The organism is Echinicola pacifica DSM 19836, from assembly GCF_000373245.1.
GTDB lineage: Bacteria > Bacteroidota > Bacteroidia > Cytophagales > Cyclobacteriaceae > Echinicola > Echinicola pacifica.
Genome location: NZ_KB890750.1, coordinates 403,701 through 832,219, shown reverse-complemented (window position 1 = coordinate 832,219; position 428,519 = coordinate 403,701). Strand labels below are relative to the sequence as shown.

General features: G+C 42.7%; 310 protein-coding genes and 2 pseudogenes (1 of these 312 only partly in view). 189 read left to right on the top strand and 123 right to left on the bottom strand.

Annotation, left to right across the window (positions count from 1 at the left end; all coding sequences use genetic code 11):
• Window positions 1-171: 171 nt before the first annotated feature.
• Entirely contained in the window at window positions 172-4,236 is a 4,065-nt protein-coding gene (locus B050_RS0113935) for a hybrid sensor histidine kinase/response regulator transcription factor (RefSeq protein WP_018474553.1), read from the bottom strand.
• A 700-nt stretch (window positions 4,237-4,936) separates the two neighbouring features.
• Here B050_RS0113935 and B050_RS0113925 point away from each other — a divergent pair.
• The 7 genes from B050_RS0113925 (at window position 4,937) to B050_RS0113895 (ending at window position 18,673) form a co-directional block, all read left to right on the top strand.
• Window positions 4,937-8,092, top strand: a complete 3,156-nt coding sequence (locus B050_RS0113925) for a SusC/RagA family TonB-linked outer membrane protein (protein ID WP_018474551.1) — start codon at window positions 4,937-4,939, stop codon at window positions 8,090-8,092.
• Window positions 8,093-8,104: 12 nt separating this feature from the next.
• The gene (locus B050_RS0113920) at window positions 8,105-9,973 is read left to right on the top strand and encodes a RagB/SusD family nutrient uptake outer membrane protein (protein WP_026235894.1); all 1,869 of its coding nucleotides are present in this window, start codon (window positions 8,105-8,107) and stop codon (window positions 9,971-9,973) included.
• Between the two features lie 24 nt (window positions 9,974-9,997).
• Window positions 9,998-10,702 carry a DUF3823 domain-containing protein gene (locus B050_RS0113915; protein ID WP_018474549.1) on the top strand — a complete coding sequence of 235 codons (705 nt, stop codon included), beginning with the start codon at window positions 9,998-10,000 and terminating at the stop codon, window positions 10,700-10,702.
• A 295-nt stretch (window positions 10,703-10,997) separates the two neighbouring features.
• Complete coding sequence (locus B050_RS0113910) at window positions 10,998-12,056, top strand: family 43 glycosylhydrolase (protein WP_018474548.1); 1,059 nt, start codon at window positions 10,998-11,000, stop codon at window positions 12,054-12,056.
• Between the two features lie 40 nt (window positions 12,057-12,096).
• Window positions 12,097-14,616 carry a glutaminase family protein gene (locus B050_RS0113905; RefSeq protein WP_157492790.1) on the top strand — a complete coding sequence of 840 codons (2,520 nt, stop codon included), beginning with the start codon at window positions 12,097-12,099 and terminating at the stop codon, window positions 14,614-14,616.
• Between the two features lie 10 nt (window positions 14,617-14,626).
• Complete coding sequence (locus tag B050_RS0113900; RefSeq protein WP_026235893.1) at window positions 14,627-16,768, top strand: beta-L-arabinofuranosidase domain-containing protein; 2,142 nt, start codon at window positions 14,627-14,629, stop codon at window positions 16,766-16,768.
• A 60-nt stretch (window positions 16,769-16,828) separates the two neighbouring features.
• A complete protein-coding gene (locus tag B050_RS0113895; RefSeq protein ID WP_044202368.1) occupies window positions 16,829-18,673 on the top strand; it encodes a glycoside hydrolase family 2 protein in 1,845 nt (614 codons plus the stop codon).
• A gap of 215 nt (window positions 18,674-18,888) precedes the next feature.
• On the opposite strand, the gene B050_RS0113885 is transcribed toward B050_RS0113895, so the two are convergent.
• The 3 genes from B050_RS0113885 to B050_RS0113875 are packed head-to-tail and all read right to left on the bottom strand — an operon-like array spanning window position 18,889 to window position 20,308.
• Window positions 18,889-19,335, bottom strand: a complete 447-nt coding sequence (locus tag B050_RS0113885) for a hypothetical protein (protein WP_018474543.1) — start codon at window positions 19,333-19,335, stop codon at window positions 18,889-18,891.
• Window positions 19,336-19,345: 10 nt separating this feature from the next.
• Window positions 19,346-19,720 (bottom strand): hypothetical protein, encoded by a 375-nt coding sequence (locus B050_RS0113880; protein ID WP_018474542.1) that lies wholly within the window; start codon window positions 19,718-19,720, stop codon window positions 19,346-19,348.
• A 36-nt stretch (window positions 19,721-19,756) separates the two neighbouring features.
• A complete protein-coding gene (locus tag B050_RS0113875; RefSeq protein WP_018474541.1) occupies window positions 19,757-20,308 on the bottom strand; it encodes an RNA polymerase sigma factor in 552 nt (183 codons plus the stop codon).
• 232 nt (window positions 20,309-20,540) lie between these two features.
• Between B050_RS0113875 and B050_RS0113870 the strand changes: the two genes are divergently transcribed.
• Genes B050_RS0113870 through B050_RS0113860 form a run of 3 tightly spaced genes read left to right on the top strand, consistent with a single transcriptional unit; the run spans window position 20,541 to window position 23,656 of the window.
• Entirely contained in the window at window positions 20,541-21,827 is a 1,287-nt protein-coding gene (locus B050_RS0113870) for a DUF5690 family protein (RefSeq protein ID WP_018474540.1), read from the top strand.
• Window positions 21,811-22,974 (top strand): TIGR03364 family FAD-dependent oxidoreductase, encoded by a 1,164-nt coding sequence (locus B050_RS0113865; RefSeq protein ID WP_018474539.1) that lies wholly within the window; start codon window positions 21,811-21,813, stop codon window positions 22,972-22,974. The genes B050_RS0113870 and B050_RS0113865 overlap by 17 nt, the downstream gene beginning before the upstream one ends.
• A gap of 1 nt (window position 22,975) precedes the next feature.
• The gene (locus B050_RS0113860; protein WP_018474538.1) at window positions 22,976-23,656 is read left to right on the top strand and encodes a phosphonatase-like hydrolase; all 681 of its coding nucleotides are present in this window, start codon (window positions 22,976-22,978) and stop codon (window positions 23,654-23,656) included.
• Between the two features lie 193 nt (window positions 23,657-23,849).
• Here the strand turns inward: B050_RS0113860 and B050_RS0113855 are convergent, their stop codons facing one another.
• From B050_RS0113855 to serA, 3 genes are all read right to left on the bottom strand, one after another.
• Window positions 23,850-24,428, bottom strand: a complete 579-nt coding sequence (locus tag B050_RS0113855) for a helix-turn-helix domain-containing protein (RefSeq protein WP_018474537.1) — start codon at window positions 24,426-24,428, stop codon at window positions 23,850-23,852.
• A 9-nt stretch (window positions 24,429-24,437) separates the two neighbouring features.
• Window positions 24,438-25,364 carry a universal stress protein gene (locus B050_RS0113850; protein ID WP_026235892.1) on the bottom strand — a complete coding sequence of 309 codons (927 nt, stop codon included), beginning with the start codon at window positions 25,362-25,364 and terminating at the stop codon, window positions 24,438-24,440.
• A 719-nt stretch (window positions 25,365-26,083) separates the two neighbouring features.
• On the bottom strand, window positions 26,084-27,976 hold the full coding sequence (serA, locus tag B050_RS0113845; RefSeq protein WP_018474535.1) for a phosphoglycerate dehydrogenase: 1,893 nt from the start codon (window positions 27,974-27,976) through the stop codon (window positions 26,084-26,086).
• A gap of 441 nt (window positions 27,977-28,417) precedes the next feature.
• Here serA and B050_RS0113835 point away from each other — a divergent pair, with 441 nt between their 5' ends.
• From B050_RS0113835 to B050_RS0113820, 4 genes are all read left to right on the top strand, one after another.
• The gene (locus tag B050_RS0113835; RefSeq protein ID WP_018474533.1) at window positions 28,418-28,621 is read left to right on the top strand and encodes a hypothetical protein; all 204 of its coding nucleotides are present in this window, start codon (window positions 28,418-28,420) and stop codon (window positions 28,619-28,621) included.
• A gap of 931 nt (window positions 28,622-29,552) precedes the next feature.
• On the top strand, window positions 29,553-30,722 hold the full coding sequence (locus tag B050_RS0113830) for an efflux RND transporter periplasmic adaptor subunit (protein ID WP_026235891.1): 1,170 nt from the start codon (window positions 29,553-29,555) through the stop codon (window positions 30,720-30,722).
• 32 nt (window positions 30,723-30,754) lie between these two features.
• Window positions 30,755-33,898 carry an efflux RND transporter permease subunit gene (locus B050_RS0113825; protein ID WP_018474531.1) on the top strand — a complete coding sequence of 1,048 codons (3,144 nt, stop codon included), beginning with the start codon at window positions 30,755-30,757 and terminating at the stop codon, window positions 33,896-33,898.
• Window positions 33,895-35,367: a TolC family protein gene (locus B050_RS0113820; protein ID WP_018474530.1), complete on the top strand. Its 1,473-nt coding sequence runs from the start codon at window positions 33,895-33,897 to the stop codon at window positions 35,365-35,367. Before B050_RS0113825 ends, B050_RS0113820 begins: the two co-directional genes overlap by 4 nt.
• Window positions 35,368-35,531: 164 nt before the next feature.
• Here the strand turns inward: B050_RS0113820 and sppA are convergent, their stop codons facing one another.
• Window positions 35,532-37,289, bottom strand: coding sequence for a signal peptide peptidase SppA (gene sppA, locus B050_RS0113815; protein WP_018474529.1), 1,758 nt, complete (start codon window positions 37,287-37,289; stop codon window positions 35,532-35,534).
• A gap of 85 nt (window positions 37,290-37,374) precedes the next feature.
• On the opposite strand from sppA, the gene folK reads away from it, so the two are divergent.
• A complete protein-coding gene (gene folK / locus B050_RS0113810) occupies window positions 37,375-37,857 on the top strand; it encodes a 2-amino-4-hydroxy-6-hydroxymethyldihydropteridine diphosphokinase (RefSeq protein WP_018474528.1) in 483 nt (160 codons plus the stop codon).
• Window positions 37,858-38,052: 195 nt separating this feature from the next.
• Window positions 38,053-39,444, top strand: coding sequence for an MATE family efflux transporter (locus tag B050_RS0113805; RefSeq protein ID WP_018474527.1), 1,392 nt, complete (start codon window positions 38,053-38,055; stop codon window positions 39,442-39,444).
• 86 nt (window positions 39,445-39,530) lie between these two features.
• Here B050_RS0113805 and B050_RS0113800 read toward each other — a convergent pair whose 3' ends face one another.
• The 6 genes from B050_RS0113800 to B050_RS0113770 form a co-directional block, all read right to left on the bottom strand.
• The gene (locus B050_RS0113800) at window positions 39,531-39,866 is read right to left on the bottom strand and encodes a HopJ type III effector protein (protein ID WP_018474526.1); all 336 of its coding nucleotides are present in this window, start codon (window positions 39,864-39,866) and stop codon (window positions 39,531-39,533) included.
• Window positions 39,867-40,190: 324 nt separating this feature from the next.
• Window positions 40,191-41,018: an alpha/beta fold hydrolase gene (locus tag B050_RS0113795; protein ID WP_018474525.1), complete on the bottom strand. Its 828-nt coding sequence runs from the start codon at window positions 41,016-41,018 to the stop codon at window positions 40,191-40,193.
• 95 nt (window positions 41,019-41,113) lie between these two features.
• Window positions 41,114-42,409, bottom strand: coding sequence for an adenosylmethionine--8-amino-7-oxononanoate transaminase (gene bioA / locus B050_RS0113790; protein ID WP_018474524.1), 1,296 nt, complete (start codon window positions 42,407-42,409; stop codon window positions 41,114-41,116).
• A 209-nt stretch (window positions 42,410-42,618) separates the two neighbouring features.
• Window positions 42,619-43,494, bottom strand: coding sequence for an ACP S-malonyltransferase (gene fabD / locus B050_RS0113785; protein WP_018474523.1), 876 nt, complete (start codon window positions 43,492-43,494; stop codon window positions 42,619-42,621).
• A 387-nt stretch (window positions 43,495-43,881) separates the two neighbouring features.
• Window positions 43,882-44,316, bottom strand: a complete 435-nt coding sequence (locus B050_RS0113775; RefSeq protein WP_018474521.1) for a thiol-disulfide oxidoreductase DCC family protein — start codon at window positions 44,314-44,316, stop codon at window positions 43,882-43,884.
• The gene (locus B050_RS0113770) at window positions 44,313-47,099 is read right to left on the bottom strand and encodes a T9SS C-terminal target domain-containing protein (protein ID WP_018474520.1); all 2,787 of its coding nucleotides are present in this window, start codon (window positions 47,097-47,099) and stop codon (window positions 44,313-44,315) included. The genes B050_RS0113775 and B050_RS0113770 overlap by 4 nt, the downstream gene beginning before the upstream one ends.
• A gap of 366 nt (window positions 47,100-47,465) precedes the next feature.
• Between B050_RS0113770 and B050_RS0113760 the strand changes: the two genes are divergently transcribed.
• The 11 genes from B050_RS0113760 to B050_RS0113710 all read left to right on the top strand — a co-directional run bounded on the left by B050_RS0113760 (window position 47,466) and on the right by B050_RS0113710 (window position 58,792).
• The gene (locus B050_RS0113760; protein WP_018474518.1) at window positions 47,466-48,152 is read left to right on the top strand and encodes a succinate dehydrogenase cytochrome b subunit; all 687 of its coding nucleotides are present in this window, start codon (window positions 47,466-47,468) and stop codon (window positions 48,150-48,152) included.
• Window positions 48,153-48,164: 12 nt separating this feature from the next.
• Window positions 48,165-50,099: a fumarate reductase/succinate dehydrogenase flavoprotein subunit gene (locus tag B050_RS0113755; RefSeq protein WP_018474517.1), complete on the top strand. Its 1,935-nt coding sequence runs from the start codon at window positions 48,165-48,167 to the stop codon at window positions 50,097-50,099.
• 30 nt (window positions 50,100-50,129) lie between these two features.
• Window positions 50,130-50,879 carry a succinate dehydrogenase/fumarate reductase iron-sulfur subunit gene (locus B050_RS0113750; RefSeq protein ID WP_026235890.1) on the top strand — a complete coding sequence of 250 codons (750 nt, stop codon included), beginning with the start codon at window positions 50,130-50,132 and terminating at the stop codon, window positions 50,877-50,879.
• A 377-nt stretch (window positions 50,880-51,256) separates the two neighbouring features.
• Window positions 51,257-52,672, top strand: coding sequence for a sodium:solute symporter family protein (locus B050_RS0113745; RefSeq protein ID WP_018474515.1), 1,416 nt, complete (start codon window positions 51,257-51,259; stop codon window positions 52,670-52,672).
• 20 nt (window positions 52,673-52,692) lie between these two features.
• Entirely contained in the window at window positions 52,693-53,130 is a 438-nt protein-coding gene (locus tag B050_RS0113740; RefSeq protein WP_018474514.1) for a GNAT family N-acetyltransferase, read from the top strand.
• Window positions 53,131-53,246: 116 nt separating this feature from the next.
• Complete coding sequence (locus tag B050_RS0113735; RefSeq protein WP_018474513.1) at window positions 53,247-54,317, top strand: alanine racemase; 1,071 nt, start codon at window positions 53,247-53,249, stop codon at window positions 54,315-54,317.
• A 117-nt stretch (window positions 54,318-54,434) separates the two neighbouring features.
• Window positions 54,435-55,040: a porin family protein gene (locus B050_RS0113730; protein ID WP_026235889.1), complete on the top strand. Its 606-nt coding sequence runs from the start codon at window positions 54,435-54,437 to the stop codon at window positions 55,038-55,040.
• Window positions 55,041-55,224: 184 nt separating this feature from the next.
• Entirely contained in the window at window positions 55,225-55,773 is a 549-nt protein-coding gene (locus B050_RS0113725; RefSeq protein WP_018474511.1) for a porin family protein, read from the top strand.
• A gap of 93 nt (window positions 55,774-55,866) precedes the next feature.
• The gene (locus B050_RS0113720) at window positions 55,867-56,940 is read left to right on the top strand and encodes a Gfo/Idh/MocA family protein (RefSeq protein WP_018474510.1); all 1,074 of its coding nucleotides are present in this window, start codon (window positions 55,867-55,869) and stop codon (window positions 56,938-56,940) included.
• A gap of 416 nt (window positions 56,941-57,356) precedes the next feature.
• Window positions 57,357-57,587 carry a hypothetical protein gene (locus B050_RS0113715; protein WP_157492789.1) on the top strand — a complete coding sequence of 77 codons (231 nt, stop codon included), beginning with the start codon at window positions 57,357-57,359 and terminating at the stop codon, window positions 57,585-57,587.
• The gene (locus B050_RS0113710; protein ID WP_018474508.1) at window positions 57,584-58,792 is read left to right on the top strand and encodes a hypothetical protein; all 1,209 of its coding nucleotides are present in this window, start codon (window positions 57,584-57,586) and stop codon (window positions 58,790-58,792) included. The genes B050_RS0113715 and B050_RS0113710 overlap by 4 nt, the downstream gene beginning before the upstream one ends.
• 488 nt (window positions 58,793-59,280) lie before the next feature.
• Here the strand turns inward: B050_RS0113710 and B050_RS0113695 are convergent, their stop codons facing one another.
• From B050_RS0113695 to B050_RS0113660, 8 genes are all read right to left on the bottom strand, one after another.
• Window positions 59,281-60,168, bottom strand: coding sequence for a carbohydrate kinase family protein (locus B050_RS0113695; RefSeq protein WP_018474505.1), 888 nt, complete (start codon window positions 60,166-60,168; stop codon window positions 59,281-59,283).
• A gap of 163 nt (window positions 60,169-60,331) precedes the next feature.
• On the bottom strand, window positions 60,332-61,675 hold the full coding sequence (locus B050_RS0113690) for a sugar porter family MFS transporter (RefSeq protein ID WP_018474504.1): 1,344 nt from the start codon (window positions 61,673-61,675) through the stop codon (window positions 60,332-60,334).
• 73 nt (window positions 61,676-61,748) lie between these two features.
• A complete protein-coding gene (locus B050_RS0113685; protein ID WP_018474503.1) occupies window positions 61,749-63,248 on the bottom strand; it encodes a glycoside hydrolase family 32 protein in 1,500 nt (499 codons plus the stop codon).
• A 269-nt stretch (window positions 63,249-63,517) separates the two neighbouring features.
• A complete protein-coding gene (locus B050_RS0113680; RefSeq protein WP_018474502.1) occupies window positions 63,518-65,260 on the bottom strand; it encodes a RagB/SusD family nutrient uptake outer membrane protein in 1,743 nt (580 codons plus the stop codon).
• Between the two features lie 12 nt (window positions 65,261-65,272).
• Window positions 65,273-68,419, bottom strand: a complete 3,147-nt coding sequence (locus B050_RS0113675; protein WP_018474501.1) for a SusC/RagA family TonB-linked outer membrane protein — start codon at window positions 68,417-68,419, stop codon at window positions 65,273-65,275.
• A gap of 194 nt (window positions 68,420-68,613) precedes the next feature.
• Window positions 68,614-69,942 (bottom strand): sugar porter family MFS transporter, encoded by a 1,329-nt coding sequence (locus B050_RS0113670; protein ID WP_018474500.1) that lies wholly within the window; start codon window positions 69,940-69,942, stop codon window positions 68,614-68,616.
• 389 nt (window positions 69,943-70,331) lie between these two features.
• Entirely contained in the window at window positions 70,332-73,061 is a 2,730-nt protein-coding gene (locus B050_RS0113665) for a hybrid sensor histidine kinase/response regulator transcription factor (protein WP_018474499.1), read from the bottom strand.
• A gap of 280 nt (window positions 73,062-73,341) precedes the next feature.
• Window positions 73,342-73,986 carry a DUF4494 domain-containing protein gene (locus B050_RS0113660; protein ID WP_018474498.1) on the bottom strand — a complete coding sequence of 215 codons (645 nt, stop codon included), beginning with the start codon at window positions 73,984-73,986 and terminating at the stop codon, window positions 73,342-73,344.
• Window positions 73,987-74,553: 567 nt separating this feature from the next.
• On the opposite strand from B050_RS0113660, the gene B050_RS0113650 reads away from it, so the two are divergent.
• Window positions 74,554-76,839: a patatin-like phospholipase family protein gene (locus B050_RS0113650; RefSeq protein WP_018474496.1), complete on the top strand. Its 2,286-nt coding sequence runs from the start codon at window positions 74,554-74,556 to the stop codon at window positions 76,837-76,839.
• Window positions 76,840-76,842: 3 nt separating this feature from the next.
• Here B050_RS0113650 and B050_RS0113645 read toward each other — a convergent pair whose 3' ends face one another.
• Window positions 76,843-78,864, bottom strand: coding sequence for a cation:proton antiporter (locus tag B050_RS0113645; RefSeq protein WP_026235888.1), 2,022 nt, complete (start codon window positions 78,862-78,864; stop codon window positions 76,843-76,845).
• Between the two features lie 97 nt (window positions 78,865-78,961).
• On the bottom strand, window positions 78,962-79,456 hold the full coding sequence (locus tag B050_RS0113640) for an Mpo1 family 2-hydroxy fatty acid dioxygenase (RefSeq protein ID WP_018474494.1): 495 nt from the start codon (window positions 79,454-79,456) through the stop codon (window positions 78,962-78,964).
• Window positions 79,457-79,547: 91 nt separating this feature from the next.
• Here B050_RS0113640 and B050_RS0113635 point away from each other — a divergent pair, with 91 nt between their 5' ends.
• From B050_RS0113635 to B050_RS0113625, 3 genes are all read left to right on the top strand, one after another.
• The gene (locus B050_RS0113635; protein ID WP_018474493.1) at window positions 79,548-80,666 is read left to right on the top strand and encodes an NAD(P)/FAD-dependent oxidoreductase; all 1,119 of its coding nucleotides are present in this window, start codon (window positions 79,548-79,550) and stop codon (window positions 80,664-80,666) included.
• A gap of 145 nt (window positions 80,667-80,811) precedes the next feature.
• The gene (gene nhaC / locus B050_RS0113630) at window positions 80,812-82,293 is read left to right on the top strand and encodes a Na+/H+ antiporter NhaC (RefSeq protein ID WP_026235886.1); all 1,482 of its coding nucleotides are present in this window, start codon (window positions 80,812-80,814) and stop codon (window positions 82,291-82,293) included.
• The gene (locus tag B050_RS0113625; protein ID WP_018474490.1) at window positions 82,290-82,901 is read left to right on the top strand and encodes a 3'-5' exonuclease; all 612 of its coding nucleotides are present in this window, start codon (window positions 82,290-82,292) and stop codon (window positions 82,899-82,901) included. Before nhaC ends, B050_RS0113625 begins: the two co-directional genes overlap by 4 nt.
• Here the strand turns inward: B050_RS0113625 and B050_RS0113620 are convergent.
• Window positions 82,885-83,481 carry an IMPACT family protein gene (locus B050_RS0113620; protein ID WP_018474489.1) on the bottom strand — a complete coding sequence of 199 codons (597 nt, stop codon included), beginning with the start codon at window positions 83,479-83,481 and terminating at the stop codon, window positions 82,885-82,887. The genes B050_RS0113625 and B050_RS0113620 overlap by 17 nt on opposite strands.
• A gap of 163 nt (window positions 83,482-83,644) precedes the next feature.
• Between B050_RS0113620 and B050_RS0113615 the strand changes: the two genes are divergently transcribed.
• Genes B050_RS0113615 through B050_RS0113605 form a run of 3 tightly spaced genes read left to right on the top strand, consistent with a single transcriptional unit; the run spans window position 83,645 to window position 85,916 of the window.
• Complete coding sequence (locus B050_RS0113615; RefSeq protein WP_229802400.1) at window positions 83,645-84,061, top strand: sugar 3,4-ketoisomerase; 417 nt, start codon at window positions 83,645-83,647, stop codon at window positions 84,059-84,061.
• Window positions 84,039-84,953 (top strand): GNAT family N-acetyltransferase, encoded by a 915-nt coding sequence (locus B050_RS0113610; protein WP_018474487.1) that lies wholly within the window; start codon window positions 84,039-84,041, stop codon window positions 84,951-84,953. The genes B050_RS0113615 and B050_RS0113610 overlap by 23 nt, the downstream gene beginning before the upstream one ends.
• 12 nt (window positions 84,954-84,965) lie before the next feature.
• A complete protein-coding gene (locus tag B050_RS0113605; protein ID WP_026235885.1) occupies window positions 84,966-85,916 on the top strand; it encodes a glycosyltransferase in 951 nt (316 codons plus the stop codon).
• On the opposite strand, the gene B050_RS0113600 is transcribed toward B050_RS0113605, so the two are convergent.
• Genes B050_RS0113600 through B050_RS0113580 form a run of 5 tightly spaced genes read right to left on the bottom strand, consistent with a single transcriptional unit; the run spans window position 85,913 to window position 92,985 of the window.
• Entirely contained in the window at window positions 85,913-87,187 is a 1,275-nt protein-coding gene (locus B050_RS0113600; RefSeq protein ID WP_018474485.1) for a M16 family metallopeptidase, read from the bottom strand. The genes B050_RS0113605 and B050_RS0113600 overlap by 4 nt on opposite strands.
• Complete coding sequence (gene porV, locus B050_RS0113595) at window positions 87,188-88,345, bottom strand: type IX secretion system outer membrane channel protein PorV (protein ID WP_018474484.1); 1,158 nt, start codon at window positions 88,343-88,345, stop codon at window positions 87,188-87,190.
• Between the two features lie 50 nt (window positions 88,346-88,395).
• Window positions 88,396-91,644 (bottom strand): type IX secretion system sortase PorU, encoded by a 3,249-nt coding sequence (porU, locus tag B050_RS0113590; protein WP_018474483.1) that lies wholly within the window; start codon window positions 91,642-91,644, stop codon window positions 88,396-88,398.
• Window positions 91,628-92,335 (bottom strand): CDP-diacylglycerol--serine O-phosphatidyltransferase, encoded by a 708-nt coding sequence (gene pssA / locus B050_RS0113585; RefSeq protein WP_018474482.1) that lies wholly within the window; start codon window positions 92,333-92,335, stop codon window positions 91,628-91,630. Before pssA ends, porU begins: the two co-directional genes overlap by 17 nt.
• Entirely contained in the window at window positions 92,332-92,985 is a 654-nt protein-coding gene (locus tag B050_RS0113580) for an MBL fold metallo-hydrolase (RefSeq protein ID WP_018474481.1), read from the bottom strand. Before B050_RS0113580 ends, pssA begins: the two co-directional genes overlap by 4 nt.
• A 200-nt stretch (window positions 92,986-93,185) precedes the next feature.
• On the opposite strand from B050_RS0113580, the gene B050_RS0113575 reads away from it, so the two are divergent.
• Genes B050_RS0113575 through B050_RS0113560 form a run of 4 tightly spaced genes read left to right on the top strand, consistent with a single transcriptional unit; the run spans window position 93,186 to window position 99,302 of the window.
• On the top strand, window positions 93,186-94,238 hold the full coding sequence (locus tag B050_RS0113575) for an NAD(P)/FAD-dependent oxidoreductase (RefSeq protein WP_018474480.1): 1,053 nt from the start codon (window positions 93,186-93,188) through the stop codon (window positions 94,236-94,238).
• Window positions 94,239-94,261: 23 nt separating this feature from the next.
• A complete protein-coding gene (locus B050_RS0113570; RefSeq protein WP_018474479.1) occupies window positions 94,262-97,561 on the top strand; it encodes a PD40 domain-containing protein in 3,300 nt (1,099 codons plus the stop codon).
• A 30-nt stretch (window positions 97,562-97,591) separates the two neighbouring features.
• Window positions 97,592-98,473: a YicC/YloC family endoribonuclease gene (locus B050_RS0113565; RefSeq protein ID WP_018474478.1), complete on the top strand. Its 882-nt coding sequence runs from the start codon at window positions 97,592-97,594 to the stop codon at window positions 98,471-98,473.
• 34 nt (window positions 98,474-98,507) lie between these two features.
• Entirely contained in the window at window positions 98,508-99,302 is a 795-nt protein-coding gene (locus B050_RS0113560; protein WP_018474477.1) for a thymidylate synthase, read from the top strand.
• A 157-nt stretch (window positions 99,303-99,459) separates the two neighbouring features.
• Here B050_RS0113560 and B050_RS0113555 read toward each other — a convergent pair whose 3' ends face one another.
• Window positions 99,460-100,278, bottom strand: a complete 819-nt coding sequence (locus B050_RS0113555; RefSeq protein WP_018474476.1) for an aminotransferase class IV — start codon at window positions 100,276-100,278, stop codon at window positions 99,460-99,462.
• Between the two features lie 262 nt (window positions 100,279-100,540).
• On the opposite strand from B050_RS0113555, the gene sdaAB reads away from it, so the two are divergent.
• The 3 genes from sdaAB to B050_RS0113540 are packed head-to-tail and all read left to right on the top strand — an operon-like array spanning window position 100,541 to window position 103,869.
• Window positions 100,541-101,218, top strand: coding sequence for an L-serine ammonia-lyase, iron-sulfur-dependent subunit beta (gene sdaAB / locus B050_RS0113550; RefSeq protein ID WP_026235883.1), 678 nt, complete (start codon window positions 100,541-100,543; stop codon window positions 101,216-101,218).
• A gap of 9 nt (window positions 101,219-101,227) precedes the next feature.
• Entirely contained in the window at window positions 101,228-102,562 is a 1,335-nt protein-coding gene (locus B050_RS0113545) for a TolC family protein (protein WP_018474474.1), read from the top strand.
• 11 nt (window positions 102,563-102,573) lie between these two features.
• The gene (locus B050_RS0113540) at window positions 102,574-103,869 is read left to right on the top strand and encodes an efflux RND transporter periplasmic adaptor subunit (RefSeq protein WP_026235882.1); all 1,296 of its coding nucleotides are present in this window, start codon (window positions 102,574-102,576) and stop codon (window positions 103,867-103,869) included.
• A 150-nt stretch (window positions 103,870-104,019) separates the two neighbouring features.
• On the opposite strand, the gene B050_RS0113535 is transcribed toward B050_RS0113540, so the two are convergent.
• Entirely contained in the window at window positions 104,020-104,883 is an 864-nt protein-coding gene (locus B050_RS0113535; RefSeq protein ID WP_018474472.1) for a PhnD/SsuA/transferrin family substrate-binding protein, read from the bottom strand.
• A gap of 482 nt (window positions 104,884-105,365) precedes the next feature.
• On the opposite strand from B050_RS0113535, the gene B050_RS0113525 reads away from it, so the two are divergent.
• Entirely contained in the window at window positions 105,366-107,171 is a 1,806-nt protein-coding gene (locus B050_RS0113525) for a sensor histidine kinase (RefSeq protein WP_044202362.1), read from the top strand.
• A gap of 216 nt (window positions 107,172-107,387) precedes the next feature.
• Here the strand turns inward: B050_RS0113525 and B050_RS0113520 are convergent, their stop codons facing one another.
• From B050_RS0113520 to B050_RS0113510, 3 genes are all read right to left on the bottom strand, one after another.
• Complete coding sequence (locus B050_RS0113520) at window positions 107,388-108,758, bottom strand: MFS transporter (protein ID WP_044202525.1); 1,371 nt, start codon at window positions 108,756-108,758, stop codon at window positions 107,388-107,390.
• Between the two features lie 71 nt (window positions 108,759-108,829).
• Complete coding sequence (locus B050_RS0113515) at window positions 108,830-111,253, bottom strand: glycoside hydrolase family 31 protein (protein ID WP_044202522.1); 2,424 nt, start codon at window positions 111,251-111,253, stop codon at window positions 108,830-108,832.
• Window positions 111,254-111,759: 506 nt separating this feature from the next.
• The gene (locus B050_RS0113510) at window positions 111,760-112,791 is read right to left on the bottom strand and encodes a LacI family DNA-binding transcriptional regulator (protein ID WP_018474467.1); all 1,032 of its coding nucleotides are present in this window, start codon (window positions 112,789-112,791) and stop codon (window positions 111,760-111,762) included.
• Between the two features lie 364 nt (window positions 112,792-113,155).
• Between B050_RS0113510 and B050_RS0113505 the strand changes: the two genes are divergently transcribed.
• The 14 genes from B050_RS0113505 to B050_RS0113435 all read left to right on the top strand — a co-directional run bounded on the left by B050_RS0113505 (window position 113,156) and on the right by B050_RS0113435 (window position 135,955).
• On the top strand, window positions 113,156-116,122 hold the full coding sequence (locus B050_RS0113505) for a SusC/RagA family TonB-linked outer membrane protein (protein WP_018474466.1): 2,967 nt from the start codon (window positions 113,156-113,158) through the stop codon (window positions 116,120-116,122).
• A 17-nt stretch (window positions 116,123-116,139) separates the two neighbouring features.
• Window positions 116,140-117,726, top strand: a complete 1,587-nt coding sequence (locus B050_RS0113500) for a RagB/SusD family nutrient uptake outer membrane protein (protein WP_018474465.1) — start codon at window positions 116,140-116,142, stop codon at window positions 117,724-117,726.
• Window positions 117,727-117,742: 16 nt separating this feature from the next.
• On the top strand, window positions 117,743-118,786 hold the full coding sequence (locus B050_RS0113495) for a SusE domain-containing protein (protein ID WP_229802402.1): 1,044 nt from the start codon (window positions 117,743-117,745) through the stop codon (window positions 118,784-118,786).
• A 68-nt stretch (window positions 118,787-118,854) separates the two neighbouring features.
• A complete protein-coding gene (locus B050_RS0113490; RefSeq protein WP_026235881.1) occupies window positions 118,855-121,650 on the top strand; it encodes an alpha-amylase family glycosyl hydrolase in 2,796 nt (931 codons plus the stop codon).
• A 23-nt stretch (window positions 121,651-121,673) separates the two neighbouring features.
• On the top strand, window positions 121,674-122,735 hold the full coding sequence (gene fbaA, locus B050_RS0113485) for a class II fructose-bisphosphate aldolase (RefSeq protein WP_018474462.1): 1,062 nt from the start codon (window positions 121,674-121,676) through the stop codon (window positions 122,733-122,735).
• A 181-nt stretch (window positions 122,736-122,916) separates the two neighbouring features.
• Complete coding sequence (locus B050_RS0113480) at window positions 122,917-124,431, top strand: alpha-amylase family glycosyl hydrolase (protein ID WP_018474461.1); 1,515 nt, start codon at window positions 122,917-122,919, stop codon at window positions 124,429-124,431.
• 276 nt (window positions 124,432-124,707) lie between these two features.
• Entirely contained in the window at window positions 124,708-125,217 is a 510-nt protein-coding gene (locus B050_RS0113475; RefSeq protein WP_018474460.1) for a helix-turn-helix domain-containing protein, read from the top strand.
• 374 nt (window positions 125,218-125,591) lie between these two features.
• The gene (locus B050_RS0113470; RefSeq protein WP_018474459.1) at window positions 125,592-126,191 is read left to right on the top strand and encodes an RNA polymerase sigma factor; all 600 of its coding nucleotides are present in this window, start codon (window positions 125,592-125,594) and stop codon (window positions 126,189-126,191) included.
• 114 nt (window positions 126,192-126,305) lie between these two features.
• Window positions 126,306-127,253: a FecR family protein gene (locus tag B050_RS0113465; protein ID WP_018474458.1), complete on the top strand. Its 948-nt coding sequence runs from the start codon at window positions 126,306-126,308 to the stop codon at window positions 127,251-127,253.
• 248 nt (window positions 127,254-127,501) lie between these two features.
• Window positions 127,502-130,954 carry a SusC/RagA family TonB-linked outer membrane protein gene (locus tag B050_RS0113460; RefSeq protein ID WP_018474457.1) on the top strand — a complete coding sequence of 1,151 codons (3,453 nt, stop codon included), beginning with the start codon at window positions 127,502-127,504 and terminating at the stop codon, window positions 130,952-130,954.
• Between the two features lie 33 nt (window positions 130,955-130,987).
• On the top strand, window positions 130,988-132,457 hold the full coding sequence (locus tag B050_RS0113455) for a SusD/RagB family nutrient-binding outer membrane lipoprotein (protein ID WP_018474456.1): 1,470 nt from the start codon (window positions 130,988-130,990) through the stop codon (window positions 132,455-132,457).
• Window positions 132,458-132,490: 33 nt separating this feature from the next.
• A complete protein-coding gene (locus B050_RS0113450; RefSeq protein WP_026235879.1) occupies window positions 132,491-132,931 on the top strand; it encodes a hypothetical protein in 441 nt (146 codons plus the stop codon).
• 714 nt (window positions 132,932-133,645) lie between these two features.
• Entirely contained in the window at window positions 133,646-134,824 is a 1,179-nt protein-coding gene (locus tag B050_RS0113440; protein ID WP_018474453.1) for a pyridoxal phosphate-dependent aminotransferase, read from the top strand.
• 15 nt (window positions 134,825-134,839) lie between these two features.
• The gene (locus tag B050_RS0113435) at window positions 134,840-135,955 is read left to right on the top strand and encodes an AEC family transporter (protein WP_018474452.1); all 1,116 of its coding nucleotides are present in this window, start codon (window positions 134,840-134,842) and stop codon (window positions 135,953-135,955) included.
• A 709-nt stretch (window positions 135,956-136,664) separates the two neighbouring features.
• Here the strand turns inward: B050_RS0113435 and B050_RS0113430 are convergent.
• A complete protein-coding gene (locus B050_RS0113430) occupies window positions 136,665-137,321 on the bottom strand; it encodes a hypothetical protein (protein WP_229802403.1) in 657 nt (218 codons plus the stop codon).
• A 568-nt stretch (window positions 137,322-137,889) separates the two neighbouring features.
• Between B050_RS0113430 and B050_RS0113425 the strand changes: the two genes are divergently transcribed.
• The 7 genes from B050_RS0113425 to B050_RS0113390 all read left to right on the top strand — a co-directional run bounded on the left by B050_RS0113425 (window position 137,890) and on the right by B050_RS0113390 (window position 146,604).
• Entirely contained in the window at window positions 137,890-138,345 is a 456-nt protein-coding gene (locus B050_RS0113425; RefSeq protein WP_026235878.1) for an RpiB/LacA/LacB family sugar-phosphate isomerase, read from the top strand.
• A 36-nt stretch (window positions 138,346-138,381) separates the two neighbouring features.
• Complete coding sequence (gene gndA / locus B050_RS0113420) at window positions 138,382-139,794, top strand: NADP-dependent phosphogluconate dehydrogenase (RefSeq protein WP_018474449.1); 1,413 nt, start codon at window positions 138,382-138,384, stop codon at window positions 139,792-139,794.
• A 24-nt stretch (window positions 139,795-139,818) separates the two neighbouring features.
• Window positions 139,819-141,324, top strand: coding sequence for a glucose-6-phosphate dehydrogenase (gene zwf / locus B050_RS0113415; RefSeq protein ID WP_018474448.1), 1,506 nt, complete (start codon window positions 139,819-139,821; stop codon window positions 141,322-141,324).
• A 7-nt stretch (window positions 141,325-141,331) separates the two neighbouring features.
• Complete coding sequence (gene pgl / locus B050_RS0113410; RefSeq protein ID WP_018474447.1) at window positions 141,332-142,057, top strand: 6-phosphogluconolactonase; 726 nt, start codon at window positions 141,332-141,334, stop codon at window positions 142,055-142,057.
• A 397-nt stretch (window positions 142,058-142,454) separates the two neighbouring features.
• Complete coding sequence (locus B050_RS0113405; RefSeq protein WP_026235877.1) at window positions 142,455-142,736, top strand: GNAT family N-acetyltransferase; 282 nt, start codon at window positions 142,455-142,457, stop codon at window positions 142,734-142,736.
• A gap of 264 nt (window positions 142,737-143,000) precedes the next feature.
• Window positions 143,001-144,773 carry a choice-of-anchor I family protein gene (locus B050_RS0113395; RefSeq protein WP_018474444.1) on the top strand — a complete coding sequence of 591 codons (1,773 nt, stop codon included), beginning with the start codon at window positions 143,001-143,003 and terminating at the stop codon, window positions 144,771-144,773.
• A gap of 346 nt (window positions 144,774-145,119) precedes the next feature.
• Window positions 145,120-146,604, top strand: a complete 1,485-nt coding sequence (locus tag B050_RS0113390; RefSeq protein WP_018474443.1) for a Gfo/Idh/MocA family oxidoreductase — start codon at window positions 145,120-145,122, stop codon at window positions 146,602-146,604.
• 59 nt (window positions 146,605-146,663) lie between these two features.
• Here B050_RS0113390 and B050_RS0113385 read toward each other — a convergent pair whose 3' ends face one another.
• A complete protein-coding gene (locus B050_RS0113385) occupies window positions 146,664-147,566 on the bottom strand; it encodes a PepSY-like domain-containing protein (RefSeq protein WP_018474442.1) in 903 nt (300 codons plus the stop codon).
• Between the two features lie 469 nt (window positions 147,567-148,035).
• Between B050_RS0113385 and B050_RS0113380 the strand changes: the two genes are divergently transcribed.
• The 4 genes from B050_RS0113380 to B050_RS0113365 all read left to right on the top strand — a co-directional run bounded on the left by B050_RS0113380 (window position 148,036) and on the right by B050_RS0113365 (window position 151,734).
• The gene (locus tag B050_RS0113380; RefSeq protein WP_026235875.1) at window positions 148,036-148,830 is read left to right on the top strand and encodes an SDR family NAD(P)-dependent oxidoreductase; all 795 of its coding nucleotides are present in this window, start codon (window positions 148,036-148,038) and stop codon (window positions 148,828-148,830) included.
• A 10-nt stretch (window positions 148,831-148,840) separates the two neighbouring features.
• Window positions 148,841-149,452, top strand: coding sequence for a short chain dehydrogenase (locus B050_RS0113375; protein ID WP_018474440.1), 612 nt, complete (start codon window positions 148,841-148,843; stop codon window positions 149,450-149,452).
• Window positions 149,445-150,392, top strand: coding sequence for an aldo/keto reductase (locus B050_RS0113370; protein ID WP_018474439.1), 948 nt, complete (start codon window positions 149,445-149,447; stop codon window positions 150,390-150,392). The genes B050_RS0113375 and B050_RS0113370 overlap by 8 nt, the downstream gene beginning before the upstream one ends.
• An 814-nt stretch (window positions 150,393-151,206) precedes the next feature.
• A complete protein-coding gene (locus B050_RS0113365; protein WP_018474438.1) occupies window positions 151,207-151,734 on the top strand; it encodes a hypothetical protein in 528 nt (175 codons plus the stop codon).
• Window positions 151,735-152,060: 326 nt separating this feature from the next.
• Here B050_RS0113365 and B050_RS0113355 read toward each other — a convergent pair whose 3' ends face one another.
• The gene (locus B050_RS0113355) at window positions 152,061-153,686 is read right to left on the bottom strand and encodes a hypothetical protein (RefSeq protein ID WP_157492788.1); all 1,626 of its coding nucleotides are present in this window, start codon (window positions 153,684-153,686) and stop codon (window positions 152,061-152,063) included.
• A 122-nt stretch (window positions 153,687-153,808) separates the two neighbouring features.
• Here B050_RS0113355 and B050_RS0113350 point away from each other — a divergent pair, with 122 nt between their 5' ends.
• Entirely contained in the window at window positions 153,809-154,735 is a 927-nt protein-coding gene (locus B050_RS0113350; protein WP_018474435.1) for a helix-turn-helix transcriptional regulator, read from the top strand.
• A gap of 31 nt (window positions 154,736-154,766) precedes the next feature.
• Here the strand turns inward: B050_RS0113350 and B050_RS0113345 are convergent, their stop codons facing one another.
• A complete protein-coding gene (locus B050_RS0113345) occupies window positions 154,767-155,345 on the bottom strand; it encodes a DUF4377 domain-containing protein (RefSeq protein ID WP_157492787.1) in 579 nt (192 codons plus the stop codon).
• Between the two features lie 381 nt (window positions 155,346-155,726).
• Between B050_RS0113345 and B050_RS0113335 the strand changes: the two genes are divergently transcribed.
• Window positions 155,727-157,202, top strand: a complete 1,476-nt coding sequence (locus B050_RS0113335; protein ID WP_018474432.1) for a S10 family peptidase — start codon at window positions 155,727-155,729, stop codon at window positions 157,200-157,202.
• A 42-nt stretch (window positions 157,203-157,244) separates the two neighbouring features.
• Here B050_RS0113335 and B050_RS0113330 read toward each other — a convergent pair whose 3' ends face one another.
• A complete protein-coding gene (locus B050_RS0113330; protein ID WP_018474431.1) occupies window positions 157,245-158,141 on the bottom strand; it encodes a tRNA glutamyl-Q synthetase in 897 nt (298 codons plus the stop codon).
• 320 nt (window positions 158,142-158,461) lie between these two features.
• Between B050_RS0113330 and B050_RS0113325 the strand changes: the two genes are divergently transcribed.
• The 12 genes from B050_RS0113325 (at window position 158,462) to B050_RS0113270 (ending at window position 171,187) form a co-directional block, all read left to right on the top strand.
• Entirely contained in the window at window positions 158,462-159,205 is a 744-nt protein-coding gene (locus B050_RS0113325; protein ID WP_026235874.1) for an NYN domain-containing protein, read from the top strand.
• A 181-nt stretch (window positions 159,206-159,386) separates the two neighbouring features.
• Window positions 159,387-160,184 (top strand): M48 family metallopeptidase, encoded by a 798-nt coding sequence (locus B050_RS0113320; RefSeq protein ID WP_026235873.1) that lies wholly within the window; start codon window positions 159,387-159,389, stop codon window positions 160,182-160,184.
• 558 nt (window positions 160,185-160,742) lie between these two features.
• The gene (locus B050_RS0113315) at window positions 160,743-161,456 is read left to right on the top strand and encodes a Crp/Fnr family transcriptional regulator (protein ID WP_189458049.1); all 714 of its coding nucleotides are present in this window, start codon (window positions 160,743-160,745) and stop codon (window positions 161,454-161,456) included.
• 552 nt (window positions 161,457-162,008) lie between these two features.
• Window positions 162,009-162,632: a hypothetical protein gene (locus B050_RS22475; RefSeq protein ID WP_157492786.1), complete on the top strand. Its 624-nt coding sequence runs from the start codon at window positions 162,009-162,011 to the stop codon at window positions 162,630-162,632.
• 77 nt (window positions 162,633-162,709) lie between these two features.
• Window positions 162,710-165,139, top strand: a complete 2,430-nt coding sequence (locus tag B050_RS0113305) for a heavy metal translocating P-type ATPase (protein WP_026235871.1) — start codon at window positions 162,710-162,712, stop codon at window positions 165,137-165,139.
• Window positions 165,130-165,318, top strand: coding sequence for a cbb3-type cytochrome oxidase assembly protein CcoS (gene ccoS / locus B050_RS0113300; protein WP_018474425.1), 189 nt, complete (start codon window positions 165,130-165,132; stop codon window positions 165,316-165,318). Before B050_RS0113305 ends, ccoS begins: the two co-directional genes overlap by 10 nt.
• Window positions 165,319-165,323: 5 nt before the next feature.
• Entirely contained in the window at window positions 165,324-167,477 is a 2,154-nt protein-coding gene (gene ccoN, locus B050_RS0113295; protein WP_018474424.1) for a cytochrome-c oxidase, cbb3-type subunit I, read from the top strand.
• A 12-nt stretch (window positions 167,478-167,489) separates the two neighbouring features.
• Window positions 167,490-167,675, top strand: coding sequence for a hypothetical protein (locus B050_RS0113290; protein ID WP_018474423.1), 186 nt, complete (start codon window positions 167,490-167,492; stop codon window positions 167,673-167,675).
• Window positions 167,668-168,603 (top strand): cbb3-type cytochrome c oxidase N-terminal domain-containing protein, encoded by a 936-nt coding sequence (locus tag B050_RS0113285; protein WP_044202358.1) that lies wholly within the window; start codon window positions 167,668-167,670, stop codon window positions 168,601-168,603. The genes B050_RS0113290 and B050_RS0113285 overlap by 8 nt, the downstream gene beginning before the upstream one ends.
• 19 nt (window positions 168,604-168,622) lie before the next feature.
• The gene (ccoG, locus tag B050_RS0113280; protein ID WP_018474421.1) at window positions 168,623-170,038 is read left to right on the top strand and encodes a cytochrome c oxidase accessory protein CcoG; all 1,416 of its coding nucleotides are present in this window, start codon (window positions 168,623-168,625) and stop codon (window positions 170,036-170,038) included.
• Between the two features lie 19 nt (window positions 170,039-170,057).
• Entirely contained in the window at window positions 170,058-170,486 is a 429-nt protein-coding gene (locus B050_RS0113275; RefSeq protein ID WP_026235870.1) for a FixH family protein, read from the top strand.
• Window positions 170,483-171,187, top strand: a complete 705-nt coding sequence (locus B050_RS0113270) for a sulfite exporter TauE/SafE family protein (RefSeq protein ID WP_026235869.1) — start codon at window positions 170,483-170,485, stop codon at window positions 171,185-171,187. The genes B050_RS0113275 and B050_RS0113270 overlap by 4 nt, the downstream gene beginning before the upstream one ends.
• A gap of 47 nt (window positions 171,188-171,234) precedes the next feature.
• On the opposite strand, the gene B050_RS0113265 is transcribed toward B050_RS0113270, so the two are convergent.
• Window positions 171,235-172,329, bottom strand: coding sequence for a sialidase family protein (locus B050_RS0113265; protein WP_157492785.1), 1,095 nt, complete (start codon window positions 172,327-172,329; stop codon window positions 171,235-171,237).
• 16 nt (window positions 172,330-172,345) lie between these two features.
• Window positions 172,346-173,422, bottom strand: a complete 1,077-nt coding sequence (locus tag B050_RS0113260) for a substrate-binding domain-containing protein (RefSeq protein ID WP_018474417.1) — start codon at window positions 173,420-173,422, stop codon at window positions 172,346-172,348.
• A 934-nt stretch (window positions 173,423-174,356) separates the two neighbouring features.
• Here B050_RS0113260 and B050_RS0113255 point away from each other — a divergent pair.
• The 4 genes from B050_RS0113255 (at window position 174,357) to B050_RS0113240 (ending at window position 183,445) form a co-directional block, all read left to right on the top strand.
• Window positions 174,357-177,671, top strand: a complete 3,315-nt coding sequence (locus B050_RS0113255; RefSeq protein WP_026235868.1) for a SusC/RagA family TonB-linked outer membrane protein — start codon at window positions 174,357-174,359, stop codon at window positions 177,669-177,671.
• A 19-nt stretch (window positions 177,672-177,690) separates the two neighbouring features.
• Window positions 177,691-179,298, top strand: a complete 1,608-nt coding sequence (locus tag B050_RS0113250; protein WP_018474415.1) for a SusD/RagB family nutrient-binding outer membrane lipoprotein — start codon at window positions 177,691-177,693, stop codon at window positions 179,296-179,298.
• A gap of 1,358 nt (window positions 179,299-180,656) precedes the next feature.
• The gene (dnaB, locus tag B050_RS0113245) at window positions 180,657-182,255 is read left to right on the top strand and encodes a replicative DNA helicase (protein WP_018474414.1); all 1,599 of its coding nucleotides are present in this window, start codon (window positions 180,657-180,659) and stop codon (window positions 182,253-182,255) included.
• Window positions 182,256-182,443: 188 nt separating this feature from the next.
• Window positions 182,444-183,445: a quinone oxidoreductase family protein gene (locus B050_RS0113240; RefSeq protein WP_018474413.1), complete on the top strand. Its 1,002-nt coding sequence runs from the start codon at window positions 182,444-182,446 to the stop codon at window positions 183,443-183,445.
• Between the two features lies 1 nt (window position 183,446).
• Here B050_RS0113240 and B050_RS0113235 read toward each other — a convergent pair whose 3' ends face one another.
• Window positions 183,447-183,788 (bottom strand): hypothetical protein, encoded by a 342-nt coding sequence (locus tag B050_RS0113235; protein WP_018474412.1) that lies wholly within the window; start codon window positions 183,786-183,788, stop codon window positions 183,447-183,449.
• Between the two features lie 421 nt (window positions 183,789-184,209).
• Between B050_RS0113235 and B050_RS0113230 the strand changes: the two genes are divergently transcribed.
• From B050_RS0113230 to B050_RS0113215, 4 genes are all read left to right on the top strand, one after another.
• Window positions 184,210-184,947, top strand: coding sequence for an electron transfer flavoprotein subunit beta/FixA family protein (locus tag B050_RS0113230; protein ID WP_018474411.1), 738 nt, complete (start codon window positions 184,210-184,212; stop codon window positions 184,945-184,947).
• A 29-nt stretch (window positions 184,948-184,976) separates the two neighbouring features.
• Window positions 184,977-185,942 carry an electron transfer flavoprotein subunit alpha/FixB family protein gene (locus tag B050_RS0113225; protein WP_018474410.1) on the top strand — a complete coding sequence of 322 codons (966 nt, stop codon included), beginning with the start codon at window positions 184,977-184,979 and terminating at the stop codon, window positions 185,940-185,942.
• Window positions 185,943-185,948: 6 nt separating this feature from the next.
• Window positions 185,949-186,554: a bifunctional nuclease family protein gene (locus B050_RS0113220; RefSeq protein ID WP_026235867.1), complete on the top strand. Its 606-nt coding sequence runs from the start codon at window positions 185,949-185,951 to the stop codon at window positions 186,552-186,554.
• Window positions 186,555-186,690: 136 nt separating this feature from the next.
• The gene (locus tag B050_RS0113215; RefSeq protein WP_018474408.1) at window positions 186,691-187,977 is read left to right on the top strand and encodes a NupC/NupG family nucleoside CNT transporter; all 1,287 of its coding nucleotides are present in this window, start codon (window positions 186,691-186,693) and stop codon (window positions 187,975-187,977) included.
• Between the two features lie 213 nt (window positions 187,978-188,190).
• On the opposite strand, the gene B050_RS0113210 is transcribed toward B050_RS0113215, so the two are convergent.
• Window positions 188,191-188,628: a peptidylprolyl isomerase gene (locus B050_RS0113210; RefSeq protein WP_018474407.1), complete on the bottom strand. Its 438-nt coding sequence runs from the start codon at window positions 188,626-188,628 to the stop codon at window positions 188,191-188,193.
• A gap of 321 nt (window positions 188,629-188,949) precedes the next feature.
• A pseudogene (gene pckA / locus B050_RS22470) lies at window positions 188,950-190,553 on the bottom strand (phosphoenolpyruvate carboxykinase (ATP)).
• Window positions 190,554-191,044: 491 nt separating this feature from the next.
• On the opposite strand from pckA, the gene B050_RS0113200 reads away from it, so the two are divergent.
• From B050_RS0113200 to B050_RS22455, 8 genes are all read left to right on the top strand, one after another.
• Window positions 191,045-192,628 (top strand): peptide MFS transporter, encoded by a 1,584-nt coding sequence (locus B050_RS0113200; RefSeq protein WP_018474406.1) that lies wholly within the window; start codon window positions 191,045-191,047, stop codon window positions 192,626-192,628.
• Between the two features lie 765 nt (window positions 192,629-193,393).
• Window positions 193,394-193,993 (top strand): RNA polymerase sigma factor, encoded by a 600-nt coding sequence (locus B050_RS22465; protein WP_018474405.1) that lies wholly within the window; start codon window positions 193,394-193,396, stop codon window positions 193,991-193,993.
• 207 nt (window positions 193,994-194,200) lie between these two features.
• Window positions 194,201-195,247, top strand: a complete 1,047-nt coding sequence (locus tag B050_RS22935; protein WP_018474404.1) for a FecR family protein — start codon at window positions 194,201-194,203, stop codon at window positions 195,245-195,247.
• Between the two features lie 98 nt (window positions 195,248-195,345).
• Window positions 195,346-198,735 (top strand): SusC/RagA family TonB-linked outer membrane protein, encoded by a 3,390-nt coding sequence (locus tag B050_RS0113185; RefSeq protein WP_205744994.1) that lies wholly within the window; start codon window positions 195,346-195,348, stop codon window positions 198,733-198,735.
• 11 nt (window positions 198,736-198,746) lie between these two features.
• Window positions 198,747-200,285 carry a RagB/SusD family nutrient uptake outer membrane protein gene (locus B050_RS0113180; RefSeq protein ID WP_157492784.1) on the top strand — a complete coding sequence of 513 codons (1,539 nt, stop codon included), beginning with the start codon at window positions 198,747-198,749 and terminating at the stop codon, window positions 200,283-200,285.
• A 12-nt stretch (window positions 200,286-200,297) separates the two neighbouring features.
• Entirely contained in the window at window positions 200,298-201,791 is a 1,494-nt protein-coding gene (locus B050_RS0113175) for an aryl-sulfate sulfotransferase (RefSeq protein ID WP_026235866.1), read from the top strand.
• Window positions 201,792-201,794: 3 nt separating this feature from the next.
• Window positions 201,795-204,794: a glycoside hydrolase domain-containing protein gene (locus tag B050_RS0113170; protein ID WP_052308749.1), complete on the top strand. Its 3,000-nt coding sequence runs from the start codon at window positions 201,795-201,797 to the stop codon at window positions 204,792-204,794.
• Window positions 204,791-207,721 (top strand): DUF5107 domain-containing protein, encoded by a 2,931-nt coding sequence (locus tag B050_RS22455; RefSeq protein ID WP_018474399.1) that lies wholly within the window; start codon window positions 204,791-204,793, stop codon window positions 207,719-207,721. Before B050_RS0113170 ends, B050_RS22455 begins: the two co-directional genes overlap by 4 nt.
• A gap of 473 nt (window positions 207,722-208,194) precedes the next feature.
• On the opposite strand, the gene B050_RS23575 is transcribed toward B050_RS22455, so the two are convergent.
• Both B050_RS23575 and B050_RS0113160 read right to left on the bottom strand, forming a co-directional pair.
• Window positions 208,195-208,341 carry a hypothetical protein gene (locus B050_RS23575; protein WP_169336259.1) on the bottom strand — a complete coding sequence of 49 codons (147 nt, stop codon included), beginning with the start codon at window positions 208,339-208,341 and terminating at the stop codon, window positions 208,195-208,197.
• Between the two features lie 270 nt (window positions 208,342-208,611).
• Window positions 208,612-208,815, bottom strand: coding sequence for a hypothetical protein (locus tag B050_RS0113160; protein WP_018474398.1), 204 nt, complete (start codon window positions 208,813-208,815; stop codon window positions 208,612-208,614).
• A gap of 712 nt (window positions 208,816-209,527) precedes the next feature.
• On the opposite strand from B050_RS0113160, the gene B050_RS0113155 reads away from it, so the two are divergent.
• Window positions 209,528-210,913, top strand: a complete 1,386-nt coding sequence (locus B050_RS0113155) for an exopolysaccharide biosynthesis polyprenyl glycosylphosphotransferase (RefSeq protein WP_018474397.1) — start codon at window positions 209,528-209,530, stop codon at window positions 210,911-210,913.
• 758 nt (window positions 210,914-211,671) lie between these two features.
• The gene (locus tag B050_RS0113150; RefSeq protein WP_018474396.1) at window positions 211,672-212,901 is read left to right on the top strand and encodes a polysaccharide lyase; all 1,230 of its coding nucleotides are present in this window, start codon (window positions 211,672-211,674) and stop codon (window positions 212,899-212,901) included.
• A gap of 348 nt (window positions 212,902-213,249) precedes the next feature.
• On the opposite strand, the gene B050_RS0113140 is transcribed toward B050_RS0113150, so the two are convergent.
• From B050_RS0113140 to B050_RS0113080, 13 genes are all read right to left on the bottom strand, one after another.
• Window positions 213,250-214,305, bottom strand: a complete 1,056-nt coding sequence (locus B050_RS0113140; RefSeq protein WP_026235864.1) for a DUF354 domain-containing protein — start codon at window positions 214,303-214,305, stop codon at window positions 213,250-213,252.
• Window positions 214,306-214,473: 168 nt separating this feature from the next.
• Complete coding sequence (locus B050_RS0113135) at window positions 214,474-215,517, bottom strand: glycosyltransferase (RefSeq protein WP_018474393.1); 1,044 nt, start codon at window positions 215,515-215,517, stop codon at window positions 214,474-214,476.
• Window positions 215,518-215,601: 84 nt separating this feature from the next.
• On the bottom strand, window positions 215,602-216,693 hold the full coding sequence (locus tag B050_RS0113130; protein WP_018474392.1) for a glycosyltransferase family 4 protein: 1,092 nt from the start codon (window positions 216,691-216,693) through the stop codon (window positions 215,602-215,604).
• A 64-nt stretch (window positions 216,694-216,757) separates the two neighbouring features.
• Window positions 216,758-217,660, bottom strand: coding sequence for a polysaccharide deacetylase family protein (locus tag B050_RS0113125; RefSeq protein WP_018474391.1), 903 nt, complete (start codon window positions 217,658-217,660; stop codon window positions 216,758-216,760).
• Between the two features lie 18 nt (window positions 217,661-217,678).
• Complete coding sequence (locus tag B050_RS0113120) at window positions 217,679-219,289, bottom strand: GNAT family N-acetyltransferase (protein ID WP_018474390.1); 1,611 nt, start codon at window positions 219,287-219,289, stop codon at window positions 217,679-217,681.
• Window positions 219,276-220,316: a GNAT family N-acetyltransferase gene (locus B050_RS0113115; RefSeq protein WP_455423227.1), complete on the bottom strand. Its 1,041-nt coding sequence runs from the start codon at window positions 220,314-220,316 to the stop codon at window positions 219,276-219,278. The genes B050_RS0113120 and B050_RS0113115 overlap by 14 nt, the downstream gene beginning before the upstream one ends.
• A gap of 576 nt (window positions 220,317-220,892) precedes the next feature.
• Window positions 220,893-222,098: a hypothetical protein gene (locus tag B050_RS0113110; RefSeq protein ID WP_157492783.1), complete on the bottom strand. Its 1,206-nt coding sequence runs from the start codon at window positions 222,096-222,098 to the stop codon at window positions 220,893-220,895.
• Window positions 222,099-222,126: 28 nt separating this feature from the next.
• Window positions 222,127-223,029 carry a polysaccharide pyruvyl transferase family protein gene (locus B050_RS0113105; protein ID WP_018474387.1) on the bottom strand — a complete coding sequence of 301 codons (903 nt, stop codon included), beginning with the start codon at window positions 223,027-223,029 and terminating at the stop codon, window positions 222,127-222,129.
• Between the two features lie 113 nt (window positions 223,030-223,142).
• Window positions 223,143-224,678, bottom strand: coding sequence for an MATE family efflux transporter (locus B050_RS0113100; protein ID WP_026235862.1), 1,536 nt, complete (start codon window positions 224,676-224,678; stop codon window positions 223,143-223,145).
• Between the two features lie 40 nt (window positions 224,679-224,718).
• On the bottom strand, window positions 224,719-226,005 hold the full coding sequence (locus B050_RS0113095) for a hypothetical protein (RefSeq protein WP_018474385.1): 1,287 nt from the start codon (window positions 226,003-226,005) through the stop codon (window positions 224,719-224,721).
• Window positions 226,002-226,922, bottom strand: coding sequence for a glycosyltransferase family 2 protein (locus tag B050_RS0113090; RefSeq protein WP_018474384.1), 921 nt, complete (start codon window positions 226,920-226,922; stop codon window positions 226,002-226,004). The genes B050_RS0113095 and B050_RS0113090 overlap by 4 nt, the downstream gene beginning before the upstream one ends.
• Before the next feature lie 213 nt (window positions 226,923-227,135).
• Window positions 227,136-229,553 carry a GumC family protein gene (locus B050_RS0113085; RefSeq protein WP_018474383.1) on the bottom strand — a complete coding sequence of 806 codons (2,418 nt, stop codon included), beginning with the start codon at window positions 229,551-229,553 and terminating at the stop codon, window positions 227,136-227,138.
• A gap of 15 nt (window positions 229,554-229,568) precedes the next feature.
• Window positions 229,569-230,306: a polysaccharide biosynthesis/export family protein gene (locus tag B050_RS0113080; protein ID WP_018474382.1), complete on the bottom strand. Its 738-nt coding sequence runs from the start codon at window positions 230,304-230,306 to the stop codon at window positions 229,569-229,571.
• A 354-nt stretch (window positions 230,307-230,660) separates the two neighbouring features.
• Here B050_RS0113080 and B050_RS0113075 point away from each other — a divergent pair, with 354 nt between their 5' ends.
• Complete coding sequence (locus tag B050_RS0113075; RefSeq protein ID WP_018474381.1) at window positions 230,661-231,143, top strand: deoxycytidylate deaminase; 483 nt, start codon at window positions 230,661-230,663, stop codon at window positions 231,141-231,143.
• A 205-nt stretch (window positions 231,144-231,348) separates the two neighbouring features.
• Here the strand turns inward: B050_RS0113075 and murB are convergent, their stop codons facing one another.
• Window positions 231,349-232,398, bottom strand: coding sequence for a UDP-N-acetylmuramate dehydrogenase (gene murB / locus B050_RS0113070; RefSeq protein ID WP_262485350.1), 1,050 nt, complete (start codon window positions 232,396-232,398; stop codon window positions 231,349-231,351).
• Window positions 232,399-232,509: 111 nt separating this feature from the next.
• Between murB and B050_RS0113065 the strand changes: the two genes are divergently transcribed.
• The 4 genes from B050_RS0113065 to B050_RS0113050 all read left to right on the top strand — a co-directional run bounded on the left by B050_RS0113065 (window position 232,510) and on the right by B050_RS0113050 (window position 236,944).
• On the top strand, window positions 232,510-233,454 hold the full coding sequence (locus B050_RS0113065; RefSeq protein WP_018474379.1) for a succinylglutamate desuccinylase/aspartoacylase family protein: 945 nt from the start codon (window positions 232,510-232,512) through the stop codon (window positions 233,452-233,454).
• Between the two features lie 456 nt (window positions 233,455-233,910).
• Window positions 233,911-235,053 (top strand): ergothioneine biosynthesis protein EgtB, encoded by a 1,143-nt coding sequence (gene egtB / locus B050_RS0113060; RefSeq protein WP_018474378.1) that lies wholly within the window; start codon window positions 233,911-233,913, stop codon window positions 235,051-235,053.
• A 15-nt stretch (window positions 235,054-235,068) separates the two neighbouring features.
• Complete coding sequence (egtD, locus tag B050_RS0113055; protein ID WP_018474377.1) at window positions 235,069-236,034, top strand: L-histidine N(alpha)-methyltransferase; 966 nt, start codon at window positions 235,069-235,071, stop codon at window positions 236,032-236,034.
• Window positions 236,035-236,116: 82 nt separating this feature from the next.
• Entirely contained in the window at window positions 236,117-236,944 is an 828-nt protein-coding gene (locus B050_RS0113050) for a tRNA pseudouridine synthase A (RefSeq protein ID WP_018474376.1), read from the top strand.
• A gap of 87 nt (window positions 236,945-237,031) precedes the next feature.
• On the opposite strand, the gene B050_RS0113045 is transcribed toward B050_RS0113050, so the two are convergent.
• Window positions 237,032-238,759, bottom strand: coding sequence for a phospho-sugar mutase (locus tag B050_RS0113045; RefSeq protein WP_018474375.1), 1,728 nt, complete (start codon window positions 238,757-238,759; stop codon window positions 237,032-237,034).
• Between the two features lie 311 nt (window positions 238,760-239,070).
• Between B050_RS0113045 and B050_RS0113040 the strand changes: the two genes are divergently transcribed.
• Window positions 239,071-239,493 (top strand): hypothetical protein, encoded by a 423-nt coding sequence (locus B050_RS0113040; RefSeq protein WP_018474374.1) that lies wholly within the window; start codon window positions 239,071-239,073, stop codon window positions 239,491-239,493.
• A gap of 288 nt (window positions 239,494-239,781) precedes the next feature.
• On the opposite strand, the gene B050_RS0113035 is transcribed toward B050_RS0113040, so the two are convergent.
• From B050_RS0113035 to trpS, 4 genes are all read right to left on the bottom strand, one after another.
• Window positions 239,782-241,824, bottom strand: coding sequence for a polysaccharide lyase family 8 super-sandwich domain-containing protein (locus B050_RS0113035; protein WP_018474373.1), 2,043 nt, complete (start codon window positions 241,822-241,824; stop codon window positions 239,782-239,784).
• An 82-nt stretch (window positions 241,825-241,906) separates the two neighbouring features.
• Window positions 241,907-242,863, bottom strand: coding sequence for a hypothetical protein (locus tag B050_RS0113030; RefSeq protein ID WP_018474372.1), 957 nt, complete (start codon window positions 242,861-242,863; stop codon window positions 241,907-241,909).
• 11 nt (window positions 242,864-242,874) lie between these two features.
• Complete coding sequence (locus tag B050_RS0113025) at window positions 242,875-244,275, bottom strand: MBOAT family O-acyltransferase (protein WP_018474371.1); 1,401 nt, start codon at window positions 244,273-244,275, stop codon at window positions 242,875-242,877.
• A gap of 168 nt (window positions 244,276-244,443) precedes the next feature.
• On the bottom strand, window positions 244,444-245,418 hold the full coding sequence (gene trpS, locus B050_RS0113020) for a tryptophan--tRNA ligase (protein WP_018474370.1): 975 nt from the start codon (window positions 245,416-245,418) through the stop codon (window positions 244,444-244,446).
• Between the two features lie 71 nt (window positions 245,419-245,489).
• On the opposite strand from trpS, the gene B050_RS0113015 reads away from it, so the two are divergent.
• A complete protein-coding gene (locus B050_RS0113015) occupies window positions 245,490-246,590 on the top strand; it encodes a DUF1573 domain-containing protein (RefSeq protein WP_018474369.1) in 1,101 nt (366 codons plus the stop codon).
• 9 nt (window positions 246,591-246,599) lie between these two features.
• Here B050_RS0113015 and B050_RS0113010 read toward each other — a convergent pair whose 3' ends face one another.
• Window positions 246,600-247,808: an acyl-CoA dehydrogenase family protein gene (locus tag B050_RS0113010; RefSeq protein WP_018474368.1), complete on the bottom strand. Its 1,209-nt coding sequence runs from the start codon at window positions 247,806-247,808 to the stop codon at window positions 246,600-246,602.
• 384 nt (window positions 247,809-248,192) lie between these two features.
• Here B050_RS0113010 and B050_RS0113000 point away from each other — a divergent pair, with 384 nt between their 5' ends.
• From B050_RS0113000 to ppk1, 5 genes are all read left to right on the top strand, one after another.
• Window positions 248,193-249,161 carry a tryptophan 2,3-dioxygenase family protein gene (locus tag B050_RS0113000; protein WP_018474366.1) on the top strand — a complete coding sequence of 323 codons (969 nt, stop codon included), beginning with the start codon at window positions 248,193-248,195 and terminating at the stop codon, window positions 249,159-249,161.
• A gap of 286 nt (window positions 249,162-249,447) precedes the next feature.
• A complete protein-coding gene (locus B050_RS0112995) occupies window positions 249,448-251,025 on the top strand; it encodes an NAD(P)/FAD-dependent oxidoreductase (RefSeq protein ID WP_018474365.1) in 1,578 nt (525 codons plus the stop codon).
• A complete protein-coding gene (locus B050_RS0112990) occupies window positions 251,015-251,395 on the top strand; it encodes a CoA-binding protein (RefSeq protein ID WP_026235860.1) in 381 nt (126 codons plus the stop codon). The genes B050_RS0112995 and B050_RS0112990 overlap by 11 nt, the downstream gene beginning before the upstream one ends.
• Before the next feature lie 137 nt (window positions 251,396-251,532).
• Window positions 251,533-253,491 carry a DNA topoisomerase (ATP-hydrolyzing) subunit B gene (gene gyrB, locus B050_RS0112985; protein WP_018474363.1) on the top strand — a complete coding sequence of 653 codons (1,959 nt, stop codon included), beginning with the start codon at window positions 251,533-251,535 and terminating at the stop codon, window positions 253,489-253,491.
• A 111-nt stretch (window positions 253,492-253,602) separates the two neighbouring features.
• Window positions 253,603-255,756, top strand: coding sequence for a polyphosphate kinase 1 (gene ppk1, locus B050_RS0112980; RefSeq protein ID WP_018474362.1), 2,154 nt, complete (start codon window positions 253,603-253,605; stop codon window positions 255,754-255,756).
• A 203-nt stretch (window positions 255,757-255,959) separates the two neighbouring features.
• Here ppk1 and B050_RS0112975 read toward each other — a convergent pair whose 3' ends face one another.
• From B050_RS0112975 to B050_RS0112960, 4 genes are all read right to left on the bottom strand, one after another.
• Window positions 255,960-256,853: a Ppx/GppA phosphatase family protein gene (locus B050_RS0112975; protein ID WP_018474361.1), complete on the bottom strand. Its 894-nt coding sequence runs from the start codon at window positions 256,851-256,853 to the stop codon at window positions 255,960-255,962.
• Between the two features lie 157 nt (window positions 256,854-257,010).
• On the bottom strand, window positions 257,011-257,991 hold the full coding sequence (locus B050_RS0112970) for a TerC family protein (protein ID WP_018474360.1): 981 nt from the start codon (window positions 257,989-257,991) through the stop codon (window positions 257,011-257,013).
• A 63-nt stretch (window positions 257,992-258,054) separates the two neighbouring features.
• Window positions 258,055-259,836: an SLC13 family permease gene (locus tag B050_RS0112965; protein WP_018474359.1), complete on the bottom strand. Its 1,782-nt coding sequence runs from the start codon at window positions 259,834-259,836 to the stop codon at window positions 258,055-258,057.
• A gap of 3 nt (window positions 259,837-259,839) precedes the next feature.
• Window positions 259,840-260,115, bottom strand: a complete 276-nt coding sequence (locus B050_RS0112960; RefSeq protein WP_018474358.1) for a YidH family protein — start codon at window positions 260,113-260,115, stop codon at window positions 259,840-259,842.
• 60 nt (window positions 260,116-260,175) lie between these two features.
• On the opposite strand from B050_RS0112960, the gene B050_RS0112955 reads away from it, so the two are divergent.
• Window positions 260,176-261,078, top strand: coding sequence for a DUF3078 domain-containing protein (locus B050_RS0112955; protein WP_018474357.1), 903 nt, complete (start codon window positions 260,176-260,178; stop codon window positions 261,076-261,078).
• 155 nt (window positions 261,079-261,233) lie between these two features.
• Here the strand turns inward: B050_RS0112955 and B050_RS0112950 are convergent, their stop codons facing one another.
• The 7 genes from B050_RS0112950 to pxpA form a co-directional block, all read right to left on the bottom strand.
• Window positions 261,234-262,133, bottom strand: a complete 900-nt coding sequence (locus B050_RS0112950) for a patatin-like phospholipase family protein (RefSeq protein WP_018474356.1) — start codon at window positions 262,131-262,133, stop codon at window positions 261,234-261,236.
• Window positions 262,134-262,242: 109 nt separating this feature from the next.
• Window positions 262,243-263,763: a DUF4301 family protein gene (locus B050_RS0112945; RefSeq protein WP_018474355.1), complete on the bottom strand. Its 1,521-nt coding sequence runs from the start codon at window positions 263,761-263,763 to the stop codon at window positions 262,243-262,245.
• Window positions 263,764-263,976: 213 nt separating this feature from the next.
• Entirely contained in the window at window positions 263,977-264,846 is an 870-nt protein-coding gene (locus B050_RS0112940; RefSeq protein WP_026235859.1) for an alpha/beta hydrolase, read from the bottom strand.
• Window positions 264,847-265,161: 315 nt separating this feature from the next.
• Window positions 265,162-266,031, bottom strand: coding sequence for a TlpA family protein disulfide reductase (locus tag B050_RS0112935; protein WP_157492781.1), 870 nt, complete (start codon window positions 266,029-266,031; stop codon window positions 265,162-265,164).
• Between the two features lie 189 nt (window positions 266,032-266,220).
• The gene (locus B050_RS0112930; protein ID WP_018474352.1) at window positions 266,221-267,090 is read right to left on the bottom strand and encodes a 5-oxoprolinase subunit C family protein; all 870 of its coding nucleotides are present in this window, start codon (window positions 267,088-267,090) and stop codon (window positions 266,221-266,223) included.
• Window positions 267,077-267,781, bottom strand: coding sequence for a 5-oxoprolinase subunit PxpB (gene pxpB / locus B050_RS22450; protein ID WP_018474351.1), 705 nt, complete (start codon window positions 267,779-267,781; stop codon window positions 267,077-267,079). Before pxpB ends, B050_RS0112930 begins: the two co-directional genes overlap by 14 nt.
• A complete protein-coding gene (pxpA, locus tag B050_RS0112920) occupies window positions 267,778-268,506 on the bottom strand; it encodes a 5-oxoprolinase subunit PxpA (RefSeq protein WP_018474350.1) in 729 nt (242 codons plus the stop codon). Before pxpA ends, pxpB begins: the two co-directional genes overlap by 4 nt.
• A 318-nt stretch (window positions 268,507-268,824) precedes the next feature.
• On the opposite strand from pxpA, the gene B050_RS0112915 reads away from it, so the two are divergent.
• The 6 genes from B050_RS0112915 (at window position 268,825) to B050_RS0112890 (ending at window position 275,574) form a co-directional block, all read left to right on the top strand.
• Window positions 268,825-270,069 carry a DNA recombination protein RmuC gene (locus tag B050_RS0112915; protein WP_018474349.1) on the top strand — a complete coding sequence of 415 codons (1,245 nt, stop codon included), beginning with the start codon at window positions 268,825-268,827 and terminating at the stop codon, window positions 270,067-270,069.
• Between the two features lie 156 nt (window positions 270,070-270,225).
• Window positions 270,226-270,816: a DUF4136 domain-containing protein gene (locus tag B050_RS0112910; protein WP_018474348.1), complete on the top strand. Its 591-nt coding sequence runs from the start codon at window positions 270,226-270,228 to the stop codon at window positions 270,814-270,816.
• 292 nt (window positions 270,817-271,108) lie between these two features.
• Complete coding sequence (locus tag B050_RS0112905) at window positions 271,109-271,444, top strand: hypothetical protein (RefSeq protein ID WP_018474347.1); 336 nt, start codon at window positions 271,109-271,111, stop codon at window positions 271,442-271,444.
• Window positions 271,445-271,732: 288 nt separating this feature from the next.
• Window positions 271,733-273,079: a Trk system potassium transporter TrkA gene (trkA, locus tag B050_RS0112900; RefSeq protein ID WP_018474346.1), complete on the top strand. Its 1,347-nt coding sequence runs from the start codon at window positions 271,733-271,735 to the stop codon at window positions 273,077-273,079.
• 3 nt (window positions 273,080-273,082) lie between these two features.
• Window positions 273,083-274,534 (top strand): TrkH family potassium uptake protein, encoded by a 1,452-nt coding sequence (locus tag B050_RS0112895; protein ID WP_018474345.1) that lies wholly within the window; start codon window positions 273,083-273,085, stop codon window positions 274,532-274,534.
• Window positions 274,535-274,767: 233 nt separating this feature from the next.
• Complete coding sequence (locus B050_RS0112890; RefSeq protein ID WP_018474344.1) at window positions 274,768-275,574, top strand: PhzF family phenazine biosynthesis protein; 807 nt, start codon at window positions 274,768-274,770, stop codon at window positions 275,572-275,574.
• A 161-nt stretch (window positions 275,575-275,735) separates the two neighbouring features.
• On the opposite strand, the gene B050_RS0112885 is transcribed toward B050_RS0112890, so the two are convergent.
• Both B050_RS0112885 and B050_RS0112880 read right to left on the bottom strand, forming a co-directional pair.
• A complete protein-coding gene (locus B050_RS0112885) occupies window positions 275,736-276,155 on the bottom strand; it encodes a c-type cytochrome (RefSeq protein WP_157492780.1) in 420 nt (139 codons plus the stop codon).
• On the bottom strand, window positions 276,155-277,321 hold the full coding sequence (locus B050_RS0112880) for a PQQ-dependent sugar dehydrogenase (protein ID WP_018474342.1): 1,167 nt from the start codon (window positions 277,319-277,321) through the stop codon (window positions 276,155-276,157). Before B050_RS0112880 ends, B050_RS0112885 begins: the two co-directional genes overlap by 1 nt.
• Before the next feature lie 590 nt (window positions 277,322-277,911).
• Between B050_RS0112880 and B050_RS0112875 the strand changes: the two genes are divergently transcribed.
• Window positions 277,912-278,391, top strand: coding sequence for a hypothetical protein (locus B050_RS0112875; RefSeq protein WP_018474341.1), 480 nt, complete (start codon window positions 277,912-277,914; stop codon window positions 278,389-278,391).
• 109 nt (window positions 278,392-278,500) lie between these two features.
• Here the strand turns inward: B050_RS0112875 and B050_RS0112870 are convergent, their stop codons facing one another.
• The 3 genes from B050_RS0112870 to B050_RS0112860 form a co-directional block, all read right to left on the bottom strand.
• On the bottom strand, window positions 278,501-279,112 hold the full coding sequence (locus tag B050_RS0112870) for a hypothetical protein (protein ID WP_018474340.1): 612 nt from the start codon (window positions 279,110-279,112) through the stop codon (window positions 278,501-278,503).
• 19 nt (window positions 279,113-279,131) lie between these two features.
• On the bottom strand, window positions 279,132-281,426 hold the full coding sequence (locus B050_RS0112865) for a TonB-dependent receptor (protein ID WP_018474339.1): 2,295 nt from the start codon (window positions 281,424-281,426) through the stop codon (window positions 279,132-279,134).
• Between the two features lie 335 nt (window positions 281,427-281,761).
• Window positions 281,762-284,527 (bottom strand): TonB-dependent receptor domain-containing protein, encoded by a 2,766-nt coding sequence (locus tag B050_RS0112860; protein ID WP_018474338.1) that lies wholly within the window; start codon window positions 284,525-284,527, stop codon window positions 281,762-281,764.
• Between the two features lie 587 nt (window positions 284,528-285,114).
• Between B050_RS0112860 and B050_RS22445 the strand changes: the two genes are divergently transcribed.
• A complete protein-coding gene (locus B050_RS22445) occupies window positions 285,115-286,377 on the top strand; it encodes a S8 family serine peptidase (RefSeq protein ID WP_018474337.1) in 1,263 nt (420 codons plus the stop codon).
• Here B050_RS22445 and B050_RS0112850 read toward each other — a convergent pair.
• Window positions 286,362-286,598 carry a DUF3820 family protein gene (locus B050_RS0112850; protein WP_018474336.1) on the bottom strand — a complete coding sequence of 79 codons (237 nt, stop codon included), beginning with the start codon at window positions 286,596-286,598 and terminating at the stop codon, window positions 286,362-286,364. The genes B050_RS22445 and B050_RS0112850 overlap by 16 nt on opposite strands.
• Window positions 286,599-287,353: 755 nt before the next feature.
• Here B050_RS0112850 and B050_RS23695 point away from each other — a divergent pair.
• A pseudogene (locus B050_RS23695) lies at window positions 287,354-287,494 on the top strand (alpha/beta hydrolase); the annotation flags it as partial.
• Between the two features lie 376 nt (window positions 287,495-287,870).
• Here the strand turns inward: B050_RS23695 and B050_RS0112835 are convergent.
• Window positions 287,871-288,365 carry a hypothetical protein gene (locus B050_RS0112835; RefSeq protein ID WP_018474333.1) on the bottom strand — a complete coding sequence of 165 codons (495 nt, stop codon included), beginning with the start codon at window positions 288,363-288,365 and terminating at the stop codon, window positions 287,871-287,873.
• A 1,359-nt stretch (window positions 288,366-289,724) separates the two neighbouring features.
• Between B050_RS0112835 and B050_RS0112825 the strand changes: the two genes are divergently transcribed.
• From B050_RS0112825 to B050_RS0112715, 18 genes are all read left to right on the top strand, one after another.
• Window positions 289,725-291,125 carry an alpha/beta hydrolase family protein gene (locus B050_RS0112825; protein WP_018474330.1) on the top strand — a complete coding sequence of 467 codons (1,401 nt, stop codon included), beginning with the start codon at window positions 289,725-289,727 and terminating at the stop codon, window positions 291,123-291,125.
• Between the two features lie 325 nt (window positions 291,126-291,450).
• Complete coding sequence (gene gap / locus B050_RS0112820) at window positions 291,451-292,458, top strand: type I glyceraldehyde-3-phosphate dehydrogenase (RefSeq protein ID WP_018474329.1); 1,008 nt, start codon at window positions 291,451-291,453, stop codon at window positions 292,456-292,458.
• A 510-nt stretch (window positions 292,459-292,968) separates the two neighbouring features.
• On the top strand, window positions 292,969-293,778 hold the full coding sequence (locus tag B050_RS0112810; RefSeq protein ID WP_018474327.1) for a polysaccharide biosynthesis/export family protein: 810 nt from the start codon (window positions 292,969-292,971) through the stop codon (window positions 293,776-293,778).
• 1 nt (window position 293,779) lies between these two features.
• Window positions 293,780-296,194 carry a GumC family protein gene (locus B050_RS0112805; RefSeq protein ID WP_018474326.1) on the top strand — a complete coding sequence of 805 codons (2,415 nt, stop codon included), beginning with the start codon at window positions 293,780-293,782 and terminating at the stop codon, window positions 296,192-296,194.
• 1,566 nt (window positions 296,195-297,760) lie between these two features.
• Window positions 297,761-298,714, top strand: a complete 954-nt coding sequence (locus tag B050_RS0112790; RefSeq protein WP_018474323.1) for a GDP-L-fucose synthase family protein — start codon at window positions 297,761-297,763, stop codon at window positions 298,712-298,714.
• A 198-nt stretch (window positions 298,715-298,912) separates the two neighbouring features.
• Window positions 298,913-300,073 (top strand): GDP-mannose 4,6-dehydratase, encoded by a 1,161-nt coding sequence (gene gmd, locus B050_RS0112785; RefSeq protein ID WP_018474322.1) that lies wholly within the window; start codon window positions 298,913-298,915, stop codon window positions 300,071-300,073.
• A gap of 74 nt (window positions 300,074-300,147) precedes the next feature.
• Complete coding sequence (locus tag B050_RS0112780) at window positions 300,148-301,572, top strand: lipopolysaccharide biosynthesis protein (RefSeq protein WP_018474321.1); 1,425 nt, start codon at window positions 300,148-300,150, stop codon at window positions 301,570-301,572.
• A 3-nt stretch (window positions 301,573-301,575) separates the two neighbouring features.
• Window positions 301,576-302,625, top strand: coding sequence for a nitroreductase family protein (locus B050_RS0112775; protein ID WP_018474320.1), 1,050 nt, complete (start codon window positions 301,576-301,578; stop codon window positions 302,623-302,625).
• A complete protein-coding gene (locus B050_RS0112770) occupies window positions 302,626-303,780 on the top strand; it encodes a polysaccharide pyruvyl transferase family protein (RefSeq protein WP_018474319.1) in 1,155 nt (384 codons plus the stop codon).
• The gene (locus B050_RS22435; RefSeq protein ID WP_018474318.1) at window positions 303,777-304,931 is read left to right on the top strand and encodes a glycosyltransferase family protein; all 1,155 of its coding nucleotides are present in this window, start codon (window positions 303,777-303,779) and stop codon (window positions 304,929-304,931) included. Before B050_RS0112770 ends, B050_RS22435 begins: the two co-directional genes overlap by 4 nt.
• On the top strand, window positions 304,924-306,102 hold the full coding sequence (locus B050_RS0112760; protein ID WP_018474317.1) for a glycosyltransferase: 1,179 nt from the start codon (window positions 304,924-304,926) through the stop codon (window positions 306,100-306,102). The genes B050_RS22435 and B050_RS0112760 overlap by 8 nt, the downstream gene beginning before the upstream one ends.
• Window positions 306,103-306,277: 175 nt before the next feature.
• Window positions 306,278-307,348: an O-antigen ligase family protein gene (locus B050_RS0112750; protein WP_157492779.1), complete on the top strand. Its 1,071-nt coding sequence runs from the start codon at window positions 306,278-306,280 to the stop codon at window positions 307,346-307,348.
• Between the two features lie 37 nt (window positions 307,349-307,385).
• A complete protein-coding gene (locus B050_RS22430) occupies window positions 307,386-308,480 on the top strand; it encodes a glycosyltransferase (RefSeq protein WP_018474314.1) in 1,095 nt (364 codons plus the stop codon).
• The gene (locus B050_RS23770; protein WP_018474313.1) at window positions 308,458-308,973 is read left to right on the top strand and encodes an acyltransferase; all 516 of its coding nucleotides are present in this window, start codon (window positions 308,458-308,460) and stop codon (window positions 308,971-308,973) included. The genes B050_RS22430 and B050_RS23770 overlap by 23 nt, the downstream gene beginning before the upstream one ends.
• Window positions 308,974-309,081: 108 nt before the next feature.
• Entirely contained in the window at window positions 309,082-309,645 is a 564-nt protein-coding gene (locus B050_RS0112735) for a WcaF family extracellular polysaccharide biosynthesis acetyltransferase (RefSeq protein WP_018474312.1), read from the top strand.
• 91 nt (window positions 309,646-309,736) lie between these two features.
• On the top strand, window positions 309,737-310,462 hold the full coding sequence (locus B050_RS0112725; protein WP_083923283.1) for a YdcF family protein: 726 nt from the start codon (window positions 309,737-309,739) through the stop codon (window positions 310,460-310,462).
• Between the two features lie 96 nt (window positions 310,463-310,558).
• Window positions 310,559-311,314 carry a glycosyltransferase family 2 protein gene (locus tag B050_RS0112720; protein WP_018474309.1) on the top strand — a complete coding sequence of 252 codons (756 nt, stop codon included), beginning with the start codon at window positions 310,559-310,561 and terminating at the stop codon, window positions 311,312-311,314.
• Between the two features lie 352 nt (window positions 311,315-311,666).
• The gene (locus B050_RS0112715; protein WP_018474308.1) at window positions 311,667-312,752 is read left to right on the top strand and encodes a hypothetical protein; all 1,086 of its coding nucleotides are present in this window, start codon (window positions 311,667-311,669) and stop codon (window positions 312,750-312,752) included.
• Here the strand turns inward: B050_RS0112715 and B050_RS23465 are convergent.
• A complete protein-coding gene (locus B050_RS23465) occupies window positions 312,734-312,967 on the bottom strand; it encodes a hypothetical protein (protein WP_157492777.1) in 234 nt (77 codons plus the stop codon). The genes B050_RS0112715 and B050_RS23465 overlap by 19 nt on opposite strands.
• 346 nt (window positions 312,968-313,313) lie before the next feature.
• Between B050_RS23465 and B050_RS0112710 the strand changes: the two genes are divergently transcribed.
• The 3 genes from B050_RS0112710 to B050_RS0112700 all read left to right on the top strand — a co-directional run bounded on the left by B050_RS0112710 (window position 313,314) and on the right by B050_RS0112700 (window position 316,540).
• The gene (locus B050_RS0112710) at window positions 313,314-314,141 is read left to right on the top strand and encodes a YjbH domain-containing protein (protein ID WP_018474307.1); all 828 of its coding nucleotides are present in this window, start codon (window positions 313,314-313,316) and stop codon (window positions 314,139-314,141) included.
• Complete coding sequence (locus B050_RS0112705) at window positions 314,125-315,270, top strand: YjbH domain-containing protein (protein WP_018474306.1); 1,146 nt, start codon at window positions 314,125-314,127, stop codon at window positions 315,268-315,270. Before B050_RS0112710 ends, B050_RS0112705 begins: the two co-directional genes overlap by 17 nt.
• Before the next feature lie 115 nt (window positions 315,271-315,385).
• Window positions 315,386-316,540 carry a glycosyltransferase family 4 protein gene (locus B050_RS0112700; RefSeq protein ID WP_018474305.1) on the top strand — a complete coding sequence of 385 codons (1,155 nt, stop codon included), beginning with the start codon at window positions 315,386-315,388 and terminating at the stop codon, window positions 316,538-316,540.
• A gap of 231 nt (window positions 316,541-316,771) precedes the next feature.
• Here B050_RS0112700 and B050_RS0112695 read toward each other — a convergent pair whose 3' ends face one another.
• Together B050_RS0112695 and B050_RS0112685 are read right to left on the bottom strand one after the other, a co-directional pair.
• Window positions 316,772-318,310: a SulP family inorganic anion transporter gene (locus B050_RS0112695; RefSeq protein ID WP_026235855.1), complete on the bottom strand. Its 1,539-nt coding sequence runs from the start codon at window positions 318,308-318,310 to the stop codon at window positions 316,772-316,774.
• 727 nt (window positions 318,311-319,037) lie between these two features.
• Window positions 319,038-320,063: a LacI family DNA-binding transcriptional regulator gene (locus B050_RS0112685; RefSeq protein WP_018474302.1), complete on the bottom strand. Its 1,026-nt coding sequence runs from the start codon at window positions 320,061-320,063 to the stop codon at window positions 319,038-319,040.
• A gap of 572 nt (window positions 320,064-320,635) precedes the next feature.
• Between B050_RS0112685 and B050_RS0112680 the strand changes: the two genes are divergently transcribed.
• The gene (locus B050_RS0112680; protein WP_018474301.1) at window positions 320,636-321,070 is read left to right on the top strand and encodes a hypothetical protein; all 435 of its coding nucleotides are present in this window, start codon (window positions 320,636-320,638) and stop codon (window positions 321,068-321,070) included.
• A 99-nt stretch (window positions 321,071-321,169) separates the two neighbouring features.
• On the opposite strand, the gene B050_RS0112675 is transcribed toward B050_RS0112680, so the two are convergent.
• Window positions 321,170-321,367 (bottom strand): YwbE family protein, encoded by a 198-nt coding sequence (locus tag B050_RS0112675; RefSeq protein WP_018474300.1) that lies wholly within the window; start codon window positions 321,365-321,367, stop codon window positions 321,170-321,172.
• A gap of 265 nt (window positions 321,368-321,632) precedes the next feature.
• A complete protein-coding gene (locus B050_RS0112670) occupies window positions 321,633-322,610 on the bottom strand; it encodes a M23 family metallopeptidase (protein ID WP_018474299.1) in 978 nt (325 codons plus the stop codon).
• A gap of 136 nt (window positions 322,611-322,746) precedes the next feature.
• Between B050_RS0112670 and alaS the strand changes: the two genes are divergently transcribed.
• From alaS to B050_RS0112635, 7 genes are all read left to right on the top strand, one after another.
• Window positions 322,747-325,377 (top strand): alanine--tRNA ligase, encoded by a 2,631-nt coding sequence (gene alaS / locus B050_RS0112665; RefSeq protein WP_018474298.1) that lies wholly within the window; start codon window positions 322,747-322,749, stop codon window positions 325,375-325,377.
• Window positions 325,378-325,472: 95 nt separating this feature from the next.
• The gene (gene gatB, locus B050_RS0112660) at window positions 325,473-326,936 is read left to right on the top strand and encodes an Asp-tRNA(Asn)/Glu-tRNA(Gln) amidotransferase subunit GatB (protein WP_018474297.1); all 1,464 of its coding nucleotides are present in this window, start codon (window positions 325,473-325,475) and stop codon (window positions 326,934-326,936) included.
• A 5-nt stretch (window positions 326,937-326,941) separates the two neighbouring features.
• Window positions 326,942-328,063: a peroxiredoxin family protein gene (locus B050_RS0112655; RefSeq protein WP_157492776.1), complete on the top strand. Its 1,122-nt coding sequence runs from the start codon at window positions 326,942-326,944 to the stop codon at window positions 328,061-328,063.
• A gap of 71 nt (window positions 328,064-328,134) precedes the next feature.
• Complete coding sequence (locus B050_RS0112650) at window positions 328,135-328,599, top strand: hypothetical protein (RefSeq protein ID WP_018474295.1); 465 nt, start codon at window positions 328,135-328,137, stop codon at window positions 328,597-328,599.
• Window positions 328,600-328,625: 26 nt separating this feature from the next.
• A complete protein-coding gene (locus B050_RS0112645; protein ID WP_018474294.1) occupies window positions 328,626-329,204 on the top strand; it encodes a hypothetical protein in 579 nt (192 codons plus the stop codon).
• On the top strand, window positions 329,201-330,043 hold the full coding sequence (locus B050_RS0112640) for a hypothetical protein (RefSeq protein ID WP_018474293.1): 843 nt from the start codon (window positions 329,201-329,203) through the stop codon (window positions 330,041-330,043). Before B050_RS0112645 ends, B050_RS0112640 begins: the two co-directional genes overlap by 4 nt.
• Window positions 330,030-332,477: a leucine-rich repeat domain-containing protein gene (locus B050_RS0112635; protein WP_018474292.1), complete on the top strand. Its 2,448-nt coding sequence runs from the start codon at window positions 330,030-330,032 to the stop codon at window positions 332,475-332,477. Before B050_RS0112640 ends, B050_RS0112635 begins: the two co-directional genes overlap by 14 nt.
• A 406-nt stretch (window positions 332,478-332,883) precedes the next feature.
• On the opposite strand, the gene B050_RS0112630 is transcribed toward B050_RS0112635, so the two are convergent.
• The 3 genes from B050_RS0112630 to B050_RS0112620 form a co-directional block, all read right to left on the bottom strand.
• Entirely contained in the window at window positions 332,884-334,026 is a 1,143-nt protein-coding gene (locus B050_RS0112630) for a formylglycine-generating enzyme family protein (protein ID WP_018474291.1), read from the bottom strand.
• A gap of 210 nt (window positions 334,027-334,236) precedes the next feature.
• Window positions 334,237-334,635 (bottom strand): hypothetical protein, encoded by a 399-nt coding sequence (locus tag B050_RS0112625; RefSeq protein ID WP_018474290.1) that lies wholly within the window; start codon window positions 334,633-334,635, stop codon window positions 334,237-334,239.
• Between the two features lie 274 nt (window positions 334,636-334,909).
• Entirely contained in the window at window positions 334,910-335,461 is a 552-nt protein-coding gene (locus B050_RS0112620) for a ferritin (protein WP_018474289.1), read from the bottom strand.
• 308 nt (window positions 335,462-335,769) lie between these two features.
• Between B050_RS0112620 and kdsB the strand changes: the two genes are divergently transcribed.
• Complete coding sequence (gene kdsB / locus B050_RS0112615) at window positions 335,770-336,498, top strand: 3-deoxy-manno-octulosonate cytidylyltransferase (RefSeq protein WP_018474288.1); 729 nt, start codon at window positions 335,770-335,772, stop codon at window positions 336,496-336,498.
• A 9-nt stretch (window positions 336,499-336,507) separates the two neighbouring features.
• Here the strand turns inward: kdsB and B050_RS0112610 are convergent, their stop codons facing one another.
• From B050_RS0112610 to B050_RS0112540, 13 genes are all read right to left on the bottom strand, one after another.
• Window positions 336,508-336,822, bottom strand: coding sequence for a DMT family transporter (locus B050_RS0112610; RefSeq protein ID WP_018474287.1), 315 nt, complete (start codon window positions 336,820-336,822; stop codon window positions 336,508-336,510).
• Window positions 336,823-336,946: 124 nt separating this feature from the next.
• Window positions 336,947-337,513, bottom strand: a complete 567-nt coding sequence (locus B050_RS0112605; RefSeq protein WP_018474286.1) for a Crp/Fnr family transcriptional regulator — start codon at window positions 337,511-337,513, stop codon at window positions 336,947-336,949.
• Window position 337,514: 1 nt separating this feature from the next.
• Window positions 337,515-338,219: a 16S rRNA (uracil(1498)-N(3))-methyltransferase gene (locus B050_RS0112600; RefSeq protein WP_018474285.1), complete on the bottom strand. Its 705-nt coding sequence runs from the start codon at window positions 338,217-338,219 to the stop codon at window positions 337,515-337,517.
• 453 nt (window positions 338,220-338,672) lie between these two features.
• Window positions 338,673-340,403 carry a DEAD/DEAH box helicase gene (locus B050_RS0112590; protein ID WP_018474283.1) on the bottom strand — a complete coding sequence of 577 codons (1,731 nt, stop codon included), beginning with the start codon at window positions 340,401-340,403 and terminating at the stop codon, window positions 338,673-338,675.
• Window positions 340,404-340,996: 593 nt separating this feature from the next.
• On the bottom strand, window positions 340,997-342,283 hold the full coding sequence (locus tag B050_RS0112580) for a citrate synthase (protein WP_018474281.1): 1,287 nt from the start codon (window positions 342,281-342,283) through the stop codon (window positions 340,997-340,999).
• A gap of 318 nt (window positions 342,284-342,601) precedes the next feature.
• Window positions 342,602-343,021, bottom strand: coding sequence for a BrxA/BrxB family bacilliredoxin (locus tag B050_RS0112575; RefSeq protein WP_018474280.1), 420 nt, complete (start codon window positions 343,019-343,021; stop codon window positions 342,602-342,604).
• Window positions 343,022-343,073: 52 nt separating this feature from the next.
• Entirely contained in the window at window positions 343,074-343,415 is a 342-nt protein-coding gene (locus tag B050_RS0112570) for an iron-sulfur cluster assembly protein (protein WP_018474279.1), read from the bottom strand.
• A 6-nt stretch (window positions 343,416-343,421) separates the two neighbouring features.
• The gene (locus tag B050_RS0112565; protein WP_018474278.1) at window positions 343,422-343,853 is read right to left on the bottom strand and encodes a SufE family protein; all 432 of its coding nucleotides are present in this window, start codon (window positions 343,851-343,853) and stop codon (window positions 343,422-343,424) included.
• Window positions 343,850-345,073 carry a cysteine desulfurase gene (locus B050_RS0112560; RefSeq protein ID WP_018474277.1) on the bottom strand — a complete coding sequence of 408 codons (1,224 nt, stop codon included), beginning with the start codon at window positions 345,071-345,073 and terminating at the stop codon, window positions 343,850-343,852. Before B050_RS0112560 ends, B050_RS0112565 begins: the two co-directional genes overlap by 4 nt.
• Before the next feature lie 10 nt (window positions 345,074-345,083).
• Window positions 345,084-346,367: a Fe-S cluster assembly protein SufD gene (sufD, locus tag B050_RS0112555; RefSeq protein WP_018474276.1), complete on the bottom strand. Its 1,284-nt coding sequence runs from the start codon at window positions 346,365-346,367 to the stop codon at window positions 345,084-345,086.
• Window positions 346,368-346,411: 44 nt separating this feature from the next.
• Window positions 346,412-347,173 carry a Fe-S cluster assembly ATPase SufC gene (gene sufC / locus B050_RS0112550; protein ID WP_018474275.1) on the bottom strand — a complete coding sequence of 254 codons (762 nt, stop codon included), beginning with the start codon at window positions 347,171-347,173 and terminating at the stop codon, window positions 346,412-346,414.
• Window positions 347,174-347,279: 106 nt separating this feature from the next.
• Window positions 347,280-348,725: a Fe-S cluster assembly protein SufB gene (sufB, locus tag B050_RS0112545; protein ID WP_018474274.1), complete on the bottom strand. Its 1,446-nt coding sequence runs from the start codon at window positions 348,723-348,725 to the stop codon at window positions 347,280-347,282.
• A gap of 270 nt (window positions 348,726-348,995) precedes the next feature.
• Entirely contained in the window at window positions 348,996-349,472 is a 477-nt protein-coding gene (locus B050_RS0112540) for an Lrp/AsnC ligand binding domain-containing protein (RefSeq protein ID WP_018474273.1), read from the bottom strand.
• Window positions 349,473-350,319: 847 nt separating this feature from the next.
• On the opposite strand from B050_RS0112540, the gene B050_RS0112535 reads away from it, so the two are divergent.
• The gene (locus tag B050_RS0112535) at window positions 350,320-353,121 is read left to right on the top strand and encodes a S9 family peptidase (protein ID WP_018474272.1); all 2,802 of its coding nucleotides are present in this window, start codon (window positions 350,320-350,322) and stop codon (window positions 353,119-353,121) included.
• 1,307 nt (window positions 353,122-354,428) lie between these two features.
• Window positions 354,429-354,827 (top strand): ACT domain-containing protein, encoded by a 399-nt coding sequence (locus B050_RS0112520; RefSeq protein WP_018474269.1) that lies wholly within the window; start codon window positions 354,429-354,431, stop codon window positions 354,825-354,827.
• 271 nt (window positions 354,828-355,098) lie between these two features.
• Here B050_RS0112520 and B050_RS0112515 read toward each other — a convergent pair whose 3' ends face one another.
• The 3 genes from B050_RS0112515 to B050_RS0112505 all read right to left on the bottom strand — a co-directional run bounded on the left by B050_RS0112515 (window position 355,099) and on the right by B050_RS0112505 (window position 359,133).
• Complete coding sequence (locus B050_RS0112515) at window positions 355,099-356,514, bottom strand: tagaturonate reductase (protein WP_018474268.1); 1,416 nt, start codon at window positions 356,512-356,514, stop codon at window positions 355,099-355,101.
• Between the two features lie 86 nt (window positions 356,515-356,600).
• Complete coding sequence (gene uxaC, locus B050_RS0112510) at window positions 356,601-358,046, bottom strand: glucuronate isomerase (protein WP_018474267.1); 1,446 nt, start codon at window positions 358,044-358,046, stop codon at window positions 356,601-356,603.
• 28 nt (window positions 358,047-358,074) lie between these two features.
• Window positions 358,075-359,133, bottom strand: a complete 1,059-nt coding sequence (locus B050_RS0112505) for a LacI family DNA-binding transcriptional regulator (protein ID WP_018474266.1) — start codon at window positions 359,131-359,133, stop codon at window positions 358,075-358,077.
• 518 nt (window positions 359,134-359,651) lie between these two features.
• Between B050_RS0112505 and B050_RS23460 the strand changes: the two genes are divergently transcribed.
• The 23 genes from B050_RS23460 to B050_RS0112385 all read left to right on the top strand — a co-directional run bounded on the left by B050_RS23460 (window position 359,652) and on the right by B050_RS0112385 (window position 392,675).
• Window positions 359,652-359,795, top strand: coding sequence for a hypothetical protein (locus tag B050_RS23460; protein WP_018474265.1), 144 nt, complete (start codon window positions 359,652-359,654; stop codon window positions 359,793-359,795).
• A 36-nt stretch (window positions 359,796-359,831) separates the two neighbouring features.
• Window positions 359,832-361,067: a glycoside hydrolase family 88/105 protein gene (locus B050_RS0112490; RefSeq protein ID WP_157492775.1), complete on the top strand. Its 1,236-nt coding sequence runs from the start codon at window positions 359,832-359,834 to the stop codon at window positions 361,065-361,067.
• 9 nt (window positions 361,068-361,076) lie between these two features.
• A complete protein-coding gene (locus tag B050_RS0112485; RefSeq protein WP_018474262.1) occupies window positions 361,077-362,063 on the top strand; it encodes a pectinesterase family protein in 987 nt (328 codons plus the stop codon).
• Window positions 362,064-362,120: 57 nt separating this feature from the next.
• Entirely contained in the window at window positions 362,121-363,734 is a 1,614-nt protein-coding gene (locus B050_RS0112480) for a glycoside hydrolase family 43 protein (protein ID WP_018474261.1), read from the top strand.
• Window positions 363,735-363,822: 88 nt separating this feature from the next.
• A complete protein-coding gene (locus B050_RS0112475) occupies window positions 363,823-365,511 on the top strand; it encodes a glycoside hydrolase family 28 protein (protein WP_018474260.1) in 1,689 nt (562 codons plus the stop codon).
• A 1-nt stretch (window position 365,512) separates the two neighbouring features.
• Window positions 365,513-366,271: a rhamnogalacturonan acetylesterase gene (locus tag B050_RS0112470; protein ID WP_018474259.1), complete on the top strand. Its 759-nt coding sequence runs from the start codon at window positions 365,513-365,515 to the stop codon at window positions 366,269-366,271.
• A 47-nt stretch (window positions 366,272-366,318) separates the two neighbouring features.
• The gene (locus tag B050_RS0112465; RefSeq protein WP_018474258.1) at window positions 366,319-368,220 is read left to right on the top strand and encodes a pectinesterase family protein; all 1,902 of its coding nucleotides are present in this window, start codon (window positions 366,319-366,321) and stop codon (window positions 368,218-368,220) included.
• A 398-nt stretch (window positions 368,221-368,618) separates the two neighbouring features.
• Window positions 368,619-371,906 carry a SusC/RagA family TonB-linked outer membrane protein gene (locus tag B050_RS0112460; protein ID WP_044202482.1) on the top strand — a complete coding sequence of 1,096 codons (3,288 nt, stop codon included), beginning with the start codon at window positions 368,619-368,621 and terminating at the stop codon, window positions 371,904-371,906.
• A 14-nt stretch (window positions 371,907-371,920) separates the two neighbouring features.
• Entirely contained in the window at window positions 371,921-373,732 is a 1,812-nt protein-coding gene (locus B050_RS0112455) for a RagB/SusD family nutrient uptake outer membrane protein (protein WP_018474256.1), read from the top strand.
• A 31-nt stretch (window positions 373,733-373,763) separates the two neighbouring features.
• A complete protein-coding gene (locus B050_RS0112450; RefSeq protein ID WP_026235850.1) occupies window positions 373,764-375,410 on the top strand; it encodes a DUF4957 domain-containing protein in 1,647 nt (548 codons plus the stop codon).
• Between the two features lie 148 nt (window positions 375,411-375,558).
• Window positions 375,559-377,046, top strand: a complete 1,488-nt coding sequence (locus B050_RS0112445) for a hypothetical protein (protein WP_018474254.1) — start codon at window positions 375,559-375,561, stop codon at window positions 377,044-377,046.
• A gap of 146 nt (window positions 377,047-377,192) precedes the next feature.
• Window positions 377,193-377,582 carry a VOC family protein gene (locus B050_RS0112440; RefSeq protein ID WP_026235849.1) on the top strand — a complete coding sequence of 130 codons (390 nt, stop codon included), beginning with the start codon at window positions 377,193-377,195 and terminating at the stop codon, window positions 377,580-377,582.
• 346 nt (window positions 377,583-377,928) lie between these two features.
• Window positions 377,929-379,275, top strand: coding sequence for a pectate lyase (locus tag B050_RS0112435; protein WP_157492774.1), 1,347 nt, complete (start codon window positions 377,929-377,931; stop codon window positions 379,273-379,275).
• 60 nt (window positions 379,276-379,335) lie between these two features.
• The gene (yiaK, locus tag B050_RS0112430; RefSeq protein ID WP_018474251.1) at window positions 379,336-380,361 is read left to right on the top strand and encodes a 3-dehydro-L-gulonate 2-dehydrogenase; all 1,026 of its coding nucleotides are present in this window, start codon (window positions 379,336-379,338) and stop codon (window positions 380,359-380,361) included.
• Window positions 380,345-381,343 (top strand): Gfo/Idh/MocA family protein, encoded by a 999-nt coding sequence (locus B050_RS0112425; protein ID WP_018474250.1) that lies wholly within the window; start codon window positions 380,345-380,347, stop codon window positions 381,341-381,343. The genes yiaK and B050_RS0112425 overlap by 17 nt, the downstream gene beginning before the upstream one ends.
• Before the next feature lie 217 nt (window positions 381,344-381,560).
• A complete protein-coding gene (locus B050_RS0112420) occupies window positions 381,561-382,250 on the top strand; it encodes a hypothetical protein (RefSeq protein ID WP_018474249.1) in 690 nt (229 codons plus the stop codon).
• Window positions 382,247-382,960, top strand: coding sequence for a DUF3307 domain-containing protein (locus B050_RS0112415; RefSeq protein WP_018474248.1), 714 nt, complete (start codon window positions 382,247-382,249; stop codon window positions 382,958-382,960). The genes B050_RS0112420 and B050_RS0112415 overlap by 4 nt, the downstream gene beginning before the upstream one ends.
• 315 nt (window positions 382,961-383,275) lie before the next feature.
• The gene (locus tag B050_RS0112410) at window positions 383,276-385,123 is read left to right on the top strand and encodes a mucoidy inhibitor MuiA family protein (RefSeq protein ID WP_018474247.1); all 1,848 of its coding nucleotides are present in this window, start codon (window positions 383,276-383,278) and stop codon (window positions 385,121-385,123) included.
• Between the two features lie 128 nt (window positions 385,124-385,251).
• Complete coding sequence (locus B050_RS0112405) at window positions 385,252-386,856, top strand: sulfatase family protein (protein ID WP_018474246.1); 1,605 nt, start codon at window positions 385,252-385,254, stop codon at window positions 386,854-386,856.
• A gap of 221 nt (window positions 386,857-387,077) precedes the next feature.
• Complete coding sequence (locus B050_RS0112400; protein ID WP_018474245.1) at window positions 387,078-389,279, top strand: DUF748 domain-containing protein; 2,202 nt, start codon at window positions 387,078-387,080, stop codon at window positions 389,277-389,279.
• A 302-nt stretch (window positions 389,280-389,581) separates the two neighbouring features.
• Complete coding sequence (locus tag B050_RS0112395; RefSeq protein ID WP_026235848.1) at window positions 389,582-390,235, top strand: hypothetical protein; 654 nt, start codon at window positions 389,582-389,584, stop codon at window positions 390,233-390,235.
• A gap of 121 nt (window positions 390,236-390,356) precedes the next feature.
• Complete coding sequence (gene aqpZ, locus B050_RS0112390) at window positions 390,357-391,040, top strand: aquaporin Z (RefSeq protein ID WP_018474243.1); 684 nt, start codon at window positions 390,357-390,359, stop codon at window positions 391,038-391,040.
• Window positions 391,041-391,646: 606 nt separating this feature from the next.
• On the top strand, window positions 391,647-392,675 hold the full coding sequence (locus B050_RS0112385) for a Gfo/Idh/MocA family protein (RefSeq protein WP_018474242.1): 1,029 nt from the start codon (window positions 391,647-391,649) through the stop codon (window positions 392,673-392,675).
• Between the two features lie 266 nt (window positions 392,676-392,941).
• On the opposite strand, the gene uxuA is transcribed toward B050_RS0112385, so the two are convergent.
• Genes uxuA through uxaC (B050_RS0112370) form a run of 3 tightly spaced genes read right to left on the bottom strand, consistent with a single transcriptional unit; the run spans window position 392,942 to window position 396,427 of the window.
• Window positions 392,942-394,123, bottom strand: coding sequence for a mannonate dehydratase (gene uxuA / locus B050_RS0112380; protein WP_018474241.1), 1,182 nt, complete (start codon window positions 394,121-394,123; stop codon window positions 392,942-392,944).
• Window positions 394,124-394,170: 47 nt separating this feature from the next.
• Window positions 394,171-394,986, bottom strand: coding sequence for an SDR family oxidoreductase (locus tag B050_RS0112375; RefSeq protein ID WP_018474240.1), 816 nt, complete (start codon window positions 394,984-394,986; stop codon window positions 394,171-394,173).
• A 13-nt stretch (window positions 394,987-394,999) separates the two neighbouring features.
• Window positions 395,000-396,427 (bottom strand): glucuronate isomerase, encoded by a 1,428-nt coding sequence (uxaC, locus tag B050_RS0112370; protein ID WP_026235847.1) that lies wholly within the window; start codon window positions 396,425-396,427, stop codon window positions 395,000-395,002.
• A 352-nt stretch (window positions 396,428-396,779) separates the two neighbouring features.
• Between uxaC (B050_RS0112370) and B050_RS0112365 the strand changes: the two genes are divergently transcribed.
• Entirely contained in the window at window positions 396,780-397,799 is a 1,020-nt protein-coding gene (locus tag B050_RS0112365) for a LacI family DNA-binding transcriptional regulator (protein ID WP_018474238.1), read from the top strand.
• 176 nt (window positions 397,800-397,975) lie between these two features.
• On the opposite strand, the gene B050_RS0112360 is transcribed toward B050_RS0112365, so the two are convergent.
• Together B050_RS0112360 and B050_RS0112355 are read right to left on the bottom strand one after the other, a co-directional pair.
• Window positions 397,976-399,652, bottom strand: a complete 1,677-nt coding sequence (locus B050_RS0112360; protein ID WP_026235846.1) for a RagB/SusD family nutrient uptake outer membrane protein — start codon at window positions 399,650-399,652, stop codon at window positions 397,976-397,978.
• A 26-nt stretch (window positions 399,653-399,678) separates the two neighbouring features.
• Entirely contained in the window at window positions 399,679-402,696 is a 3,018-nt protein-coding gene (locus B050_RS0112355; RefSeq protein WP_026235845.1) for a SusC/RagA family TonB-linked outer membrane protein, read from the bottom strand.
• Window positions 402,697-402,963: 267 nt separating this feature from the next.
• Between B050_RS0112355 and B050_RS0112350 the strand changes: the two genes are divergently transcribed.
• The gene (locus B050_RS0112350) at window positions 402,964-404,277 is read left to right on the top strand and encodes an MFS transporter (RefSeq protein ID WP_018474235.1); all 1,314 of its coding nucleotides are present in this window, start codon (window positions 402,964-402,966) and stop codon (window positions 404,275-404,277) included.
• 58 nt (window positions 404,278-404,335) lie between these two features.
• On the opposite strand, the gene B050_RS0112345 is transcribed toward B050_RS0112350, so the two are convergent.
• Window positions 404,336-405,265, bottom strand: coding sequence for a hydroxypyruvate isomerase family protein (locus B050_RS0112345; protein WP_018474234.1), 930 nt, complete (start codon window positions 405,263-405,265; stop codon window positions 404,336-404,338).
• 317 nt (window positions 405,266-405,582) lie between these two features.
• Between B050_RS0112345 and B050_RS0112340 the strand changes: the two genes are divergently transcribed.
• From B050_RS0112340 to B050_RS0112305, 7 genes are all read left to right on the top strand, one after another.
• On the top strand, window positions 405,583-406,530 hold the full coding sequence (locus B050_RS0112340; protein WP_018474233.1) for a helix-turn-helix transcriptional regulator: 948 nt from the start codon (window positions 405,583-405,585) through the stop codon (window positions 406,528-406,530).
• 251 nt (window positions 406,531-406,781) lie between these two features.
• Window positions 406,782-407,651 (top strand): heme/hemin ABC transporter substrate-binding protein, encoded by an 870-nt coding sequence (locus B050_RS0112330; protein WP_018474231.1) that lies wholly within the window; start codon window positions 406,782-406,784, stop codon window positions 407,649-407,651.
• Between the two features lie 6 nt (window positions 407,652-407,657).
• On the top strand, window positions 407,658-408,728 hold the full coding sequence (locus B050_RS0112325) for a FecCD family ABC transporter permease (RefSeq protein ID WP_026235844.1): 1,071 nt from the start codon (window positions 407,658-407,660) through the stop codon (window positions 408,726-408,728).
• Complete coding sequence (locus B050_RS0112320; RefSeq protein WP_018474229.1) at window positions 408,725-409,549, top strand: heme ABC transporter ATP-binding protein; 825 nt, start codon at window positions 408,725-408,727, stop codon at window positions 409,547-409,549. The genes B050_RS0112325 and B050_RS0112320 overlap by 4 nt, the downstream gene beginning before the upstream one ends.
• A gap of 3 nt (window positions 409,550-409,552) precedes the next feature.
• Entirely contained in the window at window positions 409,553-410,602 is a 1,050-nt protein-coding gene (locus tag B050_RS0112315) for a hemin-degrading factor (protein ID WP_018474228.1), read from the top strand.
• 96 nt (window positions 410,603-410,698) lie between these two features.
• On the top strand, window positions 410,699-413,005 hold the full coding sequence (locus B050_RS0112310; RefSeq protein ID WP_018474227.1) for a TonB-dependent receptor plug domain-containing protein: 2,307 nt from the start codon (window positions 410,699-410,701) through the stop codon (window positions 413,003-413,005).
• 29 nt (window positions 413,006-413,034) lie between these two features.
• Complete coding sequence (locus B050_RS0112305) at window positions 413,035-413,637, top strand: HmuY family protein (RefSeq protein ID WP_018474226.1); 603 nt, start codon at window positions 413,035-413,037, stop codon at window positions 413,635-413,637.
• A 144-nt stretch (window positions 413,638-413,781) separates the two neighbouring features.
• Here the strand turns inward: B050_RS0112305 and B050_RS0112300 are convergent, their stop codons facing one another.
• The 8 genes from B050_RS0112300 to B050_RS0112260 all read right to left on the bottom strand — a co-directional run bounded on the left by B050_RS0112300 (window position 413,782) and on the right by B050_RS0112260 (window position 423,213).
• The gene (locus tag B050_RS0112300; protein ID WP_018474225.1) at window positions 413,782-414,384 is read right to left on the bottom strand and encodes an alpha-ketoglutarate-dependent dioxygenase AlkB family protein; all 603 of its coding nucleotides are present in this window, start codon (window positions 414,382-414,384) and stop codon (window positions 413,782-413,784) included.
• Window positions 414,385-414,467: 83 nt separating this feature from the next.
• Window positions 414,468-415,349, bottom strand: coding sequence for a methylated-DNA--[protein]-cysteine S-methyltransferase (locus B050_RS0112295; RefSeq protein ID WP_018474224.1), 882 nt, complete (start codon window positions 415,347-415,349; stop codon window positions 414,468-414,470).
• A 243-nt stretch (window positions 415,350-415,592) separates the two neighbouring features.
• A complete protein-coding gene (locus B050_RS0112285) occupies window positions 415,593-415,898 on the bottom strand; it encodes a rhodanese-like domain-containing protein (RefSeq protein WP_018474222.1) in 306 nt (101 codons plus the stop codon).
• 5 nt (window positions 415,899-415,903) lie between these two features.
• Complete coding sequence (locus B050_RS0112280; protein WP_018474221.1) at window positions 415,904-417,748, bottom strand: T9SS type A sorting domain-containing protein; 1,845 nt, start codon at window positions 417,746-417,748, stop codon at window positions 415,904-415,906.
• Between the two features lies 1 nt (window position 417,749).
• Entirely contained in the window at window positions 417,750-418,523 is a 774-nt protein-coding gene (locus B050_RS0112275; RefSeq protein ID WP_018474220.1) for a PASTA domain-containing protein, read from the bottom strand.
• A 267-nt stretch (window positions 418,524-418,790) separates the two neighbouring features.
• Window positions 418,791-421,835, bottom strand: coding sequence for a M43 family zinc metalloprotease (locus tag B050_RS0112270; protein ID WP_018474219.1), 3,045 nt, complete (start codon window positions 421,833-421,835; stop codon window positions 418,791-418,793).
• A gap of 22 nt (window positions 421,836-421,857) precedes the next feature.
• Complete coding sequence (locus B050_RS0112265) at window positions 421,858-422,109, bottom strand: NifU family protein (protein ID WP_018474218.1); 252 nt, start codon at window positions 422,107-422,109, stop codon at window positions 421,858-421,860.
• A 9-nt stretch (window positions 422,110-422,118) separates the two neighbouring features.
• A complete protein-coding gene (locus B050_RS0112260; protein ID WP_018474217.1) occupies window positions 422,119-423,213 on the bottom strand; it encodes an Mrp/NBP35 family ATP-binding protein in 1,095 nt (364 codons plus the stop codon).
• Window positions 423,214-423,439: 226 nt separating this feature from the next.
• Between B050_RS0112260 and dnaG the strand changes: the two genes are divergently transcribed.
• From dnaG to surE, 4 genes are all read left to right on the top strand, one after another.
• Complete coding sequence (gene dnaG, locus B050_RS0112255; RefSeq protein ID WP_018474216.1) at window positions 423,440-425,389, top strand: DNA primase; 1,950 nt, start codon at window positions 423,440-423,442, stop codon at window positions 425,387-425,389.
• Between the two features lie 84 nt (window positions 425,390-425,473).
• Window positions 425,474-426,709, top strand: coding sequence for a bifunctional 3,4-dihydroxy-2-butanone-4-phosphate synthase/GTP cyclohydrolase II (locus B050_RS0112250; RefSeq protein WP_018474215.1), 1,236 nt, complete (start codon window positions 425,474-425,476; stop codon window positions 426,707-426,709).
• Window positions 426,710-426,915: 206 nt separating this feature from the next.
• The gene (locus tag B050_RS0112245; protein ID WP_018474214.1) at window positions 426,916-427,551 is read left to right on the top strand and encodes a hypothetical protein; all 636 of its coding nucleotides are present in this window, start codon (window positions 426,916-426,918) and stop codon (window positions 427,549-427,551) included.
• 262 nt (window positions 427,552-427,813) lie between these two features.
• On the top strand, window positions 427,814-428,519 hold the 5' portion of the coding sequence (gene surE, locus B050_RS0112240; RefSeq protein WP_026235843.1) for a 5'/3'-nucleotidase SurE. 65 nt of this gene lie beyond the right edge of the window; 706 of the gene's 771 nt are visible here — the first part of the coding sequence; it begins with the start codon at window positions 427,814-427,816; the stop codon falls past the right edge of the window.

Below are 428,519 nucleotides of genomic sequence, written 5' to 3'. Positions count from 1 at the left end.
CAGGTTATTTTGGGTTTATTGTTAATTGACTAAAGCTATGGATTGTTTTCATAGCTTTTTTTCGTTTATAGCCCTCGTTTTTTTTGGGAAAATTGATTTTGCCCCTCCTTATAAATAGAATTACGAAACCAATCAACCTCAACATACCAGCTCTTCCTATGAAAGTGATTGCTAGTTGAAATCAGCCTTTTTGCTAAAATCCTTAGGTAGTTCTCCAAATTGCTTATGGAAGCACTTGGAGAAATAGGAAGGGGAGCTGAAGCCTACTTTTTCGCTTATTTCTGTGATCGAATAGTTTCCTATCCGTAGGAGTTCTGCGGCTTTCTTTAGCCGTACCAATCGTATATAGCCGTTGGGCGTCAATTCTGAGACGCCTTTGATCTTTCTCAATAAACTGGATTGGCTCATGCAGAGGACATCTGCAAGCTCGTTTACCCCAAAGGCTTCATTGCTAAGCTGGTCTAAGATGGCTTCATTGGCCTTAAAGAGGAATTCCTCATCCGCACGGGTATGTGCAATACTTTCCACATGAACCAGAGGTTGGTTGGCGAATGCCTGTCTGATCTTGTCTCGGTATTGAAGGAGATTTTTGGCTTGTAGGCTTAGGTACTCCATAGAAAATGGCTTTTCCAGATAGACATCTGCTCCCATTTCCATCCCTTCGATTTTTGCACTTAGGGTGTTCTTGGCGGTCAGAAGAATAAGGGGGATATGACTAAATTCAAGATTCGATTTGACCGCATTGCAAAGTGCAAAGCCATCCATAATAGGCATCATAACATCACTAATGATGAGGTCCACGGGCTTTTCATTTAATATTGCTAAGGCCTGCTTTCCATTCTCTGCCTTATGAATAAGGTATTCCGCCTTGAGTTCCTTATAGATGAATTGCTGCAATTCCCGATGATCTTCCACCACCAATAAGCTAGGCTTCTTTTGGTTTGACCGCATTTCAACTTTCTCCTTGGGAGGTTTTGCATGACTGTCTTGCTCCTCCGTCTGGTCCATGGGATCTGACAAAATGATGCTGGATTGCTGCTTTATAGGCAATTGTAAGGTGAAGGTATTTCTGTTGGCTTCTAGGGCTTGGTCGAGGAAAAGCTTGCCTCCATGCATCTCGGCTAGCGATCTAGCTAGTGGGAGGCCTAAGCCAGTACCCGGCGAAGAACCGGATTCAGTGTTTCCATCTATCTGGAAAAAAGGTTCGAATATTTTATGCTTGAGTTCTGCAGAAATTAGCTTACCGTCATTGGAGATCAATACTTTAAAATCCTCCTCCTGCGGCATGACAATCAATTGTATGGTTACCGTTGCCTCTGCATTTTTGATGGCATTGGATAATAAATTGCTTATGATTTTGGTAAAGGCTTCTCGGTCAATATCGGCATAATAGGGCGTTTGAATTCCAGTCAGATGGCAGTTGATGAGCTTCTGCTCTGCGCTGGTTTTGAAACGCGTATAGGTGTCATTAAGGAGTTTTCCTACATCAGTACGTGTGAAATTGAGTCGAAAATCCTGCTTCTCCGTTTTTCTGAAATCCAATAGCTCATTGCTTAAGTCTATCAGGCGGTTGGCATTTTTATTCATGATCCATAGATTTTCTCGTATCTCCGTAGGAAGGCTCTCATTTTTCCTCAATATGCTCTCCAAAGGTCCTTTGATTAGCGTCAAAGGTGTCCTTATCTCATGGGTAATATTGGTGAAAAATTCTATTTTGGATTGGTACACTTCCTTTTGAGTTTCATCCTCCAGGCGTTTAAAAGCAAGCTTTTGGCGATGGGCAATTCGATTATTATAGCTGCGGCTAAGCCAGAACAGGATAGTGCCCAGCAGTAAGAAATAGCAAAGGTAAGCCCATGAGGTTTTCCAAAAAGGAGGAGTAATCAGGAGGTCCAGGCTGCCTATAGAATCGGACCATTCCCCAAAGATATTCGCCGATTTTACTTTGAGGGTATATTGACCGGGAGGCAAATAGGTATAATTAATTCTTTGGTTTTGGCTGAGATAGGTCCAGTCTTGATCGAAACCTTCCATTTTATAGGCATAGGGGCGAGCCTTGGAAGCGGTATAACTTAATGCCGCAAAATCAAAACTTAGAGAAGATTGACTGTAATTCAATGTGATCTGAGAACTGTGGGTGATCGCTTGTTTTAATATTGGATTTTTACCATTGATTTCCACTGGTTTATTAAAAACTTGAATTCCGGTAAAGACTATCGGGGGATTATAAGTATAAGGTTTGAAATCCCTGGGGTCGAAGGAAATAAAGCCATTCAAGCAACCGAAATATAAGGTTCCATCCTTATCTCGAAACCCACTTTTATAATTGAAAGGATAAGGCATCAGCCCATTATCACTCGTAAATAGTCGGTACTGGGTAGTTTGTGGGTTGAATTCCAGTAATCCCTTATCACTGCTGATCCACAGGTGACCCGAGATATCTTCCACTACTTTATATGCATTGGTACAGGGGAAGCCATTGGAGGTATTATAAGGGGTGAAGCTGTCGGTGGATGGCTCGTATAGACAGAATCCACCGCCTTCTGTTGCTATCCATATTCTACCTTGACTGTCCTCAAAAAGGCTAATTACGAGATTATGAGGAAGGCTTTCAGGAATAGCGCTGTCTGAAGTATATAGTTTAGTTTCCTTTGTTTCGGGATTATAGCGGATCAGGCCGGCTCCATAGGTGGCCAGCCAAAGGTTATTATGCTTATCCTCGAGTAGGTCGTAGATGAATTTGTGCCCTACCTCTGGCACCCAGTTATACCGTTGCAAGGAATCATGATAGCGGAAGAGGCCACCGACAGTGCCCATCCATAGTCGATCCTTATGGTCCACAATAAGGGAATGGATCTCATTATCATGAGGAATATGCTCTTCACTATGCAGGCTAATAGGTTTAATTTTGTTGGTAGATAGATCCACGAGGTTTAATCCCTCCTCAAAGGTCGCTGTGCCCACCCATAGCTGGTCGCCCTTACGCGCTAATCCATGGACATTATGATAGGAGAGGCTATGAAGGTTGTTTTCAGGTTTGAAATGGCGGAAGAGATCAGTTTTGGGATCGTAAAGATTGAGGCCGGCGTCCTCAGTGCCGATCCATATCGTGCCGTTTTTACCAGCCTCAAACTCCCGTACGCGTTTGCCACTGATGGAATTTGACGTGGAGATAGGGTAATGCTTCTTAAAGGAGGTGGGGTGGTTTGGAAGATAGTTTAACCCTCCAAAATAGGTACCTACCCACATCCCTTCTTCATTGTCCTGATAGATGGAATAGATCGCATTATCTGATATTGAATAAGGGTCATTAGGATTTTCCCTTAGATTCTGATAGGTATTGGTTTCCAGGTTATAGTTGAATATCCCGGACTCGGTCCCAATCCAGAGCTCTTGCGGGGAAGTTTTACAGATTTCTCTTATGAATAAATTCTTGCCGTAAGGGTCTTTGGTCAGTAAGGGGATACATTGTCCAGTGGATTTATCCATTTTTACCACCCCCATATTCTTAGTGCCAATAAGGAGGTAATTTCCAAAATCTTCCAATTCTAAGATAAAAGCATCGATCACCTCTTGGTTCATTTTTACTGGTTTGAATCCCTTTTCGTGAATGCTAAATTTGAAAAGTCCTCGTGAGGTGGTGGCCACCCAGATATCTCCTTTAGGATCAATGACTATGCTGGAGGTATTGTCCGGAGGAGTAAATCCTTCCTGGTTTTCGGAAAATGGCTGATGTTGAATTAAGGTATTATCTTTTTCATTATACTTAAAGAAGCCTCTCCTATTTGCCGCAATCCATATATTTCCCGATTGATCCTCCTTCACCTCTCCAATAGATCCACGTACCTGATTTCCTAAATCCGACTGTAGGTCAAAGGAGATGAAGTCTTCGGTTTTAGAATTATAGATAAAGAGTCCGTCCCCAGTGCCGACCCAGATCCTCTGCTGGCTATCTTCAAACAATCCATAAATAAAATTGTCTTTCAAGGTATTAGGTTTGTCAGGCTGCGCGCCGAAATGGCGGAAGCTATGCCCATCATATCGGTTTAGCCCATTTTTGGTCCCAAACCACATGAAGCCTTGGCTATCCTGGAGAATGCTAAAGACCGTACTTCCAGACAAGCCATCAGACATATCCAAATGCTCAAAATAATGGTCTTTTGCCAACTGACCATGCGTTTGGACTGAAGTCAAAAAGCAAGAAAGGACATATAGAAGGAGAATAATTTTTTTCATTAGCGCAGGCCTCGGCGAAGACATTAGGCATTAGATGATGATTCTATAAATAAGAGCTACCGGATCAAGCCTCCAAAAGGCAAGTCAAAGGGACAGCGTAAAGGCTTAACAGTCTAAAATTAGCAAAATGCTTGATTTAGGGATAGGCTGGGTGCTAAAATAGAATTTACAAACTCAAAATTGAAGGATTATTACGATGAGGTGACGGATTTTTAGCATTTCGAGTCAGTCCCTTAAGCCCTAAGCATTGCCACGGTGCATTTATAAAGAATCAATTCTATTTCCTCCCCAAAGCGAATAATATCACTCAAAAAACTTAGAAAGACAATATTGGAGGAAAAGTCTCCATTTCTGAAGGATTTGTTCCATCCGCTTGGGAGGAGCATGGATAACTTAGCAAAGTAGTATTCAAGCTCACGAAGCTAGGATAGTATAGGGCTGTTTCGGTAAGACAGTCTTTAGTTTTCAAACACTAAACCCTATAATGATGATTCATTTTCACATTGCATTTTTAGATGCTGGTTTTTTACGCCCTTCATTCGCGTCTTCAAGGACATTTGATTAAAAGATAGGAGACCCCGGTCTTTATAGTATTTGTGGACTAGTCACTTAAGTACTGATTTGGTCATGGTCCTTACTTTTATTGCCAGTAAGGTGTCGATTTATATAAAAATAACCTTAACCCAAAACCTAATATTTTATGAAATCAAGATTACTGAAGTATGGCAGTTTGATAATTATTCTGCTATGTAGCCTTGTTTTTTCTGTGGTCGCGCAAGGACGACAGGAGATTCAAGGCATCATCAAAGAGAAAGCGACTGGGGAACCTATCCCAGGAGTAAGTATTTTGGAAAAAGGTACCACTAATGGGACTGTTACAGGAATCAATGGTGAGTTCAAATTGGAGCTTACAGGGAGTAATCCTGTAATTAGAATTAGTTTTATAGGTTTCAAAACCTTAGAACAAGAAGTAGGAAATAGAAGCGATTTCGATATGCACCTAGAGAGTGAGTTGGGAGACCTCGAGGAGGTGATCGTGGTCGGTTATGGAGAGCAAAGGAAGGAGTCTATAACAGGGGCGGTATCTAATATCACCAGCAGAGATATTGATCAGGTGCCCACCGCGACAGTGGGTGGTGCATTGGCAGGAAAGCTGCCTGGGCTGTCTTTTCGCCAGCCTGATGGCCGTCCAGGTGCTGGCGCTCAATTAATGATTCGTAATCTTGGCTCGCCTCTCTATGTAATTGATGGCATCCAGAAAGACGAGGGTCAATTCAATAACCTAGCTCCGGGAGATATAGAAAGTATTACAATCCTGAAGGACGCATCAGCAGCGGTCTATGGATCTCGAGCGGCCAATGGGGTCGTGGTGGTAAGCACCAAAAGAGGGCAACGTGGTGATGATCCGCAGATCAGCATTAATGGATACTACGGTATTCAAAACTGGTCTAGGTTTCCCGAAGGAGTTAATGGTTACGAATGGATGCTGGGAAGGGCAGATGCAGACCTAAACCAATTTGGATCTACTAATATTACTCCTGAGGAGCTTGACAAATGGAAGACCGGCACGGAGTACGGATATCGGTCATTTGATTGGCGAGATTATATTATCAAAGGCAACGCTCCTCAAAGTAATTTTAGTGCGAGTGTATCCGGTGGATCGAATAAGACAAATTATTATCTGGCAGTAACCAGGTTTGACCAAAAGTCAGTTTTCAGCGATGAATTTGAATTCAATCGGACTAATCTTCAATCCAATATCACTACTGATGTCACGGATCGGATCACCATAGGATTGCAGCTCAATGGTCGAATAGAAAATAGAGATAATCCTGGTGTCCCGGGAGGGGATGATTATTGGCAACCTAGATTTGCCTTATTCCGAAATCGGCCTACAGAGCGCCCTTATGCTAATGATAATCCAGACTATCCAGCCAATATCAATAATATCGAAACCAATTGGGCCTTACTTAATTACGAAAGGACAGGGTTTTATGAGGATTACTGGAAGACTATCCAGACCAACTTTACCGCAGAGTATGACATTCCTGTAGAGGGGCTAAAGGCCAAAGCACTTTACTCCTATTACTATGCAGATCGATATAGCAATACCTTCGAATATACCTATGATGTATATGATTATATCCCGCAGACAGAGGAATATATTCGGACAGGGGGGAATGACAATCCTTATAGAGACAGAAATCAACAGAAAATAGAAGAGACTGTTTATCAGTTCCAATTGAATTATGATAGGGTGTTTGCTGAGAACCATAAGCTGGCCATTTTAGGACTATATGAGCGGATCCAGAGGTTAGATTATCGCAATTATCTCCACTCTGTACCCACCAATAATTTTCTTCCACTCGTGCAGTTTGCGGATACCGATACTTATAATGACTATGAATATGAGGAAGCCAGAGTTGGATATGTAGGGCGGGTCAATTATGAATACAAAGGCAAGTATTTACTGGAAGTTTCTGGAAGGTATGATGCTTCATGGAAGTTTGCTCCGGATAAGCGATGGGGATTTTTCCCTTCGATATCTGCCGGATGGAGATTGAGTGATGAGGCTTTCTTGGATAATTTCTCTACCAAAACCAATTTTGATGAACTGAAGCTTAGGATTTCTTATGGAGAGCTGGGCGATGATAATATCAATGCCGGTATCAATTCGGATGATCCGCGGTATATTAATTCATTTGACTATCTGACAGGCTATAATTATGGGGTATCCACCGTCATACTTGATGGGGAGAATGTGCAAGGATCAAGTAATACAGGGCAGCCTGTGGATAATTTATCATGGTACACTAGTAAGATGTTTGATATAGGGCTGGATTTTTCTTTTGGCTCAGGAAAGATTACGGGGACTTTGGATTATTTCCATCGAAAAAGAGATGGTCTTAGAGATATAAAGGATGATGTATTCCTGCCTTCGGAACTGGGATATGGACTTACCGATGAGAATTTGGCTAGTGATGTGACCTTGGGAGGGGACATGGGCTTATATTATAATGGAAAGGTGCAGGATTTGACTTTTCGAATTGGCGGCACTTTTGGCTATGCGCGAGGAAAGTATCTAAACTCTTACAACCCTACATTTAGTAGCAGTTGGGATCATTTTAGAAACTCAAGGGAAGACAGGTGGAATGGGATTTTTTGGGGCTATGAGGTGATAGGTCAATTCCAGTCTCAAGAGGAGGTAAACTCCTATATGGTGAATATAGATGGGCAAGGAAATGGAACGCTCTTACCAGGAGATTTGATCTATAAAGACGTCAATAAGGATGGCAAGATCGATGATTTTGACCAGCGTCCAATCGGCTATAGCTTGGACGGGACACCAAGCATAAGTTATGGGTTAAATATGTATTTTAACTATAAGAACTTTGATCTAACGATGGACTTCTCAGGTGGGTCGTTGGCTTCCTATAATCAGAATTGGGAGATGAGATGGCCTTATCAGAATGGTGGCAATTTGCTAGCTTATATGTACGATGACAGGTGGCATCGTGCAGATCCTTATAATTTGGATAGTGAGTGGATTTCCGGAGAAAGCCCAGCCCTACGGTACAATGCTGGAAACCATAGTAATTATAATAAAAATTCAACATGGTGGCTCACCAATGTCAAATACCTAAGAATGCGAACAGCTTCTCTAGGCTATACATTGCCTCCTAAGGTATTAAGTAAGCTGAAGATTGAACGAGCTAGGGTATATTTTTCAACTTATAATCTGTTCTCTGTGGACAATGTTCATCAATTTGGTATAGACCCGGAGGTACGGGATGAAAACGGGCTTCAATATCCACAAAATGTGAATATGAACTTAGGGTTTAATTTGACTTTCTAACCAGAACCTATCATGAAAAAAATCATATTAAGTATATGCACTTGTTTAGCTCTGCTGACAGGCTGCAACGACGAAGAATTCTTGACCCGACAGCCTACTGACCTGTTGACTGAGGATCAAGTGTGGGAAAATGAAGACCTGGTACTTTCTGTACTCGCTGACTTGTACAATCGACTTCCTGATTATCAATCGGTCGAAATATGGTGGGAGTTTGCCAACTTTGATGAATTATTTGCCTCCAATGCTGGCGACTATTACAGACATCAAAACCAGGATTATGATTATGATGACTGGGGAATATGGGATTATTCTTACATCAGGGATATTAATTTATTCTTAGTTAAAGCTCAGGAAGCCGGGAATTTGGATGCAGAAAGTAGAAGTCGATTTATTGCCGAGGCTCGTTTTATCCGCGCCATGGTGTACTTTGAGCATGTCAAGCGCATGGGGGGAGTACCATTGATCTTAGAACCTCTCGAATATGATAATAGTGGGGATCCTACCTACCTCCAACATCCCAGGGCCAAGGAATATGAGATCTATGATTTTGTGATTAGTGAGATGGAATCCATCAAATCAGAGCTTCCCGAAGGTGGGACCTACTCCCGTGCTACCAAAGGTGCCGCTCTGGCCTTGCAATCTCGGGCGGCTTTATATGCTGGCTCTATTGCTAAATATGGACAATCTACCCCTAATGTTTCCCTTCCGGGGGATGAGGTGGGCATACCCCTTAGTATGGCCTCTGACTATTATACCCTTGCTCTAGCTGCAGCAGAAGAGCTGATCAAAAGTGGTACGTACCAACTTTATAATAATGATGCTAATCGGTCTGAAAATTTTGCCAACCTTTTTCTTACTAAAAATAATAATCCTGAGGTGATTTTCGCAAAGGATTTTCTTGTGCAAGCGACTACCCATGGGTTCACCATTGATGCTATCCCGAGAAGTTTGAGAGAAGAAAATACCGCCGGTGGTAAGTTAAATCCATCTTTAAATTTAGTTCAATCTTTTGAACTTATGGATAATAGTTTCGCCCCATTACCCACCACCGACCCGTCTGGAGCAGTGATATATTATGAAAATCCGCAGGACATATTTTCGGGACGTGATCCTCGTCTAGCAGGAACAGTCATCCTCCCTGGCTCCACTTTTAGAGGGGCTGAGGTGGACATATGGGCCGGATACAAACTCCAGGATGGGTCCATCGTCACCTCGGATCAGTTGGGAGGAAGAGCCACGCTTCCAGGCCAGACGGATCCAGAGCAAGTGGTGGGTTATGATGGTCCTATTGCCAACTTAGAATGGTCTGCTCAGAATGGGTTCTATCTCCGCAAATACGTCGATACACAAGTAGGCTCGGGTCAAAGAGGCACAGGAAGTTCCGTATGGTGGATTCGCTTTCGCTATGCTGAGGTACTCCTCAATGCAGCGGAGGCCGCCTATGAACTTGGTGATCCCGTGAAGGCTGTAAATTATATGAACCAGGTCCGGAGACGTGCGGGCATGCCCATAGACCTGACTCCAGCAGAGATGGATTTTGACCGAATCGTACATGAGCGAAAGGTGGAGCTTTCCTTTGAAAATCATATCCTTTGGGATTTGAAACGATGGAGGCTCGCCCATCAAGTATGGAATGGAGAAGCGGTACCACTGACAGATACACCTGGGGATGCTGATGCCATTAGCACCAGAGTATTTGGACTGAAACCTTACAAAATTTATAGTCCCGGTAGTCCTAACCATCTGAAGTATGTTTTTGAGGAGTTTATCCCCACGCCAGTCTTCAATGCTCATCGGTTTCGTTTGGGAAATTATTATTCTAAAATCAGTGATAATATCTTAACGGACAATCCAAAGATTGTAAGAAATCCCAACCATTAGAGACCTGTTAAATTTTGAAATCCTATGAAAAATAATATAAAATATTTGCTTGGAATTAGCCTGTTAGCAATAGGTATTTCCTCCTGTGCTTATGATAATTACGATGAACCTAAATTACTCTTCGAAGGAAATTTGGTATATAATGGGTACCCGATAGGTGTAAGCTATAATGACGTGTATTTTCAACTTTACGAAGAAGGCTGGCAAACCTTTGGGAATATCAGTGTGGCGATTGATCAGGCGGGATCATTTTCATCGCTTTTATTCTCTGGTGACTATAAACTAATCATTCCCGCTGATCAAGGTCCCTTCATGAATATTCCCAACCCTGAAACCAGCTCGGATACTATTCCCCTGAACCTTCGGACTGGCTTAACGATGGATATTGAAGTGCTTCCTTATTATATGATTCGGAATGTGACCATAACTGGAAATAGCACCTCCGTATTAGCCAGTTTTGGTATAGAACAGGTGATCACTAACAGTGATGCCCGACCGATAAATGAGGCAGTTCTTTACCTAAGCAAAACTGCCTTTGTGGATGGACGGACGAGCATTAGCGCCGCCAGGGTTAGTGGCTCGGATATTACTGACCTTTCTTCTATAAACTTGACGACTTCTGTTCCTACTATCAGTCCCACCCAAGGCTATGTTTATGCCAGGGTCGGCTTGAAAATAGAAGGCGTTGAGGATATGATATTTTCGGCTATTGAGCGAGTTGATTTTTGAATCTATGTCAGATAGACCTTCATTGAATTGGATTTAAAATGTAGGAGGAAGATAAATTGAGGTTTAATACAAGTGGTGTTAAAAACCACAGGCCTATTTCTTCCTCCTATAATTTTAGCCTAACTAAGAAGATATACTCTAGTTGAGAGTCTCGAGTGAAGTTGCCATTCATAAATGACCATTTTGCTGAGTCAAAGAACCTCGACAATGATACAAGTGGTATTCTTAACGCCTGATATTATTTCCTCTTACATTCTGTACAGTTTAATATTGAATAGATGAACCTATATATAATATGAAAGTTCGCCAAAATATATTTATGCTCCTCCTGCTATTGTTCCATACAGTAGCATGTACGAGTAATGCACAAGAACCCTCAGCAAGCACTATCGATAAGGATAGAATCAATAATACCTATACCAATCCTGTTTGGGAACCTATTTTGGCTGATCCAACAATAATTAAGGAGGGGGAATATTTTTATGCTTACGGGACCGAGAATGATTGGGCAGAGGAGGGCGGATACCATTTGCTGCCTATTCTCAAATCAACGGATCTTACTGATTGGGAATTAGTAGGAGATGCGCTTTCTACCAAACCCAATTGGAAGAAGGAAGGAGGGATATGGGCACCAGATGTAAGTAAGGTAGGAAAGCATTTCTTCATGTATTACTCATACTCCACTTGGGGAGATCCGAATCCAGGAATCGGCTTAGCCATTGCAGATTCCCCAGAAGGCCCATTTGTGGATCAGGGTAAGTTATTTGACTCTAAAAGTATAGGTGTGGAGAATTCAATTGATCCCCATTATTATGAGGAAGGTGAGCAGAAATACCTGTTTTGGGGGAGTTTTAAGGGGTTATATATGATTTCACTAAGTGAGGATGGGAAGTCGGTGGTAGGGGATAAAACCCAAATTGCAGGAGACCATCTGGAGGCAAGTTATATCCTTCACAGAAATGGTTTTTATTATCTATTTGCCTCCTATGGGTCCTGTTGTGAAGGTATCAATAGTAGCTACCAGGTCTGGGTGGGCAGGTCATCTCATCTAGAAGGTCCCTATCAGGATAAGGCAGGGAATAAGCTTCTTGATGGCCATTACGGGGAGCTGGTACTCAAGGGGAATTTAGGAGAAGAGGGCTTTGTTGGTCCAGGTCATAATGCCGAGATAGTCAGCGATAAGGCAGGTACAGATTGGTTGATTTACCATGCCATGCTCAAAAGGAAAGCACGCTCCTCTAATGAAACCAATAGAAGAACATTATGCTTGGATAAGTTGATATGGAGGGAAGATTGGCCATTGGTTTATGGTCAAGAACCTAGTCATCATCCAGAGAAAAAACCAGTGTTTTAAATTAAATTCAGTTCATATAATTATTGAAATAAAATATAATATGATGAATAATCTACTAAAATATACATTGCTATTCCCTCTATATTTGGCTGGAATAAGTTGCCAGGCTCAAAGTACCAAGATTCACCAAGAGGATGAAATGTCCATTCGGCCGCCAGCATTTCCATTGATCACTGTGGATCCTTATTTAAGTATTTGGAGTATGGATGATCAACTTGCAGGGAGTGCTACTAAGCACTGGACGGGCCTTCCAAACCAACTTCAAGGGCTGGTGCGTGTAGATGGTAAATCATATTATTTTTTAGGAAAAGAAATGACCGAAACATCCACTTTGTTACCTATGTCTGGGATGGAGGGGCAGTGGAAATATACCTATTCGCAGCCCAATGACTCATGGATGCAGGAGGAGTTTGTGGAGGGGGTAAATTGGCATACCACCAAGGGTGCTTTTACCAATGGGGAAGATAGTCCTGCTCCAAACAAATGGACGACCAAAGATATTTGGGTTAGAAGAACTTTTGAGTTGGATCGAACGGATTTTAATGATTTACTACTCAATATACATCACGATGATAATGTAGAGGTATTTATCAATGGGATCAAAGCCTATGAGAAAATAGGCTGGGTAAATGCTCCTATCCAAATTACTCTTCCTGAGGAAGTGAAAGAGTCCTTGCATAAGGGAACAAATGTATTGGCAATTCATTGTGAGAATACACGGGGGGGCGCTTTTTTGGATGCAGGAATTTTGGAGGTAATCCCATCATCAGTACGTATAGACACGGCTGAACAAATAAGTGCAAGTGTAAGCGCCACTTCAACAGACTACTTTTTTCATGCCGGACCTGTGGCTCTGAAAGTAAAGTTCACTTCTCCGATGTTGCCAGATGATTTGGAGGTCTTCAGTAGGCCTGCAAATTATATAAGCTTTTCGGCCAATTCATTGGATACCCAACTTCATGAGGTACAGGTGTATCTTAGTGCTTCATCTGACTTAGCGGTAAATACTACAGATCAGATGGTGGGAGGGGAGCGTTTGGAAATTGAAGGTTTAACAGCTCTAAGATTGGGTACTGTTACACAGCCAGTGCTTCAAAAGAAAGGAGATAATATAAGAATTGATTGGGGGTATATGTACCTGACTGCCTCAGACCAGCACTCCATTAGCTCGACCATAAATTTCAATCAGTTAAGCATTTTGGACTTTGTAAATCATGGTAAACTGACGGTGGAAGGAGCCTTGCCGGATGCTTCCGCGCCAGTACAGGGCATGATTACTGCGGCAATGGCTCTTGATTTTGGAAAGGTGGGAAAGAAAGAAACTACTGATTTTGTTACTCTCGCCTATGATGATATTTATTCCGTTCAGTTTTTTAGTGTCAATCTTAAAGCTTGGTGGAAGAAATATGGCAAAAGTACCGCTGAGATGCTCCAAGCTGCACGCTCAGACTATGAGTCAATAATGCGGGCCGCTAAGCAGTTTGACGAGAGGCTTTATAAGGATGCCAAAGCGGCGGCAGGTGTGGAATATGCGGAGATATGTGCGCTAGTGTATAGGCAAGCCATAGCTGCACACAAAGCAGTGGAAGGGCCTGATGGGGAGTTGTATTTTTTTTCTAAAGAAAACTTCAGTAATGGTTCCATTGGTACCGTGGATATAAGCTATCCTTCTGCTCCTTTATTTTTATTATATAATCCTGATTTGCTAAAAGGCATGTTAGACCCTATTTTTTATTATAGTGAAAGTGGCAAATGGGCCAAGCCTTTTCCCGCCCACGATATAGGAACTTACCCACTCGCCAACGGGCAGACTTATGGCGAGGATATGCCTGTGGAGGAAGCGGGAAATATGATTTTGTTAACTACAGCGATCTCTAAAGTGGAAGGAACAGCCGACTATGCGAGCCAACATTGGGAGGTATTGACCACTTGGGTGGAATACCTTGCCAAGGAAGGCTTTGACCCAGCAAATCAGCTTTGTACGGATGATTTTGCTGGACATTTGGCACATAATACCAACTTGTCAGTCAAAGCGATATTAGCGATAGCCGGTTATGGGCAGATGGCTCAATCCTTAGGGAAAACGGCAGAGGCGGAGAAATACACACTATTGGCCAAGGATTTTGCGCAGAAGTGGATGGATAAGGCCATTGATGGAGACCATTACAGCTTGACTTTTGACCAAAAAGGCTCTTGGAGCCAAAAATATAACTTGGTATGGAATAATCTTCTTGGACTAGACATCTTCCCTGATGAGGTAGCTCATCAGGAGGTCCTTTATTACCTAAGCAAGCAAGAAGCTTTTGGCCTTCCCTTGGATAGTCGGAAAACCTATACTAAGTCGGATTGGGTATTTTGGACGGCCTCACTGGCAAAGTCAGATCACGATAAACAAGCGCTAATAGCTCCCATGATTGACTATATAAATAACACTCCCGACCGGATTCCGGTGAGTGATTGGCATGAAACCACCACAGCGGAATCTGTAGGTTTTAGAGCCAGGTCAGTAGTAGGCGGGTATTTTATGCCAGTACTAAAGGATTATTTTTTGAATAAATAGGCTTAAGGACATGTGGAGAAAAACAAATAATGGCTTGATAGGAACGTTGATACTGACTATTATAGTGATGTCTTGTAGTACACAGGACCAAAATCCCAGTCAGGTCACTAAGGTAGATAGGATAGACAATAGCGGCACGAATGCCCACTATATTAGCAACAGGGCCCCGCTTCTTCCCAGTGCACTGATAAAATTGCCGGTAGCTGCTGTGCGACCAGAGGGGTTTCTCAAGGAATATTTACTACGACAAAGTAAGGGGCTCACAGGCCATTTAGGGGAGATAAGTGCCTGGCTACAGAAGGAAGACAACGCTTGGTTAGACCCTGAAGGAGAAGGGAGCTGGGGATGGGAAGAGGTGCCATATTGGCTAAAGGGCTATGCCCATTTGGGATATCTCCTAGATGATCCCGCCATTTTAGAGGAAGCAAAAATTTGGATAGAAGGTACCATGAATAGTCAGCGTTCTGACGGTAATTTTGGACCAAAACACTTTGATGGAGACAAGCAGGATTTCTGGGCTAATATGATTATGCTCTATTGCCTACAATCCTATTATGAATATACAGAGGAAGAAAGGGTCCTTAAATTGATGACCGATTATTTTAAATTTCAGCTGAGTGTTCCTGATGATCAATTCTTGAAAGGCTATTGGCAGAAGTTGCGCGGAGGCGATAATCTCCATAGTGTTTATTGGCTTTATAACCGGACCGCAGAGCCTTTTTTGCTCCAATTGGCAGAAAAAATCCATCGAAACACATCAGATTGGATAGGAAGAAGTCATGACCTTAAGGATATTCATAATTATTACGAAGTACGAGGTGGGGGAGAAGTGCCAGACTGGTATAGAGATCAGATCGATTGGCACAATGTGAACCATGCTCAGGCCTTTAGAGAGCCAGCACAGTATTATTTATTAAGTCATAATGAACAACATTTAGAAGCTACCTACGGTAATTTCCAAATTATTAGAGCTTATTTTGGGCAGGTGCCTGGGGGCATGTTTGGGAGTGATGAAAATGCCCGTCCTGGCTATGCAGACCCACGGCAAGGAACCGAAACATGTGGTCTGGTGGAGCAGATGAATTCCGATGAGCATTTATTGCGAATTACAGGCGACCCTTTTTGGGCAGACCATGTGGAGGAGGTGGCTTATAATATGTACCCAGCTGCAGTAATGCCAGATTTTAAATCGTTACATTATATTACCTCCCCCAATATGGTCTTGCTGGATGCCAAAAATCATGCTCCTGGCATAGCCAATAGTGGCCCATTTTTGATGATGAATCCCTTCAGCTCTAGATGTTGCCAACATAATCACTCCCAAGGTTGGCCGTATTTTATTGAAAACTTATGGATGGCGACACCTGATAATGGCTTGGTGGCCGGTATCTATGGTCCCAGTACCGTGAAGGCTATAGTGGGAGAAGGAGTCGAGATAAGCATTAAAGAAAATACACAATACCCGTTTAGGGAATCGCTAGAATTTCAGATAGAAACCCCATATCCGGTAGAATTTCCTCTTTATTTTAGAATCCCCTCTTGGACTTCTGCTGCTTCGCTTAGAATAAATGGGGAGCGTATTAAAGATAATATAAGTGGCTCTGGCTATATAAAAATACTTAGAAAGTGGCATTCTGAGGATATCGTTAGCCTACATTTTTCCATGAAACTAAAGGTGAAGACTTGGGCAGAAAATAGCAATAGTTTTAGTGTATCGCGGGGCCCATTGACGTATTCTCTCAAAATTGAAGAGGAATATATTCAGCGAGATAGCGAGGAAACTGCTATATGGGATTCTAAATGGCAGAAAGGAGCGGATACTAAAAAATGGCCTTCATGGGAAGTCCATCCTTCCAGCGATTGGAATTATAGCTTGGTCGTAAATGGGGCTGAGCCCGGGCTTAGTATGGAAGTTATTGAGAGGCCTTGGCCAGATTCGAACTTCCCTTGGACTCCTGAGGAAGTCCCTATCCTCATAAAAGCGAAGGGTAAAAAAATCCCCTCCTGGACCTTGGATTCTCATGGCTTGGTAGGAGAGCTGAAGGACCTGCCAAAGCAGTCGGCAGAGAGGGTGGAAGATGTCGTGCTAATTCCTATGGGTGCAGCAAGGCTTCGGATAGCGGCATTTCCGGAGCTGATTAAGCCGCTTTAGCTTATGGATTATCAATGAATAATTTCTTTGTACTGAATTTTTAACTTAAAATAAACCAAAATGAAAAAGTCAATTTTGCTAGGAGCAGCTATGCTATTAGCTCAATCATTTGCTTGGGCCCAGGAAGGAAAATGGGCTCCAGTGGCAGGAAAAGTGATGACCGAGTGGGCCGAGAATATTAATCCTCATGCAGTACATCCCGAATACCCTCGACCTCAACTGGTGCGGGCAGACAACTGGAATAATCTCAATGGACTGTGGAACTACAGCATTCTGGCGAAGGGTGCTGAGTTGCCCGAGACTTTTGACGGGGAGATTTTAGTGCCATTTGCTGTGGAGTCGGCCTTGTCAGGAGTGGGCAAATCGGTGGGGAAGGACCAAGAGCTTTGGTACAAAACCTCCTTTGAGGCGAAAGCCTCCAGCAAAGAAAGAATTTTGCTTCATTTTGGCGCGGTGGACTGGGAAGCAGAGATTTTTATTAATGGTAAATCCATTGGTATTCATCAAGGTGGATATACGCCTTTCTCCTTTGATATTACCGAGGCCCTTAGCGGTGCAAAAGAAAATGAACTCATGGTGCGGGTATGGGATCCCACAGATGAAGGGCCGCAGCCTAGAGGCAAGCAGGTGAAGAATCCACATGGAATCTGGTACACTCCAGTGACAGGAATCTGGCAAACCGTATGGACGGAGAAGGTTCCTGCAAGCTATATTTCATCAACCAAAAACACCCCTGATGTGGATGCTGGTACCCTTACCGTGGAAGCAGAGGTGGAGGGAGCCCTACCGGGTCAAATGCTAGAGGTTAAAGTATTAAACGAAGGTCAAGTGCTGTCTGAGCAGCAAGTGACGATAGGCCAGGCGGCTGTCTTAGCCATTCCGAATGCACAGCTCTGGGAGCCGGGAAATCCATTTTTATATGATTTGGAGATAAGTCTTACCAATGGCAAGAAGGTGCTGGACCAGGCCAAGAGCTATGCAGCCATGCGAAAAGTAAGTATGGAGCTTGATGCGGAGGGAGTGCAGCGGATGCTGGTCAATGATAAATTCATCTTTCAATATGGCCCGCTGGACCAAGGATGGTGGCCAGATGGCCTCTATACCGCTCCCACTGAGGAAGCCCTGGTATTTGATATTGCCAAAACACAGGATATGGGTTTCAATATGATCCGTAAACATGTGAAAGTGGAGCCCGCCAGATGGTATTATCATTGCGACAAAATGGGGATGCTGGTATGGCAGGATATGCCTAGTGGAGACCTGGGTAATAATTGGAATCCGCGTCCTGGAATCGTCGGTGTGGGAACCGAAAAAGAACGAAGCCCTGAATCAGAGGCGATCTTTAAAGCTGAGTGGAAGGAAATAATGGATGACTTTCATAATTTCCCCTCTATTATCGTTTGGGTGCCATTTAATGAAGCCTGGGGCCAATTCAAGACCGAAGAAATCGTGAAATGGACCATGAATTATGACCAAAGTAGATTGATCAATGGTGCCAGCGGAGGAAATTTCTTCCCTGTTGGGCAAATCATCGATCTACATCATTATCCTGAACCTGCGATGCCAAACCCTCAGTTTTTCGGGAAAGATATGGTGATTACCTTGGGCGAATTTGGAGGATTGGGGCTTCCCGTGGAAGGACATACCTGGCAGCAAAAAGACAATTGGGGATATCAGAGCTTTAAGTCGGTGGGAGAACTCCAGGATCGCTATGCGGAGCTCATGGAAGCTTTGACAAAATTAATTCCTCAAGGACTCTCTGCCGCAGTGTACACCCAAACCACTGATGTGGAAGTGGAAACCAATGGCCTGATGACCTATGATCGAAAAGTAGTGAAACTTACTCCTGAGTTCCTCCAGAAGGTACATAGCCAACTTTATAAAGCAAATGTGAATATGGACTGATGAAGAAAGAATAATAACTTATTGATTTGTCAAAGGACCTTTGGCTATTGGAATACGGGAAACCCGCCATGGATCTTTTCATGGCTGGTTTCTCCTTGAATGGTGCGATTCTTCAGTGCTTTGAAATCTATCAATAGGGGAGCAAAAAAAGAGCACCGCCATTCTAGGAATGCGGTGCTCTATGTATTAGGTGATAGATGAAAGCTATTGAGTGATTAGCGAGGGCCAGGGCCATGCTGACGGTTCATTTTATACAAATGCCTAACAAAATCACGGTCTGCTTCCTGGAGCATATAGGCTTGTTTTGCACTTAAAATTTTCGCTATCTTCCATGTAAAATCTTTCTCCAAATCGAGCAATCCTTGTTGCATCTTAAATTTATTCTCGATCAATTTTTTGGCTTCCTCATTAGTAAGGGTTTCAACTTCGACTTTTTCTTTACCCCTCATCTGCTTGAAATACCCACGTCTTTCCTCGTCAAATTTATTATACAAAGGCCAGAACTCGGTGGCTTGATCGGGTTGCAAGTCTAGTTTCTGCGTTAGGAAAGCAATTTTGGCGGCTTGTAGCTTTTCGGAGTCATAGTCAGCAGCAGCTGGCCGCTGAGCATAGAGCGCACCACTGCAGGCGATCATTACTAGAAATAATAGTATCTTCTTCATTTTTTTTCGATTAATAGGTCAATAATTCCAAGTCCAAATCGGCATCATTCATCTGATAAGCGCCCCATTGTTCTTGCAGGAGCTCATCCAGGACCGCATCAGGATCCTCAGACATGGACAGTACATCGTCTGCACTCCATATTCCTTGCTCTATCATTTGATCAATTTCAGCATCCATGGATACATACTGGCTCTGCTCTATTTCTTCTGCAAAAGGATTACTAAAGTATAATCCCACCGCCAAAAGTACACTTGCGGCTAGCCCTATCCTAGACATCACCACCATCTGCGCTTTCTTTTTCTTCCTTGCGAGGGTTTTCGTGCCTAAAGATTCAAAATAACCTTCCGGGGTCTTGAATAATGTATGTTCGGGTATGTTTTTCATAATAGTGTGGGTTTGACTTATATTTTCTGTAGAGGTTTAATCTGCCGCCATTATTTCTGCTTCTATTTTTTTGGAGGCATGATGATAACTGGCTTTTAAGGCGCCTACGCTGGTGCCCGTTATTTCTTTGATTTCATCGTAACTCAATTCTTCAAAGTACTTCAGGTTAAACACTAGGCGCTGCTTTGCCGGTAGAGTTAGCAGGATTTTTTGGAGACGGATGCTTATCTCATCCCCATCGATAAGGGGGGATTCGTCCAGATAGGACTGCATCTTCTGATGATGATCCTCTATCGGTATCAGAAATCGCTTTTTCTTTCGCTCCAAATGTGTTAAACTTTCATTTGTCGCAATTCTATACAGCCAGGTGAACAAGCTGGAATCTCCCTTGAAATTTTTAATATACCTAAAAGCCTTAATAAAGGTGTTTTGGGTGACATCATCAGCGTCCTCATGAATGATCAACATCTTCCGAATTACGCCGTAAATCCTTCGCTGATATTGCTCCATCAAAACCTTATACCCCTGCTCAAGGGTATTTGGGTCTCTTATTAAAGCTAATATTTCCTGGTCTTCAAATTTACTCATTGTCCCTTAGACTAGTCCCTATGCGAGAGGTTTAATCCCCCAATGGATAGATGACTGTAATGTTAAGCATTCCTCAAGAAAATAACACATTCTTAAAATCGTAAAGTTTACTATATGTAAACATTTTGCCAATTTTGAAGAATTAAGTTTACTAATATTAATTAATACTCAACAATGCAGCGGCTGTATTTAGCAATCAGCAAGATATAAAATTTAACGATTTGGGCAGGTTATGGAAGTGAAAAAACAGCAAATGATATTTCTGGCACATGGCGCTTTGGCGGCATTTGGTGCGTATTTTTGCATGTATGCCTTCCGGAAGCCCTTTTCGGCGGTTCCTTTTGAAGGCCTTGGACTCTGGGGAATGGACTATAAGATTCTGCTAATTATTGCTCAGGTACTGGGTTACGCAATATCCAAATTTGCAGGCATCCGTTATGTGTCAGAGATGGAGGCCAGGCACCGCCCCTGGTACCTGGTAGGGATGATTTTGCTTGCGGAGCTTAGCTTGGTGTTATTTGCATTGATTCCCGCTCCCTATAATTTTCTCCTGATGATATTCAATGGACTGACTCTCGGGATGGTCTGGGGGATAGTTTTTTCGTATTTGGAAGGCCGTAAGTTTACGGAGATCCTTGGAGTGGCTTTATGTGGAAGCTTTATAGTTTCTAGTGGGGTGGTGAAGAGCATAGGCTTATGGACGATGGACCAGTGGAGTATATCTGCTTTTTGGATGCCGGCGGTCACTGGGGCTATTTTCATTCTCCCAATGGTGGTTTTTGCCTGGATGCTGGAGAGGCTTCCTGCGCCCAGCCCAGAGGATGAGGCGCTTAAGTCACCGAGAGTACCGATGACCAAAGAGGATAGGATGAGGGTGATGACACGCTTTATTTTTCCTCTATTATTATTGGTTTTCTTCTACACCCTATTGACTGCATTCCGAGATTTTAGGGATAATTTTGCCAGGGAGCTCTGGGACAGCGTTGGCTTTGAGGGGGACATTATGGTGTTTAGTTATTCGGAGATGATCGTAGCGGTGGTTGTCCTGCTGATCCTTGGAGGAGTAGTGGTGATTAGGGACAATCTCAAGGCATTGAACACCTATTTTGCTCTCTTGCTGATGGGGGTGTTGACTGTGGGTGGATCCACGATGTTGTTTCAAGCAGGGATATTATCGCCGTTTTCGTGGATGGTAGCCTCTGGATTTGGTTTGTATATCTGTTATGTACCCTTCAACTGCCTCTTTTTTGATCGATTTATAGGAGTATTTCATCTTAAAGCCAACGCAGGATTTCTCATCTATATTGCCGATGCCTTTGGGTACCTGGGCAGTGTGATGGTATTGGTGTACAAAAACTTCTTTATGGATGATATTAGTTGGCTAAACTTCTTTATTTATAGCTCTTATATGATTGCATTGGTAGGCTTTATATTGATGATCATATCCCGCTGGGCAATTCAGAAAAAATATAAAGCGATTACATCCGAAAAATTAATGATTCATGAACAACAAGTATGACCTTATAATAATAGGAGCTGGGGTGCTCGGTGCATTTCATGCCTACCATGCCTTGAAGATGGGCTATACCGTCTTGATGGTGGAGAAGGATTATCAGCCACAGGAGGCCACAGTTAGGAATTTTGGGCAGGTGGTACCTTCGGGAATGAACAGTAAGTGGCAGGCCTATGGCAGGGAAAGCTTGAAGATCTATAAGGAAATCCAGGCAATTACTGATATTTCCATTCGCCAGAATGGCTCTGTATATTTGGCTTCTGATGAGCAGGAAGAAGCGCTGCTGGACGAATTATGTGCTATCAATAAAACCAATGATTACGCATCCATTCGTTGGTCCAAAACGGAATGCCTTACAAAATTTTCGGGATTAAGATCCGATTATGTAAGGTCTGGTCTTTATTTCCCGGATGAGGTCACCGTGGAGCCTGATCGCATGATCCACCAATTCCTGGACTATCTGGTGACTTCCCTAGGTTTAAGCTTAGTGACCAACCAGCTCGTGATACATTGTGAGGAGGTCAATGGTCAGGTGGAGGTTCATACAGCTGGGGGGACCTGTTTTCTAGGTGCAAAAGCATTGGTATGCAGTGGCAGGGATTTCAAAGCTTTATTTCCAGAAATATTTCTCAATAGTGACTTGGAAGTTTCCAAGCTCCAGATGATGAAAACGATCTCTCAGGGGAAGGAATACTCTCTTCCCGGATCAATATTGACGGGCTGGTCTATCCGCCGATATGAGGCCTTCGCAGAGTGCCCTAGTTTTGCAGCGATCAAAGCGCTGGAGAACGAAAACTCTCCTCAGAAAAAATGGGGCGTGCATATTTTGTTTAAGCAAGCGGAGGACGGTTCGGTGATCATTGGGGACTCCCATCAATATGCCGATGCTTCCTCTGTGGAGACTCTAGGCTTTGACTTAGATATGGCCATTGATGATTTTATGATTGCTGAGGCCAGGAAGATTATTGAACTTCCTACCTATGAGATAGGCCAAAGGTGGTGGGGTATGTATTCTCAGTGTAAAACATCGGATATCTTCCAAAAAAACATAGGTAATACAATCCAAATTCTCACCGGGATAGGCGGGAAAGGAATGACAGGCAGCGCGGGTTTTTCCAAGGAAAATATTAAAAGTATTTTAAATAGTAAATAATATGAAAAGCATAAAACTGGCCGTATTTGATATGGCAGGCACAAGTGTGGATGAGGACAATGTGGTGTACAAAACTGTCCATCAGGTGATATTGGATCTGGGGTATAAGGTGACCCTGGAAGAGGTGTTGAAGCATGGTGCTGGTAAGGAGAAGTTGCAGGCTATCACTGATACTTTGGCGGCTTGTACGGATTCTACGGAGATAGAAGAGGAGGCAAAGCATGCCTTTGCGAATTTTAAGCCTTCATTGATAGAGGCCTATGAAACCCTAAACGTCAAAACTTTTGAGGGGGTGGAAGAGCTCTTTGAAGCACTACATAAGGCAGGGATAAAAGTGGTCCTGAATACTGGCTATGACCAGCGAATCGCAGAGATGCTGGTGAAGAAATTGGGCTGGGAAGTAGGTAAGCAGATCGATGGATTGGTGACTTCTGATCAGGTGGAGAGGGGAAGACCTCATCCTGATATGATCCTAAAGGCCATGGAGCTCACCCAGATTGAGGATCCAAAATTGGTGTTGAAGGCGGGCGATTCTGCCATTGATATAGAAGAGGCCAAAGCTGCGGGTTGCGGGCTGTCTGTGGGAGTGCTAAGTGGTGCTCAGACCAGAGATCAATTGGCCCTGGCCAAGCCCGATTATATTCTTGAAACCATTACAGAGCTCCGAGCACTATTGATTTGATCCGGAGGGGAGGGAGTGGACGTTCCGCAGAAGGCAGGGGCGATGCTCCGGAGGTTTGGACGCTAGCGTCTGCAAGCTTTTAGAGATCAGTTCTTCCTGCTATTCGCGATAGGATGGACGATTCCCATTCATTCCGGATTTAATTTTGTTTGTTTTGTTGCTGAAGCCCTCCGTTTGATTTTGCGGGGGGCTTTTAGTGTGCTGGTTCCTGATAGAAATAGATGACCAGCATTTTAGCGACGGATTGACTAATATTGGAAGGTAGGTGAGGGATTCTTCCATCGAAAAACAGGCAATCTCCTTCGCTGAGGGAAACTTTTTCTTCTCCAATATGATAGTCGCATTCTCCTGCGATCATATATTTGAGCTCATAGGCATCGGTGACCACAGCGGTTCTTTTGGAGCCGGGGTGGATTTCTAATAGGACGGCTTCCATACCCATAGAGGAAAACTGCTTTCCAAGGATGGATTTATATACAAAGCCTTCGGCTTCTTCTTCTTTCTCAATTAAGGTTTGATCGGCAGCTTTACAGACTAAAAAATTGGCTTGTTTTTGCTTGGGGAGGGCATTGAAAAACTCGGGTACTTCCACCTTTAGGGCCTGGATGATATTCAGAAGTACGGGTAAACTAGGGATGGTACGACCGTTTTCGATGCGGGAAATTAATCCATTGCTGACCTCGGCTTCCTGGGCCAAGGTCAGTATGGTTTGATTATTATTTTTTCGAATTTCCTTGATCTTCTTGCCAATACCAATCAGGTAATCTTCCATGAAGCAGAATTAAATTTCAAGGATATAGTCAAGGATACCAGCATTTTTACCTTTTGGTCGGGTGACCACGAGCGGAAACTGTTCGTTGAGTTGAATCAATCGCTCGGCGATGCTACCGATGAAGAGGGCTGTGGCGGCGGTCCTACCTTTAGCACCAATTACGATGCTATCGACCTTAAGTTCCTTAGCCATATTGATGATATCTTCCACAGGATCATCATTATTATCCACGGTATAGATAGGTGTAATATTAACGTCCTTGGTATCTATTTTCCGAATGAATTTCTTGTAGTTTACCTCTGAGTTGGATTTCATAATCTCGGCAAATTCGTCGTAAGACTTACCGGTAAGGTGATATCCTGAAGGTACTGAGAATACATTTTGGCATACGATTTCGACGTGCTTGCCATTTCTTTCGGCGATCATGATGGCCTCTTCGAGTGCGTCTTTGGAGTAGTCGGAGAAGTCAATGGGAACGAGTATTTTGTCCACCTTGGGTGCAGTGATGGTCTCAGGGATGATGGTCAGGGAGCAGGAGGCTCTTCTTGCCAGTCGCTGCGATACCACGCCACTTCCTGCAAGGGTGGTCTTCCTACCTACCAGGATCATATCCGCTGATTTTTCATGCGCCAGTTTCAATATCTTCTTGGATAGTTGGCCTTCTTTGACCACATAGGTCAACTCTACCTCATGACTTTTGTCAAAGTGTTTTTCTACTACAGCCTGCATTTGGCCTTTCCTTTCATCTACCATGTTTTCCACCAAATTGGGGAATTCCTTTAGGATGTCTTTTGGCATTTGAAGGTTGCGGATCACATTGGTGAAGTAGATTTTTTTAGTCTGGTTTATCTTTGCAATAAACGATGCAAACTTAACCAGGGTAACGTCCATTTCTGTGTGATCCAGGCAAACGATCAGTTTTTTAATTTGGTACATGTCCTAAGCAGCTGTTTAGTGATTCTCCTCTACCTTCTTTTGATAGAGTAATTAAAAATTATATCTGTAAATAAATTCAATGCAAATTTATGACTTCTCTAATCTTAGGCGAATATAAGGGTAATGTTTAAAATTTGCCAGTGAAATACCAGCTTGGTGCAATATCTTGTTGTTTTTATCCGCCTTATTTTTTTTATATAGAGCATTTTGGGCATTAAGCTATTGTATAGATGACCTGATCCGCTGACTATTAAATTAATAGAGACTGCATGATTTTGGCTCTGATCCATTATACCAATTTAATGCGAACAAATTGGATAAGCAAATCCCATCTCTGGCATTAATCTTGTATTTTCTTCACAGAATATCAAAGAGTTCTAAAAGGGAATTCCAAGAATGAAGGTAATATTTACCATTCCCCATTCTTATTTGTATATTTGCATTAGGCTCGGGTCACAGACATGTTCCAACTTCACAATTAACAAAAATGCCGAGTGAAGCCTATTTTCAAAACCAGGCCTCATCCCGATTCTGTCGGGACCTCGTTTCTTCGGAAGCAGGATAACAGTGGAAGGTTGCGAAGTCAGGGCAGCTCAAATCTTGTCTATAAAGGGGTTTGGTAACACTCTTAGGCCCGGGTCTTATTTTTTTTACTCAAAAAAAAAGAGAGAAATGATCATCATTTCCCTCTCCTTTGGTTTAGTGGTTTTTCTAGTGATTTAATATAATATTCTAAACCTGATGGTTCCTTCTATTTCCTTCAAGGCATCGATCACATCATTGGAATACTGCTTGTCTATATCGGTGATCACATATCCGATCTTCTCATTCGTCTTCAAGTACTGACCCGCAATATTGATTTTATAATTCGCCAATACCTGATTGATCTTCGCCAATACTCCGGGAGCATTATGGTGAATATGGATCAATCGATGCGCATCCTTAAGGAATGGCAGTTGGATATTTGGGAAGTTTACACTGTTGAAGGTGTTTCCAGTATTGATGTATTCGATGATTTTGCCTGGTACAAACTGTGCGATGTTTTCCTGCGCCTCCAGGGTGCTACCACCGATATGAGGTGTCAGGATGGTATTAGGACATCCTTTCAATTCTGATTCAAAAGGCTCATCATTGTTTTTGGGCTCTGAAGGGAATACATCCACCGCAGCACCTGCAAGATGGCCTGTCTCCAATGCCTCACGAAGGGCGGGTACTTCCACCACATGTCCACGGCTTAGGTTAACTAGAATAGCCCCTTTTTTCATTTTGAAGATCTTCTCTCTGTTGAGAATATCCTTATTGTCTGGTCTGCCATCCACATGAAGAGAGATCATATCGCAGGTCTCCAATAACTCGTCTAAAGAGTCAATTTTGGTGGCATTACCAAGTGCCAGACGCTCCACGATATCGTAATAGAAGACATTCATCCCCATGCTTTCCGCCAATACTGAAAGCTGAGCACCGATATTACCATATCCTATAATACCGAGTTTCTTTCCTCTCACCTCAAAACTTCCGGAAGCTGACTTATTCCAAATGCTTTGGTGCATTTTTACCGCATTGTCCTGGAGATTTCTCATAAGGAATATAAGTTCCGCAATCGCCAATTCTACCACAGAACGCGTATTGCTAAACGGTGCATTGAATACGGCAATTCCTTTTTCCTGACAGGTCTCCAGATCGATCTGGTTGGTGCCTATACAGAATGCTCCAATAGCAATAAGCCTATTGGCATTTTCTAATACTTTCTTGGTGATTTGTGTCTTGGAGCGAAGACCGATGATGGAGACATTTTTGATTTTCTCACATAGTTCCTCTTCAGACATAGCAGAACTGACCACTTCCACATTGTAGCCTTCTTGCTTCATGATCTCCACACCTATAGGGTGGACGTTTTCTAAAAGCAGCACATTGATGCGGCTTTTCGGATAGCTATATTTTTTGTTCATCTTATTTACATACAAAATTTCATCTAAACTTGGAGCGATATGATCGGCTTTGGATGAAACTTTGGGTCTATTTATATTTTCTACAAAAGCATAAAATTTATTAGCAAGCCCAGAGGCCTTGATTTCATAATCGGTATATCCGTCCCCAATAACATATACGTCCCCTTCGAGGTTCAGCGTCTTGATGGTTTCTGGCTTACCATTATTTCTCGAAAGTAAATTGTCCCTGTCAAAATCCGTGATATTACCATCGGCATCATAGACAAACTCATTGGCATATACATTCTCGGCTTTGATACCATACTGTCCCACCACGGGGGTGATGAAGTCCTTGAATCCGTTGGAAATAATATAAATATTGTCCGCATTTTCAAGCAAAAAGTCCTTATTACGATGAAATGACTTCGATACTTTCTTCTTAAGGGCCTCCACTAGCTCGGAAATCTGCGATTTATTGGCGCCGAGAACCTCTATGCGCTTCTCCAGACTCTCGCGCAAGGTGACTTTGCCTTCCATCCCAAGATCAGTGATGTCCTTTATGGCTTGTAGTTTTACATCCCTTTGGGGATCATTTCGTAAGCTGATTTCTCCTAAAATATCCAAGGCCTCAACTTGCGTAAATGTACTGTCGAAATCGATGATAAATTTTTTATCAGTGGTCATTTTTGTGATGAACTTTTAATGATTTGGCTGTAAATTTAGTATTTTCTTAAATTATTAGAATGTTTGTTATGAAAAATACTTTTAAAAATTTTAAATGGTTTTTTCTCTATCTCCCCATCATTTTGCAAAATCAATGAAATAAAAGAGATAGGATGGATATTGGCCCCTCCATCACCCAAACCTAGCCCGCACCGCATTTTTGAATATTATACCAGCAAAATAAAAAATGGTCATGTTTATCGGTTTTTACTGCTCAAATCTACCTTTTTAGTGGCCCGCCAAAAAACATTAGGATTCCTATGCTTTTATATGTTTTCTTTGCATAGCTGGGAACTAAATTTCTCCAGCAAAGCATTATAGCTGCAGCTCCTGATTAGACCATTTTTCGGGAATTTGGCTTATCATTGAAATAGTATTACCTAGATAATAATAGATTAAAATATGGCAATTGCATTGGATAATTTGAGGGTTGGTCGTGTGTATTCCTTTACCAATTATGGTGAACACCGCCAACTGGAGGTGATGGCAAAGATTGGTAGAGATAATTTCCAGGTGAAGGACTTAGCCACTTTGGAGGTTTATGAATTAGATGAATTACTGCGCTGGGGGATAGGGAAGGATTATGACCTCGATGAGGTCAGGTAATCCCAGCGGTCCTTATGGGATCCCCACGGCGAAAGGATCAGAGACGGTGCTCGCCAAAAATCCACTTCTATGAGACTGCCCCGGTATAGCCATTTTTTAGAATTCTTCTCTTTTCATCCTCCTATAAAAATTGATCCGGATCGATTAGAATTGATACTCTTGGAAATTCTTGTTTTTTAAAAGTTGCCAGAGCTTTTCTTCATAAATTTCAACTGCTATTTAGTATCCCCTAGTTTATCCTTTTCATTACTTTTCCTGCGATAAATTCCATCCTGTTTTTCTGATAGTAGGGACAGAAACCTTTCGTTAGCCTCGTTTTTTGGAAAATATTAATCAGTGTTTAATAAAATTTTCGATAAACCATTGGGTATTTACTGGAAAAAATATTTTAATAGACTTTTCCTATTAATTCAATCTATAAATTACTGTATTTCAAATTGTTATATTCTTACTAAAGTGATGGTTTTGCGTGTGTATGATTTATGTTTGGACAAAATAACTACCGATCATGTAATAAATATGCCGTCAGATTATAAAAAATATATTTTTGCATTAGAGGTTATGAGGTAGTATCATCTTTAGACGTTTGGAATTCTTCCTTCGGGGAGGACAAAAACTATTGAGGGATATTATCAATGAAAGTCTTGCTTTGAGGGAAAATTCGATTGGCTAATGAGCTGATCAATGACCCAAAATACATCTTGTGCGATGATAGTGGCTTTAAGGTTCTGTGAACTGATGTACCATTTTTACTAGTGGTAATTATAATATTTACGCCTTAATCCTGCATCCACCCTATTGCAAGACGCCTCGAACGGAATAGTTGTAATTGCCCTAATTTAAAAATTATACCAAAAATCAGGGGATAACTATGTCTTATCCAAAATAAGGAATATCAGAATCACTACTATAACTCAACCTATCTATGAGAATGCTGTCAAATCACCAATTGTTTACCAAACGATCCTTGTGGGCCATTTTATTGCTTGCGATGTACCTGCCGCTGGTGGGCTGTAATGACGGAAAGACCAGAGAGCTTAAGCGAAATAAGCCATTGGATATTCCAATCATGAAGCTTACCACCAAGAATATAGAAGTGCCTCAGACTTACGTCTGCGATATTCAGGCAGTTCAGTTTGTGGAGGTTCGCGCTAAAGTAGAGGGTTTTGTGGATGAGATCTATGTAGATGAAGGCGCATATGTGAAGAAAGGGCAGGCATTATTTAAACTCAGCTCGGCGGAGCTTCAGGAGCTGGTGAATAGCAATAAAGCTCGCCTGATGCAGGCAAAAGCTGAATCCCAGGCAGCCAAGCTCGAAGTGGAAAGGCTGCAAACTTTGGTGGATAAGAAAATCATCACCTCTTCCGAATTAGAATTGGCGCAAGCCAAACTAAACATGGCAAAGTCAGGAATCATGCAGGCGGAGTCTATGCTAAATAACGCCCAGACGGGCCTTTCTTACACCACTATCAAGGCTCCTTTTGATGGGATTGTCGATAGAATTCCCTTCAAGACGGGCAGCCTCGTGACCACGGGGGAACTGATGACGCATATCACCGATATCTCAGAGATTTTCGCCTATTATAAGGTGAATGAGAATGAATACCTGAGATTTATGCGTGAAAAAATGAATTCCCAGGGCGAGGAAGAAATAGAGAGAGAACTGACTCTCATCCTGTCAGATGGCCAAAAATACCCCTATAAAGGGAAGTTGGAAACCATGGAGGCGGATTTTGAGAGAGGCACGGGATCCATCGCTTTCCGGGTACGCTTTCCCAATCCTGACGGTCTGATCAAGCATGGAGCCAGTGGAAAGATAGAGACGATCAGCGAGATGGATAGTGTGTTTTTGATTCCCCAAAAATCATGTTTTGAAATTCAGGATTATACTTATGTCTATGTGATGGATAAGGATAATAAAGTGCAGGTGAGGAGTTTCAGGCCGATCAAGCGGTTTGGACTTTTTTATGTTGCGGAAGGCTTCAAGGAAGGTGACAGCATAATCTATGATGGTATCCAGCAGGTGAAGGATGGATCAACGATCAATCCGGTAGCCGTCTCTGAAAAAGAGGCTTATGATACCCTTTATAACTCCCTTTAAAAGATCCTTACACTTTATTTTCTGATTAGACTATGTTCGAATTATTTATAAGACGACCGATTTTGTCAACGGTCATCTCGGTGATCATCACCTTGATGGGGCTGCTGTCCTTGACGTCTCTGCCGGTGACTCAGTTTCCGGAGATCGTACCTCCCTCGGTGACTGTGACAGCTCAGTACACGGGGGCCAATGCTGAAGTATTAGCCAAGGCGGTGGCTACTCCCCTGGAGCGAGCCATCAATGGGGTACCCGGAATGATCTATATGAACTCGGTGAATACCAATGACGGCATTACGGTGATTACCGTGGTATTCAAGGTGGGTACAGACCCTGACCAAGCCGCGGTAAACGTCCAAAACCGTGTCAGCACGGTGGTGGATGAGCTCCCAGAAGAGGTGATCCGTGCAGGGGTGATGACCGAAAAAGAGGTAAATAGTATGCTGCTATACCTGAACCTTATGAGTTCTGACTCCACCCAGGATGAGAAATTTGTATATAATTTCGCAGATATCAATATTCTCCGGGAACTGAAGAGGATCGATGGAGTGGGCTTTGCTGAGATCATGGGCTCGCGGGATTATGCCATGAGGATATGGATGAATCCTGATAGAATGGTGGCTTACGACATTTCTCCCCAAGACATCACCAGCGCTATACGTTCTCAGAATGTGGAAGCGGCACCAGGAAAATCCGGCATCAGCTCGGACAAGGATCCTCAGATGCTCCAATATGTATTGCGATATAGTGGCAAATTTAATTCAGAGGAGGAGTTTGAAAATATTACCATAAAAGCCTTACCAGATGGCTCCTTACTGAAAATCAGAGATGTGGCTGAGGTGGAGTTTGACTCGGAAGATTATAATATGGTTTCTATTACCGATGGGCGACCTTCGGCCTCTATTATGATCAAGCAGCGACCCGGCTCCAACGCGCGGGATGTGATCACGGCTATCAAAGAAAAGATGGCAGAGCTGGAAGCCAGCACCTTCCCTCCAGGCATGTCCTTCAATATTTCGTATGATGTCTCCCGATTCCTGGATGCATCCATCGTGGGGGTGATCAAAACCCTGATCGAAGCATTTCTTCTGGTATCCATCGTTGTATTTATATTTTTGCAGGATTTCCGATCCACGCTGATACCCGCCATTGCGGTGCCGGTATCGCTTATCGGTACCTTTTTCTTCATGGAGTTGTTTGGATTCTCGATCAACTTACTGACTCTTTTTGCTTTGGTATTGGCGATAGGAATTGTGGTGGATAATGCCATTGTGGTGGTGGAAGCGGTCCATGTGAAGATGCATGAGCAAAAGATGAATGCCAAGGATGCGACCATTGCGGCGATGAAGGAAATAGGCGGGGCGATCATAGCGATCACCATGGTGATGTCAGCGGTATTCGTGCCAGTAGGCTTTATGACGGGGCCTGTGGGGATATTTTATCGTCAGTTTTCATTGACTTTGGCGATAGCCATCGTGATTTCTGGCGTGAATGCATTGACCTTGTCCCCCGCCTTATGTAGCATGATGCTGAAGCCCAACCATCAAGAAGAGGGAAAACCAAAAGGCTTCCTTCAGCGGTTTTTTGATGGGTTTAACCGACGCTATGAGCAGCTTTCTGGCAAATATGGAAAGGTGCTTACCTCCATCGTGGGACGTAAAACGGTAACTTTTGGAATTCTGGGCGTGTTTTTTATCGCCACTTTTGGGATAAGCAGTATTTTGCCATCTGGATTTATCCCTACAGAGGACCAGGGGATGATCTATGTGAATGTGACCACTCCTCCGGGCGCTACTGTGGAGCGTACCAAGGTGATTCTTGATGATGTGCAGGCGGCTTTATTGCCACTGGATGAGGTGGAGACCATCTCCACCCTCGCCGGATATTCCCTGCTTACTGAGACTGCCGGTGCCTCCTATGGCATGGGGATGATTAACCTGGTCTCCTGGGGAGATAGGGAGCAGAGTGTCAATGAGCTGATCGTAGAATACCAGGATCGGGTTAGTCATATTACTGGAGCGGAGATTCAGTTTTTCCCGCCTCCAAGTGTGCCTGGTTTTGGTAATGCCAGTGGATTTGAGATGCGACTGTTGGACAAGACTGGTGGGCCTTTGGACATCACCGCTCAGACCACGCAGGATTTTGTAGCTGCGCTAAATGAGAAGCCGGAGCTAGCAGGGGTTTTTACAAACTTTGACCCCAATTTCCCTCAATATATCCTTCATGTAGATCATGACAAAGCCGCTCAGCTGGGCGTATCCGTGGATGATGCCATGGCCACCTTGCAGAGCTTTATCGGGAGTTTTTATGCGTCCAACTTTATTCGATTTGGTCAGATGTATAAGGTGATGATTCAGGCCGCCCCCGAGTACAGGACCAACCCCGAATCACTGCTGAAGATGTATGCCAAAAGCTCCAGAGGAGATATGGTGCCTTATTCCAACTTCGTGACTTTGGAGCGGGTGTATGGCCCTGAGCAGCTTACCCGCTATAATATGTTTACCTCAGCGATGATCAATGGGGAAGCCGCGGCTGGTTTTAGTAGCGGTGACGCGGTCAAGGCCGTGGAAGCCACCGCTCTGGAGACACTTCCTAGAGGCTACGATATTGACTGGTCGGGGATCACCCGTGAGCAGATAGAATCTGGAAACCAGGCGCTATATATTTTTGCGATTTGTTTGGTCTTTGTTTATCTGCTTCTAGCTGCGCAATATGAAAGTTACCTATTGCCTCTGCCAGTGATACTTTCCCTTCCGGCGGGGATTTTCGGGGCCTTTCTTCTGCTGAAGTTGACAGGCTTGGAGAATAATATCTATGCGCAGGTTTCCCTGGTCATGCTGATAGGCCTGCTGGGCAAAAATGCCATTTTGATTATTGAGATAGCTATCCAAAATCGAGATCGCGGTATTGGCATTTTGCAGTCAGCGATCAATGGGGGAGTGGAAAGACTTCGACCGATCCTGATGACCTCTTTTGCATTTATCTGTGGCCTTATCCCATTGACGATCGCCAGTGGGGCTGGGGCCATCGGTAACCGGACCATTGGGACGGCTGCCGCCGGGGGAATGCTGATCGGGACCCTGGTGGGGATCTTCCTAATCCCAGGATTGTATGTGGTGTTCGAGTCCTTGTCCACACATTTTAAAAACAAATCTAAAGCAGCAACTGACGAATCATGAAAAGACAATATATCATCGGTAGCGCCCTGATCCTTTCTATGGCCTGGGGATGTAAATCCGGAGAAATAGTAGAAGACCAATCCTTGGATATCCCGCTTGATTATCATTATGCGGAGGATTCATCAGGAACCATGGCGGAGGAGAATTGGAATCTTTTCTTTGAGGATGAGAAGTTGAAGCGATTGATCTCCACAGCACTGCAGTCCAATCAGGACGTGCTGAAGACTATGGAAAGGATTCAGATCGCTACTATCCAAATGACGCAAGGAAAGAAAGCTTGGCTTCCTACTGTCAATGGAATGCTGGGCGCCAGCCAGAAGAAATTTGGCGATTATACCATGGATGGAGTGGGAAATTATGATACTAATTTCTCAGAAAATCTTACAGAAGATCAGCATATCCCTGACCCCTACCGAAATTTCGCTATTGGAGCGGATTTTTCTTGGGAATTAGATTTATGGGGCAAATTCAAGCAGAAAAAGAAGGCGGCTGTTGCTCGATGGTTAGGCTCTCAGCAGGCTGCCAACCTCGTCAAAACTCAGCTGATCTCAAAGGTCGCCAAGCTGTACTATAAGATGGTGGGGCTGGATGAGGAAATTATTATCCTTAGCAAGAATATAGCGCATCAGGAAATGGCCTATCAGCTCTCCAAAGACCTGAAGGATTCTGGCAAAGAAACTCAGTTGGCAGTGGATCAATTCGAGGCTCAGCTGTTAAATTCCAAGTCCCTATTGATACAAAGGGAGCGGGAGCTGAGGTCAGCAGAAATTGCCTTGATGAGCTTGCTTGGAACCTATGAGGAAGGGCTACAGCGCACCACCCTTTCTCAGGTGGACTTCGTACCAGAGATCATCCACCTTGGGGTGCCGGCCAATCTCCTTCAGAGAAGACCCGACATCCAGCAGGCTGAGATGGAGCTGCAAGCAACTAAAGCAGATGCCATGTCCGCCAGAGCGGCTTTCTTTCCAAGTATTAGGCTATTCGGCTCGGCAGGATTTAATGCCTTTGAGTTTAGCAAATTGTTTTTGAGCCCAGCCTCCACCTTCTATGAAGCAGGAGCGGGATTGATGGCGCCACTATTCAATAAAGGGCAAATCAGGGCTTCCTTTGAGCAGGCGAAAGCCTCCCAGAGAATAGCCTTCCTCGATTATGAGCAAACGGCCTTGAATGCTTACCTGGAGGTACTGGATATGGTAAATCGGTACTCCTCTCTGGATAGTCAGCTTCGTCTGAAAACTGACGAGGTATTGGTGCTAAGGAGGTCCATCTCTAATGCCAACACCATGTTTTCGGTGGGCTATGCCAACTATCTTGATGTAATCAATTCTCAAAATAGAGCGTTGGAGGCCGAGTTGGATTATGTAGGCCTTAAGACTCAGAAGCTGCAAAGCCTCGTGGATCTATATAAAGCGCTAGGAGGATCAATGAGTGAACCTGTACTGGAAGAACCTGCTGAGGGAGCTTCCTGATCATAGATCCTATAGGTCTCCAACAAAACAAGCCTCCTCAATTATCCTTGAGGAGGCTTGTTTATTTAATTCTATTAAGAATACTTATTATTAAGTCGAATGATGTCTATCGATTTATAAACCAGAAAAATTTTCCGAAGATATAATCGAAAGGTGATGATCTATTATTTTACGGTAATATCATAAGGCACTCGAGCCATTACTCCTTGCATTTTCTTCACCTTTTCGATCTGCTGATACAGCTGATAGGTGTCACCGAATCGATAGCGCACATAGCGAGCTTCAATATCTGCACCGAACTCACTCATGATTTGTTCAAGGATGTTCTTTTGTTTTGGCAGATAGAGTACCCGATAGTTGTCGGTGAGTCCAGCTTTGGCAGCGGCTATTTCTATCGCATCATCCAAGCCTCCCAGTACATCGACTAAGCCATTTTCCTTAGCTTGGATGCCACTCCATACTCTTCCTGAGGCCACTTCCAATACGGCCTCCTTGCTCATCCCTCTGCCATCAGCCACTCGCTGAATAAAGGTATCATAGCCATCTTCAATTTGATTTTGAATAATGCTTTTTTCCAGCTCAGTAAGTTCACGGGTAGGGTTCATAAAGTCCGAAAACTCACCCGTCTTAGCGACATCGGTGGTGATGCCGAGTTTATTGTTTAATAGATCTTTGGCATTAAACCACATCCCAAAAATACCGATGGAACCGGTGATGGTATTTGGCTGCGCCACAATGGTGTCCGCTGGGGCAGAGATATAATATCCACCAGAAGCAGCCACTGAAGACATAGAGGCGATTACAGGCTTTACCTTACGGGCCTCATTCACTTCTCTCCAGATCACTTCAGAAGCCAACACTGAGCCTCCCGGGGAATTCACACGGAGCACGATCGCTTTGATGTCCTCGTCTAAGCGGGCCTCCTTGATTTCTTTGGCAAATACCTCCGAACTTATAGTGCCTTCCATTTCAGCACTTTGGATTTCTCCTTCTGCCACGATGACTGCGATTCGATCGCCAGCGCTAATGTTTTTGGTCTTTGCTGTTTTATTGATATTAGTGATATTGATCACCGGAATTTCGTCATTTTCCTCTAAGCCTAACTTCTCCCGAAGCAGATCCTTCACCTGATCATCATACCATATGCCATCCACGAGTTTATGGCTTAGGGCATCCTCAGGTTTCCTGACCAGCATCTGATCATTGACCTCCTTAAGTGTTGCAGCATCCAGAGACCGGCTTTCAGCGATTCCCTGTATCATGTAATCATTAAGGTCATTTAAGAATATCTCCGTCTGACGACGATTGGCATCGCTCATCTTATCAAGGATAAAGGGCTCCACGGCACTCTTATATTCTCCCACACGGAAGATAACCGGCTTTATTTCTAATTTCTCAAATAGACCTTTGAAGAATAATACTTCCGAGCTCAGTCCATTAAACTCCAATCCGCCAAGTGGATTGAGGTAAACCTCATCGGCCTCGGAAGCAAGGAAGTACCCGCCTTCGGAGAATAATTCCCCATAGGCAATAATAAATTTTCCTGATTCCTTAAAATCCCGAAGCTCCTGACGGATTTCCGTCAATGCCGCAGGGCTGGCCATGACCATTCCGGCCTCCAAATATATTCCCTTAATATTTTCATTTTCTTTAGCAGTGCGGATAGCCTTTTTGATATTGGAGATTCCCATCTGATACTGCGAGGCCAAGGGGCCAAAGGAGGAAAGATCCAGCTGATCTTCGGCCGTCCTCTCCACGAGCACCACATTGTCTAATTTCAGGTGCAAAAGCGAATTTTCTTTTACACTTACCGTATCTTCTGAGGCAGAGAGAGTGATGAGCCCAGCGAATAATATTATTCCAATAAAGGAAAATACCATCAATCCAACTATTACCGCCAGCACGTTGCCTAAAAATTTCATATTTATTCTGTTTGATTTTCTTGGCTCGAAAATACAGCTTTTTTCTTATTTCTTTTAGCTTTGCAATCTAAAATACCACAATTCCATGGAGCAGGTTACCTTTTTAATCGGTGGCAATTTGGGAGATAGATTTTCCGCTATCTCTGAAGCAAAGGCACTTTTGTTGGAGAAATTCACTTTGGATAAGCAGTCCTCAATATATGAAACTGCCGCTTGGGGAGGTGTGGCCCAGCAGGGCTTTCTAAATCAGGCCCTATGCATGTGGACTCCCCTGAATCCTATGGATACGCTTGCTTTCGCTCAGCAGGTGGAAACTCAGCTGGGCCGACAAAGGGATATCAAATGGGGGGATAGAACCATGGATATAGATATTATATTCTTTGGAAAGCAGCTGATCCAGGAGCCAGATCTGGTTGTCCCTCATCCATATATGAGGGAGCGGAAGTTTGTCCTCGCGCCTTTGGCGGAAATAATGCCTGATTTTATTCATCCACTCTATAAGAAGTCTATCCAGGATCTCTTGGAGGAATGTAAGGACCTGGGCAAAGTGGAGAAATGGAGGGAATGAGCCTTTTGGTTTTAAGGATTTATACCTTATGAACTAAAAAATTATCTTTTAGGATAGTGTATTTTTATTCAAAAATAATCAATTTTGTCCCATCATGAAGTCATAATCAAGCGATCGGTTTACTATTTAGTCCATATTAGGTAGCACTATACCTGATTTTCAAGTGGACATTTTCCAACTGCATTTTTATTTATTATGACATTTCAAAAAATAATCCAACACTTCAAAGCTGCGCTCACGGGTCAGGACCTTGACTTTACGGTGGGGAGTATCCGCAAGGCTATATTTTATCTATCGATTCCTATGATTTTGGAGATGTTGATGGAATCGCTGTTTGCGGTGGTCGATATTTTCTTTGTGGGGAAGCTGGGCGTACAGGCTGTCGCCACGGTGGGGCTTACGGAGTCTGTACTGACCATCGTGTATTCGGTGGCCATCGGCTTGAGTATGGCCGCCACGGCAGTGGTGGCACGTAGAATCGGCGAAAAGAAGCGGGTGGAGGCTTCTGAAGCGGCCTTTCAAGCAATAGGCATCTGCACCATCTTAGCTTTGGTGGTAGGTGCCCTGGGTTTTTGGTTTGCCAGAGACCTGCTGATGCTTATGGGTGGCGAGCCTGAGCTGGTGGATAGCGGATTTCGATATACACAGGTGATTTTTGGCGGGAATATTAGTGTAATGCTGCTTTTCTTGATCAATGGTGTCTTCCGTGGCGCTGGCAATGCTGTGATCGCCATGCGCACCCTCTGGCTGGCCAATGGGATTAATATTGTATTGGATCCACTATTGATTTTTGGTTTAGGCTTCATCCCTGCCATGGGCTTGGAAGGTGCCGCCTGGGCCACCACCATCGGCAGGTCAGTTGGCGTTATCTATCAGCTATCCGTGCTTTTTGGTGGCAAATCCATAATCAAGTACCAGGCAAGTCACTTACAGTGGAAGTGGCCTATGGTCCGGAATATATTGAAAATAGCCATGGGTGGGATGGGCCAGTTCCTGATAGAATCGGCCAGTTGGATCGTGCTGATGCGCATAGTGTCCAGCTCAGGAAGTATAGCCTTGGCGGGCTTTACCATCGCCATTCGATTGATAATATTTGCATTATTGCCTGCAATGGGCTTTTCTAATGCTTCCGCCACTTTGGTTGGTCAAAACCTTGGGGCAGGATTTGCCGATAGAGCGGAGCAGTCGGCATGGAAATCAGCTCATTTTACCGCTATATTTCTCGGAAGCATAGGTCTGCTATTCTTTATTTTTGGACCCTATATTATTGCTTTGTTTAATGATAATGCAGAAGTGGTAGCGGTGGGATCCACAGGCTTGGGCATTATATGTTTGGGGTATGTGTTTTTTGCCTATGGCATGGTGATGAGCCAATCCCTAAATGGCGCGGGAGATACCCGTACTCCAACTTTGATTAATATTGGGGTCTTGTGGATGTTTCAGCTGCCCCTGGCTTATTTCCTTAGTCAGTATTGGGGGCTTGGTGCTAAGGGCGTCTTTATAGCCATTGCAGTGGGGCACTCGGTCCATGCGCTGGTAAGTGCTTATATCTTTAATAAGGGGAAATGGAAGACCTTAAAGATCTAATAAACCCACCGGCCTGATTCTTTTTAGGGTCAGGCCGGTGGTAGAAAATCTAGCTTCCTGAAGCTATTAATATTCCTAAACCAGGATTACTTGGCCCTTAAGGCCTGGCCTTCAAAGGCAATACCTTGCCAGCCGCTATCCATAAAATTTCGAATGTTCTGATGATCAGTTCCCTCGGGATTTCCTAATACATCATTCCTGTATATATCCCCAAATAATTGCAGCGTCTGCTCTTTACTGAGTTCTAATTGCTGCCCCAAACTGAATATCTTGCACGATCCGTTATTTTTTCCCGCTTCATTTACCGTGTTTCCATTGGTGAATTGGCAGGGCTCAAAATGATAATTCGCATCAATATAGCTGATCGTTTCCTGGAAGCTTATTTGCTCTGGGCTGGATTTTACTTTCTCTAAAAAGGTCATGAATTCGTTGTTTTGCCACAAATTTATAAAATGAACATAGAAAATCCCTCCGTTTAGCTGCAAAATCTATACAGAAATAGAAGTATTGGACCATTCAACTTTGGAGACCTCATGGATTTTATTCTTTGCTTGCAGCAAGGTCAGTGATATCCATTAATAATATTTCTCCTATCCTAATACTATGAATAGGTATTACCTGGATTTTAGGAGCTGGGATGGCAGTTTACCTATCATGGCAATTAGTTAGATCAGGTTTGATTAGAGTTGAAAATGACTAAAAAGTAAATTCCCCCTTTGATAGTTTGCTCTCAAAGGGGGAATTATTTATTTCAAAAATTCGATCAATAATTTATCCAAATCCTCTCTATGAGTGAGGTTTAGCCCATGTGGTGCGCCTTTAAGGATATGATATTCACGATTGGCGATACCTTCTGCGGCCTGGTCTCCAGAGGTTTTTATAGGTACAATATTATCGGCATCCCCATGGACGATTAGGGTGGGGACGGTGACATTTTTAAGTTCCTGACGGAAGTCTGTGCCCGCCCAGGCCTCAGCAGCTTTGATGGTGGCGATAGGGGAGGCGTGGGAAGCGATGGAGAAATCATAGTCCAAATTGGCTTCTGATAGTCGATCTTTATTCTCCTCAAAATTATAGAAGTTCTTATGAAAATCTTTCAAAAAGCCGACTCTATTGGTTTTTAAGGCCTCCATAATCTCCTCTAAACCCTCTGCAGGTACGCCATGGGGATTGTCGGATTTCTGAGCGACTAGAGGAATGATGGAAGCAATAAGTGCTGCTTTAGCGATGCGATCGGGGCCATAATTGGTAAGATAGCGGACCACTTCGCCGCCCCCCATGCTGAATCCCACAATGGAAACTTCCTGAAGGTCGAGCTGGAGAATGATTTCTCGTAAGTCACTTGCAAGTGAGGAATAGTCGTAGCCCTCGAGAGGCTGAGAGGATAAGCCAAAGCCTCTGCGATCATAGGCGATTACCCGATGGCCAGCCTCCAGGAGGCTTTGAATCTGGCCTTCCCAAGCTTGATGACTCAATGGCCAGCCATGGACCAAAATAACTGGCTTTCCAGTTCCGTAATCCTGATAAAATAAATCTACCGGCTGCTTGCCGGATTTATTCGTTAAAAATGGCATGGTAGATGTTTTTGGTGTACAAAATAGTTATACCCTACTAACGGACAGCTACCGATATTGTTAAGTGAAATGTGCAGTTTTTTCTTTACTTTTTGCTATTTATTGGATTTACAATAAGCACGTATTCCCTCCACCATGGCGGAGGTAACCTGATGAAGTTCCTGCTCAGTGATTACAAATGGCGGCATGGTATAGATAAGTTTCCCAAAGGGCCTAAGCCATAATCCACGACTACTTAATTCCTGCTGAATGGAAAGCATGTCCACCGCTTCATGCATTTCCACAACCCCTATAGCGCCCAGTACTCGTACATCGGCAACTTGGCCCAGACTGCTCAGTGGATTCAGTTTTTCGCTAAGTTGCTTTGCAATCTGCTCAATCCGCGAGCTCCAATCGGAGGCGAGCAGAAGGTCTATACTTGCCAAAGCCGTGGCGCAGGCCAGCGGATTTCCCATAAAAGTGGGACCATGCATAAATACCCCCGGGGATCCAGAAGAAATGGTCCTGGCCACCTCGCTGGAGCAAAATGTCGCCGCAAAGGATAAATAACCCCCTGTAAGTGCCTTCCCAACGCACATGATGTCTGGGCTGATCTGCGCATGCTCGCAGGCAAATAGCTTTCCTGTTCTTCCAAAACCCGTGGCTATCTCATCCGCTATCAGCAGTATATCATATTTCCTGCATAAGGCATGTACGGCTTTTAAATATTCTGGATGATAAAACCGCATTCCTCCCGCACCCTGCACAATGGGCTCCAGGATAAATGCTGCTATCTCACGATGATTATCGGATAATACCGCTTCGATTTTGCGAACCTCCTCCTGATCAAATGGCCCTGAAAATTTCGACTGAGGAGCCTCCAGAAACAGCTGTGGGGATAAGCGATTATTGAAAATACTATGCATGCCAGTCACGGGATCACAGACGGACATATCATGCCAGGTGTCTCCATGATAGCCATTACGCACAGTAATGAAGCGGTTTTTGGTAGGTTTTCCAGCAGCATACCAGTATTGCAGCGCCATCTTTAAAGCTACTTCCACCGCCACAGAGCCCGAATCGCTATAGAAAACATGATCCAAGCCCTTAGGGATAATGGACAGGAGCTTCTTCGTCAGGGCTGCTGCAGGGGCATGAGTGATACCGCCAAACATCACATGAGCCATCTTCTGAAGCTGTTCGTTGATGGCATCGTTGAGCTCGGGGACATTATATCCATGAATGGTGGACCACCAGCTGGACATTCCATCGATCAAGTTCCGCCCATCTTCCAGCTCCAGAAACACCCCTTTTGCACTCTTCACCACCAGATTGTCGGTGTCCCTCGTGGCAGAAGTATAAGGGTGCCAGATATGATTATGATCTATGGAAAGGATTTCTCGCTCCGTCATATGAGTTTTGCGTTTTTTGGCAGCCAGGTACTGGTGATTAGGCTGCGCTAAAGGCAGATTATAGCCTTGGTTTGCTATTTTATATCTCAGTCCATTCAGCCTGTGACTTTAAAGTGCCGCATGAATGGACTGAGTAAAAGAAAAATTGCTTTCCCGAACTGCAGGGTCGGAAAAGCAATTGATGCATTTCTATAGAAAGAATATGATGTTTAAAGGCCTGAAACTTCGGCTTCGCGATGAATTTTCTTCACTAAGCCTTGCAGTACTTTTCCTGGGCCGCATTCAACAAATTCTGTTGCTCCGTCGGCCACCATGTTTTGGACAGACTGGGTCCATTTTACGGGAGCAGTAAGTTGAGCGATAAGGTTTTTCTTGATGGTTTCCACCTCGGTTTCACCCTTGGTGCTTACATTTTGGTATACAGGGCAAGAGGGCGTCTTGAAGCTGGTGGCGGCAATGGCTTTTTCTAGTTTCTCGCGAGCAGGCTCCATCAATGGGGAGTGAAATGCTCCGCCCACAGGAAGGGGCAGGGCTCTCTTTGCACCTGCTTCTTTGGCTATTTCACAGGCGATTTCGATTCCCTTATTGGAGCCAGAAATCACCAGTTGACCAGGGCAATTATAATTTGCCGCAACCACCGTTTCTTCCTCTATGGAGGCACAAAGCTCCTCTACTTTGGCATCTTCCAGCCCCAGGATCGCCGCCATAGTGGAAGGATTGATTTCACAAGCTTCCTGCATTGCAAGTGCGCGCTGATAAACCAGGTTTAGCCCATCTTCAAAGGATAGCGCATCTACTGCCACCAAGGCAGATAGCTCACCCAAAGAATGTCCCGCAGCCATATCTGGCTTAAAATCGGGAGTGGTCTTAGCCAAAATTACGGAATGTAAAAATACGGCTGGTTGAGTGACATTGGTTTGCTTAAGCTCATCAGCGGTTCCATTAAACATGATTTCACTGATATTAAAACCTAAAATCTCATTTGCTTGCTCAAATAATCTCTTAGCTTCTTCATTACTTTCGTATAGGTCTTTACCCATTCCTGGGAATTGGGCGCCCTGACCAGGGAATACATATGCTTTCATACTATAAGGTCTTTTTGTGTGAAAATCAGATTAATAAACTATCACTATTTCTGCTGCTGATTTATACCAATTCTTTGAATGGCATAGTGTTGATTATCAGTGAAATAATAATTTAAATAATGTCCTATTAATGCTACCTTTAGCCTTGCCATTCTCAAAAGATACCCAAAACCCTAAAGCTTCGGAAAGCCCTGATTAGACTTTTATGGATACTAAATTAAATACCGGAAAAGGTTAGGCTTCTTTAATTTGGATAGCAAATATACCAAAAAAACGACGCATCAAAACCCCTATGGCCAAATGGAATAATAGGATGAGAGGGCTTCCTATTGCTAGTGAGAATTATCCTGCGGAAGAGCTAATAATAATTGCCAAAGGCTCAATATATTAGGCTTTTTCCAAATCCTCTAATTTTAGGAATTTCATTTTGTCCTCTTCAGTAGGAAACCTACAGGTTTCTTTTTTTCCAAACCATTTATAGCGATTTCGGGCTATATAGTCATAAACAGGATCTCTGATGAATGCGGGTACAATAATGAAACCATACAAAAGGGGCCAGAGCCCCTTAAGTTTTTTAGTGATTTCCAGAGCCGCTCTGCTCTTATAATATACCTTATCCTCTCTCAACAGTACCAAAGAATCCAGGTAATCCTCATTTAAATTTCTCCCTCTAAGCAGACGTTTGCCTGGTTTATCTTGCAGGGAGGCTATTTTGAAATGATTTTCCGGATCTCTCTGGATCACGAAATCTACGGCTTGATTGCATAGATTACAGACTCCATCGAAAAGTACGATATCGTATTGCTCAGTTATATTACTCATTTGATAATTTGAATGTGTCCTTTAAGCTCCTGGCGCTGGAGACTTACCTCATTGGCATCGAATAATACGGTGGCATTGTAGAAGTAAGTTCCAGCAGGAAGCTCATTACCATTTTGGTCGGTACCATTCCAACGAATATAAATGTCTTTTTCGTTTGAGGAACTGCTATTATATTCAAAAACCTGGACGCCCCAGCGATTGAAGATCTTAATTTCCACCGCTTCCACGAATCGAGGGCATCTAGAGAAAGGGTTGTCAAAAGCCATGAAGGTGTCGTTGGTACCATCAGCATTTGGAGTGAAGGCGTTTGGCAGCTCGTAGTTCGGGCAGTTGTCCACGCATACGATATTGCTCGGGGCACTTTCATTCCCAGATCGATCCACGGCGGTGATATAGTAGCATCCTTTAAAATCATCCAATTCTGAAAGTGTGGCTGTTCTATCGAGAGAGCTTACCGTGCGGGTCAGCTCAAAAGTACCTTCCTCACCGGTGAGGCTAAAGTAAATGCGGAATGCACCTAGCTCATCATCACAGGTGGCGGTGAAGTCCGGCTCCCAGCTTAGGTTATGGAAGTAGCTAGAAAAGCTACATTCTTCATTTGCCAGCAGTTCTGCACAGTCTGGCCCTTCGTAGGTGAGCACTGGGGGACATGGCAGGGTATTATCATCTGGTCGGGCACATATGATTTGAGACTTATTGACCAGTGGATATTCTATCATAGGGACATTATAGGCTCCTTTGGTGATGATATAATAGCAATATTCGGTATCCTTGCTCAGTGGGACTCCATTATGACTACCATCATCTAAGAAAATGAAGCCTGAGCTGCTGACATTTACCTCTGCAATTAGGGTAAAGACGTCTTCATCAGTGGCATTGGCATCGGTTCGATTTCTATAGACCTCATGGGTATATTCAGCAATGCGATTGTTCCAAGGAACATTAAATTCCCACTTAAGTTCTATGGCCTCATTGATGATGGTGGGCTGCACCCATACAGAGGAAGCCACACTGGAAGTGTCTATCGCTTGTCCACCATCGAATAGGACGACTTTATAACTGTAAACATGGTCTGCGGTATTCAAGCCAGTATCGGTGAATAAGGTATCACTTGTGGTGGTCACCAATTCTAGATTGGAGTTGCCCATAAAGCCCTGTGATCTCAACAGTTGGTATTCATAAGGGCCAGGGTATTGCTGTGTATCAATATCGTAAGGAGGAGTCCATTTTACATCGATTTCGCCAGTGACCGCATCAGTATTTTCCACGCTCACATTGGTGATGATGGGAACATCTACATCGATGGTGATACAGAATTCTTCAGAAACTTTACTTTCGCCACCTCGTGGCTGAGGATAGCTGGCCACAAGACGATAGCAGTAGGTATTTCCTGGAGCTAGCCCGGTGCCATTATTATTATCTTCAAATTCAAAAGTACTCATATTAGTAGTGCCTATGAGCTCATAGCCGTCACGTATACCCGTCTCGCAAGAGTCCGGAGTATAAGGATTGCTATTGACACTTCTCCAGATTTCCATGATCTCTGCGCTATTGGCACAGGAATAGGGATCCCAACTTAGATCCGCCGATCGCCCTTCACTCTGCACCACATCCTGTATGATTGGGGCGGGGCCGATTACCTGGATATTCCAAGTCTTGATGTCCACCAGGGCAGGGCCTGAGTCAGGATCATCAGTGATACGCACTCTCACCTGATAGTCGCGGGCTCTGACATGGTTGCAGATCGTCTGCCAGTCAAAGTTGATGATGCCTGGAGAGGCCTGATAGGTGGCCAGCGGGCTGTAGGTAGCAGGAGAGGAGGAAATCTCAATAGGATCTCCGAAGACTTCAATTTTTATATCATCCCCATCCGGGTCAAAGCCTTGGATAATCTCGCTAATATCTGTGCCTGCGATGACACATAAGTCTGGTGGAAGTATGAGCTCGGGGCGCTGATTATCGGAGTTTTCGATGATGATCTGCATATCCCGGACCACATAGCCTATCTTCATATACTCCCCGTTGACCTTTCGCCATTCTTCTATATGAAAAGCTACGTTATATTGGCCGGCTATGCCTGGTGCATCCCAGACCAGATCTCCCGTAAGGGGATCCATGGTGATGAAGGGATTGGGAGAGCCATCTTCCCTATTGAAGCTAAATTCGCTGCTGGCAGGACTTCGGTAGTTGCTTACGGGCGTTTTGAAATCCTGAAGTGGCACCACATCCTTAAATCGATAAGCGAGGCTATCTCCATCCGGATCGTAAGCTCCCGGATTATGAATGTATCGTGTGTTGATCTGCCCATTGTCCACCGGGGGGATGGTGAGGATAGGGGAGTTATTGATGCCTACGAAGGGATCAATTGTGATCATGGTTTCGATATAGAAGGGGGTTTCCACCGAATTGTCCATGTTTAGGGTAAGGTCATTTCGGTTAAATTCCTGAAACCTTATCGTGTATTGGCCAGGCCCTTGATAAGTATGGGTAATCACGAAAATGTTTTTTTCAATCTGATTTCCCAGCGACTCGACTCTACTAAAGTCACTTTCAGTATTGAGGTTTTCTACTACCCGACCATCACCAAAGGCGATTTTTCCCGGGCCAAAGACCACGGAGGAACGTGTATCGGTGTAGCCCACCACCACGATCCTATAAGTCAGCGAGGTGGTAGATATTCTTTCTGCAATAATCTCACCGGCCCGAATATGGGTCGCCATCAATTCATGGAATCCTGCGAGGGTCAATAAAACAGCTGTGAGTAGTAAAGCTTTTATTCTCATATTAAGTATGCTTATGGCTTTTGCCTGGTCCCAAAACCAAATTGGAGGCAGTTTACTTAAAAATTTCACGTGTATATACGTAAATGTGAATCTACGTAAACAAGTTTATTTCACTTCATTTTACATTTATATACGGATTAAAGTTAATGAAGTGAACCTATTTATTGAAATCCAAACGGAAAATAAAGCACTCAGGGGCAAAAAAGTTTCAAAAAGGCAGTAGAAAGTGGTTTTAATAATTATTTAGAACGTTTTAAAATAAGTTGATTAGTCCCAAAGCCCATTGTTTGATAACCTTCCTGCCTTTAACTTTGTTAGACTAGTGAACTATAATAAACCATCTACATTAAATAAAGAAAGAAATTTATGAGTTGGGTAACCAAAACCTTTTCTAGCACTTTGGGACGAAAGTTGCTAATGGCCCTTACGGGATTATTCCTGATTATATTTCTGATAGGACATGTGTCTGGAAATATGCTCCTTTTCAAGGGAGATGGAGGTCAGGCCTTCAATGAATACGCAGATTTTATGACAACCAACCAACTGGTAAAGGCCTTGTCTTATCTGACCTATATCTCGATTATTGCCCATGTGGTCTATGCGATCATACTATCAGTGGTAAACAAGAAAGCGAGACCTGTAGGATACGCAGAGGTGAAAGCCAGCAGCAATAGCTCTTGGAACTCTCGCAATATGGGCGTATTGGGTACCATCATTCTGATTTTTATCGTCGTTCACCTTCAGAATTTCTGGGCTCAGATGCACTGGGGATCCATTCCAATGGTGACCTATGAGAGTGGGGAATATAGAGATTTGTATGCAGTCGTAAACCTGGCTTTTTCTAATATTGGTTTGGTGATCTTGTATGTGGTAGCCATGGCTTTCCTAGGATTTCACCTCAATCACGGCTTTGCGAGTGCCTTCCAGACCTTGGGGCTTAATCACAAGAAATACACTCCTGCAATCAAGTTTATTGGAAGCGCATTTTCTATCCTTGTTCCGGCATTGTTTGCATCCATGCCGATTTACATCTATTTCTCATCCCTGAATTAATAATAAGCCAATATGATACTTGATTCTAAAATACCAGCAGGTTCATTAGCTGAAAAGTGGACAAAGCATAAATTCAATATGAAGTTGGTCAATCCGGCCAATAAGAGAAAATATGAGGTGATCGTCGTGGGTACTGGTTTGGCAGGCGCATCAGCAGCGGCCTCATTGGCAGAACTTGGCTATAATGTGAAAGCTTTTTGCTTCCAGGATAGCCCGCGTCGTGCTCACTCCATTGCCGCTCAAGGGGGGATCAATGCCGCCAAAAATTACCAAAATGATGGGGACTCCGTTTTCCGGTTGTTCTATGATACCATCAAAGGTGGAGATTATCGCTCCCGTGAAGCTAACGTTTACCGCCTTGCAGAAGTGTCTGTAAGCATCATCGACCAATGTGTGGCCCAAGGGGTGCCATTTGCCAGAGAATATGGAGGCCTATTGGCTAACCGGTCTTTTGGTGGCGCTCAGGTATCCAGAACGTTCTACGCCCGAGGCCAGACTGGACAGCAGTTGCTCCTCGGTGCATACTCTGCCCTGAGCCGTCAGGTAGCCAATGGTAAAGTAAAACTCTACCCAAGGACAGAAATGATGGACTTAGTGACCGTGGAGGGTAAGGCCCGAGGCATCGTGACCAGAAACCTCATCACCGGAGCCATCGAATCTCATAGTGCTCACGCGGTATTGCTGTGTACTGGTGGATATGGAAATGTCTTTTTCCTATCGACCAATGCCATGGGATCCAATGTGACAGCTGCATGGAGAGCGCATAAGAAAGGTGCTTTCTTTGCCAACCCTTGCTATACGCAGATTCACCCTACTTGTATCCCCGTTTCCGGAGATCATCAGTCCAAATTGACGCTGATGTCTGAATCCCTGAGAAATGATGGTCGTGTATGGGTGCCTAAAACTATAGAACTAGCCCAGAAACTCAGGAAAAGAGAGATTCTTCCTAGAGATATTAAGGATGAGGACAGAGATTATTACCTGGAAAGAAGGTATCCTTCCTTTGGTAACCTAGTGCCTCGTGATGTGGCTTCCCGTAATGCCAAATACGTATGTGACGAAGGTCGCGGTGTAAATGAAACTGGTGAAGCTGTATTCCTGGATTTCAGAGATGCGATCAGCAGAGATGGAGAAGACCTGATCAGCGCCAAATACGGTAACCTCTTCGATATGTACCAGCAGATCACTGGTGAGAATCCTTACCAAACCCCAATGAAAATTTACCCTGCGGTACATTATACCATGGGCGGACTTTGGGTAGATTACCACCTGATGACCAGTGTGCCAGGATTATATGCCCTTGGAGAAGCCAACTTCTCTGATCACGGCGCCAATAGACTTGGAGCCTCTGCATTGATGCAGGGTCTTGCTGATGGGTATTTTGTGATTCCTTACACCATCGGTAATTACCTCGCTGGTATGCCTTACGATAAATTACCTGTCGATCATGAAGCATTCAGAAGTGCTGAAAAGGCAGTGAAAGATAAAATTCAAAAATTACTTGGCATCAAAGGAAAGAAAACCATTGATGATTTCCACAAGCGCTTAGGCAAGATCATGTGGGAATATTGTGGTATGGCCCGTAATGCTGAAGGCTTGCAAAAAGCTATCGGCCTGATCCAGGAATTGAAGAAAGAGTTCTGGAAAGATGTGAAAGTTCTAGGGGATAATGAGGAGCTGAACTTATCGCTGGAAAAAGCGCATAGGGTAGCTGATTTCATTGAGCTTGGCGAACTAATGGTAAGAGATGCCTTGCACAGAAATGAATCGTGCGGTGGTCACTTTAGAGACGAGTATCAGACTGAAGAGGGTGAAGCCTTGAGGGATGATGAAAACTTTGCTTACGTAGCAGCATGGGAGCATAAAGGAAACGATGTTCCGGAAGAACTTAATAAGGAAATCCTTGAGTTCGAAAATGTGAAGTTGACTCAGCGTAGCTACAAGTAATTATTTCTAAATTTAAAACTCATAACTCGTATGAACTTAACACTTAAAGTTTGGAGACAAAAAAACAACGCTGACAAGGGTAGTTTTAATAATTATACATTGACGGGGATCTCTGAAGATATGTCTTTTCTGGAGATGCTCGATGTGCTGAATGAGGAGTTGTCCGAAAAAAATGAAGATCCTGTACACTTCGATCATGACTGTCGTGAAGGGATCTGTGGTATGTGCTCACTGTATATAAATGGTAAGCCTCACGGACCACAACAGACCACGACCTGCCAGCTTCATATGCGCTCATTTAAGGATGGAGATACCATTGTGATTGAGCCTTGGAGAGCATCTGCTTTCCCTGTGGTAAAAGATCTGGTGGTGGATAGAGGTGCTTTTGACCGTATCATCCAGGCTGGTGGCTATGTATCTGTGAACACAGGTGGCGTACCCGATGCCAACGAAATTCCTATTCCAAAGAGAATCGCTGATGAAGCCTTCGATGCAGCGACCTGCATAGGCTGCGGGGCTTGTGTAGCGGCCTGTAAGAATGCCTCTGCCATGCTATTTACCTCCGCTAAGATCTCTCAATTGGCTATGCTGCCGCAAGGGCAGGTGGAGCGAAAAGAAAGAGCCGAGCAGATGGTCGCTCAGATGGATGCAGAAGGATTTGGTGCATGTACCAATACCGGTGCCTGCTCTGCTGAATGCCCTAAAGGTATCAGCCTAACCAATATCGCCCGTATGAATAGAGAATACTTCTCGGCTGTTGCCAGTAGTGAAAATGTATAAGATACCTTCATATATCTAATAAAAAGAGCCGGTTGATCCGGCTCTTTTTTTTTGTCTTAATTTTTCGAATAATAATTCCCTTTAAAAATCGAATTCATCCAGCTCCTTCTCACCTTTAATTCATAGGTTTTTATTAGGCTATTATTGGCTGGGTAAGGGACTATTCTTACGATTTATGAGGTGGGTTTTTCGCAGCTATTAACTGGGGAGCGATGCATCCATTTTTCCTGACGAGGTAAAATGTCCTGTCTTAAAATAAGTTGACATATGGTTATACTGTGAATATTAAGGTTTTTGGGTGTTTTATTAGGATGATATCATCGGAATTATAACTTAAGCTTTTTAGAAATCAGTGTATAAAATAATAAAAAGGGTAAATGGAAGTAATTGACCTCATCATCTTTATTGTATATATGTTAGTCATGCTGGGCGTGGGAGTATATTTCATGAAGAATAATAAGGGCCAGGATGATTATTATGTAGGAGGCAGAAGTATGGGGCCATGGCATATAGGACTGTCGGTGGTGGCCACGGATGTGGGAGGAGGGTTTTCTATAGGCTTAGGAGGCTTAGGCTTTGCTATGGGCCTTTCGGGGAGCTGGATGCTATTTACAGGCCTTATTGGTGCCTGGTTGGCAGCGGTATTCTTGATTCCTGCGGTGAAATCAAACCCTGCCTTTAGTAAATTCTATACCTTTCCACAGATTTTCGAATACCTTTTTGACAGGAGGGTGGCCTTTGTGGCTGGGATAATATGTTTTGTGGGCTATATTGGATTCACATCCTCTCAGCTCCTGGCGGGTGCCAAGCTGGCTTCAGGGACTTTTGAGGGCTTAAGCTTGAATACGGCATTAATGATCATGGGAGCCATCGCGGTCATCTATACAGTGATGGGTGGGCTGAAGGCGGTAATCTATACTGATACCATTCAGTGGATTATTCTTTTGGCTGGCTTTATCTTTATTGGCTTGCCCATATCCTACTACCACGTAGGAGGTTGGGAGGCAATCCAGCAGACCTTACCAGCAGAGTATTTTAGTCTTTCTAATATCCGATGGCAAGACCTTGCCAATTGGGGGATTACGATTTTGCCTATTTGGTTTGTAGGGATGACCTTATATCAGCGGATTTTTGCAAGCAGGGATGTGAAGACCGCACGCAAAGCCTGGTTTATCGCTGGGCTTTTTGAGTGGCCTATCATGGCTTTTATGGGCGTAGCTTTGGGCTTATTGGCCAAGGTAGCTTTTGAGCAGGGTATGATCGTGGGAGATCAGGCCAGCCTGGACCCCGAGATGGGACTTCCTATTTTATTGCGACATGTATTGCCTGCTGGTATTATGGGGCTGATGATGTCTGCCTACTTTTCGGCAGTGCTTTCTACAGCCGATTCCTGCCTGATGGCTGCCTCAGGAAACCTTACCACGGACCTATTAGGGAAGTGGCTTAGAAACAAGTCTGAGGATGCTGGAATAAGGGTAAGTCAGATCAGTACTTTGGTGATCGGTGCGGTGGCATTGGTGATAGCTTTACAGATGACCAATGTCCTGGAGCTAATGCTTTATTCTTATGCTTTTATGGTATCAGGACTGCTGATTCCTATTCTCGCAGGATTGTTTTGGAAGAAGAAAAATCCCTCTGCGGCTCTTGCTTCTATGCTGGTTGGGGGAGGAGTGACCGCAGGTTTGGCGATTGCCAAGGTACCTTTGCCATTGGAGCTGGATGCTAATTTATTTGGATTGCTGGCCTCTTTAGCAGTGTTTTTGCTTGTGGATAGGTTGAAAATTACATTTTAAAATATAATAAATAGAGATTAATGGAAATTCAAACACTATCTACCATAGATAATGCTACCTTCCTACAGAAGAAGGAAGTCGCAGACTTTTTATTTCACCATTTAGATGAGTTTGGTGATCCGCATGAGGATATCATGAAGTGCCTGGATTATGCCTTGGACCAGTCCATTGACAAAGGGGGATTTGTGGTGCTGGCCCGTGATAAAGGCCAGATCGTGGGGGCGACCATCCTAAATAAAACAGGAATGTCAGGATACATTCCCGAAAATATACTGGTCTATATCGCCGTGGATGCCTCATGCAGAGGGATGGGAATAGGTAAGAAGCTAATGGCTACGGCCATAAATATGACTACAGGTGATATTGCCCTGCACGTGGAGCCGGATAATCCTGCCAAAAAGCTGTATGAAAAACTCGGCTTTACCAACAAATACTTGGAAATGAGACTGAAAAAATAATGCTCTATATTGTGGGGGAATAAAATACGACCAAGAACTTTTTATTGTTTTTTAAGTTTAATAAAGGTGCCAACTGGTATTTTAATAGGTTTTACGAGTAAGGAGGTAAATAAATAATGGCTTTTTTAAATTTACATAAAGGTAATCTAAAGCAGAATTTTGAGTTTTTGAAGGATAAGTTCAATGCCCATGGAGTGGCTTGGGGAGTAGTATCTAAGTTGCTATGTGGCACCGAAATTTACATTCAGGAATTACTAAACCTGGGAGTGGATGAAATCCATGATTCACGAATTAGTAACCTTGCTAAGGTAAAGGAAATCAATGCTGAGGTGAAAACGGTCTATATAAAACCACCTTCTAAGCGGAATTTGGCTGATGTGGTGAGGTATGCCGATGTAAGCCTTAATAGTGAGCTGACCACGATCCGCTGGATAAGCGAGGAGGCAGTCCGCCAGGAAAGAAAGCATCAGATCATCATTATGGTCGAAACAGGCGACCTTCGGGAAGGCGTCATGGGCGATGATTTAGTGGGTTTCTATGAAAAAATATTCCACTTACCCAATGTGGAGGTCATCGGGCTAGGCACCAACCTTAATTGTCTCAATGGCGTAATGCCTTCTACCGATAAGCTGGTGCAGCTATCGCTTTATAAGCAAATAATAGAACTTAAGTTTAATAAAGACATCCCTTGGGTTTCAGCAGGCACTTCGGTGACCATTCCGCTGATGCTCAATCATCAATTGCCGAAAGGGGTAAATCATTTCCGCGTCGGGGAGACCTTATATTTTGGAGCGGATTTATTTGATGATAGTACCATTTCCGGGATGAGCGATGAGGTCTTTGAGCTCTGTGCTGAGATCATAGAAATGCAGGAAAAGCCACTGCTGCCCACCGGTACTTTGGCGGCAAATCCGCAAGGGGAGATCACCCAGATCGATGAATCCCTATATGGGCAATCCTCTTTCCGGGCCATTCTGGACCTTGGTTTGCTGGATGTGGATCCCAAATACCTGCTTTATGATAAGGAGGAGTTTGAGATATTAGGGGCTAGTTCTGATATGCTGATCCTGGACTTGGGGCGAAATCCTAAGAAGTATGAGGTGGGGGGATTGGTTAAGTTCAAATTGAAGTATATGGGTGCTTTAGCGATATTAAATTCCTATTATATAGAGAAGAAAATTATTTGACTGATACTGAAATTATTAGCTCAAAATATAAGGGGGAGAAAGTAATTTCTCCCTTTTTTTATGGAGTTTTTGGCATGGAATTGGCGTATGAGTGGCCAAACCAACTATATAAATACCATGAAAAAAGTAATTTTTGCAATTTTCGCATTCTCCCTAATTGCATGGGACGCCAGCGCTCAGAGACGAATGGATGCCAGTGATCAGAAGAGTACCTTTGGTATTCGAGGTGGCGCAAACTTCTTTAACTGGGGCGGTGATGATGGCTCCAATAACGACTATACCAATCGGGCTGGCTTCCACGCCGGTGTGTATGGTAATATGTTCGTGACGGACCGCTTATCCATTGAGCCAGGGGTGTATTATTCTCAGAAAGGTACAGAAGCAGATAATATTGCAGAATCTCGTACCATTTTGGAATATGTGGATGTACCCATCTTACTGAGATTCTACGCTACTGATGGCTTTAATATTTTTGCAGGACCTCAAGGTTCCATCCTGACCAAGGCAGAATTGGAAGGCGATGCTTTTGGCACCACCTTCGGATTCGAAAGAGATGATATCAATGACTTGGATGCAGGATTGGTTTTCGGGGTAGGCTATAACTTGCCAGTGGGCATAAATGTCCAGGGTAGTTATGACCTGGGCCTCACGCCAGTATTCAAGGACTCGGATGCGGAAGTGTATAATAGAGGCTTTAAAGTTTCTCTAGGTTATAGCTTCTAAGCAGCCCAAAAAGTGCTAAAGGGATCTTCATTAAATTGAAGTTCCCTTTTTTTTATTCATTAAACAGGTAATATTTACATGAAATCTAATGAATAATACCACAAAATTTCAATTCGTACGTTATAGGAATTATTATTTGAAAGTTTTTCTATAGAAGTTTAATTTACTGTAAACCAATTATTTCATGAAAAAAAGTATTTTAATTGTCTTGTTTTTGATGCTTAGTGCGGGTTTCTATGCTAATGCACAAACTGGAATCCGGGCAGGGTGGAATTACCCTGAATTATCAGGAATTTCCTCGGATGGTAACTCTGGTTTTCATGCAGGGATTTATCACAAAATTAATTTTTTGGGCCTTATCGCTTTAGAGCCGGGAATTCAATATTCCCAGAAGGGCGGCAAAATTGATGATGGTACTACTGTGGGGACCGAGCGATTAAATTATATCGATGTGCCTATCCTGGCTCGCTTTGGGTTTTTGCCTATTATTAATGTGTTTGCTGGTCCGCAGGCCTCTGTATTAGTAGCGCGGAGTTATAAGGGAACCACTGATATTACCTCTCTGGATGGCCTTACCAAGTTTGATATTGGCGGAGTCGTGGGGGTAGGGATTAACTTGCCTTTAGGATTTAATATTCAAGGCTCCTATGATTTTGGCTTTGTCGATCTGAATTATAATGAGGTTGACTCCAAAAACAGCGTATTTAAGGTGTCTCTAGGCAAGGATTTTTAATCATATATGAAAATTTTATAAATACAGCCTGTTCGTAAATTCGGATGGGCTGTTTTTTTTGTATCTTAATTTTGACTCAAAATACACCAAACCATGCAAAGAAGACAATTTATTCAAAGTAGTGCTCTGGCCACGGCAGCATTAGGATTCCCCTCGATAAGCTTTGGCAAAAAGAAGGACAAGCTCGGCGTCGCCCTCGTGGGGCTAGGCGGGTACAGCACGGGCCAGCTGGCTCCGGCATTGCAGATGACCTCCAACTGCTATCTCGCTGGGATCGTGACGGGCACCCCTTCTAAGGCCAGTACCTGGCAGGAGAAATACAATATCCCTGATAAGAATATCTATAACTATGAGAACTTTGATTCTATAGCTGATAATCCCGATATCGATGTGATTTATGTGGTCCTGCCCAATAGTATGCATACCGAATTTGCGATTAAGGCCGCCAATGCCGGAAAGCATGTATGGTGCGAAAAGCCACTTGCCAAAACCGTCAAAGAATGTGAACAAATAATCGATGCCTGCAAAAAGAACAAGGTAAAACTCTCCGTAGGCTATAGAATGCAGCATGAACCCAATACGCAAAAGTTAAGGGAATATGTAAACAAGCAGACTTTTGGCCAGCTTTTGATGCTGGAAGCAGTGGCGGGATTTAGGATGAACAGCACGGGAATCTGGCGTCTGGATAAAGAAATGGGCGGTGGTGCTATGTATGATATGGGAGTTTACCCTCTCAATGCTGTCCGTTACCTGACAGGGAGGGAGCCGCTGTCTGTGATGGCCTATGAGAGTGGCACCAGGCCAGATAAATTTAACGAGGTGGATGAAACTATGAATTTCATCCTAGAGTTTCCAGAGGGATTGATGGCCAATTGCGCCACTAGCTTCGGGATGAACATGGGCCGTCTGACCGCAACCTGCGCCAATGGTAATTTCCGGCTGGAGCCTTTCCAGTCTTATACCGGCATTAAGGGTTCCGCGAGTGACGGGACGATATTTACCAATCAAGTGAAGAGCCAGCAAGCCGTCCAGATGGATGATGATGCTTTAGCCATTATGAATGATACGCCTGTGATGGTGCCCGGAGAGGAAGGCCTGAAGGATATCAAGGTGGTGGAAGCTGTCTTCAAATCAGCGAAGGAAGGGCAAAGGGTTCCGATCTCTTAATCATTTGCTGAGGTATTTATGAGGTAATTAATTTAAATACCCGGCCTGATGAAATATAGTATAGGTCTAGATCTTTTTGGAGCGAAAAGTTATAATCTTTAATTAAATATTTGTTTAAGATTCGCTTTATATAATGAATAAGGTCTATGCAGCGACCATTGAATCCAGCGAAAATAGACATTTGCTGATTGGATTGCTTACCGGCCTCCCTTAATAGAGGAGGCCGGGTTTGGCGACCAAAGCTATGTCAACCTATTTTTCTTCCTATTTTCAGTGATAATATGCCGTTTATTTGCGTTTTTGGCGCGATGATCAATTTTTATTTTTTTAATTCCTTTGAATTTATCTATTTATCATATTTTTTTTCATTAATTTATTTGACTTTTATTTTTAGTTAAAACCAAAGACCAATGAAAATGGAAAAGATTAAATGGATCCCCAAATTGCTGATGCTTATAAGTATAATGAATCTGAGCACAGGAATGTTTCTGAGTTTTGAGGCAAAGGCCTGTGGTGGGATGTTATATGCGTGTGGAGCGGATGAGGCCATTGAGATGATCGATCAGTTTCATGAAAACTGCAATGAAGGAAGCAATATGGAAATAGAGGATGTATGTGAGAATGATCATTATTGGACGGGCAAATGAGCAGATCCGAGAGGGAGCCTATGAAGAGTGCAGACTGTCAGCAGATGTTTATGCGGATGCCAGTACTCTACCTGCTGATAGTGGGCTTATTGATGCTTGGAGCCTGCACTAAAAATAGCGCTGAGCACTCAACCAATTTAGCATTTGTCGAAGGCAGATCTGAAATCACTTATTTGGATTATACCATTTCAACGAAATGCCCTTCGCCTACCATTAATTCCGTAGGGGATAAAACGTATATGGTGTTTCTGGGTGGTGAAAGCAGCATTGTGGTGAATGATTTGGAGAAGATGACCTGCGATCGTGTCATTAATCTTTCTTTGGGCGACAGCCCGGATCAGCTGCAGCATAAACCAAGCAGGGCCTATATGCTTGACGCCAACCACTATGTGGTGGAAAGCCTGTATGACTATTATGTGGTGGATAGCACGGGGAAGGTGAAGCAAGTCATCGATATTTATGATTTATTGCGTAAGGGCTTACAGAAGGCAGGGCTCTCAGAAATCGCTATAGAGAAAATGGGAATTTGGAGTAGAAATGGGGTCATGAATCATCCTGTGAAAGGGGAGATTTTTTTAAATATAGTAAGACCTTTTATTCCTGGTATGACCGGATATCCCGATTTTCCACAATTTGCAAAACTGTCGATTGACAGTGATTTTAATGCAGATTTGGAAATACTTCCCCTGTACTTTCCAGCAGAGTTCAGCATCGAAAAGGGAAAATCCTACAAAAATGATGAAAACCCAGGGTATTCCTGCAGCGGAGATTGGCTAGTGTATAATTATCCTTTTTCATCGCTAGTTTTCTTCTATAATACCAAAACCGGGGAGCAGAAGCAACTTGCAGCAAATACCAGTCATGGAAGCAATCATATGGCAGCGGTGGAGAATACAAACCGTGGAGGATTGAAGAAGAGTACTTCTTTTTCTGAAGCATTATATGATGAGCAAAGGGGAAAGCTTTACGTTTCTCCGGTGATAAATGTCCGGGATGAAGCAGGTAAGGTGACCGATAATACCAGCCAATACCTGATCGCCTATGATATGGTAAGTGAGGAAAAAACAGAAATCCATGTCGGTAAAAGGTCCGAACGAAGGCTGCACAATAATTTTCTATATCGTCATAGCGTTTATATGACTCCCTATTATCCTTTTTCGGATGAAAAGCTGGATCTGGTGGAATTTACACTGATGAAAGAATGAACGCCAAATGTCATGACTGAGATGGTAATTTCCATTGCCGAAATAGAGCTGGCCATACTAGATGAGGGGAAGGTTTTGATCAGAAATCAATATGAAATAGCCTTCAGTCTGGATTTATTATAGTTGACCATAGGTCAAAAACATGGTTTACTTAAGGTATTAGGGGGGAAGAAGGAAATTTTAGCAGGTATTTGCTAGCTTTTGACATGGCACCTAGAAGAAGGGTAGATGCACACATTGAGGTGGTGGGCTATACCTTGGCTGAGGGAGGATGGTGAACCTGGAATTAATAATGATCGATTAGAAATAAAATTTAGCTCTTTGGTGCTGGAAAATAGGCCCTGCAATAATGCAGGGCCTCGTATTAAAGAGAATGAGATGTGCCCCTAGAAATTCTAAATTGTTTTACAAATATATTTAAGGTTGGTTTGAACAAAATGAGAATAGTCTAGAATAATAGATGATAGGGATACCATCATTCTATATTTCTATAGCGATTTATCCATTGTCCGTTTTATATCCTTCATTTCATATATCGGAGTTCCCCCTTTTTGTGTGGCCACCAAAGCACCAAGGGCACAGGCAAAATCCAAGATTTCTTCAGGTTGTTTTCCTTGGAGGAATTGATAGATAAATCCGCTGAGAAAGGCATCACCTGATCCTACGGTGTCTTCCACCTTAATTTTATAACCGGGATGATGATGGATTTGCTTTCCGTCGTATATCATGGCGCCAGCAGATCCTTTGGTGAGACATATCATTTTGAGCTGAAATTTTTCTGCCAGCAGGGCAAAGGCGGCAGTGATTTCCTGCGGCAGCTGGTGGATTTGGCTTAGCAGGTCTAGTTCCTCCTCATTAATTTTGAGAATATCGGCCTTTGCAAGAAGCTGCTGCAGTATTTCTGGAGAATAGTGCGGAGCACGAAGGTTGATATCAAAGATTTTGAGACTAGAAGTAGCCAGAAGTTTTAGCAGGGTAGCACGACTTGTGGCATTACGAGCTGCTAGACTGCCATAAACCATGGCGTCTGCCTCATCCACTTTTTGTTGCTTTTCCTCATTCCACTCCATAAAATCCCAAGCCACAGGCTCCACAATTTCATAGCGGATATTTTCATTGTCGGAATTGTCCACCAGCACTCTGCTCGTGTCATGAATAGAGTCAGTTTCAATAAATCGGGTAGGGAGTGATTTACTATGGGCAAAAGCTACCAATTCCTTACCCAAGGTGTCATTCCCTACCTTGGAGATGAAGGTGGTGTCCAGTCCTAAATATTTTGTATGAACGGCCACGTTCATTGGCGCTCCACCAGGGATATTTTTGTCAGGGAAACAATCCCATAGTATTTCTCCGAAAATTACAATTTTATTCTTCATGCTTATTTCTATATCGGCAGGGNTTCATCAGTTTTTCATCACTAGTTTTTTCCCTTGATTATACTTTATTCAAAGACTAAGGATTTTGTTTTTCTTCAAAATTGGATCCAGGGATAAGGCCAGTCTATCACTTTGCTTAGGTAGAAAGAGATGCATTGGATCTTTATTTTTTATGAATCATCATATCTCGTTGAATTTCCTCCAGTGATCGCCCTTTGGTCTCCGGCATTTTTGTAATTACCCATAATAGCTGCAGTCCCATCATCAGGGCAAAAAAGCCAAATATGGAGGCTGCACCAAAAGTATTGGCGAAGAAAGGGAAGATATTGGCAATAATAGCCGCTAATATCCAGTGGGTAAAACTCCCCAGTGACTGGCCATATGCTCTAGTCTCGTTGGGGAAGACCTCTGAAATAAATACCCAGATTACACTTCCCTGACCCACCGCATGGGAGGCAATGAATAAAAAGACAAACCAAGGCACCAGAGAAGGGTCGATACCACCTCCCATAAACGAGCCTGCAATCAGGCATAAGGAAACGATATACCCAAAGGAGCCGATCAACATGAGTTTCTTCCTACCGATCTTATCAATAAAGTATAAGCCCAGCATGGTTGCGATCATATTGATCACCCCTATACCAATAGTGGATAATAGGGCGTTTTCGGCATTGATACCGGCCATCTCAAAGACTCTGGGAGCAAAGTAGATGATAGCATTGATACCCGAAAGCTGGTTGAATAGGGCAATCAATACGGCTAAACTAGTGATTTTGATATGACTTTTCTTGAATAAAGTACCAAAACCAACCTTAACTTTTTCGCGATTGCGCTCCTCAATGGCTAAGCGTATCGCTTCCTCCGCTCCTTCAGGGTCGGTAGAAGTAAGGATAAGCCTGGCTTCCTCCACCTGGTTTTGATGGGAGATGAGCCACCTTGGGCTTTTGGGAACCCTAAAGGTAAGGAAGGTATAAATCAATGCAGGAATGGCTTCCATTCCGAGCATCCACCTCCAACTTTCTTCCAGATCTGCGATGCCAATCAGGTAGTTGGAAAAATAGGCCATTAGAATACCAAAGACAATATTGAACTGGAATAGGGCTACTAGTCCACCACGGTTTTTGGCTGGGGCTATTTCACTGATATACATAGGCGCCACCACCGAAGAGGCACCTACACCAAGACCACCAATAAACCTGAAAATCATAAAGCTGACGATGTCTGGCGCCAATGCGGATCCCAAAGCAGATACAAAATATAATACCCCAATCCACAAAAGACTTATCTTCCTGCCGTATTTATCCGCAGGAATGCCGCCAAATAAAGCGCCAAGAACTGTTCCGTATAAGGCGATGGCCACGGCCATGCCATGGGTCCAATCGCTAAGCTGCCATTTTTCCTGAATAAATCGCTCCGCCCCAGAGATTACAGCGGTGTCAAATCCAAAAAGGAATCCTCCCAAGGCAGCCACGATAGACAAAAAGACTACGTACTTTTTACTTTTCATTATAGGTTTATTTTAAGGTCATTTTCTAAAACTAAACAGATCTTATGAATTATCCCCTTAGATGTTTTTAATATTATTTCCAGATGGACTGAAAATAGGCTATTTCTGCCTTTTGAACAAATCCCGTATGCTCCACGCTGTTGAAAGAACTCGAAGGAAAGAAGATCGTAGTCATGACCATCTCTCCATCATTAATGAATATTTCAATGGAGGAACGATCCAAATAGAGTGTCACTTCTTCAACTTTTAATCCCTCAAGTGGCGCATGCTGGATGGCCGAAAAGACCTCGCTAAAATCCACCTTCCCCGCCTTGGAGCGATCAATTTTTAATTGCTCCATGTCCATTGATATCAGCAGCGATTCGCCTTCCTTATTGGAAAGAACGATGGATTTATTTCCAGCATCGGAAGCTTTAAGTTTGATCTCGGCAAGCGGGTTTTCTAAGAGGATAGGGTTTTCGTTTGAGGTAGCATTCTGGGATAGGAGGTTTGAGATTTCCGCCACAGGCCGTGAGGCCAGATAATCCTCATCAGCGATCGAGATCAGCTCCAAACTTCTGGGAAGGGTCATGGCAGATCGCCATTCCGTAGTAGGGACGATATTGGCATATTGCCAGTTGCTCATCCAGCCTAAAAATAACCTTCTACCGTCATTTTCAGGAATATTGGACCAGGTGACCCCTGCATAATTATCTGTGCCATAGTCTATCCACTTTACTTTCTCTCCTTCCGCACTGAATTGTCCTCCATCAAAATCCCCAATGAAATATTGGGTGGCAGAGCCACCATTAGGCCCTCCAGGATTGATACTGACAAGCAGCACCCATTTTTCTTCTCCGCCTGTTGTTTTTAAAGTAAATAAATCAGGACATTCCCATACCCCGCCATAGGCTGCCCAGTCGGGCTGGAAGTCGCTCTCATGCTTCCAGTCGATCAGGTTTGGGGAAGAGTAAAAACTTATACGGTCCTTCACTGCCAGGGTCATAATCCATTTTCCATTCCCATCGGCATCTTCATACCAGCTTACTTTTGGATCTCTGAAATCAGGAATGCCGGGACTTTTTAGGACTGGGTTTTTATCATACTTGGTCCAAGAACGTCCCTTATCATTGCTGAAGGCTATGCCCTGACTCTGTGGATCCTCTTGATGATGATAGGTGTATATCGCTATCATAGGATCTATACCATTTGTGCCTAGACCGGAAGTATTGCCATGGTCAATTACCGCGCTACCAGAAAAAATATAGCCTAGGGAGTCCGGGTAAAGTGCGATAGGCAAATGCTCCCAATGGATCATATCCGTGGATATGGCGTGGCCCCAGTGCATGGGTCCCCAGACATTGCTATCTGGATAATGCTGGTAAAATAAATGGTATTCACCATCCAAATACACCATACCATTGGGGTCATTCATCCATTGCTCAGGTGGACTGAAGTGGTATTGGGGACGATGTGGCTCGTCAAATTCGTAGCTTATAGTTGATTCCTCCACCTGCTCTGAGGCCTTATCTTCACAGGAGGATAGGAGTATAGTGGCTATTAAGAGGAGTGTGGGATAGGTTATATTTTTCATGGTTTATTTAATTTTTGAATTGGAAATAGAACTATAAGGACATTGAATCTAAAAACCGGGGTTTGACTGATGGTTAATATATTTAAAATTTCGCAGTAGGATTTCATTAAGTGGCTGCATTAATTTTTATTTTCTAACTATTCCAGCCAATAATACACCTATTATTGACTGGAAAATAGCTAGAGGTTCTGGTGGTTTGATAGTAAATGATTTTCGCCGAAGGCTAAATGAGTGGCAGCTCTTGCCTATATGCTTAAGCTGCCAGATCCTTAATAACCTGAATTTTGCTTATAGACGCCACCGGTAAAGTCGATTTCCCTTTGCGGAATAGGATAATATTCATCCCGGGCAGCGGTAAACTCAGCATTGGATAGGAAATCACGCTTAGTTTTTTCCTCATCCAAATAAGAGTTAAGTACCGTTTCGGCCTCTCCCCATCTTACCAAATCAAAGAAACGGCTGCCTTCCATGGCAAACTCCAATCTGCGTTCAAATTTCAATGCTTTCCAGGCATATTCTTTATTGGGGAAGGAGGGGTATCCCTGTACCCTATAGATATCATCAGCACCGGCGGCAAGTGGCCTCTCCGTGCTCATGGCTGCTCTTTCTCTTACCTCATTGATGAGAGGCAATGCCTCATTCCATCGGTTGAGTTGGATTAGAGCTTCTGCTTTCCACAGCAATACATCAGCATATCTAATGAAGTCTATATTCTTTGAGGTGCCTACGAAGGGTCCTTCCTTTTTATAACAAGAGCAATCAGGGGCTTGTTGTTCTTTCATATTTCCAAAATAGCCATAGACGCCTGGATCACGAGCCCAGCTGAAATTATAGATCATATCTCCTTCTTCGTTTACTGTATTGCGGTATTTGAAGGGTCTTCCTGGGATTCCCACTGTATGGTCCAATCGCGGATCCACGGTGAGGTTGGCAGAGGGTGGACTGGTCCCGTCAGGAAGGACGGAATTGAAAATATCAGTGGCATTGAAATCATCCAAAAGCGGTAAGCCATTGTCGTCCGTTTTGAAAGCATTGACCATATTTTGGCTAGCGAGGTGGAATCCACAGCAGCCATAAAGCCCCGTGCCATGAGGGGAGTTGAGCCCCGTCACATAGCTTACTCTGCCCACAGTGGTGCCATCATTGATCGAAAACTGCACTGCCCAGATAGATTCGGGGCCATTATCAAAGCCATCCAGGAAATTGTTTCCAAAGTCATCTTCGAGATTTCCTAAAACCTCGTCAGCATAGGTGATAACTTCTTCCAATCGACTTTGATTGATATTGGTTACTTGATGTTGGTCATTTTGCTCATAAGCTTGATATAGCCTCAGCTTTGCAAGGTAGGCAGCCGCGGCATTTTGGTTGGCTCTGCCGACTTCATCCTGATTTTCGGGAAGGTTATTATAGGCATAGAGAAAGTCCTCTGCTATTTTATTCCATAGGTCATCATTCGGAATGTCATTAGACACCTCGGCGATTTGCTCCTGAGTCAGATCTTCCGTGATATAAGGGATCTTCTTGAATAGTATCTTAAGCATGAAGTGAGAGTGAGCTCTCAAAAACCTTAATTCGGCCTGACGCACTGTTTTCTTAGGATACTCGGCATCGGGGATGCCCTCGATCACCTGCAGCGCAAAATTAGCTCTGGAGATGGCCTTATAGAAATTGGTCCAGGTGCGGGGTCCCATGGCATCCCCTTGGTCGGCGATGGTCAAATTATACTGCTCATATCGATCGATTTCTGCGACATCACTTCTGCCGCCTCCGCCCTTATAGGCATCATCTGATCGTACACTCCCATATACCCACATATGGGTCACAGGTCCCACCATCTCATCATTTCCTATTCCGGCATAAGCGGCGGTTACCAGACCTTCAGCATTTTCTGGAGAGGTGACATTCTCATTGCTAAGGACACCTTGAGGTTCGTATTCCAAAAACTCACTGGAGCAGGAATTTAATCCTAGGGCCAGAAGTAATGTTGCTATATATAAATTATATGTTTTCATGATGATTTGATTTTAGAAATTTACATTTAGACCTAAAGTGAATGAAGTGGGAACCGGGATGCGGTTTACGTCTATACGCTCGGGGTCAGAACCGATATAGTCCTTCGGAGTAATCCACAGGAGATTTTCACCTTGGAAATACAGTCTAAATCGAGACATGCCCGCCCATTTGCTGATCATCTCATCTGGTAATGAATAGCCAATTTGTAAATTTCGAATCTTAAAATAAGAGTTGTTTCTAAACAAATAATCCGAAACTCGCTGGTCATTGAAGGCCAGGGAAAGTGCAGGGATATCGGTATTTGTATTTTCCGGGGTCCATCCATTTATTACACCCAGGCCGGCGTTTTCACGTCCTTGCACAAAGTTATTATAGAAAATATAGGGATCCTGACCAATCCTTCCTGCCACTCCTGAGCCAAAAATGGAGAAGTCAAAGTTCTTATATTTTATATCAAAGCCAAGTCCGTATTCAAGCGCTGGAAGGGTGGTTCCAATAAAATCCCTATCATCCGAGTCTATAATGCCATCATTATTAATATCCTTGAATTTCAGGCCTCCTGGAGTAGCTCCCACCTGCTCAGCACTGTTGTCCACATCTTCCTGACTTTGGAATAAGCCATCCGACTGGTAGCCAAAGATCGAAAACTGGGAATGCCCTAAAATGGAGTTATTGATCGTTCCTGGAAAGGCGGTGCGCACTTCCTCGGGTAGATAAGTGATTTCATCCTTAAAAGCTCCAAAATTCACATTGACCGAGAGGGTAAGGTCCTGGTTGATGTCATTGGCATAATTTAAAGCCAGTTCCCATCCCTGTGTGGCGGTGGAAGCTCCATTCAACACTCGCTGCTGTCCTTCTCCAATCGCCGAGGCAATCGGCGGAGTGGTCAGGATATCGGTGGTCTTACGAGTGAAATAGTCAAATGAACCATTGATGGCATAGTTAAGGATGCTGAAATCCATGCCCAGATTCCATTCTTTAGTTGTTTCCCATTTTAGATCAGGATTTTCTGCCTGAATAGACACAAAGCCTGAGGGAAGGTTTCCTGTATTATTGCCACTAAGGTCATAGGCCGTTCCGATATTATAGTAGATTTCAAAAAAACCACCGGTATATTGGGCTTGATTGGGGCCGTAGCGGGATTCATACAGTCCAAATCTTGCCAGGTCTCCGATCTCTTGATTACCGACTTCTCCATAGCCTACCCTTAGTTTAAGGTCTGAAATAGTGTTATTGTCTTTCAAAAATTCCTCATTACTGATTCTCCAGCCAGCTGTCACCGCAGGGAATATACCATATCGGTTATTCTTGCCAAACCTTGAGGAACCATCCCTTCGTAGGGTGAATGAGGCTAGGTAACGATCGGAATAGGCGTAATTTATTTTTCCAAACTGGGATATTAATCTGTTTCCAGTACCCGTACCACTGTTGGTTCTAGCGCCAGAGGCTGCATCGAGAACAAAATAGGACTCCGTCTCCACCGCAAAGTTATCCGCCATGGAGAGGATTCTATTAAAATCGTTTTTGATGGCCTCAGTACCTAATAAAAAATCAAATTGATGGTCTCCTTTGGAGAGCTTATAGTTTAAGGTATTGGAGAATACCAAGCTGGAAAACTTGTTGGTATCCCATATCAGGCGGTTATTGCTCCTTGTGATAAAACCGTTATTTACACGAGGTTCAATGTCCTTGCGCTGAAAATCATTATAGTCCAATCCCAGATTGGTGCGGAAGGTAAGGTTTTCAAGGATATTCCATTCCAAAAACACGTTTCCAAATAGGTTGTTTTTTCTGGTATTATCCCACCTATTGAGGTATTGCATCAATACCGGATTATTACGATCAGAATAGCCTGATCCTTGAGGGCCGGCAAAATTCCCGTTTGCATCAAATACCGGAATGGTAGGGGCTAAGGATATGGCTAGGCCGGGAGTAGGGGCACTACCTACATCCTGAGAGGCCAAGGTTTCATTGGAAGAGGAGAACTGAGAGTTGACCCCCAATTTCACCTTATCGTTGAAGAGCCAGGTGCTGGCATTCAGTCGAGCGGTGTACCGCTCAAAGTCGGTATATTTCAATAAGCCCGTATTCTTATAATGACCAAGGTTGATCATTAGGGAAGATTTCTCAGAATTGGTGGACACGGATAGTTCATTATTAAAGGCATAGCCCGTTTCGTAGGTGGCATCCTGCCAATCGGTATCTCCAGCGGGGACATTTGTATCTCCGCCCACATAAGGCTGCACGGTGACGCTGTTCAGTATAGGATTATCAAAATCACCATTCCAGTCAAAATTGTAAATTTCGCCGTAACCATTGGTAGGGTCAGCCCGGTCATTGACGGAGGCTCTCCACAGGGCCTCACCACGCTGGACTGCATTGAGCATATCGTATCGCTGAGGTTTTTCGGTTAGGATGGAGAAGGTGGAGTTATAGTTGATATCAACCTTGTCTCCTCCTCGGCTTTTGTTTTTGGTGGTGACGACGATTACCCCATTGGCAGCTCTTGAGCCATAGACAGAGGAGGCAGAGGCATCTTTCAATACCTGGATAGACTCAATGGCATCAGGGCTTAAGCTGGCAAATACCTCCGGTCTCTTGGTAGGCACCCCATCGATCACATATAGGGGATCGTTATTTCCCAAGGTGGTTATTCCTCGGATCAATACCCGACTACTAGCCCCTGATGGATCACCGCTTTTCTCCACAAAAAGTCCCGGCACACGGCCTTGAAGGCCCTGCATGGGATTTCCCGCAGTCATACTTTGGCCTTCTATGGGCCCCAGATCCACAGCGACTATTGCCCCTGTCATATCCGATTTCCTCTGGGAGCTATAGCCCACTACCACCACCTCGTCTAGGCTGGATACCTCCTGACTTAAGGAGATGTTAATCACGGATCTGTTGCCGACTTCCTCCGAAATGGATTGAAATCCGATGAAGGAGAAAGTAAGTATATCGCTGTTGCTTGCTGTAATGCTGTAATTTCCATCCAAATCGGTGATGGCTCCAGTGGTGCTGCCCTTGATTCGTACCGTCACTCCGGGAAGGGGTTCACCTGATTCTCCTTCGGAGACTATACCTGTTATTGAGCCTTGGGCAAATAGACCCAGGCTTATAAAGCAGGTACTTATTAGAATTAATAGTGCTTTTTTCATCGGGTAAATGGGTTTTTCATGTTATTGAATTAATTAATTAAATTTTACGATTTATAGAGGCTAATCATGAGCAAGGGATGACCTGCCAGCCAAAAGATTTAAGACTCTTTTCTGGTATTCCTGATTCTAAAGAAGGCTTGGTTTTGGAGCTGCTGTCTGCTCTTTGATTAGTTTTGGTGGGTTATGTTTCATGGTTATAAGGATTTAAGCGTTAGTTTTTTATGTAATTTTTCCAATTCCTCCCCTTTGGTTTCGGGCATAATGAAGGCAACGAAGAGCAGCTGGAATAGCATCAGGATTCCAAAGCCCAGGAAGATCTGGTACGCTGCAAAGGAATCGATCAGCACTGCCCCAAATAGGGTGATCAGTGCGGCCGTAGTCCAGTGCACTCCTGCTCCGAAGGACTGTCCCTGTGCTCGGCATTGATTAGGGAAGATCTCGGATATAAATACCCAAATCACCGCTCCCTGACCTATACCGTGGGCAGCTATAAATAACAGAATGAAAGTCAAAATTAGCCATGGGGCAAGGTTGAGGTAAAAGCACAAGCTGATCGAGGATAGGCTCACCAGATAACCAATTGTGCCCATCCACATCAGAGACCTTCTGCCCCGATAATCAATTAGCTTCATGCCAATGAAGGTGAAAATTAGATTGGTGCCGCCGATCAATACCGCGCCAAGCAAGGAAACGCTGGTCATGAAACCTGCCTTTTCCATGATTTCCGGAGCATAATAAAGAATAAAGTTTATCCCACTCAGCTGATTAAACGCGGCCATGCTCCCAGCCAATAAAAGACTAAAGCGATGCTGAGGGCTGAAGAGTTTGGTGGTTTGTTTCTTTAAGTTGTCTGCTTTAATGCTATTTAATATGGCTTCCGCTTTTTTTGGAGAAGTGATCTTATTCAACACGCGTAAGGCTGCTCCTTCATCTTTTTTATATAATAGCAACCATCGTGGGCTTTCTGGAATTTCCAGTATTAATCCCAGATAAACCAAAGCAGGAAGGAGCTCTGCTGCCAGCATCCATCGCCAGTCATTACTTCCACCGACACCCTGTAATATAAAATTGGAGGTATAAGCCAATACTATTCCCACTACGATAAATAGCTGGTATTGCATGACTTTCCTTCCTCGGTGAGAAGCATTGGATATCTCTGATATATAGGTGGGAGCGGCAATGGAGGATGCACCAATGGCGATTCCCCCTATAAATCGAAAGAATGAAAACATAAAGGGGTCTGTGGCGAGGGCTGTGCCCAATGCCGAGATGAGAAAAAATACACCAATCCAGAATAAGGTGTTTTTACGCCCAATTTTATTGCAAGGGATACTTCCAAATAAGGCTCCTAATACGGTACCCCATAGCGCCACGGACATAATAAAGAAGCCATGAAACCAATCACTGGTTTCCCAGACTGCCTTGAGCGGTAGGTTTGCCCCAGAGATGACTACCGTGTCAAATCCAAACAGCAATCCTGATAAGGCCGCTAAATGCGTGTAAAATTGAGTTATCTTTTTCATGGCTTATTGTTGATCACAAGCTAGAAAATGATGTGCAGCTAGAATTTCAATACTGTACCTTTATATTTTGAATTCATTCTAAACTTTAGAAATAATGGGGCTTTGATGGCTGTACAGAGGTTTTTTACCTAAATAAAATCTTCTTTTACCTTATAACCATTTCCACTATTGTTTCATGGATTTCGAATTTGTTTCACAATGGGATGAGAACATACTCCCAATAAAAAAATACTTATATTCTTAGAATTAGAAAACATAAAATAGCTATCTGTCGACCACCTATGTATAGGTGTATTGGCTGAAAAGGAGGGTATTATTTTATGAAAAATAAGATCGGGACAGATCTTTTGCTCTAGGTTTTGGATTTACAAAATAATAGTAAAGTAGTCTTATTTTAAGTTTTTGTCGCGAAACTCTGAAGGGGTGATGGCATAATGATTTTTGAAAGCGGTGGAAAAATAAGCGGAGGAGGTGAAGCCTACCATAAAAGCGATTTCAGAGATCGCTTTCTCAGGGCTATTCAGCAGGAGATGTTTGGCTTTCTTTAGACGCACCTTATTGATGTATTCATTTACGGTATAGCCAAGCATGGCCTTGGTCTTACGGTATAGTTGCCCGCGGGAAAGCCCCACTTTTTCCGCAATATCATTGACCGAAAAGGAAGGGTGGTGGCAGTGTTGCTCCACTACCGCAGTGAATTCACTGATAAATTTCTTGTCAGGGGAGCTGCTTGTATCTAGGCTTCTTTCGATCGGAAGCTGGTGAAGATAATGCTCTCGTAATTTCTGGCGGTTGGCCAATAGCATTTTTATTCTTTCCGAAAGTAGCACCATGGAGAATGGCTTGGAGATATAATCGTCCACACCTTGGCGTATCCCTTCGATTTTATCCTCGATTTCTCCTTTGGCAGTGATTACAATAATGGGAATATGACTTGTTCTTACATCGTTTTTGAGTCGCTGAATTGCCTCATACCCACTTTGTTTTTGGACCATCAGGTCACATGTTATCAAATCAGGAAGCTGGTCAAGAGCTTTAGCGATACCTGCGTCTATTGATTCTGCCTCCAGGATATGGTATGTTTTTGATAATTGTCGACTCATATACTTTCGGATGGCTTCGTCATCTTCTATAATGAGAAGAGTCAAGGCATCTTCAGGAATTATGACGGGGGAGGTAGGGGTATCCTCCTCCTCAAAATTCACCTCCTCTGGGGCGATCAATTGGGATTCACCAGTCATTTTATCGGTGTCCTGGAAGTGACTGTGGCCCAGTAATAGATTCACCACAAACTGGGTACCTTCATGAATGGAAGTATGTACTTTTATGCTTCCCTGGTGAAGGTGAACGAGCTCTTTGGAGAGGGCCAAGCCTATTCCCGTGCCTGACTTAGCATTATTTTTCCCTTGATAAAACCGCTCAAAAACATGCTCCGCAGTCTCTGCGTCCATGCCCGTACCGGTGTCCTCTACCACTATCGATATGCTATTTTCAAGTTGCTGCAATCTGATTTTGATCAGGATGCTTCCACGGTCAGGGGTGAATTTAAAGGCATTGGACAGGAGATTAAACATCACCTTGTCCATCATCATAGGGTCAAACCATACTTTAAGGTTTTTATCCTCCGTAAGTAGGCGGAAAGTGATATTTCTCTTTTGAGCCAAAGGCTTGAAAGAAGCCATAATCATTTCTAAAAAAGGAATCAAATCATTTTCCCGAACATTTAATTTCATCCTTTGATTATCCAGTTTTCTGATATCCATCAGCTGATTTACCAAACGAAGCAGCCTATTGGTGTTCATCTTTATCAGTTTTAGCTCCCCTTTGAAAGGCCCGGTAGTAGGATGATGGAGAAGATCCTCAATGGGGCCTTGGATAAGGGTAAGCGGGGTCCTGAATTCATGAGAAATATTAGTGAAGAATTCAAATTTCTGCTGGGTGGCGATTTCGGCCTTCTCGCTGTATTCGACGATTTTATCCTTTTGCTCTGATATTTCCTTGTTTTTATCCTTGAGCTCTTCATTGATTTCTTGTTTTTCCCTCAATGATTTAAATACATAGGCTAAGGAAATAATAGCGATAAAGAGGGTCAGACCAAAGCCAAAAAGGAAGGTTCGCTGATTATGATAAATTTCTAATTGGACGCCTATACGCTCTTTTTGGCGAAGAATATTACTTTGCTGATCAATAATTTTGTCTGTTTGCAGCTTCATGATTTTCACATTGGAGCTATCCACTGCGGCAGTTTGAAGGATGTTTTGTTTGTCAAAAGGGAGACCTGATAAAATCTGATAGGCCACCTCAATGGCCTGGTCGCCTCCTGTGGGATAAAAAAACGTGGCGTTCAGCACCTGATCTGATACGGCCTGAATGCCACCATATGGGCCTGGCAATGCATCTATCCCAATAAATTGCTTGCCGGATACGCCCTTGGATTGTAATACTTCATACGCTCCAATGGCCATCACATCATTATGCCCTAGCACTAGGTCGAAGGTATTAGGGTCTTCCTCCAGCAAGTATTCTTTTAGTCGGTTTTTGGCAGTGTCCTTTTCCCATTCTCCACGGATTTTTACCGTCAAATCTATTTCGGAGCCTTCCAATGCAGCCATTAAGCCCTGATGTCGCTCTATGGCTGGCGAACTTCCTTCGAGTCCCCATATCTCCAGAATCTGCCCTTTATCCTCCATGAGGTTTCTGATGTATTGACCAGCTGTGAGGCCCACTTCATAGTTGTCTCCTCCCACATAGGCCGAATATTGGTTGCTAGTGATCTTCCGATCGACCACTATCACCGGAATGCCCAGGTTAAATGCCTCCTCCACAATCGGGGTGATGGGAGCGGACTCATTTGGAGATACAATGAGCAAATCCACCCCTTCCTCCATAAATTCTCTGATCTGCTGGATTTGAAGTGAATTGTCACCCTTTGCATCCTTGATAGTGAGGCTTAATTCCGGATAAAAGCTCAGCTCGCGATACATCTCCTCATGCATGGCCTTCCTCCAAGCATCGCCCGTGACACATTGCGAAAAGCCTATTCTGTACTTAGGACTTTCCTGGATAGGGCCGCAGGAAACGGCAATCCATATAAAACATAAAAATAAAAGCTGCTTCACAGGTTGGACTTTTGGGTAAATTTTATTTTAAGATATGAAATTATGGCCTCCTCACAATTATAGCCTTAGAATAAAATGGTATAATATGCTCTAAATGGTCCTTTTTTAAATTCCATTCCGTTACCTATTTATAGTACTCCCTACTTCCGAAATCGTGGGAGGGGTAATCTGCCATAATATGGTTGGTGGCTCAGAGGGAGAGGGGGGGATAGTTGGTCTATGGCATAAAAAAAGCTACCTATGAATAGGTAGCTTCTGATTTTATTGGATAATATAGATATTATCGGTCTTCGTCCTCCTCATCCATATCCTGGATGTCGGGCTCATCCTGGTCATCTTCCTCGTTGATTTCCGGCTCTTCAGGATAATCCTCATCCTCTTCTTCCATTTCTGCTGCTTTGGAAGCAGCTCTTGCTTCATCACGCCTAGCCTGGTCCGCTTTCACTTCGCTGACAGGCTTTAAGTTTGAAGGAGGGGGAGGAAGTAGTTCTTCATCTTCGCTTTCGTAAGGGAAGATCTCCACAATCGGGCTTTCATTGATGTCAGGAACTCTAAAGGTCACCAACATATTGCTCAGGCTCTCATGGATTCTATCATAAGCTTCCTTCACATCGTGAGCGGTAACCAACATGTATTGGGTCACCTTTTTTTCTTTTCCACTATCTGCATCCGCCACCACATAGGTGATTTTGCACTTGTGCCATACATCTATATCATCATAGAAGAATACATCTACGATATTACTTTTGCTGATATTGGTCACTTGAAAATCGCCCCTGATGACGCTGCCAAGCATGTCATATATCCTTGCTTCCGCCTCAGTGAAGGACACAGCATCTATGAGGTATTGCTCACTGACGTTCTTTAATAAGCCCTGTTCATTTTCTTTGGCGTATTTTACTTTACACAAAAACCAAGTTCTCATTATTCTATTGTCTTTTTACTGCCTAGTTAAATTCGGAAGGCTAAGGTAATACCAATCCCATAAAGGCCAAATATTTAAATTCATTTAGTTTGATAATTATTCATAATAAATCCTAAACCATAGGCCTAGGTGCTACCTGACTTTTGAAGCCTAAAAAAACACCGACCTACAGGCTATGATGTTATTGGGAAATAAGTCTATCAATGAGTTTGGGCCCATTATTTGTATATCGTCCTTCGAAGCTTATTTAGAGCCTGAGCAATGAAGGGAATAATTGATCCTTGGACTATTATTGTATATTATTAATGTAAATGAGGGCAGTAGGATGGGGTTTTCATTAGATAATACCTTCCTGATCCCTAAGTGGGTAAAGTTGGTAATCACTGATGTAAAGATTTACCAAAAGCGGCGATATAAGGGTAAACTACAATTAAATGGTTCTTGGGAGGGCGAGGAGGCTGTCTGTTTAATGGCATATTCCCTTTTTATCCTAACTTTCACATTAATAAGTCGGTTAAGTACCAATAGCTATTCAAAAAGTGTATATTAAAATAAAAATTAGCCTGCATGTGGAATAGTATTTCTCACAGTTTTCCGGTACAATTACTAAGGTTACACCTGAAAAAGAACCTGACTTTGGTGGCTTTGTGGGGGATTTTGGTGATGGTATTTTTGGGAGGATTCGGAAAGGTGCTCGGTATTCCTTATTTGTTTCTGGATCCTGAATATTTAAATAAGGTAGGCTGGCAGAGTTATTTTATGATGGGCGTGGGCTTCTCCATTTTTACCATGGCCTTTCATATGACCACTTATATTATGGATGCGGCGAGGTTTAAGTTCTTAGCGGTGCTCTCCAAGCCATTTTTGAAGTTTTGCATTAATAACAGTCTTATACCTTTCCTCGTTTATTTGACCTACTGCTTTGCCGTTATCCAGTTCCAACTAGGAAACGAGGATCAGAGCAGCAGTATTATATGGAGCTTTTTAATGGGTTTTTCGGGAGGGAATTTATTGACTTTCGCTCTGCTATTTATCTATTTTGCCTTTACCAATAAGGACTTCTTTATCATGTTTGCGGATAACCTTGACCGCCAGCTCCGCCGAGCGAAGGTAAGCAGGGCCAATGTGATCCGAAGGTATAAGGATCAAAAACTCGCCAAGGACACCGTATATTCCTACTTAGACCTAAACCTCAAGCTGAGAGAAGTGAGGATGGATCTGGCTCATTTTGAGGGGCATAAGATCCTTAAGGTCTTTGATCAGAATCACCTCAATTTGGTGGTAATTGAAGCCATTTTAGTTGCAGTGATTTTACTTTTAGGCTTTGTGGGTGATACCGAATGGTTACAGTTTCCAGCCGCCATGAGTGTCCTTCTGATCCTATCCATCCTGACCTTATTAGTCGGTGCCTTAACCTTCTGGTTACGAAGCTGGACGAGTTTTGTGGTCATCGCCTTCTTTCTGCTCATCAATGGAGCTTCCCGCACCCCTTGGCTAAACCGCCCTCATACTGCTCTAGGGATGGATTACTCTGTTGATAAGGCCGAATATAACCTTCAGACCATCAGGGATCTGATGAGTGATGAAAACCTAGCGAAAGATAAGGCTCTTCATCTGGAGATTTTGGAAAATTGGAAGGCCCAATTTCCTGCTGAGGAGCGCCCAAAATTAGTTATCCTCGCCTGTAGTGGGGGAGGGCAGCGCTCTGCCTTATGGACCCTTCACGTCATCCAGCAGATGCATGCGATCACCAAAGGTAAAATCATGGATCATACTCGGCTGATCACTGGTGCTTCCGGAGGACTGATAGGTGCCGCCTTTTTTCGAGAGCTATACCTGCGGACTCAATTAGGCGAGCTGGATTCCCCCGTTTCTATAGAGTATTTGGATCAAATTTCCTCCGATAATCTTAATCCTATCATTTTTACCCTAATGGTAAATGACCTCTTGATTAGAAACCAGTATATAGAATATGAGGATAATTATTATCTAAAGGATAGGGGTTATGCATTTGAAAATCAGCTGAATAAAAACACTATGGGTGTGCTTGATAAGGCATTGTCCGAATATGAGATTCCAGAGTACGAAGCACAGATTCCCTTGCTGCCTATCACCCCGTTGATCGTGAATGATGGGAGGAAATTATTGATCGCTCCTCATTCCATGAGCTTTATGGGGGGCACGGCTATGGAAGCTGAGGGCACGGAAAAGGTCCAGGTCATTGATTTTCTGCGGTTTTTTGAGAAGCAGAATTCCTCTAACTTAAGGTTTATCAGCGCCTTGAGGATGGGAGCGACCTTTCCCTTTATTACCCCAAATATACAATTGCCCTCAAATCCTCAAATGGAAATTATGGATGCTGGCCTTTCGGATAATTTTGGAATTAGTGATGCCCTGCGGTTTATAGATACCTTTGACGATTGGATTCATGAGAACACCGATGGGGTGGTACTGATCACTATCCGGGATTCTGAGAAGGTCCAGGAGATCGAAGATAAGAAGCCACCGAGTATTTTGCAGAAGCTATTTATACCCATAAAAAACATTTATATCAACTGGGATAATGTCCAGACCCTCAATAATGAAAGGGCTTTCACTTATATGAAAGAAAAGCTTCCTTTTGCTATGGACAGGATAGAATTTGAATATTCCTCCAAGGACTTTCTAGAGGGGCAGCTCAATCAGCTTGGTGACAGCGAGGTGGATAGTGAGCAGCTGGAAATCCAGCGTGCTTCACTCAACTGGAGACTCACCTCTAAAGAGAAAAGAGACATCCTAAATAGTATCAGTAGTCCACAGAATCAATATGCACTGGATCAGGTAAAGGAACTCTTTGGGGCACCGCCCCGCTAAATCCTATTTCTCTCCCACCTCTTTTTCAAATTGGCTCAAGGCTTCAGGTTTTCCGACCACATAGATGACATCCCCAAACTTCAATTTAGTATCTCCATCCATCTGTGAGCTAGTGCTTCCTTCTCTTTTGATAGCGACGAGATTTACGCCTAAGGTTTCGCGGATTTTTAGATTCTTTAGTGGCTTATTGATATACTGCCCACTATCACGGGCTATTTTTAGACTGACAAAATTAATTTCTGGCAAGTCTATATTGAGCTTATCCCGACCGTTGGTTTGGCTGGAGCGAAACATCTCATAATTGTGAGAACGCACTTCTTCGGTAAAGTCCTCAATATCGTCCTTGGCGATCAGGTACTTATTCAGGACTCGGGTAAATATCTCTATGGAAGTTTCGAATTCCTCAGGGATCACTTCATCAGCCCCCATGGATAGGTTGGCCGCTATTTCATTTACATATCGGGTACGGACGATGATGGAGGCATTCTGGGTTTGCATGCGGATGGCTCCGATGATGCTTTTTGTGGCGTCACTATTGGATATGGCGATGACGACCACCCGTGCTAGGTGAATATTGACATGGTGCAGTACCATATCGTTGGCCGCATCACCATAGATGATAGGTTCTCCTTTTTCGCCTTCCACGCGTACCGTTTCAGGATTCATCTCGATAATGGCATAGGGGATTTTGGCTCGCTTGGCTGCCTTGGAGAGGTTCCGGCCGTTGAGACCATAGCCCACGATGATGAGGTGATCAGACAATTCTTCCCCTTCCATATTAGCCATGGAGATGCCGGCTGAGGTGGAGGCTAGGTGGGTTCTTAGTTTTTGGGGCAAAGGGGCATTTAAAATTTTTAGCGCTAGCCACTCTCTTTTTTTGATGATAAAAGGGGTGATGGCCATGGTCAGGATGGATACAGCCAGGAAGTATTGGTAATAATTCTGATTGATCAGTTCAACTTTTAATCCTTCCTGCGCTAGGAGCAAAGAGAATTCCCCTATCTGGAAGATGGAAAAGCCCACAATAAATGCTTCCTTGAAGTCGGTACCAATTGACCTTACAGCTATGGCTGCTAGCAAGAACTTATACACTAAGACCATGGCAAAAATGCCCAAGATGATTTCTATATTTTGAAAGAGAAAGCTAACGTCAAATAGCATCCCTACAGATACGAAAAAGAAGCTGAGGAAAATCTCCCTAAATGGCAGGATTTTACCAGTAGCATGGTGACTGTATTCGGATTCGCTGATGATCAAGCCCGCCAGGAATGCCCCCAAGCCTAAGGATAGGCCTAATAAAGAGGTGAGGAAAGCGACGGCAAAGCAAATCACGATGATGCTGAGTAGAAATAACTCCTCATTTCTAGTTTTGGCAATACGGTAAAGTAGGTTTGGAATAAGGTATTTGGCAGATATAAAGGTGATCAGAATGACCAGGCCACCTTTCAAAGCCATAAATAATAATGAGAGCAGAATATTGTCGGATTCTCCAGCCAGCATAGGGGTCACCAGCATCATGGGCACGATGATGATATCCTGAAATATCAATATGGCCAAAATGGTTTTTCCCGATAGGTTATTTACCTGCCCTGTTTCCTGCAAAAGCTTCAACACAATAGCGGTGCTACTAAGGGCTAGCAGGAAGCCAAAGAAAACAGCGACATTCCAATCGAAACCAAAGAAATAAGAAGTGACGGTGGTGGCCAGAATAGTGAGGCCTACCTGTAAAGAGCCTCCAATAAACACGGCTTTCTTGATGGACATCAGGCTTTTGATGCTGAATTCCATGCCGATAACGAAAAGCAGTAAAATCACCCCGATCTCGCTGAGGACATCCACCGTGGTGGAAGCATTGACTAAGGATAATCCATAAGGACCCGCTAGGGCACCAGTGAACAAATATCCGATAATCGTGGGTACCTTAAATCGGGTGAATATTAAAATTACCAAGGTGGCAAGCCCGAAAATAACAACTATTTCCGGTAACATGGGAATTTCCGTTGATGCAAGTAAAGTTTGAATCATTATTGGTGATTTAAGGAAGGAAGACCTTTTTGATTTTTTAAAAATACACTATAGTTGTGGAAATATACAGCCCAAGAGCTATAGCGCAAAAATAAAATTAGTATGAGAAGCCAAATTTTTTGTATAGAAAATGCATCAACCAAGCTGGGCCAATAAGCAAAAACTGTAGATCCTTCATAAAGGAAGGCTTTTTACCCTCTATTTTATGACCATAAAATTGAAAAATCCAAGCTATAATAAAAAGTAGGATGCAAATCACTGCTAAAGGAATAGGTGAGATAAGTGTGATAAGATTGCAAATAAACAGGCAGAAAGAGGCAAACAAAAACATCCCAAGGGCCAGGGGAGGAGAGAGCGCATAGTAATAAAAGAGGATGATGGCCAGGACAAAACTAGCCCAATTGGCAAAAGGTCCTAAATAAGGATGGAGGAATGCGATGGGGCCGGCAGGTATCGAATAGATCAAGCCTACAATGCTCAGGAAGATAATGGGCACACATAGCCAGTGAATTGCTTTGTTGGTAGGGTTCTGATGACTGGTTCCATATTCCGCCAATAATTGATCTATTTTTCTTATGTTCGTCTGAGCCATATTGAAATGAATTTGAAATTCCGCCTATTGCCATTAATTTAAAGAATTAAAATAATGATTCTACCGTTAAATCTCACAAAATAAGCCAAATATGTTAAGTTATTGGGAAAGAAAAAATCTATTACACTACGACCTGGTGGTGGTTGGAGCCGGATATGTCGGGCTTTCTACGGCCATACATTATAAGGAAAAAAATCCCGGTCGAAGTGTCTTGGTGGTTGAGCGAGGGGTATTTCCCAGTGGTGCTAGTACCCGAAATGCTGGTTTTGCCTGCTTTGGGAGCTTGGCGGAGGTGGTCGATGATTTGAAACATTATTCCGAAGAGGAGGTTTATGGATTGGTAACCAAAAGACGTTTGGGAATAAAAAATATACGCTCTGTATTTGGAGAAGACAGCATGGATTATAGACCCACTGGAGGGTATGATATCATTACTGAGTCTGAAATGGACGTGCTTGAGCACCTGGAGCGAATCAATACACTCTTCAGGCCTGTTTTTGGTAAGGATGTCTATGAGCTAAAGAGCGATATCTCCAGCTTTGGGTTTAGCCCATTGGTACGACAGTTGGTTTATAACCCCTTTGAGGGACAGCTGGACCCCGCCAAATATATGAAGGCTATGCTGCAGCGCTGCCAGGAGCTCAAGATTCACATTTTCACTGGAGCTGAGGTCTCCAAGGTGGATACCGACACCTGCCGGACCTATGTGAAGTCATATTATGACGAGTCCATTCCCTTCCAGAGTCGCTTGATTGCTTTATGCTCCAATGCCTTTCTAAATGACCTCAGTCCAGGTCTGGATGTGAAGCCAGGCAGAGGCATGGTCATGGTTTCCTCCATCATTCCTCAGCTTAAGTGGGAGGGGAATTTCCATATGGACCGGGGGGATATTTATTTCAGAAATATAGACTCAAGAATATTGCTTGGAGGTGGGCGGCAGGCCTTTGAGGAAGACGAGCATACTCCCGAGCGAGGGATCAATGCGAATATCAAAAGCTACCTCGAGGAAATTGCCAAGTCAGTGATCAGGCCAGAGGGGGAGATCAGCTGGGAAATGGAATGGTCAGGAACCATGGCCTTTGGTCAGTCCAAGCAGCCGATCGTCCAGCGGATCAATCCACGAGTGGCCGTCGGTGGGAGGCTTGGAGGAATGGGAGTTGCCTTAGGCTGGGAAACAGGAAATGATCTTGCTAGTCTTCTAAGTGACTGATAAAACCATATTTTTTGTTAATTTTAAGATTCCTTTGAAATTGTTCTACCTTAGTTCATCCTTTAGGGTAGAATAAAAATCGCCTTTTTTCTTTGAATCTGGCGCATGATTATTAATTAGAAATTATTACTTCAATCTCATATCGATGAGTAAACATCACAGAAAAGCAAGCTTATGGGAGGCAATGGTCCCAATTCTGTTTTTGATTGTTTTGCTGGTGATCAATATCAGGATATTTGGAACAGACAGTTTGTCGGGTTCCAACCAAATGGTACTATTATTATCTTCAGCGGTGGCAGGTTTATTTTCGGTCTTTAGATTGGGCATATCATGGGATAATTTGCAGCGAGGCATCGTCAACAGCATCGGAGCAGCCATGCCGTCAATTTTGATATTATTATTGATTGGGGCCCTTGCAGGGACCTGGTTATTGAGTGGGATAGTACCTGCTATGATCTATTATGGTCTGCAAATATTAAGTCCGGGGATATTTTTATTAGCGGCCTGTATTGTTAGTGCGATTGTATCCATCGCCACAGGCAGCAGCTGGACCACCGTAGCCACAGTTGGCGTAGCCCTTTTGGGGATTGGGAGAGCCTTGGGCTTTGAAGAGGGGCTTATTGCAGGAGCGATTATTTCTGGAGCTTATTTCGGAGATAAAATGTCCCCACTTTCTGATACTACTAATTTGGCGCCAGCCATGGCAGGAACTGATTTATTTACCCATATTCGACATATGACCAAGACCACCATACCTTCCATTGTTTTGGCATTGGTGATTTTTGGGATTTTGGGTTTGACCACGGAGGTACATGGCTCTGTGGAGCAAGTAAAAGGGATTTCCGCAGTTATTGCTGAGCGATTCAATATCACTGGATGGCTATTTATAGTGCCGGTTTTGGTTTTAGGAATGATCGTAAAGAAGGTTCCAGCCGTCCCCGCCTTATTTATGGGCGCCCTACTAGGGGGTATTTTTGCTATTATTTTCCAACCCCAGATCATCCAAAATATTGCGGGTGAGCCAGGGGCATCCTATATGTATCAGTCTTTCAAGGCCGTGATGGTGGCGCTATATGGAGATATAAGCATCGTCACCTCAAACGAGATGGTGAACGAACTGCTTTCCACTGGAGGAATGGCAGGAATGCTATTTACGATTTGGCTGATCATTTGTGCTATGATTTTTGGTGGAATAATGGAAGAAAGTGGCATGCTACTGGTGATCGCTGAGGCAGTGATTTCTAGGGTTCATTCCTTGGGCTCGCTTATCGCTTCCACCGCAGCTACCTGTGTATTCTTCAACCTTACCACCTCTGACCAATATTTGGCGATCCTGGTGCCTGGTAGAATGTATGCCGACATCTATAGGAAGCGTGGGCTTAAGCCTGAAAATCTCTCCAGAACTCTGGAAGATAGTGCCACCGTAACCTCGGTACTTATACCTTGGAATACTTGCGGCGCCACCCAGGCTTCTGTACTAGGCGTGGCAACATTGACCTATGCACCTTATTGCTTTTTTAATATCATCAGCCCCTTTATGACCATCCTTTATGGATATCTGAAGCTGGGCATAAACTACTATTCAGAAGAAGAAATGCGTGAAATTCAAAAAGAACTGGCCGTATGATCCCGATGAAAATATCAAAAGACGAAGTAAATCAATTGCCTTTAGGGCATTTTGAAGGAGATATTTACCTGATTGAAGACGAAAAAGAGGTAGCTGAAGCCATTCAGGATCTGAAGCGATATTATCGAATAGGCTTCGACACGGAGACCAGACCCTCCTTCCGAAAGGGGGTAAGTTATGATGTCTCCCTTTTGCAGCTCTCCACACCTGACAAAGCCTATCTGTTTCGCCTAAATCATATTGGCTTGCCAAAGCCGGTGCAGAAAATCCTGGAGGACCCTTCCAGAGTGAAGATTGGTGCTGCTGTCAGAGATGATATCAAGGCACTCAAAAAACTCGAGCCTACCTTTAAGCAGGCTAGTTTTTTTGACCTCAATGAGGAACTTAAGAAGGTGGGCTTCCATAATGTAGGTGTCCGAAATCTGAGCGCTATGGTGCTGAACATCCGTATCTCCAAAGCCGAGCAGGTATCCAATTGGGAAGCGGAGGAATTGACCAAAAAACAGCAGCTTTATGCCGCTACGGATGCATGGGCTTGTTTGGAAGTCTTTGAGGAGCTGTATAGTAAGGGGTATCTGGATCCGCTATTTTCTAAGGAGCCATCTTAACAGAGGGGATGTCCTCCATCTTTGCGAGCACTTCGGGTAGGACCCCTTCTCTTACCCGAAGCTTCATATGGCAGGTATTATCAAAATCCTGCGTGATGATCTCCAGCTCATAATCTTTTATTAAGCGCATGACCTCATTCATATCCAGGTACTCAAATTGAAATTGGATTTTTTGGGTGACTATGGCCGTGATGATCTCGTTTTCTTCAATGGCATAGCTTGCTGCGGTTTTATAAGCACTGATCAAGCCTCCCACGCCTAGTTTTACCCCTCCAAAATACCTAACCACCACGATCAGCACATTGGTGAGGTTGTAGGAGCGGATTTGGCCAAGAATGGGGTCGCCTGCCGAATGATTGGGCTCCCCATCATCATTGGCCCTGAATTGTGTCTGATCTTTGCCCAGCATATAGGCATAGCAATGATGCCGCGCATCGTAATATTTTTTCCTTAGTGCGTCGAGCTTTTCCTTTATATCCTCTTCATGGTCCACCGGATAGGCAAAGGCCAAAAATTTACTTCCTTTCTCTTTGTATATGCTTTCTGAGTCCTCTTTAAGAGTCAAAAAAGTATCGTCCATATGCTTATTTTTTATTCCAACTATCAAAACTACAGATCCAAGCTATCTTTCCCAAGGGGATGGGGAACTCTATTTTAGAATTAATGCGCTATTTTGCCCATTGCAACGTTGTTTTTAATTAAATTGGCAGCAATAATTTTCAACACCCAATTTTTGAGTTAAAATGATGTCTAAGCCTTATGTTTTCCACTTTGGAGAAGTGGAAAATGCCTCCGGAAGATTGAATTTCTGGGACTCAGACCAGCTTCCCATGGGAGTGAGCCGAGTGTTTTGGATCACTAATGTCCCTGAGGCTGAGGTGAGAGGCCATCATGCACATCGGATAGACCATCAACTTATTGTCTGCCCCCAGGGTCAGGTCGTGGTGAATCTGGAGACTATTGAGGGGGAGAAGTTTAGTTTTATTTTAGATCAGCCCAGCAAAGGCCTGTTTTTGCCTCCAATGGTTTGGTCCACTTTTACTTTTGATGCTAACAGTATTTTGTTGGTTTTGGCAGAAAATAAATTCAACGAACAGGATTATTTAAGAAATAAAGATGATTTTGAAAAGTTAAAAAATGAACATAGCCAAAAACTATGAGTTTATTATTCAAGAAAATCCTGAAATAGAGCATCCATATTTTTTACTGGATTATCAGTCAGGTGCTGGAGAGCGGTATTATATGGCCAAGCTGTCAAAGAAGGCCAAAGTGAAGGTGATGATTACCTTTGTGATAGGGGAGGATAAGGTAGCTTATTCTTTGCCTAATGCCCCATTTGGCGGTTTTTGGGCAGATAAGAAGGTCTCCACAGAGTCTTTAGTATCCATCATGGAGGAGCTATTTAGAGAATTGAAAATTATGGGGGTGAAGACTTTTAAAGTCAATCAATCCACGATTCTTTATGAGGAAAATAGTCCACTGATAAATTATGTCATGGACAGCCAAGGATTTGCCCTGAAGAAAATCCTCCTTCATCATTATATGGTGGACAGGAAATTTATCAAAGGCTATGTCCAAGCCAAGGCCCCCAAGCATAAAAAGAAACTCAAAAAGCTAGAGTACCTCACTGAAGTGTCTGGGATAAAGACTTTCAATTTTCTTAAGAATATAAAGAAATGGCGTAGTCAGCGTGGACATGACTATAAGCTGTCCGAGGAGAGACTGATCCATCAGGTGGCTGCATACCCTGAGCGGTACCATTTGGTATCAGTTATGCAGGATGCGGAGCCTTTAGCACATGCCCTGTGTGTGCGGCTTACTCCTAATAGTCTATATTATTTCCTGCCGGCGATCGACCCCCAGCGACAGCAGTCTTATACGGGTGAGGCCTTGCTATTCGAGGTGGTTCGACTTGGAGAGTCCCTAGGTGTAGATTTTATAGATCTAGGATCCTCCGATCTGGAGAATCAGCCAAACCATAACCTGATCCGGTTTAAAAATAAATATGCCAATCAGCGGGTCAATAAATACAATTGGGAGATAGAGTTTTAAAATTTAGAAAGGGTGCCCTTGGTCAGTATTATTGTTATTTGTCATAATCAAGCCCCCTTTATTTGGGACTGTTTGGATAGTGTCTTGCATCAGGATTATAGCGATTATGAGCTGATCATTATTGATAATGGGAGTGAAGATGGGGGAGCGGAAAAGATACAGGATTGGGTATGGGTGAATGATCTCCAGAATCAGGTGAAAACCGTTCTCTATCCCAAGGCAATAAATTATTGTGCAGCCTTCAATGAAGCCCTCCGCAAGACTCAAGGTGCTTATATAATCGATCTGTCAGGAGATGATCTCTTACTCCCTGGTCATCTGTCTCAGTCGGTGGAGACCTTGTCCTCACAGCCAAGAGCAGCCGTGTGCAGTAGTAATGCTTATTTGATTTCTGAAACTAATGAGATAAAGTCCACCTTCTTTCCAGTGGACAGAGAAGGGGATATCCTAGGACGGGTTCCCGAAGGGAATATCTATCTGGAGGTGATAAGACGGTATATCGTCTGTACTCCAACGATGGTTTTTGATGCGGAGGTTCTAAAGCAACATGGAGGTTATGATGAGAAACTGGTTTATGAGGACTTTGATATTATTAGTCAGCTGGCCCGCAAATATCATTTTGCCTTTTCTCCTCATATTGGAATAAAGAAACGCATTCATAGACATTCCTATTCCAGGCAGCAATACCAGAGATACCAGTCAAAGATGCTTCCTTCCACCTTGATGGTATGCAAGAAAATAGCGGTGATGAATAAATCGAAAAAAGAAAGAAAGGCGTTGATTTACCGTTGTATGCATGAGGCTAAACATGCCCTGGCTTCAGGGAATCGAGACTCAGGACTGGGATTCCTAAAAGTCGCCGAGGCCCTGGGTGCTCACGGTTTCGTGTTTCGCTTATTTCAGTTTTGGTCACATAGTAAGGTGGATGTCTCCTGGCTATACCAGATTCTGAAGAGGCATTAGCCCACGATCACCTCAATGATATTCTTCCGATCAAAATATTTTTGCCCTATTTCCATCACTTCGTCAGCTGTAAAGTTTTTGAAGTATTCCAATTGGCTTTCATAAAAAGAATAGTCCAAACCCGCATAATGGATTCCCTTAAATCGACCTATTAGATCAAAGGCATTGCTGAAGTTGGAAAGGAAATGGCCTACCATATAGTTCCTCACTGTTTCCAGCTCATTTTCATCCAATGGAACCGTCTTGAGGATTTCGATTTCTTTATATACTTCCTCGATTACCTCGTCGGCAAATCCCTTCTGGACATCTGCCATGACCACCCAATAATCTGATTTTTCCAGACTTCCAATAGAACTGTAGATGCCATAGGTCATTCCTTTTTCTTCCCTTATGTTTTTGATGAGGCGTCCGCCAAAGTATCCGCCGAGGATGGTGTTGAAGACGGTCAAGGCATGGTAATCAGGGTGAGATTTTGGAATCAGATGCTGGCCCATTCGAATGCTGGACTGTACAGCCTTGTCTTTAGCTTCCAAAAGTCTCTTTTCAGGCCAGATTTCATAGATTTCGGGCTCTTTGAGAGTGGGATGAATAGCCAAATCTCCAAAGGCCTCAGCGATCTTATCCACTTCCACCTCCGTCAGGTTTCCAATTACAAATAGCTCAGGTTGAATTAGGAATTTGTGCGTATAATAATCCACTAGTTTTTCTGAGCTTACCGCATCCACATGATAGTCTTCGGCTATAAAACCAAAGGGATGGCTGGTGCCAAAAAGAGCTTTTCGATAGAGCTGATTGGCTCTGGCGCCATTTTGCTCGTGCTGAAGACTGATGGTAAGCGCCTTTTGGGATTTTCTTTTTTCCAATTCCTTTACCGGAAAAATCGCCTCAGTGATCAATGACCTAAATACAGGCAGCACCCTTTTGAAGTGCTTTTTGGTGGTCAGCAAGGACACGCCCTGCTGCTCAAAACTGGATACAGTATCCACCTCAGAAGCATAGTGATCAAAGAAGGTATCGATTTCCTCAGAGCTCATCGTTTTGGTTCCTTCTAGCAGCATATTTAGAGTAAAGAAGGGGACTAATCCATCTTCCTCCGCTAATAGTTTTTTATTTGACTCCGTCACCAATTCTATCCTGACAGCGTCTATTTCAGCGGTGGGAATAAAATATAAAGGGACTCCGTTAGCAAGAGTCCTCTTTGTGGGTTGAATAAGATCTATACTTTCCGGAATTTGAAATTCCGGAGCTTTTGCACGGTTGAGTACATTCATTTAATTAGGGATATTGTAAGCTACAGAAAAGCGAAGTGTCTCCGCCATTGGATGGTTTTGCTTTTGAGGCACTAAATAGGAGAAGTCAAAGTCAAGCCTTTTTACAGCAAAACCTAGCCCCATAGTGAAATATTTTCTACCTCCTTTATGTTTGTTTTCGTAAAAATAACCCGTACGCAAGGCGAAGCGCTCTGCATAGGAATATTCCACTCCAAAAGAAATCATTACTTCTTGCATCTCTTCCTTAAAACCATCAGGAGCATCAGCAAAAGAACCAAACATAGCACTCAATAATGGTCGATTAGGATCTTTTCCACTCTCGATTTCGGGTTCTCCATCTGGGCCGATGACCAAGGTACCGTCCTCATTCGTTTCATAGATCGGTGGAGTAGGGACCATCAGCTTGTTCAGATCCAGGGTGAAAGTCAGCTTACTATTAGGATCCAAGGCTGTTTCCAATGCTGTTCCTATTCTCAAATTAGTAGGGATATAGTCTAGGTCAGCCGCACTATTATAAGTAAGCTTCGGGCCAATATTACTGATCATGGCTCCCCAGCTCCAATAGCTTTCGTTATTTCCTAGAAGTATTTCTTTTCGTTGGTAAACGCCCACATCCACACCCACGCTCACGCCTGGTTTACTATCTCCATTACCATTGGAAGTGATGTTTCCTGCTAGATTGGAATGAATAAATCTTGCTGAAATGCCGAGAGATAGGGTCTCTGATAGTTTGCGGGAATACGTGGTGCCAATGGCAATATCTCTAGGATTAAATTGTCCTATTTCCTCACCAAAACCATTGGTAAGCTGGATGTCTCCCATATTAAAATAACGCAGATCTACCCCAAAGGTGGACATATCGTCAATTCTAAAATAGCCGGTTAAATAGCTCAGGGACATATCAGGAACGAGCTTTCCTAGCCAGGGAGAGTAGGATAATGAGAAGCCTGTTTTGTCTTCCACAAAAGCGAGTTTGGCCGCATTCCAATGAGCGGAATTTGCATCTGGTGTGGTGGCCACACCTGCATCACCCATGGCCGAATGACGGCTATCAGGGGCAAAGTTGAGAAATGGAACAGCGGTGATGATCACCCGTCGGCCCTCATCCTGACCCGAAATAATGGTCGAGTTTTGCGCTTGAGCGACTCCACAGAACATTATTCCCGCAATCAAACAAATAAATGCTGTTATATTCTCATTTAATCTCTTCATTGAATAACTATTTTTCCATTAGCCTGATCGGAAGTTCCGTCGCTTTCGCTTAGCAGCTGTAATCTGTAAATATAAGTTCCTTTTGCGGGAATTTTCGTGATGTTCCCCAAAAAAAACCATTCTAAATCAACGATATCTGCACTCGCATTTACGTAACGCTTTTCCGAAGAATATATTTCTTGCCCTAATATATTATAAATTGCCAACTTCACTAGAATTGTTTCTGTCGCTCGATTATGACTTATCCGAAAATATGTCTTTTCTGTCGCTGGATTAGGGAAGTGCTGGACCTTGGTTATCCTAATCCTCTGGCTACCTTCCACTATTAGCTTCATTTCTTGTGAAGATCGATTCGCGGCTAGATCATATATACTTATTACTATACTGTTCTCGCCTTCCTTCAGTCCACTAACTGATAAGTCCATCAGGCCTAGAATATAACTATTATTTACCGCTTTAAAAAATTCCGCCCCATTTGGTATCACTTTTCCATTTAGGCTTAGCTGAGCTTGATAGTTTTCATCATTTCCGAAATACAGCCCATCATCATCCCATACATTAGCGAGGATACGGATGGTTTTGGAATCCGTGATGGAGACTGGATTTACGCTGTCTCCAGCATATAGATGGATGGATGGACCCAGCAGGTCAGTTTCATCAGGAGCATGATCCCCAGCGCCAAAGGAAGAGATCCCCCGGCCCTCGATCTGCTTTTGAGTGTCTACAGCGTAGAGCTTTACGCGTAACGGTCCCCTAATTTCTTCTTTATATTCACCTAGCTTCAGAGATCCTGTGAAACCTCCATCGATCACCTCCCCGCTTCCTTGAAAGAGTAGGTCTGGTTTCCCAAAGAAAGTGCTTGTATTTCCTTCATCTCCTAAAGTGCTTGATTCTATGAAGTCTCCATGAACTTCTAAGGTGTATTCTCCGTCGAAACTGGTGACGACCATGCCCGTCAGAGGGTCTATGAGCTGACCGGAATAGAAGGTAGGCTTCCCACTTGAGATCTCTTCGGCTTCCTCCTCCAGTGTAAGTTGCACTGCGAGTTCATAGCTGGCAAGCCTCATGCTTGGATCTCCCAGAAGGGAAAAATTTCTATTATATGGGCCATTTAAAGATTGATTCTTGGTGTCCTTAAATAAGTCCCCTAAATAGATTTCAGCTCCTGCTTGCCTGCTGACAAAGGCTTCCATAAAGGCGCGATTTAGCTCATAATTGCTGCTGCTATATACCGGTCTTCCCGTGGTGAGTAAGGCGATGGAACCTTTGTTTTTGGCACTAAGCATGGCTTCCGCACCAGAACGGATATAGGGGCTGTCATGCCTTCCAAACTCGCAGGTAGCGGTGATGAACACGGGAAGATGGTCGGCCTCTGGCCAATCTTCCAAGTCACGGGTTTCAAATAGCCTTTCTTCTGTCAGTTGCTGCTCATTTCCATGCCCGATATAGTTTACCAGTAAGGCGCCTGAACTAAATACATCCGCGAAACTCTTCCTTGCAGCCTCTGAGTTTTGGGCGGGACGGGTGCCAGTTTGCGGATAGGCGTCTAGGTATATTTTCTCCAAATCCACTATGGGCAAATACTCATTGAGGTACTGACTGTGATTTTCGCTATGACGAAGGTGAATATTATTATCCCCATCATCCGCCACCATGATTACCTTATTTTTCCAATTGCCAATCTGTCGGGGAAGGTTTTCATAGTCGATGATCTTATCTACCACCTGAAGAGCCTCCGTACTACTGATCACCGGGATACGGCCCAGCCCTATGGCCATGGGTTCATCGCCATCACTAGTTTCTTCCCATTGGCCCTGGCCATAAGCTAATAAACCGAAATAATCATCTGAGCTGAAAGTCCGTAAGGGGTCTAGGCTATTTCGGGAGCTATAGGTCGGCACTTGATTTTCATATCCTCCCGAAAGTCCCTTATAGTCAAATGTGCCTTTACCCATAAAAAGTACAAACTTCAGTTGCCCATGGGTATGGTACTGATGGGCAATAAAATTCCGTATAGCGGTAATGTCCATGGTTCCGGCATTATAGGAGTCATATATGGCCTCGGGACTGGTGACCAGCGTGGATATCCCAAGCCCCTGCTTGTGACTAGCGAGTTTATCTGCAGCATAACGGAAATTGCTGGAGCTAATAATTATAAATTGGGCCGCGGGGCTTGAGGCAAGGTCGATTTCTACTTTCTCAAAGGTCTCAATGGCCCTGGCGGAGTTTTGATCCGCGACGAGAAGTCTCTGCTCATAATCAAGGGTGAAGGGACCGCCGCTGGGAATAATGGCTGGCTGATATATATCTGATATCTCCCAATACCGATAATTTTCCTGAGGAATGATGCCGATTGATTCATCGGTTTTTAGCGAATGGTAAATTCCTGGAGGGAGATTTTCCGACTTATGGGGAAGACCCAGCAGGAAGTATTTTAAGTAGGCGGTTGCATTTGGATCATTGCTGGACATCCGCAGGCTAAGCTTCGTGGTGCTCCCCAGCTCAAAAAAAGGGCTGAAGTGCTCTATTATTTTTTCTCGCCCTTTGATTCCATAGGTGCTGCTGGGCACGGCTTCTATGCTTGTTTCCAGAAGCACATTGCCGAAACTTTCGATAGTGAGGGAGGCTAAGCTGGTGCTTTGGGCCATCATATTCGCCTGAGCGTAGATGGGGCCGATAGTATAGGGCTTTACGGGGAAATTAAAGGAGCTAAGATCATTGGAGAAGGTTCTGAGCCCGTACCAGTCTCTGCCTGAGGAGAGGATATTGTACTGCGGTTTATGGTAATAATAAAGTTGATAGACTAAACCCGTAGAGGATCCATCGATCTCATCCGAACTGGATGTTTGGATTCTAAGAGGAGGATCCGTGCTGGACTGAAGCTGGTAGGAGGCAGATTCGGTATAGGGATGAAGGTCATAGTGCAATTTACCAGCTTCTATACTCGTCTGATGGGGTCCAGAGAGGAAAAGCAATAAACCTTCCTCCGTTACTAAACTGGGGATTTCGGCTGGAAATAATTGCCCTTTGCTAAGGGTTTGATCCAAAGTATAGGGTTGGCCAGTAATTTTTACCCTCGTGATATCCTGAAATCCTAAGGCTTTGAGCTGGTCTGAGCGAAGGAGGTATAGGCCATCCTCAGTGATGGAGAAAGTATAGGACTGCTGGGCAGCTAGTCGCCCGCCATTACTGAGGGTAATTACAAGTAAAATAAAAGGAAGTATATGCCTAAGGTGCCGGTTCATGCGAAGGTTTAGCTAATCTTTCCACCAGGGAAAGTAGTATATAGCCTATTATGATAAATGGCACACCCGCAAGACCATATAGGATCAGGCAAATGACACCAATAAGAATCAATACATAACGATAAACATTGTCCTGAAGGCTGAAATTCTTGAATTTTAATGCAATTAATGGGAGTTCGGCTGTCAGTAAATAGGATAATACTAAAATCAATCCCAGTAAGAAATAATAATTTTCGATTAAGGATTGTGCCCAGGTAAACTCTTCTGCCATGAAGGGCAGAGTGGCAATAAGAAGGGCATTGGCAGGAGTAGGAAGACCGATAAATTGGTCGGTCTGGCGGGTATCTATATTGAATTTGGCCAATCGCATTGCGGATTGGATGCCTATCACAAAAGCCAGATAAGGGATATAACCTTCGGGAAAAATGATCAACAATAAATGAAAGACAATAAAAGTAGGTAATACCCCAAAGGTCACCATATCAGCTAGGGAATCCAGCTGCTTACCGATCTCACTATAGGCATTCAGAAGCCTAGCTACCATGCCATCCAGAAAATCAAATACGGCAGCGGCCAGCATCAGGTAAGTCGCCATATAGAAATTACCAGCAAATACTTCGTTGATACCTGCCAGTCCACAAGCCAGGTTGAGACAGGTGATGGCATTGGGGATATGTTTTTTTATAGTCAATGTGATGCATTTTTACCCACGAATGGGTTATGAATTTTTTCTATTCCTATTTGCGTGCTAGGGCCGTGACCTGGATATACAGTGGTATCATCGGGTAGTGCAAATAACTTTTCTTTGATGGCGGTGAGCAGCGTTTGATGATCGCCACCAGGAAGGTCTGTTCTGCCGATACTTCCCTGGAATAAGGTGTCTCCACCGATACAGGTTTTGCTGTCTTTGTCATAGAACACGATATGTCCAGGGGCATGTCCCGGTACCCAGATGACCTCAAGGGAACTATTGCCAAAGGTAACAGGGACTCCTTCTTCTAAGTATTTTTCAGCTTTACAAGGGGTATATGCAGGGAAACCATAGTTGGATGCATAGCTGGCGACAGCCGCTAACACCGGCTCTTCCTTGGCAAAAATCTCCAAGGGCAACTTATAGCTTTGATTGACGAAATAATTACCCAAAACATGATCGATATGGCAATGGGTATTGAGAAGGCGGACTGGCTTCAGGCCTTCGGCGCTGATGAAAGCATGTAAGGCCTCCCTCTCACGTTTTTCGTAACATCCCGGATCTATGATAATGACCTCCTTGGTTTCATCGTATAAAAGGTAGGTGTTTTCTTGAAATGGATTAAAAGTGAAGGTTTTGACTTTTAGCATCAGGTATATTCTTTTTTAATTCTATGGATCCACTTAGCGCCTTCTAACAATAATTATTTGCTCCAAGCTTGGGCATTAGTGTTTTTGGTTCAAGGACATGATCCCCTAATTAGCAGAGGATTGAACAGCGAGATACAGAAAAGTGGATAATCAAATCTGTTTTCCTGTCAAAATAACGAAGAAAGAAATTAATTTTGGGTATGAAAGTAGATTTTTTACTCATTGGTCAGGGGATTGCAGGCACTGTATTGTCTTACCAGCTTATGCAGGATGGAAAGACGGTTATGGTCCTTGATACCCCAGCTAAAAATAATAGTACCCGAGTGGCTGCTGGCCTATATAACCCCATCACTGGAAGGAAAATGGTCAAAACCTGGAGAGCCGATGATCTTTTTCCGGAAATTATTCCGCTTTATTCCCAATTGGAAAAGCTTATTGCCAAGACCTTTATCTATCCAGCTGGTATTTACAGGCCTTTTTTTGGAGTGGAAGAACAAAATGAGTGGATGGGCAAAAGTAGCGAGCCTGAGGTGATACCTTATCTTCAGGGGGTGAAAATGCAGCCTTATTACCCGGAAGTGAACAACCCTCATGGGGGAATATTACTTCAAAATTCTGGCTACCTGGATCTGCCGACCCTAATGGACGGCTATCGGGAGCATCTCTCCAGAAATAAGGCAGTTAGAGAGGAGGAATTCGATGAAGAATTTCTTCTAAAGAAAGAGGACCATTGGGAGTATAAGGATATAGAATTCTCAAAATTGATCTATTGCAATGGTCTTGGGGCTATGAAAAGTTCGTTTTTTGGGAAGCTGCCATTCGCACCCGTGAAAGGAGAAATTCTTGAGATCAGCAGTGATTTTCAGCCAAGAGATGTTATCAATAGGGGCGTATTCAGGATTACCATGCCTGACGGAAGGGTCAGAGTTGGCTCCACTTATAGCTGGCACGATTTGGAAGATGGCCCTACGGAGCAGGGCAGGGAAGAAGTGTTGGAGCGGCTGGAGAAGATTGTTCCAGGTCAGGTTCAGGGCATTCTTAGTCATAAAAGTGGCATACGACCAGCTACAAAGGATAGAAAACCGTTTTTAGGAAAACATCCGGAGGAAGAAAGCGTTTATATTTTCAATGGCTTTGGTGCCAAGGGAGTTTCTTTAGTTCCTTACTTCAGTAAAATGATGCTTCGACTTTTAATTGAAGACATTGAACCTGAAAAAGATGTTAACATAAGTCGATTTTTTAATTATATTTAGATTTAAGACTATTATTCGATTCAATGAAGATACAAATACGCTTAGTTTGTTTACTTATTTGCTGGATTGGAGGGCTTACTTCTGCGCAAGCCCAATTTGATCAGGAGCAATTTGGCAAAAACAGGGTTCAGCACCATGAGTTTGAATGGTATTTTTTTTCCTCTAATAACTTTGAAGTATATTATTACGGTGGAGGCAGAGACAATGCCCGCATGGCCATTGATTACCTAGAAAATGAATTTGAGCGAATCACCCAGATGGTGGGCTATGTGGCCTATACCAAACCAAAAATCTTCATCTATAATAGTCAGGAGGAGCTGCTGGAAAGCAATCTCAACCTCAATGAAAATAATTATACCGTCAATGGCGAAACATTTTTCTCCAAATTATTAGCTGAAGCAGCTTATACTGGTGACTGGGCCTCTTTTAAAGAAGAGTTAGTGCATAAAACCATCAAGGTGATTTTGGAAGAAATGCTCTATGGAAGCACCATTGCCGATGCTTTTCAGTCCAATTTAGTAAACAGTTTTCCCGAGTGGTTTATCGACGGAGCCGCATTATATCTCTCCAAGGGTTGGAGTATGGAGATGGATGATTATGTCCGTCATTACCTCAAAGACAATCAAAAGCCAAAACTCTATAAGCTAAATCAAAAGGAAGCCGCTCTGGTGGGCCAGTCCATATGGAATTTTGTGGGGCAGAAATATGGAAAGCGGTATATCTCCAGCATTCTTAACCTCAGCCGAATTAATAGAAATGAAGAAAATAGCATTGCCAATACGCTGGGACTAAGCTTTAAGGGCTTTGAAGAGCAGTGGAGAGAATATTATTCCACTGTAAACGAACCCGTGTTTACTAGCTTCAAAGATCCTGACTATGAGGAGGTCATCGCCAGCACCAAAAAGAATGTCGAAGGAGCTATCAATGATGTCAAGTTTAGCCCCGATGCCAAAAATCTGGCCTATGTGCTGAATAATGGCGGCAAATTTAAGGTGATCGTTAGGGAGCTATCCACAAATAATGAGGTCACTATCTTTAGAGGAGGCTCTGCAAGTGAGGATAGAGAGGCCAATCTGACCAGTCCGGTAATTGCCTGGAGGGATACGCTAAACCTCACCATTGCTACTTATAAGAGAGGTCTTACCACCTTGAGGATGCGAAGTATTGATGGGAGTGCTCAGGATAAAATTTTCTTACGAAATATCACTCAGATCAACTCTCTGAATTTCTCTCCCAACGGGAAAACGATGGTCCTTTCGGCCATGTCTAATGGCAGAACCAACATCTATACCCTTAACTTACGAGGAACCGGCAGACGACTGACCAATGATGTGTTTGATGATATATCACCGGTTTTTGTAAATGATACCACTATCATTTATTCTTCCAATCGCACCGACCTTCCTGATAGTGTGCTCACGCGTACGCCTGACGTAAGGGAGTTGCCGGATTATTTCAACCTTTACAAAATTGATCTTGGAGACAGCATCGTGACCACGCAGCTGACGAATATGAATTCCCGGAATTTTATGCCCAGGCTGATGAACCAGAATTTTGTGCTTCACCTCAGTGACCAAAGTGGTATCGTCAATGTCATGCGATATGGCTTGGGAAGTGAGGTATCCAGCCAGGTTTCAGCTTTTAATACCAGTGTGGAGAGCTTTGACTTTTCTCCTCGAGTAAATAAATGGGCCTATGCTTTCAAAGAGGGAACAGGGTCTATGTTGGTGGTCGAAAACTTCCCTAATTTGGATCAGTTTACTCCCGGCACACCGCGGGTACAATTGAACCAAGCAAAAAAACTAAATGAGAGGCTTGCCGCAAGGAGACTAGACAATGCCCAGGAGGATAAGACCTCCGAGGCTGTTCCTGCGGTCTCTTTACCTAAGAATGATATCAAGCCATTAGACTCCATTCCTCCCACTACCAATTCCACGACAAGCATCAATGTGGACAGGCTAAGGTTTGAGCATCAGGGAGGGATCAATACCAATCAGTATGTATTCGACAGTATTCCTTCGCCACAGTCGCAGGAAAGGCCGCAGAATGCAGGTAGGACTCTCGGCAGAAGTGACGTATTGGAGGCCTATAGAAAGCAAAACCTTCAAAACCCGGTTCGCGGGCCTCAAATGTATAGCCCACAGGTGCAGACCAATAGTCTAAGGACCACCTTTGCAGTGGATCCATTACGAGGCTTTGGTCTTAATATCGAGGGTAAAATGTCCGAATTGCTCAATAACCATGTCTTTGCTGGAGGTATCATGACGCCATTGGACTTCAGATCTGGAAGTGATATTTACTTTGAATATGAATACCTGAAAGGAAGGATAGATATAAGGGCTAGGTTTGACCGCAGGGCCTTGGTGATCGCGGAGGAAACAGAGACTTATCAGCGGTATGTACTTACCAAGACCGAGCTAGGGTTCTCTTATCCATTTTCCGAGCAGTCCCGATTTACTATTGCTCCATTCTTTGCCAAAACGCAGTATTTTAACTTAAATCCTGATTCCTTAATTTATGGAAGTGAGGGAATCGACAACCGTTTTGATGTCAATTATATTGGTGGAAAAGCAGAGCTGGTAGTCGATAAAACCACCCTGCTGGGGCTTCACCAGGAGCAGGGCTTCAAGGGAAAGATTGGCTTTAAGCATTATCAAGGAATAAATGAAGGAGATCGTTCCTTCAGTAATTTCTATTTAGACTTTAGAAACTATCAGAAAGTCCATAAGAATATCACCTTTGCCACCAAGTTATTTATTGGCTCTTTTATGGGAAATAATCCTCAGACGTATATGGTAGGAGGGATGAAAAATTGGTTGTTTAATGAATTCCATGAGCCGCCAGCCAATAGGCCTGAGTCCTCTCCAGTCAGGAATCCGACTGGGGTAGAAAATTCCAATATCTTATTTGCGGAATTTGTAGACCTTCGAGGTTACGATTACGATGAAATCCGCGGCAGGAATGTGGTGACCTTCTCTGCAGAACTTCGGATTCCCTTGTTTTCGTATCTTTCTAGAGGGAATATAGCCTCTAATTTTATCAAGAACTTCCAATTGGTGGGCTTCTATGATGCAGGATCTTCCTGGGATAGTGCCGCCCCGTGGGAGAGGATCAATGATCAAAATACCGAAGTGATCGATACCGAAGGGTCTCCCTTCAATATTACCCTCAACAACTTTAATAACCCTTGGTTACAGAGTTATGGTGCAGGGCTTAGAACGGTGCTTTTAAACTATTATATCAAATTTGACACCGCTTGGCCGATACGAAACTATCAGGTTCAAGACCCTAAGTTTTATGTTACCCTGGGTTATAACTTCTAAAAATTAATCGGAAATCATTAAGTTTGCCTCATGATAAAATCCATGACCGGCTATGGTATAGCCAATTTTGAAAATGAACGCTATATCATTAGCGCCGAAATAAAAACGCTAAACTCCAAATTTCTAGACCTAAACCTAAGAAGCCCAAGGCAGTTTTCTGATCGTGAGATTGAAGTTCGTGCCTTAGTGTCAGATGTATTGGAGCGTGGAAAAGTAAACCTGAATATTGAATTCTCCTCCAAAGATAGTTCTGAATTACCCGTGAGTATCAATCAAGGCCTGTTTGAAACTTACTTTAGCACCTATAAACTGATGGGCTCACAAGTAGGCGTGGAGGAGAGCAATGACATCTTCCGGATGGCCCTGCAGGCACCCAATGTGGTTACCTCTATTTCTGAGAAAAGCGATGATCCTGAGGAATGGGAAATGGTCAAAAAAACCATTGTTGAGGCGGCTAAAAACTGTGATGGTTTCAGAAAAGATGAAGGAGACACACTCTATCATAAGTTCAAGGAAAACCTTCAAATCATACGTGATGGTCTGACAAGCATCCAGGAAGAAGAGCCCAAACGTAAGGAAAGAATAAAAAGTCGGGTGCGCAATAACTTTAAGGAGTGGATGGAGGAAAATTCCTTCGACGAAAATCGTTTTGAGCAGGAGTTGATATATTATTTTGAGAAGTTGGATATTACCGAGGAGATTGTACGATTATCGACTCACCTGGATTACTTCCAGAAGATCATGGATGCGGCAAGCAGCCAAGGTAAGAAGCTGGGATTCATTAGCCAGGAAATAGGAAGAGAGATCAATACGATCGGCTCCAAGGCGAATGATGCTGCTATCCAAAGGCATGTCATCGTAATGAAAGATGAGCTTGAGAAAATCAAAGAGCAAGCTTTAAATATTATTTAAGCATAGCTGTAGGGGAGAAAATACGAAAGATATCATGAAACAATACCATCAATTACTTCAACATATACTAGATACAGGAGTCACCAAAGGGGACCGCACAGGCACTGGCACGACCAGCGTCTTTGGGTACCAGATGAGGTTTGACTTGAAAGAGGGATTTCCATTGGTAACCACCAAAAAGGTTCATCTCAAATCTATAATTTATGAACTGCTGTGGTTTTTGGATGGCGATACCAATATAGAGTATCTCAAAGAAAATAAGGTGCGGATATGGGATGAGTGGGCGGATGAAAATGGTGATCTTGGGCCAGTGTATGGTTATCAGTGGCGCCATTGGCCAGATGGGAAAGGGGGAGAGATAGATCAGATTACTCAGCTCATCGAGCAGATCAAAAAGAATCCTAATTCAAGAAGACATATTATCAGTGCCTGGAATGTGGCCGATGTGGACCATATGGCTTTGCCTCCATGTCATACGATGTTTCAGTTTTATGTGGCCGACGGGAAGCTTTCCTGCCAGCTCTATCAGCGCAGTGCGGATGTATTCTTAGGAGTGCCTTTCAATATCGCTTCCTATGCCTTGCTTACAATGATGATCGCTCAGGTATGTGACCTGGAGCCTGGGGACTTTATACATACTTTCGGTGATGCACATCTTTATACCAATCATATCGACCAAGCAAATCTTCAGCTTTCCAGAGAGTGCCGACCACTTCCTACCATGAAAATTAATCCTAATATTAAGGATATCTTCGGGTTCAAATTTGAAGATTTCGAATTGGTGAATTATGATCCGCATCCCCATATCAAGGCAGCCGTTTCGGTCTGATTCCATACATAATGAATAGCTGTGGACCATCCAGAGATAATAATCAATCTTAAATGACCACTTTATATATAATTCCTGGGCTGATTGATGCCTCAATATTGGCTCGAAGCTGCTAGGAGGTAAAGGCGAAGTAGCCTTTAGGGAGCTATTTTCGATTTTATATTTTAAATATCCTTTCGATCATGGGAATGGGGGTAATAGAAAACTCCCTTCCCATGATTTTTTTGATATAGCTGGTGCCAGTGATATTGGTGGTAAATATTTTATCGGCTTTTAGCAGGTCTTGGGGAGCATAAAGGCCTTCTTTGATATCCAGTCCATTGATTCTGAGGAAGTCTATCAATACTTTCCTTCCCACACCAGCGATACAATTAGCCTTTAGGCTGGGAGTATAAAAGGTGTCTTTTTCCTGCCAGAATATATTGGCGCTGCCCGCCTCGGAAAGATGGCCATCAGGAGTAGTAAGGATCACCTCATCCATTTCCATTTCCTGACGTTCAATATTTGCCATGACATAGGGCAAGGCATTTAGAGTTTTGCATGAAGCCCATGGTGAAGGCCCTATGGTGACGGTCTCACTGATATAGGCCTCCATTTTTGCTTTTGGTCCTAGTGTAATGTCCTGGCAGTGGAGGGTTTCATAGCTGAGATTTTCCTGTGGTGTGTATTTCCCCATTCCAGAACGTACAATATTCCACCGTATGCGCAGCGAAGTATGGATTCCATAATGTGACCTTAGAAAGCGCTCTATTTCAGTAATTTTACTTATGGACTTTGTGTTGAATTTAAGGACTTCCAGCCCATGGTTTATGCGCTGTTGATGTCCGGCGGAAAATCTAATTTCCCCATTCATAAAAATCATGGTTTCGAATAATCCATCGCCGAAATACAGGCCTCTGTTTAGAGGGTTGGTGGCTCCGGGTATGAACGCATTGCTAAGGGGTAGTTTTTCAAATACTGTATTAAAATCGGACATCTACTGTGCGCTATTGGGCAGTTTTGGAAATTGATTACTTATGGTGCTTGAATAATTCTACAAAATAAATCGATTAATATTAATTCTTCTCATTTTAAAATACATATTGCTTTATAATTCCTAACTTATGCTCTGAAACGTGCCTAAGAGGGATTTTGGATGGGGGATCTTGATTTGACCTCTTATAAATCAAATTTAGTATATCCTTTTTAGGATTCAAATCACGAATTCTAGCATTATGATTGAAGAGTAAAACCCAAATATGGCAAGAAAGAGTAGTGTTTTTGATATGATTGGACCGGTTATGATAGGCCCATCTTCTTCGCATACTGCGGGGGTGGTGAGGATAGCGAGGGCTGCTATTCGGGTGTTAGGAGGAGTTCCGGATCAGGCAACCATTACCTTTTATAATTCCTTTGCACGGACCTACGAGGGGCATGGAAGTGATCGAGCGATTATCGGAGGATTATTAGATTTCAAAACAGATGATAAAAGGATAAAAGACTCTCTTAGCTTAGCAGAAGAGGCCGGTTTGGATTATACCTTCAGGTCAGTTGGAAATGCTTCTGTTTATCACCCCAATACGATAAAATTAAATTTGACTAAGGGAGAGCGTAATGTGGAGGTAATTGGCGAGAGTCTAGGTGGAGGCCTGATCAATATCAAGGCATACGATGGATTTATAGCTGATTTTTCCGCTCAGGAGCATACGCTGATTATCAAGGCTGATGATGTCTCTGGGGCCATAGCCTTTATTACAAGTATCCTAGCTCAGGAGCAGGCAAATATTGCCACCATGTCGGTCTCCCGTAAGGGGAAAAGAGATTTAGCCTGCCATGTGATTGAGATGGATTCTGGCTTAAATCCTATTACCATTGCCTATCTAAAAAGCATTAATTGGATACATGAAATTATATATATACCTGACATTGACTTATAGCTATACATTATGAATAAAGGACTTTTTACCTTATTGCTTATCTATATAGGCATTATATTTCAAGTGAATTCGCAAGATATTACTTCCATGACGTTGGAGGAATGCATTCAGATAGGGTTAGAAAATAATCTTGAACTGCAGCGAACCCTGCTCAATCAAACCAATAATGAGACCAGATTAAAGGAGATGAAAATGCAGCGGTATCCCTCATTATCGGTATCGTCTTCTTATCGAGGAAACTGGGGTCGGTCGATTAATCCCGTGACTGATGTGGTTTCTATTCATCAATTTGGTAGTGCAGGTTTCAGTGCAGGCACCAATATGAGTTTATTTGCAGGAGGACAGATATCGAATTCCATCAATCAGGCACAGACAGACTTAAAAGCAGGTGAGCTCGATACTGAAGCAACGCGGAATAATATTAGCTTGAACATAGTCAACCTTTTTGTAAATGTTGTTTTTGCCAAAGAGCAGATAGGTGTGGCTGAAGCTCAAGCTGAAACAACCAGCCAACAATTGGACCGTACTCGAAAATTGGTTGATGCAGGTTCCTTGCCCATGGCGGATCAGTTGGACCTGGAAGCGCAAAATGCGACTAGTGCACTAGACCTTGTTAATGCTATTAATAACTTAAGAATAGCAAAGCTTAACTTATCTCAAGCCATGCAATTGCCTTTTGATGATGATTTTGATGTGTCCGTTCCGGAGCTTGAGGTGGCGGATTTCATGATCAATAGTGAGGATGCAAATGAGATATTCTCTGTGGCAGAAGGTATCATGCCGGAAGTAAAGGCCGCTGCTTTGGGTGCGGAGAGTGCCGAATATGGAGTGAAAATAGCGAAGGGAGCTTTTTATCCATCGATTAGTTTAGGGGCTAATATCGGGACAAATTATGTGCATGATTATTCTTCACCAGCTCCACCTTTCTGGAATGAATTTACAGGAAACCATTCGGAAGGGGCAGGGATTAATATGAGTATTCCTATCTTTAGCAATGGAAGGAATACGGCTAACCTACAGCGAGCAAGAGTGCAACAGTATATAAGTGAAATAGCCCAACAGGAAGTGAAAAACCAGTTGAGACAGGATATCGAAACTGCCTATACCAATGCTATTGCTTCTAAGCAGTCTTATGAGTCTTCGACCATCAGGGTCACCTCATTAGAAGAGTCATTCAGAATGGCGCAGAAGAGATTTGAAATTGGGGTGATCAATGCAGTTGACTTCCAAATTGCACAAAATAACCTTTTCAGTGCCCAGGCAGACCTGCTGCAAGCAAAATACGAATACATTTTCCGAGTTAAAGTACTCGACTTTTATCTAGGCAACCCCTTAACCCTATAATGGACAATATCATGGCTACGAAAAAATCAAATAAATTAATATATATTCTCCTGGGAGTTGTAGGTGCGCTTGTCGTCCTAATCGTCATCGGTAAAGCTACAGGATTAGTTGGGGGCGCTCCCGAAACTGAGGTGGAAATAAAATCTGCTAGCAAGAAAACTATAGTAGAGAAGGTAAGTGCCTCAGGTGTCATAGAGCCTCAAATAGAAATTAAACTCAGTCCTGATGTGGCAGGGGAAATCATTGAACTTAATGTCCAAGAAGGAGATTCTGTGCAGAAAGATGACCTTTTGGTGAAAATCCGACCTGACAACTTCATCTCTGCATTGGACAGAATGAAGGCAAATTATAATCAGCAAAAAGCGAACTTGGCGCAAGCTATTGCCAACCTAAAACGCTCCGAGGCCCAGTTTGATAGATCTAAGCTAGAATTTACCAGAAATGAAAGCTTATATGACTCTAAAGTAATATCGGATGCTGAATATGAGCAGGCTAGAGCCGATTATATCTCAGCCGAAAATGACCTTAAAGCTTCCCAGCAATCTGTGCAAGCTGCTGAATATGTGGTGAAAAGCTCCCAAGCATCAGTGGATGAGGCCAATGAAAACCTCCGTCTTACCAATGTTTTTGCCCCAGCAGGCGGCATTGTTTCTAAATTATTGGTGGAACAAGGAGAAAGAGTGGTAGGAACTCAGCAAATGGCGGGTACCGAAATGTTGAGAATTGCAGATTTAAATAAAATGGAGGTCCGTGTAGATGTCAATGAAAATGATATCGTAAGGCTATCCATTGGCGACACCACTATTATCGAGGTGGATGCCTATTCCCATACCGGCAAAAAATTCACTGGTGTCGTGACCTCCATTGCCAACTCCGCCAATGAAAAAGCAAGCCAGGATGCCGTAACCGAATTTGAAGTGAAAATCCGAGTGGTCAATGAATCGTACAGGGATTTGATTACTAAAGAAAATAAGTACCCCTTCCGCCCTGGCATGACCGCTTCTGTGGAGATCATTACCGAAAAGAAAGAAAATATCCTTTCTGTTCCCCTAGCTTCTGTGACCACTCGTGAAGAAGTCCGTGTGGATACCACCAATCTGGATAGTGACTTGCAAGAACTGGTCTATGTGCTCGATGGAAATGTTGCTAAACAAAAAAAGGTAAAAACGGGAATCTCTGATTTTGAAAATATAGAAATTATTGAAGGACTCTCAGAAGGTGAAGAGATCATTGCTGGCCCTTATTTCGTCGTAAGCAAAGGTCTCAAAGAAGGGGATTTGGTAAAGAAAGCTGAAACTGAAAAATAAAAATCCTCAGATAATAGCAACTTAAAATTGATTTCTACTTCCAATTCTCTTGGGTTTCTAAACCAAGGTAAGACTGGAAATAGGGCTTAAGTTTTAGAACTAAAAAAAAGCGCTCTGCACCATTCATCTGCAGAGCGCTTTTTTTACTCCTTATTTTAGGCTTACCAAAGTGGTGGAGACTAAATCCTCGGCTGAGATTTTTTCTGAAATCAGCCCCAAGTCAAATAGGGTATCGACGGTATTGCTAAGAGACTCACGCGATACTTCAGAGGATTCTGCCCATTGGGTCTGTAGCAGCCAAGCTTCTATATCTGCTTGCTGTATTTGGTACTGCTCACTCAATAGGCTAGAAAGTTCTGGTAGGGAGGAGATTGCTTTTGACTCCTTATAGAGTTCTTTGAGGACCATTTGGAGTACCTCCGGCTGTTCATTCACCAGCTTTTGCTGCGCTATTATTGCGAAGCAAGGCCAGGGCGTAGGAATCTCTCCAACTCTTCGGAAATGACCCTGATCAACTAATGGCTTGGTGGTATATTTTTCCCATAGGAAAGCCTTAGCCTCTTGGTCTTTGAAGGAGTCCAAGGCTCCATCCATATTCCCGACCACTTCAAACTTTAATTCCTGACCTTCCCAATTGTGTTTTTGCGCAAGCACAAAAGCCATTAAATGTGATCCTGATCCATATCGGCTAATCAAAAATGGCTTGCCCCTTAAGTCCTCTACCGTCTGTACTGCAGACTGAGCAGGCACATGGATCCCCCATGTCAATGGAGACCTTACATGGTAACCTATCATCAGCCCTGGGTTACCCTCAATTTTATCTTTTATATAACTTTCGGTCAGGATAATCGCTATATCAGCCTCATCTTCTCTAAGCGCCTTATTCATGGCGCCGGAGCCTCTAGATTCATTTGTCCACTCCAGTTCGTAGCCTGGGATAGCTTGTTTTTCTACCAAGCGAATCCAGGGGTAATTGAAGTGTTCAGGAACTCCTATAATGCGGATTTTTTTCATGACCTAAAGATACAGAGTATATATAAATCATTCCAAAGTTTATAGGGCTACTTCTTAAGATTACCTGGCCTTTCTCTATAACAATACCATCATAATCACAGCTCCCAGGCGAAAATATGCCTATCAGCCGCATCATGGATGGTCATTGTTAAGTTAATCCTGATTACCAGGCTTCCTTTATCACCCTTAATCCAGCCCCAGCTAAATAGTTCAGCGGGAGCATACACTTATAAAAATCTTATTGGTAATTATTACTCCTTAAAAATTAATAGGGAAAATTAGATAATTGAATAAGCTGATTTTAAAGGGCTTACTATTTAGTTGATTTACAAATAGTTACTTCTTGATTTCGTAAATACACAGTTTATATTGCTCAATAATAAGGTTTTATAAATGAGTTTGCTGACTTTAAACCATAAATAAAATGACCAGTTTAAGAATAGAATTACTATTTTAGTAATTTGGAAGTATAATATAATGGCATGGAGTTCACTCTCAGTAGTTTTTCTTTATCACTGTTAATATTTGCTGTAGTTCTCCTGTTACTAGCGGCCATGCTTTTTAGTAGGTTTAGTAAGGAAGTACGGTGGTTTGGTGGAATGATGATATCAGTGGCCGTATGGTCAGCGTGTCAGGGTATCATTGTGGGAATGAGTGACTTAGAGGCCGTGATGTTTGTCCTCAATATAGAATATTTGGGGATAGTGACGGTTCCGGTCTTCTGGCTATTATTTACCCTGAGATTTGTTGGTAAAGATCAGTGGCTGACCAGGAAATGGATTGTGGTACAGTTTATTTTTCCGGTAATCAGCCTGGCCATGGTCTGGACTAATTCGCTCCACCATCTGCATTATCAGGATGCACATATCTATGAGTTTAATGGGGTTTATGGCTTACTAACCGCCAAGGGGCCTTGGTATATTATTCATACCACATACTTTTATCTGTCCATGGGACTAGGGGTCTTCCTGCTGTTTCGGCGATTTCGGACTACCGAAGGAATGTATAAGAAACAAACCTTTATTATTTTGCTGGGAACCCTCGTACCATGGATTGCAAATATTTTGGTAGTATTCCAGGTGGGCCCTTTCAATAGCCTGGATCCCACGCCACATGCTTTTATGATCGCCTGTGTTATTATTATTTTCGGTTTTTATGAATTACGACTTTTTGACTTGAGGCCCATAGCTCGGAATAAGGTGGTCGATTCCATGAAGAATGGGATGTTGGTGCTCGACCGATTCAATAGGGTGGTCGATATTAATCCCTATATGCTAAACATAGTGGGGAAATCCTCCGGTCAGGTGACAGGTTTTAATTTCTCCAAATTAGGCCTGGACTCCACCAGTTGGGTGGAAATGGTAAGTACCGACAAAGAGATGAATTGTGAGTTGGAGGTGGTTGTAGGAGGTAAAAACATGGTTTTTGAGGCAACTTGTAAGCTCTTCGATGAGGGAAAACATCCTTATGAAGGTAGGTTAATTCTTATGAAGGATATTACCCAGTACAGGAAGGATCAAAATAGACTTGAGAAACAAGCTTCGGAATTGAAGAATCTAAATTTAACTAAGGACAGGTTACTTTCCATTCTTTCTCATGACCTCAAAAATCCCCTTGGCTCACTTACTCAGTTTTTGGATATGGTCCAGTCTGGGTGGGTCTCTGATCAGGAATTCAGAAATATGTTGCCGGAATTCTCTCAGAATATCAAGCATGTATCCGGCTTCATCGAAAACCTCCTGGAATGGGCAAAATCACAAATTTCCGGAGAGCATATGAGCTGCGTGGAATTTAATATAGGAGGAGAAATTGAGAAAGTAATTTCCTTGTTTGGGACTTCTATCGAAAAGAAAAAGGTGAGCGTCAGCTTCCATTCACCAGGAAAAACCCTGGTATATGCCGACCAGAATATGATCCAATTGGTCATTCGCAATTTACTAAGCAATGCTATAAAATTCTGTGAGCAGGATGGGGAAATAGAATTCTACCTTAGTGATCATCAAGACAACGTGGAAGTAATTGTAAAAGATTCAGGAGTAGGGATTCCCCAAGAAAATCTTAAAAAAATCTTTTCGAGTGAATCCTTCACCACTTTTGGGACGAATAAGGAAAAGGGAACTGGCCTGGGCTTGATGCTAAGCCGAGATTTTGTCCTCAAAAATAGAGGTGAAATTTGGGTGGATAGTACCGTGGGCAAAGGAAGTTCATTCCATTTCACCCTTCCCAAATCAGCCCCGATTAATCCTCAGCCAGATCCCAATACTCAAAAAGAAGTTTCGAAAAATTAAAGTACCTTCCAACTTGACCTATCTATTGATTTCGATGTGAATCCTTTCGAAACTAGTCTAGTGTTTCTTTGATGAGGGGGAAGTGAGAAGTCCTGAGTGAGGAAAGGCTAGGATATGGAACTTGTAAGAAAAGCAAAATTGACCTATCAAAAATCCATGAAAATTAGTTTCCGGACTTCCAATAGGCCAATAAATATTTTTAAATAGCTATAATTTTCACTTTTCGAGAGTATCAATAGAAACGACTACATCATCCTTATCCTCTACCCAAAAGGTAAATCCAGCTGCAATAATAAATAATACACCAGCGGTGGCAATGGCATACATCGCCTGACCCCCATAGAGATTTTTTACGATAGCGCCACCAATAAAGCCATTGAGAATCTGAGGTGCCGTAATGAAGAAATTGAAGATACCCATATATACGCCCATTTTGTGGGGAGGAATGGATCCTGCCAGAATAGCGTAAGGCATGGCTAAGATACTTGCCCAGGCTATGCCCACCCCAATCATGGATAAGTTAAGCATCCATTTCATCTCGGGGCTGTTCACCCACAGCATGGAGATAAGGCCAAGCCCTCCTGCGATCAGACAAATGGCATGAGTAGATTTTCTACCTATTTTGGCCGCAATAACTGGTAGGGCCATCGCAAATACTGCCGATACAAGATTATAGACCCCGAAGATCACACCTACATAGTTTCCTGCCTCATTGAATTCAATACTGGCACTATCCGTAGCTGGGAGTCCCCATACATGCTGGGCCAGAGCAGGGGTGGTAAATACCCACATGGAGAATAAGGCAAACCAGGAAAAAAACTGCACCGCTCCAAGTTGCTTCATGGCTTTCGGCATTTGGACGAAGTCCTTAAATATATTGGAAAGCCCTTCTTTTTGGAGGGAAGAGGAGGAGGCATTTGCTTCGATTTCTTCTGGTGGATATTCGCTTGTCCTCAGTACGGTCCACAGAATGGACACAACCAGAATGGTGGCACCAATCATAAAGGCCCAAATGACATTTTGAGGCACTGTGCCCTGCTCCGCGATGGTGGATAATCCCACCCATTCTGTCAATACATAAGGCAACCAAGAACCTATCACTGCTCCCAGACCTATCAGCAGAGTCTGAACCGCAAAGCCTAAGGTGCGTTGGTCAGTGGGGAGATTATCTGCCACCAATGCTCTAAAAGGCTCCATCGCCACATTAAATGAAGCATCCATAATCATTAGAAAACCAGCTCCTACCCATAAAGCAGGCAGGAAAGCTACGAAGAGGGAGGCGTTGGGCATTAGCATCAAGCCAATGGCTGCAAGGATGGCACCAGCTAGGAAATAGGGCCTTCTTCGCCCTAGTTTGGTCCAGGTGCGATCACTATAATGACCGATGATTGGCTGAATTATCATGCCGGTAATGGGAGCTACTAGCCAAAACAAGGATAAATGCTCCACATCAGCACCGAAAGTTTGGAGAATTCGGCTTGCATTGGCATTTTGAAGGGCAAATCCCATTTGGATTCCTAGAAATCCGAAACTCATATTCCAGATTTGCCAAAAGCTCAGTTTCTTCTTTTCTATTTTGGGTTGCATTATTTTTTTTTGGGTTAAAAAAAGCCCTCTCATCCATGAGGACGAGAGGAAGCTGTTAGGGAATTATTAATCTAGTTAAATTTCACGGTAAAGGCTTCCTTACTATTTGGAATCCGCAAAGTGGATTTATTTCCGCAGGTATAATAAGGCAAGCTATTATCAGGCAAAGGATCAAAATCTGAGATTTTATCCAGGAATGCTATTTCTTTCTGACTTATATTAATAGCGCTATCTTCCACCGAAGCCTCCGAGATGTCAAATCCATGGAAAATCAATTCGATTTCCTCAAATTTACTTGAGAAGCTTCCTTCCACTTTTTCAAAATGCACAAAGGATTGCTTGCTGTCCAAATGGATTTTCCTTTGGAAATAATCCCCATTCTGATAGCCAAGGCTATTTCCATCATCTTCATAATAATGGAAAGTACCAGTGGTTTCGCCTGCAAAGAGATGTAAAGAAAGAGTGCTTTCTGGAGTCTCCCCCGTATGAGCTATGGCAGATTGCATAGGGATGATGCTTCCACCTTTGACCATTACTGGAAGGTAGTTTATGGGGCAATCCAAATACACCTCCTGATTTCCAGCATAGGCCTCACCAGTAAATAGATGATACCAATTGCCCTCAGGAAGGTAGGCCTTGGTGATATTCTTGGTGCTTTCCACGGGAATGACCAATAATGATTCCCCAAACAGGTATTGATTTTCGAATCTTCCATCAAAGACCTTATGGTCGAAAGGGAAATCCACCACCAAACTTTTTACAATTGGCAGGCCGGTAAGCGAACTTTGCCTAAATGCCGCATAGATAAATGGCAATAGACGGTATCTTAATTTCATATAGGTTTTGGCGATTTCTTCCACCTCTTCCCCAAATGCCCATGGTTCGGCATCATTGCTATTGATCATCGAATGTGCTCTGAATAGAGGCGAGAAGGTGGCTATACTCATCCATCGCGCAAAGAGCGATTTGCTAGCTTCCCCACAAAACCCTCCAACATCATAGCCCGCAAAAGGTACTCCGCTGATGCCAAGACTATTGACCAGGCGAATCCCAGCCAGCATATGCTCCTCACTGGAGACATTGTCGCCGGTCCAGGCGGCTGCGTGCCGCTGAATGCCTGCAAATCCCGCTCGGGTCAGGACAAATGGCCGCTGCTGCCCTTGATGCTTTGCGCCCTCCTGTGCCGCTCGGGCCATCTGCATGCCATAGATATTTCTGGCTTTTCGATGACTTACCTGCTCGCCTTCATAGTCAAAATTTATAAGATTGGGGGTGTGCTGACCCCATGAGGCCGGCTCATTCATGTCGGTCCAAAATCCATCTACGCCCAGATCGGTATAATAGGCCATCTTCTCAGCCCACCATATGCGGGTTTTCTCTGCGGTGAAATCAGGAAAAGCACACCATCCAGGCCATACCTGGCCCTCATAGATTTCTCCGTCGGGATATTTTACGAAGAGATTTTGCGCTTCCCCTTCCTGGTAGGGCTCGTATGTTTTCTCCACCTTAATGCCTGGATCCATTATGACTACCACCCTGAAGCCCTTGGCTTTTAGGTGCTGGATTAGCGATTTTGGATCGGGAAAATTCTTTTTGTCAAAGGTGAATACCTTATAATTTTCCATATGATGGATATCCAGATAGATGACGTCAGCTGGCATATCCTTGTCACGGAAGGTTTGTGCTAATGTCTTTACCTCAGACTCTGGATAGTAGGAATACCTGCATTGCTGATAGCCCAATGACCATAGTGGAGGCATCTCCATCGTTCCCGTGAGATGGGAATAAGCAGAGATGATTTTGCTAATCGTGTCATCATGGATGAAATAATAATCCATATCTCCATCATCCGCCGAAAAATAAGAAAAACGCCTATTGGACGCCCCAAAGTTAAAGACGGACTTATATGTATTGTCCATGAAAATCCCGTAAGCCTTCTGATGATGAATGCCCATATAAAATGGAATGGACATATATAAGGGATCATCAGAGGTGCCGTAGGCAAAATAATCGGTGTTCCAATTGGTGAATGCCTGGCCAGCACGGTTGAGGCCGCCGGTCTTCTCCCCAAGGCCTATGAATTTTTCGCCGTCTTGAAGTTTTTTATAATTGGTGACCTCTGTGCCCAGCCATGAGATGCCAAAGGAAGGATCATCCTCATTAAGGACATTCCCATCATGGTCCATAAACTTAATGGCCCATTGATTTAAATTTAAAACCAGAATTATTTTCCCGGTTTTAATTACCAGTTGCTGATTTATTTCCTCTAAGGAGTGAATGCAGGCTTGCTCTTCGGCGATTACACTGTAGGGGTTTGGGCTGAACTCATCCATACGGCTCATGCGCACTCGAATGGTGCTATCGGCATAGGTGGATATTTCGAAATTCCCTAATTCAGTTTTCCCCTTAATTCCGAAGGAAGTTTTGCTCCAGGAGAGGACCTTTCCGGCAGTTCTATTTTGCGTATGATTTACTGGGTTGGATACAGTAGTCATTTGGGTTGAGTTTATAGTGTGTTCAAAATGCATAAATTTAGCTGCCCTCCCTGCCAGTGCCGATAGGCAGGCTGAGGTAGGATCAAAGAGAGGGGCAAGCACCTGTAATGTGTTTGGCTGGTGACGGACAGCTTGCATAATGACAGGTAATATGCAGCTAATTTATAAAGGAAATCCTAAGTAAAAAATTATGAAGAAGGGGATAATCCCTCTATATGACCACTATAAGCCCTAAATCATCATCTGAGCGCTTGTTCAATCGTGTGCATAGAAATATCAATAAATTTCAAAATTCTACTATTTTTTCATTATTCTTCTGGCTCAGCCATTGAGCAGCTACCGGACACGTGGCAAACACCCGAGCAGAAATGCTTGCGATATAGCCAACGGAAAAGCTGGTTTCCACCAGATAGTGCAAATAAGTAATAGCAGTATTAGGTAGAAAGTGGATTGGTGCTAGTCGAAAAAGTCTAATTATACCATCGCCTAAAAATGGTATAGGGTTCTTATGAGTTTTTGAGCGATGACTTTCGGACAATTAACCCTGTGTCAAGGACCTCAGTTTTGGCTTGGAAAGCTTCTGAGCTTTGGCTATCTATCATCTGCAGGAGCAGTTGAGCAGCCTTTTCGCCCATCTCAAAGCCAGGTTGTGATACCGAGGATAGGGGAGGCTCGATCATGGAAGAGAATTGCCAGTTGCTAAAACCCACAGCCCCAAATTCCTTAGGTAGTTTCAAGCCTAGTTTTTTGGCGGCCATCATGGCGCCCGCAGCCGCCACATCGTTGGAGGCAAATACGGCATCGGGTCTTTCCTCAGCGGCGAGGATAGGCTCCGTAAGCCGCTGGCTTTCCTCGGAGGTGCCTAGAGGGCAGGGGATGATCCATTTTTCTCTGATGGGTAGGCCTGCTTCCTCCAATGCCTTAATATATCCTTTTTTACGTTCTTTGCTGATGGTGAGGTTTTCAGGGCCCGCGAGATGCATGATATTTCGATAGCCTTGCTCTATAAGGTGCGTGGTAGCTTGATAAGCGCCACTAAAGTCATTTACCACCACATTCACAGTATCTGCCAGAGCCGGTAAGCGGTCAAAGAAAACGATAGGATAATTATAGTCCATCAGATCCTTGAAATGGCTGAAGTCGGTGGTGTCCTTGGAGAAGCTCACCAGGAGCCCATCGATCTGATTACGCATCATGGTATCTATAGCTGCCTTTTCGCGTTCCTCACTTTCGTTGGTCTGCAAGAGGATGACATTATAGTTATGAGCATAAGCGACCTCCTCTATTCCACTGATGACGGTGCTGAAGAAGAAGTGAACCACCTCAGGAATAATCACCCCAATGGTGAGTGACTTGCTTTTTCGCAGACTTAAAGCCACCGCATTGGGTCGGTAATTAAGCTTTTTTGCTAGTTCCTTGACCTTAGCTTTGGTTTCATCACTGATCCCTGGATAATCTTTTAGTGCCCGAGATACAGTAGAAGATGATATGTTCAACTCTCTGGCAATATCCTTAATGGTGGCTTGTCCGAACTTCATGCTTATTATACTTTTCTAAGAAACTAATATACTATTTAACATTTATAATCAAATAATACCTGAGAGAGCCTTTGGAGGCGATTAGTTCGCATTTGTTCAAAATTGAATTTTTTAGTGAAAATATATTTTATGCTATGAACACGTTTGCGGTGACGTTTGCATACTATTTTCCAAATTATTTTAGGACTAATAATTTGCTCATACGGCCTGCATTGCCTAATATTTGAGAACAATTCAGGAAAACACCTCTAAGTGATTCATTCACCTATCTGGAGCGATTACTGGAATGTTACCTGTAAATGGTAATATTTTAATATTTAATTTACTAGGTAAAAATTAACAATTAATCCAAAAACAAACCATTATGCGAAAGATTTATACCGTATTTAAGGTAACGGTGATGTGTCTGGCGCTCCTTGCCGGACATCGTATTTACGCACAAGCTCCCTCAGTGAGCGGAACGGTAACAGACACCGACTCAGGTGATCCTTTACCCTTTGTGAATGTCCTGATTAAAGGGACTACAAAAGGCACCACTACAGATTTTGACGGAAAGTACACTATTAATGCAAATTCCTCCGAGGATATCCTGGTGTTTTCATTTATTGGTTATAACCCCAAATCAGTGGTGGTGGGTAATCAATCCATTATTAATGTGTCCTTAGAAAGCGATACCAAGCAATTGGATGAGGTAGTTGTGGTAGGTTATGGTACGCAGAGAAAAGCTGATTTGACGGGATCAGTAGGCTCTGTTGACCGAGATGACTTCAACGTAGGTCAGGTAACCAACCCTGAGCAACTGATCGCCGGTAAGGTGGCAGGTGTTCAGGTAACTCCCAATGGAGGTGCACCCGGATCCGGAGGTAGGATCAGGATCCGTGGTGGCGCATCTCTGAATGCTTCCAATGACCCCTTGATAGTGATTGATGGCGTACCCTTGGATAATTCCAAAACATCTGGCACGGCCAACCCATTGAATTTTCTGAATCCAAATGACATCGAGACCTTTGACATCTTGAAGGATGCTTCTGCCACCGCCATATATGGCTCCAGAGCTTCCAACGGGGTGGTGCTGATCACCACCCGAAAAGGTAAAGAAGGTCAAGCCATGAAGGTGAATGTAAGTTCTCTTATGTCTGTATCTTCGGTGACCAAGAAAGTGGATATGCTCAATGCCGACCAGTTTAAGGAAATCGTGGACGCCCAGGCAATACCTGCTCAGGCGGCACTTATCGGAACGGATGCTACCGACTGGCAGAGTGAAATCTATCAGACTGCGCTAAGCTATGATAATAACGTGTCGATTTCGGGTGCTCATAAGGCCCTTCCTTACCGCTTATCTGTTGGCTACCTGAACCAAGACGGGGTGCTCAAAACTGATAACCTGCAGAGAACCTCTGGAAGTCTTAGCCTAAACCCTAATTTATTCCAGGATAAACTCCATGTCAACTTTAATGTAAAGGGAGTCATCACCAAAAGTAGATTTGCAAATCAGGACGCCATCGGTGCTGCAGCGGCATTTGACCCGACTCAGCCTGTATATGATACCGAAGGTATCGGTGGATACTGGGAGTGGCTGAATACTGATGGGACTCCACAGACCCTAGCACCTAGAAATCCTATGGGACTGATCATGGCCAAGGATGATAGAGGAGAAGTAAAACGAAGCATCGGTAACCTGCAGTTGGATTATGAACTTCCTTTTTTGGAGGGCCTGAAGGCCAATCTAAATCTAGGCTACGATGTGAGCTCTAGTAATGGCAGAACGATAATTGACGCCAACTCTGCTTCCGGATATTATGAAGGCGGAAGTGTCGCTCCTTATGAGCAAAGCAAAAGAAATCTACTGGCCGACTTCTACCTTAACTATGTCAAGGAATATAAGGATAGCAGGTTGAGCCTACTGGTGGGCTATTCAGCGCAGGATTTCTTAACCCGAAATCCCACCTTTGCAAGGTTAAATATAGAAGGTGATACCCTGGCCGCAGCAGGCGTGGTAAGTCGCCCTCAGTATCGATTGATCTCCTACTTCGGTAGAGCCAATTATACCCTGAAAGATAAATACCTATTTACCGCCACCATTCGTGCGGATGGTTCCTCCCGATTTGCTCCGGACAACCGCTGGGGGGTATTCCCTTCCTTGGCTGCAGCATGGAGAATCAGCGAAGAAGACTTCCTCAAGGCTAATGACTTCCTTACCGATCTGAAATTACGATTGGGTTACGGGGTGACTGGGCAGCAGGATATTGGCTCATATTTCCCCTATCTGCCTAGGTATATTACCAGTGACAATGCTACCCGATACAGCCTCGGCGTTACATATTATAACACACTCAGACCTGAGGGTTATGATGAGAATATCAAATGGGAAGAAACGACTACCTATAACGTGGGGATCGATTATGAATTTCTCGATGGCAAGCTTTACGGTACTTTTGATTACTATTATAAGAAGACCGATGACCTCTTAGCCGTGATCCCTGTTCCGGCTGGAACCAACCTGACTAATCAGCTTTTTACCAACGTGGGAAGCATAGAAAATCAAGGGTTAGAGATAGGTTTGACATTTAATGTGATCAAAACGACTGATTTCAACTGGGATATTGGTGGAAACTATACAAATAGCAGAAACACCATCACCAGCCTCAGCAATGTAGAAGAAGACGGCGTAGGTATACTCGTGGGTGGCATCAGCGGAGGTACAGGAAATACCATCCAAGTGCATACTGTAGGCTACCAGCCAAATTCCTTCTACGTGTATGAGCAAGTATATGGAGAGAATGGAGTTCCTATCGAAGGGGTGTATGTGGATCAGAATGAAGATGGTATCATCAATGAGCAGGATCGAGTGAGAAATGGCTTCCCGGATGCTCGCCATTATTTCGGATTCAACAGTAGCATGCGGTATAAAAACTGGAACTTTGGATTTGTCCTTAGAGGCAATGCAGGCAATAAAGCATATAATAATGTGTCCTCCTCCAAAGCCGCCTATCAGGGCTTGAAATTTCCTGGTTACCTGAATAATCTTCCTTCTGATATCCTGACCACCAACTTCCAGAATTACCAGTTGAGATCTGACTATTATATTCAGGATGCCTCATTTGTGAGAATGGAAAATATTTCCGTAGGATATGATTTTGGGAATCTATTTGATTCCAAGATTCGTCTCAGTGCAAGTGCGACGGTACAGAATGTATTTGTGATCACCAATTATGAAGGGGTAAGCCCTGAAATAGCACCAGGAACTGATGATGCCACTGGTGGCGGGATCGATAATAACTTCTATCCATTGCCACGAATATTCTCCTTTGGTCTCAATTTTGGATTTTAATCTAACCCTCAATAGCAATGAAAACGAATTGGATATATAAAATAACCATGATGCTGGGGCTAGTGAGCGCGGTATCATGTACCAATCTGGACTTAGAACCTTATAATGAGGTGACCTCGATCCAGGTATATGAAGATTTTGACAATTATAAATCAGTATTGGCGAAGCTCTATGCGGGTCTTGCGGTAAGTGGCCAGCAAGGTCCAGCAGGAAAGCCGGATATCTCAGGCCTTGATGAAGGTGCTTCCACCTATATTCGGGCCCTGTGGAAGCTGCAGGAATTGCCTACCGATGAGGCCATCATCACTTGGAATGACGAGGGACTTCCCCGACTCAATACCTCCGAATGGACCTCAGACAATAGCTTTATTGCCGCGATGTATTACCGTATATTCTACCAGATATCCTTGGCAAACGAATATATCCGCGAAACCAGCGATAGCAATATGGCCTCCCGGGGAATCTCCGAAGCAGATCAGCAGACCGGAAGAATATTCCGGGCAGAAGCTAGGTTCCTTCGGGCCTTGAGTTATTACCACGCCTTGGATATGTATGGCAATGTGCCATTTGTGACTGAGGAGGATGGTGTAGGTGCTTATTTCCCTGAGCAAACTGATCGTTCTTCATTATTTGCCTACATCGAAAGTGAGCTGATTGATATTATCCCTACGCTTATAGATGCCAGACAAAATGAATATGCTCGTGCTGATAAGGCTGCAGCATGGATGCTGCTGGCGAAACTCTACCTGAATGCCGAAGTGTATATAGGTGAAGACCGCTACACAGATGCCCTGACCTATATCAATCAAATCCTTGCAAGTGGATTTATGCTTGAGGGCAACTATAATCATTTGTTTTTGGCAGATAATCACCTTTCTGAGGAATTGATTTTCTCTGTGGCTTTTGATGGGGTAAATACGACCACTTACGGTGGCACTACCTTCTTGGTGAATGCTGCGGTGGGCGGCACCATGAATAGAGAGGAATTTGGTATCCCCGGTGGATGGCAGGGATTACGTACTCGTCCAGAGATCGTGGCCCTATACCCCGGTACCGATGGTACTCCAGATGCCAGAGGATCTTTCCATACGGAGGATCAGACTTTGGATATTGAGAATATCAGCATCTTCCAGGAGGGATATGCCGTGAAGAAATATAAAAATGTCACCCGAGATGGCCAGAGAGGCTCTAGCCCAGGGACGGATATCGTGGATACTGATTTCCCGATGTTCCGTCTGGCAGATGTGTACCTGATGTATGCAGAGGCGGTGCTAAGAGGCGCTACAGGCGGGAGCCAGGCCCAGGCACTCGGATATATCAATGAATTGCGCCAAAGAGCCTATGGGAATGCCACTGGCAATATCGCCGCTGCTGATCTCAACCTAGACTTTATCCTAGATGAGAGAGCCCGTGAACTGAAGTGGGAGGCGCAGCGAAGAACAGACCTGATCAGATTTGGCAAATTCACTGGTGAAGAATACCTGTGGCAGTGGAAAGGCGGAGTTTATGAAGGTAGAAAAGTGGAGTCTTTCAGAAGACTTTATCCTCTGCCAACTGCTGACTTGACTGCTAATCCTAACCTGAAGCAGAATGATGGTTATTAATCCCAAAATGACATTGATGATGAAACTCACTATAAAAAATATCTTCCTCCTGTGCTGCCTGGCTTTTGCTGGTGCATGTACAGATGACCTGGACCCTGTGATCAAGTCAGATCCCACTGCGCCCGTGCTAAATTCCCCTGCCTCAGGTACGAGTATAGTACTTACCGCCGAGGCGGAAATGCAAGAGCTGGTATTTGCCTATGACAAGGCCGATTATGGATTTTCCGCTGCCGCTCTTTATACTGTGGAAATGGATCTGCCGGGAAATAGCTTTGCAGAGCCTGTGGAACTAGCGACTTCCTCTACGGATGAGGTGTTGATTACCTATGGACAGCTAAACCAAAAACTACTTGCCAAAGGCTTAGCTACCGATCAGGCCCAGGACGTGGAGGTAAGGATCAAGTCCGTGATCAACGCTAATGTAGCCACCGAGTATTCGGAGGTAATCACCATGAGTCTGACCCCTTATGAGGTGGCGCTGGAATACCCACGACTCTACCTGCCTGGTGAATATCAAGGATGGAAACCAGAGAATGAAAATACCATAATCTATTCCATAAAATCAGATAATATCTATGCAGGTTATGTTCATATCCTTGGTGGATCCGGAGAATTCAAAATTAACGAAGGGCCTAATTGGGACGTGAACTATGGGGATGATGGGGCCGATGGAACCATGGAATCCGGTGGCGCCAATATCAAAGCCACTGGCGTGGGAACCTTCCTGCTGACCGTAAACCTCAATGCAAAAACCTATACCATGGGTGCTCCGCTATACTGGGGAATCATCGGAGATGCTACTCCAGGTTCTTGGGATGCATCCACTCCTATGGAGTTTAATGCAGATGAAAACGTTCTTACCCTGACTACAGACCTTAAGGTAGGAGCCTTGAAGTTCCGTGCAAATGACGCTTGGGACAATAACTTCGGCGACTCTGACCTCGATGGGGTTCTGGAAGCTGGTGGTGATAATATTCCTGTCGAAGAAGCTGGAAACTATACCATTATCATGGACTTCAGAGTGCCAGGTCAGACGACGTACTCTTTGGAGAAAAATTAATTGGCTAGGTTAAAACTTCAATCCCCCGGAGCTATTTGGGCACGGGGGATTTCTTTAACAGATGCATCATGAGGGCTCTATTCGGTTTCTGTCTATTGTTTTGGGCTTGCTTAGCCTCCTTCTCCTTGATGGGGCAGGTGACGACTATCCCGGCATTTCCAGAGGCCAGCCAGGAGCTCCGAATCAGATATGATGCCTCAGCCGGTAATACGGGTTTGGTGGATGCCGACCAGGTGTATATCCATCTTGGTGCGGTCACCGAAGGAGCCAGTTCCACCGCTTGGGATATAGTACCCTTCCAGTGGGGAACCATGGATCCCGAGGCGCAGATGACCAAGGTGGAAGGTGAAGCTCAGGTATGGGAATTTGTCCTGACACCTAGTGATTTCTTTGCTCTGCCTGCCGGCAAGACAGTGTATCGTCTTGGTATGGTATTTCGCAATGGCGATGGGACCAAGGAAGGGAAGTCCAGCTCCAATGGAGACTTCTTTGTAAATCTGGCCCAAGGCTTTGAGCTGAGGCTGAATACAGTGGGCAATAGGCCCGCGATGATAGAGGTGGGAGAGACCATAGAGCTGGAAGTACTAAGCTCCAAAACTGCCTCCATAAGCCTGAAGGCCAATGCTGTGGAACTCGCTTCAGTTCCTTCAGGTACTGTGCTGAGCTATAGCTATCTCGCTCAATCGCCTGGATTAGTGTCATTTGAGGCTACCGCCCAGGCGGGGGAGCAGTCCGCGAACACTCAGCTGGAGCTGCAGGTATATGATAAATCCGCTGTACTTGCTTTGCCCGAAGGGCGAAAAAAAGGCATTAATTACCTTAATAGTAGCACAGTAAGCTTGGTCCTGGAAGCCCCAGGTAAGCGGAATGTGTTCGTATTAGGGGACTTCAATGACTGGCAAGTCAATAAAGACTATCGGATGAATAAGACCCCTGACGGGGAAATGTTTTGGATCGACATCGAACAGCTGGTGCCTGGACAGGAGTACAGGTTCCAATACCTGGTAGATGGCGAAATTAAGATAGCAGATCCTTATACAGATAAGGTGGCGGATCCTTATGATGATGCCGCTATCATAGAGGAAGGAAGGTACCCCGGCTTAATGCCTTATCCTGAAGGTCAGGAATTTCAGCTGTCTTACCTCCAGACGGACCAGCTTCCTTATGTCTGGCAAAACACGGATTACGCAAAACCTGAGAAGGAAGAGCTGCTGATATACGAGCTTTTGGTGAGGGATTTTGAGGAGGAGAGGAGCTATACTGCGGTGACGGATAAGCTTGATTACTTGCAGGAATTGGGTGTCAATGCCATTCAGTTGATGCCGATAAATGAGTTTGAGGGGAATTTATCCTGGGGGTATAACCCTTCTTTTTATTTCGCTCCGGACAAATATTACGGCAGCAAGGATGAGCTGAAAGCGCTGATAGATGCTGCGCATGGTAGGGGGATGGTGGTCCTATTGGATATGGTGCTGAATCATGCCTTTGGGCAGAGTCCACTGGTGAGGCTGTACAATGAGGGGGATTATGGTGCCCCTGATTCAGAAAACCCCTGGCTAAACACCAGCGCTACGCACCCCTATAATGTGGGATATGACTTCAATCATGAAAGCCACTATACCCAGGCATTGGTGGATTCGGTGACCAATTATTGGGTGACGGAGTACCATGTGGATGGATATCGATTTGATCTCAGCAAGGGTTTTACCCAGGTATATTCTGGGGAAGATGTAAATAAATGGAGCCAAAAGGACGAGAGTAGGATTGCTATCTGGAAGCGTATTTATGATGAAATTCAGAAAGACCATCCTGGCACCTATGTGATCCTTGAGCACCTATCAGAAAATAGTGAGGAGAAGATTCTTTCCGATTATGGGATGATGTTCTGGGGCAATATGAACCATACTTTCCGTCAGCTTATCAAAGGGGGCCAAGAGGACTTTTCCTATGCTTACTACCTCAATAGAGGCTGGTCGGACAATCACCTGATCAGTTATATGGAGAGTCATGATGAGGAGCGGCTGATGTGGGAAGTGCTAAACTATGGGGATCGCTCCATTGTGGACCTGAGGGCGCTGCCCAATGCCGTGAACCGTGCGCAGTTATTGGCCGCCTTTTACCTATCCATTCCCGGTCCAAAGATGATCTGGCAGTTTGGAGAAATGGCTTATGATGAAGAGCTGAATAACGATAGGCTTGGCATGAAACCCGCACATTGGGACTATCTGGAAGACCCGGACCGAGCGCGATTATTCTTACTTTATCGGACCATGCTCCATTTAAGGAATAGCACGGAGCTATTTGGCAAAGAGGCTACTTTAGAGATGAATGTGTCTGGAAAAGTGAAATGGTATAAGCTGAAGTCAGGCGATCAGCAGATGGTATTGGTGGGCAATTATGGACTTACCAAAGCCACTGACTATGAATTGGACATGCCTGATTCAGACCAATGGTATGATCATATCAGTGGGGAGGAAGTTCGGCTTGGGGAGGATAACTCCTTAGCGATGGATCTTGGTGTCAATGAGTATAGACTCCTGTTAAATTGGGACTTGGACCGTCCGGAAGGGATGATCCATGAGGAGGATTTGATTACGGCCTTACCGGAAATAGGTGGTGAGCTGGTAGAATTAAAGATATATCCAGTGCCATCTGAAGGGGATATTAATGTGGTTTTGCCCAGAAATATTACAGAATTCAGCTATAGGGTGGTGGATATGAGTGGAAAAGTATGGATTGAGGGGAGAAATTACCAAAATGATAACAATTTAGGCTTTCAATTAAAGGATATTAGAGCAGGTCTTTATATCTTTGAACTTACTGACAATAGTCAGGTATTGCGAAAGCAATTTATCATAAAGTAATCAAACCATTAAACCATTCAATTATGAAATTCAAACCAGGAATAAAGTACGGTGAAGAATTGAAAGACCTGTTGGAGTATGCTAAGGAAAGCGAATTTGCACTTCCTGCAGTCAATGTAATCAACACTAGTACAGCCAACGCGGTATTAGAGACTGCCAAGAAGGTAAACTCTCCAGTGATCGTTCAGTTCTCCAATGGAGGTGCGCAGTTCTATGCCGGCAAAGGTTTGGCAAACGACAAGCAGCAAGCCTCTATTGCAGGTGCGGTATCCGGTGCGATGCACGTACACCAAATGGCCGAAGCTTATGGAGTTCCTGTGGTATTGCATACAGATCACGCAGCCAAAAAACTGATCCCTTGGGTAGATGGTATGCTTGCTGCTGGCAAAGAATACTATGATGCCTATAAGAAGCCTCTTTTTAGTTCTCACATGCTTGATCTTTCAGAAGAAAGCATCGAGGAGAACATCGAAACTTCCGTGAAATACTTAGCCGAATTCAAGAAGCTGGAAATGGCTTTGGAAATCGAACTAGGTGTGACTGGTGGTGAAGAAGATGGCGTTGACAATACTGAAATTGATAGCTCCAAGCTTTATACTCAGCCTGAAGAAGTAGCTTACGCTTACGAAAAGCTAAGTGCAGTGAGTGATCTATTTACCATTGCAGCTGCTTTTGGGAATGTTCACGGTGTATATAAGCCAGGTAATGTAAGCTTGCAGCCTAAAATCCTTAAAAACTCTCAGGATCATATCTGTGAGAAATTCGGATTGAGCGGTAAGCCTGTAAGTTTCGTATTCCACGGCGGTTCAGGATCTACTGTAGAGGAAATCAGAGAAGCTACCGGATACGGATCGATCAAAATGAACATTGATACCGATATGCAATGGGCATTCTGGGAAGGAATATTGAAATATTATCAAGGATCTGAAGGTTACCTTCAGACCCAGCTAGGTAACCCTGAGGGACCTGACGTGCCAAATAAGAAGAAATATGATCCGCGTGTATGGTTAAGAAAAGGCGAAGAAAACTTCGTGAAAAGACTTGAAGTCGCCTTCGATATGCTAAACGCGGTGAATAGAAACTAAGATTAACTGATATAATCGGTACTTAGGCCGTCTCAGGAGTTTACTAAATTATTATTGTGCCCACCTTCATCCGTGAGCCCAACAGTAGTTGTGAACTTCTGAGGCGGTTTTTTTGTGCCCAAACCCTAATAAAAATATGTCTAAAATTAGAAATTCATTCATTGTAGCAGCTTGCCTGTTGATGATCGCAAGCTGCAGTAAATCTGGAGAAAAGGAGATGGAACTGAAAAATTACTGGCCTCAAAATGGGGTGACCTATGAGATATTTATTCAGTCATTCTATGACACCAATGGCGATGGGATCGGCGATATCAAGGGGGTGACAGAGAAACTGGACTATGTCCAGGAGCTGGGCGCCAATGCTATCTGGTTTATGCCACTCATGCCTTCACCTTCTTATCATAAGTACGATGTGACCGACTATAAAGCGATCCATCCGGACTATGGCTCCATGGATGAATTCAAAGTGATGATAGAGGAAGCCCATAAGCGGGATATCAAAATCGTCATTGATATGATCATCAACCATACCAGCGATGAGCATCCCTGGTTTGTGGAATCCAGAAAAGGTAGAGATAATCCCTACCGTGATTATTATGTATGGGCCGAATCAGATACCATTCAGGATTTCCTGAATAAGAAGGTCATTACTCTGGACAGTGATAATATTCGCCAGTGGCATGACCCAGGATTTGGAGAGGATTTTTATTATGGCTTCTTTACCGGAGATATGCCGGACTTGAATTTCGATAATCCGGAGGTGCGTCGCGAAATATATGAAATTGGTAGATACTGGCTGGAAGAAGTGGGTGTGGATGGCTTCAGGCTAGATGCGGCGAAGCATATCTATCCTGACGATAGAGCTGAGGATAGCCATGAGTTTTGGAACGAGTTCCGCGCAGAGATGGAGAAGATCAATCCTGATGTGTACCTGGTCGGCGAAGTGTATGATATGAAAGAAGTGGTGGCTCCGTACCTTACCGGACTGCCTGCCTTATTCAATTTTGATTTTCATTATACCCTTTTGGATGCATATAAAAAGCAAGATGGTATGATGCTGGCAAAGAAACAGTCAGAGGTATTGAACTATTATAATGGAATAACGGATGACTTTATCGATGCTACTATTTCCTCCAATCATGATCAGCCCCGCTTATTGAATGAGCTAGGGAAGAGCAAGCAGAAGTTGAAGCAGGCCATTGCCATTCTGATGACCATGCCGGGAGCGCCATATATTTATTATGGAGAAGAAATCGGTATGCTTGGACAGAAGCCTGACCCCAATATTAGAGAGCCATTCCTTTGGGATGCCAGGGACAAAGACAGTGGCAGAACTAGCTGGATAGAGCCCAAGTTCTCCACGGATGAGACGGTAACCCCGCTAGCTGCGCAGAAGGCAGACCCTAAGAGTTATTTCAACCACTATAAGGAAGTGATTCACCTTCGTGGCACGCATCCTGCCTTGGCTATAGGTTCGCTGGAACTTCTAAAAGAGGAGTTTCCAAAGCCGATCATGGCTTATAAGCGTATCGCCGCAGAAGAGGATTTGCTAGTGTTTCACAATATTGGAAGTAAGCCTCAGGAGTTTATGATCCCGGAAGGATATAGCCAAAAAGTCTATGCGCTGAAAGGTGCTGAAATAAAAGAAGACAAAGCAATCCTTCCTGCATTTAGCAGTTTGGTGCTTAGCAAATAAGAGTTTTAGCAGAATCATCCCCATTTTTATAAGCCTCAATTTGCCTCTATATAATATTAGGAGCAGGTTGAGGCTTTTTTATTGATAAGGAAATAGGAAGCCCTGGATCCTGTCGTTTTTTAGATCTAAAAAAATAGGCTGTAGTCCTAAAACCAACCAATGTCAGTGTTAAAGGAAGGGTCTAGTAGGAGCCGGTGGAGTCGATTGCTTTTTCGAATTTAACGAGTAAATTTGTTACTCAATGAATTTTTAGACTGCATACGAAAGGACATACTCATGTTGGATATTCTTATTACTTCAAAGACCCGGGTGAAACTCTTAGTAAAATTTTTTGTTCAAGAGACCAATAAGGGTTATCTCCGTGGGCTTGCCGAGGAGTTTAAGGAATCCACTAATTCGGTTCGTGTGGAGCTCAATCGGCTTTCGGATGCAGGGATTTTGGTATCTCAGCAAGAAGGAAAGATGAAATCCTACTCCGCCAACCGGCAGCATCCTCTTTTTGATGAGCTGAAGAGTCTGGTGGCAAAGTATCTGGGACTAGATAAACTGGTGGAAGTGGTGATCAAGAAGCTAGGAACGGTGAAGAAAGCCGTGGTGGTGGGAGATTATGCTAAGGGGATAGATTCAGGGGTCATAGAGCTGGTGCTGGTCGGTAAGGATATTAATGAGGAATACCTAAGTTTCTTGATTTTGAAGGCCGAGGAAAAAATGGATCGTCAGGTGAAAGTGACGGTCGTGGAAGAAGCACCTTTTGATTTGGAAGGTGTCATTCTATTAGAGATATAAGAATCAAATGTAACCGTATTTTTTAGCTGGAATAGTGAAACTATGTATGCCCAAGATCAGCGTTGATTTTTTTTATTCGGGACAGGCTTTGTAAAGCACCCATTCTAAGGTCTATTCTGGATTACGTCGAATATAATTTTATACCTTCGTTTTTGATAATTATGTAATTTTCTAAAAGGTAGGGTATTTTTTTATGGTGTTTTATGGTAAAATGTTAAGTATTGTAAAATATAGGTTTGTTTATAAACCTCATTTTATTAATTTAATGGTAGATATCTGAATATTGGTTTAAAAATATACCAATCTAATATTTTTACCTCCTTTGGGTATCTAGTTCTAATACCAGTTTTCACCTAACAACATTCTGTTCGCCTATGAGCCAAATTGAACAAAGAATTTTAGAACAAATAAGAAAAGGAAATGAGATGGCCTTTGTGGAAGTATATAATAAATACTGGAAGCAGCTATATAATAGCGGATATAGGCGATTGAGAAAGCAGGAGATTGTGGAGGGTTTGGTACAGGAGGTGTTTGTGGAGATGTGGCAGAAGCGGACCAGCCTTGAAGTTCATACCTCGCTGGGAGCCTATCTGTTTACCGCCATGAAATACAAGGTGATCAATCATATCAAATCTCAGGTGGTGAAGGAAAAGTATGTGGACTTTGTGAAATCCCGGAATAATACTTTCGGTAGTGAGGTAGAGGAGAAGCTTTATTACCGAGAACTGGATGAAGCCTACCAGAAAGAGGTGGCCTGCCTGCCAGGGCAAGCTAAAATAGTGTATGAGCTTAAGAATAGCGAAGGCATGACCTATGCAGAGATCGCCAAAGTCATGGAGATATCCATCAGCACCGTGGAAAAGCATATGATCAAGGCGCTCAAGATACTCCGTGAAAATCTAAGAAGGTACAGTTTCTCCATCTTTGGCCTAAGCATCCTACAGCTATGTGAGGAATTGTCAAATGTGTATTAAGTCACGCCTTTGAATGCCTAGTTGATAATCAATATCAAATATTTTTATTAAAATCTATATTTTTACTAGAGGTTAGACCCTGCTTAGTTGACTTAAATATAGAAAGCAAAAGAAATGAACCAAATAGAAATCCAACAGTTAATCGACAAGTTTTTGACCGGAAATATCAGTCCGGAGGAGCAGCGCAAGTTGGATGACTGGTATGATGGCTATGAGTATCTTCCTAGCCATACGGATGGGATGAGAGCGGAGGAGCAGTGGGAGATCCGCTCCAGGATATTAGGAGCGGTGAAAGCTCAGGCCTTTGGAGAGGAGTCTTCAAAGCTTAAAGATATCAAGGGCTCTAAGGTTTATCTTGGGAGAGCTGCAGCGGTAATGATCTGCATGATGATCCTGCTGACTTCCGTGTGGATGGTTTTGCGTCCTGAGGAGCTGAAGTTTCAGACCGGAATAGGGGAGCAGTTGACGCTCACCTTGCCTGATAGCACTAAGGTGATCCTGAATGGAAATTCTTCTTTAGAATATACCTTAGATGTTTTGGGTAATTTTGATCGGAATGTCAAATTAAATGGTGAAGGCTTCTTCGATGTGACCCACACGATGGATCATCAGCGATTTGTGATCAATAAAGGAACGGATGTAGAAGTGGAAGTGTATGGGACCACCTTTTCCTATCAGAAGCGAGGGGATAAGAAGCTCCTTGCACTAGAATCGGGGAGTGTGAAGCTTACACAGACTGATTTCAAATCCTATAGTAGTTTGTTTATCCGCCCCGGAGAGGTGGCTTCGTATTCTTCCGAAAGCAAGGAGATGAACATATACGAACCCATAAATCTCGAGAGCTACCTGTCGTGGAAAGACGGAAAACTGATCCTTGAGGACTTAAGTTTGGCGGAGGTCCTGGAAGAGATCAAGGGATCTTATGGCTTAGAGCTGGCGATAGACAGTAGCCGATGGTCAGGGCATAAGGTGTCGGGGACATTACCCCTTCCCAGGGACCCAAAAGTATTGATCTATAATTTAGAAAACCTATTCAACGTCTCCATTGAGATAGTGGAATAATAATAAGTCTCCTGGCCCAGGGGAATCAGTTTGCTAGCAAATAGGGCGCATTAAAAAGAAAAAATTTATTAACCATCCTGATAAATCAGGCTTTAGGGAGACCTACCACACTAGGGTCCCATGGAATTCTATTGCCTATACATTATAGGTGTGCAGGGAAAGGTATGGCTTGTTTAGCAACCAGTTGTCAGTTACAGTTAAAGCCCAAAATACGAAAGTATTTACCACTAACCACTAACCAAATACCTATGCTAAACACCTTTACAAAGCGCTTGCTTGTGCTAATGGTGGCCTGTATGGCCGTCGAAGAGTCCAGAGCACAGCTACTGGCAGAGTTTGCGCAGGTTCCTGATCGGTACACCGTTGCCCATCAGCCCTCGCTTTCGGACGTATTTAGGCGATTAGAATCCATGTATCATGTGTCTATCGCTTTCCCATCAGACTTAGCAGACAAGAGCTGGTCCCGGGATTTTGTACCTAATCAGGATAAGACCATCGAAGAAAATCTCCAAGCCATGCTCAAAGACACCGGTTTGGATTATCGAAAAGGAGTAGGCGATTTTTTTGTGGTCGTGAAAACCGGCCAAGCCCCAGTCAAAAAAGAATCCCTAAAGGCAACGGTGAAGCAGGAAGCTGTCGTTTTTGAGGAAATTACGGGAGTAGTGCTCGATGAGGAGGGTATGCCGATTCCTGGCGCCAGTATCCTGATCAAAGGCACGATGGTGGGCAGTGTGACGGATTTAGATGGGCGATTTTCATTGGACTTAGACGGGGATCCTTCTGGCAAAGTGCTAGTGGTCTCCTTCATTGGTTTTGAGTCAAAGGAAGTGACGGTGGGTTCGGAGACTGAGCTGTCGATCGTCATGTCATCCAGCACCATGGCACTAAATGAAATCGTCGTGACGGCTTTTGGTCTTGAGCGAGACAAGAAAGCCCTAGGCTATACCGTGCAGGCCGTGAAAGGTGATGAGCTTACAGAAGCTCAAAACCCAAACATCGTCAATAGCCTCTCCGGCAGAGTGGCTGGGGTGCAGATCAATAGTAACTCCATGCCCGGAAGTAGCTCACAGGTGATCATCCGTGGCTCCTCCTCCGTGGCAGGCAATAACCAGCCTTTGATCGTGGTGGATGGGCTCCCACTGGACCAGACGTCCTCAAGAAGATATGGCAATGGCCTTTCAGAAATTAACCCAGATAATATTAAAGAGATCAACGTACTAAAAGGTGCCACCGCTGCGGCTCTTTATGGCTCCAGAGCCGCCAATGGTGTCATCATGGTGACCACCAAAGACGGCAAAGGAACCAAGGGAATCGGCGTGGCCATCAATTCTAATATGACTTTCGATAATCCACTGGTAAAGCCTGACTTCCAAAATACCTATGGCGGTGGTGCAGGTTATAGAACTTACTATGTGGATGGCCGAAATGGCTTTGACGATAATGGCGTTCGCGGTACTGCCGGCGTGGATGAAAGCTGGGGCGCTCCCATGGATGGTAGATTGGTACCGCTCTGGTATTCCGCTCCTGAGCTGGTCGCCCTTACTCCACAGCCCGACAACTGGGAGCAGTTTTGGGAAACTGGCAAGACCGTCAGCAATAATATCGCCGTATCCGGAGGTAATGATAAAGGAAACTTTAGACTCTCCATCGGTAGGCTGGATCAGCAAAGTATCATGTGGAATAATGATTATTACCGTAATAACTTCAAGCTCAATACGGGGTATATGTTTACCGATAAGCTAAACGTAACCGTAAGTGCTGAATATGTGAATTCCGGCTCCGACAATAGAAGATTTACCAGCAGCCAGGATTTCATCTGGGCGCACCGTCACTCGGATTATGAGAAACTCCAAGACTGGAGAAACTACTACGGCGTTCAGCGGGAAACCTTCCGCGAGGGAGATGATTACCCTTATGCCAACTGGCAGCATGAGTATTTCAGCAACCCTTACTTCCTCCAGGAATACTATACCAATGCCAATACCAAAGATCGTATGCTCGGAAATATCGCAGTGAACTACCAGTTTACCGATGAGCTTAGCTTGATGGTAAGATCGGGAACTGACTTCTGGACAGATACCCGTATCAATGTCACTGGAGTGGAAAGAACCAAGAACTTCGTGACCACCAAAGGTAGCTATGAGGAAGAGGTGCTCCGTAGTCAAGAGACCAATAGTGACTTTATCTTCACCTATGATAAGGAGTTTTCACCTGCTTTTTCCTTGAAAGCCCAGGCCGGGGGGATCAACAGGATGAATTATTATAAAAGAAATTATGTCGATGTTTCTGAGTTGACCATTGATCGACTTTATAACCTTGGTAACTATGCCAGTCCGGTGAACCCGGAAAGTACCATCCGTCAGCAAGAGGTGAATAGCTTATTCGGCTCGGCGACCTTTGGGATTAACAATTATTTATTCGTGGATGTCACCGGAAGGAATGACTGGTCGAGCACTTTGCCAGTGGATAATAATTCCTTCTTTTATCCCTCTGTAGCCATGAGTGCGGTAATTACGGATATGTTTAATGTCCAAAGTAATTTCCTATCCTTTGCAAAAATCAGAGCCAGCTGGGCTCAGGTGGGCAGTGATGCAGATCCTTATATGCTCAATCAGGTGTACAATTCCGAAGGACTATGGGCAGGTACAACCCCTACTTATGCCAACTCAGATGAGATCGCCAATGTTAATTTGAAGCCAGAAATCACCACAGGCAAGGAAATAGGCTTGGACATGAGGTTCCTTGATGGCCGGTTAGGGATTGATTTCACTTATTATGTTCAGTCCACCACCAATCAGATCCTGGCCGTAGCTATCTCTAGCTCATCGGGATTTGCCAGCCAGGTGCTCAACGCCGGGGAGATTACCAATAAAGGGGTAGAGCTGATGGTGTATGGTACTCCTGTCAAAATGGAAGGCGGCCTTACCTGGGATATGTCCTTCAACTTCTCTCGTAACCGTAACCTGGTTGTAGAGCTCGCAGAAGGGCTGGACAACTATATCCTGGCGAGCCAAAATAGCCTTACCTCGGAGGCTAGAGTAGGGCAGCCTTACGGCACACTCTATGGCCGACGCTATCAGCGATCTCCGGAGGGAGAGATCATCTATAAGGATGGTCTGCCTCAGCTGGAGGATGGTACCTACGCCTTGGGAAATATCCAGCCGGACTGGATGGGTGGCTTTAGCAATAATCTCAGCTACCGCAACTGGTCTTTGGGCGCCTTGCTCGACATTAGAATGGGTGGAGATATCTTCGATGTAGGTACAGGATTGGCTCGAAAAACCGGTCAGTATGCGGAGACCGCCATTGGTAGAGAGGAAGGATTAATAGGAGAAGGAGTGATGAACGTAGGTACCTCCGAAAACCCGGTGTATGTTTCCAATGATGTGATTGTAGATGCCGGGACTTTCTGGAATGCCCAAAACCCGCGAACCTACCATGAGGCGGGGATCTTTGACGGGAGCTATGTGAAGCTGCGGGAATTGACCTTTGGATATACTTTTCCCCGGAATTTCCTCGGGAATAATTTTATCCAAAACCTAAAGCTATCAGCAGTAGGGCGGAACCTGGCCATACTATACAAAAACCACCCCCATATGGATCCACAAGTGGATATGAAAGGTGGCAATGCTCAGGGTTTTGCCTATGGCGAGCAGCCCAGCACCAGAAGTATTGGTTTCAATTTAAGCCTTACTTTTTGATCTAAAGGCCGTCTAACCATTAAATAAGTAAAGATGAGAAAATCAGCTATAAAATTATATATGATCTTAATGCTTCCCGTGACAGGACTCTTTATTCCTGCCTGTACCGGGGACTTTGAGGAGATGAATACAGATCCGAACAACCCTGTGGTTATTGGTCCTGCACTCTTATTGCCAAATGCCATTCAGGTTTCCGTCGATCGGTATTGGGGGCATAGCACCAGGTATGAGCGCTTGAATATCGATGCTGCCATGTGCTGGATGCAGCATTTGGCTCGGAATATCTATATCAATGTGGAGGGAGACAGTTATGAAATTCCACTTACCGTTTCCTCTGGTACCTGGGACGCACTGTACAATGATGCGCTGGTGAATTTCGAAAGTGTACAGCGATTGTCCCAAGTCGGTGGTGCCTTTGAAAACAGCAATTATGTGGGCGTGGCATTGGTGATGAAGGCTTTTACCTTTAGCTATATGGCCGATGTATTTGGGCCTATTCCTTATTCGGAAGCTCTACAGGGCACAGGGGAGTTTCCGATCAACTCTCCGAAATACGATTCTATGGAGGATATTTATGCGGGGCTTTTAGACGACTTGAAATTGGCCAATGAAAGTCTAGATATAAATGGCCCCGCTATTTCTGGCGATATCCTTTTTGATGGTGATATCATGAGATGGAAGAAGTTTGCAAACTCCCTACGACTGAAATTAGCCAATCATCAGGCCTCCCAAAAGCCTTCTGAATCGCAGTCAGTGATGAATGAGATTTTGGCAGACCCTGGGACCTTCCCCATCTTTACAGACAACAGGGACTTTGCCCAGCTCATGCATGTGGACGTTATCGGTAGCCGAAATAAGATGTTTGACGTGTTTAGCACACGTTCGGATTGGAATATCAGCGAGACGCTCATCAATGAGCTTCTTGAGTTGGATGATGAAAGGATCACCATTTATGCCCAGCCACTGGCGGATGGCTCTTATGCAGGACTGCCAAATGGGCTGACGGATGCGGCAGCAGGGAATTATTCCGCAAGTATCATAGGGACTAAATACCTCGACCCAGCCGCTCCAAGCATCCTGATGAGTTATGCCGAACTGATGTTTATCCAAGCCGAAGCAGCCTTTGATGGAGACATTGACGGTGATCCAGCGATGTTATTGGAGGAGGCTATTGCAGCTTCATTTGATCAGCATGGTTTGGTGATGCCTTCAGACTATATGACCCGCATAGGGGCTGTCACCAAAGAAACCATCATGACCCAGAAATGGCTAGCCTTATTTGGACAAGGTGTAGAGGCCTGGACGGAATACCGCAGAACTGGCTTCCCAGTATTTCCAGCGCCTAATCCAGATGCCGTTTTCTATAATGATGGTGTGCTTCCTACCCGATTGGAGTATCCTACTTCCGAATACAGTCTTAATAAAGCTGCCTTGGACGAAGGCTTAAGACTCCTGGGCGGGGACGACAATATGAGAGTTCCACTCTGGTGGGTGGAAGATTGAGGGTTATTAGTTTCAACTTAGAATCAAAAGATTATGAAAAATAGTATAAAACATTCATTCCTTGCTTTGGCAGTCCTCATTCCTTTCATGTTTTCTTGTGAAGATGCCATAGAATTGGCTACGCCAAATGTCGCTTCTCCCGTGCTGGTGGTGGTGGCTGGCAGCACTTTTCCCATGGATAGTCCCGTGGAGGTTAGTGCAAAGTTCTTGGAACTGGACAAGACGGGTATTCTGGACCATACCGTCGGTATAGACTCCATCCCGGTGTCTGACTTACAAATCATGGTCTATATCAACCAAACAGATGAAGTAAGTTCCATTATGACGGACGGGGAAGGCATTGCTGACCTGACCGTATCCTGGGCTGACCTTGGGCTGAGCAGCCCAGGCAGTGGCGATCAGGTAAAACTTGAGTTTACAGGAACCTACCAAAATATAGCCTTCCGGAAGTACCATACTGTCCGCGTGCAATAAGGCCGCTTAAGAACTTAATTAGTAATGGGTAATTCTATAGGTGGAAACCTGGACGGCACAGCTGTTCAGGTTTTTTTTATTGCTATGAAATAATAAGAGATAGTGAGAATAATAATTTAAGACCTCCACAGGAGTGAGTCTCTATTTCTATAAATCCTCCTACCCGCTTTCAACCTGATCTATATTTTGAATTCCTATCGAAGCAGTGCCTTTTCCTTCGGGAAAATTGATTTTTCCTTCGTGTATAAATTCAACTTTCACAAATGCTAAATAACCAGAACTTTTCATTGGCTTAGAGCTATTATATAGGTTTCCTTCAATTTGCACATTTAATAAGAAGCATCTGTCCAAAGCAGGCTTTTCAGTGCTTTGTAAATAGATCGGCCTATATGGGGTGGGTGGGTATGTTGATTTGTCTAAGGTTGGTTTAATAAAATCATAATTTTTATAGTTTTTATGTAAAACAAATGATATGTGGTTTAAAAATTATAGGTGATTTTTATGATTTATGAAAATTGTTAAAATATAGGTTAAAAATCACTAATACCTATGGAGGGAATATTCGACTTAGTTGACATATTAATAGAAGCCGCAGTATAGGTCAGTAAGAAATGAAATCTTCAGGAGCCTGCGACTTTCCCACCCAGGATACCCATAGTTTCAACGTGAATTTTACTACAATTTCAGATAATAACTTCTTAAACCATTTCAACCATGACAACAAAAATCAACCGTAGATCCTGGCTTAAGTCCAGTTTATTAGCAGCCGGAGGAATCGGCCTTGCTCCATCGCTAGCTTCAGCCACCTCCTTCCATTCTCCAAGTGCAGGGAATTTTGCGAGCGGCAGCAGTCTTTTATGGGAGCACAGCCCCATCTTCAAGGAGGCCCCGGCACTCAGAGCGAGATTATTAGCCAACGAAAACCCATATGGACCATCGCCAAAGGTGGTTTCCACCATCACTGAAGCGGTATCTTTGGGTAACCGATACGCGCACGGTGATGCAGCCTACCTGATCGACTTATTGGCAGAGAAGGAAGGAGTGACCAAGGATCATATTATGCTGGGTCCTGGTTCTACTGATATGCTTGAAAAAACCGCCATTGTGAGATTTATGAATGGGGGCAATATCGTATCGGCAGATCCTTCTTATATGTCGCTCATCAATACTTCCCAGCGCTTAGGAGCGACTTGGAAGCCGATTCCTTTGACCGCGGACTTTAGCCACGACCTGAAAGGCATGGAAAAGGCCATCGATAGCGAGACCAAATTGGTATATATCTGCAACCCCAATAACCCCACGGGTTCGGTGACCAATGCCAGTGATCTAAAGGCATTTTGTAAAAAAGTATCCGCCAAAACACCAGTGTTTGTGGATGAAGCCTACCTCGAATTTATGGATGATGCCGAGGACAATACCATGGTTGGTCTGATCGCTGAGGGCCATGATGTGATGGTGGCGCGTACTTTCAGCAAAATCCACGGAATGGCTGGATTGAGAATCGGGTATATGGTCGCCAAGCCAGAGCGAATAGAGAGTATTACTGATCTGGTTCGTGGAACCATGGGGCTTTCTGTGACCTCCCTGAAAGGCGCTATCGCTAGCGTGAAAGAGGAGAAATTCCTTGCCGAATGTAAGGGCATGAACAAGGAGTGTAGAGACTTCACCTTCGCCAAAATCAGCGCCATGGGCTATGATGTGATTCCTTCTTCCACCAGCTTTATGATCTTCCCTATTGAGATGGAAGGGGATGCCTTCCTCAAGGGGATGTTTGCAGAAGGCGTAGGTGTCAGAGCTTATAATTTCTTAGACAAACCATGGTGCCGTGTAAGTATGGGAACTATGGACGAAATGAAAATTTTCATGGAAGCCTTCGAGAAGGTCACCACCTAATAAACCAGCTGTTATATGAGTATAGCTATCCAAAAAACACTTTCTTTATTATTATTAATAGGAATTGGTTTTTTGCTGAGGAGCAAGCTGAACAAGGAAGAGCATAAAAAGGGACTGAAAATTCTCATTCTTAATATAGCTCTTCCTGCTATCATCTTTGTGGCCTTACTTAAGATCAATATCCAGCCGGATTTGCTCTTCTTACCTTTGATGGCCCTGGCATTTAACCTTATTATGCTTGGGCTCAGTAAGTATGTATTGCCGGTATATGGCATAGATCAGGACAGTCCCACGATGCGGACCCTGCTGATGTTATTGCCTTCCCTGGCGCCGGGATTGTCCTGTTTTCCCTTCCTGGTGGAGTACCTCGGTGATGAGGCTTTGGCTTGGGGAGCGCTCGGAGATATTGGCAATAAGGTATTCGTACTTATCCTGACTTACCTGATGGCGATGCAGTGGTATTATAAAGCCAATACCTCCGTCAGCCAGACTGGCAATCAGAAAGTTAAGGGATTATTACTATCCATGCTGAATGAACCGATCAATATGGTCATGATTGTCGCGATCATCCTCCTTGGTTTTGGGGTGAATATGGAAACTTTGCCACTCTTCATGAGTAGCGCTATCTTAGCCATGAAAGACCTGATGACTCCATTGATTCTGATATTCATCGGAGTGGCCGCGGTGCTGAAGTGGGATCAGTTAAAAATGATCTTTTCACTGCTGGCTTTTCGCTCAGGGATTACCTTTATCATCAGTGGTTTGATGGTGGCCTTCCTTCCCATGCCTACCGAAGCGGCCATTTTACTTGCGGTAGTCTTTCCGCAAAGTGCCTGTAGCTTTTGGCCTTACGCACATATGTCTGCGGTGTCGGCTTTGGAAAAGGATAAGATGGAGCATGAGCAGACCTTTGATATGGGCCTAGGGCTAAATATCCTTGCGGTTTCGCTCCCCTTTAGCACCTTGGTGATCCTGGGGGTTTTCTCCTCAGGAACCTATTTCATGAATCCATATCCGATCTTCATGGCAGGGATTATCCTGATGTCGCTAGCTGCCATTCCAGTGCTGATCCATGTGTTCAAAAAATCAACCGTATCCTATAAGCTTTCTGAAGAAGAGTCAGAAGCTTAAATAAAAGAGCTCCATTTTATGATTAGTTGAATGTTGTTAATTTGTGGGAGAAAGGGCCTTGCTTTAGAGTAAGGTCCTTTTCTTTTGGCCTCGCCCCAAAAGTAATTCTACCAATAAGACCTGACCGGCCGCAGCTGCTTTTGATCTTTTTTTTTTATGGGGCAATGATAATTACCGACTTGAATTAACAGACTATCCAAAACGATAAAATTCTATACATAAGAACGATCTTTTTGTCCCTAAATCATAAAAAAATCATCGGTCAATATAGCTCATTCTGGTCTGTTGTTTCGTCTCGTATGTGGCGTGAGTATTAGCTTTATTAGCCGAGCATATCGCAGACCTGACCGGCCGCAGCTGCTTTTGATCTTTTTTTTTTATGGGGCAATGATAATTACCGTCTTGAATAAACAGACAATCTAAGACGATAAAATTCTATACATAAGAACGATCTTTTTGTCCCTAAATCATAAAAAAATCATCGGTCAATATTGCTCATTCTGGTNTGTTGTTTCGTCTCGTAAGTGGCGTGAGTATTAGCTTTATTAGCCGAGCATATCGCAGACCTGACCGGCCGCAGCTGCTTTTGATCTTCTTTTTTTATGGGGCAATGATATTTACTGACTTGAATAAACAGACAATCTAAGACGATAAAATTCTATCTTAAAGTTGATCACTTTGACCTGAAATCAATAAAAATAATCGGTGTTTAAAGCTCATTCTGGTCTGTTAATTTGTCTCGTAAGTGGCGGATAAATTCTTCCTTTGCAATAAGCTCATCAAGGGAGCTGTGATAGGTTCTGACTTTTCGAAGATTGGGAAAACGCAGCCTTTTACTGGCTAGTGACTGAGTCAAAATTAAGGTGGGATAATTGAGGATCAACACTAGCAGTTGGACTTGATTAGTGGGCAGGGTTTTGAACCCAAGCTTTCTGGCTGTGTTTTCTTGAAGGATATAGCTGGTGCCTTCCATGGAGCGTGGAGGGGAGTTGGTATTTTTATGATGATCAATGAAATTGATCAAACCGCTCAGGTAACTGGCGAGAATAAAACGCGTTCGTTCGGGGCCATTTAGGTCAAAGTTTATTACATAGACATAGTCAAAGAGGGTCCCACCATGAAAGTGTATAGAGCCATTGGGAAGGTTTTCAGTGATAAACATTGGGGAATAGTAGGTCAGTCGACCCTTTCTGGTGGCTATCGGAGTATCCACGAAGGGCGCTGCCATCATAATGAAGAAACCCGCAATAAATGCCAATCCATACCAGCCCGTACTAAAGGAAAGCCAGATACAGGCCACAAAAACCACCAGCACCCCAGCTAAAGCCAGACCGATCAATCGGTTCTGCGTTTTTATGGTTTTCATATAAAATGGATGGTTCATCACTTAGCATTGGTAACCTAGGCTTGTAAATTTAAAATAATCCAGTGGAAGATCATAGATTTATAGGCCTTGATCTTGGACCAATCAACGGAATGCTTCTTTCGGTTTTAGAGATATCGAAAGCAAAATAATCAGTCTTCAGAACTTAGTAGTAGAAAAAATAAACTGCAGCGCATGGTCTTTACTCTTCTTGGAATTCTGGAAGAGGAAAGGATTTGTAAGGGCAGTAGGAGGCGCCAAATAGTGTGCAAACCAGAAGCACTACGGCATAGTCATAAGGGATAAGGATGGCCTCTCATTTCAATAAACTATTGATAGCGATAGGGTTAAAGGATAAGTAAGGTCGGTTGGGTCATGTGGGAAATAAAGTTTCGTGATATGCCTGTATAGGCGAATGGAGAGCGGCTAATTGTAAATAAAGGAATTGACAGTAGAAATGACTTAGATTCATCAAAAAAAGACTATTTTTGAACATTCATTGCATAACTTTGAGCCAAAGGCTGGATTTATTGTAAACTATGAAAATACACCGACAAAAAATAGCAGAGATATGAAAGTAGGAATTGCTGCAGATCATGGAGGATTTGACCAAAAACAGGAGATTTTTGATTATTTGACAGAGAAGGGATATGAGGTGACTGATTTTGGAGCCCATGAATTTGACGAGTGTGATGATTATCCGGATAGGGTAAAGCCCCTTGCGCTAGCCTTGGTCAGTGGAGAGGTGGACAAAGGCATCGCTATTTGTGGCAGTGGAGTAGGGGTGACTGTGGCGGCGAATAAGGTACCAGGGGTACGTGCAGCCCTTATCACAGAAGCCTATTCGGCTCATCAAGGTGTGGAGCACGACAATATGAACCTTATGTGTCTCGGCGGGCGTGTGATTGGCGGTGTATTGATCAAGGAGCTGGTGGAGATTTTTCTGACTGCCGAGTATGTGGAGAAAGAGCGTTTTCAGCGTCGCCTGCGAAAGGTGGAAGCCTTGGAACGAGAATTCAGGAAATAAAATCACCTATATTATAATTACACAATTACATTAAGAATGAAACAATTTGACTTTGGGATAGTAGGGTTAGGAGTGATGGGCAAAAATCTTTTGCTAAATATGGCTGACCACGGCTTTGCTGTTGCTGGTTTGGACTTGGATCCTGCAAAGGCTGAGGCCTTAACAGAAGCCGCTGCCGCCGGGCAGCAGATCAAAGGATACACAGATGCAGAGGCCTTCATGGCCTCTCTAAAAGCACCCAAAGCGATCATGTTATTGGTGCCTGCGGGAAGGCCTGTTGATGCGGCTATTGGATCCATGCTTCCTTTTTTGGAAAAAGGAGATATTTTGGTGGATGGAGGAAACTCTTATTTCCCAGATACCGACCGTCGCAATGCCGAGCTAGCCGAAAAAGGGATTCACTTCTTTGGAATGGGTATCTCTGGTGGTGAAAATGGCGCTCGAAGAGGCCCAAGTATGATGCCTGGTGGAGATGCACAAGCCTATGAGCGCTTGCGCCCTATTTTTGAGGCGATAGCTGCCAAGGTGGATGGAGATCCATGTGTGACCTATCTCGGCAGAGGATCCGCAGGAAATTATGTGAAGATGGTCCATAATGGCATCGAGTATGGAATCATGCAATTGATAGCCGAGACCTATGACCTTATGAAAAAGGGCTTAGGCTATGAAGATCATAAGATCCAATCATTGTTTGAGCAGTGGAATAGCACGGAGCTTCATTCTTTTTTGGTGGAAATCACCGCTACCTTACTGAAGAAAAAGGATAAGGAAACAGGAAAGCAGCTAGTGACCTTAGTGGCGGACCAAGCCAGGTCCAAAGGCACCGGCAAGTGGACTTCCCAAAATGCCATGGACTTACAGGTACCTGTGCCGGTAATAGATGTGGCGGTATTGATGCGTGATATTTCTAAGTTTAAGGAGGAGCGAATAGCCGCCTCAAAACTGCTTACCTGGTCTGAGGACTCCAAGCCGGAGATCACAGAGGAGGAGCTGAAGGATGCCTTATACTTTGGGATGATCAGCACCTATGCTCAGGGGCTGGCTCAGCTGAAGGTGGCATCGAAGGAGTATGATTACGGCTTAAACCTGGAGGAGGTCGCAAAGATCTGGCGTGGTGGCTGTATCATTCGTGCAGCCTGCCTGGAAGACTTCCGTAAGGCGTATAAACGCGATCCTAATTTACCCAATATTTTGTTAGATGAAGAAATTGGGCGAGATTTGGTAGGCAGACAGGCATCTATCCGCAAAGTGGCCAAAATAGCCATAGATAAGGGAGTACCACTTCCAGCTTATATGGCTGCGTTGGGGTATTTTGATAGTTATCGCAGCGCGAGCTTGTCCACTAATATTATTCAGGCCCAGAGAGATTTCTTTGGTGCCCACCAATTTGAAAGAATAGACAAAGAAGGGCTATTTCATGCACAATGGGATCAAACGGATCTCGCATAGCCCAAATAACCCATACACGCAACTATGAAAACAACGAAAAAGGCAACACCGACCATTATCGTGATTTTCGGAGGCACAGGAGACCTGGCCAAAAGAAAATTAGTTCCGGCGTTTTATAACCTATACCTGGATGGATGGATGCCAAATAAGTTTGCCATCATCGGCCTGGGTCGGACCGAGCTGGATGATGAAGCTTATCGTGAGCGCTTACATGAAGGACTAACGGAATTTTCACGAAGTGGAAAGCCAAAAGCAGAAAAATGGGAGGCTTTTAGCCCCTCAATCAGCTATTTTGAGTCCAATATAAATGACGAAGCTTCCTATAAGGAGCTTGCAGAAAAACTAGATACGATCGATCAGGAGCTTGGAGAGAGAGCCAATAGGCTATTTTACCTTTCTGTGGCCCCGAGATTTATAGAAACAGTGACGCTCAACCTTAGTGAATCGGGCCTTGCTGCCAATGAAACTAAGGATCGGATCATTATCGAAAAACCCTTTGGCACTAATAAAGAAACTGCCATTGAGCTGAATGATATGCTGCGCAGAACCTTCAAAGAGGAGCAGATCTATAGAATCGACCATTACCTGGGTAAGGAAACCGTGCAGAATATCCTTGCTTTCCGATTTGCCAATGCCCTTTTTGAGCCTTTGTGGAATAGGAATTATATAGACTATGTGCAGATTACCGTGGCCGAGCAGGTGGGGGTAGAGGATAGAGGCGGCTACTATGAAGGTAGTGGTGCATTGAAAGATATGATCCAAAATCACCTCTTGCAAATACTGACCATGGTCGCCATGGAAGCGCCAGTGTCCTTTGATGCGGAGGAAATCAGGAATAGAAAAGCTGACGTTCTGCGTGCCGTAAGGCGTATCAAAACCGAGGATGTACATAAATTTGCCGTTAGAGGCCAGTATGGCCCTGGCTGGGTGGAAGGAAAGAAAGTGCCCGGATACCGTGAGGAGAAAGGCGTGGACAAAAACTCTGGTACAGAGACCTATGCCGCTATTAAGTTTTATTTGGACAACTGGAGATGGCAGGGAGTGCCATTTTACCTGCGTACAGGTAAGCGCATGCCAGTGAAAACCAGCTCTGTCACCATCCAGTTTAGACCCGTTCCGCATAGTACTTTTGCTAAGGAGCAGGGAGATAGCGTGATGCCAAACCGACTGACGATCAACTTGCAGCCTCAGATGGATATACGTCTGAGGTTTACAGTGAAGCGCCACGGCTTAGAGATGAATCTGAACCAAGCAGATATGATTTATGATTATGATGCTTGCAGTACGCAGACTCCTGAGGCTTATGAGACCTTACTTTTGGATGCTATGCGGGGTGATCCCACCTTGTTTATGAGATCTGATCAGGTGGAGGAAGCTTGGGATGTGATTACTTCCATCCTAGAGGTATGGGAAAATCGACCTTCTCTGGACTTCCCTAATTATGCCGCAGGAGCTTGGGGACCAGAAAATGCCGAAGCATTAATCGCAAAAGATGGCCATGTATGGGCATTAAACCATCAAAAAGACTAAGTAGATTATGATAAATATACAGAAAGACCCCGCTCTTCTAGGAGAGGTGGCCGCAGATCAGTTCGTGAAAGCCGCAAAAGCAGCCATCAGTAAGAACGGCAAATTTGTCGTGGCCCTGACCGGTGGCAGCTCACCTGTCATGCTGTATCAATTGCTAGGAAACGAACCCTATCGCAGCCAGGTGGATTGGGATAAGGTAGTGGTATTCTGGGGTGATGAGCGCTGGGTTCCCCTGGACAATGACCAAAGTAATGCTGGTATGGCCCATGCCAACCTGCTGGATCATGTGCCCATTCCTGAAAATAAAATCTACCCTATGTGGGCAGCAGGGATAACTCCTGAAGCCAGAGCGGCGGAGTATGAAGGCTTTCTTAAAAAAGAATTGGGTGCACAAGGGCAGTTTGACCTGATCCTGCTCGGAATGGGCGATGATGGACATTGTGCCTCTTTATTTCCAGGTACCGAGGTACTAAAAGAAAAGGATAAGTGGGTGGAAGGGTATTTCCTCAAGTCAAAGGATATTCACCGAATTACCCTTACGGCTCCATTGATCAATAAGGCCAGAGAAATCATCTTCTTTGTGTTTGGAGAAAATAAATCTTCTGCTCTATACGAGGTACTGGAAGGGGAAAGAAATCCTAATCAGTATCCTTCTCAGATGATCAAGCCTGAAAATGGCTCACTCACCTGGTTGGTCGATGAGGCTGCAGCCTCGAAGCTGAGTCAGTCTTAAGGAATACCATTTTAATAATAAGATTTAAAGGGAGGCATATGCTTCCCTTTTTTATTCCTCTATTTTGACTAGTGATTTCCTCTCCATGACTACTTATTTTTTATACAGGTGAATGCCTGTTTTTGTGCCATTAGGCAGTAATTATCTCCCTGTATTCTTCCTTGACCATAGCTATCCTCCCATCTTCTGAGCCTTACACCAAGCTTATAGGAGTGGTGATTATAAAGATTCTAAGAAATTTAAGTCTGATTTTGAGGTGTTTACAGGTTTATTTTTTGTATTTTCCTCCCGTTATTATTCTGCTGGAGCATAGAGGATGATGACATTTCATAGAATTTGCTTTTTGAGTGGATCAGTTTAAATAGATTTATTTCTTCTAACTTATAATAGTTTTTATATGAAAGTTCATGTCCAAAAACAGAATAATGGCGGTAGGTTTATAGCGATGGAAGATGAAGAGGAGGCTGGAATAATGATTTATTCGATGGCTGATGATTTCTTGATGTTGATCGACCATACCGAGGTCAATCCAGATTATCGAGGGCAGGGCATCGGCAAGGTGCTGCTGATGAATCTGGTGGATTATGCCCGTGACCATAATTACAATGTCATTCCTCAATGTCCCTTTGCCAAGTCTCTATTTCAGGAGGAGGAAAAAATAAAGGACGTATTACGTTAGGAGAGAAGCCATTTTTTTGGCGCGGAGCGCAAATAAATAGATCCAATCCAAATGATGCAGTCCCTGAGTCATGATCAGGGAAGATGAATGGCGCGCCTTCCTGTCCTGGAGAAAAGATGCTGAGAAGCTGGTGAAGGCTATGCCCCATAGAGGTGGTTAATTCATTGTTACCTGATTTCCAATTCATAACTTATTAGTAACCTGATGTGTTTTTAGAATGGTTTTTCTAGGGCGATTTTTGGTGCCTTAACCAATTTTATAATCATGAAACACACTTTTACTTTATTTTTAGTAGTTATAGTGATCGCCTTCAGTTGTAAGGAAGAAGAAATCTGCCCGCCTACCGCCTGGTATGAGGATGCGGATAATGACGGATTGGGAAATCCCCAGTCTATGGTCAACTCCTGCGAGCAGCCCAATGGCTATGTGGATAATGCCAATGATGAGGATGACAGCGACTATTGTGAAGCGAGTCTATGGTATCAGGATCTGGATGGCGATGGACTAGGTAACGCTGACATGTCGATGGAAGCCTGTGAGCAGCCCGAGGGATATGTGGATAATGCCACGGATGAGATCGATAATACAGCGGTAAATTTCGAATTCCTATCCACCATTGATATAGGTGGACTGAGTGCGGCTGAGATCAGCGCATATGATGAGGTGTCCAAACACTTATTTATCACCAATGCAGAAAAAGAAGGCATCACGGTGGTGGAATTGGCTGATCCTTCTGCTCCTGCAGAAATTGGTTTTATCGATGCGGGCAAGGTAAATAGTGTAGCCGCGTATCAGGGCAAGATAGCGGTAGCGGTACAAAATGATAATAAGCAGCTCAATGGAGAGGTGAAAGTATATGATACTCCCAGCCTACAGGAGATTGCGGTATATGAAGTAGGAGCCTTGCCTGATATGGTGGCCTTCACCCCTGATGGTAAATATATCGTCGTGGCGAATGAGGGTGAGCCCAATGATGATTATACCATAGATCCAGAGGGTTCTATAAGTGTGATAGATCTGGAGAATGGCACGGTGGCCCATGCGTATTTTAGCGCCTTTAATAGCCGAATAAATGCTTTGAGAGCCTCAGGGTTCAGGGTTTTTGGCCCGGGTGCCTCACTAGCGATGGACGTGGAGCCGGAATATGTCACAGTTTCTCCTGATTCGAAAACAGCCTGGGTGACCCTTCAGGAAAATAATGGGATTGCTAGAATTGACCTGGCCTCAGCCACCGTGACGGAAGTCTATCCGCTAGGGGTGAAGGATCATATGGCCACCAGCAATAAGCTAGATGCAAGTAATAAAGACGATATAATGGAATTGAAGAACTGGCCAGTGCTAGGATTTTATCATCCTGATGCATTGAGTCATTTCACGGCCAATGGTGTGGGCTATCTGATCACTGCCAATGAAGGGGATTCGAGAGATTACGACGGCTATTCGGAGGAAGAGAGAGTAAAGGACCTGGTACTGGATCCTATAGCCTTTCCTGATGCGGCGACTTTGCAGGAGGATGATCAATTGGGGAGACTAAAAGTGACCAGCGCTCAAGGAGATATTGATGGTGATGGGGATTACGATATATTATATAGTTACGGTGCCCGATCTTTCTCTATCTGGACGGAGACTGGGAGTTTAGTTTTTGACAGCGGGGATGATATATCACGCAAGACTCTGGAGCATGCTCCTCAGTATTTTAATTTGGACACAGATGATGATGCCAGTAGCCTCACGGAAGGGGAGGCAGATGGAAGAAGTGATGACAAAGGAGCAGAGCCAGAGTCTACTGCCATTCTGGATCTATTTGGAGAGCGACAAATCGCCTTCATCGGTCTGGAGAGAGTATCTGCGGTGATGGTCTATGATGTGTCCACACCAGGTGCCCCACATTTCCTGCAATGGATCCAAAGGGATACCGATATTGCTCCTGAGGGCTTGATTACCGTGAACAGAAACAAAAGCCCTAACGGCAAGGACCTATTGATCGTGTCTAATGAAGTTTCAGGAACGGTGAGCATCTATCAGAATACGCAGTAAATAAGTAGTTAAAACCATTTTTTAGGACCACCTCATGATATGAGGTGGTTTTTTATTTTACAGAATATAAGGAATGTTTAGCTTTCATTTGGAAATATTACCGTATAACAGAAATCAATGGCTTTTTATAGGTTTTATTTGAAATAAAATGAATAAAATAGCTATTTTTAAAAAACTGTCTAAAACTTAACTGTAGGCTATATCGGTTTATCTTGTTTCCTGATCAGTATTTATTAGTACGAAGCATAAGGTACTATTTACACCTTGAGGTGTCAAACAAACGATAGCCAAATGGGAGCTTTAGTCAATTCATGAGTAAGCCTATAGTATTAACCTAAATTAAATTATGAAAAAAACTGATAAAAAGACATTGCCAAGCACCGCTGGAGAACAAAGAAGGGATTTTTTGAAGAAAGGCGCCTTAGCAATGGGGGCGATCAGCATAGTGCCGAGCCATGTTCTATTTTCCAAGCCTGCCTTACGGGATAGGGAAGGGAAAATCATCCGTGCCGCATCTGTGGTACCGAGTGATAAGGTGAATATCGCGTGTATTGGCATCGGAAACAGAGGTGGTCAGGTGATCAATGCTATTCAAGCTACCGGACTGGCTAATGTCGTGGCCTTATGTGACACCGATATGGGCGCTCCACATACCACAGAAATTATTGGTAAGTTCCCGAAAGCCAAGAAATACCAGGATTTCAGAGATATGTTTGACGAGATCAGCGGCGAGTTTGACGCAGTTACCGTTGGAACTCCTGATTTTAGCCATTTTCCTATCACCATAGAGGCTATGGCTGCTGGCAAAGGCGTGTATGTAGAAAAACCTCTGGCGAGAACTTTCCAGGAAAACGAACTGCTGATGAAAGCAGCAGATAAATATGGCGTGGTAACTCAAATGGGAAACCAAGGCCACTCTGAAGCCAATTATTTCCAGTTCAAAGCTTGGGTGGATGCTGGCATCATTAAGGATGTGACCGATATTACCTGTCATATGAATAGCCGTCGTAGATGGCATGGCTGGGATACTTCCATGACTAAGTTCCCCGCTGGACAGCCTATTCCTTCTACTTTAGATTGGGATACCTGGTTGACCACCGCACAATTCCATGAATATAATGAAGACTATATCAATGGCCAATGGAGATGTTGGTATGACTTCGGTATGGGAGCCTTGGGTGACTGGGGAGCACATATCATGGATACCTTCCACCAATTCCTGGACCTTGGATTACCCTATGAGGTGGATCCGGTTATGCTGGAAGGCCATAATCCTTTATTCTACCCACAATCCAGCACCTTGGACTTCAAATTCCCGAAACGTGGTAATATGCCGAAGGTCAATGTAACCTGGTATGATGGAGTGGATAATGTACCTGAGGTGCCAGAAGGATACGGTACTTCTGAACTGGACGCAGATATTCCTGCAGCTAGCACAGGCAAGATCCAACCTGCAAAACTCAATCCAGGGAAAATTATTTACAGCAAGGACTTGACCTTCAAAGGTGGATCTCATGGAAGTACTCTTTCCATTATCCCTAAGGAAAAAGCGAGGGAAATGAAAGGCAAGCTTCCAGATGTGCCTAAAAGCCCTTCTGATCATTTTGCCAATTTCCTTCTGGCTTGTAAAGGCGAAGAAGAAACGCGCTCTCCATTCTCCATCTCTGGCCCACTGAGCCAGGTGTTTACCTTGGGCACCATTGCTCAACGCCTAAATACCAAATTGAAATTTGACAGAGACAAAAAAGTGATCACTAATAATAAAGTTGCTAATGAACTTCTGGTAGGTCCGCCACCTAGAAAAGGCTGGGAACAATATTATAAAGTATAAAACAATAAAAGGCTGCTCCCCACAGGAAGCAGCCTTTATTTTTATATCCTTTTTAGACTTTAAGATACGCCGATGAATGTACCATCGGTACGGTATTTAATATCCTTATCAGTGGTAGTTTCTATCGTGATGATGGTGCCGGTAATTTCTACCTCTTCTATTTTCTCATTTGGATAGTTGGTAGAGAAATGACTGGTTATCGACTCAGGTAATACTCCTTCAAAATAGCTAATAGTCAAAGGTGTAGTTTCTGCTTCAATAGAGGTCCAGCTGCCTTCTTTATTGAATTCAATGGAAATACCTTCGGCGGTTTTTACCTCGTAATAGTCTTCCAAATCATTGTCGGTGCTTTGGTAAACCTTAGGATTAGCACTTTCAGTGATTCCTAAATCTGCCAGTATTTGCTGGGAAGACGCTGGCAACTGGCCATAAGTGATGCTCATTTTGTCATCATGGCTGTCCACATCATAATAATCCGGCTTGTGCTGACCAATATACATTCCCTCAGCATCGAAGTATAACTCAATTTCAGATGGCTCTAGCTCCACTTCATATCCTGTATAGCCGGTATTGCCAAACCTCTCTCTATCCACATTGTCAATGACCTGGTTAGGGTGATTCTGAGAAATATAATCCGTCATACTTACCGGAAGTACCCCATCAGGGATCTGGCCATTATTACTATCAATCTCCACCCAATCACCTTCTTGATTGTATTCTATCTCCACACCATTGCTAAGGCGCACTTCATAATACCCGTCATCATCGGGGTCCGGACTGGTCTTTTTGGATGCAGTAGTTACCGTCTCGGCGGAGAAGTAAGTGGTAAGGAATGCCACAGAATTCTCTGGCAATTCCGTGGTAGGAATTACAATTTCAGGATTAAGATCATCATCCTCTACACAAGAGAGCGTAAGTCCTAAGCCAAGTACAGCAAGTAATTTTATAGGTAAGTATTTCATATGTTGTTAGAATTATGTTCAGTTCTATGCTTCGAATGCTTAAGGATTAACGGAGAAGGTTATATTAGGTTTTTTCATATAAAACCTCCTGATTATTCCAGGTATGGTGATTTTTAGCAGCGGTTTAGTGTGATTATTTGGGTTTTTTAAGATAGGTTAGATGGTTTAAGTTTTTTGGTCGAAATAATATTTGGTGCTTAAGATTAGGTTTTTTGACCTAAATATGATTTATATCATGTTTTTTAGGTAGGCTGCTACCTTTAGGGATGGGATTTTGAGTATAGGAGGAATTTTTAATCATCAATATTTTATGACCCTGAAACCTTCTATGGCTTGTTCTTTGAGGTAAAGGGCTACTTATAAAGGATAAAAGAATCAGGGAAAGGTTATTTTATAGAATTCCCTACAGTAAAAATGTCTATTGATTCAGATAATCCTTATTTATTTCAAAATCAAACCTAATAAACTTATGGATTTACAACTCACAGGAAAGAAAGCTTTGGTGACGGGATCGACCGCTGGTATAGGCTATGAGATAGCTTTAGCATTGGCAGAGGAGGGGGCAGAGGTGATTATCAATGGTCGCAAGTCAAAAGATGTCGAGAAGATGGTCACCGAACTCAAAGCAAAGTCTGGAAATACTGCTATTTCAGGGGTTGCGGCGGATTTCAGTAAGGTGGAAGAAATCAATGCTTTGATCAGAGCGGTCCCTCAGGTGGATATATTGATTAATAATGTGGGGATATTTGAGCAAGTGGATTTTGGTGAGATTACTGATGAGCAGTGGCAGGAGGTTTTTGATATCAATGTGATGAGCGGAATAAGGCTCAGTAGGGCATATTTTTCAAAGATGCTTTCACAGGATTGGGGTCGCATCATCTTTATAAGTAGTGAGTCGGGACTTAATATTCCCTCGGAGATGGTTCATTATGGGATGAGTAAGACTGCGCAATTATCGATCAGCAGAGGACTGGCAAAACTCAGTAAAGGGACCAACGTCACCGTAAACAGTGTGCTTCCTGGTCCCACCTGGAGTCGTGCCAATAGGAAAGCCATCGCTGAACAGGTCAAAGAAGAAGGGAAATCAGAAAAGCAGGTGCTCCGGGAGTTCTTTGAGGAGCGTCGTCCATCCTCACTTATTCAGCGATTTGCAGAGCCCAGAGAAGTGGCGACCATGGTGGCCTATATTGCAAGCCCACTCTCCTCTGCTACTAATGGTGCTGCGCTGCGTGTGGATGGTGGAATTGTAAATTCAATACTATAAATCTATACTTATGAAAATAGTAATAGTTGGTGGGGAGGGCATTATTGGCAAAGCCCTTCAGGATAAGCTTTCTGATGCGGATGAGCTGCTTATTGCGGGTAGGTCTAGTGGAGAGTATAGGGTGGATTTTACGGATGAGAACTCTGTATCAGCCTTCTTTTCATCCATCGGTATGGTGGATGCAGTTATTGTAACGGCAGGATCTGCGCCCTTTAAGGCTTTGGAGGAGATGACTACACAGGATTTTGAGGCAGGGCTAAAGAGCAAGCTCATGGGCCAGGTGAATATCGCCTTGCATGCAATTAATAATATTCGGCCGGGAGGCTCCATTACCCTGACTTCTGGGGTGCTCGCCGAGGATCCCATCCCGTCTGGAGCCGCCCTGAGCATGGTTAATCAAGCTGTCAATGGCTTTGTAATAGGAGCCTATGGTGAATTGATTAAGAAAGGAATCCGCATTAATGCAGTAAGCCCCGCGCTGGTGGAGGATTCCTACGAAAAACTCAAAGATCAGTTTCCTGGTCATATACCAGCTCCTATGGGGGAGGTGGCCATGGCCTATCTCAAGAGTATCAAAGGAATAATAACTGGACAAATCATAAAAGTAGGATATAATGGATAAGAAAAAATTAGGCAATACAAATTTGACCACCGCACCCATTGTCTTTGGATGCAATGTTTTTGGATGGACACTCGATGAAAATGAATCGTTTCGAATGTTGGATGAACTAGTGGGGATGGGTCTGAACACCCTCGATACCGCGGATGTATATTCTAGCTGGGTACCCGGAAATAAAGGTGGGGAGTCCGAGACTATAATTGGCAAGTGGCTGAAGCAATCTGGTAATCGGGATAAAGTAAATATCATCACAAAGGTAGGCTCTGATATGGGCCAGGGGCATAAGGACATTGGTAGGAAATACATTGCAGAGGCTGTAGAGGCTTCATTACGCCGGCTTCAAATAGATCATATTGACTTATACCTCACCCATTGGGATGATGAGCGTACTCCGGTGGAGGAGACACTAGGAGCTTATGCGGAACTGATCAAGGCTGGTAAGGTCGGCGCGATTGGTGCTTCTAACCTTAGCCCCGAGCGACTTCAGGAAAGTCTGGACGCTAGCAAAAAGGAGGGCTTGCCTAAATATGAGGTTTTTCAGCCTGAATACAATTTGCTAGAGAGGGAAGGTTATGAGTCAGGACTTGCTGAGATATGTACTAAAGAAAACCTGGGGGTAATAAGTTATTTTTCCCTTGCTAGTGGCTTCCTGACAGGGAAGTACAGGACAAAGGATGATTTTGATAAGAGTGTGCGGGGAGGTGGAATGAATAAGTATCTGGATGAGCGCGGGCTGAAAATTTTGAAATCTCTGGATGAGTTAGCCGCCAAGCATAGTGTTTCCCAGGCTGCTATCGCTTTAGGATGGTTGATAAATAGTGATCTGGTAACTGCTCCTATCGCCAGTGCCACCAAGAGTAGCCATCTAAAGGCATTTAGAGAAGCCATAAGCCTTCGGTTAGAGACTGAGGACGTAGAGCTACTCGATAAAGCTTCAAGCTAAGTACAGGCTGCTGAGAGAAGGTCATCTATTTCTGGGGGAGTAGATGACCTTCTCTTTTATTTTTCCGCCTGATAGTTTTCTGTTGGCCCACCACTTTTCAAATCATCTCCTAAGATGCAGTTCCCCAGACCTAGTCTCAACTAGAGTGGTGAATCAAGCAAATTAGATTTTCCTAGCCTTAGGATTCGATAGAAAGTGGATAGGGTAGGGATTAGGAGTTTATTAGCGGGCTAACATCCTGAATGGTAATGAAATGAGCCATTCAATAATGGAGAAAATTCCCGATACGGCAAATCCTAAGAGCCGGAAAGGTAGTAATATTAACCAAATTATAGGGTAAAAGACCAAAACGAACAGTGCTATTGGCCAACAGATTACCAGTAGAATAAACCAAACAATCAGGCTAATGAATAATTTCATAGTTATTTAATAATAGATGAATTGGATTTCACAATAGCCAAATTCCTTGCCAACAGGCTTAAGCTCCCATTAGGGCGTTTGGAGTGAATTTTACTGTATCATTTTAGGACAGTTCGCTCATTATTCCTGTACGTGAATGAACAAAATTGCCCCATTTTTTCACAAGAATATTTCCTGTGTTTTAACTGCTATTTTAGGGCTTTGCTTCACGGAAAAATTCTGTTTTTTACTGTAAAAATAGTGAGTTATTTTAGGTGAATTTCGCAATTATTGGATGCTGAGCATTTTAGGGGTTATTTCCTAAAGGACATAGTTATTTATATATAAATGTTTTTTAAATACATAAAAACGTTGTATATTTGTATATCGAAAAATTCTAAAATATTCAAAGTCTATGAGAATCGCATTTTTAAAATCTATTGTGTTATTTGCACTGGTAGGCGTATTTTCTTCCTGTTCGGAGGATTTAGAGGACCTAGTTACGCCACCAGAGGTTGAAGGAGTTTGGGAGTTACAAAGCCATTCTTATACGATCAAATCAACGGTCATGAAAGATGGAGAAACCATAACATTATCTAATAGTGGAATGGCAACTGACAACACCTTACAATTGACGATAATGAAGGATCCTGACGAGTTTCTAGCAGAAGGTTTCTATCTGATTGAAGCCCCTGCGGATTTGGAAGGTACCACCATGAAACCAATTTTCCCTTTTGAAAATGTTCATAAGAGAGGAACATGGATCATGGATAATGAGAAATTTATTTTTGACTATGGAGGAATCCCTCCAATCGAGGCTGATATAATCAATTTTTCTGATACTCAATTAAAAGTATCCTTTACTCTAACAGTACCTGGAGACGTGGATGGCCATACTAGCCAAAATACCGTGGATGGAGTTTATACTTTCATCAAGAAGTAAAACCCTAATTATCCCTAAAACAAAAACCTTTTTGAATTTTGAAAATTCTATTTTTATCCACCTTGAGAGAGGTGGATTTTTTTTTGCCCTGCAAGTTAAACACCAGAAGCTTGGAGTCCCAAGTAAGGTGTTGGCACAAACCATCAGTGGCTGACAGGGATGTTTTGGCGACCTGAAATATGAAAACAGCCTAAGATAATAATTCCTTCAGCACCAAAATCTTTCATGGATGCGTCGGTTTTGGATACAGCAATTTAGACAGACTAGGTGTTGGTGGCTTAAATCATAAGTAGAGGGAATTGTTTAAGGCTGATTACGGCTAAATCTTACTGCATTTCGGCACCAAAGGTGCTGGTATTGTCAGGGAAGGTAGGTAGCGTAATGGTTTTTTTCAAATGATATATGCTTACCCACGGATCTTCGTGCTTTTTCAGCCAACTATAATTGTACTTTATTCCAAATTTTTGCAACTGCGAAAGCAAGGAGTTGTCCTGAGGAGTGATTTCGGAAAGATAAGAATAGGTAAACACATAAAATTCTTCCTGCAGATCGTCTGCCTCTATTTTCTCCTCAAGCGCAGTGATATCCAATAGCGGTAATTCTGCAATTGGGCTATGAAAAATCAATGGTGCGGCCTGGCACAGCAGGGCATGAGTGATAATAGGGGTGTTTTCGCCACTTTCCGCAATCGTCTCCTTAAGCATACTTACCATATGCTCATACTGTTTTTCCTCCTTGACGGTCCATTCAGCGTAGATGGTGGTGAATACCAATATTGAGGCAATACCTGCCACCTGCAATTTTGGACGCTTAAATAAAAAGCATGCTGCAATTCCAGAATAAAACAGTCCATATTGCCAACTCACCAAGGCGAAGGAAACCACCGCTGCAAAACATATCCATAATAAGACGAATCTCTTCCAAAAATAATGACTGGTCCACCGCTTGATCTCTAAGGCAATATTTACACTAAGGCTGGGAATCAAGATGATCAGGTGTCGGGGATTGAGATGTATCGGATTGTAAAATGAAAAACTGGTGGACATAAATAAGAATCCCAGCAATAGGCATAATGAACTTACCGCAAAAACAAAGTGAAGTTCCTTAGGGTTTTTCAATGCCCGAAGAATACCCGGGACAGCAAGAATGATCCATATCCAATAGGTTCTAGATATAAAAATCATCAATGGACGATAACTCACACGGCTAAATATAGTGCCTACGGACTTGTCATAATAAGAAAACTCACCTATATAATGCGCCTCATTGATGCTTATAAACTTATAAAAGGGGTCATCATAAAATAGATAAAAGTATCCAAAATAGATCAGCCCAAATAATATTGTAAAGGCGGCGAGATGAATATAAAACACCAATGAACGCTTATGATAAAAATCGAAAACCAAGAGCACCAAAGGGAGGGGTAGCAAGTAAATGATGGTTTCCTTTGTATTCATTCCCATCCAAAAGCCTAAGGCTACTAATAAAGCAGCAACCATCGGCTTATAACCCCTGCGATAGAGTGCTGCAGGGATTAGGGTAACCCATAGCAGTAAGGCTGAATCTGGAAAAACTTGATTGATAAAATGAATTAAATACACATTAGTAGTAAAAAACACTACCAATGTGATCCGCATAAATCGTTCGGGTAAAAGGAAATATAAAATACTTAAGCTTCCGCAGGTGTAAATCAATGAGGCTAGAGACCCCAGATGATCACTGAAATTAAAAATATAGAGCAATAAACCAGGCAGCCAGAAGGCCCCCCATCTCAAACTAAAGTTGTCAGGCTCGGGATTTGGGATTCCAGCAAACAAATTATAGCCAAAGTGCAGATAGGAAATATCATCACTAAAAGCGGGGCCAGTGTATCCCAACCACCACAATGAGGTGAGGAATAGTATTCCAACAATCAGGGGAGAGTCTTTACTAACTATAGATTCCTTTGACATTTTGATTTTTCTATCCCAGTACAACTGATGGGTTGATGTTTTGTTTAGTATGACAATTTGTGTCTCAAATATGGGGCGATAGCAAAAATCTATTAAATTGCGTTTGAATTTAATCTCATAAAATGGAAACAAAAAGCGTAGAGCAACAAAAAATATTAAGAGTTTTTAAGCTGATCAACCTTTTACGCTCTTCAGTAGGCAAACCAGTAACTCGTTTGGCAGAATCCTTGGGGACCGATAAGCGTACAGTGTATCGATATTTTCAGTTGCTGGAGGGCATGGGGTTTACCATTGAGAAGGAATTCGGTAAATTCAAGATTTCCGAGCAGGTGGAGGAGGGCAGGAACTCACTTTTTGGGGTATTTACGGAGGAGGAAGCGACCTTTTTGATGGGGGTCTTGAATCGAACCTCTAATAAAAACCTGCTCAAACATAGCATTATCCAAAAGGTAAGGCTAAAGTCTGAGCTGGAGCAGAGTGCCGGACATTTATTCAGCGCAAACCTTGGGCTGTTTGTAGATACAATCGCTGAGGCCATCAAAAGTAAAACGCAGATTGTGCTACGTGATTATTATTCGCTAAGCAGTGACTCGGTGAGCGATCGGCTGATAGAGCCCGTAGTATTTACCAATAATTACGATGCAGTATATGCTTTTGAAATCGCTTCACGGGGAATGAAGACTTTTAAACTGGAGCGGATAAGTGAAATATACCTGACTGGGAAAAAGAATAAATACGAGAAACTTCATGAACCCCTAAAGCAGGGATTATTTGGATTTACCGGTACTGATCAATTCCATGTACGGCTAAAGCTTAGCAAGAAAGCCTATCAACTCCTACTGGAAGAGCATCCTGATGCGAAGCCCTTTGTGCAAGTAGAAGACCGTCAGGATTATATTTTTGAAGGTAAGGTGCCAAATTTACCTGGAATCGCGCGTTTTATATTGGGACTGCCAGGAGAAATTGTTGTGGAAGAGGGGGATGAGTTGATTGCCTATTTAAAAGAGCAAATAAAAAAGGCTGAATTTACATTTTCAGCCTTTGATTGATCAGTAAAGTAAAAGTATAAACTGTGGTAGTTTACTTTAGCTGGATTAATCTAATATTTTCATTGTCCTCATGGCGAAAAACCCCCGTCACCTCATTATTAGTGTTTAGAGCTTCCTCCAATTCCTGACAATCATCAAAGCAGAAAATGTGTAGTTTTCCTAACAACGAATAACCTGATCCGCTATTGTGCGAAACCAAATTATTAGGCTCAAAATTTTCAGACTTTAATGGGATTTCGAAAGTCTCCGTTTCAGTAACCTTGGTTTCTTTGATGGTGTACAAATAATGGTACTTAATCATATAAGCCTCCAAATCTTCATCATACTCCTGAGCTTTCTTAATTTCTATTTCATAATTCACTCCCATAGTATAATCAAAGCCCTCAATGGCGTCGATGGGAACCAAAGTCCATTCGTCTTTTCCCTTCTGATGTTCAAATTGCACCTGAAGAGCTAAACTGCCCATACTGGTCTCATCATCAACAATTATCGAAGGATAATGTTTAATATATACAGTTTCATTTTTTTCTAATTGCTGGTCAAAGCAAGAAACCAAAGAAAAAGTAAGAATGCCCAGTAAAAATATAGACAGTAAAAGGCGGAACTTCATAGGTAAGAGATTTTTAAAATTTAAATCGAACATTAATTTCTATTGAGGGGGGAAAGGTGGTTTAATCTAAAACACTTTTCTCCAGACCATTTTTCCCGAAGGAAGACTAATTGCGGATGGATCAATAAAAGTGCCATTATTTGTGAATTCTGAGTGGAACACACTCGATTTGAGGGTGATTGGTCGATTTTGAAGGGTGAGATTGGTTAATTTTATGATAAATGGCATAAAAAAATCAATTTTGGTGATTTTCTTCATTGACCGATGGAGCGATTTTTCCCCATTTTGGGTGATATGGGGAATAGGACCTTACATGGGCGGTATTGCTTCCTAATGCCTTTTATATCTACCTTAACTGTCTAAACCCGAATAGTATATTTTATGAAAACAATTATTTACTCGATTGCCCTATTTATATGCAACTTATACTTTCTAAATGCGCAACAACTGCTGTCATCAGATAGCAGTGCGACGAGTGAGCATCAGTTGAAAGTCAATGGCAAAACCATCTCTTATACCGCCACGGTGGGTACCCAGCCCGTTTGGGACAAAACAGGAAAGGAAGTAGCCTATTTATTTTACACTTATTATCAACGGCAGGGAGTCAGCAATCTTGAGCAACGTCCCCTGGTAATCTCCTTCAATGGAGGTCCGGGTTCGGCATCCATCTGGATGCATATTGCCTATACCGGGCCAGTAGTTCTGAATATTGACGAGGAGGGATACCCCTTGCAGCCCTATGGGGTGAAGGATAATCCCCATTCGATTTTGGATGTGGCGGATATCGTATATATAGATCCTGTAAATACTGGATATTCTAGGATTACAGACAAAGAGGCGGATCGTAGCCAGTTCTTTGGGGTAAACAGTGATATCGATTACCTTTCCGAATGGGTAAGGACCTTTGTAAATCGTCAAAAACGCTGGGCCAGCCCCAAGTTCCTCATTGGGGAGAGTTATGGCACCACTCGCGTGTCTGGCATGGCCAATCGATTACAGGAAAGTCATTGGATGTTTTTTAACGGAGTGATCTTGGTTTCTCCGACGGACTTGGGGATCGATAGAGAAGGGCCAGTTCAGGCAGCCAATTATTTGCCTTATTATACTGCCACGGCTTGGTATCATAAGCAGCTTGACCCAAGCCTTCAAAGTAAAGATTTGGAGGAAATATTGCCTGAAGTGGAGCTATTTACAAGAAAGGAGCTGGTACCGGCCCTGATGATGGGCGGATTTATGGATTCAGCAGAGAAAGAACGATTGGCAAAGCAGATGGCTCATTATTCAGGATTAAGCCAAAAGGTGATTTTGGAACATAATCTGATGGTTCCTACTTCCTTTTTCTGGAAAGATTTGCTGAGGGATGAAGGCCTGACGGTTGGAAGACTTGACAGCAGGTATAAAGGTATCGATCGAGCAGATAAGGGCGATCGATTTGATCATGATCCCGCCCTGTCGAGTTGGAATCATGCCTTTGCGCCAGCATTTAATCATTATATGAATCATAAGCTCCAGTTTAACACAGACATAGAGTACAATCTTTTTGGCCCTGTGCATCCTTGGGATCGCTCTGGAGATCGTACCGGTGAAAATCTACGGGCTGCTATGGCTCAGAATCCCTACCTAAATGTCATGATCCAATCTGGCTATTATGATGGTGGTACGGACTATTTCAACGCCAAATATTCTATGTGGCAGATGGATCCAAGTGGTAAACTTAAAGATAGACTGCTGTGGAAAGGCTATAGAAGTGGGCATATGATGTACCTGCGAGAGGAAGATCTCGCCAATGCCAATGAAGACATCAGGCAGTTTATCCTTAATTCACTACCCGAAGATAGCCAAGCTGCAAAATACTAATATATTAATAGTCCTAAACCGGGGTTTCAACCGGTTTAGGACTTATTTTTTTGAATGATAAGCTTGAATGAACTCTGTCAAATTTCCAATAGGGTCTTGAAAGCCCATATACTGACCTAGTTGTCTGTAGATGGCTTGCTTTGTCTGACCGGATTCTCTCATCGTTTTTATAGAACTAGCCCCTTCACTTTTAGAGAGCTTCCTGCCAGAGGGGGCTTTTACCAAATCATGATGATGGAAATTAGTCGAGTGAAAACTGTTTGCAGGAATCAGTTCACTAAGATACAGTTGCGCCAGTGTGGAGTCATACAGATCCTTACCTCTTATTATGATATTGGTACCAAAATGGATATCGTCCACCAGGGAGGCCAGCTGATAAGAGGGAGACTTATCCTTTTTGCGGATAACAAAGTCAGTAATTTGGGCGGGCAGAATAGACTTGAAAGGTTGATTCTCTTCTATTATTTGTATTTCTGCAGTATTATCGGTCTTTAGTCTCCAATTTACATTTTCCGCCTCAAGAGGTAGCGATTTAGTTCTGCATATTTGGGGATAGCTTCCCTTATTTGATTGGGCATTGATCTTTTTTCTGGAGCAATCGCATGCATAAAGTAAGTCATTTGCTTTGAGCTGATTGATGGCCTCCGCATATAATGGAAATCGATGGATTTGGGAGTATTCTTGCCGGAATTCTGTTTTGTTTTTTGGTCCCAGGTCCACAGGGATTTCTAAGAAGTCCAGGCAGTCAAAGATGTCGTCCAAATATTCTTCCCTGAGCCTTCCCTGATCGAGATCATCAATTCTTAGCATGATTTTGGCCTGATGCTTTTGGGCTATAGAATGGGTGATTACAAAGGATAGGATATTTCCTATATGCAAAAAACCACTGGGTGTTGGAGCAATTCGCGTGAGGGTAATATCGGGAGAAAATGGATTCATAGGTCAATAGCGAGGCATTTTGTCCCTTTAGGTCTTTAAGAATAGGGGATAGGAGAAATGTTTTATGTTCTTATTTTACCCTAAATATATTACCTTGATGAGACACTAGGGCTTGCTTTTCGAATTCTAATATAATAAAAGAGCCTGTCCTGATGATAATAGTGGTAAGAATTAATGGCTGGAAAATAATGATGGATCCTACTTTTTTCCGTTGGCTGTCACTATATATAGGTTAGGAAACTAGGATAAATCGATGAATGAAGGCTTGCAGACCTATGGTCGCTAGAAAAGAATATAATAAGAAGAGAAAAAATAAATACATGGAAACTGAATTGAAGCTGGCAGTATTAATAGATGCCGATAATATACCCTCCCATTATGTAAAAGAAATGATGGAGGAGATTGCCAAATATGGCAATCCCACAGTGAAAAGAATCTATGGGGACTGGACCCAACCGCAGCTGGGGAAATGGAAGGCCGTATTATTAGAAAATGCCGTCACTCCGATGCAGCAGTACAGCTATACCACTGGCAAGAACGCCACGGATTCCGCGATGATCATTGATGCGATGGATATTTTATATTCCGGAAAGGTGGATGGATTCTGCCTGGTGTCCAGTGATAGTGATTTTACCAAATTGGCGACACGACTGAGAGAGGCTAGTATGAAGGTAATCGGAATTGGCGAAAAAAAGACGCCTGCTCCCTTTATTGCAGCCTGCGATAAGTTTATCTACTTAGAAGTCCTTCATAAAGAGCAAAAGCCAGAAGGTGGAAAGTCAGCTACGCCAGGACAAAATAAATCGGCCAAGGTGGACAATATCACCGCCAAGGTGATCCGCTTGATCTCCAATACCATTTCCGATTGTGAGGATGAGGATGGATGGGCATTCCTTGGTGATGTCGGAAATCTACTTCAGAAGAAACAACCTAATTTTGACCCTAGAAACTTCGGGTTTAATAAGCTTACTCCAATGATTGGCTCCATTCCTCAATTTGAAATAGAGCAAAGGGAAAACTCCAGAGGCAAGCATAAGCATATCTATGTCCGTAATAAGGGTTGATATTTTGGGGTCGAAGGGTATGAAATTGTAGGACAATAGTATTTATCCTTTAAATTCCATTAGATTTGCAGGCTTAAAAATATCCATTTGGGAAGTGTTAAAGATTAGCTCTGGCATTCTTTTTGGTTATTTAGGCTTATAATGTTTTTATACACGGATCTAACTTACAATCATTAATAGCATGTTTAAGAGGATAACTTTACTTTTACTTACCGGATTAATCGTTTATGGTTGCGCCACGGTGCCACTCAGCGGTAGGAAGCAGCTGAGCTTAGTGGACAATTCAGAAGTTTTACCCATGGCTTTTCAGCAATATAATGAGGTGAAAACCGAAAGTAAAATCGTAACGAACACCGCCGATGGTGAAAGTGTCGTTCGGGTGGGCAAGAGGATTGCCGCTGCTGTGGAGACTTATTTAAATGCCAATAATTACGGGAATTTGCTGGACGGCTTTCAGTGGGAGTTCAATCTAATTCAGGATGACCAGGTAAACGCATGGTGTATGCCGGGCGGCAAAGTAGCCTTTTATACAGGTATTTTGCCTATATGTCAGGATGATGCAGGTATCGCTGTGGTGATGGGCCATGAGGTGGCTCATGCTATCGCCAGTCACTCCAGAGAACGGATGTCTCAAGGAATGGTGGCCAATGGCCTGCTTGGTGGTTTGCAAGGAGCAATGGGACAAAATCCTACGCTTACCCAAAACCTATTTATGCAGGCCGTGGGCATGGGAAGCCAGATCGGAATGCTGAAATTCTCCAGAGACCAGGAGCTTGAAGCGGATCAGCTAGGCTTGATTTTTATGGCTATGGCCGGTTATGACCCTAGGGAAGCACCGGAATTCTGGCAAAGAATGGAATCTAATAGCGGTGGTGAAACTCCTCCAGAATTCCTTTCCACTCACCCAGGTCCTGGACGTAGAATGGAAGATCTTCAAAAACAAATGCCTGATGCATTGAAATATTACGAGAAGCAATAGGCTTTCACCCTAATTCCATTTATCCGGGAGTTTATAAGGGGATCATTATAAGTATCGAATTAAAATTTGATTCAAATAACTATAGATTTTTTTACCAAGAATTGACATAAGTTTAAGGCTGAGGATTTATTTCTTCAGCCTTTTTTTATGCGCAGAAACGGTGAATTCTTATTCGGCCTTAATTTTCATAGGTGATGGATTGGAATACGTTGGTAGGTTTGAAAGGACTTATTCGGTATCAATCCCTAAAGGAAAACAGGTTTATAAAGGGTGAGCCCTTAATAAACTGCCCAGTTATCCCAGATTAGTGAGTATTTAATGGTATATTCGATAGGTAAATCAGACCAGTGCTAAGCTGGTTTCTGGTAAATTGCTGAATGCAAGTTTGACGAATTAGAATTCATTCATTTTTTATAAGTTTAATAATCATTTGAGAGGGATCGGTGAGGGGATATCGTGGATGATTTTCCTTTTATTTTATAAAGTATGACAAAAATCATCTTTTTGTTGGTGGTTTAATCAGTTACTTTGTAACAATCACTCATAAAATTAATAATCATGAAGGAAAAAAACACCCCCTGTGAACTTTGTTTAAGTAGGAAATTTTCCTTGTTTTCTGGTTTGGCAGATGAACATCTGTGTAGCTTGACAGAAAATAAAAATTTAATTTCCCATAAGAAGGGTCAAATCCTTTTTTATGAGGGAACAAAGCCTTTGGGGGTTTTCTGCATAAGTTCAGGGATAGTGAAGGTGTTCAAGACCGCTTCCAATGGGAAAGAACAAATTATTCGCTTAGCCCAAAAAGGGGACTTTTTAGGTTATACATCCTTATTGGGCGAGGAGGTTTATTCTTCCACCGCCACCATCGTAGAGGATGCTAAAATTTGCTTCATTCCCAAAGAGACGTTTTTGGAAATCATGTCCAAAGACAATACTTTCCATCAGCGTCTTACCAAATCCGTATGTCAATCCTTAGGCTTGATGGAAGCCCAGCTGACTGATGCGACTCAAAAGACCATCCGTGAACGATTGGCTTTTACCCTTATCAAACTTTGCGATTCCTATGGCATTGAGGGAGGGGTAGATTCCACCATTGATATTGTACTGACCAGGGAAGAGATCGCCGGTCTCGTAGGCACGGCCACCGAAACTGTCATCCGACTACTTTCAGAATTGAAAAAAGATCAAATGATAGCCTTTGAAGGAAAGAAAATCAAAGTGCTTGACCGCAATGGTTTGGCGCGTTTATCGGATTTTTATAATCACTCTTAAGGTAAATCCATCTGGATCCATTTGTCCAAAAACAATTTTAAGCTAGATAGTATCTACACTATTTAACAGTTGAGTTGGGTCTTATGTACTTCAAGCTTCCCATCCCTGGTCAATCAGTTTGGATTGGTGGAGAGGAAAATAGCTTTATTTGTTAGAGCTATTTTCCAGACCTAAGAGAGCTACTTTTTTGCCCCATTATTTATTACTCCAATACCTTTAGCTTAATAGCTCTTCGATCTGATGATAAATCGGAAAATGACTATATATTTTTTTAATAATTCCTCACTTTCTGACAATCAATATTAAGGTTTAAAATAGCCGACTTTGCTTAAGAGTTTAGGGTGATGAGTTTTTGGAAGACTATACTGATTGGGTAGTGGGAGGGTAAAGACTTGAATAGAAGATGAATAAATCAAACGTTTGAAAATTGACTATTTTTTTAAGCAATGAAATACAAAAAACAAATGATTATTGTCATGTTTTGAAGTTACCCTTGTCATGAGTAGTCTCTATGGGTAAAAGTATATTTGTCCTATATACACCAACTAACCCATGAAAAACACTTTACTTTTATTGGATAACCTTTCTCAAGGGCGCTGTATCCCTATCTACAAGGGTAAATTACCCATGGATGTGACCATAGAGGATTTTTTTAGGCTGATGGACATCAGTCGATATGAGGTGGATCTCAAAATGATTTTAATGAATCTTCCGCATATCATTTCTTGGTTAAAAAATAAAAAGAATTTTCTGCCGCTGAGTGAAGCTAAAAACCAGGTCCCAATTATTTGGTACGATCAGGTGATTAATTTCGATAAGATATTGATTCATTATGATGGCTCGGAGAATTCTGCTTTGATTATTCATCATTTTATGGAAGAGATGAAGGAGCAGCTGTCGAATAGCAGTGTGACGATTATCTCTCCACGCTCCCTTCCAAAGTACAGGTTAGCGGATGAGCAAGCCTTGGTAAAATCCATTCAGGAGTATGCGAAAGAAACCAGTTTTATAAAATTGAACTTTTCAAAAATCGGAGAATTTTGGTCTTATGCCATCAAACATGATTTTAAGTTGCTATTAACCTCCAAATCCTACCAGGATGATTTGCTCAAAATGATGATGCATTTCGATAATCAAGGCATATGGGGAAAGCGGCTATCATTTTATTTAGGATAAGAAATTATTGTTAATAAGTGTATTTGGTTTATAAATATGTTTATTTTTATTTATATTAAGAATATAATATTCTAAGTATGACCAAAATTAAGGAAAAGAGTATTGCATTGTGTTTTCATTGTGGTGAATCATGTGCAACAGATTTTTTACTTCATGACCAAAAGCATTTCTGTTGTACCGGATGTAAGTTAGTCTATGAGGTATTGCAGGATAATGACCTTATGAGTTACTATGAATATGCAAATCAGCCCGGCACCAGGAAATCCGATCAGCACGATTCCAATGCTAAATTCGATTATCTGGAGGAACCAGAGGTCATTCAGAAGTTGGTCAGCTTCCAAAATGAAGAGGAGATGCATGTGGTATTTGAGGTACCAGCTATACACTGTGTGAGTTGTATCTGGCTGCTGGAGCATTTATCTTCATTGCAGTCCGGGATCCGTTCCTCAAGGGTGAATTTTGTCAAAAAAGAATGCAAAATTAAATTTTCACCAAGCACAATATCCTTAAAAGAGGTCGTGCAGCTATTAAGTAAGATAGGGTATGAACCACACCTGAAATTATCTGCACTGAGTGATCGCAAAACCAAGCGAGTTACCAATCCGCTAATTGTCAAAATTGCCGTTGCAGGCTTTTGTTTTGGCAATATGATGTTTTTTAGTCTTCCAGAATATTTCAATGAGGCGGCCTTATTAGGAGATTCATTTTCCAATTTGTTTTCCTATTTGAATTTTGCTCTTGCCATTCCAGTGTTGTTTTTTTCAGGAAATGACTATTTTATTTCTGCTTGGACCGCTATAAAGAGGTTCCAAATCAATATGGATGTACCCATTGCCTTGGGGATGGTGGCCTTATTTTCTTATAGTTTTTATATGCTGCTAGTAGGAGGGCTTGGTTATTTTGATTCTCTGGGAGGCTTGGTTTTTTTCCTTTTGATCGGGAAATATTACCAACAAAAGACCTTTGACAATTTATCCTTTGATAGGGATTATAAGTCGTATTTTCCATTGTCGGTGGTTCGCATCAGCGCTCAGGGGAATGAAGAGGTTATTTCTCTGCCTAAGATTAAAGTTGGGGATTTGATTGTAGTGAAAAACGCTGAATTAATTCCTGCTGATGCGATATTGCTGGAAGGGGAAGCCTGGATAGATTATAGTTTTGTGACAGGGGAGGAAGAGCCTGTACGAGTAAAATGTGGAGAAACCATCTATGCAGGAGGTCGGCAGACGGGAGCGGTCATCCAGCTGAAAGTAGAGAAAGAGCCTTCTCAGGGCTATCTGACAGATTTGTGGAATGACAGCAGTTTTGCAGAAAGTACCAAGGAGCAAAAGATCAATCTCACCAATCAGATTAGTGGCTGGTTTACCTTTGCCATTCTTCTGATCGCCTCCATATCCCTGATCTATTGGTGGTCCTATGATATTTCTGTAGCGATTCAGGTATTTACCAGTGTGTTGATTGTGGCATGTCCTTGTGCCTTGGCATTATCAGCTCCCTTTACTTTGGGGAATACGCTTAGGGTGTTCGGTGCGAATAGATTTTACCTCAAAAATGGCCAGGTGATAGAGGACCTGGCAGGCATAGACGCCTATATATTTGATAAGACAGGTACCCTCACGGATCCTCAGGAAAGTGAGGTCCTTTACGTAGGTAGTGAGCTGTCTGAGGAGGAGCTTCAAGTGATCAAGTCGATGGTAAGGGAGTCTGCTCATCCGCTAAGCAGAAGATTGGACCGCAAGCTTAGCATAGATCCTGTGGCTCTCAATGAAACAAAAGAAACCGCCGGTAAGGGTCTGGAAGCCCACTATAATAATCAGAATTTTCGCTTGGGATCCTCCAGCTGGGTGTCGGCAAGGCGCTTGATTGATCATCCCGAAGTGGGCTCAAGGGTGTATATAAGCATTAATGGGGAGGTAAGAGGCTATTATACTTTTTCGAATAACCTCCGACAGGGCGTAGCTGAATTGGTGAGCGGAGTGAAGGCGGATGGGAGCGTCCATATCCTATCAGGGGATCATGGATCCGAGCGGGGAATGTTAGAGCAGTTTTTTGGGAAGGACCTAGAGATGAATTTTAATCAAAGTCCCAAGGACAAATTAGAATATATCCGCCAGCTGAATGAATCTGGTTCTCATACGCTCATGCTTGGGGATGGGCTCAATGATGCGGGGGCTTTATATGAAAGCAGGGTAGGGATCGCGATATGCGAGACCAGCACCAACTTCAGTCCGGCGAGTGACGCGATTTTAGATTCCAGTGCCATAGATAAGTTGCCAGCGTTTCTGAGGATGGCTAAGGACAGCAAGCGGATCATTATGCTCAGTTTTGCCCTTAGTTTTCTCTATAATGTGGTGGGTCTGAGTCTGGCCGTTCAAGGGATGGTAAGTCCAGTATTCTGTGCGATACTAATGCCGCTGAGTAGTATTTCAGTGGTAATATTTACGAGTTTGATGGTAAAGGTAAAAGCCAGTCAACGAGGTCTTAATCCCAATTGGTTATGGAAATAATTTTTGTGCTGATCGCAATAAGTTTAGTCTTAGCGATCTCATTTTTGATTCTCTTTATTCGAGCATTGCGGAGTGGGCAGTATGATGATACCTATACGCCATCGGTGCGGATATTATTTGATAAATCTAAAAAGAAAAAATCAACACTAACGGAAGATAATACAACTAAAAACGAGTAAACACTATGTCAGAACCATTACTTGAGAAGTTCAGTTACGATAATAAGATCGTAAAATACTTTGGGGTTGCCACTATTGCCTGGGGAGTGATAGGGATGTTGGTGGGTATATTGGCCGCCACGCAGCTATTTCTTCCTGAGGCAAATTTGGGAAATCCCTATACCACTTTTGGTAGGATAAGGCCTTTGCACACGAATGCTGTAATTTTCGCTTTTGTGGGAAATGCTATTTTTGCAGGAATATACTATTCCATGCCGCGTTTATTGAAAGCGCGAATGTACAGTGATGCCCTGAGTTGGATAAACTTCTGGGGCTGGCAGCTGATCATTCTTTCGGCGGTTATTACTTTGCCGCTAGGCCTTACCTCCTCCAAGGAGTATGCCGAACTGGAGTGGCCAATTGATATTGCCATTGCGGTGATATGGGTTGCTTTTGGAGCGAATATGATAGGGACCCTGATCAAGCGTCGGGAGCGCCATATGTATGTAGCCATTTGGTTCTATTTAGCTTCCTTTGTGACGGTGGCGGTGCTTCATATTTTCAATTCCTTGGCACTTCCTGTATCCATGTTTAAGAGTTATTCTGCTTATGCAGGTGTTCAGGATGCGCTAGTTCAGTGGTGGTACGGGCATAATGCTGTAGCTTTTTTCTTGACCACGCCTTATTTGGGATTGATGTATTATTTTCTTCCAAAGGCAGCGAATCGGCCGGTTTATTCCTATAAGCTATCGATCGTCCACTTTTGGGCACTGATATTTATCTATATCTGGGCTGGACCTCACCATTTGCTTTATACTGCCCTGCCTAACTGGGCACAGGTATTAGGAATTGCCTTTTCCATTATGCTATTAGCCCCTTCCTGGGGTGGGATGGTCAATGGTTTACTGACCTTAAGAGGAGCCTGGGACAAGGTACGAGTGGATCCTGTTCTGAAATTCATGGTGGTAGCCGTGACCGCTTATGGTATGGCAACACTTGAGGGACCCTTATTATCCCTGAAAAATGTCAACGCCATTGCCCATTATACCGATTGGATAGTGGCCCACGTTCATATTGGTGGCTTAGGATGGAATGGTTTCCTGACCTTTGGTATGCTTTATTGGCTATGGCCAAGAATGTGGGACACCAAATTGTATTCTACCAAACTGGCCAATACTCACTTCTGGCTGGGGACTTTGGGGATTTTATTCTATGCCCTGCCTATGTATGTGGCCGCCCTTACTCAGAGTTTGATGTGGAAGGAGTTTAATGAAATGGGAAGACTTGCCTATCCAAACTTCCTGGAGACCACCTTGGAAATTGTTCCTATGTATATGCTTAGGGCTTTTGGCGGGGTATTATACCTGAGTGGTACACTTATCATGATTTTCAATCTTTATAAGACTTCCCAAATGGGAGAGTTTGTGGCTGAGGAGTATGATGAAGCAGCCCCACTTAGCAAGCCGGTTAAGAATAAAAATGAATACTGGCATCATGTATGGGAAAGAAAGCCAATTTTCTTTACTGTTCTGGCGACCATTGCCATTCTTATCGGGGGGGCAATAGAGATTATCCCTACCATATTAATCAAATCAAATGTGCCGACCATCAGCCACGTCAAACCTTATACTCCACTAGAGTTGCAGGGCAGGGACTTGTATATCTCCAATGGCTGCGTAGGTTGTCACTCCCAGATGATACGTCCATTCCGGTCAGAGACCGAGCGATATGGTGAGTATTCTAAGGCAGGAGAATTTGTCTATGACCGCCCCTTCCTATGGGGATCCAAGCGTACTGGTCCTGATCTGCATAGGGTAGGAAGGAAATATCCGGACAGCTGGCATTACCACCATATGATGGACCCGCGCACCATGTCTCCAGGCTCCACGATGCCGGCTTATTCATGGATGATCACTAATATCATGGATCATGAGGATCTCCCCGCAAAGATAAGAACCTTGCAAAAGCTAGGGATACCTTATCCTGAAGGATATGCGGATGAAGAAGCCATGAAGGACCTGGATCTTCAAGCTATGGAGATCGCAAATGGGCTGAAATCTGAGAATATTGAAGTGCTGCCTCATTCCGAAATCGTCGCTCTAATAGCCTATTTGCAGAGATTAGGGACCGATATAAAGAAAACGACAGGGGAGGACACTGGAATAACTTCTAAATATTAAATACCATTTGATATGCAAAAAGAAATTTTGAAATCGATAGAGAACATAGAGATATATCCGATAATCTCCCTGCTGGTTTTTGTGTTGTTTTTTGTTGGAATGGGGATATGGGTATTTCGAGTAGATAGAAAATACATAGACCATATGAAGTCCCTGCCAATGGATGAGAAGCCTAAAACGAATAATAGCCATGAATAAACTCTTAACATATATAGTATCGTTAGTCCTGGTATTAATGAGCAATGCCTCCTTTGCTAGACAGGATACCACGGGTAGCGTGACGGAAAGTCTCAGTGGATTAGGGGCTGGAGAATGGGCACTACTGCTTATGATAGGTGTCGTATTGTTTATTTTGGTGGTTTTATTGCTGCTGATGATTTACCTGCTGTCTTTCTTACAGACCGTGATGCAGCGAAGCAATCCTGCCCTGGCGGAGGAGCCTAGCTGGTGGGAGAACTTCAAGAATAAATTTGTAACCGGGGATATGACACCCGTCGAGGATGAAGAGGAGATCATGCTGGAGCATAATTACGATGGCATACGTGAACTTGATAATTATATGCCTCCATGGTTACGGTACCTGTTTTCTAGCACGCTTATTATTGCCCTAGGCTATATGTTTTATTACTCAGGATGGGGATGGGGCATGACTCCACTCGAGGAGTATGAGTCGGAGCTAGCCATAGAGGCCGTTGCTGCGGAGGAGCGCAAGTCCATGGCCCTAGCCTCAATCGATGAAACCAATGTGGCCTATGATCAGTCCGATGCTGTATTGTCTGTAGGGGCGTCCATCTATAATGCCAACTGCGTAGCCTGCCATGCGGCAGATGGTGGTGGCGGAGTAGGTCCGAATTTTACCGATGAATATTGGCTACATGGCGGAAGTATTCACGATGTGTTTAAAACGGTCAAATATGGTGTTCCTGAAAAAGGAATGATCCCTTGGCAAGATCAGCTCAGCCCTGAAGAAATCATGCAGGTGTCTAACTTCATCTTATCACTAAAAGGAAAACCTTCTGCAAATCCTAAAGAGCCGCAAGGCGAAATCTATACACCTGAGGAAATTCCCGAGATGGAAGATGCCAGCAGTCCGGCAGATTCTACCCTCATGGTTTCTTCCTTATAATTGAGATAAATCTCATAGAATGGAGCCTACTATCGATAATCTGGAAAATGAAAAGTTTCGCGACAGCTTAGCCACCGTAAGGGAAGATGGTAAAAGAAATTGGATTTATCCAAAGAAAATTACCGGCTTCTTTTTCCGGTATAGAACATACCTGAGTTGGGTTTTACTGGCCATATTATTTGCGGGGCCATTTATAAAGATCCAGGGAAAACCCCTATTGCTGCTGAATTTCTTTGAAAGGAAGTTTATCATCTTTGGGCAGGTATTCTGGCCTCAGGATACTCATATACTCTTGTTCTTACTGCTGATATTCTTCGTGTTTGTGATCCTATTCACCGTGGTATTTGGGAGGGTCTTTTGTGGCTGGGCTTGCCCGCAGACCTTATTCATGGAGATGGTTTTCCGGAAAATCGAGTATTGGATAGAAGGAACGGCTTCGCAGCAAAAAAAGCTGGATGCAATGCCGTGGAATGGAGAGAAAATCAGAAAAAAAGCGATTAAATGGTCAATATTCGGAATGATCTCCATTCTCATCGGCCATACCGCTTTGGCTTATTTGATCGGTATTGAGCAGGTCCAGCAGGCCATTATGCATCCTCCAAGTGAGAATCTCTCCACTTTTATTGGTTTAATAGCCTTTTCTGCTGCTTTCTTTATAGTCTTTACCCTATTGAGAGAGCAGGTATGTCTGGTAGCTTGCCCCTACGGAAGGCTTCAAGGGGTATTGCTGGACAAAAATTCCATCAATGTGGCTTATGATCATAAGAGAGGAGAGCCTAGAGGAAAACTTAAAAAGTCTATAAGTCTGGAAGAGAATACGGGTGATTGTGTGGACTGCGGATTATGTGTGAGTGTCTGTCCTACGGGAATAGATATCCGTCATGGCGTCCAGATGGAATGCGTAAATTGTACCGCCTGCATCGATGCCTGTGACCAGATTATGGATAAGGTGAACAGACCACAGGGGCTCATACGATATGCTTCGGAAAATTCAATTATGAGTGGCCATCAAAAGCTTCTGACGCCTAGAGTGAAGGGTTATTCGGTGGTCCTGGTGGTCTTAATGGCGGCCTTTGTAGGGCTATTGGCCACTAGAAAGGAGCTGGGAGCGACGATCACGCGGTTTCCAGGAATGACCTATCAGGAGCGCACAGATGGTAATGTCAGTAATTTATACGAGGTGACCTTCATCAATAAAACCTTCGAAGATCAGAAGGTGAGCGTTATATCTTCTGATAAGCGGTACCAGATCGAGGGAAATGATGGGGGAAGCTGGGCTCTGGAAGGAGAGTCGAGAATGGAAGGGCGCTTCTTTTTGGTGCTGGACTCCAAGGATGTACAGCAGATTAATGAAAAGGTCGAGCTGATCGTTCTTCAGAATGGGGAGGAAGCCTTTACGGTGACCACCAACTTTATGGCTCCTATGCCAAAATAAATAATCTAAAAGTAAAACTATGAACTGGGGAACTGGGATTGTCATTGTCTTTATATGTTTTACAGGGCTTCTTTTTACCCTGGTGGGGATATGTATGCAGCAAGAAGATATCCATCTGGTAAGCACAAATTATTATGCGGATGAAATCAACTATCAGGAACATATCAATCAACTCACCAATGCGGCCGAATTGGACGCAAAAGTGATGAACTATGATCGAAATAGCAAAATCCTTACCCTTGCCTTGGAGGCAGAATCAAAGGGTGAATTACATTTATTCCGGCCTTCTGATGCCGGTATGGACAGAAGAATAGCCGTACAATCTCAGCAAGGGAGTTTTCAGGAAATAGACCTGACCAGCTTGCAGCAAGGGTATTGGAAGGTGAAACTCACCTGGACCGAGGAAGGAAAAGGATATTATGAAGAGAGAAAAATCTATCTGCCATGATTTGGACTGCCTTTGTTTTGGGTTTTTTGGGGTCGTTTCACTGCATAGGAATGTGCGGCCCCATCGCTCTGGTCGCTTCCCAAAGCATCCCTGTCAAAGTATGGACTAGGAAACTCTGGTATCATATCGGCCGGGCCTGTACCTATGCGGTTTTAGGATTATTAATAGGATTAGTCGGCAAGAGCCTCCAAATGGCAGGTATCCAGCAGTCTTTGTCTATCAGCTTGGGACTGCTTATCATAGTGATGGCGGTATTTTTCCGCAAAAAGAATAAACTTCCCTCAAGCCGATTTTTCGCTGGATTTACCTCCAGCATCAAAGCTAACTTGGGTCTATGGCTAAAGCGCAAAGGAGGACTTGCATTTTTTGTTACTGGACTGGTAAATGGTTTGCTGCCCTGTGGGATGGTTTATATTGCTTTGGTCGCCACATTGGCATTATCTGATCCATGGCAGGGAAGTCTATATATGGCTGCATTCGGCTTGGGGACCACTCCCTTATTGCTAGGACTGATGCTTGGGCACAGTTTGGTAAACCTAAAATGGCGGCAAAGGATATTCAATTCCATGCCGTATTTTGCGATGTTTATCGGTGTGATGTTCATCATGAGAGGAATGGGGCTAGGACTCCATATGCTGAGCCCCGTTTTGGATTTTGGTTTTGGGGCTTCCACAGCAGACTCCATGACCATCTGTCAGTGACTCCCCCTCTGGCTTGGATCATCTATTTTAGTTTTATAGAATGGAGATTATTCCATTAGCCAACTCATGGGGTAGGAGGTAAATCTATTAATGCTATAATCATCGCTTTCATAGAAAATCCCTAGATCTCCATTGCCCAAGATGGTCATGGAGGAATAGGCGGCAGCTCCTTCATAGACGGTTTTGACAATAGGCCATGACCTTCCCCCATCTTTGCTGACCCTGATTTGCAAGTTTTTTCTCTCTTTAGCATCATTGAGATTACTGAAAAGGAGTAATTCTTCCCCCGCGGATGTGGTATAAGTGATCAGACTGGCATTACAACTAGGATCTGTCAATTGGGTCAATTTACTTGTGGTCCAGGTTTCGCCCTTGTCGGTAGATACATGTTGGTATCTATACCCGGCGCCATTGACACGGCTATTGATCATCCAGCTTCCATCTGCTAAGCTTATGATCTTAGATTCATCAAAGGGCTGAATAGCTCTTGGTTTTACAAACCAACTCATTCCATGATCCTCCGACCCAAATACAAAACCTCCCTTCTCAAGGTTGACAATGGTATGTAAAATCGTGCCTTCGGGACTTTGATAAGCTCTGCCCGAAGTGATGAATTTAAAGTCATTTTCCCAGCCATCTAATGACAATTGCTCAGTGAGATCCTCTGGGGCAGACCAGGTCTCTCCATGATCCTCACTTTTTATCATATGAAAGAAATAACGGTCCTTAGCTTTATCCAGGTCCATATAATTATAAAACAGGAAAATTGTACCCCTTTGCTGGTCCACCACCATAGAAGGATCTGATGCCGATTGGCCATAAGGGAAATCCACTATTTTCTCTATTGGCAGCCATGTTTTTCCATTATCCAGGCTGCGCCGGATGACGATATTGATATCTTTAGAATATTTGAGGTCTCCACAGTTGGGTACTCGCTGGTCAATGGCTGCGATAAGGTGGCCATTACGAGCAGTCACCAAGGCAGGAATTCTGTAGCAGACTACTCCTTCCTCTTGTCCAGAATAGAATAAACTTACCGTGTTGGAATCCGGTCCTCCATGATGCTCCTGGGAGAAGGTAGCTGTGGAGCCCATACTATAGATGAAAAATAAGGTAGTAAGAAACGGTATAGAATGGAGCATAAGAGGTGGTTTGATATTATTGGTTGAGGATCTGCGCGCAGGTATATGAATCAATGTTTTCTCTTGTAATGATCTCCAGAGGAAACAGCTCCTTTTTGGGGGGTGGGTTTTTAAATAATAGATGATGTGCAAGGTGATAAACCCCTCTATAAAGCTGTTTGTTTGGACTTTGATTGATCAGAAATTCAATTTCACCAGACCGAAGTAAGTCTATATTATCTTGAATAAGGTCATAACCTACAATCTTGATGTCCTTCAGATGGTTGTTTCTCAGGACTTCGGCAGTCTTTTTTGCTCCGGAGGAGGTAGGGATGAATAATCCTTTGACCTCAAATTCATTTATTGCTTTTAGCAAAGAGGCTTCAAACAATTCCTGAGTATGAGCATTTATCAAGATGGAAGTCGTTTTCTGAGGGGAGGCGAGGGCCTTGCAATAGTCATTAAATCCATTTTCCTTGTCTTGAAAGTGGATAGAATGCTGGATACTTTGCACGATGTGGAGGGTGGCAAGACTACCTTTTTGATCATGACATACCAGGTTCAGTAGGGATGCGGCTAATCGACCACTTTGATAGAGGTCCTGGCCAATAAATGCCAGCGGGTCAGCTTCAGTGATCAGGGTGTTGAAATGAATGAAAGGAATATTCATCACTTTCAGTTTTTTAGAAAAAGTTAGAGCCTCCGGCAAATAGATCGGGGCGCTGATTACGGCATCGGGATTACAGGCGAGCAGCCGTTCGGATTCCTTATGGTAAGAATCAGCATTATGTAATTCAAAATAGAATGGCAGGATCTCTATATGGTAGGGTTGCCATTCCTTTTGGGTACTTCCCAATGCGCTTAGCGCCAGATTCCAATAAGGATCCTCATCAAGGTGAGGGGCGAGTAAGGCTATTTTAAAAACTTTATTGGAGCCTAAGGTTTTGGCCAGTAGGTTTGGCGTATAATTGATTTCTTTGAGCACTTTTTCCACCTTAGCTTTAGAGACCTCAGATACTTTTCCTCTTTCGTGTATGACTCGATCCACAGTACCTACCGACACCCCGGACAGCTTGGCGATATCTTTAATTCTTATAATCTTGTTTTTGTCCATATAGACTTCTGTTTATTCAGGGCTTGTATAATGAAAAAATTGAACCTGCCCAAAATACTAATTTTTTTTAAGCCTTGATTCTATTTTTATCATTAATAGCTCAATAAAAGGATTTACTTAAGAAAATTATAGAAAATGACCTTCTTTTTTTACGCTTTTTGGCGATGGCTAAGCACTGCTTCCATAAGACTAAAACAGGCCCTTTCCTATTAGCTATTATGGAATAGGAGTGGAGGATTGAGAGGGTTGAGTGAATAGGTCATGGCCGTTAAATTTTCCATTCAATGATTCCCAATAGTAATAACCTAAAGACTGATTGCTTATCTCCCTTTTTTTTTAATGAATATCAGCTCTCGGAATAGCGTGAAAGACCAGCTGAATTTCGATACATAACAGTATAATTTCCGTGGAGAAGCTTTTGAATCCTTTGGCCTAGAGGCAATGAATTTCATACCGCCTCCAAAAATAATTTTCGAGGTCCTCTAATCGTCACAATTGGGAATGGTTAGAACAGCTTATTACGGAAATGTTAATAAATGACTAGAAAAGTAATGAGAACACTTATCATTATTGGCCTTTGTTGAATAAGTGATAATTACCAAGGGATTATAGGTAAAAAGACCTATCTGCCAAAGGATTGATACCGTTTATGTTTGCGTGAACAAAACATTTGTGTGCGCACACAAAAGGTCATGTTAATTTTTGATTAACAATTTTTAATACTTAATTTGGCCTGGTAAAAAATAATAAAAGTATCCTTTATTCACCTAAATAATTGCCTATGACCTATATACAATTAAATAAAAATAGTAAATGATACATCAACCAAATTTGTAAAGAGAGCAATCGGTAACTCTATCCACAGCAAGAGTTAAACATTCCCTTTTTTTAGGGGATTAGAATGAGAATTTATAATGCAAACCACATTAAATTTATGAAATACAAATTTTTACTAATCACATTATTGTGCTTAGGTATGGGACTATCCGCCTGGGCACAAGAGACCTCTATCACAGGGGTGATTTCCGATGATAATGGGGAGGCCATCCCGGGTGCGAGTGTGAGAGTAGTCGATACTACCCTGGGCACCGTGACTGATTTGGATGGGAACTACCTCATCAAGGTTCCTGCCGGCAGTACTAAATTGACTTATTCCTTTGTGGGTTTTGAAGCTCAGGAAGTGGAAATAGGAGGCAGAACCACCATTGATATTATGCTAATGCCAAGTGTAAATGACCTCCAGGAAGTGGTGGTTACCGGCGCCATGGGAATCGAAAAGGATCCACGGAAACTTGGCTATGCGGTGTCCACCGTCAGCTCCAAGGATATCGTGAAATCTTCTCCGACGAATGTAGCTTCCGCACTTTATGCTAAAGCTCCTGGCGTGTCCATCTCCTCCAATGCTGGTGGTGCCACCAGTGCAGTAGCAGTGCAGATTCGTGGATTGAGTTCTATCAACTATCAGAGTCAGCCTTTATTGGTGGTGGATGGGGTGATCTCCCGAAATGGCGAGGCAAACAACGAAGGTTTTTGGGGAAATCCTCGTATCCGTGGTAATGGATTACTAGATATCAACCCTGAGAATATTGAAAGCATCAACATCCTGAAAGGCGCGGCAGCTTCTGCCTTATATGGTTCTGATGCTGCGGCAGGGGTGATTATCATCACCACCAAAGACGGAGGTCAGAGCAAGGGACTGGGCGTGGACTTCAATATGTCTTATGGTATAGAGGAAGTAGGCGTTTTGCCAGACGTTCAGAATGTGTTTGGACCTGGTAGAGAGCGTTCTTATAATTTGGCGCGAGGAACAGACGAAGAAGGTTTTGTGACTAGAAACGTCAATGGCCAGGAGGTGCAGTCACCATTATGGCAGACTTGGGGCCAATTTGGACCTAAGCTGGATGGTAGAGATGTTTACTATTGGGATGGAGAGATTCGCCCTTTTGTAGCACACGAGGATAATATGAAGAATTTTTATAACACCGGTCACAGTGGTATTTATAATGTGGCGATCTCCAATGGTTCGGATATATCCAACTACAGATTGTCCTATACCCGAAATGACTATCAGGGTGTGATGGAAGGTGGCCCTCAGGGCAAGAATACCTTTAGCTTGAACTCAAAGTACCAAATAGATCCTAAGGTGAACGTGGACATGGTGGCTACTTATATCAATGAGAAAGTGACCAACCGACCTTATATGGTGGATCGTCTGACCAATAACTATACAGGTTTCCTCAATCCAGCTAATGATATCACCTGGTATCAGGAGAAATATAAGACTAGCAAGGGCTATAAGTACATCGCTGCCGGCGATAATGTATATGACCCTGAAGAGGCTTTTGCCCTTCCTGTAAATGGATTGGACTATATGGATTACTACTGGAATCAAAGAGAGAAGGAATATGTGGAGAATACCAATCGCCTCATGGGAGCTCTTACTTTGACCTATGATATCCTGGATAACCTGACCGTAAGAGGTCGGGTGGGTACAGATTATACTGGCTATGTTACTGAGAATAAAGAGCCAAATACGGTTCCTCTTACTGTGAATAACACCGGTTCGTATAGCACAGAGAATAATAGATACAGCATATTCTACGGTGATCTATTGGTAAGCTATAATGTGGATATCAACCCAGACCTCGGTTTAAACTTGCGTGCAGGTTACCAGGCGAGAGAGGAAAACTACCGCTATGCCCGTCAAAGCACCCAAGGTGGACTTACCGAAAGAAACTGGTATAGCTTCAATGCATCTAGGACCTTACCTACAGTGGACAAGGGATATACCCGTCGTCAGACCTTGGTGAAGGATGGTATTTTCTTTATGGCTTCATTGGACGTGAAGAACTATCTATTCCTGGAGACTTCTATCAGACAGGAGAGGACTTCTACACTTTATTATGACAATAATAAATTCGTGTATCCTTCCATCAGTGCAGCATTTGAATTGAGCCAGGTGGCGGACCTTCCAGAGATCATCTCCTACAGTAAAATCCGCAGTTCCTTCGGTATAGTGGGTAATCCTGCCAGACCTTATGATGCCAATGTGGCTTACAGCGCTTCCAGTATTGACGGAAGACCCGCTCTATATCCATTGACTAATTACGGAAACAATGGCTTGAAAAACGAAATCAAGAATGAGGCAGAAATAGGTTGGGAAAACAAATTTGCCAACAACCGTTTTGGCTTGGACCTGACCTATTATTATAATACGGTCAATGATATGATCCTCAGTTTACAGGTGCCTGCATCGACAGGAGCTGGTTATGTACTTTCCAATGTGGGTAATATGAAAAACTACGGTTGGGAAATTGGCTTATCCGCCACGGCTATTCAGACGAAGAACTGGAACTGGGATATCCAGGTCAACACCGGTATCAACCGTAATGAGATCACGGAGTTGATGCCAGGCTTAGAGACCTTGATCCACTCCCGTCCGGATAATGGTTCCCTGCAATTGGTGTCCCGTAAGGGAGAGCCTGCCGGTGATATCATGGGCTATACGCTGAGCAGAAATGAAAATGGTGAGTTATTGGTAGGCGAAGATGGATTTTATATTCCTGACTATGAAAACCTAGTGAAATTAGGGAATGTGCAGCCAAAAGCTTCTGGTGGATTGATCAATAATATTACTTATAAAAGCTTCAACCTAAACGCAGTAATCGATTATAAGTGGGGCGGACAGGTTTATTCTCCTGCTATTCAGTATGCGAGAAGTGCCGGGATGTATGAAGAAACCTTATTCGGCAGAAGTGAGGAGTATGGTGGATTGCCGTATTATGAAGATGCCAATGGCAATTATATCGGAGCTGAAGGCATGTCGAATGGGCCGAATGGTGAGACCATCTACCATGATGGTATGATCATGGACGGGGTGACTGCCACTGGTGAAGAAAATACTACCATCGTAGATGCGCCAAACTACTACCTGAACACTTACTATTGGGGATCTTACCCAGGCTCAGGTCTGGCAGGTACTTATGAGTCAGCGGTATTTGATAATAATTTCATCAAAATGCGTGAACTGGTATTGTCTTATACCCTTCCAAAGAGCATCGTAAGTAAGCTTAGCATCCAAAATATGACTGTTTCGGCCTATGGTAGAAACTTGTTTTACTTCTATAAGACACTTCCTCACCTGGATCCTGAGGCATCTGTAGGAACCAATTACCTTACCAGAGGCAATATCGGTAACGGTGGTGTAGTGCCACGCTCTTATGGTGTTTCTATCAGAGCATCTTTCTAATTCACAAAGGATACAACGTATGAAAATGATAAAATTTAATTGGAGATCTCTCCTTATACTCCTGGCGACAGGGGCGACAATAAGCTGCTCAGAAGCTGATTTTGAGGATAACTATTACGATCCCGAAAAGTCAGTGGACGCCACCATGGAGAAGTTGTTTACAGGTTTCATGTATAACCAAAGCATGGAAAACAGGAACACTAGCTTCCCTCGTTATTGGAATTTGACCACTTATCAGATTCCGATGATGGGGACTTATTCTCAGACAAATGGATACCTCAATAATACCAGCATCTATGAGCAGGCTACTGCTTATAATCAGGACCGTTGGGATTATTACTATACCGCTTTCATGGCTAGTTTCAGAGAACTGGAGAATCAGTATGAAGCCATCGAGGACGAGGAAGAAAAAGCGCAGGCAAAGCTATTCATCGAAACTGCCAAAATCCACCTTTATGAGCAGACTTCTCAGATGGTGGATACCTGGGGTGATATTCCTTTCTCGCAAGCGGGTGGCCTTATCGCCACAGGTGGGGATATTGTCAAGCCAAAGTATGATAAGGCGGAGGAAATTTACTCTTCCATGATCGATGATCTGAAGGTGATTTCTGACTACCTCAATGACTATCAGCCAATCGGCTTTTACAAAGCAATATTCGATAATGCTGATATCCTAAATCAGGGCGATGTACAGAAATGGAAAATTTATGCCAATTCTCTTCGCTTGCGGTTGGCCATGCGGATCTCATACTACGATGAGGCTAAAGCCCAACAAATAGTGGCTGAGATCCTTGACAATCCATCAGTATATCCAGTGGTAAATAACGTGAGTGAGACCGTGCAGTTTGTGGCTAGAGGTACTGAGCTGAACTCAGTGCTGAATCACCATGGAGGCGGAATCAAGGATGCGACGATAGGTCTTCCAGCACCTGGATATATGGTCAATGACCTAATGGTGCCAAGCATGGATCCTAGATTGAGAGCGATGTTTGCTGAAAACAAATATGGTGACTATGTAGGGGTGCCGAATGACTGGACACTGGCAAGACAGCAGGATTCTTTGCAGGTAAATTATTTCTCCCGTATCGATTCCGCTACATATAGCAGAAATGACAAATTCCCGGGTATCATCATCACCGCAGCGGAAATCAGCTTATTCAAAGCAGAAGCAGCGGAAAGATGGGGTCTTGGTGGAGATGCTGCCCTGGCTTATGAGAACGGCATCAGACAATCTATCGATTTTCTATTCTATATCAATAGCCTGAATGATAATGCCGATAATACCAGCTTTACTCCGGAAACCGCTCCAACAGCAGCCGAAATTGAGCAGTTTTTGGCTAGCGAGCTGATCGCTTATACTGGCAGCAGTCAGGATAAACTGGCTAAGATAGGGACACAGCAATGGCTAAACCATGGCTTGATGTACGCTTATCATGCTTGGTCTGAACTGAGAAGAACAGGCTATCCAGCCTTGAACTTCATAGAGGACGAGAGTTCCTTTCAGTCATCTCTTCCTCCAACTCGACTGCTATACCCAGAGACCGAGCGTACGCTCAACGCTGAAAACTACAGTGAGGTGGCCTCTGAGGATAAGGTGGATGTGAAGATATTCTGGGATGTGAACTAAGTTCCTGAAAATTTAGATAAGAATTGGTTTGACTAAAGGCCCTGCAGCGTAATGCTCAGGGCTTTTTTTATGCTTAAAATACCAAAAGTCTGAAAGTGACCAAATTATGTTTTTCCAGCTATTGAAAACTTGATAATGAAATAGTCCAAAATGCGTTTTCTATTTCGATATATGTAATATTTTAAGTTGATATTTGCTGAATATGTAAAAATATATTTATTTTATTGAAATAATTTGAATTTACACGAAACTGCTTTACATTTGTATCATAAGGAAAAGACAAAAGAGTCTTTATATACTGTAGGATGTTGAAATTGGCAGACAAGCCCTCCTGTCTCGGGGGTGGAGATGCTAGGATAAAGCAAATATCGAGCTCGTGTTTTGCCTAACTACTCCGTGGAGGTTCGAGTCCTTCTCCTACAGCAGGTTATTTTGGGTTTATTGTTAATTGACTAAGGCTATGAGATATTGTTTCATAGCTTTTTTATTTTTATACCTTTTTAGTTTTCAAGCCAGCTGCTCTTAAAGTACTTACTAATTATCCACCATCTTCCTTGTTGGAAATTTCTTTTTCCCGGAATTGGAGTCCTTAAAATCAAACTGTCTTTCCCTGAATCCAACTACCATTCAAACCTTTACTACCCTCTCGTGTTTTCCCCAATAATTTGAAGAACTATAGTGTGGCGCTTGCTTATTCATGATGGAAACATTGTCTGATATTCGCTATAGTCATTGAGGGTAGGTTTACATATTTTAAGGAGAATAGAGGAGAAAATGTGCTAGGAAGCTCCATCCCTTGGCCCTTGATGGTGACGGTTTTGGGGCTATTATGGAGGCCGTAAAGTAATGGGTGCTAGCTCGCGTCGTGGAACAGCGAGATCCGCACTATTCAGGCCAGAATAATAGGACCAAAATTAAACGGGTTGAAAGTACTTTATGGCCAGGGGAAATCGTATCCCATTTTAAAGTCAGCATCAGAGGCATGTAAAATTTTGCGATTAGAATTTTATCTCCATGAATGAAGGCAGTTGTCCACACTATTTTGATAGCCTATAAATTAATTTACCTCCTAATCAAAGCAATGATTGTTGGCCAAAACACAGTAATGAGCTTATGATAATGCTGTTTATTCCTAGGGAGGTGAAGTAATAGGAGGGATCTGCCTTTTTCAGACTGTTTTTATTGCTGGGGACATAAGTAAGCTTATGGTAAGAGCTGGGGATAAGGATTATTATATTAAAAATCTACAGGAAGGATCTGGCCTGTACAGTGCTGATTAATAGGGCTTAATGGTTTTGTTGATAACACGTTGGTAAATTGTTTATAATGTTTCATTTAAAGCCACTAACTTTGTAAATATGGCAGATAGAAATACCACAGGTAAAGACCGTAATGGATATAAGAGGTTGGGCGGAAGTGACCCCATGCAGCTGGGAAGTGTTGGGAAAATTCCCCCGCAGGCGATAGACTTGGAAGAGGCTGTTTTGGGAGCATTGATGCTGGAGAAAGAGGCCATTACTGCGGTGGTGGATATTCTGAAGCCAGACAGTTTTTATAAAGACGCACATAAGGAAATTTATGACGCTATTCTTCTGCTCTTCAATGAAAGTGAGCCGATAGATATGCTTACGGTAACGAATAAGCTGCGTAAGACGGGGAAATTGGAAGTCTCCGGCGGGGCTTATTATATTACAGAGCTGACGACGAAGATCTCCTCGGCAGCGAATATAGAATATCACGCCAGGATCATCACGGAGATGGCGATGAAGCGCCATATGATCCGTATATGCTCTGAGATACAGAAAGAAGCGTATGAGGATACCACCGATGTATTTGAGCTTCTGGATACGATGGAGCAGTCACTTTTTGAGATCTCCGAAAACAATATTCGTAAGAACTATGCGGATATGAAATCCATCATGCGTGAGGCCATTGCCGAACTGGAAGGTAAAAAAGACCTTACGGATGGGCTCACAGGTGTGCCTAGTGGCTTTACCGCCCTGGATAGGGTGACCTCGGGATGGCAAAAATCAGATTTGGTAATTATAGCTGCCCGTCCAGCGATGGGGAAAACGGCCTTCGTATTATCAGTATTGAGAAATGCGGCGGTGGATCACAGCCGCCCCGTAGCGATCTTCTCCTTGGAGATGTCCGCCATTCAGCTGGTAAATCGTCTCATATCCTCTGAAGCTGAGCTTGATTCAGAAAAAATCAAAAAAGGTAACCTGGCGGATTATGAATGGGAACAGCTGATCCATAAAACTAATAAATTGTCTTCCGCTCCATTGTTTGTGGATGACACGCCTGCATTGTCCATTCTCGAATTAAGGGCAAAGTGCCGTAGGCTAAAAGCCCAAAGTGATATTCAGATGATCGTAGTCGATTACCTTCAGCTGATGTCTGGTGACTCCAAGTCCAGTGCAAGTGGAAACAGGGAGCAGGAGATTTCGAGTATTTCCCGAGCGCTGAAGAAAATTGCGAAGGAGCTTGAAGTGCCTGTGATCGCTCTTTCTCAGTTGTCAAGGGCTGTGGAAACCAGGGGCGGTGATAAGCGACCGCAGCTATCGGATTTGAGGGAATCAGGAGCGATCGAGCAGGATGCCGATATCGTAATGTTCCTTTATCGTCCCGAATATTATGGGATCAATGAAGATGAAGATGGAAATAGCACCTTGGGTACAGGCGAAGTAATTATCGCCAAGCACAGAAGTGGTTCCCTGGAGACCGTAAGGTTGAGATTTATCGGTAAATACACTAAATTCTGTGATCTGGAGCTTAATGTGCCCTTCCAGCCTCAGGCTCAGGAGGCGCTGTATGGACAGAAATTCCCAAGTGCAGCAGGGGGTAAGGACTTTGATGATTCCAATATGATAAGGATACAAAGTAAGGCGAATGGTCCCGATGAGGATCCTGGCTTCCCGGGAGGTCTGGGTAGTAATGAACCGGCGCCTTTCTAATATTGATAACACTTATAAAAGCTTCCACTAACTGTTGGGAGCTTTTTTTTTGAAGTTTTATGGGATTTATGGATGGTAAGATCTTTGAGGGTTTATTTTTGAGTAGTAAATAGTACAAATCCTTATGACAGAAATTAGGGTGCAAAGCAGATAAACTGAAAATTCACGAACCAATAACATATATAAGCATGAGAGCATTAGTTTTAGATCAAAAAAGCAGTTTTGGTATATCAATAAGTGAGGTAAATCTACCTGCCCTGGCTCCAGGTGAGGTAAGGGTTAAGGTAAAGTCTGCCGCCCTTAACCATCGGGATGAATGGTGCCGACAGGGGAAATATCCTGGAATTAAGGATGGAATCATTCTTGGCTCTGACGGAGCGGGTATAGTGGAAGAAATTGGTGAAGGGGTAGATGAGGACTGGCTAGGTAGGGCCGTGATTATTAATCCTGCTCATTTTTGGGGCGATGATCAGGCGGTACAGTCGGGGGACTTTCAGATCCTTGGCATGCCCTCCAATGGGACTTTGGCGGAATATATCCATATCGAGGCTAGCCGGCTAGTGGATAAGCCTTCGCATATGTCTTTTGAGGAGGCAGCAGCATTGCCGCTTGCGGGGGTGACTGCTTATAGGGCCTTGTTTTATCATGGCAATATCACCGCAGGGAAGAAAGTGCTCATCTCTGGTTTTGGTGGTGGTGTGGCGCAGTTTGCCTGCCAGTTTGCTCTTGCGGTTGGAGCGGATGTGTATGTTACCAGCAGCAGCGCCGCAAAACTCGAAAAAGCCGTGGACCTGGGGGCCAAAGGGGGATTTAATTACCGTGCAGAAAACTGGGTCGAGGAAGCGCTGGTACGTAGTGATGGTTTTGATATCATCATAGACTCGGCGATGGGAGCAGGTGTGAATGACCTTCTCAAGCTACTCAGTCCTGCGGGTAAATTGATATTTTATGGAGCCACCCTAGGCAATCCTGAGGCGATAGATGCACGAAGGATTTTTTGGAACCAGCTTACGCTGCAAGGGACCACTATGGGTAGCGATATAGATTTTAGTAATATGATCGATTTTGTGAGTCTGCACCACATCATCCCCATCATAGATCAGGTGACTGATCTAAATGGGGCAGAAGAGGCTTTTTTGAAGATGAATAAGGGAGAACAAATGGGAAAATTAGTTCTCAACCTGGATTAAATTATTCCAGATCATGCTCGAAGAGGAAGTTTTGAAAGGCATTTTGAAGCTCCCTTCGAGCGTGAAAATCCTGCTGCTTATAAGCGAGATCCACTCCTTTTTCATAGGTATGGCGAGCTTCTTCCAGCATATTGTACTCAGTATATAAGGCAGCAGCGTGGTAATAAGTGGGCAGATAATCAGGATGTTGCTCGAGAAGAATATTGAAATACTTCAGGGCATCATCTTCCTTGTCTTCCTTGAGGTATTCTAATGCCAGTGCATAATAGTTGAAGGGGGCCTGCGGGTCTTCTTTTATATACTGTAGCAGTGATTCTTTTCTTGTGTTGGTTGTATCGCTCATGATAGGATTATAGTTTGGTTATTTTAAAGAATTTTATGCCATCACCATGCCAAAATTATCTTTTTTAGGACAGTTTTACCTTAGTTCTGTAGTTTTAGTTGTATTAAGCAGTCAAAAGCCTTTGGTTTTCAATGGCTTCCATTGTGAATCAAGAGGTTAAGGTAGTGATATAATAATTGGTTATCGAGGAGCGGTAAAATCATCCTTTTAGTTATAGGTAATCAGGTGCCTTTTTTTTAATTTTGGGCACATCTTCAATAGAATAGGGAAGAGGTAGGCTAAAATAATCTGCTGATTTGGTGATTTTTTAGTTTAATAGATACTTTATACTCGCTCTTAGTCGGTGGAGCTTCTATTATAGGAAAAGCGCTGACAAGGGGGAGGAATTTTGAATAAATTTGCTAACCAATATAACAACGATATGAAAATTCTGGTCTGTATAACTCATGTGCCGGATACCACATCCAAAATCCAATTTACCGATAATAACACTAAGTTTGACAAGACGGGTGTTCAGTATATAATAGGTCCTTACGATGATTATGCTTTGGCCCGTGCGGTTGAGCTTAGAGATCAGACGGGAGGCAAGCTCACGGTACTGAATGTCGGTGAGGCCGAGACCGAGCCTACGCTTCGCAAGGCTTTGGCTATTGGCGCGGATGAGGCAGTCCGGATCAATGCTGAACCTACTGATGCGTTTTTTGTGGCGACCCAAATCGCGAATCATGCTAAGGAAATTGGTTATGATATGATATTAATGGGCAGAGAGTCGATCGATTTCAATGGAGGTATGGTCCATGGAATGGTTGCTGAATTATTGGGGATGCCATCGGTATCGCCAGTGATGAAGCTGGATTTGGAAGGAGATACAGCCAAAATCGCTCGTGAGATAGAAGGCGGCAAGGAATATCTGGAGATCAAGCTACCTTTTGTTGCTGGATGTCAAGAGCCTATCGCTGAGTGGAAAATACCAAATATGAGAGGCATCATGTCTGCTCGCTCTAAGCCACTTCAGGTGCAGGAACTGAGCGGAGACGTAGTGGCGACTAAGACTGTAGCCTATGAAATGCCTCCTGCCAAGGGTGCTGTGAAGCTTATTGACAGCAATAATGTACAGGAGTTGGTGGAGCTGTTGAAGTCAGAGGCCAAGGTATTGTAATTTTTTTCAACCATTAAAATGATAATCCAATGTCAATTATAGTATATATAGAGCATATCGAAGGGGCAATAAAGAAGACCTCTTTAGAAGCTGCATCCTATGCCAGCGCCTTGGCGGAACAGCAGGGAGTGGACGCAAAGGGCGTTGTGTTGGGTACAGTAAGTGAGGACCAGTTGGCCTCAGTGGGTACTGCAGGGCTAAGCACAGTATATCATGTGAATGATGATCAGCTAAACGCCGGGGTCATTCAGGCTCATGCTGAAGCTGTGGCTCAGGCCTTCGAAAAGGCTGGAGCCGACACGCTTATCCTCGCCAAGTCCTCATTGGGCGATGCTGTTGCAGCCCGCCTAGCGGTCAAATTGGATGCAGGATATATTTCCAATGTGGTGGCTTTGCCTTCTACTTCTGGCACTTATACGGTCAAGAGAAGTATATATACCGGCAAAGCCTTTGCAGAATCAGAGATCACCAAGACGAATAAGATTTTAGGGGTAAAGAAAAATGCCGTTCCTTTGAAGACTGATGGAGCTCCAGCCAGTGTAGAAGCTTTGGAAGTGAACCTATCGGAAGGAGCTTTTGCAGCCAAGATCACCTCTATAGACAAGGCCAATGACGAGATTCCACTTCCGGAAGCAGATATAGTGGTATCTGGTGGTCGTGGAATGAAAGGTCCTGAAAACTGGAATCTGATAGAAGACCTGGCGAAAGCCTTAGGCGCAGCCACGGGCTGTTCTAAGCCAGTATCGGATAGCGGATGGAGACCTCATCATGAGCACGTAGGACAAACTGGTGTAAAAGTAGCCCCAACTTTATACGTGGCAGTTGGAATTTCAGGAGCGATTCAACATCTTGCAGGAGTAAATGCCTCTAAGTATATCGTAGTGATCAATAAAGATCCTGAAGCGCCATTCTTTAAAGCCGCAGATTACGGTATTGTTGGAGATGCATTTGAGGTATTACCTAAATTAACAGAGGCTATAAAAGCTGTAAAATAATTTCGCGTGGAGAACACAATAGAGTTAGAAATATTAGGTTTATCATCCAATCATTCCCAGTCAGGGTCATTTACCTTGGTGATGGGGGAGACTTCCGGCAGGAGGAGATTGCCCATTGTTATAGGGATGTTTGAAGCCCAAGCGATCGCAATAGAGATTGAGAAAATTGTGCCTAACCGGCCAATGACTCATGATTTGTTCAAGTCCTTTGCTAGTAACTTTGGGTTTAACATTGATTATATCCTCATTTCTGATATGAGAGAAGGGGTTTTTTATGCCAAAATAGTATGCAAAGACGGCCGTAAAGTGGTGGAAATAGACGCTCGACCTTCCGATGCTATTGCTATTGCGGTGAGATTTGAAGCACCTATCTATTGTGAGCAAAAGGTAATGTCCGAGGCAGCCATAGAGTTTAATGAGAATGAGGAGGAGGTAAGCCCTGATGCTGCCAGCTCCTCGCCCTCCAAACCCGTATCAAAACCTGCCAAGTCCAATGAACCATGGAAGGATTATAGCCTGGATAAACTAAATGAAATGCTGGACAAGGCCATCACGAATGAAAATTATGAGCAAGCTGCCAGAATAAGAGATGAAATAAATCGGCGAAACTAGCCAATATATCATACCATACCCGGGTCTATTAAAGGTCCGGGTTTTTTTGTTTCCGATATTTTAATAAAAAACTTTATATTTACCCTTTATTATATTTTAATAAGCATATCGACATTAGACATTTACCAAAAAATATATGGATTACCTGAGAGGATTACTAGGAGTGTGTGCTCTCCTGGGGGTAGCTTTTCTGTTCTCGGCAAATAAACGTGCTGTAAACTGGAAGCTTGTAGGTATAGGAGTAATATTGCAGCTGGTCTTTGGGCTTCTGATCACTAAGGTGGCCTTTGTAGAGCGCTTGTTTATCAGCCTTAGCCAGGGGTTTGTGAAGTTGTTGAGTTTCTCGCAGGCTGGAGCTATATTCCTGTTCGGTGACTTGGCCACAGATTCCTTTGGGACCATATTTGCCTTTCAGGTACTGCCCACCATTATCTTCTTTTCCACTGTATCTGCGGGACTATACTATCTAGGCGTCTTACAAAAAGTCGTGTTTGGGATCGCTTGGGTGATGTCGCGCACGATGGGGCTGTCTGGTGCCGAGAGTTTATCAGCAGCAGGGAATATCTTTTTGGGACAGACTGAAGCACCGCTATTGGTGAGGCCGTTTATCCCTGCCATGACCCGATCGGAGCTTATGTGTTTGATGACAGGCGGTATGGCCACCATCGCCGGCGGGGTATTGGCAGCTTATGTAGCCTTTTTGGGTGGAGACAGCCTGGAGGAGCAAAGTAGATTTGCATCCTATTTACTAGGTGCCAGCATCATGAATGCGCCAGCTGCCATCGTGATGTCAAAACTTATGATCCCGGAAACCAACGAAAAGGGCCTGGATGATAAGCTGGTCGTTAATAAGGAAGGATTAGGGGTCAATCTCATCGATGCGATGTCCATAGGAGCCTCCGATGGACTTAAGCTTGCCCTGAATGTTGGGGGAATGCTGCTAGCTTTCATCGCGGTGATCGCAGCGGTAAATTACTTTTTGTCTGGAGTAATAGGAGATTTGACGGGATTAAATGCCTATGTGGTTTCCTCCACCAAGGGACAGTTTGATGGCTTTTCTTTGGAGTATATCTTAGGTCAGGTTTTTCGAATATTCGCCTGGCTAATGGGAGTAGAATGGCAGGACACCCTGCAGGTAGGTTCTTTGCTGGGGCAGAAGACCGTCATTAATGAGTTTGTCGCTTATTCTGATCTTTCTGAGATGAAGGCCGCGGGTAACCTCTCTCCAAAATCCATCATTATCGCCACTTATGCCCTTTGTGGGTTTTCTAACTTCAGCTCCATTGCTATCCAGGTAGGCGGAATCGGAAGTATTGCTCCCAACCAACAAGGCAACTTATCTAAACTAGGAATGCATGCTTTGCTGGCGGCGACTTTGGCCTGTATGATGACAGCAACCCTCGCGGGAATGTTGTTCGCCTAAGGCAAGAACTCATTTTGATGACTAGGAAATTGGCCTAACATTAAAGCCTGAATTTTGCGAAAGATTATATCGTATTAATTATCATCCAATTCCAATCTGTATTATTTAGCTATGCCTGGGAAATGGAAGATATTTTAAAAATAGTAATACTAACAAAAATAAAGCCGCTACAGAACGTTCTGCAGCGGCTTTATTTTTGTGCTCTGATGAGGATTAATCTTCAGAAACAGTGATTTTTTCGATTTTGTCACCAGCTTTGATTTCATCGATCATGTCAAGTCCTTCAACCACCTTACCGAAGCAAGTATGATTTCTGTCAAGGTGAGCAGTATTGTCTCTGCTATGGCAGATGAAAAATTGGGATCCACCAGTATTGCGACCAGCATGCGCCATAGAAAGTACCCCACGCTCATGGTGTTGGTTATCTCCCTTTAGTTCGCAGTCGATGCTATAGCCAGGTCCACCTGCGCCAGTGCCATTAGGACATCCTCCTTGAATTACAAAATTTGGGATGACTCTATGGAAGGTAAGCCCATCATAGAAGCCTTTCTTAGAAAGGTCTATAAAGTTCTTTACAGTATTTGGAGCGTCTTGATCATAAAACTCCACTTTCATGGTACCTTTTTCGGTAATTATTTCAGCAGTCTTCATAGATTTATTTTTTGCAAATATATGAAACTATCTAAATTATACCTGCAGGTTATTGCTCCTATTATGATTTTTATGCCTTAAGCCACAGCTTTAGGATGAGCAGGTATCCCTTGATGGTAATAGTAGGAGCTCTTATTTATGCAGTAAGAGTCCTTCACCCCAGTAGAGCTAATAGTCAGAAGGTCCTGGAATATCGGTCAGAGTTGGGGGGGGATAAAAATAACCAGAGGCATTAAAGTCTGGCCTCTGGTTTTGTTATAGTAGATGAAGATCAAGGCTAGCTACCTGGACTTCCATAATAAAGCCCTTAATAAGGTAAGCCTAGAAGTCTAAAGATGGCCCTCCGTCCATAATCTCAGGAGGTGCCTCCTCGGTATATTTGGCGAAATTCTCCTGGAAAGCTCGCGCCAATTGGGCCGCCGTTTGATCGTAATTACCAGGATTCTCCCAAGTGTTTTTAGGATTTAGGAGTTCGCTGGGTACGCCCGGGCAGTAGGAGGGGATTTGAATTTTAAAGATAGGATGTTTTTCAAATGAAACATTATTCATTTTGCCTTCCAAAGCGGCATTGACCATGGCGCGCGTGTACGCTAAAGGGATCCTCTTGCCTGTACCATAAGATCCGCCGGTCCATCCGGTATTGATCAGCCACACATCCACCTGATGTTGTTTCATGAGTTTACCTAGGAGTGCAGCATATACTGTGGGGTTTAGCGGTAGAAAAGCCTCACCAAAACAAGCCGAAAAGGTGACTTGCGGCTCCTTAATCCCCATTTCTGTTCCTGCCACCTTGGCGGTGTAGCCTGAGATGAAGTGATACATAGCTTGAGAAGGATTGAGCTTGGAGATCGGCGGCAGCACCCCAAAGGCATCTGCGGTCAGGAAAAATACAGTTTGTGGTAAAGTCCCCAATGGTGGATCTATGGAGTTTGGAATATGCGAGATAGGATAAGCCGTCCTCGTATTCTCTGTCAAGGAATTATCCTTATAATTAATGATGCTTGTGCCTGGATGGAAGATGGTATTCTCCACGATTGCCCCGAATTTGATGGCATTCCAAATCTGTGGTTCCTTTTCGGGGTCCAAATTAATCGCCTTGGCATAGCAACCTCCCTCAAAATTGTAGATGCCATTATTTGACCAGCCATGCTCATCATCTCCGATGAGCACGCGCTTAGGATCAGCAGAAAGGGTGGTCTTGCCGGTTCCCGAAAGTCCAAAGAAAATAGCGGTATCTCCTTTATCGCCCATATTGGCGGAGCAGTGCATGGACAATTGTTTTTCTTCCAAGGGAAGAATATAGTTCATTATCGAAAACACCGCCTTCTTGATCTCGCCAGCATAGGCAGTCCCCCGATAAGAACCAGTTTTTTTTCCAGGTTAATTACCGTGAAGTTCTTTCCCCTTGTACCATGTCGCCGGGGATCTGCTTCGAATTCCGGGAGACATATAATCGTGTATTCCGGAGAGAAATGCGCCAATTCATCCACTTCAGGCCGCAGAAACATATTTAGGCAAAATAAGTTATGCCAGGCAAGGGAAGTGAATACTCTTAAGGACTTCCGATACCGACGATCTGCACCGACAAAAGCATCCCTGGAGTATATTTTGCTGCTGCTGAGTTCTTCCAGCATATCACGATGCAATAGAGCAAAAAAGGATTCCTCGAGCGGGAGGTTGATATTTCCCCACCAGATATGATCTTTAGTTTTGGGCTCTTTGACGATAAACCGATCTTTTGGGGATCTACCTGTGTAGGTGCCGGTATTGACCATTAAAGCGCCGGAGGAGGATAGTTTGCCTTCTTTATTGAGTAGTGCTTCTTCCACCAAGCTGGAAGCACATAAATTATGAAGGGCGTTTTTGGGATAAGTGGATAGGCCATTTACCCCAAGGGTGGATGTTGGGTTTTTTGTTGTAATCATAAATCTCTAAAGTTATTTGGGTTATCCCTTTCAGGATAGGGTACAAATATAGGGCTTTTCAGCATTGGCTGAGCAGTATTTTCAATAAAAATCCCGTTTTTCAATCGATTTCGTAGGGGTTTTTTGGAATTTTTTATCTAATATTATTGAAAGTATTGAGTCGAATAATTTCCTAAATCGATTAAGGGTAATAAATGACATTTTTTCCCCTTTCATTAGGTTTCAGAAGGACTAAGCTGGGTATTAAGTGTATTAGATTGGAAAAAATACATTATCATTGTAATTGTTAAAATCATATAATACCTGGATTTTTCAGAATGACTTGAGCGTCATGAAAATTGCAAGGAATCTCATTTTGAAATGGATTTAGCGTTTTACCAAGGGAGTAAAGCGTAGGAATTATGCAAAATCGATTGGTTAGAAGGTAGTTTACAGACTGCTTGGTGTCAGAGAAGATAGGTCACAGGTAAAAACTAGAATTATACACCCAAATGGTACAAAAAGAACATAATGCCAGTCACAAACTGGAGAGAGGATTTGATGGCCCTTCGATGTTTGGTCACCCCAAAGGTTTGATGACTCTGTTTTTTACAGAAATGTGGGAGCGCTTCAGCTATTACGGTATGCGAGCTCTTCTGATTCTATTTATGACCACCGCTGTGATAGATGGTGGCCTGGGATTTGATGATAAGACCTCCGGAGCCATTTATGGTTTGTACACTATGGGGGTTTATTTGCTGGCTCTTCCAGGTGGATGGCTAGCAGATAGACTGTTTGGACTAAAGCGTTCAGTATGGTATGGGGGGATTATTATTGCCCTCGGCCATTTTACAATGGGGATGCCGGGAATCTTGTCCTTATTTGATCCCACTCACGGTGATTCAAATGCCCTTTCGACCTTAGATACGGTCTCGTTTTTTATGGGGTTGATTTTGATTGTGGTGGGTACGGGCTTACTGAAGCCCAATATCAGCTCCATTGTGGGGCAGCTATACCATGATGGTAGCTCAAAGCGGGATGCAGGTTTTTCCATCTTCTATATGGGTATTAATATTGGGGGATTTATCGCTCCCATTATCTGCAGCTCTTTTGCCAAGATTGATTGGCATTTAGGTTTTGGTGTAGCAGGATTTGGGATGGTGCTCGGCCTTATTCAATATAAACTAACTGCTGGCAATCTCGAAGGAAAAGGAGACCTGAGCCCAGCAGTGACGGAAGAGGAGAAGACTTCTCGTTCCAAGATGAAGAAGATTCTTTTCGGCATAGTAGTATTGATAGTTATTCTATTGGCGATGATGTTCCAAGGGGTAATTTCCATTAATGCTGCTTCCATAGCAGAAGCTTCTTATAAAGTGATAGCGGTAATTGCCGTCTTGTTTTTTGTCTATATACTCGCCTTTGGAGGCTTGACTTCTGATGAGAAAAAGAAGGTTGGCGTCATTGCTATATTATTGATATTCTCTGCTTTATTCTGGTCTGGTTTTGAGCAGGCTGGATCTACCTTGAATTTGTTTGCTGAGCGATTTACCGACCGTAGTTTTATGGGTTGGGAAATCCCTACTGGCTATTTCCAATCAGCCAATTCATTATTTATCATCATATTTGCACCTATTTTTGCAGCCTTATGGGTGTGGCTAGCGCAGAGAAACTTAGAACCTTCCTCTCCAATCAAATTTAGCTTTGGCTTAGTACTCTTAGGAGTTGGGTTTATGGTGATGTATTTTGCTGCCAAAATCGCTGCTTCCGGAGATCTTGCTGCCCCGACTTGGTTATTATTGACTTACCTCTTCCATACTTTTGGAGAACTCAGCCTTAGCCCTGTGGGCTTGAGTCTGACTACCAAGCTTGCTCCTAAGAAGTTCCAGGGACAGATGATGGGGATGTGGTTTATGTCCGTAGCACTTGGTAACCTGATCGCTGGATTGATCGCCGGTGAAGCCAGTGGTGGAACCGACGAAGCCTTGGCACAGATGCCTGGGCAGTATATGCAAATCGTCCTGATTACCGTCGGGGCAGGGATATTCCTGGCACTTATCACCAAACCTATTAGGAAATTGATGGGGAATGTGAGATAAAGAATTTTCATTCAAATTAGCATGATTATATGTAGTGTCTTGGCCATTAGGGTCAAGACACTTTTTTTTAACCGTAGTCCTGCCGATTGGAATTCAGTTAGAATTCATTCATTACCTTCTAAAAAATTGTTTCCAAGCGCTACCTATTTATTTTTTACCTCAGCTTTATTTCCTCCTTTTCACGGTCTTCTATTAAAATTGGCAGCTGCAAGCCAAAAGCAGCCGCATAGCTGATAAAAAGTGGGGGGATAAAGCAGAAGGTCTTAGTTTGGAAAGGATCTGAAATTGTAAGGTTCTTCTTCTGGAATCACTTTGCAGCGATAGCTGCAATAAAACTCCATTATTTGAGAAGAAAGTGAATCTTATAAATTGGTGATTATGATAAGTTCTAAGAGTGGTAGGCGGTGTAATATTTTGGAAATCAATGAAAAGATAACTTTCGTATAGAGTTGCTACTGTTATAGGATTTAGAGATAGAGAATAGTAGTCTATACAGATGTGCTAATTGTTAAATCCTTTTGAATTATTTAATTTTTATTTCATAAACTTATCATTGTAAATAAAAATATTTTTAATTATACCGTATTGTTCTATATTAGAGGTATTGAATTTTCGAATGCTTTTCAGTATGCTTGGTTTTAGCCAATGTTAGCATAAAAAAGTTTCGTATTATTCATAGCACTACTTATTCAAATACAGGAACTATGATGCAGTACAACCCAAAATCGTGGTAGATCAAATTCTCAGGTACTTTAGAATAAAAGCATGTCATATCTAAACACACATTTTGAGGAAAAGACTTTGATAAAGTCATTAAAAAAGGGGGATGAGAAAGCCTTTAAAGCTGCTTATGATCTGTTTTTTCCTTCCTTGTTTCGGTATTCCATTAAGTTTCTAAAGTCCAAAGAATTAGCTGAAGAGGTGGTTCATGATGTCTTCCTGAAGCTCTGGAACCATCGGGAGCGCTTGCATGATGATGGCTTGCTTAGTCCATTTTTATATAAAATTTGCAAAAACCATATTCTCAATACCCTGGAAAAAGCCTCCAAGAACCCTGTATTACTGAATGAAATCACTGCTGCTCAAATTTTTAGCAAGGATACTGGACCAGAGGATTTGCTGATAGCCAGGGAACTGGAGAGCAGCATCAAAAATGCCATAGACAGCCTGCCGCCTATCCGTCAGCATGTATTTAAGCTATGTAGAGTGGAAGGCAAGTCCTATGAGGAAGCCGCAAGTATATTGGGAATCACCACGGGAACAGTAAATTCTCATATTATAAAGGCGAACAGAAGCTTAAAAGCTTTTCTTAAGCTAAGTATAAACTTCCTGCTGATCAGTCTAAGCGTCTTTCTGATGAACTGAGCCCAAGCTTATTTTTGAATGCAAATATTGCGCATAAGGTCATTTTTTGGTGAATGAGAATCTAATTAGAAGACAGTTTTAGTTGTCCTTATAAAATTTTATTTCATCCCGGCAGGACCTTCTGAAAATAAAAAATCAATAAAATTTCACAAGTGAGTATATGGGGATTCCATTTTTCCTGTATTACCAGATATAAGCAGAATATAAATGAAGAGCCAGGACTATATCTTATTACAAAAATTTGTTTTAAATAAATGCAACCCCTCGGAGGCTAAGGCCGCTGGTGAACTCTTACAAACCCAGGAAGGGATGGAGCATTATATGACGCTGCTTAATAGGTCCAATCCTTCCACCAGCTCATTTCCGGTAAATGATACGGAGCAGGAGTCTAAGGATTTGATTTATAGCCGATTGAAAGATAGTATGGGTAAGAAGCCTGAGAAGCCTGTCTATCAGATGAACCAATGGAGAAATAGGGCGGCAGTATTGATCGGTTTATTTGCGGTGAGCTTTCTTCTTTATCGCTTGTCACCTAGTAAGCAGGAAAACCCCGGGAGTGTCGATACCGATATCGCTCTTATCCAAACCAAATCTAACCCTGCGGGCAAGAAGAGCAAGATCCACTTGGCCGATGGCTCCACGGTTTGGTTAAATTCTGACAGTAAGTTGAGTTATCCGGAAGCTTTTTCTGGAGACAAGAGGGAGATTTGGTTAGAAGGAGAGGCTTTTTTCGAGGTTTTCCGTGATGAAGACAAGCCATTTTTGGTGCATACCGGCAAGGTAACCACCCGGGTGCTGGGTACATCCTTCAATATCAATTCCTTCGATATGGAAGAAGATATTGCGGTGACGGTGCTAAGTGGTAAGGTGCAGGTGGCAGTGTATGACTCTGTGGCCGATAGCCATTCTCATAAGGCCATTCTGCTTCCTGGGGAGCAGGTTTCCTATGATAAGAAAGAAGAGACGATGAACGTAGGGAAGGTGGACGAGTCGCAGATTGCGATATGGAAGGAGAAGACTTTATTATTTAATAAAGAGCCTTTTGCCAAGGTCATTCTTATGCTGGAGCGCTGGTATGGTGTGGAGATCGAAAACCTTAATCCCTCTACCAATAGCTGCTTTGTCCATGGCAAATACACCAATGAAAGTCTGGAGAACGTACTTACCTCCTTGCAATATGCTTTGGGATTTGAATATGAAATAGATAGCAAAACAAAGAAAATAACCATTAAAGGGGGCAATTGTCAAAATTAATAGGGTGCCTATGAAAAACTACTAATGAAAAAAGCAGGGCCGAAGCAGTAATGGCGGTTCCAAAAGTCGAATTATTATATATAAACCACTACAATTATATGAAAAACTATTTATTCAGGATTTTAAGGATGACGGCAAACTCATTCTTAATGCTATTTATTACTAGCCTTTTCTCCGGGGTGCTATTTGCCTATACCTCGGATGCGCAAAGCATCGACGATATAAGAATTTCGTTGAAGCTTGACCAACAGGATTTACCTCAGGTATTTAAGGAGATAGAGGAGAAAAGTGGTATGAGCTTTACCTACCAGTTTAGTACGACGCTTTTCAAGGACAATCCATCACGAATTTCCCTTCAGGCGGAAAATGAGACCTTGTCAAAAATTCTATATGATATAGCAGGTCAAAGCGGACTTTCCTTTAAGCAAGTCAACGAAAACATATCCGTAAAGGTAAGAAATACGGAATTATTTTCTGCTGGCACCACTTCAGCCGTAGAGGAAATCAAGATCAAGGGAACAGTATTAGATGAGAAGGGTAATTCTATTCCCGGGGCCACTGTATTGGTCAAAGGAACCACTACGGGGACGGCAACCGACCTCAATGGAGCCTTTTCTTTTAATGTTCCTGATGGAGCTACCTTGATCATATCCTTTGTGGGTTATGTGACACAGGAAGTGGCGATTGGAAATCGGCAGAATATAGAAGTTGTATTAAAAGAAGATGCTGCACAGCTGGACGAAGTGGTGGTAGTAGGCTATGGTTCTCAGAAGAAGAGTGACCTTACAGGTGCTATATCATCTTTGAACGCCGATGACCTTACCTCTGGAGGAACTGTGAGTAATGTGGCTCAGGCGATACAGGGACGAGCTTCTGGAGTCGTGGTCACCCAAAATTCCAAAGCTCCAGGTGGAAGTATGTCCATCCGTATTAGAGGAGCCAACTCCGTGAGTAGCTCCAATGAGCCCCTATATGTGGTGGATGGCTTCCCTACAGACAATGGCATTAATATCAATCCGGAGGATATCGCCTCCATGGAGATATTAAAAGATGCATCAGCCACGGCCATCTATGGATCTAGAGGGGCAAATGGGGTGGTATTGATCAGCACCAAAAGAGGTAAAGCAGGAGAAGGAAATATAGCGATCAATGCCTATACCAGCACCCAAAATGTGATCATGCCTTTCAATATGCTTGATGGGAAGGATTATATGAACCTTGCAAATGATCTGTATAAGGAGATAAATGGCCAGGAAAACCAGGAAAATGGAGCCTATACCGCCTCTCAATTGGCCTCTGATGTAAATACAGATTGGATCGATGTGACCACCCGAAGAAGCCTGGTGCAGAATTATAGCTTGCAGATCACAGGTGGAAGTGAGAAAACAAAGATCCTTACCAGCTTAGGGTATTTTGACCAGGAGGGAGTATTAAATAATACGAGTTTCTCGCGACTCTCTGGCCGTGTGAATGTGGATCACCAGATCAATGATTATATCAAAACTGGGGTAACCATGATGGCTCAGCGTGAAAACTCCAATTACCAGGTGTATGATGGGAATATCCTCAATTCAAATGTCCTGTATAGTATCTTGACTTATGATCCCACGGTGCCAGTATATAATGCTGATGGGAGTTTTGCACGTCCTCCGGGAGGCCGAGGAGATAACCCTCTGGCGAACCTGACGGCAAGACAGAATGACGTTCAAAAAAGCACCCTGAACGGCTCCATGTTCTTGGAGATTGCGCTGGCAAAAGGCCTAAAAGCACGAATCGATGCAGGTACAGAGATTAGAGAGGACCGATTAGGAGGCTATCTATCCAGAGCTTCCTACCAGGGAGGAATCAATGATGGAGTGGCAAATCTTTCCAGCTATTCCTTGACGCATAACTTGTTTGATATGTTCCTTACCTATGATAAGGATATCAACGATAGACATACCTTTCAGGTAATGGGTGGATACTCTTATGAGAAATACATCAATGAGAGCAATGGCATCAATGTATATGGTTTCTCCACGGACCTATATGGCTATAATAATGTGGGAGCAGCCTCAACTATAACCGGGGTGAGCTCAGGAAAATCAGAAAATCTATTAGTGTCCTTCTTCGGTAGAGGAAATTACTCCTTGGATGACAAATACCTATTTACCTTCACAGTAAGAGCGGATGGTTCTTCTCGATTTGGGGAGGAAAATAAGTGGGGTGTATTCCCTTCAGGATCCTTTGCCTGGAGAGTGGTGGATGAGGATTTCATGCAAAACCAAACCCTCTTCTCAGATCTTAAATTCAGAATGGGCTATGGTCGTACAGGGAATGAAAGAATTGGGAATTATGCCTCTTATGGTCTTGTTTCTAATGCTAAATACACCTACGATGGATTTACCAATAGCTCAGGAACTTATCTGAATAATACCTCTCCGGAAAATAGCAAGCTAAAGTGGGAAACCACCGATCAGTATAACTTGGGAGTGGATTTTAGTTTATTTGATAATCGCCTGACCTTCAACTTGGATGGGTATTATAAAAGAACCGATAACCTGCTGATCAGGGTAAACCTGCCTAAGTATTCCGGATATTCTTCTGGTCTAAGTAATGTAGGCTCCACCGAAAACAAGGGTTTTGAATTCGGGATGGAATATCAAGTACCTACAAGCAGTGATTTTTCATGGAAGACAGGCTTGAATTTCTCAGTAAATAAAAATAAAGTACTAAGCCTCGGCGATCAAAGTGAGATCTTATTGACCTCCTCCAAGCCGATCGGCAATGTGTCTGAGGAAAGTTATGCGATCATTCAGGAAGGACAGCCTTTGGGTTCGCTGTATGGATATAAGTATATCGGAGTCCTTCAGGAAGGTGAGACCTATGCCCCTCAGCCAAATTCAAAAGCTGGAGATCCATTATTTGTGGATGTAAATGGTGATGGACTCATCACTTCTGCGGACCGTAGCATCATCGGTTCTGCTTATCCTAAGTTTACCTTTGGGTTTAATAATAGTTTCTTCTATAAGAATTTTGACCTTACCTTATTCTTCTATGGCAAAGTGGGCAATGACCTGCTGAATATGACCCGAATGAATTTGGAGTGGAACAGGACAGAGGAATCGCTCAACAGATGGACGCCAAGCAATACAGAGACTGATATTCCAAGAAATGGCTTTTTCTATTCCCAATATGGTGGATATATCAATGACCATTTTATTGAAGATGCCTCATTTGTACGCTTGAGAAATATAACCTTAGGCTATAATGTACCACTGAAAACTAAGGCGGTCCAATCTATTCGAATCTATGCTATGGGAGAGAATCTCTTTACTATCAGCAACTATTCTGGATGGGACCCTGAGGTAGATACCAAGGGCTATGAAAACGATAATTTGGTGAAATATGGAGGAAATGCTCAATCAGCAAACGCTGGAGCTGGTTTGGATTTCAATTCCTACCCAAGCATGAGATCATTTACCATAGGAATTAGTGCTAAATTTTAAACAGGATAAAGATGAACTTTAAAAAATATATAACATTGGGTATAGCGGTATCGCTTATGGCTGCATGTACCAATCTGGAACCGGAGCTTTACAGTGATCTTACCACCAAAAATGCTTACAGCACAGAAAGTGATCTTGAGGCCGCATTGACAGGTACCTATGCTAAGTTGAAGCCTTATCCTGGTGATGCCTATCTTTATTATGCTGGGTATTTGGTGATGATCACCGACTATGCGGCAGATATGGGCTTTTCCACTGCGGCAGGTGACCCCACCAAGATGAGCGACTTCACCTATGATGATAATAACCGTTATTTCCGATTGAATTGGAATAATATGTATGAGGTGATCAGCAATGCCAATATTCTGCTCTCTAAGATAGACGGGGTGGAAATGGATGAGGACAAAAGGAATGAAATAAAAGGCCAGGTGCGATTTTTAAGAGCCCTTTCCTATAGAGATTTGACCGATTCCTGGGGGCCAGTTCCTCTGATTACAGAATCTCTGAATCCTACTGAGATCAATAATTACCCTTTATCTTCCGTAGAAGAGGTCGATAAGCTAATTATTGAGGATTGTACATTTGCGATAGAGCACCTTCCAGAGGAGTGGGCAGCGGAATATGGAATAGGCAGAGTGACGAAAGGCGCGGCGCTTACCTTATTAGGTAAAGTATATATGCGTTCTCATGATTATGCCAATGCCAAAATCTATATAGATCAGGTATTGCAACTTCGTGATGAAGGATATTATTCTTTGAATCCTGATTTTAAGAATGAGTGGTCTGATAATAATAAAATAGATATGGGGCTTATTTTTGGAATTTTCCATGAATCTGCGCAGAATGGTGGAGAGATTACCAACCATTTTGGTCCTAAAGATCATAGACAGGTACAGAATAGATGGCAGTATTATGCCGTTTCTCTTCCCTTCTGGAGGAAATATTCTGATATGGATCCCCGAAAAGAGTTTTTCTATTACGATTATGAAGGGCAGTCTGCAAGAGACGGTACTACCAACAATGGATTCTTCTATAAGGTACCGGATATAGGGGAGACCACTCCGCCGAATGACACCACCAGGTTGCTGCAAAATGTATCGACTAAGAAGTATTCGTATGAAATGGTATCCAACTCATATTTGGATGGCAGGACGATTCAGGTCTTCCGATTGGCAGACGTGATCCTCTGCAAGGCGGAGATAGAGAATGCACTTTCAGGACCTTCTGCGGCATTGCCATATATCAATGAAATCAGGACGCGTGCAGGGGCCCCTGCCTATGGAAGTAGTGCTGAGTTTCCTGCTCCAGCTTCACAGGATGAAATGGTGGATGCTTTGGTGGATGAGAGAGGCTATGAATTGGTATTTGAATACCACCGAAGAGCGGATCTTATTCGTCTTGGAAGATTTGTAGAAATGAGTAATGAATATTTGACTACTAGGGGACTTGCTCCTGTGGTAACCCAGAATATGCGTTATTTTCCATATCCTCTCGTGGAAGCCATGATTCACACCGAAATGGCAGCAGCCAATGCATCAAGATTGCCTTAAGTAAATATGATTATGAGAAAGACAAGCATCGTAATTCTTCTGGTAGGTATAGTTCTGGGTGGTTTTGGGTTTCTTTATTATTCCACGAATAATGTTAGAATTCTCAAGGTTGAATTAAAATCTCCAGACAACTCTGCGCTTAAGGAAGATATACATATATCGCTAAGTACGCCTTCTTCGCTGAAGATAGAGTACTGGAAGAAGGGAGATCCTGTCAAATACTCAAGTCCGGTAACAAATAAAAAGGTGGACCATGTGGTCCACCTTTTACTACTGGAGCCCAATACTACCTATGAATATAGGATTGTGATCGACAACTGGATCAATAAATCCACCGATATTTTTTCGTTTGAGACACGGGAAGCCTCCAGCTGGATGGTGCATGAATGGATCAAAGAGGATAAACCGCATGATAAGACGGCCCTTGGAGATGGTTTGGTCATGCTTTGCTATAGAGGTTACCCTGGCTATATCGCCATGGTGGATGGCGAAGGCACTGTGCGCTGGTACTGGCAAGCGGAGAAGCTAGGCGTTCGGCTCGCAACTATTACTCCCCGCAATACCATATTGGCATTACTTGCTCCTGCCAGGAAGGATGAATTTAAGAAGGTCAAAAACAATGATAAACCAGATGTCGCTAGCTACTATCTCCGCACAGGAAGGATAGGCTTTGTGGGAGGGACGGAAATCGCAGAGATCGACTTAGAGGGCAATGTCTTATGGCAAACCAATTTGGAAGAAAAGGAAATTGTATTTCATCATGATCTCAGAATGACAGAGGATTCCCGCATTATGAGCATTTACAGGGATTATAAGCTATATGATCTTCCCGACACTCAGTCAGAATTGGATACCCTCTGGGGAGATGGCGTCATGATCATGGACACCCTTGGCAATGTGACCGACAAATGGTCTGCATGGAATGTCTGGGATATAGCCTCGGATGAGAGGATCAAGGAATATTCCGGTGATCGATTTCACTTTAATTCTGTAGCGCTAGACGCTGAGGGGGATTATTTACTTTCTACCCCTATAGAAAACCAAATATGGAAGGTGGATTCTCATACTGGTGAGATTGTCTGGAAACTTGGTAAGGGAGGAGATTTTGAAATGGACTCCAGCGCGTATTTTCATTTCCAGCATGCCGCCCATATCAATAAAGACGGGGACTTGATGCTTTTTGATAATGGAGACTTTTCTCCCAATGATACTTCTAAGGTCAATAAGCTGTCCAGAAGCCTTTCGTTCAAGCTGGATACGATAAATATGAAAGCTGAACTACAAATGGAAACTGTACTTCCTAAGGAATATTATACCTCTAGAATGGGAAGTACCTTTTTGATGCCCAATGAACATATACTTCAGACCATCTCCAAAACTGGCGTGACGGTGATAAGCGATCAAAATGGGAAGGTACTATGGACATTAAACTCACATTTTATTCCCTATAAGGCGGAGTATGTGCCGTCCACCGTATGGAATCAATATTTTAAGATAGAAAATTAATTCATGGATAGATTTAAACTAATTATACGACTAGCATTCATCATTGCTGCAATGGTGTCGGTAGAAGCAAAGGCTCAGCAGCATATTTATCCTCCTGAAGAGGCATTATGGGAGGCTGATTCCTTAGGAAATCACCGGGCGGTGATCAGCGTTGATCGCAATGTAAGTCAAGTGACAGTGGCGATCGAGTGGAGAAATAGGAATATTACTGAAGAGCAAATGGTCTATGTGGTGGATAGCAACAGCCAGGAGCTCATTCAGGAAGTGATGGTGCATGAAATGAAGCCCGAAAGGGGCGTGATCACCTTCCAACCGACCAGTGGACAGGGGCAATATTATATTTACTATATGCCCTATAAAATGGTGGGACGAAGGAATTACCCCAATGTAAGCTATAAAAAACAAGACGAAAATAGCTCCAAAAACCAAGGTGAATATCAGCTTAGTGATTCCAAAACGGCCAGATTAATAAGACTAGAGTCAGTGGATGCATTCAATAGCAATGACCCCATGGAGCGAATCGCCAGCCAAAAAGAAGTGGAGGGTTTTGAGCAAAGATATAAGGGAGAATCCTATTTGGTAATACCCGAAAAAAGGAGCTACCCAATTAAAATGACTGATAATCTACCTGAGCGATGGATGGCAAAGGACCTGTCTTTTGCTATTAAAGAAGAGGTTAAATTGGATGAGAATTTCACATTTCAGCTCGGGGTGTGGGCAAAGAATCAAGCATTAAATGATATTGAGATTACTTTTTCGGATTTAAAATCCACAAATGGTGAGGTTCTTTCCAGGGAGCTTTTTACCTGCTTCAATCAGGAAGGAATCGATTATACAGGAAAGAAATTTTCAAAAACTATAAATATAGAAAAGGGGAAAATCCAAGCCCTATGGTGTGGCTTGAAGATACCTACAGACATAAGAGCCGATAGCTATTCAGGGCTGATTACCTTAAATCCTCAGAATGGACAGAAAGTCGAGGTTCCGATCACCTTGACGGTGCTCGACACCAAAAGCCAGAATGGGGGGATAGAGGAGCCTTGGAAGCAAACCCGATTGAACTGGCTAAACTCCACGCTGGCACAGGAAAATACGGTGATAGCTCCCTACACTCCCCTTGAGGTGGAGGGAAATGCCCTATCGCTTCTGGGGAGAAAGGTGATATTAGCACAGAGTGGATTGCCTTTTCAGGTACAGAGTTTTTTCACCGAGGAAATGACCTCTATTTCGGAGACCCCAAAGGAGCTATTAACTGCCCCTTTTGATTTGAAACTCATCAAAGAAGGTGGGGCCGAAATACCTCTATCATTCAGTGGGGTAAGGCTACTTACCAAAGAAGCTGGAGAAGTTACATGGACCGCCAAAGGGCTTTCCTCCGCTGTGCAGATGGAGGTCAATGGAAAGCTGGAGTTTGATGGATTTATGAATTATGAAATAAAGGTCACTGCACTGGAAGATATAGCTTTAGATGATATAGCCTTAGAAGTGCCCCTGACTATGGAATCGTCCAAATATATTTTGGGCTTAGGCCAGAAGGGGGCTAAGAGACCAGAGAAGGTCGAGTGGAAGTGGGATGTCACACATAAGAATCAAGATGGATGGTGGCTAGGCGATGTCAATGGAGGACTGCAAATGAGTCTAAGGGATCAGCATTATGAAAGACCTCTGAATACTAATTTTTACCTTCAAAAACCATTGGCACTTCCTATTTCCTGGGGAAATGGTGATCTAGGCGGGATCCAAATTAAGGAGGAAGACCAGGCCGTGAAAGTTCTAAATTATAGTGGGGCGAGAAAAATGAAGGCTGGCGACACCTTATATTATAATTTCACCTTGCTCATCACGCCTTTTCACCCCCTACAGACCGACGCTCAATGGAGCGAGCGCTATTTCCATGCCTACCAACCAGTGGACAGTGTAAAAGCAAGTGGTGCAAATATTATTAATATCCACCATGCCAATGAGATTAACCCCTATATTAATTACCCATTTATTGCGACTAAAGAGATGAAGGCCTATGTCGATGAGGCACATGGGAAGGACCTTAAAGTCAAAATCTATAATACAGTAAGGGAAGTGTCCAATCGACTTTATGAATTATATCCGCTTATGAGTTTAAATCATGAGGTTTTTTCCGCAGGGAATGGTGGAGGATATTCCTGGCTGGAAGAGCATCTGGAAGGCGATTATATTGCGGCTTGGTATGTGCCTCACCTGCAGGATGCCGCGATTATCAATAGCGGAATGAACCGCTGGCATAATTACTACGTGGAAGGAATGAACTGGCTGGTGCAGAATATCGGTATTGATGGTATTTACCTTGATGATGTGGCTTTTGATCGGATTACCATGAAAAGAATCAAGAGGGTATTGACCAAACAAGGGCATCCAGGATTAATTGATTTGCATTCCGCTAATCAATATAATGAGCGTGATGGCTATAATAATAGCGCACATCTCTATATGGAGCATTTTCCATATATTAATAGATTGTGGTTTGGGGAATATTTCGATTACGAAAAAGAGAGCCCTGATTTTTATATGACCGAAGTGAGTGGGATTCCCTTTGGCCTTATGGGCGAAATGCTGCAAGATGGCGGCAACCCATGGCGTGGAATGCTCTATGGCATGACCAATAGAATGCCGTATCAGGAGCAAAAGCCTGATCATATCTGGAAAGCCTGGGATGACTTTGGGATGCAAGGCTCACAGATGATTGGGTACTGGGTCTCAGACTGCCCTGTAGTCACTGATCACCAGAAAGTACTGGCCACCGTATTTAAACAAGATGGGAGAGCACTCGTGTCTCTGGCCTCCTGGGCAGACACAGCTGTGGATATCCAGCTGGATATCGACTGGGACAGCCTAGGTATTGACCCTAAAAAGGCAAAAATCACCGCTCCTGAGATTCTGGGATTTCAAGAGGGAAGGACCTTTGACATTGCAGAAAAAATCAGCGTACAGAAAAATGAAGGTTGGATGTTGATAATAGAGGAGCGATGAAAAGAATAGGAATAGTTTTGATACTTTTCTTCCAATTCACCTATGGCAGTGCTCAGGAGAAGGTGATTTCTAGGGAGTACGAAAAGGAGTATATCACCTATCCATTTTCGGATCCCAACCCCATACCTTCACAGGAGAAGCTGTACCCCTATTTTAGATTCGATGGATTTACCAGCGAAGGGAAAGCGAAAAAGTGGAAAGTGGTTGATTTGGAGAATGATTTTATCAAAGTTCAGATCATGCCGGAAATAGGAGGGAAGGTGTGGACAGCCTATGATAAGGTTCATAAGAAGTACTTTTTGTACAATAATGAAGTAGTGAAATTCAGGGATATCGCCATGCGTGGGCCCTGGGTGAGTGGAGGGATAGAGGCAAACTATGGCACCATTGGGCATACTCCAAATAGTGCTACCCCCGTAGATTATGTGCTGGTGCAAAACGAGGACGAAAGTCAAAGCTGTTTTATTAGCACTTTGGATCTGCTGACCCGAACCCGCTGGGTACTGGAGATTAAGCTGGAAGCAGACAAAGCCTATTTTACCACGAGATCATTTTGGTTCAATGCTACTGGAATCGAGCAGCCATATTATACCTGGATGAATGCGGGCATTCCCGCAGGGGAAGATTTGCAATTTCTATATCCTGGCACCCATTTTATAGGCCATGATGGACAGGCTCATGACTGGCCCATTGATCAGGAGGGTAGAAACTTGTCTTATTATAATGAAAATAACTTTGAAGGGTCTAAGTCCTACCACGTTTTGGGAGCCTCTAGTAAGTACTTTGGGGCGCTATGGAGCAAGGAAGATTTTGGTATGATCCACTATTCCGATAGGGAAGCGAAACTCGGTAAGAAAATATTTCTCTGGGCTCAGTCCGCTCAGGGGCAATTATGGGAGGAGCTCCTTACCGATCACAGTGGCCAATATGTAGAGATTCAAAGTGGAAGACTGTTTAACCAGAATGTGTTTAGCAGTAGCTCAACCCCCTTTAAGCAAATAGGGTTTGCGCCTTATTCCAGTGAATCATGGACAGAATATTGGTTTCCTTTTGGTGACTTAAATGGCTTTTCGGAGGCCAACCTGTTAGGAGCCTATTCCATTCAGCTCAGGGACGATGAGCTGCTGTTTGCGATAAGTCCCGTGAAGTATTTAAATGATTCGCTCCGGTTATATAATAATGAAGGGCAATCGATCGCTTCTACCTTCATGAGCGCGGAGCCTTTGAAGGCCGCGCGCTTTAGTGTGAATATCCCGAAAGGAGAAACGGTGTCTTATATGACATTGGACGGTCATCGTATGCCCATGAATAAGGATGAAAGTCTCAAGAGACCATTGCAGCGCTTACAGGACTATGAGGAGAACAGCGCCTATGGACTATATATGCAGGGAAGAGATCATTATAGGCTGAGGCAGTATGCCCTAGCGAATGATAAGGTGAAGGCCTCCCTGTCGATCGATGATGCCTTTCTGCCAGCTCTGGTAGAAATGGCTAAAATTAAGTATCATCAGCTCAACTTTGATTCAGCACTATGGTTTAGCAAGCGGGCTTTGAGTATAGATACCTATGATCCGGAAGCGAACTATTATTACGGCTTGTCTTCCAAGAAGCTATCACAATTTTATGATGCAAAAGATGGGTTTGAAGTGGCTAGCTTATCGCCACACTATAGGAATGCAGCGAATACTGAGTTGAGTAAACTCTATTTGTCAGAGGGAGATTGGACGATGGCGCTGCAAAAGGCCCAGGTGGCCATGAAGGATAATGCTACCAATATCGAAGCCCTACGAATACTATATCTGCTAGCCAGAATAGATGGGAATGCTTCTCTTATGAAGCAGTCCGCACATCTTATCTTAGCATCTAATCCATTGGACCATTTTGTGAGATTTGAAAAATACCTTCAGGATCCAAGTGAGGAAAATAAGGAGGCTTTTTTGAGCTTAATTCGAAATGAGCTACCCGAAGAGACCATTCTAGAATTAGCTATCTGGTATGCCAATGGGAATAGGCTTGAAGAGAGCAGGCAACTTCTGAGCATAGCACCGAGGACTATCATGGGGACTTATTGGTTGGCTTGGCTTAATAAAGGTACTCCAGCCGCTACCCAATACTTGAAAGAAGCTGACAAGGCGTCATTAGCATTTGTATTTCCATTTAGGGAAGAGTCTGCTCAGGTGTTGCACTGGGTGCGATCCACGCAGGATTCCTGGAAGGCCAAGTACCTCCTGGCATTGATAAATGATTTTCGTGGAAATAGAGCTATGGCGGCCACACTACTCAATGATGAGGTAGATTATGCACCTTATTATATAGTGAAGGCACGAGTGCAGGAGGAGGCTCCTTTGGAGGAAAAAATCAACTCCGTAAGGGATGCCATTTCGTTGCAGCCTTCTGAGTGGAGGTACCAGCGGATTCTCGCTTCCTTACTAGCTCAGGGTGGAGAGGATAAGAAGGCTGCGGACGTGCTGTTGGAGACCTATAATGCCGATACCACTAATTATATGGTGGGTTTGGATTTGGTGAAGCTATTGATGAGATCCAGTCAGTATGAATTGGCGGAGAGGGTTTTGTCAGGCTTGACTGTATTGCCATTTGAAGGGGCCACAGATGCTCGGGTGTATTACCGCCAGACCAAGTTGATGTTGGCTTTTAGGGCTTTAGAGAATAATGAACTGCAGCAGGCACAGGACAAAGTGGAGGAGGCTAGGCAATGGCCGCGGAATTTGGGGGTTGGAAAACCATATCCCGAACTAATTGATGATAGACTCGAAAGAGTGCTGTCTATAATGATCTTTAGCGAACTTGGGGAATCAGTAGATTCTATCAGTTTGGAGGGAATTGAGCCAGAGGATTTATCAGATAGATCGGCACTTGAGAAGGAGATTGAAGCACTTTCCTCCGAGGAGGACCAAAGGATGTTTTAAGTGGAGGAAGGAGGTTTCACTTTCCTGATCCCTCCTTCGCCGCTTATTCTACTTTTTCACGAAGCTTATTATAAGTCATTTCCGCTATTTATGAGTCTTTTAGGGTATGGGGTAGGATAGTGTTCCAAGAATGTTTTCAGGAAACCCCTTAGGATTGTTGCTCAGTAAGAATCACTCCTATTTTAAGGTACTATATATATAGTATCATATTTAAATTTAGGTAGATCCCTGTAGATAAGTGGGAGCGAGAAGGTAGCGCTTTATTTTTTAGTTACAAAAATTTTATAGGAAACCAGGGCATTAGTGAAGCTTGAGGAGGATAGAGTAAAGTTAGGTAAAGGAAGATAGATGGAGATCTTCTACTTTTGCTTTATGATATGAATGCCCTATAGGCAAGGATTAAAGATAATGAGGCACAAAAAAAGGAGCATTCAGCTCCTTTTTTTATTTCTTCTTATATTGATCAATTATGATCAATGATCTTTTTTATTTCCTTTGAAAAGTGATTTTCTAACATCGATAGCTGAAATACCAGCACCTAAACCAATTAGAATACACACAATTAAAATAAACAGTTGGGCACCTGAACCAAGTGGAGAATTGAATATTTCTAGTAACATATGATGTAAATGTTTTGATTATCTTCTTAAACTCCTTGCAAGGTACTATCTGTTGGTGATTGCTCAAAGCTAAATTCTAAAAAAAATGGGGAGGAATAGCAATCAGTGCAGCTTATGGCTTGGAATTGGGGGGATGGGTAATAAAGTGACAGGTGATTTCAGATTATACTACATTATAATAGAATGATAAAAGAGGAGAGGGGTAGAAACAAAGAAGGGTATTGAGAATGATCTCAGTACCCAGTCTATTAGTCAAGTCAAATTGAATCCTTAGAACTCGTCTAATTCTTCCCCTTCAAATTCATCGAATTCCTCGAAATCATCTTCTTCAAGGTCGATAAAATCGTCAATTAATGAGTCATCATCATCGTCATCCAGATCGAATGAATCATTATCAAAATCATCTGGAGTGAATTCGTCGTCTTCCTGGAAGTCGTCAAATTCGTCATAAAATTCTTGTGTTGCCCGTGCCATACTAGATTGGTTAGTGTGGAATAATAAGCTTTATTTCTTGATGCTATTTACGATAAAAATGAATTTGACACAATAGCTCAATATTTTTTTGAAGAAAAAAAATAAAGTACCACCAAGCTGTTTTTGTAATTGTTAGCTTTGTAGGAAGTTTGGGGAATGAAAAGCTTCTCCTAGCCATAGGTATATTATGAAAGTATGAACATGGTGTGACCTTTAGTCGGTCTGTTTTATAATTCTGGCTGAGAGAGGAAAATGGGATGACATATATTTTTTCTCCCGATAAGGTCATTGACTTGAACTTGCAGTTGATTTTTTGTCGAGGAATTGACTTGATACATTAAATACCTGAAAATGGTGCGTACATCTACATTTTGTAATAGTACCTGTACAGATATTTGTTTGTTATTAATGTATTTCAAATATCAAAAAATGTTTTTTGAAATAAAATTAATGTATTTTGTTTGTAATTATGCCACCCGTACTCTACCTTAGTGTTGTGATTAAAGAAGCTGCCTATCAAGAAGTTCAATTATAGGGAAGTCTCAGATCAGGTAGTGGAATAGCCTAATAGAGTAACAAGCCATTTACGATAGACTCAAAAACCGTTTTAATCAGTATGTTAATTACCAAATGTGTCTAGCTGTAATTAAGGTTTAATGGTCATTCAATGATTTGTCTAAAGGGAAAAGTATTAATTTTTATTTAATCAACTATGAATAATTCTAGTAAAATTGTCGCCGGTTTTTTCTTTATATGGGATACCGTAACGTTAGGGTTGACCTTCCTGGTTTCCTTGTATTTATTTAAAGGAAACGGAGTTCAAACCCTAGATTGGGCCTTATTCTTAGGCTTGGTTTCTATGTGGTTCATAATTGTGAAATGGAGAAAGCTCTATTTTTTCAATTTGAATGAGGATCTGTCTGGAAGGATAGTAAATTACTTAAAATCCAGTGCCATTTTGGTGGTGATTTTAGGATTGACCTATTTGGTCTTCACCTTTCCTCCGACATTCAGAAAAGTAGTATTGTCATTTTCTATAGGTTTCCCATTGGTAGGTATAGTTACCAATTTTGTGATCCTTAGTATTATAAATAGATTGAAGAACCATGGCGGTACTGGTAAAAATGTATTGGTAACTGGTCAAGGTGATTCCGCTCAACGAGTAAACTCATACTTCCAACAGCATCCAAATAAAGGGTATATGGTAAAGGGCATGGTAAAATACCAGACTAGTCTAGAACCACAATTGGCCGTGCAAGATGGTGCTTATGTGAGTGATCTTGATAATATGGGTGAGTACTTAAGAGAGAATCAGGTGGATGAGGTAGTTGTAGCCTTGCCATTTGAATATCCTGAAGAAATCAAAAAAATCCTTAGCACAGCAGACTATTATGGTACTCGGGTTCGTTTTGTTCCAGATTATCAGAATCTACTTGGCGAGAATTGCAAGGTTGTAAAGCAAGGTGATATGGATATGGTTGCTGTTCGTCAGTTGCCATTAGATGATAGAATCAACTTATTTGCAAAAGAGGTATTTGACTGGTGTTTTTCAAGCTTAGTATTATTGATGCTTTCACCATTATTCTTTGTGATTGTATTGCTTATTAAGATTGATAGCCCAGGGCCAGCATTTTACTGTCCGGTAAGGATCGGTAAAGGTGGTAAGCCATTTAGAGTATTTAAGTTCCGTACCATGCGTGAAAATGACACCACAGGTAAGGCTTCTACTCAAGCGAATGATCCAAGAATTACTAAGGTAGGTAAGTTCCTACGTAAATATAGTATTGATGAATTACCTCAGTTTGCCAATGTATTCATGGGTGATATGAGTGTGGTGGGACCACGTCCTCACAGAAGCTTCTTGAATGAGGAGTTTCAGAAGAGCGTAGATAAGGCGATGGTTCGTCACTATGTGAAGCCAGGTGTTACGGGTTGGGCTCAGGTGAGTGGCTGGAGAGGTCCTACTGAGACTGCCGAGCAGAAGGAGCAACGTATCGCTCACGATCTGTGGTACTTGAAGCACTGGACGATGAAACTTGACATGAAAATCATTTATCTGACTGTGTTTGGCAAGAAAACACACGGAGCAGCATTCTAAAGCTTATTTATCCATGGAGAAGTACAATTTCTCCATGGATTTCTTTATATTCCTTTTTTTGGCTATTTTTTTGATTTTGAATTGGTATTAAAGTTTTTTGTAAACCCTTTTTAGCAATTTATTTTCCATTTATTTTCAATATTCCCTTTACCTCATTGATTAGAAGATAGTAATACGAACATTTGTTTGATTTATCGGTAAAAGCTGATGAGTATTCATTCAACAAACTGTGGAATTTGTTCTACAGTTTTATTTTTTTGGCATCCAATCTTCCTTAAATATTTTGAATTTTCTTATATCCTCTTTTTAATTATTTGAATAGGTATAATTGTTTTTTAAAGATATTACAATTTTAAAGTTTGGCATAATGGTAATATTCAAATATTATATAGGATAGAGGTAGGTGTTTTTGATGTTAATATGATTTTTACATTCTACGTCTAAATATTAGAAATGTTTTGCATTTTGATTACAATAAACGGTCGTTTATTTACGTAATTCAATCGTTTGTCAAATATGGTGTTTTTGGCACGATGAAAATTTTTTTGATGGTATAGTAATTGGCAATGAAGGTTTGAGCATGGACGTTGAATTCATTAAAACAGCAACTACCACCCTTGCTCACATCAATTAAAATGTTTAACCACAAAACACTAACACCACATGAACCAAAACAATTACACATCCGATGATGGCTACTGATCATGATCGAAGAATCAAACCAACTAATTATTATAATCACCTAACCTAACATTATTATGAAATCTATCACCAACATTAATTTAATGGGGCTATGCCTTGCCCTAGCCACAGTTTTTTTCACCTTCTCCTGCCAAATGGAGGATGCTCAGCAATTAGATGAGATAGAAGAAATCGAAGAGGTACCTAACTTAGTAACAGGTCTTACGGGGTTCTTATTTGGAGAGAATTTCGAAGGTACTAATCCCTTATCCGGAGTCCATATTCAAGCTGCAGAAGACTATAGCTACTCCATATCAGATAGATATGCTATGACTGGTAAAAAGTCAGCTCGTTTTGAATTGCGATCCAGTGATAAGTTGGTTGCAAATGGAACTAGAACTGAGATGTTATTAATGAATAAGTCAAATTCTAAGGAAAAATGGTATAGTTTCGCGGTCTATTTTCCTGAAAATGGATATTCCTTTGATAATAAGAATGAACTTATAGCTCAATGGCATCAAAATGCAGGGAGCCCTTCCACTTCTTTAAGAATCATAAATGATCAGTTTTACATCAGAACGTTACCTACAGAAAAAAACTCAAATTGGAAGAATATATACTTTGGCCCAGTTGTTAGAGATACCTGGACAGAATTTGTCTTCCACATAATTCACAGAGAAGATAGCAAAGGACTAATCGAAATTTGGAGAAATGGAGAAAAAGTAGTTGAGCATTATGGTCCTAATAATTATGACTCAGAACCTCTTCCAAATTGGAAACTGGGTATCTATAAAGCTTCCTGGAATTCAAGCAATACTGGAGTTACCAAGGTGATCTATATGGATAATATCCGAATCGGAGATGCGGGAGTTAAAGTTTCAGATATGGTTACTGGTGGTGTTTTAAATCTTGCAGATAAGATGATTACCGATAGTAAGGATATCGAATTGATCGTCGTAAATGCAGATAATGAATCCTTACACGGAACTCTGCATCCTGGCGAGATAATATATAGAAAGCGCCTAGGTTCGGATAAGTTGAGTTTATATGCTGACGTAGATAGTAGAATAAAGTCAGTTAATTTTAAGCTTTACGAAATGAAAGGCAATACCTACGAATTAAAGCTAACCACTACTGATACTTCCTTCCCCTTCCTATTATTTGGAGACGATGGTAAAGGAAACTATTACTTTGGAAATACTATATTAGATAAAGGAAAATACAAAGTGGTCGTATCTGCCTATGCTGACAAGGAATCAGTTATCCAAGTAGGTGATAAATATGAGTCAAGCTTTAAAATTTATTGATATTTATTAGATAGCAAAAAAGGCCCTCCTAATTATTTAGGAGGGCCTTTTTTTTGCACCAATACCATACCTTATAAATTTGTAATTCCTTCACCCAATAATATGATCCCATCAGCGGAACACTGGCTAAAGTTTCTGCGATAAAAAAGGTAGTAAGGGATGTACCTCTAATAGTGTTGGTCTTGGATGATATAGAAAATTCAGGGTACTCAATACCACATAAAAAAAAGTGCAATTTACTATGGTCGAGCCTAGGCTGGATTTTAGCAAATTGCACTTTGTAATTTTAGTATTTAATTCTAAATAGAGTAGGACTTAAAGATTTAGGCCCCACTATACTGAGCAATTCTAATGGGATTTAACCTTATTCGGTTCGTGCTTTAACAAAACTTCAATCATATATTTCGTAGTGTCGATGGTATCGTTTAGCAGCTCATTCCTTTTGGCCTTGTATAAATCTTTACTGTCTGGATTAGATAGGATTTCCACTGCCTTTAGGATCGATTTTTCTTGATCCTCAGGGCTTTCAGTGTAATTATTGACCAACTGGTACTTTGCCTCTTGTTCGTCTGTATAACCACGACCATCGTTGTCCATGAAGATCGCAGGAGTGCCTAATACGGCGGCCTCACTGGCCATGGTCGCACTTTCTCCATATAGTAGTGAACTATAATAGATAGCATCGTGCATTTTATGAATAGGGATCTTAATTCTATATTGCTCAAGGTCTTCAGGAAGCTCTTTTTCTGAGGTGATCAAAGGTCGAGCATATTTACTGATTTCTTTGATGGCCTTCCTTTTATTGTCCATGGACATTCCTGTATGACCAAAATCATGTGCTGCTCCCCAGGCGACAAACCTTACAATGGCAAATTTTTCATTTTCCTTCACTCCTATAATATCTAAAATAGAGGGATCTGGGGTGAAGTAGTTTGGATGTAGGTAAGATAATTCCATATACCCATTGAATCGATTATGCTTTTCTCCAAGATCTGTTCTATAGCAAGCTGGGGTATGGATTTCGGTAGCATAGGGAACCGTAAGGTTTGTATGAAGCGAAGCGTGCTCAGTATCGCTAAATACTATCGAAGGTTTTTTAATAAAACTTGCAACATGAGAAGGGTAAGGGTGCAAGAAATTCAAAAATGCATCGGGCTTAAATTTTCTGGCAATTTTATATAGGGTGAAGTCAGCGTATAATAAATAGAAGAATTTGCCCAGTTTACCATTTTTTCCTTTACCGCGATCAATATATGGGATATCATAAGAGTCCAACAAGATATGTTCAATTTCCTTATTTCGGGAAACAAACAGAATTTCATGCCCCTGGCTAGTCATTATTTTGTAAAAGTTCCTAAAATAATGGACATGGGCCGGATGGTTAACATCAATGATTATTCTCATTTCAATAGTTTTAGTTGGTGATGTATATGAGTTTTCTTAAGCAGCTTGGTAAGAGTCTACTCAAGATAGCATCAGCTGATCGTCCTGTAGTTCATTCCAAAACTAGACTGTTAGCTGCACTTTCATATACACTATATTCAAAAGTATGATTTGATGTGTTTTTATAGTTTAATTGAAGGCTGAGGAATAAATATTTTTTAGCTTATTTGCCACCTCTGGAAGTGAAAGTCTGAGTTGGATTAATCTTTTTCTTCCATCGCATTCTTTAGCATTTACCACGCTCACTGCTTTCTTAAAAAGATCGTCAGAGTTGAAATCAGTGATTTCATACCCACGGGTGTCCTCGATCAGGTACCTTACATCGCCAACATCCGTGAATATCCCTTTACAGTTACAGGCCATCGCTTCTTTCACTACATTGGGAGATCCTTCCTGTAGAGAACACATGACTAATGCATCGACAGAATTAAGATATTTGAATATCTTGTCATGGGAAACCGGATATGGAGCGACAATTTCTATTCCTTCAGCCTCAAGCTTTTCTTTTAATGGCTTAAGTAGGGCATAGTTCTTCCTTGGATCAGTCTGATTCCCTAAAAATAGGACGTACTTCTTTCCAGGTTCAAGGCCTAATTCTCCTCTGAAATCTTCCTGACTTGGGTAGAATTTCTCTGTATTCACACCGTTAGGTAATAAATACGATTTTTTCTTCTGCCAGACCACCTCTTCAATATTTGGAGATTTGGAAATGATCTTGGTTACAAAAGGTTGTATCATCAAAGATAAAACCGTCAGATAGTTTAAACTTGGCTTATTTTGAGAGAGTTTTTGAACTCTTCCATAAGCATCGGTGCCCATTAGTGAAAGGACGATCGGAGCCTTAGGTCTAGCCAATACCGCAACCCACGCAGAAAGCGTAAAATGCGCATGGATGATGTCGTAGGAATTAGACTTTAGATGCTCTCTGAGACGCTTGATATTCGAATAATATCCTTTAGCTCCTTTGCCGACTACCCTGAAGTAATTGACCTCGATATTCTCATTCAAAAGTGAGTCTCCTTGCACCTTTATAAAAGGAGCAACATCGAAATTTTTAAGGTTTCCTGAGGAAACAAATAATACCTTCATTTCACGTTTGATTGGCAGATCGACTGGTTTGTGCACTTCTTGGATGGCGGGAATAGTCGTGCTTAAGTTTTTGGCATATTCCATAATGTTCTGTCTGTTAATTTCTGATACATAAGAAAGTAGAAGTAAATGTATTGAAGTAGTAGGAGGTGATAAGTAGGGTAACTGTTATGCTGTCTTATTGGTCAATAAAGAGGTATATATATCTTTTATCCGTAATGCTATATTCTTTGTGTCTAGGCCTAACTTGATTAATCGCTGTCTGCCATGACAGCTAGCGATAAGATCAACCTCGTGTATTTTTTTGACGAGTTCCTGTTGCGTAAAATCAGTAATGGCATAGCCTGGAGTATTTCCAATTACATATTCGACATCCCCCACATTTGTGAAGACTCCTTTACAATTGGAAGCCAATGCTTCTTTCACCACATTTGGCGATCCTTCCTGCTGTGAGCACATCACCACCATATCCACTGAGGAGAGGTACTTCACGATATTATCATGACTCACAGGGTAAGGACTTACAATTTCAAAGCCATCTTTTGACAATTGCCCTTTTGCTTCCTTTAAAAAATTGAAATTTTTATTGGTGTCAGAGGGATTGCCTAGGAATAAAATATACTTTTGGTTTTCTTTTAGCCCCAATTCATGCCTATAATTTTTGCGTAAACCGTCAAACTTTTCTAAATCAACACCATTGGGGATTATATGAGAGTTTTTCCTCATCCATACATGCTGATCTATATTTGGAGACTTTGAGATAATCGCATCCACAAAGGGTTGTATGATATAAGTTAAAAAGGTCAGATGATTCCAGGAGGCCGGCCAAATGGAGCCTTTCTTAACCCTTCCCAAAGCATCTGTCCCCATTAGAGAAAGTACCAATGGTGTGTGTTTGGGGAAACTAAGCGCCGCTACCCAGCCGGAGAGCGTGAAATGCGCATGAATCAGATCAAACTGCTTTTCCTTGAGGAATTTCTTTAAATTCTTTATGTTCCTCAGGTATCCTCTTATTCCTTTTCCTTTGATGGTGAAATAGGTGACATTGATATTCTCTTCTGTTAAACTTTCTCCCTGTACCTTAATAAATGGAGCAAGATCAAAGTTTTTTAAATTACCTGAACTAACAAATAATACTTCTAAAGGCTTAACACTGTTTTTTGAAGGGTAATGATTATTGTCACTAAATTCTATGGAGTAGGAGGTAGTATCATGTTCATCTAATACTATATTGTCATCGGAGTAGTTACTTTTTCTCATAATTATTCGATAATTTTGGGTTATTCTAAAAAATATAGATTTAACCTTAGGGGTAGTAGAGTCATTATTTTAAGGTTAAGTTTTTCTTTGTCTTCCAGATTCCTAATATTCTACATAAATTTTCCTCCTTAGAGGCACCTTCTAAAAAGCCTAGCCGAGGCAATTCATAGGGTTTGTCGAGTGCAGAAGGCGTCATAGGGACAGCCTTAGTAGTAAATCCCAATAAGAAACCCTGTTCTTCTAGAATCTTGGTCTCCCGGGTACCGTAATCACCATTCGGATAGGCAAAGGCGGTGATCGTCTTCCCAGTCCATTCCGATACTTTGGCTTTACTGGTCGTTATTTCCTGAAAAGCTTCTTCATCAGAACACTGAATTAATATGGGATGAGAATGTGTGTGCGCAGCTAAATTTACAAAATTAAATTCATTAATCTTTTTGATTTGCCCTAAAGTCATCGCTTCCCGATCATTTGGTAGCTGACTGAGTATACTTTGGACTATCTTCATCCTCTCCTGATTAGGGAGCATTTTCATTTCTTCCGAGTGTGGAGTTCCTATCTTCTTTGCAAAAGCCTTTTTTGCAATAGAAAACCAGAAGTACCCCTTCTCTATGGCTTCTGTAGCCAGGAAAATCGTAATCGGCACCTGATGTTTCTCTGCCACCTCTGCCATATTAACCTCATTATTTCCCCATCCATCATCCACAGTGATCAATACAGCCCCTTTAGGAAAGGCCTTGTTTCCCAATCTGATTTCTTGCAAATCCTCCAAATCAATAAAATTGAAATTGTTCTTGGACAGCCACGAAATCACATATTCGAATTCTTCCTTCGTCGGCTTATGGAAGTAAATCGATAAAATATGGTCTCCCCGTAAGGCCTTTGCTTTTGCCTTTTTCAGCGCGCCTGTCCATATCAGTGATTTGGCTATGAGCTGTGCAGTGAAATTTCTAACTCTTTTTTTCATTTTAAAAAATGCTTTATACTAAACAGTGGGATTTACTGAAATGGATGATTCATTCTTTGGTAAGGCTACCGATAATTCAATAGGGGTCTTTATTAGTATTGGGAGAGGGATGCTTTCATGATGGATCATGGAGTTTACGATATCCATACAGAATGCTTCTTCTTTTTGGTTAAGGTAAGAAAATTCAATATAAGGTTCTTCTACTTTCTGTCCTGAAGTAGTCTTTACCCCTTGGGGAATCAGCCATAATGCCGATATAAGTCGATCCTGTTCGGTACGCGTATAGAGCTGCTGGCCATTCTCTAGCCTGCGCATGGCATCAGATATAAATAGTTGCTTTTTGTCCGAAAGATCGAATAGTAATAAGTCTGCTAATGAATTTTTCTGATAAGAAGCTTTTTTGATCTTTTGAGCTTCTGGAAGTTCAGAAAGTTTAATTGTATAGAGGTCTTTGGAACAGTTGCTGCAATCCATAAAATACCCAGGTTGGATAGATTGATCCACAGTTTTTCCTTTCTGAGTTTTCTTTTCAATTTTTTGTTGAAGCCACTTTTCAAGTCCTTTAGTGTCTTTCTCTAGAAACTTCTTGACCTTATTTTTGACAAATTCTTTAGAATAAAGCTTTTTTACCTTCCACTTAGAGCCGAAGAACAATTCCTGTGTCTCCATAATATCTGTAGAAAGCATGGCTTTATAGCCACCGGCTCCGCCAGGCGTGAGGTCAAAATACTCAAATCCTTGATGATGAAGCTCTATTCCTAGATGAAGGAAATGTAAGATTCCTGGTGAATATTTTGCAAATAGGGGAGAGTGCGTATTTACTCCCTGCAGATGCACCATTGATTCGGACTGAAATCCAGCGTTGGAGGCGATTATTTCCTCATCCACTTTATAAACTGTCGTATGAAGAATCCCCTTTTTGAAGCAGTCAATAAGAAATTCTGATCTTTTTGGATCATCCGAGAAAGCAAATTTGCCATACATGGCGCCTTTTCGAATATCATTCTGAATCGCTAAAGTGGGCATTATAGACTCAAAATAGGTGGAATCTTTAATTTGGACAAACTCCAGGCTCCCTAATCTTTTCAGACGATTGATTTTCTCTTTTTTATTCTTTTTCTTGAGCTCCTTTTCCAACGCCTCAGGGTCACATTTCATAAGGGGCTGCTCATGACTCTTCAGCCAAAGGTTTTGGCTGACCTTAGAATCTGTCGCCAGTTGATCTATAGGCGTGCCTACATTCAGGTAATTGAGGTGAATACCTCGATTGGGATATTCACTGGCGAATAATGAGAAAGCCTCTGCGACGAATTCAGAATTATCCGCTTCTGTACTTAGCCATGATTGATATTCTGCCAATTTAAACCCTGGATAATACAGGGTGCTTTCTCCCTCCTTATTGGTCAGAAACATTAGGCCTTGCAGCTGTCTGCCACTCTTGGCTATCAGGAGAAAAGGATCTTGGTTTTCGTAAACGTCAAACCAGGTAATAATAAACTCTGGAGATTGGAATATGGTTGACCAAGGACATTTGGCGTACAAATCCTTCCACAAGTTAAGGAAATCCTTGCTTCGGAACAGTTCTCTGGCCTTTTGGCCAGAGATTATTTCAAAGTTAGTGAGATCCATTTTTCTGAGTAGAGTTTTGGGGGTTTTCTTTTTGGACGTAGTCCATGAAAGATTTTTCGTATTTTTTTATCGATGGATGAATGTAAGAATCAGAAATTTTGATTTCTCCCGTTTCATCTCCATTGTCATTTGTTACTGATTGGAACCATACCACAGCGAGCAGGTCCTTATCATCTGTAAATGAATAGAAATATTCTCCCTTACTGATCAGCCCAAAGGCATTCTCCAAAAACTCCCANCGAGTAAGCAAGGTATTGGAAGAATCATACTTCATCAGATCCTTGATTTTATTTCTATTCACCTTCAGCCCAGCTTCCTCTGGATTACTTATTCCTTGTGGAATCTGCTTCTTGGCAGGAAGTAAACTCTGAACAAATCCCAAGCTCTTGCCTTTGACCAAATAGGCAAATTTATCAACCTTAAGATCAAAAGTCATTGGTCGAATATTGTAATTGAGAAGGACTTTGTGGAACTTCTTCCTTACATATTTCTTAAAGCCATATTGAGTGACCTTGGAGATATTAAGCTCTACCACCTCATCACTGCTGGTGGACACTCGCTCCTTATAGGCATCATAACCCGGCGTAAGGTCAAAATACTCATAACCTTCTTCCTGAAGCATCTGCCCCAGTAGGAAGAGGTGTACCAGACCAGGAGAATATTTACTGTGAAAAGAGGAGTAACTAATGAGTCCCGCCAGGTGCATCCAGCCGCTACCTTTCATACCAATGATGGAAGAGATCGTTTCTCCGTCCAGCTTAAGGGCTGTGACGTGTAAGATGTCCCTTTCAAACAAGGAAATGAGCATTTCGGAGCGATTCGGATTGTTCTTAGAAGGCATTTTATTGAACATGGCTGCCTGCCTAAAATCTAGATTTACCAGTATTTCATCCAGTATTTCCTTGAATTCATTGATATCAGAAACCTTGATAAACTCCAGCTTTCCGGCACGGCATATTCGATTGTACTTGGCCTTTAAGTGACGCTTGCGAAATAGCTTGGTCTCTTCAGTAAGCTTAAAATCCATAAGTGGCCGGTGATGCTTCTGCATGACCGTATATTTCTTCCATTCGGGGTTTTCAACTATCGCACATGCCAAATCCACTCTGGGGATAAATCTCAAAGATAGTTTTGCATTTGGATAATGGGTGAATAAAGTGGTTAAGGCATTATGAATAAAATCATAATTAAATTCTTCTGAACATAACCAAGCTTGATATTCAGCATCGTATTTACCAGCACCATTTATTTTTACCTGCTGTGACGAACTTTCCTTAAAATAAGGTTTGTCAATTACCAATGGCAGAACCCCCTTTAGAATGGAATTTTCATAAGACAAAATCACAAGTGGAGTAGTGCTTGTTTGATTTGCCTTATACCATGAAAAGATGAATTTCCGATCCTGGAAGATAGTTGCCCATGGACAGGAAGCATATAAAGAATCCCAAGATTCCTTAAAGTTTTCATCCTCCATGAGCGTGTTCAGTTCATTACCGCTTATAACTTTAGTGGTAGTGGGTTGAACTATAGAATCTTTAAAAATGTAACCTAGCATCTTCATCAAAATTTAGTAGAGTGTATATTGTAATTTCGAATAATGGAGTTATAGATTTGGAGCTAAATAACTAGTATTTATGATGTTATTGAAATCATAGGCTAGAAATGAAGGATGTAGCCGCTCTTTAATTTCTGGAAATTTCAAATCAAATAAATCATTTTGACTTTTATTGTTTGCTGCATTTACAATGGTAGAAGCTAACTCCTCATTAGTTTCATGCAAATATCCGAAATTTCCATAGGTATTAAAAAGGAAGTCGAAATAATCATTTCTTAGAGCCAATATAGGTTTTTTAGAAAATATCCCCTCAAAAACAGCACCACTTGCAGTTAGTTTATACCTATCCCTATCGTATGGCAAATAAATATAATTCATCTGATGGATAGCATTCAAATATTCTTGCCTTGAGTAAAATTTGTTCTCGGTATTATATATTTTCACTCCAAGATCCAATACTATTTTTTTATCAAATTTTAGACGACTAATGGTATATATTTCCACTAGACCTTGATCCATAGTGGGCTTTAATAATTTAACCAGTTCCAGCAAATTATTCAGTCCCTTGTTTTGATCTAATATGCCAGCAATTCCAATTTTAATAGCATCTTTTCCTCCAAGATTTTCTTTTGAAAGATCCTCAAGAGAAACGTCAGCTAGGAAATAAGGATGGGTAATGGCTTTAAAATGAAGCATTTTCTTCTCTGGAAGAATTTTAGATAAATTATCCAAAATGGAATCTCCAAATACCAGGAAATTCATTGATTCGGATATCTTAGAATTTTTAAAGAAGGAATCCTGTGCTCTAAAGTTCCAGCGTTTCTTGGAAGAAGGTATCATCAATGCTTCTAATTCAGCATGGCAACACATCAATATTTTTTTGTTAAATAATTTGCTTACCAAATTCAATGGGAACAAAGAAATGATATTATTGAAATTATATATTAAATAGGTGTCTTTTTTAGCAAATAATGCAATTCTGGTGTTGATTAGTGCGGCTATGAAAATTTTTATTAAATAATTATAATAGGTCTTCTTCCCCGTAAATACATATGTATTTTTAAACACTACCCTCTCCAGAAGATCAGCTTTACCTTGATTTATTAAGTGACCTTTAATATTTTCAATACTAGCACGAGATGCGTAATACAAAACCTGATTATTGGTTTCTGCTGTCATTATCAATAATGATGCATTAATGATTTCGTGATCAGCTCCCGTACTGTTGGTGTCAATTATCGCTACGTTCCTCATATGGTACAAATTTTCTATTTAGAGAATTTTATGACATTGTTGATCTTAAACTTTCTATTTGATCATGAAACTGATTTTTTATAGTATCAATTTTTGAATCAGTAGAAAGGCGATAGTCTTTTGGTTCTGCAAGATTATCAATAAGTAATTCTCTTGTATTTGATTTTTTAAAGGAATTAATAACTAACTGGTTATTCCCAAGTTTTCTAAGTGCTTTATTTAATAAACCCTTATCATTCAAAAAGGGAACAATAGAAGGGGAAGATTGTTTCATATCGATAGTTTGAAGCCAATCCATCCACTTAAATTCAGCAATTCCAGAACCCTCTGTAAAGGGAGTAGTGAAAATAAATCTATGCCATGGAACTCTAAGAATATCTGCTAAGATTGCTCCATGCATAGCTTCTGTTATAACAAATTTGGAGGAGGCAATTTCTTCCATAGTATGTAAAACACCTTCCTCTGATAAAGGTGATATATAATTAAAACCCAATTGCTCCGAGATTTTCTCCCAATCATATATCTCACATGATCTATAGTAGGGCATAATTGATATATTATGCTTTTTAGGGAGATTAATCAACCTGTCATATTCCTCCGTCAAGCAAAGCGCATAGGCAGCATCAGAAATATAGGGGTTTCCATTTCCTAAATATGCTGAAGACAATGGGCCTCTTAGGAACTTAATATCCCAGGTCTTGTCCACCGCAATAGGGGTGTGATTAGGTCGGATACCTGTGCCGAATACGATTTTTTTTGAATTTGCAGGAATACTGTTAATTAATTTATTCGAGCCATGTAATATGCTGCCAATTCCTAAAAAATAGGATTCTTCTTCCATCTTTGAAAGGTCTAAGAGCTTTTCCCATAACCATGGGTTTAGGTCATCTCCAAAATTTCCTTTAGGTGCTTTATAATAGGCCAATTTCATAATTGAATATTTTTGTGATGGTATACGAGAAAGTTAGAAAGTTAAAGTCGATATGACCGTCTGGTGGTTAAAAAAGACAAGTCTTATGGAATAGGTTTATTTTGTGTCCATCATCAAGCTGCAATAATTTTACTTTTAATTAGTAATTTTTGAAATAGTTGTTTTAACATTTGCTTCTCCTGATCCAATAAGCCAAAACCGTAAATGGTTAGCGAAAAGGTTATTGCAGAACATATTCCTGTAAACAAGAACCTATAATTAAAATCAAGGAAGTGAGTGGTCAAATAGCAAGTCAGTATTATGGTAGAAATAGGAATGATCTCTTTTAGTATTACATTATTGAGGTATTCTTTGATATTCAGATTAGCCATTTTATTAGCCACAAATAGTCTCAACGAGCAGGCAAGAAACTCAATCACAACATAGCTTATAAGTACTGCATAGGGTTCCATTCCTCCTTTTAATAAAAAGTAGGCAATAGGAAGGTTCAATAGAAGTATTCCGCCCACCAGTATTTGATAAACTTTTATTTTTCCAGTGGCCTGTAATGCTGATTGCAGACCAATAGTTAATTGATTAGTTAGACTAGCTATCAAAACCAATTGACAAAATATAATCGTGTATTCCGGGACATTCCCCAACCACACCTTAAGTATGCTATCCATTTCAAAAATCACGGGTATTGCGAAGAAACTTAATAGGAACAAGCCAAATTTACTTGCGATCATAGATAGTCTCAACATACGTTTTCTATCACCTGCCCCTTCACTTTTCATGATTTGTGGATTCAAGGCTTTAAGCATAGTGTTGGAGAAGAACAATAGTTGGGCTCCCACCTGGTTTGCTATCCCGTAAGCCGCATTTACTACTGTGCCAAAGAAAAGGTTGAGTATTAGAGCAAGGCCCTGAGTTCTTCCAAGGCTGCATAGGGAGCCAAACAAGTTCCAACCTGCAAATGATCCTATGTCTTTTAGGAAGGAAATATTAGGGTTGAACAATCCTTTAAGATTACATTCCGGATACTTTTTCAAGCAATAAACTGCAAATAATGCAAATGTGATTACGGCAATTATTGCAGTTAAAAATCCATATATAAGCAATTTGTCATAGGCAATAATATACAATAGAAGAGCGATGGCAAATTTCAATAAAGTCTGAATGATATTTACAATTGCAATCCAAAGCATATTTTCATTTGATGATAATACGCCATTGAATGGAACCGCCAGGATGGTAAATAATACAGTGAAAGACATGAAATGATAAATACTCTTAGCTGTGGAGATTCTATCAGCTGGAATATTCAGGAAGCCATCAAATAGGAAAAGCCCCGCAATTTCCAATATTATCACGATGAATGTACCAATAGCCATATGCAAAAACAGACTATTAGAAAATACCTCCTGCTGCTTACTTAGATCTTTTCGGCCCTGATTATAAGATAGGTACCGTTGGGTGGAGATAGACATTGCTGTATTTAAAAATGACAGCATAACTATAACTCCAGAAACAAGGTTGAAAATACCGTAATCGACGCTCCCTAATGCATTTAATACTAGTCTGGTAGAATACAATGTCACCCCCATCGTGAGGAACATTCTGAAGTATAAAATTAAGGTGTTAAATGCAACTCTATTTGATGCGTTCATTTGAGAGATATTGTTTGCTTGAAAGGATAGGAAGTGATGATCAGGTCGTTGGAGTTTGAACTATGCGTTGGTGCATAGGTATTCCTTTCCGCTTCTGTACAATAGTTTGAGTACGTTTCTTAGAACGAGAGTATTTTGTACCACTTAGCAATAGAATAAGTAATGGCCCAAAAGTAAATGTACCTATAAATCTTCCTGGTATAAGGACGATAAGTAACATGATGAGTAGTGGGTAATAGATCATCTTGTTTTCTGAGGCGATCTTGCTATTATCTGCAATGAAATAAGTGATAAAGAATAATAGGAAGAGGGTTAAACCAATTAAGCCAGTACTGTAGATAATCATATTTATATCACTATGAATAGGACGCCCATATCCAAAATACCTGATTCCAAAATCCGTGGTATCAAATAGTTGGACTCCAAAAAACACCTGTTTGGGATCATTTTCATTTTCAAAATGCTGTATCATAAATAGAACCTCCTGATACCGAGGCTCGGTGTCTTCGTAGCTTCCTACATCCTGAATTCGTTCTCGTTCAGCAAGTTGAGCCTGTAACTGGCCTTCATATAGGGGATAGGCCAGGATCATTATCCCAACTAAGATTACAAAGACCGTAGCTAATTTGAATATAACCTTTCCGTTAATCACTGCATATAATATGATGGCAAATGCTAGCATACCTACAGAGGTCCTACGGGTGATTACCATTAGGTTAATGATATTCAAGGTGATGAAGGTGATGTCCACTGTTTTAAGAAACAGGCTATTTTTTTTGCTGTTAAGGACGTAGTGAACTCCCATAAAAATAACTATTGGAGCGATATACATCCTGGAAGTATCTAGAAACCCAGTGGTAAAACTACTTGAATAGGAGTCACCCACACGGAATATATTAGCATATGCAATATAAATTGGTATTGCAATTAACATAAAACGATTGAAAGGCTCAAATTCGGTAATGAACTGACGTTGCGTTCCGAAATATCTCCCTACAATAACCATTGAAAGAGTAATGATAACTGCAAAGGTGGTCTTTGCCGACAGGATTAAATGACCGTGATTGAATATTACTAGGGCAATCAAGTAAGCTGATAAAAGGAAGAAGATACCATCTTTTGCTTTTATAGCCTTATTTGCTATGATATAAGCAATCACCATTATTAATGGCAATACATAACGGATGGCTGCAAAAACTTTTAAGTCCTTGTAAAAACCATCAAACATATCAAATAGAAGATAGAATACCATTAAGGCATATATAAAATTCTTTTGATCATAAATGAAATAGCCAATTAATATTAATGCTATGAGAATAATTATCATGATCCAGAATAATTTGATTTCGAAGCGGCTTTTTTATAACCTAAGATTATTTTTTTAATAAAATTTGGAGTTCTATTAAGGTAAAATAAAAGTTTCCAATCGTGATTGACGTCAGTGTATTGATTGACATATTTAAAATCTTTTTCGATCTGCTTACTTATATCAGTATGACCACCCCACGAATACCTTTTTCCTTTTAGAATAGCTTTCATGGCAATGTATTTATTGACATAAGGCTGATCCTCTGTATACAGATGCTGCCAAGTTTCCTTGCAGGTATCTCTTTTGCCTCGACGGCTAATGATGGAAATATCTTCCTTTTGATAAATACTTAAATTTTCAGGCAAGAAAGCTACAGGATACTTAAGCGCAATTTTGGCCCAGGTATAATCATCTTCACCACTAACCATGCCTACAGGAAATCCCCCGACAACCTCAAAAACTTCTTTTCTTACTATAGTAGAAGATGTCCAGGCAATCGGGAACCTAAGACAATGTTTGAAATAATTATCTAAAATTCCTCTTTCGATATTTAATTCCATATCTAATTGCTCTCCATTGTAAATAGTACAATGGTAGCAAGTAAACATGCCTGCCTGAGGGTAATCATTTATAAGCTTAGACATTTCAGATAAATAGTTTGGTTTCCATTTATCATCTGCATCCATAAAAGCTATATATGGAAATTCCGACTTTGCTATTCCGTAATTCCGAGCGGAAGAAACTCCTCCATTTTCTTTTTCGAATATTTTTATTCGACTATCATTAATTCCTTTAACTATATCTAAGCTACTATCCGTGCTACCATCATTAACAATGACGACTTCGAAATCAGCATTTTCTTGTGCTAATACAGAAGCCAGTGTATCTGCTACACTATCTTCCTTATTATATAAAGGGATGACTACGCTAAACATTGCTATTCCGTCTGTTGGTTTTATTAAAAATTACTTGCAATCAATTCCGTCTGAATACAGCTTCGCCCCGTCAGTCCCAAGGCAGAAACTTATCATCCATATATTTAGGATCCATCCACCAGTTCTATATAAAACTGGTGGATGAATTGGTTTAGGTATTTGGGGTAGGGTCAATTGACTAAGCAAAAAAGATTGGTGATTCCATTGAGGTGTTTAGACTGCTGCCTGGCCTCGACCACCTTTGAACAGCTTGCTGATTACGCCGCCTTTGGCTTTGTCATCAGAATAATAGCCATAGCCATAGCCTCCATAATTCAGGTCCTTGGAAGGCACATCATTAAATACGGTATAGACGTTTTTGAAGCCTTTGCCTTCTTTGAGGTAGTTGATGTCCTCAATAAAGGATAACTTACTGTAATTGTGACGTACTACACAAAGGGTAACTTTTGCCAACTTCAAGATCGATAGGGTCTCACTTGTAAGCCCAATCGGAGGTGTATCAAAGATAATGACATCGTAATTATCCTTCAATTTCTCAATCAATTCCTCAAAGCGATCACTAATCAAAAGCTCTGCAGGGTTTGGAGGAGTAGGTCCAGCAGCGATGAGATCCAGGTTAGGATAGCTGCTTTTCTGAATGATCGCATTCAAATCATTTACCTGGCGGCTCAAGTAGGTGCTCAAGCCTACCGCATTGGTTAATTTGAAATCGTCATACAATTTCGGCTTATGAAGATCACAGCCTACAAGCACAGTTCTCTTTTCACTAATAGCATAGGCTGATGCTAAGTTCATAGAAGTGAAGGATTTACCTTCTCCTGCGATCGTAGAAGTTACAGCTATAGTGATTTTTTCTTCTTTCGGTACAATGAACGTAAGGTTAGTTCTAAGCGCTCTAAATGCCTCCGCAATCGCTGATTTGTTCTTGCTTACTACAATTAAATTTTTCTTAGTTCTATTGTGGCCAATGGATGTTAGAACTGGATTGTTTAGTTTCGATTCTAGTTCTTTTTTATTTTTAACCTTATTATTAGAGAAAATTATTATACTAATAATGATTAAGGGTAGAATAAAACCTAAAGCCACTGCTACGATATAGTTGGTAAGCGGTTTTAGCTTAAGGGGAAGGTAATTAGGGATTGCCTCCTCCATAATCTTATCCGGCGGGCTAGTGGAGACCATAGAAATGGCTGCTTCAGCTCTACGTTGCATTAAGAAGGTATAGATATTCTCATTAAGAGTAAATGACCTCTGAATTCTAAGGAGATCTTGCTCCGTGCTAGGCAGTTTTCTGAAATCAGTTTCAAGAGAGCCTAGTCTCTTCTTAAGATTTGCTAAAGTTCTGTCGGAATTATCGATTGTATTAGATAATACTTCATTGATAGACTTATTCAAGTCGCCAATCTTCTTACTAACTTCCTTAACCCTTGGGGAAGAAGCAGTTTGAGTGGCTAAGTATTGGGATCTTTCTGCTTGGAGCAATATTAAATCTTCTATTAATCGATTTAAAACTGCATCTTCAATTCCTATTCCTGAAGGAAGAACAATATCATTATAGTCTTCTGATCCTACATAAACCTTAAGGTTCTTATAGTACTCGTTCTTGAATTGCTCCTGTGATAATTGGGTCTCCAAATTAGAGATGTTGGTGAAAATTGAGCTCCCCTCACTACCAATATCATAAGTTTTATTTTTACTTCTAAACTCTTGAAGTTTACTCTCAATTATTGATAGGGTATCAGAAACGCCAGATATTTGTCTATCTATAAAATCAACCGTTTTTCTCGCCTGAGCATTTTTCTCTGCCAGCATCTCATCAAGAAATGTTGCAAGCAAAGTGTTGAGATAATCAGTTCCTTTATTTGGAACTGTAGTAGTCAATGAAATATTTAAGATAGAGCTTATCGCATCTACAGGAGTAATGGCTAGATTATCAGAAGTGTACTGACTGATTAAGCTCGCTCTATTTCTGATAATTATTTTTAATTCCCCTGGACTCTGGATATCCTCTGCAGTTATCCTGAATTTTCCATATGGATTTTCAACCCACTGACCAAACTTATAGGCTTTGTCCCTGTAATTTGGCAATTCGATAGGGTTAAGCTTAGTAGTTTCAGGACTATACATAGTATATTCTTCATCTATAAAAGACAAAGTATAGGTCTGATCATCCTTCCAATTTATCTCAAAATAGTTTTCAGTAATTTGAGCGTGATCCCAATCTACTTCTACCTTTACAGGACTGCTATTATAAAGCTCGATATCCTTGAATGCCCCTGGCTCGTAGTATTCTACTTCGAGATTAAGTTTATCCAAGACAGTATTAGCTAAAGACCTGGACTTAATTCGGTGACCTTCGTTTGCCATTTTGTTAACTAATGGCTTATTCATCGTCTGAGGTAGATCAGTCAGGTTTAGTATATTCCCTGAATCATCATGTTCAATTACAAGTTTACTCTCCACCTTATATTCATAAGGTTGACTTAGATTGTAAAAATAGGCAGCCACCCCAAATACTAAAATCGATAATAACAGGTAGGGCCAAAATTTAATGTATTTGAAAATCAGCTCTTTAAAGTCGTAGCTGTCGGAGCTGTCTTCCTTGTAGTGTTCAAATTCGTTGTTGCTCATTTCTAAAGTCTTTAATTAATTATTGGAGGCGTTGTAAATAAGGACTCCTAAGGTCAAGGTAGTAACTAACAACTGGAAGGTCTGTATGAAGGTTGCTCCAGTTCCTAGCTCTCTTACTTTCATAGGGGCCGCATAAATGAGATCATTTGGGCGTAAAAAGTAGATATCTGATTCCATGATTTTCTCATCCAAAAGATTTACTTTGAATACTCTAGAACCTTCCGGATACTGTCTTACTACTGTTACCTCATGACGGTTAGCCACGATATTCATTTCACCTGCATTAGCAATAGCTTCAAAAATCGTCACCCGATTTTGTAGAATTGTGTATTTGCCAGGTCTGTTAAATTCTCCCAATGCACTATATCGTAGTCCACCAAGCCTAACTCTTACAAAATAATCTGATGTAGAGTTTACATAATTTTCAACCTCTTTTTCAACCAGGACTTTTACTTCGTCGATGGTAAGGCCTACCACTTTTACTTCTCCTATCACAGGAAGTTCGATATATCCACCGTCATCTACTGTATAGCCTGTCATATAATATATATCACCTCCATCAGCCATTCCTCCTCGCATTACACTGCTGGAGCTGTTTTTGTCAGAATCACTGAATAATAAATTCAGCTCTTCACTAGTAGTCCTGATGTTCACATCCAAGACATCATTCAATTGGAGAGTGTAATCTACATATTGGTGTACTTTTAGCTCTCCTGCGGTCGCTACTAACTCGTCAGAATCTTGCTCCTGCATGTATATCAACTTCTTGTTGGATATACAGCTGAAAGAAAGCCATGACATAATGCAGAAAATTGTACAAGTGCGTAAATGTTTCATTGTGTTTAGGTTGGATAAAATCAATAAAAGTCTGTTCCGTTATCAATGCTTAAAGGTAAAAAAAAAATATCCTATTAAACAATTTTAAATCAAAAAAAATGAAGTTTATATACATAAAAAAGTTGAAGATTGCTTCTGGGCTCTTTTTGAACGCATTTTATTGCATTTCATATTTGACCTAGAATAGGCCTTAAAACTACATTTTTACCCCTTTTTCTTAAGGTGCTCTGTTTTCTTATGTACATTTATAGCCGGAAACACGATATGATAATGGAAAGACCAGACTTTGATGATATTTTTATGGAATTGGCAATAAATCTTGCCAAACGCTCTCATTGTATCAAAAAGCATGTAGGAGCAGTATTGACCAAAGAAACTCGAATAATATCCATAGGCTATAATGGTCCCCCTCCCGGAACTCATAATTGTGATGAGGAGTTTCCAGAAACTGGCTGTAGTAGAGATAGTAAAGGTAGCTGTTCTTTGGCACTTCATGCAGAACAAAATGCAATATTATATGCCGTAAAGAATAATGCCTCCGTAGAAGGCTCTACCCTCTATGTGACTCTTGCTCCTTGCCTTGCCTGTGCCAGGATAATCTATAGCATGGGCGTCTCCAAGGTTATCTATATGTATTCCTACGCCGAATACAAAGGTCTGCCATTCGATGAAGGCGTGGACTTCCTGGACAGATTTGGAGTTATGGTGGAGAAGTATCAAAAAGAAATTTCCTTCGATGATGCTCTGATCTGAAACTATACATTATATATATAGTATAGAATTAAATTTCATCACAAATCGATTTTGCGTAAATCAGTCCATAAAACTTAAAAAAAGCACACTGTATATATAGTGTGCTTTTTTTATATGGCTCCTCTTTAGCGCTATTTTTTATACCTTATATATAGGTGTGGTTTTGAAATGGAAGATAGGTGTGGTTTTGAAATGGAAGATCGCATCAAATGAAGTTTACTTCGGGGAACAGGTTTATTCCAAATTTACTTGAAATATCGGACTGTATATTTTCTGCCAAGGTCTTGATGGCTAGCCCATCTCCATCGCCATAGTTTACCAGTACCAAAGGCTGATTTTTATGTACCCCAATTTCCCCAAAGGTCCGGCCTTTCCATCCTGCTTGTTCAATGAGCCATGCCGCAGGGATTTTGACCCCATCGGTCTGGGGATATCCAGGCACATCAGGGTATGCGTCCTGCAGTTGCTTAAATTGGTCGGCGCTTAACACAGGGTTTTTAAAAAAGCTTCCTGCATTGCCGATAACCTTAGGATCAGGGAGTTTACTTTGGCGAATCGCTATCACCGCATCGCTAATGGCTTTGATGGTGAAATCCCCTGACTGAATGCCTCGACTTTCCAGCGTCTGCTGGATCGCTCCATAGCTCACTTTAAATTGAGGCTTTTTGGTGAGTTTATAGCTTACTGAAGTGATGACATACTGGTCTTTTAGGTCGTTTTTGAAAATGCTCTCGCGATAGCCAAAATGACATTGCTCCCCAGTAAATACCTCTTCCTCTAAAGTATGTCGATTGATAGCGCTAAGCTGCTCGAATACATCCTTTATCTCTACGCCATAGGCCCCGATGTTTTGGAGGGGAGAGGCTCCCACCGTGCCCGGGATAAGGGATAGATTTTCGATTCCTGCCCAGTTGTTCGTTATGGCATGTAATACGAAGTCATGCCATACTTCTCCTGCACCCACCTTGACCCATATATGATCATCGGTCTCATCCGTAACTTCAATTCCTTTGATAGTTACCTTGATGACCATGGCTTGCACATCCTTGGTCAGGAGAATATTACTCCCACCTCCTAGGATAAAAACCGGACTTTCATTGTTTTTAGCGATTTGAAGTGCTTTTATAACCTCCTCAGGTGTTCTCGCTTCCACAAATAATTTAGCCGATTTATCGATTTGAAAGGTATTATAAGGCTTTAAAGAAATGTTTTCTTGTATATTCATGGATGCAAATGCGTAAGATGAAGGATTCATCTCCCTTTCTTTGGTGCTTGGATTAGTTGTAAATCCTACAACTTATAGTTGCGAAATAAGGAAGAAATTTGATGAATTGAAAACTATTATTTAAACAAAACAACGGAATAAATGAAAGAGATGGTCATAAATGGCGTGAAAGTTCGCCCAGGACAATCCCTCAATATCGATATCGCCATTGCACGATTGCCTACTCATACCTTGATCGACCTGCCTGTGTTTATCCACAGAGCCAAGGAAGATGGACCTGTAGTGCTGATTAGCGGTGGTGTGCATGGTGATGAAATCAATGGAGTGGTTGCGGTAAAAAGGATGTTGGAGGAAAATATGTTTACTCCAGTTCGCGGGACCATCATATATATTCCCCTAGTCAATGTGTATGGATTCCTGAGCAATAGCCGAACTTTTCCCGATGGAAGAGACCTAAATCGAAGTTTTCCGGGGAATAATAAAGGCTCCCTGGCGAGTCAAATTGCTCAAATTATTACCACACAAATCATTCCCCTGATAGATTATGGAATTGATATCCATACTGGTGGGCGCATGTTGGCCAATTATCCTCAGATAAGAGTCGATTTTAAAGATAAAGTTGGGCTTGAAATAGCCAAGGCTTTTGGAAGTCGCTTTATTATCCACTCTCCACATATCGATAGATCCTTCCGAAAAGAGGCTTATAAATCAGATAAGCATATTCTAGTCTATGAAGGTGGGGAATCCATGCGGCTAGATGGGCATTCCATCGAAGAAGCCATTGATGGGACTCGTAGATTATTGGTGCATTTGGGAATCTGTGAAGGCATGGTCGAACCGCAGGAGTCGATCACCATCGTGGAAAGTGCCTGGACCCGAGCCAGGGTTTCCGGTATCTTTACGCCAGCCGTATTACCGGGAGACCAGGTGAAAAGAGGCCAGATCTTAGCCAAGATATCCGACCCTTATGGGCAAGTAAAAGTACCCGTAAAAAGCAATGCAAATGGATACATCGTGGGCCTTAATAATTCCCCCGTGGTCAATGCTGGAGATGCACTGATACATATTGGGAAAGTAAAAATATAAGCTTATCCAGACTATTAAGGGGGTATAATCCATCCTCCTTTTTGTCTTATTTGCTACTGACAGAAGCTCCTAAGCATCCATTAGCCTGCTGATCGAAGTGTTCTGCTAATGGATGGCTTGTGGTTTTTAGGTGTTGTATGTTGTTTTTTTGATGGTTTTGTGATATTATTTTGATTAATGAAGCTTTGATACTGATTTCCCGGCTCAGTAAACATTTACTTCTTTTTCAGGTTTAAATTTAATATTCCCAAATCTTGTGCAGGTCAAAATGGACTTAGCGTGGATTCACTTTATCACATCCAATTATAAGCCAGGTGGGTCTCCATTTGCTAATTACTTAAAATTGTTTGCCAATGTAAATTATGCATGATATTTTGAGTCTATTATAATGTTTAGCTGATCGCACCTACATAAATATTCGTGCTTTAGGCATTATTATTGTTATTTCAAGCAACTATGATTTTTAACCAGTATAAGGAAATTAGGGAGCGAAGTGTATCGCTTTGTGCAGATCTGGATCCAGAGGATTATGTTATTCAGGCGGCCGAGCATGTGAGCCCAGCGAAATGGCATTTGGCACATACCACATGGTTTTTTGAGACTTTTATACTCAAAAAGTTCAAGGAAAATTACCAGGAATATCATGCTGATTTTAGCTTCTTATTCAACAGTTATTATAATGCGGTAGGGGAAAGAACCGCCCGAAACCAACGTGGACTTATGACCCGACCCACCGTCAAAGAAATCTTAGCTTATCGGTCTTTTGTCGATAAACAGATGTATGCCTTGCTTCAGGAAAGTACCGTTTCTGAAATGATCGATACGGTTGTCCTAGGTCTTAATCATGAGCAGCAGCATCAGGAGCTTATGCTTACTGACTTGAAATATAATCTTTCCTTCAACCCGCTGCGGCCCTCAGTGATGGAAATTAATGAATATCCTGGCCAAAATCCTTCAGAATGGTTAGATATTGCTGAAGGGATATATGAAATAGGCTTCGAAGGTGATGGGTTTTCCTTTGACAATGAAGCGACAAAACACAAGGTGTATCTGCAAGAATATTCCATCGCCAGCCAGCTGGTGACCAATGGAGAATACTTGGAATTTATAAATCATGGAGGCTATGCTGATCCTCAATATTGGCATTCTGACGGCTGGACCTGGGTGGAAGCGGAAGGCATAAAGTGTCCGGATTATTGGGAGCAGAAGGAGGGAAGCTGGTTTTATTATACCTTGGATGGTATGAAAGAAATTGATCTTGACGCTCCTGTCGCCCATGTCTCTTTCTATGAAGCGGCTGCCTATGCTGAATGGATGAACCTAAGGCTTCCGACAGAAGCTGAATGGGAAACCGCCGCAGAGAAATTTGACTGGGGGAATCGTTGGGAATGGACCAATTCAGCCTATTTGCCTTATCCGGGTTTTGCCAAGGCTCCAGGAGCTATAGGCGAGTATAATGGCAAGTTTATGGTCAATCAAATGGTCCTGCGTGGGAGTTCAATAGCTACTTCCCCGGGACATAGTCGAGCGACTTATAGGAATTTTTTCCACCCTCACTATAGATGGCAGTTTACTGGAATTAGACTTTGTAAAAAATAATAGCGCTTTAAGGATATGGAATACGCATTTAAACTAGATACAGAGTTTGCCCATGATATCAAAGCTGGGCTTGGAGCTTCACAGAAATGGATTTCTTCCAAATATTTCTATGACGAAATTGGGGATAAACTATTCCAGGACATCATGAATCTCCCTGAATATTATCTTACTCGGAAGGAATTTTCCGTTTTGACAGAGCATACTTCCGCCATGCTAGGATCCCTGATCGAGACTGGGGAGAAATTTAATATGGTGGAGCTAGGGGCTGGAGATGGTCTAAAAACAAAAATTCTCATTAAATACCTTGCTAAGCAATCCTTTCCATTTCGTTATTTCCCGATAGATATCTCCTCCTCGGTGCTTAGGCATTTGGAGCATGACCTGTTGTCCAACTTTAAGGATATCGAGGTGAGGCCCGTGGCCAGCACCTATGTGAATGCGCTAAAAGACTGCGTATGGAAGAATGGAGCAAGAAACCTCATGCTTTTTTTGGGGGGCAATATTGGTAATTTCCCAGAAAAAGATGCGGTAGTATTACTCAAACAAGTAGCCTCTTCCCTAAATCCTGGAGATCTTTTATTGATTGGTTTTGATCTTAAAAAGGATCCGAAAATTATCCTGGATGCCTATAATGATGCTACTGGAGTAACCAAAGCCTTTAATTTAAATGTGTTAGAGAGAATAAATAAGGTCTTTGGCGCGGATTTTAAGGTGGACCAATTTAAGCATTGGCCTACCTATGATCCGGTGTCTGGAGAGTGTAGAAGCTATCTTATTAGCATGGAGGACCAGATGGTGCAGATCCCTGCTTTGGATATGGAGGTTAGGTTTAAGAAGTCTGAGGCCATCCATACTGAGGTGTCCAAAAAATATAACCATGAAGAACTAGAGCAGCTAGCTGAAAAAGCTGGCTTTAAAATTTCCCGTCATTTTGAGGATGGTGAGCATTATTTTACCGACAGCCTTTGGGAAGTGGTGTGATCTCCACTCAACAAAAGGATAGGCGGTAGCGAGCTAATTTCGGAGTAATTGGCCTTTAAGGTTGCTATTTATTTTAAGACTAATGAAATTCGGGATTGGAAGTATTCCTTACCACGAGAAAAACATTATGAATAGCAAACCCTTTCGGTATTTGTTCGGCGTGCAATATCTAGGTTATAAGTATCATGGCTGGCAGGTTCAGCCTGGTGTGAAGACCATACAAGGTCTGCTCAATCGCTGCTTCAGTTCCTGGCTGGATGCCGCTAATTTTTCCATTTTAGGTGCCGGTCGAACTGATGCAGGAGTGTCTTGTGAGCATGGATATTTTGAATTATGCTCTGCCAGGGAGATCGATATGGATCGCGTCCTTGAGGAGATGAATAGCTATCTTCCAGTGGATATCAAATTGCTATCGGTCAAGCCTTCACCTTCCCATTTTAATATAATTCAAGATGTAAAGGGAAAAGAATACCGATATTATTTTTCATATGGCAAGAAGCCCCACCCCTTTTCTTCCCCTTATCTGGTGGTTTTCCCTGAGGTACTGAATTTAGAAGTCATGAAGCTGGGGGCTGAACTGTTTGTAGGAAGTTCAAATTTTCAAAATTTCTGCACCAAACCCAAGGAGATCAGTGACTTTCAGCGCGATATAGACTCCTGTGGTCTTGAGGTAGTAGGGGAGGCTAGACCCGAATGGCAAATTGATCAGCCGGTATATTGTTTTTCTGTACGAGGAAAGGGTTTTTTGAGAAACCAAGTGAGGCTTATGATGGGGGCTCTGGTGGATCTGGGACGTGGAGAATTGGATTTAGCTAATTTCCAAAAAGCTATTAATGGAGAATTACCACCCGGACCTATTTGTCATAAGGCTCCAGCGGAAGGCTTGGTATTATATGAGGTTTGGTTTTAAAAAAGTCGTCCCAGGATATTTGCTAAACAAAAAAAAAGCGGACTCTCCATAGGTTAGTCCGCTTTATGATCCTTTAAAAGGTTTTTATCACCCAAAGAATTTCTTAAGGTTCTCTATTTTTTCTGTTAAAGAAGCTTCTACGGCTTCATACGCGCCACGATTAGGAAGTTTTTCGTTTACAGAAATATAGTATTTAATTTTTGGTTCGGTGCCAGAAGGTCTTGCGGATATTTTGCTACCGTCTTCTAGATAGAACTGAATGACATTAGATTTGTCCATGTCGAGGGTTTCTTCGGTGCCATTTACGATATCGTAAATTTTACTTTCCTTGACATCGATGACCTTCACCACTTTAGTACCGTTAATAGACACTGGACGATTGGTGCGGAATCCATGCATTAATTGCTGAATTTGCTCTGCGCCATCTTTACCTTTTTTAGTTACAGATATAAGCGACTCTTTATAGAAGCCATATTGCTCATACACCTCCGCCAATACATCGAATAGGGTCATGCCCTTTTCTTTATAGTAAGCGACCACTTCAGCGACCATGGCGCAGGCTGATACGCCATCTTTGTCACGCACGGCATCACCTACCAAGTATCCGTAGCTTTCCTCACCACCGGCGATAAATTGCTTTTTACCTTCTAGGTCGCGGATGATAGCTGCTATATTCTTGAACCCAGTAAGTACTCGATAGCAAGGAATGCCAAATCCTTTACAGATTTCTTCAATCAGCTCGGTGGTTACAATGGTGTTTACCATGAATTGGTTTCCTGTAAACTGACCTTTTTCTCTCCACTGATTGAGGAGATAATAGGTTAGGATGGTACCTGTTTGATTTCCATTAAGCAATTCATAACCGCCTTTTCCATCAGGAATAGCCGCTGCGTATCGGTCACCGTCAGGATCACAGGCCAATACCAAGTCAGCATTTACTTCTTTAGCCAGGTTGATGGACATGGATAGCGCTTCAGCTTCCTCAGGATTCGGGTAGATTACCGTAGGGAAATTACCGTCCGGCTCAGCTTGCTCCTTTACAATATGGATGTTTTCGAAGCCAAAAGTCCTCATCGCGGCAGGAACCATTTTTCCTGAAGCTCCATGAATGGGGGAGAAGACAATACTCATGTCCTTTTGGTTTAGAATAGCCTCGGGAGATAAGCTGAATTTTTTGATGTCGTTTAGGTAACTGAGGTCCATTTCCTCTCCTATATATTCAATGAGAGCTGGGTTTTTGTCCCATTTCACATCATCTATAGACTTGATTTTTTGGACTTCTAGGATGATATTATTATCATGAGGAGCTACGATCTGGCCACCATCATCCCAATAGGCCTTATAGCCATTGTATTCTTTAGGATTATGAGAGGCAGTAATCATGACCCCACTTTTGCAGCCATAGTGCCGGATAGCATAGGACAGCATTGGAGTAGGACGCATCTCCTTGAAGTATTTTACTTTGATCCCATTGGCGGAAAGTACATTGGCTGTAGTATCTGCAAATAGGGTGTTATTGATTCGAGAATCATGAGTGATCGCTACTTTGATATCTTCACCAGGGAAGCATTGCAGCAGGTAATTTGCCAAGCCTTGTGTGGCCATACCAATGGTGTAGACGTTCATCCTATTGGACCCAATGCCCATGATGCCTCTTAACCCACCGGTACCGAATTCCAGATCTTTGTAAAAACAATCGATTAGCTCAGTAGAGTCGGGTGAGTCTATCAGCGCTTGAATCTGTAGTTTACTGTCTTGATCGATGTTACTGTTTAGCCACGATTGGGCTTTGCTATTAATAGTTGAATCTGTCATTTTCAATAAAAAGCTAAATATGAAAATCTAATTTAAGCATATTTACTGTATATGCCATCGGTACCTATCCTATATCCTTAAAAAAAGTTTAAAAATATTTTTTTTATATTCAAAATACTAAAAATTGCATTTATTATGTAAAATACCGACTAGTTTATAATTGGTGTTTTTAGGCATTTATTACTAGGGGCTGGCGGGTATTACTTTGGTTAATTTCTTCAAAAAGATTCCTCTTCTAATCCCATAATTTTGGAATCTGTTATAGGATTATCTAACTTCATATTTCAATTCAAAAACCAATAAAAACGATAATGGATTTAAATAAGTTAGATAAAGACCTAACCGCTATTGTAGAGAAGAGAATAGAGTTAAGTAAGCTCACTTATGCTGATGCTGAATACGATGATATTGAGGAAGAACTGCATGATTTGGAGGACGACTTTAACGAGGAGTTTGGCGATGAACTAGAAGGTGAGCTGGAGAAGATTTATGATAAGCTGGATTCTGATACCGATATTCTATTGGCTTCAGCCTATTTGGCTAATAAATACGTGCCTATGTTGCCCGATGCCAAAGGTATAGTCTCCTATGAGGTGAAAGGTAAAGAAGGTGTCCCTATCGAATCAGAACAGTTTGATGGCCAGGATGTTCGGATTATACTTATTCCTAATCCTACCCGATTCGTGATGCAAATCAACGGAACCATGATGAAAGACCTCTGGAGATCCAGATAAAAAAATATATTTTAGAAAGGCAGGTATAAATTCCTGCCTTTTTTTTATGTCTGAATCTTTGAAAACATGACTTCCTAGCATGATTTTTTTAAGGATAAATTTTCCTTTTCATAGCAGATTTATTGCGAGGAATTGATCTGAAAAATCCTACTATAGAACTGCTTAATAGCGCAGCCCTTATTAGGTATTGGGCTAATAGATTTTTTAAAAAGAAAATAGGTCAAAATCTGTTTACATTTTTAGAGCCTTCTTACGCATAAATATATTATGCACCTTTTAGCTTTCTCTTTATTCTGGAATCCTTCTAGTATTTCCATTCAATTTGTCCAATACTACCTTTATTCGTTTATCATCAATGGTAAGCTCCATTTCCAGCACTTCGGAGCTAGGGTTGGTAAAAGTCAGGTCTCCATTATTATAAATAAAGTAGCTGGGATGCGAAAAAGTCACACTATGCTTACCAAGCATCACTTTATAGGAGGAATCCCAAATTACTCCAGCGATTATATCCTCAGAAAACTGAATGATCTGGGCTTTCTCATTATTCATATTAACTTCAAACCCTGCTGATGAATGGATGGCCTTTGCCTCTCCAAGGTTTCTTGCTGGCGCAATATAATAGTAGAAATCACCTTCGCTCTGCTTGATATACGGCAGAAAAACTTTATCCATAAGAGGCTTTTCGCCCTTATATTTGATATTTATATCGCCCCAGGAGGCCTTTTTGTCGATCAAGTCAAGGGAGATTAAGCTGGAAGGTCCAGTGCCATATACCAAGCCATTATGGAATACAAATTCGCCTTGGTCCATAGTATATCCCTGAGCGGAGGAAAGGTTCTTTCCGTTCGTTTGCACCCAGCCTGCCCAGCGAGATTGATCCATGGCAGTTTTGACCTCCTTAGTAGAGGATTGCAGGTCGCTTACCAGAGCTACCATGATATCCCCATGGGTAAACCATGTTTTCTTAGCTTTCAGCACTGGTTTGTGGGAAGCATCCTCCAAGGCATAGTCCATCGATGCCAAACCGAGCTCCTCGGTGGCGAGAACTCCTGAAAAGGGCTTTCTTATAATGGCATTGGCAGAGGGTGAATAGGTAAACCCGGGTTGTAAATTCCAATTCCAAAAGGCCATTAAGTCATAATACTCCTTTCCATTTTTCAAGAAAAAGTTATTTCCAAAACTGGAAAATTTCCCTTGGGTATTTTCTCCATTTATGCTTTCTACAGGCTGCGTACGGTCGGATATGACCTTGACGAAGGTACTGAACTCGCGTGTATGATGGGTGAGGATCTCGCCCTTATAGAAGGCTCTTGTGCCTATCACCGACATAGCTTTTGGGGAAGAAAGCTGCTCCTTCATCTGCTGATAGGCTGCTTTATTGGCTGGGTCCAAGTCCTCCAAAAACTCCACGGTCTCAATAGAAATAGTGCTGCTTAAGGACTCTTTGCGGCTGGCAGCTCGATCAATAGTAGGAGGGACGGTGTATTTGCCTCTCACCATCCAGCGCATTCCTTGGAGCATAAATTGCCTCAAAATGTCCACCTTGTCTGCGGGAAAAGCGTATTTGGAATCTGATAATTCCCATGCCAGCTGACTACTTATTTGTAAAAATGCTCCTCCATAGGAAAACTGCTGTAATCGTTCTTTATGGTGGTAAAAACTATAATCATCCTGGATGGCAGTAGCGGATCCACGGGTGATTTCTCCCAGCATCTTAGTTACTGCCTCCTCTGCCAAAGCCTCATTTCCCGTCAATAGAGCATAATGAAGCACATTATTGCCTAGGTAAATTAAATTGGCTCCAGATTTATAGATTTTCACATGGGAGCAAAATTCATTCATCCTCTGCTTATTACTAGCTGAGAGCTCATCCCCAAGTAAGATTTCCACATCCAATAGGACACTGGGAATGGAAACTTCCATCGGAAACCAATTACGATTTTTATAACCGATAGAGAGGAAATGATCCAATGCTGAATTGAGGATGGCTAGGATTTTTGGACTATTATGGTAGCCTGAAGAGGGATTGGCATAGGCGTAAGACAGATACCTACATCGATAGAGGTGGGTGGTCACATCCCAACCGGTTTTGTCTTTATCCTGATAATTTAAATCACTCCAAGCACCTTCCTGTAGATTGAAATTTTTGATATAATTATCCATATTCCCACTTTTCACCCTGTTTTTGAGCAATAATTCCCGGTGTTTTTGGAGGACGGGGGATAAATCCTGCGCGTCGAGTGTCCCCGAGCTAAGGAGGCAGAGGAGTCCAAAAATCAGGATTTTGCAATTTGTGCTCCAGGAGCTAAGTGAGATAGTTTGGAAAAGCATTCCAGATTTTTTAAGGGGTAATGGATGGCAAGAATCATCACAATACTCCCATATCTTGATGAGAGCATTGTGATTTGCAGTGCTATTTAATAGCTAAAGTTGACTTTTGCAAGTAATTTGAAGACATGTCCAAGGCGATAGTAAGTGCCAAATCATTCGAGAATTCTCGTGCTCCTTTTTCATTTAGATGATTTTGATCATTGAAGTACAGGTGATTTTTTGTGTACTTTTCATTATTGGAGTGGTCTAGTAGCACTATATTGTCCAATGATTTAAAATACTCTATGGTGGATGTATTAATCACTTTTTTATTATAATCCGGGGAAATAACCAGGTAAACTTTGGTTCCTCTGGAATTGAGCTGATGTATAAAGTCATCAAAGAATTTTTTATAGATGGGGTTTATTTTATTATCCGTGTTGAGGATAGACAGTGGCTTACCACTTGGGTTGAGCACTCCTGTTTTAGGTTTCCATCCCTTGTCCTCTATTTTGCCGTCTATTCCTTCGAATGCATAAGGCCTCAATAGATAATAATACGATGAATTATAGGCATATAAGCTAGAGAGATTTAGAAAGGGTTCTGCATAGGAAACTTCATTAATGACGGCTTGGATTTCCTTATGGTCATAATAAAAGGGCCTTAATAATCCTGCTGCGCGATCAAAGAACGGGTTGTCATGATCATAGTTTTCCAAAAACCAACTTTCGGCATTTATAATGGCAATTTTAGGACTGTGATGTTGAATAATGGCTTGGTTTACAGCATACATATAAGGTAAGCTTTGTCCCCCTCTTCCTGAGTTCCAGCAGCTCATGCCTAGCGAGTCTTCAAATATCTGGCTCACATAGTTTCCTTCGGCTCTGGAACTGCCATAAATGATGATTTCCTCTTTGGATCTTTCTAGGGAATAGTGCGTCTTGTAGAATCTTCCGTCAGGGGAGTTCTTTAGGATGAATTCCAATGCATGACCTACAACGAAATCAATCATGAAAAATCCTATAATAATAATCAGACCTTTGACAAATAACTTTTTCATAGTGGCGGTTGTTAAAATTGGAAATAGATAAACTGGCTTTCATCAAATACCCCAAAAGAGGTAATATAAATCATTAAGGCTATAATGATAGCATAGCGTATGATAGGCCTAGGGTGATAAATCAATTGGAAGTGGGGCTTGAATTCCACTACATAATCATGCAGTAATAATACCCCTAAGCTAAATAAGCTAAATAGAAAGATTCCTTTATCCCCAAAATACAGGCCCGAGCCCTGAAAAGTCACGATGCGCTCCAATATAAGGAAGGCATCTGAAACTGATGGCGCTCTGAAAAACACCCATGCCAAGCAGGTAAGGGAAAAGACTATAATCCAATTGATAGCATTAGGTAATCTTACTTTTGGCCCGTACTTTTCGAAGATCTGATAACTTCCGTGAAGCCCTCCCCAGATGATGTAGGTCCAGTTGGCTCCATGCCAAAAGCCACTGATGATAAAGGTCAATAGTAAATTTACACCTGCATAGAATTTCCCCCTTCTATTTCCGCCCATGGGGATATAGACATAATCCCTAAACCAAGTGGAAAGAGAAATATGCCATCTGCTCCAAAACGATTTGAAGGAGGTAGCGAAATAGGGACGACGGAAGTTTTCCATCAAATCAAAGTCAAATAGCTTAGCACAGCCAATGGCAATCAGAGAATAGCCGGCAAAGTCACAGTAGATCTGAAAGGCAAAGAAAGCATGAGCGGTAAAGAGCGTTAGCCAGGAGTGATTAACTAGCTCTACATATACATCGTCCACATAAAGGGCCAACCGATCTGCTACTACCACCTTCATAAATAATCCCCATAACATAAGCTTGGCTCCATTTGAGATTTTGCTATAGTCAAATATTCGTGGACGAGAAAATTGCGGTAATAAATGACTCGCCCTTTCGATAGGGCCTGCAACCAACTGAGGAAAGAAACTCACAAAAGTAAAGAAGGAGATAATATCCTTGGTGGGTTCCATCTCCCTTTTGTATATATCAATAGTATAACTTAAAGTCTGGAAAGTATAAAAGCTTATACCCACTGGTAAGATAATATTTAGCCTGCTGGAACCTATAGGGTTTCCAAAGAATGTAAAGGCTCCTTCAAAACTATCAAGAAAGAAGTTGAAATATTTGAAATAACACAAGAAGCCTAGATTGATAAATAAGCTCAAATAGAGCAATAGCTTTCGCCGGCTAGGCTCATTGGTCTTTGCCATATTGAGGCCAATGGTATAATCTACAATGGAACTGAAGAATATCAGAAATAGAAATCTCCAATCCCACCATCCATAGAAGAAATAACTTGCTAAAAAGAGCCAGATGTTCTGCCCTTTAATTGAGTTTTTGAGAAGTCCCCAATAGACAAGGAACACAATAGGTAGGAAGAAAACGAATTCTATCGAGTTGAACAGCATAACGGTGGTGGTTTAAATAATATATTGTTCATTTACTACGTTTAAATGTAATAAAAAGTATTAAATATTATGAAAAATGTATTTAATATATTTTTGGTTTTGGTAATAAGCGCACAAAAAAGGCCATAACTGGTAGGTTATGGCCTGTAAATTACTTAGGTAATTTTCTTATTTGTATCCCAATTTTTCCCGGACCTTATTTAAAGTCAGTTGAGCAACTTCGCGAGCCTTCGCTTCTCCCTCCGCTAGCCGGGACTCCAGTTCCTCCGGATGATTCATATAGTAATCAAATGTCTCTCTTTCTTTGGCGTATTTTTCTAAGATCAAATCCATAAATTCTTTCTTCGCATGACCATAACCAAAATTACCTCCAAGGTATTTTTCTCTCAAGGCCTTGATTTGGTCTTTACTAGCGATTAGACTATAGAGTTTAAATACATTACAGGTATCAGGATCTTTGGGCTCCTCTAAGGGGGTGCTATCGGTAATGATGCTATTGATATTCTTCTTAAGCTGCTTGGCAGGAAGGAATAGGTCTATATAATTATTATAGGACTTGCTCATCTTTTGGCCATCGGTGCCTGGGATGATCATCACCTCCTCATTTATATTAGGTTCAGGCAGCGTAAGTAGTTCCTCGCCTGTTCTATGGTTAAAAGCACTAGCGATATCGCGTGTCATCTCTAAGTGCTGCAGTTGGTCCTTGCCCACAGGGACGATATCCGCATCAAAGATCAATATGTCTGAGGCCATCAATACGGGATAGGTAAATAGTCCCGCGTTGACATCAGATAGTTTGTCAGATTTATCCTTAAAACTATGAGCGTTGGCGAGCATAGGGTAAGGAGTGAAGCAGCTCAGGTACCAGGTTAGTTCAGCTATTTCCGGGATTCTTGATTGCCGGTAAAAGGTGGTTTTGTTGATGTCCAATCCAAAAGCCAGCCATGCGGCTGCCACAGCACGGACATTTTCCCGACGCTGCTCTCCATCTTTAATGGTGGTCAATGAATGAAAATCAGCTATAAAAATAAACGAATCATTGTCGCTCTTTAAAGTCAACTCTATTGCCGGAACGATGGCGCCAAGAATATTTCCTAAATGCGGCCTTCCGGAGCTCTGTATTCCTGTAAGTACTCTTGCCATTTATAAGATTTTTGACGCAAATTAAATAATTTAGCACACAATCTGGCGTATTTTTTCCGTTATTTGTGGACATGAAAAAACCGACTACCACCCTTTTATTGATTTTTTTCGGCCTTGCCACTGCCTTTTCACTTCAGGCTCAACAACTTGATGATGCCAGTCTCCACTGGGAACAGAAAAGTCTCCAGTTGGGCTCCGTTATGGAGGAATATGGCACGGTCACCGCCTCGTTTTTTGTGGCTAACGAAGGCGCTGGACCTATCATCATCAATGAGGTCGAAACAGATTGTGGCTGTACTTCCGTGGATTTTGTGACCGACACCCTCGATGTCAACCAGGTAGGTAAAATAGAAGTAAGCTATCAGCCAACTAGCTTTGGTGGGGCGTTTCATAAAGAAATTATTGTGAGGAATAATAGAAATTCAGCCGGAGATACCCTGAGTTTAGAGGGATTTAATATTCCTTTTCCAGAAAATGCCTCCAATTATTATCAGTTTAAGGTAGGCGACTTGGGCTTTAGATTTAGCTCAGTCAATATGGGAGAAGTGTTTACCAATTCTCCAAAAGTGAAATATGTTGATTTTTATAATTTCAAAGACCTTCCTATTACCTTGGATGGAGGAGGTTTCTCCTTGCCCGAGCATATTAATATCGCCTTGATTCCAGCGATAGTTCCAGCAAAATCCCGAGGCCTACTGGCCATATCATATGACGGCTTGGCGAAGGATGATTTTGGCTTTTTTGATGAAGAGATATCCTTCAATATTGAGGCGCTAAATCCTGAGTCAGTTAATTTAAGGCTGCTAACTACCATTCACGAGTATTTTGCCCCTGTTCCGGTAAGCCAAATAAACGAGGTGCCTCGCTTAGGGGTCGCTCAGGTAGAGGTGGACTTTGGGAGCATTCCTGCGGATAAGGAAGTGCTGAAGACCATCACTCTCAGTAATAGCAGTAAGCAAGAGGTTAATATCAGGAAGATTGTGTCCAACTGCGATTGCATGAGCTTTTCGGTTCCAAAATACACCTTGAGCCCAGGAGAATCGATGGACCTCAGTCTTACATTTGACCCATCCGGAAGACTGGGGATAGATCATAAAATGGTCACCATATTCAGCAATGACCCTCTCAATCCCACTCGTACGATAGTCCTGAAAAGTAAGATCAAACCTTAATTACTCCCATTATTTAAAGGCAGGGATTCCGGTGATTTCTTGACCCAGGATCAATAAGTGTATATCATGTGTGCCCTCATAAGTGATCACAGATTCTAAGTTCATCATATGCCTCATGATGCTGAAATCTCCAATAATCCCCATAGCACCTAATATTTGGCGGGCTTCTCTGGCGACGCTCAGCGCCATTGCTACATTATTTCTTTTGGCTAGGGAGATTTGTGCTGTACTTGCCTTTCCAGCTTCCTTTAAGTTGCCCAGTCTCCAGTTGAGCAGTTGAGCTTTGGTGATTTCGGTAAGCATCTCGGCCAATTTTTTTTGTACCAGCTGAAAAGAGGCAATGGGTTTGCCAAACTGATGACGCTCCAGGGCATATCTTCGTGCCACATCATAGCAGTCCATCGCTGCCCCGACTGCACCCCAGGCAATTCCATATCTTGCCGAGTCCAGGCATTTTAGTGGAGCACCTAGACCTGATTTGCCAGGTAACAGATTTTCTTTAGGGACTTTCACCTGATCAAAAACCAATTCGCCGGTGCTGCTGGCGCGTAGTGACCATTTGTGGTGCGTCTCAGGAGTACTAAATCCCTCCATGCCCCGCTCCACAATCAAACCGTGCACCCGTCCTTCTGAATTTTTGGCCCAAACCACCGCGACATCTGCCAGTGGAGCATTTGAAATCCACATTTTTGCTCCATTTAAAATATAATGATCCTCCTCCTCGGTAAAATGAGTTTCCATGCCTCCCGGATCTGAGCCATGATTGGGCTCGGTAAGTCCAAAGCAACCCAGCCATTCCCCGGAGCCCAGCTTGGGTAAGTATTTCTTCTTTTGAGCTTCGCTCCCAAAACTAAAAATAGGGTACATCACCAAGGAACCTTGCACCGAAACGGTGGACCTCATCCCAGAATCTCCTCTTTCTATTTCCTGCATGATTAGCCCATAGGCTATTTGATCCATCCCGCCTCCTCCATATTCTGCCGGTATCTGAGGCCCAAATGCCCCCAAATCCCCAAATTTCTTAATCATTTCCTTCGGGAATACCGCCTCCTGGCACCAGTCTTCTATGAAAGGACTAATATTTTCTTTGACAAACTTCCTTACCGAATCCCTTACCAGCAGATGATCAGGAAGAAGTAGATCATCAATTTGGTAAAAATCCACTCCATCAAAGGGATCATTTCGTTTATGAGGATTTGAATGTGATATTGACGACATATTATTTTGGTTTATTGGGTTTTTAGACAGAGTTTTGTGGTGAAATAGTATCTTGATTTAGGATGTGCTGTACTTTGTCCCCTTGATTTTATTGCTTTGCTGGTGTTTTATTACTTCGTTAATATAAATCAATTTGAGGATATATAGTATTACTTTCAGGAGGAGATTGGTATTATCTGATTTTCTGATCGCAGGCTAATGCTATTATGCTGGTATTACCCGCTATTCGAAATCGCCAAGCTAATTGCGTGGTGATCACTATTAGGCTTCTATGGTTTGATTATTTAACTTATGGAATGACCCATTTAGCGTTTGGCAAAGATTCTAAGCACCTATCAGGACTAAAAATTACCATTATTGACGCTGCGTATTTAACAATAAACTATGAGTGAGGAACAACCTTCCCAGGAGATTATAGAAAAAATCAAAGCCCTGCATCATAAGTATCAGGCATCGGGTCAGGATATGCTTTCCTATTTGGAAGGGTTGCTATATGCGGACTATTTGACCTATTGGGATTATATTAATTTGGACACCTTACTGACTCTACAGCAGCCGAAGACCTCTTTTAAGGATGAAAAGATTTTTATCGTTTACCATCAGATCACCGAATTGTATTTCAATCTGATCATTTGGGAAATGGAGCAGATCTGTGATGCAGAGGAAATAGAGCTGAGCTTCCTGAAGCAAAGGCTCCAGAGGATTATCATCTATTTCGACCAGTTGATTTCCTCCTTTTCGGTTATGGGTAATGGGATGGAGAGAGAGCAGTTCCTGAAGTTTAGAATGTCCCTTTTACCTTCCAGTGGTTTCCAAAGTGCCCAATATCGTATCATTGAAATCATGGCTACTGAAATCCAAAATCTGGTAAACCTTAAAGAAAGAGCGGAATATAGCGATATCAACCTTACCAATGTGGATAGTATTTTTGATATCCTATATTGGCAATTTGGTGCTAAAGAGCTGGCCACCGGCAAAAAAACCTTGACCCTTAAGTCTTTTGAGGAGAAATACGGACGCAGGCTGAAGGATCTGATTCTTAAATACAGAAAAAACAACTTATGGAAGATATATCAATATCTACCAGATCAAGATGAGGAACTGACTTCTCTGATGAAGAGTCTGGATCAGAAAGCGAATGTTTATTGGCCCCTGGCCCATTATAAATCAGCCGTAAAATACCTTCATAAAGATCCGGGAGATATTGCAGCTACTGGGGGGACCAATTGGCAGAAATACCTGCCTCCGCGTTTCCAGAAAGTGATATTTTTCCCAGAATTGTGGACCGAAAAAGAACAGGAAGAGTGGGGCAAAGGCTGGGTTATGGATGAGGTTTTTGGAAGGGAAGATTAAGTTATGCTTATCTCTATAATCAAATCATGATACAGGCCTTAAGTCTGCTCTGCATATAAGGGGATTGTATCCTGCCGTTTTTATTTTATTTCTGGCTACGCCAAAATAGAAGCTTTACCACGATGAATAGAAAATCTCCCTCCATGGATTCAGGTTTTTTTATTTGTTATTAATAGTTCCGGATCAAGCTTAAAGTAATGATCCGCAAAGGAGGTGTAAATTATTTATTATAAGTGATTTATAGTTATTTGTTTCAATAAAATATTTAAGGATAAAAACCTTACACATGAAAAAAGAATTACAGTTAAGACTTCCACCGGAGGTAGCCTTTGATGAGGCAAATTTAAGAGAAGAAGTGCTTAAGATCACTGGCATTAGTGAGCAGGAGGAGGTCTATATTAGGCCTCATAAGCGCTCTATAGACGCACGTTCCCGCCAGGTAAAAGTCAACTTAAGCCTTGAGGTATTTGTCAATGAGAAACCCAGTCCCCGGATCACTGCTACGAAGGAGTATTCTGATGTGAGTAAGGGAGACCCGGTGGTGATTGTCGGAGCGGGTCCAGCAGGCTTGTTTGCAGCCTTGCGTGTGATCGAGCTTGGTGGCAGGCCCATCGTCCTGGAGAGAGGGAAGGATGTCAGAAGTAGAAGGAGGGACCTTGCAGCCATAAATAAAGAACATACGGTAAACCCAGAATCTAATTATTGTTTTGGAGAAGGAGGAGCCGGTACTTACTCGGATGGTAAGCTCTATACACGATCCAAGAAACGAGGAGATATACGTCGAGTGTTGGAGATACTTGTGGCTCATGGAGCCAGGGAGGATATTCTTGTGGATGCTCATCCGCATATCGGTACCAATAAGCTTCCAGCCTTGGTGGCTGACCTCCGAGAAAGCATCATTCAAGCTGGCGGAGAGGTGCTTTTTGACACCAAGGTCAATGATTTTATTATCGCAGATAATGAGCTGAAAGGCGTAATAACGGCTGATGGAGAACGTATCGAAGGGCTGGGAGTGATATTGGCCACGGGTCATTCTGCTAGGGATATTTTCGAATTATTAGATAGGAAGAATATTTTTATAGAAGCCAAACCCTTTGCATTGGGCGTGAGAGTGGAGCATTCCCAACAGCTCATCGATCAGATTCAATATAACTGCAAGGTGGACCGAGGGCCTTATTTATCTGCTTCGGCTTATTCGCTGGTTCAGCAAACCACGGTGAATGGCATCCAGCGAGGAGTTTTCTCCTTCTGCATGTGTCCTGGAGGGTTTATCGTTCCTGCAGCCACTGCTCCTGGGGAGTTGGTGGTGAATGGGATGAGTCCCAGCCGCCGGGACAGCAAATTTGCCAATTCGGGTATTGTTTCTGCTGTGGAGCTTGAGGACTTACCGAAGGCTTATCGTGAGGAGGGAGCGTTGGGAGCTATGCATTTTCAGGCTGATGTGGAGAAGGCGGTGTGGAAGGCAGGTGGATCCACGCAGACTGCACCGGCTCAGCGACTGAAGGACTTCGTGGATGGTCGTGTGAGTAGCACGCTTTTGGACAGTTCCTACCAGCCTGGATTAGTGTCCGCCGCGATGGACGAGGTGCTTCCTGATTTTATCGCAGAGCGCTTGAAGCAGGCTTTCAGAGGCTTCGGTCAGAAGATGCGAGGCTATCTTTCGAATGATGCTCAGATAATAGGGGTGGAGAGTCGTACCTCCTCACCAGTACGGATTCCTCGAGACAAGGAGACCTTTGAGCACACTGAGCTGCGCAGGCTTTATCCTTGTGGAGAAGGTGCCGGATATGCAGGTGGCATTGTTTCTGCTGCTATGGATGGAGAAAGATGTGCAGAAAAACTAATGGAAAAATATGGAAACTAAGACAAATAAGCGCACGGTAATCATTGGCGCAAGTTCAAATCCTTCGCGATACGCCTATATGGCAGCAAAAATGCTTTTGGATTATGGTCATGATATTGTCCCTCTGAGTATCCGAAAGGGGGAGGTAGCAGGACATGAATTTCAGTTGCTGGCGGACAAGCCAGCCGTGGAAGGAGTGGACACGATTACCCTATATGTGAACCCAACTAACCAAACCCAATGGGAGGAATACCTGATTTCTCTAGCTCCAAAACGTATAATCTTCAACCCTGGTACTGAAAACCAGCGGTTTATGGATAGGTTGCGTGAGGAGGGAATTGAGCCTGTGGTGGCTTGTACTTTGGTAATGTTAAGAACTGGACAATATTAGGCCTAAAATATGTGAATTTGTCCTTATTTTTTAGCTATTTATGGCTGAAATCTGCCAAAAATGTCGTATTATTAAAGGTTGAAACTGAAGTTGGAGAGGGAAGATAATTTCCTCTTTATTCTTTTATAAATCCAATTATGAGTAAAGAACAAGCGTCGAACCAAGGGGAATATTCTGCAGGGAATATTCAAATTCTAGAAGGATTAGAAGCGGTAAGGAAAAGACCTGCCATGTATATTGGTGATGTGGGGGTAAAAGGCCTCCATCACTTGATTTGGGAAGTGGTTGATAACTCGATAGATGAGGCTCTTGCCGGACATTGTGATTCCATACAAGTAACAGTGATGGAGGATAACTCCGTCCAGGTAAGTGATAATGGTCGGGGAATACCAACTGATCTTCATGAGAAGGAGCAGCGTTCTGCCTTAGAAGTGGTAATGACCGTCCTGCACGCAGGGGGGAAATTTGATAAGGACACCTATAAAGTATCTGGCGGTCTGCACGGTGTGGGGGTATCATGTGTGAATGCACTATCCACCATGCTTAAGGCAACGGTTTATAGAAACGGTGAGGTATTTGAGCAGGAATATAGCCGTGGAGTTCCTCAGTATGATGTGAGGAAAATAGGTACCACCGAAAATCGCGGAACCACCATACACTTCCGACCTGATGGTGATATCTTCAATTCATTAGAGTATAAATACGAAACCATAGCAAACCGTCTAAGAGAGATGTCCTTCCTGAATGCAGGGATTAGCATTTCTCTGAAAGACATGAGGGAATTGGATGAGGAAGGAAATCCAAAATCGGATGAGTTCTACTCTGAAGGTGGCCTGGTGGAGTTTGTACAATATCTGGATGAGACTCGTGAGAAAATCATTCAAGAGCCTATTTATATAGAATCTGAGAAGAACGAGGTGCCTGTACAGGTGGCGATGAGCTATAACTCTTCTTTTAGTGAAAATGTGGTATCCTATGTGAATACCATTAATACCTACGAGGGAGGAACTCACGTGCAAGGATTCAGAAGAGCACTTACCCGAACGCTGAAGAGCTATGCGGATAAGTCCGGAATGCTGGACAAGGTGAAGATTGAAGTTTCTGGTGATGATTTCCGTGAAGGCCTTACCGCAGTGATCTCGGTGAAGGTAGCGGAGCCGCAGTTTGAAGGGCAGACGAAAACCAAATTGGGTAACTCCGACGTGGTAAGTGCCGTGGATAGTGCGGTATCAGAAACCCTTCGTGACTGGTTAGAAGAGCATCCGAAAGAGGCAAAAATAATCGTTGGTAAGGTGGTCTTAGCGGCCCAAGCCCGTCACGCAGCGCGTAAGGCGCGTGAGATGGTCCAACGAAAGAATGTACTTGGGGGAGGCGGACTGCCAGGTAAACTGGCCGATTGTGCCAATACCAATCCTGAAGTATGTGAGCTTTACCTTGTCGAAGGGGACTCGGCTGGTGGCTCTGCCAAGCAAGGTAGAGATCGTGATTTCCAGGCTATTCTCCCGCTGAAAGGTAAGATCCTTAATGTGGAGAAAGCACACGAGCATAAGATTTATGATAATGACGAAATCAAAAACATTCTAACTGCTTTGGGCGTTAAGTTCGGAACGGCGGATGATGATAAAGAGCTCGATGCATCAAGTCTGAGATACCATAAAATCATCATCATGACGGATGCTGATATTGATGGATCCCATATTAGAACATTGATCCTGACATTATTCTTCAGGTATATGCGTAAGTTGATCGAAAACGGCTACGTTTATATTGCTTTACCTCCTTTGTATTTATTGAAGAAGGGCAAAGATGAGCGTTATTGCTGGACAGAAGACGAGCGAGCGATGCTGATGAGAGAAATGGCCGGAGATGGTAAGCTGGAGAGTGTGGGGATACAGCGGTATAAGGGGCTTGGAGAAATGAACCCTGAGCAGCTGTGGACTACCACGATGGATCCAAGTACGCGTACCTTGAAGCAGGTAACCATTGATTCTGCCGCTGAGGCAGATCACTTGTTTAGCATGCTGATGGGCGATGAGGTGGCGCCTCGTCGTGACTTTATTGAAAAAAATGCGAAGTACGCTAAAATTGATACCTAATAAATTGGTAATACAAATTTAACTTACGGGGGCTTTATGCCCCTTTTTACGTATATTATTTCTCCTTTTTTATAAGTATTTTTCCACATCAAATAAAGAACCTAGAGAAACATGGAGCAGCATACTATGGAGGCCCAAGAAAGGGACAAGATGGAAGTGAAAATCCAAAGTAGTGACCTGATTAGCCGAGACCTCAGTTGGATGAAGTTCAACTATAGGGTACTGGATCAGTCCCAGAAGGCGTCACGAACTATCTTTGAGAAACTTAAGTTTTTGGCGATTACTGCCTCAAATTTGGACGAGTTTTTTATGATCCGTGTAGGTTCCTTGTATAATTACCTTGATTATGAAAAGGAACGCATCGATTATTCCGGACTTCGTGAGGAACCTTTTAAGGTGAAACTGATGGATGATGCTCAGGCCTTCCACTTTGCTCAGCATGATCATTTTCTCCATGAGATCCTCCCAAACACCAAAGAGGCAGGCTTCGAGCTTAGCAATGTGAAAAACCTTAGTGATGAGGAAAAGGATGTTATCAAAGAGTATTTTTATAAGGCGGTATATCCTATGCTTACGCCAATGGTCTTTGATGGATACCATACTTTTCCTATTCTAATGAATAAACTGTTGATTTTTGGTGTGGTGACCATCAATCCAGGGGAGAAAAAAGACAATCGGAAATTGTCATTCGTGCAGATTCCATCTAACATCCCTCGTTTCTTTGAAATCGAAAGAGAGGAAGAAGTGGTTTATGTGCCCATTGAGGAAGTGATTCGTGAGCATATCGTTTCCCTTTTTCGTAATGTAATCATTGAGTCCATTAATCTCTTCAGAATCACCCGTAACGGGGATTTTACACTGGAAGAAACTGAGGATATGGACTCTAACTTCCTTGAGGAAGTAAAGAGAAAGCTGAATGAGAGGAAGACCGGCAGAGTGGTGCGAGTGGAAGTGGAAGAAGGCTATAGCAAATGGATGATGAACCTGCTGAAAGATCGCTGGAATTTGCAGAATGATAGCATTTTCAAGATCAGGCAGCATAGCATGCTGGACTTTACCAGTTTTTGGCAAATCATCGGCAACCGCAGGTTTAAGGACCGTATCCACCAGCCACCAATGCAGGTGCCACCGCTCAGCTATCCATTGACTAGCAGTCAGGATATCTTCCAGGTGCTTAAGCAGAAGGATGTGCTACTTCATCATCCCTATAATAGTATGGATCCTATCATGGATCTCCTAAGCAAGGCTGCTGAGGACCCGAACGTGATGGCGATAAAGATGACCATTTACCGTTTGGCTAGGAACTCAAGAATTACTCAGGCACTCTTACGAGCTGCCGAGAATGGCAAACACGTGTCCGTACTCTTTGAGGTGAAAGCGCGATTTGATGAGGAAAACAATATGCAGGAGGCTAAGAAACTCCAAAAGGCTGGCTGTTTTGTAATCTATGGTGTGAGTAATTTTAAGACCCATACGAAATTGATGCTTATTGTCAAAAAAGATGAGAATAAGGTGACACGTTTTGTGCACTTGGGATCGGGCAACTATAATGAGGACACCTCAAAACTATATACGGATCTTGGCCTATTGACCACCAATGAGGTACTTGCCAATGATGTTTCGGAATTCTTTAATGTAATTACGGGCCACTCTATGCCTACTGCTTATAAAAACCTGATTACGGCTCCGCAGGGAATGCGAACTCAGTTGATTGATTTTATAGAGCAGGAAGCGGAGCATGCCCGCCAAGGTCTCCCTTGCGGGATATTTATTAAGGTCAATAGCCTGGAGGATAGTGAGGTCATCTATGCGCTGTACCGAGCCTCTCAAAGCGGGGTTCCAGTGAAGCTGATCATTAGAGGAATCTGTTGCTTACGTCCTGGAAGACCAGGGCTAAGTGAAAATATCGAGGTCTATTCCATCGTGGGAGATTTTCTGGAGCATAGCCGTATTTATCATTTTCATAATAATGGGGACTCACGCACCTATGTGGGAAGTGCAGATATGATGGTGAGAAGCTTTGAGAAAAGACTTGAATCACTGTTTAGGGTCCAAGATTCCTTCCTTGAGAAGCAATTGATGAATATTCTGGCCTTTAACCTAAAGGATAATGTAAATGCCTATATGATGCAAGAGGATGGTACCTATAGCGCTAAGCACCCTGAGGAAGGGGAGGAACCCTTCAATATTCACCATGAATTCTATAAGCTTACTCATGACATCGTGGACAATGTCCGGTTGCCAGTAAAGGAGGCCCAAGTTTAAATAATGATTATTATCAATAAAAAATCCCCATCGTCCATTGGGTGATGGGGATTTTTTATGCTGATAGGTGAAAACTCCATTTCTGAATCTTAAATGATAAATCGTCACCTAATCGAGTCGAGGAGGTCAGAGGATAATCATTGCTACTGCCTTCGGCTTTTAGGGAGTAGGATTATGTTCGGTCAGTGACTTTTTTGGGATGGTTAGATTATTTTGACCAATTTCTTTTTATTCTTTTCATAAAGTACATTCATTACCCCATCCTTGAGGCCCACATCGGGGACGATCATCCGCGTGGATCCAGCGGCCGCCATGGCAGCAAGATAGATATCGGAAGCCGGTAATATCACATCTGCCCGATCGGGGTTAAGGTTTAGGATATTTACCCGATCATCATACGAATAGGAGGCCAGGTAGGCTTGGATTTCCTTTATTTTATCGAGACTGATAAAGCGCTTATTCTTACGTGGATTGGATAGTTCAAAAATCTTATTGATATTCCCCCCAGTACCGATGCAGGTGATGGCTTGCTTATGTTTGATATTAGTTTGGATAAAATCCCGCATTTGGCTCCATACCTTTGGCGACTCTTTATTGTCCAAAGCTCTTACTGAGCCAATTTTAAAGGATTTTGAGGCTACCTTTTCGCGGTGGTGGTAGATGTTTAGTTCGGTGCTTCCACCTCCTACATCCACGTGGAGATAAGGCTTATGATCGATATAGCTCCACAGTGCGATATTGATCAAGTCAGCCTCTCTATTTCCATCGATAATCTGAATCTTTAGGCCTAGTTCTTCATTGACTTGCTGGGCTATTTCCCGGCCATTTTCGGATTCTCTCATGGCGGAGGTCGCGCATACCATATAGTCATCTACCTCATAGAGGTCAATGAGCAGCTTATAGGCATGCATAAGCTTAATGAATTTTTGGCGATTTTGGTCAGAGATTCTTTTTTGGTGAAATACATCCTTGCCCAATCTTAATGGGAAGCGAACATATTCCATTTTTTTGAAGTTTACCGTCTCTAGGTGGTGGGTTACATTGGTAATCTGAAGTCGTATGGCGTTGGAGCCAATATCTACTGCGGCTAGTTTCAATTTAGCAATGGTTAGGTGGTTAAAACAATTTTCTCCAAGGTGAAATAGGAAATTATCCCTCCTATTCTTCAGGATTAGATCGCGTTAAATTATATTATTAACTAAGCAAAAATACCATATTCTGGTAAATATCATAGAATGAGGGCTTAAATTGACCTTAGATTTTTGATTCCTTATTCCTGAACTTAAAGACCGAAAATAGGATGCAGGCCAGGAGAATCAGGCCTACCACTACGAGCGATAAGGTGCTCGGTATATGGTATAAGGGAGATAAAATCATCTTGGCCCCAATAAATACCAGGATCACTGCCAAGCCATACTTCAGGTAGTGGAACATGTCAAAGGCGCTGGCAAGAAGGAAGTACAGTGCTCTAAGGCCAAGGATGGCGAAAATATTGGAGGTATAAAGGATCACTGGATCATTGGAGACCGCGAAGATCGCCGGGATGGAGTCCACAGCAAATAGCAGATCCGTGAATTCAATTACGGCCACCACCACCAGAAGCTGGGTGGCGTGTTTTTTGCCATCTATGCGCGTGAAGAAATTGTCTTCGTGGTAATGAGGACTTACTTTAAAGAGCTTATGAATCAAGCGGGTGCCTAGAGAATCGGAGTAATCCCCGTCTTCCTCCTGTTCTGGCTGCCAGGATTTCCAGCCAGCATAGATCAGGAACAAACCAAAAAGGGTCATGACCACATTGATGCGTAGGCTGTGTCCTGCTATTTCTATGGCAGGAAGATAGCTCAGCTCGATCAGGGATACACCAAAGTATATGAAGATGGCACGCATCACGATAGCTCCCAGGATGCCATAAAATAAAACCTTATGCTGGTACTGATCAGGGACTTTGAAGAATCTAAAGACCATGATGAATACGAAAAGATTATCCACACTTAAGGCCTTTTCGATGAGGAAAGCGGTATAATATTGGGAAGCCTTTTCTGAGCCCATATCCCAGTAAATATACAAGCCAAATAACAGTCCTATCCCCACCCAGACTACGGTCCAAAGTAGCGCTTCTTTTATCTTTACCTTATGGGATTTTCGGTTGAAAACCAGTAGGTCCACAAGTAATAAAACCACTATTATGATTCCGAAAATTATAAGCGTGGTGCTTTCTTCTTTGATGTATTCCAAGGTAGATCTAGATTAAGATGCAAAGCTAACAGTTATTTAGTTCTCCTCAAACAGTGCATATTATCAGAAAGGGAAAAACCACGGAAGCATTAAGGTAGCGAGTATCCAATAAAGGATATTCAAGGGAGTGCCAATCCTGATATAATCCATGAATTTGTAATTTCCGGGAGTATAGATCATGGTATTGGTTTGGTATCCCATTGGAGTCATGAAGCTCAGCGAAGCCGCAAAGGTCACAGCCATCAGGAAGGGCCTTTCACTCACTTGCATTGCTGCGGCTATACTTATGGCGATTGGCGCCAGCAAAGCCGCTGTCGCATTATTTGACATGATATTAGTGGATAGGAAGGTAACCAGGAACACTGCACTTAGGATAGTCCTAGGGCCATAATCTCCCAGTAAATTCACCAGGCTATCGGCTAATAAATTTGCAGCGCCTGTTTTCTCCAGTGCCACCCCCATAGAGAGTATGCCCGCAAGCATAAATAATACCTTCCAGTCAATGGCCCGATAGGCTTCCTCCGTGCTGATCGATTTAAATAATATCAATAATACCACGCCTATGATTGCAGCTACAGGGATGGGGAGGATCTTCAATGCGGCCACCGTGACCACCGCCACGGCTATCATCAGCGTAATGACGATTTTGTGCCAGATGATAGGGGGAGTACTGTTTTCAGAAATCACCAATAAATTCTCACTTCCCTTGAGCTGGGCCACCATTTCCTCATCTCCACGGACGAGCAATACATCTCCTGCAGAGATTTTGGTATGCTTAAGTTTGGTGTGCAGAATATCATTTCTATGACGGATAGCCAATACGGTAAGTCCTGGATAGGTCGCCCGGAAATCTATTGATTTCACTGAATTATTGATTAGACTTGAGTTGGGTGGGACCACCATTTCATAGAGCTTATGACCTTGCGATCGGAAATCCTCATCTTTCAGCTTAAGGTCTATCTTTAATTCGATTCCCTGAATATTACGTATTTGGGTTAAGGTTTCCTTATCACATCGCACCCTGATGGTATCGCCTTTACGCAGAACGGTGTATTTGTAGGCATTGATGATTTCGCCATTTTCTCGAATGATCTGGATAGGATCCACATTATAATCTCTGAAAAGTCCTGTCATATTGATGGATTTTCCTGTGTCATCGAATTTTTCGGTGACGATGATTTCAGTGATATAATCCCCCATATCAAAGGTCTCAGAGATCTCCTTGGAGGGCTTTCTGCTTGGCAGAAGCCAATTGCCGATCGTCATCATATAAGTGATACCGGCGGCCAGAAAGACCAGGCCCATTCCGGACATTTCGAATATCCCAAAGGGCTTCACCCCGTGGCTTTCAGCAATTCCACTAACCAGGATATTGGTGCTGGTACCAAGCAGGGTACATACTCCTCCCATCAGCGCCCCGAAGGAGAGAGGCATGAGCAGGCGGGAAGGAGGGATGCCAGTATCCTTGGATATCTTAAGGACCGTAGGCATAAGTAAGGCCACCACGGCAGTATCATTGATGAAAGCCGATAGTATTCCTGAGAATATCATGAGAACCAATAAAAAGGTAAACTCATTTTTCCTGCTGATTCTTAAGAAAATCAGGTTGATGCTATTGAGCGAGCCTGTCTTGAACACCGCCGCGCTCAACACAAACATGGCACCCACGGTGACAGTGGCCGAATTACTAAATCCAGAGATCCCTTCCTCAAAAGTAAGGATGCCCGTGGCCATAAACGCCGTCATGACAATAATAGAAATGGTATCTATCGATAACTTCTCTATCAAAAACATGAACATCGCAAGGGCAATGATGACTAATACGATGATAATTTCTGGGGTCATAGCTTACATCTTGGCGTACATGCCTCTTTTAATTTTTCTTTTTATCCTAAAAAAATTAGTAATTCCAACGAAGAGAAAAACGATACTTATCCCAAAGGATATATAACCTAGACTCTTTATATTTTGTAAATCTTCCACCTTCACCAATGCCGTTCCACTCACCAAAAAATACAAGCTAGTTCTGATATATGATAGTAAAGTTCTGTCATTTGCAAGTTTTGTTCGCTGTCTTGCCAGATAATCTCTCACTATTAATTCATTTTCAGATTCTTTTTCCATAATTTTGAGCTGCAAATTTGTATCAATATCATAATAAATCTTTCAAAAATGCTTTTTTCTATGAAGAAATTTTTATCCGTTTTGGCAGTGATTACCATGCTTTCGCATATGGCTATTGCTCAGGATACGCAAGGGGTTGACCCTGCAGTAGTTGTAAAAGACACCACTTATTGGGTCAAGGAATTCGCCGCAGGCTTGAATTTTAATCAGGCAGCCTTCAGTAGCAACTGGAGTAATGGTGGGGTAAATTCCATCGCCATAGGTTCCATCTTATCAGGAAGTGCCGATTATGCCAAAGACCGCTGGTCTTGGGACAATGAAGTCGAGCTGCTCTATGGAATGGTAAAAAACGACGGTGAAGATGGTAGAAAATCCAATGATAGGATATTTCTGGATTCTAAAGTAGGTTATAAGCTTACTCAAAAATGGGGTGCCTATTTTTCCGGTAACTTCCTGTCCCAATTTGCCAATGGCTATGACTTCGATACCGAGCCTAGAACGCTCATCTCTAGTTTTATGTCGCCGGGTTATCTGACCACTTCTTTGGGTTTGGAGTATAATCCAAACGATGAGTTCAATTTGAGAATTGGTCCCTTCTCTCCAAGATGGACTTTTGTGACCAATGATGAGGTGTCTGCTAATGTGCCAAATAACTACGGGGTACCTATTGGTGAGAATGTTCGTACCGAATGGTTAGCCCTTCAGATTTTTGCGGAATGGGATAAGGATATTGCCGAAAACTTCAATATCAAAACAAGGTATCAGATGTATGCCGATTATCAGGACTTAAGCTTCAAAACAATCGATCACCGATTGGATATCACCATGACTGCTAAGATCACCGAAATCATCAGCGTGACCTTTACCAGCATCAATGTTTATGATATCGATCAGGATCCAGGCATCCAATATAGCCAAGGTTTGGCTTTAGGACTCCTTTATAAGGTGAGCAACAAAAAATAGTGTGTAACATTCCTTTTTGATAAAATATTTTGAATGTTAGCGGAAATTGTTATTTTTGTTTAACTGTGGTAGTTAAATAATAGTTGGTTTAGTTTTCAAAGTAAAGAGCAGGGGAATTTTCCCTGCTTTTTTATTTTCTGCCAATTCGATTTAGCTTATTCCAAACACTTGCAATCAGGGCCTATTTGCTTCGCAAAATCAAAGCCTTCCTGCCACCACTCCTTCATCTGCACCGGATCAAAAATCAATGAATGTTCCGTCAATACCCTTGGCGGGTAATAAAAATTTAAATTTATTTTTTGCTGAGAACTCTGCAATTTTCCAATGGCAATGTCATCATTACTGATTTGATTCAGCATGAAATCAAAGGTACGAGTGGTCAGTTCCAAGGCGTTTTTTACCCCTTGTTTTGGCGACCTAGGCTTATTGGTTTTCAATACTATGATGTCTATTTCTGTGGCTCCTCGATGGATCGACTCAGAAATAGGGATAAGATCGGCCATGCCTCCATCTGCGTATTGCATCCTGTTTTTCTCGAGTAAGCTCATAAAAGGAACCATATTCGAAGAGGCCCACATCCAGTCACAAAAATCCTCGTAAAGGCAGTCCTTGAGTAATTTGTATTCCACTCTATTCGTGCTGAGATTAGATACCGCCACCACCACATCGGCCTCATTGGCTTTCATCTCTTCAAATTCTTCAATACTTAGACTTTTCCTAATTAGCTTACGCAGATTACTGGTGTCCCCAAAGGTCTTTTCCTTCCGGATAAACATCTGGATGATCCCCCAGTGGTTGATCTTACTCTTATAAACTTCTCCTTCTCTGGTCGTCTTGAAAGGGCATATGGTAAAAATGTCCTTCTGAGAGACCGAGGTGTAGAGTTCCTTGATTTTATCAATCTTTCCTATGGATAAGTGCGGGACCAATAAGCTTCCAGTGGAGGTACCTAAGAATAAGTCGTACTTAATGCCACATTCCTTGATTAAATATTCGGCGATGCCACCGCCAAAAGCGCCCTTACTGCCTCCTCCTGAAATAACTAATGCTCGCATTTTACTATTTGAAATATCAATAAAAACTAAGAAACTTGCCCTTAAGTTGATTATCAACTATAGAGCAAGTTTCATAAATATACACTATTACTATTTACTTACAATGAGATTACGACTGGTGCTCTTCTCTCAAGAGGTCGTTGATGGTTTTGACAGGGTTGAAGGTGTCTAAAGGAACTTCCACGAAAATGGTGTTCCAGTTGGCCATCGATCCATTCCAAAGGCCAGGAAGCTCCTGCGCTTTTAGGTCCTTACCATCCTTGGATTTTTGTGTGATAAATCCCGTTTCCGGATCTCTGTATTTCATCAGATCAAATTTTTTCCCCTTATAGTTTTTTACTCCACAGACCAAGTCGGTAGGGTTGAAATGGGAGGAAGAACGGAAAATCTTCGCTACCTTATTATCATTCAAATCCAGCTGGGCAGTTTCCCCAATTTGAAGAGACATGGACCCGTCCTTTTCACTCACCCAGAAAGGACCTCCGCCGGGCTCACCTGTGTTTTCGACCATTCCACACACTCTAAGTGGTCGATCCAGCTTGGTGATCAGATAATTGATTTTCTCCACCCGATCCTGAGTTTTGAAATTTGGTGGCAAACGTAATCCTAGTTTATTCTCTAATAAAACGGCTGACTCATGAATAATCTCATCTGAAGGATCATCCTGAAGAGCATTGATTAGAGAGAAAAGCTTCTCCTGATTGTTTATCAATATGCTTGACAGCACAACTTTGTATTTGTGAGTGATTTCCTTCATCTTATCAGGAACCACATTGTCAATATTCTTGATGAAGATCAGATCTGCATCGATTTCATTGAGGTTTTCTAATAAAGCTCCATGACCTGCAGGACGGAAAAGGATTTCCCCATTGGCATCTTCAAATGGCGTATTGTCCATATTCACCGCAATGGTGTCGGTAGACTTCTTTTGTTGGCTGAAGCTTACTTCAAATTTTGCGCCTTCCTGCGCCTCAAGCTTTGCTTTGAGCTCAGCGACCTTCGCTTCGAAGTTTTCCTGATGCTCTGGAGATACTGTAAAGTGCAGCCTCACCGTATTGCCCTTGCCCAGACTATAATGTAATCCTTCTATGAAATGCTCATATACAGGAGTACGGCTACCTGTGTCATAGTTATGAAATTTCAACAGGCCTTTTGGAAGCTTACCATAGCCCAAACCTTCATCCTGCAACAAATAGCCAACAATCGCTGGGTAATCTTTTTGCTCCAATAAGCTGTCTAAACTCTTACCATCGGCACTAATGGCCGCCTTAAGGTCCTCATAGAAAGCAAAGGATTTTAGGTTGGTGATAAATTTATCTACAAATGAATTTGAGGCTAATGATTGATCTTCTGCTTCCAGATAGGCAAATAAATCCTTAAACATCCGAGTGGCGGCCCCACTGGCGGGGACAAATTTTACCATCTCCTTGTCCTGGGTGATTGAAGAATAGTCAGCCATATAGGAAGCAATATCCTCCTCTGTTACTTCCTCTATTCCATTGCCAATGGTTGCAGGTTCTTCAATTGGTAAAAAAGGAAACCCATTTTTGAAATTGTTGATCTGAATTTCAATAGCCTTTGGGTCTCTACCTTGAAGACTGATTTTTTCTTTTACTTCTTCCTCCATCATTTTAGGTGCTGCTTTAAGTTTAAAAACATTTATATTTTAAGGTGACTATTTTATGAAAATAGCTTAACGAATTTATCTACTAATATTGCCCATTTTTGATTCAAAATCAAGGCCTAATTTATATATAAAAATGTTATTTACACAATTTTATATGCATTTTGTACCGATAATTGGTGAATATGAATTATCCGTTAAACATTTGCGGTGCTTATGTTAATACTGATGAAAAGCATCCGACACAAACTCCAGCACTTTTGGGAGAGATTCTCTCCAATATGTCCAAGAATGTACTCCATCACGAATTCTATATTCATGGGGGACATCATTTTTCTTCATTTCTATATGAATAAGACTGTTGCCCTCATACAGGAAGTCGTCATCTCCGCAATCTATATACCATCTTACCGCTTTTTTGTTTTTTTCCTCCATGTTTTTCACCAAACTTATAGCATTATGCTGATGAAAATAGGCTTCTATTTCTTCCTCCGAATGGCCTTCAGATTTGATCATCTTCTTCATCGCTTCCACGGTAAGTGGTCCTACAAAGGCACTTAGGGGAGCAGCAGAGGAGAACATATCTGGTCGATGAAGGGCGTACATGAAGGTGCCGCCACCACCCATACTTAAGCCTGAGATCGCTCTGTAGCGCTTATCCTTGCGGATACGGTATTTTTCTTCAACATGCGGAATCAACTCCTCAAAGAAAAAATCCTCATAATCCCACTTCCCGTCCAGCTGATTAAAATAACCTCGAACTCCTGTGTTTGCATCAGGCATGATGATAATCATAGGAGTGGCTTTTCCTTCGCTAATGGCCTTATCGGTGATTTGGAGCACCTCCCCAAATTGTACCCAACCACTGTGATCATCCCCTGCGCCATGTAAGAGGTAGAGCACGGGGTAGCTGCGAGAAGAGCTTTCGTAATCCGGCGGAAGATATACCGCGTATTTCCGCTCACCTTTCAAGAGGGAACTGCTTAAGCTTAGGTCATCAAATACTTTCCCCGTTTGAGCTAAAGCACTTGATCCAATTAACAGGAAGAGACTGCAAAATAAAAATGAAAGTGATAAAGATTTCTTCATATATAATTAGGTGAATCGATTACGCTCTGTTCCTCTTTATCCTTAGAATGGGGCTAGGATGAATCATCCATTTAGCCAGACCTCACTATAAGCTATCATTTGTCCATAGTCAAGGATTGAGGTACTTTAGCATAATAATACTGAAAAATAGGATTAAGGACTAATGTATTTTTGATTTGATTGAAAATATTGATTTTAAAAAATATTCAACGGAGGCAATAATACAGCAGATCACACCAGGATAGTAGCATCTATAAAATCCTATAAGACCTATAAAAGATGGATTCCCAGCATTCCTTTTGAGCTGGCGGAGGCTTAATTGGCTAATAAGTCGTCGATCACTGCCCTTGCATCTTCTATTTCCCCCATAAAAACCTTTTTGCCATCCCGATCCAAAACGATGATCGTGGGATAGACATAAATATCAAAATCATCCATGATCTTCTGGCTGCCTTTTAATACTGGAAATGAATAGGATTTCTTCTCTATAGAGGTGAAGGCCTGATCAGGACTGTCGCTGCTCATGGGGCGATTGAGTGCATAAAGCTCAAAGTCCGGATGAGTACTATACTCCTCATAAACTTTCTGCAATTCGGGGAATTTTTTCCAACATGGACCGCAACCTATAAACCAGAAATCAAGCACTGTTACCTTCCCGCGCAGCGTTTCGTTGCTGACCGTTTGGCCCGCCTTGTCCAAGGCTTCGAAGGCGATGATATCTTCGGATTGGACCTTTCCAGTGAGGGTACCAAATTCAATATAATGAACCCAAGTGCTATAGATTTGTAGATTCAAAAGAAAGGGAAATGCCCATAAAGCCATTAAAATGGCTGTTTTGGACCTGAAACCTGGACTTGCACTTAGGTGCCCTGCCAGCACACCCAAAATTAGAGATATAAGGGTGGGTGCGACCTTGGTGCTGAACTTCCAGCTGGGCAGTCCCAAAAAAGCAAATAACATTATCCCTAAAAGAGCGGCCACCAATATGACCTTCGTTGGCATCCACGTTTTGGTGTATTTAGCACTTAGGAAGGTCAATAAAAACATACTTACAAAGGCAATTATGGCCCCCACACCCCATAAAATAAAGTCGCGTGAAAGAATGATAATTTCACTGGATAAAAAATAACTCAAACCAAAAATTAGAATACCCAATAAACTATTGCCAATTAATTTCTTTATCATCTTAAGCTCTGTATTATATAGTCTAGTTTCTTTGATTTCAGTTTGAGGAGGACTTTCAGGGTATAAAAGTACATGCAAATTAACGCAAAATACCATCAAGGGTTGTTTTCTGGCCTATTAGTTTACCTGTTTTTTAATAGTATCGGAATGAATATGGAATTGCCAGAGGAGACTGTGCGCTTATCCACTTCAAAATTCCTTCAGGCGAAACCTGATTGGGTCCTTCGGCTTCTTTTGAGCCAAAATATTAATTGATTCTGGGCTTAATTGAAGGATTCGTGGATAGCCTCCAGTGACTTGCGCATCTTTCATGAGGATGATGATCTTGCCGCCAGGGGTCAGCTGGACCGTCCCTGGATAGACAGGGGCCGTAAGGATTTCCTTGAGGTGATTTTTAAAGGTCTCTGAAAGTTGGATTCCCATTCGGTTTTGAAGATCTGAGAGGTGGAAAGATTTTTCGAATAGCGCTTCAAAATTGCCATTGGACATCTCTGTGGCCTCGGGTCCAGGATATACATCCAATACATTATTTTCAAATAAGGAATCATCTATACCCACTTTCGAATGATTATTATGGGAATGCTCTGCTACCGCCTCGAATGGAATCCTCAGTCCTTTGGGACATCTAAAATACTTCGTCAATCCACGATACCAGCTGCGACTCTCAAAGCTTAGCGCTGTTTTGAAGCCTCCTTTTATCCCCAGATACATTCGTGTTCCCTTATAAAAAGGCCCAATCTCCAATTCATGGCCCGCTGCTATTTCCACCACCTGATTGATGGAGATGGCTTTACCATTGATATGGGCTTTGCCATTGGCACCGGTGAGGACGATGATAGCCTGATGATGGAACTTGAAGGTGCCGCCTGTCATGGTCATTTCCAGACATGCGCTCGGGGGATCATTTTGGAGAAGGTGATTGGCCAGCAGATACGATTGTTCATCCATTGGGCCAGAAATAGGGATGCCCCAGTGGCCCAAACCAGGCCTGCCAAGATCCTGAACAGAAGTATAAAATCCCGGCTTGATGACTTCGACTATTCCTTTATATTGACTCATAATGAATGGCTGATTTAGCGTCTAATGATAATTGGTCGAATTCCTCCTGATCTATAGGAAAGAAGTTTATTTCATCCCCCGGTTCTGGCTTCAAAGGCGGAGAGGCGGCTGGATCAAACAGGTTGATGGGGGTTTTGCCGATGATATGCCATCCCCCCGGGCTTTCGAGCGGGTAGATGCCAGTTTGTTTGCCGCCAATAGCCACCGATCCTTTTTCTATTTTCGGATCGGGCTTGGCTTTGCGTGGTGTATGGAGGGTTTTGGCTAAGCCTCCCAGGTACATGAAGCCGGGCATAAATCCATAAAAATGGAGGAGGTAATTTGGAGCACTATGGAGCTGAATCAGCTCCTTGCTCGATAGCTCATGTGTGGCCGCCACCTGCTGTAGGTCTTTGCCATTATACCATACCGGAATTCGCCATCTTTTTCGTGATTCATGATACTCCTTAGGTGGATTGTGAAGCAGCTTGTCTATGGTGGGCACCACGTCTTGGAAGGAGATACCTTCCTTAAAATGCAGGGAAAGACTATGATAGCCTATGCGGGCTTCATGGAAAGTGGATCCTAGCTCTCGTTCTACAATGGCCTTGGCCTGCCGAATGGCAAATAAAGTGTCCGGAGCTATCTCAGGCTTCCACTGTAATTCCAAATGCTGTGGACTAAATTGCTTATAGCAGATAAGTGGCTTCATGATTGGAGAGTTCCGTGTATAAAATTATGAATATTTCTGGCCAGGGATACCGCATGAGGGTTGTCCCCATGGACGCAGATGGTGTCAGCAGTAATCGGAATCCACTGGTGGTTGATGGTTTTTACTTTCCTTTCGCAAAGCATGTTTTTCAGATGGCTCAGAACTTCTTTTTCTTCATGAATTACCGCATTGGCCTCTGATCTAGGGACCAGGCTCAGGTCCTCCCTATAATTCCGATCTGCAAATACCTCAGTCCATACGGTTATCCCCTGCTGCTTTCCCTCCTTCAATAGTGCTGAGCCCGGGGGAGCAAATAGCGTGAGCTCCTTAAAATGATCCTTAATGATCCCAACGATAGTTTTGGCTAATGCTGGGTCCTTTGCCGCTTGATTATACAGTGCTCCATGAGGCTTGATATGATGGAGGCTAAGGCCCAGAGACCCTGCGGCATGACTTAGGGCGGATACTTGGCTTAGGATACTTTCTTTTAATTCCGAATCAGAAAGATGCATTGTCTTTCTTCCGAAATTTTCACGATCCGGAAAGGAGGGATGAGCCCCTATTTTTACCTTGTATTGCTGCGCTAGCAGCAGGGTCTCCTGCATGCTGGATAGATCTCCCGCATGCCCTCCGCAGGCTATATTGCAACTGGTAATATAGGGCATGATGGCTTCGTCGTTTCCTATTCCTTCTCCCAGGTCGCTATTGATATCTATAGTGGACATGAATATTATTCTCCAAATAATCTAATGATGAATATAGAACTGCCAAATAAAGGTAAAGAAGTGCACAGGGCTTTTTTAAGGCCCTGATCAGCAAAAATAGTTTTGGCTAATCCAAGTTAATAAAGATTGCCCTTTGTGCCAAGATAAGCTCAGGTCTTAATCGTTTCTTTTTGTCAATAGGCATGGAAGTCGAGAAAGGTAAATGATGGATGAACCTAGCATAATATGTGGAAATGCGACATTAGTTGTCGTGAAAATTGATATATGATCTTTTTATAGGTAGTGATACACTATAGAAGTTGCTAACTTGCACCCTATATGGATATCGTTATTATAGCAGGAGTATTGATCAACCTTATGCTCACTATATTCTTATTGATAAAGATAGGAAAGGGCAATTCTGAAAAGCAGTGGGAACTGCAGATGGAGAGATGGAAGGGCTTGATGGTTCAGGAGTTGGCCATAAGCAGGCAGGAGATGAATCAGCTGATTTCGCAGCAGTTCAAGTGGGTATTCGATTCGATGCGGCAATCGGCGAAGGATCAGCAGGATGGATTGCGTGATTTTGGGAAGATTTTCCGAGAGAATGTCAGGGAGTTTAATGATTTGCAGCGCGAGAAGTTTAATGAGCTGGCATTGCGGCAGGAGCGCATGCTGCAATCGACGGAGGAGCGACTGGACAAAATGCGGGAGACGGTGGACGAAAAGCTTCAAAAGACCTTGGAGGCGCGACTAGGGCAGAGTTTTGAGCTGGTAAGCAAGCAGCTACAGGATGTACAGAAGGGCCTTGGAGAAATGCAGAGTCTCGCCACAGGAGTGGGGGACCTCAAGCGAGTACTGACCAATGTGAAATCACGGGGAGTATTGGGCGAATATCAATTGCAGGGTATTCTAGAGAATATCCTCACCAGTGAGCAATATATAAGTAATGCCGCCATGAAAGCGGGGAGTAGTGAGCGGGTGGAGTTTGCGATTAAGTTACCAGGACAAAATTCCCACGAGGCAGTCTATCTGCCCGTCGATGCCAAATTTCCTCAGGAGGCGTACCACCGTTTATTGAATGCCTACGATACCGGAGAGCGAGAGCAGGTGGATTTTGCAAAGGCCGAATTGAATAAGGCCGTAAGGAAATCGGCTCAGGATATAGCCAGAAAATATATCAATCCTCCGATGACCACGGATTTTGCGGTACTATTTTTACCCATGGAGAGCTTATATGCTGAGGTAATAAGAGACTCAGGTTTGGCTCAGCAGCTGCAAAACGAATATAAAGTGGTGATAACGGGCCCCAGCACCCTGGCCGCCATGCTGAATAGTCTCCAAATGGGATTCAAAACCCTGGCGATCCAGCGCAGAAGTAGCGAGGTATGGAAGGTGCTCGGTGCGGTCAAATCAGAATTCGGGAAGTTTGGGACGCTGATCGAAAAAGCCCAACGGAAATTAAATGAAGCCAATACCGAACTGGATACACTGGTGGGCACCCGAACCAGAGTCATCCAGCGGAAGCTCAGAGAAGTGGAGGAGCTACCAGGCGAAGAGGGCAAAAATCTGCTGGATTCTTAATCGATAGTAGTCAGCGTCAGCTATATAACTTAGAAAGTATATTATCCCTTGCTTTTCAATTTATAATTAGGGCTTTAGCATAAAAATAATTTTGAAGCCTGTAACATAAGTTCAAAAAACTTCGTTTTGGAGAAGTAACTAGAAAGGAAACTACCCATGAAACGTATATTAGGATTAGTAATTCTTACCGGAACCCTGCTGATGGTTTCTTGCAGTCCCGTCCGTGTATATTTGGAGAAAAATAAAGTTAAGCCCAATCAGAACTTTTCTTCCTTCACCATCATCAATGAATATATGGGCAAGGATGCCTGGAATTCCCCATCGCTGGATGAAAACCTCAGACAGGCCCTGATCAGTGGTATGGAGGATCAAGGCTATCATTATAATGAAGATGCTCCCGACCTCATCCTTAGGTACAATACCCTCCTCAGCGATGGTGAAAAAGAAGTGAGGGAGAGCAGCCCATATGGAATGTCTCCCTACGGAATGTACAACCCGTATATGTATCGCTATCCTTACCGCAATTCCTATTGGCCCAGCCAAACAGAAATAGAAAAATACAAGCTCGGAGAGGTAGTCATCGATTTTATTGATCCTAGAGTGGACGAATTGGTGATGCGAATCAGCGCGGTCGGGGAGGTCAATAATATGAAACAAAAATACAAGAATATAGAAGAGTCCGCCGGGAAAATCCTATATGAGTTTTCACGAAATATGAAACATAGAGGCGCCATAAGTTCCCGTTAACTAGCGGTCAGCAATACACGCTTAGTAGAAACCTTGGGTACGATACCCAAGGTTTTTTTTGTGCCTGTCCCAATTCACTTTGTGACTGCGAACGGAGAAAAGGTCTATCGCCTGCATAGTCTGAGGAGTGAGCAATGGTATTGGGCTTAGGGGAGATCTAATTGATTGGGCATATAGGAGAGGGAGGTTTTTTTGTATAAATAGATTCATTTCAGATCCTGAAGGATAAAGCGGGTCAAAACTTGTCTAATGGCACAAACTTTATTTTATTAGATGTGTAAAACAATTTAGTATGAATTATAATAATAGAGTTTTTAGAGCGATCAGCAATTCAGATAATGGAGAGGTGTCCTCAGATACCGAGTTTCATTATGCTCAGGAAGGGCGGGTATTAGCGGGTACTTATTTTGGAGGCAGCATAAAGAAAGGGCAGCTTATTGGCTGGGTGGATGATGGTGGACGGATAGATATGAGGTACCAGCATATCAATAATGATGGCAAAATCATGAGTGGAAAGTGTAAGTCAGTGCCGGAAATATTGCCTAGCGGCAAAATCCGTCTATATGAAAAATGGCGTTGGACCTCAGGGGATAAGTCCACGGGCGAATCGATCATTGAGGAAGTCTGACCTTCGGGATAAGAGCAGGGAGTAGAAAGGTGTTGGTCCCAGCCTCATGGATTATAAAGGGATAGATAGGAAAGAGGGGGGAAATTAATAGGTTATAGATTGATTTTAATTGAGTTTAAAGCCAGGGATCGACATATTAATATGGATGTAAAAATCAGAATTTATGGTATTCAGTCTGCCTTTAGGCAAAATTATTATTGATTTTTCTATTTAACTAAAAAGACACTTGAGACTAAATTTTGTTTACTTAGTTGATAATCCATTTCAAAAGGCTTTATCTTTACGGCTATGGCTATGAATATCGTGATTGCGGGGGCAGGGGATATGGGATTTCACCTTGCCGAATCGTTGAGTTATGAGAATAAGGATATTACCTTAATCGATACGGATAAGGATATTTTGGAGCATGTGGCTTCCCGGATAGATGTCCTTACGGTGATAGGTGATTCGGCATCCATCGATGTGCTCAAGAATGCAAATGTAAAAGAGGCGCATTTAGTGATGGCGGTGACCACCTCGGAGAAGACTAATATCGTGACGGCCATGCTAGCTAAGCAGCTGGGAGCTAAGCGGGTGATCGCCAGAGTACGAAATCATGATTACCTAGAGGAGGAGAATGTGAATTATTTTCGGAATTTAGGAATAGACAATATTATCTCCCCCACCATGCTTTGCAGCGGTGAGATCTATAGGATGATCAAAAACTCCACTTTTTCGGATATTTTCGAGTTTGAAGAGGGCAAATTAAACGTGGTAGGGGTTATTTTGGATCAATATTCACCCTTGGTGAATAAGCGATTGGCGGATACCAATGCCATGTCGATTTTGGATGATGTGAGGATCATCGCTATCGTAAGAGATCAGATGACCATTATCCCTCGTGGCACCACCATTCTGAGAAATAATGATCACGTATATTTTGTTTCCAATACCAAAGCCAATGAATCGATAGCACAGCTGACGGCTCAAAAGGAGGTGGCGATAAAGAATGTGATGCTTATTGGTGGGGATGACTTGGCTTTCACCTCAGCGCTGAAGCTGGAGGGTGAGTATAAGATCACACTTATCCATAGGGACAAGGAACGCTGCAAATGGCTAAGTGAGCGGTTAAAATCCACCTTAGTCATCCATGGAGATTATAAGAATATTGAGCTCCTGATAGAGGAGGGATTAGAAGAGATGCATGCATTTTTGGCACTTACAGAGAGTTCGGAGACGAATATCATCACGAGTTTGAGTGCAAAAAACCACGGGGTTTATAAGACGATTGCCCATGTGGATACCCGTGAATATATCCACATCTCCCACAGTATCGGGGTGGATTCACTGATCAATAAGAAGCTAGTGGCCGCTAACCAGATCGCTAGATACCTCCGTAAAGGGAAGGTAGAGGCCATTTCTGGTATCTATGGCGTGGATGCAGAATTTATCCAATACGTAATTTCCAAAAACAATCGGCTTACTAAAAAGCTTCTTCGAGAATTGAGATTCCCTGATACGGCGATTGTAGCTGGGGTGATCCGCGGAGAAGATGTATTTATTCCTGATGGCGATTTTCAGTTGCAGCTTAATGATAAGGCAATAGTCCTTGCGCTTCCTTCAGCTAAATCCAACCTGGAGAAATTATTTAATTAATATATGATCCATTATAAGGCCATTGCAAAAGTTATGGGAGGCTTATTGATGCTGTTGGGCATACTGATGCTGCCTGGGATAGCCTTTAGCTTTTACTACAAAAGTGGAGATCAAGTGCCCTTGATTTACTCGGCTTTTGTGTCGGTGGCCATGGGGGCCTTATTGTTTTTCTCTTTTTCTAAGCAAGATCAAAATATCCGAAAAAGAGAAGGGTACCTGATTGTTGCATTGAGCTGGATATTTATGTCAATTTTTGGCATGATGCCTTATCTGGTAAGTGGAACTCTACCGCAGATATCTGACGCCTTATTTGAGACCGTCTCGGGACTTACCACCACGGGAGCTTCTGTGCTGAATGATATAGAAGCCCTGCCCAAGGGTATCCTTTTTTGGCGTAGCATGACCCAGTGGATTGGGGGATTGGGCATTATCGTGTTGACAGTGGCCATTTTCCCATTATTGGGGATTGGAGGAATTGAGCTTTTCGTGGCTGAGTCTCCCGGGCCTACCTCCGATAAGCTGCATCCTCGAATTCGGGAAACCGCAAAGCGACTTTGGTATGTCTATGTGGGACTTACCGCCCTCTGTGCCTTACTGTATTATCTGGGAGGGATGAATGTCTATGATGCGATCAACCATTCACTGACCACGCTGGCAACGGGAGGTTTTAGCACCAAAAACGCCAGTATGGCCTATTTTGACGTACCCTTCATCCAATATGTGGCCATTCTCTTTATGTTTATCGCAGGTACCAATTTTACCGTAGTCTATTTTGCCCTGATGGGCAAATTTGATAAGGTCTGGAAAAGTGATGAATTCAAGGCTTATGTGCTCGTGGTGGCATTGATCATCATCGGGCTCGCCATTCCCGTCTATTTCTTATCGGGCAATGTGCTGGAAAAAGCCTTCCGGGATACGGCATTTCAGGTAGTTTCTCTGGTGACCACCACAGGTTTTGTGTCCGCAGATTATACTAGCTATGGCCATGGAGTGACCATCTTATTTTTCCTCCTTCTATTCGTAGGCGGCTGCGCCGGAAGTACTGCCGGTGGTATCAAGTTTATCAGACACCTTACCTTCTTTAAGAACACCATCCTGGAATTCAAAAGGATCGTGCACCCCCGTGCAGTAGTGCCCTTGAAGATCAATTCGGAGCGGGTTACTGGAAAAATCATTACCCATATCATGATATTTCTATTGATTTACCTCATGGTTTTTGTGGTGGGAAGTGTGGTCATGTCCATCGTAGGGTATGATATGCTGACGAGTTTTGGTGCGGTGGCCACCTGCCTGGGGAATGTCGGTCCGGCTATAGGTCGCGTGGGTCCATTGGACAACTTCTCTTTCCTGGATCCTTTTACGAAAATATTCCTATGCCTGATTATGCTTCTTGGCCGATTGGAGCTATTTACCATCCTTGTCGTATTCACCCCTTATTTCTGGAGGGCCAATTAAGCTATTCCTTTTGAGAAAATCATTCACGCAGCAGTGTGGGAATATTCTTATAAAAGGAATATATAAATAGATTCAAGGTCATTCTACATGAAACGATTTTGGTTCTTATACATGGTCATCATCCTTGATTTAATCAAATAGGAGTGTTATTTTTCACTTCTAATAGAATTTTTAAGAGTATTGTCTTTGCCTATAAAAGGGGCCATTGTGAATTTTAACCAACTACCATAAATATGGAAATCAACTATCAGATTATTTCTGCATTTTCCAGCAAAGAGCATAATTTTAAAGGCAACCCCGCAGCGGTCATTATCAGCGATCAGTTTCCAGAAGTGGAGCAGATGCGTAGGATAGCCAAGGAGTTGCAGCAGCCGGCGACCACTTTTTTGGTGCCTGAAGACGGCCCAGGGAGGTTTTTTGTACGTTGGTTTGCTCCTGATGCAGAAATTGGACTTTGTGGCCATGGATCAGCTGCAGCCACCGCTTATTTGGCCACGGCCAATGGCAAATACCCCGCTGAATCTTATGAGCTCAATAGTCCCGAGGGGATGATAAAGGGTGTGCTCAATCCTGATCAGACAATCACCCTTAGTCTGGCACCAATCGAGCTGGCGGAGGAAATAGAAATCCCACTTGCCCTACGAGAAGGCCTGGGGATTCCTCTCCAAACGATGTACAAGACCCATAATAAGCATTTGATTATAGCCGACTCCCAAGCTGATATACAGTCGATAAAACCGGACTACCAAAGACTTCGTGATTCGGATTTATTCGGATATGCCGTCACGGCCAAAGGGGATGAGGTGGATTTTGTGAGCCGTACCTTTGTGCCGCATACCTGGCAGAAAGAAGATTATGCTACTGGCTCCAGCCATGCGATTTTGGTCCCCTATTGGGCGAAAATCCTCAATAAAAATCACCTTCAATCACTGCAACTTAGTGAAAGAGGTGGGGCTTTTGACTGTCGAATGGGTCAGGGGAAAGTGTTTCTGACCGGAGAATATACCCCGGAGAGACCAGGCAAAGTATCCTTAGTGTAAATAGTGATCATAGGCTATGTACAAACGAGAAGAATAGCAGAAGTTTAGGACTAATGTATTCGGCCACTAAGATTTTGGTATATCCAGGATAATTTCTTTTGCCCTAGGGCAAAGTAAAAAATAAAAAAAGGCACCGTCTGCTATAAACGGTGCCTTTTAGGTTATTCAGCTTTTTTGATATTTTTGACTTCTTCTTCGGTGACCATTTTTTTGGATTTATTCGACCAGCTGTTGAGAACATAGTTCATCACATCGGCCACCTCCTCGTCATATAGACCGAGATTAGTCATGGTGTTATTATATTCCTTACCATTTACGGTCAGCTCGCCACTGAGGCCAAATTTCACTGCTCTTATGCTGGCTTCTCGATTTTTCAGGAGAAAATCCGCACTGTCAAGAGGAGGGAAAGCTCCTTCAATGCCTTTGCCGTTTGACATATGGCAGGTAATACAAAATTCCTTATAGACTTCTTCTCCGCGTTTTATACTCGCTTTTAGGGGATCGTCCTGTGGCTGCAAATTAGTAGCGGCATAGCCCATATACGAAAAGCATAAAGCGGAGATAATTGCTACTTTAATCATTAGTTCTTAGGGCTGATTTTGATGATACCTTTTCCTTCAATGGCGGCATAGATATAGTGATCAGGTCCGATAGTCACATTTCTCAATCGGCCTTCACCGTCCAGCAGTTTGGTTCTGCCAACGACTTCCTTACCGTCCATTTCTAATAACTCCAAGTACTGAAATTTCAAAGATCCAACGACCAGGTAGCCTGCCCAATCCGGGTAAACATCTCCTGGCACAAGTCCAAATCCACTTGGCGCAATGGAAGGAACCCAATAATAAATCGGCTGCTCCATGCCTTCTTTGGAAGTGATTTCGGTCAATTGAGAATTGTCATAATTGATGCCGTAAGAGACTAGCGGCCATCCAAAATTAGCTCCTTTCTGAACTATATTGATCTCATCACCGCCCTGAGGTCCATGCTCGTTGACCCAGATTTCCTTGTATTCAGGGTGAAAAAACATTCCCTGTGGATTTCGGTGGCCATAAGAAAAGATCGCTTTCTTAGCACCTTCCTCATTATAGAAGGGGTTGGACTCGGGGATGGTGCCGTCTCCGTGGATTCGATATACCTTGCCGCAGTCCTGTGTGATATCCTGTGGATTTACATCTCTGTCGCCACGGTCTCCAATGGAGAAGTATAAGTATCCTTCATCATCGAAGGCCATTCGTGTTCCGAAATGCTGACCTTTTTTGCTGTTTGGACTTGCCTTATAGAGTACCTGCTGATCACTTAGCTTGCTGCCATCAAATCTGGCACGCATGATCGCCGTATTGGCTCCCTCTCCTTCACCTTCTTCGGAGGCATAGGAAAAATAAACCCACTGGTTACTCTCAAAATTAGGGTGAAGAACAATGTCCAATAAGCCACCCTGGCCTCTGCTGGAAACCTCAGGAAGACCTGGAATCTCTGTTTTGGTGCCGTTTTTGGCGTGGATAAGCTTTCCTTCTTTCTCTGTAATGAGCAAACTTCCATCAGCCAAAATGACCATTCCCCATGGGTTAGTCAATCCTTCTACAATATATTCAGTACTGTAGTTTTTGGCATCATCCTGAATGGTAGGGGTGTTCTCGAAGATTCCCGGACGATCGTCCTGACCGCAGGAAGTGCTCACAATCCCAATGGTAAATACCACTGGAAGCACTGGTGTAATCAATCTTCTCAATAGATTCAATTTCTTCATAATAGGTTTAATGAGTTTTATAATTCGATAAATATAATCAATTATGACCGCAAACGGTGTACAGACACTAAAAGTGGATACAATCTATTATGAATGGTGATATTTAATATATAGACTGCTGGCCTCTCCTTGGCCTCAGGTGGTTTTTTCCTGATGAAGGAAGATTAATATCACATTTGATAGATTAGATTAGGTCCGTATTTAGGAGCGATTCTTTTCCTAGAACACTAAAATAACAACTTCGCCTGACTAGATTATTTTAGCAGAGAATACATTATTGACAGGTAGAATAAAGAATTCTAGACAAATAATGATCCTCACGCACCTATATTCCATTCTTAGCCGTACAAGCTATAATGTGGGTTGGGAAATTCCCCTGCTTTAAAATGCTGTAATTTCTACGCTAACCTTTTGTGGTGTTCATTGCGATTTCTTCGATGGGCACGGCGAGATTCAGCATCGGAGCCTGCTTCCGAATACCAAGCAACTTATACGCTGTATAGTAGATTGTATTAGGTAAATTGGAGACTTCATATTATTCTTATTTCCTAATCCGTATATTTAAGGTGTCTATTTCTAAACAATTGAAGATGAAATCTATAATAATTCACCCTCTCCGAGCCTTGTTTTTGTTGGTGAGCAGCATAGTATTTCTAGGTGCTTGCCAGGAATTGCAAGATAAGTTATACTTAGATGATACTTATGAATATCCACTTAATACAGTGGATGCTACTTTAGGCTATACAGGCAAGGCTGTGGTCAAGGAGTTTACCAATGGCAGCGGATTAGAAATCACCATCACCCTGAGCGGTGAGCATACCAAAGCGGAATATTATTTCCCAGCGCATCTTCATCGGGGTCCTTACGAGCCCAATGTGGATTCCCCTATGGTAGAAGCGCTAAATGGGGTCGATGCCCGTCCTTTAAAATGTGTCACCATCCTGGAGGGCTATTCCATTGAGGACCTGCGGACCCATCAGTTCCACATCAAAGTCCATCTTGCCGATAGCGGCCCGGAAGCGAAGACCATATTGGTGGCAGGCAATATAGGTGGTGAAGAGGTGGAATAATGAATATTCATTTTACCAATAAACACCAAAGGCTAGCTGAATCCAGCTAGCCTTTGGTGTTTCTAATTATTCGGTAAATAGTAATTACTCCGATCCCCAGACTTTTGGATCAAAAGGTAACTGGGAAAGTGATGTCTAAATCTGTCTCACCGCCTGCTTGCACGAAGTTTTCCCAGCTTGGGTTTTCTGCACCGGCGTAAGCCTTGTCCAGGTCGTGACGAAGGATCAGTCTGAATTGAGAGGCATTGCCTACAAGTGTCGGCTGAGTGGTGACATAGCCTTTCAGGCCAATAGGGAAACCGTCCTCGTCCTGATCATCATAAGCATATACCATATTAGGACTGTCAGCCACAAAGGCAGATCCCAGGAAATAAAACTGATGCTCGTCTCCTTCCTCCAGTATTTCGGTGGTGATATCTTCACCTGCGATGCTATTATAAGCGGTGATTTCCAGAAGGTATCTTTTATCAGCCTCCAGGCCAGAGATCACCTCTATATCGATATTGGTACTAAGCTCGATTCCTTCGGCAGAGGAAGCCTTATAGGCCATAGCTGTACCAATTTCCATTCCTGCATCATCCACTTCAGTGAAGGTAAGGGTGACGTCAGTGATGAGCTCCTGGTCCACTTCAGGAACAGGGTCATCTTTGCTGCAGGATTGAAGTGCCATTCCCATAGTAGCAATAGCAAGGGCTGCCAGTAGATTTTTTGTGATTTTCATGATGTTTATTACTTATTAGTTAAAATTCATAATTGACTCTCAGGGCAATGTTCCGCCCGGGTTCGTGACTGAAATACCTGAATCGATTCATATAATCCTTGTATTCGGTATTGAGAATATTGCTGATGCTGAGGTAGGCTTTTAGGGCGGAATTCTTTCCTTCCATGATATCCCTGCCATAGCTAATATTCCATATATTATAGCCTGGAGGTGCTGGCGCAAGGTCAAAGTCCGGCTCCCGACCTTGATGAAATCCTGTTTGGTTAGACAGATCCAGCGAGGCGCCGTTTTTATCGAAGGTATATGTCAATCCAGCCTCCAGCTTATCCGCCGGAATGAAAGGCAGGAAATTATTCTCCACGGTATTCTTAGCCCTGATCATACTTCCTCTGACATAGCCTTCCAGTTTTGGGCTGATCTGGTAGGCACTGCTGAGGTCCATTCCCCAGAAGTTTGCGTCCGTCTGTAAGTACTCAAATACGTTGAAAGTACCTCTGAGGGAGACATAGGTTTCTCCTGTTGGATTGAGGTAAATATAATTGTTGATTCGATGAAAATAGCCCGTCCATTCCAGCTGAAGCTTATCGCCGGTATAGTTGATAGTATTTACCCACTTCAGGGCCTGCTCGCTGATGAGGTCCGGATTCCCTATCTCTACTGCCGCAGCCCCATGGTGTAGTCCCTGGCTAAACTGCTCGTTGATATTCGGTGGTCTCCAGGCAGAGCCTAGGTTGGAGCTTAGAGTCCAGTGATTGTTGAAGCTATAGGCAGCCCCTAAGAATAGGGTGAGATTTTGGAAGGTGAAGTCCTGCTCATCCAGTTCCCCGTCGCTGCTTATGCGTGCGGCGTCCACATACCTGAAGTCATAGCGCATGCCTCCTTCTACCTCCAGCGGGCCACTCACATATTTTTCTATGAGAAATACCCCCGCATTGAATAAGTCATAGTTGGGGATCAATGGGGTCACACCGGTGCCGGGGATATTATTATTTACCTGTTGGAAAATATTAATTCCAAGGGATCCATTCCAATTTTGGTAAGAGGGATGCTCATAGGATAGGTCCAAGGTATTGGTATAAAGCTCCAGGTCCAGGGCTGCCCTATTATTGAGGCTACCCCTGCGGACATCATATTCCTGGCGGTGATTTTTTTGAAAAGCATATTGCAAGTTCACGATACCATCATTCTTTAGATGATAGTGGCCTTTAGCTTTGAGCAATTGATGGACCACTTCCTGCCGAGGGTTTTGGATACTATATGAAAATCCCGGATCAGAAAAGGGGCGTCCATTTTCTATCAATGCCTCCAGATCACTGGAGTTTCCGGTATGAGAATCACTCAAGATACCGATGGTACTTTGAAATCGGCTATAGAACAATTCCATCCCCAGGTCTTTGCGATTATAGCCTAAAGCTCCGGAGAAGTTGAGTTCTTCCATGCCCGTATTGTCTTGGTAATATTCGGGTGATTTTACATTGCCGCCTCTTCGTCCTGAGACCTGCAGACGTGCCCCCAAACCCTGGATTTTTTTGAAGCCGGTTTCCAGATTTACTGATCCTCCGGTATTCCAGCCATTACTCGCCCCTATGGCAGAGGCGGAGCCCGTGAGGCCTCCAGAGGAGGGGAGTTTTGCGGGGCTGACGATGATCACACCACCCATAGCCTCTGGCCCAAAACGAACCGTTTCGGCCCCTTTGACCACAGAGATGTCCTCCGCCATATAGGGATCCACCTCAGGAGCATGCTCACTTCCCCATTGCTGGCCTTCCTGACGGACCTCATTGTTGAGGATCATGATCCGGTTGCTATGCATGCCATGAATTACTGGCTTGCTGATATTGGCGCCGGTACTGAAGGTCGTCACTCCCGGAAGGTCCTTGAGGGTTTCCCCAAGGCTCTTGCCGCGATTAGCGATAAGGTTCTCTTTGCCAATATGACTAATATTATTTAAGGTGTTTACCGCATCTTTATGACCTAAAATTTCCACTCCTTCTATTTGGTATTCGGTGGCTTGTAATTTTAGCGTGAGGTGTACCTCGCCGTGTACATTCAGCGGGACCATTAGACTATCATAGCCCAGACTGACCACCTTCATCTGGTAATGTCCTTCACAGATCCTGTCTAATGTGAAATTCCCATTCGAATTGGTGATCGTGCCTCGCTCCAACTCATCCACCCAGATGTAAACGCCCTCCAATGGGGTATTGCCTTCCTGCGCGAGGATCTTCCCACGGACTGTATATTCACATGCATCTTGGCCATACGTCAGACTGCTTATAAGACTTAGTAGGCCAATCAAAAAGATGTTTTTCACTTGATAGAATTACTTTTGAGACACAAATATAATGCAATAACGTTGCTTATTGCAACAGTGTTTCATTTTAAGTCCAATCTTTGAAGGATTTATTGCATGAGCGGGGTGGTGTGCAGGCCTTGTCCGCAGAAAAGTCATCAGGCCCCTTCAAAAAAATAATCTTCTTCGAGCATTAAATCGAAATAAGTAGCGGGCATTATTTTGTTCCAATTACTGCTTTTCCTCATTCCCCTAAAAAATAAATCAGCCTATGAGCAAGAAGGAAATGCCTGCTCATAGGCTGATAGGAATGTGGCGTATCCGGATCAGAGAGAAAGGACAGCCAATAATATTAGTTAATATTCCGGCTTAGCGGCTGCTCCGAAAGCTCGAATATTATAGGTCATGGTAAGCATAAAGAATTGCTGCAATACATCGGTACGGACGGTTTCGATATATACATCAGTCACATTTCTGTTGATGCTAGTGTTTTGATTCAGCAGATCGAATACCGTTACTTTAAATTCTAGATTTTCACTAGGAGGGACCCTGTAGCCAAAGTCTGCGTTCATCAACCAAATCGATTGATCAAATTCCTCTCCTAAACCTATATAGAGTTGATTATTGACATTGGTGCTGAAGAAAAAGCCCTTCCAGAAATTATAATATAGATCCAATCGGGTGCTTTGGGAGTAATAATTAGCGTCCCGATCTTCCTGAAGCGTGGAGCGCACGATATTATAATTGGCACTGGTGCCAATATTGAAATCCAGTTTTTCACCAACATTACTGGTGATGCTCAGACCTTGGCCCAGGCCTAGATTATGATTGGTATTGAGCTCGTTATTGATCAATCCCGGCTGATTGGAATAGCTCAGTCGAGTGTCGAGATTCAGGTTACTCTTCATAAAGGAGAGAGGGAAGCCAAAGGAAATACTGGTATTGGCATTCCAAGCATTATTAAGGTTGACTGGTAGGGTCAGTTGTCCACCTTGGCGCAGCAGCACGTCATTTTGGATCAGTGTATCCTGCGTTGCAATATAGGTGCTGGTTCCCATGAAGTTTTCTCTCAAACCACCAGAAAGGTACATGAAGAAAGATTTAGAGTTCTCCAGATTGATCTTCCGTGCTCTCGCAAAGAACCGATGGCTATATTCTTGTTCCAGCGCAGGGTTCCCCATGGAGATTTGCAGGGGGTTGCTATTATCGATGACATCCTGGAGCTGGCGCACGGATGGTGCATCAGTATCCGCCCGATAGCCTATACGTATATTCGTCGATTTGTCTGGCTCATAGGTTAGGTATAGGCGGGGAATGAAGTTTTTGAAAGTCCGCTGGGTATTTTCATATCCTGGAAATAAGCGATCACTGTCCAGGTTGGCGATTTCATAGTTCATGGAGGAATAGATCCGCAGTTTGTCTCCAGCATACTGGTAGCCTAAGCTCATTTCATGACGCATATATCCATTGTCAAACTCATTACTAAGGGTGCTATCCATTTCGAAAACAGGATTTTCCATTTCCCTTTGGCTTACCTCCTGGATATTGGCACTTTTATCATTGCCAATTTCGTATTCTAATCTCAACTGGGATTTTTCACCAATAGGCTCGGTATATTCGATTTCCACCTCATATTGGAAGCTACTATTATCGGATAGGGTCCGCTGAATGAGGCTATCAATATTATTTGACTGGTAATTTCTATTGACTGATACCAGGTTGCTTTCACTATTATTTTCTCTCCAGCCCGTCTCAATGCTGGTACTGATGGTACGACCTACTTTCCCGAATTTGTACCGATAGGTAAAGTCGTTATCTACTCGGAGCGCCTCATTAGAGGATTTGGTGGCATTGGCAGTTTCACTGATAGGTGTTTGTTTATCATAAAGATTTCTCCCGGTCAGCAGGCCACTGAAGGTGCCTTTTTCATATTGCACTCTTGGTCTCCAGATGATAGCGTGACGCTCACTGATATCGTATTCCAGCTTCATATTGAGGCGGTGGGTCTGACTGTTAGTCTCGTCATTCCTGTTTTCATCATAGAGCTGAAGGCTGTCACTGGGAAGGATATAATCTCTTTCTGAGGTCCGCTGAAGTCTATTCTGGCTGTCGTTGAAAAAGTAATTTCCGGAGAATTTGGCCTTTCCATTGTCAAATTTATCGGTGAAGTTGGTTCCTATGGAGTTGGTTTTGGTGATACCCGGCAGTTCTCGTACGGTAAGGTCATCACTGCTACGACGTCCCCATCCCCGGTCATTACCTGAGCCAAAGGCTCCTGTGAGGTCGTCTGCTGAGAAATTTTGCTGATTGATATTATTGCTCAGGCCCATGACGGAGATCCGCTGTGCCCCTTCAAAGAAGTGCACGGCACCTCCCACGAGGTAATTGTCATCGGTACCGTATCCGGCGAATAGCTGTCCGAATTTCCCGCCTCTGGTTTCCTTTTTGGTGATGATATTGATGGTTTTTATGGTTTCGCCATCATCAAAGCCTGTAAGCCTTGCCTGATCACTTTTCTGGTCTAGAAATTCTATTTTATCGATCACCGCAACAGGTAGGTTTTGCATGGCCATGGCGGGATCATCTCCGAAGAAAGGCTCCCCATCCACAAGGACTCTGCCGACTGTTTCACCTTGTACTTCTATCGTGCCACCAGTCATCCTTACGCCTGGCATCTTTCGTACCAGCTCGCCAGCACTTGCCTGTGAGCGGGTTTTATAAGCATTGGCATTGAAACTAACGGTATCACCTTTTACCTCTCCGGTCATTATCTGTCCGGTCACCTCTATTTCCTGTAGCTGTGTGGCATCCTGCATAAGGATGATACTGCCAAGGTTATTCGACTTAAGATCGGAATAGGTCTTGCGAGTCGTTTGGTAACCTATAAAACTAGCCTCGAGCACAAAGGTGCCCACCGCAGGCTTCTGAACTTTAAAAGCCCCATTTTCATCGGTATAAGCATTGAATAATGTTTCACCAGATTCGCTCTTGATGAAGATATAAGCTCCCGGTAGGGTTTCCTGGCTTTCTTCATCCACAATCTTTCCGTTCAGCATCTGTTGGGCGGATAGCTGAAAGCTGGACAGTAGAAATATGATGGTATATAAGTAAATTTTATCCATAAGTCTGATTATAAGCTAAATAGGTAGTGTAAGTTGGTGTTATGTACTTAATTACACTACAAAATTACCCAAAGGGTTTTGCCATATTTACTTTATTGTATGAATGGGGCGTATTTGAGGTGAGTGGGGGAAATGCTGGTTGAAATTGAAATTTTTCTAAAGCATTTTTTTGTATTTAATAATATAAAGCCTGCTATGTTATGGAAAACTTAATAAAATGACCGCTTTGTCAAAGGGGAAATGCCCTAAGCCCCGAAACTATCCTTGACTAATACCTTTGCGAGCACATAGGCAGGAGAGGAGGCATATATTTTACCAATCGTTAGGGCAATTCGGTAAAGTATAATTTACCGTAAACTTCAGTGATTGCAGGTCTTTTTGACCAAGTTGCGCAGAAGCAGGGATGAGACGATAAAAATAAGGGATTCATTTTTTATATACATAAAAAAGTCTTATATATACATAATATTTAACTTTATTGCTTCGGCGAGGGGTTTTGCTTTAGGCTCTAAGATTTTCTGGAATCTTTATAACTAACTTGCCGCATAATTGAAAATAATAGACTCCTTTTATAATAACTAGAAACTATGGGTGCGAAGAATTACTGGAGAAGTTATGTTCTTTTTTTTCAGCTAATAGGACTCCTTTTATGTAGCATTTCCTGCACAGATGACCTTGGTAGCGCTCCTGAGTTGGAGGAGGGGGAAGAGGTGAATTTTCATTCTTCTGAGGAGGATTTGAGCAGTTATGTGATTATCATGGAGGAGGAGCATTTTTCATTACGTGAGGGAAATTCTTTTGCCGCCAGGCAAGAATATGCCGAAACTCGCTGTCGCTCAGTATTGGCTGATTATGATATAGACAGCTCTAGGATCGATTATATATTCAAAAATAATTTTATAGGTTTTGCTGCCAGGTTAAATGAGGAGGAGAAAGCCTTATTATTGGACTGCAAAGAAGTGCAGCAGATCGATGAGGATTATGAGATTTCCCTTCCTGACAATATAATAGCGATGAAAGATAGCCCTGGGATAGAGAACCTGTCTCCTTTGGCGCGTGTACTTTCGGGGGATTTGATTCCTTATGGAGTGAAGCGAGTGGGTGGTCCTGTATGTTATAAGGGAGATAAGGTGGCTTTTGTGGTGGACTCCGGCATCAGCCTTGGGCATCCTGATTTGAATATTAATGAAAAGCTAGGTTTTAATGCCTTTAGTTCGGGCAAGGAGGGAGCCAGTATGGAGGATTATCATGGGCATGGTACGCATGTGGCAGGGGTGATAGCTGCCAAGCAGGACGGTAAGGGCGTCGTAGGAGTGGCTGCCGGAGCGACTGTAGTCCCCATCAAGATTTTTAATGCAAGTGGAAAGGGTACCGTTTCTGGTTTTCTGGCAGCTTTAGAGCATATTGCCGAGGTAGCCTGTAAGGGAGATGTGGTCAATGTAAGCTTCACAAGCCCCGCCAATTTGACCGTGGATGAGGCCGTGATTAAGATGGCTAAAAACGGTATCTACTTCACCATTGCCGCAGGCAATGAAAGCCGTAAGGCATCCAATGTTTCCCCCGCCCGGGCATCGCATAAGAGAATCATGACGGTATCAGCCATGGATGAAAATGATGTCTTTGCTGATTTCTCAAATTATGGCAATCCACCAATAGACTGGTGCGCTCCTGGTGTGGAGATTTTGTCCACCTGGAAAAATAAAGTTTATCAATACAGCTCAGGTACCTCGATGGCCGCGCCACATGTGGCAGGCTTAGTTCTGCTGGGTGGGCCTTCAAAAGGTGGCATGGTGCTTAATGATCCTGATGGCAAATGTGACCCAATAGCTGTGCATCAGTGCCTGGACTGATTTAGGCCATACTGTTTTTTGAGTTGCTTTAAGATATCATCCAGCCCATTGAGCCTTATTTCATAGACGGTGTGGAGCCACATGCCGAGCTTACCTTCAGGAAAGCCCTGCTTATGGAGCCATACCAGGTAGTGCTCGGGGATATCGCAGATCAGCTGACCTTTATATTTCCCGAAGGGCATCCTTTTAGTGACTATGTCTATCAGTATTTCCTTTTGCATGAACGAAGATATTGCAAAAATCCTTTACCCTTCCCCTCGGCATTATTTTTTTAAGCCAAATTTATGAACCTTCCCCTAAAGGTTTGTGGCTAAACAATTATTTTTCATCCACTTAGGTTTTCTAAAAAATGGTTTTTTCTCCTCACTTTACTATCCATGGAAAAGATTGTTTTATTTACCCCACCTATCCTCCCCTGAAGGGGAGGGATTAAATAAAAGATCCTAGAAAGTCGATGATTAATAACCATAAGAATAAACCTGATGCTGGATTTGGGAGAAGTAAATTATAAGCCTCAGCGTATGTAAGCCCCCTTTAGGGGGTTGGGGGTAGGAAAGGATTGTTTTTCTCACCCAACCTACCCCCCCTGAAGGGGAGGGACTAAAGAATAGCTCGTAGATAGTCGATGAATATTAACCATAAGAATAACCTAATACTGCTTCTGGGGAGGAGTAAAATTTAAGTTTCTGCATTACTAAGCCCCCTTTAGGGGGTTTGGGGGTAGGAAAGGATTGTCTTATTTACCCCACCTATCCTCCCCTGAAGGGAGGGATTAAAGAAAAGCTCGTAGAAAGTTGATAATTGATATCCATAAGAATAACCTGATGCTGGATTTGGGGGAAATAAATTATAATCCTCAGCGTATGTAAGCAAGGATTGTTTTTCTCACCCCACCTATCCTCCCCTGAAGGGGAGGGACTAAAGAAAAGATCGTGGAAAGTTGATAATTGATATCCATAAAAATAAACCTAATACCCCTCCTGGGGAGGGTCCTTTTCCAGCTGTGATTCTTATCAGTGGTTCTGGCCCTCATACCAGGGATGGGGATATCCTTGGCCACAAGCCATTTTTGGTTATCGCCGATTATTTTGCCAGACAGGGCATTGCTGTGTTGAGGAATACACCCAAATTACGATTACGAAATGAGGATCAGCCATGTATAGGGCAGATCTATAACATATTCTAAACAACCGTAGGATACGTCTGATCCGAAAAATTATTTTTCTAGCATTAGCTCTGAAAAATATTTAAACCTGATAAACCCTAATGTTCTTAAAAATTGTCTTTTAGTGACAAGTCTCTTCTCTTTTAATTTTTTATAATCAAAAAATGGTCGGTAGATCATGGCATATATTACAAATAGTCCTACAAAAGCACCTGTAGATATTACCTCGTATATGTAAAGTGATAATATTACTACCATTGGAACAAGTGTTATCAAATGAAATATAAATAGCTTTTTCATAATAAGACAAGTCTAAATATGACCTAAATTATCGGCTTGCAGTTGCATACCCAGCACACACAACTATAGAACCTATTGTATACCCCCCTAAAGTAACTGTATCAAAAACAGAAATTATGGCAATATTTGCAATATTAGATCTAGTGAGGTTATGGAATTTACCTACACACTCATCGGCAGTGCTCCACCATCCCAGTGTTCTTAGGTTTGCCTCATCTCTTGTATAATTAACTTTTCTAGTCCCATCTACATAATCAGTAAACGAAAACTCGTTTCCACTGCTCAAATCATAAACTTCAACGGTAATATTATCTTCATTATCCTTATATGCATTTGTGAAAAAGCTTGTAATTACGCTTCCATCGCTTACCAATGAAAAACATAAAGTTTTATTCCCATCAGTTTTGTTGACTATAGTAAGTATTTGCATACCATACTCTTTATCAACTACCTTAAATAAATCGTTTACATCATAATCACTTAATAGGTCGTTGTATCTAGCTTTTTCATTGGAACTATACAACCATCCATCAATGGAATTAATCTCAGATTCTATCGCTGAAACACCATAAAATATTTTTCTTGAGTTTGATCATCATATTCCTTTATATCTTCCACACATGCCCTGATAAAAGAAATAAAAAGAAGAGCAATTAAAATTTTTACTTTAATGATTTCTTAAAATATTAAAGTTTAAATAATACCCTAATAAACACATTAGCAACTAATATACAAACTTTTTATCGACACGGTTCATAGTCCATGCGGGAATCGAACCCATGTTTTCAAATCAAGAATAGTGTCCAAAAGTAGAAACTACCGTCACCACTACTTTTTCTTCTTCCATGGCATATACAATCCCCTGTTCCCCGTTTATCCTTCAGGACCAATATCCAGACAATTCATATTTTAACTAGCTGTCATGTCCTAGTTTCCGGATATTCTGTAAGTTCATTCATTAACTTTTCACTCTTCCTTAACAATGGCTTGTTGCCTGATTTCTTGTGTCTTTTAATTCCTTCTAATGCATTTGGTGTCATTTCTATCGAATAACTCATCAACCTAAAAGTGCTTTAAAATCGGATTTATCAATCCTAACCGTATTGCCTTTCTTATGGTGGGCAATTCCCTCCAAAATATCTTCCATGACTTTAGTATTCATCAAATACTCATCGCTTTCGGTGATAGGAGTAAGTGCATAAGCTTTGTCTTTTTCACCCCACCTATCCTCCCCTTAAGGGGAGGGACTAAAGAATAGCTCGTAGAAAGTCGATAAATGATATCCATAAGAATTAACCTGATGCTGGATTTGGGAGAAGTAAATTATAAGCCTCAGCGTATGTAAGCCCCCTTTAGGGGGTTGGGGGTAGGAAAGGATTGTCTTTTTCACCCCACCTACCCCCCCTGAAGGGGAGGGACTAAAGAATAGCTCGTAGATAGTCGATGATTGATATCCATAAGAATTAACCTGATGCTGCTTCTGGGGAGGAGTAAAATTTAAGTTTCTGCATTACTAAGCCCCCTTTAGGGGGTATGGGGGTAGGAAAGGATTGTTTTATTTACCCCACCTATCTTCCCCTTAAGGGGAGGGACTAAAGAAAAGATCGTAAAAAGCCGATAATTGATATCCATAAAAATAACCTGATGCTTGATTTGGGAGAAATAAATTATAAGCCTCAGCGTATGTAAGCCCCCTTTAGGGGGTTTGGGGGTGGGGGTAGAGAAAGGATTGTTTTATTTCCCCCACCTAGCCTGAAGTGTAGGGATTAAAGGGTTGATTACTTAGAAGGGAGGCTTTAGTAAGTAAACTATTATCCTAAATATTATATAGCCATAGAAATAGTATATATTGTTGGATTAATTATTTGATTAACCTATACCTATGAGATCCTATACTACGCTGAATTTGATTGTAATACTTTTGATGGGCTTGTTTACGTGTTCTAATATCCTCGCCCAGACCAGTCCGCTGACTGGTGCATGGAAGGGGGAGCTGAAGGTCAGTGGACAAACCTTACCCGTAATATTCCACCTGGAGCAATCGGACGGGGAATGGCGGGGAACGATGGATAGCCCAAAGCAAAATGCCAAGGGAATTAAAATAGGCAAAGTCCTTTATGCTGAGCCCATGCTTAGTATCGAATCCCCACAGATGGGCCTGAAGTATGAGGGGCTGTTAATGGGCGATTCTATTCAGGGCACCTTTACGCAAGCTGGATTTGAAGCCCCTCTGGTCCTACAGAAAATGGAGGCGGATGAGGAAACCAGCCTTGCAAAACCTCAGGAGCCCAGAGGCCCTTTTCCTTATAATAGTGAAACCTATAGTTTTACTAATGATAAGGCAGGAATTACCCTCCATGGCACCCTGACTACCCCTCCTGGGGAGGGTCCTTTTCCAGCTGTGATTCTTGTCAGTGGTTCTGGTCCTCATACCAGAGATGGGGATATTCTTGGCCACAAGCCATTTTTGGTTATCGCCGATTATTTTGCCAGACAGGGCATTGCTGTGTTGAGTTATGATGAAAGAGGTTTGGGGCAGTCGGAAGGCGACTTCAGTACGGCGACCAGTTATGACTTGGCAGAGGATGCTGCGGCAGCTTTGGCTCAGCTGGAAAAATCCCCAAAGGTGGATCCCCATAAGACAGGGATCATTGGTCATAGTGAAGGCGGATTGCTGGCCTGGATGCTGGCCGGTACTAATGAAGCTGGAGATTTTGCTATTTCCTTGGCTGGTCCCACGGTGCCCATTATTGATTTGATGCTACAGCAAACGCGTGACCTTATGGTCATGGAGGGAATGTCTGAAGAGCAAATTGAATCCATTGAAGACTTCAATAGGCAGATGTACACATTATTCATCGATTATGATGATATAGAGGTGATCACCACCGAAGTGTACTCGCTTTTGAAAAGCCGTGCGGAAAGTGAAGGTATTAGTTTGACAGAGGCTCAGCTGGGACAACAAACCAAGGGTATACTGTCCCCTTGGTTTCGAGCATTCATCAGGATGGACCCTACCCCCGCGATCAAAAATACCAGTATTCCTGTTTTAGCAATATTTGCAGAGAAGGATGTACAGGTAAATGCGGAAGTGAATAATGAGGCACTGAAAAAAATCGTCCTGGAAGGGGGTAAGGAGAACATCCGACATATCATCGTGCCAGGCCTTAACCACCTTTTTCAGCATAGTGAAACAGGCAGTATATCAGAGTATGGAATACTGGAAGAAACCTTTAGTGAGGAAGTGATGCAGCAGATGGTTGACTATATATTGGCTTTCTAAAAGCCAAAAAAATCGGGCAATCGGTTGAAGAAAACTCAGTAATTGCCAAATTTATTGATGTTTTCATATTAAAATAGGCTGTTTGGTTCAAAAATGATCAGTTTGTTGCCAGAAATGTGACCATTACCTCAGAATAATATGGGCTTAATTTCTTTACTAAATTATAATTCAATAAATTTGGCATAGCAAAAAATCACCAACCTAGACGAGGTGATGGGATTTTTTAGATGATGAACCACTTTATATATCCTATTGTTGATAGGATGTGGTCTTAATAGCTGCGACAATAATAAAAAATAATTTTACCTATTAACCTTAATTACACATGACAAAGATTAAAGTAGGAATTAACGGATTCGGAAGAATTGGACGATTGGTTTTCCGTGCTGCTCAAGAGAGAAATGATATCCAAATTGTAGGTATCAATGACTTGGTAGATGTGGATTATATGGCATATATGCTGAAATATGACTCTACTCACGGGATTTTCAAGGGTGAAGTGGAAGTGAAAGATGGCCAGTTGGTCGTAAACGGTGACACTATCCGTGTGACTGCTGAGCGTAACCCAGCTGACTTGAAGTGGTCTGATATCGGTGCTGAATACATCGTGGAATCTACTGGTCTATTCCTGACTAAAGACAGTGCAAAAGGTCATATCGACGCTGGCGCTAAGAAAGTAATCATGTCTGCACCTTCTAAGGATGACACTCCTATGATCGTAATGGGCGTAAATGAGGCTTCTTATACCTCTGATATGCAGTTCGTATCCAACGCTTCTTGTACTACCAACTGTCTTGCCCCACTTGCCAAAGTGGTGAATGATAACTGGGGTATCGAAGAAGGTCTGATGACTACGGTACACGCTACCACTGCTACACAGAAAACTGTGGATGGTCCTTCTGCGAAAGACTGGAGAGGCGGACGTGGTGCTGGACAAAATATCATCCCTTCCTCTACCGGAGCTGCTAAAGCTGTGGGTAAAGTGATTCCTGAATTGAATGGCAAACTGACTGGTATGGCCTTCCGTGTACCTACTCCAGATGTTTCTGTAGTAGATCTTACCGTAAGACTTAAGAAAGCCGCTACTTATGAGGAAATCTGCGCAAAAATGAAGGAAGCTGCTGATGGCGAATTGAAAGGTATCCTTGGATACACTGAAGATGCCGTAGTTTCTAATGACTTCATCGGTGATCCTAGAACTTCCATCTTTGATGCAGGTGCTGGTATCCAACTTAGCGATAAATTCGTGAAATTGGTGTCTTGGTATGACAACGAGTGGGGTTACTCTAATAAGGTAGTTGACCTTCTTACTTATATTGCAAAAAAAGACTAATTCCTTAGTCTAAACCATATTAAAAACCGATAAGGCAACTTATCGGTTTTTTTTTGCTCCCTAGCCATCATCCAAGGGTGATTAATCCACTTGATTTTGCCGCCTGGCGGCAAATAAAATAATACCATAAAAATGAAATTGGACTTCCTCCTTTATCTTAAGGGTGGATGGATGAGAATAGGGAAGGCAATTAATTAAGATCTAAAACCATATCGAGTTTCTAATTAAACTCCTTTAAATACACTCTTTACGGTCCCCGGTCTAGGTTGGGGGATATAAGTAGGGAATATTGATATAATTTATGTTTTGGATTAGAAAGCATTGTTTACCAGTTAGAACTAATATTATTAGGTATTCCATACGATTTACACGCAGTTAAATCGGAAATCAGGAATATTATACCCCAAATTGGGTATTTTTTTTATTTTTTACATATTAGGTAACTTAATTGAAAACAAGTTTTATATATTTACACCAAATTACATTTTGTAACATGTTAAATATAGAAAAATGCATATCCAAAAATCTTTTTTGTTTTTCGTATTGATTTTTTTGATAGCTTTTAGTTCTTGTATTTCCAATGAAAAAGTAACTTATTTACAGAATAAGTCCGAAGATGAATCATTGGAGGAGGATAAACTTTTGAGTTATCATATCCCTGAATACCGCCTTCAATTCAATGATATCATTGATGTGAAGGTTTTGACAGCTGAGGATTTAGTAAAAAACGGCTTCAATACCACTGATGATTCCAACTCGTCCATGAGGAATAGCATGGGACAGGGTGGGGGAGATATCTACTATATGACCGGCTATACCGTGGACAAGGATGGCACCATTCGTATCCCCATGGCGGGACAGATCAAAGTGCAGGATATGACCTTGGAGGAAGCACGGCTATCTATAGAGGATAAGCTGCGTGATTACGTGACTTCTGAGCTATATGTTCGTGTCAAACTGGGAGGGATCCGCTATACGGCTTTCGGGGAATTCAGAAAGCCAGGAAAGTACGTGGTTTTACAGGATCGTATGACGATTTTTGAGGCGATCGCTAATGCGGGAGATATGACCGTGGTGGCCAAGCGGGATGAGGTGATGCTTATTCGCCAGTATCCGGAAGGCACCAAATTACACAAAATTGACCTGAATGACAGGAGCATCATTCAGTCACCTTATTATTTTATTCAGCCCAATGACCAGATTTATGTGGAGCCTATGAAAGTTCGGGAGTTAGGTACCGGCGAAAATACTGCTCAAACTCTGGCCATGGTTTTTTCGGCAATTACCGCCGTAGCGCTAATTATTAATCTTTCCAATTGACATGAATACTCAGCATTCGAATAACCAACCTGCCCCACCACCCGTTTTTCAGTTTAATCAGGACGCTAGTTTTGATTTCAGATCGGTGTTGGTGAAGTACCTGAGACATTGGCCATGGATCCTGGCATTTACCGCTTTAGGATTAATCATCGCTTTTTTAGTCAATCGATACAGCACCCCCGTTTGGTCGGTGGAGTCCACCGTATTGGTCAAGGATGAAAGTGCAGGCCCAGGCCTCGACCTGTTTGAAAATACCGGGCTGGTAAAAGCTAATAATAATATTGAAAATGAAATCGGTATTCTGAAATCCTATTCCCTCGCAGAGGAAGCAGTGTCCCAGCTAAACCTCAATGTACAGGCTTATTCTGAAGGATTGCTAGGCCCCCTGCGGACCTATGGCGGTCAAACCATGCTCGTAGAGGTGGACTGGAAGCATCCCCAAATGGTCGGAGGGATGTTCAAAGCCATCAAAACCTCCGCAAATACCTTCATGCTGGAGATCGAAAATGATCGCTTTCAGGTGTTTAACCCCGCCGATGCCTTCTATAAAACCCTGGTGCAAACCCTCGACTTTGAGGAAAAGGAATTTAAATTTGGACAGTGGGTGGAAGGCAATAATTATAAATTTAAAGTCAATGACCTGAGCTCTGAGGAAAAGGAGAAATTCTACTTCCAACTACAGGACACTCCTTCCCTGGCCAAGCGATATAAGGAAGACCTGTCTGTTTCTCCTATCAATAAGGAAGCCTCTATTCTAAGTCTCAAGCTGGAGACTCCTGTGCGCCGATTAGGGGAGGACTACCTGAACAAGCTCATGGAGGTGTACCTCCAAAGAGAGCTGAATGAGAAAAACAGAACTTCTGACAATACGGTAAACTTCATTGAGAATCAACTGAGCGGAATTACTGATTCCCTCACCTTCTTCGAAGATCGCCTTGAGCAATATAGAACTCAAAACAAGGTGTTTAACCTAAGCGAGGAGGGAACTCAGATTTTTCAAAGGATGCAAGAGCTGGAAACGGAAAAATCCCAGACGGAGATCAATTTGAATTATTACCAAACCCTACTTAATTACCTGGATAATAATGCCAACCAGGACCTGGTGGTGCCCTCAGTGGTAGGGATAAGTGACCCTATGCTTAACTCTCTAGTGCTGAATCTGGGTGAGTTGCAGGCAGAAAAGGTGCGTCTGGCAGCCAATTACTCTGACCAAACCCCAATCATCCGGGAGGTGACCAATAAAATCACCAATACTAAAAGTGCGCTGAGAGAAAATGTCAGTTCGGCCATCCGTAATACCCAGTCGCTGGTAGGAGAGATCAAAGGAAATATTTACCAGATAGAAAAGCAGATCAATACCCTTCCAGAAACGGAGCGTAGGCTATTAGGCATACAGAGGAAATTTAATATCAACGAGAATATCTACGTGTACCTGCTACAGAAAAGGGCAGAGGCAGAAATCACCCGGGCCTCTAATGCGCCCAAGAATACGGTGCTGGATATGGCGAAGGCCGGAAGCCTTCCTGTAGCACCAAAATCCAAGGTGAATTACCTGCTCGGATTATTATTAGGCTTATTCATTCCGGTAGGTTTTATTTATATCAGAGACTTCTTCAATGTCAATATTGAGGATGTCAAAGAGCTGGAGAAGCTGTCTAAGGTGCCGGTGGTGGCCAAGGTGGGAAGAGCCAAGTATGGTGAGAATACCCCCGTACTTAATAAGCCGAAGTCGCCCGTTACTGAATCTTTCAGGAGTCTTCGGGCCGATATGACCTATCTGAGCCCAAATAAGTCCAAGATGGTGATCCTATTCACTTCCACTATTTCTGGAGAGGGGAAGACTTTCTGCTCTGTTAATACCGCCTCAGCCTTTGCTTTGACGGGTAAGAAAACCCTACTGATGGGTTTGGATTTAAGGAAGCCTAAGATATCTGAGGATTTTGGCTTGAGCAATGATAAGGGCGTGAGTACCTGTCTGAGTTCCGATCGCAGCTGGCGGGAAATGGTAAAAAACAGTGGTAGCGAAAACCTTGATGTATTGCTATCAGGACCCATACCACCCAACCCCGCAGAGATATTACTCCAGGATAAATTTCAGGAAATCATGGCGGAAATCAAGGAGGAATATGATGTGGTGGTGTTGGATTGCCCACCGGTAGGCTTGGTATCAGAGACCAAGGAGCTATTCCGATTTGCAGATATAAGCATGTTCGTCTTCAGGCAGCAGTTCTCACGCAGAGATAGTGTGGAGCTCCTCAATGAGCTAAGCGAAAAAGGAGGAGTGAAGAAGTTATATGGCCTGCTCAATGATATACATATCAATCATCACGGGTATAATTACGGTTACGGCTATGGCTACGGCTACCATGACGATGTAGAACAGCCTTGGTGGAAGCGGATTTTCCAACGCTCATAAAAAATCATATAAGGCCTAATATAAAAGCCCTCCATCGCATAATAGCGGTGGAGGGCTTTGTGGTTTTACAAGGGTATGGTAAGGTGTTTTTTCTTCTTCGCTGCTGGTGAGGCTGGGTGGGGTCTGATACCCCTCTCACTAATGGCTGGGTGGCATATAATAAACCTCATCATTTCACTGAGCCCCTGCGCCTAAAGAGGGTTCTTGATCTTACAGAATGAGATGATGGATCTTCTGCGATCCATTCAAGTCAAAGAAGCTTTCCAATTATAAACTCATTCTGCCAGTACCCATTGATTTCTCCTTCCTTTCAGGTGAAGCTGGGTGGGAGAGCTGACAAACCATCCTATAAGCCCTGACTTTTTATCCTTGGCATTTGGCAATTCCAACTGCTCTGGCTCCAGCATTCTTTGGCTTAGGAGGGGATCTTTTTTGACTTTCTTATAGAATGGTGATTTTTACCATTATTAAGTAGGCTTGGAGGAGGAGGACTTTGACTATCCTCCCCAAAATCACTCATTTTAGCAGGGCTTTAACCAGGATTTGATGCTTTTTTATCGAATTGAAGACCGAAATACTGGAGATTTGAAAATATTCGCTATTTGTTTTAAATCAATAAAATATAGGATTTATCTATTATGTATTATAGCGCAAATAGAAATGGTTAAAATATAATTATTGTAGTGTATTGTATTATTTATATATACATATATTAATTAATGGTATTAAAACAATAAATTGTATTATTTATAATGAAACGAAATATTGGTAGGTACTAAACTAACGTAAAATTGATTTTATATTGATGATTTATAGATATTATGCTTATTTATATAAAAAAAAAATTATTTCATAGAATTATAAGACTTTTAGTGAGGCATTTTATAGTTGGGTATAAGCTCAGATTTGCCATTTTTTCATTGTATAAGGTTCTTTTTGCCACAATTTATTCCGAAATGGCAAATTTTGAATTCCTTTCCATTTGTAATTTATTACTAATAAATTATAATATATGGCTATCTATGTTTTTTAGCCTTCATAATGTGTCATTTGTACCTTTCAATAAGAAAATTTCATTTCAAAACAAGGGGTCGGAATAAATATTTGTTAAAATACCCAATATGGGGTATTTTTTGTGTGAAAAGCATTTTGACCATTTTAAAATACGTTTTTTAATAATAAAAAGAGCATATTTGTATAAGGATCTGAGAGTAATTAACTCTTCTATCTGTTTTTTGTTGGAGGATAATAGTATTTAATACGTGAATTAATATTTTCATCTGTCTCATCTTTTCCTGAAAGTTTCCCCTCCAGAATTTTTAAGAAAACAGCAAAAATGGGACTTACGTGGCGAAGCTGTATTCTTTAGGGAGGTCATTTCCTTCTTTTATAATGATTTGTAGATTTAAGTATCAGAAATCATGCTTTGCATTCAATTATTGGCTATTTATAATAGTGTCTGTTTTGTTTAGTGCTTCGGAGTCCCCAGCAAAAAGCGTTTTTTTAGGTGGATAACGAATGTTGGGGATTCCCGAAGCATTTTTTTAGATTAGACCGCTTTTCTATATGATATCAACCTCTTCCAAAATCTATATTGCCGGCCACCGAGGAATGGTGGGAGCAGCTATCTGGCGCGCCTTAGAGAGCAAGGGTTACCAAAATCTCATAGGTCGCAAAAGTGCTGAACTGGATCTTAGAGACCAGTCCGCCGTAGAAGCCTTCTTTCGGGAGGAACAGCCCGAAATCGTTATTGATGCCGCCGCCCGCGTAGGGGGGATACTCGCCAATAATAACTATCCCTATCAGTTTCTGATGGAAAATATGCAGATTCAGAACAACCTGATCGATGCCTCCCTGAGACATGAGGTCAGCAAGTTTATCTTCCTGGGTTCTTCCTGCATCTATCCTCGTAAGGCCCCACAGCCGCTGAAGGAAGATTGTCTGCTCACTGCCGCTCTGGAGCCGACCAATGAATGGTATGCTATCGCCAAAATCGCCGGCGTGAAAGCCTGCGAAGCGATAAAAAAACAGTTTGGAAGAGATTTTATAAGTTTAATGCCGACCAATCTTTATGGTCCCTTTGATAATTTTGACCTGGAAACTTCCCATGTGCTGCCAGCCATGATCCGGAAGTTTCATGATGCCAAAAAGCAAGGCGATATCCCCGTAAAACTTTGGGGATCCGGAAGCCCATTGCGTGAGTTTTTGCATGTAGATGATATGGCTGATGGCGTAGTATTCGCCATGGAAAATAACCTTCCCGAGCACCTCTATAATGTAGGTACCGGCGAGGACCTTAGCATCCGAATGCTCGCGGAGATCATCCAGCAGGAAGTAGGCCATAAGGGAGAGATCTCCTGGGATGCCTCCAAGCCTGATGGTACACCACGAAAATTAATGGACGTTTCTAAAATGAAATCTGCTGGCTGGAAAGCCAAAATTGACCTCGAATCGGGTATTCAGCAGACCTATCAGTGGTTTCTGAACAACGCCCATCAGATCAAAGAGGTAAAACTCTGATCAGGGAGAACAGCTCCCTTTTTTAGTACGGTCTCCTTGTGTTTTTTATGCTACGGAGCCATATCTATTCCCAACCACGAATACTTATCCCGGTCGATAGACCTAGACCCTAATAAATACTTGAAAATGCCCGGTGGGCGACACACCAATTTTGCCGGGCACTTTTTTTCATTATCCCACACACCAAACTCTATACCTATGAACGATAAGCAAAAAGTAGCGCTCATCACTGGCATCACTGGTCAGGATGGAGCTTATTTGGCCGAACTACTGCTCGAAAAGGGCTATAAGGTGCATGGCATTAAACGTCGGTCTTCACTTTTCAACACCGACCGGATCGATCATCTCTATGAAGATCCTCATACCCAGGATCCGCAGCTCATCCTGCATTTTGGGGATATGACGGACTCCATGAACCTGACTCGTATCATCCAGGAGACACAGCCCGATGAGATCTATAATCTCGCTGCTATGTCTCATGTGAAAGTGTCATTTGACACGCCGGAATATACCGCCAATGCCGATGGTATCGGTACCCTGAGGATATTGGAAGCCATCCGATTCCTGGGACTGGAAAAGAAAACAAGGGTGTACCAAGCGTCCACCTCTGAGCTATATGGGTTGGTGCAGGCTGTGCCACAGACCGAAACCACGCCTTTCTACCCTCGCTCTCCCTATGCCGTAGCGAAAATGTACGCCTATTGGATTACAGTAAATTATCGTGAGGCATACAATATTTTTGCCTGTAATGGCATCCTCTTCAATCACGAATCTCCACTCCGTGGCGAAACCTTCGTGACCCGTAAGATCACCAGAGCAGCATCAAAAATCGCCTTGGGACTGCAGGACTGCCTGTATCTGGGTAACCTGGACTCCAAAAGAGACTGGGGACATGCCAAAGATTATGTGCGGATGATGTGGATGATCCTCCAGGCTGATGAAGCTGAAGACTGGGTTATCGCCACCGGCGTGACCACCACCGTAAGGGAATTTGTTCGCATGGCCTTTAGCTATGTAGGCTTTGACCTGCGATTTGAAGGTGAAGGAGTATATGAGCTTGGTATTCTCGATGGTATCGACCAGGAAAAATACATTCAAGCAACCGGCCAGGTGCCTAATACCCAGCAACTGGAGATGATCGGTAAGCCACTCATCCATGTGGATCCGGCCTATTTCCGTCCTACAGAAGTGGACCTGCTAATCGGTGACGCCACCAAAGCTAGAGAAAAACTAGGCTGGACACCGGACTATGACCTCAATGACCTAGTCTATGATATGATGCAGTCCGACGTAGCCCTCTTCCTCCGTGACCTATACCTCAAAGAAGGCGGCCACAAAATTTTGATTCAAGCAGAGTAGGGGAGATCTGGAATACTTAATAGTCACAATATTTACATATTTTTGTAAAATTGTGACTATTTACATATTTTAAAATGGATTCTAAAAAGATTTTTTCTGGGATAAAATGGGCCACATTACAAACTATTATAGATATAGCTTTTAGGTTTGGAATTAAATTTATCCTTATTAAACTACTTTTACCTGAGCAATTTGGCCTAATAGGCATGTGTTCAATATTTATTGTAATAGCGGGGGCTGCTGGTGAACTGGGAATGTCAGCCGCTTTAATACAGAAGAAGAATGAAAATGAGGTAGTCCCTATGTATTCTACCGCTTTTTGGACTGGTATTATGTGGGGTTGGGTGGTGTTTTTAATAATGGCACTTGTGATAGGACCGTTTGCATCTTATTTTTATAGTGAACCTAAATTAATTTACTTAATACCTGTACTCAGTTTAAGTATACTATTTAGGCCGTTAGGTCTCATACATACCGTGATTCTAACTAGAAAATTAAATTTCAAAAGTTTAGCGAAAATCTCTAATATTTCAGCTATTATAGCTGGATTACTTGCTCTGATTTTAGCATTTTTTGGAGGAGGAGTATGGGCATTGGTTCTAAATATGGCATTAGCTCCTGTAATATCGCTCCCCCTACTATATTTAAATGTAGGATGGAAGCCTAAATGGGAATGGAAAAAAGAATATTTTAATAATATTTTTGGGTTTGGAGCATTTAGCTCAACCACTCAAATCCTCTCAATGATTATGTATAATGTGGATAATCTTGTAATTGGGAAAGTGTTTGGAGCGACTAAACTTGGATATTATACTTTAGCTTTTTCTCTTACAGAGCAAATAAGACAGACCATAAGTGCGGTTTTAAATAAAGTAATGTTTCCTGTATTTGGAAATGTTCAAGATAAAAAAGAAGTAATTAAAGGATATTTTCTGAAAATCATTAAGCTTAATGCCATGGTGATTTTTCCGTATTTAGGATTTTTAATTGTTTTTGCAACAGATGTTGTCAATTTTTTTGGTCCAGAATGGGGGGAAGCAATAATTCCATTGCAAATTCTCGCATTAGCCACTATGGTTCATATCACTGTAAACTCCTTTGCCTCAATTTTGAGGGGAATTGGGCATCCAAAAATTGAAATGAAAATTATTCTATTTACCTCCGTTTTGGTTTTTTTACCATCGCTATTAATTGGGGTATATTATTTTGGTATTATAGGAGCAGCGTCAGCAGTGTTATTCAATAAAATTGCATTGGTAATTTTAGGCTTAGCAACATTAAGAAAATATATTGATGTTTCAATTCATGACGTTTTTAGAGCTGTGTTTTCTACAATTTTTATAGTATTGGGAAGCATGGCGATAGTTTTTTGTTCAAACCTATATTTGCCAGAGTTTTCTACACTATTAAAAATACCTTTGTATTTTACTTTATGTTTTGGAGGAATAATTTATTCAGAAAAATCTATTCTTTTTTCCTTAACTAAACATTTCGCTTAGATTATGACCAAAGTTTTTAAGAATAGTTATTTGATGTATAAGGGGTTTAAGGATAATCGTCTTCCTTTCCTTTTTGTTAAAAACCCCCTATTAAGTAGTTTCTATTACTCATTGTTTTCCAACAAATTTCGAAGAGAGCAACATGCCGTTCTAAAAGGAAAAGTAGATCATTTAAGGCACCTTAAAAAAGAAAAAGCAAACATTTACACATTAATTAGAAATACCCATAGAATAGAAAAGGGTTTATTAATGAGACCTAGACGTGAGGTATTTGCTTTAGACTATATAAAAGAAACTGTTGAAGCTTTTTGTAATATTTGGGATGGTGAAAAGTTTCAAAAAGATGCTCAGTTTAAATGGTTCCATGATGTGTTGTCTGAGTATTTTGTTCATTGTGGTAACCATAGCAAAGTAAAGGGGTATCAAGAAAAATTCCTAGATAAGGTTGAGGGAACATCGCATCATGCCCAGGAGCTAAAGTCAATCCCATACAGTAGAATATTGGATAAGAACTCTCAAGTTTCCTATGAAAACTTTTTTGGATTAACTAGACACAGGAGATCTGTAAGGTGGTTTTTGAATAAGAGTGTTCCGAGAGATTTGATTGACAAAGCTTTACTTGCAGCTGGTCAAGCTCCAAGTGCTTGTAATAGACAGCCATTTGAGTACCGCATTATAGATGATCCAGACCTTCTCGAGAAAGTTAGATCTACTCCAATGGGGGTTAAAGGTTATGAACATGGAATACCTGTAATGGTAGTGGTGATAGGTAATTTGGATGCTTATTTTGATGAACGGGATAGACATTTGATTTATATAGATGCGTCATTAGCTAATATGAATTTTATGTTAGCACTTGAAACTTTAGGATTATCATCTTGTCCAATCAATTGGCCAGATATTGAAGAATTAGAAATTAAAATGGAGCAATACTTAGGTTTACCAAAAACACAGCGTCCAATTATGTGCTTAGCACTTGGCTATCCAGATCCCGATGGATTGGTGGCGTATTCCGAAAAAAGACCTTTAGAAAAATTTAGAAAGTATAATTAAGTGAATGTAAAAGTTATTAAAGTCGACGGAGCTAACACCTTGAATAAAGGTGCGGAGCTCATGTTATGGTCAGTGGTACAGCAGATCAAGAAAAGATCATCTGAAATAAAAATTGTCTATAATACTAATGTTCCTTTTTCGGATAGGCCTAATATTGAAAAGGAAGTTGGAGTAATAAAGAGACCAGCTAGTAAGTATGGTAAAATATTCAATGCCATTCTTTTTAGATTAGGATATAAAGGGACATATTTTTCAAATTTTTATCCTCAAAATGGTATTGATTTAATTCTTGATGCAGGAGGTTTTCAGTTCTCCGATCAATGGGTTTACTCCTCCAAGAAATTAGATAATTGGAAAAATTACTATAAAGCACATAAAGAGAAGGGCGCAAAAATAATCTTACTTCCCCAAGCATTAGGACCATTTAATACAGATAATGGTCGCGCTCAAGCAAAAATAATAATTGACTATTGTGATGTGATAATTGCTCGCGAGGAAAAGTCTAAAAAATATTTGCTCAACTTAGGTGTGGATCCTAAAAAGGTGTGGTGCTATCCGGATTTTACTTGCATTACTGATGGGATTGTAAAACAGGAGTATAGCCGATTTAATAATAAAGTGTGCATTATTCCAAATAAAAAAATGAATACTCATCATAAATCTAATGGTAATTCTTATGAAGAGTTTTTGTTAAATATTATCAATATTCTGATAGCAGAAGGAGAAGAACCGTTCTTCTTGAATCATGAAGGCAAGGGAGATTTAGAGTTATGTAATAAATTGAATTCAAAATTCGGTAATAAATTTGAAATTGTTAATGGGCAGAACGCTCTTGAAACTAAAGGTGTGATAGGAAGTTCTAAGTTTACAATTTCATCTAGATTTCATGGAGTGGCAAGTGCACTTAGTCAAGGAATTCCTTGTTTATCTACCAGCTGGAATCATAAATATGAGATGCTATTTTTAGAGTACGGCATAACTGATGGCGTATTGAATATGGATCTTCCCAAAGAGGAGATTTCTAAAAGAATAAAGCAAGAACTGTCTTTAGTTCAAAGCTCTAAGAAAAGTTTACTTCATTATAAAAAGCATCAATCTCAAAAAATTGAAGATATGTGGGGTAAAATTTGGCAAATAAGTGAGGTTTCTAAATGACAAGTGCAATCGTCGTCGTAGGATTTAATAGGCCTAAGTCATTATCAAGGTTACTTAATTCCCTAAGTCTGGCAGAATATTCGAGCGATAATATCCCTTTAATCGTTTCAATTGATCATACAGATACTGAATCAAATGCAGAAGTAATTGAGATTGCTAAATCATTTGAATGGGAGTATGGGATTAAAAAAGTGGTTCAGCATACTTCTAACTTAGGTTTGGAAAAACATATATTAGAATGTGGACATTTAACCAAAGAATATGGCAGTATTATTTTATTAGAAGATGACCTTATCGTATCGCCTCAATTCTATAATTATGCCGTTCAAGGGATCAAGTTTTATGATAATAAGACAGATATAGCCGGACTTTCTTTGTATGCTTACGAATTTGAGGAATTAGGCTGGTACAGATTTTATCCAAAACAAAGTGGGACAAACACTTATTTTATGCAATGGGCTTCATCTTGGGGGCAAGCTTGGAGCCATGAGCAGTGGACTGGGTTCATGGACTGGTATAAAGATTTCTCAGATTTTGAAGGTATAAATATTCCAAGCCAAGTAAAAGGTTGGAAAAACTCCTGGAAAAAATATTTCATAGCTTATTTAGCTGATCAAAATAAATACTTTGCTTTTCCTTACCAATCCTATACCTCAATGATGGATGGATTAGGAACCCATCATACTGCTGATTCCCGTAATAATAATGTCTCTCTGGTAGGTAAAAGTCATGGCAATTATCCATTAGCATTTACTAATTTCCCCAATGATGAACTATATTATGACAGTTTTTTTCAACCTCGAAATAAACAATATTATATAAAAGAAATTGGTGAATCAGTTACTATTGAATTTGACTTATTTGGAACAAAGAAAGCAGAGAACATGAGGGCTGATTATGTTTTTTCCTGCAAACCTTCAAACAATCCTATAAAATCATATTCTAATAAGCTAATCCCTTATGAGTATAATCTGGAGATGGATATCGAAGGGGATGTTTACTGTCTTTCGAAGAGAGGTGAGATAAAAGCAGATTTTACAAAAGTATCTTTTGGTAGGTTTCTATATCAGGCTCGAAAAGTATTTGCAATCAAAGAAATGGCCTATACAATTTATTTTAGAACTTTGAATAAATTCTTGAATCGTGGGTAAACGAATTTTAGTTTTTGATCCTCAAATTACGGGGCATCATTCTGAATACTTAGACCATATCATTTCATATCTTTTAGAAGATACTTCAGGAGATGAATATTACTTTATAGTGCATCCATCTATTGAGGAAAAGCTGCCAGGATTAATTAAAGTGGCAAACCTAAAAACACATCTTCATTTCGAGTATTTATCAACAGGTCAGGATCAGGAATTAGCAGGGAAGGGCTTAATTCGCAGGTCGTTTCTGGAGCATAAAATGCTTGAGCATTATGCTAGGGAATTTAAAATTGATCATGCTATCTTATTATATCTTAATACTTTACAAATAGCACTGCCTTTTAGGAAAAGAGCTTATACTGTAAGTGGAATTTTATTTTTTCAGTATTATCGCATGACCAAAACTACCATGCTTCAAAAACTAAAATATTTTAGGAAGGAACTTACCATGAAATGGTTGGTAGGAAGTAGAGGATTGCAATCGATATATGTGTTAAATGATCAGGAATCGGTTGACTATTTTAATAGCAGGTTTAATACCAAGGCTTTTAAACTTCTGGATGATCCTATACCTGATCTAGTTCCATTAAAAGACTTTGATATTAGGAGCCATTATTCCATTCCGTCTTCCAATAAAATTTTATTACATATAGGATCATTAGGAAGTAGAAAAGGGACCTATGAAATCTTGGAAACGGTAGAACATTTAAGAAAGGCCAGTTCTTATGGATTTACATTTTTATTTGTAGGGAAGTTTTCTAATGAACAGGAACGAAATGAATTTAGCAATAAGCTCGATGAAACGGAATCTTCACCTTCACTTCAAGTAATTTGGGAGGAGGATTTTGTATCTAACAATAAGATGAAAAGCTTATTTGATCAATGTGATATGGTTTTAACCCCATATAAATTTACGGAAGGGAGCAGTGGAATCATCGGGCATGCTGCCAAGGCCAAAAAGCCAATAATCGTTCCTAATAGAAGTTTACTTTTTGAAATTGGAAATAAATACGGGATTTCGGTTCCAGTGGAATCTATCACATATAAAGACCTTACAAACTGTATTACAAATTTTTTTTCAAAAATGAATCATTCTAAAAATATTGGTGATTTAACATATCCTAATACAGAGTCATTTTCTAAATTACTTTTAGGTGGTAAATGTGCCAAATAGTATGGGAATCTATATTAATTCTATTAGGATTAACACTTCTACCACTTTATTCCATTTTGCAATAGTACTGTTATTAGTGGGATATCCCATTAGTGCATGTTTATCAATAATACTGAATTTACCTTCTTCAATAATAAATATTTTATATCGTTTTTTGTGTTTAATTCTGATAGTTTTGGCTGGGATTTCAAATCTAAGAAATTTTAAAACCTGTGGCTATTATAAATTATTTGTAGTATTCTGGGTTATATATTTTTTTAGATTATTTCATGATTTATTATATGAAAATATTTCTGTAGGTCCCTTTGGGTCATTTCACATATTTGGATATGCTATTGGAAATTGCTTGATTCCATTTTTGCTTATTGCAAACAATGGATGGAAGTTAAATATTGAACTTTTTAAAAAGCTCTTTTTTTTCACATTATTATTCTCTAATGTGTTGATAATAATAGGGATTTATATTCAGTTTGGAGGATTATCTTTATCGATGCTATCTGATAGAGTATCTATTACAGAAGGTGATGGATCTAGTGAGTTAGTTTTAAATACTATATTAATTTCTTTCTATGGAGCAATTTTACTATTAATATCCCTTAATGAGTTTTTAAAAAGAAAAGATTATGTTAGATATACTATTCCTTTTTTATTGGGTGCATCTAATCTTTTAATAGGAGCAGCTAGAGGTCCACTGTTAGGGGCCTTGCTAATAGTGTTTTTTCTAATAATAAATAATATTAGAATTTTAAATAAAAAAGCAATTTTTTTGTCTTATGGAGCCGCATTTATTTTTATAGGCTTTATCTTTTCAAGTTATTCTTATGATTTGAATATCGAGAGTATTGATAGGATTAGTACCCTATTCGACAGTGATCAATCAGGAAATAATTTTAAAAATGAGGCCAGGCCTCATGAATGGAATAGTTCATGGGAACAATTTTTAAATAATCCATTTATTGGAGATAAAATTTTGAATGATTACGATAATTATTATCCACATAATATTTATTTGGAAGTTTTATTGTCAACTGGAGTTTTAGGCGGATTTTTTTTCTTTATACCATTTCTAAAATCATTGATTTTCAATTTTAGATTACAAGATGACTTCTTGAAAATAGTTTTTTTAGTTAATGTTATATTTGGGATAACTACAGGTAGCTTGTATTTAAATGTGGGTTTTTGGGTTTCATTGGCATTAATTATACATTTATTTGATGGAAAGAATGAATCTTTGTCTAGTATATAATTTTGCTCAACATTATAGATTGGGTGTTTTCAAAAAAATGGAATTGGAACTTGATTCTGACTTCTATTTTGGTAATGCCTCTGATGATATTGTAAAGTTAGATTATAATGAACTAAGGAATTTTAAAGGAGAATTGATAAATATCCCAATTGCTCCGCCGATATATTGGCAAAAAGGTATTTTATCTATTGATAATAAATATTCACATTATATACTTTTGGGTGAGTATTACTGCTTAAGCACTTGGGTATTTACCATCCTACGTAAATTGCAGAATAAGAAAATTTATTTCTGGACTCATGGTTGGTATGGAAATGAATCTTCTTTAAAAAAGGTGGTAAAAAAGCTCTTTTTTAATTTGGCTGATGGTATTTTACTCTATGGGAACCATGCCAAAGAATTAATGATTAAAGAGGGGTTTGAGCCCAAAAAATTGCATGTCATTTATAATTCCCTTGATTATAATAAGCAGTTTTCAATTCGGCAAAGCCTGAATTCATCCCCATTGTTTGAGGATCGTTTTGGTAATAATAATAAAGTCATTCTATTTATCGGAAGATTGACTAAAGTTAAACGATTGGATCAATTGATAGAATTAATTTCTAATTGCAAAAAGGCGTTTGAAAGAAATCTTAACCTTGTGATAGTGGGCACCGGTGTCGAGGAACACAGCTTGCAAACGCTGGTGGAGGAGAAGGGGTTAAATGATCAAGTATGGTTTTATGGGGAATCTTATAATGAGGAGTTAAATGCCCAACTGATTTATAATGCTGATATATGTGTTTCACCTGGAAATGTCGGATTAACCGCTATGCATTCTCTTATGTATGGAACGCCAGTAATAACCCATAATGATTATAAAAACCAAATGCCTGAATTTGAGGCAATCGAATCAGGTATTACAGGAGACTTTTTCCAAAAGGACAATATTGAAGATTTGACAAACGTAATTTTGAATTGGATAGATGACAATGAGAATCGATTTGTAGTTAGGGAGAGATGTTATAATATTATGGATAGGATTTACAATCCTGATTTCCAAGTCAAAATTCTTAAATCACTATTATATAATGAAACAATTCCTAAGGAGGACTTACCGAAATGTGCGGATGTCCATTTTGAGAAAAATTAAGGGGCTAAAATATGTTCATAATACAGCATATTTTGGATCGAATGTATCTCTTTCAAAAGATTTGGTTTCGGGAAGGTATAGTTTTATTGGAAACGATAGCATAATTTATCCGAAGGTTGAAATTGGCGATTTTAGCATGTTAGCGAACAATGTATCCATTATTGGCGGTGATCATTTATACCAAAGAGCAGGGATTCCTATAATTTTTTCAGGTAGGGCTGAATTAAAATCAACACGAATAGGAAAGGATGTATGGGTTGGTGCTTTTGTAAAAATAGTAACGGGGGTTACTATAGGTGATGGAGCCATTATTGCAATGGGGGCGGTTGTGACAAAAGATGTTGAGCCTTATTCAGTTTATGGAGGTGTTCCAGCTAAGAAAATAAAATCTAGATTTACTACTGTAGAAGAGCAAGATACTCATAAAAAGGTGATTTTGGACGATCAACACACTAAGAAATTTGGTTTTGATGATTTATGTAAGGCTTTATAGCATATATTTACCCATGTTAAAAGGGATGGTAGTAAATGTTTTGTAGAATTATACTCTTGGGTACTTGGTAAAGGTGATAAGCCTGATTTTGTTTATTTAGATTAACTGATGAAAACTCGTTTAGACCTATATTCTAATACAGCCTATAAGCCAGGAAATAAGGTGAAATTGATCGTATGGTATTTAATCAATCGCCTTTTTTTTAATACTAGTTTTCCTTATCCCAATAGTTTTAAAGCTAAATTATTGAAGTGGTTTGGTTCATCTGTGGGTACTGGGGTGATTTTCAAGCCACACGTAAATATTAAATATCCTTGGTTCCTGACAATAGGAAATCATGTTTGGATAGGAGAGAAAGTTTGGATTGATAACTTGGCTCAAGTAAATATAGATGATCACGTATGTATTTCTCAGCAAGCCATGCTATTATGTGGCAACCATAATTACAAAAAAGACACTTTTGATTTAATGCTGGGGGAGATTAATATCCAGGAAGGGGCTTGGATCGGTGCCAAGTCGATTGTATGCCCTGGAGTTACAATTCATTCTCATGCGATTTTAACGGTTGGTTCTGTTGCTACGAGTTCACTTGATCCTAATACTATTTATCAAGGTAACCCAGCAAAAATAGTGAGAGAGCGTCATTCAAGTAATCAGCTTGCCTATAATTAAAAGTAATACTAGAATACTATTTTAATCCTTCACCTTCCTTTAATTCCGTTATTCCTTGCCGTTTTGGTTTGATAAATTTGTGATTGCCTTGATGAACCCGTTATGTTGGGCGATCATGGTTTTGCTGTTGAGCATAGGGTTTAGAAATCGCCTGGTGAAGAATAGGCTGTGTTGGCTTGCATTGGGGATTTTGGTGTTTTTTACGAATCCATTTATGTCCATGCAGGTGGCCAAAGTCTGGGAAGAGGGCCTGCAGCAGGTGGATGAGGTACAGGTGAATGGGCGGCCGATTGTTGTGCTTGGCGGGATGGCCGAGTCACTGCCGGAGTTGGATCGACCAGTGTTTTTTAAGGCGGGAGATCGATTGATGGGGGCTATGAAATTAATGAAAGCCTCCGGAAATAGCACATTAGTACTCAGTGGTGGTTCCCTGTATGGGCCGGCCATCGCTTCAGAGTCCAGACATATTAAAGCATTTTTGACCAATTTAGGTTTGTTTCCTGAGCGCATAGTGACGGAGCCACAGTCAACGAATACCGCACAGAATGCCCGTTATTGCAGCGATATTTTTCAGCAAAATAACTGGGCCAAAGATATCATCCTGGTGAGTTCGGGCTATCATCTGCACCGGGCCAGGATGTGTTTCGAAAAGCAAGGGTTTCGGGTAGAAACCTTCGCTACGGATCCTCTGGAGAGCCGGAGTCCAAAGCCACTGATTTATGCATTTATCCCAAGCATGCAGAGTTTGCAGACCTGGGAGACCTTGCTGAAGGAGTGGTTGGGTCTCCTCTACTACAGGCTAAAGGGGGAGATTTAACGTTTTGCCCAAAATACGCCTTATATTCTTTTACTTATTATTTGGCGATCTCAGGGTGTACTATTTGATCTAACACATTTTTACCACACACACACCATGAAAGTATCTTTAATAACTGCCTGCTATAATTCAGCAGCGACTCTTCAAGATACCATCGACAGCGTGACACGTCAGCTGTATGATGATATCGAGTACATTATCGTGGACGGTGGTTCCACGGACGGCACACTAGACATCATCCGCGCCAATGAAGGGCGGGTGGATCAGTGGATTTCAGAACCAGATAACGGCCTATACGATGCCATGAATAAGGGGATAAGGCTCGCCACTGGCGATATCGTGGGGATCATCAATTCGGATGATTTTTATCATCGTGACGATGCCATCTCCAAGGTGGTGGAATGCTTCCATACCTCAGGTAAGGATAGCGTCTATGCTGATGTGCGCTTTGTATCTCCAGAAAATCTGGAGAAGACGGTACGGTATTATTCTTCTAAGAAATTTCACCATAACCTCTTCAAAAAAGGAGTGATGCCCGCTCATCCGACTTTCTTCACTTACCATAAGTTCTTTGAGGAATTTGGGTATTATAGGACGGATTATCGCATAGCGGCCGATTTTGAATTGCTCCTGCGTTTTCTCTATAAAAACCACCTTAGCTATGAATACCTGCCTTTGGATATTCTGAAGATGCGCACCGGTGGCGTGAGTACCCAATACCTGAAGAATAACTGGACGATCAATCAGGAGAATCTCCGTGCCTGCCGTCATAATGGTGTATATACCAATTATTTACATCTCTATAGCCGGTATTTTAATAAGGTATTGGAGTTTGTACCGGCTATGTGGTAAGCAATTTATTTATTCATTATTCTAAGGGATAATTCTTAGAAATACTTGGTAATTCACTTGGCTAATTGTATTTTTAATTGAATTTTTGAGGATATTTTTCCTTTTAGAAGAGCGATTAAATATAAAAGGCATAATTCCGTAAATTAATGTTTTCAAAAGCTATTTTGGCGTATAATTTTATTGATAATCCACTAGGATTTGGAAATAAACTAAGGCGTAGTTTGAGCATGGAAGCGGTTGATTTACTGGGGTTTTAGTGAAGAATGAGGAGGGCCTTTGAAGCAGGTATTTTATTCCCTAATTACTTAAAGAACAACACAAACCTTTTTTATAACATCAAAACCAATAAAGTATGAAAATGAACCAAAGTTTACGGCGAGGGCTCACGGGCCTATGCTTCTTGCTGGTGGTATTATTCCTCAGCAATTGTAGCAACAAAGACGAAGAGACCTTAGACCCTTACCAATTTCAGGAAGAGGAGTTTGAGGCGGTACCGGATTTACCGGATGTTGAAGATCCAGATCCAGTGATTATAGAGCCTGAGCTCGGCGAAGTAGTGACCTCTCCATCCACCACTTCGGTATTGGATGATCTGATCAATGCGGGTAGCGAGGGTGATATCAATGCAGGCACTAAAGGTAGCCTAGACGATATCCTTGATTATTCTAATGGCTTCTCTGCTGAAATCAGAGAAAGTGCTAAGACCTTGGATGAAGCGACCATCGATGCGATTCTTGATCCTTCTAAGCCACTTACTGGCATATATAAGGAACTTCAGGATCACCTGGCCTCTGCTCCAGGAAGTATCATTGCGCTTTTGCCTAAGGTAAATTATTCTGAGGATTATAGCTTCTTAGATAAGGATATCCAACTTCCAAGTGCTGAGCTAAACAAGGAATTCCCTTCTGAAAGTACCGTAAAGCGTGATTATGCAGCAGAATTTGGCCCATGCCAAGGAGCAGCGATCAAAGCTTACGATAAGAAAGTGGAAAACCTAATGAAGCAGCGTGACGAGGCAGTCGCTAAAGCGCAGAAGAATTATGAGCGCAGAGTAGAGGATGCTGAGGATCGTTATGATTCACGTATGGCTAAGCTGGATAAAGAGCGTAAAGAGAGAATTGCCACTTTGAAGATCACTGTATTGGCGCTGAATGGCGTAGCAGATCAGATCGGTAAGTTCAGCCCAGAGCTGGGTGCAGTATTGAAGTATTTTACCATCATCTATGCCGTGTATGGCAGACAGCAGATCGACCTTTGGTATGAGCGCAGTGAAGCGATGCTGAAAGTGGCCCTTCTTCAGGAGAAACTTGATGCTATCGAAGCACGTGACGAGTGTATCTATGAAATTCAAATGGAATTCGAGAAATGTGTATTTGCTGCAGACAAAGTGTTGAAAAAGGCTTTGGCAGCTTGTCATAATCAGGGCTCAGGAAGCTGATCCCTAACACCAAGGTAGTTAATCCGAATGCCTGCATTTGAGCTGGACTGCTGCATACCGTGCACAGGATAGCGTATCTGAGGGCTGATCCGGAGTAAAAGATGTTTTGATGTACATTTTTTTGTTGCAGTGTACTTTCCCGGGGAGACGAAAGTTTTCCCCGGGAAAGCACCGCAACTTACCTCATCAGGGCTTACTACCTTATTTTTTTCCATCTCCATCACCTTTTATGACCTTCATTTTCTGCTATTTCCATAGGGAAAGGCACAGATAAACCAACAGGTTATAAGGCTGAGATAATTACAAATCATGCAAAAAGTTGTGATTACCCTAATGAATAAAAAAAACTACACTCCAATACTAAAATTCATCCAGGGATGATCTATGCTGAATTTTTATACCCATTTATCCTAGTAGCCTCCCCGAGAAGGGCTGAGCTAGGGAATGAAAATCCTTCTTCTGAAGGATGATCTGTCATCAGAATACTAACTATCATCCAAGACATTAAGTGAGCATTGCAATTTCATTTTTGAATTTTTACTGCCAAACCTTTAATTTTTAATGATTTCGATTCGAAAAATATATTACTGCCTCCTGCTCGGCGTACCATTATTGCTGGGCATAGGCAGTGAAAAGGCTAAGGCACAGGTGAATTTTTTGGGAAAGCCGGGCTACATGACGAGTCCCTCCGCTTCCTGGAACGAGGAGAAGCGACTGGGGCTGTCCTTTGGGTATATTCCACGGGTGTACTCTAAGGATATCAATCCAGGAGCCAATACCCCCATATCGCTCAATACGCTAAACTTCTATAATGTGCGGGCGGGGCTCACACGATTTATGGAGGTGAATTTTACTGTAACCTACCGTCCGAGCCTGAGGGATAGGATTGGGATAGGGGATCGGCAGGTAGATTTTCGGTTTCGGCTGAAGGAGGAGAATAAATATTGGCCTTCGATCGTGCTGGCCATCACACCTCCAGGATCTAATGCTCCCTTTATGTCGCAAGATTATTTGGTCCTGACCAAGAATATAGCCCTGAAAAGCTGGATGCTGCAGTTCACCGCTGGCTATGGTTCTCCCTATATGATCAAGAAGAATCGTACAGGGGATGGTCCAAAATATAGCTTTGCCAAGAAAGATTCCTTCTTCGGGGTGGATTATCTGGTAGGGCCGTTTGGGGGGATGTCTGTGAAGCCATTGGACTGGGCAGGACTTATGGTCGAGTACAATACCAATACGATTAATGCAGGGGTTTTTGTAGATATTCAGGATTGGCTCAGCGTCAATGCCTATACCTTTGAGGGTAAGAAGCTGGCATTTAATATCGCCATGCAGTTTTCATTAGATTTCAAACCTAAAGAGCTGAGGGCATATGAGAGGAAGCATTAGAGTGATGATCGCTTCCAGTTTCCTGCTGTTGGCTTTGGGAGGAAGGGTTTTTGGACAGGAGCAGGTGTCCCTGGCAGACTTAGAGAAGGCGCTTTACCATCAGGGATTTGAGCAGGTTCATATTCGGGAACGGGGGGACAGTCTCCAGGTGTTTTTTGAGCATAGGGAATTCCGGAATCCCATACATAGCATGGAGTATGCCAGTCGGATTTTGGAGCAATATAGTCCTGCGGGGCTGTCTTATGTGCCATTATATCATAATCAGCCCATGGGAGAGTATGCCGCCGACCGGTCCTGGACTGCGGAGCTGACTCGGGAGGATTACCGCTATTTCAAGGCCAATAATAAGTTTTCGGATTACCGGTTCCACATTCGTCTGGTGCCCAGTATAGCGGCTAATTTTGGCTATTATGATAAGCCCGTACGGGCAAAGACGAGTTTGATTTTAGATACACGATGGTACTTCATGGAGGGGATCAGCTTGCAGTCTGGTTTATTGATTCCGATCCAGAATTCCCTAGATGCTCAGGACCTCCAGCCACGCCTGGCGCCCAGTCAGCTGTCCATTTTTCGACATTTAGCCCGCAGCCATTATGCCTTTTTGAGCTTAGGTACCTTCTTTAATAATAGGTATGGCGGGGATCTCCAGTATCGGTTTGCTCCGATAAATGGTCGCTGGAGCTTTGGCGCAGAGCTGGCACTTACGGGCTATTATCATATTCAGGATGGGAAGTTCTATACTGAGGTGATGGATGACCTTATGCTTACGGCAGATGTGGAATACCGCACGCCTATAGAGGATGTGTCCCTGAAGCTTACGGCCGGGCAGTTTTTGTATGAGGATATCGGGGCCAGACTGGATATGATCAAGCAGTTTGGGAATGTAGATATCGGCTTATTTGGATCAGTGTCCAAGGCAGGCACGAATATAGGGTTCCAATTTGCCTTCCCATTATGGCCGGGTAAGATCCTTCGGGGCAGGAAAGTAGAGCTACGTACCACGGAGGAGTTCCGTTGGGAGTACAGTTATAATAATGAAGATCTGGTAAATCAGTCTTTTCGCACCGGCATGCCACGACTTTCTGACATTACAAGACAATACAATGGCCACTTTATTCGTGGTAAATAACCCAGACGGGGTGTTTGGGATTTTTGCAGACAGGGAAGCTGTCTGAATCAAGTAAACTAGTATATTTTACTTTGCTATATATATACGTCCACTAGCTTTTAACCTACTATTTCGTATGCAAGTCATCATTGTTTTAGCACTTACCATTGTTTCAGGACTATTGCTTATCCCATTAGTCATTCGAGTGATCAAGAAGAATAATATTATGGACCTGCCTGGAGGCAGGAAGATTCATAAGCAGTCGGTCCCCTCGATGGGGGGATTGGGAATTATGTTGGCTTTTGCGGCGGGTGCGGCTTATATCCTCCAGGGGGAGAGTCTGCACAGTCATTATGCCATTATGGTGGCCCTGGGATTGCTGACACTTATCGGTTTTTGGGATGATAAGATGGATATGTCGGCCATGCACAAGTTGATTGGGCAGCTGAGTGCCTTCTCCATTTTAGTGATCCTCGGAGATATTCGGATACACAGTTTCTTCGGTTTACTGGGGATATACGAATTGCCGCTGATCTTCAGTTACGCCCTATCGATATTCATGTTCGTCGGGCTGACGAATGCCTATAATTTGATAGATGGCTTGGATGGCCTTGCGGGCACTTTGGGTCTGATCTCTTGCAATTTCCTTGGGGTATGGTTTCTTTATGCTGGCTATAAGGTGGAAGGCTTGCTATGCCTGGCGATGTTTGGAGGGATTTTAGCCTTTTTAGTGTATAATTGGCATCCGGCAAAGATCTTCATGGGAGATACAGGCTCGCTGCCCATAGGCTGTTTTATTACCACGCTTACCATTATATTTATCAATGCCAATGGAGCCTTGCCCATAGAAAGTACATATAAATTCCATGCGCCGATAGCCTCAGGATTATCCTTGATGATCGTGTGTACTTATGATACCTTGCGGGTATTTATCAGAAGAATTCGGAGAGGTAAATCTCCTTTTTCGCCTGACAAATCACATATCCACCATTTCCTCATGCGAATGGGACATGATCATGATCAGGTGGCAATGCTATTAGGAGGAGTGAAGTTATTGTTTCTGGGTTTGGTGATTGCTTGCAGCAATATGTCTGACCATATTATGCTGCCGACCATCTTTGTGCTAGCCATCGCATCCGGTGGCCTGATCAATGTGGTGACCTTACGCAAGGTACGCGCCAAGGTCCGCAAGACTCCCCCGATCTCCCAGCGTATGTCTCTCCAGCTTAGCACTGAAGACCCACGGTCAAGAGGTGAAAATTGGGAGAAAGAAGCTATTTTGGAACGTTAATAAGAATTGAAGAAACTCCTTCTTTAAGATTTTCAGTGCTTTTTAGCCTCCTTTAGGGGCTTGGGGGTAGATGAGAATTAAATATCACCCCACCTAGGTTGATTACGATTTACCTAGGGTTGGTTTAATTTTGCCCTTTAGGGGCTTGGGGTTAGGCATCAATAATTATAACGACAAAAGGCAAGAGCTTATGCTCTTGCCTTTTGTCGTTTACTGTGTTGGGAATGAAAATTAATCCATTACAATTTTATAACTCGGATCATCATCAGCATAGTTGATATTGACTATCTTTTCGGCTTTTTCTAGTAGGTTCTTGGAGCTGGTACTCAGGTGACGGATATAAACGGTCTTACCCGCCTTATTATACCTCTCGGTCACCTTATGTACCGCATCAATGCCCGAATGATCCACGATTCTGCTTTCTGCAAAATCAATAATGATCTCATCAGGGTCGTTGAGCGGATCAAACTTCTCACCAAAGGTCAAGGCACTAGCAAAGAATAAGGGACCATAAATCTCATAGTGCTTCACACCATTGCCATCCATCGTTTTTCTTGCTCGGATCATTTTAGAATTTTCCCAGGCAAAAACCAGTGCTGCGATGATCACACCTACTAATACCGCCAGGGCTAGATTGTGCAGGAATACTGTCACTAGAGTCACCACGATCATCACAAGGACATCCGATACCGGTACTTTCTTGAAGATCTTCAGTGAGGCCCACTCAAATGTGCCTATGGCTACCATAAACATCAAGCCTACCAAAGCCGCCATAGGGATCATCTCAATATACGATGAGAAGAAAAGGATAAACGTCAATAAGCCGCAGGCAGCGACGATACCAGAAATACGATTACGGCCGCCAGCATTTACATTGATGAGGGACTGACCGATCATGGCACACCCACCCATGCCTCCAAAGAAGCCTGTAGTGACATTGGCCACACCCTGAGCGATACATTCCTTATTGCCATTGCCACGGGTCTCAGTGATCTCATCCACCAAGGTCAGCGTAAGTAAGCTCTCTATCAGTCCTACGCCAGCCATAATGCCAGAATAAGGTAATATGATCATGAAGGTCTCCCAGGTCAATGGAACCATAGGAATATGGAACTCAGGAAGCCCACCAGAGATCGAAGCCATATCACCTACGGTCTTCGTATCGATATTGCCAAAAATTACTATTCCAGAAATCACCAATATCGCTGCCAGGGCAGAGGGAATTACTTTGGTAAGTTTAGGGAGGTATTTGATGATGGCCATCGTCAATAGCACCAGACCAAGCATAATATATAAAGGAGGGCCCGTGATCCAATCATACTGTCCTGGGCTGGTTTCGATCTGGAATTGTCCAAATTGTGAGGTGAATATGATCACCGCAAGGCCATTGACAAAACCAAACATAACAGGATGGGGTACCAATCGAATGAGTTTCCCCAGTTTAAGCACTCCCACCAAAACCTGAATAATGCCCATAAGGACTACCGCGGCAAAGAGGTACTCTACCCCTTGCTGCACGACTAAGGCTACCACCACCACGGCAATGGCGCCAGTAGCTCCAGAGATCATGCCCGGACGACCACCCAATATGGCGGTGATCAAACCAATGAAAAATGCGCTGTAAAGCCCAATCAACGGGGATACCTGCGCGATAAGTGAAAAGGCCACTGCTTCAGGAACCAATGCCAATGCTACCGTAAGGCCTGAGAGCACCTCGTCTTTTAGGCTGGACTGCGTTGGTCGAAATAGATTAAAGAACATCTGTGTCATGTCTTTCAGAAATTGTATTAATAGTTAGAATGATCGATTTTATACTTTACTTGAGCTATTCATCAATGGCTATAGAAACATAGCTATATCTTATTAACCCAAATGCAAAGGTAGGGCTTTTATTAGCAAAATATTATTTTGTTTAATAAAGTATTTATGAACAGGGGATTATTGGGGATTCCACTATTAGAGAATCACCAGGATTGGCGGGGTTTGCGGAATCTGCAACAAAGATATGTTTTCGTTAAAAAATATTCAAGCCTATGGATTAAATAATGCACTTTCCTAATTAATAAGGAGAGGTGGAAAACCGGAATATTATAGAAGATCATTGTTCTAAGGCCTCTTCTAATCGGAATGATTTATCGGGATCCGGAAGAATTTCGAATTTTATTTAAAGAATACCATAACGACAAAGGCCATGATATAACCACCTAAAAGGCTAAGGAATAGGGGCTCCGAAAGCCTAAGCTTCTTATACTCGGGGGTATTAGTCGTATAGGTTTTATAACCTAATTTGCGGAGGTACTTTTCGGGATAAAACGAAAGTAAACACAGACCATACGCAAGGGTGAGTAGAACTAGGGTGAAGGCGGTATCCATAGCTGGTTTTAATTTTGGCTAAAATTAATTTACTTTTACCAATTACCCTATTATTTCCCTAGAAAATTAAGTCAATATTACCAAAATATTAACTGGTGTTAATATGCCCTTTATTTGCAAAGGTTTATAACTTCCTCACAGAATCCCTGATAATCAGGTCGGCATCTAAGACTACCTTGATATTGGGGCTGCTGGAGCCATTATTTATCTTGTCGAGAAGTAATTCGGTAGCTTTCACACCCAATTCGAAGCCGGGCTGATGCACTGTGGATAAGGTGGGGCGTATGATCTCCCCAAGTTGCCAATTACTAAAGCCAATAACGCCTACTTCCTCAGGTACCTTAATGTTCTTTTCTCTCAGATATTCCATAACTCCCAATGCCACCAGGTCGGTCACACAGAAGATGGCATCCGGAGGCTCGGGCAAGTTCATCATTTCCCTGGCGTAAGTATATCCTTCTTTTTCAGTCTGCAGATCACAGATTCTAATATAGTCTTCCTTGATGGGTAGTTTATGCTGCTCCATTGCTTCGGCGTAGCCTCTGTGGCGTTCGTTGGAGTGCTGGACGATCAGCCGTCCTCTGAGGTGAGCGACCTTCTGGTAGCCTTGACCAATGAGGTAATCCACCGCCTGATAGGCACCACTATAATCATTTACCACTACCTTGGGGGTGTCAAAACCCTCAATGATCTTATCCACCTGAACCACGGGGATTTCTGCATCTAAGAACTCCTTGAGATGACTATAATCTTCTGTTTCATTGGAAAGGGAGATGATCACTCCATCCACCCGGCTGTTGAGCAGGGCCTGAGCGACCTTTTTCTCATCGCTTAGCTTCTCGTTTGATTGGCAGATCAACACATTATATCCCTTATCATTGGCCTCCTGCAGGACGCCACTGATGATCGTGGAGAAAAACTGGTGCACCAACTCAGGGATGACCAAGCCAATATTAAAAGTCTTACTTTTCCTGAAATTTACCGCTAGCAGATTAGGGACATAATGATGCTCCTTTGCATAATCCTTTACCAATTTGATAGTTTCATCACTGATATCCGGGTGGGATTTAAGTGCGCGTGACACGGTGCTCACCGCCAAACCAAGTTCTCTGGCAATATCCTTAAGGGTAAGTTGATGCTTTTCGGCCATAAATGTCTTAGAGGGGTAATTATAAATGAAAGCATGAACATACGGAAACCCCCTAATATGGGCAATATTTTTGTCAAATTATTTAGACCTTGTTTAAATTAGCCCATCGGAACTGATTGCACAATCGGTTGCGGAGAATTGGGGCTTGCAGGACTGAAAGTTTTTAGGTTAATTTAATTAATAACAGCAAGAAATTATACTATCAAAACCTATAAAACCCTATGAAAGGTGGCCTCGTTGCCGCCTTTTTTTTTGCCTCAAAACGGCCTATATAGTCCCGTAGGCCTATTTAGTGTTAGTTTTAAATAATTTTTACCAAGACTTTTATAAAACTTGTAGGAGAATGGTATTTCAAATTCCCCCTTCCTTATACTATAACTAATAAGGCCCGGGGAGATGGTTCGAGGAACAGACATTTATAGATAGACTAGAAAGGGCTAGTGGGTTTAAGATTAAGGAGGAATTGGCGGAGCTATTTCCGCGAAAATGACAAAATCTGGTAAATACTGCTGTTTACCTTAACAAATCTCCTAAGTTTTGCGTTAATTTGGGCATCGAAAAAATGATATACAATGCAAACAGGACTTAAACATCTCCATTCAGGAATGGCTTATTTGGTAATAGCCGGATTAGCTTTCGTTTTTATTTATGCCCTTATCGGCGCACTTTCCAACCGTCAATTTACTGACAAGGACCGGAAATTCGGATTGATTGGCTTCATCCCGGCACATATCCAACTTTTGGTGGGTATCATTACTTACTTTGTAAGTCCACTAGGCTTCTCTAATATGTCTTCTGGCAATGCAATGGCCGACAGCATGAGTCGCCTATATGCTTTGGAGCATCCTTTGATGAATATTATTGCCATAGTATTGATCACGGTGGGCTATAGCCGCGCGAAAAAATTGACCGAAAGCCGTGCCAGATTCAGAAGTCTATACATGTTTTACGGGATCGCTCTCATCATGATTATTGCTAGAATCCCTTGGTCTGCTTGGTTAGGATAAGATTTCCCCCTTCAGACCTCCTCTTTTTTGCTGAAAAGTAGAAGAATACCTTTAAAAAATTACCTAAAAAAGGCGGTTCAACTTATGAACCGCCTTTTTTTATTCCTCCAATACCTTCTTTACCCGGCCTACCTCGCCAGTATTAAGCTGGACTTTTATCCCATGAGGATGGGTAGGGGACTTGGTCAATATTCTTTTTACCTGTCCCTCTGTCAATTCGCCTGATCCCTGATGCTGCTTTTGCACCACTTCTACCCAGTCTCCGAGTTTTATATTTTTCCTGTTTGTACCGTCCATTTTATAATTAATTTGCTAGATCGTAATTCAATTTACTTATACCTCTTCCTGCTTATAGTATCCTCGGCGGATGATTTCTACCAAGGTGTCTGGCCTTTTCCCATATTTATTGAGCGCAGCTTAGCGCTGCAATGTCGAGGAATCTTCCCTTATAATATTTCCCTTACCCCATGGAATTATGCTTAAATCACTGAGGCTAGAACAGCCTTTGAGCGAAGCGTCCATAATAATATAACTAAGGAGGACTATGACAGAAGCGTAGGAATTAAGATAGTGATTGGTTTTCTTTTGAGGCCAGTTCGAGGATTTTATCAAATTCCACTGGGCCAAGATCTTTGAAGAAATAGTGGACGGGGTTGATGATATTACCGTCTTTGATGACCTCGTAGTGCACGTGGGGAGCAGTGGAAGAGCCGGTATTGCCGACTTTACCTATCTCATCGCCGCGTTTTACCTTTTGGCCTTTTCTTACTTCAAATTCATTCATATGCCCATATCGGGTTTGGAAGCCAAATCCATGGTCGATCAAGACCGATTTGCCGTAACCGCCAAATTCGGTTTTCACTTCAACCACTGTGCCATCCCCAGTCGCATAGATTGGGGTGCCCTTGGGGGCAGAAAAGTCGATGCCTGTATGCATCTTACGTACTTTCAGAATGGGGTGTATACGCATCCCAAAACCTGAGGCCAGGCTCTTGAGATCTTCATTATGGATGGGCTGAATGGCCGGAATAGATGCCCAATATTGTTCCTTATTCAGGGCGTTTTCGGCCAGCTCATCATAAGAGAGAGACTGTATATAAAGTTGTTTTTTTAGTTGATCGACCTTGGCCATCACATCGATGATCAGTTCTTCTTGCTGCAGGCCTTTTTCCTTGAGCTCCTTGAAGCGGTCAGATCCGCCGTATCCCGCATCCCGGATGGAAGAGGGGATAGGCTCGGATTCAAAAATCACTCGGTAGAGATTGTCATCACGATCCTTGAGGTCTGCAGCGACATCGGTGAGCCGTGTCACTTCCTTCTCCATCAGTTCATAATATAGCTTGAGCTCATCGTTCTCTTTTTTGAGCATAATCTCTTTAGGACTATCAAAATAATAACTGAAGACTATTAGTATTCCCACAGCCAAAATGATAGACAGAGAGAGGAAGCCTAATACCCCTAACAGAATATCCCATTTGCTCTTCGTGTAACGTTCATATTTACACGTTTTAGGATCATAGTAATATTTTATTCTACTCATTATTAATTAAATGGTATTTCTCCTATTTTTGTAGCCCTATGTGTGATGGAAGCGCGGTGTATCGCCCGACGTTGATAACCGCCAATATAGGCATAACACTTGTATTATCCGAATATAAATAAGCATAAGCTATTCAATGGACGCTAAAAGAATCAGAAGTACTTTTATAGAGTTCTTCCAATCGAAGGAACATCAATTTGTGCCATCCGCACCTATTGTATTAAAGAACGACCCAACCTTGATGTTTACCAATGCGGGGATGAATCAGTTTAAGGACTTTTTCCTCGGCAATGAAGTACCATCCTATACCCGAGCCACCGACAGCCAAAAATGCCTGAGGGTATCGGGCAAGCATAATGATCTGGAAGAAGTGGGGGTGGATACCTATCACCATACCATGTTTGAGATGCTTGGCAACTGGTCTTTTGGGGATTACTTTAAGAAGGACGCTATAGATTGGGCTTGGGAGCTATTGACTGAGGTGTATGGATTGCCCGTGGATCGGCTGTATGTGACGGTATTTGGCGGAGACCAGGGCGATAAACTCGATAAGGACATGGAGGCTTACGACCTATGGACGGCGCATGTCAATAAGGATCGTATTCTCTTTGGCGATAAGAAAGACAACTTTTGGGAAATGGGTGATGTGGGACCTTGTGGCCCGGCATCAGAGATCCATATTGACCTTAGGTCTGCAGAGGAGATCGCCAGCATACCAGGCAAGGACTTAGTCAATGCGGATCATCCTCAGGTGATAGAAATATGGAATTTGGTATTTATCCAATTTAATCGTCTTGCCAACGGAAGCTTGCAGGAGCTGCCGGCAAAACATATAGATACTGGAATGGGCTTTGAGCGGCTCGTCCGCGCCATCCAAAATAAGTCTTCCAACTATGATACGGATGTATTTACGCCCTTCATCCAAGCGGTGGAGACCAAGGCGGGTAAGAAGTACGGGGAAGATGAAAAGATAGATATCGCTGTAAGGGTGATCGTGGATCATATCCGTGCGATCGCCTTTACCATCGCCGATGGTCAGCTGCCTTCTAATAATAAGGCGGGCTATGTGATCCGAAGGATCCTTCGTCGGGCAGTGCGCTATGGCTATACCTTCCTGGGTTTTCAGGAGCCCTTCCTGTATGAGCTCGTGCCTTTGCTTTCGCAGCATTTTGGGGATATCTACCCAGAAGTACCTTCTCAGGAGGACTTCATCAGTAAGGTGATCTATGAAGAAGAGGCGGCTTTCCTGCGTACCTTGGACAATGGCCTGAAGCGCCTAGACCAGATCAGGGAAGACCTTAGTGTAAAAGGCGAACGGGTGATCACAGGAAAAGTAGCCTTTGAACTTTATGATACTTTCGGTTTTCCGCTGGATCTGACCTCTCTTATCGCTCGTGAAGCAGGGATATCTGTGGATGAGAAAGGCTTCGATGAGGAGATGGCGCAGCAAAAGAAGCGTTCCCGTGCCGCCGCAGAGCAGGAGACAGGTGACTGGGTGATGGTGCAGGATGAAGCAGGAGTGGAGTTCGTAGGTTACGACCAACTGGAAGTAGATACGCATATCATAAAATACCGTGAGGTAAGTGATAAGAAAGGCTCCAAAGTGCAGCTGGTACTGGCGCAAACGCCATTTTATGCCGAAAGTGGTGGACAAGTGGGCGATCAGGGAGAACTGGTTAATGATAAGGAGACCGTAAAGATCATCGATACTAAGAAAGAAAATGATCTTTTTGTGCATATTGTGGATAAACTTCCACAGGATCCTACCGCTAGCTTCACCGCTAAGGTAAAGTCAGAAAAAAGAAATCTGATCATGAACAATCACAGTGCTACCCACCTGCTGCATGCAGCATTGAGGGAAGTACTTGGCGATCATGTGCAGCAGAAAGGTTCCTTGGTCAATGATCAGGTGCTTCGATTTGACTTTTCGCATTTTAGCAAGGTGACGGAAGAGGAAATTCATCAGATCGAGAAAATAGTAAATCAAAAAATAAGAGAAAATATCCCGCTTCAGGAGCTTAGAAATATCCCTATCGAAAAGGCTAAGGGCATGGGAGCCACGGCTTTGTTTGGTGAGAAGTATGGCGATTTCGTTCGGGTGATCATTTTTGATCAGGAATACTCGGTGGAACTTTGCGGAGGGACACACGTATCAGCCACAGGACAGATAGGTCTGTTTAAGATCACCTCCGAAGGATCCATCTCCTCAGGGGTGCGGCGTATCGAAGCGATCACAGCCGTGGCTGCGGAGGAGTATGTATCCAGGCAGCAGGAGCTGATCCAAAGTTTGGGGGATTTGCTTAAGCATCCCAAGGATCTTCTGAAGGCGGTAGAAGCTCTTTCTCAGGAAAGAAATGAGCTCAAAAAAGAAATTGAAAAGCTGCACTTGATGCAGGCAGGGGCACTTAAGGACGAACTGGTGAGTGGAGTGGTCAGCATAGCTGGTACCAATCAAATCATCAGTAAGGTAAGCCTACCTTCTGCCGATGCACTAAAGAAGCTGGCATTCGAATTGAAGAATGAGGTGGACGATGTGTTGGTGGTAATTGCGGCGGACATTGCAGGGAAGCCTCAGGTGGCTGTAATTATTTCTGATAGCCTGGTAGAGAGCAAATCGCTAAATGCAGGAACGATCGTAAGAGATCTGGCTAAATCCATTCAGGGTGGCGGCGGAGGCCAGGCTTTCTTTGCTACGGCAGGAGGAAAGCGTCTTGAGGGCTTAGAGGAGGTTGTTGATAGAGCAAAATCAATGTTTTCTTCTATATGACCTGTTTTTTGCGCTTGCTGAATTTGGTTTTGGCGCAAAACTCTGCCATTTTTGGTTAATCATACCACGAAAGTTGAAATATTTAATATTATACAATGCCTTCTAAGGAAATAAAAGATAAATATGAGTTGGTAGTAGGACTTGAAGTACACGTTCAGCTACTAACCAAGAGTAAAATGTATGCGGGAGATTCCACGGAATTTGGGAATCTACCTAATACAAATATTTCAGTCATCACTCTGGGTCATCCCGGGACCTTACCCAAGGTGAATAAGCGAGCAGTAGAGTTTGCGATGAAGCTGGGTTTGGCATGTAAGTCTGAGATTACCCGTCATAATATTTTTGCAAGAAAGAATTACTTCTATCCCGATCTTCCAAAAGGCTACCAGCTGACGCAGGATAAAAACCCTGTGTGTGTGGGTGGTATCGTACCGATCACCTTGGACAAAACTGGTGAAACCCGGGAAATCGAGCTTACCAGAATCCATATGGAGGAAGATGCTGGTAAATCCATGCACCTTGCAGGAGAGCTGGACACCTTGGTCGATTATAATCGTGCCGGGGTACCACTTTTGGAGATTGTTACTGAGCCATGTATCAGAGCTTCCGAGGAGGCGTATCAGTTTATATCGGAAATCCGCAAGCTGGTAAGGTACCTTGAGATTTGTGATGGGAATATGGAAGAAGGCTCCATGAGATGTGATGCCAATATTTCTATTCGTCTGAAGGGGGAAACTCATTTGGGCAAAAAGGTAGAAGTAAAGAATATGAACTCCCTCCGGAATGTGGCCAGAGCCATCGAGCATGAGTTTGACCGCCAGATAGACATGATGGAGAAGGAGGAGACGATAGTTTCTGAGACGAGGACTTTTGATGCGACCACAGGCCTCACGGCGAGCATGCGTACCAAGGAGGACTTAAACGATTACCGCTATTTCCCTGAGCCGGATCTCAGTCCGGTGGTGATTTCTGAAGAGTGGCTGGAAAGCATCAAAGTCGCTATGCCATCCTTACCTAGAGAATTACATGAGCGTTTTGTGAATGTATATGGCCTGCCGGAGTATGATGCAAATGTGCTGACAGATAGCAAGGAAATCGCCTTGTTCTTTGAGCAATTGTGTACAGAAACCTCCAATTATAAGGCTGCTTCCAACTGGATGATGGGACCTGTAAAGTCGTATTTGAATGAATTGACCTTACATATTTCAGATTTTCCGATCAGCGTCAAGCAATTAGCAAATCTTATTAGGCTAATTGATGAGGGAAAGGTGAATTTTTCTGTAGCTTCGCAGAAAATTTATCCGGAGTTACTGAAAAACCCTTCTAAGTCACCGCTTGAGATTGCTCAGGAGCTGAATTTGATTCAGGAAAGTGATGAGGATTCCTTGAAGCCAATTATCGAGCAGATTCTTGGCGAAAACGAGGCGAAAGTGGCTGAATATAAGTCGGGTAAAAAAGGTTTATTAGGAATGTTTATGGGGCAGGTGATGAAGCGTTCTAAAGGGAAGGCCGATCCAAAAGTCGCTACCAAAATATTAACAGAACTCTTAGAAGATTAATAAATATGACTAAGTTAAATTATCTCATGGCCCTAGCGGCTGTACTACTGATAGCAAGCTGCTCGAATGAGGTGAAGCAGGAAAAATTTGATGGGGAGGTAGTCATCAGTGGCAGCCTTAAGAATGTGCCAGAGGAAGGGATTTTGCTGCTGTCCAAATATATGGATAATAGTATAGAGACGGTGGATACCCTTGCGGTGGGAGAGTCTGGAGCCTATGAATATACTTTGAGCATTGAGGAGCCGGCATTTTATGAGCTGGACTTATATGGCGAGAAGCAGGTACGTTTAGCCTTATTTAGTGAAGATGCCAAGGTGGATTATGATTTTGCAGCTGAAGAGAGCCTTGCGATTTCCGGATCTGCGGATTCTGAGCAGATTGCTAAGGTGGATGAACTAGCTGAGCAATACCAGGAAGAGATCAATCAGCTAAATAGCGATTACTATGAGGCCTTATCCGCCAAGGATGAGGAGACTGTAAAGAATATTCAGCAGAAAGCACTGGACCTGGAATCGAGTCATGCCAATAAGGTGAAGGAAGTCATCAATAGCATGGATGGTAGTTTTGCGGCTTTAGCAGCGATAGGCATGCTCAATCCGCGAAATGATTTCAACTATATTGACTCTTTGGTTACCGAATTGGATAAGAAGTATCCTGAGACCAAGATGATTGTAGGCTTGAAGCAGGAGCTTGAAGAGATGAGAGCATTGAGCATCGGGCAGCCAGCACCTGAGATCGCCCTACCAAACCCTGATGGAGACTTGGTGAAGTTATCCGACTTCAAGGGTAAATATGTGATGGTGGATTTCTGGGCGGCATGGTGCAAGCCATGTAGAGAAGAAAACCCAAATGTGGTAAGACTTTATAATGAGTATAAAGACCAAGGGTTTGAAGTACTTGGCGTATCGCTGGACCGGAGCAAGGATGCCTGGGTGAAGGCGATTGCTGATGATAATTTGACTTGGGCGCAGGTATCAGACCTTAAATATTTCAACTCAGAGGCAGCAGCTACCTATAAGATCAACGCTATCCCGGCGACCTATTTGATAGGTCCTGAGGGAGATATTATTGCGAAGGATTTGAGGGGTGCGAGCCTTGAAAATAAATTGAAAGAAATTTTCGAATAATGGAATGCTTTTTGATGAAAGGCATTTGCCGGAAATAAATTACCGTCACAATTAATAACAATAAATTTAACATGAAAAAAAGCAGTTTTAAATCACCACTGACCAGGCTGGCAACAGTAGCACTTTTCGGATTGCTGGCTATGGGCGCTTGTAAAAGCAAAAAGAAAGTAGTAGAAGCAGCTCCAGCACCGGCACCAGTTGAGGAGACCACACCCGCCCCAGCTCCTGCAGCGCCTAGCGCTGACGAAGTAGCCGTAGGAAAGCTAGAAAATTATTTTTCCACTATCGCCAATGCAAGTAGCGTACAAAGTGCGAACAGTTCCATTCAGGAAGCATTGAGTATGTTTTCTAATCAAAACACTCCTGTGTTGATCGTCATTCATGAAGAAAATGGTATCAAGGATTATGATGAGCCTACCACCATTGTGAAGTACCTCAATTACCTTAAAGACACGAAGAAGAACTTAAACTTCATCAGTGATATTAGGCTTGATGGTAGCGGAAAAATCACAGAACTCGAACTTCGTAGACGTTAATATCTCCAACTCAGAATAAAGAAATTATGAAAAGATACATTCAAGCATTTATCCTATTGTTCTTTGCGGCTACACTGACCGTTTCTGCACAGTCAGATAATATCAGCCCTCAAAGAAAACAGGCAATTGATTCCTTGGCCTTGGAAAAAGTAAAGGATTTAAGTAAATATATCAGCATCATCGGTAGCAAAGACACGCAGTTTTCTGAAGCTAACCGTGTAATGGACCGTGCTGAGGAATTATTCTCTCCAGGATCCGAAATGGGTGTTTCTTCTGTAAACTCCAAAGAAGTGGCTTACTATCCAGTGAGAAGATATTTCGAACGTCTTATGGCGCTTAATTATGACCAAGTGTCTATCAGCTGGTATGATATCCATTATATCTCTGACTTAGAGAGACAGCCTGACGGTAGATATGTTGGTGTTGTGACCGTTTATCAGAGATTCGAAGGAACTTCTGCTGAGACTGGCCTTAACTATAAGGATACCACCAAAAAAGATATCACCATCTACGTAGAGAAAAAACAAACTCAGGTAGCTGGCAGAACGATCGAGTTCTGGGATGTAATGCTGGGTGACATTAGAGTGACCGAAACTTCCGCATGAAGAAAATAAGCTTAATCCTAGTACTAATCATTTCATCTATAAAATTTGCTCCGGGGCAGGGTTATCCCAGCCCCGGACAAGTTAAGGATGATGGCAGATTTGCCGCTTCTACCAAACAACTAAACCAATTCTTTCGCCGGTTCAACGCCGAAGAAAGTGAAGATGGGCAGACCCGATTCAACCCCGGTGATGCTCGCTACCACGATAGAGAACTAAGAGGTAAATTCATTAATATACTTTTTGACAACGAGACCTCGCAGGTGACTAAGGAACTCAAACAAGAGTTTATCACCGTCGTCAATGCCGAAAATTACCCCCAATATTTAAGCTTTCACCGAGGCAATTGGTTTGCTGAAGTATCCTCCTTCTTTACCTATAAAGGAAAAAGGACTCCAGTCACTCTATATATGAAGCTGGAAGAAGAAGGCCTTGGATATGAATGGGTGATTGATAAGATCTCCTTTGATCCATTTAAGCAATATTTTAATAAGCCTGAAGGAAATAAAAAACCGTTTCTGCATCCGCTATCGCATGAGCTGGATTTTATGAACCTAAGGAAAGCGCTGCAGGATGGGAAAACTCCCGAGTCCTATACAGCAGACGGATTTACCCCCGATTACCTCACCTTATTTCTCTATGAGATAAAAAATGGTAATATAAAATTCGAAACTGTAAACGGCGTCAAATTCCACTTCTTCCAAGTGGATGGATGGTATTTTGAGGTGAATCAGTTTAACCGCCCGGGATTTAATACCGGTTGGTTAATCAGTAACCTTATCAAGGTTAAGAATGAGGAAGAAAAAGAAGTTATCTTAAAATACATTTATGATCAGGAATAGCTTATTCATCGTCTTTGTATTGCTGGTGGGGCTCCCACTAGCGGTCAGCGCCCAGGATATGGGCGGATATTCAAAACAGGAAATTAAAGATTTTTCACAAAAAGTGGAAGATCAGATTCAGTTTTTGGAGTATTTCCTCAATACTGTGGGAAGCGAAAGTACCCCTGCTCGGGATAAAGACGTCATTATTACCGAAAGCTATAAGAAAATTTTTAGAGATGGGAAGGTGCAGGTAGAAGATGACCTAATCCTGGACCGTCAGGTAATTACCAATAAGGATGTTCCCGCCTACCTAAAAGATGTGGAATTCTTCTTCAAAGATGCCCAATTCAAATTTAAAGTAAGAGACGTTAAGCCCTTTCTTCGTGATAATGGCGAATTGTCATTTCTGGTATCCATGGACCGTACCCTCAGCGCCACCGGCCTGAAAGGGGAGAAGATCGATAATACCAAACCCCGATTTGTGGAGGTCAACCTGAATGGCAAATCCAGCGAATTGAAAATTGCCAGTATCTATACCACCAAACTCTCCAGAGATAAGGAACTAGCCGAATGGTGGGAAAACCTTTCCCTGGAATGGGAAACTTATTTTAGAACGGAATTTTCCCTAATGGAAGATTCTATTACCATTGATCATCTGAATCTGATCAGCGGTTTAGACTCGCTGGACCTTAGTGGCAATGAACTTATTCAGGACCTGTCCCCATTGGAAGCCCTGCGAGACATTAAGTTTATTGATCTCTCCAATACCATGATCCAGGATCTTGGACCGATCAGTAATGTCACTTTCCTGACTTACCTGGACGTGTCTAATACCCCTACTGCCGATATACAGTTTATTAAGTATTCCGAAAGCTTAGAATACCTCGATATCTCCAATACCCTGATTAGTAATATTGACGATCTTAACAGACTGCCAAAATTGAAAGTCCTGAAAGCTGTCAATACCCCACTTATGAGCTTTGGGGTGTTCAATTCATTTCAGAACTTGGAAGAATTGAATCTAGAACGAAGTGGTCTCAATAATATCGAAACCATCCAGGATCTAAGCCAATTAAAAAAGCTGGAAATCCAAGGAAACTATTTGATCAACTTCGACAAATTGGCACAGCTGACTTCCCTGGAGGAGATCAACGTATCGAGAACCAATATCACTGATCTCAGCCCGCTGAAGGAGCTGGAGAAGCTCAAAGTGATCCGGATCAATGAAACGGCGATCAACAGCCTAAGCCCGCTGGATCAGAAAACCGGTCTGGCCACCATCTATGCGGATAGGACCGAGGTGACCGAAGACCATGCTGATGACTATGCCCGAAAAAACCGAAGGGTGTTGCTGATACATAATGTCGAAAATCTACAAGCTTGGTGGACTTCCCTTCCGGAAGGCTGGGAGAAGGTCCTCAGGACTTATATACCAGAAGCAGGAGCAGGAATGCCTAGCGTGGAGCAGGTGGGAAGGATCGTTTCCATGGATTCTTTGGACCTGTCCAATAGCGATATCATTAACCTGCGCCCGGTAATCAAGTTTAAGAAACTTATTGCTCTGAATATAGATCAGACCAAAGTGCATGAAACTAGCCCTATTCGGGATTTAAAAACGCTGAAAATGGTCTCTGCCAATGGTACGCCAATAGCAGGCTTGGAGGATTTTTCAGGGATTGGCGGATTGGAATACCTGTCTTTGAATAAAACTCTGGTGAAGAGTATAGCGCCATTAAAATCCCTCAAGTCCTTGGATTACCTGAATGTGGATGGTACCGAGGTGGCTAAATGGGAGGTGCAAGCGCTGCTCCAGCAGGTACCAGAGGCAACGGTGATCTTTAGATCCTCCGCCCTGAAGAGCTGGTGGGAACAGTTGGATGGCGACTGGCAGACGATTTTCGTGGAGCAATACGATATCGATACGAATCCATCTACTGAAGAACTTCACCAAATTACCTCAAAGAGGAAATTGGCGATTGAGAAAAAGAGTATTCGTGATTTGAGACCACTGGTGACTTTCATCAATCTTCAGGAACTCAATATTCATGATGTACCATTGAATGATATCTCCGACCTGACTCAGATGGAGGTGCTCAAAGTGTTGAAAATCTCCCAATCACCTGTGGTCGGTTTAGAACCTATGGCGGGCCTCACCACCTTAGAGTCCCTGGACCTTTCAAATACCGGTGTGGAAGACTTACGCCCCTTGGAAGGACTCACTAACCTTAAGCGCTTGATCCTGTCGGGAACCAGTATCAAAAGGCTCCGTGGACTGGATACCATGACAAGTTTGGAAGAATTGGATATTGCCAGCACCAATGTGAAAAGCATTAATGAAATAGAAGACCTCAGAAATATCAAGCGATTGATTTGCTTTAATACACGGATCAATAGCAGACAAATCGCCTCATTCAAAGAATCTAATCCAGAATGTGAAGTTCGGTATTATTGATACTATACTTTAACAGGAAGCTTTGATCTTTTCCTAATAATAAATAGAAAGGCCGCAGTTCTTAGGACTGCGGCCTTTCTATTTCCAAGCTCTCCCGGTGAAGGGGAACGATATGATTTCCTTGAAACCTATTCTTTTTAGAAGGGATGGAAGTATTTCCGAATCGTATCCATTTCAAGCCTCTTTCTGAGACTGCTTAATAGCGTCTATAGGTATAATAATAGTTTATGTACTAAGCTGATTAGCGATCGGGAAGCCCATACATTTTATATAATGAAAGAACCGGCTTTAGCTGGTGCCAATATCAAGTATGGGTTAAAAAAAAGGTCTTGAGTTATTAATTTAACTCAAGACCTTTTTTGTATAAAGAGCATAAAGCGAAGCTTTATATTCCTTAGCTAATATTTTATTTTAAGCTTACTGTTTTCGATGGGCTTTCTTTGATACATCTGAAGCCTACATTAGAAGTACCACTATCGTAAGCGTGTCCTTGACGGGCGCTAGGGCGGTAGTTGATGCAGTAGTTGTCAGAGCATAGGTAAGATCCACCTTTGATGACTCTTTCCTGCGCATAGGGGTTGGTTGGGTTATAGCACTGATTCATGGTTGCATCCAATTTTGGAGCGCTTCCAGCGAGACGCTGAAATTTGATGGCGTCAAACCAATCATCGGTAAGTTCCCATACATTGCCGATGATATCGTATAAACCGTATTGGTTTGGCTCGAAATTTTTAACTGGGGCGGTGCCCATAAAGCCATCTTCACCTTTATTTGCGTTGGGGAAGTTGCCTTGAAAGGTGTTGGCCATAATCTTACCGTTAGGTCTCAACTCATCACCCCAGGAATACCTTTTGTTCATTATTCCACCACGAGCAGCAAATTCCCATTCGGCCTCGGTAGGCAGACGCTTGCCCGCCCAGTCCGCATAAGCAACAGCATCTTCATAAGCTATATGAACGACAGGATGGTCCATTCTGCCTTTTAGATCAGTTTCAGGACCTTCTGGATGTCTCCAGTTAGCACCAGTTACCCATTTCCACCAGTTAGAAATATCGCCCTTATCCACAGGCTGAGAAGGAGGAAAGAAGACCATAGATCCAGCTTTCATTAGGGACTCCTCTGGTTTAGGCGTGTCAGGAGGAAGTTGTTTCTTCATTTCTTCCCAATCCAAATCTCTTTCCGCCACAGTGATATAGCCTGTTTCTTCTGTAAATTTGGTGTATTGAGCATTGGTGACTTCAGTTTCATCCATCCAGAATCCATTTACCCTACGCTTTACCGCTGGCTTTTCTGCCGGATAAGCATCTTCCTCGTCCGTGCCCATCATAAACTCCCCACCAGGTATCCAGACCATTCCATCTTGCTTCTGTCCAGGTTCTGCCTGAGCATCCTCAATTTTGCTGATAGTATTTTGGGCTGTGTCTGCTTCTTCACCAGCTTGATCGGTAGTGCTTTTTGTCTCACAGGAGACTGCTATCACGGCTATCGCCAGGATACATGAATATCCCATGGCGCTACTGATAAAGCTTTTTAAACTATATTTCTTCATAAATCTTACTAATTATTCTAAGTTCTCTCTTTTCCAAAGCCTAAGTTATGCCTATGCTTTTAAAATATGAAACGATCTGAATATAAAATTGACCTCCCCTAATAATTATGGGCCAAATTGCCGACTATTTAGGTAGATTATAAGCAGACATTTTGAAAACAGGAATATAAGTAAGATAATTCATTTGTAAAGAAACATTGTGGCTAGCTTTTAGCGTTTTGGAAATGGCTTTGTGATCCTTTTCTTGATCATTTCTTTTAAAGATTCTCCCGTCAATATAATTGATGAGGTACAAAATATTAACCAAAATAATCCATTCAACAAGGCCATTGGTGGGCTCAAAAAGGCAATGATGGATAATATAAATGTGTAAAGCGCACTCGCTACTCCGCCTATGATGGCCAATCGTGGCTGGCTTAAATGAAACAATAGAAGTATGCCCGTAATAAGTCCTGCTATACTCCATAGCGCATTTTCCATGACGAAGTGCTCTTGAGCAGTGCCAGCAAAGAAAAGTGATTTGATTAAGATGACCGCCCAAAAGAGTACGATAAGGTACCTCAAGGCCATCTTTGCTGATTTCTCTATTTTCAATAAGGTATCGATCATATTTTGGCTATTTGGTTTTTGTTGAATTTTAAACAAGTATGCATTACCTAATATAAGTAAAAAATAAAGTCAAATATCAAGCCATTGATTTCGTGATTTAATCTTTAGGGTGTTGCGAACTGGAAATAATAAAAAGGGAAAGGGTAGGAACGGGCAAAATTTGTTGACTAGGCTTAGGGGTTTTGAGGAGTAATGGCGATATCTGAATCAAAATATCAGCAAAAAAAAAGCGACTCATAGGAGAGTCGCTTTAATATAGGATTATCAGCTATTACTACTGCGCGTCAGCGCTAGCATCATGTAATTTACCTAATTCCTGATCAATGGTCCATAGTCCAATGCCTTCTTCACCGATGATATCGAAAAGCTCGAGAGCTCTTCTAGCCAAAGTTTCTTCTTCTCTCTGCTCGGTAACATACCATTGCATAAAGCTAAAGGTGGCAAAATCTTTCACCCCAAAGCAATGATCTACAATGATATTAATGGACTTAGTCACTTGAATTTCATGCTCTAAAGTAAGTTGGAATATCTCTTTCAGGGAATTGAAGTGATGCTTAATGCCAGTAATTTCTGGTTGAATGGCCAATCCACCCGCCTCATTAATATAATGGAAGAGTTTCAGCATATGCTGTCTTTCCTCTTCGGCATGGGTATAAAGGAGTTTTGCTGCATTATTATAGCCCATCATATCACACCATGAGGCCATAGACAAATAAGAGGCAGAGGAAATACCCTCCATTTCGATTTGCTTATTCAGCATCTCCTCTGTATCGTGAAGTAATGACCTCTGAAGGGTCACGATTTCTTTTTTTTCTTTCGTTTTCATAGCTATATCTGTTTTATTTATTTTCTGATCTCTTTAACAAACATAACCAAATTATTAGAATAAAGTTCCTTGATTAAACGAGGAAATCGGAATTTAGAATTGGTATAAGTAAAAATCTAAAAAATATAATTTGGTTATATTAAATTGAATTAATTATAAATAAAGATTAGCGAATGACTTGATTTTGCTCTGCCCTAAGGAATTAAAGCCTTCACAGCAGGCCGACTTGATAAGATATGAACTATCTATTCCGGTGGATTTTGCATTTTAAAATGCATAAATCGCAGGATTTTTTTTAACATTGCGGTATGAAAATAGTAGCGATGATACCGGCCCGATTTGGGGCAACTCGATTTCCAGGAAAACTCACCTCTGATCTTTGTGGTAAGCCTGTGATTGTAAGGACCTATTTGAGTACGGTGGCTACGGGGCTTTTTGATCAAGTAATAGTGGTGACAGACCATGAGTCTATTGCTGAGCAAATAAAAAAGGAGGGCGGTGAAGTTTTTTTTAGCACCAAGATCCATGAAAGTGGCTCAGACAGGATAGCCGAAGCTATTGCCTCCATTGAGGCGGATGTGGTGGTTAATGTCCAGGGGGATGAACCCTTTCAGGATAAAGAATCCCTGGCTAATTTGGTGCAGGTATTTGCCGATCCACAAGTGAAGGTGGCTTCCATGATGCGTAAAATAGACGATGAAGTGGACGTCATCAACCCGAACTCAGTAAAGGTGGTCGTGGATCAAAATTCCTTTGCCATGTACTTTAGTAGAAGCCCCATTCCCTTTGTCCGGGACCAATACCAGCCCAATTATTATAGACATATAGGCGTATATGCTTATAAGAAGGATATGCTGATGGAATATACCGGCTGGGAAAAGTCCATGCTGGAGAAGGCCGAAATGTTAGAACAGCTTCGGCTATTAGAACATGGAGTACGGATCAAAATGGTAGAAACTACTCATGAAGCCGTGGCCATTGATACCAAATTGGATTTGGATCGTGCCATTGCCTTTTACCAAAGACATTTTCTATAAACACCTTCTTTAGGCTACGACTTTTAGACCGATGATGGAGGAAATTAATAGTATCAAAAATAATAAACGTAGGGTGCTGGCAGGTTCTTGAAACAGCAAAATACCCACCAAAACGGTGCCTGCTGCACCAATTCCCGTCCATACAGCATAGGCCGTGCCCATGGGGATACTCTTTATAGCTTGATTTAGAAGATAAAAACTCATCGTTATACTCAGAAAAAAGGCCACAGACCATTTCAAATTAGTGAAATTCTGGGACAATTTTAAGCAAGTGGTGAAGGCTACTTCAAATAAGCCCGCTAAGACTAATATAATCCAAGGCATAGTTTTTTCTTTTTGTAAAGGTAATCAGCCTGAAGCTTTCATCTTTTTACATAGGTTAAAAAACACATGCAGAGGGCAAAAAAAATACATAAAAACCCAATGTGTTACTTTGTAATATGTTTTATCAAGCTCTCGATAAACTCCTTATTCGACTGAGGGAAACCTGGCTTATCCCCAAATATGAGGCGATATTCCCAAGGGAAATCCTGTTCAAGAGCTCTGGCTGACTGGAAACCAAATCTCTATAGCGTTGCTCGGCAGGTTTGCATTGACGGTCAATTAGCCGCTTTTCTGCCTTTATCAGCTCGAGCTCAATTATTCTATTCCACCATAGTGCTAACCTTATATTGCTTCGACACAGGGTCTCGATCCTTTCATTAGAGATTTCGAATACTTGACACTTCTCCAGACTGGTGATGCTTTCATATCCGGGTAGTCCGAGTAATTTGCTATTATATGAAAATAGGATGTCTCCATCAAATCCAAACCAAAAGGCAATGTCTTTTCCCTCATGGTTTAAGTGGGCTTTTACGCTTCCCTGTATGAGGATAAAGCAGTTTTTGGCTAATTTCCCCTCCTCGATTAAAAGATGTCCTTTGGGGTAGCTAGTGATTTTTCCTGACCCAGCTATTTCTGCAATACTTGCTGGGTCTAATTGATGATTTTGAGCCAGAATCTCTTCCAATAGCATACTAATAGTTTTTCAGTACTAGTGAATGTACCGCGGCTAATCCCGCCGTTTCGGTTCTCAGTCGGCTGTGTCCCAAGCTGCAGGCTTTAAACCCCGCTTTAAAGGCCGAATCAATTTCCTGGGGACTAAAATCTCCCTCAGGACCTATCAAAACCAGATACTTTTTTCCTGATTCAGCTAAATTATAGAGGTGATCTTGATTGTTTTCATCCACATAGGCAATGTATTTTTCCTCATAATTCTGGGCTGTAGTAGCAAGTAATTCTTTAAAGTTTACCAGAGGATTGATGATTGGAAACTGGGTTTTTAGGCTCTGCTTACAGGCTGAAATCAGCTTCTTTTCGAGTCGATCGGGTTTGAGATATACGCGTTCAGAGTTCTGAGTTTTCAGAAAAGTAATTTCCTGAAAGCCTATTTCTGTTATTTTTTCCAGCATCCACTCCATTCGATCCGCACTTTTGGTGGGGGCTATGGCCAGATGGATATGGTGGGAGAGGGCAGGGGTTTCACTTTTCTGAATTATTTCCAGCCTTGTTTTTTTCAAGGTAATTTCCACGATCTTACAGGTATATAAGGTGCCCACACCATCCGTCAGGTGGACTTCATCACCCACTACTTTCCTTAATACCTTGGCGAGATGTTTGGATTCTTCTTGTTCCAAATCGATCTGAGCGGAGTGGATTTCTTTTTGGTAAAACAGTTGCATGCTATCTATAATTATACGGTGCTGATCAGAACTAAGGCCGAAGGGAATAGGAAGAGTTAGAGCTATCCATCTAAATAGGCTATAGCCATGTCAAAATAGGACTCCTCTATTTCCTTTCATAAAACACCAAAAGCAAGGTGTTTGCAGCTGCAAATATAAAAAGATGTAGGGATTATATCTCCAGGGCTTAAAAAGACTTCCTGCAATGGGAGGAATTAGTATTGGATCTAATTTTCAAAATTCTTAGTAAGAATTGAAATTATCAGGAATTTGATGACCCAGCTGGATCGCAATAGGGGTTAGAGGGGTTGAAATGGTTTGTTGGATATACTTTTTATAATTGAAGAGGTCAATGTACTCAGCGTCATGGGTAAAAAATGGCTGAGGGTAAAAATAAGAAAAGCGCAAACCAGATGGTTTGCGCTTTTTTAACCTTAATTAACCTTTATATAATTAACCTTTGGATAGTTCCATGTTTACAGATTTACCTTTGATGGTATTCTTTTTCATGACACTGATCACGTGGTTTGCGTCTTTTGAAGGGACATCTACGAAAGAGAAGTTATCATAGATATCGATACCGCCGATTTCTCTACCGGAGATTCCAGCTTCGCCAGCGATGGCACCTACGATATCATTTGGTCTGATACGGTCTTTCTTTCCAAGGTTTAGGAATAGTCTGGCCATATCTGCATCTCTGCTGCCTTTTTCTCTAGGTCCGCCTCTACGAGCAGGACGATCTCCGCCGCTTCTCTCTCTTCCGGCACCTCTACGGCCACCTCTTTCGAACTTATCTCTGCCGCCTCTAGCGCCTCTATCTCCTCTTTCTCCGCCTCTTTCTTTACTTAGGTTAAGCTCAAAGTTCATATCAGAAAGCTCTTCCATAGAATTTCCAATTTGAAGTTTAGCCAGGCCAAGAGCTACTTGATCCATGCTTAGTCCTTCAGCAAGCATCTGTCCGATAGCAGATTCGAAAATCTGGTTATCTTCATCCTTGCTCAATTGGGTGGTTACGTCACGTACCAATTGCTCTTTTTTCTGCTCTAACATTTCAGTAACAGAAGGAGGAGTCATTTTGGTCAATGATACCTTAATATATCTTTCCAGATCTTTAAGTCTAAAGATGTCTTTACGACCTGTGATGAATGATATGGCCTGACCAGACTTACCTGCACGACCCGTTCTTCCGATACGGTGTACATAATACTCCTCGTCCAATGGAAGGTCATAGTTGAATACTACTTCCACATTGTCCACATCAATTCCTCGAGCTGCCACGTCAGTAGCTACCAAGGCAGTACAATGTCCTTTGCGGAACTTGTTCATCACCTTGTCTCTTTGTGCCTGAGATAGATCACCGTGAAGGGCTTCAGCAGAGATACCACGGGCGATAAGGCCTTCAGTAACTTCGTCAGCTGCTCTTTTGGTGTTACAGAATACTACGCCTAGTTTGAAGGCATGGATATTGATCAAACGAGTGATCAGTTCCATTTTAAGAGAAGGCTTCACTTCATAGTACACCTGAGAGATGTTTTCTACAGTAAGCTCTTTCTTAGTTATTTTTACAATCTCAGGATTGTTCTGGTACTTTTTAGTCAAGTCCATGATCGGCTTGGCCATCGTGGCAGAGAAGAAGATGGTTTGTCTTTCTTCAGGCATTTCGCTAAGGACTTTTTCAATATCCTCTCTGAAACCCATGTCTAACATTTCATCAGCCTCATCCAATACGATGGTTCTAACAGTATCCAGCTTCAAAGTACCACGTTTCATATGGTCCATGATTCTACCAGGAGTACCTACCACGATCTGAACACCTTTTTTGAGGGATCTAATCTGGCGGTCGATAGATTCACCACCGTAGATGGCTGTACTGAAGATGCCTTTTTTGTATTTGCAAAGTTTGGTGATTTCGCCCTCTACCTGAACAGCAAGTTCACGCGTTGGACATAAGATAAGCGCCTGTGGGGCTTTGCTTGATGCATCAACCATATCCACAATTGGAATACCGAAAGACGCAGTCTTACCAGTTCCAGTTTGTGCTTGTCCGATTACATCGCGACCTTCCAACATTGTTGGGATAGATTGTGCTTGAATTGGGGAAGGTTGGGTATAGCCCATCTCTTCCACGGCCTGTAGGATTTCTGCTGAAATACCCAGGTCTGAAAATAACATTTCGTTCTCCATGAAGTTTTCCTTACATCTGCGCCCTGATTTCCTCTAATTTAACCCTCAAAACGACAGAGTAAGGAATATCACGACTCAGAAAAATACTTTATTAATTATTAAGCTGCAAAGATATGGCTTATCTTTTTAATATGCAAATGGGTTTAGAAAATATTTAGAATAATCCTCAAAAAATAGCCGTAAAGCAGGTAAATAATTTGGTAAAGAGGTCTAAACCTGCTCAATAGGAAGTCGATTAATTTGTATTTGACTAATTCAGAATCATTCATTTTGATCCTTTTACCTCCAAAACGAGGAATATTTTACCCCCTTTTCTCTGTCAACCCTAATATGACTCAGTCTATTTTTTAAGAACTCTTTCGCCTGATTTAGACCTGAAAATATTGAACTTGTCGAATGAGATTTCTAAAAAATCCACAAACATACCCTGCTCATTACTGGGTTTTACCATCCCTTCTTTAGACTCCATGAGATGAATGTTTTATAAATTATAGCTTTTGACGACCCTGGTTATTAAGGCTGAGTTTCTGGATTAGACCAAAAAAAAGCGGAGATTTCTCTCCGCTTTCTATATTCTTAGGAAGGCTAATTTCTTAGCGATTACCCATTTCCTTATAGCCTCTCTCGTTAGCACCGGTATATACCTGTCTAGGACGACCGATAGGCTCATTATTTTCTCTCATTTCTTTCCACTGAGCGATCCAGCCTGGCAGACGACCGAGTGCAAACATCACTGTAAACATATCGGTAGGGATGCCTAGGGCACGATAGATAATTCCGGAATAGAAATCCACATTTGGATATAGTTTTCTATCTACGAAGTACTGATCGTTAAGGGCTGCTTCTTCCAGTTCTTTGGCGATCTCCAATACAGGATCGTTTACACCGAGTTTTGCAAGAACCTCATCTGCTGCCTTTTTGATGATCTTAGCACGTGGGTCAAAGTTTTTGTACACTCTATGACCAAAGCCCATCAGACGGAATGGATCATTCTTGTCCTTTGCTTTGTCTAGGTATCTTTTGGTATCACCACCATCTTCCTTGATTGCTTCGAGCATTTCAATTACAGACTGATTGGCGCCGCCATGAAGTGGACCCCATAGAGCATTGATACCTGCAGAGATGGAGGCATAGATGCTGGCTTGGGAAGAACCTACGATTCTCACGGTAGAAGTAGAGCAGTTTTGCTCATGATCAGCGTGAAGGATCAGTAGCTTATCCAGTGCTTTGGCGATTACAGGATCGACTTCATACTTTTCGGCAGGAAGTGCAAACATCATTTTCAGGAAATTAGAGCAATAATCAAGGTTATTGTCAGGATAATTTACTGGATGCCCCATTTTGTTTTTATAAGCCCAGGCCGCAAAAGTAGGCAGCTTAGCCATAAGTCTCACGATGCTTAGCATAATCTCATCATCTGTCCTGTTAGGATCAAGTGATGTAGGGTAGAAGGCAGTGAGTGAGCAGATCAAAGAAGACAATACGCCCATAGGGTGGGCAACGGAAGGGAATCCGTCAAGGATCTTTTTGATATCCTCATGTACAAGGGTATGATACGTGATCTCTTTTGCAAAGGTGTCGTATTGCTCTTGAGTAGGTAATTCACCATAAATCAAAAGATAAGAAACTTCCAAAAAGTTTGATTTTTCGGCCAGATCTTCAATGTTATACCCACGGTATCTCAAAATTCCTAGCTCACCATCCAAAAAGGTGATGGCACTTTGGGTGGATCCTGTGTTTTTGAATCCTGGGTCTAAAGTTATTAATCCAGACTGACCTCGTAATTTGGCAATATCTATTGCCTTTTCATTTTCAGTACCTTCTGTAACTGGTAATTCATACTCATTACCATCGAAGGATAACTTAGCTATTTCAGACATAAGTTTTAAGTTTATCTATTTTATGGTTCTATCTTATCTTGAAACCGTATTTGGCGGCATTAAGATAATAAAAAACCGCCTTATTTACATATATAACGGCATTATTTACATGAATAAAATTAAGTAGAACTACTTAAAATTTGTTCCATAAAATGCCTTGGATGCCAATCGCGCAATTTAAAAATAAGGTTTGGTAAATTGCTCAAATCTTATCAGGCATTATCTGATTTTCTCAGAATATTGTGCCGATGGAGTGAATGGCATTTGCTTGGGGGATTCCCAAAAAAAATAGTCCGCAAATGGCGGACTATTTCAATATTATTTGCAAAAATGCTCGAATACCTCTACAAGGTGCTCTCCGATCAGCTGCGCATTTCTACCTTCAATATGGTGTCTTTCTACGAAGTGTACCAATTCTCCATCCTTAAACAAAGCCATGGCTGGGGAAGAAGGAGGGTAAGGAAGGCAGGCTTCACGTAATTTGTTAACAGCGCCAGTGTCATTGCCGGCAAATACCGTGGCTAATACCGTAGGACGGGCATCGGTCTTGTCCAAAGCATATTTTACTCCCGGACGGGCAGCGCCTGCTGCACAACCACACACAGAATTGACTACAATAAAAGTGGTGCCTTTATGGTCCTTTAGATGAGATTCTACATCTTCAGCAGTTTTGAATTCTAAGAATCCTACTTCTGTCAATTCAGCACGCATTGGTGCTACTAATTCTTCAGGGTACATATAACTATTTGTTTTAATTTTATTCGAAAGATTATTATTGCTGATCCTACCTTTATAGAAACCCAAGCTCCAGCTGTGCAGCCTCAGACATCATGTCCTGAGAGTAGGGCGGGTCAAAGGTAAGCTCTATTTCTACATCATTAATGCCTTGAATCTGCTGAATACGGTCCTTGATCTCTGCTGGAATAGACTCCGCAGAAGGACAGTTGGGTGAGGTCAAGGTCATCATCACATACACATTATTTACAGGATACACAGTGATCTCGTAAATCAGCCCTAGCTCATATACGTCCACAGGAATCTCTGGATCGTACACTAGCTTGATAGCCTGAACGACTTTTTCCCTTAGATCGGGAATATTTGCTGCTTGAGTATTGGAAGTATCTTCAGCCATTATTGGTTATACCTTAAGTTTGGTTTGATAGGCAATTGCATAAAGCTTCATTTGCTTGATCATGGACGATAGCCCATTGGATCGCTGAGATCCAATGATATTGCCCATACCTATTTTTTCTATGAAATAAAGATCAGCATCGATGATCTCCTTTGGACTGCGATCAGATAAGACACGGATCAATAAACTTATTAGTCCTTTGGTAATATCTGTATTAGAGTCTGCCTTGAAAATCACCTTACCATCCTTTTCCCCCGTGCTCAGCCAAACTTTGGACTGACAACCTTTGATGAGGTTTTCGTCCAATCTAGCCTCCTCGGGAAATGGATCCAGCCTATTTCCTAGCTCCATTATATAGTATATGGTGGATTCCCGATCCCCTTCAAGTATGGTAAATTCATCGATGATCTCATCTTGAACTTGCTTTATATCACTCATTTATTCTTCAATTTGGCTATTTTACTTATACTTTCGCATAAGCGATCCACTTCTTCTTTGGTGTTGTAAACAGAAAAAGAGGCCCTGACAGTTCCCTCAATATTAAATCTACCCATTAAAGGTTGGGTACAGTGATGACCGGTACGAACCGCTATACCATTTGCATCAAGCATCATTCCAATATCAAATGGATGCATGCCATTGATCAAAAAGGAGATAACGCTCACCTTCTGATCCGCAGTCCCCACTGGAATGAATCCTTTGATCTGTGCGAGTTTTTCCTCCGCATACGCCATCAGTTCCTCCTCATGGGCCCTGATCGCAGGTTTTCCAATGGCATTAATGAATTCTAAGGCCTTCTGGAAAGCTATCACATCAGCAATATTAGGTGTGCCAGCTTCAAATTTGAAGGGGATATCATTGAAGGTGGTTTTTTCAAAAGTCACCTCTTTGATCATCTCTCCGCCTCCCTGGTAAGGAGGCATAGCTTCCAGAATCTCCCGCTTCCCGTAAAGGATGCCTAGGCCTGTGGGACCATAGAGCTTATGCGCAGACATCACGAAGAAGTCACAATCCAAGGCTTGCACGTCGATATCCAAATGTGCGCTGGATTGAGCTCCATCGAGCAGGACTTTTGCTCCCACTTTATGTGCCTTCTCGATGATCTCCCGAACGGGATTGATCGTCCCAAGGGCATTGGAGGCGTGTACGACTGATACGATCTTTGTTTTGGAACTGAGCATTTTATCATACTCTTCCATCAGGAGTTCCCCCTGATCATTGATTGGGATCACCCTAAGAATGGCTCCTTTTTCTTCACAAAGCAATTGCCAGGGAACAATATTGGAGTGATGCTCAAGAGTTGATATAATGATTTCATCTCCTTCTTGAAGGAATTTCCTGCCGTAAGTGGCTGCCACCAGGTTGATGCCTTCGGTGGTGCCCTTGGTGAAGATGATTTCCTCCTCCTCCTTGGCATTCAGAAACTCCCGCACCATCGCTCTGGTCTTCTCATAAGATCGGGTGGCCCGATCCGCTAAGGTGTGAGCACCGCGATGAATATTGGAATTGTCTTGGGTATAATAAGCAGACAATGCCTCCAGTACGGCAGAAGGCTTCTGCGTAGTGGCGGCATTGTCTAAGTAGATGAGGGGTTTTCCGTTGACTTCTTGGTGAAGTACCGGGAATTCCCCTCGGATATTTTGGATATCTAAGGTCATGAAAGATGTTTTAGAATTTTTCTAATCTTGCCTGAACTAAGCCTATAAAGTGCTCTTTGAGCACGTCAATTTTTATATGATCCATTACTTCACCAGCAAAGGCATAAAGCAATAAGGCTTTTGCCTGATCTTTTCCTATTCCTCTGGCTTGTAGGTAAAATAATGCCTCTTCATCCAACTGGCCCGTGGTGCATCCATGGGAGCACTTCACATCATCTGCCCAAATCTCCAACTGGGGTTTGGTATTGATGATCGCTTCATTGGATAATAGGATATTATTATTTTGCTGAAAAGCATTGGTTTTCTGCGCATCCTGTCTTACGAAAATTTTGCCATTGAAGACGCCTCGGGACTTGTCCGCCAGGATGCCTTTATAGAGCTCATTTGATTCGGAATGCGGCATGGTATGATCCACATTGGTGTGGTTGTCCACATGAGTGGTTTCACCCAATAGGTACAATCCATACATATTGCCTTCACAACCACTGTCTAATAAGTTTAGGTTGAGGTTGTTTCTCAGCATATCACCTCGAAGGGAAAGTGTCACCGTAGTGAAAGTGGCATCGCGATGGATGTCCGCCTCCAGGTTATTCACTCCCAAAGCTTCCGGATTCTCATCCTGAAGCTTATAATACCTCAGGTGGGCGTTACGCTCTACCTTCACCTCAACCACTGGGTTGAAGAAATAAGCCTTGTCATCTGTGCTGATGATCTGCTCCAGGAAGGAAGCTTCGGTCCCTTCTGCACCATGAATATAAATCCTGGGAGCAATGATATCACCTTGGTTTGCCTGCATAAAATGCATGAAAACGATAGGCTTGGTTACCGCTTTATTTTTCTGAACTTCTATGGAGATTCCATCCGCAAATATCGCAGAGTTAAGCGCTGTGAAAGGATCCTTCTCTATTTTTGCCACTTGGCCAATAGTGGATTGTCCTTGCTCATCCAGTTCAGAAAATAAACTAACGGTATAATTGTCTTGGGTATAGCTGGATAGGGCAGGGCTGAAATGACCATTGTCAAATACCAGTACGTCTGCTTCTAATCCAGGAATCATCGCCTGCTCCACATCAGATTGGCTAATAGATGTGGCTGCTGCCAAGTGGAAATTGCTAAGTTTACTCTCAAGCTTCTTTACTATAGGTGTGAATTTATACTCCTCCGCTTTTTGGGCAGGAAGTCCATTTTCTTCTATAAACTTGATAGCTGATTGTCTTAAGGTACCAAAGCTCGTTTGGGCCTTGGCGAGGTCTAGGATAGAACCAGTGATTTTGTTATGCGTAAGGGTAGTCATGGAATTACTTAATAATAAGGTGTGACATGTATTGATCTAATGACTTAGACAGAAGCTCCGTCCACCTCAGCTTTGATCCAGTCATATCCTTTCTCTTCCAGCTCCATAGCCAGCTCCTTGGTGCCTGACTTTACGATTTGGCCTTTGTACAATACATGTACAAAATCAGGGACAATATAGTCCAGCAGTCGCTGGTAGTGAGTCACCACCACGGTAGCATTGTCCTTAGATTTTAATTTATTCACTCCATTGGAGACGATTCTCAAAGCGTCAATGTCAAGGCCTGAGTCCGTCTCATCCAATACGGAAAGGGTAGGCTCCAACATGGCCATCTGAAAAATCTCATTTCTCTTTTTCTCCCCGCCAGAGAAGCCTTCATTGAGGGCTCTGCTCATCAGCTTTTGGTCGATCTCTACCAACTTCATTTTTTCCTTCATCAAAGAAAGAAACTTAACAGCATCCAACGCTTCCTGACCTCTATATTCACGAACTTGATTTACGGCAGTTCTAAGGAAATTAGTGGTGCTTACGCCAGGGATTTCAACAGGATACTGGAAAGCAAGGAATACGCCTTCTCTAGCGCGGTCTTCAGGGCTCAATTCTAAAAGATCCTTGCCTTTGAAAGTAACTTCTCCTTCTGTCACTTCATATTCTTCACGACCTGCGAGTACTGAGGCCAAAGTGGATTTTCCAGAACCGTTTGGACCCATGATAGCGTGGACTTCTCCTGCTTTGATTTCCAGGTTGATGCCTTTAAGTATTGGCGTCCCTTCAATAGATGCGTGTAAATTCTTTATGGATAACATGATTTGTATGTATTTCTGTTCAGGATTGGTATTATACTCAGAAACATGGAGAATTAGCTAGCCAAAAATCCATGTTTCTGTGTGGGAATTATTAGTAAGCGTAGGGTTAACCTACACTTCCTTCTAAGGTAAGTGCCAGGAGCTTTTGAGCTTCTACCGCAAATTCCATTGGCAACTGGTTTAGCACTTCTTTGGCGTATCCGTTGACAATCAATGCTACGGCATCCTCGGTGGCGATACCACGTTGGTTACAATAGAAAATTTGGTCCTCGCCAATTTTTGAGGTGGTGGCCTCATGCTCTACCTTGGCACTGGAATTTTGAATATCAATATAAGGGAAGGTATGGGCGCCACATCGGTCTCCCATCAGCAAGGAATCACACTGAGAGAAGTTACGGGAATTATCCGCACGCTTCATCACCTGCACCTGTCCACGATAGGAGTTCTGAGATTTGCCCGCAGAGATACCTTTGGATACGATTCTTGACTTGGTGTTTTTCCCAATATGAATCATCTTCGTTCCGGTATCAGCTTGCTGGTAATTATTAGTTACCGCCACAGAATAGAATTCTCCAATAGAATTATCCCCTTTGAGGATACATGATGGGTACTTCCAAGTGACTGCAGAACCGGTCTCCACCTGTGTCCAGGAAATCTTGGAGTGATTACCGGCACAGATGCCTCGCTTAGTTACAAAATTATATATACCACCTTTACCGTTTTTATCTCCTGGATACCAGTTTTGAACGGTGGAGTATTTTACCTCAGCGTTGGTGGCAGCATAAATCTCTACCACAGCAGCGTGAAGCTGATTTTCGTCTCTTTGAGGAGCGGTGCAGCCTTCCAGGTAGGATACATAAGCATCATCCTCCGCCACAATCAAGGTTCTTTCGAACTGTCCTGTGTTGGCAGCATTGATTCTGAAATAAGTAGAAAGCTCCATTGGGCATCTTACGCCTTTTGGAATATAGCAGAATGAGCCGTCAGAGAAAACTGCTGAGTTAAGGGCAGCATAATAGTTGTCTGTCATCGGTACCACAGAACCTAAGTACTTCTTGACCAATTCAGGGTGCTCATGTACCGCCTCACTGAAGGAGCTAAATACAATTCCTAATTTGCCCAAAGTTTCCTTAAAAGTGGTTCCTACAGAAACAGAGTCCAATACTGCATCCACGGCTATGCCTTGGAGTTTTTTCTGCTCGTTAAGGCTGATACCCAATCGCTCATAGATTTGAAGCAATTCAGGATCCACCTCATCCAGGTTCTTAGGCTTGGATTTTTGCTTAGGTGCAGAATAATATTTTAAGGCTTGTAAGTCTATTTTAGGGTAATGAACATTGGCCCATTCAGGCTCGGTCATTTTTTGCCAGGTCTGAAATGCCTTCAACCTCCATTCCAACAGCCATTTTGGTTCTTCCTTTTTAGCGGAGATCCATCTGATAATGGTTTCATTCAATCCGGCTGGAGCCTCGTCAGCTTCAAAATCCACAGACCAACCGTGTTCATATTCCTTCGAGGTGAACTCCTCTAAAATCTGATTGTCTTTGCTCATAAAGTGAGTTATTTAGACTAATTATATTTTGTAGCGCAAAGATATAACATTTATCTAAAATTTATTGTTCCGATTGGATTAAAATTCTCTATGATAAATTGAGAAAAACAATTAAAAAATGATTCTAAGGTACTTGATAGCAAAAGTTTAATGCACCAAAAGCGCTTTCTTGCGCTTTTGGTTTTATGTGTTTAAGATAAGAATATCTGTATTTAATTATATATTTTTTTTATTTAGATTTAATCTAAATAATTAACTTTCTCTACAATATTATTTAGCATCTTGCTCAAAAAGCTGGATAGGACGGTTGATGCTTTCTTCAAGTACAATAAGGGTTTCTGTTCTATCGATTCCATCCACCTTTTGTATCTTATTAAGCACATCTCTCAAATGGTTAGTATCCTTACAGATTATTTTTGCAAAAATGCTATAATTACCCGTGGTATAATAGGCATTTACCACCTCGGCAATTTCTTTCAATTTCTCAATTACATTATCGTATAAGGAGCTTTTTTCAAGGTAAATCCCCAGGTAGGCAGAGATATCATAGCCTAATTTCGAAAAATCAATGTTGAGGGTGGCGCTTTTTACAATGCCCATATCCTCTAGCTTTCGCATTCTTACATGAACAGTACCGGAAGAAACGTACACTTTTTTGGCAATTTCTGTGTATGGCGTTTTGGCATCTTCATTTAGTAAGGAGATGATCTTTAAATCAACATTGTCAATATCTAAATTTTTGTCCATTATTTATTTATTTGCTTGTCTTTATTTGAATAAAGATGCATTTAAATTGTTGAATTGTCAAAATTTACGGGAACATTTTTTTTGATTTGCAAAATACATAAAAATGTATTTACTTTGGGATTACATAGTGAAAGGGAATTATAATTCGGGATGAATTAGTGAGGCTTGGAATAATCTTTTGATTATTAGTGTAATTCTTTATTTTACAATGGTTTTGAACGTGAAACTTTTAATCTCTAAAGTTATATTTGGGTTTATATTCTGAAAAGGGTCTTGCTACTGGCGAGACTTTTTTGATTTTAGCCCTTTCCACTTCGCCAATATTCGACCAGTTCTTGGTCTTAAAAGCGCTGAAGTATCCTTGCCTTTTTTAATATTCCTGAGATATAACTTCCCTAAAACTTACAAATTAGCCTCTAAAGGCATTTTCCTCGCTTTTTGAGCATTAGTAGACTCAAATCCAGTTTTTATATCCCACCTTCCTATCCAGTGTTCATTCCACGATTACCTTATCCTCTGATCTGGAACACAGCATCGATCCTGTGGCATTCCTATGCTGCTGGAGCGGAGTTTTAGAATTGTTGGTTTAAGTCCAATTAATAAGCGCTGAAGGGTATGACGCGTGGGCATTTAAAGGACATGGTTTTCGGACTCATCTTAGCAGCCTATTTTGGTTCCATCTTTCAAAAAGATCAATCAAGCATGGAATTTCCAAGATGATTCTTGTATCTATGTGGCATTTCAAAAACCTTTTAGACCATTGGTCATAGAAAGGCTATTGGTCTGGATATAAATCCTTAATTTTTCAGGATTAAACCAAATTTAATTTGATATAAGCTCGTATTTTATGAGGAGATTAAAATTTACATTGCTGCTTCTGTTCCTGGTTGGATCAGTATTGGCGCAGCAAAAACCAAGCTTGGTACATGAAGACTATGACCGGTGGAATTCCCTGTCATCTGTTCAATTAAGTAAAGACGGTCAGTGGGTCGGCTATGAAATCAGTCCCCAGGAGGGGGATGGAAGGATAGAGGTGGCAAACCATGATCAGCCCGCCTCCAAAATAATTATTCCTAGAGGAGCTCACCTGAGCTTTTCTCATAATAATAAATGGGCCGTTGGCAAGATCAATGCTGAATACGATACGGTTCGCATGCTCAAACTGAAAGGTAAAAAATCCAAGGATTTACCTAAAGACTCCTTGTTTATCTTGTCACTCGCTTCAGGAACAATCGAAACTATCCCTCAGGTCAAATCCTTTAAGACTCCTAAGAAATCGGGAGATTGGTTGGCTATCTTAATGGAGAAAACCAAGGAAAAAAAGGATACCACTGCAGCAGATAGCACCAAGAAAGCCGTATTAAAAACGGATGGAACGGACCTTATCGTGCGGACCTACGACGGGATGACCAACTATACCCTCTCCAGAGTAGATGAATACGGCTTTAGCGAAAATGGCCAGAAACTTTTCTATGTTTTGGCAAGTCAGGATACCTTAGAAAATGCCGCTTTGGGAATAATGGACTTAGAGACGGGGGAGCAACAACTATTAGATTCCGGCAAAACTAAGTATAGTCAAGTAAGCTTATCCAGAAATGGGAAAGCTTTGGCTTATCTCGCCACCGCGGATTCGGCTAAGTCTAAGAAGCCTTATTATACATTATATGCTTATTCTTCCAAAAAGAATGAGATCAGCGAACTCCCAGAAAGTCAGAAAAAGGCCTTGATGGAGGATTCAAGGATTTCCGAAAATGGCAGCCTTTCTTTTTCCTATGATGAAGAGCGCTTATTTTTTGAGGTTTCTGATGACTATAAGACGTTTGATTATGAAGAAGACAGCACCATTCTAGAGGATGAGAGGGTGTCCTTGGATATCTGGGGATGGCAAGATGCTGAAATCCAGCCGATGCAACTGCTTAATAAAGATAAGGAGTCAAAAAAAGGCTATTTGGCGGTGATGGACCTGAAAAACGGTAAAGTCACTCAGCTGGAGGACAAAACAGTGACCAGCATCAGGCTGGATCCCAAGCGTAAGCTGGAAGTGGCCTATGGTACCGATGATAATCCGTATCGGATAAATTATAGTTGGGACATTCAGGTCGGTAGAGATGTATATTGGGTGGATCTGAAGTCTGGCGACAAAAAGCTGGTAGCAAAAGAAGTGCAGGGTTATCCGGAGCTATCCCCAGCAGGGAAATTCCTGACCTGGTACAGCTATCCCGACAGTGCCTGGATAGCCTATGATGCCAAATCAAGCAGCTTGATCAACCTAACTGCTGCGATTGAGGATAATTTCTATGATCAGATTCACGATAGCCCGAGCATGCCTAGGTCTTATGGAAGTGCTGGATGGACCGAGGGAGATGAGGAATTCCTGGTGTATAGCCAATATGATATTTGGAAGATAGATCCGAGTAGCCCAGACAAGGCTGTAAATATCACGCTAGGGTCAGGGAATAGGGAGGAGACCAGCTATAGAGTAGAGGATCTGGACGAGGAACTGGAATATATCAATGCTAAAGCACCTTTAATCTTAAGCGCTTTTAATGACAAAACTAAAAAAAGCGGCTATTTCAAAGGGGATCTGGAGGCTAAAAGCGCCCCGGTTTCTTTAGTATATTCGGACCATCAGTACTTCGAATTATTGAAGGCTGAGGAAAGTGAAGCTATTGTGTTGAGAAGGTCCACTTTTGAAGAATACCCAGAAGTTTACGTTGGAGATATGGGCTTTGAAAACCTGGAAAAGGTGTCAGAAACCAACCCACAACAGGCGGAAGTAAACTGGGGAACGGTAGAATTGACGGAGTATGTAACCTTGAAGGGAGATTCTTTGCAAGGGCTGATCTACAAACCTGAGGATTTTGATGCTTCCAAAAAGTATCCACTCATGGTGTATTTTTATGAGAGAAGTTCTGATCGCCTTCATCGATATATTAGTCCATCCCCAAGTGCCTCGACCATTAATATCAGTTATTTTGTGAGTAATGGATATGTGGTATTTGTTCCGGATATCAAGTATGATATTGGCCATCCGGGGAAGAGCGCTTATGACTGCATAGTGCCAGGAGTGCTGTCTGTAGCCGAAAAAGGCTATATTGACACGGATAATATGGCTATCCAAGGCCAAAGCTGGGGAGGCTATCAGGTGGCATACCTGATTACCCAAACGGATATGTTCAAGGCGGCAGGTTCTGGTGCGCCGGTAGCCAATATGACTTCGGCATATGGCGGAATTCGCTGGGGCACAGGGATGAGCAGAATGTTCCAATATGAGCAGACACAATCCCGAATAGGCGGCACGCTTTGGGAAAAGCCTATGGAATACATCGAAAATTCACCATTATTCTATGCCGATCAGGTGCATACTCCCGTGCTGATCATGCACAATGATGAGGATGGAGCAGTGCCTTGGTATCAGGGAATTGAGTTTTTTATGGCGCTAAAGCGTAATCGAACTCCTGCATGGCTATTAGTCTATAATGGGGAAGACCATAATCTGAGGTTACGAAAAAACAGGAAAGACCTTTCGATCCGATTGAGTCAGTTCTTTGACTATTACCTCAAAGGTGCACCAGCGCCACTATGGATGACTGAGGGATTACCTGCTGTAGAGAAAGGAAGAACCTTAAAGTACGAACTGTCCGAATAGGAATCTATAAGAAATAGCCAGCAGGTAATTCCTCCAACAAAGAAGGACTCTGCCGATGGTAAGAATTCATTATAAAAAGCCCCAGAGGCACGGAAGGTATCCTTCCTGCCTCTGTGGCTTTATTTTTGAGCGGAAAAGTGGGTGCTATCCAAATGGATTATGTTTAATCCAGCATTGATTTCTTGCGTTTTAATAGGAGCAGGGGTCTGAAGTTGTCCTTTCTATAAGGATCCGATAAGTATGCAGTTATAAAACTAAGGACCTACTTATCTTACTTTTGTATTCTAAAAGGGGAAGTTATAGGGTGTATGTTTTTAGGACCTCATTTAAGTGTTGGCTAGCATAGTTTTCTTATTCTTCCGGTTTCCAATACAGTATATAATTCATAGATTAGGGACTGAAACAGGAGTCGAAATCTTCTGAATGGCCGCTGCCTGCCAACTAAAGATACTGCTATGTCATTTCTAGATAATATTGATCAGGTCATAAAGCTTAGCTAGGAAGAAAAAGGTATAGTTGAAAGTCACTTTAGGACCCTATCAATACCTAAGGAGGGATTATGGATCAAGGAAGGACAATATTGTGACGAAATTGCTTTTATCCAAAAAGGAATATTTCGCATTTTTTATAATGATCCGGATGGGAAAGAAATTAGTTGTTTCTTCATGCCTGAAAACAACTTCATATCTTCATTTACCAGTTTTTAACCCACAGCCCTAGCAAGGAAAATATTGAAGCCGTAAATGAGGTGAGCTGAATGGTGATCAATAGGGATAATTTAGAAAAACTATCCCAGGAGGTTCCAAAGATGGAAATATGGAGAAGAGTGATTGCCGAGAACCTATTTATTATTTTAGAAAGATGGATTTCTATGCTTCAATCAAAAACCGCTCAGGAAAGGTATGAGGCTATGTCTGCGATAATGGCCGAGCATTGGTGGAATTAGCCTTGAATGAAGATTGCTATGGTCAGGTGTGGCATTTGCCGGTGGGAAGACCAATCACTATAAATGAAATGCTTACCCTATTTAATAAAAAACTGCACAGTAATTTTAAATTAAGGATGGTGCCATCATTCATGAAAAAAATACTACCGCTTTTTATACCTGTATTAAGCGAAACTAAAGAAATGGAATATCAGTTTGAACAGAAATACATCATGTCTGACAAGAAATTTAGACAAAGGTTTCCTGATTTCAAATCATGCTCTTACCCTACAGGGGTCAATCACATGGTCAATTCATTTATAAAACTATAATTGGTGTGGTGTAATAATCTAATTTTCAATTTGATATAATAATTGTCTAAATGGCTGGAGAAACAAATTTATCGCAATTAATAAAAGGGATGACGCCTAAACTAAATGAGGGAGATTACGTCTTCTCGACGGTCAAGGATCTTAGCAAGATTGAACGTGAGGATACGATTGGTGAATTCAGAGAAATGGAAGGGACCACCATTATAATCGAAAAAAGTAAAGCGGACGCTATAGGTTTGCGCTATGAATATATAGCCTCATGGATTACTCTTATGATCCATTCATCGCTCGAGGCAGTAGGTCTGACCGCTATTTTCTCAAGTGAATTAGCAAAACATGGTATTAGCTGCAATGTGATTGCTGGTTATTTTCACGACCATATTTTTGTCGATAAAAAAGACTCAAAAAAAGCGATTAGAGTTTTACAGGAATTATCCCAAAATCAATAAAGTCCAGTCCCTATGCCTAATACTCCACTACTCTAAGTGCCAGGCTCCTTTAGAAAGTACAAATGCACCTTCGGTCACTAGGTAAGAGCAGGACTGGGGTTTATACTCTAGCATGATTCCTTAGGCTTGAATATAGATATTATTATTCGTAGACAATCCCCCCTTAGGCTGAAGTGTAAGATATGCTAAAAATGCAGGTCTGAAAATAAAAGGAATAAGGAAACAAACTGGCTTCCTTATTCCTTCTCGCTTTAGATTTAGCTATATAGACTTATACTTTTTCCTTTTCTACCAGTTGGCTTAATTCCTGAGCCACGGCGTTTTGGAGGCCTTCCACCTTGGTGAGGTCAGTGTCCCAGAAATTGATGTTTTTTAGAACCTCATGAGCCACGTGGTCGAGGTCATCACTTTCCCAAATGGCTTTAAAATAATTGATAATTTCTTCATCATCCTGCACTGGCGTGGCTTCGCCATTATAGCTACCCTTATAGAACACGATTAATGCCGCCAGTGAGCGCACCAAATTGGGTGGTAGTTGACCCTTGCGGTCCACATACTCCAGGAGAGAAGGCAAAACCCTCACTTTAAATTTGGAGATGGAGTTCAGGGCGATGGAACTCAATTGATGTTTCACAAATGGGTTTTTGAAGCGGTCCATCACATCATTGGCAAACTGCTCCAGCTCTTCCTTAGGAAGGTCCAGGGTAGGGATGATTTCTCCTTGGATGGTCTCATTGAGGAAGGGGCCGATGATCGGATCTTCCACTGATTCCCTTACCGTTCGCAGTCCATGAAGGTATGCCACGGGCACCAGGGAGGTATGGGCACCATTTAGAATTCTTACTTTTCTGGTTCGGTAGGGAGACTGATCTTTGACGAATTTGACATCTAAGCCAGCCTCCTCCGCTGGAAATTCGGCCTTTACTGCATCAGGTCCTTCGATCACCCATAGGTGAAATGGCTCCGCTTTTACAACCAAATTATCCTCATACCCAATGTTCTCTTGAATCTCCTTGATGTTTTCTCTCGGAAATCCAGGTACAATTCTATCCACTAGGGTATTGGAAAAGGTGTTGGCCTCATTGATCCAAAGGATGAAGGCCTCAGGCAGTTTCCATAGGCTGGCATACTGCAGTATGATTTCTTTGAGTTTTTCTCCGTTTTTATCGATAAGCTCACAGGGGATTATATGCAGTCCCTTGCTATTATCGGCACCGAATACTTCAAATCTTTTGAACAGCAAGGCGGTTAGTTTGCCAGGAAATGACTGTGCTAATTGGTCCTTGTTATCATCCTCAGGATTATAGGATATGCCTGCCTCGGTAGTATTGCTGATGATGAACCGCAAATCAGGATTTTCTGCCAATTGAAGATATGCCGAATAGTTTTCGTAGGGGTTTATCACACCTCTAACGCAAGTGATAAGTTTGGTTTCTTCCCGAGCTTCCCCGCTTTGGATGCCGCTAAGCTGTACATGATATAGTCCGTCTTGCTTATTGATCATCTCGCCCAGGCCCTGAGCGATCGGCTGCACGAGCTGTACATCGGCATTGAAATTGGCCTTATCATTCATGGTCTCAATGATCCAATCTACAAAGCCTCTCAAAAAATTACCTTCTCCAAATTGTATTATTTTGATGGGTCTTTGAGGAAGATCAGAAACATTTTGTCTGTTTAGTGTTTTCATCAGTTATGCGATTTTGTTTGTGTTGTTTAAAATTTTACTTACTCAAAATCAGGGCTTATCAGTAGAAATGGTACCAAAATACCAACTTAATAATCAAATTGAAAATAGTTCTTAGCATTATAATAGCAAATATCACTCACGATTTTGCCTAGCCATTCTTCATCGTTCGGTAGTTCTCCATTGGCCACATCTTTGCCGATGAGGTTACATAGGGTCCTTCGGAAATATTCATGTCGCGGAAAGGACAAAAAGCTTCTGGAGTCGGTCAACATCCCCACAAAGCAGCTCAGCAAACCCATATTAGAAAGTGCGTTCATTTGCTTTTCCATCCCATCTTTTTGGTCGAGAAACCACCAGCCTGAGCCAAACTGCACCTTACCACGAATGGAGCCGTCATTGAAGTTGCCGATCATCGTGGCCAGCACTTCATTATCAGAGGGATTTAGGTTATAAAGTATAGTTTTGGCCAACTGATCGCTGCTGTCCAGCTCGTTGAGGAATTGGGCGATGGCGCTAGCCTGCGAGAAATCACCGATGGAGTCAAATCCTGTATCCGGACCCAATAAGCGTAGCATTCGTTGGTTGGTATTTCTGAGTGCCCCTAAGTGATACTGCTGCGTCCAGCCCTTGGCATGGTACATATGGCTAAGGTGCAAGAGTGTTTCGAACTTAAAATAATGTATCTCCTCTCCACATAACTTAGCTCCACCTAGTAATTTGGCCATGAGTTTTTCACAGTCATAGGTACCTCTCTTAAAGTAATATAATTTCTCCAATCCATGATCCGAAAGCCTTCCTCCATGCTCATGGAAATAGTCAACTCGATTTTTTAAAGCGTCCAATAGTGCCTTATAGCTAGATATTTCGGTGTCACTCGCTTGGCCAAGTAGGTTAAGGTAGGAGAGGTAGCTACCTTGATTTTCTACGGCATAGGCCTTATCTGGGCGGAATGCCGGAAACAAATTTGGTTTTATCCCTTCCCTTTTCGCTTGGATATGATAATTAAGCGTATCTATGGGGTCATCCGTAGAGCATACTGTTTCCACGTTCATCTGTTCCAATAAACCTCTCGTGAAGTGGCTTTTCTGCTGAAGTTGGGCAGTGGCTTCTTCATAGATTTCCTCCGCCGTATCAGGGCTCAGGAGTTGGTTGATTCCAAAATACCTCTTTAATTCCAAATGTGTCCAATGAAATAGGGGGTTGCGCAAGGTATAGGGCACTGTTTCGGCCCATTTCAGGAATTTATCCTTATCACTGGTGGATTTTCCGGTGATATATTCTTCATTTATACCTAGTGTACGCATGGCACGCCATTTATAATGATCGCCCGCCAGCCATATTTCTGATAGGTTATTGAAGGGTCTGTTTAGCGTGATATCCTTAGGGGATAGATGGCAGTGGTAGTCGATGATAGGGAGATCCTTTGCATAAGTATGATAGAGCTGCTGTGCAAAATCATTTTGCAAAAGGAAGTTCTCATCCAAAAATTCTTTACTGCCACGATGCAATCGATTGCTCACTTGGTCCAACATTATTAGTGTCTGTTTTTTTGGTTAATTATTATTTTGAATTAGGGGTTGAATTAGGTTTTGAGGGAGTTCTGGTGGAAGATTCTCTTATGATGAGATCAGGTTTTAGAACGGTCTTTTGAGGCACGTATTTTTTTGGGTCGGCCTTAAGGAGTTCAAAGAAAAGTTCGGCAGCCACATTTCCCATAGGAATACTGACCTGATCCACGCTGGTAAGGGAAGGGGTGGTAAACGAGGTGAAGGGCTCATTCCCAAATCCCGCCAGTCCTACCTGTGCAGGGATGGCGATGCCACGTTCTTTGAGCGCTTGGAGGGCACCCATGGCAGCATAATCACTGGAGGAGAATATCGCATCAAATTCCAGCCCTTGGTCCAGCATGGTTTTTACGCATTGCTGTCCATCTTCGAGTTGCATATTGCTCTCGATCACCAGGTTTTGGTCATATTCCATGCCATGGGCTTTCAGGGCATCGATATATCCACGCATACGTTCGCTATAAATATTTATTTTTCGTGGATTAGTAAAATGCGCGATCCTTTTGTATCCATTAGCGATGAGATGCTCGACCGTCTTATAGGCTCCCATATAGTCATCGATTACCACCTGATTTACCTCTACACTATCGGTAATCCGGTCAAAAAGCACCAAAGGGATGTTTTTCTCCTTCACCCGGTCCAGGTGTTCGAAGTTTTCAGTGTTCTTACTAATGGACATGATAATCCCATCCACACGAGCACTGAGCAGGGTGTCCACGATCTGCACTTCTTGTTCGAAGTTCTCATAAGACTGACTTATGATTACTTTATAGTTGAGCTGATTGGCGATCTCTTCAATGCCACGGACTACCGAGGAAAAGAAATTACGATTGACCGTAGGGACAATAATGCCTATCAATCTACTTTTTCCATTCCTTAATGCTGCCGCAATATTATTTGGCTGATAATTAATGTCTTTTGCTGCTTTGGTGACCAGTTTTTTGGTCGCATCACTGATTCTAGGGTGGTTGTTTAAGGCCCTGGATACCGTGCTGGCTGTGATCCCCAGTTTAGACGCTATATCATGGATCGTCGCTTTCTTTCGTTTATTCATTGTTCTTCAGGTGGCCAAAAACCACAAATCTAACACAATTCTCAACATATTTTGATTCTTGTGCTTTTTTTACGCTTCGTTTCTGGTTTCAGGTCTCGGTTAAATTGGGTTTTGAATTTGGGTATTCCACGCCCAAATTGAATGTAATCGGTTGCGCAATATAGTTTTATTATTCTCTAATTGTCAAGAATAAACACTTATATTTTTTTCTGCTTAAGTGAATTTTACCTCCTGATTATCCTTTGTTTGCTTTGCTCATTGACTTTTTTGAAGTTTTTTGACGAAATTTTAGGCTTAAATTTTAATTCCTCAAAAAAAATATTTAAATATGCAATCGATTGCTCAATGTGATCGCCGATTGAGAAAATAAAATCAGCCTATATTTCTGGTTGATTATTGAAGATATAATTAGTTTAGGGTTAATGATGTGAAATGTCCCCTTCGCTTGAGGGGGACCTTTCAAAATTCTAGACTACACTAATCTCAAGTAATACATTACCAATAAACCCCCATATACCATGAATTTTACTACCATCTTTGACCGATTTACTCTCATAATCAAGTTTTTATACCTTGGAAAATGGGATAATCAAGTGCAGTCATTCAAGACCATCAAAATACCGGTGCCCGTTTCTGAGGGCCTATTCTTAACCAGAGATTAATTTTTTTTTCTATCTCCACCCAAATCTTTGATTCCTATGAATGCTAAAAATATATCCCTAAAAGGTGCTTCCTTTTTACTATTGAGCAGCGCGTGTTTATTTGGCGCATGCTCTTCAAATACCCAAAAATCGACCACAGAAAATTCTTCGGAAGTCATAGAGGAGACTCCTCAATATTCTACATGGATGGCGGACTCTGAGATAAAACGAAACCCTGAGGGCTGGACGCTTGATTTTAATGAAAAGCCAAAATGGGAATATACCCACGGACTAATGATGACCGCCATGGAAGCGGTATATGACAGCACCGGTGATCAAAAATATTTGGACTATATCTTACACTTTGCCGATTTTATGGTCGAGGAAGGTGGAGCAGTCAAGACGTATAAGAAAGAAGACTATAATATCGACCGCGTCAACGGCGGTAGGTTCCTTATCGGCCTCTATGAGGAGACTGGGGAGGAGAAATATAAATTGGCAGCCGAGGACCTGAGAGATCAGATGCGTCATCACCCTCGGACTTCCGAAGGAGGCTTCTGGCATAAGAAGCGATATCCTCATCAGATGTGGCTAGACGGGCTATATATGGGTTCCACCTTCCTCGCTCGATATGCCGCAGAAATGAATGAGGCGGCCTTATTTGATGATGTGGCCAATCAGATCTTCTTGATGGACCACTATGGCTACAGTGAGGAGACGGGCTTATATCATCACGCTTGGGATGAGAGCAAATCTCAGAAATGGGCGGATCCAGCCACGGGGCTTTCCACCAATTATTGGGGGAGAAGTATAGGTTGGTTTAGCATGGCGGTGGTGGACGTACTGGATTTTATGCCAGCGGATCATCCTCAGCGTGGGATGGTCGTGGAAGTAGCCAAGAAACTTGCCGCAGGAATAGTAAAATACCAAGATCAAAGCGGAGTATGGTATCAAGTGATGGACCAAGGAACGCGTGAGGGCAACTATCTGGAAGCTTCGGGATCAAGTATGTTTGCTTATTTTCTATTAAAATCAGTGAGAAAGGGATATATTGATGCCAAATATGAAAAAAATGCTATAGCAGCCTATGAAGGTCTCCTAAGGGAGTTTGTCCGTGAGGACAGTGATGGCGGCATTAGCCTAACCAATATATGCGCTGTAGCGGGATTAGGCGGCGATCCTTATCGTGATGGCTCCTATGAATATTATATTAGTGAGCCCATTCGGGATAATGATCCCAAAGGGGTGGGGCCTTTTATCTTGGCCTCCCTGGAATATGAATCAATCAATTAACCCTTACCTATGAAATTTAATTTTGGTGTTTTCGGTCTGATGCTATGGTTATCCATCAGCGCGGCAATGGCTCAACAAACTAGTGAAATAACTGTGGCTCAAGATGGCTCGGGAGATTTTGTAACCATTCAGGAAGCCTTTGATCATGTGCCAGATTTTAGAAAAAAAGTCACTGTGATACATCTAAAGCCTGGTATATATAAGGAAAAACTGACGCTGGCCAGCACCAAAACCAATATTCAACTTATAGGTGAGGATCCCCTGAGTACCAAAATTACTTATGATGACTATGCCTCTAAGGAAAATAGCTTCGGGGAGGAAATGGGGACCACTGGTTCCAGCACTTTCTTTGTTTTTGGAGATGGGTTTACAGCCAAGAATATCACTTTCGAAAATTCCTCCGGCCCCGTCGGCCAGGCAGTTGCTGTACGTGTGGATGGAGATAAAGTGGTATTTGAGAATTGTAGGTTCTTAGGAAATCAAGATACCCTGTACCCGCATGGCAAATACAGTCGTCAATATTATAAGAACTGCTATATCGAGGGCACCACCGATTTTATCTTCGGATGGTCCACGGTGGTCTTTGATCAATGTGAAATATTCTCAAAGTCCGGTGGCCACTATATAACGGCTGCATCCACCGAAAAGGGTAATCTACATGGCTTTGTATTCTTAAACTGCCAGCTCACTGGAGATGCTCCCGAAGCCTCCGTTTACCTTGGCCGGCCGTGGAGACCTTATGCGCAGACTGTATTTATAGGCTGTGAAATGGGTAAGCATATCAAGGCTGAAGGATGGCATAATTGGGGCAAACCCGAGGCAGAAGAAAATAGCTTCTATGCCGAATATCAATCCACAGGACCTGGTGCCGCTCCTGAAGATAGGGTGATATGGTCCTGGCAGCTGACTACAGATATTGCCAAGGCCTATTCTCTGAAGAATATCCTCGCCGGTGACGATAAGTGGGATCCTGCTGCACAGCTAAACCTGGAATAAGTAGAGAAATACTAATAAACCTAATACAGCTTAATCATGAACTTTATATCATCGATTATGGCCAGTAGCCTACTGGTCCTGGGATTGTCATGCCCATTATTTGCCCAAGATGACCAAGCCAGTAAGGTATGGGTCTCCGATCAGGGAGATGGCACCTATATCAATCCCGTGCTTCATTCAGACTATTCTGATCCAGATCTCTGCCGAGTGGGAGAGGACTTTTATATGACCGCATCCAGCTTTAATGCCTCTCCAGGATTGCCGATATTACATTCCAGGGACCTGATCAACTGGGAGATTGTTGGTTATGCTCTGGATAGACAGGTTCCCTTGGATCATTTTAGTCGTCCTCAGCATGGCAATGGTGTCTGGGCGCCGGCGATCCGTTATCATGAGGGCGAATATTATATCTATTGGGGAGATCCTGACTTTGGAATATATATGGTCAAGACCAAGGACCCCAGAGGGAAATGGGATGAGCCAGTGCTCGTAGAAGCTGGGAAAGGCCTGATTGACCCCTGTCCGCTTTGGGATGAGAATGGAAAGGCCTATCTCGTACATGCCTATGCAGGCAGTAGAGCAGGCATCAAGAGTGTCCTGGTCGTAAAGCCACTGAGCTGGGATGGTACCAAAACCCTTGGCACAGGCCGACTGGTTTTTGATGGCCATGAAAACCACCGTACGGTGGAAGGAAGTAAGTTCTATAAGCGAAATGGCTATTACTATATTTTTGCACCGGCTGGTGGAGTATCCACAGGCTGGCAACTGATCCTGAGGGCTAAGAACCCCTATGGTCCCTACGAAGAACATATTTCACTCGCCCAGGGAGAGACCGCCATCAATGGCCCTCACCAAGGAGGCTGGGTGACATTAGAAAATGGTCAAAACTGGTTTATGCACTTTCAGGATAAGGAAGCTTATGGGCGGATTCTTCACTTGCAACCCATGGTATGGAAGGAAGATTGGCCAATCATGGGCGAGGACCCAGATGGCGATGGGACCGGACAGCCCGTGCTCCATTACCAAAAGCCTGACGTAGGTCAAAGCTACCCCATAGCCACACCGGACGATAGCGACGAATTTGAAGGAGATCAGATCGGAATGCAGTGGCAGTGGCATGCCAACCCTAAGGCTACTTGGGCATTTGCCAATCCTGCCGCAGGAACTCTTAGGCTATATACTGAGCAGCTTCCAGAGGAAGTCTCGAACCTTTGGGCGGCTCCTAATCTACTGTTACAGAAGTTTCCCGCAGAGGAGTTTACGAGCACCACGAAATTGACTTTCCACCCAAATGAAGATTTAGAGAATGAAAAAGTAGGCTTGATCGTCATGGGAATGAGCTATGCCTATCTGGCGCTGGAAAGTGCTCAGGATGGTATCTATCTGAAATACAGCATATGCCATGATGCTGAGCATGGTAAGGAAGAAAAAGAGCAGCTGATTAAGAAATTATCCAGCGACAGCCTCAGCCTTCGGGTAAGGGTAAGCGAAGGGGCTATATGTCAATTTAGCTATAGCGAAGATGGTAAAAAATTCACATCCATTGAGGAGACCTTCACGGCAGTTCCCGGCAAATGGATTGGAGCAAAGGTAGGACTATTTGCTACCAGAGACACCAAAATCAATGATTCGGGTTATGCTGATGTGGATTGGTTCAGGTTTGACAAATAAGCTATGCGAGCAGCCCATTAATTATCTGCGAATAATTAGTTCTTCACCTATCCAATAGAATTCATTCAACCAAAAAGGGATTACCACTATGAAAAACATTTCTAAAAATATAATAATGACCCTAGCCTGCAGCCTTTTTCTCGGGCAGGGATTTGCGAGGCAAATAGCTCCCGTGGATGCCAGTATCTATGAAGGGGTAGAAATAAATATGCCCAAAGTCCTACTACCATCCTTTGGCGAATATGAAGTGAATATTAGAGATTTTGGTGCGAAGGGTGATGGGCAGAGTAAATGTACAGAAGCTTTTGCAGAGGCAATCCAAGCAGTGCAAGCTAAGGGTGGGGGAAAAGTGACTGTTCCTCGAGGCATCTGGCTTACAGGCCCCATTACCTTAAAGAGCAATATAAACCTCCATTTGGAGGAGGGGGCCTTATTGCTTTTTAGTAGGGATTTTGATGATTACCCATTGGTCAATACTAGTTTTGAGGGATTGAATACGGTTCGCTGCATTTCGCCGATCAATGCGTACGAGGCCGAGAATATTGCGATTACTGGTTCTGGAGTAATTGATGGCAATGGAGATGCTTGGAGACTGGTGAAAAAAGGCAAGATGACTGCGGATCAGTGGAGCAAGTTGTTGAAATCTGGCGGGGTGCTTTCTGATGACGAAAAAATGTGGTTTCCTTCCGAAAAATCCAAAAAGGGATACACCAGTAGCTCTAATTTCAATGTCCCCGATTTGATTGACCCAGAGGATTTGGCTTCGGTAAAGGACTTCCTGAGGCCAGTGATGGTAAGCTTGGTGCATTGCAATAAAGTGCTTCTTGATGGACCTACTTTTCAGAATTCCCCTGCCTGGAATATCCATCCCCTTATGAGCGAAAACGTGGTCATCAGAAACTTGGAAGTGCGGAATCCCTGGTACAGCCAAAATGGCGATGGGCTAGACTTGGAGTCTTGCAAGAATGTATTGATCTATAATAATACTTTTGATGTGGGTGATGATGCGATATGCTTCAAATCTGGCAAAGATCAGGATGGTCGCGATCGAGGAATACCTACAGAAAATGTAATCGTAAAAAATAATACCGTGTATCATGGTCATGGCGGCTTTGTGGTGGGCAGTGAGATGTCTGGTGGAGTTCGCAATGTCCATGTTTCCAATTGTACTTTTATCGGAACCGATATTGGCCTCCGTTTTAAGAGTACCCGTGGGCGTGGGGGCATAGTGGAGAATATCTATATCTCTAATATAGACATGATTGATATTCCCGCTGAGGCGATCCGCTTTAATATGTTCTATGGTGGCAACTCGCCAGTATTAGAAGAAGATCAGGAAGCGGAGGTGAGAGATGAGACGCCCATGCCGGTGACTGAGGAAACTCCCATATTCCGAAATATCTATATGAAAAATATTACCGTGTCAGGAGCTGGAAAGACCGCATTTTTTATGGGATTACCGGAGAAGAGCTTAGAAAATGTACGACTTGAAGACTCATATCTGGTAGGAAATGAAGGAATGACCATCATCGATGGAGCAGGAATAAAAATTAAAAATGTGGCAGTTATCACCAAAAATAGCCCCGCATTGACCATATATAATAGCCAAAACATCCAGGTGGAGGGGCTTAAATTCGGGGGAGATTCCAAGGCAGCCCTGAGGATATTTGGCAGATTGACTGAAAATGTCAGGGTGAATAAAAGTGATTTTAAAAATATCGAAACCCAAATTTTCCAAAGTCCTGAGCTTACAAATGGCGCGGTAAAAATCAAATAATATGAAAGATAATAAGCTATTGCTGATACCGGCCTTGCTGGTTGTTCTCCTGACCTTTTCCTTTATGCCTGCCGATCGACAGATTACACTGTTTATGATTGGGGATTCCACTATGGCCAATAAGCCCTATGCAGGAAGCAATCCTGAAAAAGGTTGGGGGCAGGTGTTGGGCTTATATTTTAATGATGGGCTGTTGGTCGATAACTATGCCTTGAATGGCCGCAGTACCAAGAATTTCCGCGATGAAGGCCACTGGCAAAAGGTATTCGACCAGCTTCAGCCGGGAGATTATGTCATCATTGAATTTGGGCATAATGATCAAAAGGAAAAATCACCGGACCGATACGCGGCTCCAGATACGGACTATCGTAATAATCTTATCCGGTATATTGAAGAAAGCTATTCCAAAGGAGCCAAGCCTATATTAGCCACTCCCATTTCCAGAAGGAGTTTTGATGAGAAGGGCGTGTTAATAGATACCCATGGGAGGTATTCGGAGGTGGTAAGAGAGGTGGCCGCAGAGTATCAAGTGCCTCTTCTCGAGATGCATGGAAGGACGGTAGCGCTATTGGAGCAATTTGGAGTGGAGAAGTCTAAGGAGTTGTTTTTACATTACCGACCTGGGGATTATTCGAGATTTGCAGAGGGCAAGGAAGATAATACCCATCTTTCGCCCACCGGTGCTTTTAAAGTGTGTGATATCGCCATAGAGGAACTTTCCCGGGAAGTGCCGGAATTAAGGGTGTTCTTAAAGGAATAGAAGTATTGGCGTCTTTAAGGAATAATTACTAAGAAAATATAGCATTCATGAAGGTGAAAATCCATCTCTTACTGATGATTCTTCTGCTGCCAATAGGAGCAGTCACTGCTCAGCAGGTGCATTCCTATTCAAAAGATGGCAAGCTAATTAACCTAAAGGGAAAGCTGCAGCAGGATATAGTCGTGGCAAAAGATGGCTCAGGCGATTTTTTATTTATTGCAGATGCCTTAGAGGCAATTCGGGTATATCTACCCAAGCCGATTACTGTTTATATCAAGGAGGGAATCTATAAGGAGAAGCTACTGATTCCGGGAACTATAAGCAATGTCACCTTCAAGGGTGATGGACCAGAGAAGACCATTATCAGTTATGATGATCATACGGGCAAAAACTTCATGGACACCTTCGATTCTTATACCCTTATGGTCCTTGGCAATAGTTTGATATTTAGGGATATGACTATCCAAAATACCGCTGGAAGCGTAGGGCAGGCCGTTGCGTTACACGCGGAGGGCGACAGGCTTTTATTTGAGAATTGCCATTTTAGAGGGGATCAGGATACCATGTTTGCTTCAGGGGAGAATAGCCGGCAGGTATATAGAGACTGCTATATAGAGGGGACAACCGACTTTATCTTTGGTTCTGCCACCGCATTATTTGATAATTGCGAGATTTATAGCAAGAGCAATTCCTTCATCACGGCAGCATCTACTCCCGAGTGGGTGGAGTATGGTTATGTATTTAAAAATTGCCATCTGACAGCGGCAGAGGGAGTGGACAAGGTGTATCTGGGCCGACCATGGAGAGATTTTGCCAAAACGGTTTTTATCGATTGCCAATTGGAAGATCATATTGTTGAAACAGGCTGGGACTTTTGGGGACGTCCAAATGCTAAAGAAACCACCTATTACGCTGAATATGGCTCATCAGGGCCTGGTGCTAATAGCGCAGAAAGAGCCGATTGGGCGCATCAGTTAAGCGTTATAGAGGCGGAAGGCTATACGGCCCCCATGATTTTTGGGGGAGATCTATCGGTCAATAACGCCTATGGCTTTCCTTGGTATGGCTACCAAAAGGACAGCACTTATACGCTATCTAGTTCTTATGATAAATACCGTAAAAATTTCCCAGAGCTTAAACCTATAAGCAAGGAGGCCGATGGAATAGATGATTTTTTGGCGATTGAATACAAATCGCTTGGATACCGTGAATTAAAAATGGATGTATTTGCGCCAAAAACCAAAGCCAACGTGGCTCTTCCGGGAATTCTATTGGTGCATGGAGGTGGATGGCGTTCTGGTGACCGCTCCTTACAATTGCCCCTGGCTAAGGCTTTGGCAAGTAGGGGGTATATCACGGCAGTGATGGATTATCGCTTGTCCTTAGAGGCGCCATTTCCTGCGGGTGTCCATGATGTGAAAGAGTCCATTCGTTGGTTGAAGGAGCATGCGGACAGATTTGGGCTGGATAGCAGTCGTATCGCTATTTTGGGTGGATCGGCTGGCGGCCAGTTGGCAGCTTTGGTCGCCTATACTAATGGTATGGAAATGTACGAAGCATATTCCCAAAGGAAAGGAGCGGCGAGTACAGATGTCCATGCCTTGATTAATATGGATGGGGTCATGGCTTTTCATCATTCAGAATCAGAAGAAGGGGAGATGGCGGCTCAGTGGCTGGGCGGTACTTATGAAGAGATCCCCGAAATCTGGGAGGCAGCTTCGGCCCTTCATCAGATCAGTGAGAAGGCCGTTCCAAGTTTATTTATTAATAGTCAATACCCTAGATTTCATGCGGGTCAGGACGATGCAATTGCGCTATTGGATGGGTATGAAATTTACTCCCAAGTGGAGGAATACTCCTCCAGTCCGCATCCTTTTTGGCTGTTTGAGCCTTGGTTTGGGAGCACAGTAAATTGGGTAGATGAATTCCTTATTCAGCTTTTTAAATAAGTTATTTTGAGTCTTTTACGCAATCGATTTCGCCTAAAATCTATGGTATGATGGGCTGAACCAGCCTTGATTAATTGTATAGTTTCTGCCTTTTACCTGCTTATATATCTGTATTTCATGTTATAAAAGATTATTACTAGCAATAAAATAAGTGTATTAATAACTTGTATTACTAAAAAAATATCCGTAAAATGCAATCGATTGCGCAAGTGATTGCTACAATCGAGAATTGATTAATAAACCCTTAATTAGAATAGTTATGAATATCCCTTCCAGAGCTCCCGATGTCCGGGAGCTTTTACTCGCCGCTTACACAAAATTGAAAACGATCAAGTCCTGGCAGCACAGCCATGTCCATTTCAATTTATTTTATTAACAAAAACCCAATCCTTATCGAAATGTTATTTACCAAACCTTTGTCAGGCAAAGCCTGGCGCTTGCCTATGATATTGGCATTGCTGGTGATAGCAGTAACTGAGCTACGCGCTCAAAGCCTGCAAATCTCTGGTGTAGTCAAGAGTTCTGAAGGGGAAACCATCCCCGGAGTCACGGTCCTAATGAAAGGCAGTACCAATGGTACCAGCACTGACCTGGATGGTGCTTATTCCCTAACTGTAAATAATCCCCAGGGGACTTTGATGTTTAGTTCCATAGGAATGATCAAGCAGGAGGTCCAAATAGAAGGACGCTCCACGATCAATATCACCTTGGAAATGGACATTGCGCAGCTGGACATGGTGGAAGTGGTCGATTATGGCTATGGCACCATCAAAAAATCGGATATGACGGGCTCTGTGGCTTCCATGTCTGGAAAAGAACTGGCGAGAATCCCTGTGGCCAGTGCTGCACAGGCGATCACCGGCCGCCTTCCAGGTGTAAGAGTGCTCACCACCGATGGCTCCCCTGGCGCAGATGTTGTCATTCGTGTACGTGGAGGTGGCTCTGTCACCCAGGACAACTCTCCACTATACGTAGTGGATGGGTTCATTGTAAGCAGTATTCGTGATATTCCTCCCACTGACATAGAAGCGATTACCGTGCTAAAGGACGCCGCCGCCACCGCTATTTATGGCGCACAAGCCGCAAATGGAGTGATCGTGGTGACCACCAAAACTCCCAAAGCAGGAAAAACCTCCGTATCCTATAATAATTTCTTCCAATGGAAAAGCTTACCTAAGGATAGAAAATATGAGGTGCTTGATTCATATGAATTTGCGCTAGCAAACTATGAATACGCTAAAATCCAATCAGACGCAGCCGTAAGGAATTTTGAGAAGTTCTATGGGGTGTATGATGACTTGGAATTATACCAGCAAAAGCCTTCCACAGACTGGCAGGATGAACTCTTTGGGGACCCAAAGCTTAGCCAGTATCATAACCTAAGCATAAGTGGGGGAACGGAAAAAACTAAATTTATGCTCAGTCTTACCAATAATACCGATGAGGGACTGATGCTGAATTCCGGGTATGGAAGGAATGTGATCAACTTTAAACTGAACCATGAGATCTCCGATCGTCTTACCATGGATATCGGAGCCAGGATAACCCATACCGTGATCGATGGGGCAGGAACTTCTGGGAATGCCCAGATAAATATTGAAGATGCGATCCAGACGCGTCCCACCAATGGTATAGCAGACGAGCTGGATATCGACATGACGCAGATCAATGCTGAGGATGATTTCCAGTCTTTCTTATTAAGTTTGGTGAGCCCTGTGGAGCTGGCAGAGCAGGATTGGAGGAAGCAGACAGAATTTGACTATGTGTTCAATGCAGGCTTGACCTATGAGATCATCAAAAATCTAAATTTCAAAACCACCTTCAACGGCTCAAGGGACTTCCGTGAAAACCTTCGTTTCTACGGCCCGCTGACAGGTGAGTCTTTTAATAATGGAAATAACCTACCCCTAGGAGTCAAAGAAGATCGCTCTACTTTTTCTTATCGCTGGCTGAATAGCGTGGCGTATAAGTTTTCCGACCTAGGTGACCATGACCTAGACTTCTTACTGGGCCAGGAGATTTACTCCAGCGGAGGCAACAGAGATATGCTGAGAGCGGAGGATTTTAGACCTTCCATCACTCCTGAGGAGCTGTTTGCCAATATGACCTTCGGTCGAGCAGACCGCCATGAAACCGAGCAATTCACCCAGTCCAATAGATTTTCACTATTTGGTAGAGCCAATTACCAGTACAATGGGAAGTACCTCTTCACTGCCACCGTGAGGTCGGATGCTTCTAGCAAATTCTCCAAATCCAATAGAGTAGGGGTATTCCCAGCAGTGGCTGTGGGATGGAAGATTAGTGAAGAGAATTTCTTGAAAACCTCTTCATGGTTGGACGAATTGAAGTTGAGACTCAGTATTGGAGAGACGGGAAATGATCGTATTAGCTCCACCGCTACCCAGTTTCTCTTCAGTGCCTCCACGAATAAGGGACCAGGATTTGGCAATTCGGATAATGTATTCTATGAGCCTTCCAGCAGCACGCTGTATAATCCGGACCTCAGATGGGAGACTACGCTGACTAAAAATATTGGTCTTGATTTCACTTTATTCAATGCAAAAGTGGAAGGTAGTCTGGATTTCTATAAAAACACGACCAATGACTTGTTGCTGCAATCTGCCATTCCGCCTAATACAGGATTCTCCACTCAGTGGAATAATGTCGGTAGCACCTCCAATCAAGGGGTGGAACTGGGGATCAACGCCTATCTGATCGATAAGCAAGACTTTTCACTTTCTGTGAATTTCAATACAGGGATCAATAAGGGGAAAGTCGAGGAACTAGATGGTACAGAGTCCCGTTTTTTCCAGTCCAATTGGGCGAGTACGGATTTGAATAATATCAATGATTTTTACCTAGAAGTAGGTGGGAAAATAGGCGATGTCTTCGGCTATGTGACTGACGGCTATTATAGTACGGATGACTTTGAGGGTTATGATGCTGTGGCTGATGAGTACCTCCTCAAAGGAGATGTGCCCAACTCAAGTTCGGTGGTGGGAAACACCAATATTCGCCCTGGCTTCCTAAAACTAAAGGATCTCAACGGCGATGGTCAGATCAATGCAGATGACCGAAAGGTGATAGGAAATACGCTTCCCAAGAACCAGGGTGGCTTTGGGGTAAATGCCCGTTGGAAAGGCTTTGACGCTTCCGTATTCTTCAATTATCAATATGGGAATGATGTCTATAATACAGGCAAAATCCAGTACAATCAGTTCAGGAGAGTCACTTATGGCAATATGCTGACCACGATGTCTTCGGACAATAGGTTTACTTATCTGGATGTGGATGGAGCCTATACTGGCACTGCCGGGGAGATCGTTACCGACCTTGCGCAGCTAAAGGAGATGAATGCTGATAAGAATATCTGGTCGCATAACAGTTATGGTATCGCCGGTGCGGTGGTGCATAGTTGGGCGATCGAGGACGGGTCGTTTATCCGACTAAACAACCTGACTCTGGGCTATTCCCTTCCCACAGAATTGATTTCCCGCATAGGCTTGAGCCAATTCAGGATCTATGGTACAGGAAACAATCTAAAGTTATGGACCGACTACTCAGGCTATGATCCAGAGGTAAGTACCAGCAGGAGCAGCAGTTATTCTGCCTTGACTCCGGGGGTGGATTATTCCTCCTTCCCTCGCAGCAGGTCCTATACAGTAGGTATCAATGTGACATTCTAAAAGAGACCATCATTATGAAATTAAAATATATAATAATTGCAGCAGCTACCTCGGTCCTGATGAGTTCATGTGAGGACTTTATGGAGCCGGATTCGCTGTCCACTTTCGACCTGGAGTATATTTACTCCAATGTGGATGATGCCCGCAAAGGGGTGAATGCGATATATTCCCATTTTGGCCAGGATGCTTTCCGCTCCAGGCTATCCAATAATATGACCGGTAATACGGATATAGAACATCAAAGTGGGTGGAACTCTAATGCCGATCGGTACCAGATATGGAATCTTGACGCACTGGAGAGTAATCGTGACTTGCAGATCGTCTGGACCTATGCCTATCGGGCGATTCGTGATGCCAATATCGCTATAGAAGGCCTGGAAAGTAGTGGTTTGCTAGAATCCAATGATGTGACGGAGGCCAATGCCATGAACCAGTTGCTGGGAGAGGCTTATACCCTCCGGGCCTATTGGTATAGCATGCTGACTTTTCACTTTGGAGATGTGCCTTATATGGTGGAGGCGCCTCGAGCCGGGAATGATTTCAACCTTCCCAAAATGGATCGTAATGAGATATTGGAGCAGGAAATCCAACATATGATAGACATGGAGGATAAGATGCTTTGGGCAGACCAGGTGCCTTTCGGGATAGAGCAGGTCAACCGTGAATATACCTTGGGTATGATCGCACGACTCTCACTGCAAAGAGGGGGCTATTACCTTTCTCCTGACCTGAATATGAATCGCGAGGACGATTATCTGGACTATTATAAAATTGCCAATGACTATTCTCAGAAATTGATTTCCCTGAAAGACCGAGAGCTTAATCCCGATTTCCGACAGGTATTTATGAACCAATGTACCTTCCAGACCCCCGTGAATCAGGATGTTTTGTTTGAGGTACCCTTTGCCTTGGGCAATGGAGATGTAGGTTGGAATATCGGAGTGAGAGTAGAAGGGGGAGCGACTGCCTCCCATGATTATGGTTCTGGCAATAATTATATGGCTATCCCGCCCACCTACTACCTCTCTTTTGATAGTGTGGATGTAAGGCGTGATGTGACCTGTTCTTTATATAAGATCAATACGAGTTTTGAATATGAATTTGTGAATGGTGGTTTAGATATTGGCCAGGGTAAGTGGAGCAGACATTTCCTTCCTACTCCTCCCGGCAAATCCACTGCGAAAGGAACGGGAATCAACTGGCCCATGATGCGGTACTCCGATGTCCTGCTGATGTATGCAGAATCCGAAAATGAGCTCAATGGCCCCACCGCGCAGGCGCAGGAAGCGATGAAGAGAGTGCGTAGAAGAGCATTTGATCAGAGCTTTTGGGCTACAAAAGTGGATGCTTATACCAACCAGGTGTCTGGTAGTAAGGAGAGTTTCTTTGAGGCGATTGTAGATGAGCGAGCGTGGGAATTTGGCGGAGAGATGATCCGTAAATACGAGTTGATCCGCTGGGGGATTTATTCCCAAAAAATGGCTGAGACCGTGGAGGAGCTTAAAATGCTAGCCGACGGGGCTGAATCTGGCAATTCACCTTATCCCATCTATATGTACTGGAAGACCGATGCTAAGGGGGATTTTGTGATTTACAACCCTTATAAAAGGGTCGTTGCTCCACCAGATGAAACCTGGACTCAGCAGTCTTTCTTGCTGGCCCTTACCAGTGAGGAATTTGGTTATCAGCCTTGGATCACCAAGGACTGGGAAAACTATATCACTGGTGGCCCAAAAGCTGGAGTGGCCCGGTATGTTTTCCCTATTCCATCAGAGGCCATCGCCAATAGCCAGGGGACTCTATTAAATGATGGATATGGATTTTAAGAATTCGTCTAAAATTCAAAAATCAAAACTTATGAAAATCATAAAAAATAATATATACCAGAGTCTTTGTATCCTTACCCTCGGCCTGATAGCTCTGGCAGGATGTAAGGAAGACGAAGAGATGTTTGAAAGAACGCGGCTCTTCCGTCCCGTGCTTATAGAGGACTTATTTTCGGAAGAGAATACCATCATTGTCAATATGGGTAAGCTCAAAGAGGCAATGTCCTATACGCTGGAGGTCAGCAGGGACTCCTTTGCGACCACCGAGTACCTCATCGATACAGATACTAATTATGTAGTCTTGGATGAGGAACTGCTAGGTGAGCCTTTATTTTGGAATATGCTCTATCAAGTGCGGGCCACAGCCCATGCAGATAATGAGGAATATGATAGTGAAATATCCGACCTGGGAAATGTAAGGACACAGCGCTTCCCGACCATTCTCAACAGTCCACAGTCCTACGATGTGATCGATATAGCGGCACAGGTAAGCTGGACCAAAGCCGGCGCGGCCGTCACAAGTGTTAAGGCCTTTGCGGCGGATGACCTTTACCTGCGTACACCACTGGTGGAGCAGGAAGTGACTAGTAGTGAGCAGGCGGCAGGCGAGATGGTACTGGCCAACCTTGATCCAGAAACTACCTATCAGGTGGCAATCTATAGCGAAACGGTGCTGAGAGGCTGGGTAAATTATACCACTCTTATGCCCGATATTGATCCCACTGGCCCTGGCGTGATTGATATTCGTGCCAATACCAGTCCCTCCGCTGTAGCCGATGCTATAGCTACTGCCCCAGCGGGATCCACCATACTCGTGGAGCGTGGGATGACCTACGATCTGCCTTCAGATCCCCTGACCAAAGCCATCAGCATCCGTGCGGCTTACGGTTTTGGGGAACAAAAAGCCAAACTGAGCACAACCGGCAACTGGGATATAGCCGATGGATCGGATATTGAATTTATACGTTTTATAGACCTGGAAATCCGTGGGGAAGATTACGGCGGAGATTATGTGTTCAATCCCAATCGTGACAATGTGCACGTGGGTGAGCTGAGCTTTGAAAACTGTGAAGTAGGGACCTTCAGAGGAATATTAAGAGCAAGAGGAACCACCGTGATCGATAATTATATCATCTCCAATACCTTGGTGGACAGCCTCGGAGGTTATGGTTTGTTTACCGTAGATTCCGAAGCCACTTCCATGGTCAAGAATATCAAGCTGGTAAACTCCACTTTCAACAAAATGCAATTTGGTGTTACCTCCAGAAGTAGCTCTGAATCCTTCCTTATCGAAAGCTGCACCTTTGGCAATTTCATCAATGCAGGTGGGGGGATATTCAGGTACCGTGGAGGTGATGGAAATGATAATGTCACCAATGGCATCGTCATTCATAATAGCATCTTCGGTCACGGCTGGGATGAGGATTTGGATGATGCCTATGCCATTCGGGGGATTTATGATGGCCTCGAAAGTACCAATTTCGATATCGTAAATGTCTATTCTACCTTCGACTTTAGCTTCTCTAGTGGCGAAATCCCGGGCTTCCCGGTGGGCAACTATAAAGGAGCTCAAGCGGACCTATGGGTAAACCCCGATATCAATGACTTCAACTTCAAGGATAAAGGATTCGCTGGTAGGTACGATTCGGGTGATCCTCGATGGAGAGCGAAATTATAGCCTGACATTAAGTGCAATGGGATGAGTGAATGGAAGTTTTTAGCTTCCTTTTGCTTGTCTCCCCACTTATATAAGCTAATCTTTTGATTATTTAAACTGAGGTGTGGCAAATCCTGCCGCACCTTTTTAATAAACCCCGGATGACACTATGAATTATAAACTATCAAGTCGATATAATTTTGTGCTTTTTGCCTTGACTTTTCTTCTTCTATATGCCTGTTCCAATGCGGAAGAAGAGCCCGATATTCAGGATCCCGAAGAGGAAGAAGTCTATGAAGGACCTCATTACGCCTTCCCTGGTGCAGAAGGATATGGGCAACTGAGCTCAGGAGGCAGAGGGGGCAAGGTGTATTACGTCAGTAAATTGACGGATGACAATTCGCCCGGAACCCTAAGGCACGCCATTAATCAGGCTGGTGCCAGGACCATATTATTTTCTATTGGTGGGACTATCGAACTAAAGTCAAAACTGAATATTTCCAATGGTGATCTCACCATCGCGGGCCAATCCGCGCCTGGCGGGGGTATAACCCTGAAAAACTATCCAGTGACGGTGGATGCAGATAATATCATCATTCGCTATCTGAGGTTTAGAATGGGCGATGAGGCTGGCCAGGAAGGAGATGCTCTAGGAGGAAGGTTCCATAAGAATATAATTATTGACCATTGTTCGATGAGCTGGTCCACAGATGAATGCGTGTCTTTTTATGCCAATGAAAACTTCACCTTACAATGGTGTATTATCTCCGAAAGTCTTAAGAATTCTGTTCATGGAAAGGGCTCCCATGGCTATGGAGGAATATGGGGTGGCAAGTACGCTTCATTCCATCATAATCTCCTTGCTCATCATGACAGCAGAAACCCACGCCTGGGAGAGGAAGCCGGGAAGGCTTTTGCTTTGACGGATTTGGTGGATTTGAGAAATAATGTGATTTATAATTGGGGAAATAATGCGGCTTACGGTGGCGAGGCCATGAATGTCAATATCGTAAACTGCTATTATAAACCCGGACCTGCGACTCCCGGTGGCAGCAAACGAAATCGCATCATGTCCATTGACAAAAACAAGAATGAAGGCACCGAAGTGTTCGGCGTTTGGGGAAAGTTCTTTGTAGATGGAAATGTGGTACATGGGAGTTCCGAAGCCACTGGCGACAACTGGAAGTATGGTGTTTTCAATCAGTTTCATAGCAGCTATGGCACCTTGACAGCTGCGGAAAAAGAGGGTATCAGGATGGAGCTAGCTCATCAGCTTGAGGGTTATACCGTTCATACACATACCGCAGAAGCGGCCTATGAATTGGTGATGGCTGAGGCTGGAGCAAGTCTAAAAAGAGATGCGGTCGATGCCCGGATTATCGCCAATGTCCAAAATGCTGACTATAGCGCCCCTGGGAGCGTGGGAAGCACCAATGGTATCATAGATAGCCCATCAGATGTAGGAGGATGGCCGTTCCTCGAGCCGGGTACTCCCGTACTGGATACCGATGGAGATGGAATGCCCGACGATTGGGAAGAGGCACATCAGTTGGACCCAAACAGCCCGACTGATGGGAGTACTCTCAAGGCTGGTACTCCCTATACCCAGTTAGAGGTCTATCTGAATGGTTTAGTTAAGGATTTCCCTAAGAATTGACAGGTCTGGCGGGCTAGTATTCTGATCAGAAGCAATAATGTATTTTGCAATAAGGTGATTTAGTACAAAATTCATATTATTGGCAAATAGAACCTGTAGGGTTCGAAAAGTACTGGTCATTATTACTAATCAAAACACAGTGATTTATGAAAATTGAACATTTTGCTCTTAATGTAGCCCAGCCACGCGCCATGTCAGATTGGTATGAGAAGCATTTGGGATTTAAGGTGGTCAAAAAACAGGATAAGTCTCCCTATATGACCTTCCTGGCAGATGATAGTGGGAATGTGATGATAGAAATCTATAATAATCCCCTTGCTCCAATAATGGACTTCAAGGAGCAGCATCCTTTGGTGGTGCATTTGGCTTTGGTTTCGGAGGATCCTGCTATGGATAGAGATCGACTGATCGCTGCTGGCTCAGAATTGATTTCTGACGATGTGCTGGAAGACGGTTCGCATTTAGTGATGCTGCGTGATCCCTGGGGCTTTGCCCTGCAGTTATGTAAACGCGCCAAACCCATGCTCAAGGATTAAAGCATCGGTGGGTAATGCCATAATAGTCGGATAGATTTGATTGATCCTAATAAACCCCATTTACTTCTCTGTTCTGCTCAGGTCTGCTTTTTCTTTGAGGCGAAAGCTGTAAATAGAATAGCAGAAATTGGCTTATAGCCCGGAGAAATTACGAATAGATAGCTCTCTGTGAGAAGGCTGGAATGCTACTTCCAGACCTTCCTCTAGAAGACTATGATTCTGATTTAGCTAAGTTGAATCAAGCCTAATATTATAATTAAAGCGGATTGCGCTTAGTTTCTAGCTTATATCATGGGCTATGCCTAATGAAGATCCGCAAGAAATGAAGTATAAAACAATTGCAAAAATGAAAATCTATCCACTATTACTACTATTGACAATTATGCTTCCAGGTACGGGACTGGTCCGAGGCCAGGCATTCTCTTCCGGGGAAGACCAGGTCCTGGCATTTCCGGGAGCGGATGGTTTTGGGAAATATACCTCTGGAGGTCGTGGAGGTAAGATATATAAGGTCACCAATCTAAATGATGAGGGACCTGGAAGCCTTCGGGAAGCTCTGCGGAAAAAGGAGCCAAGAATCATCCTTTTCGCTGTTTCCGGAACAATCGAATTGCAGTCAAGTTTGGATATAAACCATGGCGATCTCACCATAGCGGGGCAGTCGGCTCCTGGGGGCGGGATCACGCTGAAGAACTATCCTTTGAAGGTTAAAGGGGACAATATCATCATCCGGTATATTCGGTCCCGGCTGGGGGATGAAAAGAAAGTTCAGGATGATGCGATGTCTTGTTTGAGGAACAAGAATATAATTATTGATCATTGTTCCCTGAGCTGGGCCACGGATGAATGCGGCTCATTTTATGATAATGAAAATTTCAGCTTGCAATGGTGCATACTATCAGAAAGCCTAAATGCCTCGGTACATGAAAAAGGCAATCATGGCTATGGGGGGATTTGGGGTGGAATCAATGCGAGTTTCCACCATAACCTGATCGCCTCTCACTCCAGCAGACTCCCCCGGTTCAATGGAGCCCGAACGCAGAGCAGTCCTATGACAGAACTGGTGGATTTCAGGAATAATATAATCTATAACTGGGAACAGAATAGCAGCTATGGAGGAGAGGAAGCTCGGATCAATATGGTGGGCAATTATTATAAAGCTGGCCCGGCGACCTCCTCCAATCGTGACAGGATTTTTGAGGCTTATGCGCCTTACGGCAATTATTATTTGATGGATAACGATGTCGAGGGTTTTCCGGAAGTCAGCTTAGAGAACGCAAAGGGTCTGGACGGGCCCGACCATCCCGAGGAGGTTTTGGCAGCCACTGCCTTCCCTTTCGTAGCGGAATTTGCCGGGGAGTCAGCCAGAGAAGCTTACCTTAAAGTACTCGCCAATGCAGGGGCAAATTTTTTCCGTGATCCTGTGGATAGCAGAGTGGTGGAGGAGGTTCTCCTGGGGCACAGTCCTGGTGGGCCAAAGAATAATGGGATTATAGACAGTCAAAATTCTGTAGGCGGATGGCCGCTATTGCCTGAAGGAAATCCGGTGAAGGATTCGGATGGGGATGGTATGCCAGATGATTGGGAGCTGGCACATGGCTTAGATCCACAGCTTCCGGATGACAGTGGCTTAGGTTTATCTCTGCATTATACTAATGTGGAAGTGTACTTAAATGAGCTTGTGGACTGGTAATAGCCTTATATGGGGTAGATTTTTTTTTGGTCCTGGGGGATTATTACTTATCTTTTGGCTATGAACGAAATTAGAGTTTCCTACGAGCAAATCACCTCACTTTTATCAGGGATTTTGATCTCTATGGGTTTTCCGGATCGAAAGGCTGCCTTAAGCGCAGATTTATTTGTCAAATCCAGCCTTGATGGTGTTCCTTCTCATGGGCTCAACCGGTTTCCGGTTTTTGTAGATTATATTCGTAAAGGCCTAGTCATTCCTGAAGCGGAGCCGAGCCTTATCTCCCAATTCTCAGCTTTTGAGCAGTGGAATGGGAATGCAGGTCCTGGCAATTGTAATGCCTATGGGGCGATGGATCGTGCGATAGACCTGAGTAGGAAGTTTGGGATCGGCTGCGTCACACTAAAGAATACTAACCATTGGATGCGCGCTGGAAATTATGGCTGGCAGGCGGTAGATCATGGCTGTTTGGGATTATGTTTTACAAATACCAAACCCAATATGCCTGCCTGGGGAGGGGTGGAGCCTAAGTTGGGAAACAATCCCCTGGTCATTGGCATCCCACGCAGCAGTGGGCCGGTGGTCCTGGATATGGCCATGTCCCAATTTGCCTATGGAAAGATGGCCATTTACGCTCGCAATGGCAAAGAGATGCCTTATGACGCTGGCTTGACTCCGGAAGGGCAGCTAAGCCGCAATCCGGGGCAGATCATCGCCGACGAACTTGCCTTGCCCATGGGACTTTGGAAGGGGGCGGGACTTTCTCTTTTAATAGATATGCTGACAGTGGTGCTTTCCGGAGGCAATTCAACCAGTGAAATTGGGCAGCTGGGTGAGGAAACGGGCCTGTCGCAGGTGTTTATTTCTCTGGACCCACTGGTGATGGGGCTTGGTGAAGATTGGGACCAGCACCTCGATCGCATTATCGAAGATTTATTGGGCAGTCGGACACCTTCAGATTCAGGAAATGTCCGGTATCCTGGCCAAAACACCCTCCAGACTCGCGAGGAGAACATGAGATTGGGTGTACCTATAGAAATTGATATTTGGAAAAAAATACAGCAATTAGCAGATGAAAAAGATAAATGATGATACTGTACGCTGGGGAGTAATCGGCGTGGGCGATGTTTGTGAAGTGAAGAGTGCTCCAGCGATGCAGCTCCTCCCAGATAGTGAGCTGGTGGCGGTGATGCGAAGGGATGAAGCGAAGGTGAAAGATTATGCCGATAGGCATGGTGTAAGTCAATGGTTTACCGATGCTGATGCCTTGATCCAAAGCGATAGCGTGAATGCCATTTATATTGCCACCCCACCTCATCTGCATAAGGATTTTGTGATCAAAGCTGCCGAAGCCGGCAAGCCCGTGTATGTCGAGAAACCTATGGCGAGGACCTATGCCGAATGCTTAGAGATGGTCCATATCTGTGAGCAGGCGAATGTACCTCTTTATGTGGCCTATTACCGCCGTGCCCTTCCTCATTTTGTAAAAATCAAAGAGCTGATCGAGGAAGGTGTTATCGGTGAGATCCGCCATGTTCAGATTCTTCTGAATCAGCCCCTCATGACGGCTGTGGGAGATGGAGCGCCGCAGGATAATTGGCGCGTAAATCCAGCACTTGCCGGAGGAGGATATTTTTATGATCTAGCCTCCCATCAGTTGGATTTTCTGGATTATGCCCTGGGACCTATATCCACTGCTTCCGGTGCAGTGGCTAATCAGGCTGGGGCCTATGCCGCAGAAGATATGGTGGTAGCTCACTTTCAGTTCGAATCCGGAGTGATGGGTTCTGGCGCCTGGTCTTTTTCCGCTGGAGAGGCCTGCGATCATACCGTCATCTATGGGGCTAAAGGGTCTATCTCCTATGAGACCTTTGGTGCAGGGAAGTTGGTGCTTAGTCTGCCCGACCAAGAAGACCAATTCTTCGAATTTGATTTACCAAAGCATATTCAAATGCCTCTTATCGAGCTTATTAATGATGATATTCTGGGGAGAGGTTTGAGCCCTTCCATCGGTCGATCAGCAATGCGGACCAATAAAGTCATGGAAGATATCTGCGGCTCCCCTAGCTAACTCTCATTCCTTAAATTTAGTGATTTATAAGTTCTTTAGCTTATAATATATATTTATAGTCTTTAAAGCTTATAATGTCTATTTATAAGTTTATCAACTTATATATTGTCAATATAAGCTTTAGTACTTATATTTATGCATCATTAGCACAGGTATAGGCCTATAAGACTACCAGACCTCTAGCTGTGATGGGTGTAGGACAAAACTAGTATTGAGGATGAAAAAATATGCAGTGATTTCTGGAGATATTGTATCTTCCACGAGTTTAGGCGAGACGGCAAGAGTGGAGCTTTACGGGCAATTGGAAAAGCTCGTATTGAAATTAATGCAGGATTTTGATTGCTATGCGCGCATCAGTAAGGGGGATTATATAGAATGTGTGTGTCGGCGACCTTCTGAGGCTCTGAGGATCGCATTGATAATCAAGTCTTATATAAAATCACTGGACCTGAAGGTCAAAAAAAACAATTCACGAACGAAGAATTTCTCCACTCATGGGCTGCGCATGGCCATCGGGTATGGGGAGCTGGGGATATTGGATACAGAAAACGATATTATAGATGGCCAAGCGATATTTATGGCTGGCAGGAAGATCAATGCCTATTCAAGTCATAATAAGGAACGAGTGGTTTTGAAGCAAACCACGTTTTTTGTCTCAGAGGAGGAGCAATTAAATTTTCATCTTTCCCCAAACTTTGCTTTATTGGATGTGCTATGCAATAAGGCCACCGCAAAACAATCCGAGGTGTTGTATTTTAAGCTGCAGGGAATGACCGAAACCGAGATCGCCGAAAAACTAGGGGTAAGCCAGTCTGTAATCAACCAACATAGTACCGCTTTGGGCTGGAATGCCATTGAGGAGTCCGTGGAGTACTATAAAAATATAATTAAACAAGCCCTGAAATGACTTTTATACACCTGTTGATTACGCAATTTATAGCTCATACGCTGGCCGATTATTATTTTCAGAATGACCGGCTCGCCAATCAGAAAAATCAGCTGGGATTCAGAAGCTCCTTCTTGAAGTACCACTTTATTATTGTTACCGCTTTATCTTTTTTGCTGAGCTTTCAGACCTCTTTTTGGTGGGTAGCCTTGCTGATAGGCAGCACTCATTATATAATCGATGGCACCAAACCCTATATAAATCGTAGTCGTATCCTCGGCAAATACGCATTCTTTATAGATCAGAACCTCCACCTATTGATCATATTAGTCCTGACCTGGATATATGCCAGCGGCAAGCCTTCGATGCCATGGGTTCCTATAATCTGGCCCATGGAGCTGAGCATGGTCATTCTCTGTGGAATGCTCATCCTGAAACCTGCCAATATCCTGATCAAAGAGATCTTTAAATTCTATGAAATCAGCGTGCCCGGAACCGGGGACCTTCCCAATGCCGGCAAATTGATCGGACTGGTGGAGCGTATATTGGTGTTTACTTTTATCGTTATTGGGGAATTCCAGGCAGTAGGTTTTTTGATAGCCGCCAAGTCTATCCTAAGGTTTAAGAATGAAGATGCCTCCAAATCGGAGTATGTCTTGATCGGTACCTTGCTAAGTTTTGGTATAGCGATTTTTCTGGGCTTGATTACCATGACCCTGATACGCTCCTAATTATTAGCAGTTCAAAACCTATTGATTTATATTTGTTTACGGTTAATGTCATAAAGAGGAAGATCACATTTATTTCTATACCATATCTTTGATCCTTCCTGAAGGGAAGCGACTCATACTTTTTTTGATTGAGACAATTAGAATCTAAGTTACGTATTAGAATTATTAGAACTGGCGCACATTTCCGGGAAAGCCGAAGAGTAATAACCTGGAGCTGGCGTAGAATAATTTCCATGAGTCGATCACCCGGAGAATAGAGCAGTATTATTCTCCATTTTCCCACTATTAACTCCCTATATAAACTCAAAAGAAACGATGAAAAATCTTATCACAAGTATCTGGATGCTTTTTATAGCCTTTACGGTGACTGCGCAGCAGGAAGTAAAGGTGAGCAGCACGATAGAGGAAGTCACGGTATTCGTGAATGCAGCCCAAATCCAACGCAGCGGTAGCGTAAGCCTTCCAAAAGGAGAAAGCACCTTGATCCTGATGGGGCTCTCTCCACATATTCATGAAAACAGCATACGCATCAAGACCAATGCCCAGGTGTCCATCCAAGGGGTGTCCCACGAACTGGATCATTTGAGCACCTTGGAAAACAATAAGGAGGTCAATGAACTGGAAGCGGCCTTAAAAAGCATCAATGCCCAGATCAAAGCCAATCAAGCACAATTGGAGGTGCTCATCCAAAAGGAGAATCTATTAATGGCCAACCAACAGCTCGGCGGAACATCCACTGGGCTAAATCTAAGTCAGCTGGAGCAGGCGATGGCTTTCTTCGAAAAGCAACTGAGGTCTATCAAGACAGAGGCCATCAAAATAAACGAATCGAATGAGCAATTATCCATAAATAGGAATCAGCTGCAACAGGAACTTAACCAATTGCAGGCTAACCTACAGTTGCCATCCGGCATGGTAAAAATCAGAGTAAAGGCGGGCTCTGCCATCAATACTGCGATCGGACTCTCTTATCTGGTGGATCATGCAGGATGGTATCCGAAATATGACCTTCGCACCGCGGATATCAACGAACCCTTAAACTTGCTCTATAAAGCAGAAGTGTACCAAAACACGGGGGTCAACTGGGACAAGGTAAAGCTCAGTTTTTCCTCTGGAAATCCTGATGAGTCAGGCGTTCTGCCCGATCTGATGAGTTGGAAATTGGATTTTGCCAGATATGGGAGTACTGCAATCGTGAGGGGAATAGGTACGGTGTCTGGTCTGGTGACTGACGAAGGGGGCATGCCTCTACCAGGGGTGATCGTGAGAGTTCAGGGCACCTCCCTGGCTTCCACCACGAATTATGAGGGCAATTACTCCCTTACTATACCCTCCAAGGCCCAAAATCTCGAGTTTCATTTTATAGGCTATCAAACCGCCTATAAACCTATTAATTCCCCCATAATCAATTTGCAAATGAGCCCAGATAATCAAGCCCTCCAGGAAGTAGTTCAGGTTAGCTTAAGAGGTAAAGTAAGCGGGATTAATATTTCGAATAGCGACTTTGAAGTGGCCCAGGAGCCGGCGAGAGGGATAGCAACGGCGGTAGAAAATCCCACTACAGTAAAATTCTCTGTGGATGAACCCTATTCTGTCCCTTCTCAGGGCGGCACCGTAAGCGTTGACCTGAACGAATATCACTTGCCCGCGGAATATGAATACCTAAGCGTCCCTAAACTTGGGCCAGAGGCTTTCTTAAGTGCAAGGATCACTGACTGGGACAAACTTCATCTTTTGGAGGGTGAGGCATTTCTGTACTTTGGTGATAGCTTCGTGGGTAAGTCTATCATTAACCCCAAAAATGAATCCGATACCTTAGCCCTTTCCCTAGGCAAGGATCCTAGCATTCAGATCGATCGGATTATTACTGAGGAGTACTCGGATAAGAAGATTATTGGTGGAAATAAAACGGATTATCGTACCATAGAGATCACCGTCAAAAACACAAAAAGTAAGGAAGCATCAGTCATGATACAGGATCAGATTCCGCTAGCCCTGCGAAATACCATAGAGGTCGAGGCTCTAGAAACTTCTGGTGGACAGCTGGATCCAGCCACTGGGATAGTCAGCTGGAGGATGAAACTAGCACCCCAGCAAAGCAGCAAAATTGTGCTGAGCTATTCGGTGAAATATCCGAAAAATGAAAAAGTAAAATTGGATTAAAAGCCTTATTAGGGGGATAGAACTAGCTTTTATCCCCCTTTTTTATCTCCTGATTCGAAAAGCTAAGGATAGTATATGAAAGAAAATTCTTAGTTTTAGGGCATCATACTTATTTATCCCTAAGACAAATGAAAAAATCACCTTTAGCTGGGTTCCAAGGGCTCTACGCCTTTAACTCACTGGTTTTGCTGATAGCCCTAAGCAGCTGTGGAGAAACCAAACAGGAAGAAGATAAGGCGGATTCCCGCCCGAATATTATCTTCATCATGTCGGATGATCATGCATATCAGGCCTTGAGTGCCTATGATGATAAGTTGATCCAAACACCTAATATAGATCGGCTAGCAGAGGAGGGGATGCTTTTCGAGCATGCTTATGTCACCAATTCTATTTGCGCTCCCAGCAGAGCGGTGATTTTGACTGGAAAGCATAGCCATTTGAATGGGATGATGGATAATTCGGTCCGGTTTGATAGCACACAGATGACTTTTCCGAAGTTATTACAGGAGAACGGCTACCAAACGGCCATAGTAGGGAAATGGCATCTTAAGACCCAACCGACAGGTTTTGACTATTGGAGGGTATTGCCGGATCAGGGGCATTATTATAATCCTGAATTCAGAACTCCTGAGGGTCTTGTGGTCGATTCTGGGTATGTGACCGACATCATTACCGATCGCTCCATCCAATGGATCAAGGATAATAAAGAGTCCAAAAAGCCTTTTATGCTTATGTATCAGCATAAAGCTCCCCATCGTGAATGGAGCCCTAAGGAAGAACATTTCAGAGCATTTACCCAAAAGGAATTTCCGGAGCCTGCAACGCTCTTTGATGACTATGCGGGTCGCGGTACTGCCGCTAAGGAGGCTGAGATGAGGATTTCCAGCCATATGGGGGTGACTTATGATAATAAAATTAATCCTGAAATAGCAGAAAAATTGGGCCATAAGGATTTTATCTATTGGTATAAAAACGGTTATTATGAAATGCTCGCTCGGATGAACCCTTCCACAAGGGCAGCTTGGGATGAGGTATATGGCCCTATCAATGAGGAGTTTGAGCAGATGAACCCTCAGGGAGATGCGCTTACCTCCTGGAAATATCAGCGTTATATGCAGGACTACCTCGGCAGCATAGCCTCCGTGGATGATAATGTGGGACGTTTATTGGATTTTTTGGAGGAAGAAGGATTAGCAGAAAACACGATCGTCATCTATACCTCCGATCAGGGATTTTATTTAGGAGAGCATGGTTGGTTTGATAAGCGCTTTATGTATGAGGAGTCTTTCAGGACTCCATTGCTGATAAGATGGCCAGGGGTGACCCAGCCTGGATCTGTAAATGGTCAGCTGGTTCAAAACCTGGATTTTGCAGAGACCATTCTGGAAGCAGCACAAGTGAAAATCCCCGCAGAAATGCAGGGCAGAAGCTTAGTACCTCTTCTAAAAGGTGAAAAAGTGGATTGGAGAAAGGCCTTATATTATCATTATTATGAGTATCCAGGAATCCACGCAGTAAAAAGACATAATGGAATTCGGACAGATCGGTATAAGCTTATCCATTTTTACTATGACGTGGATGAATGGGAGTTGTACGATTTAGAAATGGATCCTCAGGAAATGAATAATGTATATGAGGATGCTGCCTATATGGAAGTTCGAGAAAATATGCATGAGAAACTCATAGAATTAATGCATGAATATAAAGACGAAGTGAAGGTTCCTACGAATTAACTTAGGGAAAATAGAAAGCTATAATAGGCCTGATTTTCAGGATTCAGCGGAGAGGCAGTGTGCACTAATTCAGGTGACACTGCCTCTTTTTGCAAGGTGCCAGCCTAGTAGAGATTTTTATGCAAGAAGATAGGACTTATTCTCTAATTGGAAATTTCCTTCACAAACAATAAGTAGTATATTTGACGTATTATTCGTTTTTATAATCTTTTTAAGGTTTTATGAAAAAGGTTTTATTGATTTTTGGTGGTCTTATTATTCTAGTCTATGTACTTTTGGCCACCTCTCCAATTATAATAAAAAAGTATTTTAACGCTCATTCTGAGGAGCTTATCGGTCGCAAGGCCGGGATAGAATCCCTAACTTTTAATCCATTCCAAGGGCGGCTGAGAGTAGAGAATTTTACTGTTTATGAAAAGGAAGATTCCACGGAGTTTTCGGGCTTTGGCAGTTTGGATGCTGATATTTATTTCTTAAAGCTATTAACCGGGGCCGTCGAATTTGAGCATATTTATCTTGATAGCCCTTATGTGCATACCATAAAGGACTATGACACATTTAATTTCTCTGACTTGATTCCTGAATCTGAGGAGGATAGCCTAGCTTCTGAAGAGGAGGAATCAGAGTTTGCCTTTGAGATTTATGATTTTGTATTGAGCAAGGGTTTGGTGACTTATTATGATAAGGAGATGGATCATATGGTGGAGATGGAGGACCTGTCCCTGGCCTTACCCCATTTCGGTTATGATAGTGAGTCGGCAGATATGGAGGTGGAACTGATGCTGAACCAAACGGGTAAATTAAAACTTGAAAACAATTATTTTCCTAAAACCAATAAGCTGATCGCCCATGTATCTATGGAAGGGATCGACTTGGATCTTATAGAGCCCTACCTCAAGCCGTACCTCAATTTCACAGAATTTTCGGGACATGCCGGTGGCAATATTAATATCACGGGAGATTTTTCGGATTTGCCAGAGCTCCTCCTGGACGGACAGGTATGGGCGGCTGACTTGAGCCTGCTGGATAGTGCGGCGATTCCCGCTATGAAGGCAGATTCTATATATGCCTCCCTGGCCAAAATTGATGTGCTTAAGCAGTCCTATCAGGTTTCCAGAGTTCTGGCGGATGGCATTCATATTCGATTTGATATGCTGGACAGCACCAATAGCATGATCGCCATGTTCCAGCCTCTGCTAGAGGAGGAAGATAGCGCAGCGGTGGTGACAGATAGCGTACAGTCGATAGCAGATCAATCGGACCTGTTTTATTCCCTGGATACCTTTATGATCATCAATAGCAGTGTGCTGTACAGAGATTATACTTTTGAAGATTATTTCGAATATAATATTAGTGCGATTACGGCGACCTCAGAGAAGATCAGGTCGGATAGTGAGCTTGCGGTGATTTCCAGTACCGGTCTGCTGAACGAAAAGGGGAAGTATAATGCGAATGTCAGTGTAAATCCCCAAAATCCCCTGGATTTCTCCATTGACTTTGCGGTCAAAGGATTCCAAATGGGTGATTTGAGCCCTTTTAGTTTGATGTATGCAGGCCATCCTATATTCGAAGGAGAGCTAATTTATAGCGGAAAGACCACCGTGCTGGATGGTAAAATGGAGAGTCAAAATAAATTCACCATAAATAACCTGGAAGTAGGGGATAGGGTGAGCAAAAATGTATTATATGCTCTGCCACTGAAGTTTGGCGTGTTCCTGATGAAAGACAAGAACGGAGTGGTAAATCTGGACGTACCGGTGGAAGGAAGTCTATATGATCCGCAGTTTGCGGTTTGGCCCATTGTATGGCAGGTGGTTAAGCAAAATCTAGATAAGGTAGTTTCTGCACCGGGCAAATTGCTGGCCTCTGTATTTGGCGTAAAGGAAAAAGATATACAATATATTGAATTCCAACCTTTGGATACCCTCGTTGGGGCGAGTCAGGAAAAGTCCGTCCAGCAGCTAATCGAGCTGATGCAGAAGAAATCAGGCTTGACCGTGGACTTAGAGTATTATGTGCCTGATAATATAGAAGTGAAAGCACTGGCCATGAGAGAGGCGAAAGTCAAGTATATGAAAGCTCAGCTGAATAAGGAATTGAGTTCTAGCCAGGTTCCGGAGATTGCCGATAATGATGTGCATTTCATTTCTTATATGAAGTCCACCTTAGCCATTCAGCAGCCAAATTTGGACAGTGCGTCCTTGGAAGTGGGGTCGGATAGTCTGGCGATGTTATTGGTGGATCAGCAGCATCTTCTAAGCCAGGCCTTAAGTATTGAGGAGACCCGAACGCAGGAATTGACGCAGGCTTTTGCAGAAAAAGACAGTGCGCTAGCCTCTTCGGTCCAGGTGAAGAAGCTGGAAGAAATTCCTGAGTTTCCTGTGACCAGTAGTGGATTTGTAGTGAAATTTGGGGTTAAATAGGGGATAAGTGACAAGAAATGGTACTATTAAATAGTTTCCATTCGAAAACTTTGCCAAAAAATTATATGCCAAGAATTATAAAATTTACCTAATTACTCTTTGTTTTATTTAGTATAATCTGAATTTATTCATAAAATTGAAAAGTATTTCGGTTTTGTGCGTATTCTTTAATTATATAGATATAGAAGATTGTTTAAGGTAGATGAAAATCGATAATAATTAAACACACAAAAATCAATCTTAGAGATTATTGTGATGCTTTAGAGTAAAAGCAAAGCATGGTCTCCTTTACCAATTATTTTATGAAAAAATATCTATTAGTAGTAGCAATTTTCGCCTTTTGTTCTTTGAGCTCAAGCGCTCAGGAGATCCGATTCAACGCGTATAGTTCATTTATGTTTGCTGACCAATTTGATTCTTATTGGGACGCGGGAAACAATTATTACTATAACGGAAAACTAGAAGAAGGACTCCAGTGGGGTGGTGGATTTGAATATATGGTAAATGATATGCTGGGTATAGAAGTATCTTACCTCCGTCAGGACACCAATAGCCCTACACGTTACCGATACGTGGTTGGACCAGACCAGTTCACTAATTTTGACTTGGGTCTTAATTATATCATGGTGGCTCCTACACGCTATTTCCGTGCACCGGGAAGTCCAGTGGAAGGATTTGTAGGTATGATGGGTGGGATGCTTATTGCGAGCCTCAACAATCCAGACAATGGACATAAAAACACTGTAACCAAGCTAGCTTGGGGAATTAAAGGAGGAGGAATATATTGGGCTTCTGACCGTATGGGCGTAAAATTACAGGCAGAATTGATGTCTGCTGTGCAGTCTGTCGGTGGTGGCTTCTATTTTGGCACAGGCGGCGGTGGAGCTGGTCTGAGCAGTTACTCTTCGATTTATCAGTTTGGACTAGGCGGTGGCTTGGTATTCAAACTAAAGTAAAAGGGGCAATACCCTTTTACAATTTTTACAGCAGGCATTCCACGAAAATTTTGGTGGATAGTTAAATAAGTGCGGTGAATTTCTGCTTTTGACTTTGTTTCAACACGTAAACAACCATAATATGAAAAAGTTAATTGCAGAATTTATTGGTACATTTTGGCTAGTATTGGGGGGCTGTGGCAGTGCTGTTTTGGCGGCTGGTTTCCCTGAATTAGGGATTGGCTTTGCTGGAGTAGCCTTGGCTTTTGGCCTTACAGTGCTGACGATGGCTTATGCTATTGGGCATATATCCGGCTGTCACCTGAACCCTGCTGTATCATTTGGCCTGTGGGCTGGAGGAAGATTTTCTTCCAAGGAATTATTGCCTTATATCGTCGCCCAGGTTCTTGGGGCCATTCTGGCCGCAGGTATCCTGTATATCATTGCCTCAGACAATCCGAATTTCGTTGTGGGAGGATTTGCTGCCAATGGTTTTGGAGAACACTCTCCTGGAGGTTTTGGCTTAGTCGCTGCTTTGGTGACAGAGATAGTGATGACCTTTGGCTTTCTAATTGTCATTTTAGGAGCTACCCATTCCAAGGCTCCTAAAGGATTTGCCGGGATAGCCATTGGCCTATGCCTTACCCTGATCCACCTGATCAGTATCCCAGTGACTAATACTTCTGTGAATCCCGCAAGAAGTACCAGTCAGGCGATTTTCGTTGGAGATTGGGCGATCAGTCAACTATGGTTATTCTGGGTGGCCCCGATTGTAGGTGCCATCCTTGCAGGATGGGTATATAAATACCTCTCTCCTGAAAAATAGATTTTAATTCCACCTATTGCTAAATCACCAACTAACAAGGTTTTCCTTGAAGGTTGGTGATTTTTTTGATAAAACCTTGCTCGCCTATTCGATTTTTACTTGGCTTAAATAACCCTTAATTTCAAAAAGAAATAAGCTCATTTTTAAACCTTAATTCCCTTATAATTGTAATGAATGCGCGAATTTTATTCCTCCTATTTATCATTGTTTTCCTTTACTAATAATAATATAATGACCCTCCACTTTTCCTGAAATGCACATTTTGAAGAGATAATTGTAGGGGTATTATTGCGGAATAAATCAGCGGGAATGATTATTATGAGTGATAATTTTTATAGGAATAATAGAGCGGCAAATAGGCTTGCTGAGTATTCCCATAATTTTATCTTATGTGCTCAATTAGTTCATACATGGTTTTTCGGATTAAAATTTGGCCATCTAGCATACTGCCTTTGGAGCTTCGCCTGTAGGCTGGTATATTGCATTATATCGCCTTTGAGAGAGGGCGCTTTAGGAAAACAATTAGGATTAGCCCTTGTTGAAGCCCGTTTTATGGTATTATAAAAATGGAAAAGATCCTGAATTTACAGCTAAAATATACAAGTCATGTCTAAGATTTTTACAATTGGAATCGTGGGAACCGGAGCCATCGCTCGTCAACATGCCAAAGCGATACATGACCTTCCTAATGCCCAGCTAGTGGCGGTATGCAGCTCCGATGCTCAGCGAGCCTCCGCTGCCGAACAGGACTTTGGGGTCAAGGCCTACCATGAAATGAGTGAGTTCCTAAATCATCCCCACTTGGATATGATCATCGTATGTACGGCGAGTGGCCATCATATGGAGCCCTCCATAGCAGCCGCCCAGGCAGGAATCCATGTATTGATAGAGAAGCCTATTGAGATCAGCACGGAGCGTGCAAAGATGATTGTAGAAAGCTGCGAAGATAATAGCGTAAAACTAGGGGTAATCTTTCAAAACCGCCTCAACGAAGGCTTTCAAACCCTGCTATCTGAGTTGGAAAAAGGCAGCTTAGGCCGACTGCTCATGGGTAATGCACATATCAATTGGTTTCGAAAGAAGGAGTATTATACCAGCAGCCCCTGGAAGGGAACACTTAAAGGTGATGGGGGAGGTGCTTTTATTAATCAAGGCATCCATACCATAGATTTATTACTTGCCATCATGGGTGCGCCTCGCTCAGTTTTTGGCAAAGTCAAGACGACTTTACATCCTATTGAAGGGGAGGATATTGGTGCCGCGGTGGTAGAATTTGATAATGGTGCCATGGGCAATATCACCGCTTCCACGGCCTTATATCCCGGTTACCCTGAGCGCCTGGAGATCTTTGGCTCAGAAGGAAGTGCCATCCTGGAGGGAGGGAAATTGATCGCCTTTCATTCCAAAATATCCTCTTTAAACATAGGTTACAGCAGCGCTGAATCCCAAAAAGGGACTTCAGATCCTATGGCCATTGGTCATCTATTGCATCAGGAACAAATCTCCGAATTCCTATCAGCCATAGAAAATAATACCGTACCTAAAATAGATGGACGAGAAGGTATGAAGTCACTCAGGCTTATCGAAGCAATCTATGAAAGCTCTAAAAAGGGAAGCACTATCGATTTGAACTAAGCCTTAAAGGGATGAATTGATCCTGTATCTGATGAAAGGATTTGGACTTAATACTCGCTCTTTAACATTATTTCCTGACCATCTTCTCAATAACTCCATTGTTAAAGTATCAGTCAAAAGGTTCGAGACCTTAGCAGCTATTTGGCTATTTGTTGACGTATAAAAAAGTCAACCTGTGACGTGCAAAAAATAACTTTGCTTATCACAGGTTGTTGGTATTGGTGGTTATGTCCTGGGACTCTATCGGATGGCTAGCATCTTCTAAATTATTTCCCCTTGCTATAGATTATTCCTACTTCCACGCCTCGTATTTCTGCAAGGCCTTTTAATCGTCCAATGCCAGTATATCCCGGATTGGTGTTTTTCCTGAGGTCGTCCAGCATCTGATGACCATGATCTGGTCTCATCGGGAGGTTTATTCCCCTTTCTTGCTGTACCTCGATCAAAGCTTCTATTACCTCGGCCATCGGTACATCACCAGCGAGGTGATCTGCTTCGTGGAAATTCCCTTCTTCATCTCTCAAGGTACTTCTCAAATGGATAAAATGAATATTCTCTCCAAACTGGCGTACCATACCAGGAAGGTCATTATCTGCTCTGACCCCAAAGGAACCTGTGCAAAAGGTAAGCCCATTGGATGGGGAAGGGGTCTGGCTAACGATCCGCTTCACATCGGAGGCAGTACTGACCACTCTTGGAAGACCAAACATGGGGAAGGGTGGGTCATCCGGGTGAATGGCTAATACCAGTCCGTTCTCCGCAGCGACAGGGACGATATCATCCAGAAATAGCTGAAGATGCTCTGCGAGTTTTTCGGTATCAATATCCTTATAGGTATCCAAAACTTTTTGGAAGGCTGTCAAAGAATAACCTTCTTCAGCTCCTGGAAGTCCTGCAATAATATTATTAATCAGAAGGTTTTTATCCTGCTCAGAGGCATTGTCAAGGAATTTTTTTGCACGCTCGATTACTGCTGGAGAATAATCCTTTTCGGCATTGGGTCTCTTCAGGATATAAATGTCAAAGGCTGCTAAAGCTTGAAGTTCAAATCTCAGGGCTCGAGCACCATTAGGCAATTCATAGGAAAGGTCTGTTCTGGTCCAGTCCAATACCGGCATGAAATTATAGCAGACGGTATAAATACCCTCAGCTGCCAAATTTTGAATGGACTGTTTATAATTGGCTATATATTCCAAAAATTTACCCGATCTGGTTTTGATATTTTCGTGTACAGGGATGCTCTCGACGACAGACCAGGTAAGGCCAGCCTCTTCGATTATCGCCTTTCTTTTTTGGATCTCTTCTCGTGGCCATACCTCCCCATTAGGAATATGATGCAGGGCAGAAACGATCCCCGTAGCTCCAGCCTGACGAATGTCAGCTAGACTAACGGGGTCTTTTGGACCATACCAACGCATGGTCTGTTCCATGTATAATGTATTTTTCATACTGAAATATTTATATACTATGCTGTAATTTCTTTTCTACTAACTGCTTACACGCCAGAGAAAGCACTGAATCCTCCGTCCACAGGGATTATGGTCCCTGTCACAAACTGTGAAGCATCGCTACACAAAAAGGCTAATGCGCCAAATAAATCCTCTGGATTACCAAAGCGGTCCATAGGAGTATGGCTGATGATCTGATTGCCACGGTCGGTAAGTTCTCCACCTTCTTTGGTAAGCAGGGCACGGTTTTGATCCGTAAGGAAGAATCCCGGCGCAACGGCATTTACCCGGAAGTTTTTGCCGTATTTCTGGCAGTACTCCACAGATAGCCACTTGGTAAGGTTATCAATGGCCGCTTTGGCAGAGGCATATCCCATGACTCTGGTGAGAGGGCGGGAAGCTGCCATAGAGGAAATATTGACAATACTAGCTTGAGGGTTTTTGATCAATAAAGGGGTAAAGATCTGAATGGGTAATAGCGTCCCTAAATAATTCAGCTCCATCACTTTCTTTACTTCTTCTATATCCAGGTCGGTGATTTTCTGATCAGGAGTTACGATAGCCCCCGGCATATTTCCGCCGGCCGCATTAATCAATACATCCAGCTGACCGAATTTCTTTTCCACTTGTTCGCGGGCATTTATTAAGGCCTCTTCATTGGTGACATCCGCTATCAGGGGATTGGCTTTGCCACCAGCAGACTCGATTTGTTCCACTAGATCCCTTACTTTGTTTGGGTTTCGGCCTAATATAATTACACTGGCACCTTCTCCTGCCAAAAACTGTGTAATGCTATTGCCTAGTACTCCAGTGGCTCCACTGATTAATATTATTTTGTCTTGTAATGAAAATAAAGACGACATCTTGGCTTATTTTTTATTGAAAATTAAAATAACTTTTGGCATTATTATAACAGATGTCTTGGACCATTTTGCCAAGCCACTGCTCATCTGCGGGTAGTTCTCCATTGACCACATCGCGAGCGATGAGATTACAGAGGGTTCTGCGGAAATACTCATGACGGGGGAAGCTCAGGAAGCTCCTTGAATCGGTGAGCATGCCCACGAAGCAGCTCAGTAATCCCATATTTGATAGGGCATTCATCTGCTTCTCCATCCCATCTTTTTGATCCAAAAACCACCATCCAGATCCAAACTGCACCTTACCCCGGTAGGATCCATCATTGAAATTGCCCGTCATAGTGGCCATTACCTCATTGTCGCGAGGATTTAGATTATAAAGGATGGTCTTGCAAAGCTGGTCGGACTTGTCCAATTCGTTTAGGAATTTGGAAAGTGACTCGGCTTGGCTATAGTCTCCCATGGAGTCAAATCCTGTGTCTGGACCTAATTTGGTCAACATTCTTTCATTGGTATTACGAAGTCCCCCTAGGTGAAACTGCTGAGCCCAGCCTTTGGCATGGTACATCTTACACAGAGCCAAGAGCGTTTCATATTTGAAATAACCTATCTGGTCAGTATTCAGGGACTTGCCTTGTAAAACCTGATCGAATAGTGTGTGGACATTGTATTTGCCCGAAGGGAAATAAAAGAGTTTCTCTAAGCCATGATCGGCTAATCTTCCGCCATGCAGATGGAAGAAATCTACCCTATTCGATAAGGCGGTGAGCAAGTCATCATAGTTGGAGATGCTGGTGCCGGCGGCATGGCCTAGCTTTTCGATATAGGCTTTATAGACAGCGGGGTTTTCCACTGCAAAGGATTTGTCAGGTCTGAAAGTAGGGAATAGCCCAATGGACATATTGTTTTTTGCGGCTAGTATATGGTGCTCGAGATCATCCGCAGGATCATCGGTGGTGCAGACCGTCTCCACTTTCATCTGGTTTAGGAGGGACTGGGTGCTGAAGGCATCCTGTGATAGTTGGGCGTTGGTGGCGGAATATACCTCAGCAGCGTTCCTTTCGGAGAGCAATTCATCTATGCCAAAATAGCGTAATAATTCTAAATGCGTCCAATGATAAAGGGGATTCCTCATGGTATAAGGCACTGTGAAAGCCCACTTATCAAATTTCTCCTGATCGCTAGCTTCTCCGGTGATGTATTTTTCATTGATGCCTAAGGTTCTCATGGCTCTCCACTTATAGTGATCACCGGCGAGCCAGATATCGGAGATAGTGGAGAATTTCTTATTGGAAGCCAGGGCCTCGGGAGAGAGATGACAATGATAATCGATGATAGGCATCTCCTTCGCATAATCATGGTAAAGGGTAGCTGCAAAATCCGATTGTAAGAGAAACTGGTCTGTAATGAAGGTTTTAGAAGAGCTTAATGCAGAATGAGTCATATGGGTATTCAATTTTTTTTGAAGCATCAAAAAAGAATTGTTGAGCTTCGCCAAAGGTTTAGGTTACAATTAAAGGTTCTGTCACTGCGAATTTTAGTGAGGCTGCACCAAAATAATTTATTGTATTAAATCGAGATAGTGAGAGTATAAGCCGCTCTAAGATCGATTCTCGCTAAGTAATAATAGGGAATATTAGCCTATTATATAAGGAATCTAAGCACTTTAATCACGGAATCGTTTTCGTGATAAGCAGCCCGGAATCAATGAAAAAATGGATTTATTGGGTAGTGTGAAGGGATTAATGGCTAAAAAAATTAAATTTGATATTAAATAACCGGAGAGGAATATTTTCATGAGTGGAGTTAATATAAAAAAACTAGCTGAAATTTTAAATTTAGCCCCGTCCACGGTTTCCAGAGCACTGAATGATAGTTATGAAATCAGTGACAAAACCAAGAAACGGGTGCTGGATATGGCCAAAAAAATGAATTATCAGCCCAATCCTTTTGCCAGAGGATTGCGGGAGCATAAGAGTAAAACCATCGCCATGATCATCCCTGATCTTGTCAATAATTTTTTTGCTCAGGTGATCGAGGGAGTAGAAGAGATTACTCAGGAGCATGGTTATCATCTATTGGTATATCATACGCATGAGAACCTCGAGCGGGAGAAGGAAATCGTGGCTCACCTGCTCAATGGGCGTGTGGATGGCATCATGATGTCTGTCTCGCATCAGACCAGGGAAACGGAGCATCTCATGACGATTTTCGAAAAAGGCATTCCTTTGATTTTCTTTGACCGAGTATGTGAGAGCATCCCCACCACCAAGTTTGTAACCAATGGGTATGAAAGTGGCTATGAGGTGACCAAACACCTGATAGCCCAAGGCTGTAAAAGAATCGCTTTTCTGCTGCTGTCCCGCGAAATATCCATTAGTCAACAGCGCTTGAAGGGATATATGGATGCATTGGAGGAGTCAGGGTTGGCGATGGATGAGGGCTTGGTCATCAAGTGTGAAAACTCAGATGATGAAAACTACCATATTATTAATAAGCTGCTTACCGATAAGCAGGCGCCTGACGGGATTTTAGCGGCAGTGGAAAAACTGGCGATTAGCACTTACTATGTGGTGAGAGATCTGGAGATGAATATACCTCGTGATCTGAAGTTGGCGACATTTTCTAATATGAAAATTGCTGACTTGCTCAACCCCAGCTTAACTACAATTTCTCAACCTACGCATGAATTTGGCCGTAAGGCTGCCGCTTTATTGATGAACAAACTTACTAAAAAGAATGCCCCTGACTTCAGGGATGAATTAGTGATCCTGCCCTCTAAACTCCATATCCGTAGGTCCTCTTCCAAGGCTTAGAAGTATTATTTTTGCCCTAGGGCAAAGTATTAATACTCAGTAAGAGGGATCAAAAGGAGAGAAGGCTAATGAATTAGAGGCTTGACTAGCACTTCTTAAATAGCCTAATGAAGCGAACGCATAAAAAAAGGCCACCTGATGAAAGGTGGCCTTACTTAGTTTAGGATAATGGTGAATTAATAACCAGGGTTTTGTGGGAAGGCATCTTTGCCACCAGGAATCCGGTCAATTTGATTTTGAGGAATAGGTCGCAATACGTGCGTATCCTTAATATTAGGAGCTCCTTGAGTATTGTATAGCTTCACTCTCTCCACTAGCGTACCCCATCTTACGAGGTCCATCCAGCGCTTCTGCTCACCTAATAATTCTCTAGCTCTCTCATCCATGATGAAAGTCAGGCTAAGGTCAGAAGCGGCAATTTCCATGCTGGCTTCAGCACCTGGCCAAGCGGCTCTGCGACGTACCATATTGATGGTCTCAGTGGCTTCGCTGAGCTTATTCTGCTGAAACTGAGCTTCTGCCAATAGCAGGTAAGTATCCGCTAACCTGAATACGATATAATCACGTCCACCAGCAGCTTGAGTCTTGTCCAGTCTTCCCGGATCCAGATGCTTGGTTAGGGTAGGATATAGCTTATCAGTGTACATACTTGGAGTCAGGATCTGATAAGGCTTCTTCGCCCTTTCAGCTTCCGAAATTTCATATCCAGGAATATAGATTGTGGTATCACCTAGTGCAAAATTCAAGGAAGTCTTACTCAAATCGAAAGTGGTATTATATGCACCTGGAGTATTAGAATAAAATACATCCTTGAAAGACTTCTGATACCTGCTATCAATATCCCTATTTACAAATGCCTCATTTAAGGTATAATTGGTAGGTCTGAATCTTTTCCATGGACGGCCATTTTCCACGTCCCGCTGCATACCTGGCTGGATATCATACTCCATTAGGAAATACAGGTGGGTATTATTACCGCCCCCGTTGGTTAGTGGGTCACGAGTATATTGCACACTAAAGATCACTTCATCATTGATCTCATTGCCGAAGGCATAGACATCTGCAAAATCAGGCAGTAACTGGAAGCCATAGCCATCGATTACAGCTTCGAAATAGGTCTCTGCATTGGCAAAGTCAGTACTTTCACTGGCCTCAGAGTATCCTTTGGTGAGATATACCCAACCCATAAGGTGCTCTGCTGCTGGACGCGTAGCACGACCATAATCAGTTGATTTCATAGTTGCCTCTAAATCAGGAATAGCTGATTCCAAGTCGGAAATGATCGCCTGATACATTTGGGGTACGGTGGAACGAGTCACATCCGTGGAAGGGATGATGGTTTCGGTAAGCTGAAGATCTACCCCTCCGAAATGCTGGGTGAGCAGGAAATAAAGATGCGCACGGATAAATTTTGCTTCCGCCACATATTTAGCTTTCGTGGACTCATCCAATCCAACCACGATTGGGGCTCTGTCAATTACCGCATTACAGGTATTAATCCCTCTATAGAAGTTATCCCAGACATTAGCCACATGGCCTGTTCTGGAATCAAATTGCGAAGTGTACTGGTTCATGAATTTCCAGCTTCCATCCGCTCCATTGGTATAGGTATCGGTACCAAAAACGGTGAAATTATTACCACTTTCGGTACCATAAAACGTTCTGAAGGTGCTGTAAGCAGCATTTAGCCCGTCTTTTAGCCCACTAGGGGTATTCATATAATCGTTACCTATATTCGATATCACATCTTCATCCAGCACGCCTTCGCAAGCGGGGAGACTCATAAGCCCAAGTCCAATGGAACAGCCTATTAGTAAATGTGAAAATTTATGTTTGAATCTATTGATATTCATATTTCTATAATTTTTAAATCCCACAATTAAAATTTAGCATTGATACCAAAGGTAAACGAGGTTACCGCAGGGGAGATGTTTGCATTTACTTCTCCAGCTCCTGCACCTTGCTCACCATCCAGGTAAACCTCAGGGTCTATCCCTTGATGCTTGCTTCTGTAGCTTGAAAAGATGAAGGGCTGCTGAATGCTAGAATACACTCTCAAACTGCTCATTCCCAATTTAGAAGCAATGCTCTTATCAAAATTATATCCAATGTTAATATTTCTCACCTTGATGAATGAACCATCAAAATAAGACATGGAGGACGCATACTTAGGACTTTCCTGATTTTGATTAGGTCTTGGGAATTCATTGGTAGGGTTGTCTGGAGTCCAGTAGTCCACCGCTAAGTTATTATATCGACCAAATAAGCTATTGAACTGGTCGTGGAATCTACTACGAATCATGGAACCGAATCTCCCGTAAATAAAGAAGGAGAAATCAAAGTTTTTATAATTGAATCGGTTGGTCATTCCCATCACGAAGTCTGGAACTGCCGAGCCAAGAATCTGACGGTCATCCGCATTGATCTGTCCATCACCATTGTAATCCTCCACACGTATTTCACCCACTTCATCCTCAAATGAATTAGCGAGGTCCTTCTGATCAGTCTGCCAGATGCCTATTTTTTTATAATCATAGAAAACAGTCAAAGCTTGCCCTACAAATCGTCCATTGGTAATATCATCACCATTTGGCAGTGAGAGGATTTCTTCTCTGTTTCTATTAAAGATAAAATCGGTGGTCCAAGTAAAATTACCATTGTCAATATTGGTGGTATTGATCGTCAATTCTATCCCGCGGTTCTGTGTTTCACCGATATTGGTGGTATAGCCACTGAAACCTGTGGAATTTGGCAAAGGCTGTGGAGCCAATAGATCTTTCGTAGTGGTAATATAATACTCCATGCTACCAGAGATTCGACCGGCAACTAATGAGAAGTCCAATCCAGCATTGAAGGTGGTGGAAGTTTCCCAACGAAGATCAGGATTACCGATAGTATTTGGACCATATCCGAATGCCGGGGTATTGTCATAGGCATAAGTGGTTCGTCCTAAAAGTGCCTGGGTCTGATAAGGATCGATGGCTTGGTTTCCAATAGAACCATAACTCACACGCAGCTTCAGCTGATCAAAGGTTTTATTGGACTTGAAGAAAGGCTCATCAGTAATATTCCATCCTACAGCCACTGAAGGGAAGTAAGCGAACTTATTGTTTGCTCCAAACTTCGAAGAACCATCAGCTCTTACTGTTCCAGTTACGAGGATCTTTCCTTTGTAATCATAGTTTAATCTACCCATAAAAGATAATAATGACCATTGCTCAAGATAAGTATTGGCAAGTGTGATCTGGCTTGCATCGCCTAAGCGATTATAAGATTGAGATTCGGCAGGGATACCCTGTACATTTAGCATGGTTTCTTCAAGGTTGTCTTTTTGTATAGACTGAAGTCCTGTGAATTTCAGATTATGGTCATCAGCGATGGAGCGCTCATAGGTAATTACGTTCTCTAAAGTATAGTTGAATATGAAATTTTCATCAATACTTCCTGTTGGATCGCCACCTCTACGAGCATTGGTTTGGGAACCTGTAAATCTGCCGTTTCTATCAATGGTGATATCAGGGCCAAAATTCACTCTATAAGTCAATCCTTTTACAATCTTCCACTCACCATAGACACTATTGAAAATTCTATATCGCTTGGTAAGATCGATATTAGCACCTGGCACTATTTCGGCGAGAGGGTTAGTTCTCAATCCATCAGAAGTAGGAAGGAAGATAAGATTACCCTCTTCATCGTAGGCCTTGCCCAAAGGATTCTCCTGCATAGCTCCTCCGATAGGGTTGAAATTTTCACCATTTCTCTCACTGTAAGAAATCAAGGTGGAAGTACCAAATCTTACTTTATCATTGATCTTATGATCAATATTAGCGCGGAAATTATACCGTGTATAATCCTGGCTTTTCACGACTCCTTTGTCTTGAAAGAATCCACCAGACACAAAAAACTGAGTTTTTTCATTTCCTCCAGATACCGATACTTGTTGGTTTTGGATGATGCCTGTGCGTAATAATTGATCCACATAGTCGGTGGTTCGGCCTTGAGCGATACCATCCAATTCGACAGGTTCGAAGAGGGCCTCATCAGCTGCGGCCGTGGCAGGGCCTTCAGGATAGTTTCCTGTGGCTCTTCTGGACTCTCTTTTGTATTCTGCAAAACCTGGCCCATCAAATACCTGAATGGTTCCCAGTGACTTATTAAACCCATAATAAGAGTTGATGGAAACTTCTGTTTTGCCAGATTTACCGCGTTTGGTAGTTACTAATACCACGCCATTGGCACCTCTGGATCCATAAATGGCCGTTGCAGAGGCATCTTTTAGGATTTCCATGGAGGTAATGTCATTTGGGTTAATATCGCTAATACCTCCTACCGTAGGGATACCATCCACCACATAGAGTGGTTCGTTGCTTGCATTGAAGGATCTTCTACCTCTGATCCTTACTTGCGGAGATGCACCTGGCTTACTTCCTGGAGAGGTGACATCCACACCAGAGGAGCGACCTTGGAGTGCTTGTCGAGCATCTGTGATCGGCTGATCAGTGATGTCCTTGGAGCTGACTGAGGAGATGGCTCCGGTCAATTGGCTCTTCTTTACACTACCATAACCTACCACCACGATTTCATCCAAATCAGAAACATCGGGATCAAGGGAAACGGTAATAGTTGATTGGTTGCCCACTTTTACTTCATGGGTCTTATAGCCAATAAAAGAAAACTGAAGGGTGTTTTCCGGACTGGCAGAGATGGTGAAATTACCATCTAGGTCGGCGGCTGTACCAGTAGTGGTACCTTTTACCAGGACTGCTGCTCCTGGAATGGGTTGTCCATTCTCGTCATTTATGGTTCCTTTCACCTGGACGTTCTGTCCAAAGGAATAGAAACTCATAAGCACCAGGAACATAAGAATTCCTACACTTTTGTAGTTCTTTACTCGCATAAGTTATTTGGTTTATTGTTAATTATAAGGGTTCTGAAAAGTGCAAATACTACCACCTATGGGTAATATTATACTTTTCCGTGGATTAAATTAGGTACTCTAATGTACCTTTTCAAGGAGGATTTTGAATTTATTTACGCAATCGATTCCGTGATTTATATTTGGCAGGGGTAATAGCTAGCGGTAATAAATTGATATAATTGGATAATAATGTAGATGAATGTTTTGTCGAATATAGTGTAAAGGAATTAGAATAATAGCGAGTCTATGAAAAATAGGATTTTTGGAGGGTATAGATGGCAGGTGGTGGCGGTATTGTTCCTGGCGACTGCCATAAAGTATATCGATAGGAATGTCCTTTCTTTCACAATGATTGATGAAAGTTTTCGAAGAGAACTGCTTGGCCTTCCGATAGATGAGCCTTTGACTAGCGCTTTAATTAATTCATTTAAAATCAAAATGGGCTATGTGGATGCCAGTTTCAAGGCGGCATATGCGCTGGGTTTTGTCATCATGGGATACCTGATGGATCGCTTGCGTGTGCGCAAAGGTTATTCGCTAGCCATTGGCCTTTGGAGTTTAGCCGCTTTGGCTACTGCTTTTGTGGGAAATTTCAGGAGTTTATCTATCGCCCGCTTTGGCTTCGGCTTTGGGGAATCGGCCAATTTTCCTGCGGCCATAAAGACCATCGCTGAATGGTTTCCTAAAAAAGAACGTGGTTTAGCCACAGGTATTTATAATGCTGGCGCCAATATGGGGATACTGGCCACCGTATTCCTTGTCCCTTTCATGATTAGCAATTTCGGATGGAAAGCCAGCTTTCTCATGACTGGATTTCTTGGATTAATCTTATTGACGCTATGGCGTTGGGTCTATTACGAACCAAATCAGCATCCATATATTCGTCAAGAGGAATTGGATCATATTCATTCTGATCAGGATATGGCTGCAAAAAGGACCTTGAGATGGAGGGAATTCATAAAACATCGAGGAGCCTGGGCGGTGGCTATTGGTAAATTCCTCACGGATCCTATCTGGTGGTTTTACCTGACCTGGCTGCCCGATTTCTTCAATAGCAATGAGGCATTAGATACCAAATTAGAATTAACGGGGCTAGCTTTACCTTTTATAGTTATTTATCTGAGCTCGGATATAGGGAGTATATTCTTTGGATGGCTTTCAGGTAAGTTTTTGGCGATGGGATGGTCGGTGAATAAAAGTCGAAAAACCACCTTATTGATTTGTGCTCTATTAGTGATTCCGCTAATGCTGGCGGCATTGACCTCTAATATATATATTGCTATCCCTCTGGTGGCCCTTGCTGCAGCCGCACATCAAGGCTGGTCTGCGACTATCCTGACACTCTCTTCTGATATTTTCCCCAAAGCGGTCGTGGGCTCCGTGGTGGGCATTGCCGGAATGGTCGGGGCAATAGGGGGGACTATCTTTGCGGCCTTGGCCGGCTGGATAATTGTGATATATGGGTACTTCCCACTATTTGTTTTTGCTTCTTCGGCTTACCTTTTGGCCTTCCTGGCGGTGCATCTGTTAGTGCCCACCATCCAAAGGCAGAAGGGGTAAAGTCAATCACCTTAAACTCAGTATTAACCAAGGTTTAAAATGATTGACTTTAGGTTGATTATTTGAATTTGTCAGCAGTATGATAGGCTTCTATTAAAGCAGCTTCTCCCTCTTTTCCAGGCTGGGCATTTCCATGTTCCATGCCACAGATCCCTTTAAAGCCTTTTTCGTCGATCCATTTGAATACATTCAAATAATTTATTTCTCCTGTTCCGGGTTCTTTTCTTCCCGGATTATCGCCGATTTGGATATAGGCTATTTCATCCCAGCAGAGTTCCATATTGGCGATTAGGTTGCCTTCATTTCGCTGCATATGATAGATATCATATAGGATCTTTACCGCAGGGCTATCGACAGCCTTACAGATCATATAGGATTGGTTAGAATGGCGCAGATAAAGGTCAGGATTATCGCTCAATGGCTCCATAACCATGGTCAGGCCATGTGGCTCTAGTACCTCGGCACCACGGCGGTAGGCCTCGATGATATTAGAGGTCTGCTGGTCCATAGGTAGTTTTCTTTCGAAGTATCCAGGTACCACCGTCATCCATTTGGCATTGACTACTTTGGCTAGCTCAGCAGCTTTTTCGCACTCCTGGACGAAGGCATCGATGTATTCCTGCTTTCCAGTGGTCAGGGCGACTTTCCAATTGAATCCGGGGTCAATGACAAATACTCCCATCTGCATCCCGTTTTTTTCCAAGGCTGCACCGATTCGCTTTTGATCCTCTGGGCTACGCTTCATTAATCCATTGTCCTCCAGCGCTGGGAATCCTTGCTCGGCCATAAAATTGATTTGATCTACATAGTCATCCCCAGCATGATGCTTAAACATCCCAAAGTGTGGTGCATAATTGAGGTTAAAATCCCGCCTAATAGGTTCAGATTGGCTTTGGGCGAAGCTAATTCCCCCCGTAAAAGTGGCTAAGGCGCCGCTAGCTGCAGCTTTTTTTAAAAAACTTCTTCTTGGGTTGTTTTGATGTTCCATTGTTTTTAAGTTGGGTTTTTTAATTGTAGGTTATTTGGCTTTTTTGAGAATTAACAAAAGCTTCCTAATATAAGGACTAAGCTAAGCTTAGACAAATAATTATTATAGTTAATAGAAGTAGTATTTCTTATAGGTATCAAAGGATCTCGCCAGTCTAAATGGACTTGAAGCCTCTTAATAGGCTATATAAGAGGGCTTTCGATCGGAAGGAGAGGGCATATAGCTAGAATAGGCTTTTAAGAATTAACTTTTCGACTTGGGTTTAGCTTACGTCTTCAATTTTTAAATGGTAAATTTAGAGGTATAAATGGACCAATATGAATAGAATAGACCGCCTGACGGCCATACTTACTCATCTGCAAAGCAAGCGCACAGTAAAGGCGCAAACCCTTTCCGATCGGTTTCAGGTTTCGTTGCGGACCATTTATAGAGATATTCGATCTCTCGAAGAGGCTGGAGTGCCCATAATTGGTGAAGCGGGGCAAGGCTATTCCCTGGTGGATGGCTATCGTCTGCCTCCGGTGATGTTTACTTCTGAGGAGGCTACCGCTTTTGTATTGGCTGAGAAGATCGTGGAAAATATCTCCGATCCGTCCACCATGATCCATTTCCGAAATGCCATGATCAAACTGCGCTCCGTATTGCCACAGAAGGAAAAGGACCTTACAGATCAAATGGATAATGTCATCTCCATTCGAAAAACCCCTTATTCCACCTCCAATGCCTCCAAACCCCAATCTATTCCCGTCCTGCTGGAAGCCATCACCCAAAAGAAGCTATGTCAACTGCACTATGCCGCAAGGGGAAATGAGGTGTCGGAAAGGCTCATTGAGCCGCTTGGAGTGTATTACCATTTTGACCAATGGTACCTGGTTGCTTTTTGCCAGCTTAGAGCGGATTACCGGACTTTCAGAATTGACCGCTTTGTAGGCCTTAGCATTCTTCAGGAATGCTTCGAACCCAATCATTTCAATTTGCAGGAATACCTGGATAGGATCAAGGAAAATGGTCAACTGAGTAAAATTGTGTGTAGGGTGGATCAGGAAGTTTGGCCCTACCTGGCCAAAGAGAAATACGATTATGGTCTGGTCGATGAAACCACCATTGATGATAAAATCCAAATGACCTTTTTAGTGAGTAGGGAGGATGACTTCGCAAGATGGTTTATTATGGTGGCTGAATACGCAGATTTGATTTCTCCATCTCACCTAAGGAAATACGTAAAGGAAAAAATCCTTCTAAAATTGCGTCGCACCGATAATTAATGATTGAAAGTATGGTTGGATTCCATGACCATTTTTCATAACCACCATTTTTTCATTGTGTTCCTTTAGGATTTCGCCTAATTTATTTACGGTCTGCCACATTCGTACTTCATTGATATTGCCTATGAATATTTCATTTTCATGATCGGTAAATGAGATCTGCATTTCGATAAATTATATCAATTAGAATTTATTTGGATTAAATCTAAATAGATATACTTTTGTAGAGTTATCTTTAATTAATCTAAATAATGAATCGAGCACTTAGCCTATTTTTGATCATCATCGCTTTCATCAGCTGTACAAATAAGCCTCAAGAGGAGCAGGCCGAAAAGGAAGCCAGTAACAGCTCCCAGAAAATCATCACCGCGGGAGGCACGCTCACGGAGATAGTCTATGCACTGGGGCACGGTGGAGATATCATCGCAACAGACCGTACCAGCACCTATCCTAATAGCATGCAGGAGCTTCCTTCCATAGGCTACCGGAATCAGATTCAAGCCGAGGGTATTCTTTCCCTAAGCCCAGATCAGGTCATCATAGAGGAAGGCTATCTAAATAATGATGTGGTGAGTCAGCTTAAGAATAGTGGGAAATCCATTCATGAAAAACATAAGCCACAAAATCCCGAAGAAGCAGTACAATTGATAACAGACTTAGGCCTATTATTAAATGAGCAGGATAAGGCGCAGTCATTAATTGTCCAATTGCAGCAGGATTTGGCGAAATTATCAGCGATGAAGGAAGGAGATGGAAGAAGGCCAAGCGTGGCATTTATCATGTCTCACGGGCCAGAGATGGTGTTTTTGGCAGGTAGGGAGTCCTTTGCGGAGGGCATGATCACTTTGGCTGGGGGACAAATGGTGGCCGTGGATTTTACAGGACTGAAGCCCCTTAGCCCAGAGGCTCTGCCGGCATTAAACCCTGATTATATCTTATTATTCGAATCCGGCTTTCAGGCAGCTGGGGGTAAGGAAGGCCTGAAGTCAATCCAGGGAATCACTGAAACCACAGCCTGGAGGAGCAATCAGCTGATCGCCATGGATGGACATTATCTTTCGGGATTTGGCCCAAGGCTTGGGCAGGCAGCGATCGAATTATTCCAAAAAATCCATCCTTAATCAGCCATGCAGCTATCCCTTTATCTTTCTACCCGCTCGAGTCATCGCAAAATGGCCTTGGCAATTATTGGCAGTGTGCTGCTGGTGGCGATTATGCTATCGCTAGTGACAGGGGCCTACCCCATCACTGCCTCTGAGGTGCTCGGGATTTTTGCTCATAAGTTAGGGATGCCTGTCAGCCATTTGGCTGCCGAAAAAATGAATGTCCTCTGGACCATCAGGTTACCGCGTGTGTTATTGGCAATCGTGGTAGGGGGTAGCCTGGCTGTAGCGGGGGTCTGCCTTCAGGGGCTTTTTAGAAATCCCCTGGTGGAGCCGGCAATTATTGGAGTGAGCTCAGGCAGCGCTTTATTTGCCGTAATTATAATTGTGTTTTCTAGTTCCATCGGTTGGCAGTTGCAGTCTTTTATAGGCGTATTTGCTTTGCCATTGTCGGCTTTTGTTGGCGGCTTGCTCAACACCATTTTGGTGTATAAGCTTGCCAGCAAAGCCGGCAAAACCGATATCGCTATTTTGATACTTGCTGGTGTGGCCATGAATGCACTTTCGGGTGCACTCATCGGCTTAGCCATCTATTTTGGTGATGACAATGCCATTAGGAATTTCACCTTTTGGAGCTTAGGAAGTCTAGGTGGAGCCAGCTGGACTAAACTATATATTGTGGGCACCTTGATCATTATTTCCAGTCTGATTATGTTATCCTTTCCCCGGGCATTGAATGCCTTTGCCTTAGGAGAATCAGAGGCTTTTCATATGGGAATCGATGTCCAAAAAGTAAAAATGACGCTTTTGGTCTTCAGCGCTCTGGCCGTAGGCGCTGGCGTATCCGTGACTGGCGCCATTGGATTTGTAGGTTTGGTGGTTCCGCATCTGGTGAGAATGGTGCTGGGTGCGGACCATCATACCTTACTTCCCGCTTCGTTTCTCGTTGGGGCAATACTGATGCTGGGCTCCGATATCCTAGCCAGGGTCCTGGTGGCTCCTGCGGAATTATCGGTTGGCATCATCACAGCGCTGATTGGTGCTCCCTTTTTTCTGTATATTCTATTGAACTTCAAAAGCAAGCGGACGATATGATCCAAACCACAGCATTGACCTATTCGATTCAACATAAAGCCATTTTGGAGCCTATCAACCTGACCGTTCATCCTGGGGAGCTGCTCGTGGTATTAGGGCCAAATGGCGCTGGAAAATCTACCTTACTCAAGCTTCTCACTGGAGAAACCACTGCATGCGGCGGAGACCTATCGATCAATTCCCTGCCGCTACAGACATTGACTGCCGTCCAAATGGCGATGTTGCGAGCGGTGATGCCTCAGCATAGTCAGGTAAGTTTCTCCTATACTGCCTTGGAGGTAATTGCCTTGGGGATGCTTTCCCATCAGAAAAATAGCCGGTCGTATGAGCTGATGGAGGAGGTCATGGGCCTCACAGAGACCAGGGAATTTGCCTATCGGCAGATGGAGGAGCTTTCGGGCGGTGAGAAACAGCGCGTGCACCTTGCTCGGGTTTTATTACAAATCTGGGAAGACAAGCCAAACCCTAGATACCTCTTTCTTGATGAACCAACCTCCAGCATGGATATTGCCCAGCAGCATCAAGTTCTGAAACTTGTCCAGAAGGTAAAGCATAAGAATATTGGAGTATTAGCAATAGTCCATGACCTCAACTTAGCCGCGCAATATGCCGATAAGGTTCTATTATTAAATAAAGGGAGGGCTCTTCATTATGGGCCACGCTTAGAGGTGATGACTTCGCAAAAGCTTACTGAGGTCTTTGACCACCCTATATCGGTAATAAATCACCCTTTATATGCACAAGACATCATTATTACCTCAGAAACCCGAGTACAACAACAAGAAAAACAATTTAAATACGCATCCATAAAAACAGCATAAACTATGAACACAGCCATCAATACAGCCTATAGCCTGAAGGAGAAATACCAGCAATTCAAAATCAATAATCCTACAGTAAGGATTCGTGAAGCGGCTGCCCAGCTTGGAGTTTCCGAAGCAGAGCTCCTAGCTACAGGAATTGGAGAGGGAGTAAGTCGCTTGGAAGGACATTGGCCGGACCTTATCCTGCAATGCCGTGACCTCGGAAGAGTCCTGTCGCTCGCCCGATCAGAGGGCTGCGTGCTGGAGCATAAAGGGACTTTTCAGAAGATCAGTATTCATGGGAAAGCACCTCACCAGATGGCTACTGTGATCGGTCCCATCGAGCAGCGAATATTCTTTAGCAATTGGAAGTATGGCTTCTCCGCAGAGGTGGACGGGGCTAGAGGTCCCATGAAGAGTTTCCAATTCTTTGACGCTGCTGGGGTAGCCATTTTAAAAATCTATTTGCAAAAAGAAAGTAATTTGGAAGTTTTTGATCATATCAAAACCGAATTCAAAGCCCTGGACCAAATGGCTCCGCTAGCTATAAGTCCAGCCCCAGCCGTAAGCTACCAGACGAATATAGATGAAGATGCTTTTAGGAAAGATTGGGAAGAAATGAAAGACACCCACGACTTCTACGGCATGCTGAAAAAATACCAATTGCACCGTCAGGTGGCCTTAGAAAAGATAGGAAGTCAATGGGCCTATCAGGTGGACCGCCTGGCGGTGCGTCGACTGCTCGAGCTAGCCTCTGACCAGCAGTTACCCATAATGATATTTGCTGGTAATAAAGGAATTATTCAGATCCATCAAGGCAAGGTCAAAAACCTAAAGCAGATTGACAACTGGTTTAATATCATGGATCCGGATTTTGTGATGCACCTGAATGAAGACCGTATCGATAAGGCCTGGGTAGTGCATAAAAATACCGCTGATGGGCTGGTAAGCTCGGTCGAATTATTTGATGCTACCGGCGAATTGGTCGCTCAGTATTTTGGACTTCGCAAGCCGGGAATCCCTCAAAATGTAGCTTGGAAGCAGCTAATAGGGCAACTTCCTAAAAGATAGTGTGAACGCATTTTTTATGATTGTCTCTTGATTTTTTGAGTTGTTTTGATACCTCGGGCAGACGGCCCGAGGTTCAAATCCCCAAACGCATTAATTATGAAAAGAATAATACTATACACCTTTCTTCTGCTGCTTATCAGTCCTAAAAGTTGGGCTAAGCAGGATCCCTTGCGGATCAAACTGCTGGATGCGAAGGGCAGCCCCATCCCTCATGGCATTATTCGGGTGCCGGGAATCCCTGCGATTATGGTGGACGAAAGGGGGGCTGCGGAGATTGACATTGAAGCGTATCAGGAAGAGACCTCACTGGAGATTTATGCGATGGGCTTTGATCGGCTAAGTGTCTCAGTGGGGGAGCTGCTAAAGGATCCCCGGATCATCTTGCAGGAGTCCCTTGGGCAGCTGGAGGAATATGTGCTCGCTGCCACACGTACGGGCCAAAGCGTACAAGATTTACCCATGCCTGTATCGGTGCTCACCAAGGAGAAAATTCAGGAAACAGGAGCTTTCAGGCTTTCTGATGTCTTAAGTGAGCAAACGGGATTGCAGCTCGTCGCAGACCATGGCACAGGCCTGCAGATGCAAGGACTGGATTCTGATTATATTTTAATCTTGCTGGATGGCGAACCGCTGATTGGCCGGTCGGGTGGTTTATTTGACCTGGATAGAATAAGTGTAAGTAATATTGAACGCATCGAAATCCTCTGGGGACCATCGAGTGCCATATATGGAAGTGAGGCCATGGCTGGGCTAATCAATATTATCACCAAAAAACAAGAAGAACCATGGACGGCTACTATCAGGGGTCGGTATGGGAGTTTTCGTTCCCGGGATCTTGCAGCAGAATTGGGTCATAAAAATAATGGATGGAGTGTATATGGGAATTATGATCACTATAAAACAGATGGCTACGATCTGGATCCCGAAAGCCTTGGCCATACCAAAGCTCCATCTCAGGCTCAAACCGCTCAACTGAAACTCGCCAAAGAGCTGGGAAATACATGGAAGTTTGGTATAAATGGACGCTGGTATAAGGAAAAATCAGAAGATAGAATCTCAGCCAGTAGGGATAATGAAACTGCTTCCGCAAGGCTAAGCGCTGACAGAAAGGAAATGAATATTAATCCTTCCATACGATTTAAGCCTGAGGAGGACTGGACTTTTACCCTGCGGAATATGAGCAGTTATTACCAAACTTATTCCCTTAGCGAATTTGAGGAAGATGATGCGCTTTTGGATGAGGAAGATTTTGCACAAAATTACTACCGTACCGAGCTTCAGACCGATTATAGGATCGATGATAAACAATTACTTACCCTTGGAATCGGTCACCAGCTCGAATCGGTAAAGGCCACACGCTACGATGAGGTCAATACTTTCACCTCTACTTATCTCTATGCTCAGCATCAGTGGAACCCATCGGAGAAGTGGAATCTGGTAACTGGTGCGCGAATGGATAACCATAGCGAATATGGCAGGAGACTGAGCCCAAAAATCTCGGCGCAATATAAACTAACCGAAAAGTTTAGCTGGCAAGCTTCCCTCGGAGCGGGCTATAAATCACCGGATTTTAGACAATTGCTTTTAAACTTCAATAATGCTGCGGTGGGCTACTATGTCTATGGCTCCATGGTGGTAGAGGAGGGAGTTAGCCAGCTTGATGATCAGGGTCAGATCCAGCAATACCTCATGGACCCTGGCATCTTTGGGGACCTTAGCGCTGAAAACAGCTGGGCCATAAATACGGGCTTCCGCTGGAAGTGGAGTGAAAACCTATTTGTCAATACCAATTTCTATAGAAATCAAATCTACAATCTTATCGAAACGGCCGCAGTGGCACGCCTTAGCAACGGACAATTTGTGTACAGCTATCTGAACCTAAATCAAATCGTCACCCAAGGGGTGGAAATCGATATTTCCTATCGTCCTCATCCCCAATTGAGTTTCAGCATAGGCTATGCCTATTTGGATAGTCAAGACCAGGAAGTGCTGCAGGATATTAAGGATGAGAAATACTTCAAGCGCACCGCTGCCGGGACCACCGTAAGAGTGGTGAAGGGCGATTATGGTGGCTTATTTAACAGAAGTCGTCATAGTGGCAATTTCAAAGTAAACTATTGGGAACAAATAACCGGATTGAATTTTAGCCTTCGAGGAATATATAGAGGAAAATATGGATTTGGGGATGTGAATGGCAATCAGATCCTCGATGATGCCTCAGAATATGCAGATGGAGTCCTACAAGTACACCTCAGTATAGATAAGGAATTTGACAATGGGATAAGAATGGAAGCTGGTGTAAGAAACCTCTCCGATGCAGTAAACCTATATGACAGTACCAACCCCGGAAGAACCTATTTTATGGGAATGAATATCTCCTTAAACCAGCTATTAAAACACTAAAATCGTTTATCATAAATTATTATTAACTCATGAAAAAAGTAAATTTTATTGCCCTTTTATTGATGGCCCTGCCCGTATTTGTAGCCTGCACCAGCGATGATGATACAGAGCCTATGGTGGAAGAAGAATTAGAAATAGTGCTGGTAGAAGACCTGCATGCTGCTGGAGCTCATTCGGGCGGCACGGATACGATTTATTATAGTTTAGAAAATAATGCCATTGTACCTAACAAAGAAGGCGATTGGGATTTGGGGTTCTTTGGAACTTCCATTTTTACCAGTGGCGGCGTATATGGCTCAGGAAGCGCCCAAGCTGCAGTTATTGAAGAAACAGTCTTTGAGGAATTAAAGGAAATCCCGACCAGCCTGGTTTTGGCGGTGGACACGAAGGAAGGGCTGGCGATTCCTACTGGCATGGGAAATGGATGGTATAATTACGATATGACCAGCCACTTCATCACGCCAATTGCCGGAAGGGTAATCGTGGTGAAGACCAATGCAGGGAATTATGCAAAAATGGATATTTTGAGTTTTTTCAAAGGCAATCCTACCACGAGTGAAATGGCATTGGAGAATATGTATTATTTCACCTTCAGGTATGTATTGCAACCCAACGGCACCAAGACATTTTAACCCTGATCAAAAACAGATTTAAGGAAAAGGTTAACTTGATTTGACATATGTTTTCTCAGAAAAGATGGAGCTCCTGGTTCCATCTTTTTTTGTTTTTAGGCCTGCTATTATCGTATGTTTTTTTAAATAATCAGCATCACCTCTTTAGCTGATAATGGTACGAAAAGTAAGGCTGATGCGTGGTTTGGTGACTTTTTTGGTGGGAGGAAGGCGGTGGAGCCAGTTTCTTTGAGTGTCTCCTTTCATGATGAGCAAGCTCCCGTTCTCCAAGTGGATATTGACGGTTTGCTTGGATTGCTTATGTTTAAAGCTGAATTTTCGTTCTGCGCCTAGCGTAAATGAACTAATAATAGGCTGGTTTCCCAGCATTTTTTCCCCATCACTATGCCAAGCCATTCCCTCGCTTCCTTCATGATATAAGTTCAGCAAGCAGGAATTAAAAGTATGTCCAGAGGTATCTTCCACCAGTTTTTTGAGAAATAATAGTTCCGAAGTCCATGGAAGAGCCTGTTTGGTGGTATTGGAATAGCTATAATCATAGGGCTCATCCCCATACCAAGCTACTTTTCGTTTAGTGATATAATGTTTACCATAGATTACCGCCTCATCATGTTTCCATTCGATATGGTGTAGGAGTTGGTCAAAATAATAAGCAGCCTGATCAGGACTCATTATCACCCCATAATAGCTCACCTGGCCATCTTCAGGCAGAATATTTTGCAAGGGATTTCTTTCAAAAAGCTCCATAGGAGAGTGGTTTACGGTAGAGATTAGAGTTTTAACTAAGTGAGGATTTCTGTTTTTGGTTTAGACCTAAGGAAATGGCATGTTCAAGGATTATTTTCCTGGCTGGTTTTATCCCATTGTGCCGCTTCCCAGCCTATCATGGCTGTTTTTCGCACTGGCCCCCATCTGTAGCCGCCAAACAGCCCCGTGGATTGGATGACTCTGTGACAAGGGATAAGGAAGGCTATGGGGTTAGCGCCGATGGCAGTGCCCACCGCTCGGCAGGCTGCAGGATTGTTTATTTGTTGGGCAATATTGCCATAGGTACTGAGCTGGCCCGAAGGGATACTGAGCAGCGCCTCCCAGACTTTCATCTGAAAGGGACTTCCTTTCAGGTGTAGTTTTATTTGCTCTCTATTGGACCAATCATCCTGAAAGATGCCCATAGCATGCTTATGAAATTCCCTCGATTGACTTGTGAAAGATGCATTTGGAAATCGACCAATCAAATCCTCCAGTGCCTTTTCCTTGGTATCTGGAAAGGTCAGGTGGCAGATCCCTTTGGGAGTGGAAGCGATAAGGGCCTCACCAAATGGGCTTGATACAAATTCATACTTTATTTCTAATAAGCGACCTCCGTTTTTATATTCCCCGGGAGTCATGCCTTCCATAGTTACGAATAGATCATGAAGCCGGGCAGATCCGGAAAGCCCCAAGGCTGCACTGGTTTCTTGCAAATTGCGGGAAGAGGTCCTTAGGCTTTTTCGAGCCTGATGTAGGCTGATATACTGAATAAACTTCTTTGGACTTACACCTACCCAATCGGAGAATATCCGCTGGAAATGAAAGGGGCTAAGATGAGACTGTAGAGCAATATCTTCCAATTTAGGCTGAGACTTATGCTGGTCAAGTAGGTATTCCAAGGCCTGCTCCACCCTTCGGTAGTTTATATTTTGCTCCTGTGAACTTATCTCGTGCTGCTCCATGACCTAAAGGTAAAAAGGAAAATCGATATCGCCGACCCGAAAATTGCGGACTTTATTCCTTATTCGATGAGGATCTTATGTTCGCCGGTGAAAGAGGTGATATTGCGCCAGCAGGACAAAAGCTAAAAGTCGCTTATCAGCAGAAATAAATAAAGCTGTCCCAAAAACCGATCTAAAATCCAAAGGGACAGGATTAAGAAGGGGATCTTGAGACAGCTTAAAGGTAGGAATAGAAAAAGAAGATTATTCTTCCTCCAAATTTCTATAGGCCATGATGCCACCAATGACATTTCTCACTTTATTATAGCCTTTAGTTTCTAGGAATTTTTTGGCATTGGCACTTCTTGCGCCTGAGCGGCAGTGAATGACAATTTCCTGATTTCTGAATTCGTCAATTTCGCCAAGATTGTTGGCCAATTGACCGAGGGGGATATTAAGAGCGCCGAGGTTATCTTCCTCGTACTCCCACTCTTCGCGGACATCTACAAAAGCAAATTCTTCTTTTTTGTCCAATCTTTCCTTAAGTTCTTCTACTGTAATGTCTTCCATAACTGTTATTTTACTAAAATTCGAATCGGTTCTAATGACTGGCCTTTATTCCAGGCCTTCAAAAGGTAAACACCTTTTTGTAATGATGTAAAATTAATGATTTTGCCATTTTCCATTGGCATCACATTGATATTAATTTCCCTGCCGAAGGCATCAAACATCTTAATTTGGTCAATTTCTCCTTCCACGCTTACTTGCTGATCGGTTACCGGGTTAGGGAAAGCCTTGATACGCTGGCTATTCAGAGGGGCTGGTGCGGGAGCGGGGGCTTCCAGCTGCGCATGAGCCCTGATCATCAGTGAACCTTCGATGGCGGTGGAAGCTTGCCATTCTCCCAATACATTATAGAATTGCTTAGAGGAGGTATTATTGGATTTGTCTAGCCCTATATCAATAAAGTCATTGGAGTACTGTATATAGCCGATATAAAACTCCCCGTTCACCTGCACCAGAGAATCAAAGGCAAATTTTGTGAATTGGTCCAGGCTGTCCTTGGGCTGGATAATAATCTCCTGCACAAGGATGGGATCCTCCTCTAAATTCCCCCACACCAGAAGATCCAGGGCCGTACCGGTCTGACCGTCGTTGGTGAAGTTGATACTCATGGCATTGAGGTAAATGGGGGAGGAGGTTTCATATTTGATAGCCAGCATTCCTGAGCGTTGGTTGATGCCTGCCGCGTAATCCACCGTACCACGATCGTAGGCGTAGAAATCCTGGATATTCACGGTGGTGCGTATGGTATCATTTACCCGAAAATCCACATTTTCATAATAAACGGTATCGGTAAGGCTGGCTTCTGCGATCAGGTAATTGTCTCCGGAACTAAGGTAAACCAAGCTTTCAAGATCAAAAGGCCCCTCTACCTCTCCAAACGTCCAGTCTCCAGGGGCGTTACTGGTAAATTCTCGGCGTTCATTCGCCAGCGGGACTGGGTTGAAGGGGGTATTGTTATTAAGGACAAAAAGGTTTTGATCACTAGTCTTATTATTAATTACCATAGAATATTCCATGGCCCTGAATCGGTTGTTCAGGTTATAAAACTCATTAGAAAAACTAGTGAATATAGTGTCTTTACGATGGTTAAACTCAAACCATGGCATGGCGGCATAGTCGCCCATGATGGTCGAATTTAGACCTGTCAATGCGCGATCCTGATAGTAAAGGTCTGTGTCAGACCTTTTAGCGTTAAGATAGACATAGTCTATCAGCCAGGTATCGAAAGGCCCTGCGAGTCGGCCAGAATTGGTGAATTTAAACTGGAAGTTTTGATGGCGGAAGATGGGGTTTACCGCTATCAGCTCCTGCTGGAAATCCTGGATATCCTCTCCACCGATTTTTTTCCAAACCTCCTGCCATATGCCAAGGCTATCCAGAAATTGTAAGGAGAGATAATCCGAAAGGTCAGGGACGTCCGCCTTTCCACCCATTTGCCAAAAAAAACTTAAATAAAGGCTGTTATCATCTCTGCTTATGCTAGAGAGGTCTATAGGCTGTGAGCTTACCTGATCACTGGGCTGGATTTGGCTAATATCGGTGCTGTAGGGCTGGCCATTGGCCTTGGAGCCATCAAGTAGTAAGACCCCAATGGTGGGAGCATTGATGCCCACATCAAGGGAGACGTTTGCTCCTGAATTTTGCCATTTGGTACTATCCATTTTGCCTGATGAGAAGTCATCCCAAAATGGCAATGAAAGTGGTTCGGCTAATATCCTTGCATTATTCGCGGTAACTTCTTGCTTGCCGATGGTGCGATCCACTGGTCGTTGGACCAGCTGAGCATAGGTATTATTATTGGCGAGCAGCAGGCCAAAGAAAAAAAATAAAGATATGCCTAGTTTATAGTTCATTTTATAAGTTTGATGAATCCTCCAATTCCGAAATCCATACATCGATTAGTTCACCAGTTTTGGCCTCAATGCCGGAAGGCGGTAATTGTTTTAGCACGGTGCCTTTAGGTACGGTGTCTGTTTTGATATAACTAATACGACCCATTCTAAGGCCTGATCCTATCACCAAAAATTCGGCTTCATCCTCTTCCATACCGACCAGATTAGGGATATCCAAAGTTTGCTTTCCTAAGCCATCGCCCACCACTAGGTCTATTTGCGATCCCTTGGGAATATCAAATCCCTCTTTTATAGATCGCCCGTGGAATTTCTGGTCCAGCACTACATTGATGGCAATATCAGGAACGTATATGATCTCGCCACGCACCAAGCCATAATTCGCAAGAACTTCCTGCGCATTCTTGAGCTGGGTCTTTACCAGATTAGGCATCTGGATCATAGGAGCATTTTGTGCATTCAGCGTGATATATATTTTCCGACCCTGCTTTACCTTCGCCCCGGGACGCGGATTTTGCTTGAGTACAGTGAGAGGATCAGCATCAGCCACGAATCCACTGTCGGGCGTGATGATATAGTTCAGGTCCCTTGCCTCAAGGTAAGTTTCTATTTCGGAATAATTGAAATTCTCTAAATCAGGCACCGTCACGGCCTCACCGTGATGGGTATAATTGGGAAGATAGACCTTAAAAAACACAAATAAAATCAGAAATAAAAGTCCAAAGGCCAGGGCCAGATGAATGATGATTTTTTTTGTTCCCGCTGCAATACTACTCATGGAATGTCAAATGGTTAGTTAATCCTTTTGTAAAGGTAAAGTTAATTTCTTCTACTTGGAAATGAATTGAGTTTCAAATCAAACGAATTGCCATAATAATAGTGCCAAAGCAAGTGAATGAATTAATTCATCTACTATATAGAATTTATAATTTACTGAAGCTTTTAAAATTCTCATTTCCCCAAAACCCCTTCATCGGCTTGATTTAGTGCACATTGGAGGGCCATATCTTATAAGATAAGACCAACTTTAGCAGTTGCCAATACCTTATAATATGATTAATCGCTTAGTTTCCTGTATAGATTTTCCTTGTATTTTGATGATATATACGCCGGAGCCAAATAAGGAGGTACTGAAATTATACGTTTGGTTTAGCGTATTAGGATAGCTGATATCCTGCACCACCGCCCCAGAGACACTAATAACCTGAATCTGGATATCTTCTTTGGAATCCAGGTTGAAGGCTAAGCTGAATAGATCTAGTGCTGGATTGGGATAGAGAATTGACGCTCCAGGTTTTGGATAAACCGGGTCAGGGTTATTGGATAAGAAAAACTCAAAATTGTCTAAATAGATTGGCAAGCTGTTTTCCACACTGGATTCGAAAACCAGCGCAAGGCGGATTTGGTCCATTTCCTCGCCGGTATAATTGCTGAGATCCACAAATAAGCGCTGAAAATCTTCCTTATTATTAGGGTTGACAGGGCTGGACCCTTGAATAGTATTCATATCGGCTCCACTTATCGAGAGGAGTTCCTGGTCAAAATGAATCCCCCCATCCTGGCTGAGCAAAAACGTAAAAGTACTCTGGTCGTCCAATCCACTTGCAGCGTAATCGAACATTAAACTTGCCTGGCGCAGTCCGGATAAGTCCATGATAGGAGAGGCAAACCAATAGGTATTCTCTGCTACTGCCTTAGTTAATTCGATCGCTTTCAGGTTATCACTAGCTTGCAAATTCACCAATCCCCATGACTCAAAATTATTTTCCGGATTGATACTTTGCCAGGAATCCAGGTCGCTAGCTTCATCAAAATTTTCCCGCCAAGGGACTTCTATACTCGTGATATCCTCTACTAGGTAATAATTTAAGCTTGACTGAACGGTAGAATTCTGATCGTAATTTGGTGATAAGACGGATACGGTCACCGCATTGAACCCTTCTGAAGTGGAGTTAGGAATGGCCAGGAGCGCAGTATTGTCGGGCTCAAGACTTAGGTTTTCATATAAGAGAGTAGGGAAGGTTGTGCCGTTTATAGTACGGTTAAGCAATAGGCTATTTACAGACAAGGTCCCTACGTTTTTGATACTCAGCAGCTCCTCCACCTGCTCCCCATTGGATACTGGTGAGGGGCTTACCCATTCGTCAATTGTTAGTGTATACCTTTCTGATTGACTGGTGTTTATATGGATATTCTTAATGTATAAGTTATTGCCGAAGGCGTTCTCAGCTATAAAAGCAATCCTTACATTTCCAAGATGAGAATAGGCGCTTAGATCGACCACTTCGGTACGGAAGGTGCTATTGGAAGTAGGGATAAATTCGCTGGAGCTGGCAGCTGAAGTTTTTAGTGAGTTTCCGGATTTTTGGTAAGGAGGATCTATAAGGTCAAAGGTATTGCCACAGTCGGTACTTATGCCGATAGTAAGCTGGTCATCCAGTCCATCTTGCGGATATTGAGCATAGGCCATTTCGAAGACCAGTTGAGCGTCGGGGTATTGGGCAAGATTTATTTGGGGAGAAATCAAATAGTCAAAAGCTCCCGTAGCCTCATAATTATAAAAGTTCAAATAAAGGGCATCTTCAGGCTGTCCATCCAAGCTCAGATTCACTGGAGCCCAGGTGATGGCTTCATCTTCATTTACCAGCGTCCAAAGATTATCGAAGTCTGTAGCGGAGAATTGATAAGGCAGGCTTAAGCTAGGCTGAATTTCAGGAAAGCTATTTAGCGTATTATTCGTTGAGTTTTGATCTTCCGAGCTATTGATCCGGATGACCTTTGCGGTGAACTGGTCGCCAGTGGGCTCCACCACGATCGGGTCAAAGGAGAACTGGGTAGTTCCTCCCTGCTCAATGGAGAAGTTGAATACTTTTTGTTGGACTATGGTCCCGTTAATTTCGATTGCGATCTCAGCAGAGGTCAATAAGGAGGTTCCAGCATTGAAAGCTTGTACCTGGGGGCTTATCGAGGTAGTACAGATATAGTTTTGGGGAGCCAAAATAGATTCCAAGGCTAGGTCTAGAGCGAATACTTCGGGGTCCTGTGTGGCGCGTCCATTGACTAGGCTTACCCTTCGAGGGCTATTGGCGAGGACCACATCTATACGGTCGAGCTGACCTTGGGTGAAAAGGTTCATGCATCTATCCGGCGTATAATCCATATAGTTTTGGATCATATCGAGGGATTCACAGGTAGTTCTGTTGGTGACACAGCTGGAGTTGGACCCATTTTGGTCGGGGGTATCGGTGACATAGTCGTCCACTTCACATCCACCATCGCCCCAGATATGTCGTAGGCCTAGGAAGTGCCCCACTTCATGGGTTGCGGTGCGGCCCAGAGAGCTTCCGGTGGCATTTCCACCTTCTCCAAAATATTGATAATCAATGGTGACTCCATCCGTTTCTTTTGCCGAAGGCGGAAAATTTAACCCTGCAAGATCAGACTGAGGAAAGGAGGCATAGCCCAGGTTTATTCCTGAAAGTGGCGCCACCCATATATTAAGGTAATCATTCGAATCCCAGTAAGAGAGGTCGGAGAGGGTGCCGGCATCAGAAAGATCATACTCTGATTGGCTGCCTTTTACGCGGTTGATCCCTGTGGTGGGAAGGCCGCGGGGATCTTGTTTTGCTAGGACAAATTCGATATGAGCATCCACGGCTACAGGTTGGAACTCTGGGAGAGTGCTACTGGCGTCAGCATTTTGACGCCTAAAATCTTCATTCATTATCCTGATCTGCGCATAGATTTGGCTATCAGGAATATTGGCCCCCTGTCCCAGGGCCTCTCCATTATGGATAATATGGACTACCACGGGAATGGTGCGCACCTCATCTGCTAAGGTCCTTAGGCTTGGGAAATGCTTCTTATCGTCTATTTTATCATTGACCCAGGCTTCAAAATAATCCTTGGAGGCTACAATGCCCAGCTTATCTTCCAGCTGCTTTTCCCAAAGTGGAGCGGTGCAGCGTTCATCATAATTAATGATTTGCGTTTGGCTAGGACTTACCTGAGCCTGAGAAAAAGAGACGTTATAAAATAAGAAAAAGGATAAAACTAACTTTATCCTTAAAAGTAGTGATATCCTTTTCATTAACAGTGTTTTACAATTAGGTCTATTCTGTGACTGGAACATTGATGGCTTCCACCTTGGTGATTTCAGGAATGGCTTTCTTTACCGCTTCCTCAACACCCGCTTTCAAGGTCATGGTGGACATCGGGCAGGAGCTACAGGTTCCTGTAAGTTCCAGCAAGAGCACCATGTCTTCGGTGAGGTCCACAATTTTAACATTTCCTCCGTCAGCTTCCAAGTAGGGGCGTATGGTGTCCAATGCACTTTCAATTCTTAACTTTATTCCTTCTTCCATTATTATTTTTTAGGTATTGACCTGCACTACCTCGGTTTTATTTTGATCTGCGTTTCTGATGGCTATTTGACGAGCCAGCGTTTCTGCCAATTGTGAAAAAGCTTGCTTGGTGGTGCCTTCCTTCAATACAGCTGGATATCCAGTGTCGCCACTTTCTCGAATGCTCTGCACAATGGGAATCTCTCCCAAAAATGGAACATCGAACTTTTTGGCTAAGCGTTGTCCTCCTTCTTTACCGAAAAGATAATATTTGTTATCAGGTAACTCATCTGGTGTAAAATAAGCCATATTTTCTACAACACCTAAAACAGGTACGTTTATTTGGGGTTGCTTGAACATGCTTAAGCCCTTAGTGGCATCCGCCAAAGCGACTTTCTGAGGAGTGGTGATGATCACCGCTCCTGTCACCGGTACAGTCTGTACCATGGTAAGGTGGATATCGGAGGTGCCTGGAGGAAGATCAATCAATAAATAATCTAATTCCCCCCATTCTACATCACTTATAAACTGCTTCAAGGCGGAGCTGGCCATTGGTCCACGCCAAACTACAGCGCTATCGGCAGGTGTAAGGAAACCTATGGACATCAATTTTACGCCATACTGCTCAATAGGAATAATGGTGTTTTTTCCATTTTCATTCTTAACTGCAGGTTGCTCACCTTCCACATTGAACATCACAGGGATGGAGGGGCCAGAAATATCGGCGTCTATCAGTCCTACCTTAGCACCTGTCGCCGCCAGGGCCACAGCCAAATTGGAAGCACAGGTAGATTTTCCTACTCCACCTTTGCCAGATGCTATGGCGATGATGTTTTTGACCTGAGGGAGCAAAGGAGCATTGTTTCGTACCGTGGTGACATTGGAAGTCATATGGATATCCAATTCTACCTCAGTACCGAATTCCTTCTCCAGGGCATCAATACAATTGTTCTTAATTAATTCCTTTAGCGGGCAGGCAGGAGTGGTGAGTACCACCTTAAAACTCAACTTATCACCCTCAATAATGATGTCTTGGATCATTCCGAGGGTTACCAAATCCTTTTTCAGATCCGGATCCTCTACGGTGGAGAGGGCTTTAAGTACGTTTTCTTTACTGATAGTCATTAGGTATGGTAAATTTTGCGCAATTTAGTGCTTATTCGTGCGAATTAAAACTAATGAATGGATTATCTAATCGCCTTATTTCAGAAGCAAATTTTTTTCGCAATTAAAGAATTTTAGATTTCAAATTGATAACCGTGGATCCAGGGGAATAGTTTCTCTTCCTACTGAAGAATACCATATCTATTTGAGTACTTTTGTATCTTTGAGCCCTGAAAGGAAATAGCGAATGGCACTAAGTAAACTGACAACAGACAAAGTAAAAGATAGGGTAGATATAGAAGATGTAGTCAATGATTATGTCTCCCTGAAGAGAAAAGGTCAAAATCTCTGGGCCTGCTGTCCATTTCATAACGAAAAATCTCCCTCTTTTTCCGTTTCTCCTGCCAAGCAGATTTATAAATGCTTCGGTTGTGGAGCCTCTGGAGATTCCCTTCAGTTCGTCATGGACATCGAAGGAATCGGCTTCAACGAGGCCATCCGCCAACTGGCACAGAAATATGGCATCGAGGTAGAGGAGGATAAAGCCGTCACGCCCGAGGAGGTGCAGGCCTATAATGAGCGGGAAAGCTTATATATCGTGCAATCTTTTGCGAAGGACCTTTTCGTCAAAAACCTTAAGGATACCGATGAAGGCCGGTCTATAGGTTTGTCCTACTTTAAGGAGCGAGGATTTAATCAGTCCATCATCGACAAGTTTGACCTAGGCTATGCCATGGACAGCTGGGATCACCTCCATAATGCGGCCAATAAGGCGGGGCATTCGGATGATATACTTCTAAAAGGAGGACTAATTCTCCAAAAAGAAGGGGATCCCTCCCGGAAGTATGATCGCTTCCGGGGACGTGTGGTCTTTACGATCCACAACCTTGCCGGCAAGCCCATCGCCTTTGGGGCCAGAATACTGACCAATGATAAGAAGCAGCCCAAATACATCAACTCACCGGAGACGGCTGTTTACCATAAAAGTGATGTGCTATATGGGATTTATCAAGCCAAGCAGGCGATCAGAAGTCAGGACAATTGCTATTTGGTGGAAGGCTATACCGATGTGGTGTCTATGCATCTCTCAGGAATCGAGAATGTGGTGGCCTCTTCCGGTACTTCACTGACAGAGAATCAGATCAAGCTAATTAAGAGATTTACTGATAATGTAACCGTCCTCTATGATGGTGATGCCGCAGGGATCAAGGCCTCTTTACGAGGAATCGACATGCTGCTGGAGGGAGGCCTCAATGTAAAAGCCGTGGTCTTTCCTGATGGGGATGATCCGGATAGCTACTCCCGCAAGGTGGGTTCGGAGGCTTTTAGGCAGCACCTTCAGGATCATGCGCGAGATTTTATTGCCTTCAAGGTCGACCTGTATGCAGAGGAATCTGCAAATGACCCTATCAAGCGAGCGGATACGGTGAGGCAGGTCGTGCAGAGTGTGGCCAAAATCCCTGATCCGCTTACCCGCTCGGTATATGTGAAGGAATCTGCCCGTCTCCTCCAGATGGAGGAGGATATAGTCCTTACTGAGCTGAACAAAATACTGCTCAAAGCTCAGAAAAGTAATAATTATCAAAGTCCCGACCCAGGGCCTCCGCCGCCCGATGGCCTATTTGCGGAGGATTACCTGCCAGTAGAAGAGCAGAAAATTTCGATTTCTCAAGTGCTGATTGCCCAGGAGAGGGAGATGATGCGCTTGCTGATTAGTTATGGATTTGAGAAGGTCTCTGAGGAACTTCACGTCTGCGAATATCTGATACAGGAAATATCGGATGTGGTATTCCAATCGCCATTATATCAAAGGATTTTCTCCGAATATAAGCAAGCCTTGAAGCGAGGGATTTTGCCTGATCCAGAGTATTTTATCAAGCTGGACGACTCGCAGATTAAGTCAGAGGTGATTAATTTAATTGCTCATAGGCATGATATGTCCGAAAATTGGCAGAAGAAACATTTAATCTATACCAATAGGGAATATGATGATTTGTCGAAGACCACTTTTAAGGAGATTTTGCGATTGAAGCGGCGGGTATTGGAGAAAATGGTGGATGAATCAATACAGAATATCAAAGAGGCCGAACAAAGGGGTAGTGAGTCGGAAGTCACAGACTTTCAGCGGATACTCATTACGCTAAACAGTTCCTTGCGGGAAATAAATGCGCAGTTAGGAACGGTAAAGTCTCGCTAAACCAAACTAAAGAGATGCTTTTTCGGTTTTAGAAAATAAACGGCGTATTTTAGCGCCCTAAACTAGACCATTGAATATAAAGTTATGGCTGAAGAATTTAAACTAGACCCAATCGAGGACGCTATAGAGGCCATTCGAAATGGAGAAGTGATAATCGTGGTAGATGATGAAGATAGAGAAAATGAGGGTGATTTTGTCTGTGCAGCTGAGAAAGTAACCCCGGAGATAATCAATTTTATGGCCATTCACGGCCGTGGATTGATTTGCGCTCCCATTATTGAAGATCGTTGTGAGGAGTTGGGATTAGAGCTGATGGTAGGACGAAATACTGCTGCTTACGAGACTCCTTTTACCGTATCGGTGGATTTGATCGGGCATGGATGTACCACGGGGATATCCGCGAGTGACAGAGCCACCACGATCAAGGCGCTTATAGATGATTCCATTCATCCCGATGAGCTGGGTAAGCCGGGACATATTTTTCCCCTAAAAGCCAAAAGAGGTGGGGTATTAAGACGTACTGGTCATACCGAAGCGGCCATTGACCTTGCCAGAATGGCGGGGATGTATCCTGCAGGCGTGCTCGTGGAGATCATGAATGATGATGGCACCATGGCCCGGGTACCGGACTTGGTGAAGGTAGCGGAAAGATTTAACCTTAAGCTCGTAAGCATTAAGGATTTGATCGCCTATCGGCTCAAAAATGAATCCCTGATCGAAAGAGAAATAGGGGTGGAGATGCCCACCGAATGGGGAGATTTTAACCTTATCGCCTTTAAGCAAACCAATACAGATGAAATCCACATGGCCCTGATCAAAGGGGAATGGGATGAAAATGAACCTGTTCTTGTACGAGTTCATTCCTCCTGCATCACCGGTGATATCTTCGGATCTTGCCGATGCGACTGTGGACCACAGCTGCATAGTGCCATGGAGATGGTGCAGCAAGCCGGCAAAGGTGTGGTGCTCTATATGAATCAGGAAGGAAGAGGCATTGGCTTGATCAATAAGCTCAAAGCTTATAAACTGCAGGAAGAAGGAATGGATACCGTTCAGGCTAATCTAGCCTTAGGGTTCCCAATGGATAAAAGAGACTATGGCGTAGGGGCTCAGATCCTGAGAGATTTGGGTTTATCAAAAATCAAATTGATCACAAACAATCCTACCAAAAGAGCCGGCCTCCTGGGCTATGGGCTTGAAATAGTGGATACTGTGCCTTTGGAAATATCACCAAATGCCCATAATGAAAGATATCTCACCACTAAGCGAGATAAGATGGGCCATCAGATATTGAAAAAGCATATCGATAAGTTGAAATAAAATAGATAAAGCCCTGCATCGTCAGGGTTTTTTTATGCCCTTTTGAGACAATATTATTAACTTATACGTAATGGTTTTCGTTAGTAAAAGCACGGAACGCAATTCCTCTGTCTCAATAGTACCATTTAGGTATCAAGATTATTCGGTTTTTGAGCAGGTGAATCGACTAGTACTAGTTAATATATAGAACGCTTAGTATAGAAAATATGAAAAGAATAGCTGCAACCCTACTATTAGCCCTGCTCGGCATCATCGCTGTACAGGCGCAGAATTTCCCCTCAGAAATATGGCATGACGGCACTGTCTATCTCAATGATGGTGAAATCCATAAAGGAAAGGTAAAATATAACCTTGATAATAACGTCGTTCAGCTGCAAGACAATAGCGTGCACACGTATAGCAGTTCTTCCATTTCCCGGTTTGAGCTTTTTGATGAGTTTTATGGGGGAATAAGAACCTTCTATAGCCTTCCTTATGATGTTAATAATAATGATTATGCTGTTCCAGTTTTCTTCGAATTGCTGACCGAAGGCGAAGATATCACACTACTTTGTAGGGAGTTTATCGCTGCGGACAATAGAAATATGGGGATGTATAATATGTATATGTCACCGATGTATGGTTCTCAAATGATGAATTCCAGTAAATTAGATTTTGACTTTTATTTCCTGACCGACGGGAAGATTGTAAAGTACAGTGAAAAGAAAAAAGACCTCCTGGGCTATATGCAGGACCGGGAGGATGAAGTGAAATTATATATGCGTAAAAACCGCCTTGACCCTGACCAACGAGGGGATTTGCTGAGGATCACCGCTTATTATAACCAGCTCAAAAACGAATAGAATCAAATAAATAAGGCTTATAAAAATGATGGGAATATACTTTCCATCATTTTTTGTTTTAGGGCTGGTTTCCTTTATCGATTCCTTATATTTGAACTGTGGAATGGGACGAATGATGTATTTATTGACCCTGATGAATACCCAATAAGTTCTGTCTTCATCCTGTGAATGAAGAAAACAAATAGCCGCTTATCCTGATGATTTCGCCCTTCCCGAGGATCAACTATTAATTATTTTTTTTTAACCCATAAAAATTTATTGAATGAGCAAGCCACTTATTTTAGTTTCAAATGACGACGGTATCACTTCACGTGGAATTAGAGTATTAGTCAGTGTAATGAAAAAATTAGGTGAGGTGGTCGTGGTGGCTCCTGACAGTCCCCAATCGGGCATGGGCCATGCCATCACCATTGGTAATACCCTTCGTCTAGATGAAGAGGAAATTTTCGAAGATGTGGAAGCGTATAAGTCTAGCGGAACGCCTGCAGACTGTGTCAAACTGGCCAAGCATTATGTATTTCATGATCGCAAGCCTGACCTGATCGTCAGTGGAATCAACCATGGCAGCAATACCAGCATCTCGGTTCTCTACTCTGGCACCATGTCTGCCGCCATTGAAGGGGCCATCGAAGGCTATCCATCCATTGGATTTAGCCTGTGTGATTATGGTGCTCAAGCGGATTTTTCGCATGTTGAGGAATATGTGTATAAGATAGCTAAACATGTCCTTGATCATGGTATGCCCAAAGGGACTGCCTTGAATGTCAATTTCCCTCCAAAAAGAAATGAACCCATCAAAGGAGTGAAACTTTGCAGACAAGCCAGAGCCAAATGGCAGGAGCAATTTGACGAGCGCTATGACCCCAATGGAAGGAAATACTTCTGGATGGCCGGTAATTTTGTGAATTTTGACAAAGGAGAAGATAATGACGAATGGGCTATTGCAAATAATTATGCTTCTGTTGTCC

Coding starts and splice junctions, on each gene's coding strand:
- B050_RS0112935 (WP_157492781.1), bottom strand. CDS start 266,031: ATGATAAAGAAATTAATTGGCAATAGTTTATTGGGTATTCTAATTTTT.
- B050_RS0112275 (WP_018474220.1), bottom strand. CDS start 418,523: ATGAGTAGTATTGCAGCGGGAACAAAAAAAATCATCATTCATCTGGCC.
- B050_RS0113755 (WP_018474517.1), top strand. CDS start 48,165: ATGATACTTGATTCTAAAATACCAGCAGGTTCATTAGCTGAAAAGTGG.
- aqpZ (WP_018474243.1), top strand. CDS start 390,357: ATGAAAAAGTTAATTGCAGAATTTATTGGTACATTTTGGCTAGTATTG.
- B050_RS0113495 (WP_229802402.1), top strand. CDS start 117,743: ATGATGAAACTCACTATAAAAAATATCTTCCTCCTGTGCTGCCTGGCT.
- gap (WP_018474329.1), top strand. CDS start 291,451: ATGACAAAGATTAAAGTAGGAATTAACGGATTCGGAAGAATTGGACGA.
- dnaB (WP_018474414.1), top strand. CDS start 180,657: ATGGCAGATAGAAATACCACAGGTAAAGACCGTAATGGATATAAGAGG.
- B050_RS0113915 (WP_018474549.1), top strand. CDS start 9,998: ATGAAAAATAATATAAAATATTTGCTTGGAATTAGCCTGTTAGCAATA.
- B050_RS0112470 (WP_018474259.1), top strand. CDS start 365,513: ATGAAAGATAATAAGCTATTGCTGATACCGGCCTTGCTGGTTGTTCTC.
- B050_RS0113385 (WP_018474442.1), bottom strand. CDS start 147,566: ATGAAATACTTACCTATAAAATTACTTGCTGTACTTGGCTTAGGACTT.
- B050_RS0113660 (WP_018474498.1), bottom strand. CDS start 73,986: ATGAGAACTTGGTTTTTGTGTAAAGTAAAATACGCCAAAGAAAATGAA.
- B050_RS0113215 (WP_018474408.1), top strand. CDS start 186,691: ATGGATTACCTGAGAGGATTACTAGGAGTGTGTGCTCTCCTGGGGGTA.
- ppk1 (WP_018474362.1), top strand. CDS start 253,603: ATGGAGCAGCATACTATGGAGGCCCAAGAAAGGGACAAGATGGAAGTG.
- B050_RS0112270 (WP_018474219.1), bottom strand. CDS start 421,835: ATGAAAAGGATATCACTACTTTTAAGGATAAAGTTAGTTTTATCCTTT.
- B050_RS0113670 (WP_018474500.1), bottom strand. CDS start 69,942: ATGAAAAAGATAACTCAATTTTACACGCATTTAGCGGCCTTATCAGGA.
- B050_RS0112415 (WP_018474248.1), top strand. CDS start 382,247: ATGACTTTTATACACCTGTTGATTACGCAATTTATAGCTCATACGCTG.
- B050_RS0113090 (WP_018474384.1), bottom strand. CDS start 226,922: ATGTTTAGCGTAGTCATCCCTTTATATAATAAGGAAGATAGTGTAGCA.
- B050_RS0113735 (WP_018474513.1), top strand. CDS start 53,247: ATGGCTTTTTTAAATTTACATAAAGGTAATCTAAAGCAGAATTTTGAG.
- B050_RS0112825 (WP_018474330.1), top strand. CDS start 289,725: ATGAGATCCTATACTACGCTGAATTTGATTGTAATACTTTTGATGGGC.
- B050_RS0112465 (WP_018474258.1), top strand. CDS start 366,319: ATGAAGGTGAAAATCCATCTCTTACTGATGATTCTTCTGCTGCCAATA.
- B050_RS0113680 (WP_018474502.1), bottom strand. CDS start 65,260: ATGAAAACATATAATTTATATATAGCAACATTACTTCTGGCCCTAGGA.
- B050_RS0113000 (WP_018474366.1), top strand. CDS start 248,193: ATGAGTGAGGAACAACCTTCCCAGGAGATTATAGAAAAAATCAAAGCC.
- B050_RS0113140 (WP_026235864.1), bottom strand. CDS start 214,305: ATGAGAATAATCATTGATGTTAACCATCCGGCCCATGTCCATTATTTT.
- B050_RS0113435 (WP_018474452.1), top strand. CDS start 134,840: ATGAGTATAGCTATCCAAAAAACACTTTCTTTATTATTATTAATAGGA.
- B050_RS0112460 (WP_044202482.1), top strand. CDS start 368,619: ATGTTATTTACCAAACCTTTGTCAGGCAAAGCCTGGCGCTTGCCTATG.
- B050_RS0113775 (WP_018474521.1), bottom strand. CDS start 44,316: ATGAGTAATATAACTGAGCAATACGATATCGTACTTTTCGATGGAGTC.
- B050_RS0112405 (WP_018474246.1), top strand. CDS start 385,252: ATGAAAAAATCACCTTTAGCTGGGTTCCAAGGGCTCTACGCCTTTAAC.
- B050_RS0112485 (WP_018474262.1), top strand. CDS start 361,077: ATGAAATTTAATTTTGGTGTTTTCGGTCTGATGCTATGGTTATCCATC.
- B050_RS0112675 (WP_018474300.1), bottom strand. CDS start 321,367: ATGGACGGTACAAACAGGAAAAATATAAAACTCGGAGACTGGGTAGAA.
- zwf (WP_018474448.1), top strand. CDS start 139,819: ATGAAAACAACGAAAAAGGCAACACCGACCATTATCGTGATTTTCGGA.
- B050_RS0112570 (WP_018474279.1), bottom strand. CDS start 343,415: ATGGCTGAAGATACTTCCAATACTCAAGCAGCAAATATTCCCGATCTA.
- B050_RS0113225 (WP_018474410.1), top strand. CDS start 184,977: ATGTCAATTATAGTATATATAGAGCATATCGAAGGGGCAATAAAGAAG.
- B050_RS0112375 (WP_018474240.1), bottom strand. CDS start 394,986: ATGTCGTCTTTATTTTCATTACAAGACAAAATAATATTAATCAGTGGA.
- B050_RS0113795 (WP_018474525.1), bottom strand. CDS start 41,018: ATGCCATTTTTAACGAATAAATCCGGCAAGCAGCCGGTAGATTTATTT.
- B050_RS0112670 (WP_018474299.1), bottom strand. CDS start 322,610: ATGAGTAGAATAAAATATTACTATGATCCTAAAACGTGTAAATATGAA.
- B050_RS0113175 (WP_026235866.1), top strand. CDS start 200,298: ATGAGAAAGACAAGCATCGTAATTCTTCTGGTAGGTATAGTTCTGGGT.
- B050_RS0113105 (WP_018474387.1), bottom strand. CDS start 223,029: ATGAAATTGGCCTATTATAAAGCACCTAAAGGAAATTTTGGAGATGAC.
- B050_RS0112560 (WP_018474277.1), bottom strand. CDS start 345,073: ATGACCTTAGATATCCAAAATATCCGAGGGGAATTCCCGGTACTTCAC.
- B050_RS0113715 (WP_157492789.1), top strand. CDS start 57,357: ATGGAAAAGATTAAATGGATCCCCAAATTGCTGATGCTTATAAGTATA.
- B050_RS0113620 (WP_018474489.1), bottom strand. CDS start 83,481: ATGGACGATACTTTTTTGACTCTTAAAGAGGACTCAGAAAGCATATAC.
- B050_RS0112505 (WP_018474266.1), bottom strand. CDS start 359,133: ATGAATAAACGAAAGAAAGCGACGATCCATGATATAGCGTCTAAACTG.
- B050_RS0113725 (WP_018474511.1), top strand. CDS start 55,225: ATGAAAAAAAGTATTTTAATTGTCTTGTTTTTGATGCTTAGTGCGGGT.
- B050_RS0113635 (WP_018474493.1), top strand. CDS start 79,548: ATGTTAAGTTATTGGGAAAGAAAAAATCTATTACACTACGACCTGGTG.
- B050_RS0112360 (WP_026235846.1), bottom strand. CDS start 399,652: ATGAATATCAATAGATTCAAACATAAATTTTCACATTTACTAATAGGC.
- B050_RS0112960 (WP_018474358.1), bottom strand. CDS start 260,115: ATGGAAAAAGAATCTGAAAATGAATTAATAGTGAGAGATTATCTGGCA.
- sdaAB (WP_026235883.1), top strand. CDS start 100,541: ATGGCAAGAAAGAGTAGTGTTTTTGATATGATTGGACCGGTTATGATA.
- B050_RS0112265 (WP_018474218.1), bottom strand. CDS start 422,109: ATGGAAGAAGGAATAAAGTTAAGAATTGAAAGTGCATTGGACACCATA.
- B050_RS0112575 (WP_018474280.1), bottom strand. CDS start 343,021: ATGTACCCTGAAGAATTAGTAGCACCAATGCGTGCTGAATTGACAGAA.
- B050_RS0113120 (WP_018474390.1), bottom strand. CDS start 219,289: ATGGATCTCACTAACTTTGAAATAATCTCTGGCCAAAAGGCCAGAGAA.
- B050_RS0113850 (WP_026235892.1), bottom strand. CDS start 25,364: ATGTACCAAATTAAAAAACTGATCGTTTGCCTGGATCACACAGAAATG.
- B050_RS0113525 (WP_044202362.1), top strand. CDS start 105,366: ATGGAGTTCACTCTCAGTAGTTTTTCTTTATCACTGTTAATATTTGCT.
- B050_RS0113545 (WP_018474474.1), top strand. CDS start 101,228: ATGAATAAAGGACTTTTTACCTTATTGCTTATCTATATAGGCATTATA.
- B050_RS0112300 (WP_018474225.1), bottom strand. CDS start 414,384: ATGGAGCTTTTTGAAAGAAATCCCTTGCAAAATATTCTGCCTGAAGAT.
- B050_RS0113855 (WP_018474537.1), bottom strand. CDS start 24,428: ATGGAAGATTACCTGATTGGTATTGGCAAGAAGATCAAGGAAATTCGA.
- gndA (WP_018474449.1), top strand. CDS start 138,382: ATGAAACAATTTGACTTTGGGATAGTAGGGTTAGGAGTGATGGGCAAA.
- murB (WP_262485350.1), bottom strand. CDS start 232,398: ATGAATCCTTCATCTTACGCATTTGCATCCATGAATATACAAGAAAAC.
- B050_RS0113570 (WP_018474479.1), top strand. CDS start 94,262: ATGAAGATACAAATACGCTTAGTTTGTTTACTTATTTGCTGGATTGGA.
- B050_RS0113615 (WP_229802400.1), top strand. CDS start 83,645: ATGATGTCTAAGCCTTATGTTTTCCACTTTGGAGAAGTGGAAAATGCC.
- B050_RS23770 (WP_018474313.1), top strand. CDS start 308,458: ATGTCCATTTTGAGAAAAATTAAGGGGCTAAAATATGTTCATAATACA.
- B050_RS0113375 (WP_018474440.1), top strand. CDS start 148,841: ATGAAAATAGTAATAGTTGGTGGGGAGGGCATTATTGGCAAAGCCCTT.
- B050_RS0113645 (WP_026235888.1), bottom strand. CDS start 78,864: ATGATTCAAACTTTACTTGCATCAACGGAAATTCCCATGTTACCGGAA.
- B050_RS0112850 (WP_018474336.1), bottom strand. CDS start 286,598: ATGCAAAAGGAAATACTGATAGACATAGTCACTAAAAGGATGCCCTTC.
- B050_RS0113745 (WP_018474515.1), top strand. CDS start 51,257: ATGGAAGTAATTGACCTCATCATCTTTATTGTATATATGTTAGTCATG.
- B050_RS0112870 (WP_018474340.1), bottom strand. CDS start 279,112: ATGAAAATCACAAAAAATCTACTGGCAGCCCTTGCTATTGCTACTATG.
- B050_RS0112880 (WP_018474342.1), bottom strand. CDS start 277,321: ATGAAGAAATTGAATCTATTGAGAAGATTGATTACACCAGTGCTTCCA.
- B050_RS0112685 (WP_018474302.1), bottom strand. CDS start 320,063: ATGGCCGAAAAGCATCAACTTACCCTTAAGGATATTGCCAGAGAACTT.
- B050_RS0113685 (WP_018474503.1), bottom strand. CDS start 63,248: ATGAAAAATATAACCTATCCCACACTCCTCTTAATAGCCACTATACTC.
- B050_RS0113275 (WP_026235870.1), top strand. CDS start 170,058: ATGAACTGGGGAACTGGGATTGTCATTGTCTTTATATGTTTTACAGGG.
- B050_RS0113515 (WP_044202522.1), bottom strand. CDS start 111,253: ATGACTACTGTATCCAACCCAGTAAATCATACGCAAAATAGAACTGCC.
- B050_RS0113905 (WP_157492790.1), top strand. CDS start 12,097: ATGATGAATAATCTACTAAAATATACATTGCTATTCCCTCTATATTTG.
- B050_RS0113625 (WP_018474490.1), top strand. CDS start 82,290: ATGATCCCGATGAAAATATCAAAAGACGAAGTAAATCAATTGCCTTTA.
- B050_RS0112395 (WP_026235848.1), top strand. CDS start 389,582: ATGAAAAAATATCTATTAGTAGTAGCAATTTTCGCCTTTTGTTCTTTG.
- B050_RS0113580 (WP_018474481.1), bottom strand. CDS start 92,985: ATGCTAAAAGTCAAAACCTTCACTTTTAATCCATTTCAAGAAAACACC.
- B050_RS0113880 (WP_018474542.1), bottom strand. CDS start 19,720: ATGAAAAACATACCCGAACATACATTATTCAAGACCCCGGAAGGTTAT.
- yiaK (WP_018474251.1), top strand. CDS start 379,336: ATGAACGAAATTAGAGTTTCCTACGAGCAAATCACCTCACTTTTATCA.
- B050_RS0113690 (WP_018474504.1), bottom strand. CDS start 61,675: ATGAAAAGTAAAAAGTACGTAGTCTTTTTGTCTATCGTGGCTGCCTTG.
- porV (WP_018474484.1), bottom strand. CDS start 88,345: ATGTTCTGTGGAGTCGCTCAAGCGCAAAACTCGACCATTATTTCGGGT.
- B050_RS0112680 (WP_018474301.1), top strand. CDS start 320,636: ATGCAAACAGGACTTAAACATCTCCATTCAGGAATGGCTTATTTGGTA.
- B050_RS0112780 (WP_018474321.1), top strand. CDS start 300,148: ATGGATTCTAAAAAGATTTTTTCTGGGATAAAATGGGCCACATTACAA.
- uxaC (WP_026235847.1), bottom strand. CDS start 396,427: ATGACTCATTCTGCATTAAGCTCTTCTAAAACCTTCATTACAGACCAG.
- B050_RS0112655 (WP_157492776.1), top strand. CDS start 326,942: ATGACTAAGTTAAATTATCTCATGGCCCTAGCGGCTGTACTACTGATA.
- B050_RS0113265 (WP_157492785.1), bottom strand. CDS start 172,329: ATGCTCCATTCTATACCGTTTCTTACTACCTTATTTTTCATCTATAGT.
- B050_RS0113505 (WP_018474466.1), top strand. CDS start 113,156: ATGCGAAAGATTTATACCGTATTTAAGGTAACGGTGATGTGTCTGGCG.
- B050_RS0113895 (WP_044202368.1), top strand. CDS start 16,829: ATGAAAAAGTCAATTTTGCTAGGAGCAGCTATGCTATTAGCTCAATCA.
- B050_RS0113160 (WP_018474398.1), bottom strand. CDS start 208,815: ATGGCACGGGCAACACAAGAATTTTATGACGAATTTGACGACTTCCAG.
- B050_RS0112295 (WP_018474224.1), bottom strand. CDS start 415,349: ATGGAGCAGCACGAGATAAGTTCACAGGAGCAAAATATAAACTACCGA.
- B050_RS0112355 (WP_026235845.1), bottom strand. CDS start 402,696: ATGCGAGTAAAGAACTACAAAAGTGTAGGAATTCTTATGTTCCTGGTG.
- B050_RS0113065 (WP_018474379.1), top strand. CDS start 232,510: ATGAAAGAGATGGTCATAAATGGCGTGAAAGTTCGCCCAGGACAATCC.
- B050_RS0113285 (WP_044202358.1), top strand. CDS start 167,668: ATGAATAAACTCTTAACATATATAGTATCGTTAGTCCTGGTATTAATG.
- dnaG (WP_018474216.1), top strand. CDS start 423,440: ATGGCACTAAGTAAACTGACAACAGACAAAGTAAAAGATAGGGTAGAT.
- B050_RS0113305 (WP_026235871.1), top strand. CDS start 162,710: ATGACCAAAATTAAGGAAAAGAGTATTGCATTGTGTTTTCATTGTGGT.
- B050_RS0113100 (WP_026235862.1), bottom strand. CDS start 224,678: ATGAACGCATCAAATAGAGTTGCATTTAACACCTTAATTTTATACTTC.
- B050_RS0113865 (WP_018474539.1), top strand. CDS start 21,811: ATGAACAACAAGTATGACCTTATAATAATAGGAGCTGGGGTGCTCGGT.
- B050_RS0112385 (WP_018474242.1), top strand. CDS start 391,647: ATGTCTAAGATTTTTACAATTGGAATCGTGGGAACCGGAGCCATCGCT.
- ccoG (WP_018474421.1), top strand. CDS start 168,623: ATGGAGCCTACTATCGATAATCTGGAAAATGAAAAGTTTCGCGACAGC.
- B050_RS0112425 (WP_018474250.1), top strand. CDS start 380,345: ATGAAAAAGATAAATGATGATACTGTACGCTGGGGAGTAATCGGCGTG.
- B050_RS0112315 (WP_018474228.1), top strand. CDS start 409,553: ATGAACACAGCCATCAATACAGCCTATAGCCTGAAGGAGAAATACCAG.
- gmd (WP_018474322.1), top strand. CDS start 298,913: ATGAACGATAAGCAAAAAGTAGCGCTCATCACTGGCATCACTGGTCAG.
- B050_RS0112480 (WP_018474261.1), top strand. CDS start 362,121: ATGGCCAGTAGCCTACTGGTCCTGGGATTGTCATGCCCATTATTTGCC.
- B050_RS0112905 (WP_018474347.1), top strand. CDS start 271,109: ATGAATTATAATAATAGAGTTTTTAGAGCGATCAGCAATTCAGATAAT.
- B050_RS0112805 (WP_018474326.1), top strand. CDS start 293,780: ATGAATACTCAGCATTCGAATAACCAACCTGCCCCACCACCCGTTTTT.
- B050_RS0113045 (WP_018474375.1), bottom strand. CDS start 238,759: ATGACAGATTCAACTATTAATAGCAAAGCCCAATCGTGGCTAAACAGT.
- B050_RS0113800 (WP_018474526.1), bottom strand. CDS start 39,866: ATGACCTTTTTAGAGAAAGTAAAATCCAGCCCAGAGCAAATAAGCTTC.
- sppA (WP_018474529.1), bottom strand. CDS start 37,289: ATGAAATTTTTAGGCAACGTGCTGGCGGTAATAGTTGGATTGATGGTA.
- B050_RS0113075 (WP_018474381.1), top strand. CDS start 230,661: ATGGAAAGACCAGACTTTGATGATATTTTTATGGAATTGGCAATAAAT.
- B050_RS0113730 (WP_026235889.1), top strand. CDS start 54,435: ATGAAAAAAGTAATTTTTGCAATTTTCGCATTCTCCCTAATTGCATGG.
- B050_RS0113925 (WP_018474551.1), top strand. CDS start 4,937: ATGAAATCAAGATTACTGAAGTATGGCAGTTTGATAATTATTCTGCTA.
- B050_RS0113425 (WP_026235878.1), top strand. CDS start 137,890: ATGAAAGTAGGAATTGCTGCAGATCATGGAGGATTTGACCAAAAACAG.
- B050_RS0112945 (WP_018474355.1), bottom strand. CDS start 263,763: ATGATGGAGGAAGAAGTAAAAGAAAAAATCAGTCTTCAAGGTAGAGAC.
- fabD (WP_018474523.1), bottom strand. CDS start 43,494: ATGAAAGCATATGTATTCCCTGGTCAGGGCGCCCAATTCCCAGGAATG.
- B050_RS0112955 (WP_018474357.1), top strand. CDS start 260,176: ATGAAGAAATTTTTATCCGTTTTGGCAGTGATTACCATGCTTTCGCAT.
- B050_RS0113555 (WP_018474476.1), bottom strand. CDS start 100,278: ATGTCCGATTTTAATACAGTATTTGAAAAACTACCCCTTAGCAATGCG.
- B050_RS0112445 (WP_018474254.1), top strand. CDS start 375,559: ATGAATTATAAACTATCAAGTCGATATAATTTTGTGCTTTTTGCCTTG.
- B050_RS0113085 (WP_018474383.1), bottom strand. CDS start 229,553: ATGAGCAACAACGAATTTGAACACTACAAGGAAGACAGCTCCGACAGC.
- B050_RS0113325 (WP_026235874.1), top strand. CDS start 158,462: ATGGAAACTGAATTGAAGCTGGCAGTATTAATAGATGCCGATAATATA.
- B050_RS0112895 (WP_018474345.1), top strand. CDS start 273,083: ATGATCCATTATAAGGCCATTGCAAAAGTTATGGGAGGCTTATTGATG.
- ccoN (WP_018474424.1), top strand. CDS start 165,324: ATGTCAGAACCATTACTTGAGAAGTTCAGTTACGATAATAAGATCGTA.
- B050_RS0113770 (WP_018474520.1), bottom strand. CDS start 47,099: ATGAGAATAAAAGCTTTACTACTCACAGCTGTTTTATTGACCCTCGCA.
- B050_RS0112310 (WP_018474227.1), top strand. CDS start 410,699: ATGAAAAGAATAATACTATACACCTTTCTTCTGCTGCTTATCAGTCCT.
- kdsB (WP_018474288.1), top strand. CDS start 335,770: ATGAAAATAGTAGCGATGATACCGGCCCGATTTGGGGCAACTCGATTT.
- B050_RS0112885 (WP_157492780.1), bottom strand. CDS start 276,155: ATGATTAAAGTAGCAATTATCTCCGCTTTATGCTTTTCGTATATGGGC.
- B050_RS0113675 (WP_018474501.1), bottom strand. CDS start 68,419: ATGAAAAAAGCACTATTAATTCTAATAAGTACCTGCTTTATAAGCCTG.
- B050_RS0113575 (WP_018474480.1), top strand. CDS start 93,186: ATGAAAGTAGATTTTTTACTCATTGGTCAGGGGATTGCAGGCACTGTA.
- B050_RS0113040 (WP_018474374.1), top strand. CDS start 239,071: ATGGATTTAAATAAGTTAGATAAAGACCTAACCGCTATTGTAGAGAAG.
- B050_RS0113860 (WP_018474538.1), top strand. CDS start 22,976: ATGAAAAGCATAAAACTGGCCGTATTTGATATGGCAGGCACAAGTGTG.
- B050_RS0112720 (WP_018474309.1), top strand. CDS start 310,559: ATGAAAGTATCTTTAATAACTGCCTGCTATAATTCAGCAGCGACTCTT.
- B050_RS0112875 (WP_018474341.1), top strand. CDS start 277,912: ATGAAATCTATAATAATTCACCCTCTCCGAGCCTTGTTTTTGTTGGTG.
- B050_RS0112420 (WP_018474249.1), top strand. CDS start 381,561: ATGAAAAAATATGCAGTGATTTCTGGAGATATTGTATCTTCCACGAGT.
- B050_RS0112325 (WP_026235844.1), top strand. CDS start 407,658: ATGCAGCTATCCCTTTATCTTTCTACCCGCTCGAGTCATCGCAAAATG.
- B050_RS0113750 (WP_026235890.1), top strand. CDS start 50,130: ATGAACTTAACACTTAAAGTTTGGAGACAAAAAAACAACGCTGACAAG.
- B050_RS0112630 (WP_018474291.1), bottom strand. CDS start 334,026: ATGAAGAAATATAGTTTAAAAAGCTTTATCAGTAGCGCCATGGGATAT.
- B050_RS0112735 (WP_018474312.1), top strand. CDS start 309,082: ATGAAAACTCGTTTAGACCTATATTCTAATACAGCCTATAAGCCAGGA.
- B050_RS0112535 (WP_018474272.1), top strand. CDS start 350,320: ATGAGGAGATTAAAATTTACATTGCTGCTTCTGTTCCTGGTTGGATCA.
- B050_RS0112330 (WP_018474231.1), top strand. CDS start 406,782: ATGAATCGAGCACTTAGCCTATTTTTGATCATCATCGCTTTCATCAGC.
- B050_RS0112625 (WP_018474290.1), bottom strand. CDS start 334,635: ATGATCGATACCTTATTGAAAATAGAGAAATCAGCAAAGATGGCCTTG.
- B050_RS0113535 (WP_018474472.1), bottom strand. CDS start 104,883: ATGAAAAAAATCCGCATTATAGGAGTTCCTGAACACTTCAATTACCCC.
- B050_RS0113270 (WP_026235869.1), top strand. CDS start 170,483: ATGATTTGGACTGCCTTTGTTTTGGGTTTTTTGGGGTCGTTTCACTGC.
- B050_RS0112610 (WP_018474287.1), bottom strand. CDS start 336,822: ATGCCTTGGATTATATTAGTCTTAGCGGGCTTATTTGAAGTAGCCTTC.
- B050_RS0112365 (WP_018474238.1), top strand. CDS start 396,780: ATGAGTGGAGTTAATATAAAAAAACTAGCTGAAATTTTAAATTTAGCC.
- B050_RS0112775 (WP_018474320.1), top strand. CDS start 301,576: ATGACCAAAGTTTTTAAGAATAGTTATTTGATGTATAAGGGGTTTAAG.
- B050_RS0113610 (WP_018474487.1), top strand. CDS start 84,039: ATGAACATAGCCAAAAACTATGAGTTTATTATTCAAGAAAATCCTGAA.
- B050_RS0113465 (WP_018474458.1), top strand. CDS start 126,306: ATGAACCAAATAGAAATCCAACAGTTAATCGACAAGTTTTTGACCGGA.
- B050_RS0113920 (WP_026235894.1), top strand. CDS start 8,105: ATGAAAAAAATCATATTAAGTATATGCACTTGTTTAGCTCTGCTGACA.
- B050_RS0112890 (WP_018474344.1), top strand. CDS start 274,768: ATGGAAATCAACTATCAGATTATTTCTGCATTTTCCAGCAAAGAGCAT.
- B050_RS23465 (WP_157492777.1), bottom strand. CDS start 312,967: ATGGAAAAAAATAAGGTAGTAAGCCCTGATGAGGTAAGTTGCGGTGCT.
- B050_RS0113560 (WP_018474477.1), top strand. CDS start 98,508: ATGAAACAATACCATCAATTACTTCAACATATACTAGATACAGGAGTC.
- B050_RS0113180 (WP_157492784.1), top strand. CDS start 198,747: ATGAACTTTAAAAAATATATAACATTGGGTATAGCGGTATCGCTTATG.
- B050_RS0112700 (WP_018474305.1), top strand. CDS start 315,386: ATGCAAGTCATCATTGTTTTAGCACTTACCATTGTTTCAGGACTATTG.
- B050_RS0112640 (WP_018474293.1), top strand. CDS start 329,201: ATGAAGAAAATAAGCTTAATCCTAGTACTAATCATTTCATCTATAAAA.
- B050_RS0113110 (WP_157492783.1), bottom strand. CDS start 222,098: ATGAGGAACGTAGCGATAATTGACACCAACAGTACGGGAGCTGATCAC.
- B050_RS0112940 (WP_026235859.1), bottom strand. CDS start 264,846: ATGAAGAAATCTTTATCACTTTCATTTTTATTTTGCAGTCTCTTCCTG.
- uxaC (WP_018474267.1), bottom strand. CDS start 358,046: ATGTTGGACCAAGTGAGCAATCGATTGCATCGTGGCAGTAAAGAATTT.
- B050_RS0112490 (WP_157492775.1), top strand. CDS start 359,832: ATGAATGCTAAAAATATATCCCTAAAAGGTGCTTCCTTTTTACTATTG.
- B050_RS0112245 (WP_018474214.1), top strand. CDS start 426,916: ATGAAAAGAATAGCTGCAACCCTACTATTAGCCCTGCTCGGCATCATC.
- B050_RS0112605 (WP_018474286.1), bottom strand. CDS start 337,513: ATGCTATTGGAAGAGATTCTGGCTCAAAATCATCAATTAGACCCAGCA.
- B050_RS0113150 (WP_018474396.1), top strand. CDS start 211,672: ATGAAATCTATCACCAACATTAATTTAATGGGGCTATGCCTTGCCCTA.
- B050_RS0112620 (WP_018474289.1), bottom strand. CDS start 335,461: ATGAAAACGAAAGAAAAAAAAGAAATCGTGACCCTTCAGAGGTCATTA.
- B050_RS0113405 (WP_026235877.1), top strand. CDS start 142,455: ATGAAAGTTCATGTCCAAAAACAGAATAATGGCGGTAGGTTTATAGCG.
- B050_RS0112915 (WP_018474349.1), top strand. CDS start 268,825: ATGGATATCGTTATTATAGCAGGAGTATTGATCAACCTTATGCTCACT.
- B050_RS0113080 (WP_018474382.1), bottom strand. CDS start 230,306: ATGCAGGAGCAAGATTCTGACGAGTTAGTAGCGACCGCAGGAGAGCTA.
- B050_RS0113710 (WP_018474508.1), top strand. CDS start 57,584: ATGAGCAGATCCGAGAGGGAGCCTATGAAGAGTGCAGACTGTCAGCAG.
- B050_RS0113365 (WP_018474438.1), top strand. CDS start 151,207: ATGAGAATCGCATTTTTAAAATCTATTGTGTTATTTGCACTGGTAGGC.
- B050_RS0112810 (WP_018474327.1), top strand. CDS start 292,969: ATGCATATCCAAAAATCTTTTTTGTTTTTCGTATTGATTTTTTTGATA.
- B050_RS22935 (WP_018474404.1), top strand. CDS start 194,201: ATGAAGAGCCAGGACTATATCTTATTACAAAAATTTGTTTTAAATAAA.
- B050_RS0112910 (WP_018474348.1), top strand. CDS start 270,226: ATGAAACGTATATTAGGATTAGTAATTCTTACCGGAACCCTGCTGATG.
- nhaC (WP_026235886.1), top strand. CDS start 80,812: ATGAGTAAACATCACAGAAAAGCAAGCTTATGGGAGGCAATGGTCCCA.
- B050_RS0112645 (WP_018474294.1), top strand. CDS start 328,626: ATGAAAAGATACATTCAAGCATTTATCCTATTGTTCTTTGCGGCTACA.
- B050_RS0112345 (WP_018474234.1), bottom strand. CDS start 405,265: ATGGAACATCAAAACAACCCAAGAAGAAGTTTTTTAAAAAAAGCTGCA.
- B050_RS0113475 (WP_018474460.1), top strand. CDS start 124,708: ATGTTGGATATTCTTATTACTTCAAAGACCCGGGTGAAACTCTTAGTA.
- B050_RS0112950 (WP_018474356.1), bottom strand. CDS start 262,133: ATGCGAGCATTAGTTATTTCAGGAGGAGGCAGTAAGGGCGCTTTTGGC.
- B050_RS0113520 (WP_044202525.1), bottom strand. CDS start 108,758: ATGCAACCCAAAATAGAAAAGAAGAAACTGAGCTTTTGGCAAATCTGG.
- B050_RS0113380 (WP_026235875.1), top strand. CDS start 148,036: ATGGATTTACAACTCACAGGAAAGAAAGCTTTGGTGACGGGATCGACC.
- B050_RS0113370 (WP_018474439.1), top strand. CDS start 149,445: ATGGATAAGAAAAAATTAGGCAATACAAATTTGACCACCGCACCCATT.
- B050_RS0112930 (WP_018474352.1), bottom strand. CDS start 267,090: ATGAGTCAATATAAAGGAATAGTCGAAGTCATCAAGCCGGGATTTTAT.
- B050_RS0113025 (WP_018474371.1), bottom strand. CDS start 244,275: ATGCTGTTCAACTCGATAGAATTCGTTTTCTTCCTACCTATTGTGTTC.
- B050_RS0112635 (WP_018474292.1), top strand. CDS start 330,030: ATGATCAGGAATAGCTTATTCATCGTCTTTGTATTGCTGGTGGGGCTC.
- B050_RS0113470 (WP_018474459.1), top strand. CDS start 125,592: ATGAGCCAAATTGAACAAAGAATTTTAGAACAAATAAGAAAAGGAAAT.
- B050_RS0113875 (WP_018474541.1), bottom strand. CDS start 20,308: ATGAGTAAATTTGAAGACCAGGAAATATTAGCTTTAATAAGAGACCCA.
- B050_RS0113260 (WP_018474417.1), bottom strand. CDS start 173,422: ATGGACAAAAACAAGATTATAAGAATTAAAGATATCGCCAAGCTGTCC.
- B050_RS0112260 (WP_018474217.1), bottom strand. CDS start 423,213: ATGACTATCAGTAAAGAAAACGTACTTAAAGCCCTCTCCACCGTAGAG.
- B050_RS0113720 (WP_018474510.1), top strand. CDS start 55,867: ATGCAAAGAAGACAATTTATTCAAAGTAGTGCTCTGGCCACGGCAGCA.
- B050_RS0112435 (WP_157492774.1), top strand. CDS start 377,929: ATGAAAATCTATCCACTATTACTACTATTGACAATTATGCTTCCAGGT.
- porU (WP_018474483.1), bottom strand. CDS start 91,644: ATGAACCGGCACCTTAGGCATATACTTCCTTTTATTTTACTTGTAATT.
- B050_RS0112280 (WP_018474221.1), bottom strand. CDS start 417,748: ATGAACTATAAACTAGGCATATCTTTATTTTTTTTCTTTGGCCTGCTG.
- B050_RS0112965 (WP_018474359.1), bottom strand. CDS start 259,836: ATGACCCCAGAAATTATCATCGTATTAGTCATCATTGCCCTTGCGATG.
- gyrB (WP_018474363.1), top strand. CDS start 251,533: ATGAGTAAAGAACAAGCGTCGAACCAAGGGGAATATTCTGCAGGGAAT.
- B050_RS0112995 (WP_018474365.1), top strand. CDS start 249,448: ATGAAAAAAGAATTACAGTTAAGACTTCCACCGGAGGTAGCCTTTGAT.
- B050_RS0113235 (WP_018474412.1), bottom strand. CDS start 183,788: ATGAGCGATACAACCAACACAAGAAAAGAATCACTGCTACAGTATATA.
- B050_RS0113290 (WP_018474423.1), top strand. CDS start 167,490: ATGCAAAAAGAAATTTTGAAATCGATAGAGAACATAGAGATATATCCG.
- B050_RS0112600 (WP_018474285.1), bottom strand. CDS start 338,219: ATGCAACTGTTTTACCAAAAAGAAATCCACTCCGCTCAGATCGATTTG.
- sufC (WP_018474275.1), bottom strand. CDS start 347,173: ATGTTATCCATAAAGAATTTACACGCATCTATTGAAGGGACGCCAATA.
- B050_RS0112305 (WP_018474226.1), top strand. CDS start 413,035: ATGAAAAAAGTAAATTTTATTGCCCTTTTATTGATGGCCCTGCCCGTA.
- B050_RS0113510 (WP_018474467.1), bottom strand. CDS start 112,791: ATGAAGTTCGGACAAGCCACCATTAAGGATATTGCCAGAGAGTTGAAC.
- B050_RS22465 (WP_018474405.1), top strand. CDS start 193,394: ATGTCATATCTAAACACACATTTTGAGGAAAAGACTTTGATAAAGTCA.
- B050_RS0113885 (WP_018474543.1), bottom strand. CDS start 19,335: ATGAAGAAGATACTATTATTTCTAGTAATGATCGCCTGCAGTGGTGCG.
- sufD (WP_018474276.1), bottom strand. CDS start 346,367: ATGACTACCCTTACGCATAACAAAATCACTGGTTCTATCCTAGACCTC.
- gatB (WP_018474297.1), top strand. CDS start 325,473: ATGCCTTCTAAGGAAATAAAAGATAAATATGAGTTGGTAGTAGGACTT.
- B050_RS0112705 (WP_018474306.1), top strand. CDS start 314,125: ATGAGAGGAAGCATTAGAGTGATGATCGCTTCCAGTTTCCTGCTGTTG.
- pgl (WP_018474447.1), top strand. CDS start 141,332: ATGATAAATATACAGAAAGACCCCGCTCTTCTAGGAGAGGTGGCCGCA.
- B050_RS0112455 (WP_018474256.1), top strand. CDS start 371,921: ATGAAATTAAAATATATAATAATTGCAGCAGCTACCTCGGTCCTGATG.
- B050_RS0113450 (WP_026235879.1), top strand. CDS start 132,491: ATGAAAAATAGTATAAAACATTCATTCCTTGCTTTGGCAGTCCTCATT.
- B050_RS0112285 (WP_018474222.1), bottom strand. CDS start 415,898: ATGGAAGACATTACAGTAGAAGAACTTAAGGAAAGATTGGACAAAAAA.
- B050_RS0112520 (WP_018474269.1), top strand. CDS start 354,429: ATGGCTGGAGAAACAAATTTATCGCAATTAATAAAAGGGATGACGCCT.
- B050_RS22435 (WP_018474318.1), top strand. CDS start 303,777: ATGACAAGTGCAATCGTCGTCGTAGGATTTAATAGGCCTAAGTCATTA.
- B050_RS0113490 (WP_026235881.1), top strand. CDS start 118,855: ATGAGGGCTCTATTCGGTTTCTGTCTATTGTTTTGGGCTTGCTTAGCC.
- trpS (WP_018474370.1), bottom strand. CDS start 245,418: ATGGCAAGAGTACTTACAGGAATACAGAGCTCCGGAAGGCCGCATTTA.
- B050_RS22475 (WP_157492786.1), top strand. CDS start 162,009: ATGAAAAACACTTTACTTTTATTGGATAACCTTTCTCAAGGGCGCTGT.
- B050_RS0112710 (WP_018474307.1), top strand. CDS start 313,314: ATGATTTCGATTCGAAAAATATATTACTGCCTCCTGCTCGGCGTACCA.
- B050_RS0113240 (WP_018474413.1), top strand. CDS start 182,444: ATGAGAGCATTAGTTTTAGATCAAAAAAGCAGTTTTGGTATATCAATA.
- B050_RS0113760 (WP_018474518.1), top strand. CDS start 47,466: ATGAGTTGGGTAACCAAAACCTTTTCTAGCACTTTGGGACGAAAGTTG.
- B050_RS0113130 (WP_018474392.1), bottom strand. CDS start 216,693: ATGAGAAAAAGTAACTACTCCGATGACAATATAGTATTAGATGAACAT.
- pxpB (WP_018474351.1), bottom strand. CDS start 267,781: ATGAAGCCACTTATCTGCTATAAGCAATTTAGTCCACAGCATTTGGAA.
- folK (WP_018474528.1), top strand. CDS start 37,375: ATGGAGCAGGTTACCTTTTTAATCGGTGGCAATTTGGGAGATAGATTT.
- B050_RS0112515 (WP_018474268.1), bottom strand. CDS start 356,514: ATGAAAACACTAAACAGACAAAATGTTTCTGATCTTCCTCAAAGACCC.
- trkA (WP_018474346.1), top strand. CDS start 271,733: ATGGCTATGAATATCGTGATTGCGGGGGCAGGGGATATGGGATTTCAC.
- B050_RS0113095 (WP_018474385.1), bottom strand. CDS start 226,005: ATGATAATTATTCTCATAGCATTAATATTAATTGGCTATTTCATTTAT.
- B050_RS0113050 (WP_018474376.1), top strand. CDS start 236,117: ATGAAATTCGGGATTGGAAGTATTCCTTACCACGAGAAAAACATTATG.
- B050_RS0113540 (WP_026235882.1), top strand. CDS start 102,574: ATGGCTACGAAAAAATCAAATAAATTAATATATATTCTCCTGGGAGTT.
- B050_RS0113820 (WP_018474530.1), top strand. CDS start 33,895: ATGAAAAGACAATATATCATCGGTAGCGCCCTGATCCTTTCTATGGCC.
- B050_RS0113250 (WP_018474415.1), top strand. CDS start 177,691: ATGAAAATGATAAAATTTAATTGGAGATCTCTCCTTATACTCCTGGCG.
- B050_RS0113600 (WP_018474485.1), bottom strand. CDS start 87,187: ATGAATGTACTCAACCGTGCAAAAGCTCCGGAATTTCAAATTCCGGAA.
- B050_RS0112250 (WP_018474215.1), top strand. CDS start 425,474: ATGGCTGAAGAATTTAAACTAGACCCAATCGAGGACGCTATAGAGGCC.
- B050_RS0113135 (WP_018474393.1), bottom strand. CDS start 215,517: ATGGAATATGCCAAAAACTTAAGCACGACTATTCCCGCCATCCAAGAA.
- B050_RS0113740 (WP_018474514.1), top strand. CDS start 52,693: ATGGAAATTCAAACACTATCTACCATAGATAATGCTACCTTCCTACAG.
- B050_RS0113500 (WP_018474465.1), top strand. CDS start 116,140: ATGAAAACGAATTGGATATATAAAATAACCATGATGCTGGGGCTAGTG.
- B050_RS0112715 (WP_018474308.1), top strand. CDS start 311,667: ATGAAAATGAACCAAAGTTTACGGCGAGGGCTCACGGGCCTATGCTTC.
- serA (WP_018474535.1), bottom strand. CDS start 27,976: ATGACCACTGATAAAAAATTTATCATCGATTTCGACAGTACATTTACG.
- B050_RS0113695 (WP_018474505.1), bottom strand. CDS start 60,168: ATGAAGAATAAAATTGTAATTTTCGGAGAAATACTATGGGATTGTTTC.
- B050_RS0112790 (WP_018474323.1), top strand. CDS start 297,761: ATGATATCAACCTCTTCCAAAATCTATATTGCCGGCCACCGAGGAATG.
- B050_RS0113210 (WP_018474407.1), bottom strand. CDS start 188,628: ATGAAGACTGCTGAAATAATTACCGAAAAAGGTACCATGAAAGTGGAG.
- egtD (WP_018474377.1), top strand. CDS start 235,069: ATGGAATACGCATTTAAACTAGATACAGAGTTTGCCCATGATATCAAA.
- B050_RS0113640 (WP_018474494.1), bottom strand. CDS start 79,456: ATGGCTCAGACGAACATAAGAAAAATAGATCAATTATTGGCGGAATAT.
- alaS (WP_018474298.1), top strand. CDS start 322,747: ATGGACGCTAAAAGAATCAGAAGTACTTTTATAGAGTTCTTCCAATCG.
- B050_RS0113200 (WP_018474406.1), top strand. CDS start 191,045: ATGGTACAAAAAGAACATAATGCCAGTCACAAACTGGAGAGAGGATTT.
- bioA (WP_018474524.1), bottom strand. CDS start 42,409: ATGACGGAGCGAGAAATCCTTTCCATAGATCATAATCATATCTGGCAC.
- B050_RS0112695 (WP_026235855.1), bottom strand. CDS start 318,310: ATGACACAGATGTTCTTTAATCTATTTCGACCAACGCAGTCCAGCCTA.
- B050_RS0112725 (WP_083923283.1), top strand. CDS start 309,737: ATGAACCCGTTATGTTGGGCGATCATGGTTTTGCTGTTGAGCATAGGG.
- egtB (WP_018474378.1), top strand. CDS start 233,911: ATGATTTTTAACCAGTATAAGGAAATTAGGGAGCGAAGTGTATCGCTT.
- B050_RS0113395 (WP_018474444.1), top strand. CDS start 143,001: ATGAAACACACTTTTACTTTATTTTTAGTAGTTATAGTGATCGCCTTC.
- B050_RS0113935 (WP_018474553.1), bottom strand. CDS start 4,236: ATGAAAAAAATTATTCTCCTTCTATATGTCCTTTCTTGCTTTTTGACT.
- B050_RS0112860 (WP_018474338.1), bottom strand. CDS start 284,527: ATGGATAAAATTTACTTATATACCATCATATTTCTACTGTCCAGCTTT.
- B050_RS0113390 (WP_018474443.1), top strand. CDS start 145,120: ATGAAAAAAACTGATAAAAAGACATTGCCAAGCACCGCTGGAGAACAA.
- B050_RS0113350 (WP_018474435.1), top strand. CDS start 153,809: ATGGAAACAAAAAGCGTAGAGCAACAAAAAATATTAAGAGTTTTTAAG.
- B050_RS0112590 (WP_018474283.1), bottom strand. CDS start 340,403: ATGGAGAACGAAATGTTATTTTCAGACCTGGGTATTTCAGCAGAAATC.
- B050_RS0113650 (WP_018474496.1), top strand. CDS start 74,554: ATGTGGAATAGTATTTCTCACAGTTTTCCGGTACAATTACTAAGGTTA.
- B050_RS0112580 (WP_018474281.1), bottom strand. CDS start 342,283: ATGTCTGAAATAGCTAAGTTATCCTTCGATGGTAATGAGTATGAATTA.
- pxpA (WP_018474350.1), bottom strand. CDS start 268,506: ATGTCCACTATAGATATCAATAGCGACCTGGGAGAAGGAATAGGAAAC.
- B050_RS0113430 (WP_229802403.1), bottom strand. CDS start 137,321: ATGAAAACCATAAAAACGCAGAACCGATTGATCGGTCTGGCTTTAGCT.
- B050_RS0113480 (WP_018474461.1), top strand. CDS start 122,917: ATGATCGCAAGCTGCAGTAAATCTGGAGAAAAGGAGATGGAACTGAAA.
- B050_RS0113345 (WP_157492787.1), bottom strand. CDS start 155,345: ATGAAGTTCCGCCTTTTACTGTCTATATTTTTACTGGGCATTCTTACT.
- B050_RS0113330 (WP_018474431.1), bottom strand. CDS start 158,141: ATGAATCCATTTTCTCCCGATATTACCCTCACGCGAATTGCTCCAACA.
- B050_RS0113185 (WP_205744994.1), top strand. CDS start 195,346: ATGAAAAACTATTTATTCAGGATTTTAAGGATGACGGCAAACTCATTC.
- B050_RS0113440 (WP_018474453.1), top strand. CDS start 133,646: ATGACAACAAAAATCAACCGTAGATCCTGGCTTAAGTCCAGTTTATTA.
- B050_RS0112565 (WP_018474278.1), bottom strand. CDS start 343,853: ATGAGTGATATAAAGCAAGTTCAAGATGAGATCATCGATGAATTTACC.
- B050_RS0112340 (WP_018474233.1), top strand. CDS start 405,583: ATGAATAGAATAGACCGCCTGACGGCCATACTTACTCATCTGCAAAGC.
- B050_RS0113030 (WP_018474372.1), bottom strand. CDS start 242,863: ATGAAAAAGTTATTTGTCAAAGGTCTGATTATTATTATAGGATTTTTC.
- fbaA (WP_018474462.1), top strand. CDS start 121,674: ATGAAATTCAAACCAGGAATAAAGTACGGTGAAGAATTGAAAGACCTG.
- B050_RS0113455 (WP_018474456.1), top strand. CDS start 130,988: ATGAGAAAATCAGCTATAAAATTATATATGATCTTAATGCTTCCCGTG.
- B050_RS0113170 (WP_052308749.1), top strand. CDS start 201,795: ATGGATAGATTTAAACTAATTATACGACTAGCATTCATCATTGCTGCA.
- B050_RS0113015 (WP_018474369.1), top strand. CDS start 245,490: ATGAAAAAACCGACTACCACCCTTTTATTGATTTTTTTCGGCCTTGCC.
- B050_RS0112400 (WP_018474245.1), top strand. CDS start 387,078: ATGAAAAAGGTTTTATTGATTTTTGGTGGTCTTATTATTCTAGTCTAT.
- B050_RS0113335 (WP_018474432.1), top strand. CDS start 155,727: ATGAAAACAATTATTTACTCGATTGCCCTATTTATATGCAACTTATAC.
- B050_RS0113805 (WP_018474527.1), top strand. CDS start 38,053: ATGACATTTCAAAAAATAATCCAACACTTCAAAGCTGCGCTCACGGGT.
- B050_RS0113125 (WP_018474391.1), bottom strand. CDS start 217,660: ATGAAAAAAAGAGTTAGAAATTTCACTGCACAGCTCATAGCCAAATCA.
- ccoS (WP_018474425.1), top strand. CDS start 165,130: ATGGAAATAATTTTTGTGCTGATCGCAATAAGTTTAGTCTTAGCGATC.
- B050_RS0113565 (WP_018474478.1), top strand. CDS start 97,592: ATGATAAAATCCATGACCGGCTATGGTATAGCCAATTTTGAAAATGAA.
- B050_RS0113835 (WP_018474533.1), top strand. CDS start 28,418: ATGGCAATTGCATTGGATAATTTGAGGGTTGGTCGTGTGTATTCCTTT.
- B050_RS0113035 (WP_018474373.1), bottom strand. CDS start 241,824: ATGCTTTTCCAAACTATCTCACTTAGCTCCTGGAGCACAAATTGCAAA.
- B050_RS0113825 (WP_018474531.1), top strand. CDS start 30,755: ATGTTCGAATTATTTATAAGACGACCGATTTTGTCAACGGTCATCTCG.
- B050_RS0112450 (WP_026235850.1), top strand. CDS start 373,764: ATGAAAATCATAAAAAATAATATATACCAGAGTCTTTGTATCCTTACC.
- B050_RS0112475 (WP_018474260.1), top strand. CDS start 363,823: ATGAAAAACATTTCTAAAAATATAATAATGACCCTAGCCTGCAGCCTT.
- B050_RS0112410 (WP_018474247.1), top strand. CDS start 383,276: ATGAAAAATCTTATCACAAGTATCTGGATGCTTTTTATAGCCTTTACG.
- B050_RS0113255 (WP_026235868.1), top strand. CDS start 174,357: ATGAAATACAAATTTTTACTAATCACATTATTGTGCTTAGGTATGGGA.
- B050_RS23575 (WP_169336259.1), bottom strand. CDS start 208,341: ATGTTACTAGAAATATTCAATTCTCCACTTGGTTCAGGTGCCCAACTG.
- B050_RS0113355 (WP_157492788.1), bottom strand. CDS start 153,686: ATGTCAAAGGAATCTATAGTTAGTAAAGACTCTCCCCTGATTGTTGGA.
- B050_RS23460 (WP_018474265.1), top strand. CDS start 359,652: ATGAATTTTACTACCATCTTTGACCGATTTACTCTCATAATCAAGTTT.
- B050_RS22445 (WP_018474337.1), top strand. CDS start 285,115: ATGGGTGCGAAGAATTACTGGAGAAGTTATGTTCTTTTTTTTCAGCTA.
- B050_RS0112990 (WP_026235860.1), top strand. CDS start 251,015: ATGGAAACTAAGACAAATAAGCGCACGGTAATCATTGGCGCAAGTTCA.
- sufB (WP_018474274.1), bottom strand. CDS start 348,725: ATGAGCAAAGACAATCAGATTTTAGAGGAGTTCACCTCGAAGGAATAT.
- B050_RS0113830 (WP_026235891.1), top strand. CDS start 29,553: ATGCTGTCAAATCACCAATTGTTTACCAAACGATCCTTGTGGGCCATT.
- B050_RS0112540 (WP_018474273.1), bottom strand. CDS start 349,472: ATGGACAAAAATTTAGATATTGACAATGTTGATTTAAAGATCATCTCC.
- B050_RS0112320 (WP_018474229.1), top strand. CDS start 408,725: ATGATCCAAACCACAGCATTGACCTATTCGATTCAACATAAAGCCATT.
- B050_RS0113155 (WP_018474397.1), top strand. CDS start 209,528: ATGAATAATTCTAGTAAAATTGTCGCCGGTTTTTTCTTTATATGGGAT.
- B050_RS0113010 (WP_018474368.1), bottom strand. CDS start 247,808: ATGTCGTCAATATCACATTCAAATCCTCATAAACGAAATGATCCCTTT.
- B050_RS0113320 (WP_026235873.1), top strand. CDS start 159,387: ATGTTTAAGAGGATAACTTTACTTTTACTTACCGGATTAATCGTTTAT.
- B050_RS22455 (WP_018474399.1), top strand. CDS start 204,791: ATGAAAAGAATAGGAATAGTTTTGATACTTTTCTTCCAATTCACCTAT.
- B050_RS0112650 (WP_018474295.1), top strand. CDS start 328,135: ATGAAAAAAAGCAGTTTTAAATCACCACTGACCAGGCTGGCAACAGTA.
- B050_RS0112440 (WP_026235849.1), top strand. CDS start 377,193: ATGAAAATTGAACATTTTGCTCTTAATGTAGCCCAGCCACGCGCCATG.
- B050_RS0113460 (WP_018474457.1), top strand. CDS start 127,502: ATGCTAAACACCTTTACAAAGCGCTTGCTTGTGCTAATGGTGGCCTGT.
- B050_RS0113900 (WP_026235893.1), top strand. CDS start 14,627: ATGTGGAGAAAAACAAATAATGGCTTGATAGGAACGTTGATACTGACT.
- B050_RS0113315 (WP_189458049.1), top strand. CDS start 160,743: ATGAAGGAAAAAAACACCCCCTGTGAACTTTGTTTAAGTAGGAAATTT.
- B050_RS0113230 (WP_018474411.1), top strand. CDS start 184,210: ATGAAAATTCTGGTCTGTATAACTCATGTGCCGGATACCACATCCAAA.
- B050_RS0112350 (WP_018474235.1), top strand. CDS start 402,964: ATGAAAAATAGGATTTTTGGAGGGTATAGATGGCAGGTGGTGGCGGTA.
- B050_RS22430 (WP_018474314.1), top strand. CDS start 307,386: ATGGAATTGGAACTTGATTCTGACTTCTATTTTGGTAATGCCTCTGAT.
- uxuA (WP_018474241.1), bottom strand. CDS start 394,123: ATGAAAAATACATTATACATGGAACAGACCATGCGTTGGTATGGTCCA.
- B050_RS0113870 (WP_018474540.1), top strand. CDS start 20,541: ATGGAAGTGAAAAAACAGCAAATGATATTTCTGGCACATGGCGCTTTG.
- B050_RS0113910 (WP_018474548.1), top strand. CDS start 10,998: ATGAAAGTTCGCCAAAATATATTTATGCTCCTCCTGCTATTGTTCCAT.